The organism is Streptomyces sp. ICC4, from assembly GCF_003287915.1.
Lineage (GTDB): Bacteria > Actinomycetota > Actinomycetes > Streptomycetales > Streptomycetaceae > Streptomyces > Streptomyces tritrimontium.
The window spans coordinates 8,290,972-8,685,138 of the sequence record NZ_CP030286.1 but is presented as its reverse complement, the minus strand read 5'-3'; the positions used below and the strand labels follow the sequence as shown (position 1 = coordinate 8,685,138).

The window sequence follows — 394,167 nt, the reverse complement described above, 5'->3', positions numbered from 1 at the left end:
CTCATTCAAAAAAGAAGAAAGCGCCGGCCGGAGAATCATCGCCGTGGATCCCCGCAACACCTCCCGCGAGTGCCCCGAATGCGGGCACACCGCGAAGGAGAACCGCCCCACGCAAGACACATTCCACTGCCAGGCATGCGGCCACACCGCGCACGCCGACACCGTGGGCGCGATCAACGTTTTGAACCGGGCCGGGCTGGTCCGCTGCAACGCCAACCCGGCGTAACAGGAAGCCCCGTCATTTATGGCGGGGAGGAGTCACGTAACCCTCCGATCGCGCGCCCGCGTCACCCGATCGTCCGAGATGCCGACTGGGCCGAACGGGCGCAAGGTGGTCTGCGTACGAAGTTCAGCCCGTTTTCCGGCGGAGGAGCAGCGGTCATGGCGAAGAAGGCGCGTACAGGTCAGCACGGCCACCAGGATTCCGAGCGTGCGATGGCGAAGAACACGGCGGCCGAAGCCCGTGCCAAGGCCGCCGTCCGGGACGTGCAGTCGATCGCCGCGAAGACGCGGGGCATGCAGCAGAAGGCCCAGGCCAAGCGCGGCTGACGCGGCGCGAAACCAAGCCGGGCCACGCCGGGCCGTGGCGGCGCGGCGTGCGTAGGCTGGCGCCATGCGGATGATCGTCCGGGGCGCCCGGCTGCTCCACAGCGAAGGCCTGCACGACGTCGAGGTCGCGGAGGACGGCCGGATCGCGCGCGTGATCCCGTACGACGACCAGAAGGAGCCACCCGCGACGGGGGTGCTGATCGAGGCGCACGGCGGCCTCCTCAGCGCCCCCTTCGTCGAACCGCACATCCACCTCGACACCGCCCTGACGGCCGGCGAGCCCCGCCCGAACGCCTCCGGGACGCTCTGGGAGGGCATCGCCTGCTGGAGCGAGCGCAAGCGGACCCTGACCCGCGAGGACGTGGTCGCGCGGGCCACGGAGGTGCTGCGCTGGCAGGCGGCGCAGGGCGTGCTGCACGTGCGGACGCATTGCGACACCACCGACCCGGCGCTGACCGCGCTGGATGCGCTGCTGGAGGTGCGGGACCGGGTCCGGGACGTGCTGACCCTGCAGATCGTCGCCTTCCCGCAGGAGGGCATCGTCTCCTTCCCCGACGGCGAGGCGCTGCTGCGCGAGGCGGTCCGGCGCGGCGCGGACGTGGTCGGCGCGATCCCGCACTTCGAGGACACCCGGGAGGACGGGGTGGCCTCGCTGTCGATCGCCTTCGCGCTCGCCGAGGAGCACGGACTGCGGATCGACGCGCACTGCGACGAGATCGACGACGAGCAGTCGCGCTTCGTGGAGGTGCTGGCCGCGCTCGCCCTGCGCTCCGGGCTGCGCGAGCGCGCGACGGCCTCGCACACGACGGCCATGGGCTCCTACGGCGGCGCCTACAGCTACAAGCTCCAGCGGCTGCTGTCGCGCTCCGGGATCAACCTCGTCTCGAACCCCTTCGCCAACCTGGGCCTCCAGGGCCGCTTCGACGCCTACCCCAAGCGGCGCGGCCTCACCCAGGTCAAGGAGATGCTGGCGGCCGGAGTGAACGTGGCCTTCGGCCACGACGACGTGATGGACCCCTGGAACGCGCTGGGCACCGGGAACCCGCTGCAGACAGCCCTCGTCGGGATCTACGCCGCCCAGCTCACGGGAGCGGACGAGATCCCGGTGGCCTTCGAGATGGTGACGGAGCGCGCGGCCCGCGTCCTCGGCCTGTCCGGGGCGGAGTACGGCATCACCGAGGGCGCCGCGGCCTCCTTCGTCCTGCTGCCGGCCGAGTCGCCGGCCGAGGCGGTCCGCCGCCAGGTCCGCCCGCGCTACGTCGTCTCCCGCGGCACGGTCCTGGCCGAGACCCCGGCGGCTCCGGCCCGCCTGCTGTCGTGGCCGGGGGATACGGGCCCGTCGGAGGTGGACTTCCGCCGCCGCCTACGCTGACCTCCCATGACCTTTGTGACATGGACACTTGACACTCCGTCGGCCCGCGCCGCGCTGGAGATCGCGGGCGAGTACACGGACGCGGCGCTGCTGAACCACTCCGTCCGCTCGTACGCCTTCGCGGCCGAGTACGCGGACCGGCACGGGCTCTCGTACGACCGGGAGCTCCTCTACGTCAGCGCGCTCGTGCACGACCTCGGGCTGACCGCGCCCTTCGACAGCCACACCCTGCCCTTCGAGGAGGCCGGCGGGCACGTCGCCCGCGTCCTGACGGCGGGCCTGGGCTGGCCGGCGAAGCGCCGGGCGCGCGCCGAGCGGATCATCGTGCTGCACATGCGCGACGACGTCACGGCGGCCGAGGACGTGGAGAGCCACCTGCTCCAGGTCGGCACGACCGCGGACGTCTCCGGGGTCGGGGTCACCGACGCGGACCCGGTCTTCACGGCCGCGCTCCTCGCGGAGTACCCGCGGCTCGGCTTCGGCGAGGCCTTCTTCGCACTCGTCTCGGACCAGGCGGCCCGCAAGCCGCAGTGCGCGGCGGCGGCCTACGTGGCGAGCGGCGCGCAGGCCCGGATCGCGGCGAACCCGCTGGACCGGCAGGTCTGACGCCGCGGCCCGGCAGCGCCGTGAGCGCGCGGCGGCGGTGCCGTGAGCGCCCGGCTCCGGCGCTGCCGCCGTGAGCACGCGGCCCCGGTGCCGCCGCCGTCAGGGGGCTCGATCCGCCGCCCGGGTCAGAACAGCCCCAGCGCGTTGTCCAGGGACCAGACCTGCCAGCCCATCGCGAAGAAGGCGACCCCGGAGATCAGGGCCATCATCAGGTTCTGCCCCTGCTCGCCCCAGTCGTGGATCATCAGCACCAGGTAGACCAGGTTGAGCACCAGGCCCGCGATCAGGGCTATCGGGGTCAGGAAGCCGGCGATGAGGCCGAGCCCGAGCGCCAGCTCCGCGTAGGCGACCAGATAGGCCATGAAGCGCGGGTACGGCTTCACGACGAGGTCGAAGCCGCGCGTGACGAACCCCCAGCGGTGCTCGGCGGCCACCCCGGCGGCCCAGCGGATGCCGCCTCCGCCGAACCAGTCCTTCTTGTCCTTGTGCCGCCAGCTCTCCAGCCACCACAGCCCGAGCCCGATCCGCAGAACGGCGACCCACTCGGGTCCGCCGAGCCAGATGGTCTGCATCCTCGGTTCCTTCCCTCAATTAATCTGACGATGTGTCAGTTTCGAGGCAAGGGGACCCGCCTGGCAAGGGGTTGGCCGGGCGGGGGCCGGGTGATGAGCACGCCCAGGCCCGCCCCGCCACGGGTGGCCGCCGCCGAACGGGGCGCGACCCGCATCGCCGACCGGGTCGTGGCGAAGATCGCCGCCCGGGCCGCGCGCGAGGCGCTCGCCGGAGCCGGCGCCGCGCCGCCGCACGCCACCGTCACCGTGCACCACGACATCGCCCGGGTACGGGTGGCCCTGGAGCTGGCCTACCCCTCCGACCTCGCCGCCCAGTGCGCGAACGTACGCCGCCAGGTCGCCCTGCGCGTCGAGGAGTACGCGGAGATGGCCGTACCCGAGGTCGACATCGACATCGAGCGGCTGCGCCCGGAGCGGGCCCGGCCCGCCGCCGGGCGGGACCGGCGGCTGCGGTGACCGCCAGGTTCCGCTCGCCCCGGCGGCTCCCGGCCGCGCTGGCGGCGTTCGCCGTGCTGGCCGTGGCGGGGCTCTTCCTCTACGACCTGGCCGCGGTCCGGGCCCACCGGCCCGCCATGCGCTGGCGCCGCGAGCTCGCCCGCGCGCTGGAGCGGCACACCCCGGCGGACCCCGGCGTCCTGATCGGCGGCGGCGTCCTCGCCGTGGCCGGGGCCGCTCTGCTGCTGTACGCCCTCACGCCGGGCCTGCGCGGGATCCTGCCCATGCGGGCCGCACACCCCGAAGTCCGCGCCGGACTGGAACGCAAGGCCGCCGCACAGGTGCTGCGCGACCGGGTGATGGAGGTGGCCGGGGTGCTCTCCGTACGGGTCAGGGTGGGCCGGACCCGCGTCGGGGTCCGGGCCGTGTCCCACTTCCGCGAACTGCACGAGGTACGGGCCGACCTGGACGCGGTGCTCGCCGTCGGAGCCGAGGAGCTGGGCCTGGCGCACGAGCTGCGGCCGAGGGTGCGGGTGACCCGGCGGTGAGCCTGTCCGGGGTGAACCGGGTCCTGCTCGCCCTGCTCGGAGCGGCGCTGCTGGCGGCGGGTGTCGTGCTGCTGACCGCGTCCCGGCCGCTCGCGGGCCGCCACGAGCCGCTGCTGACGGCGCAGGAGCGCCGGGTCCTGCCGTGGTGGCTGCTGCTCGCCCTGCTGGGGGTCTGCGTCCTGCTGGCCCTGTGGTGGCTGCTGTCCCAACTGCGGCGCGCGCGGCTGGCGGCGGTGCTGGTGGACACCGGCGACGGGGCCTTCGCGGTGCTGCGGGGCCGCGCGCTGGAGGCGGCCGTGGCCGCCGACGTACTGGAGGCGGTGGAGGGCGCGGCCGACTGCCGGGTCGCGCTGTGGCGGCGGCGCGGGGCCCCGGCCCTGCGGCTCGCGCTGGAGCTGGAGCCGCACGCGGTGCCGGCCGACGCGCTGGCCGCGCTGGCGGGCCCGGTCCTGGACCGCGCCCGCGCCTCGGCCGGGCTCGCCGCCCTGCCCACGGAGGCCCGCCTCCACGTCACCCCCCGCCGGGCGCGGCGGGTGACGTAGGGGGTGTCCGGGGCGCCCCGGACAGGGCGCCCCGGACAGGCCGCCCTGTCAGAACCCGTGGCGGGAGCCGCCGTCCACCGGGAGCATGATCCCGGTCAGGTACGAGGCCGCCGGGGACAGCAGGAACGCCGCCGAGCGGCCGAACTCCTCCGGGGTGCCGTAGCGCCGCAGCGGGATCCGGGATTCGTTGCCGGTGCGGGCGGCGGCCGCGTCCCCGGACAGGGCGTCGAGCTCGCGCACCCGGTCGGTGTCGATGCGGGCGGGGAGCAGGCCGACCACACGGATGCCGCGCGGCCCCAGTTCCACCGAGAGGGACTTCGCGAAGCCGGCGAGGCCGGGGCGCAGGCCGTTGGAGATGGTGAGGCCCGGGATCGGCTCGTGGACCGATCCCGACAGGACGAAGCCGATGACCCCGCCCTCGCCCAGCTCGGCGGCGGCCGCCCGCGCGAGGCGGACCGCGCCGAGGAAGACCGACTCGAACGCCGCCGTCCACTGCTCGTCGGTGTTGTCCGCCGCCGAGCCCGGAGCCGGACCGCCCACGCTGATGAGGATGCCGTCGAAGCGGCCGAAGCGCTCCCGGGCCTCTGTGATCAGGCGGGAGGCCACCTCCGGGTCGGAGTTGTCCGCGGCCACGCCGACCGCGTTCGGGCCCAGCGTCGCGGCCGCGGCCTCGGTGCGCGCGGCGTCCCGGCCGGTCAGCACCACCTTCGCGCCGTCGGCGGCCAGTTCGCGGGCGGAGGCGTAACCCAGGCCCCTGGTCGCGCCGGTGACGACGTAGACACGGTCCTTCAGTCCAAGATCCATGCCCGCCACGCTACGCCGTCGCCAGCGGCTCCCGCTCGGCTGCGCCGGCCCCGGCTGCGCCGGCCCCGGCGGCGGCTGCCGCGTCGCGGTCGCGCTTCTCGCGCCGGACCAGGACGATCCAGCCCACCGGCACCGCGAAGGTGAAGAGCCACCACTGCACGGCGTACGCCATGTGCGGGCCGATCGAGTCGTGGTCCGGCTCGGCGACCGCCTCGGGTTTGCCTTCGGCCGGGAGGGGCGCGGTGAGCTCCAGGTATCCGCCGAGGACCGGCTTGCCGAGGTACGCCGCCTGCCGCGCGCTGTTGATCAGCATCACCTGGCGGTCCGGCAGGCCCTTGCGGTCCTTGATGCCGCTGCCGCCGCTCGTCTCGTCGGCCTTCAGCCTGCCGGTCACCGTCACCTCGCCCGCGGGCGGGGCCGGCACCGGGGGGTATGCGCGCGGGTCGTCGCCGCCCGCCACCCAGCCGCGGTTGACGAGCACGACCCGGCCGTCGGCCTGCACCAGCGGGGTCACGACCTGGAAGCCGACCCGGTCGTCGTTGGAGGTGCGCATCCGTACGACGACCTCGTGCGCGGGGTCGTAGGTGCCGGTGGCGGTCACGGCGCGCCAGTAGTCGGCGCGCGGGACGACGTGCCCGGGAGAGGTGACCTCGGTCATCGGGACCGGCTTCGCCTTGAGGTTGGCGTCGATGAGCTCGTTCTGCGCGACCCGGTGCTCGTGGCGGTGGAACTGCCAGAACCCCAGCTTGATCATCGCGGGGATGAGGACGAGGCCGATGAGGGTGAGGCACACCCACTGCCGGGTCAGTACAAAGCGGTACACGCCCACGACGGTACCCCCAGCGGCGAGGACCCCGGCGGCCGGGTGGCCGTCCGGGGTCGGGGAGGACGGGCTGTCCCTTATATACATCGGACGCTGGCGACGAGACAACAGGTGTGGAACCTGGAGGTGGGGTGTGCGCGGGCAGGGCGAACCCACCTTCTGCGGATCATCGGCCGGTCGTGCCCCCCGGTTCTCGGAGCACCGCACCGCACCGCACCGCACCGCACCGCACCGCACCGCACCGCACCGCACCGCGGACCGGGTACGGCCGGCGGTCGGGGACCTCCGGCGGAGCCTGCTCGGGGCGCGGCCGGAGCGGCACCTGCCGGAGTAAGGGTCGGCGGCGAGTTACCCCGCGGGCGCGCGGGGCGGGGCGGAAGGTTCCGCAAAGCCTCCCGCGCACGGGCGGCCTGCACCGATAATCGGCAGCGACCGCACCACCGAAGGAGAGGCCGCACATGGGCACTCAGCAGGAGAAGGACGAGCTGTACGCGCTCGACATCAGCGGTGTCGAGTGGGAGGGCCCGCCCGGGACCAGTCCGGACGAGGAGCGGGTCGAGATCGCCCGGCTGCCCGAGGGGGCGGTGGCGATGCGGTCCTCGCTGGACCGGGACACCGTGCTGCGCTACACCGCGGCCGAGTGGGAGGCGTTCGTACTCGGAGCCAGGGACGGGGAGTTCGACCTCGACCGGGGCCCGCGCTAGTGCTGTGACCGGAAAGGTCCACCGGGTCGCGGCGCCCGGCGCCGTGCATCGCAAGGCGGAAGAGCGCCCGCGGAGAGGAGCGCCCGCGTACTGGTCGTACTCGGGTGCTCCGACAACGCGGCGAGGCGCGGTGCCGGGCGCCGCGGGCTTTACCGGCCTTCGCGCGGTGCGTGCACGGGGAAGGGGCGCGCCCGCGCGGGGCGCGCCCCTCTCCCTTCCCCTCCCCTACCCCGTGCCTCGGGAGGCGCCCTGCGGGCTCGGCGGGCGCCGGTGAACGGGCGAGGCCTGCCCGCCCCGGCGATGGACTTCGGCCTGACGACGGGCCCGACCGTGCGGCACGAGACGGCACTCACCGGCCGCGTCCGGGTCACCGGACACGGCGGGGAGCAGGTGCGGGGCTACGGCTTCGCTGCCGCTCGGGGACTACGCGGTGTCATCGGCGTGGACGCGCCGGGCCGGGCCGTCCTTGGCGGCGGCTTGTGGTCGGGCCCGGCGCTGACGCCGCGGGCGTCAGTGCGCAGCGCTGCACGATGTGGGCCGGGTGCCGCCGCAGGGCGCCCCGGCGGGCAGGCCGGTGCCGGTGGTCCGCGACCGCGGAACGCGGCCCGCCGTGCGGGGTGCTGACGCCGCTGCCGCACCTGCCGCACGGAGCGGAGCGGACGGCTGGTGCGGCTGCCCGTGGCGGCGGCGCTGTCGGTGCCGCTGTCGGTGCCGGGCTACGGGTGACCCCGTGGCGCACGGATCGGGGACGGCAGTTCGTGCCGACCCGGGCGACGGTCACGGAGACGGAGACGGGCGGGCCCAAGCAGGCGCCGCGGATCCGCTGAGACCCTGCTGGGGGCGCCGGGGGAAGGGGGATTCAGCCGCACGGGGGACGCCGCGAACGGGCGGGCCGGCGAAGGACGCACGGCACGGCTGCCGCGCGGGGCGCGGTGCGGTGCCCCGGGGAGGGGCGGGGGACGCTCCGGGTCCGGTTGGAGTCCGGGTGAAGTCCGGTCGCCCTGCCCCGGGCGGCCTGCCGGAGACTGGCCCACGGGGGCGGATACTGGCTGCTGGGCGCGATTAGGCTGACCGACGGCGTGGCGTGGTGCCGGACGCCGGACCAGTGTTCGACAGATCAGGAGGATTCAGTGAGCGGCGATCGGAACGAGAGGCGCGGCGGGGCGCAGGACGTCCCGACGGACGATCAGTCCGACGCGAAGACCGAGTTGACGGGCGAGTCCACCAACGACAACACCTCGCCGGCCTGGTACACGCAGGGCGCGGCCCCGGCCGCCGCCCCGGTTCCCGGCCTTCCCGAGGGCAGCGGCTTCGAACCGTACCGGCCCGCGGAGGCCGCCACCCCGCCCGCGCCGCGCAGCGCGCCCGACGCGGCGCGCACCGGGGACTCCGCCCCGTACGCGGCACCGTACGCACCGGACCCGTACGCGGCTCCGGCCCCGCCTTCGGCGTTCCCGAGCCTGACCGCGCCGAGGCGCCCGGCGGACTCGTACGCCACCCCGCCGGCCGCCCCGTACGCGGCTCCGGCCGCAGCCGGTGCGACGCCCGCGCCGCTCGCGGTTCCGCTCCCGGCCCCGGAACCGGTCCCGACCGCGAACCCCGCCCCGGCCCCAACTCCGGCTGCGGCTCCGGCTGACGCGGCACCGGCAGCGTTCCCTTCGGCTCCCGCCGACGCCGCACCGGCGGCCGCTCCGATCGACGCGGCACCACCGGCACCCCCTGCCTACCGGGTGGCTCCGGTCGACACCGCGCCATCGGCGTACCCGGCGGCATCCGTCGACTCGGGACCCTCGGTGTCGGTGTATTCGGCGGCATCGACCTCTCCCGCCGCCCCGTACACACCGCCGGCGTTCACCGGCACGGCGCACTCGGCGCACCAGGGCCCGGCCGCCCCGGCGACGGCCCCGGAGGACGCGGTGCCCGCGACGTACGCGACCGCGTACCCGGCGGCTCCGGCCGACACCGGCCCGGCAGCCTCGGAGCACCCGAGCCCGGAATCCGCCCCGGCCCCTGTCGACGAAGCCCCCTCGGCACTCGCGGGCGAGGCTCCGGCCGACTCGGCCCCCTCCGCCCCGGTCCCGGCGGATCCGGCTCCGGTGAGCACGTCTCCCGAAGCCTCCCCCCGGGAGACCTCGACCGGCGCCGACTCCGCCGCGCCGCTCCACCCGGCCCCGCCACTGCCCGACGCGGCGCCCGCGACCCCGGCCGATGCCATGCCCGTTCACCCGAACACCCCGTACAGCGAAGCGGCCTCCGCTCCGACCACGCCCGCGGCCCCGACGGATGCCGTGCCCGTTCACCCGAACACCCCGTACCGCGAGGCACCTTCGGCCCCGGTCGCGCCGCCGTACCCGGCCCCGGTCCCGGCGGATGCCGCGCCTGCCTACCCGAACACCCCGTACCGCGAGGCACCTTCGGCCCCGGTCGCGCCGCCGTACCCGGCCCCGGTCCCGGCGGATGCCGCGCCTGCCTACCCGAACACTCCGTACAGCGAAGCGGCCTCCGCTCCGACCACGCCCGCGGCCCCGACGGATGCCGTGCCCGTTCACCCGAACACCCCGTACAGCGAGGCACCTTCAGCCCCGGTCGCGCCGCCGCAGGCGGGCCCCGCCCCGAACCCGGCGGTGGCCCTCCGAGAGCATGGCGTACGTCTTGCCCACGCCCGGGGCCGAGCCGAGATAGATCCGTAGCTTGCCGCGTCCCATGCGCCCATTCTCAGGGACATGTGCGCCGATCACGCGCCCATCGCCACCTAGGGGCCGGTCCCTGCCGGATCCCTGACACCCCCCGGTACGGCCCTGGGTCGCCCCCCCGGCGGCCGGACCGCCCCGCCGGAGCCCCGCCCAGCCGTGCGCTGAGCACCCCGCACAGCGTCAGCGCCACCAGCACCGCCACCACCGTCACCGGCACCCGCCCCGAGGGCCCCGGCAGGACGATCGCCAGCAGCGGCAGCAGCGCCCCCACCGTGAAGGCGACCAGGCTCGCCAGCGCCGCGTGCCAGGGGTTCGCCAGCTCGTCGGGGTTGATCCCCAGCTCCACCCGCGCGTGCGCCCGCAGCGCGTCCCGCTCCGTCAGCTGTTCCGCCGCCTCCCGGGCCACGGACTCGCTCAGCCCCCGCTCCGCCAGCAGCCCCGCCAGCTCCTCCAGCTCCTCCTCCGGCGAATCCGCCAGCTCCCGCCGCTCGGTGTCCAGCGCCGCCTTCTCCGAATCCCGCTGGGAGCTGACCGACACGTACTCCCCCGCCGCCATCGACAGCGCACCCGCCAGCAGCCCCGCGACGCCCGCCGCCATGATCGCGGAACGTGAGGTCGTCGCCCCGGCGACACCGACGACCAGGCCGGCCGTCGAGATGATCCCGTCGTTCGCCCCCAGCACCCCCGCGCGCAGCCAGTTCAGCCGTGTGCTGATCGCCGCGCTCTGCCCGCCACTCTCCGCTGCCGTCACGCCCCCACTGTCACGGTCCCAGCCATAAGGGGCCACCCGGCGTGCGCGCCTCCGGCGCCGGTACCAGGGTGGAGGGGTGAGACGCCGACGCGAGGACCCGGGCTGGCTCGGCGGGGCGCCCCCGCCGCGCTGGGCCCGGCTCGCCCCGGCGGTGGCCCTGGTCGTGCTGGTCTGCGCGCAGCGCGCCACACCGGGCGACATCGAGCTCGGCTACTTCCTGGCCGGCCTCCCCCCGGTGGCCGCCTTCGCCTACGGTGCCGTCGGCACGGCCGTCTTCGCCGGCGTCGTCCTGGTCATCCTCGGCCTCCCCCAGCTCGGCATCGCGCACGCCCGCGGCTCCGACCTGGCCACCGTCGCGGCGATCTGCCTGCTCAGCGTGGTCGTCGCCTGGGTGCGAAAACAGCGGGACGCCCAGCTCGTCAGCGTCCGCACCGTCGCGGAGGCCGCGCAGCTCGCCGTCCTGCCGCCCGTCCCCGAGCGGGTGGGGGCCGTCTGCTGCGCCGGGCTCTACCGGGCGGCCCAGCGCGGCACCCTGGTCGGCGGCGACCTGTACGACGTACGGGGCGGGCCCTTCGGCGTGCGCGCGGTGGTCGGCGACGTCCAGGGCCACGGCCTCGCCGCCGTGGGCACCGTGGCCTCGCTGCTCGGTGCCTTCCGCGAAGGGGTCCTGGACGACGCGGAGCTCACGGCGGTGGCGGCCCGGCTGGACCGGCGGCTGCTCGCGGACGCGGCCGCCGAGTCGGTGGCGCACGCGGAGCTGTTCGCGACGGCGGTGCTCCTGGAGTTCCCGCCCGGTCTGGACGTCGTACGGATCGTGTCGTGCGGGCATCCGCCGCCCCTGCTGCTACGGAACTCCGCGGTCTCGGAACCCGAAGTGGATCCGGGGCCCCCGCTCGGCCTGGGCCTGGCCGGCCCGACCCCGGCGACACCGGCCGAGTTCCCGGTGCGCCCCGGGGACCGGCTGCTGCTGTACACGGACGGGGTGACGGAGGCGCGCGACCGGGCGGGGCACTTCTACCCGCTGGCCGCGCGCGTGCCCGTCCTGGCGACGGATCCGGCGGGGCTGGCCCGGGCGGTGTGGCGGGACCTCCAGACCTTCAGCGGGGGCGGTCCGCGCGACGACGTGGCACTGCTGGTGCTGTCCCTGGACGAGAAGCCGGGCGGGGATCCGGGCGGGGGGCGGCGCGCGATGACCACGCCGTACTGAACACATGACCAAACGGCGACGATCGCCCATTCAGCCCCTCTTCCGTGTTTCGCTCGGTTCTCCCAGCCCCGAGCAAGCCCCCGAGCCAGCCCCCGAGCACGGAAACCGAGGCCCGTCCGATGCGCGCACCGTACAAACACAACAGGCGGATCACCGCGGTCATGGCGGCGGCCGGCACCTTCGCCCTGCTCACCGGCGTGCTCGCGCTCGGCGCGGCGGCGGAGGAGTCCATGGCTCCCGACCCGGCGAGGAGCCAGGTGATCGAGGCCCCCGCGCAGCTGGCGGTGGAGCCCGCCGAGGCCCCCGAAAAGCCGCTGCCGTGACCCGAAGAGCAGGGCTGCGGCGCGAGCTCCCCAGGGGCCTCGACGCGTGACCGGCGACAGCCGGCCCCGACCGGCTACCCGGCTACCCGGCGTCGCGGATGAAGGAACGGACCAGCTTGCACGTGACGTTGGACGGCCGGCGGATCCCCGTCCGGACGGCCATCGTGCGGATCTTGCGGTTGGTGGCGCGCTGAGCGTCATACGTGCCCGAGTCCAGCAGCGATATCGCCAGCCGCATCGCCTTCAGGCGGCGGTTGTGGCTCTCGTACCACTCGCGGGGCAGCCCCGCCGGCAGCGGCTTCTTCTTGACGGGCTCGAAGGTGTGCAGGGTCATGGCAGTGGCCATCTACAGCCTCCCAAACGGTAGTTGGCTTCCTGTCGTTCTCCCTCGATTTTACCGGCGACCACTGACAAAGCACCTGGCCAGGCGCAGCCTCGCTAGGCTTTCGGGCATGGAGATCTGGATCAACCCCGCGTGCTCGAAGTGCCGCAGCGCACTGACCCTGCTGGACGCGGAGGGAGCCGAGTACACCGTCCGCCGCTACCTGGAGGACGTCCCGTCCGAGACCGAGATCCGCGAGGTCCTGGGCCGGTTGGGCCTGGAGCCGTGGGACATCACCCGCACCTCGGACCCCCTCGCCAAGGAGACCGGCGTACGGGACCTGCCGCGCGAGGAGACGGAGGAGGCCCGCGCCCGCTGGATCACCCACCTGGCGGCCCACCCGAAGCTGATCCAACGCCCGATCATCACGGCCCAGGACGGCACGGCCCTGGTGGCCCGCTCGGAGGAAGCGGTCCGCGAGGCACTGTCGCGGGGGGCGTAGGGGGCGGGGCAAAAGAGCCAGCCTCCCGGCCCCGCGGACGGCGGGGGGCCGGCGACGGCGCGGCTGCCCGGGACGCCGGTTCGCGCGGTCGGGTCGGCCCGGGGGTCCATCCCAGCCCCGCCGGCGCTTGAGGCACGGCCACGGCGCCGCTGCCGGAAACGGCGGGCCGCCCAAGCCGACGAGCCCGGGGTCCAGGGGTACACCCCCTGGACCCCGGGCTCCGCCGGATCAGACCACCGGCCGGCCAGGCCAAGCGCGCGCAGGTCAGGCCACCCGGTCCCGCCACGGGAGCTCCGCCGTCACCACCGTCCCCGCACCCTCCGGGGAATCCACCACCAGCACCCCGTCCACCGCGCCGAGCCGCTCCGAGAGCCCCGCCAACCCCGACCCGGCCAGGGCATCCGCCCCGCCGCGCCCGTCGTCCGACACCCGGATCAGCAGCCGCCGCTCCGCCCGCCACACCTCCACCGAGGCGCCCCGCGCCTGCGGCCCCGCGTGCTTGCTCACGTTCTGCAGCAGCTCCGAGACCACGAAGTACGCGATCCCCTCGATCGCCTCCGCCGGCCGCGCCGGCATGTCCACCGACACCTTCACCGGCACCAGGCACCGCGAGGCCACCGACGACAGCGCCGCGTCCAGACCCCGGTCGGTCAGCACCGCCGGGTGGATGCCCCGCGCCAGGTCCCGCAGTTCGCGCAGCGCCAGCTTCACCTCACCATGCGCCTCGTCCACCATCGCCGCCGCCCCCTCGGGGTCCTCCAGCAGCTTCTCCTTCGCCAGGCCCAGCCCCATCGCCAGCGCCACCAGCCGCGCCTGTGCCCCGTCGTGCAGGTCCCGCTCGATCCGCCGCAGGTCCGCCGCCGCGGTGTCGACGACGACCCCGCGGTCGGACTCCAGCTCCGCGATCCGCCGCTCCAGTTCGTCCGAGGGAGACAGCAGGCCCCGTACCATCGCCCGGTCCACGTTCGCGAGCCCCCGCACCACCCACGGCAGCACCGGCCACAGCACGAACAGCCCGGTCAGCGCCACCGTGAAGGTGAGCACTGCCCACGGCAGCCGGATCAGCTCGAACAGCACGGTCCGCCACGCCACCGAGTCCTTGAGGCTCGCCCACAGCCAGGGGAAGAATCCGCCCGAGCGCGCCGGCCCGGGCATCGGGCTCGGCTCGTCCACCCGTACGCCCAAGAGGTCGCGCGCCCGGGCCCGTTCCAGCCGTCCCAACTGGCGAGACAGGAACAGGCCGCCCGCGAACAGCGGAAGACCGATCGCGGTCACGGCCAGACCACCCGCGGTCGACACCATGACGACCGTGTAGACGAACCCGATGAGGGCGGCGGGGAAATTGCTCAGCAGGTACGCGATTTCCTTCCAGGTCCCGGCACTGAAGGGGGCGCGGACGGGAGGAGGGGTGTCGCCGTCGGGGGTGTGATCGGTCGCGGTCATGCGCCCACCCTGTCAAGCGCGCGGACCCGATGCCATGGGGTAGCCGGGCCGAGGTAAACGGGGGATAACCCCACCCCGTCGGGCCCAGGCCCTAGACTCCCGTCCGTAACAGATCAACCTGATCGTCGACAGTCGCCGAGGAACGAGGAACGGACGTGCCCGAACCGACGGTATCGACCGTGACCGTGCTCGCTGCGGACTACTTCCGGACGTATTCGGTCGTCGGCCTCCTGGCCGCGCTCGGTGTGCTCTTCGTGGCGGTGGCGTTCGGCGCCGGCCGCCTGCTGCGGCCCAACGTCCCGACCCGCGAGAAGCTGCTGACGTACGAGTGCGGTGTGGACCCGGTGGGCGAGGGCTGGGCGCACACCCAGGTCCGCTACTACGTCTACGCCTTCCTCTACGTCATCTTCGCCGTCGACTCGATCTTCCTGTTCCCGTGGGCGACGGTGTTCGCCGCCGCCGGTTACGGCGCCACGACGCTGGTGGAGATGTTCATCTTCCTCGGCTTCCTGGCCGTCGGCCTGCTCTATGCGTACAAGAAGGGCGTCCTCGAATGGCTGTGACTCCGGCCGGTACCCCGGCCGTGCCGTCGGAGCCGCAGCTGCTCCCGGAGCCGAAGAGGCTGGGAGTGCTCTCCCGCCTCGCGCCCGAGCCCATGAAGGTGGTCCTCAACTGGGGCCGCCGCTACAGCCTGTGGGTCTTCAACTTCGGCCTCGCCTGCTGCGCCATCGAGTTCATCGCGGCCTCGATGGCCCGCCACGACTTCATCCGGCTCGGCGTCATCCCCTTCGCGCCCGGACCGCGCCAGGCCGACCTCATGATCGTTTCCGGCACGGTGACGGACAAGATGGCCCCGGCCGTCAAGCGGCTGTACGAACAGATGCCGGAGCCGAAGTACGTCATCTCCTTCGGCGCCTGCTCCAATTGCGGCGGGCCGTACTGGGACTCGTACTCGGTGACCAAGGGCGTCGACCAGATCATCCCGGTCGACGTCTACGTCCCGGGCTGCCCGCCCCGCCCCGAGGCGCTGCTGCAGGGCATCCTCAAGCTGCAGGAGAAGATCGCCCGCGAATCGCTGGCGGAGCGCTACGCGACGACGGCCCGGCCGTCGCCCGCGCAGCTCACCAGCGGCCTGGTCACCCCGCCGGCGGCCCCCGGGGCGGACGCGTGAACCTCTACGACTCCCTCCCGGACGCGGCGGGAACGGTCTTCGGCGAGGAAGCCGTGGGCTCGTACGCCTACTCCGTCCTCACCGTCGACGTCCCCACCGCCAGCTGGATCCCCGCGCTGGAGATCGCCCGCGACAAGCTGGGCTGCACGTACTTCGACTGGCTGAGCGCGGTGGACGAGCCGGGCACGGGATTCCGCATCTGCGCCCACGTCGTCTCCCTCGAGAACCACCGCGTACGCCGCCTGCTGCTGCGGACCACCGTCCCGCACTCGGCGCCCTCCCTGCCCTCGGCCGTCGCCGTCTACGCGGGCGCCGAATGGCACGAGCGCGAAACCTTCGAGATGTTCGGAGTCGTCTTCACCGACCACCCGAACCTGGTCCCGCTGCTCCTCCCCGAGAACTTCGAAGGCCACCCGCTGCGCAAGGACTTCGTCCTCGCGGCGCGCGTCGCCAAGGCCTGGCCGGGAGCCAAGGAGCCGGGCGAGGCGCACGACCCGGACGCCCCGAAGCGCCGCCAGATGCTTCCGCCGGGCGTGCCGGACCCCAACGACTGGGGCCCGATGAAGGGCCAGCTCCCGCCGGCCCCCGCCCGGCCCGGCCCCGGCCCCGGCCCCGGCCGTGCCGGTCCCGAACGCCGCCGCTCCAGCGGATCCGGGCCTCGGAGCCGCGCCCGCCGCGACGGGCGGTCCGGCGGGCGCGGCCCCCTCCAACGCTCCACCCAGCGGGGTGGGTTCGGCCACCCCCCCACCGGCCGCCGCCGTCCCCCGGGATGTCCAGCCCGTCCAGGCCCCCACCGCCCCCGCCACTCCGACCTTCGGGTCCCGCTTCGCTGCTCCCAACCCTGCCCCCGCTCCCGTCCCCGCGCCTGCGGAGAACGAGTACGACTACGTCGTCGTCGGCGGCGGCACCGCCGGCTCGGTGATCGCCTCCCGCCTGACCGAGGACCCGGACGTCACCGTCGCCGTCATCGAGGGCGGCCCCAGCGACGTGGACCGCCCCGAGGTGCTCACCCTGCGCCGCTGGATGGGCCTGCTCGGCGGCGAGCTCGACTACGACTACCCCACCACCGAGCAGCCCCGCGGCAACTCGCACATCCGCCACAGCCGCGCCCGCGTCCTCGGCGGCTGCTCCTCGCACAACACCCTGATCGCCTTCAAGCCGCTCCCGTCCGACTGGGACGAGTGGGAGCGGGCGGGCGCCGAGGGCTGGGACGCGGCCGCGATGGACCCGTACTTCGACAAGCTCCTCAACAACATCGTCCCGGTGGCCGAGAAGGACCGCAACGCCATCGCGCGCGACTTCGTCGACTCGGCGCAGACCGCCCTGGGCGTCCCGTGCGTCGAGGGCTTCAACCGGAAGCCCTTCCACGAGGGCGTCGGCTTCTTCGACCTCGCCTACCACCCCGAGGACAACAAGCGCTCCTCCGCGTCGGTGGCCTACCTCCACCCCGTCATGGACGAACGCCCCAACCTCCACATCCTCCTGGAGACCTGGGCCGACCGCCTGGAACTCGACGGCACCCGCGCGCGCGGCGTCCACGTACGGGCCGCGGACGGTACGCGGTCCCTGGTCACGGCTCGCCGCGAGGTGCTGGTGTGCGCCGGCGCCGTGGACACCCCGCGGCTGCTGCTGCACTCGGGCATCGGCCCGCGCGCTGACCTGGAAGCCCTCGGCATCCCGCCGGTGCACGACCTGCCCGGAGTCGGGGAGAACCTGCTCGACCACCCCGAGTCGGTGATCGTCTGGGAGACCGACGGCCCGATACCCGAGAACTCCGCGATGGACAGCGACGCGGGACTGTTCGTCCGCCGCGACCCCGACTCCGCCGGGCCCGACCTGATGTTCCACTTCTACCAGGTCCCCTTCACCGACAACCCCGAGCGCATCGGCTACGAACGCCCCGCGCACGGCGTGTCGTTGACCCCCAACATCCCCAAGCCCCGCAGTCGCGGCCGCCTCTACCTGACCAGCGCTGACCCCGAGGTCAAACCGGCCCTGGACTTCCGCTACTTCACGGACGAGGACGACTACGACGGCCGGACCCTGGTCGACGGCATCAAGCTCGCCCGGAAGATCGCCGCGACCGAGCCGCTCGCGGGCTGGCTGGGGCGCGAGGTCTGCCCCGGCCCGGAGATCACCGGAGACGAGGAGCTGAGCGCCTACGCCCGCGCCGTCGCGCACACCGTCTACCACCCGGCCGGCACCTGCCGGATGGGCGCCGCAGACGACCCCGGTGCCGTCGTGGGCCCGGACCTGAAGATCCGCGGGCTCGAAGGCATCCGCATCGCGGACGCCTCCGTCTTCCCGACGATGCCCGCGGTCAACCCGATGATCGGAGTGCTCATGGTCGGCGAGAAGGCAGCCGAACTGATCGCCCGGGACGGTGGTACCCGATGAACGCCAACGCCAACGCCAACGCCAACGCCACCGCGCCCGTCGGCCCGACCACCGCGGCCGACCCCACCACCCCGGCCGACCCCGTCGACTCCGCCGCGCCCCCGGTCTTCGCCGTGGACGGCCTGTGGAAGGTCTTCGGCCCGGACAAGGCGGCCGCGCAGGTCCCCGGCTCCGCCGACGCCGAGCTCTCCGCCGCCGAACTGCGCGAGCGCACCGGCTGCACCGCCGCCGTCCGCGACGTCACCTTCGACGTCCGCAAGGGCGAGGTCTTCGTCGTGATGGGCCTGTCCGGATCCGGCAAGTCCACCCTCGTGCGCTGCCTCACCCGGCTGATCGAGCCCACCGCGGGCCGCCTCTCCATCGACGGCGAGGACGTCCTCGCCATGGACGCCACCCGGCTGCGCGCCCTGCGCCGCCACCGCGCCGCCATGGTCTTCCAGCACTTCGGCCTGCTCCCGCACCGCACCGTCCTCGACAACGTGGCGTACGGACTGGAGATCCAGGGCGTCGGACGCGGCGACCGCCGCCGCAAGGCCGCCGAGCTCGTCGCCAAGGTCGGCCTCGAAGGGCTGGAGGACCGGCGCCCCGGCCAGCTCTCGGGCGGCCAGCAGCAGCGCGTCGGCCTGGCCCGCGCCCTCGCCGCCGACCCCGAAGTCCTGCTGTTCGACGAGCCGTTCAGCGCCCTCGACCCCCTCATCCGCCGCGAGATGCAGGAGGAGGTCGCCCGGCTCCACCACGAGGAGGGCCGCACCATGGTCTTCATCACCCACGACCTCGCCGAGGCCCTGCGCCTCGGCGACCGGATCGCGCTGATGCGCGACGGCCGCATCGTGCAGCTCGGCACGCCCGAGGAGATCGTCGGCTCGCCCGCCGACGACTACGTACGGGACTTCGTCCGCGGCGTCCCCCGCGAACGGGTGCTCACCGTCCGCACCGCGATGCGCCCGGCCGCCGCCGGCGAGGCCGGGCAGGGACCCGCGCTGAACCCCGCCACCACCGTGGCCGAAGCCATCCAGGCCGTCGTCCGCAGCGGTGGTCCGGCCCGTGTGGTCGACCGCGGCCGCTGCCTGGGCGTCGTGGACGACGCGGGGCTGCTCGCCGTCGTGGCCGGGCTCCCGGCCGCCACCGGACGGGGGGTGGCGGGTGTCACGGAAGGCAGGGGGGCGGGCGGGCGGGGGCGGCGTGGGACGCCTGGCGGGTCGAGCGGTGGATGGGGCCGCTGTGGCGCGAGCTCCGCACCCTCATTGGGCTGCCGGCGACCACCAACTGGTGGGACCCGCTGGCCTCGCGGCTCGTCGACCGCGAGACCGAGATCCACGACGACCTGCTGGCACTGGCCCCGTACTGCGACCTCGGGACCATGGCGGCCTGCCACGACCGGGCGCTCGACGACGGTCGTCCGCCTGGTCGGCGGTCTTGTCGTCCCGTGTCAGGACGAACGTCCCGGTGGCGGCCGCCGTCACCACGACGGCCGAGGCCGCGATGATGGCCACGGTCTTGGTCGAGAACGGGCTCCCGCCGCGGGGCGGCTGCGGTGCGCCGGGCGGCGGCGTGCCCCCCCACTGCGGTACGGGAACGGTCGGGGGCTGTTGGCCCCATTGCTGGGGGGCGGGCTGCTGCTGCGGGTACCCGTAGCCGGGCCCGGGCTGCTGCTCGCCGTACGCCGTCGGCTGCTGCTGGTACGGGTTCGGCGTTCCCGGCTGCTGCTGGTACGGGTTCTGATGCGCGTCCTGGGGGTTCTGTTCTCCCCCGGGCGGCTGCTGCTGTCCTGGCCACATGGCCGGTAACGATAGTGGGAGGGGCGGCCGGGAGCCACGGCCGCCCCCGTACAGGTATGGCCAATGCCGCTTACTGGCGGGTAACATCGCGTTCCATGAGCGCTGAACAGATGAACGTGGGCGAACTGCTCGCCGCGACCGTGCCGATGGCCAAGACCCTGAACCTCCAGTTCCTGGAGACCACCCCCGAGCGCGCGGTCGTCCGGCTGCCGGACCAGCCCGACTTCCACAACCACCTCGGCGGCCCGCACGCCGGCGCCATGTTCACCCTCGCGGAGTCCGCGAGCGGCGCGATCGTCCTGGCCGCCTTCGGCGACCAGCTCTCGCGGGCCGTGCCGCTCGCGGTGAAGGCCGAGATCGGCTACAAGAAGCTCGCCAAGGGCGTCGTGACGGCCACCGCCACCCTCGGCCGCCCGGCCGCCGAGATCGTCGCCGAACTCGACGCGGGCGGCCGCCCCGAGTTCCCCGTCACCATAGCCATCCAGCGCGAGGACGAGGCGGTGACGGGCGAGATGACCGTGGTCTGGACGCTGCGCCCCAACGCGTGACGAGCTCGTGGTGGAGGTGATGGTCCTCGCCGGAGTGGGCTCGCCCCAGGACGCGGTCGAGGCCGTCGTACGGGACTACATCGAGCGCGGCCACCGCACCGAGGCCCGGGTCCGGCTCCAGGACGAGCCCCGGCGGGACGGCGACATCGTGCAGCAGCCGCCGCAGGGCTGAACCTCGGGGCCGCGGTGGCGCGCCGGAGGCGGGCCCGCGCGGCGCACGGCGCACAGTGGGCGGCGGGAGCGGTCCGGCGCGGGCCGCTCCCGCCGCCCGGAGCCGATGCCCGCGCCGCAGGGAGCGCCCATGAGCGAGGCCGTGTCCAGACGCCGGGCCCTGGGCCTCCTCGGAGCGGTGGGCGCCGGCTGCGCGGCCGCCTGCGTACCCGCGCCGCCGCCCGGCACGCAGCCCCGCAAGGCGCCCGCCCCCGCCCCCGCCGCGGCGACCCGGGCCGACGTCGGCGCGCGCGTCGACGCCCTGCTGGAACGGCTCACCCTGGAGGAGAAGACCGTCCTGCTGCACGGGGCGCCGGACCCGGCCCCGCTCGGCCAGGCCGGCTACGTGCCCGGCATCCCGCGCCTGGGCATCCCCGCGCTCCGCCTCGCCGACGGGCCCGCCGGGGTCCGCGTCGCCAAGCCCGCCACCGCGCTCCCCGCGCCCGTCCTGCTCGCCTCCGCCTTCGACCCGGCGCTGGCCCGCGAGTACGGCCGGGTCATCGGCCGCGAGGGCCGCGCGCTCGGCCAGGACGTCCTGCTCTCGCCGATGGTCAACCTCATCCGCACCCCGTACGCCGGGCGGAACTTCGAGACCTTCTCCGAGGACCCGAAACTGACGGCGGACCTGGTCGCCGAGGTGGTCCGCGGCATCCAGGACGAGGGCCTCATCGCCACCGTCAAGCACTTCGCGCTCAACAACCAGGAGAAGGGCCGCGACACCGTCGACGTGATCGCCGCCGAACAGACCCTCCACGAGACGGAGCTACGGGGCTTCGAGGCCGCGGTGGCCGCCGGCGCGGGCGCCGTGATGGGCGCCTACAACAAGGTCAACGGCGTCTACGCCTGCGAGAACAAGCCGCTGCTGGACGAGCTGCTGCGCGGCCGCTGGGGGTTCGACGGCTGGGTGATGTCCGACTGGGACGCCGCCCACAGCACCGTCGCCTCGATCGGCGCCGGACTCGACATGGAGATGCCCGGAGGCACCCACTACGGCGCCCCGCTGCGCGAGGCGGTGCGCGGCGGCTCCGTCCACGAGAGCGCCGTGGACCTCGCGGTCCGCCGGATCCTGGTCACGATGGACCGCTTCGGACTGCTCGCGGAGCGGCCCGCCGCCCGGCCCGCCCGGGACCCCGCCGCCGGGGCCGCGACCGCCCGCCGGGTCGCCGTCGCCGGCGCGGTCCTGCTGCGCAACGAGCGCGCCACGCTGCCGTTGACGGGAGCCGCGGCCCGCTCGGTCGCCGTCATCGGCCCCACCGGGCGGACCCCCTTCGTCAGTGGCGGCGGCAGCGCCCACGTGGTCCCGGACGCGGCCGCCACCCCCCTCGCCGCGATCCGGCGGCGGGCCGGGGCCGTCTCCACCGTCTCCTACGCGCTCGGCGAGGACCTGTACGGGCGCCCGCTCCCCGGGAACCTGCTGAGCCCCGCCGCCGCCCTCGACGACCGGGCGGTGGACGCCGGGCGCACCTGGACCCACGAGGGAACCTTCCGGCTCGCGGCCGACGACGAGTGGACCCTGCTCGTCCACTACACCGGGAAGCGGCCGGCCGTCCGGCTCGACGGGGAGGAGCTGTTCCCCGTGCGGCAGGGCGTGGCCGAGCACTTCGCGGGCGGGCTGCTCGGGTCCGCGCCCGACGGGCTCACGGTGCGCCGGCGCACGCTCGCGCTCAAGGCGGGCGAGCACCGGCTCGCCGTCACCGCCGAGGGCGGCCCGAGGGGGCAGCGGCTGCGGCTGCGGCACACCACGAGGGCGACCCGGGCCGCCGACCTCGCCGAGGCGGTGAAAGCCGCCAAGGAGGCCCGCAGCGTGGTCCTGTTCGCCTACGAGGACGCCACCGAGGGCAGCGACCGCACCTCGCTGGGTCTCCCGGGCGGCCAGGCCGCGCTGATCGAGGCGGTCGCCGCCGCCAACCCGCGCACCACGGTGGTGCTCAACACCTCCTCCAGCACGACGATGCCGTGGCTGCGCCGCACCGGAGCGGTCCTGCAGATGTACTACCCGGGCCAGGAGGGCGCGGACGCCACCGCCGACCTGCTCTTCGGCGACGTGGACCCGGGCGGCCGCCGCGTCAGATGTGTGTAAGAGCCAGGGGCGGACAGGGCGGTCAGGGTGTCCAGCCGGCGTACGGCGGAGCGGCGCTGGACGGCCGACAGGGCCGCGACCGCCGCGCCGAGGGCGAGCCAGCCGGCCGGGCCGGCCACCATCACGCCGGTCAGGAGCAGCGGACCGGCGGACTTCTGGACCGACTGGGCCATGCCCGCCACGCCCAGGTAGGACGCCCGCGCCCGCGCGGGGGCGAGCGAGACCGCCAGCTCCCAGGAACTCACCGAGCGCATCAGCTCCGCCGCGGTGGCCAGCACCGCCGCGGCGAGGAGCGCGACCGACGCGGCCCCGGCTCCGGCCCCCGCGGTGAGGGCCAGGAGGATGCAACAGGCGCACATCGTCAGCCCGTACAGGAAGACGGCCCCCGCGGCCTGGCGGGGCCCCTCGACCGCTGCCGACACGCGCAGCTGGAGTACGACGACGAGCACGGTGTTGATCACGAGGAAGGCCGGGACCAGGGCGTGCGGCGCATCGGTGTGGTCCACCAGCCACAGCGGCAGGCCGACGGCGAGGATCGAGTCGTCCAGGTGCATCGGGATGTCCAGCAGGACGAAGCGCAGGTACCCCCGGTCCCGCCACGGACTCGGCGCGCCCGACGGCCGGGCCGCTGCCACCGCCTCCGCCTCCGCCTCCGCTGCCGCGGCCTTCGCGTCCGGGTCCCCGGTGCCCGCGGCCACCCGTCCGGGGCCGCGCGGCTCCCGGGTGCGCCGGACGAGCGCGGCGGCCACGAGGAAGGAGACCGCGTTGGCCAGGATCAGCACCTGGTAGGCCTCGCGGGTCCCGACGGCGAGACCGGCCGCGGCGAGGCCCGCGCCGAGGGCGTAGCCGGCGTTCGCCGTGCTGCGCGACAGCGCCTGGTAGGTGGACCGCCGCTCACCCGCCACCCGCGTGGCGAAGAGCATCTCCAGGGTCTTGGCCGCCCGGTCGCCCAGGTACGTGACCGCGACCACGGGCAGCAGCACGTCGAAGCGGGTGACCACGAGCAGCGCGCCGAGCGTGCCCAGGCGCAGGAGGTGACAGCCGATCAGCAGGGAGCGCACCGGGAAGCGGCCGGCCAGGTGGCCCGCCAGGGGCGACCCGGCGATGCCCGCCACCGCGGCCGCGCCCAGCAGCAGGCCGATCCGGCCGGCGTCCAGGCCGAGGACGAAGGTGAAGTACAGGACCGAGGCGGCGGCCCACACTCCCGTACCGGCGCGGTCGAGGAACTGGGCGAGCAGCATGATCCGGGCGTCCCGGCCCCCCGGCGGCCGGCGCAACTGCGCCACCAGGCCCTGCCGCTCCCGCGGTTCCTTCCGTGGTTCCTTCCGCGCTCCCGTGCCACGCCGCCGCATCCCGGACCTCCAAGCCCCCGTAAAAGTATCTCGACATCGAGATACCCGGCAGCAGACTGCCCGAGATCAATCTTGACGTCAAGATACTTATCGGGGGCAGGCCGCAAGAGGCGGTCCGGACCCGGCCGTTGTCCGCGGACACGGTGTGCGGACCCGGGTGGTGCTGCGGCGAGGGCGACGGGACGATGTGATCAGCGATCGACGTCCCGGGCCCCGGTCCGGGATACGGGGTACGGGGTACGGGGTCGAGGAGGGGTCGTGCGCAGCTACGCCAGCGTGCTGGTCGGCATTTCGCCTTCGCCGCGCTCTGCTGCTTCCCGGCCCCGCTCGCCCTCCTCGTGGGATACGGCGCCTGGCGCGAGGGCGAGGACTGGGCGTGGATCGCGCTCGCCATCGGTGTGGCCGGCTCGATCCTGATCCCCGTCGAGGCCTTCGAGCTCACGCGGAGCCGGTTCCCCCGCATCACGCGCGGGGACCGCGTGAAGGGCGAGGGCGTCACCTACGGCGACGACACCTTCGTGTTGTGGGCGCCGAAGGCCGAACAAGGCCCGGCGCGGGCGTGGTTGGTGCGGGCGGACGTCCTGGAGGCGTCACTCGCGCGGTAGAACCCCGACACCGAGGCGACCTTCACGACCTGCGTCGGCGACCCCCTCCCCGACGCATTCACGCCGCTGGTCCGGCTGAGACTGCGGGTCCACGGCGCCGACGGGCCCGACGGCGGCGGGTTCGAGGTCACGGAAGCGTGGCGGGTGCCGTCCGTGTGCCTCTCGGCCGTCACGGCCGGCCGCCTGGTCGTCCTCGTCGACCCTGCCGGTCCGGAGGCCCCCGGAAAGGTCACGCCCCTGTGGCCCCGCAGCGCCCTGCCGGCGGGTACGAGGACCAGCCGCATGGTCGACCTCGAAGGCCGGTGGACGGACGCGACCCGGCGCCCCGGCCTGCTGCTGCGACAGATGCGGATCGCGCGGGAAGCCGGAGGCATCGAGATGGCCGGCGACACGATCGACCTCCGGCGCCTGGACGCGCACACCGCGGCGCGCTACACCGCCTCGATCGGCCGTGACCGCGCCTTCCCCGAGGACCGGGCGCCGGTGACCGAGCCGGGCGAGGAGTCCCGGTGGATCGTGGACGACCTGCCGGGTGAACCGGCGGCGTTCGGCTCCGTGGACCGGCGCCGGTCGCGCCGCGGCGGCATCCTGGTGCGGGGCCGGTTCCTGCAGATGACCAGCACGCACACCTTCCAGAGCCACGGTCCGGTCCTCGACACGGTGCTGCGCGTCCACCCCCCCGGACGGCACGCCCCCGTTCGACGCCGCCCGACGGCTGACGGTGCCGATGGACTACCTCGCCGTCCTGCACCGCACCAGGGAGGTCGTCCTCCGCGCCGACCCGCAGGGCGGGTCGTACGTCGTCGACTGGGCGCGCACCAACCTGCTCGCCGGCACCGCCGCGGCCGAGGTCATCACCCCGGACGGCCGGCAACTCCCCCTGACGGGGCGCCCCGACCTGATCTGGGCCCTGATGAACCTCCTCGCGTCCCACGGCCTCTCCAACCCGACGCCCGTCCTGGACCTCCGCGAGCAACGGCTCACCACGGCGGCGGGAACCCTCATGCAGGTGGTGCGTGACGCCGAGGCAGAGCCGAACCCGGCCCAGCCCTAGGGGGCGCTTCTCGGATCTCCGCGGGATCTCGGGGCTCGGGGCTTGCTCGGGGTTGCTAGTGCTGTGGCCGGGAAGGTTTGCCGGGTCGCGGTGTCCGGTGCGGTGCCTCGCAAGGCGGAGGGCCGCCGCTTGTACTGGACGTACTTCGGTGGTCCGACAACGCGGCGAGGTGCCGTGCCGGGGCCGGTACGGGGTCGGGTGCCGGCGCGGCACCGGACCCCGTACCGCACCGGCACCCGACCCCGTACCGGCAGCGGCACCCGACCCCGTACCGGCACTGACCCCGGCGCGGCACCGGACCCCGTACCGGCAGCGGCACCGGACCCCGTACCGGCAGCGGCACCGGACCCCGTACCGGCACCGGCACCGGACCCCGTACCGGCAGCGGCAACGGCACGGCACCAGCACCGGCACCGGATCCGTACCGGCACCGGATCCGTACCGGCACCGGCACGGCACCGGATCCGTACCGGCACCGGCACCGGCACGGCACCGACCCTGTACCTGCAGCGGCACCGGCACGGCACCGACCCTGTACCTGCAGCGGCACCGGCATGGCACCGGCACCGACCCTGTACCGGCAGCGGCGCCGGCACGGCACCGACCCTGTACCTGCAGCGGCAGCGGTACCCGCACCCGATCCCGTACCGGCACCCGGACCCGTACCCTCCGCCGCCCCCGGGCTATCGACAGATGGCCAGCGCGTCCAGTGCCACCGCCCCCTGCCCGCGCGGCAGCACCATCAACGGGTTGATGTCCAGCTCGGAGAGCTCGTCGCCCAGTTCCAGCGCCATCCGCTGCACCCGCAGGATGACCTCCACCAGCGCGTCCACATCCGCCGGCGGCGCCCCCCGCACACCCTCCAGCAGCGCGTGCCCGCGCAGCTCCATCAGCATCGCCCGCGCCTGGTCCTCCCCGAAGGGCGGCACCCGGACCGCCGCGTCGTGCAGGATCTCCACCAGCACGCCGCCGAGCCCCACCGTCACCGTCGGGCCGAAGAGGTCGTCCTGGGTGACGCCGACGACCATCTCGACCCCCCGCTCCACCATCTGGCAGACGAGGATCCCGTCCAGCGGGACGTTCTCGTAGCGCGCGATGTCCGTCAGCTCCCGGTAGGCGTCGCGGATCTGGCTCGCCGACGTCAGGCCGATCTTCACCAGGCCCAGCTCCGTCTTGTGGGCGAGCTGCGGGCCCGAGGCCTTCATGACCACCGGGTACCCCACCAGCCCGGCCGCCCGCACGGCGGCGGCCGCGCTGGTGACCAACTGCTCCCTGGGCACCCGTATCCCGTAGGCGCGCAGGAGCTGCTTCGCCGAGTGCTCGCTCAGCTGCTGGCCCGGGCGCATGAGCGCCTGCGCCTTGCGGAAGGAGGGCGAGGGGGTGCGCGGGGCGTCCTCGAAGGGCGAGCGGTAGGCGGCGGTGAAGCGGTGGTGGCCGAGGTAGGCGCGGACGGCGGTGATGCAGTTGCCGAAGGTGCGGAAGGTCGCGACCCGAGAGGAGCCGAGGAGCGTGGTGCGGTAGGCCTCCTCGGTGCCGACGGGCGAGCCCCAGATCACGCAGATCAGCTTGTCGGTCTGCTCGGCCGCGTCCACCAGGTCCTGCGCGAGCTTGTCGCTCATGGGCGGGAAGGGGCCGGTGATCGGGCAGATCAGGACGCCGACGGACGGATCGGCGAGGATCGCGTCGATGATCTTGCGGCCGCGCCAGTCGCCGACCGGGTGGCCGCCGTTGTCGACGGGGTTGGAGACGCCCAGGTACTCCGGAATCCACTGGTGCAGCTCGTCCTGCTTGGCCTGGGACAGGGTGGGCAGGCTCAGCCCCGCCTCGGTCGCCAGGTCGGAGAAGTGGGCGCCGGTGCCGCCGGAGATGGAGTAGACGACGACCCCGTCGGCGAGCGGCTTGCGCGCCCGGGCCAGCAGTGCGGCGGTGTCCTGGAGCTCGTCGAGGCCGTCGACGCGGATCACGCCGAACTGCCGCATGGCGGCGTCGACGACGGTGTCCGCGCCGGTCAGCTTCCCGGTGTGGGAGGCGGCCATCCGGGCGCCGGTCTCGGTGCGGCCGACCTTGACGGCGACGACGGGGACGCCGTTGCGCGCGGCCCGGTCGGCGGCGAGGAGGAACTGGCGGCCGTCCTTGAGGCCCTCCACGTAGCAGGCGATGGCTCCGACCTCGGGTTGTTCGGCGAAGTAGGAGATGAAGTCGGAGGTCTCCAGGTCGGCCTCGTTGCCCGTGGGCGCCCAGTGCGAGAGCCGGATGCCGAGCTCCTGGAGGGTGTAGACGGGCCGGCCCTGGTGGCCGGACTGGGTGATCAGGGCGATGGCCGGGCCGTCGAGGTCGTCGCGGAACTTCTCGAAGGCGTTGAGGTTCGTGTTCGGTCCCAGCAGGCGCAGGCCCGATCGCCTTACGGCCGCCCCCAGGCGGGCCTGCGCGGCGGCGCCCTCGTCGCCGGTCTCGGCGAATCCGGAGGCGAAGGCGACGGCGAACTTCACTTTGGCCTCGGCCAGTTCCTCGATGACGGGGAGCGGGTCGGCGACCAGGAGGACCGCGAGGTCGACCTGTTCGGGGAGGTCGGCCACGGAGGGGTGGCACGGCAGCCCGAAGACGGAGGTTCGGGTGGGGTGGACGGGGTGCAGCCGGGCCCCGACGCGTTCCGCCCAGGCGATGAGCTGCCGCGTGATGCCGGTGTTGGGTCTGCCGTCGGCGTCCGAGGCGCCGATGACGGCCACGGACTCGGGCCGGAAGAACCGGTCCAGGTCGGGAGCGTCGGCGTGCAGGGGCCGACCGCTGACGTCCAGCGCGACCGTGTCCTCGGCGGAGGGGGCCGCCGTGGAGTGGACGGCCGTCCTGGGGGTCTCCCCGCAGGCCTCGACACGTGCGCGGAAGTCGGTGGTGAAGGTGCCGTGAGTAGATCCAAGCATCGTTCCGCCCGCTCCTGCTCGATGAACCTCGACGAATCTCGAGAACTGACGCGTAGTCAGATTACTGAACTGACACGCCGTCAGGAACAGGGCTGCGCAGGAAAGGTGGTGGAGGTGATGTGTGGAACGGTCTCAGATCCCCTCAGGACGGGTCCAGACCACAATTCGGCCGACGCCGAAGCGAAGCAAGGGCCACAGGCGACACCCGGGGCATTCCCTCCCCCCACGCCCCTCCCGCACACGCGGGGCTGCGGGCCGGGCTGCGTGGGTGGTCGGCGGGCCGGGCGGAGGTCCGGGACCGGCGGGTTCGGTTGGCTCGCGGGGACCGCCGCCAGCTCGGGGCGGATCGGGGTGACGGGGCGCAGCGCGGGCCGGGTCACCCACCAGGCCAGGAGCGCGGAGAAGGCGATCAGCGGGGGGGCACCGGCCAGGAGGCCGAAGGCGACGGCCCGGTTGGCGTCGTCGGCGTCGCCGAGCACGGTCATGGCGTACACCGGGGGCTGGCGGGGGAGAGCGTGAGGGAGCGGGGGGCGAAGGATGCCAATGGTAGCCGCCGGGGTGGGAGGAGTCAGGTCCGGAGCACTCGCCAGCGCCGCCCACCGGGCAGTCGGGGAGGGAGAGGACCGCGTCCGCGGGCCAGCGGGACCAAATCGAGCACCCCGGGTCCGGGCCCTCGGGGAGCACGTCCAGGTGCGGCCCGGCGTGCCGCCCCAGGGAGCACCGCGGTTCCGGGCCGGCCCCGAGCGCCTCCAGGGGTACCCCGCGCGGCAGCCGGGCGGGCTGGTCCAGGTGGACGTCGTGGCCGGAGTTCGGGACCGAGACGGCCGTCATCCTCGTGGACGGGTCGGCGGAGTCGAGCATCCGGACGGACTCCGCGGGCGGGATGATGCCCTTCTCCCCGACGACGAGCAGCGCCGGGCAGCGGACCGCGCGCCACTGCGGCCACCAGTCGCGGGTGCTGTTCTCGCTGATGGCCGCGACCATCACCGAGCGCTCGAACCGCGGGTGCCAGCCGTCCGCGCGCTGCTCCAGGCCGGCCGCCCAGACCTCGCCGTTCAAGCCCTGTCCGGTGAGGAAGTCCCGCGCCGCGGCCGGCGAGGGGAAGGGGACCGGCCAGGAGTCCAGCCAGGAGCCGATTTCCTCGGCGGTGCCCGGATCGCCGGCGGCCGCGCCCGCGTCGACCAGCACGAGGCCCCGTACGAGGTCCGGGTGGGCGGCCGCGGTGAGCATCGAGGTGTGGCCGCCGAGCGACTGGCCCACCAGCACCGGGCGGTGCAGGCCGAGCTGTTCGCAGACGGCCCGCACGTCCGCCACGTACGCGGCGCGGGAGACGTCGGCGGGGCGGCGCTCGCTCGCGCCGTGGCCGCGCTGGTCCACCGCCACCACGCGGTGGTGCGGTGCGAGGTGGGCGGCGGCCGCGTCCCATTCGCCCGCGTGGCCCGCGAGGCCGTGGAGGAGTACGACGGGGGTGGCGGCGGAGTCCGTGGCGGTGGCGTGCGGGTGCCAGTCGCGGCAGGTCAGGCGTACGCCGGCTCGGGTGACAGTGCGCTCGGTCCACATCATCGGAAGATCATCCGATATTTTCGCGGTACGACCGATGAGTTTTCGGGCTGCCGGGCGTCCATCCATCGTGAGACGCAGGGCGGCCGTTCCCTGTGCGCACCGAGAGGAAGAAGACCGCCATGACCGAGCCGGTGAAGGGCCCCGCCAGCTACTTCCCTTCCATCGAGAAGAAGCACGGCCGTCCGATCGCGGAATGGCAGGAGCTCATCCGTTCCTCGCCGCTGACCAAGCACATGGAGCTCGTCGCCTGGCTCAAGAGCGAGCACGGCCTCGGACACGGGCACGCCAACGCGCTCGTGGCGCACACTCTCGCCGCGAAGTAGACGCAGGCGTATGCGATTGAGCTTCTCGGCGATGTTCCGTCCAGCGCGATGAGCGTTGACTGGGGCCATGACGAAGACAGAGAGCACGCAGACATTGGTCATCGGCGGCACGGGCAAGACGGGTCGGCGCGTGGCCGAGAAGCTCACCGCCCTGGGCCGGCAGGTCCGCATCGGTTCGCGCACCGGTGAGCCGGCCTTCGACTGGAACGACCCCGAGAGCTGGGGGCCGGCCCTGCAGGGCGTGGACCGGGTGTACGTCACGTACTACCCCGACCTCGGCTTCCCCGGCGCCGCCGAGCAGGTCGGCGCTTTCGCCCGGGTGGCGGTGGCGGCGGGCGCGCGTCGGATGGTGCTGCTGTCGGGGCGCGGCGAGGAGGCGGCGGAGCGCAGCGAGGACGCGCTGAAGGAGTCCGGGGCCGACTGGACCGTCGTGCGGGCGGCCTGGTTCAACCAGAACTTCGACGAGAGCTTCTTCCTGGAGCCCGTGCTGGCGGGCGAGATCGCCCTGCCGACGGCCGATGCCGTCGAGCCGTTCGTCGACGCCGACGACATCGCCGACGTGGTGGTGGCCGCGCTGACCGACGACCGGCACATCGGCCGCACGTACGAGCTCTCCGGGCCGCGGCTGCTCAGCTTCGCCGACGTCGCCGCCGAGCTGTCGAAGGCCACCGGGCGCGAGATCGCGTACGTCCCGGTCTCGAACGAGGCCTACCGGGCGGTGCTGCGCGACAACGGGCTGCCGGAGGAGTTCGCGGAACTGTTCGAGCTGATCCTCGACGGGCGCAACGCGCACCTGGTGGGCGGGGTCGAGGAGGTACTGGGCCGGCGGCCCAAGGACTTCTCCGACTTCGTGCGGGAGGCGGCGGCCCGCGGTGTCTGGGACGCGTAGGAACGGCGCCGGAGCCTCGGCGGGAGAGCGGGGCGAGCGGGAACCGCTCGGGGAGAATGGGCCGATGGACACGCTGACGGCTCTCCTCGAAGGACCCAAGGCCCGGTCGGCCTTCTTCATCAAGTCCGTCTTCACCCCGCCCTGGGCGGTCCGGATCGAGGACCGGGCCCCGCTGTCGGTGATGACGACGGTGAACGGGTCGGCGTGGCTGCTCCCCGACGGGGGCGAGCCGGTGCTCGTCGAGCCGGGCGAGGCGGTCCTGGTCCGCGGGCCGGACCCGTACACCGTCGGCGACGACCGGGACACGCCCGTGCAGATCAGGGTGGGACCGGACCAGCGGTGCAGCAGGGTGGACGACGGGGAGGACGTGTCCGACTCCATGGCGCTCGGGGTGCGGACGTGGGGCGAGGAGGCCGGCTCCGTGGTGCTGCTGAGCGGCACCTACCAGGAGCCGGGCGAGATCGGCAGCCGCCTGCTCGACGCGCTGCCGCGGGTGCTGGTCGGGCCGGTGGACCCGAGCCTGGTCACGCTGCTCGGCGGGGAGATCTCCCGCTCCGAACCTGCCCAGGACGTGGTCCTGGGCAGGCTGTTGGACCTGCTGGTGATCGGCGTCGTACGGGACTGGCTCGCGGAGCGCGGCGGCGCCGAGAGCGACCCGGTGACCGGGCCGGCGCTGAGGCTGCTCCACGAGAACCCCGCGCACGGCTGGACGGTGGAGTCGCTGGCCCGCAAGGTCGGTGTCTCCCGGGCCGCATTGGCCCGCCGCTTCACCGAGCTGGTCGGCGAGCCCCCGATGACCTACCTGACGGGCTGGCGCCTGGCCCTGGCGGCGGACCTGCTGCGCGACCCGTCGACGACGCTCGCCTCGGCCGCCCACCAGGTCGGCTACAGCTCGGCTTTCGCCCTGTCGACGGCCTTCAAGCGGGTACGGGGGATCAGCCCGCGGCAGTTCAGGGCGGGGGCACCACGGAGATCGGCACAGAGTAGGTCGTGGGCAGCGTCATATGGGTATAAGAGACAGGCCCCCATGGTGCCGCCCCACCCTTCCGGGCCGGGTGCACGGCAGTGAGCGCGCACCCGGCCGGCCAGGCCGTGAGGGACGTCCTAGTGCTGGTGTGAGCCGGTCGAGGGCGGGGGCTTCAGGGTGCCCGCCGACTGGCCCGGTTCGACCACCACGAACTGGCCCATCATGCCCTTGTCCTCGTGGTACAGCAGGTGGCAGTGGAACATGTACGGGGTATCCGGGTCCGCGGGACCGTCGAAGCGCAGCGCGATGCGGACCGTCGAACCGGACGGGATGAAGACGGTGTCCTTCGGCCCGCGCAACGGCGGCGGCGGAGCCACGCCGTTGATGTCGAGTATGCGGAACTGCACGTCGTGGACGTGGAAGTTGTGCGGCATCCCGTCGTCGTTGCGCAGGGTCCAGGTCTCGGCCGTGCCGCGGGTGACCGTCTCGTCCACCCGGGACATGTCCATCTTCCGACCGTTGATGCCGGACGCCTTGAGCTCGAAGAAGCGGTTGCGCGCCGAGTCCTCACCGGTGGGGAGCGCCGATGCCACCAGCGCCCCGGGCAGCTCTGCCGACGGCCTCAGGGTGGGCGCCGCGCGCAGCTGCATCACGTCGAAGGAGTCGTCGCCGCCACCGAAGCGCTGGTTCCAGAAGTCCAGGCCGGCGTCCAGGGGGTAGGAGCGCAGGACCGTCCGCTCGCCCGGCTTCATCCGTACGACGATCTCCGCGCGCTCCCCCGGCGAGAGGACCAGGCGGTCGGCCGTGTGGGGGGCTTCGAGGAGGCCGCCGTCCGAGGCGATCTGCCGGAACGTGCGGCCGTCGTCGAAGCCGAAGGTGTAGACGCGGGCGGTGGAGGCGTTCAGCAGGCGCAGCCGGACCAGTTCGTCCTGGACGGTGACGTACGGGTCCAGCGTGCCGTTGACCATCGTCCGGTCGCCGAGGAAGCCGACGTTGCGCATCAGCTTGTGGCCGTGGTCGAACTTCGCGCCGTCGAAGGTCACGTCCTGGACGATGACCGGGATGTCATCCACCCCGTACGACTTGGGCAGGGGCAGGGCCGCCGACGCCGTGTCGTCCAGCAGGAACAGGCCCGCGAGGCCGCGCTGGACGTGCGTCTCGGTCTCACCGTGCGGATGCGGGTGGTACCAGAGGGTCGCGGCCGGCTGCTCGATCGTCCACTCGGGGGCCCAGTTGCCGCCCGCCGGCACCATCTGGTGGGGGCCGCCGTCCATCGCGGCGGGCAGGTGCATGCCGTGCCAGTGGACGGTGGATTCCTCGGGCAGGGTGTTGGCCACCTTCACCCGGACCTTCTCGCCCTTCGCCGCGCGGAGGGTGGGGCCGAGGTAGCTGCCGTTGAACCCCCAGGTCGGGGTCTTGCTCCCGGGGGTGAACTCGGTCTCCCCCGCCTGCATGCGCAGGTCGAAGACGCGGGTCCCGTCCGCGTCCACGGTGGACGCGGCGAGGGGCGGCACCGCGAGGGCGTTGTGGAAGTCCACCTCGCCGACGGTGGACACCTTGGCCCCGGTGTAGAGCCAGGTGAACAGCGAGCCGATGACAAGGGCGAAGGTCGCGACGAGCGAACCGAGAATCAGCAACGCCCGCTTCCAACCCGGCATTCGGCGCTTGCCGCCGGTCACATTGTTCCCACTTTTCGACATGACCATGACGGTACAGACGGCGTTCGCGTCCCACATCAGGGACCACCCGGGGCCGACCCCGACACCGCCCCCGAGACGCTTCAGGGGCGCGGGCCCGGATGCGCCCCGTACCGGCGGTCACGCCCGAGGCCGAGCGCACGACTCCCTTAACATCCCTGTCATGAGCGATTCGAACGATCTTCTTGCCTGGCTGCAGGACTGGTACGCGGAGCAGTGCGACGGCGACTGGGAGCACGAGTGGGGCGTGAAGATCGCCACACTCGACAATCCCGGCTGGACGATCGAGATAGATCTGAAGGAAACGGACCTGGAAGGACGCGAACACCCCCGCCAGGACGTCAATCGCAGCACGCGGGACTGGGTCTGGGTCTGGACCGCCGAGAACACCTTCCGCGCCGCGTGCGGCCCCGGAAACCTCGCCGAGGCCCTTGGGCTCTTCCGCACCTGGGCGACCACGCCCACTCCCTGAGCGGTGGGCCGCTTCGGGCGCACCCGAGAACTCGGAGCTCTCACGGGCCGGGGGGTTCCAGGCGCCCGGTGGGTGTGTCAGGCGCGGCAGCGCAGCATCTCCAGCGCGGGGTTGGCGCGGAAGTCCACCCAGAACTCCGCACCGAACTCGCGCACCCCGGCGTCCGACACCGTCAGCGGGACCCAGGTCACCTCACTGAATCCGGCCGCCTGCAGGCACTTCTCGTACACCTCGCGGCGCGGGAGGTTGGCGACGAACGAGACGGGCGGCTCGAGCAACGCGGTGATCCGGACCTGCGGGCCGGTCTCGACCTCCTCGCCCGTGAGCTCGGAGCGGAAGCCGTACTTCTCCGGGGTCGGCCCGTCGAAGCGGAAATCGGGCGACTGGTTGAGGACGAAGAGCTCGCCGCCGGGCTTCAGGCTCCGGTGCAGGTTGCGGCACATCCGCTCCGTGGTGGCGATGTCCGGCGCGTAGCTCAGCAGCTGGACCGCCAGGCCGATGTCGAAGCCCTGCTCGAACGGCCGCAGTTCGGCGACGTCGCCCACCTCGTAGCGCACACCCAGCGGGTCGCCTTCCTCCAACTTCCTTGCCACGGAAACCATTTCACCGGAGATGTCGATGCCGAGCACCTCCGCGGCGCCGCGCCGCTTGAACTCCCTGCTGTAGAAGCCGGTACCGGAGGCCAGGTCCAGGATCGACTTGCCGGTCACGTCCCCGACCATGGCCAGGAAGGCGGGCACCACCGCGTACTGCTCCAGCGGCAGGGCCTTGAAGCCCTCGTACGCCTCACCTATCTCGTCGTACTGCTGCGTGCTCATGCTCTGTCATCCCCCATGCTTCGCAAGGCTCTTGACCGCCGCGCGGCCCGCACCCCGCACCCTGGACGTGCCGCGGCCCCTGTCTGGCAGTCTCCACGGGGCCCGGCGGACTGCCGTACTGGCAGAACCCACAAAGATCCGGACATGGGCCCGGCATCGCGTACGGCAGGCACGCGCTCGACATGCGCGTTCCGCCCGGAACCCGTCAGCGGTAGATTCACGCCCGTACGGGACGGGGACGGAGCCCGGGGGCGGGCGCCACTGCCCCGTACGACTCCACCGCCTCGTCCGGAGTCATGGCCGGGGCGGTGGAGTCGTACGGGGCAGTGGAGTCGTACGGGGCGGTCGAGGCTTCCGCGGCGGCGGCCGGAGACGGAACGGTCATGGCGTCAGCTCTCCAGGACCGGGCGCAGGTCCCACAGGGTGCGCCAGGTCGCCGAACCCTGCTCGGCGCGGCGGCGCACCGCGCCGTCCCAGTAGCCCAGCAGCCGGGCGGCGTCGGCCGGGTCATCCTTGCGGACCACGCCCAGCAGGTGTCCGGCGAGCAGGGACAGCACGTCCCGGTCGCCGGGGAAGTACGCGGCGGCCAGGGCCAGCGAACCGGCCACGGACACCGCCTCCGCGGTACTCATCACCGTGGACGGGCGCTCGACCTCCCAGCCTTCGGCCGACCGCCCGTCCCGCAGGTCGCGGAAGGCCGTCACGAGGGCTTCGAGGATCGCGTCGTCCACCTGGAAGGGGGCTCCGGCCCGGGTGACGGCCGCGTGGGCCTGGCGGCGTACCAGGGCGGTCTCGGCGTCCAGATCGCCGATGGGGCCGACGGTCTCGAAGTTGAAGCGGCGCTTGAGGGCCGCGGACATCTCGGAGACGCCCTTGTCGCGGAGGTTGGCGGTCGCGATGAGGGTGAAGCCGGGTGCGGCGTGGGCGAGGGCGTCGGCGCTGCCGGCCAGTTCCGGGACGGCGATGCGCCGTTCGGACAGCAGCGAGACCAGGGCGTCCTGGACCTCGGGCAGGCAGCGGGTGATCTCCTCGACGCGGGCCACCGCGCCCCGGGTCATGGCGGTGAGGACCGGGGAGGGCACCAGGGCCTGCCGGGTGGGGCCCTGGGCCAGGAGCAGCGCGTAGTTCCAGCCGTACTTGAGCTGGTCCTCGGTGGTGCCCGCGGTGCCCTGCACCACCAGGCCGCTGGTGCCGCACACGGCGGCGGACAGCAGCTCGGAGAGCATCGACTTGGCGGTGCCGGGCTCGCCGACGAGCAGCAGCCCGCGTTCTCCGGCGAGGGTGACGACGCAGCGTTCCACCAGGGCGCGGTCGCCGACGAACTTCTGCTCGACGACCAGCTTGCGCGGGACGCCGTCGGGCGTCGCGGCGCCCTCGGGCAGCCGCAGGGCCTCGCCGCCGCTGCCCATCACGAAGGTGACGACGGCGCGCGGGCTCAGCAGCCAGGCGGGCGGCCGGGGGCCGTTGTCGTAGGCGGCGAGGAAGGCCAGTTCGGTGGTGTGACGGTCCTCGGGCGGGCTGACCTGCCGGGCGGGCGGAGGTACGGACGGGGGTGCGGAAACGGTGGTGTCGGTGGTCATCGGCGGCGGCCCTTCCGGGTGGCACGGGTGGTGAGTTCTTCGAAGGCGGGGGCGTCGTCGTCCTTGACACGGCCCCATGCGCGGGCGAACAGGGCGGGCACCGGCAGGTGTGGCACGGCCCGGGTGTGGTCGCGGAGCGGGTAGAGGGGTTCCTTCCAGGTCTCCACCGGCAGGGCAGGTGCCTTGAAGTCGTGCCAGCCGCAGGGCAGGAACAGGGTCCGGCCCGCACGGGACCGCTTGGCCTCCAGGACCAGGCCGGTGGCGGCCAGTTCGGTCCTGGCCTTCTTCGACCGGCCCGGCGTCCAGCCGGTCCACCGGGCGCGGTCGCGGTCGGTCGGGTCGGGCAGTGCGAGCAGTTGCAGGTAGAGCGCGGCCGCGTCGTCGCCCAGCCCGTGGGTCGCGGCCACCTCGGCGACCAGCTCCGGTACCGATCGGGCGGGGTCCTGGGCGTAGCCGGTGAAGCCGCCGGGAGCCGAACCGGCCAGGACGGCCTGTTCGAGGTCGTCGCCGAGCAGGGCCCGCACGGCCGCCAGGGAGTGGCCGCGGCCCGGGCCGACCAGCCCTTCGAGCAGCCCGAGGACGGGATCGTCCGCGCCGGTGATCCCGGCCGTACGCACCAACGTCATCTCGGTGTCGCCGTACCAGGGGCGCAGCACGAGGGCGTCCCCGAGCCGGGTGAGGCCGTCGGCCCCCGCCCCTCCCGTCGCGGGCATACCGTACGCGGTGCGCAGCGGGACCGCGGTCGCGGTGCCCTTCTCCGTCCACTCCACGTCCAGGTTGAGGATGAGGCCGGGGTCGGCCAGGCGCCGGCGCAGCGCGGCGAGTCCGGCCGGCAGATGGGCGCGCAGCGGATGGCCGTACGGCAGTCCGTAGGCGAGCCCGCTGAGCGCGGCCACCGCGCTGGTGAGGCGGCCGCCTCCCGGGACTGCGGCCGGGTCCTCCGCCACGAGGTGGCCGTCCTTGTCGAGCCGCATCGGGGTGGTGCGGCTGAGCCACGCGGTGCGATCGGGGTTGAGGACGGCTTCCGCCGCCACGGTGGTGACACCGGCCAGGACGTCTCCCAGGTCCTCCGGCAACCGCACCAGCGATCCCAGGCGCTCCGCCCAGGTCTTGGCGGCCGCCGCGGTGTCGGGGCCGGTCTCCCACAGGTCGGCGGGGTCGGCGGGCAGCAGCGCGTCCAGCAGCGCCAGCCGGTTGGCGCCGCCGAGCGCGCTCAGCCTGGCGTCGGCCCCTGCCGCCTGGCGGGCCTTGAGGCCGACCAGGGCCAGCCCTGCCGCGTCCGGTTCACCGGTCCCCGCCGCGACGAGCAGTGTCGCCTGTGCGGGCCCGATGCCGGTGGCGGCGTCGAGTGTGACGGGTGCCTCGGGCCGCCACGGCGCGGCGCCGCGCTCGCGGACGAGGCGGATCAGCGGGAGCAGGCGCTCGTGCGGGAGGGCGGGGGTGTACAGCTGGTCCTCGTGGTGGGTGAAGTCGGCGATCTGGCCGAACGCCCCTTCCGGGTCGTGGTCGAGGGCGAGCCAGTGGACGCGGTCGTCGCGGTGGGTGTGCTCCCGGCCGAGGATCATCACCGTGCGGTCGCCGCGGCGCAGCACCTGGCCGAGCCGCTGCTTCTGGCCGGCCTGCTCCTTGCTGTCCTCCTCGCACAGCAGGACCTGTCGCAGGGCGCCGGCGGGGTTGGCGAGCGGGCCGGTGGCGACGCTCAGCACGTGCGCGAGGCCCAGGCGGTGATCGCCGCGGACCCCGAGCTGATGACGGACGTTGACCGGCGGATCGCCGTCGGCGGCACCGCCGAGCGCGGTGTGTACGACGCCTTCGCCCACTACCGCGAGCTCCTCGCGGGGGCCGGCGAGTACATGGCCGGCCGCGTCGCCGACCTGGACGACGTGCGCAACCACATCGTCGCGCGCCTGCTCGGCGTGCCGATGCCGGGTCGCCATCCCGGCCCCCCGGGATCCCGGCGCCGCCGCCCGGGTGAGTCCGCGGCCCTCACGGCGACACCGGGGGCCCCGGACCGCTACAACCGGGGGCGTGATCGAGAACGTGACGCCCCGCGCCCGGGCAGCCCGCGCCCGGGCAGCCCGCGCCCGGGCCGCGCTCGCCCTGGCCGCCCTCGTCGTGGGCGCGCTCGCGCTGCCGCTCGCCCCCGGACCGGCGCACGCGGCCGAAGACGCGCCCCGTACCGGATTCGAGGCCTCGAACGGGGCGAGCTGGACCACCGGGTCCCAGGAGCGCGAGCTCCTCGACGCCGTCGGGCGCCGCGCCGGGGCGGGGGCCTCCGTCCGGCGCATCGGCACGACGGTGCTGGGCCGCCCGCTGCACCTGGTGGCCCTGGGCCGCGGCCCCGTCACCGTCCTGCTGGTGTGCTCCCAGCACGGGGACGAGCCCGCGGGGCGCGAGGCCTGCCTGACCACCGTCCGCGACCTCGCGTACGCCCGGGAGCCGGCCGCCCGGCGTCTCCTGGAGCAGGCCACGGTCCTCGTCGTACCGACCGCCAACCCCGACGGCCGGGCGGCGGGCACCAGGGCCAACGCGGCCGGCACCGACATCAACCGCGACCACCTCGCCCTGGACTCGCCCGAGGCGCGGGCCGTCGCCGCCGTCCTGCGCGACCGACGTCCGCAGCTCGTGTACGACCTGCACGAGTACCGGGCCACACCGGGCACCTACGACAAGGACCTCTTCGACCTCTGGCCGCGCAACCTGAACACCGACCCCGGGGTGTACGCGCAGTCCCGCGTGCTGTCCGGCGCGTACGTACGGGAAGCGGCGCGCGCGGCCGGCCGCTCCACCGGCACCTACGGCATCCGGACCGACCCCGCCACCGGCCTGCCGGCCACCCAGTCCGCGGGGGACGGCCAGGAACGGATCCTGCGCAACACCGCGGGCGTCAAGCACGCGGTCGCCCTGCTGGTCGAGAGCCGCGTCGAAGCGCCCGGCGGCGCGGCCGGCGACGCGGAGCGGGCCGACCCGGCCCTCAACCACCGCCGCCGCGTGTCCACCCAACTCGTCGCCCTGCATGGGCTGTTCGCCTACGTTTCCGAGCGTACGGGCCCCCTGGCCGCGGCCTCGGCCGCCGCCCGCCGGGCCGGCGCCCGGGACGCGGGACCCGTCCGGCTGGGCGGCGCGGACAACGCCCCGGCGGCCCCGGAGGAGATCCTGGCCGACCCGCCCTGCGGCTACCGCCTCACCCCGGCCCAGTACGCGGGCACCGCCGCCCGCCTCGACCTGCACGGAGTGCGCGTCGTACGGGCCGCGGACGGCGGCGCGTACGTCCCGCTGCGCCAGTCCCCGCGCGCGCTCGTCCCCTTGCTCCTCGACGGCCGCGCCCGCTACCGGATCGCCACGGGGGAGCCGGTACCGGGGTGTTGACGGTTCGTGACCCGGAGCACAAGCGCGCTGGTCAGCCGGATGCCGTGAGCTATGTTGGGATCACAGAGCGGCACGACAGGGAGGACCGCCCGTGTCATCGGGGCAGCAGGCGAGGGCACAAGCGGCCGCGATCACGCCGAGCGGGCAGGCGGCCGAGCGCGAGCGCGCCCCGGCCGAACGGGTCCGGGCGCTGTTCGACGGACATCCGCTCTCCCCCGGCCAGCGGCGGATCGCCCAGTACCTCGTGGACCACCTCACCGAGGCGGCGTTCCTCTCGATCACCGAGCTCGCCGAGCGGGCCGGAGTGAGCCAGCCGTCCGTGACCCGGTTCGCGGCCGCCCTGGGGTTCAGCGGCTATCCGGCGCTGCGCGACGTGCTCCAGCCCATCGCGCTGAGCGCGGTGGCCGGCGCCCCGGACAGCCCCGAGCAGACCCGCCGCAACGAGCTGCAGGCCGCCGGCGACGCCGAGATCGAGAACCTGCGCGACGTACGCAGGCTGCTCGCCGACACCAACCAGGTGCTCGACATCGGCCGCGAGCTGGCCCGCTCGGTGCCGCTGACGGTGCTCGGGCTGCGGATCTCCGTCTCCCTGGCCGAGTACTTCGCGTACGCGGCCCGCCGCATCCACCCCGACGTGCGGCTGGTGACCGGCGGCGGAAGCGTGGCCTACGACGCGCTGCTCCAGGCCCGCGCGGCCGGCGGCAGCTGGGTGCTGGCCTTCGCCATGCCCCGGCACGCCAAGGAGACCCTGGCGGCGCTGCGGGTCGCGCGCCGGGCGGGGCTGCGGGTCGTTCTGATCACGGACGGCACGCTGGGCCCGCTGGTGGACGAGGCCGATGTGGCGCTGACGGCCGGCACCGGTTCCAGGCTGGTCTTCGACTCCTACGCGGCGCCGGGCGTGCTGTCCGCCGCGCTGCTCCAGGCGATGTCCGACGCGGATCCCGAGCGGACGCAGGCGCGGCTCGAAAGCTATGAGCAGGCCGCCGACCAGCACGGATTCTTCCTCTGAGACCGTTCGCCGGGCGCCCGTATTCACACCCCACCCGGGCATGAATATTTTCATACTCTTGCTTACTCAACGGTATATATGTTTACTGATGGCGGCGCGGTCATCCGTCAAGACGCCAGGAGAGCCACCCCAGCCCTCCCAGAACAGACACCCGGTGCGACGCACCTCCTCCTCACGTCGCACCAGGCGTCCCGTCCGGCCTTCGGAACCCGGAGCGCCCCCGCGGCCTCGGCCAACCCCTGGGCCGAGGCCGCCACCGGCACGTTCTCGATCACCGTTCGACACCTTGTGGAAGCGGCAAGAATGTCTCAGACGACGCTCGTCACGCACAGCCCGGACTGGCCCAGCCAGGTCAAGCGTCCCGGGAACCACGACTGGGAACGCACGGCCACCCGATGGCTCCGCGACCTGGTCCCGGCCCGCTACGCCGGCTACGCGACGTTGACCCGCAGCCCCGTACTGCTCGCCCGCCATGCCCAGCTCCAGGTCCAGCACGAGATGCGCGCCGTACGCGTGGCCCTGGAGACCAGCCGCGCCGAACTCCCCGGCCTCGGGGTGGCCGAGGCGGTCATCGAGACCTCGATCAGGATGTACGCGGGGGAGCTGAGGCAGCTCGCCCGGCTGGCCCGGGCCATCCGGGTCGTCGGCGACGCACTCGCCCACGGCGCGGCCCGCCGCCGGTAGCCGCGGCGCCGGCCAGCCGCGCCATGCCGAAGCCGGCCGCGACGGCGGTCTGGTCGCGGCGTACCAGGCGGTTGTGCAGGCGGGAGGACTCCCCGCTGCCCAGCACGGTCAGCGCCACGTCTCCCCTCGTGCTCGATCACGGCCAGGCGCCACCGCTCACCTCGGAGCCCCGCAAGGCGCCCCACCCCCTGATGCGCCGCAAGCCGGTGGAGCAGCTGGTCGCCGAGGGCGGCCAGGGCGAGGGCGGCCCGCTGCGCCGCTCGCTCACCATGTGGCCGCCCCCGATGCTCAGCAGCTGCGCCCCCAGCGCCCCGAAGAAGATCCCGAGGAAGGTCAGCAGGACCCGGCTGAGCAGCTCGCCGATCACCCGCCGGTCGCGGGCGTCGGAGAGCAGCCGGATGTTCAGCCCCAGCCGCCCCTCCTCCAGCGCCCCGCCGATCCGGTCGAGGCGCCGGGGGAGCCGGCGCAGTACGGGCAGCAGCGCCATCATCTCGTCGCGCGCGGTGCCCCGTATGTTGTCCGACTCCAGCTGCCGGGCGAACCGTGCGGCGGCGTACGAGCGGGACGCGTCCAGGATGTCGAAGCCGTCCGACACCCGCTGCAGGGTGCCCTCGAGGGTGGCCAGGGCCCGGAACACCGCCGCCAGCTCCGGCGGCACCGTCAGCCGGAACTCGGCCACGAGCCGGAACAGGGCGGTGAACATCGCCACGTCGGGAGCGGACCCGTGCCCCAGGTGCCGGCCGCTGAACTGCCCGAGCGCCCGCTGCAACCGCTGCTCGTCGACCTCCTCCGGCCGGTCGGTCACCTCCAGCAGCGCGTCGCACAGCGCCACCGGGTCCCCGCGGTCGACGGCGAGGAACAGCCCGGCCATGGCGGAGCGCAGCCCGCTGTCCAGGCGCCCCACCGAGCCGAAGTCGAGCAGGGCGGGGCTTCCGTCGGGGAGCAGCAGGATGTTGCCCGGATGCGGATCGGCGTGGAACACCCCGTCGTACATGATCTGGTCGAGCAGCGCGGTGAGCAGGGTCTTCGCCAGCTTCCTCCCGTGCTCGGGGCTGTCGGGGCGGGCCTGGCCGAGCGGTGTTCCGTCGATCCGGCTCATCACCAGGACGCGGTCGTCGCTCAGTTCCCCGCACAGCACGGGGAAGACGACGCTGTCGTCCCGGCGCGCCTCGGCGGCCCGGCTCACGGCGGTCATGTTGCGGGCCTCGACCCGGAAGTCCAGCTCCTCGCGCAGCGCCACCGCGAACCCCTGGGCCAGTTCGGTCAGCCCGAGGCTGCGGCCCCAGTCCGCACGGACCTGGAGGGTCCGGGCGAGGCGGGCGACGATGTCCAGGTCCCGGTCGACCGCCTCGCGGATCCCGGGCCGCTGCACCTTGACGATGACGCGCGTGCCGTCGCGCAGCACGGCCGCGTGCACCTGGGCGACGGAGGCGGCGGCGAGCGGTTCGCGGTCGAACTCGGAGAACACCTCGTCCGTGGGCGCCCCGAGGCTTTCCAGCAGGATGGCCTCCACCGCGGGCCAGGGTGCGGGCGGCACCTGGTCCTGGAGGTGGCTGAGCTCTTCGACGTACGCCTCGGGCAGCAGGTCGCGCCGGGTGGACATCACCTGTCCCAGCTTCACGAAGGTGGTGCCGCCCGCCTGGAGGGCCCCGCGCAGTTCCCGGGCCAGGTGGGCGTGCCGGGTGCCGTCGGCGCTTCTGGCCCGGCCCGTGAGATAGGGGCGCAGGCCGTGGCGGCCGAGGATCGCGACGATCTCGGAGTAGCGCCGGGCCCGTGACAGCCGGGCGCGGACCGACGGGATCCAGCCCAGCGGCCGCATCCCGCCGGACGGCAGCGCCAGATCGAGGACGACGAGGCAGACCATCGCGGTCAGCAGCCCCACGCCGACCATCAGGGAGAACAGGAGTGGGCCTCTGACCTGCAACTGCGGCCCGATGAGCGTCCCGGAAACCGAGACGCCGACCACCGCGGCGACCATCACGCGCAGGACGCCCGCATCCATGCCGAGCATGCGCCTGCCCAGGATCGCCGGGAGGACGATCACGGCAAATGCGCCACCAAATCCGATGAACCACATATCGGTCAGGGTAGTGAATTCACCTTTCATCAAAGGGAGTTGTGGTCGATTCCGGCTTGAGTCCCGGTGGAGCGCCGCCGTCGCCGCGGGCGCGGGGGTTGACGGGCTCCGCCATATCTCTCTAAATTAGAGATATACGGAAAACGAGAAACGCGGAAAGAGAGCAAAGGGGATCGTCATGCAGACGCAGACCACCGCAGGCCCCGCCGGCCCCGCCGTCCTCGAAGGGGTCCGGACCCTGCTGGACGGGCTGTCCGAGCACTGGAATGCCGCCGACGGCGCCGGATACGCCGGGCTGTTCACGCCGGACGCCGCGTACGTCCAGTTCAACGGGGTCGTGCTGGAAGGCCGTCAGGAGATCGCGGACACGCACGACCTGATGTTCCGCACGATGCTGTACGGCACCCGGCTGGTGTGCGAGGACATCGAGAGCGTCCGCATGGTCGACGAGCACACCGCCGTCGTGGTCTCCACCGGAGCCGCGCTCTTCCCCTGGCAGCGCGAGGTCACCGCCAAGCGGCGGTCGAGGCAGACGCTGGTCCTGGTCCGCGAAGGGGACCGCTGGACGGTCGCGTCCTTCCACAACGGCCGGGTGAAGCCGTTCCCGACCTCCGGACCGCTGTTCGCGGTGGCCGCCAAGGCCGTGCGCCTGCGCGTGGACCGGGCCCTGCGCTCCCGGCAGCCCCGCTGACCTGCCGGGACCGGACGCACCCGGGCCGGACCGCGCCAGTACGCTGTCCGCACCACACCGCACCGGACCGGCAGGAAGGCAGCTCGAGGATGCAACCGCACAGCGAAGAGGACCCCTCCTTCGCCACGCTGCTGTCGCTCGCGACGGCACTGCGGGTGCAGGCCGCGCGCACGGTCCTCTTCCAGTCCGCGGTGGCCCAGTCGGTGGGCCTCAACGCCACCGACTTCAACTGCCTGAGCCTGCTCGACCTGGAAGGGCCGATGACCCCCGGCCGGCTCGCCGAGCGCGTCGGACTCAGCCGGGGCGGGGCCATCACCGCGGTCATCGACCACTTGCAGAAGGCCGGGTTCGTACGGCGCCGCCCCGACCCCGGGGACCGCAGGCGGGTCATCGTCGAAGCCGTTCCCGAGGCCTTCGCGGAGCGGGTCGAGAAGGTCTTCACCGGATACCGGGGCGCCCTCGGCGAACTGCTCTCCACACTGACCGGGGAGCAGCGGCAGTTGCTCCTGGACGTCACCACCCGGGGCAACGAGATCTTCCACGCCGAGACCCTGCGACTGCTCTCCGGCGCACCGGACAAGGCCGCGAAGGCCCCCGCCGCCTCCTGACCCGCCGACCCCTGCCGTCGGCCCTGACCGTGACCACCGCCGCCGCTCTGGCGCTGAGCCGGTCCGCCGACGGCGGAGCCGGGGGCACGGTCCGCTACCTGCTCGCGCCCTGGATCGCGCAGGCGGCCACCCGCGACCTCCTGCGGGCCGGTGAGGCGGCCCGGCCGCTGGCCGTCGCCGCCGACGGGGTCACCGCGGAGGCCGCCGTACCGCGCACCGGCGGGCCCGGCGCCCCCGACGGCCCCGGCGGCGTCGAGGACTCCGGACGGGCGGGCGGGGGCGGCGGGGGGGAGGCCGGGGGTGGAGGGGAGAGCGTGTCCGCGGGGTCGTCGTGCGGCCCCGCGGACGCGCTCCATATGCTTCGGACCATGACCGACAGCACCGGGATCGACCCCGAAGACACCAAGATCATCACGTTGGCGCGCAGCGCACGGGCCCGCAACGGCGTGCCCGAGGGGGCGGCGGTCCGGGACGAGACCGGCCGTACGTACGTCGCCGGGACCGTGGAGCTGGACTCCCTCAAGCTGAGCGCGCTCCAGACGGCCGTCGCGATGGCGGTGGCCAGCGGAGCCCAGTCCCTGGAGGCGGCCGCGGTCGTCAGCGCGGCGGACGCCCCCTCCGACGCCGACCGCGCGGCGGTCCGCGACCTCGGCGGCCCGGACACCCCGGTCCTCCTGGCGGGCCCGGACGGCACCCTGAAATCCACCACGGCGGCGGGCGCCTAGGCCGGAGCACCGCTTGGACCGTCGCCGTGCGGCCGTTCAGGCCGTGACGGCCTCGGTCGTGGTGCGGCGGCGGATGACCATCGCCATCAGCGCGGCCACCGCGCACAGCGCGCCCGACGCGTACCAGACGGGGTCGTACGAGCCGAAGGCGTCGCGGGCCAGGCCGCCCAGGAAGGCCACCACCGCCGCGCCGATCTGGTGCGAGGCCAGGACCCAGCCGAAGACGATGGCGCCGTCCTCGCCGTAGTGCTCGCGGCACAGTGCGATCGTCGGCGGGACGGTCGCGACCCAGTCCAGGCCGTAGAAGACGATGAAGAACACCATCGGCGGGTGCACGGACGGGGCCAGCAGCATCGGGAGGAAGAGCAGCGAGATCCCGCGCAGGGCGTAGTAGACCGCGAGCAGGCGGCGCGATTCGAAGCGGTCCGTCAGCCAGCCGGAGAAGACGGTCCCGATGACGTCGAAGACGCCGATGACCGCCAGCAGTCCGGCCGCCGCCGTCACCGGCATGCCGTGGTCGTGGGCCGAGGGTATGAAGTGGGTCTTGACCAGGCCGTTGGTCGAGGCCCCGCAGATCGCGAAGGTGCCGGCCAGCAGCCAGAAGGGGCCGGTACGGGCCGCCTTGGCCAGTACGCCCACCGCCCGGCGGGCGGCTCCCGGGACGGGCGCGGGCTTCGGTGCGTACGTGCCGCCGTACGGGGCGAGCCCGATGTCGGCCGGGTGGTCGCGCAGCAGGAGCCAGACGAAGGGCACGACGGCCAGGGCCGCCAGTGAGACGGTCACCGACGCCGGGCGCCAGCCGTGGTTCTCCACCAGCCAGGCCAGCAGCGGCAGGAAGACCAGCTGTCCGGAGGCCCCGGCGGCGGTCAGGATGCCGGTGACCAGGCCGCGCCGGGCGGTGAACCAGCGGTTGGTCACCGTCGCCGCGAAGGCCAGCGCCATCGAGCCGCTGCCCAGGCCGACCAGGACGCCCCAGTACAGGATCAGCTGCCAGGAAGCGGTCATCCAGACCGTGGCCACCGAGCCGCCGGCTATGACGGTCAGCGCGACCGCGACGACCTTCCGGATGCCGAAGCGGTCCATCAGCGCGGCGGCGAACGGCGCGGTGATCCCGTACAGCGCGAGGTTCACGGAGACGGCGAGGCCGATCGTGCCGCGCGACCAGTCGAACTCCTCGTGGAGCGGCTCGATGAGCAGTCCGGGGAGGGAGGCGAAGGCGGCCGCGCCGATGATCGTCACGAAGGCGACGGCCGCGACGAACCAGGCGCGGTGGACGCGGTGCGGGCGCTGCGGCCCCTGCGGCTGCTGCGGCGCGTCGGCGGACGCGGGGCCGGGCCCGGAGCCGGGCGAGGTCGTCGGTGCCGGTGCGGACGAGGGGTCGGGGGAGGGGCCGGGGCCGGGGGCTGTTTGCGTCACGACGACAGTTTCCGGTCGGCGGGACCCCGTACGACAGTGGCCTGACTGACACCCTTCGATACAATCGGGCCATGGAGACTCGCGCGCACCGTGCCCACCGCGTTGTCGTACTGGCCCTCGCCGGGCTGCTGCCCTTCGAGCTCGGGATCCCGCACCGGATCTTCGGCCGGGCCAAGGACGGAGCCGCCGGGCGGCCGCTGTACGAGATCCTCACCTGCGGGCTGGCCCCCGGACGGGTCCCCACGGACGCCGACTTCGACATCCACGTCGAGCACGGCCCGGAACTGCTGGCCACGGCCGACACCGTGGTGGTCCCCGCCTCCTACGAGCTGGGCCCGGTCCACGCGGAGGGCCGGCTCACCCCCGAACTCGCCGCCGCGCTCGCGCACATCAGGCCCGGCACCCGGCTCGTCTCCATCTGCACGGGCGGCTACGTCCTGGCCGCCGCCGGGTACCTGGACGGCCGCCGGGCCACCACCCACTGGGCCTCCGCGGAACACTTCCAGCAGCTCTTCCCGGCCGTACTGGTCGACCCCGGCGTGCTCTACACCGACGACGGGGACGTGCTCACCTCCGCCGGGGTCGCCGCCGGCATCGACCTGTGCCTGCACATCGTGCGCCGCGACCACGGCGTGGCCGTCGCCAACGACGTGGCCCGGCGCACCGTCGTACCGCCGCACCGCGAGGGCGGACAGGCGCAGTTCATCGAGCGCCCGGTGCCGCGGCCGCAGCGCTCCGCGACCACCGCGGCCCGCGCGTGGGTGCTGGACCGGCTGCACGAGCCGCTGCGGCTGACCGACCTGGCCCGGCAGGAGGCGATGTCGGTACGGACCTTCACGCGCAGGTTCCGCGAGGAGTCGGGGCTCAGCCCCGGCGAGTGGATCGTCGGGCAGCGGGTGGAGCGGGCCCGCTCGCTGCTGGAGCAGAGCGACCTGCCCATGGAGCAGGTGGCGCGCGAGGCGGGCTTCGGGACGGCGCAGTCGCTGCGCAAGCACGTACAGGCCGCGCTCGGTGTCAGTCCGACGGCCTACCGGCGGGCCTTCCGGGAGACCGGGACGGGCGGGGGAGCCGCCCCCGGCCCCGGCCCCGGTTTCGAGTCCGGTCCCGACGGCCTGGACCCCGACCCCGAACTCGGCCCCGCCGCCCTCACCCTGACATCTCCTGATGGGACATCAGTTGCTGCCGGGTCCGTGCATTGACTTATCCGTCCGCCCCCTCGTGAATGGCCCCCAGTGTCGTCGGGGGCGGTTTCGGTGAGGGCGGGCAGGTGGCGTTCGTAGAAGCCGGTGTCGAGCCGCCCGGCGGTGAACTCGGGGTGCCGCAGGGACCGTACGAGGAGTTCGCGGTTGGTGGTGAGCCCGTGGATCCGGGCTCCGGCGAGGGCGCGGGCGAGGGCCCGGACGGCCTCGGCGCGGGTCGGGGCGTGCGCGATGACCTTGGCGAGCATGGGGTCGTAGTGGATGGAGACGGCGTCCCCGTCGGTGAATCCGGTGTCCACGCGGACCTCGCCGGGGACCGCGAGGGTGTGCAGCGTCCCGGTCTGCGGGCGCCAGTCCTGGGCCGGGTCCTCGGCGTAGAGGCGGGCCTCGACGGCATGCCCGGTGGGCCGGGGAGGGGTCAGGGGCAGCGGGGCGCCTTCGGCGATCCGCAGTTGCAGCGCGACGAGGTCGAGCCCGAAGACGGCCTCGGTGACGGGATGTTCCACCTGGAGTCGGGTGTTCATCTCCAGGAAGAAGGGGCGGCCGTCCGCGGTGACGAGGAACTCGACGGTGCCCGCGCCCTGGTACGAGACCGCCCGCGCGGCGGCGACGGCCGCCTCGGCCAGGCTCGCGCGCAGGGCTTCGGGCAGGCCGGGCGCCGGGGCCTCCTCGATGACCTTCTGGTGGCGGCGCTGGAGGGAGCAGTCGCGGGTGCCGAGTGCCCAGACGGTGCCGTGGGAGTCGGCGAGGATCTGCACTTCGACGTGGCGGCCCCGTTCGATGTAGGGCTCGGCGAAGACCTCGCCGTCACCGAAGGCGGAGCGCGCCTCGGCGGAGGCGGCTTCCAGTTCCTCCTTGAGCGCGTCCAGGTCCCGTACGACCCGCATCCCGCGGCCTCCGCCGCCCGCCGCGGCCTTGAGGAGCAGGGGGAGGTCGGCGGCGGTGGCGGTGTGCGGGTCGACGGGCTCCAGGAGGGGGACGCCGGCGGCGCGCATCAGCTCCTTGGCCCGGGTCTTGGACGCCATGGCCTCGATGGCCCGGGGCGGCGGGCCGATCCAGGTGAGTCCGGCGGCCTGGACCTCGCGGGCGAAGCCGGCGTTCTCGGAGAGGAAGCCGTAGCCGGGGTGGACGGCGTCGGCGCCCGCCGCGAGGGCGGCCTTGATGACGAGGTCGCCGCGCAGGTAGGTGTCGGCGGGGGCCGCGCCGGGCAGCCGTACGGCCGCGTCGGCCTCGCGCACGTGCAGGGCGTCTGCGTCGGGGTCGGAGTGGACGGCGACGGTGGCCAGGCCGAGGGCGCGGGCGGTGCGGAAGACGCGGACGGCGATCTCGCCGCGGTTGGCGACGAGGACGGAGGTCAGGTTCTTCAGGTTCGTCATGTGCGGGCTCACATCCGGAAGACGCCGAAGCCGCCACGGGCGCCCTCGACGGGGGCGTTGTGGACGGCCGACAGGCACAGGCCGAGGACGGTTCGGGTGTCGCGCGGGTCGATGACCCCGTCGTCGTACAGCCGGCCGGACAGGAACATCGGCAGGGACTCGGACTCGATCTGCGCCTCGACGAAGGCGCGCATGCCGGCGTCGGCCTCTTCGTCGTAGGGCTGTCCCTTCGCGGCCGCCGACTGGCGGGACACGATCGAGAGCACTCCGGCGAGCTGGGCGGGGCCCATGACGGCGGACTTGGAGCTGGGCCAGGCGAAGAGGAAGCGGGGCTCGAAGGCGCGGCCGCACATGCCGTAGTGGCCGGCGCCGTAGCTGGCGCCGATCAGAACGGAGAGGTGGGGGACCTTCGAGTTCGACACCGCGTTGATCATCATCGAGCCGTGCTTGATGATGCCGCCCTGCTCGTACTCCTTGCCGACCATGTAGCCGGTGGTGTTGTGGAGGAAGAGCAGCGGGATGTCCCGCTGGTTGGCGAGCTGGATGAACTGGGCGGCCTTCTGCGACTCCGCGCTGAACAGCACGCCTTGGGCGTTGGCGAGGATGCCGACCGGGTAGCCGTGGAGGGTGGCCCAGCCGGTGACCAGGCTGGTGCCGTAGAGGGGCTTGAACTCGTCGAAGTCGGAGGCGTCGACGATGCGGGCGATGACCTCGCGGGGGTCGAAGGGGGTCTTGAGGTCGGCGGGGACGATGCCGAGGAGTTCCTCGGGGTCGTGGAGGGGTTCTTCGGCGCGCACCGGATCGGCGTGGGCCTTGCGGTGGTTGAGGCGGGCGACGACGCGGCGGGCCTGGCGGATGGCGTCGTGCTCGTCGAGGGCGTAGTGGTCGGCGAGGCCGGAGGTCCGGGCGTGCATGTCGGCTCCGCCGAGGGACTCGTCGTCGCTCTCCTCGCCGGTGGCCATCTTGACGAGCGGCGGACCGCCGAGGAACACCTTCGAGCGGTCCTTGATCATGATGGTGTGGTCGGACATGCCGGGGACGTAGGCGCCGCCCGCGGTGGAGTTGCCGAAGACGACGGCGATGGTGGGGATGCCTGCCGCCGAGAGCCGGGTGATGTCGCGGAAGATCGCGCCGCCCGGGATGAAGATCTCCTTCTGGGAGGGGAGGTCCGCGCCGCCGGACTCGACGAGGCTGATGCAGGGCAGCCGGTTCTGGCGGGCGATCTCGTTGGCCCGCAGGGCCTTCTTGAGGGTCCAGGGGTTGCTGGCGCCGCCCCGGACGGTGGGGTCGTTGGCGGTGACCAGGCATTCGACGCCCTCGACCGTGCCGATGCCGGTGACCATCGAGGCGCCGACCGGGTAGTCGCTGCCCCAGGCGGCGAGCGGGGACAGCTCCAGGAACGGGGTGTCCGGGTCGAGCAGCAGCTCGATGCGCTCGCGGGCGAGGAGCTTGCCGCGCGTCTTGTGGCGGGCGGTGTACTTCTCGCCGCCGCCGAGCAGGGCTCCGGCGTGCGCGGAGTCGAGCTCGGCGAGGCGTTCCAGGGCGGCGGTACGGGCCTGCGCGTGCTCGGGGGCGAGCGGGTCGACGGCGGTCTTGAGGCGGGTCACGGGGTCCCCTCCGGGGCGGTGGTGGGTACGGGGACCTCCGGGGGCGGCCCGAGCAGGGCGACGGGGATGTCCACGTGCCGGGAGCGGAGCCACTCGCCGAGGGCCTTGGCCTGGGGGTCGAAGCGGTGGCCCGAGGCGACGCCGTCGCCGAGGACGCCGGTGACGGTGAAGTTGAGGGAGCGGAGGTTGGGGAGCTCGGCGCGGGTCACGTCCAGCGGGGCCGTCTCGGGGAGCAGCCGCCGGAAGGCGTCGACGGTGAGGGTGTCGCGGAGCCACTCCCAGGCGGGGGCGCTCTCGGCCCACACCCCGACGTTGGCGTCGCCGCCCTTGTCCCCGCTGCGGGCGCCGATCAGCCGCCCCAGCGGCACCCTGCGGGTGGGGCCGGCCGGAGCCGGGGGCGGCATCGTGTCAACTTCCCCAAGTGACGCCGGATCCCCGATCCGGCGTGAAACGAATCCGGCCGCACCCCTGCGGCAGACACCCGGAGTGGACTCCCCACGGCTAAACGCCCGTTAAAGCCGCAGGCAGCGAAGACCGACAGCCCTGACAGCGCTTTTCGGACAGGTGGGAGCGAGGGCAGAATGACGGTGACTCCCGCGCGCGCGGGAGCGGAACAGGGGGAGGGAACCCATGCGCATGCGCAAGGCGCTGGCCGTGGTGATCGCGGCCGGGCTCGCCGTGGCGGCGGTCGTGGCAGCCGGCGGCGGAGCCGCCGACGGAGACGGGCAGGGGCTCGCGGGCGTCACTCCGTACGCCAACTACGGACCCCCGGCCGGCGCGGACGGCGGGACGGCGCACGTGGAGGACTTCACGCCCAACCGGACGACCTAGTGCTGTGACCGGAAAGGTTTGCCGGGTCGCGGTGTCCGGTGCGGTGCATCGCAAGGCGGAGGACCACGCCTCGTACTGGACGTACCGGTGTGGTCCGACAACGCGGCGAGGTGCCGTGCCGGGCGCCGCGACCCGGTGAACCTTTCCGGTCACAGCACTAGCACTGTTCGTGCGGTGACCGCAAAGACCTGACGGCCCGTCTCCCGGAATCCCGTGGTGCGCACATCCGGTGTGCGCGCCACGGGATTCCTTCGTGTCCCGGCCAGGGTTCGTCGGCCGGTTCCGGACGGTGCGACTGGCGCGTATGCCTTGACTTCACATGATCCCCCGAAGACCTTTTCTGACTCGGCATCAGAATGCCGGATCCACCCCCACACCCCCTCTCCGCTGGAGCCTGCCCATGACCGCGAGAACAGCCTCCGCCGCGCGTTCCGAACCGAGTTCCGCCCTTCCCTCCCGCCGGACGGTCCTCGCCGGGACCGGCGCCGGGGTGCTCGCCGCCACCGTGCTGCCGTCGGCCGCCGCGCGCGCCGCGGACGGTGTCCCCCTCGGCGAGTACGACGTCGTCGTCGTGGGATCCGGGGCGTCCGGGATGACCGCCGCGCTCGCGGCCGCCAAACGGGGCCTGAGCGTGCTCGTGGTCGAGAAGGCCCCCACCTTCGGCGGATCGGCCGCCCGTTCGGGCGCCGGGATCTGGCTGCCGAACAACTCCGTGATCCTGGGGGCGGGCGTCCCCGACACCCCGGCGAAGGCGGCCGCCTACCTGGCGGCCGTCGTCGGCAACGGCTCCTCGGCGGACCGGCAGGCGGCCTTCCTCGCCAACGGGCCCCGGATGCTGGACTTCGTGATGGCCAACAGCCCGCTGCGGTTCCGCTTCATGGACGGCTACAGCGACTACTACCCCCAACTCCCCGGCGGGCTCCCCAACGGCCGCTCCATCGAGCCGGACCAGATCGACGGCAACATCCTCGGCGCCGAACTGGCCCACCTGAACCCGGCGTACATGCCGGTGCCCGCCGGAATGGTCGTGTTCAGCCAGGACTACAAGTGGCTCAACATCGCTGCCGTCAACGCCAAGGGCCTCGCGGTGTCCACCGAATGCCTGGCGCGCGGCACGGCGGCCGCGCTGTGCGGGCAGAAGCCGCTGACCATGGGCCAGGCGCTCGCGACCGGGCTGCGGGCCGGGCTGATGCAGGCGGGGGTCCCCGTGTGGCTGAACAGCCCCCTCGTCGACCTGGTGCAGGAGGGCGGCACGGTCACCGGTGTCGTCGTGGAGAAGCAGGGCGTACGGGGCGTCGTACGGGCCCGCAAGGGCGTCGTCATCGGCTCGGGCGGGTTCGAGCACAACGCGGAGATGCGCGCCCAGTACCAGCAGCAGCCCATCGGCACCCAGTGGTCGATCGGCGCCAAGGAGAACACCGGCGACGGCATCCGGGCCGGCCAACGGGCCGGAGCGGCGCTGTCGTTGATGGAGGACGCCTGGTGGGGGCCGTCGATCCCGCTGCCGAACGAGCCGTACTTCTGCCTGGCCGAACGGACCCTGCCGGGCGGCCTGATGGTCAACGGGAAGGGCGCCCGCTTCGTCAACGAGGCGGCCCCGTACAGCGATGTGGTGCACGTGATGTACGAGAAGGACCGGGGTGCGGCCGGCTCGCACATCCCGGCCTGGCTGATCGTGGACCAGAACTACCGCAACAAGTACCTGTTCAGGGACGTCCTGCCGACGATCGTCTTCCCCGACTCCTGGTACGAGGTCGGCGCGGCGAAGAAGGCGTTGACCTGGGACGCCCTGGCGAACCAGATCGGGGTGCCGGCGGGCGCCCTGCGCTCCACGCTCAACCGGTTCAACGCGCAGGCGTGGAACGGCTCCGACCCCGACTTCCACCGGGGCGACACGGCCTACGACCACTACTACACGGACCCTGGCGTCCGCCCGAACTCGTGTCTGGCGCCGATCTGGGCTCCGCCGTTCTACGCCTTCAAGATCGTGCCGGGCGACCTGGGCACGAAGGGAGGCATCGTCACGGACGCGCGGGCCCGCGCGCTGCGGGCGGACGGATCGGTGATCCGGGGCCTGTGGGCGGCGGGCAACGCGAGTGCGGCCGTCATGGGGCACAGCTACGCGGGGGCCGGATCGACGATCGGTCCCGCGATGACCTTCGGCTACGTGGCGGCGAACGACATCGCGGACGCGTGAGGCTGGCCGGGCCGCCCACCGGATCCGGGCCGTCTGACGGCCCGGGTCCCGCCGCGGGTCTGGTCGCGCCTTAGCCCTGCTGGAAGAGCTCGGCGGGCAGCGGCTTCAGCAGCGCGTACAGGTCGTCGGTGATCGGTCGGTCCCAGCTCGCGATGGTGACCAGCACATTGTCGCTGCGGTCGAACTGCACGCAGCTGATCCGGCTCTCCGAGAGCTTGATCTTCCGGACGATGAGGAGGTTGTCGCCCTGCATGACGGGGCAGTCCTCGGCGCCGGTGACCTCGACGTCCTCTTCGTTCTCGAGGGCGTCGAGGAGCTGGGCCACCTCGAAGGGGACCTGGCCCTCGGAGAGGTCGCGGGCGGGGGAACCCTCGGGGAGGTTTCCGATGATCATCGCGGGGCCGCGTCCGCCGAAGAGGTCGTAGCGGAGGAAGACACCCTGGCAGCTGCCGTCGGGCGCGGGCAGCAGCCCGGCCCCGAGATTGCCCGGCCAGTCCCCCGGGTCCATGGCCAGGACGTCGAAGTCCGGGCCGGCGGGTGTGGCGGCGCGGTGGCGGCGGAGGGGGCGGTCTCTGCCGGTGCGGCTCCCGGCGTGTGCATGCGGTTCACGATGCGACGCGGGTGTTACGCGGACCGCCACCCCCGGTTACGCCTCTTGTACGAGCCCCTCAGCGCGGGCCCTGCCGGCCGGTGAGGTACTGGACGGTCAGGCCTGCCGTGGCGTCGGGAGGGTCAGATGGGTATAATGGCAAGACCTGCGTGCGGGGTGGCTTCGACGGTTGTCGGGGGGAGAGAAGGGGAGGGACGGCCCGGTCGCGGCAGCCCGCCCGTGGCGTTGAGGCGCACCGGATCGCTACACAGTCGCTCTCGGCATAGCGGCTACAGGCCGTCTTGCGTTGGGCGCCGACAGCCCGAGACGCTGTCAAGGAAGGGATCGCGACGACGAAACCTCGGTCGGGGCACCTCGGGAAGCTCCGGTCAGCAGATGCCGACGAGGATGGAGGTGAGTACACCGAGGACGATGAGGACGTAGAGGACCTGCCGCAGGAGCTCGGTCACGGATCGCGTACTCGGATCGGTCGGCACTCTGGATCCGTCCAGTTGTGAGCGTGCTGGTCTGGGCGGGCACCGGACGCCGAATGCCCGGGGATCGTCTCGTAGTCCTTGCTCAGGATCGGCCGGTCACAGTGGCAACAGAAGCGCGTCACTGGACGGCGCTCGACTCGTACTCGCTGAGAGCCGAAATCAAGGCCCGCGCGATCCTGGCCAGGCCGCGGGCGTGGTTCCAATTCGCGTTCGGCTCGGAACTCCGCGGGCCGACCGCCGAGACGTACTCCCATTCGTCGACCGCGCTGGTGATCTTGGGGGCCCGCTGGTTCTGGGGAATGCGTACCGCGGCATCGTGGAGCCGCTGGCCGCACGTGATGAGGTCGTCGATGAGAAGGGCCACACCCTCAGCGGGCGGGCGTTCGGGATAGGGGGCGAGAGCCGTGGCAATCAGCTCCTGGAGGTTCCTGCCTGCTTGCGTCGCCATGGTTTACCCCGGGTTCGTCAGCGCGTCCAGTGCTTGCAAGTGGATGATTGCGCTGCATGCAGATGGGCAAATAGGCCATCGCATGGCCATCGATGGCCACGTGGCGGCCATGGCCGGGGATATGTGCGATGACACCTCAGACTGGGGCCATGGGCCACCGAAACGACGCGCTCAGGGCCGCCCGACTCCGGGTCGGATGGCGCAGCATGGACGCCGCCGCTGCGGCGCTCAGCATTCACGGGCAGCAGTTCCTCGACGACCGCTCGTACGAAGTGTCCGCGCGAACGTGGCGCCGCTGGGAAGGCACCAGCCCGGGCTGGCCGTCGGAAGAGACTGCCACGGTGCTCCACGACGCACTCGGCCGATGGCCTGAAGAACTCGGCTTCCGGGTGCCCGCAGGCTGGATCCGACCCGAAGCCCACCCGGAGGACGACGTGAGACGCAGGACGTTCGTATCCGTGACGGCGGCCGCACTCATGCCCGGTCCCGTCGCCACCCAGCACGTCGACCCCGCCCTCATCGACTACTTCCAGCAGCAGCTGGAAGGTCACTACCGCGCCGACATGTTCCTTGGCCCTCACGACCTCGTCGGTACCGTCAGCGCTCAATTCCAGCTCATCGACAAACTCATCCGCAGCGCGAAGGGCGAGACCCGTCGCGGGCTCCTCCGGGCGGGCGCCGCGTACGCCGCCCTCGTCGGCTGGCTCTACCAGGACGCTGGTGACCTCGGCGCGGCCGCGTTCTGGCGGGGAATCACGCAGGAGATCGCGGCCCGGTCCCGCGACCCGCACCTTGTCGGATACTCGCTCGTCAATCTTGCTCAGGTCCGCACCGATCTCGGGGACGGGCACGGCGTCATCGATTTGTGCGAGGCCGTGCTCGAAGACGACCGCGTTGTCCCCAAGGTGCGGGTCATGGCGATGCAGCAACAGGCCCACGGCGCCAGTCTCACCGGTGACCGCACCGCCGTCGACCGCCTCATCGACACTGCGGGCGGGCTCATCTCCCGCGTGGACGACGACCTGCCGTGGGGTAACGCCTGTCGGCGCACCCCGGGCTACCTCGAGGTGCAGCGGGCCACCTGCTATGGCCGTCTCGGCCTGGGCCGGGAGGCGGAGTCGTTGTAGTCGCAAGTGCTCCACGCGGTTCCCGCGGCCGCCCGCCGGGACCGCGGCGTTTACCTCGCCCGGCACGCTACGGCGGCCGCCTTGGCCCGCGAGCCGGAGCAGGCAGTGGAGATCGCCCGAACTGCCGTGGAGATCGTGGCAGAGACCCGATCGGCGCGGATGCACCGTGAACTACGCGGACTGGAGCGGGCCATGAGGCCGTGGCACGATGCCCCGGTAGGCCGGGACCTCGCAGAGATCCTGGCGCCCGTGAACAAGGGGAGCTGACATGGGCGTACCGAAGCCGTTGTCCGACGAGGCGATCGCCGAGCAGCTGGCCGGACTGCCGGGGTGGGAGCGCAAGGGTGACGAGATCACCCGCACCTACGAGATCCGCTACCACGCGGCCGTCGCAGCGATCGTGACCATCGCGGACCGGTCCCGACGCATCCAGCACCACGCTGACCTGGACCTCCGCATCGACAGTCTGCGCGCGTCGATCACCACCCACGATGCCGGCCACCGCTTGACCCACGCAGACTTCGATCTCGCGCACCGCATCGACGTGATCGTGGCTGCACACCAATCACTCCCACTGGACTGACGCAGGATGCACAAAGGGCCTCTCCCGCGCCCGGAAGGGCGGGGAGGGGGCTTGATGTCGTCTGAGGGTGATCCGTTCGTCCTTAGAGTCCGAGAGCTGATCGTTTACCTCCCAACCGGCCGCCAAACCGGCACAAAAAGGGCCACTCAAGGTCCTCGCGGACCAGAAGGGCGTCCCACCCGCACTCGCCTCCTCGAAGGGGCGCCCCACCGCCCTCGGCGGCTTGTGTTCGACCCCAGGCGACCCGCAGTCGCCTCCCCAGAGGGGCAAATGCTGCGCCTGGGCGGCTTATGTCCGGCTGCAGACGGTCGTCGGCCGCTGAGTCGAGAAGGGGAACGTCTCGGCGCTGGTGCGGCTTATGTCCAGCCGTAGACGGTCGTCGGCCGCTAAGCCGGCCAGAGAACGTGTGGCGGGTGTGCGGCTTATGGCCAGCCGTAGACGGTCGTCGGCCGCTAAGCCGGCCAGAGAACGTGTGGCGGGTGTGCGGCTTATGCCCGGCCACAGACGGCCGTCGGCCGCTATGCCAACCGGGACTGTGTAGCGATCTGGTGCGCCTCAACGCCAGAGGCGGGCTGCCGCGACCGGGCCGTCCCTCCCCTTCTCTCCCCCCGGCCATCCTTCGGGGGGATCCCGGGAGTCTTGTGTTGTTCCGGGACGGGACGGTCGGTCAAGGGTGGCCGAAGGCCATCGCGTAGCGACGCGACCGGAGGGAGCGCCCTTGAGGGGCCGGCCCGGCGCGGAAGGACACTGGACGCCCGGGACGCCACCCGACAACTGTCAAAGCCACCGACCGGGCGGGCCCCGCCAACCCAACGCCCCCCAACGTACTGCCCGTACTGCCCGCGACACCCGCCCGCCGTCCGTCCGACCCGACGAGGAATCCATGTCCGACGCCGCGCCCTCCGCGACCACCGGGTCCACCGACCCGGACGCCGATCAGCTGGGAGCCCTGTGCCGGGAGCTGGCCGAGGCGGCCGACGCCGTCGGCGAAGCCGCCCACTACGCTTCCCGGCTGGCCCTCGGCTCCCGGCTGCCGGTCCCCGCCCTGGCCCGCGGCAGTCGCCGCCGGACGGCCTGGCGCACGCTGCTGCGCGTCCTCGCCGACCCGGCCGGACTCGGCTGGGCCCCGCGCGGCCGGGGCGTCGCGCGGGCCGGCTGGCTGGCCGGAGTGCTCGCCGGCCGGGAGAGCCTCGCCGTCAGCCTCGCGGTGTGCGGCCTCAAGAGCCGGATCCGGGCCGCGTGCACGAGCAATCCGGGGATGCCGGCGGACCCGGCCGCCGCGGAGGTCTTCCGGGCCGTCGAGGAGGACCGGCAGGCCGACGCCGTCCGGGAGTTCCGCGACCTCGTGCGCCGACAGGGCGCCGGACCCGCTTTCGCCCTGCTGAACCCGTCCTTCGCCGACATCCTGGCCTGGAGCGCGCTGACCGACGACAACCCCTTCAACGACCACGCCGGCTGGCAGGTCGCCACCGGCCGGGCCGTGGCGGCCGAACCGCTGCTCGGGCTCGGCGCCGCCTTCCGGGCCTTCTTCGACCGGGCTCCGGCCTGGGCCGAGCCGGACCCCGGCCTCCTCGCCGAGCTGGACACCACCGGTACCCCGGCGGGGTACGGGCGCAACGCCGATCGGATCGCCGGGGCCGGTGGCGCCGTGCTGCTCCAAACGGTCGCCGGACCGGACGGCACCGAGCGGTGCGTGGTCCAACTCGCCGGTCCGCCGGGCGACTCCGGGCACACCGCCGACGCGTACGCCGCCTACGCGCGCACGGTGGCCGCGACACTGCGCCGCCTCGTGCCCTCCGGAACCACACTCGCCCTGATCGGCCGCGGACCAGGCGGGCCGGCGGCCGTACTGCTCGCCGCGAGCCGGGACTTCACCACCGTCTACCCGGCCGTCCGGGTGTGCCACGACCCGCGGTCCGCGGCGCGAGAGCTGGCGGACTTCCGGGGCCGGGTCACCGGGAGCCATCTCGTCGGCGTCCCGGGCGTCCCCGACGCCTTCGCCCCGGGGAGGTCCCGGTGACGGACGCCCCCGCACCTGCCCCGGCCGACGGCCTGCGCGCCCACTCGGCGGCCCTGCGCTCGCACGCCGAGCGCCTGCGCCGCGCCGCGGGCGACCTGCGCTGGCAGGGCCCGCGGGCCGACGCGCTGCGCGCCGAGGTGGCCGGCCTCGCCGACCGCTGCGCCACGGCGGCGGGCGGCTTCGACCTGGCGGCGGCGCAACTCGCCGAACCCCGCCCCCCGGGCACCCCGTAAGAGACGGCCTACAGGTCCTGGCCCGAGGGGAGCTGCCGCAGGGCGGCGAGGGCGCGGTGCGCGACCTCCTGCGAGCTCCCGGACACGTCGACGAGGACGCCGGCCTCGTCCGCCTGGAGCGCCTCCAGCGTGGCGAACTGTGAATCCAGCAGCGCGAGGGGCATGAAGTGCCCCTTGCGCGCCGCCATCCGCTTCTCGATGAGGGGCCGCTCCCCGGTGAGGTGGACGAACGCGGTCCCGGGAGCGGCGGCGCGCAGCCGGTCGCGGTAGACGCGCTTGAGGGCGGAGGCGGCGACGACCCCGCCGCTGAGGCCGGCCCGGTTGCGCATCCACTCGCCGATGGCGTCCAGCCAGGGCCACCGGTCCGTGTCGTCCAGGGGAGTGCCGGCCGACATCTTGGCCACGTTGGCCGCCGGGTGGAAGTCGTCGCCCTCCGCGTACGGAAGGCCGAGCTCTTCGGCGAGCAGCCGGCCCACGGTCGTCTTGCCCGTCCCGGCCACGCCCATCACCACCATGACGCGCATCCCCGAACACCTCGCTGTCCTCGCCGGCACCGGCCCGTACGGCGCCCGGCCGACGTGTGCGGCGCCCGGCACCACTGAAGCCCATCGCGCAGCCCCTGTCCAAGGGTTCCGCGCGGCCCGGTGCTCCCACCGGACCCGTCCGGGCGTCCGGCCGCCCCGCTGTTCGGCGTACCGCCACCGCGTGTCGTTGGACCAACTCGCTGACGATGCGGCGACATTAACGTTTTTGATCTTCATCGGACCCCCGTCCGGGAGATGCTCCCCCTCGCTCCGGCCGGAGCGCACGACCATTCCGTTCGCCGAAGGGGTACTCGCATGTCATCCACAGCAAGAACCGGACGAAGGGCCCGGCTCGCGGGCGGCCTCGTGCTGCCGGTGGCGGTGGCACTGGGCGGATTCGCGGTCCCCGCGGCCGCCTCCGAGGGCGGCGGGGCGGGGGAGCCGGCCGGCCGCGCCGCGGCTTCCGCACCGGAGTCCGGGGGCCCGGGTACGAGCTGCGCCCGGCTCGGGAGCCCCGGAGCGGCTCCGGGGACCGCCCATCCGTGCCCCGGCCAGGCCGGCCCCCAGGGGCCCAGGGGCTCGCAGGGACCGGCCGGCCCGCCGGGTTCCAAGGGGGAGAAGGGCGGCCCCGGGCCCAAGGGCGAGGCCGGGGCCAAGGGCGAGGCGGGACCCAAGGGCGAAGCCGGGGCCAAGGGCGACGCCGGCCCGCCGGGCCCCAAGGGCGAGTCGGGGGCCGCGGGCTCCAAGGGGGACCGGGGGCCCCTCGGCCGCAAGGGCGACCCGGGGCCCAAGGGCGACCCCGGCCGCACCGGGGACACCGGCCCCGCCGGTTCCCAGGGCCAGCAGGGCGCGGCAGGCCCGGCCGGCCCGCCCGGCGCGCAGGGCCTGCCCGGACTGCCCGGCACCGCGGGACCCCAGGGCTTCGCGGGCCCGCCCGGCCGCCAAGGGGCCGCGGGTCCCGTCGGCACCGGCGGAGCACTCGGCCCGCTCGGACCGGTCGGCCCGCAGGGACGCCCCGGCCCGCAGGGCCCGTGCGCCTCGGTGGACAACCAGATGCCCAACAACTCCGAGGAGTTCGCCCTGGTCCTCAAGGACGGCAAGACCCACCTCGGCCGCCGCACCCGCGACATGGCCGGCTTCTGGGGCGATTTCACCTGGACCGACCTCACCGTGGCACCCGTCACCGGCTATCCGGCCGACGTCTGCTCCGTGGCACTGGCCATCCAGGGCAACGACGTGAAGGTCAAGGCACTCACCAAGACGGGCACGCTTTACCACACCCACTGCGAGACCAACGGGCGCGCCGTCACCTGCAACGCGCCCTGGGCGCCCGTGAACCCGCAGCCCGGAGCGGTCGCGGCCCGCCCGTCCCGGTCCTGACGGCCGCCCCCGCCGCTCCCGCACTTTTATGTGTACGGCGACCACCGTGAACTCCTCTGGGTGGTTCGTCGGCAGCTTCAGATGTTTATAAGGGACAGGGGTGGGCGGTGTCACTGCTGCTTTTCCTGGTCTTCGGGGCCGGTGGCGTCGCGCCGGCCGAACTGCGCGTAGCGCTCGTGGCGTTCGACGCGCCGGCGGGTGGCGCGGCGGAAGCGCCGGGCGACGAGCCGGGCCAGGTCGGCGGCGCCGACCATGCCGGCCTCGGGGCCGAGCTCGGCCTTGGCGATGCGGGCCTCGGGGCGGTAGCCGCGGCCGGTGAGGTGGCGGCGGAAGGCTTCGCGGGCGGGGCCGATGAGCAGGTCGTCGGGGGCGCTGACGCCGCCGCCGATGACGAAGCAGGAGGGGTCGAGGGCGGCCGCGAGGTTGGCGATGCCGACGCCGAGCCACTGGCCGATGTCCTGGAGGAGCTCGACGCACATGGCGTCGCCCTCCCGGGCCAGCTCGGTGATGAGCGGCCCGGTGATCTCGTGGACGTTGCCGCCGACCCGGGCGATGAGGTTGTGCGCGACCGGGGAGTCGGCGGCGGCCAGCTCGCGGGCCTCGCGGACCAGGGCGTTGCCCGAGCTGTACTGCTCCCAGCAGCCGCGGTTGCCGCAGGGGCAGCGGTGCCCCCCGGGGACCACCTGCATGTGGCCGAACTCGCCGGCCACCCCGTAGCGGCCCCGCTTGACCTGGCCGTCCTCGAGGATGGCCCCGCCGATGCCGGTGCCCAGCGTGATCATGACGAGGTGGTCCTCGCCGCGCGCGGCGCCGAAGCGCCATTCGGCCCAGGCGGCGGTGTTGGCATCGTTGTCGACCATGACCGGGATCGCGAGCCGGGACTGGAGCGCGTCGCGCAGCGGTTCGTCGCGCCAGGCCAGGTGCGGGGCGAAGAGCACGCGGGAGCGGTCGGCATCGACCCAGCCGGCCGCGCCGATGCCCACCGCGTGCACGTCGTGCCGGTCGGAGAGGTCCAGGACCAGCTCGACGATGGTGTCCTCGACCACCTTGGCGCTCTTGGACTTGTCGGGGGTCTCGGCCCGGATCTTCTCCAGGATGATCCCGTCGGCGTCGACGACGCCGGCCATCACCTTGGTGCCGCCGATGTCGATGCCGACGGTCGGAACGCGCGGGGCGGTCAGGTGCGACCGGCGCTCACGGGTCCCGATGGTCCGCAGGACGGTGCCTCGCGCCGCTCCCCGGTGGGCGAGCGTGAAGTCCCGGTACGTGCTCATCGAGTCGTGTCGTCCCTCATGGTGCGGTGGTGCCGGATGTGGTGCCGGATGCGCCCTCAGGTCCTGATTCTGCCACCCGCTCCAGCTCGTGGCTCAGCTCGTCGAGCTCGGAGCCGCCCGCCATCTGGCGGGTGAGCTCGTCCAGGGTGATCGAGTCGCGGGTGTGGCTGCCCGCCATGGTGCCGCGCTTGAGCAGCACGAACCGGTTGCCGACCAGGTAGGCGTGGTGCGGGTTGTGCGTGATCAGGACCACGCCGAGGCCGGCGTCGCGGGCGGCCGCCACGTACTTGAGGACCACGCCCGACTGCTTGACGCCGAGGGCCGCGGTGGGCTCGTCGAGGACGAGGACCTTCGCGCCGAAGTGGACGGCGCGGGCGATGGCCACGCACTGGCGCTCCCCGCCGGACAGGGTGCCGATGGGCTGGTCCACGTCCCGCAGGTCGATGCCCATGCGCAAGAGCTCGGCGCGGGTGGTCTCGCGCATGAGGTCCACGTCGAGGCGGCGGAAGGGGCCGCGGCCCTTGGTGGGCTCGGAGCCGAGGAAGAAGTTGCGCCAGACGGGCATCAGCGGGACCACGGCGAGGTCCTGGTAGACGGTGGCGATCCCGTGGTCGAGGGCGGCGCGCGGGTTGGCGAGCACGGTCTCCTCGCCCTCGATCTCGAAGGTGCCGGCGTCGTGCCGGTGCAGCCCCGCGATGATCTTGATGAGGGTGGACTTGCCGGCGCCGTTGTCGCCGAGGACACAGGTGATCTCGCCGGCCGAGACCTCCAGGGAGACGCCCTGGAGGGCGCGGATGTTCCCGTAGTACTTGCTGACGTCGGTCAGCTTCACCAGGGCGGGCGCGGTGGCTCCGCCGTCGTCCTTCACCGTGGTCGTCACTTCGCCTCCGCCCGCTTGCGCACCCATGCGTTGAGCAGCGTGGCCAGCAGCAGCATCGCCCCGAGGAAGAATTTGAACCAGTCCGGGTTCCACTGGGCGTACACGATGCCGTTGCTGGTCATGCCGAAGATGAAGGCGCCCACGGCCGAGCCGATCGCCGAGCCGTAGCCGCCGGTCATCAGACAGCCGCCGATGACGGCCGCGATGATGTAGAGGAACTCGTTGCCGACGCCCTCGCCCGACTGCACGACGTCGAACGAGAACAGGATGTGCTGGCCGGAGATCCAGGCGCACAGCGCGACGCCCATGTACAGGCCGATACGGGTCTTCACGACCGGGACGCCGGTCGCGCGGGCCGCGTCCGCCCCGCCGCCCACGGCGAAGATCCAGTTGCCGGCGCGCGTGCGCAGCAGGATCCAGGTGGCGACGGCGACCAGGGCCAGCCACCACAGGACGGTCACCTTCAGGGTGACCGGTCCCACGGTCCACTGCGAGGCGAACAGGGCGCGCGCGGAGGCGAAGCCCTCCATGTCGGCGATGGTCTTGGTGGAGACCGAGCCGCTGATCAGCTTGGTGAAGCCGAGGTTCAGGCCGGTCAGCATCAGGAAGGTGCCGAGCGTGATGATGAAGCTCGGCAGTTTCGTCCGGGTCAGCATGAACCCGTTGAAGAAGCCGATGGCCAGGGTGACCAGCAGGGACACCAGCACGCCGACCCAGACGTTGGCCGTCATCTGGTAGCTGAACATCGAGCTGAACAGTGCCGAGGTGGTGACCATGACGCCCGCGGAGAGGTCGAACTCGCCGCCGATCATGAGCAGGGCCACCGGGACGGCCATGATGCCGATGGTGGAGGCCGAGTACAGGATCGTGCTCAGGCTGGAGGCCCGCAGGAAGCTGTCCGCGGCGAAGGAGAAGAAGACGAAGACGGCGGCCGCGCCGACGACCGCACCCAGCTCGGGGCGGCCCAGCAGGCGGCGCAGCAGCGAGGTGGGGGCGAGCCGCTCGTCGGACGGGGCGGCGGCGGGCGCGGGTGCGGTGTCCGTGACATTCCGGGCCACGGGCGGGCGGCCGTTGCGCACGGTCACCGTGTAGGGGAAGGGCTCCCCGGGGGCGACGGGGGAGCGGGTCTCGGCGGCCTTGGTCAGCGAGAGGTCGGCCCGGGCGGCCGCCACCCCGCCGGGCGGAGCGGCGGCCGCGCTGGTGTTGTTCGCGGGCTGCGGATCGGCGACGGCGTGCCGGAGTGCGGGGAGCGGGGGTCAGGCGGTGCCGAGCGCGGCGCTGCGCGCGGCGAGGAAGGCCTTGTGCGGGTCGAGGTCCGGGTAGGACCACGGGGCGCGGGTGGCGTGGCTGCCGATGCGCTGGAAGAGGGCCGCGGCCTCGGCGGGGCGGCCTTCGGAGAGTTTGGCGTGGGCGAGGAAGTTGAGGTCCACACGGTTGCGGGGGTGGTCCTCGCGCTCCCACTCCAGCCACCAGTCGAAGGCGGAGCGCAGCACCTGGCGGGCGCGGCGCCCGGACCAGTGCTCGGTCACGGCCTGGACGCTGTGGCCGTGCGCTGCGGCGAGGACCCGGTAGCGCTCGGCGTGGGCGATGACGGGGAGCACGGCCAGCGGGGAGTCGGCCGGGGACTCCTCGGCGGCCCAGGCGGCGAAGTCGTAGACCTCGTGGAGCGGGTCGTGGCCGGAGGCGGGGGCCCGCTCGGCCAGCCGGGAGACCATCAGGTGGTGGGCGTGGTGGTGTTCCCGGTGGCGGGCCCGGACCTGGTCGAAGTGGCGGCTGAACTCCTCCTCGGTGCCGAGGGCGCGGGTCAGGAGCAGCAGGCCGAGCCAGGGGGTGGGGTCGGCCGGGAAGAGGGCGGCGGCCCGGCGGCAGGCTTCCTCGGCGGCTTCCGGGGTGCCCTTGCGGCGCAGTGCGGTGAAGACGGCCGCGCAGGCGAGGAGGGTGACGGCGTCGGCGCTCTCCGGTTCGGCGAGGAGCCATTCGCGGGCCCAGGCGGTGGCCGCGGGAGTCTCGGCGAGCACGACGAGCCGGTGGCCGCGGCGGTCCCAGTCGTCGCCGGTGGCGACCAGCAGGGAGCGCGCCTTGGCCCAGCGGCCCTGGGTGAACTGGGAGCGGACGTCGACGAGTTCCAGGTCACAGAGGGCGGGGTCGAAGAGCTGGGCGTCCCGCTTGCGGGCGCGGCCGAGGGGCGGCGGAGGCGGAGACATCCGCGGAATCCCTCCAAGGCGCGGGCGGTCGGGCGGTGTTGCCGGATGATCACGCACAGCAAAGCGGTACGCACAGCTCCGAGTCAAGGTCCAGTCCACTGGCTGGCGCGTTTCAACTGGTGTGGAAAGCTGCCGAGTTGAGACGGTACTTCCGCTTCGCGGCGGGGCCCCCGGTGGGGGCCCCGCGGAGATCGGCGAAGGCGTGCGTCAGCCAATTTCCCGCTCGCGGTGCGGGGTGGGGCGGCACTGAGCGGCCCCGCCGGGCCGCGGCCGCGGGCGGGGCCCCGCCCGGGCGTACGGGCTTTCCGGGCCGCGGGCGCGGCGTGCTCGGGGCCGCCGGGCGGGAGGGCGGCCCGCGCGTCCGCTGGCCGGATCCCGCCCTAGCCGATGGCCGCGGCCGCGGCGCGGCCCGCCGCGCGGCCCGAGAAGATGCAGCCGCCGAGGAAGGTGCCCTCCAGGGCCCGGTAGCCGTGGACGCCGCCGCCGCCGAAGCCGGCCGCCTCGCCCGCCGCGTAGAGGCCCGGCAAGGGTTCGCCCGTGTCGGTCAGCACCCGGGAGGAGAGGTCGGTCTCCAGGCCGCCGAGGGATTTGCGGGTCAGGATCGAGAGCCTGACGGCCACCAGCGGGCCCGCCGCCGGGTCCAGGATCCGGTGCGGGGCGGCGGTGCGGATCAGCTTGTCGCCGAGGTACTTGCGCGCCCCGTGGATCGACATGACCTGGAGGTCCTTGGTGAAGGGGTTGGCGATCTCCCGGTCGCGGGCGACGACCTCCCGGCGGACCGTCTCCTCGTCCAGCAGCCCTTCCTTCGTGACCGCGTTCATGCCGCGCACGAGCGAGGCCAGGTCCTTCTCGACCACGAAGTCGACGCCGTTGTCCATGAAGGCCCGCACCGGGCCGGGCACGGCCTGACGCGCCCGCTCGATGACGCCCCGGACGGACTTGCCCGTCAGGTCGGGGTTCTGCTCGGAGCCGGAGAGCCCGAACTCCTTGCCGATGATGCGCTGGCTGAGGACGAACCAGGTGTGGTCGTGGCCGGTCTTCATGATGTGGTCGAGGGTGCCGAGCGTGTCGAACCCCGGGAAGAGCGGTACGGGCAGCCGCTTGCCGGTGGCGTCGAGCCAGAGCGAGGAGGGGCCCGGCAAGATGCGGATGCCGTGCCTGGCCCAGATCGGGTTCCAGTTCTCGATGCCCTCGGTGTAGTGCCACATCCGGTCCTTGTTGATGTGGCTCGCGCCCGCCCCCTCCGCGATGCCCAGCATCAGGCCGTCCACGTGCGCCGGGACCCCGGAGAGCATCCGCTCCGGCGGGGTGCCGAGCCGGGCCGGCCACTGCTTGCGCACGAGGTCGTGGTTGCCGCCGATGCCGCCGCTGGTCACGATCACGGCCTGGGCCCGCAGGGAGAACTCGCCGGTGGCCTCGCGGCCGCTCGCGGTGCCCCGTACGGCGTCGGAGGGGGCCAGCACCTCGCCGGTCACGGTGTCGAGCGCGCCCGCCGTGCGGGAGAGCCCGGTGACCCGGTGGCGGAACTTCAGCTGGACCAGCCCGCGGGCCGCCCCGGCCCGCACCCGGCGCTCGAAGGGCTCCACCAGGCCGGGGCCGGTGCCCCAGGTGATGTGGAAGCGGGGGACGGAGTTGCCGTGGCCGTTCGCGTCGTAGCCGCCGCGCTCGGCCCAGCCCACGACGGGGAAGAAGCGGACGCCCTGGGCGTGCAGCCAGGGGCGCTTCTCGCCGGCCGCGAAGTCCACGTAGGCCTCGGCCCAGCGGCGCGGCCAGGCGTCCTCCTCGCGGTCGAAGCCCGCCGTGCCGGCCCAGTCCTGGAGGGCCAGCTCGCGGGTGTCCTTGATCCGCATGCGGCGCTGCTCCGGCGAGTCGACGAAGAACAGGCCGCCGAAGGACCAGTGGGCCTGGCCGCCGATGGACCGTTCGGGCTCCTGGTCGAGCAGGATGACCTTGCGGCCGGCGTCGACGAGCTCGGCGGTGGCCACGAGGCCCGCGAGCCCGGCCCCGATCACGATCACGTCTGCGTCGTACGTCATGCGAAACCCGTCCTCCGTCGGTGGTGGAGGCGATCCTTTGCTACGGAGCGGTAACCAGTCAACAGGAGCGGAGGCACCAAGACGTGAGCGCGGCCGACGAGGTACTGGACGTGGTGGACCGGGACGACCGGGTGACGGGGCGGGCGCCGCGCGGCGAGGTGTACGCGGCCGGGCTCGTCCACCGGTGCGTGTTCGTGCTGGCCGGGGACAGGCAGGGGCGGATCTTCACCCACCGGCGGACGGCGTCGAAGCTGGTCTTCCCGGCGCACTACGACATGTTCGTGGGCGGGGTGGTGGGCGCCGGCGAGAGCTACGCGCAGGCCGCCCTGCGGGAGGCGGAGGAGGAGCTCGCCCGCGGGATCGTGGAGGCTGGGGCGAGCGGCCCACCACGAAGGCGGCACCGTCCCAATCCGTCCACTCAGCCAGCCCCTCAGAAAGATCCACGGAGCGATCCTGCCAGCACAGCATCAGACCCGGTGAACCTTTCCGGTCACAGCACTAGTGCTGCGGCCGGGAAGGTTTGCCGGGTCGCGGTGTCCGGTGCGGTGCCTCTCCCCCAGCTACCGCTGGGAGGGGCCCCCGGGCGGAGGGCCGCTTGTACTGGACGTACTTCGGTGGTCCGACAACGCGGCGAGGTGCCGTGCCGGGCGCCGCGACCCGGTGAACCTTTCCGGTCACAGCACTAGCACTGGGCAGTCCAGTGGAATGCCGTACTCCGCCCGGGCGGGCCGCGCCGCCGGGGCGGGGCCCGCGGGCGCGGTCATCCCGCGCGCGCTGATTTCGGAAGGCACGCGCGCCGTGTCCGGGAGCGGGACTACGCTCACCAGGTGGAACGCGCAGAGGTACTCAAGCGAGTGATCGGCATCCTCACCGAGGCCCAGGACATCCGCCGGGCCGTCGAGACGGGCGAGGAGGACGCCGAGGGCGGCCCGGAGGAGGCGGCGGCCGGAGTGGCCACGACGCTCCTGAACGAGATGCTGCCGTCGATCAGCGTGCCGGCCGACGCCTCGCCGCGGCAGGTGGCGACGCTGGTCGCCGAGGCCCTCGGCCCGGCCCTGCACACGATGGTTTCAGGTTTCAGCCTGGCCTTCACCAGCCTCGCCATCGCGCACGACAACGGCCGGACGGACGTCTCCGCGATCGAGGTCCTCCAGGAACTCGCCCTCGAGATCGAGGCGGGGACCTACGACGAAGGTCCGTAGCTCCTCGGGCGCCTCAGGCGGGGTGGCCGGTGAGGGACGCGCCGGAGCGTAGTACGCGCTGAGCGCGGAGCGGTACTCCGCGCTGCCGAGGTTCTCGTCCCGGTCGAACTCCGGAGCGTCCGCGATCTCCCCCTTGGTGAGGTCGACGTAGAGGCGCCGGGCCTCCTCCTCGACCTTCGTGATCGCGCGGACCGGGAGGAACCCTGTCCTGCCCCGACGCGTCGGGGCAGGGCAGGGAGGGGACGAGGCCGGCGCCCTCCCCGCGGTTACCGCGCGGCCAGGACCGCCTCGGCCACCGACCGCGGTACGGGCGCCGCCGCGGCCGGCCGGGTGGTGAAGGTGCCCCGGCCCCGGGTCCGGCCGCGTAGCCCGGACGCGTAGCCGAAGAGCTCCGCCAGCGGAACGGCCGCCGTGACCACGGCGGTACCGGCCCGGGAAGTGGAGCCCGAGACCTTCCCCCGGCGGGCCGCGAGATCGCCGAGCACCCCGCCGACGGAGTCCTCCGGAACGGTGACCGCGACCTCCACGACCGGTTCCAGCAGTTCCATCGCGCTCGCTCGCAGCGCCTCGCGCAGCGCGAACCGCCCCGCCGCCCGGAACGCCATCTCCGAGGAGTCCTTGGAGTGGGTCGCGCCGTCGGTGAGCGTGACCCGCAGTCCGGTCACCGGGTAGCCGCCCAGGGGGCCCTCCGCGAGGGCGTCCCGGCAGCCGGCCTCCACGGCACGCACGTACTCCAGGGGCACCCGGCCGCCGACGACCGTCGACCCGAACTCCATCCCCGCCTCCTCCCACGGTTCGACGTCCACGACGACGTGGGCGAACTGCCCCGCGCCGCCGTCCTGTTTGACGTGCCGGTACACCAGGCCCGTCACGCCCCGCACCACGGTCTCCCGGTAGGACACCTGCGGCCGGCCGACGGCGACGTCCAGCCCGTGGCCGCGGCGGATCTTCTCCACCGCGACCTCCAGATGGAGCTCGCCCATCCCCGACAGCACGGTCTGCCCGGTCTCCGGGTCGGACCGCACCACGAGGGAGGGGTCCTCGACGACGAGCCGCGCCAGTGCCGACGACAGCCGGCCGACGTCGGCGCTGCGCCGGGCCTCCACCGCGACCGTCACCACCGGTTCCGCCACCAGGGGCGGTTCGAGGACCACGGGCGCCGACGGCGCGCACAGGGTCGCCCCGGCACGTACGTTCTTCAGCCCCACCACGGCGACGATGTCACCGGCCGTCACCTCCTCCATCTCCTCGTGCCGGTCGGCCTGCACGCGCAGGATCCGGCCGATCCGCTCCGTGCGGCCCGTACCGGCGTCCAGCACCGTTTCCCCCTTGCGCGCCGTACCCGCGTAGACGCGCACGTAGGTGAGCCGCCCGGTGGCCGTCGCCGTCACCTTGAACGCCAGGGCGGTGAAGGGCTCCGCCGGGTCGGCGGCGCGCTCCTGTTCCGAGCCGGCCCGCAGGCCGCGTACGGCCGGTACGTCGGCGGGCGAAGGCAGGTACGCCAGCACCGCGTCGAGCAGCGGTTCGACACCCCGGTTGCGGTACGCCGAGCCGCACAGCACCACGACGCCGTCCCCGCTGAGGGTCAGGTCGCGCAGCGCGGCGGCCAGGGTGTGCGCGGTCAGGGCCGCCGTCGCGCAGAACTCCTCCAGCGCGGCCGGGTGGAGTTCGGCCACCGCCTCCTCCAGTGCCCGGCGCCGGCGGCCGGCCTCCTCGCGCAGCGGCTCGGGGACCGGTCCGGTCTCGCACGTGTCGGATCCGGTGTGCCAGACCAGCGCGCGCATCCGCAGGAGGTCGACCACGCCGGTGAAGCCGTCCTCGCGCCCGATGGGCAGTTGGACGACCAGCGGTACGGTGCCCAGCCGCTCCCGGATCGAGGCGACCGCGGTGTCCAGGTCCGCGCCCGCCCGGTCCAGCTTGTTGACGAAGGCGATCCGCGGCACGCCGTGCCGGTCCGCCTGCCGCCACACCGTCTCGCTCTGCGGCTCGACGCCCGCGACGGCGTCGAACACCGCGACCGCCCCGTCGAGCACCCGCAGCGAACGCTCCACCTCGTCGGAGAAGTCGACGTGGCCGGGGGTGTCGATCAGGTTGAGGCGGTGGCCGCCCCAGGCGCAGCTCACGGCCGCCGCGGAGATGGTGATGCCCCGGTCGCGTTCCTGCGGGTCGAAGTCGGTGACGGTGGTGCCGTCGTGGACCTCGCCGCGCTTGTGCACGGCGCCGGTGGCGAACAGGATCCGTTCGGTGATCGTCGTCTTGCCCGCGTCCACGTGCGCGAGGATGCCCAGATTACGGATGGTGGCGAGGGCGGCGGTGGTGAGGGCGGCCGTGCAGGGCGGGTCCAGGCCCGTGGCCCGCGGGTCGCGGGACTCGGTGACGGCCTATGGCGAGGCTGCCGCGCACCCGCCGGGTGACCGGCATCAGCGCCCACACCACCCTGCGGAAGTTCTTCGGCGGCCCCGATTCCTGGGTGGGTCTGGACGTGCTGCGCCCCGACCAGATCGCCGCCCTGCAACGGCCCGCCGCCCCGCGCGGGCCCGGGCCCGAGGACGGAGGAGTGCGTGGGCAGCGTCAGAGGTGTATAAGCGACAGGTGTACGGCTACCGGGTCGCCGCGCCCGGGTACCCGTACACCGTCGCCAACTGCGGTGTCAGCAGCACCTATCAGGTGCCCCCGCGGCGGGCCGTGACCATGAACCAGCACGCCACCGAGCTGCTCCTCGCCCTCGGGCTGGAGGACAGGATGGCCGGGACCGCCTATCTCGACGACGCGGTGCTGCCCGCCTACCGGCCGGCCTACGACAAGATCAAGGTCCTGGCGAAGGAGTACCCCTCCAAGGAGGTTCTGCTCGGCGCCAACCCGGACTTCGTGTACGGGGGTTACTCCAGCGCCTTCGACAAGGCGCAGGGCCGCGACCGCGAGGGGCTCGCGAAATCCGGCATCGACTCCCGGCTCAGCGTGGAGTACTGCACGGACGGGCCCGTCGGCCTGAACCAGCTCAAGACCGAGATCACCGAGGTGGCGCGCACTTTCGGCGTGCCCGAGCGCGGCGACAGGCTCATCGCCGACGAGCAGCGCCGCATCGACGCCGTCACCGCGCGGGTGAAGGACAAGGCCAAGCCCGGCGTCTTCGTCTACGACTCGGGCGACGCCTCCGCCTTCACCTCGGGGGGCAACGGCATCGGCAGCGAGATCATCTCCCTGGCGGGCGGGACGAACGTGTTCGCCGACCTCCAGGACACCTTCGGCGATGTGTCGTGGGAGAAGGTCATCGAGCGGGCGCCCGAGGTCGTCCTCATCTACGACTACGGCGGCACCACCGTCGAAGCCAAGAAGCAGCGTCTGTTGAACGACCCGGCGCTGGCGCGGGTTCCCGCGGTCAAGAACCGGCGGTTCGTGGTGCTCCCGCTCTCCTCCGCCGTGCTCGGGGTGCGGGTCGCCGACGCCGTCGAGTCGCTGGGCTCCCAGCTCCACCCCGACCCCGACCCCGCGTGAGGGCGCACCGCACGCGCCGCACGCCCCGTACGATCCGCACGCCCCGTGCGATCCGGACCTCGGTGACCCTCGCCGTACTCGCCGCCGCGCTCGCCGTCTCCGCCGTGGCCGGGCTGGCCCTGGGGCCGGTGCGGATCCCCCCGGGCCAGGTGCTCGACATCCTGCTCGCCGGACCGGCGCCGGGCACGGGCGGCGGTGCCTTCGGCGCCATCGTGTGGGACGTCCGGATGCCGCGCGTGCTCCTCGGCACCGTCGTCGGCGCCGGGCTCGCCGTCGCGGGAGCCGTGCTGCAGGCCCTCGTGCGCAACCCGCTCGCGGACCCGTTCCTGCTCGGGGCCTCCTCCGGGGCCTCGGCCGGCGCGGTCCTGGTGATCGTCTTCGGCGCGGGGATCCTCGGCTTCGCGGGCGGGGCCGCCGTGCCGCTCGCCGCCTTCGCCGGATCGATGGGCGCGCTCGTCGCCGTCTACGCGATGGCCCGGCGGGGCGGCGCCATGACCACCGGCCGGCTGATCCTCGCCGGAGTCGCCGTCCAGTACATCCTGTCCGCCCTGACCAGCCTGGTCCTGGTACTGGCCGCGCACCCCGACCAGATCCGCAGCGTGCTGTTCTGGACCCTCGGCGGTCTCGGCGGGGCCCGCTGGGGCGAGCTGGCCCTGCCCGCGGCCGCCCTGGTCCTCGGCACCGGCCTGCTCGTCGCCCTGGCCCGGCCGCTCGACCTGCTGCTCGCCGGCGAGGAGGGCGCGCACACGCTCGGCCTGGACACCGGGCGGTTCCGGGCCGCCGTCTTCGTCCTCACCTCGCTCGTCATCGGGGTGCTCGTGGCCTACAGCGGGGCGATCGGCTTCGTGGGGCTGATGGTTCCGCACGCCGCCCGCATGGCCGTCGGCGCCGGGCACAGGGCGCTGCTGCCCGTGGCCGCGGTGGGCGGGGCGGTGTTCCTGACCCTGGCCGACCTGGCCGCCCGTACCGTCGCCGCGCCGGAGGAGATCCCCGTCGGCGTGGTCACCGCGCTCGTCGGCGGGCCGTTCTTCCTGTGGATGCTGCGCCGCTCCACCCGTACCGAAGGGGTCGTGGGATGACGGTCGGACGGAAGGCGGGCCCGAAGACGGGGCCTGGGGCGGGGCCTGCGGCGGGGCCCGCGGAACTCGCCGTCGAAGCCGTCCGTTACGAGATCGACGGGCAGCCGCTGCTGCACGGAATCGACCTCACCGCCCGCCCCGGCGAGACGGTCGGCGTGGTCGGGCCCAACGGCAGCGGCAAGACGACGCTGCTGCGCTGCGTCTACGGCACCCTGCGCCCGACCGGCGGGCGCGTGCTGCTGGACGGCGCGGACACGGCATCGCTGGGCGTCAAGGACCGCGCCCGGCGGGTGGCGGTCGTTCCCCAGGACGCGGCCGGCGCCTTCGGCCTCACCGTGCGGGAAGTGGTGGCCATGGGGCGCAGCCCGCACAAGAGGTTCTGGGAGCAGGACGGTCCCGAGGACGCGCGCCGTGTCGGCGAGGCCCTGGAGACCGTGGGGGCGGCCGCCCTCGCGGGGCGGCGGTTCGACGAGCTCTCCGGCGGCGAGCGCCAGCGCGCCCTGGTGGCCCGCGCGCTCGTCCAGGACCCCGGCCTGCTCGCCCTCGACGAGCCGACCAACCACCTGGACATCCGCTACCAACTGGAGATCCTCGGGCTGGTCCGCGCCCTGCCGGCAACGGCCCTGCTGGTCCTGCACGACCTCAACCTCGCGGCGATGTACTGCGACCGCCTCTACGTCCTGGCGGACGGCCGGGTGGCCGCCTCGGGCACCCCGGCGCAGGTGCTGACGGAGGCCCTGCTGACCGAGGTCTACGGGGTCCGCACCCGGGTGGGCAGCCACCCGACGGCAGGGGTTCCGAACATCGTCTATGTTCCGGAGGATGGGGAACGAGCGGGGCACTGACGCGGCGGTCTGGGACGGGCTGCGGTTCGGGGAAGCGGCGGGGGGGCGGCTCCGCCGTTCCCGGCTGGAGGGCCTGAGCATGAACCGCTCCGCGCCCGACGGGATCCTGGTGGGGCTGATCGGCATCAGCGGCCGGCTGTCGTACCGGCCGGACCTGCCGCAGGCCGTGCTGGAGGCGGTGATCGCCCACCCGGACCCGAAGCTGCGCGCCGGGTTCGCCGAACACCGGGGCACCACGCTGGGCTTCTCCCGGACCGGCACCCGCACCTGTGTCGGGTTCACGGCCGACCAGTGGTCCCGGCTCGTGCTCGCGGAGCCGAACTCCCAGCGGATGTACTGGCTGGCGGTCGACGCGGTCGAGGTCGCCCGGGCGCGGCTGACGGAGGAGGCGTACGAAGCGCTGGCGGGCGCCGCCTCCGACGCGGTCAGGGCGGACGCCGCGAGCCTGCACGGCATGCCGGATCGGCTGCTCGGCGCACTGGCCCGCGATCCGGCCCCGTCCGTGCGCGCGGCGGCCTGCGGGGCGGGCGGCTTCCTCCGCCGCCGGCGCCTGGTCCTCCTGGGGGAGGCGGCCGATGCGGCGGGCCGGTTCCACCTTCAGCTCGCCCGTCTCCACCTTGTCCTGGAGTTCCGGGGTGAGGTTGAGGAGGGTCAGGCGCTGGGAGACCCAGGCGGGCGTCTTGCCGAGCCGCTTGGCCACCTGGGCCTGGGAGCCGTGGACCTCGACGAGCTCCTGCAGCGCGCGGGCCTGGTCCATGGGCGCCACGTCGACGCGGTGGACGTTGGCGATGAGGGCCGACTCCAGGATGTCCGCCGCCGAGGTGGAGAGTGAGTCGTTGACGTGGATGTGCATGGTCCGCAGGCCGGCCCGCTGGGCCGCCGCCAGGCGCCGGTTGCCGTCGATGACGACGTACGGGGCGCGGCCCAGGCCGTCGGTGTGGCCCGGGTGGGCCTCCATGAACGCCATCCGGGTGGCGACCGCCAGCGGCTGGAGCTGGCCGCGGACGGTCAGGGACGCCGCGAGCTCGTCGAGCTCGGTGAGGTCCTCGCGCAGGTTGAAGGGGTTGTGGGCGAGGGCTTCGATGGGAACTTCGGACGGGGGGACCACGCCGGAGGTGGGGGCGCCGGTCGCCTCGGCGATGGCGGTGCGACGGGAGCTGATGCCGACGGGCTGGGCACGGGCGAAGGACGGCGAGACTCCGAGTTTGTCGGCCTTGCTCATGAGATCTCCCTTGCGAGGGCGCGCAGGGCGATCGCCTGGTCGCCCTTGGGTGCGTAGACGAACAGCGGCTGCTTCACGCGTACCGCTTCGCGCTGTTCCTTGAGGTCGGGAACGATGGCCACCACGCGCGGATCCTTTATGTCCATCCAGGCCTGGAGGGAGGAGGTCGCGATGTAGCCGCGCCGGCCGTCGTAGAGGTTGACGACGAGCCCGAGGTAGTCGATGTCGAGGCTGAGGTCGTCGCGCAGATCGTTGATCTGGGAGGTGAGCAGGTCGTAGGCGTCCGCGGAGGAGTCCTCGGCCTGTACGACGATCAGCGCGCCCGAGGCGCCGGGCTGTTCGGCGTCGCGGCGTCGGCCGTAGTAGATGGCGGCGTCCATGCTGAGGCCGAGGCTCGGGGGGCAGTCGATGAGGATGACGTCGTAGTCGGACTCGACCGGGGCGAGGGCGCGTTCGAGGGCGGCCTCGCGGGCGCGGACCGTGGAGAGGCGGACGTCGAGGAGGAAGGCGTCCGTACAGGCGGGGAGGATGTGGAGGCGGTCGCCGAAGCGGTCGTCCGGGATGGGGACGATCAGGTCGGCGAGGGGGCCCTTGGCTTCGCCCGCCATGTGGCACGTGAGGCTGTCCCCGCCGATGGGCAGCGGCTGCCGGCCCAGCTGCTTGGTGAGGTGGCCCTGGGGGTCGAAGTCGACGAGCAGGACGCGCATGCCGAGGCCGGGCAGGTCCTCCAGGTCGACGGGTGCGCCGGACTCCGCACCCGGGACCTCGCCGTCCTCGACGGCCGAGAGCCGGGCCAGTTGGCGGGCGACGCGGACCGGGTGGAGGCTGGCGGGATCCTCGGCGAGGGCCTCGGCGGTGCCGGCGGTGATGGCGGTCTTGCCGACTCCGCCCTTCTGGTTGCACACCACGATGCGGCGGACGACGGAGGGCCGCTTGACCGTGGGGGCCGGGTTCATCTCCAGCCAGAGGCGGACGGCTTGGGCGAGTCCCTGGATGAGGGAGACGCCACGGTCCTTGGAGTCGGCGCGGAAGGACTCCCACTGGCCCGCGGGCAGCCAGGTGGAGAAGGACTCGGCTCCGGAGGTGTCGACGGGGGAGGGGGCTGAGGCGAGCGCGCTCCAGTGGGCGATGCCCTGGTGCACGGCGTCCTGGATGTCCACACGCAGCTGGGCGGTGCGGATCTTCAGCTCCTGCCGCAGCCACGGGGGGAGTTTGGAGACGACCTTCTCTCGGTCGTTCGGGGACGAGGGCGAAGTCATGAGAGGGACTTTACTAACGTTCTAGGGTGTCCGTGGGCGCCACGCTTGAGTTTTGCTAACGAAGTGGTGTGGAAGTGTCCGGATCGAGCCTGAACAGGGCCGGATCGGGGCCGGATCGAGGTCCGGATCCAGGTCCGGATCAGGGCCGTGCGGGACAGTGCCGGGCCGCAGGGCGGGGCCGGGCCGCAGTTCCGGGCCGGGCCGCACGGCGGGGCCGGGCCCGGGTACGCGACAGGGCGGCCTCGCACACGCCGTAGCGAGCACCCCCGTGGTTCACCACGGCGTGTGCGAGGCCGCCCTGGATACGTCGTCAGCCGACCGCGACCCGCGATGAGTCGGAGGTCGGCAGACCGAGCTCGGCCCGGCACTCGGGCGAGCCGGCCAGGTCGAAGAGGGGGATGCGGTGCGCGGGCACGATCCCCGGGAGCAGGAAGGTCCACAGGTCGATGACCCGGGTGTGCAGGTCCTCGCGGCCGGTGCGCACGTGCGAGGTCACCTGGATGCCGGTGAACGAGCCGACGAGCATGGTCGACAGGTCGCGCACGTCGAGCGACGGCAGTACGTCGCCGCGTTCCTGGGCCGGCGTCAGACAGCCGCGGATGATGTCGATCCAGGAGTTGTACGGGTTCGGGTCCGGGTCGGTGAAGGAACCGAACTCGATGAGCAGCCGGATCCCGGCGCGGATGCGGACATTGGTCCGCAGCCCGAACGCCATCTGGTGGGTCAGGTCGATGGCGGTCTGGAGGCCCGGCTCCTCGATGGCGGGGACGTTTGCGGAGACCTGGAACTGCTCTTCCACCAAAGTGTGGGCGAGGGCTTCCTTGGAGGGGAAGTGGAAGTACAGGGCTCCCTTGGTGACACCGGCGTGCCCGACCACGTCGGTCAGGCTGGTGCCGTGGAACCCCTTCTCGTCGAAGGCGAGGGCCGCGCCGTCGAGGATCGCCTGCCGGGTGATCTCCGCACGTTCCTGCCTGACCCTCGCCATGCCTCTTCCCCCTGGGATCGCGGTACTTCGCCGTGCCCTTCGGGTTGATCAAGGGCGGCTGAAGGTCAATTTAGACAGATGACGGGTAAAAAAACCAGTCGACCAGTACTTTTTTCGGTGGCCGGGCATTAACGGCGTTAACACGGGAGCCTTGGCTGGTCTGTTGTGACGGGTGGGGGGTGTGGGTGCGAACCCGGCGACGGGTGGGTGTGGAAAGGGTTGGGCTAGGGCCGGGGGGGGTGGGACGGGCGGAGCGGGGGGCGGGGTGGAGGGGGGGGGGGGGGGCGCGGGCCGGGCGGATGGGAAGAGGGGGGGGCGGGTTCCCGCTCCTCGGCCACGGCCGCCGGGTAGAGACGCTCGGGCTGACGGTCCCGGCGCCACCACGAGATGGCGCCGAGCACGACCGGGGCGACGCCGGTGCAGAGGCCGGCGGTGCGCACGTCGGAAACGATGAGCAGGGCAGAGAGCTGACCACGGTGGTCTCCGCCGAGGAGGTGGCGCAGGGCAAGCCCGCCCCGGACGTGTTCCTGGAGGCGGCGCGGCGCCTGGGCGCGGAGCCCGCCGACTGCGTGGCCGTCGAGGACGCGGCGCCGGGCGCGCTGGCCGCCCGCGCGGCGGGCATGCGGTGCGTGGCGGTCCCGTACGTGGCGGCCACCGCCGACGATCCCTCCTTCCCCTCCGCCGGGCTCCCCTTCCCCTCCCGCCAGCCGTCCGGAACGATGAGCCGCATGGTGTCCACCGATCGACTGCTCGCCTTCGCCGCGATGTCGCTGCTGCTGATCCTGATTCCCGGGCCGAGCGTGCTCTTCGTCATCGGGCGCGCCCTCTCCCAGGGGCGGCGGGCCGTCCTGACGACCGTGGCCGGGAACACGCTGGGCGCGTACGTGCTGGTCGTCGCCGTGGCCTTCGGGGTGGGCTCGATCGTCGAGCGGTCGGTGCTCGTGTTCACGGCGCTCAAGCTCGCGGGAGCCGCGTACCTCGTCTACCTGGGGGTCAAGGCCTTCCGGCAGCGGCGCGCCCTGCGCGCGGACTTCGGTGCGGACGCGACCGATTACGGGACGTGGCGCTCGCTGTGGGAGGGCTTCGCGGTCGGCGTGGCCAACCCGAAGACCATCGTGTTCTTCGCCGCCGTCCTCCCGCAGTTCGTGGACCGCGACCGGGGCCACGTGGCGGCCCAAATGCTGATCCTCGGCCTGGTGTTCAACCTCATCGCCGTGGTCTGCGACAGTGCCTGGGGCATGCTCGCGGCGACCGCCCGCAGCTGGTTCTCGCGGTCGCCTCAGCGGCTGTCCGCGATCGGCGGGGCCGGCGGGCTCGCGATGATCGGTCTCGGCGTGACCGTCGCCGCGACCGGGCGCAAAGACTGATTCGAAGCAAGGCAGAAGCACTGCTCGAACCACTGCTCGACGCACCGCTCGAAGCACGGCCCGTAGACCGTCCCAGGGGGATCCATGCGCGTCCGCTTACTCCACCAGCTCCTCGTACCGGTCGCCGCCGGCGCCCTCCTGCTGACCGGCTGCGCCGGCGAGCCGGAGAGCAAGGCGCCGAACACGAACGTGAGCTTCAAGCCCGTCCCGAGCGCCACGGCGCCCGAGCCGTCGAAACCCGGCGCGGGCGTCATCCAGTGGTACCAGAGCGGCGGCCGCGAGCGGCTCAACGGCCTGATCACCTCGGCGAGGATCGCCCACGGCAGCCACGAGGCGGACAAGGTGTACATCGACATGGGCCCCCTGTCCACCAGCCTGGAGGACGCACATGGGTACGCGATGATCCCCGACCCGAAGACCCACGAGTCGTGGACCAAGGCCCGCAAGCAGATCGGCTCGGGGCTGCGCCGGGTGATGGCCACGTCCGGTCTGGGCGTGCCCTCGAGGGACGTGGACGACATGGCCGGGGTGCCCGGCGACGGCTGGTCGTGGATCGCCGACGGCATCGAGACCCTCAGGGACACGGACGCGCAGCTGCGCGCCCTGGGCTGCGTATCCACCGAGGACCCCTGGAAGTAGGCGGCGGGTCTGGGGAGGTCTGGCGAAGTCTGGCGAGAGGGAGTTCGGGGCGTGGGCGTGTGTGAGCAGGACGTGCTGGCGGGGCGGTTCGAGGAGCACCGGGCCCATCTGCGGGCCGTCGCCTACCGGATGCTCGGCTCGCTCGGTGAGGCCGAGGACGCGGTCCAGGAGTGCTGGCTGCGGCTGAGCCGCACCGATGTCGGTGACGTGGAGAACCTCGGCGGCTGGCTGACGACGGTCGTGGCGCGGCTGTGCCTGAACGGGCTGCGTGCGCGGGAGACGCGCCGCGAGGACTCCCTGGAGATCCGCATGCCCGATCCGGTCCTCAGCCGGGAGGGTGCGGTCGAGCCCGAGGACGAGGTGCTGCTGGCCGATTCGGTCGGGCTGGCGCTGCTGGTCGTCCTGGAAGAGCTCGCGCCCGCCGAGCGGTTGGCGTTCGTCCTGCACGACATGTTCTCCGTGCCCTTCGACGAGATCTCCCTGATGCTCGACAAGACCCCGGCGGCCACCCGGCAGCTCGCCAGCCGGGCGCGCCGCCGCGTCCAGGGGCGGGCGCCCGCGCCGGATCCGGACCTCTCCCGGCAGCGCGCGGCCGTCAGCGCGTTCTTCGCGGCCACGCAGGACGGGGACTTCGAGGCGCTCCTAGCCCTGCTCCACCCGGATGTCGTCCTGCGTTCCGACGGCGGTGTCGAACGCGCCGGCCAGTCGGTAGTCCTGACCGGCGCCCGGACCGTGGGCTCCCAGGCGGCGCTGTACTCCGCGCTCGCCCCGTTCGTCCGCCCCGTGCTGGTCAACGGGGCCGCGGGCGTGCTGTGCGTGGTCGGGGGGCGGCTGATGTCGATGCTGGCCTTCACGGTCACCGACGGCCTGATCACCGCCATCGACGTGCTCACCGACCCCGACCGGCTGGACTCCATCGACCTGGGCCCCATCCTCGACCCCCTCGTCGGGGACCGCCGCCGGGGCTAGGGCCAGAACTGTGCCAGTGCCGCCTCCTTGTACGGTGCCGGGCTCACGCTCAGGTCCCCGGCGAAGGGCCGGTCCAGCGCCATCACCAGCAGCAGGCTGAAGCCGATCAGGCCGGCCACCGCCGAGACGAACAGCAGCTGCATCTTCAGGCTGCGCAGCCCGAAGAGGAAGGTGAGCGGGAGGATCACGAACGCTCCCCCGTAGACGAGGACTTGCAGCAGGATCGGCAGCGAGGTCTCGGCCATCGTCACCCTCGCCCGCCGCTGTGCGGCGACGTCGTTGAGGCGGCCGGCGGCCTCCCCGTAGAAGGTCTCGCTCCGGGCGCCGACGGGCTCGTAGGCCTGGAGTGCCGTGTACAGGGCGTGCGTCTGGTCGGCGGTGGCCTCGTAGCTGGGCCGACCCTCGCGCATGAGGGGCCACTGGACCTCGACGACGGCGTGGACGTATTCCCCCACGGCCCGGTCCACGCGGGCGCGTTCGGCCGGGGGGAAGACCTCCGCGCTGCGGACGACGAGGGCCAGGTCGGTGGCCTCGCTCGCGACGATCGTCTGGGTGTTCTCCAGCTGGGTCCACAGGGTGACGACGACGAAGGCCAGGATGATGCCGTAGATCGCGCCGAACATGCCGAGGGCGACACCGACCATCTCGTTGTGCTCGCCGCCCGCGAGGTGCGGGAACCGGCGGCGGGCGGCCAGGCTGCCGCCGATGGCGAGGGCGACGAAGCCGCCGACGAGGACGACGCCGAGGAGGAAGGTGCTGAGGTGGTTGAGCAGCCAGAGGATCACGTCCCGCTCAACGACCGCCCGGCGGGAAGGTCCCGCCCGTAGATCAGCGCGAGCCGTCGCCCGTGCCCGCCGCCCCGCCCGCGGGTGCTTGGTGCTGGTCCGCGGGTCCCGGGTGGGGGGCGCGGGGCTGCGGTTGGGACGGGAGACGGCCGCCGCTCGGGGGTGGTTGAAGGACACCGTACGGGTGACGATCCGTCCACCCGGCAGGCTCTCCAACGACCGCTCCAGATACCCGAACGCGACCAGCTCCCGCAGCCCGTTGGCGATCGAGGTCTCCCCGAGCGGAAGCTGCTTGACCAGGTCTTTGATCCCGATGGGGGTTCCGGCGGGCAGCGACTGGATGTAGATCCCCAGGATCCGCGCGACGGCCGACATCTCGGGATGCTGGATGAGGTCGTTGCTCACGACCGTGAACCGCCCGGTGAGCCGGACGTTGGAGTGTCGAACCCCGTATGTCGCGCGCGTGGGCGCGGTAAAGTGCACCGAAGCCATGGGGAAGGTTGTGCTTCCTGTGTGGTCAGGCCCTCGATCGGGATTCGCAGTCCCGTCGGGGGCCGTCTCATGTCTGATGTCTGAGTTGTCGGGGCGAGCATATGCCAGACAACCACCGCGAAATCCACCTCAGTTGGCCGATTCACCCGTGTGAGTGAGAGCCCGCGCAGCGGGAGGCCTGGTGGGGTTTGGGATGAGTTCTTTCTCCCAGTACTTGAACCAAAAGAAGCATCGGGCCCCACCGGGACGCGCCCCACCACGACCCGGCAACCCCGGCCTCCCGCACGCAAGTTCGCCCCGCGCCTCAGCGCGCGGACCTGACGACGATCCAGTGTTTCCGGGTGCCCGGAGCGCGACCGACGCCCCCGTCGTCCCGGCCCGGCCCGGCTACTGAACGCCAGGGCGCGGCAGTTGATCTGCCGCAACGTCTGCCCGTGCGCAGATCAGCGGACGACGGGTCCCCGGCCGGCCCTCCAGTCGTCGATGCGCTTGCGGATGCTCGGCACCATCGGCAGGCCGTCCACGGCCTCCGGCGCGAACCACGCCACCTCGAACGACTCGTCCGACACGCGCAGGCTTCCTCCGGTGGGCCGGGCGAGGAGGCAGATCGAGAACTCCTGCCGCACCTCGCCGTCGTCGTAGGAGAAGACGTGGCCCGGGTTGGTGTACGTCCCGACGATCCCGACGATCTCGACCGTCACCCCCGTCTCCTCGAAGGTCTCCCGGATGGCGCAATCCCCGACGGATTCGCCGAGCTCCATCTTCCCGCCGGGCAGAGCCCACATCCCGTTGTCGGCGCGTCGCTGCAAGAGGATGCGCCCGCCCTCGTCCACGACGACGGCCGAGGCGGCGGGCACGAGGCTGTTCGCCTTGGGGGCTCGGGGGTCGTCCTCGTAGTCACGCCTGGGCATCTCGCTCCACTTCCCGTACGTCGCGACCTCGGCTCCACAACTCCTCGACGTGGGCGGAGAATCTGTCGAACATGCCATCCGTCTGACGCCGTCGCAGGTGCCGGAGGGTGACCGTGAGGGCCCGGCCTACCGGCCCTCGTGTGGCGACCGGCGGCCGTCAGTCCCACATGTTGAAGACGGCCGTGCCGATGGTGTGTGGTTGCCAGTAGTCGATCTCGCTCCGCTCCGTCTCCGCGAGGGCCGAGGTGTCCGCCTCCGAGAACGGGGAGCGCAGGAGCGTGGCGGGCAGGACGGTGAAGCCGGAGTCGGTGAGGGTGGCCGCCCAGGGCGGGGGGTCCTGGAACTCGTCCGTGTAGCCGAAGCGGCGTTCGTCCACGAAGGCGACCAGCGGGTGGTGGACGTGGAAGAGGGCGACGTGCGCGGCGCCCTCCCGGTCGGTGAGCGTGGCGCTGTGGAAGTTCTGCGGGTAGCACTCCTCCACGAAGTCGTCGACCCGTCCGCCGGCCGCCAGGGCGGCCGCCTGCCAGGCGGTGCGGCAGTCCTCGGGGTCGGTGTCCGGCAGCGGTGGTTCGCTGACGTGGCGGAAGCCCGTCGCGCCCCGGGGGAGCGGGAACGCGGTCTGCGGGTCGCTCATCTACGCCGCCTTCCGGGCCAGGACCAGCCGCCAGTGGGGGGTGCCGTCCGCGCGCCGGCCGAAGGGGGTCAGGGGGACGGTCTCCACGGTGAAGCCCGCCGCGCGCAGGTCAGCGCGTACGGGCCCGAAGGGGAAGGTCCGGTAGTACATGACGAACGGCGGCCGCCGGACGGCATTGCGCACGCGCATCGCCGCGTCGAAGCCGGTCAGCGCCCACCAGGCCGGGCGGCTCGGCGGGATCGGGGCGCCGATCGGGAAGGCGAAGACGCCGCCGGGGCGCAGGGCCGCGTGGACCCCGGCGAAGACCGCGGGCCGCTCGGCCGGCAGGAAGTGCCCGAAGGCGCCGAAGCTGACCGCCAGGTCGTACGAGTCCCGGAGCCCGGCCGGCAGGGCCCGCGCGTCGGCCCGCAGCAGGTCCACGCGCTCCTCGGGGTGGGCGAGCCCGGCCTCGGCCAGCATCCCCGCGCTCAGGTCCACGCCCGTCACCCGGCCCCGGCACAGCCGGCGCAGCATCCCGAGGCCGGCGCCCGTACCGCAGCACACGTCGAGCCCGGTGGCGAAGGAGCCCTCCCGCTGCGCGAGGGTCTCCTCGACGGCGTCGAGCATCCGGTCGGGGGTGCGGAAGGGGGTCCGGTCGAACTTGGGCGCCAGCAGGTCGTAGCCCCGCTCGACGGAGGACAGGGCCTGTACGGCCAGTTCGCGCAGGGTCGGGCCCTCTGAGGTGAACACACGGTCAGCCTAATGACCTCGTGCCCGCCGGCGGCGCGTCTTCGGGAGTGTCGGGCAGGGCCGGATCCTGGCCTCCCTCGTCGAACAGGGCTACGCCGTCACCGACGGCCGCGGCAGCTACGGCGTCGGCCTGCGGCTGCGCACCCTCGCCGCCCGGGTCTCCACCGACCGGCCCGAAGGCATCGTCGAACTGCTGGAGTTCCTGCAGAAGTGCACCGGCCAGGCCGTCCACCTGGCGCTGCGCAGCGGCGACGCGCTCACGTGCATCCGCAAGATCGAGAGCGACCAGCCCTTCCGGACCGCCTCGCGCGTCGGGGCGCGGATCCCCGCGCACGCCACCGCCACCGGCAAGGCCGTCCTCGCGCACCTGCCGCCGGCGGAGGCCGAGGAGATCGTCCGCGCCGCCGGCCTGCCCGCCCTGACCCCGCGGACCCTCACCGAACCGGACGCGCTCACGGCGGAGCTGGAACGGGTCCGTACGCGCGGCTACGCCGTCGACGACGAGGAGAACCAGGCCTCCGTACGCTGCGTGGGCGCGCCCCTCTTCGACCGCGACGGCGTGCCGGTGGGCGCGCTGAGCCTGACCGGGGTCACCTTCCTGACCACGCGGGAGGAGCTGGAGCGGTTCTCGCCGGCGCTGCTGCAGGCCGCGCGGGGCGTGGAGCGGCTGCTCCGGCTCGGCGGCTGACGGCGCCCGGACCTCCACGCGGACGCGCGCATGCGGCGGCCGCGGTGGTCCCCCTCCTGGCCACCGCGGCCGCCGTTCCCCCGTACCCCGTTGGTACCCCTAGCGCCTGTCGCTTTAACACGCCGGGGAAGGCGTCGGCCGGGAGCGAGGGGGCCGGGAGCGAGGGGGCCGGGACCGACGTGGTCCGGCCGCCCCCGACCTCCTCCCGGACCGGCCCGGGCAGCCAGGATCCGTCCTGATCGGCGGGTGGTTCCTCGTCACCCGCAGCAAGGGGCTCACCTGGCCGGCCCTCGGCTGGATGGCCGCCACCCTGTTCGCCCTGGCGGCCTTCCGCAACACCGCTCCCGGCACGCCGCCGATCGGCTGCCTGCTCGATTACCTGGCCTTCCTGTGGGCGGAGACCGCCATCGCGTTCTGCCTGGTCACCGTGGTCGTCATGGGCATCCGCGCGGAGCCGCGGCGCGATCCGCGGGAAGGTAGGGAAGGGGCGGAGGCCGCCGAGGGGCAGGCGGGCCCGTCCTGAACCGGGGTACGGGGGCGGTCGCGGGCGCGGTGGCATTCGGGTGGCGGGCGGCGACCGGCCCGCGCGACGCGCACGGGAGGCCGCGCGGGGCGCCGTACCGTGGCTGACCATGACGCTCCAGAGCGACCGGGCCGGGCAGGCCGAGGAGAGCGGTCCGACCGCGTCCGGCGGGCCGGCCGGTGGCGCCGACCGGATCGGCGAGGCCGTGCGGGCCACCGACCCCGGCGCCGCATGGGCGGTCGGCGGGCCGGACGGGCCGGACGGGCCGGACGTTCAGGACGTTCAGGACGTGCGGGAAGGGTCGGACGGGCCGGACGGGCGGGACGGGCCGGACGCGCGGGCCGGAGCCGGTGACCCGGGCCGCGTGCTCGACGTCGGCGGGCTGGCGGGCGTGCTGGCCGTCTGGCCCGTCATCGGACTCCTCGTGGACGCCGGGGAGCTGCGGCTGCACACCCCGCTCACCGCGTACGGGGCGGGCGAAGGCCTGCCCGCCGGGACCACCGCGCACCACCTGCTCACCCACGGCCCCGGCACCTCGCCCGCCCTCGCCGGGCTGGCCGAGCGGCTGTGCGGCGGCCCCCTCGCCGGGTTCGCCGCGGACCGGGTCTGGGCTCCGCTCGGCATGACCCGGACCCGGTTCACCGCCGACGGCGCCCTGCGCGCCCCCGTCGCCGACCTCGGCCGGTTCCTGAGCCACCTGCTCACCCCGGCGGGCGGCCCGGTCAGTCAGGCCTGGGCGGCCCAGTCGCTGCGCATCCGCACCGGCGAGCTCACCCCGGCCCGCGGCCTGCTCTGGCACCCGGCCCCGCACGGAGCCTGGTCCCACGGCGAGGGCCCGGCCCTGTGGGTCTCCCCGAGCCGTCGGCGCTGGGCGGCCCTGGTCCCCACCACCCCGTCGGCCCCCCTCCGCACGGCCTTCCGCGAAGCCGCCTTCGGCTGAACCGCCTTGCCTGGAACGGTCGTTGTAGGCTCTGAGTGCCATGAGGAAAACCCGTCAGAGAGACCGTGACGCACCCGGGCCGCAGAGTCCCTGGGACGAGATCGTCCCCGGCCTGTGGATGGGCGGCCATCACTGGACCGACCCGGCCGGGGAACCGTGGCCGGTCGTGGCCGGCTCCGAGTTCGACCTGGTCATCAGCCTCTTCACCCGCCCGGGCCACGGTCCCGACGCGGGGGTGGAGCACCTGGTCGGGGAGGTGCCCGACGGCCCGCTCACGGGTGCGCAGCTGCGCACCGTCCAACGGCTCGCCGGTGCGGCCCGTGCCGCCCTCGACTCCGGACGGACGATCCTGGTCCGCTGCCATTGCGGCTACAACCGCTCCGGGCTCGTCGTCGCCCAGTGCCTGATCGACGGCGGACTCACGCCCGACGCGGCCATCGGCCTCGTCCGGCGCAAGCGCTCGGCCTGGGCCCTGGGCAACGGGGCCTTCACGGCCTACCTCGCCGCAGGCCTGGACACCGCCGCCCTGCTCGTCGACCTCGACCCGGCATCCGGAGCCGCGCCCGGCCCGTAGGGGTGCGCCGTCCTCGGAGCGCGGACCCGGGGCGCTCGACGTACGGTGAGCGCGACATCACCGACCGTCGAATCCCGGCTGCGCGGAGGTACACGGATGAGCACGGTCCACGAGGCCGCTCCCGGGGCGCTGGGCGCCCCCGGCGCCGAGGCGGCCGCCGGATGACCGCCCCGGCCTCGCCGGCCTCCCCGGCTTCCTCCGCGACCTCCGCCTCCTCCGCCTCCCCGGCGGACCGGGCGGGGCGTGCCGCCCGTACCGCCCGGGCCGCGAGCGTCCGGTTCGCCGCCACCCACACCCTGCCCGTCCTGGTACGCGGCTTCGTGGGCGCCCGCCCCCGTGCGACGAAGGGGCACGCCGCACCCGGCCGGCCCCGCTGGTCCGCCGCGACCCTGCGGGCCCTGCGCGCCCGGCACGGCGGGGCCCCCGTACTCGTACGCGGGCTGACCGGCGCCGCCCTGCTCGTCCTCGACCCGCAGGACATCCGGCAGTTCTACGCCGAACCCGTCAGCGGCCCCGCCCCCGCCCCCGCCCCGGGCGCGCCGGACGGCTGCACGCGCGCCGGACCGCACGCGGAGCGGCGGGCGATCGACGAGTCCGTCCTCGCCGCCGGCCTGCCCGTCCACCCGTCCTGCGGGCCGTTCCTCTCCGTGCTCGCCGAGGAGGCCCGGCGGCTGACCGGGGGGAACACCCTCGAACTCGCCCGCACCCGCCACGCGGTGGCCCGCGCGGCCCGCCGCATCGTCCTCGGCGACGCGGCTGCCGAGGACACGGAACTCACCCGCCGGCCCGGACGTTTCCACCCCAAGGCCGGTGCGCGCATCGCCGCGTACGCCGACCTCGCGGAGCCGCACACCCTCATGGGGCGGGCCCGCCGCCACGGCGACCCCACCGGCGGCCTCGACCCGGTCGGGCAGGCCGCGCAGTGGCTGGCGGCCTTCGACCTCGTCCCCGGCGTCCTGCTGCGCACCCTGCTCCTGCTCGGCGTCCACCCGGCCGAACAGGACGCGGTCGCCGCCGAGGCGCGGGCGCCCGGCGTCGCCCGGGGCGCGCTGCCCCGGCTGCGGGCCTGCGTCCGCGAAGCGCTGCGGCTCTACCCGGCCGTCCCCGACCTGATACGGATCACCCGGGCCGAGACCGAATGGCGGGGCGTGCGCCGTCCCGCCGGGACCTGCGTGGTGCTGCCCGCGCTGTTCCACCAGCGCGACCCCGAACACGTACCGGCGGCGCACGTCTTCGTGCCCGGCCGGTGGGCTTCGCGCGGAGCGGAGCACGACCTGAGGATGGCCCCCTTCAGCCACGCCGGCGGACGCTGCCCCGGCGAGCAACTGGCGCTTCTGGTCACCACCGCGCTCTGCGCCGAGGTGCTGCGCGGACACCGGGTCCATGCCGTCCGGCCCGTGCTCGACCCGGTCGGGCCGCTGCCCGGCCTGCTGGACCCGCAGGGCATCCGGCTGCGGCTCACCCGCCGCTGAACCGCACCAGTCTCTTTTACCTATCTGACTCTGCTGACGATCTCCACCGTCTCGGCTCCGGTGTGCACTGGCGTCTGACATAGACAACAAAGGAGACAGTCCGGGCACCGCCCGACAGCCCCCTTCCACCCATCAGCCCGAGGTGAATCGTCGTGACCACTCCCCCGAGTGCCTTCCCCGACGTCGAGGCCCTGGTCGTCGACGTCCTCCAAGCTGATCCCGCGCTGTCCACGGCCGTCGTCGCCGTCAGCCCGCCCGCCGGTTTCGACGGCACCCAGCGGGCCGTCATGGTCAACCGGCGCGGCGGCGCCTGGACCGGCGACCTGCACGTGGACATCCCGCTGATCGAGTTCGAGGTGTACGGCCCCACCAAGGCCGCCGCGCACACGCTGGCCAACTCCGCCCGGCGGGCCCTGCTCGCCGCGCTCGGCAAGACGTACGGCCCGAACACCTTCACCGACGTCATCGAGCAGGACGGGCCGCGCTGGCTCCCGGACTACGTGTACCGGGGCGCCAACCGCTACGTCTGCGTGATCCAGGTGTCCCTCAGCGTCTTCTGACGCACCCTCCGCCGGCCGCGCCCCCCGCGCGCCGGCCCCACAGACCAAGGCCCTGCCGTCCGGCGGGGCCTTTGCCGTACCCGGCCCCGGACGCACCGGAGTTCGGATCGGCGGACCCCTATATAAGGAGAAGCATCACCATGGCAGGAAACTCTTCCGAGATCCGCGTAGCCGGCAACGGTCGCCTCTTCGTCGCCGCGGCCGGCACGGCGCTGCCGACCGCCTTCACCGGCAAGCCGGACGTCGACTGGGGCGCCAGCTGGAAGGACGTTGGCTTCACCACGGCGGACGGCGTCACCTTCTCCAAGAAGGACAAGCTCGAGCCGGTCGACTCGTGGCAGGCGGTCAGCCCGGTCCACTTCACCTACTCCGACCGGGACCTGAGCATCAAGTTCTCGATGCTCCAGTTCAACGAGCTGACGCTGCCGTTCTTCATGGGCGGCGGCGCGGTCGTCGACGAGGCCACGCCGGCCAACGGCATCTACCGCTACGACATCGCGGACTCGCCGAAGTCGGACGCCCGCGCCCTCGGCCTGGAGTTCACCGACACCAAGGCGAGCGACGGCGCGGTCGTGACCTACCGCTTCTACATCCCGCGCGGCCAGGTCACCGCCTCCGACGACATCAAGCTGGCCCGCAAGACGGCGTCCACGCTGGGCATCACCTTCACCGCCCTGTCCGCGGGCGACGACAAGCCGCTGGCGAGCTTCGTCATGAAGGACGGCGCGTACTCCGCCCTCTGATCCACCGCTCCACGGGGGCGGGGCGGCCCTCGCGCCGCCCCGCCCCCCTTCTTCGCCCCGACTCTTCCCCGCACCCAGAGGAGAACCCACCACCATGGCAGGCTTCGACGTCAACGCGGCCCGCGCCCAGCGCCAGGAGGCCCTCGGCCGCACCTGGTCCTTCGAGCTGGACGGCGAGACGTACACCCTTCCCACCGAACTCACCCGGGCCGCCGCCCAGGGGCTGCGCGGGCTCGACGACAACGACGTGGACGGTCTGCTCCGGCTCCTCATGGGCGAGAAGCAGTTCTCCCGCTTCGAGCAGCACGACGTCACCATGCAGGACATCGCCGCGATCCTCGAGGCGTACGGCAAGGAGACCGGGCTCGGCCTGGGGGAAGGCTGAGCCTCGTCGAGTTCGTCGACGAACACGCCGAGGCCCTCGAAGCGGACCTGCTCCGCTACTACGGCAAGGACCTGCTGGACTGGCACCGCGGGGAGCTCTCCTCGCGGCGCCTGCAGGTCCTGCTCAAGCACCTGCCGCGGGACAGCTCGCTCAACCGGGAGCTGTTCGGTGAGGCCGCGGACTGGTCGGTGACCGACCACCTGCTGGCGGCGGCCGTGGACCACCTGGCGGCCGCCAACTGGATGTTCGCCTCGGTCAACACCGCCGAGGACGACGATCCGCCGGATCCGCCCGAGCCGGTGCCCCGGCCCGACGGCAAGCCCTTCGAGGGCTCCGCCGACGGGGACGGGCCCGACCCGCAGACCGCGGAGCCGGCTCCCGCGCCGGAGACCCTCCAGCGGTTCTTCGGCTGAGCACGGGACCCCGGGGGGGCGGCGCGTCAGCGGCCGCCCTCCGGGGCCACGGGCCTGCCACCGCCGGACTTCGAATCCATCTCGTCCGCGAGCGCGCGGGCCCGGGCCGCCAGGCTCCGGCGCCCCGCTCCCGCGGTCGCCTGGGAGTCCGCGGCCGGGCCTTGCGCGCGCGGCTGTACGGGTACGGAGTCCAGCGGGGGCACGATCGGGCGCCCGTTGCGGCGTGCGACCTTGCGGCTCGCCGGCGGCGTGCGCTTCTCCCGGATCTGCGCGGGGAGCAACGCCGCGGCGGTGGCGTCGGGTTCGGGTTCGGCGGGTTCCACCGGTTCGGCGGGTTCCACCGGTTCCGCCGACGCGGCCGGCTCCTCGTGCGCGCGAGGCTCTCCGGCGGTCGCGTCGGGCTCGGCGGCGTGGGCGTGGGCGGTGCCGTCGAGGTCATCGGCGGTGTCCGGCCCGGTGGCGGGGCCGGCTTCCGCCTCGGACCGCCGGTCGAGGATGGCGTGGGCCCGGCGCATCCGCTCCTCGGCCTCGCGGACAGGAGCGGGCGATTCGATCAGCGCGGTGACCGGCAGCCGGATCACATCGGCGCCCTGGCCCGGGCCTTGGCCCTGTCCTCGGCCCTGTCCTCGGCCCTGACCCGCGCCCTTCGGCTCGCCGCGACGGCCGGCGGTACCCGCGGCGTACGCCTCGGCGACCCGCTTCTCGTACTCGCGCCGGAGGCGGGGCAGGTCCTCGCCCATGGCCTCGGCCCAGCCGGCGGTGAAGGAGGCGGTCTCGCGGCGGTCCAGTTCGGAGCGCGGTATCAGGACCAGGTCCCCGGGCGCGTATCCCGCCCCGTGGACGAGCTCGGACAGCCTGGCGAACAAATGGGGCAGGTCGACTGCTACTTCGAGCCAGTCGACCGCATGTTCACGCCCCCTGGTACCGCTGTCCCTGTTCATGCGTCAGCACTGCCTTCCCGCCCCCGGGCTCCCCCACGCCCCACGCGACCAGCATTTTCCCAGGCGGGGGAACAGGCTCCCAGCGTACCCGGTCGTCCGGAAACCCCCTGTTCCGATGCCAACGGGGCCTAGGGGATGAGGGTCCGGACACGCCGTCAGAGGTTTCCGGCTCGACAAACATCGAACGGATGTTCCAAACTCGATTCGTACACCCGTTCGGCTCACCGGTGCCCCCGCCCTTCGTCCGCGGCGCCACCACACGGCAAGGGCAAGCAATCGGAAGGCAGGCCTCCATGACCCAGCAGGCTGAGGGCTCACCGCAGACCACGCTCCACGACCGCCTCAGCCAGCTCCTGGACGGACCCGCCCCCTTGGACAAGAGGGCCCTGCTCGACTCCCTGTACGCCGAGGTGACCACCCGCGAGACCCGCGCGTACGCCCTGGGCTGGAACGACGCCCTCGGGGAGCTCCGCGACACCCCCTGACCCTGCCTCTTTTACCCCTCTGACGCTGTCGACGATCCCCCCTGTTCCCCCGGAAACCCCTCTGACCTGCCAAAAAGCCGTGTACCCCGAACCCCTGTCTGGCATATCTTCAGCCTGCCCGCGCATCAGCGGGCCTCTTTCGCATGTCACGCGTTCCCGTGGGGGGTACCACTTCATGTCCTTCAGCGCGCCCGGCTCACCGCCTCCCGTCGGCCCCGCCCCGCAGACGCCGCCTCCCGCGGGCGGCCCGGCGTACGCCCACCAGGCGGTTCGCCACCAGCCCCCGCCGGGCTTCACTCCGCAGCCCGTCAAGGTGCTGCGCTCGCCCCGGGGCCTTGCGACGGCCACGATCGTGCTGCTCGCGGTCTCCGGGCTGTACGCGCTGCTCCTGACGGGAACCGGCCTGTACGTCGCCTCGGTCCTGCGCGACGGTACGTACCCGGACGCGGGAGCCGAGGACAGCCTCACCCTGCCGGACGGCTTGATGGCCGTCGTCGCCGCCGTCTCGTTGCCGCTGCTGCTCGCCACGGCGGTCCTGTTCATCATCTGGTTCCACCGGGTCCACGGGAACGCCGAGATCCTCGGTCCGGACAGGGTCACGCGCTCCTCCGGCTGGGCCATCGGCGGTTGGTTCATCCCCGTCGGCAACCTGTTCATCCCCTACCGCATGGCGAAGGAGATCTGGGACGCCAGCCTCCAGCTCGGACCGGACGGGGGCTACCGCCACGTCTCGACCGCGCCCGTCACGTCCTGGTGGCTGCTGTGGGTCGCGACGTTGATCTCCGACCGCGTCTACAGCCGGCTCTACACCAACTCCAACGATCCGGACGGGCTCGCCGCCGCGGCCGACGCCGCCGCCGTGAACGGCGTGCTGTCGCTCGCGGCCGCCGTGCTCGCGATCCTCTTCGTGCACAAGCTGACGGCGCTGCAGACCCGCAAGGCCACGGAGGGCCCGTACGCGGCCGCGTAGCCCGAGCGACCGGTTCCACCCCGCCCCGCCCCGCCGTCCCTCCCGGGCCTACCCGGAGGGGTCTGGTGGCGCCGGCGCCGGTGCCGGGGCGGCCGGGATGGTGAACTCGCACCACACGCACTTCCCGCCGCCCCGCGGCTCGACGCCCCAGTCGTCCGCCAGCCGGTCCACCAGCATCAGGCCGCGCCCCGAGACCTCCCAGTCGTCCGCCGCGCGCCGCCGCGGCAGGGCGCTGCTGGTGTCCTCGACCTCGATCCGGATCCGGCCGTCCGCGGTCAGCCGCATGCTGACGTGGCCGACCCCGTCCGTGTGCACCAGCGCGTTGGTCATGAGCTCGTCCGCCGCCAGCTCGATCCCGTCGGACTGGTCCCGCGCGCCCCACGCCGCGACCGCCGCCCGGATCAGGTGGCGGGCCATCGCGGGGGCGTCCGGGTCGCCGGGGGTCAGGGTGTGGCTCAGCGGGCCGCTGCCGCGCGGGGCCGGGGTGCCCCGGCGGCGCAGCACGAGCAGGGCCATGTCGTCCCCGCCGCCCGAGTCGCCGAGCAGCCCGCACAGGACGTCGGCGAGTTCCTCGACGTCGGCCGGGCCGTCCCGGACCGCCTCCATCAACTCCCGCATCCCGGTGTCGGAGTCGCCGCCGGGCCGTTCGGTCAGGCCGTCCGTGCAGAGCAGCAGGGTGTCCCCGGGGTGCAGTTCGAGGCTGGTGACGGGGTATCCCGTGCCCTCGGAGCCGGAGCCGGGGCCGTACCCGAACGCCGCACCGGGCCCGGCCGGGTCCCGCGCCGGGAGGCCCAGCGGCAGCCCGCCCGCCACCTGGATCCGGTGGCAGCTGCCGTCGCCGCGCCGCACCACCGGATCGAGGTGCCCGGCGCGGACCAGCCGGGCCATGCCGGTGGTGAGGTCGATGTCGGCGTACGTGCACGTGGCGAAGCGTTCCGTCTCCAGTTCGCGCAGGAAGGCCGAGGCCCGCGCCATCGCGACGCCCGGGGTGTGCCCCTCGGCCACGTACGCGCGGAGCGCGATGCGCAGCTGGCCCATGACGGCGGCGGCGTCCGTGTCGTGCCCCTCCACGTCTCCGATCATCACGCCGACCCGCCCCTCGCCGAGCGGGAGCACGTCGTACCAGTCGCCGCCGATGTCCCGTCCCATCCGGGCGGCCCGGTACCGCACCGCGATCCGCGCCCCCGCCACCTCCGGGATCCGGCGCGGCAGCATGGCCCGCTGGAGCCCCTCGGCGAGGTCGTGCTCCTGCTCGAAGAGGATGGCGCGCTGCAGGCTCTGCGCGATGCCGCTGCCGAGCGCCATCAGCACGTTGCGCTCCTCGGCCGTGAAGTCCCCGTCCCGCGTGTAGAGCAGTCCGAGCGCACCGATGGGTCGCCCGTGGGCGATCAGCGGCAGGTAGACCCCGCTGCGCACGGAGAGCGGCTCGATGTACGGCCACAGCACCGGGTAGCGCTGCTGGAACTCCTCGCGGGAGCCGAGGTAGACCGGCCGCAGCGTCCGTACGGCCTCGCTCATGGGCAGTGCCGCGTCGATCCGCGTGTATTCGGTCTCCGGCACGTACGAGCCGAGCCGGCCCTCCGCGACCAGGTGGATGCGGCCGCCCTCGACGACGCCGAGCATGATGCTGACCGCGCCGAGGTGACCGAGGGCCTCCGGGTCCTTGAGGGTGTCGGTGACGTCGTTGACGGTGCGGGCGTGCGCGAGGATCGCCGTGGTCCGCTCGACCACCCCGGTCAGCCGCCGACGGCCCTCGTCCATCTCGCCGGCGGCTCCCGGTTCGCCGGGGTCGTGGGCGGCGTCGCGGATGATCCCGATGATCCGGTACGGGCGGTCGTGCGGGTCCCGCAGGATGTGGCCCTGGATGTGCGTCCAGCCCGGGGAGCCGTCCCGGTCGCGGCTGCGGACGTAGGCCCCGTAGTGGCCGCGGCCGGATTTCAGCGCCTGCGCGACCCGTGCGTCGAGCCGGGCCTCCTCGCCGGGCGCGAGGCGGGGCCGCAGCCCGGCGGGGGTGCCGGTGAACTCCTCGGGGCGCAGGCCCAGGACCTCGAGAGCGGTGGCGTCCAGATGCATCTGCCCGCTGTCGAGGTTCCAGTCGAAGGTGCCCATGTGGTTGAGCGCGAGGCTCGTGTCCGTCCGGGCGGGCCACTCGACCTGGGGGGTCAGTCCCCACTCGGCCACACCTTCAGGGTGCCACTCTTCGGCCCCCGGCGCCGGGCCGGGCGGGCGGTCGTCCCCCGCGATCTCCCCTTCCGCAGGTGCCGCAGGGCCGGCCCTCTCCCCACGTCGATACAAAAAGGGCCCAAAGTCCCGGCCTGTCGCGACTTTCACCTAATAGACGACTTGTACGATTTCGCGAAGATCGATCCGTTCATGATCATCTTTAGCGGTGTCAGGAGTCCCCCGAGAGGGGGTCGTTGACGCCCATGGCTGTGTGGGGTGTGGCTTGTCGCAGGCGCCGAAGACGACCGGAGAACCGGGCGAGGGAGCGGAGGGGGGAGCACGGGCGGACGACCGACCGATATCCCCCGGGCGCCAACCTGCCTCTTATACACCTCTGACGCTGCTGCGGATGTTAATCTCGCGAACGCCCGGCCGGGGGCCCCGCCCGCACCCCGGTCCGCGGCGCGCGCCGCGCCGCGATCCGCGCGCGGGGGGGCGGCCGCCCCGCCCCCGCCGAGCAGCAGGGCGCCCGCCGCCCCGGGCAGGCCGGCGGCGCGGTGCAGCACGAAGGCGGCCCGGACCGGCCCCGGCACCCCGGCCAGCGCCTGGGACACCTCGTCGATCCCGCCCGCCGGGGGCCACAGCCGCAGCCCCCACACGAAGGGCGGGACCGGGGGCCAGCCGAGCGCGGCCGCGGCGAGGCGGGACCGGCCGGACGGAGCGAGGCTCGCGCGCAGGACCCGTACGCGCACCTCCGCCAGCGGACCGCCCGGGCTGTCGCGCCCGGCCGCGGCTCCCGCCGCGCCCCGGCCGCCGCGCGGGAGGGCCCGCTGGACCGCCTTGTGCGCGAGGAGCACCCGGGTATGGCGGCCGAGCGAGACCGGCAGCGTCACGTAGGCGAGCCGCACCAGTTGGGGGTACTGCTCGACGAGGACGGCCTCGGCCTGTTCCACGGCGGTGGATCCGAATCGCTGTGTTGTGCCCACGCTCCGACAAACGAGTGAATCTTGGGATGGTCACACGCCGTGCGCCCCCGCCGGCGGGGCGGACCGGGCGCACAGGAGATCGGCATATGCGTTTGCGCTGGTTGAGGCCTCGCGTGGTCGACATCGATCAGGAGTCGATCATCACCGAACGTAATCCTTCTATGTTTCATCTCTACGCCCTCCGAGTGCGCCCGCGCTGATTTCCTTGCCCCGCACACGGGATGGGGTGGAGCGGTGAGCGATGGCAGCGGACCGGAGGAGTCCGGTGGCGGGGCCGTGGGTCTGCCGAGCCGGCGACGGCGGCCGACCCCCATGAGCCAGTGGGATTCGACGGCGCGCCTGTCGTACTGGGCCTTCCACGCCGACCGGCGCCCGGCCTACATGCGGTTCGCGTTCCTGCAGTTGGGCACGGACGCGGCGGCCGAGGAGGCGGTGGACGCCGCCTTCGACTCGATCATGGGCGAATGGCTGCGGATGCTGCACATGGACCGCCTCGACGCCTACGCCTGGACCGTGCTCAAGCAGCGGATAGTCGACCGGCAGTACCGCCGCAGCCCCTGGCCGGAGCCGATGGACATCAGTGCCTTCGAGGCAGCGCTCAAGGAGGCCCACGCGGAAGCCGACCAGTACGAGGTGCTCACCGACACCATCCGCTTCTACTCCGCCGTCTCCCGGCTCGCCGAACGGCAGCGCGACGCCGTGCTGCTGCGGTACGGGCTCCAATGCACCCCCGCCGAGGCCGCCGCCATGATGGGCGTCGACGAGGCAACGGTCCGCTCGCAGCTCGGCCAGGCGCAGCGGCGGCTCGCCCTGCTGCTCGACACGGCAGCAGAGTCATGAGCCGGGGCACGAGCCGCGGCGTCCGGCGCGAGGACGGCGGACTCCCGCGCTCCCTGGAGCAGTTCCTGGCCCGGGCGAGCGTGCGCGACCGCTACCCGCACTACGACCTCGGCGCCGCGGAGGCCCGGTTGCTGCGCGGCGCCGGGGCCCCGGCGCCGAAGCCCAAGCCGCCCGGGCCCCGGCGCGGCACGGCCCCGAGCCGGCGCCGCCCGACGGGGTGGAGCGATCCCTCGCGGGACCTCCCGCTGGACTCCGAACGGGCCGGGCGCGACCTCAAGGCCGCCTGTCTGGCCTCGGTGTGCGGACGGGGGGCCCGGGAGCGGCTCGACGCGTTCGCGGCCGGCGGCCACGCCGACCTGCCCGGGGCCGTGGTCTTCGGCTGCCTGCTGCACCTGGCCGGCCTGCGCGAAGGGGCCCGGTTCTGGTGGCAGTTCGCCGCCGGGTCCGGGCGGGCCCGGACCACGCACGCCGCGTACTGCCTCTTCCTGGACCACTCCCGGCGCGGTGAGCACCACGACGCCCGGGTCTGGGCGCGGGAGCTGGGCCGGCGCCGCTTCCGGCCGCGCGGGCACCGGGACCTGCGGGAGGTGCGGCTGTGCGCGCAGGCGGCCGTCCTGCGCTACGTCGACCAGGTCGACGATCCCGACCTGGGCCCGGTGCCGCTGCCCAGACCGGGAGTGTCCGGGGCACTGGACGCCTTCTTGCCGCCGGCGGCCCCGGTGCGCCGCCCCCGGCTGGGCGCGGGCCCGCTGCGCCACCCCGCGCTGACGGCCGCGTCCCGCACGACCGTCGTACAGCCCGGCGGGGGCGAGGCGCTGGCGCAGGCGCGCAGCGCCCTGGCCGTCGTACGCGTCCTCGAGCGGCGGCCGCTCGGGGTGCGCGCGGGCCTGCTCGGGCGGGAGGCCGGGCTGGCCGAGGCGGAGCTCGGGCCCCTGCTGTCGATGCTCTGCGAGGAGGAGTACGCGTACCGCCCCGGCGTCGGCGTGTACGCGCCCGGGCCCGCCCTCGACCGGCTCGCGGCCCCGTGCGGTCGGGGTCTCGCGGGGCAGCTCCAGCGCACGCTGGCACTGGCCCGGGACAGCGCGGGCGCGGCCGTGTACCTGAGCCGGTACGCGGAGGGGGAGGTCCGGATCACCCAGATGGCGGACGGGCCCGGCGCCCCGCCCGTGCGGGAGTGGGTGGACTTCCGGGACGCCGCGCACGCGAGCGCGGTGGGCAAGTGCCTGCTGAGCCAGCTCGACCACGACGGCCGCGCCGACCACGTGGCCCGGCACCGGCCGGCCCGGCTCACCGAGCGGACCATCACCGACAGCCGGGCCCTGTTCACCGCGCTGGACGCGGTGGCGCCCGGGGCGCCCGTCTTCGACCTGCTCGAATACGCGCCCGGCGTGGTCTGCGCGGCGGTTCCCCTCGCGCTCGGCGACGGGGCCGGCAGCCTCGCGCTGTCGCTGCCCGGCGCGCACGCGCACCGGCTGGGCCGGGCCACCGGGGCGCTGCGGCGCAAGGCGGTCCCGGTGCTGCTGGCGCTGCTGCTGGCGGGGGCGATCCCGCCGGACGCCGCCGGGGACCCGGCGGACGGCACTGGCGACCCGGCGGACGGCACCGAGGCCGGGGTCGGGTCCGGCCCCGGTGTGCCGGGGGTCCCGCCGGGGCCCGTTCCGGTCACCGCGGAGACGCTGCGGCACCTGCGCAGCGTCTTCCGGACACCGCTGAGCCGGGCCGCGGGCACCCCGGGGCGGGGCGGCCGGGCGGACGGGGAGGGGGCGCAGGGCGGGGACGCGCGCGTGCCGCACCAGTGGGAGGCGGCCGTCACCGGCGGGGTGCCCGATCGGCGGGGCGGGGGGGGGTCGCGGACCTCCCTGGAGGACGAACCCTGGGACGACGCGGGCGCGGGTGCGCTGCTGGAGGTCGTCGGCCGTCTGGTGGACCGGGCCCGGGAGGCCGGCGGGCTGCGCGCCGACGTCACGGTGGCCGATGTGCTGCTCGTGATAGCCACGGCGGCGCCCGCGCTGCCGGACGCGGCGCAGCAGGCGGCGGCCTCGGCCCGGCTGCTCGACATCCTGCTCGAGGGGCTGGGATTCGTACGGGGTGGAGAGGACCACCGTGGTGCGGGTGGAGACGTGTGCGAGGGCGCGCAGCCGGCCCAGGAGGTCTTCCAGTTCCAGCGGGGTCGCGACGCGGACCTTGAGGATGTAGTTCTCGTCGCCCGCGACGCTGTGGCAGGCCTCGATCTCCGGGACCCCGGCCAGCCGTTCCGCGATGTCGTCCGGGGCGCTCGGGTCGAAGGGCTTGACCGAGATGAAGGCCGTCAGGGGCAGCCCGACGGCCTCGGGGTCGACGACGGCGGCGTAGCCGCGGATGACCCCGCGCTGCTCCAGGCGGCGTACTCGCTGATGGACCGCCGACGTGGACAGTCCGGTGGCCTTGCCCAGGTCCGTGTAGCTCATCCGCCCGTCCCGCACGAGCAGATCCACGATCTGGCGGTCCAGCTCCTCCATTGCGCTCATAGCCGCACAACCTACGGCCCTGGACCGCTCCAGGCACAGCCGTGTCCACGGATTGAGGCGGCACCTGCGGCAGGCATGTGACCAAGGCCACAAGGGTATGAGGGCGTACGGCGGCCGGAAGTGGTTACTCGTGCCGCGCGACGGGAAGTGCTTGGGATGGCCGTGGCCGAAGAACCTGCCCGCCCGGCCCACCCAAGGGGGAGTACATCCATGCTGAACACCAAGCGCGCCGGTCGCATCGAACCGGAGCCCCTGGAAGCCGTCGAGGGCGACTACGCCGACGACGACGAATACCTCGGATACGCCGAGGGGTTCGAGATCCACCACGCGACCTGCCCGGACTGCGGCCAGTCGATCGCCCTCGTCGCGGACGAGGAGTTCCTGCCGCAGCACGCCCTCTGCCTGACCCCGTGGAACCCCTTCGGGCTCACGGTGTGCGCGGGCACGGGTCGGCCCGCCTCCGACGCGCTGCCCACCCTCGGTTTCGCCTCCGACGAGGCCCAGGAGCTGGAGCCCGTCGTGCACTTGGCGCTGCCCCAGGGGCTGGACTGGCGGACGCAGCCGTTCTCGCACGTCGGCGGCCCCGGTTCGCGTCCGGTACGGACTCCCGCCCCCGCGGTGCTGCCGCAGATGCGGCAGCACGCGCAGGCGGCCTGAGCGGACTACCAGTACGTCCCCTGCACCATGGCGGCCAGGCTGGCGTGGTGCAGGATCAGGCTGTCCGGATCCGCCGGGACCTCCACCTCGCCGAAGTGCGCCTGCCGGTAGGCGATGCGCAGCATCACGATCCCGTGCCGCAGTGCGGCGTAGAGGGTGTGGAACTCCATGTCGCGGGGGGTGTGCCCGGTGAGCTCCGCGTACCGGCGCTCTATGTCCTCGCGGCGCAGGAAGTCCGGCAGGCCGGCCTGGCCGAATCCGACGGTGAGGTCCTGGAAGAAGCGGTGGAGGTAGACGGTCCAGCCGAGGTCGACCTCGCGCGGGGCGCAGGCCGCCATCTCCCAGTCGAGCACGGCGACGGGATCGAAGCCGTCCGCCGCGTAGATGACGTTGCCGATGCGCGCGTCGCCCCAGTTGAGGACGGCCGGGCCGCCCTCGTCGGCCGGCCAGATCTCCTCGAGGCGGTCGAAGGCCCGTTCCAGCAGCGGGGACCGGGACTTGCCGGCCACCACCCAGTGGTAGTAGGCGCGTTGGGCCTCGACGTGGCGGCGCAGCGGGCTGCCGTCGCCGTCCGTCAGGAGGAACTGCGCCTCCTCCGGGGGGAACTGGTCGTGCAGGCGGGCGAGCAGGGCGATGCTCTCTTCCTGGAGCACCGCGCGTTCGGCGTCGGTCGCGGCGTGCAGCCAGTTGCCCTCGTAGGTGTAGGGCATCACGTCGGGCGGTACGCGGCCTTCGGCGCGGGCCATGACGAAGAACGGGGCTCCGAGCGGTCCGGGGTCCTCTTCCAGCCACTGCACGCGGGGGACGGGCAGGTCGGTGTGGGCGGCGACCAGGCTCATCACGCGGTGCTGGCGGGGCATGTCGTAGGAGGGGAAGACGGTGTAGGCGGCCGGATCGGCGGCGAGGCGCAGCGCACAGGCGCGGATCGGGGCGTCGGGGTGCTCTATGTCGAAGAGCAGGGTCTCGCTGGACATTCCGTTGGAGCCGGGCACCGAGACGTTGATGACCTTCGCGCCGGGTAGTTCGGCGTCCAGCCAGGCGGCGAGGCGCCGGCCGAGCTCCTCTGGTTCGCGGGTGGAGGTGCGGGGGCGTGGTGCCGGTCCTGCCATGGGATACCCCTTCTCTGGCTTGGCTGTTTCCTACTGGGCCACGGATCCGTAGTCGGTGAAGCCGCTCGGGTCGTGGCGGCCGAAGCTGCCGTGCTCGAAGATGCCGAAGCCGGTGCGGCCGTCGAGGGTGAAGCGGGCGGAGTGGTCGGTGACCCCGAAGGCGGCCATGGGGTGGGCGGCGGGGTCGGACAGGTCGTAGGCGCGGCGGTCGGTCCAGCCGCGGCCCTGCCAGGTGCCGTGCTGCCAGTCGGAGGCGGGCGGATAGCCGGCTCCGACGGCGAGCGGGGAGGAGTTCAGGATCTCCACGCCGAGTTCGAGGGGCTTGCGCCCGGCCGGGTCGGTGAGGTGGACCACGGCGCTCTCGGGGTGGCGGCTGCCGGGACGGTAGCGGATGTCGGTGTGCGGCCAGCCGAGTTGGACGTCCGGACGGCCGCTGCCCTCGGGGAAGACCTGGACGGCTTCGCTGAGGTTGCGCAGGCCGTCGGCGTCCTCCTGGGCGATGACCATCAGGAACCGGTCCTCGAACCGGACGGGGATCCAGAGCCAGTGGAAGCCCTCGGGCCGGTGCTCCTCGGCGGTGCGGCCGCCCTCCTCGCCGGGGATCGGGCGCACGCCCCAGCTGCGGTCGCGGGTTCCGGTCCACTCGGCGGCGTCGAGGACGAACTCCTCGCCCTTGGCGCGGATGGTGCCGGTGACGTTGCCCGCCTGGACGAAGCGGCGGCCTTCGAGGATGAGGCGGTCGCCGCGGCGCTGGGTGTGGTGCGGTTCCCACACGGCGGGGAACTCGGCGGTCCAGGTGATGTCGTACGAGAGCCCGTCGGGGTCGGCGGGGTCGGCGGCGCAGGTGAGGGTGAGCCGCTCGAGGGGTTCGTCGACGGTGATGCGGAGCGGGCCGACGGAGAGGTCCATCCGGTCGTCGGACAGGGCGTCGGAGGCGCGGACGGCGAGGAGCTCGTCGCCGATGCGCAGGGTGGCGTAGGCGTCGATCACGCCGGCGTTGGGGTAGACGCCGAGGCCGAGGATGAGGACGGCGCGCCCGGCGTGGTCGAAGACGTGGAAGATGCAGCGGTCGTAGGCGTTGCGGTCGCCGGTGACGAGGTGCTTCATCGACAGGGGGGCCTGGTGGATGGGGTATTCGTCGAGCGATACGGGCCGGTCGGCGGGCATGGCGAACCTCCGGGGACGGGTGCGCGGGACGGCACCTCGGGCGGAATTGACGGTACGTCAGACAGCCGGGTGGGGGCCAGGGTTGTGGCACGGACTGTCAGGGCGACACATCGTGCGGGTGGGTTCCGGCGGCGGGGACGGGTCGGGGGGTGGACGGGGCGGCGCGGTGGATCAGTGGTGGGCGGGGACGCCCGCGGCAGCCGGGGCGCCGGCCGCGACGACCCGGCCGGCGCCGGTGCGTCCCGCCGTACGCCGGTCCAGCGCACCGGAGACGACGGCGAGGACCAGGGCGGAGGCGGCGAGCGCCGCGCCGACCCAGTTCGGGGCGGTCCAGCCGAGCCCGGCGGAGATGACGAGCCCGCCGAGCCACGCGGCGAGGGCGTTGCCGAGGTTGAAGGCGCCGATGTTGACGGCCGAGGCCAGGGTGGGGGCGCCGGCGGCCTGGTCCAGGACCCGCTTCTGCAGCGGCGGCACGGTCGCGAAGCCGAGGGCTCCGATGAGGACGACGGTGACGGCGGCCCCGGCCTTGGTGTGGGCGGTGAGGGTGAAGGCCGCCAGGACCAGCGCCAGCGAGCCCAGGGACACGTACAGCATCGGCATCAGCGCGCGGTCGGCGAACCGGCCGCCGACGAGGTTGCCCACGACCATGCCGAGGCCGAGCAGGACCAGCAGCCAGGAGACGGAGGTGTCGGCGAAGCCGGCGACGTTCGTCATCATCGGGGTGATGTAGGTGATGGCGGCGAAGACCCCGCCGAAGCCGAGGACGGTCATCCCCATGGCCAAGAGCACCTGGACGTTGCGGAAGGCGGCCAGCTCGTGGCGGATCCGCACGCCCTCGGGGCGGGGCAGGTCGGGGACGAGCCGTGCGATGCCGAGCAGGCCGAGGATGCCGAGCGAGGCGACGATGAGGAAGGTGACGCGCCAGCCGAGGTGCTGGCCGACCAGGGTGCCGAGCGGGACGCCGACGACGTTGGCCACGGTGAGGCCGGTGAACATCATGGCGATGGCTCCGGCCTTCTTCTCGGGGGCGACGAGCTCGGCGGCGACCACCGCGCCGATCCCGAAGAAGGCTCCGTGGGCGAGGGAGGCCACGACGCGCCCGGCGAGCATGACGCCGAAGGACGGGGCGAGGGCGGAGAGCACGTTGCCCACGATGAACAGGCCCATGAGCAGCATCAGCATGCGCTTGCGGGGGACGCGGGTGCCGAGGACGGTCATCAGCGGCGCGCCGAACAGCACGCCGAGGGCGTACCCGGTGACGAGGAAGCCCGCGGTGGGGATCGAGACGCCGTAGGTGCCGGCGACTTCGGGGAGCAGGCCCATGATCACGAATTCGGTGGTGCCGATCCCGAAGGCTCCGATGGCCAGGGCCAGTAGTGCGAGAGGCATGGGGGTGTCCTTCGGGGGAGGTTGCGTGTGCCGCGCGACCCGGCGTGGGTGCCGGACGCCGGATGGCGATATTTCTCTTGCCATGGCGGCTTGCCTGCGTCCACATTAATTGCAGACGCGGGTTATTTGCAAGCGCGGGCTATTGCGCGAGTGGCCTATCCTGGGGGGACACGCCTTGAAGGAGCAGCCCATGACGGCCACGGACAGCGCACTCACCGCCCTCTCCCAGGGCTGGTGCGCCCTCTCCCTCCTGCACGGCCGGATCGAGACGCACATCGAGCGGGCGCTCCAGAGCGCGCACGGGCTGAGCGTGCGCGAGTACTCGCTGCTCGACGTCCTCAGCCGCCAGCACGCGGGCGTGGGCGGCCATCTGCGGATGCACCAGGTCGCGGACTCGGTGGTGCTCAGCCAGAGCGCGACGACCCGGCTGGTCAGCCGGCTGGAGGACCGCGGGCTGCTGAACCGCTACCTCTGCCCGACCGACCGGCGGGGCATCTACACCGACGTCAGCCCGGCCGGCCTGGCCCTGCTGGCCGAGGCCAGGCCCACCAACGACACGGCCCTGCGCGAGGCACTGGACGAGGCCGCGCTGAAGCCCGAACTCGCGCCCCTGGTGGCCGCCGTGAAGAACACGCCGACGGCCGCCGCGTAGCCGCTGGACTAGGGGGTGTCTGGTGGATCTCCGCGGGGAAGGAGCGGCGTCCGGTGCGTGCTCTCGGCGTGCCGGCCGGAAGCACTCGTACTGGGCGTACTTGGGCTTTCGGCCGGTGCGGCGAGAGTGCGTGCCGGGCGTCGCGACGCCGCGGAGATCCACCAGACACCCCCTAGCGCGAACCCGGGGAGCGGGTCGGCGCGGGCGAGGGGACGGCGGCCGACGAGGAGGGCGAGGTCGCCGCGGACGAGCGACCCGACGGGGTCGAACTCGGCTGCGGCGGCTTCGGAGACGACCCGCCCGGCCGGAGCGGCCCGGGCGGCGTGGGCCCGCTGACCGAGGGCGACGGGCTGAGCGGCGCCGGTGTCGGGGACGGAGCCGGGGAATCGTCCCCACCGGTCGGCGAGGCCGACGGCGGCGCGGCCGGCGGCACCGGTACGGGGTTCGGCCCCATCCGGGCCGGATCCGGAGCCAGCACGGCGTACCCCACCACCGCGGCCGCCGCCGCGGCCAGCCCGGCCAGCGGCAGCGCGAAGCCCCGCGAGCGCAGCCGGGCCCACGGCAGCCTGCGTACGCCCGGCCCCGGCGGCCGCGCCGGGCTCAGTTCGCGCACGGTGATCCCGGCCGCGCGGGCGTCCAGGGCGCGGCGCAGCCGGTGCTCGACGGGCCGCTCGGACGTTCCCCCGGCCGCGCTCCCGGCCGGGAACGCCGCGGGGGACTCCTCCGGGCCTTCCCCTGGCCTCATATCCGACCCTCCAGAATCCGTTCCAGCGCGTCCAGACCCCGGCTCGCGTTCGACTTGACCGCGCCCCGGCTGATCCCCAGCGTCTCGGCTATCTCCGCCTCGCTCAGGTCCGCCCAGTAGCGCAGCACCAGTACCTCGCGCCGCCGTGCCGTCAGCCGGCCCAGCGCGGCGAGCACCTCGCGGTGCGCCTCGTCCAGGACCACCGAGGCCTCGGCGGACGGTACGTCGGCCGGCGTCGGCGGGGTCCACGCGCGGGCGGTCCTGCGCCGGCGCAGCACGGAGCGCGCGGTGTTGACCACGGCGGTGCGCAGGTAGCCCAGCGCGTTGTCCACCTCCGCGATCCGCTCGCCGTGGCGGCGGTAGAGCGCCGTGAAGGCGTCCTGCACCACGTCCTCGGCGGTGCCCAGGTCGTCCACGAGCAGCACGGCCAGCCGCACCATGCGCAGCCGGTGGGCGTGGTAGAGCTCGGTCACGGTGGGTTGCGGACCGTGGTCCCCGCCGGTCCGGTCGTGGGTGTACGTGTACGCGTGCCGGTACGGCTGCGCCCGCGCGGGCGGAGCCTCGGCGGAGAGGCGCTCGCGGCGCAGCAGGAACGACCACAAGCCCCGCCGCGGCCGGTCGAAGCCGGGCGCGGCGGGGCCGATGGACGGTGCGGGGTGGAGCACGTGGGTCCTCAGCCGTTGGCGCGGCGCCGCACGGCGTACAGGGTCGCGGCCCCGGCGGTGACCAGCAGGCCGGCCCCGCCGGCCAGTGCGGCGGTGGTGGCGGAGGAGCCAGTATGCGCGAGCTCGGCTTCGCCGGGCACGGCCGGGGTCGCGCTCGGGGCGGCGCTGGGGGAGGTGCTCGGCTGTCTCTCATACACATCCGACGATGCCGCCGATCGCCTCAGGTTCGGTGCGGACTGGAAGACCAACCCCGCCACCCAGATCAAGTGGGGCCTGGACTACATGAACTCCCGCTACGGCAGCCCCACCGGCGCCTGGAGCTTCTGGCAGACCCACCACTGGTACTAAGCCACCAGCGGCAGCAGACCCGGCGGCGCGACCGCCCTGGCCCTTGTAGTCGAAGCGGTGCCTGACCCCGCTTCGACCACAGGGCCCAGGGCCCGGTGCGCACGCATGCGAAGGCCCCGGCGGCCGACCTCCCCAGGTCCGGCCTCCGGGGCCTTCGCGATCCCATCCCACAGGGTCCGATGGCGGCGCAGCCGGAGCTACAGCCGCTGGATGATGGTGCCCGTCGCCAGCGCGCCGCCCGCGCACATGGTGATCAGGGCGAATTCCTTGTCGCGCCGCTCCAGCTCGTGCAGCGCGGTGGTGATCAGCCGGGCTCCGGTGGCGCCGACGGGGTGGCCGAGGGCGATGCCGCCGCCGTTGACGTTGACCTTCTCCAGGTCCTGGTCGAAGACCTGGGCCCAGCTGAGGACGACGGAGGCGAAGGCCTCGTTGATCTCGACGAGGTCGATGTCCTTGAGCGACATGCCGGCCTTGCCCAGCACCGCGCGGGTCGCGTCGATCGGCCCGTCCAGGTGGAAGTGCGGGTCGGAGCCGACCAGCGTCTGCGCGACGATCCGGGCGCGCGGCCGCAGCTTGAGCGCGCGGGCCATCTTGCGCGAGGCCCACATCACGGCGGCGGCGCCGTCGGATATCTGCGAGGAGTTCCCGGCGGTGTGCACGGCCGTCGGCATGACCGGCTTGAGCCGGGCGAGCGCCTCCATGGAGGTGTCGCGCAGGCCCTCGTCCCGGTCGACCAGCCTCCACATGCCCTGGCCGGCGGCCTGCTCCGCCTCGGTGGTGGGCACCTGCACGGCGAAGGTCTCGCGCTTGAACCGCTCCTCGGCCCACGCCGCCGCGGCCCGCTGCTGGGAGAGCACGCCCAGCGTGTCCACGTCCTCGCGGGTCAGCCCGCGGTGGCGGGCGATGCGCTCGGCGGCCTCGAACTGGTTCGGGAGGTCGACGTTCCACTCGTCCGGGAAGGGCTTGCCGGGTCCGTGCTTCGATCCCGACCCCAGCGGCACGCGACTCATGGCCTCGACCCCGCAGGCGATGCCGATGTCCATGACCCCGCCGGAGATCATGTTGGCGACCATGTGGTTGGCCTGCTGGGAGCTGCCGCACTGACAGTCCACGGTGGTCGCGGCGGTCTCGTACGGGAGGCCCATGGCCAGCCAGGCGTTGCGGGCGGGGTTCATCGACTGCTCGCCGGCGTGGGTGACGGTGCCGCCGACGATCTGCTCGACGCAGTCGGGCTGGATGCCGGTGCGGGCGAGGAGCTCGCGGTAGGTCTCGCCGAGAAGGTAGGCGGGGTGAAGATTGGCGAGCGCGCCCCCGCGCTTGCCGATGGGGGTGCGTACGGCTTCGACGATGACGGGTTCCGCGGCCATGAGCTCGTCCTCTCCTGCTCCTGCGTAGCGCACAGCGCGCAGCGCGCATCGGCTAGCGCGCCTCAGCTTGCGGGCGGGCCGTCCCGGCGGCTCCACCCGAACTAGTACGCGTTCTAGTTCTCCCCGCAGTCTTATGACCAGAAGGCCCGGTACGCAAGGGTCTTGCACGTGGCTTACACGGATTCCACACGCAACAGTTGGCGCGGGGCCCCTTGTCACTTCTAGAACTCGTTACTACCTTCAAGCCAACTTCTGATGGGCCGTCAGACTCTGGAGTCGCCCCGATGACCTGCCCCGTGCTGCCCGAAGGCTTCGACGCCACCGACCCGGACGTGCTCCAAGACCGGGTGCCCTACCCCGAGTTCGCGCAGTTGCGGCAGACGGCGCCCGTCTGGTGGTGCCCGCAGCAGCGGGGCATCACCGGCTTCGACGACGAGGGGTACTGGGCCGTCACCCGGCACGCGGACGTCAAGTACATCTCGACGCACCCCGAGCTCTTCTCCTCCACCACGAACACGGCGATCATCCGCTTCAACGAGCACATCCAGCGCGAAGCCATAGATGCCCAGCGCCTGATCATGTTGAACATGGATCCGCCGGAGCACACCCGCGTACGCCAGATCGTGCAGCGCGGCTTCACCCCGCGGTCCATCCGCGGGCTCGAGGACGCCCTGCGCGACCGCGCCCGGAAGATCGTCGCGGAGGCCGTCGAGGCCTCGGCGGACGGCAGCTTCGACTTCGTCACCCAAGTGGCGTGCGAGCTCCCGCTGCAGGCCATCGCCGAGCTGATCGGCGTACCGCAGGAGGACCGGTCCCGGATCTTCGACTGGTCGAACAAGATGATCGCGTACGACGACCCCGAGTACGCGATCACCGCCGAGGTCGGCGGCAACGCGGCGGCGGAGCTCATCGGTTACGCGATGAACCTGTCCGCGGCCCGCAAGGAGTGTCCGGCCAAGGACATCGTCACGCAGCTGGTGGCGGCCGAGGGCCAGGGCAACCTGGGCTCCGACGAGTTCGGCTTCTTCGTGCTGCTGCTGGCGGTCGCGGGCAACGAGACCACGCGCAACGCCATCAGCCACGGCATGCACGCCTTCCTGACCCACCCCGAGCAGTGGGAGCTGTACAAGGCGACCCGCCCCTCGACGGCGGCCGAGGAGATCGTGCGCTGGGCCACCCCCGTGGTGTCCTTCCAGCGCACCGCCACCCAGGACACCGAGCTCGGCGGCCAGAAGATCAAGGCGGGCGACCGGGTGGGGATGTTCTACTCCTCCGCCAACCACGACCCCGAGGTCTTCGAGAACCCGGACGCCTTCGACATCACCCGCGACCCGAACCCGCACCTGGGCTTCGGCGGCGGCGGCCCGCACTTCTGCCTCGGCAAGTCCCTGGCCGTCATGGAGATCGACCTGATCTTCAACGCCCTGGCCGACGCCCTGCCCGACCTGCGCCTCACCGGCGAGGCCCCGCGCCGGCTGCGCGCCGCCTGGCTGAACGGCATCAAGGAACTGCGGGTCAGCCACGGCTGACCCGTGATCCAGGACGGCAGGGGCCCCCACCTCCCACGCCCGGCCCCTGCCGTCCCTCGGCGCCTGCGGGCGTGTGCGGGTGGTTACCCGCGGGTCGTTACCGTCTCGCCGCCGTCGGGATCATTGCCTTGGCGGCGGCCCGGACCCCAGACTGCCCGGATGAACCTTGAGGACCCCAGCGCCAGACGCTGGCAGCGGCTGCCGACGACGTGGCGGCGGATGGTCGAGCAGAGCGGGTCCGAGCCCATGAGCCAGGGAGTCCTCGCGCTCATCGAGGCCGCCGGCGCGGAACCCCGGCTGCGCCGGCTGTACCCGTACACCAGCCACTTCACGCTGTGGTTCAGCGCCTCCTCGGGCCATCCCTTCGCCGTGACCGCACCGGCCGTGGAACCACTGCCCGACGGCCGCTTCCGCGTCCGGGGCCCCCGCCAGACCACGGTTCTGGGCGAGACGGACACGGCCCGGGCGGCGATAGCCCTCGTGGTGGCAAACCTCCCGACGGAATAACCCCGCCCCCCACTCCCTGTCTCTTAAACTCATCTGACTCTGCCGCGCCCGCACCGCCCCGCACCGCCCCGCACCGCACACCGCACGCTCACCTCTTCGGGGTCAGCCGCTCCCACAGGAAGGTGTGGACGAGCGCCTCGTTGAAGGCGGTCTGCCCGTGGTCGGTGGCGCCCGCGTGGCCGCCGCCGAGGTGCTCGTGGAACAGCACCGGGTGCCCGAGCTCCCGCAGCCGGGCCGCCATCTTGCGGGCGTGGCCGGGGTGGACGCGGTCGTCGCGGGTCGAGGTCAGCAGGAGCAGCGGCGGGTACGCGGGCCCGTCCGTCCGGATCTGGTGGTACGGGGAGATCCCCTCCAGGTGGGGCCGGTCGGCCGGGCTGTCGGGGTCCCCGTACTCGGCGATCCAGCTGGCTCCGGCGAGCAGCTTGTGGAAGCGGAGCATGTCCATCAGCGGCACGTGCGCGACGACCGCGCCGAACAGCTCCGGGTCGCGGGTGAGCATCGCGCCCATGAGCAGCCCGCCGTTGCTGCCGCCCTCGATGCCCAGCTGCGCGGGCGTGGTGACCTCCCGGGCGACGAGGTCCCGGGCCACGGCCGCGAAGTCCTCGTAGGCCCGGACCCGGTTCGCGCCGAGGGCCGCCTTGTGCCAGTCCGGCCCGTACTCGTGGCCGCCCCGGATGCCCGCGACGACGTAGGTGCCGCCGCGCGCGAGCCAGGCGCGGCCGGTGACCGCGCTGTAGCCCGGGACCATGGAGATCTCGAAGCCCCCGTACCCGTAGAGCAGGGTGGGCCCGGGGCCGGGGCGGTCCTCGGGTCCGACGAGGAAGTACGGCACCTTCGTGCCGTCCGCGGAGGTCGCGAAGTGCTGGCGGACGGTGAGCCCGGCGGTGTCGAAGAGGGCCGGGCCCTGCTTCACGCTCTCGTCGGCGCCGGCCGGCGCCGTCCCCCGGTAGAGGGTGGACGGCTGGAGGAAGCCCGCGACGTTCAGGAAGAACTCGTCGCCCACGTCCGGGTCGGTGCCGGTGACGGAGGCCGTGGACAGCGGGGGCAGGCCGGCCAGCGGCGCGCGCTCCCAGCCGTCGGGGCCCGCGCCGGGGGTCAGGATCTCCATCCGCGAGGAGACGTCGGCGCTGGTGGTGAGGATCAGGTGGTGGCGGGTCCAGCTCCAGCCGGCGAGGGCGGTGTGCGCGTCCGGGGCGAACAGCACCGCCGCCTCCCGCTCCCCCGCCAGGAACGCCTCGAAGTCGAAGGCGAGCAGACTGCCCGCGTCGTGGCCGAGCCACGGGGACTTCGGGGCGACGATCAGCCACTCGCGGTGCACGGAGGCGCTGGCGTCGTCCGGCACCTCGATCTTCAGGGGTTCGGCGGCCTTCGGGGGCTCGGCGCCGGTCCCCGCCTCGGGGAGGAGGAACAGCTCCTGCGTCCAGAAGTCGATCTGCCGGTGGACGAAGTCCCGTTCGAAGCCCGGAGTGTCGTCGTGCCACGCGGAGGCGTTCACGTCCGTCGGCCGGCCCTCGTAGACCGTTTCGGCCTCGGCCAGGGGGGTGCCGCGGTGCCAGCGGCGCGCCTGGAGGGGGTAGCCGGACGGGGACATCGAGCCGGGGCCGAAGTCCGTGCCGATCCAGACCCGGTCCCGGTCGATCCAGCCGATCCGGGTCCTGGCCTCCTCGACCTGGAACCCGTCCTCGACGAACTCCAGCGCCTCCAGGTCGAACTCGCGCACCACGCAGGCGTCCGCGCCGTCCCGCGAGAGCATGACCAGGGCGTGGCGGTGATCGGGAGCCAGGACCGCGCTGCCCGCCCAGGCCCACTTCTCTCCCTCGGCGGCGGCGAGCGCGTCCAGGTCCAGGAGCGGCTCCCAGTCGGGCCGCTCCTTGCGGTACTCCTCCAGCGTGGTGCGACGCCACAGGCCGCGCACGTGGTCGGCGTCCTGCCAGAAGTTGTAGAGGTGGCGGCCGCGGCGGCGCGCGTAGGGGATCCTGCCGTCGTCGTCGAGGGCCTCGCGGATCCCTGACTCCAGCACCTTGAAACCGGGGTCGGCCGCCAGCGCGGCCACCGTCTCGGCGTTGCGCTCGCGGACCCAGTCGAGGGCGGCCTCGCCGGATACGTCTTCGAGCCAGAGGTAGGGGTCTGCATCGCTCATCCGCCGATTGTGCAGGATCGGCCGGCGTGACTCCGACCGCGGGGACGCCCGGCCGGGCGGTCCGGGGACGGTCCGGGGGTGGAAAAGCCGTTGCCCCGGTCGAGGCCGGGCACCGACGATGGACCGTCGTGAGCAGATCCCGTTTCGCCTCCGTACTCCCCGACCTCGCCCCCTTCCGGTCCAGCCCCGACTTCCGGCTGCTGTTCTACCAGGGCACGGTCACCTTCTTCGGCTCGTTCATGGCCATGATCGCGCTCCCGCTCCAGATCAAGCACCTGACGGACTCACCGCTCGCGGTCGGTGCGATGGGAGCGGTGGAGCTGGTCCCGCTGGTGGTCTGCGGCCTGTACGGGGGCGCCCTCGCCGACTCCGTCGACCGGCGGCGGATGATCCTGCTGACCGAGGCCGGACTCGGGGTGCTCGCCCTCGTGCTCCTGGTGAACTCGGCCCTGCCCGATCCGCTGCTGTGGCCGCTGTACGTGGTCGCGGCCGGCGTGTCCGCGCTGACCGGGCTCCAGCGGCCCGCCCTGGACTCGCTGATGGCGCGGATCGTGCCGCACGACCAGCTGACCGCCGCCGCCGCGCTCAACGGGCTGCGCTACCAGTTCGGGGCCATCGCGGGCCCGGCGCTGGCCGGGCTGATCGTCGCGTTCGCCGGATACGCCTCGGCGTACGCGCTCACCGTCGCGGGGTTCCTCGTATCGGTACTGCTGTGCCTGCGGCTGCGACCGGCTCCGCCAGTCCGGGGCGCCGAACCCCCCTCGCTGCGCGCCATCGCCGAGGGGGCGCGGTACGCGTGGAGCCGCCCGGTGCTGCTCGGAACGTACGCCGTGGACCTGGCGGCGATGCTCTTCGCGTTCCCGAACGCGATCTTCCCCTTCCTCGCGGACGAGCTCGACGCGGTGTGGGCCCTGGGCCTGATGTACGCGGCGGGCGCCGTGGGCTCGATGGCGCTCGGGCTGACCAGCGGCTGGGTGTCGCGGGTACGCCGGCACGGGCTGCTGGTGGTCTGCGGGGCGGGCGTCTGGGGTCTGGCGGTGGCGGCCGCGGGCTGGTCCGGCCACATCTGGATCGTGCTGCTGTGCCTCGCGGTGGCCGGTGCCGGCGACATGCTGAGCGGGCTGGGGCGCGCCACGATCTGGAACCAGACGATCCCCGAGGAGCTGCGCGGGCGGCTGGCGGGCATCGAGGTGCTCTCGTACAGCGTCGGCCCCCAGCTCGGCCAGGTCCGGGCGGGCACGATGGCCGGTTGGACCGGCACCCGCACGGCCCTGTGGAGCGGCGGCCTGGCCTGCGTGGCCTCGGTGGCACTGCTGGCCGCGCTGCTGCCGAAGCTGATCTCCTACGACGCGGACACGGACGAGGACGCGCTGCGCCGCCGGGCCGCGAAGGAAGCGGAGCCGAGCGGGGCGGAGCCGAGCGGGGCGGCGGCCTGACGGGGAGGCGGCCTGACGGGGAGGCGGCCTGACGGGTCGGGTCCGGACCTGGCGCCTATAAGTGGGTCGTCGGCAGCGTCGAAAGTGTATAAGAGCCGGACTCCACCAGGTCCTGCGGGGACAGCGGCACGGCCGCCCCGTCGCGGGCGCCCCGCGAACCGTTCAGCGACACCAGCAGCGGCGCCGGCGCCCCGGGCCCGGACACCCGCCCTGACACCGGAGGTCGCCCGGGCCCTGACACCGGAGGCCGCCCGGGCCCGGACACCGGACCCGGCTCCCGCCCCGGCCGCGCGGTGCTCACGCCGCCCCCGCCAGATCGGCCCCGGCCAGCGCCGAGTCCGCCAGCGCCGGTCTCGGCACCACGATCCCGCAGCCCGCGCACACCGGCCCGTCCCACGCCCACACCGCGGTGGCGGGCGCCACCGCCGGCCAGTGCAGCTCCCGCGCCCCGCAGACCGGGCACACCGTGCCCGGCTCCGACTCCAGCGCCACCACCAGCCGCCGCAGCACCTCGCCCAGCGCCCCCTGCGGCCGGACCCCCGGATCGGCGCACCGCACCACCGCGTCCCCGCTGCCCGCCCAGGCCCACTCCGGCCGCCGCAGCCCGTCGTGCTTCTCGCGCCGGCGCCGCGCCGCGAACTGTCGTTCGTACTCCAGCCAGACCGCCCGCGCGTCCTCCAGCTCCTCCAGCGCGGCCACCAGCCGCGAGGGGTCGGCCGCCCGGTCCTCGGGGCCGATCCCGTGCCGGGCGCACAGGTGCCACCAGGTCGCGCGGTGCCCGTACGGGGCGAACCGCTCCAGGCAGCGGCGCAGCGAATGGCGCCGCAGGGCCCCGTCGTTGTGCGCGTCACGCACCTGGTAGGCCAGACTCCGGAAACCCGCCATCACCCTTCACCTCCGTCGAGCGCCCAGCGCCGAGCGCCGCGCCCGCCGCGCACCGCGCCGTGAGCCCAACATGCCCTGCCCGGTGTGGGCGCATGCGGGGGCGGTCGAGGCGTGCGGGTGGCACATGGCCGGAACTCAGCGCCCCATGCGCCCCGCCACGACCACCAGCCGGGCCAGCTCCTCGTGGCAGATGTCGCTGTGCGCCCCCGAGGGGGCCCCGCCGCGCCGGACCACGGAACCGGCGTCCACGCTGACGCAGCCCGCCGCCGGCAGACCGTCGCGCAGGGCCGCGTCGAGGGTCAGCCGAGGCGCCCCCGGGACCCCCCGCACCCCGTCGTGCCCGATCGCGCCCCACCGCTCGTCGAAACCGAGGAGACCGGCCGAATCACCCGCCATCCGGGAGGCCAGCGGATAGAACACCTTGAGGGAGGAGTCGTAGGAGGAGTGGCAGGCCGTCACCGGGCCGTCGACCCGGTGCTGCAGCCCGCGCAGGGCCCCGCCGCGGCCCCGGTCGTGGGGCAGGCTGTCGGCGAACGCGTAGTGGGAGAAGGCGCCTTGGAGGAGCGTGAGGGACTTCACGTTCCGGGCCCCGGCCGGCAGCGCGCGCAGCGCGAAGGACACCACCCGGCCGCCGAAGCTGTGCCCGATGAGATGGACCCGCAGGGCCGGCCGCCGGTGCGCCAGCTCCGCCAGCACCGGCCCGAGCCCGTACTGGCCGACCACCCCGGCGCGGGCCTTCATCTGGTAGTACGTGGCCTGCCGCAGCACCTCCTTGGCGCCGCTCCACAGCGTCCGCAGCCCCGGGCCCGCCGAGGGGCCGGGTGCGGCGGGGCCCTCGGGGCAGGCGGCGCCCGCCTCGGCCAGGGCATCGGTGAACTCCCGGCACACCCGCAGCACGTCCTCGGTGAGGAAGGCCGGGACCTCGCGCGCGGCGAAGGCCGACCCCAGGTCGTCGCCCGCGCCCACCCCGTCCACCCCGGCGAGCTCCCTGACCAGCGCGCCGAACTCGGTGAAGGCGCCCTCCAGCGCCGGCCGCTCCTCCAGCAGTTCGGCGATCCGGTCGAGCTCCGCGGCCCGGCCCGGCCAGAACGCGCCGAGCGCCCGGCGGGTGGCCGGCGCCAGGGCCGTCCCGTGGCCCGGTTCCGCGAGCCCGTCGCGCGCGCCGAGGGCGTCGAGGGCGTCGAAGTCGGGTATCGGCTCGTCGGAGAACCGGATCGAGGGCCACACGACCCCCGCGTACCCCAGTCGCACCCCGGTCCCCACCAGATCCGCGAAGGGGGCGTAGAACCGGTCGAAGAGCCGCGTCGCGGTGGACCGGTCGGAGTTCCATCCGTGGGCGAAGACCAGCAGGTCGGTCGCCTCGATCCCGAAGACCGCCTCCCGCGCGCCCGGGGCCGCGTCGCCCTCGGCGTCGTAGGTCAGTTCCACGTACGGTCCGGCCCCGATCCCCGCCGCGCCCGCAGCCGCCGTCGCACCGATGTGCACCATGACGTCCCCCTCCACGCCGTGTCCTGCCGACAGCATCCTGCGCGGACCCCCGCTCGGCCAGCCCCCTCGCAGCTCCCGCGCGGCCGCCGGTCGGCGCCCCGCGCGCCACCGGCTCACGGATAGAGCAGATAGCCCTCCCGCAGCGCCGCGAAGCCGGCCAGCTCCGCCGCCCAGTCGGCCGCGATCTCCTCCACGCCCGCCCCCGCGTCGACCATCACCCGGACCCGGTCCGACCCCGTCAGGCGGTCGATCCAGTGGTCCGCGCGCCACGCGAAACCGCTCCACGTCCGGCGCGCGGTGACCAGCAGCCCGATCCCGGCCCGGACCGGATCGAAGGCCTCCCGGTCGTGCACGATCAGCCGGACCCCGCCGCAGAGCCTCCCCGAGTGCTTGGAGAAGGAAGGCGTGAAATACGCCTCCCGGAACCACACGCCGGGCAGTCCCAGCGCGTCCGCCGCCTCGGCCCACCGCCGGTCGGCGCCCTCCGCCCCGACGAGCTCGAACGGGGTGGCCGTACCGCGGCCCTCGGACAGGTTCGTCCCCTCGAGCAGGCAGGTGCCGGCGTACGCGAGGGCCGTGGCCGGGGTCGGCATGTTCGGGCTCGGCGGCACCCAGGGCAGGCCCGTCCCGTCGAAGAAGGACTCCCGCCGCCACCCGGTCATCCGCACCACCCGCAGCCGGACGGGCCGCACGGCGGGGCCGCTCTCCCGGAGGAACTCGCCCGCGAAGAGCCCGGCCAGCTCGCCCGCCGTCATCCCGTGCGCGAGCGAGATCGGCTCCCGGCCCACGAAGCTCGCGTACGGGCGCCGCAGGACGGGCCCGGCGGCCCGTACGCCGCCCACCGGGTTGGGCCGGTCCAGCACCACCACCGCCTTGCCGGCGAGCGCGGCCGCGCGCATGCAGTCGTAGAGGGTCCAGATGTAGGTGTAGAAGCGGGCGCCGACGTCCTGGATGTCGAAGACGACGGTGTCGACGCCGGCGGCCGTGAAGACGTCCGCCAGGCCCTGCCCGCTCTTGCCGTACGTGTCGTACACGGGCAGGCCGGTCGCCGGATCCCGCCCGGTCCCCTCCGAACCGCCCGCCTGTGCCGTCCCCCGGAAGCCGTGCTCGGGGCCGAAGACCGCGACCAGGTCGACGCGTTCGTCGGCGTGCAGTACGTCGACCAGGTGGCGGGCGTCCGCGGTGATCCCGGTGGGGTTGGTGACCACCCCCACCCGCTGCCCGGCCAGCGCGGCGTACCCGTCGGCGGCGAGCCGCTCGAACCCGGTCCGCACCCGCTCGGCGGGGCCGGCGGTCCCGTGTCCCGCGACCCCGTGCCCGGTTTCCCCGTGCCGGGCAGTGCCCCGTGCCCGGTGTCCCCGCGACCCCGCCGCTCGAGCGGGGAGAACGCGACAATCGCCCGACCGGAGCCCGGCTGCCCCGGTGCGCACCTCTTCAGCCAGATTTGTCACCCACGGCCGTGCCCGCGCCGCTCCGGGACCGTGCCGGGCCGCGGGTCCGGCACGGCCGCGGCACCCGCCGGCACGGTGATCAGGCCAGCGGGAGGCCCGGGCCGGGACCGGTGTCGGGTGAATCGAATTTGCCACCGTCACATCCGCCCCCTCGACGGACGACCGACCGGACTTGTTGAGTCATGTCGTGGTTCAGCGCGATTCGCGCACCGAGCCCTCTGTCATCCCGTTTGAGGAGACTTCATGCGCATGATCCGACCCGCCCTCGCCCTCGGCGCCACCGCCCTCGCGCTGGCGACGGCCGCCGCCGGACCGGCCTCGGCCGCCGGACCGTCACCCGCCCCGGCGCCCAAGGCCCCCACCTTCTGCACGTACGTGGTCGACACCGGCGAGGGCGGCTGCTTCGCGACGAAGGCCCAGGCCGCCGAACTGGGCGCGCGGGCCGACTACAAGGACCTCGGGCGGATCTGGAGCGACGCCAACTCCGGCGGCAGCGAGTTCACGTTCCGGGGGAGCGTCGGCTGCAACTGGCGCTACCCCGAGTTCAACGACCTCGGCAAGTGGGGCTGGAACGACACGGTGAGCTCGGCCCAGGGCATCACGTGCCCGATCACCCTCTGGGAGCACAAGGACTTCCGCGGCGCCCACCAGACGTACTACGGCTACAACGCGTACGTCGGTGACGGCATGAACGACAAGGCCACCTCGGTCAGTTTCGACGTCCGCTGACCGGCACGGCCGAGACCGGGAGATACCGGTCTCGGCCGTGATCGGCTCCCGCCGTCCGCGTACGGTGTCCCGGCAGCGCGACGTACGCCGCCACGACGAGGGGAGACGGGCCATGAACGCGGTCGACTACCGGGGCCAGACCACACTGATCACGGGCGCCGGCTCCGGGCTCGGCGAGGAGTTCGCGCGCCGGCCGGCCGCCCGGGGATCCGGCCCCGTCCTCGTCGCCCGCCGCGCGGACCGGCTCGAGGCGCTGGCCGGCGAGCTCCCGGCCGCGTAAGGCATCAACGTCGCCAGCATGGGCGCCTACCAGCCCCTTCCCCACATGGCTGTCTGCGGCGCGAGCAAGGCCTTCGTGCTCAGCTTCACCGAAGCCCTCTGGATGGCCGTCGGCGGCCGCCTCCTGAGCTCAGCCGGCGGCGGTCACGCCGGCCAGCTGCTCCGCGATCACCTCGGCGGACGGGAACCTCATCCCGAGCGTGCCGACGTGCTTCCAGTGCAGGGTGCCGTCCGGCGCGACGACGAAGACGGCCCGCCGCAGGCCGATCACGGGGGCGGCGATGCCCAGGGCGCGCGCCACCTCCCGGTCGGTGTCGGCGAGCAGCGGCATCCGCAGTCCGCGGGACCGGGCGAAGGCCTCGTGGCTGTCGACGCCCTGCGGGCTGATGCCCCACACCTGGGCACCGCACGCGGCGAGCGCCTCCAGGCCGTCGGAGTAGGAGCACAACTGCGCGGTGCACACGGGGGTGTTGTCGCCGGGGTAGAAGGCGAGAACGACCGGGTTGCCGCGCTGTTCGCCGAGCGAGTACTCCCCTCGTACGAAAACGTCCTCGGTGAGTTGGCCGCCGGGCAGCGAGAAATCGCCCACGACATCGCCCACGTCCGGGATTCGGGTCACGATGGCCGCACCTCTCTGTCGTCGAGGGGCGTACGCTACCCGCTCAGCGGCGGTGCATCGTGTGCAGGGCTTCGAGGAGCACCTTGGGGTCGTGGCCGCCCTTGTAGACGGGGGGCGGCTGCCGGTCCAGGCGGAGCAGCCCGGCGACGGCGGTCCAGGCGGTGCGCACCGAGTACTCGACGGTGAACACCACGTCGTCGGGGACCTCGGCGTACTGGCCGATGAAGGCCAGGTTGGTGGACCCCTCGGGGACGACCCGGGGCCGGTCGCCCGCCTTGCGGACGAGGAACTGGCTGGTGATGTACGGCATCAGCGCCGGCCGGACGATCGAGGACTCCAGGATCTGCTCGCTCTGCTCGAGGCGCAGGTGTCCGAGGACCTCGCTCAGGATCTCCCGGCCCGTGCACGCGGCCATCGTCTTGCCCACGTGGTCGCCGGTCTTGTCGGGGAACAGGGCGTAGCCCCACCAGACGTACGTGTCCTCGGGCTGCTCGTGGAAGTGCGGCTGGTGATTGAGGACGATGGTCAGCAGCCAGCCGGAGTCCTTGAAGGTGATCAGCCCGCCCTTGCCGGCCTCGCTGCCGGAGAACTCCTCCATGGCCTTGAAGAAGGTCGGGTCCTTCGTGGTGACGGTGAAGGAGCCCCAGGTGGAGTCCGCGACGGAGGAATCGAAGACCGAAGGGTCGCCCAGGTGGGGGCGCTTGGCCGCCAGGGTCTGCCACAGCCGCCACGAGGCGTCCGGCGCGGAGGTGTCCAGCACGGCCGGGGAATCGGTGGAACCGAGGGTCGAGTTCGCGGTCATCGAGCCGTTGGTGACGAACACCAGGTCCTTGGGGCCGACGGGGATCCGCTCGGCCGCGCCGTCGCGCGTACAGGAGAGGGAGGTGACGGTGACGGCGTCGCCGTCGGCCAGCTCCACGTCGGTCACGGTGGTGTTCATCGCGAACGAGACGCCGTTGGCGCGCAGCCAGGACTGGAGCGGGCGCACGATCGAGTCGTACTGGTTGAAGCGGGTGCGGTAGATCCCCGACATGGTGTCGAAGGTCTTGAAGAGGTGCACGAACCGGTTGAGGTAGCGCCGGAACTCGATCGCCGAGTGCCAGGGCTCGAACGCGAAGGTGGTGCACCACATGAACCAGAAGTTGGTGGTGAAGAACTCCGGGGTGAAGCAGTCGGAGATGCGCTTGCCGTCGAGGCGCGACTCGGGGGTGGCCACGCACGCGACCAGGTCGAGCCGGTCGCGCTCGGAGAACCCCATCGATCGGGTGTCGACGCGGTGGCCGTCGGAGTCGACGAGGCGGGCCTTGTCGTTCCAGGCGAAGTCCTCGTGGAAGGCGAAGGTGTCGTCGGTGACCGAGGTGCCCGGCGCGTCCAGGGAGGGGATGGAGCTCAGCAGGTCGTAGGTGCACTCGAAGTGCAGCTCGAACATGCGGCCGCCGCGCATGGTGTAGCCGGTCTCGGGGTCTCCCGCCGCGTCCAGGCTCCCGCCCGTGCGGTCCTGGGCCTCCAGGATCGTGATGTCGGAGCCCTCGAACCGGCCCTCCCTGATCAGCAGCGCCGCCGCCGACAGGGAAGCGATGCCCGCACCCACCAGATAGGCCTTGGCCACGACGCTTCTCCGCTCACCGGGGCCGCACCGGCCCCGGTCGGCCGAGCGGTCACCCGGCCAGCCCACCATCCGGGGCGGACCGTCGCGACCCGGGTGCGCCATTGGGGCGGCGGAGCCCACCGCTCCACCACCGGCTCCGGTCACAGCACTAGTACGGACCGCCGCGGAAGTACAGGGACCCGGACGGGCGGGGGCGGTCGCCGCGTTCGTGCGCGGCGACGGGGCCTGGAAGGTCCCCGCCGCCGGACCCGTCATCCTGGCCGTGAACCACTCCCACAACATCGACGGACCCATGGTCATGGGCACCGCCCCCCGGCCGCTGCACTTCCTGATCAAGAAGGAGGCGTCCGTCGGCCCGCCCGGCCCCTTCCTCGACGGGATCGGGCAGGTGAAGGTGGACCGCCCCGGCGCCGACCGGCTCCGCGACCACCACCCCGGTGGCCTCCGCGACCCCGACCGCGGCCAACACCCCGGCCGCGACCGGCGCCCTGGCGCACACCGGCTCCGACTCCAACACGGGCCTGTACACCGGTCTGGCCGGCGCGCTCATCGCCCTCGGCGGCGCCGCCGCCTGGCTCGGCGCCCGCCGCCGCAACGCCGTCCGCGGCTAGGCCGTCTCAGCCAAGCGCGCGGGGCCCGGCACACCACGTGCCGGGCCCCGCGCCGTCGTGCTCCCGCTCAGCGGGCCGCGCAGTCGATCCGGTCCGCCGCGAACGGCCACGCCCCGGCGAGCCAGGCCGTCACGGCCTCGTACAGGGTCTTGTCCAGCGCGGCCCGGTCCCCGCGCACCCAGGACGTCACGTGCACGCGCCCCGGGTCGCCCTTGGCCGGGTAGATGTACAGGCACCCGACGACCTCGCCCTTCCCGTCCGCGCCCTTCCCGTCCGCGTCCTCCAGCACGCTGTACGTGAACCCGCGCCGCTCGGCGAAGTCCTTCGCGTGGCGCACCAGGTCGGCGAGGTTCTCCTCGGCGCCCATCCCCTCCGGCGGCGGCCAGTCCCCCAGGAAGCCCGGGGTCGCGCGCACGCGGCGATGCTCCCGCTCCAGGCGGCGAGGTCCCCCTCGTTGTGCTCGGGCCCGAGGGGCTCCAGCCGGAAACCGTCCCCGACGAGCCCGGCGGGCACTTCGAACACGTCCGCCGCCGGTACGAAACTCTGCTGATCAGTGCTCATGCGGCGACCCTACGCAGCCCCGCCCGGGGAGCACGCTTCGGCCAGTACCACGCACCCCGCGGAGCGATACGGCAGACTGGAGGTTTGGCCGTCCGCGTTCGGGCGGTCCTCCCGTGCCGAAAGGGATGTGCGTGAACGGGCCCCTCATCGTCCAAAGCGACAAGACGCTCCTCCTCGAGATCGACCACGAGCTCTCCGGAGCCGCGCGTCGTGCCATCGCGCCGTTCGCCGAGCTGGAGCGCGCTCCCGAGCACATCCACACGTACCGGATCACCCCGCTCGGCCTGTGGAACGCGCGGGCCGCCGGCCACGACGCCGAGCAGGTCGTGGACGCGCTCGTCGAGTTCTCCCGCTACCCCGTCCCGCACGCGCTGCTCGTCGACGTCGCCGAGACCATGGCCCGCTACGGCCGCCTCACCCTCTCCAAGCACCCCGTCCACGGACTGGTCCTGACCAGCACCGACCGGCCGGTGCTGGAGGAGATCCTGCGGTCCAAGCGGATCGCCCCGCTCGTCGGGGCGCGGCTCGACGCCGACACCGTGGCCGTGCACCCCTCCGAGCGCGGGCAGATCAAGCAGACCCTGCTCAAGCTGGGCTGGCCGGCCGAGGACCTCGCCGGGTACGTCGACGGCGAGGCGCACCCGATCGAGCTGGACGAGAACGGCTGGTCGCTGCGCCCGTACCAGCAGCAGGCCGTCGAGGGCTTCTGGCACGGCGGCTCCGGCGTGGTCGTCCTGCCCTGCGGCGCCGGCAAGACGCTGGTCGGCGCGGGCGCGATGGCGAAGGCCAAGGCGACGACGCTGATCCTGGTCACCAACACCGTCTCCGCCCGCCAGTGGAAGAGCGAGCTGATCAAGCGGACCTCGCTGACGGAGGAGGAGATCGGCGAGTACTCCGGCACGCGCAAGGAGATCCGGCCCGTCACGATCGCCACGTACCAGGTCCTGACGACGAAGCGGAAGGGCATCTACCCGCACCTGGAGCTCTTCGACTCCCGGGACTGGGGCCTGATCCTCTACGACGAGGTGCACCTGCTGCCGGCGCCGGTGTTCAAGTTCACCGCCGACCTCCAGGCGCGGCGGCGGCTCGGGCTGACGGCGACGCTGGTGCGCGAGGACGGGCGCGAGTCCGACGTGTTCTCGCTGATCGGGCCCAAGCGGTTCGACGCCCCGTGGAAGGAGATCGAGGCGCAGGGCTACATCGCGCCGGCGGACTGCGTCGAGGTGCGCGTGAACCTCACGGAGGCGGAGCGGCTCGCGTACGCGACCGCCGAGACGGAGGAGAAGTACCGCTTCTGCGCGACCACCGCCACCAAGCGGAAGGTCACCGAGGCGCTGGTGCGCAAGCACGCGGGCGAGCAGACCCTGGTCATCGGGCAGTACATCGACCAGCTCGACGAGCTGGGCGAACACCTCAACGCCCCCGTCATCAAGGGCGAGACCTCCAACGCGCAGCGCGAGAAGCTCTTCAACGCCTTCCGCGAGGGCGAGATCAGCGTGCTGGTCGTCTCGAAGGTCGCGAACTTCTCCATCGACCTGCCCGAGGCCACGGTCGCCATCCAGGTGTCCGGCACCTTCGGCTCGCGCCAGGAGGAGGCCCAGCGGCTGGGCCGCGTGCTGCGCCCGAAGGCGGACGGCCACGAGGCGCGCTTCTACTCGGTCGTCGCGCGCGACACCATCGACCAGGACTTCGCGGCGCACCGCCAGCGCTTCCTGGCCGAACAGGGCTACGCCTACCGGATCATGGACGCGGACGAGCTGCTGGCGAGCGACTGACCCGCGTCGCGCGGGGCGTCCTGCTTCGCGAGGAGGCAGCGGCGCCGGCGCTGGACGGCGGCGAGCAGCGCGGTGAGCACGGGGACGGCCCAGACCCACAGGTGGGGCCAGTCCAGCAGGACCGAGCGGCCGTCGGCGGGCAGGTGGCGGGACCAGAAGTCGGCGGAGGCCTGCGGGAGGACGAGCAGGCCGAGCAGGCCGGTGCCGGCGAAGGCGCCCAGCCCCGTCAGGCCGGCCCGGACGCGGCCGGTCAGCAGCAGGTACGGGATCACGAGCGCCGGGGTCAGCGTGATCCCGGCGGCCGTGCCCAGGGCGAAGCCCTTGCCGAGGGCGGCGCTCGGCCTGCGCAGGTCCCACAGGACCGGGCAGGCGAGCGCCAGGTTGATCTGGCCGGTCAGCGGGGTCTGGAACAGCGGTTCCAGCCACAGTCCGGCGACGGTGGCGGCCAGGACGGCGCCCGGCCTGGTCCGCAGGCCCGCCAGGCGGCAGGACAAGAGGATCAGCAGGGCGAGCAGGCCGGCGTCGCCCAGGACCAGGACGGCCTTCAGTACGCCGGTCGGCAGCCAGGCGGCCGGCGTGAACAGGATCGCCGCGAAGGGCGGATACGCGGCGGGCGGACGCCACTCGGAGGCGGAGAAACCGTGGACGAGGGCATCGGCGGTCGGGATGCGCAGGGCGATGCAGAGCACGCCCAGCGCGAGCAGCAGGCCCGCGACCAGCACACCGGCGCGAGGTGACGGCAAGCGGCTGGTGTCGGGACTCGGGGTCACGGCGTGACCTTAGCGGGTCCGGCGACGGGTCACCGGCACGGACCGGGGACCGGACCGGGGACCGGACCGAGGACCGGACCGGGGCCGCGCGAGGGGCGGGGCCGGACGGGACCGGGCGGGCCGTTGGGAACAGGACGGGCGGGCTGGACAGCGTGCCGGGCGTAGGGCCCGGTCGCGGTGGCCTCCGGGAGCGGATCGAGGGCGGCGGCGACGGCGGCGTCCGTACCGGAGCCGGCGAGTGCGGGGGCGGCGAGGAGGGCGAGGGATATCGCCGCTCCCACCGCAGCGAGTCTGCGCAAGGGGGCTGGCCTTTCCGGGAGTTCGGATCGAAGCGCGAGTAATATTTCACATGTCACAGGTGATTGATAGATGTGGGTGCGCGCGAAGCACGAGAACCCGCGGAGCACGCGAACCCGTGAACTCGACGTTCCAGGGGCCCTGTTCGCCGAGCGGCGCTATCGTGCCGAGCGGGGGGACGACGGTGCGAGGGGGCGGAGCCGCGATGAGATTCCTGTTTGTGCACGGCACGGGGGTGCGGCGCGAGCGGCACGACACGCTCTTCGCGCTGGTCCGGGACCGGCTGACCGCCCGGTTCCCCGACGCCTGCGTCGACTCCTGCTTCTGGGGCGAGCGCTTCGGCGCCACCCTCGGCGCCGACGGCCGGTCCGTCCCCGGACTGCGCGCCCCCGACGGTGCCCCGGTCCCGGGAGACCCCGAGACCGCCGAATGGGCCCTGCTCGTCGCCGACCCGCTGTGCGAGCTGCGGGTGCTGGCCGAGGCCGGCTGGGAGACCGGGGCCGACGACCCCTTCGCCATGCCCGGCGTCCGCTCACCCGGGGCCCGGGTGCTGGACCTGCTGGCCGGCGTCTGCGGGGTCCCCGACGGCGGGGAACAGGCCGCGCTGCTGCTCGGCACCGGTCTCGCCGCCGGCTTCCCCGGAGCCCTGGAGTCCGTCGCCCGCTCGGCCGAGGCCGCCCGCGCCGGCGCCCGCGCCACCGAGCAGCCGCACGCCCGCGAGCTGGCCACCGCCCTCGCCCGCGCGGTGACCGCCGCCGCGCTCGCCTCGGCCGGAGCCGAGGCCGACTGCACCGGAGCCGAGCGCGACCGCCTCGTCGAACTGCTCACCACCCGCCTGGGCGGCGACGCCCGGGTCCCCGGCGCCCGCGCCGCGGCCGTCCTCGGCCGCCTCGCCCAGCGCGTCACCACCCAGCCGCTGCTCAACGCCTGGCGCGGCTCCCTCACCGTCGGCAGCGCCCCCGCCCTCGGCGACATCCTGCGCTACCAGGCCCGGGGCGCCGACCTGCGCGCCTTCCTCGGCGAACGGATCACCGCCGGGCAGGGACCGACCGTGCTCATCGGCCACAGCCTCGGCGGCGTCGCCCTCGTGGACCTCCTCGCGCTCGCCGCCGCCCGCGGCGAGCCCGTGCCCGGAGCCGCGCTGCTCGTCACCGTCGGCTCGCAGGCGCCCTTCCTCCACGAACTCGGGGCGCTGGCGGGGATCGAGCCCGGCGCGTCCCTCCCGTACGCCTTCCCGCGCTGGCTCAACGTCTACGACCGCCAGGACGTGCTCTCCTACCTCGCCGAGCCGGTCTTCGCGGGTGACCCGCGCGTCAGCGACCACGAGATCTCCAGCCGCCAGCCGTTCCCGGCCTGCCACAGCGCCTACTGGAAACAGGACGCGCTCTACGCGCGCATCGAACAGGCGGTGGGCGAAGCGGAGACCGGGTGATCCCCCAGGGATTCCTGCCCCCGACCCTGGGGCCCGGGCGCACCTTCGCGCTCGTCGCCGGGGTCGAGAGCTATGCCGTCAGCCACCACTGGAACCTCCACGGACCGGCCCGCGACGCCCTGCGGTTCGCCCGCTGGCTGACCGGGCCGGGACAGGTGCCGCCGGACCACGTGAGGCTGCTGCTCTCCCCGCTCGAGGACCCCGACGCCCTCGACTGGGCGGGCTCGCCGGGGCTGGAGGCCCTGCGCGGCACGTACCGGCCCGCCACCGAGGAGAACGCGAAGTCCGCGCTCCTCGACGAACTCCCCGAATGCGACGGTGACCTGCTCTGGATCTTCTGGGCCGGGCACGGCTACACCGATCCGCGCGGCGGTGAGCTGATGCTGCCCTGCGCGGACGCCCGGCCCGGCCGGATCCGCCACCTCAACCTCGACTCCGCGCTGCGCTGGTGGCGCACCGACCTCGTCAAACACCGCCGCTTCCCGCTCCAGGCGGCCCTGGTGGACGCCTGCCGGGTCGACGCCCCGCGCGATGCCCGGTGGAACTTCGGCAGCAGCGACTACGGCGGCGGCGCCACCGTCCCCGGCCGGCGGCAGTTCCGGCTGTACGCCTCCCGGGAGGGCGAGGCCGCGCAGAACGACGCGGAGCGCGGCGCGGGGCGCTTCACGGAGGCGCTCCTCGGGGAACTGGGCGGGCGCTCCGTGCGGGAGGGCGTCGAGGGGCTCGCCGACACGGCCCGCTCCATCCACCGTGCCTTCGGCGAACTGCGCGAGCGCGGAGAGGGCTGGCAGCTCCCGCAGTTCGTCGTGGACCGGGACTGGGACGCCTGCTCCTTCCTCGACGAGGACCAGCCCGGGGTGACGCTGCCGCGCGCGGCCCGCCTGGACCAGGCCGCCTGGGACGGGCTCGGCAGGCTCTTCGAGGGCCGGGACCTGCCCCGGTGCGCCTACGAGGCGTACGTGTGGGCGTTCCGGGCGGCCGGCTGCGCGGCCCCGCTCCAGGGCGGGCTGCCCGGCGACACCCTGCTGGAGGTGGCCTCGGACCTCGACGAACGCCACGGCGGCCCGGACGGGATGCCGCTCGCGGTGCCCTTCGTACGGTTCCTCGGCGAGCGGGCCGGCGCGGGCGACGAGCGGTGGGCGGCCCTGCTGCGCGACTGGGTGAGCACCACCCTCGAACGCCTCGCCCTGCCCGTGCTCCTGCCCCCGCCCCCGCCCGCGCGCAGAACGGCCCTGCACGTGCGGCTGGAGCCGTCGCCGGGCGGCGAGGACGGGTTCCTGGCCCGGATGTGGCTGCGCCGGGACGAGCCGGGGCGGGTGCGGGAGCCGGCGGGCGGGCCCGGCCGCCGGGAGGCGTACGAGCACATCTGGGAGTCGGAGGGCGAGCCCGTCCCGCTGGACGCGGTCCGCGAGGAACTCCTGCGCCGGCTCGGCAGCGCGGGCCGGGCACCGGCCGGGCACGCCGAGGCCGGGCGGCCGCCGCAGGAGGTGGAGCGGATCGAGTTCCACGTGCCGTACGAGCTGCTGGACTCGGACTTCGACCAGTGGCCGGTCCCGCGCGGCCCCCGCGGCCGGCCCCGGCCCCTGGGGCTGCTCTACCAGGTGGTGGTGCGCTGCCCGCAGGAGCGCGAGGACACCGGCGCCGAGTGGCGGGGCAAATGGCGCTGGCTGTGGTCCCGGGGCGGCCGGCACGCCGACGCGGTCCGGGTGGTGTCCGACGGGGAGGCGGGTGACGGGCTCGGCATGGAGCTGGGGGCGGGCCCGGCGCCCGCGCCCTAGGTGGTGTACGAGTGGAGGGGCTGGCCGCCGATGGCGGCGAGGGGGTCCGCGGCGGAACCGGCCTCGTTGAGGGTGGCGGGGTGGATGGGGGCCTGGGCGCCGGTCTCCTCGCAGACGGTGAGGCAGGCATCGATGACGGCGGGGGTGGACCCCCAGTCCTCGTGCAGCTTGAAGCCGAGTGCTCCGCCGCGCAGTTGGGAGTACATGCCCTCGAGGGACATGGTGTTGCCCGCGCCCGCGAACTCGTCGACCAGGGAACCCCGATCGACTCCGCCTGCCGCATCATCATCCTCGAAGACCAACTCGAAGAAGCCCAACGCATCAACGCCGAATACCGCCGCGCCGGCGAATCCTCCGCCCCACCGGCATCGGCATCGGCATCGGCATCGGCCTGAGGTGATCGTGCCCGTCGGCAACGGCGGGCTCCCGATCTTCAAGCATTCCCGAGGTGACGGGGGTGCGCAGGCGCATGACCTCTTCGGCCTCTCCTCTTGCCGCACCCTCCGGCACCGCGAGCCGGACCCGAATGCCCTCCCTGCGCCCGCCGCACGGGCCCAGAGGGCGACGTTCGTACCACTGCGGCCTCGTCGTCCTTCTCGCCGCGGCGGGGACTCCGGCCCGGAATCCTCTGCGGACTCGGTTGCGCAGCAGGCACCGGGGCATGCGGTCGGGCAGACGCGAACCGGTGGTGCACCGAGCCACCACGCCCGGTCGCCGAGGACGAGGACGAGGAGATGCTCTGTGAGCGGAGTGTGGATGTACGCGCAGGACAGCGGCTACACGCCCGGGCAGTCACTGGTGGGATTCACCGTGGAAGCCGCTGACGGTGTCATCGGGCACGTCGACCGGCAGCAGGACCAGCCCGGCATGCAGCACCTGGTGGTCGACACCGGTGTGTGGGTGTTCGGCAGGAGCGTCCTGATCCCGGCCGGCGCCGTCACCCACATCGACACCGAAGCGCAGGCGGTGAAGGTCTCGGGCACGCAGGAAGACATCAAAGCCGCGCCCCGGTTCACCACCGACAGCGAAACAGCCGACCACACCTACCTGTCCGCGGTCGGCGACCACTACGTCTCCCTGCGCCGCCCGCCCGCGCCCGCACCCGAAGCCGGTCGGCAAAGCACCGGCCCCACACAACCGGGCAGGCATGCACCGCCACGTCATCGTGCTCAGTAGGCAGCGAGGAAGACGGCGATGCAGTGCGCGGTGAAAGCTGCCACGGTCAGGGCGTGGAACACCTCGTGGTAGCCGAACCAGCGGGGTGAGGGGTCGGGGCGCTGGAGGGCGTACACGACCGCGCCCGCACTGTAGAGCAGCCCGCCCGTCACGATCAGGGTGAGTACGGCCGCGCCGCCGCTGTGCAGGAAGTCGGGCAGGTAGCGCACCGGTGCCCAGCCCAGGGCCAGGTAGCAGGGCGTGTACAGCCAGCGGGGCGCTCCGATCCACAGGACGCGGAAGGCGATGCCGGCCAGAGCGCCCGTCCACACGATCCACAGGAGGACGGACCGCTGGTCAGGGGCGAGAAGGAGGACGGCGAGCGGGGTGCAGGTGCCGGCGATGATCAGGAAGATGTTGGCGTGGTCGAGGCGGCGCAGGACGGCCTCGCCGAGCGGTCCCCAGGTGCCGAGGTGGTAGACGGCGCTCGTCCCGAACAGCAGCCAGGCGGTGACGGCGTACACGGTGCAGGCCACGGTGGCCTGTGGTGTTCCTGCCATGCAGATGAGTACGATGCCCGCGGCCAGCGACGCGGGGACCATGCCGGCGTGGAGCCAGCCCCGTAGCTTCGGCTTGATCGGCTCCACCAGATCGGCCGCTCGCTCGAGCAGGCCGGCGGGAGGCTCGGAGCCCTCGCTGCCTCCATCCGTCGGTGCGGAGACAACATGGCCGGCTTCGGCGTCGTCCCGGGGCACTACTTCCCGTCCTGACTCGTGCTGCTGGGCATCACTGGCAACCATGAGTCCATGCTAGGAGCCTGTCCGGAGCGGCATTGCCCGAGGTGTGCCGCAGTCCTCCGGCGCGGCATCGCCGGGCGCGGCTGGTTCGGCCGCCTCTTGGTTGCGGGCCTGGCGATCCGCCGCCAACTGGGGCCGTGGAACTCGTGTAATCCGGCGGGTCAGGGGAACGATCTGGACTTCCGAACGGGCCTCTCCGCTCTCCTACGTCCAAGGACCGCCGATGCTTCCCGAGTTCCGCTCCCACGCGTCCGCCCCCCTTTCCCATCAGCTGGAACAGCGGCTGGGACTGGACCCACGCCTCGAAGCCGGCCACATCGACGTGGAGCGCGTCGCGGACATCGCCGTCGTCGCATCGGCACACTCCGACGGATACGCGGCCACCGCACACCTCCTCGGCCTGCTGGCCGCGCTCCCCGCCCCCACCGAGTCCGGTGAGCACTTCTGGTCGGACCTGTGGAGGTCCTCGGGCTCCCTCTACCTCCTGCCCGCCAACATCAAAGCGTGCGTGCTGAGTTCACTGGCAGGAGAAGGCACCGGCCTGGCCGGCCAGATCCTCTCGGCCTTCGACGAGATGACCCCGCCCCAGCGCATCGCGGCCGCAGAAGTCATCGGCCAGGCACTCGCCGAGTCCGACCACCTCCCCGACCTCAAAACGCAGGTCATCGGCGAGCTGTGGCTCCGCGACCTCGAACTCACCGCCTGGCGCGTCCTGCACGCGGACCACAAATCAGCCGACCCGTCCAGGCGGAAGGCCTTCCTCGACGCGTGGACGAGCATCTGATCCGCAACGTCACCCGTGCCGTTCGGCCCCGGCCGCACCCGTAGAACCGATGAGGGGAGGGATCACCGGCGTACCCCTCCTCTCACCCGGCCTTGGGGTACACCGGTACAGCCAGGTTCGGTGGTAGTCCCCTGGGCCGCGCCCTGAACGCCTTCGCGTTCTTCACGGTCCAGTCGAACCTGATCGTGGGCGCAACGTGCTTGCTGCTCGCCATCAACCCGGACAGGTCCTCGACCGTGTTCCGGGTGTTCAGGCTGATCGGCCTGGTAGGAATCACAGTCACCGGCATCGTCTTCCACGTCGCGCTGCGCGGACTGGGTCGCGGCGCCCGGCACGGTCCGGGACCGCCCGGCACGGATTCGATCCCACTCCTAGTGCTGTGGCCGGGAAGGTTTGCCGGGTCGCGGTGTCCGGTGCGGTGCCCCTCCCCCAGCTACCGCCGGGAGGGGCCCCCGGGCGGAGGGCCGCCGCTTGTACTGGACGTACTTCGGTGGTCCGACAACGCGGCGAGGTGCCGTGCCGGGCGCCGCGACCCGGTGAACCTTTCCGGTCACAGCACTAGAGCGGGTGTCGCAGGTACGAATCCTGCCGAGGGCACAAGCGCAAAGGCCCCCAGCCGATCTTGGCTGGGGGCCTCTGGTATCTGCCGCTGGCATCGCCCAGCCGTCCGGGGTTTACCGCGTCAGGTCGGCGTAGAAGATGACGTTGTTCGTGCGGTGGCCGTTCTTGAGGGCGCCGCCGCAGGTCAGGAGGCGGAGTTCGGGGCGGGGGGTGTCGCCGTAGACCTTGGCCGTGGGGAAGGCCTTCTTGTCTACGTCCTCGATCTCGCGGATCTTGAACCTCGCCGTCCTGCCGTCCTCGCGCGGGACCTCGATCACGTCGCCGAGCTTGATGTCCTTCACGTTCCTCATCAGGGCCGGACCGTACTTCGTGTCGAAGTGGGCGACGAGGACGGACACGCCCTTCTCGCCCGGGGTGACGCCCCCGGTCCACCAGCCGGGGTTGTTCGCGTCAGTGTCGGCGTCGGGCACGCCCAGTTCGCCGGCCGCGTCCACCTTCAGGTCGACCATCTTCTTCGCGTCCACGCCCGCCGCGTCGATCTTCATCCCGGTCGGTCTTGAGGTGGGGAGGGAGAGACGGCACAACGGCGGGGGGGGCATAAAGAGAAGAGGCGGGAGTGAGGCAGGGGCGTGGCGGAGGGGGGGGGGGCGTGAGATGTAGGCCCGGGGGCAAAGCGGTCGGGTGTTAGGGAGGGGGGCGGAGATCAGGGGGACGGCATCGTGGAGGGGACGGACGGGGGTGAGGTGGTCAGGGCGGGCATGGAGGGGCTGAGCTAGGCCCCGGGGGGCGGGAGGTGGGGGAGGGAGGGGGGTGAGGGCGGGAGAGAGGGAGAGGAGGGGGGGGTGGGGGAGGAAGGCTGCGTCGGCACGTGGAGTGATCTCCTGCGTTCAGCGGCGCGCGTCTGTCTGAACGAAGAGCACACCGAGGAAATGACCCTGACTTTCACCCGTGAACCCGAAGGTCAGGCTACGGGCGCCACCGGACAGGGCGGGACTCAGATCGAACACGTCCGCGTCATATCCGAGATTGTTTACGTGTTCGGGCTGTCGCACGAACGAGGGACGTCCGAATTCCGTGATCGTGGAATTCATAACATCATTAAAAGGATTTTCTCCGTCACTGAGACTGATCCGGCGTCCGCTGTCCGCGGTCACCGTGAGTGAGTCCCCGAGGGTCCCGCGGTCGCCGTCGTAGGCGACCACGCCGGCCCGCCCCGAAGCCCCGGGCGCGGCGTCCAGACCGGTGAGCCGCACCGTCTCGCCCGCCGCCTCGCCGGCCCCGGCGGCCAGCCCTTCGAAGCCGTCCCAGATCGAGACCCTGCGCACCGGCTCCTGCGGGTGCTCGTAGGCCACGACCAGCGTCCAGCCGCCCCAGGCGCCCATGTCCGAGTGGCCCATGGCGATGTTCAGCTGGGCCACCGTCCACATACCGGCGCCGCCCTTGCGGACCAGCGGCGTCACGTCGGCGGAGGCCTGGTAGGCATCGCCCGCGTTGTCGCTGCGGTGCCCGATCACCGTGTCGGCCAGCACTTCCTTGTACGCGCCGCCCGGCTCGGCGACCAGCACCCGGCCGTTGTCCTCCGGCGGCTTCTGCTCGCCGACCCGCAGGTTGCCGCCCCAGTACAGCCGGGCGTACGAGACCTTCGCGCCCTGCGGGACCTTGAGCTCGGCCCGGGTGGAGTTGTAGGTGTCGGGGTCCTTGTCGACCTCGTCGTAGAACATCTCGTAGTCGCTGTTGGTCCCCGCGGCACCCTTGTTCACCGCGGCGCAGGGCTCGGCCTGCGCGGACTCCTCCTTGCGGCATCCGATCGACGAGTTCGACGCCCGGACCAGGCCGCCGTGCTGCACGGCCTGGTAACGCTGGGTGAACGGAACCCTCGGCGCCTCCTTGCCGACCGGGGCCGCGGCGCCCGCCATGGGCACGTTCGCCGAAAGCGTGAGGCAGGACAGCAGACCGAGCGTTCCGACGATTCTGCGGGAGGAACCCATGACCCTGTCTCTCATTTCGATCAGGGGGACAAAACAGGAGTGAACTTTGTCAGAACTCGGGCTGGAAATCACGCCGGACTCGCCCGTACGGCCTTTTGGGCGATACCACGCACCCTCGGACCGCGCGGGTCGTTATGGGTCTGCAAGATTGTTCGAACAGAAAGGAAAAACGGAGATGAAGAAGAGGCTGGTGCGCGGCACCACCATGGCCGTCGCGAGCGCCGCGATGCTGATGGGCGGCGCGGGCCTCGCCTCCGCGCACGGCGGCGACGGCGCGACGGCGAACGGCTTCACGGGCGAGTCCCCCGGCGTCCTGAGCGGCAACCTGCTCCAGGTCCCCGTCGACGTCCCGGTGAACGTCTGCGGCAACACCGCGAACCTGATCGCCCTGCTGAACCCCTCGTTCGGCAACACCTGCGTCAACGCCTGACGTCAACCGTGCCGCCCGAAACGTCGGCATCCGAGTGAAGACACGCAACCCGAACCGCGGTTGGGCCGTTGATCCGGGTGCTTGAGTACCGGGCAATCCTGCAAAAAAGGGACCATCATGATCAAGAAGTTTGCGGCCGGCGCAGCGGTTGCCGCCTCGTTCGTCGGACTCGGTGCCGCCATGGCCCCGCAGGCCATGGCCATCGGCAACGACCACGGCATCAACACCGTCAACGGCAACGGCGCCTCGCAGATCTACGGCAACCAGGCCACCTACGGCAACATGAGCCCGCAGATGGCGCTCATCCAGGGCTCCTTCAACAAGCCCTGCATCGCGCTGCCCGCCAAGGCCAACGTCCAGTCCGTCCTGGCCCTGGTCAACGTCGGCGTCCAGGACATCCCGGTCCTGTCCAGCCCGCAGAACCAGCAGTGCACCGAGAACTCCACCCAGGCCAAGGGCGACGAGGCTCTCTCGCACATCCTCAGCAACATCCCGGTCCTGTCCGGCAACGCCTCCGCAGGCAGCTGACAGCACCCCGCGCACCGCGCCAGCGAGGCCGTCGCACCTTCGGGTCGCGGCGGCCTCGCCGCATGTCGGGACCCGCATAAGGCCCCGTCGAAATCCGGCCGGAATTCCGGACGCACGAGCATCTGAGTGAATTGGCCGACAGGGCTCAAAAATCCCCGGTTTCTTTTCCCTGATCCACTCGTTGTTAATTCTGCAGCGGATAGACCTCTGCGGGAAGGAATCGAAAACAAATGACGTACAAGAAGGCAGTGGTGCTGGCCGCCGGCATTCTGATGGCCGCCGGTGCCGCCTCCCCCGCCATGGCCGACTCGGTCGCGGAGGGCAAGGCCGTCGGCTCCCCCGGCGTCCTGTCCGGCAACGTGCTCCAGGTCCCGGTGCACATCCCGGTCAACGTCTGCGGCAACACCGTCAACGTGATCGCGCTGCTGAACCCCTCGTTCGGCAACACCTGCGTCAACGCCTGACGAAGCGCCTGTGCCCGCAAGGGCAGACCTCCTCGGGGTGGCCTCGGAGTGCACGGCGGTGCACTCCGAGGCCACCTTCGATTCAGCACCGGCCGCCGTGCCGGTAGACAGGGAAGGACCCATGCGACAGGTACTGAGCCGACAGGTACTGGGCAAGGGGGTGCTCACCGCGGCCGCGGCGTCGAGCCTGCTGTCGATCGCGACCGGCGCGGCCTACGCGCACCCCGGGGCCATGGCCGAGGCCTCGCATTCACCGGGTGTGCTGGCCGGCAACAGCGTCTCGGTACCGGTCACCTTCGCACCGAACGTGTGCGGCAACACCGTGGACGCCGGGGCGGGCCTGAACCCCGCGATGGGCAACAACTGCGCCACCAGCACCGGATCCGACACCGGGCACGCCGCCGGACACGACTACGAGCGCTACCTCAGCCCCGAACAGGCCGAGGCATTCGAGCAGTACCTCTCCGAGCGCGAGGAGCGCCGCGAGGACCGCCGCGGCAACGGGTACGAGGAGCACGACGACCGCGGTCACGGGCAAGCCCCGCACCAGGGCGGTTACGGGGACTCCGGCGACTCCCCCGAGGAGGAGTGCGACGACCACCCGGCCCCGGAGAAGCCCGAGCCCCGGCCGCAGCACCCGCCGAAGCCGCACGCCGAGCAGCCGCCGGCCCCCGCGCCGCACCACGCGCCCCCGGCGCCGAGGCCCCTGCCCGAGCCGCAGCCGCAGCCCGAGGCGGAGCACCCGGCGCCCTTGCCCGTGCCCGTACAGGCTGTCCCCTACACACATCTCCGCGCCCACCCGGGGTGTGGCAGGCTGAACCGATGCACACCCCGCACCACTGGATCACCACGCCCATCACCCCGGACCTCGTGCGCGGCGCCCTCGAACTGGAGGAGACCGAGCACGGCCTGCTGCCGCACCGGCTGCCCGCGTGGGCCCGCGCCCAGTGCGCGGACCCGCAGTTGGCCATGGTGGAGTCCCAGCCCTCCGGAGTCCGGCTGGTCTTCCGCACCCGCGCCACCGCCGTCGAACTGGACACGCTGCCCACCAAGCGCGCCTACGTCGGCGCCCCGCCCCGGCCGGACGGCGTGTACGACCTCCTCGTCGGCGGCCGCCCGGCCGGCCAGGCCTCTGTGGCCGGCGGCAACACCCTGGTCATCGACATGGCCACCGGGTCCGCCGAACACCGGCCCGGACCGCCCGGCACCCTTGCCTTCAGCGGACTGCCCGAGGGCGCCAAGGACGTCGAGATCTGGCTGCCGCACAACGAGACCACCGAACTCGTGGCCCTGCGCACGGACGCCCCGGTCGAGCCCGCACCGGACCGGGGCCGCAAGGTGTGGCTGCACCACGGCAGTTCGATCAGCCACGGCTCCGACGCCGCGAGCCCCAGCACCACGTGGCCCGCGCTCGCCGCCTCCCTCGGCGGCGTGGAGCTGATCAACCTGGGCCTGGGCGGCAGCGCGCTGCTCGACCCGTTCACCGCCCGTACCTTGCGCGACACCCCCGCCGACCTGGTCAGCGTCAAGATCGGCATCAATCTGGTCAACACCGACCTGATGCGGCTGCGCGCCTTCGCCCCCGCCGTCCACGGGTTCCTCGACACCATCCGCGAAGGCCACCCCGCCACTCCGCTGCTGGTCCTCTCGCCCATCCTGTGCCCCATCCACGAGGACACGCCCGGCCCCAGCGCCCCGGACATGACCGCGCTGAGCGCCGGACGGCTCCGGTTCGTGGCCACCGGCGACCCGGCGGAGCGCGCGAGCGGGAAACTGACCCTGCGCGTCATCCGCGAGGAGCTGGCCCGGATCGTCGGACAGCGTGGCGCCACCGACCCGAACCTGTACTACGTCGACGGCCGCGAGCTCTACGGCGAGGCCGACTCCGCGGCCCTGCCGCTGCCCGACGAGCTCCACCCGGACGCCGCCACCCACCGCCGGATCGGCGAACGCTTCGCCCGGCTCGCCTTCACCGCGTCCGGCCCCTTCGCGCAGGGCACCGCCTGACCGGTCCGGCGAGTGGCCGGTGCCCCGTATTGCGGGTCAAAGCGCCGGTAGGACCCGATCGTCGCGGATGCCGAGCGGTATCCGAATCATGGAGAATCGCCGGGTGACCACACCAGCGCAGGGCCCACGTGAACGCGGCATCGGACGCGGCGTCAGCACCCTCATCCCGCAGAGCGCCACCGACCAGGCGATGGCGGCACTGACCGGCCTGCAGACCGTCCCGGTCCACGTCGGGCTGCTCCAGGCGGCCGCCCTGCTCCTGGAGGACGCCGCGCGGACGGCCGTCGACGAGCCGACGAGGGCCGCCATGGCCAGGACGGCGGGCATGCTGCGCTCCGCCATGTAGCGGCCGGTCGCAGCACCGCGGACGGTCCGCCCCGGGCCGGCCGGCAGGTACCGGCCGGCCGGGGAGCGGGATCAGCGGGCCCGGCCGAAGAGGCGGTTCAGGAGCGACCGGGGCTTCGGGACGCGCGCGGCACCCGCGCCCGGCGCACGTCGCGCGTCGAGCTCGGCCATGATGTCCGCCTGGCGCTCCGCGGCGTCCTCCGCCGGCCTGGAGTGGAAGTCGGTGGCCGCCTTCAGCATCTCCCCGGCCAGGCTGAGGAAGGTCTCGGGCAGCCACGGGCAGGCCAGGACGAGGCGGGAGAGCGAGGCGAGGATCGTCGCGTCGCGCTCCCGCCAGGCCTTGCCCACGTGCAGCAGGCGGTCGACCAGGCGGGCCCCGATGTCCTCGCGGGTGGTGGGGTCGGCCCAGGCTATGGCGAGGAGGGCGAAACCGGCGGCCTCGTTGGTCCAGTCCTCGGGACCGAAGAGCAGGTCGACGAGCAGGGCCCTGCGGCGGGACGTGGGCCAGGGCTCGTCCGCGCGGTGGTGGGCCAGCCCCAGGCAGGCGAAGACCTGCACCGCCCGGACCCACATCTCGGGCTGCCCGCCCAGTAGACGGGCTCCCTGTTCGTCCTCCAGGGGCAGCGGCGGGTGCACGCACAGGGCCAGCAGGTCCTCGGCGGACAGCCCGGCCAGCCGTACGGCGTGGTCGTACGCGGCTCCGGGCGAAGGCCAGCCCAACGCGGCCACCTGCCGCAGCAGTTCCGAGGCTTCGGCCGAAGGCGCGCCGACCGAGGGGCGGGCGGCCCGCCCCTCCGGGCCGTGGAACTCCCAGAGAACGGTGCTGACTTGGTACTGCGGGATGCGGGGATCGGGAGAGGGAACGGACTGGTAGTCGACCGTCGCGCGCGGGAATCCCATGGTCAGGGCGAGGCGGGTGCTGGGCGGCTCCAGGGCGGAGGAGAGCAGCTCGATCCCGTGGTCGCGGGCGGTGCCGGGCCGGGCGAGCATCTGGTGCAGCACGTTGACGCTCGCCTCGTACGCCGGGTGCACGTGTCCGAGCCACGGCTCGTCCTCGCAGAGCCCGTCCAGGAGGTGGGCGGCGTAGCCGTGGTCGGGATGGGCCCGCAGGTGGTCGGAGAGGGCCAGCAGGTGCGCCGTGCCCCCGTCGACGGCGTGGCGCAGGGCGTGCCCGGCGGGTGCGGCCTTGGGGTGGTCGGGTTCCAGGGCCAGTGCGCGCTCGAGCCAGACGAGGCCCTCGGCGGGCCGGCCGGTCTTCCCGTGGAGCTCGGCGACGTCGACGTACAGGTCCACCCCCGAGGGGTCGCGGGCGATCTCCGCCTCCCACACGGCCAGGGCTTCGGCGGAGCGTCCGGCGGCGTGCAGCGCGGAGCCGAGGACGACGGCCTGTGCGTGTCCGGGTTCGAGCTGTCGGGCGCGCTCGGCCCATGCGACGGCATCGGCGGCGTCACCGAAGCGCCGGGCGAGCGTGGAGGCCATCGCGTGCAGCAGCGAATCCCCGGGGTGGGCGGCGGTGACGGCCCTGACCAGCGAGTAGAACGGCCTTACGGGTTCCCGCAGTCGGGGCGGCAGCGGATCGGGCAGGGTGCGCGACAGCCTCGCGACGGCCTGCGCGACGGCCGCGGGCGACAGTCGGCCGGGAAGCGCGGGGTCGGCCAGCCAGGAGACCACCGCCCACGGGCGGTCGGGCTCGGCGCCCAGCACCGCCGCGAGGGCGCCGAGGGCCGGCTCCCATTGGCCGGCGGCGGCGTGCAGTTGGGCGACGCAAGCCACCGAGCCGGTGAAGGCGTCGTCGGCGAACAGTTCCAGAGCGGCCGCGTGGCCGCCGGCGGCCGCGGCCAGCTCGGCCAGGGCCTCGTAGGCGTCGGGGTGCCGGGGATCGGCGGCCAGCGCGTCGCCCAGATGCCGCGCCGCGTGCCGCAGGTCCCCGCCGTCGATGCTGAGGCGGGCGACCGCCACCTCGCCCTCGGCTTCGAGCCGCTCGTCCATGAACCCGTCCCCCCGTCCTGGTGATCGGTACGAAGGTAGCTCCTGCCGGGAGCGGATCCGGCAGGGGGTCGAGGGTGGCGAGCACAGGGGTGCGGGCTCTTATACCCATCTGACGGGATGGTCGGCGCCGTCAGATGGGTATAAGCGACAGGGAGGGGTCACCCGTCTTCCGGGGCGAAGACGCGGGTGAAGTCCCACGGCTGCTGGGAAACGCCCGAGCAGGTGTCGGCTCCGCCGCCGGTGCAGGGCCGGTCACGGTTGACCGACCAGAAGGTCAGCCGCGCGAGGTGACGCTGTTGGGCGTAGCCGAGAATGGTGCGGAAGTCGTCGACGGTCACCGTCTCGCCGTTGTCGGTGATGCCGTGCATCGAGGAGATGCCGGTGTGGCGGTAGGCAAGGTCGTCCGAGTACCCGTAGGCGTTCTTGACCGCGTTCTTGAGGCCCTCGGCCGCGCGGACGGTGAGCTGGCCCATGTTCTGGCCGGCGCCACCGAAGTTGAACGGCATGATCGTCCAGCTGTCCACGGTCAGCCCGGATGCGGCGGCCTTGTTGATCAAGCTGCTGTCGGGGCCGTTCTGGCCGGTGCCGAAGGTGACGTACACCTTGATGCCGGGGTTGTTGGCCTTGACGGTCTTCAGCGCGTCGACCGTGCGCTGCTGGACGGTCGGGCTGTCGTACGCCGCCGCCTCGATGTCGATGTCGATGGCCTTCAGCCCGTACGCGTTGATGACCTTCTGGTATGCCGCGGCAAGCTCGCCCGCGCTGCCGCAGGAGCTCTCCAGTTTGTTGCCGCTCCAGCCGCCGAAGGACGGGATGACGTCGCCGCCGTTCGTCCGCACGGTGTTGACCGTCTGCTGGTCGACGCCTCCGGTCAGCGGCCGGCTGCCGTCCCACTGCGGGTTGCAGTAGCCGTTGCTGAGGACGAAGGCGAGCGTGAACCACTTGACGCCGGTTGCGTTCGTCACGGCGGTGGGGCTCGGCGGGCTCCCCCAGCCGTTGTAGAGGTACGGCGCCACGGCCATGGCCCCCGGTCCGGGTGCCGGGGTACCGCCCCCGCCCGGCGCCGTCCACTTCTGGTTGGCGGCGCCGGTGCAGCTCCAGATCTGCAGCCGGGTGCCGTTGGCCGAACTGTTGCCCGTCGCGTCCAGGCACTTGTCCGCCTGCGGGTTGACGATGTCGCGGGCCGCGGTGGCCGACCACTGCTGGGCGGCGGTGCCGTTGCAGTCCCACAGCTGGATCCGGCTTCCGTTGGCGGTGCGCCCGATGCCACGTCCAGGCACTTGCCGAGCGCGCGGATCGTGCCGTCGCCGACGACGTTCCACTGCTGTGCGGTGGTGCCGTTGCAGTCGTAGAGCTGTACGGCGGCACCGTTGGCGCTGCTCGCCCCGGCGACGTCGACCCATTTGCCGCCGAGACCGGTGACCTGGCCGGTCGCCGCTGCCGCGCCGATCGCGGGGCTGCCGCTCAGGCCGGTGACGAGGGCGGCCGCCGCCGCTGTGCCCAACACACCGCGCACGGTGGGCCCGCGCAGGAGTCTCGTGGTCATCGGGTCACCGTCCACTTCTGATGGGCGGCCCCGGTGCAGGTCCATATCTGCAATCGGGTGCCGTTGGCCGAGCTGCCGCCCGAGGCGTCCAGGCACTTGTTCGCCTGCGGGTTGACGAGGTCCTGAGCGCCGGGGACGGCCCACCGCTGGGCGGCGGAACCGTTGCACTCCCACAACTGGACCGACGTACCGTCGGCCGTACCTCCCGAGGCCACGTCCAGGCACTTCCCGAGCGCGCGGATGGTGCCGTCGGTGCCCACGCTCCAGCGCTGGGCGGCGCTGGCGTTGCAGTCGTAGAGCTGTACGGGGGTGCCGTTGGTGGTACCCGCGCCCGCGACGTCCACGCACTTGCCGCCGGTTCCGGTGATGGGACCGCCGCCGCCCGGCTGACCGCTGTCGGTGCTGACCCGTACGTAGTCGACCAGGAGCTGCTGGGGGAAGACCGTGCTGCCGTTGGGGTCTCCGGGCCAGTAGCCGCCGACCGCCAGGTTGAGGATGAGGAAGAAGGGCTTGTTGAAGACCCATTGCTTTCCGCCGAGGTCGGCGGGGGTGCGGCGCTGGTATACGGTGCCGTCGACGGACCAGGTGATCGCGTTGGGGCTCCAGTCGACGGCGAAGGTGTGGAAGGCGTCGGCGAACGCCTGACCACCGGGCAGGGCGTACCCGGCGCCGATTCCGCCGGTGCCGGAGTACCCGGGACCGTGCAGGGTGCCGTGGACAGTGGACGGCTCGAAGCCCACGTTCTCCATGACGTCGATCTCACCGGAGTTGGGCCAGCCAACCTGGCCGATGTCGCTGCCCAGCATCCAGAACGCGGGCCACATGCCCTGTCCGCGCGGGATCTTCATCCGGGCCTCGACCCGGCCGTACGTCGTGGTGAACTTGCCGGCTGTGTTCAGCCGTGCGGAGGTGTACTCACATCTTCCGTACCAACACTGGTGGTTGGCCGGGTTCTCACGGCGGGCGGTGATGGCCAGGTGGCCCTGGCCATCAAGGGCGGCGTTGCGGTTGCCCGCCGTGTAGTACTGCCGCTCGTGGTTGTTGACGTTGTCGCCCGTCTCGATCTGCCACTTCCCGCCGTCTACGGCGGAGCCCGCCGGTCCGTCGAAATCGTCGGAGAAGGTGACAGCAGCCACTGCTGCGGCCGCAGTCGCGGGTGGCCGCGCCGCTGGCGCGGGCGCACCCTGCGCAAGTCCGGTGGACAGTGACGCGAGGGTGAGGACCGAGACGAGAGACAGCAGCAGTCGTCGGGATAAGTGTGGGGGGTGCATGACTCTCCCTTCCAGGGAGCATGGCGGATATATCGCCCCATGGCATGCATATGACAACGATGGGGGTGCATGCGAACCCGAATGATCGCTGCACCGGCAGGGATTGGGGGCGAGAAGTCGAGCCCGGCGGGCCCTTTCATCACGAAGTGATTTAAGTAGTGACCGAAAACCCTGTCAAGGGCTTGGTATGGACCACATTCATGAACGCAGCCGCATCAGGGCATCCAGTCGTCGCGCCATCGCCACGGGGCGCAACCAGAACTGCGCCCTCTACGGGAACTGCACGTTCCGAGTGAAGGTGTCCCGCTCGACGGGGACCGCCAACCTCGGATCGCCGTACCGGCGGCCCACACGAAACGGCCGCGGAGGCTTCCGGCGAGACGGTTGAGCTACGGGTCAGGCGAGCCGCTTCTTGAGCTGGGCGTAGAGCTCGGTTACAGCGGCGTCCGCCGCGGGGGAGATCGGGAAGAGGTTGAGGAAGGTGTGGACCAGTCCTTCGTAGGTGCGGGCGAAGACCCTCACTCCGGCGTTCCCGAGCGCCTCGGCGTAGGCGTTGCCCTCGTCGCGCAGCGGGTCGTACTGGGCGGTGCCGATGATGGCGGGGGCAAGGCCGGTGAAGCTGCCGGCGCGCAGCGGGGACACGTGGGAGGAGCCGCGGACGGTGGGGTCGTCGCCTGCGTAGAGGTGTTGGAGGTCCAGGACGTCCTGGGTCCGCAGGAGGTAGCCGGTGGCGTTCTCGGTGCGGGAGGGGTGGTCACCGGTGAAGTCGAGACAGGGGTAGACGAGGAGCTGGGCCGCGAGCGGCCGCCCTTCGTCGCGGAAGGCGAGCGCCACGGCGGCGGCCAGATTGCCTCCGGCGCTGTCCCCCGCGACGGCGAGACGGTCCAGGCGTCCGCCGTAGTCCTCGATGTGGTCCGCGATGTGGCGGGCGGCGGCCTTGTCACCGAGGTCGCGGATGGCCTGCGGCGCCGCCGTCCCCGCGATGGTCGAGAGCGACCTCCAGATCGCCGGCGACATCCTCTCCGTCCAGCACCTCCTGCGGCCCGCCCCCGAGCACCCGGCCACCGTCGCCGAGTTCGTGGGCCTCGCCCGCTCCATCGCCGAGAACCGCTCCGAGTGGGAGCACCTGGTCCGCTACGACGCCACCACCCGCTGGTACCACCGGCTGCGCACCGTTCCCCAAGCTCTCGGCTCCGCTCGAGCAGGGGAGACCCCATTCGGCTACGAGGTCTGGCTCCTCAGCTGGGTCCCCGGCCAGGGCAGCGGCCTGCACGACCACGGCGACTCCTCCGGTGTGCTCACCGTCCTGGAGGGCGAGCTCACCGAGCACACCGCCCGCGGCCCGCTCGCCCTCGGCGCCGGCTCCCAGCGGATCTTCGCCCCGGGCTACGCCCACGAGGTCGTCAACGACACCCTCGACGGAGCGGTCAGCCTGCACGTGTACTTCCCCGGCCTGACCCGGATGCCGATGCACAGCTGCTCCCCGGCCCTGACCGAGACCCTCCCGGTCTGACCGGGGCGTCACCCGCTGCGGGCGGCCTGACAGTCCCGCCCGTCGCCCGACCACCACCCCTCAAGGGATCAGCCTTCGGCTGACAGTCCCGCCCGTCGCCCGACCACCACCCCTCAAGGGATCAGCCTTCGGCTGACAGACTGTCTCCATGCGCATTGTTGTTCTGGCCGGCGGCATCGGCGGCGCCCGTTTCCTCCGCGGACTAAAGACCGCGGTTCCCGACGCGGACATCACGGTCATCGGCAACACCGGTGACGACATTCACCTGTTCGGGCTCAAGGTCTGCCCCGATCTGGACACGGTGATGTACACCCTCGGCGGTGGCATCAACGAGGACCAGGGCTGGGGCCGCACCGACGAGTCCTTCACCGTCAAGGAGGAACTCGCGGCGTACGGGGTCGGACCCACCTGGTTCGGCCTCGGCGACCGCGACTTCGCCACCCACATCGTCCGTACCCAGATGATCGGTGCGGGCTACCCGCTCAGCGCCGTCACCGAGGCCCTCTGCGAACGCTGGCAGCCCGGCGTCCGGCTGCTCCCCATGTCCGACGACCGGGTCGAGACCCACGTCGCGATCACCGACTCCCAGACCGGCGAGCGCCGCGTCATCCACTTCCAGGAGTACTGGGTCCGGATGCGCGCCGCGGTGGACGCCGAGGCCGTCGTCCCCGTGGGCGCCGAGCAGGCCAAGCCCGCCCCCGGAGTCCTGGAGGCCATCGCGGCCGCCGACGTGATCGTCTTCCCGCCGTCCAACCCGGTGGTCTCGGTGGGGACCATCCTCGCCGTGCCCGGCATCCGCGAGGCCGTGGCGGCCGCCTCGGCGCCCGTCGTGGGCCTCTCCCCCATCGTCGGGGGCGCGCCCGTGCGCGGCATGGCCGACAAGGTGCTCGCCGCCGTCGGCGTCGAGTCCACCGCGGCCGCCGTCGCCCTGCACTACGGCACCGGGCTGCTCGACGGCTGGCTCGTCGACACCGCCGACGCGGACGCCGTCGCCGAGGTGGAGGCCGCCGGCATCACCTGCCGGGCGGTCCCGCTGATGATGACGGACCTGGCCGCCACGGCGGACATGGCGCGGGCCGCGCTGGAACTGGCGGAGGCCTCCCGGTGACGGCCCCGCACGCGACCTCCTACGAGGTGCGGGCGGTCGGCGGGATCCCCGAGGTGCGGCCCGGTGACGACCTGGCGGCGCTGATCGCGGCCGCCGGGCCCCGGCTGCGGGACGGCGACGTCCTGCTCGTCACCTCGAAGATCGTCTCCAAGGCGGAGGGCCGGATCGTCCGCGCCGATACGCGCGAGGCCGCGATAGACGCCGAGACCGTGCGGGTCGTCGCGCGCCGGGGTCCCCTGCGGATCGTGGAGAACCGGCAGGGGCTGGTCATGGCGGCGGCGGGCGTCGACGCCTCGAACACCGCCGCCGGCACCGTCCTGCTGCTGCCCGCGGACCCGGACGGCTCGGCCGCCGCGATCCGGGCGGGGCTGCGGGAGCTGCTGTCCGTGGACGTGGGCGTGATCGTGACGGACACCTTCGGACGGCCGTGGCGCACCGGGCTCACGGACGTGGCGATCGGCGCGGCGGGCGTCCGGGTCCTGGACGACCTGCGCGGCGGCACCGATGCCCACGGGAACCCGCTGAGCGCCACGATCGTCGCGACCGCCGACGAGCTGGCCGCCGCCGGCGACCTGGTCAAGGGCAAGGCGCGGGGCCTTCCGGTGGCGGTCGTGCGCGGGCTGGCGCACGTACTGGGCGAGGGGTCCTCGGCGGCCGACCTGGTGCGGTCGCCGGCCGACGACATGTTCCGGCTGGGCACCTCGGAGGCGGTACGGGAAGCGGTGACGCAGCGGCGCACCGTACGGGCCTTCACGGCGGAGCCCGTCGACCCGGGCGCGGTCCGGCGCGCGGTGGCGGCGGCCGTGACGGCCCCGGCACCGCACCACACGACGCCGTGGCGGTTCGTGCTGCTGGAGTCCGCGGCGGCGCGGCTGGAACTGCTGGACGCGATGCGGGACGCCTGGATCGCGGACCTGCGGCGCGACGGCAAGTCCGAGGATTCCGTGGCGAAGCGGGTCCGGCGCGGCGACGTGCTGCGGGACGCGCCGTACCTGGTGGTGCCGTGCCTGGTCACGGACGGCGCGCACGACTACGGGCACGCGCGGCGGGACGCGGCGGAGCGGGAGATGTTCGTGGTCTCCATGGGCGCGGGCGTGCAGAACTTCCTGGTCGCGCTGGCCGGGGAGCGGCTGGGATCGGCGTGGGTGTCCTCGACGATGTTCTGCCGCGACGTGGTGCGCAAGGTGCTCGGGCTGCCGGAGGACTGGGACCCGATGGGCGCGGTGGCCGTGGGCCACGCGGCGGCCGCTCCGGCGGAGCGGGCGGCGCGGGCGGCGGAGGAGTTCATCGAGGTCCGCTGAGTCCGGCCGCCGCCCCTCAGACCCTCACACCCTCACACCCTCACACGCTCAGACGCTCAGAGCCTGCCGATGTCGCCCCTGGGCATGCGGGGGGTGCGGCGGGGCGGGGCGGCGCCGGACAGCAGGATGAGCCGGGCCGCGCGGTGGCGCTGGCCGGCGTACGGGGCGAGGAGCTCCAGCATGGCGGCGTCGTCGGCGTCCCGGTTCCCGGCCAGCGCGTAGCCGATGATGCCGGGCAGGTGCAGGTCTCCGGTGGTCACGGCGTCGGGGGCGCCGTTGCTGCGCTGGAGGGTCTCGGCGGAGGTCCACGGGCCGATGCCGGGGATCGCCTCCAGACGGGCGGTCGCCGCGGGCAGGTCCATGGCCGCGGCCTCTTCGAGGCGGGCGGCCGCGCGGGCGGCGCGGACGATGGCGGCGGAGCGCTTGGCGTCGACGCCGGCCTTGTGCCAGTCCCAGGAGGGGACCATCGCCCAGGTGCGGGCGTCGGGCATGACGTGGAGGCCCTGGTCCGGGCCGGGGGCGGGCTCGCCGTACTGCCGTACGAGGCGGCGCCAGGCGCGGTAGGCCTCGTCGGCGGTGACCTTCTGCTCCAGGACCGTCGGGATCAGGGACTCCAGGACCAGGCCGGTGCGGGTCAGGCGCAGGCCCGGGCGGCGGCGGTGGCCGGTGTGCAGGAGCCGGTGGCGGGGGACGAAGGCGGCGGGGTCATCCGCGGCGCCGAGGAGTTCGGGCAGCCGGTCGAGGATCCAGTCGGCGCCGGGGCCCCAGGCGTCGGCGGTCACCTCGTTCGCCGCGCCGCCCTGGTGTGCGACGCGGAGGGTGCATACGAGATTTCTGCCTTTCTCATGGGCTCGGAAATGTGTATGAGAGGCAGCCACTGGCTGCCCCAGCCGGTGTTGATCGTGCTCGTGGACTGCTCGGCGAGGTTCACGCGGGCCGGCAGGGAGCTCTGGCCGGTCAGGACCGTGCTGTAGCGCAGGCCCGGGGGAGCCAGCCCCGCGTTCACCGAGATCCCGGCGCCCGTGGCCTTGAGGGTGAGGGCGTTGGTGGCCCAGCTGCCGTTGAGGAGGAGGGCGATGAAGTAGGTGCCGGGCTCGGCGGTGAAGGGCTTGGCCAGGGGCAGCGGTTTGGCCACCGCCTCGGTCATCAGCTGCGGGGACACGTCGGCCGTGGAGGCGACCAGGGTGCCGTCCGCGTCGTAGACGCCGAGCTGGCAGCGGGAGAGCTGGGCGTTCGGGTCGATGCCGGCCAGCCCCAGCCAGATGGCGGACCAGGTGATCCGCTCGCGCAGGACGATCCGGACCAGCGTCACCCGGCCGCCCACCCCGGCGGCGGTCTGGGCGGTGACGTGCCCCGCGTCACCCGGGTCGCCGGTCCAGGCCAGCAGGTTCTGGTCCTGCGGCCGGGGGCCCTCGTACGCCGGTCCGCCGCCGGGCGCCGGCGCGGCGGAAGCGGCGGCCGAACCGGCCGCGCCGCCCGCCCCGCCCTTCGGGGTCCCGCCGGAGGCGGTGCAGCCGGCCAGGAGGAGCACCGCCGCGAGCGCGGCGGCAAGACCGGTCGGGGCGGCGGTGGTACGGGTGCGCATGGTCCCCCCATGAGGTGCGGCTTCGACGGAAAGCCATGGTCACACGGGCGCCGGCCGGTCCCGGGACCGGATGGCGGATAACGCTTCGGAACGCGATTTTGCATAAACATGTGTTCCGGTGCATACTCTTCCCATGTCTAAGGTTCTCACCTCTCTGCCCGTCGGCGAGCACGTCGGCATCGCCTTCTCCGGCGGCCTCGACACCTCCGTCGCGGTCGCGTGGATGCGCGACAAGGGTGCCGTTCCGTGCACCTACACCGCCGACATCGGCCAGTACGACGAGCCCGACATCGCTTCGGTGCCCGGCCGCGCGAAGGCCTACGGCGCCGAGATCGCGCGCCTGGTCGACTGCCGGGCGGCGCTCGTCGAGGAGGGCCTGGCCGCACTCGCCTGCGGCGCGTTCCACATCCGCTCGGGCGGTCGCGCCTACTTCAACACCACCCCGCTCGGCCGCGCCGTCACCGGCACGCTGCTGGTCCGGGCGATGCTCGAGGACGGCGTCCAGATCTGGGGCGACGGCTCGACCTTCAAGGGCAACGACATCGAGCGGTTCTACCGCTACGGTCTGCTGGCCAATCCCCACCTGCGCATCTACAAGCCGTGGCTCGACGCCGACTTCGTCACCGAGCTCGGCGGCCGCAAGGAGATGTCGGAGTGGCTGGTCGCCCACGAGCTGCCCTACCGCGACAGCACCGAGAAGGCCTACTCGACCGACGCCAACATCTGGGGCGCCACCCACGAGGCCAAGACGCTGGAGCACCTCGACACCGGCGTGGAGACCGTGGAGCCGATCATGGGCGTCCGGTTCTGGGACCCCTCGGTGGAGATCGCCACCGAGGACGTGACCATCGGCTTCGAGCAGGGCCGCCCGGTCACCATCGACGGCAAGGAGTTCGCCTCCGCCGTCGACCTGGTGATGGAGGCGAATGCCATCGGCGGCCGCCACGGCCTGGGCATGTCGGACCAGATCGAGAACCGGATCATCGAGGCCAAGAGCCGCGGCATCTACGAGGCCCCCGGCCTGGCGCTGCTGCACGCCGCGTACGAGCGCCTCGTCAACGCCATCCACAACGAGGACACCCTCGCCCAGTACCACAACGAGGGCCGTCGCCTCGGCCGGCTCATGTACGAGGGCCGCTGGCTGGACCCGCAGGCGCTGATGGTCCGCGAGTCCCTGCAGCGCTGGGTCGGCTCGGCCGTCACCGGCGAGGTCACCCTGCGGCTGCGGCGCGGCGAGGACTACTCGATCCTCAACACCACCGGCCCCGCCTTCAGCTACCACCCGGACAAGCTGTCGATGGAGCGCACCGAGGACTCGGCGTTCGGCCCGGTGGACCGGATCGGCCAGCTGACCATGCGCAACCTCGACATCGCCGACTCGCGCGCGCGGCTGGAGCAGTACGCCAGCCTCGGCATCGTCGGCACCGCCCACCCCGAGCTGGTCGGCGTCGCCCAGGCGCCCGGCACCGGGCTGATCGGCGCCATGCCCGAGGGCGGCGCCGAGGCCATCGCCTCGCGCGGCGAGGTCTCCGGCGACGAAGAACTGCTGGACCGCGCCGCCATGGAGTTCGGCACCGACTAGTCGGTGTGAGCGACCGTCAGAGTGCCGGGCCGGCGCACCGATCCACGGTGCGCCGGCCCGTTTCCGGTGGCGGCCGATCGCCGGACTCAGCCGTCGTGCCCGGCGGTTCGGCGCCGCTCGACGCGGTGGTCCAGGGCTTCGACGATGCGACGCCACGCCGGCGACGCCTCGGAGATCCGGGAAGAGACCGGCTTCGCGGGTCAACCCCCTCCGTCGCGGGCCGATGGCGACGAGCCGCCCGCGACGGCCAGCCGGGGTGCGCCCGAGCCGTCCGCGGGGACCGTCCAGATGTCGCTGGGGCGTCCGTCCGCGCCCGGCAGCGCGTAGGCGACCGTACCGTCGTCCAGCCAGGCCGCCTGGTCGTCGAGGCCGCGCGTCTCGGCGAGCGGGGTCTCGGCCATGGTCCGCAGGTCGAGGACGTACAGCCGCCAGGGGTCGGACGGGTCGTCGGACACCTTCTTCTTGAAGGCGACCCGGGTGCCGTCGGGCGACAGGGACGGGCATTCGACGTTCTGCCGCAGCGTCTTGGCCGACCAGTCCTTCATGCTCCCCTCGACGAGGTACGTCCGCCCCTTGGTCGACACGGTCGCGTAGAAGCGGTCGTCGTCGCGGGCGAAGCTCACCCCCCAGTAGTTGACGTCGGGTGCGTGGTAGCGCTCGCCGTCGAGGGTGAGGGGGATCTCCTCGATGGACTTGACCAGGTAGCCGGTGCGCAGGTCCAGGACGGCGGTCCGCGTGGAGAAGGCGCTCGTGGCGTACGAGTCGCCGGTGGCGAAGACCGTCCAGGCCAGCATCTGCCCGGAGGCGGACACCCGGGCCCGGGTGGGCACGCCCGGCACGCTGATCCGGCGCACCTCGCGCAACTGCCGGTCGAGGACGAGGGCGTACGTCTTCGGCAGCACCCCGGGCTCGGCGCGCAGGCACAGGGCGCTGTCCCCGGCGGTGTGGAACCGGTCGCAGGCGGGGCCGCCGGAGGCCGTGGCGGCGGCGCCGCCCGGGTCCGCCGCCAGCGGCCGGTGCGCGACGCGCCCGGTGGCGGAGTCCCGGAAGTACAGGGCGGGTCCGTCGAGGGTGAAGGAGGCGTCGGCGGCCGCGGAGCCCGGCCGGCCGTCCCCCCGGTCCCCGGCGTGCAGGGCGTACCCGACGGATCCGCCCGTCAGGAGCACGAGCGCGGCCGCCACGACGGCGGTGCGGGCGCCGCGGCCGAGCGGGAGCCCGGGCCCGGCCGGCTTCGTGGGCGGCTCAGTGATCGGCCTCGTGGTCGGCGTCGTGGTCATCCGGTCCGCCTCTCGGGGGTCGGGGTGCCCGGCGTCTTCCCGGGGGCCGGGGCGCCGGACGGGGCGCGGGGGAGCAGGGCGCGGGACTCCCGCAGCCCGACTAGCAGCGTGGCCGCGGACGCACCCGCGTCGTCTTTAGTCATAACCAGGTGCCGATGAGCCGATGGTCCGCTGGACCTGGTCACCGGTGCCATCGACAATCTCAAGGCCTCCGTGGACCGCCTCACCAACGCCGCGGGCCCCTTCGGTTCCTCCACCGACGCCAAGGCCAAGGCCACCGACGTGGTGACCGACCTCGTCGCCCCCTCCGTCGCGCTGCCTACCCGCCCCGGGCTGCCCGGCCCGCCCCCGCTCCCGCTCCCGCTCCCTGAGGGCGGGTTGCCGGAACGGCAACAGGGTTTGGCGGGGAGGGCCGCGGGGGCGGAGCATCGCGGGCACAGGCACCCGTACCGACCGGAAGAGGCCCCCATGGCGCACGAGCACCACGAGCACCACCACCAGTTCCCCGAGGCCGCCGGGTTCGCGGGCGAGGAGTTCTGGGACTCCCGCTACCGCGAGAGCGAGAAGATCTGGAGCGGCGACGCCAACGCCGTCCTGGTCCGGGAAGCCGCGCCGCTCGCTCCGGGCCGCGCCCTGGACCTCGGCTGCGGCGAGGGCGGCGACGCCGTCTGGCTGGCGCGCGCGGGCTGGCACGTCACCGGCACGGACATCTCCGGGGTCGCCCTGGAGCGGGCCGCGGCCCACGCCGCCGACGCCGGGGTCGCGGACCGCACCGCGTGGGAGCGGCACGACCTCGCGGAGTCCTTCCCGGCCGGGGAGTACGACCTGGTCTCCGCGTGCTTCCTGCACACCTTCGGGGAGTTCCCCCGCGAGCGGGTCCTGCGCCGGGCCGCCGCGGCCGTGGCCCCCGGCGGGATCCTGCTCGTCGTCGGCCACGCGGGCTGGGCCCCCTGGCAGGAGGACCGCCCGGAGGTGGCCTTCCCGACCCCGGACGAGGTCGTCGCGCAGCTGGAGCTGGCGGACGGCGCCTGGGAGGTGCTGCTGGCGGAGGAACACGTACGGGCCCAGAACCAGCCTGACGGCCGGCCCGGGACCCGTACGGACAACGCGGTGAAGGTGCGGCGGCTCTCTTCTTGACGCGCCCCTCGCACCGGTCGGCCCTGGCGGGCCTCCCGGGCTTCGGGTCGCTGCGCCGGACTCCGTCCGCCGAGGGCCGCGCCCGGTCCGGACGGGCTAGAAGCCGAGCTTGCGGAGCTGCTTGGGGTCGCGCTGCCAGTCCTTGGCGACCTTCACGTGCAGGTCGAGGAAGACCGGGGTGCCGAGCAGCGCCTCGATGTGCTTGCGCGACTTCATCCCGACCTCCTTCAGGCGGGCGCCCTTCGGGCCGATGATGATGCCCTTCTGGCTCGGCCGCTCGATGTAGAGGTTCGCGTGGATGTCCAGCAGCGGGCGGTCCGCCGGGCGGTTCTCCCGGGGGATCATCTCCTCGACGACGACGGCGATGGAGTGCGGGAGCTCGTCCCGTACGCCTTCCAGCGCGGCCTCGCGGATCAGCTCCGCGACCATCACCATCTCGGGCTCGTCCGTGAGGTCGCCCTCGGGGTACAGCGGCGGGCTCTTCGGCAGCATCGGCGCGATCAGGTCCGCCAGCAGCTGGATCTGGGTGTCGCCGACCGCCGAGACGGGGACGATCTCGGCCCACTGGAAGCCCAGCTCCTCGGCGAGCTGGTGCACGGCGATGAGCTGCTCGCCCACCACCTTGGACTCGACGAGGTCGGTCTTGGTGATGATGGCGATCTTGGGGGTCTTCTTGATCCCCGCGAGCTCCTTGACGATGAACTTGTCGCCGGGGCCGAGCTTCTGGTCGGCGGGCAGGCAGAAGCCGATCACGTCGACTTCGGACCAGGTCGCGCGCACGACGTCGTTGAGCCGCTCGCCGAGCAGGGTGCGCGGCTTGTGCAGGCCGGGCGTGTCGACCAGGACGAGCTGTGCGTCGGGGCGGTGCACGATGCCGCGGACCGTGTGGCGGGTGGTCTGCGGCCGGTTGGAGGTGATCGCGACCTTGGTACCCACGAGCGCGTTGGTCAGGGTCGACTTCCCCGCATTGGGACGGCCGACGAAGCAGGCGAAGCCCGCACGGTGCGGGCTGGTGGTCTCGGGGGAACGATCGCTCATACGGGCCATTCTCCCCGATGCGGCTCCCAGCGCCGACCAGGCCGCCGCCACGAGGGCGAGAGCGGCCGCGAGCAGGCCGTTCAGCGCGGGGTGCGCGGCGTGTCCGACGGCGGCCCGGTCGCCGGTCTCCCCGGCCCCGGCCGCGACCGCGACCTCGGCCCATTCGAGCGCGGGCGGGTCCTCCCACCGGGCGCGGAGCCGGACCTGCTGCCCGGGCAGGAGCTCGGCGGGGACCCCGGTGAGGGTCCGGGAGAGCAGCGGCCGGCCGAGGGCGCCGGTGACGGTGAGGACGGCGCGGGGGCGCAGGGTGACGTTGCCGAGGTTGCGGAGCGTGTACGAGACCTCCGCGCCGGCGGCGCCGCGACGGACGGTGCGGAGGTCCTCGACGGCCAGGGCGGGGGCGGTGGGCCCGGTGACCCTCAGGTAGACCCGGGCGGCGACGGCCTGCTGCACCCCCAGCCCCTGCACGGCCGTGCCGGCCGGCCGGTCCTCCAGGGCGACGATGGCTCCGGGGTGGTCCCCGGGCTCGGCCCGGTCGGGGACCGCGAGGGTGAACCCGACGTTGAGGGCCGACCTCGCCGGGACGGTGACCCGGTCCCGCTCGAGCTTCGCCCAGGCGGCGGTGGCGGTGCGCGGCTCGTCGGGGCCGCGCAGGGCGAAGCCGCCGTCGCGGGCGGTGTTGTACGCGTCGGCGGCGTAGAGGCGGAAACTGCGGGGCCGGTCGGTGCGGTTGGCGACGGTGACGGAGTCGGTGACGCTCTGGCCCGGGGCGGCGGCGAGGTAGAAGTACGGGCGCTGCCCGAGCTTGTTGGCGGCGGGCAGCACGGACCACTGCCCGTTGTCGGCGGCGGCCGCGGGTCCGGCGCCACCGAGCAGGAGCCCGAGTCCGAGGGCGAGACCGAGAGCGAGACCGAGGACGAGCCGGAGTCGGAGGGCGGGCCGGATTGCGAGGAGGAGACCGAGGGCGGGCCGGACCGGCCCGGCGGCGGCCCGGTGCCGGGTCACGACAAGGTCAGCGTCAGCACCGCGGTGTAGGCGCCCGGCGGGGTGTACGGGGGGACCTGGAGGGCGACGGCCGCGTCGATCGTGAAGGTGCCCCCGGTGAGCGCGCCGTCGCCCGTGGAGGCCAGCACCGCCCCGTCCGGGCCCACCGTGCCCGCGCTGCCCGGCGTACACGCACTGAGGCTGCCGGGGGCGGCCGAGCACGACGGGGTCCAGCTCAGGGAGGCGCCCGGGAGGCGGACCCCGCCGGTGCCCGTGAAATCGGTGACCTTGCCGATCAGCGTCCACCCCGCCGGCCCGCCGCGCGCGTCCTTGACGGTGACGGTGCCGATCCGGCCGGCCGCCGCGCCGCCCTCCCCGTACGGGACGGCGCCCAGGGTCACGGCCGCGCCCTCCTGGGTCAGGCCCAGCGCGCCCGCCTCCACGACGGCCGTCACCTTCTGGGTCCCGGGCGGCATCGCGGCGGCCTCGATCACCGTGTAGGCGGCCGGTCCGGAGCCGCGGGCGGGCGACCAGGCCGCGCCCTCGTACGCGACGACGGCGGTGGTCGCCCGGTCCGCGACCGGGAGCTCCGCCAGGACCACGCCCAGCTCGTCGGCCTTGGCCGTCACCCGGTCGGCGGTCTCGGCCGCGCCCGCCCGGCCGGCCACGGTCACGGTCGCACCGGGGGCGAATCCGGTGCCGGTGGCCTTGACCTTGGCGCCCGGTCCGCCGGCGGCCGTGCCGAGCGCGACCGAGCGCAGGTTGGCCGTCGCGAGCGGGGTCGCGGTGATCCGCTGCGCGACCGCGGGCGGGGCCGGGGAACAGATTAGATCGTCGGCAGCTTCAGATGGGAATAAGAGACAGGTCATGCACACCGCGTTCTTCCTGCTCCTCGGCGCCTCCGTGGCCCGCTTCCTGCTCCGCCACCCCGGCGAACCCCGCACCCCGTGGATCATCGCCCTCAGCATCACCCTCGCCCTGCTCTACGTCCTCGGCCCCGCCCTGGGCGCCGCCCCCACCCTGCGCCGGCTCCTCTGGCTCGGCCTGGTCGTCGCCGTCTGGGTGGTCCTCGTCGTCCTCGCGCCGAGCTTCGCCTGGTGCGCCGTGCCGCTCTTCTACACCGCCCTGCGCACCCTGCGGCCCCGCGCCGCGATCGTCCTCGTCGCGCTGCTGACGGTCTTCGTCGTCGCGGCCCAGCTCAAGCTCTCCCAGGCCGGCGCCGAGCCCTTCGACCCCAACCTCCTCCTGGCCCCGCCGGCCGTCGCCGCGCTCGCCACCGCCGTCTTCGTCCACATGGAGCGCCAGGCCACGGCCCAGCGCACCCTGATCGACGACCTGATCCGCACCCGCCGGGAACTCGCCGCCACCGAACGCCGCGCGGGCACCCTCGCCGAACGCCAGCGCCTGTCCATGGAGATCCACGACACCCTGGCCCAGCACCTGTCCAGCCAGCAGATGCTGCTCCAGGCCGCGGACCGCACCTGGGACACCGACCCGGCCACCGCACGCGCCCACGTCCGCACCGCCACCGAGATCACCGCGCGCGGCCTCGCCGAGGCCCGCCGCCTGGTCCACGACCTCGCGCCGCCCGAACTCGCCGGCGGCGGCGGCCTCGCGGACGCCCTGCGCGCGCTGGGCGCCGGCCCGGACATCGAGGTCCGCTTCCATCTGGAGGGCACGCCGGTCCCGCTGCCCGACCGTGCGGAGTCGGCGCTGCTGCGCATCGCCCAGGGCGCGCTGGCGAACGTACGGGAGCACGCGGGCGCCCGTACCGCCGCCCTCACCCTCAGTTTCCTCGGCGACCAGGTCGTCCTGGACGTCGCGGACGACGGTCACGGCTTCGCCGGTACCCGCCCCGCCTCCGGGGAACGGGGCCACGGCCTCCCCGCGATGCGCGCCCGCGTCCGCCAGCTCGGCGGCAGTCTGACCATCGAATCCACCGCGGGCGAGGGCACGGTCCTCTCGGCGTCGATCCCCCTGGAGCACACTCCATGACCACGATCCTCCTGTGCGACGACCACGTGGTGGTCCGCGCCGGCCTGCTGGCCCTGCTCGGCAGCGAGCCGGACATCGAGGTCCTCGGCGAGGCCGGCAGCGGCGAGGAGGCGGTCGCGCTCGCGGCCAAACTCCACCCCGACGTGGTCCTGATGGACCTCCAGCTCGGCGAGGGCATCGACGGCGTCGAGGCCACCCGCCGCATCACCGCCGCCCCGAACCCCCCGTACGTGCTCGTCCTGACCACCTACGACACGGACGCGGACATCACCCGCGCCATCGGCGCGGGCGCCACGGGCTACCTCCTCAAGGCCGAACGCCCCGAGGAGCTCTTCGCCGCGATCCACTCGGCGGCGCAGGGCCGCACCACGCTCTCCGCGCCGGTGGCCAGCCGCGTGATGGCCCACATGCGCGGCACCCGGCCCACCCTGACCGACCGCGAGCTCGACATCCTCGGCCAGCTGGCCCGCGGCCTCGGCAACCGCGACATCGCCCGTGCGCTGTTCATCAGCGAGGCCACGGTCAAGACCCACCTGGGCCGCATCTACGACAAGCTCGGCGTCGACACCCGTGCGGGCGCGGTCGCGGTGGCCAAGGAGCAGCGCCTCCTGTCCTGACGGTCCTGACGGTCCTGACGGTCCTGATCCGTCGGGCACATCGTCCATCCGTACGAGATCGCGGTCGTACGGCGCACCGATCCGCCGCGGACCCCGACACGGGAGGCTCGTCAGTGCCCGGACCGCCCCCGAACCGGCCCGGACGCCACCAGCCGTGTCGAGAGGAACCCGCCATGCCGACCACCGAATTCGCCCCCGAACGCCGCCGCATGCTCACCATGCTGGGCACCGGTGCCGCCGTAGCCGGGCTCGGCGCCCTCGCCGCCGCGACGCCGGCCGGCGCCGACACGACCGCCGCCACCAGCGCCGACGACTTCGAACTCGCCGCCTCCTACGGCTCGTCCACCGCCGTCGCGGACGAACTGGCCATCCGCCGCCTGCTGGAGACGTACCTCTACGCCGTGGACACCAAGGACAAGACGGTCTTCCGGACCCTGTTCACCGACGACGCCGTCCTGACCGTGATGGCCCACCCCGACGGCACCGCCGGCATCGTGAAGACCGGCATCGAGGCGGTCGTCGCCAACCTCGACGGCGCCGCGGCCTGGGGCTACTCCACCCACGTCACCGCCAACGCCTTCATCCGCCCCACCGGCCGGACGACCGCGACGGGCGACAGCCACGCCACCGCCCAGCTCGTCTACCCGGCCACCGCGACCGCGCCGGAGACCGTCATCGTGCGCGGCATCCGCTACCGCGACGAGTACGTGAAGGCCGCGGGCGTCTGGAAGATCCGCAAGCGCGTCTTCTCCCCCACCTGGCAGTACAACGGCGCCTCCCTCCAGATCGCCTACCCCAACTGACCCGCGAGCCCCCGGGCGGAACAGACCTAGTGCTGCGGCGCGATGAGGCCGCGGTCGACCGCCGCCCGCGCGGCCGCCGTACGGTTCTCCACCCCGAGCTTCTCGTAGACGTGCACCAGGTGGGTCTTGACCGTCGTCCCGCTGATGAACAGCGCCGAGCCGATCTCCCGGTTGGAACGGCCCGTCGCGATCAGCTCCAGGATCTCCGTCTCCCGGGCCGTCAGCACCGTCTTCGGCGCCCGGTACCGGTTCATCAGCCGCGAGACGACCGAGGGCGACAACGCCGACTCGCCCGCGGCGACCGTCCGCAGCGACTGGAACAGCTGGTCGGGCGGGGATCCCTTCAGCAGGTACCCCGCCACGCCCGCCTCCACCGCCCGTACGACGTACGCGTCGGACTCGTAGCTCGTCAGCACGACCACCCGGGGCGGTGCGGGCAGCCGGCCGATCCGCCTGGTCGCCTCCAGCCCGCACATCCCGGCACCCAGCCGGATGTCCATCAGGACCAGGTCGGGGGCCAGTTCCCGGACCAGCCGCAGCGCCGCGGCCCCGTCCGGCGCCTCCGCGCACACCTCGAAGTCGGGGCACCCGGACAGCAGGGCCCGCAGCCCCGCCCGCACCACCGGGTGGTCGTCGACCAGCAGGATCCGCGTACGCGTCATGCCGGATCCCGCACCGAACCCTGCACCGAACCCCGCACCGAACCCCGCACCAGACCCCGTACCGGATCCCCTACCGACCCCCGTACCGGATCCCCTACCGGAAGCCGGACCGACACCACCGTGCCGCCGCCCGGTGTGCTCTCCACCACGGCCCGGCCCCCCAGGTGCCCGACCCGCAGCCGCAGCAGCCGCAACCCGTCACGGCCGGCGCTCCCGCCCGCATGCCGCCCGGCCGGATCGAACCCGACGCCGTCGTCCCACACGTCCACGCTCACCGCGCACGCCTGGTAGGTGAGCGTCACGACCACGGCCGAGGCCCGCGCGTGCCTGCGTACGTTGGCCAGCGCGCCCTGGACCGCCCGCAGGGCCGCGCCCTCCACCGCCGCCCCCAGCGGCGGCGGGCCCCGCGCGGCCACCGCGTCGGGTTCGGCGCCCTCCCGCAGCAGTTCCCGTACCCCCTCAGCGTCGCCCGCCCGTGCCGCTTCCCCCAGTGCCGTCATGCCCCGAACATGCCACAGGGCCCGGGCGCGCACCGCGCCCGGGCCCCGTGGAGAGCTGCCTGCCCCGGTGGCGGTGGTGTGCGCCTGCCTCAGAGTAACCAGCCGGACGCCGAGAGGGCCCGGCCGTCCGTCCGGTGGGACGGGCTGCCGGGCCCTCGTGCACGCGGAGTGCGGTCAGAGCTGCTGCTGCTTGATGATGTCCTCCAGCGAACCGGTCGGCAGCGAGCCCTGCGGGCTCAGCTTGTCGACGGCCTGCGGCAGCGCCTGCGCGATCTGGTCGGCGGCCGCCTCCGGGCTGACTCCCGCCTGCTCGGCGACCTTGGCCAGGGTGTCGTTCGGGAGGGCCTCGGCGATCTGCGCGCCGCTGACCGGCTGGTTCTCGCCGGTGCCGACCCAGGACTGGGCCTGGTCGACCAGGCCCGACTTGGTCAGCATGTCCATCAGGCCGCCCAGCGGGTTGTTCCCCGCGCCGCCCGCCGCCTGGGCGCCGCCGCCGCCACCCATGAGCGCGCCGAGCAGCGCGCCGAGGATGTTGCCTCCACCGCCGCTGCCGCCCTGTCCGCCGCTGCCGCCGCCGAGGAGGCCGCCGAGAAGGGAGCCGAGGTCGTTACCCGCCATGGTGCTGCCTTTCGAAGAGGGACCGGGGCGCGCAGAAGGCGGCCACGGCTTCGAGATACCGACAATGTCACCCAATCCGGACACGTCTGCCACCTGGAGCAGCACCGCGCCGCCACTGCGGTAGAACGATCGGCATGATCTTCCATCTCGTCCCGCTCGCCGACTGGACCGCCTCGCCCACCCTCCCGTACGCCCCGCCCTCGCTCGACTCCGAGGGTTTCGTGCACTGTTCGGCGGATCCCGGGACCGCCCTGGCGATCGCCGCCTCCCACTACACCGGCGTACGGGGAACCCTGCTCGCCGTGGAACTGGACGAGTCGGCCCTGACCTCGCGGGTCCGCCGGGAGGGTGAGGCCGGAGCCCGCTACCCCCACGTCCACGGGCCGTTGAACCGGGACGCCGTGGTCCGCGTGTGGGAGGTCGTACGCACCCCCGGCGGCCCCGCCCGACTGGCTCCCTGGCCGCCGGAGGGCTGATCGGCCGCGTGGCAGGGTTTCCCTGAGGCCCGTCGCAGGCCAGGATGCCTCTCGCCAGCCCCCGCACTACCCGAGGAGATCTCATGAGCGACCCCACCCGCACCGCCCGGCGCACTGTCCTGGCTGTCGGCGCGAGCGCCCTGGCAGGAGGTGTGCTCACCGCGTGCGGCGGAGCCGAGGAAAAGCCGAAGGCCGAGGGCGGCAGCGCGCCCAGCGGGGCCGCGTCCTCCTCCGCCTCGTCGGCCCCGGACGCGACGAAGAAGGCCCTGCTCAAGTCCTCGGACGTACCGGTGGGCGGCGGCACGGTCCTCAAGGACGAGAAACTGGTCGTCACCCAGCCGACGGCGGGCTCCTTCCGCTGCTTCACGGCGGTGTGCACGCACCAGGGCTGCCTCGTGAACAAGGTGGCGGACGGCACCATCGACTGCCCGTGCCACGGCAGCAAGTTCAAGGTGGCGGACGGCGCGGTGGCCCACGGCCCGGCCACCAAGCCGCTGGCGGAACAGAAGATCACCGTCTCCCCGGCGGGCGAAATCTCGCTCGCCTAGGACTGACCCGCTTGCCTAGTCTGACGAAATGAACGACACGCCGACGCCCGCGCCGCTCGAACTCACCCTGGTCAGGGACCACACGATCTACTCGTGCGTGATGGGTTCGCGGGCGTTCGGCCTGGCGACGGAGGCGAGCGACACCGACCGGCGCGGTGTCTACCTCGCCCCCACACCGCTGTTCTGGGGCTTCCAGAAGCCGCCGACGCACGTGGACGGGCCGCGGGAGGAGCAGTTCTCGTGGGAGCTGGAACGCTTCTGCGAGCTCGCCCTGCGAGCGAACCCGAACATCCTGGAGTGCCTGCACTCCCCCGTCGTGGAACACCTCACCCCGGTCGGAGAGGAACTCCTCTCACTCCGAGGGGCGTTCCTCTCCCGCCTGGCCCACACGACCTTCAGCCGGTACGCGGTCTCCCAGCGCGGCAAACTCCTCGGAGACCTCCGCAACCACGGCGCCCCGCGCTGGAAGCACGCCATGCACCTGCTGCGGCTGCTCCTGTCCTGCCGCGACCTGCTGCGCACGGGCCACCTGGTGATCGACGCGGGCCCCTACCGCGACCGCCCCCTCGCGGTCCGCCGCGGCGAGCTCACCTGGGACGAGGTCGACGCCTGGATGACCCGCCTGGTGACGGAATCCGAGTCGGCTCTCACCACGACCCCCCTCCCCAAATCCCCGGACCTCCCCCGCATCGAAGACTTCCTCCACCGCACCCGCCACACCTCAGCCCTCGGCTAACGGCTGCGCTCCGCGCAGGTCGACGTCGGAGTTGCGGGACGGGAAGCCGTACAGGTGGGCGCCGGACACCGTCGCGAAGAGCAGCGGGTCGGGCTGCTCCTCGACGACGGACGTCAGGTCGGTGCTCAGGGCGTCCAGCACCGCTCACGCGTCCCAGAGGGCGCCGAAGGCGAGGAGTTCGGCGCGGTACTCGATGCGGCCCTCCCACTCGCGGGGCCAGACGTCCGCGCCGAGGTGGGCGCCCGCGAAGGCGCCGGCCAGGCAGGCGATGGAGTCGGAGTCGCCCTTCGTGCAGGCCGCGCGGCGCAGGGCCAGGAGCGGTTCCTCCGGGAAGAGCAGGAAGCACTGGAGGGCCGTGGCCAGGGCCTCCTCGGCGATCCAGCCGTCGCCCGTCGTCAGGCAGGGGTCCGTCTCCGGGGAGGGGCTGCGCAGGGCGGCCGCGAGGCGGTCCAGGACGCCCAGGCACTCGTCCCAGCCGCGCGCCATGAAGGACTCCGCCGAGACGTCCGACGCCGTGCGCGTCCACAGGTCGCCGAGCCAGTGCTCGTGGTAGCGGGTGCGGTTCTCCAGGGCGTACGAGCGCAGCTGCCCGACCAGCCCGGTCACCTCGGTGCCCCTGGCCAGCAGGAACACCGCGCGGGCCGTCAGGTCCGAGGCGGCCAGCGCCGTCGGGTGGCCGTGGGTGAGGGCCGACTGGAGCTGGGCGGCGCCCGCCCGCTCCTCCTCCGTCCAGCCGGGCACCAGCCCGGCCGGCGCCACCCGCATGTTCGCGCCGCAGCCCTTGGAGCCGAGCTGGCTGGCGTCGCGCCAGTCCCGCTCGGGCAGGTTCAGCAGGCTGCAGGCCTTCAGGCAGGTGTTGCCCGGGGCCCGGTTGTTGTCCGGGGAGTGGTACCAGTCGACGAACTCCTCCCGGACCGGCCGCGCGAGCCGCAGCGGGCCCACCGGGCCGCGGTCCGCGGCGGTCCGTATCCCCCGGGCGAAGGCCAGCGTCATCTGGGTGTCGTCCGTGACGATCGCCGGGCGGGGCAGCTCCATGGACCGCCAGGGGCCCGTCTTGGCCAGGATCCCCGGCACGTCGTTGAACTCCGTGGGGAAGCCGAGGGCGTCCCCCAGGGCCAGTCCGAGCAGGGCGCCGGTCGCGGCCCGCTTCGCGGTCGTGGTCATCGTGTGTGTCCTTCCGTAGGGCGGAGCAGGGGCGGGTGCAGGGTGGTCGCCGGCCCGGGCCGGTAGAGCGCGGCCGGTTTGCCGCGGCCGCCGGTGAGCCGGGCGGCTCCGGGCACGGCCTCGACGAAACCGGGCGTGGCCAGCACCTTGCGGCGGAAGTTGGGGCGGTCCAGGGCGGTGGTCCAGACGGTCTCGTAGACGGCCTGGAGCTCGCCGAGGGTGAACTCGGGCGGGCAGAAGGCGGTGGCCAGGCAGCTGTACTCCAGCTTCGCGCCGACCCGCTCCCGGGCGTCCGCCAGGATCCGCGCGTGGTCGAAGGCCAGGCCCGCCGACGGGCCCGCCTCCCCCACCGGCACGAGCGGGGCGGTGGCCCGCAGGACCACGGAGCCGAGCGCGGGGAGGGTGACGGTCAGCTTGCCGGCGGCGGAGGCGCGCAGCGGCGCGGCGGCGCCGGGTGCTCCTTGGGCGGCTGCTCCCTGGGCGGGTGCTCCTTGGGCGGCTGCTCCTTGGCCGTAGAGGGTGCGGTACTGGGCGCCGGCCGGGGCGTCGAGCTCGATGGTGCGGGGCTCGGTGCCGTTGTTGGCGGCGACCAGGTACTCGGTGCGCGTGCGGGTGTCGGTGCGGGCGAAGGCGTAGGCCGAACGGTCGGAGAAACGTTCACTCTGGACGCCGTCCCGCAGGGCCGGGTGGTCCTTGGTGAGCTGCGCGAGAGCACTGATCTGCTTGTAGAGCGGGTGCTCCGGATCGTAAGCATCGCTCGCGTGCGTGCGCGCCGTTCCGAGCTGGTCGTCGTCCAGGTAGTCGGCGGCCTTCGAGGCGAAGAGCGGCTGGCGCGCGTCCTTGTCGCCGCCCGCCCCGGTGAAGCCCTGCTCATCGCCGGAGTAGACCACCGGGTTGCCCCGCGAGAAGAACATCAGCTCGTTGGCCAACCGGTAGCGGTCCAGCAGCTCCTGCTCCCCCGCGGCCGGCCGGTCCTGCTTCAGGAAGGTCCCGAAGCGGCCCATGTCGTGGTTGCCGAGGAAGGTGACCTGCTCGTACGCGTTCGCCTTGTCCGTCGTGTACCGGTAGTCGTCACCGAAGACCGAGGCCAACCGCCCGGCGTCCGCGCCCTGGGAGGCGTAGGAGCGGATCGCCTCCTGCAGCGGGAAGTCGAGCGTGGCGTCGAGGCGGCCCCGCGTCACGTACGGGGAGGTGACGGCGGTGTCGGCCGAGTAGACCTCGCCGAACATGAAGAAGTCCTCGCGGCCGCGCCGGGCCGCGTACGCGTCGAGGGCGGTCGCCCACTGCGTCCAGAACCCGGTGTCGACGTGCTTGACCGTGTCGATCCGGAAGCCGTCGATGTCGAAGTCCTTGACCCACTTCTCGTAGATCTTCTCCATCCCCTCCACGACCTCGGGACGCTCGGTCCACAGGTCGTCGAGGCCGAAGAAGTCGCCCTGGTCGGACGATTCGCCGGCGAAGGTGGAGTCGCCCCGGTTGTGGTACATCAACGGGTCGTTGAGCCAGGCCGGCGACTTGAGGTTCTTCTTCGCGTCCGGGACGAAGGGGGTGCGCGGGAAGGAGTCCGCGTCGACCTTGGGGAACTTCGCCTCCCCGGCCGCGTAGTCCGCGTCCTTGAACGGCACCCCGTCCTTGGTCAGATAGGGGAAGGCGCCCTTGGAGAGGTACCCGTAGGAGGCCTCCCGGTAGTCGACCACGTCGGCGGTGTGGTTGGTGATGACGTCGAAGAAGACCTTCATCCCCTTCCCGTGCGCCTTGTCGATCAGCCGCTCCAGGTCGGCGTTGGTGCCGAAGTGCGGGTCGACCTGGGTGAAGTCGGTGATCCAGTAGCCGTGGTAGCCGGCCGACACGTCCTTGCCCGTCCCCTGGACCGGCTGGTTCTTGAAGATCGGCGCCATCCAGATGGCCGTGGTGCCGAGCCCCTTGATGTAGTCCAGCCGGTCGGTCAGCCCCTTGAGGTCCCCGCCCTGGTAGAAGCCCTTGTCCGTCGGGTCCAGACCGGTCTCCAGCCGGGAACCGGTCAGGCCGCCCCGGTCGTTGCGCGGATCGCCGTTCGCGAACCGGTCCGGGAGCACGAAGTAGAACTGCTCCCGGGTCAGGTCGTGCCGCGCGGACTCGGCCGCCAGCTTGGCGTCCGAGGGCGGACCCGGCGGCGCCTTGGCGGCGGCCGCCGCGGCGGCGGGGAGGGCGGGCAGGAGCGTCACGGCCAGGGTGGCGGCGAGCACTCCCGCGGCGCCGGCGAGGGCGGGGCGTATCAAGGCGGTTCTCCTCGGATGCGGGACGGGGCGGGACGGGAGGGTCAGTTGCGCCAGGTGTCGGTCAGCGTGACCTTGCCGTTCGCGGGGACGGTGGCGGACCGGTTGGCTCCGCTCTCCCAGGTGACGTTTCCGGCGGCGTCCTTGCGGACGTACTTGTACGCGAAGACCGTGCCGGGCGGGAGCGTGACGTCGAGCTTCCAGACGGGGTAGGCGGCCGGGTCGAGCTTGAGGGCGCTCGCGGTGTTCCAGCTGCCGAGCTCGGCGCGGTCACCGGTGACGTAGATGTTCTGGCCGAGCACGGTGGCGGCGTTGACGGCGAAGGAGGCCCCGGCGGTGGAAGTGGGGGTGGCCGTGGGGGTGGGCGTGGGCGTGCTGCCGCAGCTGCGAGCGCCGATGTGCAGGGCGACGGCCGTCCCCGCGTTGAGGGTGGCGGTGAACCGCCCGCCGGAGTCCACGGTGACCGCGCGGCCGCTCTGGACGTCGCAGTAGCCGCCGGCCGGGAGGGAGGTCTGGAAGGTCCGGGTCAGCGCCGAGCCCTCGTGGTTGATCGCCACGTACGCCTTGGTGCCGCGCCCGAAGGCGATCTGGTCGCCCCCGTTGTCCCACCAGTCGGTGACGGCCTGCCCGCGCGCCGCGTTGCGGAAGCCGACCATCGCGGAGATCTCGCGCCAGGCGTGCTGGCACTTCCAGCCCTCGGAGTAACAGGCGTTCACCGTGCCCCCGTTGGGCGGTCCGGCGTCCCGGTCGGTCCACTCGTAGCCGGAGTGCACGTCCGGGGAGCCGTAGGGCCAGGCGAGCATGAACACGCTGGCGAGGGTGTAGGAGGAGCCGTCCTTGTAGCTGAGGGTGTCGCCGCCGCGCTCGGTGTCGTGGTTGTCGACGAAGACGGCGGACTGGCCGGAGGGCATGTGGCCCCAGGCCTCCCCGAAGTTCTTCAGGTAGGCGAGGTTCTCGCTCTGGAAGACCCGCTTGAGGTCGCGGGCGTAGCGGAACTCCTGTACGTCGCCGCTGCCGAGGTACTCGGTCGGCGAGACGGCCTCGCCCGCCCCGTGGATCGCCTCCAGCTTCCAGTACGCGTTCGGGTTCGCCAGCCGGGACTTGATGTTGGCGAGGTCGGCGGCGGGCATGTGCTTGGCGGCGTCGATCCGGAACCCGTCGACGCCGAGGGACAACAGGTCGTTGAGGTAGCCGGCGATCCGGCCGCGTACGTGGTCCTCGCCGGTGTCGAGGTCGGCGAGCTGGACCAGCTCGCAGTTCTGGACGTTCGCGCGGTCGGTGTAGGTGGAGATCGTCGCCCGGCAGTCGTCCATGTCGGCGCCCGAGTACAGCCCCGGGTAGTTGTACTTCGTGTACGAAGTACCCCCGGTCCCGGTGCCGTCGGAGGCGGCCATGTGGTTGATGACGGAGTCGGCGACGACCTTCACGCCGGCGGCGTGACACGCGTCCACCATCGCCTTGAAGGCCGCCCGGTCACCGAGCCGCCCGGCGATCCGGTAGCTGACGGGCTGGTACGAGGTCCACCACTGGCCCCCCTGTATGTGCTCCTGCGGGGGCGAGACCTGCACGTACCCGTACCCGGCGGGCCCCAGGCTGTCGCCGCAGGCCTTGGCGACGGAGTCGAACCGCCACTCGAAGAGCACGGCGGTGACGTCCTTCTCCCCGGGCGCGGCGGCGAACGCCGGCGACGCCTGCGAGGTGAGCGCGGCCGCGGCGGCGACGGCCGCGAGGGCGGAAACGGAGAGCAACGCGGCGGCGGCTCTGACAGCGCGTGCGGGGGTGAACATGCGGAGTTCCTCCTGGCGGAGAGGCACGGAGCCGGGTGGGGACCGGTCACGGCCGAGTTGGGGATTGCAGCGACCGTAGGTGCCAGGGAGAAGGGCTGCAAGACTTCGGTCTCTTATACACCTCTGCCGCTTCCGGCGCCCCACCCCGGGTGGATCCTCTCGTGGGCTCGGAGATGTGTATAAGGAACAGGCCGGACCCTGATCGCGGACACGGCGATCGGCCTCGTGGCCGACGCGGGCCTGCGGGGGCTCACGCACCGCGCGGTCGACGGCGCGGCGGCGCTGCCCGCGGGGAGCACCTCCTACTACTTCCGCACGCGGACGGCGCTGATCGGCGCCTGCTACCGCAGGCTGGCCGAGCTCGACCTCGCGGACTTCGACGGCGACGCCCCCGCGGTGGGGTCCGACCGGAATGCGGCGGCCGGGGCGCTCGGCGCCCTGCTGTACCGGTGGCTGACCGCCGGCCGGGCGCGGCAGCTCGCGCGCTTCGAGCTGAGCCTGGAGGCCGCACGGAACACGGAACTGGAGGCCGAGCTCCATCAGGCCGGCCTCGGAGCGCGGGCCCGTGCGGCCGCCGTGCTCGCGGCCCTCGGCGCGCGGCGGCCGCAGGAGTCCGCCGAGCTGCTGGCAGCCTGGACGGACGGCCTGCTCTACGACCGCCTCGCCGGCGCCCTCGCCCGCTCCCGCCCGGCCCCGGACCGGGCCGAGCTGACGGCCACGGCCCGCCGCATGATCGACGCCGCCCTGACCGGGCCGTAGCGTCGGCGCTACGTCACTCCGTCACTCCGTCACCCCGTCACTCCACCCAGGGCTTCCACACGTTCTCGTTGCGCTCGACCCACCGCTTCGCCGCCTGCTGCGGCGGCAGCTTCTCCTCAGCGATCATCAGGGACACCTCGTTCTGCTGCTCCTTGGTCCAGTGGAACTTCTTCAGGAAGCCGGCCGCCTTCCCGCCCGACTCCGCGAAGCGCGTGTTGAGGTACTTCTGGAGCGGGGTGTTCGGGTAGGCGCAGGCCACCTTCTGGGGATCGTCCGCGCAGCCCTCGGTGTACTCGGGGAGCTTCACCTCGGTCATCGGGACCCGCTCGAAGAGCCACTGCGGCTCGTACCAGTACGTCAGGAAGGGCTTCTGCTCCTTGGCGAACTGCTTGATCTGGGTGATCTGGGCGGCCTCGGAGCCGGCGAAGACCACTTCGAAGTCCAGGCCCAGGTTCTCCACCAGCGCCTTGTCGTTCGTGATGTAGGACGGGGAGCCGTCCAGCAGCTGGCCCTTGCCGCGGCTTTCGGGGGTGCGCAGCTGGTCGGCGTACTTGTCGAGGTTCTTCCAGTCGGTGACGTCCGGATGGGCCTCGGCGAAGTACGTGGGGACGAACCAGCCGATGTGGCCCGTCACTCCCAGGTCCCCGCCGGGGGTGATGGTCTTCTTGCCCGCGACGTACCGCTCCTCCTGCTCGGGGTGTCCCCAGTCCTCCAGGATCGCGTCGACGCGGCCCTGGCTGAGGGCGTCCCAGGCGGGGACCTCGTCGACCTGGACGGTGTCCACCCGGTAGCCCAGCTCGTGTTCGAGGAGGTAGGAGGCGACGGCGGTGTTCGCCTGGGCGCCGACCCACGACTGCACGGAGAGGGTGACGGTCTTGGCGCCCTGGGCGGCGGCGTACGGGGAGGACTGGCGGGTCATGTCGGCGGCCCCGCAGCCGGTGAGGACGGCGAGTCCGGTCGCGGCGGCCAGTACGGCCGCGCCGCGGCGGTGGCGCGGGGTGCGCCGGGGGTGTGCGTCGCGCATGTCAGGCCTCCTTCGCGGGCTGGGTGAGGCGGTCGAGGAGCAGGCCGAGGCAGACGATCGCGGCGCCGGCCACCAGGCCGGTGGCCAGGTCGCCCTGCGCGAGGCCGAGGACGACGTCGTAGCCGAGCGCTCCGCCGCCGACCAGGCCGCCGATGATGACGACGGCGAGGACCAGCACTACGGCCTGGTTGACGGCGAGCAGCAACGCGGGCCGGGCCAGCGGGAGTTGGACCTGCCGCAGGAGCTGCGTGCGGGTGGCGCCGAGTGAGCGGGCGGATTCCACGACGGCCGGGTCCACCTCGCGCAGGCCCTGGACGGTGATCCGGACGACGGCCGGGAGCGCGTACACCACGGCGGCCGCGGCGGCCGGTGCGCGGCCGACGCCGAACAGCGCGACCACGGGGATGAGGTAGACGAACTGCGGCAGGGTCTGGCACACGTCGAGGACGGGCCGCAGCAGCCGCTCGGCCCGGGCGCTGCGGGCGGCTCCCACGGCGATCGCGAAGCCGAGGACGAGGGTGACCGCGACGGCGGCCAGGACCTGGGAGAGCGTGTCCAGGGAGGTTTCCCACACGCCGAGCACTCCGATGGCGCCCAGGGCGAGGACGGCGGTGAGCGCGGTGCGCCAGGTGCCCGCGAGGAGGGCGAGCGCGCAGGCGAGGAGCAGGAGCAGCCACCAGGGGGCGGCCTGGAGTGCGCCGCGCAGCGGGTCGAGGATCCAGCCGGTGAAACGGGCGGCCCAGTCGGCGGTGCCGCCGACGAGGGGTACGCCGGAGTAGAGGTGGTCCGTCATCCAGGCGACGGCCGAGTTGACCGGCCCGGCCAGGGGGACGGTCCAGGCCTCGGGCCACAGGGAGCTGCCGGCGATGCGGCCGGCGACGGCGACGGCGACGGCCGCGAGGAGGGTGAGCAGGCGGCCGTACCAGCCGGCGAACACCCGCCGCAGCAGGTGCTGTTCACCTCCGGGTACGGGGGCGGCGCCGATGCGGCGGCCGGCAGCGTCGACCGTGCGGTCCATGACCACGGCGAGCAGCACGATCGGGATGCCGGCGGCCAGGGCGGCGCCGACGTCCACGGAGGCGAGGGCCTGGTAGACGCGGTCTCCGAGGCCGCCGGCGCCGATCACGGAGGCGATGACGGCCATGGACAGGCCGGTCATGATGGCCTGGTTGACGCCGAGCAGGATCTGTCGGCGCGCGAGCGGGAGCCGGGCGGTGAGCAGGCGTTGGCGTCCGGTGGCACCGAGCGAGGCGGCGGCTTCCATGACGCCCGGGTCGGCGTCGCGCAGGCCGAGGGCGGTGAGGCGGGCCATGGGCGGGGCGGCGTAGACGACGGTGGCGAGGACGGCGGCGGGCACGCCGATGCCGAAGACCAGCACCATCGGGAGCAGGTACGCGAAGGCGGGGAGGATCTGCATGGTGTCGAGTACGGGGCGCAGGGCTCGGTCGGCGCGCGGGGAGAGCCCCGAGGCGAGGCCGAGCAGGGCGCCGAGTACGACGGAGGCGGCGACGGCCACGACCATCAGCGCGAGGGTCTGCATGGTCGGCACCCACATGCCGAGCAGCCCGCAGGCGGCGAAGGCTGCGGCGCAGGTCAGGGCGAGCCGGATGCCGGCGAGGCGCCAGGCGACGAGGGCGGTCAGGGCGGTGACCCCGGTCCAGCCGGCGGCGAGGAGAAGCACGTACACGACGCGGACGGACACCACGATGGCGTTGCTGAGGTGGCCGAAGAAGTAGAGGAACAGCGGGTGGCTGTCGCGGTGCTCGATGATCCAGTCGCCGGCGCGGCCGAGCGGCCCGGACAGGTCGACGGCCAGGGCCGCGGGCCAGCTGCCGGCGCCCGGGAAGGCCACGGCGAGCGGGATCAGCAGGACCACGGCGATGCCCAGCGGGAGGAGCGCTCCGCGGCGCGCGGCGAGGGCGGCCAGCGGTCTGCGGGGGCGGTCCTGGGAAGCGGGCGCGGTGCGGGAGGGGTGCCGGCCGGCGGGCCGTTCGGAGGACTGCGGGTCGTCCGAAGGGGCGGCGGCGCGGCTGTCGGACGGGGCGTGCGCGTCGCGGCGGAGGGCGGGGACCCGCAGCGGGCGGGAGGGCGGGCGCGATCAGGCGGGGGTTGAGTCAGCCGGGGGACCGGCGCGCTGGCGGCCGCTGGTCGAGGACCGCCGCCAGGTGGCGCTCGGCGAAGGGGACGCTGAGGGTCTCCGCCCTGCGCGGCGAGGGGAACGCCCCGTACGAGATCCGCTCGTGGAGCGCCGAGTGCCTCGCGGAAGCGACGCCCGAGGACAGGATGGCCCTCAACGCGCGGGAAGAGGCCGGCGGCAAGCTCGTCGCGATGACCGGCGACGGCACCGACGACGCCCCTGCGCTCGCCCAGGCGGGCGTGAGCGTCGCCATGAACACCGACACCTCGGCCGCCGAGGACACCGACGCCACCCCCAACACCAACGAACCCGCACTCGCCACCACCAAAGCACCGCCGACTATCCGCTGACCGACCCTCATAAAGCCCTCCCCATCAATGCCTTCACCAAAAGACGCCCCCTACCGCCACCCCGGAACGAGGTAACCCGGAACGCCCGAAAAGAAAACTCCCATACCGGGCAACAGCCCTGGAAGCCGCCAAAGACATAGAACCAACGTCATAAGCAACTGCGCTGACGAAGCGCCAGCCCCCGTTATGATTGGGAGTGTCATAGATCAGGTGTACGTCCCGAGCAAGGGAGACACCGATGGGCACGATGATGGGTCGCCAGATCGAGTCGGTTGTTGAGGATTCGGTTTCCTCGGAGGCGGATTCGGCCGATGTCTTGGACATGGGTCCGAGGAAGAAGGCCGGCGGCGCCGGGGTGGACGTGGTGGCGTCGATTGCCGAGCTGGCGGCCGAGCAGGCCCGCGCGGGCGGGATGTAGCTGTTGGGCGAGGGCGGGCTGCTGCAACAGCTCACGAAGCACCTGCTGCAGGACGCCCTGGACGCGGAGATGGACGAGCATCTGGCCGCCACGACCGAACCCGGGAAACCCGCTCGCAGTGGTGGCAACGCCCGCAATGGCTGCCGGCCCAAGACGGTGCTGACCGAGGCCGGGCCGGTCACCGTCGAGGTCCCACGGGACCGGTGACGGCGCCGGGAACGCGGCGTGCTCGTGGCTGCACGACATCGTGATCGGCGGGAGCAGGCGGACCGGGTAGGTGTCAGCGATCTCCTGGCCGATGGATGCAGGCGATCGCCGTGTCGGTGATCAGCGGGAGATGGCGGCCGTGCTGCTCGAAGGAGCCGACGGGGAGCACGGCGACGCATGGCTGCTGGGGCCTGGAACGTCTGTGCTCGTGGCGGTCGGCAGCAGGTTCACAGGCGTACCAGGAGTTCTGCGACAGTATGACCCACACCCTGAGACCCGCCTCGATGGCGCTACCTTGCGGCCAGGTATGGAAGGCTGTACACATTCCTGGGATCTCAATGAGTCTCGCTTCGGGAGATACGCGACACCGAGGAGACGGCCATGGACCAGTCTGCCCGCGAGGAGCAGCTGCGCGCGGAGGCTGAACTGCATGGGGTTTCCCCAGCCGCGATCCAGCACGCGGTGGAGGTAATCGCAGCTGTCCAGCAGCGCGACAGGGATGACTATCGCGCCAATTTCGGCGGCGAACTCACCCTGGATCAGTGGTTTGAAGGGTACGGAACGCACGGCTTCAACCAGCTGCTCACGTACGCGGCGAATAAGTCTGGTCTAGGCGACGATGGGCCCGACGTGCTGCGCCGTGTGCTGACTGCCGCTGCGTTCGCGGAGCAGGGCGCCCCGAAGACGGACCACTAGGTGTTGGTGTGGCGCCATTCGGCCATCAGGACCTGGGTCGCGTCGCCGTAGGCGCGGGCGCGCTCCCAGACCTTGTGCCGCTCGGTGTGAAGCTGACGGGTCTCTTCCTGTTTGCCGGGGCGGATGCGGACGCCGGCTGATGCTGGGCGGCCACCGGGTCCGACCGGCCTCGTGATTTCGTACAGGGCCGACGAGCCCCGGACATCTTTGGCCCGGCAGCTCGCACCCAACTGTTCCGCCCCGGCAGTGACGCCAGCGACGGCCGGGTGATTGAGCGGCATCCCCAACGCGAACTCCGGCGCCGCCTCGGGGATGCTCCGCCATACGGCGCCGGAACACCGGATCATCTCGACCCACCAGGACGGGCCCGCTGGACCAACGAGCCACGGTCGAGGAAGTCGAGCCGGCGGACGCCGACCCGATGCAGCCCGGCGAAGAAGGCGGTTGGAGGCTCGGAGGTAGGCCACGTCGCAGGCCTGGCTGCGGGCCTGAAGCGCCGGATACGCGGCGAGGTAGCCGCTGCGGCTCTCTGCATTGGCCCCGATGGAGGCGAGCATCTCGCGTGCTGCCGTAGCCCGGCCATGTGCTGCGGCCGAGAGCTGCCCTAAGGGCTGTCCCGTAAATGATCTTTGGGTCTTCCTGGACGTGGCCGTTCGATGTACGAGCCGCTTGCCTATCCGGCGAGGGCGAGGTTGTGCAGTCGGGCGATGCCGAGCATGGCGTGGTGGACGCCGTCGCCTTTGAGGCGGTAGTCGCGGAGGATCTTCCAGGTCTTCATACGGGCGAAGACGTGCTCGACGCGTGCACGGACCTGCTTGTGGGACTTGTTGTGATCCCGCTTCCAGTCGGCCAGTTCTTCGCCCTTGCGGCGGCGGTGCGGCATGAGGAGTCCGGTGCCGGGATAGCCACCGTCGGCGATCGTGAGTGTCTTGCCGACGGCGGCTTTGGCACCGGATTCCTCCCAGGCCTTGCAGTCGTTGCGGTTTCCGGCAAGCGGCCGGCCGACCACGACGACCAGGCAGGTGTCGGCGTCGATGACGATCTGGTGGTTGGTGGAGTACCGGTAGTTCTTCGACTGCGCCGCGATGGTGTGGTCGCGGGTGGGCACCAGGGTGCCGTCCACGATGAGCACGGTGTCCTTGGCGAACCGCTTGCGGGGCTGGAGCGCAAGCATCGGCCCGAGGTGGGCGATGATGCGGTCCGCGGCCGACTTGGACACCCCGAACAGCGGGGCCAGCTGGCGCATCGTCAAGTTCGTCCGCCAGTACGCCGCGACCAGCAGTGCCCGGTCCTCCAGCGGAAGGCTCCACGGCCGGCCCTTGCGGACCGCGTCCGCACCCTCACGCCGCAGCACGGTCACCAGCTTCCCGAAACAGCGCGGGCTCAGCCCGGTGAACGGGGCTATCCAGGACGGCTCCGACGCCGTGATCACACCAGCCACACCAAGATCATCTCACCCGTGACCAGCAGTTACGGGACAACCCTTAGGTGCAGTCTCTGCCGTCTTTGGGCAGGTGTGCCATGACTATGCAGTCGTCGCTGTCTCGCTTTCGCTCTGCGTGTGCGCGGCCGCGCTCTTCGCTGAAAGTCTGCTCCGGGATACGTACCGGCGTGACCGAGCCATTCTGGTCTATGTGGCATCGCACCCGGCTGTCACGCCGCGCCACTCGGCTCAGGTGCTGGGCGTCACGGTTCGGCGCGCAACTCGGGACTTCGCCCGCCTAACTCAGGACGAACTGCTGGTTCTCGTGGCCGTAGACGCAGACCCGGCCTGCTGCGCATACAGAGTTCGCTGGTGGCAGACCGGCAGCCCGGTCCGATGAGTGGAGATCACTCGGTAACCCATGTCAACGTAGTGGTCTGACGGAGAGCCGCAGGTCAGAGGTTGCAAATCTCGACTGTTCAACGGGGGGCTTCATGCCGCTACACAGGATCAAGGTCACCGGACTGCACGGGGACGGAACGGTATGCCCGCCGGCTCACGAGCACACGCGGGGAGGGGCCCCGCTGACCGCGGGGTGCACTGGCCGATTGCGGTACCTGGCTGCGTGCGCATGCGGAGAGTGGAGCGGAGGGTCGTCCACGAAGTCGTACGCGGCGGAGATGGGGAAGAGGCACCGCAGCGCGCAGGCCTGACCTGTAGTTCGCGGCGGGAGCGCGGGCAGGGGGAGGCCGGTGGGCACACCCGGTCAACCGGTGGCTGAGGGCATCTATTGATCAGAAACTCAAAGGGTTCTCGTTCAGGACGTAGCGGACGTGCGGGCCGCCGAAGTAGCCGCGGACGATGTGTGGTTGACGCTGGCGTCTGTGGAAGAATCTGCGGGTTTCGGCGGCGAGTGGGCTGCGGTTGGGGGGCGCGGGCCGCGGTTGGGTCAGCCGCCGACCTTCGGGGGCTTCGGTAGTCCGGCGGACAGGGCCGTTCCGGCTCCGGCGAGCGAGGCGTCGGTGGCCTTGGACGCGGATCCGGCGGCCGAGGCGGTGACCTCCACCGCGGTCTTGGCGTCCTTGATCGCGCCGCCGGGGTGGTCGACGATGTCGCCGACGCGCTGGGTGATCGGGGGCCCCTGGATGGCGGGCTCGTCGGCGGCGTGCGCGACGGCGGGGGTCAGGGCGAGGGCCGCTCCCCCGGACAGGACGAGGGCGGCGAGGCTGCGCTTGATGGCGTTCATGCCCGGCCCAACGACCCCGTGCGGCTACGGGTCACCGGTCCGCTCCCACCCGTTCCGCGATTCCGGGAATCCCCCGGGCCGAGGCGGCGTACGAGGATTACCTGAAACAGCAGGAGGAGGACCCCCGTGATGCCGACGCCCGACCGCACACCAAAGGTCGCCCGCTGGGACGACCTCGTCGAGGAGTTCACCTTCTCGCCCGCCGAGCAGGACGAGATCGACCGGGGCGCGGCGGAGATGATCGCCGTCGTGCGCGCGCACCGCCTCGCGGAGGTCCGCAAGCGGCAGCACACCACCCAGGTCCAGGTCGCGGAGGCCATGGGGGTGAACAACGGTCGGTCAGTCTTCGACGACCAGGGCCGGGGTGGACTTCGTCAGGACCTCGCCGCGGAAGAAGGCCGGGCTGCGGCGTTCGGTGACGAACATGACGGCCAGGCCGAGGGCCAGGAGGCCGACGCCGATGACGAAGACGCTGCCGACGCCGAGTCCGGGGATGGTGGAGCCGGAGCCGTAGGAGGGGTCCCAGGCGTCGTAGAGGGTCTTGAAGAAGACGGCGGCGAGCAGCAGGCCGCCGAGGACCGGGAAGACGCCCTTGAAGAAGAGGTCGCGGGCGGAGCGGCGCAGCTCGCCGCGGAAGTACCAGGCGCAGGCGAAGGCCGTGAGCGAGTAGTAGAAGCAGATCATCAGGCCGAGCGCGAAGATCGTGTCGGTGAGGACGTTCTCGCTGACCAGGGTCATCACGGTGTAGAAGCCGCCGGTCGCGACGCCCGCCATGACGGTGGCGCGGCCGGGGGTCTTGAACTTCGGGTGGACCTTGGCGTAGGAGGGCGGCAGCGCCTCGTACGTGGACATGGCCAGGACCGTGCGGGCGACCGGGATGAAGGTGGTCTGCAGGGAGGCGGTCGCGGAGGCCAGGACGGCGACGAAGAGCAGGACGCCGAGCCCCGGGCCCATGACGGGGCCGGCGAGGGCGGCGAAGACGTTGCCGGAGGTCTCCGGGTTGCCGAGGCCGAAGCCGACCGTGCCGGAGCCGACGGCCATCTGGGCGGCGATGCCGGTGGCCAGGTAGGAGCCGACGAGGACGACCATCGCGATGAGCGAGGCGCGGCCGGGGGTCTTGGTGGAGCCGGTGGTCTCCTCGTTGGTGGCCAGGCAGGCGTCCCAGCCCCAGTACATGAAGATCGAGAGCGAGAGTCCGGCGGTGAAGGCCGCCATGGACTCGACCGCGAAGGGGTTCATCCACTGCCAGGAGAAGTCCAGGCCGGTGTCGAAGGTGCCCGCGGAGGCCTTCTGGAAGGCCATCACCACGAAGATGGCGAGGACCGCGAGCTGGAGGCCGACCAGCGCGTACTGGACGCCCTTGGTGGCCGTCATGCCGCGGTAGCTGATGGCGGTCGCGACGGCGATGAGGGTGAGGCAGGTGGCGATGTGGACGAGCTTGTTGTCGTCGAGGGCGGCGATCGCCGGGTTGCCGGTGATCTCGCCGGCCAGCAGCCAGAAGTAGGAGGTGGCCACGCCGGCCAGGTTGGAGAGCACGATGATCGTGGCGATCACCAGGCCCCAGCCGCACATCCAGCCGATCCGCGGGCCGAAGGCCTTCACGGTCCAGGTGAAGGAGGTGCCGCAGTCGGGCATGGACTTGTTGAGCTCGCGGTACGCGAAGGCGACCAGCAGCATCGGGAGGAAGCCGGCCAGGAAGACGGCCGGCATCTGGACGCCGACCTCGCCGGCGGTGGACCCGAGGGTCGAGGTCAGGCAGTAGACGGGGGCGACGGTGGAGATGCCGATGACGGCGCTTCCCACCAGGCCGACCGAGCCCTTGCCCAGGCCCTTGCCGCGGACATCGCCGCCGGAGCCGCCCTCGCGGGTGGCGCCGCTTACCGTGTCTCCGACCGGGGGCCGAACGTCCAGCTGTGTCATGAGTAGGGACGTTAGATGCTGCGGTTTCCTCATCCGGAGGTCTTAAGTCCGGTAGTCCACGGGCCCAAGGCCCTTGGAATCCTGAGGTCGGGACAGTTCACGCTCCCGTAATACAAGGTTCACTCGGGCGCCCAATCTCCGTTCGGAAGGCTCGGCGCCCAAGTTTCCGGAATGCGGAAACCGTAGCCCTGCCCGTTATGTCCGATTCAAAACTTTCCCGTGCAAGTTTTCCGGCCCCCAATCCAGGGCCTCCGTCCGCCAGACTGGCCCCATGCCCACAGCCGACGAGCTCCTCAGCGCGGATACCGTCAGTAACCTGGCCCGGGTGCTCGCCCGGGCGGCCCGCGGACGCCGCTCACCCGCCCTCCTCGCCCGCGCCGCGAACCTCGACGGGCTCGGGTTCAGCACCCGCGTCACCGCCGTCCGCGACGCCGCCCTCACCGACCTCCCCGAGGACTGGCCGGCCTTCGAGGCCGTGCTGCGCACGGCACTGGAGGACCCCGCCTTCACGGGCTGGATGACCTTCCCGGTCAACGAGGCCGTCGCCGTCCGCGGACTGGCGGCCTTCGAACCGGCCCTCGCGCTGCTCCACGACCTCACGCCCCGGCTGACCGCCGAATCCGCCGTCCGCCCGTTCCTGCGCGCCGATCCCGGCCGCGCCCTGGCGGTGATCACCGGCTGGACCGCGGACCCGGACCCGCACGTCAGGCGGCTGGCGAGCGAGGGCACCCGGCCCCGGCTGCCGTGGGCCCCGCACCTGCCCGCGTTCATCGCCGACCCCCGGCCCGCCGTGCCGGTGCTCGACGCCCTGCGGCGCGACGAGTCCGAGTACGTGCGCCGCTCCGTGGCCAACCACCTCAACGACATCAGCCGCGACCACCCCGGGCTCGCCGTGGACATCGCCGCCGGCTGGCGGGCCGACCCCGCCCCGACGACGGACCGCGTCGTCCGGCACGGGCTGCGCACCCTGATCAAGGCCGGGCACCCCGGAGCACTGACCCTGCTGGGCCACGACCCGGACGCCCCGGTCACCGTGGGCGGGCCGGTGGTGACCACGCCGCGCGTCGCCGTCGGCTCGTACCTGGTCTTCGACTACGCCGTCACCCACACCGGCGCGCTCCCCGCCGAGCTGGTCATCGACTACGTGGTCCACCACGTCAAGGCCAACGGCACCCGCACGCCCAAGGTCTTCAAGCTCACCACCCGCCGCATGGCTCCCGGCGAAACCCTCACCGGCACCAAGCGGCACTCCTTCAAGCCGATCACCACCCGCCGCTACCACTCCGGCGAGCACCTGGTGCAGCTCCAGGTCAACGGCCGGGTCCGGGGCGAGGCCGGGTTCGCGCTCGACGCGGACTGAGCACGGACCGGGCACGGGAGCACGGACTGGGCGCGGCCGGCGCGGGGCGGGGCGGTCGCGCCGCCCCGCGCCCACCGACCCCACTGCCCGCGCACGCCCGCCGGCCCGCCCGCCCCAGGGGCGCCGTCGCTGGCCCGCCGGCCCGCCCGCCCCAGGGGCGCCGGCGGACAGCGAGGGCGCCGCTCCCCCCGGGGAGCGGCGCTCTCGTTTCGTGGCGGTGCACCGCGCCCGGCGCCCGCAGCTCCGGCGGCAGCCCTTACGCCGGCCCTTACGCCAGCCCCAGCGCGAAGACGGCGAACCCCGGCCCGAGCGTGATCCAGCACTCCTCGAGGAGGGTGCGGCCGCGCTCGCGGGCCCGGCCGAGGAGCATCTCGCACGCCGCGTCGGCGGAGAGCCGCTCCTGGGCCATCACCGCACCCGTGGCGCGCTCCACCACGGCCGTGGTCGCGGCGCCGCCTTCCAGGTCGGCCACTTCCGACCGGAGTCTGGCCACCACCCTGGCGAGCGCCAGCACCTCGGGTGCGGCGCCCTCACCCATCGGCGCGGCATCGCCCTTCACCCCTCGATCATGGCACGCACCTCCCCCGTCCGCCCATGTGCCGGAGGGCCCGCGGCCCCCGCGTGGCGCGCGGGCCGCGAGCCCGGCAAGATCCGGACGAGACGGACTAAGCTCGGAAAGGCCGCGAAGGGAATGGTTCGCAATGTGCCGCTGGCTCGCCTACTCGGGTTCGCCCATGCTGCTCGACGCCGTGCTCTACCGTCCGGAGCACTCGCTGATCAACCAGAGCCTCCATGCCCGGATGGGCGTCGAGACGACGAACGGCGACGGCTTCGGCCTCGGCTGGTACAGCGGGAACGGTGACGGCACGCCGGCGGTCTTCCGGGACATCGCTCCGGCCTGGAACAACCGCAACCTGCGCGAACTCGCGGCGCACGTCCGCTCGCCCCTGTTCTTCGCGCACGTGCGCGCCTCCACGGGCTCGGCCGTCCAGCAGACCAACTGTCACCCGTTCCGTCACGGCCGGTGGCTGTGGATGCACAACGGGGCCATCGCGGACTTCCACCGGCTGCAGCGGGACCTCTGCCTGGCCGTGGACCCGGCGCTCTTCCCGGCCATCGAGGGGTCCACCGACTCCGAGGTGATGTTCTACCTCGCGGTCACCTACGGGCTCGACCAGGACGTCCCGGGGGCGGTGGCCAGGATGGCGGGGCTCGTGGAGCGCCTCGGCAAGGAGCACGGCGTCGCGCAGCCGCTGCAGATGACGGTCGCGGTCAGCGACGGGGAGCGGCTCTGGGCCTTCCGGTATTCCAGCGGGGGCGCGTCCCGGTCGCTGTTCTACAGCAGCCGTGCCGAGACCGTGCGCCGCCTCCACCCGGAGGTGGAGTACCTCAAGGAGATCTCCGACGAGTCCCGCCTCGTGGTGTCCGAGCCGCTGGGGGACCTGCCGGGCGTGTGGAACGAGCTGCCCGAGGCGAGCTACACGGTGATCCCCTCCGCGCCGGACCGGGAGTGGCTCCCTTTCGTCCCGGAACCGTGCTGATGGCCGGGGGCCCCGCGTGAGCGGCGACCCGAGGGGTAGGCGCCCGTCAGCCGGATCCGATCCGGTCTGGCCGAGCACGCGAGCGACCCGCGCGAGCGGTCCCGATCCACGGAGGGGCCCGTCCATGTCACCGACCGCACTGCCGCGTTCCGCCGGGCGGGAAGGCGCCGCCCCGGCACACGACCTGCCGCCCGAGGCCGCCCCCGGCCGGGTCGCGGCGCTGACGATGGGCGTCGAGGAGGAATTCCTGCTCGTCGACCGCCGCAGCCGGGCACCGGTGGGGCGCGCGCCGCGCGTCATCGAGGCCGCGGCGCGGACGCTCGGCCCCCTGGTGCAGCAGGAGTTCTTCACCGCCCAGGTGGAGGTGTGCACCAGCCCGACGGCGAACCCGGCCGAGCTCAGGGCGGAGCTGGCCCGGCTGCGGGCCGAGCTGATCCTGGCCGCGGCCGCCGAGGACTGCCTGCTGCTGGCCTCCGGTACGCCCGTCGTACCGCCGGAGCATCCCCTGACGGTCACCCGCGACGAGCGCTACCGGAGGATGGCCTCGCATTTCGCATCGGCCATCGGGAACTTCGACCAGGCGGTGTGCGGTTGCCACATCCACATCGGGGTGAGCGGCCGGGCGCAGGCCCTCGACCTCGCGAACCGGATGCGCCCGTGGCTGCCCTCGCTCCAGGCCCTCGCCGCCAACTCCCCCTTCGACCGCGGCAAGGACTCGGGCCACGACAGCTGGCGCGCCGTCGAGTACGCCCGCTGGCCCACCGTGGGGCCCGCCCCGGTCCTGGACGAGGCGGCGTACGAACGCTGCGCCGACGAGCTCGTGCGCAGCGGGACGGTGCTCGACCGGCGGATGATCTACTGGTACGCCCGCCCGTCCGAGCACGTGCCGACCCTGGAGGTCCGCGTCGCCGACGTGAACGCCGGGCTCGACACCGTCGTGCTCCTGGCCTTGCTCGTACGGGGACTCGCCGCCACCTTGGGCACGGAGGCGGCCGACGGCGGCCCGGCCCCGGCGCCCGGGTCGGCACTGCTGCGCGAGGCGCACCGGCGCGCGGCCGTGCACGGCTTGGACGGCGAGGGCCTCGACCCGCTCAGCGGCATCTCCCTGCCGGCCTGGACCCTGGTGGCCCGGCTGCGGGAGCGGGCGGCCCCGGGGCTCGCCTCCTCCGGGGACCTGGAGCTCGTCGACACCCTCCTCGACCGGGTCCGGGCCGAGGGCAACGGGGCGACCCGGCAACGGGCCGTGTACCGGCGTCACGGACGGCTGAGCGAGGTGGTGGACCACCTCGCGGAGACCGTGGCCAGGGCCTGACGGAGCACGGGGTCGGCGGCTGTCCCGCTCAGCGGTTGTTCGGGTCCCCGCCCTCCCGGCGCCTGCGGTTGCGCCGGCCGAGGGCCCCCGCCACTCCGATCAAGGCGCCCGTGAGCGCGCCGGCCACGAGGATGCGCAGCAGGTCTTCCATCGAATGCTCCCCTCTGGGCCGGGCTCCGCCCTCGCCCAGTCAGCCCCCGCACGTGCCCGGGTGCCTGATCCACTGTGAACGGGCCCACTATCGACGGGCGCGGGGCCGTATGGCTTGGACGAATTTGACCTGTGGGCCCTCCCCGCGCCTCACGGTGCGAGGAGGGCCCCCTCCGCGACACGGGCCGCGGCCGTCCGGCCGGGTGTGGTCCCGGCCAGGGCGCGGAACTCGCGGTTGAGGTGGGCCTGGTCGTAGAAGCCGCAGGCGGCGGTCACTTCGGCGAGGTTCGGGTCGGCGCGGGTGAGCAGTCCCACGGCGTGGCGGAAGCGCAGCACGCGGGCGGAGGTCTTGGGCGTCAACCCGATCTGTTCGGTGAACCGGCGGACCAAGTGGCCCTGGCTCCAGCCCACTTCGGCGGCGATCCGGCCGACGGGGATCGCTCCGCCCGCGCGGGACAGCAGCCGCCAGGCGTGGCCCACCTCGGGTGCGGGCCGCGGGCCGCGTTCGAGCCTGGCCGACAGCGCGGCGTCCAGCAGGTCGAAGCGGGCCGCCCAGTCGCCGGCGGCCGCCAACTGCTCGACCAGCAGTCCGGCACCGGGTCCCAGGACGTCTCCGAGCTCGACCACCCGGTTGGTCAGTTCGCGCATCGGCAGGGCGAACAGCCGGTAGGCGCCCAGCGGGGTCAGCTCGAGCCGGATCGCCTCCTGGCCGCCGGGGTGGTCGCAGATCCGGGGCCCGTCCTCCAGGCCCGCGACCAGCGAGCCGGTCACCCGGTCGCCCGGGCCGGTGTCGCCCAGCCGGCGGATGCGGGCGAACGGCTCCCCCAGGCTGATCACCACGACGGCCCGCCCCGTGGGGACGAGCCGCGCCCGGTAGGGCGAGGCCGTGGCCTCCCAGTAGCCGGCGTAGCTGTACAGGACCGGCCGCAGCACGGGCGGCCACGGCCGGGTCACCCGCCACCGGTCGCCCACCCGGGTCACCTCGACTCCGCGGCCGGCCGCGCGGGCGCATGGCGCCAGACGCGGCCGCGAGGGGCACGTCACGTGTTCCCGTGTCATGCCCCCAGGGTCTCCCGGATGGCGTAGTGAGGGCAACGGACCGGGCGGACCCGGCACCCGGCACCCGGCACCCGGCACCAAGGAGGGCAGCCATGGCTGCCCTGAACCTCCTGCGCACGTCGCTCCTCGTCGCCGCCGCCGCGTCGCCCGCCTGCAGGACGCACTCCTGCCCCCGCCCCGCCCGCTTGCCCGTCAGTTCGCCCTTCGCCGCCGCCACGGCGGTGTCCCACGCCTTCTTCACGCCCGGGCTGTTCTCGTAGTCCAGCTCGCCCTTGGTGTTCGCGTACTGCACGGGCTGGCTGGAGATCACGGCGTTGAACAGGCCGCTGGCGGAGTCGTGGAAGGCGGTCCCGGCCGGGGCGTTCTTCTTGTACGCCTCGCCGGCCTGGATGAACTTCGCCCAGTCGCCGGCCCAGAGCCCCGCGACCTCGGTGCGGTCCGTCGGGAGCTTGGCCTGGGCGAAGAGGGCCTTGTTGTAGCAGATGGCCATCGGGCCGATGTCCGTGCCGAGGCCGATGACCTTGCCGTCGCCCGTGGTGGCCTGCTTGACCTTCCAGTCGACGAACGCGCCGAGGTCGGCGCCGCCCGTCTTGCCGAGGTCGGTCCACTTGTCCGCCATGGCGGGACCGGTCGCCTCCGCGATGTAGCCCACCTCCAGGGCCTGGATGTCCGCGAGCCCGCTGTCGCGCGAGAGCCGCAGCTTGAGCGTGTCCCAGTACTTCTGGCCGTCCGCGACGTTCGATTCCTCGATCTTGATGTTCGGGTGGGCCTTCTCGTACTCGGCGTAGAGCTTGGCCCCGGTCGCGTCGTCGTAGCCGAAGGAACCGAAGGTGCCGATCCGCAGCGTGATCTGCTCGCCGCCCGCCGCGCTGTCGTCCTTACCGTCGTCGCCGCCGCAACCGGTGAGCAAGGCCGCACCGGTCACGATGGCGACGGCCGCAGCGATCGCGTTGATAGCGGCGCCACGGCGTCCGCGTCCGTGTCTGCTGCTGGTAGTGCGCATTCCACTCTCCTCGTCCAAGGCGTTGCTCGTTGTGCGCCAGGGAGTTCGGCGGGCTGTTCGCGGCTCAGCGAGGGCCCTGCCCGGACCTGATGTGAAGGCCGTTGTCGCACCCCTGGATGGGAGCGCTCCCACGTCGTTGCCGGAAGGTTGCTGCCTGGCGGGTGTGAATGTCAAGAGATGAACACGAATTTATGACGCACGTGTGTCCGGTGGGGGCTCGGCCGTCAATTTGTAAACGCGGCCATGGCGCCAAAGGGAAATCGGGTCTAGTGTGGGAGCGCTCCCACGTCCTCTTCGGCACAATGTGTGCCGCCACGACTGGTGGGTCCATCAGTTTGCCTGATCACCGCATCAATCGGCTGGGCCAGACGCCCGGCGCGGAGCGCGATGTCGCGCGAGGGGAGTTCGAGAGTCGTGAGCGGACGGCAGAACGGCAGGCCCACCCTGGAAGAGGTCGCGGCCCTGGCCGGCGTCGGCCGGGGCACGGTCTCCCGGGTGATCAACGGCTCGCCGCGGGTGAGCGAGCAGGCCAAGGAGGCCGTGGCCCGCGCCGTCGCGGAGCTCGGATACGTACCCAATCAGGCGGCCCGGGCGCTGGCCGGCAGCCGGACCGACGCGGTCGCCCTGGTGATTCCGGAGGCCGAGGCCAGGGTGTTCTCGGAGCCTTACTTCCTGGACCTGATCCGCGGGGTCAGCGCCGAGCTCGCCGAAGCCGACAAGCAGTTGCTGCTCACCTTGGTCCGCACCGAGGCCGAGCGCCAGCGTTTCGAACACTATCTGGCCGCCCAGCGGGTCGACGGCGTACTGCTCGCGTCCGTCCACGGTGACGACCCGCTGCCGGACCGGATCGCACGCCTGGGGCTGCCGGTCGTCATGAACGGGCGGCGCTCCGAGGCCGAACCCGTCGCCTACGTGGACTCCGACAACATCGGCGCGGGACGGGCGGCCGTCGCCCACCTGGTGGGGCGCGGCCGCAGCAGGATCGCCACCATCAGCGGCCCGCTGGACATGTACGTCGCTCGTGCCCGTCTGGGTGGCTACCGCGCGGGGCTCGCCGAGGCCGGGATCGCGCCCGACGAGTCGCTGGTGGCGACCGCGGACTTCACCGAGGAGGGTGGCCGGGTGGCCATGCGGGATCTCCTGGAGCGCGCCCCCGGCCTGGACGCGGTCTTCGCCGCCTCCGACGTGATGGCGGCCGGCGCGCGCGGGGTACTGCGCGAGGCCGGACGTCGGATCCCCCAGGACGTGGCCCTCGTCGGGGTGGACGACTCGGTGGTTGCCCGTCTGATGGACCCGCCCCTGACGAGCGTGCGCCAGCCGATCGAGGAGATGGGCCGCACGATGACCCGGCTGATCCTCCAGAAGGTCGCAGAGGGGTCCCGGGCTGGAGCCGCACCGAGGCAGGACGCGGACGAGGAGCCGCATCGGGTCCTCCCGACGGAACTGATCGTGCGGGATTCCTCCTGAAATCGTGTCAAGTCGTTCGGAGCGTTACTAATCGGAGCGTCACTAAGGGGCGGAGCCCGTCCCCGGGCCTGCGCACGATCTTCCCGTGGTGCACGGGAAGATCGACCGTTCTCGGCAGGCCCTGATGACGCCAGGCGGCTCCACGGGACTGGAACGTGCTCGCGCGTCTCCCCAACCTGGCCTCCGTGCCGAAACGATGCGGACCGAGGGCTCCGATATTGCTTCGTATGGCCGGTGAACTGTGAAAACGCGGAACAGGTCCGGACCTGGTTCGCATGCGTAGGAGGCCTGAATCTGAGGTCGGGGACTTCTGGTTACCGGTGCCTTGCGAATGTGCCGAGGCCCGGTACGGTACGGAATCCGGGTTCCGTACCGCACCGGGCTCCTCATCAGCAGTGCATCACAGTGCCGGGTGGGCGTTCTTCATGAGCTCCTGGAACTGTGCCGAGAACCACTGGCCCGACAGCGGCGCGTTCGGGAGGGAGCCCGACATGCTGTTGCCGTTGCGCGCGTTGCCCGTGTACGTCGGGTCGCACATGCGGTCGAAACCCTTGCCCTCGTTGTTCGGGATCTCCTTGCTCGCGCCGTCCGACTCGCCCGGGGGCTTGATCCACACGTAGGCGTCGATGCCCGCGGCGGGGGCGGCCTGCGGCCGTTCGCCGAGGCCGGCTCCGGCCTGGTTGCACCAGTTGCCGAGGTGGATGCGCCGGTCGTAGCGGCCGCCGTTGACGTAGGTGTCCACGCTCGTCAGTGCACCGGGTGCGGTCGGGCGGGCGGTGCCGCCCCAGCCGTTGCGGGAGGTGTCGATGAGCATGCCGAGGTTGGCGTCGAAGCCGAGGGAGATCAGCTTGGTGCGCATGCCCTGGGCGTAAGACAGTTCGTCGGTGTAGCGGTTCCAGTCGACCCACTTCGACTGGCGTACGGAGGTGCCGTTGATCGAGTCGTCGATCTTGAAGTGGTCCTCCTTGAGGGCGCTGTAGTTGGCCGTGTTGACGATGAATCCGTGGACCTTGGCGAGCGTGGAGCCTTCGGCGGTGGCGGCCTGCTTGAACATTTCGGCGGAGGGGCCCAGGTTGTCGTCCCAGCCGAGCCAGCCGTGGTGGCCGGCGTCCACGTAGTTGTAGACGTTGGCGATGGAGCCGAGCTTGTTCAGGGCGTAGCCGACACCCTTGATGTAGTTGCCGTTGGTCTTCATCACGTCGCAGTTGGCGGTGGCCGTCGGGCGTCCGGAGACGTTGGTGACCAGGTTGGGCAACGAGTCGATCTCGACGGTGGTGACGATCCGCAGCCCCGCGTACTTGGCGTCGGCGAGGATGGCGGCGATCGGGTCGATGTAGGTGGTCTTGTACTTGTCGATCTCGGTGGGGCCCAGTTCGCCGTTGGAGGCGAGCGCGGAGCAGTCGCGTCCGGGCAGGTTGTAGATCACGAACTGGACGACCATCTCGCCGCTGCCCTTCTGGGCGAGTGCGGCGTCCAGGTGGGCGCGCAGCCCCATCCCGCCGTTGACACCCGCGATGGCGGCGGTGCGGTCCAGCCAGACAGCGGTGGGCTGGTTCGCCACCCTGCTGCCGCCCGGCTCGGCGGCGGCCTTGGCGGACCATTCGGGGTTCACGTACATCTTGGCGCCGGCGTACGGGTTGTCGGCCTTCCCGCCGGTCGGCGGTGGGGTGGCTCCGGGGCCGTGTGCGTGACCGGTGTGACCACGGAGGCCGGAGCGTACACCGGGGACCTCGTCGTGGACGCGGGGGGCCGCCGAGGCGGCGCCGAGCGGTGGCTGGCGGCCGCCGGCTGCCGGCCCGGCGTCGTGGAGCGGCACCGTACCGGCCTCGCCTACTTCTGCCGCTGGTACCGGCTGCCCGAGGGCCGGGAAGAGGGACCGCGCCGGCCGTGGGCCGTGTCCGGCGGCCCCTTCGCGGGCTGCGCGGTCTTCCCGGCCGACAACCGGGTTTTCGCGGTGGCCCTGTTCGTGCACACCGAGGACCCCACGCGCTCCGCGCTGCGCGACCCCGCCGTCTTCGAGGCCGCCGCCCGGTCCTTCCCGCCCGGCGGGGCCTGGCTGGACCTGGGAGCCGAGCCGATGTCGGAGGTGCTGGCCACGGCGGGCCTGGACAACCGCTGGAGTGCGCTGGTCGACGGGCACGGGCCGGTGGTGTGCGGGTTCGTGCCCGTCGGCGACGCCGTCACCCACACCAACCCGACCCTGGGGCAGGGCACTTCGCTGGCTTTGTGGGCCGCGAGCAGAGTGGCCCGTACGGCGCACCAGGACCCCGGATCGGTCCGGTTCGCCGCCGAATACCACGCGTGGACGGTCCGCACCCTCAAGCCCTGGTTCGACTTCCAGGTCGTCGCGGACGAGGCGATCGGGGAGCGCTTCGCGACCAGGGCCGGGCGTTCGGGGGCGGCCCGCGAGGCGGCGGCGCTGTTCGAGTGCGCGCTGGAGGACCCGGAGGTGATGCGGACGCGGGCCAGGGTCCGGCACCTGGCCGACCCCCCGGAGCGGGCCTACGCGGACCCGGAGACCAGGGCGCGGGTGGCCCGCTGGCTCGCGGAGCGCCCCGGCTACGTCCCGAACGACGCCGGCCCGAGCCGAGCGCGGTGGGAGGAGCTCACGAAGGGCTGACAGGGGCCGGGCGCTCCTCCCGCCCGGTCACCCGCCGTACTTGGCCCACCATTCCTCGAACGGCTCCGCGTGGGCGAGCGCCGTGTCCCGGTGGGCCGCGTACGCGGCGGCTTCCTCCCGCGGGCGGACATCGGGTCGTCGCAGCACCCCGGCACCGTCGTAGCGCAGGACGGCCGTGTCCGTGGAGTCGAAGAGCCAGAAGTCCGGCACGCCTGCGAGCGGGTCGGGGGCGTCCGTCACGTCCAGGATGAAGAACTCTTCCCCGCCGGTCATGCCCGTCCGGTAGCCCCATCCCAGCTCGAAGCGGAGGTACTCCGTGAGCGGGCGCTTGAGGACGTGCACGCGGTACACGCGCTTGCCCTGGTGGGCGAGGCCGCGCAGTTCCGCGACCCATGCGGCGTTGTGGCCCTCGGGCCGCGGCCGACCGGCCTGGAACGCCCGGTAGGCGTCCACGTTCCCGGAGCCGCTGTAGTCGTCCAGGGTCTCCAGGCGGAAGGCTTCGTGCCGGAACCGCTCGAAGAGCTCGGCGAGGGTGCTGGACGGGGCCAAGGCCATGCCCTTCCTGATCGGCTCGGTCGCGTGCGTTCACCCCGGATGCTCCCGAGTCGGCGACACCGCGGTCAAGGGACCGCGGCCGGCCGACGTCGGGCGGGGGTACCAGCCGGCCGGTACCAGGCGGTGGCGTCAGGCGGCGGCGTCAGGCGGTGGCGGTGCCGAGGACCTCGGCGAGGTCGTAGCCGACGACCTCCTCCAGCTGGGCGTACGTACAGCTGCCCGGCTCCCGGTCGGGGCGCATGCGGCGGAACTGCGCGGTGTGCCGGAAGCGGTCGCCCTCCATGTGGTCGTAGGCCACCTCGCAGACCCATTCGGGGCGCAGCGGGACCCAGGAGAGGTCCTTCTTCCCGGTCCAGCGGCTCTGGGCCCCGGGCAGCCGGGCGCTCTCGTGGGCCGCCTCCTCGGCCCAGGCGGACCACGGGTGGCCCTCGGGGCCGGGCATCCGGAGCGGCGCGAGCTCCTCGATCAGCTCGGCTCGGCGCTTCATGGGGAAGGCGGCGCAGACGCCCACGTGCTGGAGGGTGCCGGAGGTGTCGTACAGGCCCAGGAGCAGCGATCCGACAATCGGACCGCTCTTGTGGAAACGGAAACCCGCGATGACGGCGTCGGCCGTACGTTCGTGCTTGATCTTGAACATGAGTCGGGCGTCCGGCCGGTAGGGGAGATCGAGGGGTTTGGCGACGACCCCGTCGAGCCCGGCGCCCTCGAACCGCTCGAACCACTCCTGCGCCAGCGCGGGGTCGGTGGTCGCGGGCGCGAGATGGACGGGGGGCCGAGCGGTGGAGAGCATGCGGGTCAAGGCGGAGCGGCGGTCGGTGAGCGGCCGGTCGAGCAGGGCCTCGTCGCCCAGCGCGAGCAGATCGAAGGCGACGAAGCCGGCCGGGGTCGTCTCCGCGAGCATCTTCACGCGGGACGCGGCGGGATGGATCCGCTCGCTGAGCCGGTCGAAGTCGAGCCGTCCGCCATGGATCAGGACGATCTCCCCGTCGACGACGCAGCGGTCCGGCAGATTGGTCTTGAGCGCCGTCACCAGCTCGGGGAAGTACCTGGTCAGGCTCTTGCCCGTGCGGCTGCCGAGCTCGAGCTCGTCCCCGTCGCGGTACACGATCGCGCGGAAACCGTCCCACTTGGCCTCGTACTGCATGCCCGGCGGGATCTTGGACACCGACTTGGCGAGCATCGGCTTCACAGGTGGCATCACCGGCAGATCCATGTCTCCGATTCTGCGGTGGCACGCCCGGACGTGCTCGGTGTGCGGGCCCGGCCGGGCACGCCTACCGTGGCGCACATGGGTGCTGCGGGCAACGCGATCGAGCTTGAGGCGGGCGGCCGGAAGGTCAGGCTGTCCAGCCCCGACAAGGTGTACTTCCCGGAGCGCGGCCTCACCAAGGGGGACGTGGCCGCCTACTACCTCGCCGTCGCGGACGGGATCACCCGCGCCCTGCGGAACCGGCCCACGACCCTGGAGCGGTTCCCGGACGGGGTCGAGGGCGAGTCCTTCTTCCAGAAGCGGGCCCCGAAGAACCTGCCCGACTGGATCCCCACCGCCCACATCGCCTTCCCCAGCGGGCGCACCGCCGACGAGATCTGCCCCACCGAGCCGGCCGCCGTCCTGTGGGCCGCCAACCTGGGCTGCCTCACCTTCCACCCCTGGCCGGTGCGCCGGGAGGACACCGACCGTCCCGACGAACTGCGCATCGACCTGGACCCGCAGCCGGGCACCGACTACCACCACGCGGTCGTGGTCGCCCACGAACTGCGCGAGCTGCTGGAGGAGTTGGGCCTGCGCGGCTGGCCCAAGACCTCGGGCGGGCGGGGGCTGCACGTCTTCGTGCCGATCGCGCCCCGATGGACCTTCACGGAGGTCCGCAGGTGCGCCATCGCGATCGGCCGCGACCTGGAGAAGCGGCTGCCGGGGAAGGTCACCACCGCCTGGTGGAAGGAGGAGCGCGGCGAGCGGATCTTCGTCGACTACAACCAGACGGCCCGCGACCGCACGATCGCCTCGGCCTACTCCATCCGGCCCCGCCCGCACGCCCCGGTGTCGGCACCACTGCGCTGGGACGAGCTGGACTCGGCGGAGCCGCGCGACTTCGACATCGTGACGATGCCGGCGCGCTTCGCGGAACTGGGCGACCTGCACGCGGACATGGACGAGCACGCCTTCGCCCTGGACGCGGCCCTGGAGCTGGCGGACCGTCACGAACACGATCACGGCCTCGGCGACATGCCGTACCCCCCGGACTACCCGAAGATGCCGGGCGAGCCGAAGCGGGTCCAGCCGAGCCGGGCGAAGCACGAGGAGGAGAAGAAGGAATAGGAGAAAAAAGGAGAAGGCCGCGCGGCACCGGCATGGCATGATCGGCCGCATGAGCGAATCCTCCGTACGGAAGGGCGGCCACCGCCCCGCACCGTGAAGTGGCTGGACGAGGCCGTGGCCTCCGGCGACGCCAACACGCCCGCCCACCCGAATACACAGAGAATCGCGTGTCGGCAGCGTCAGATGTTGATAAGAGACAGGCCGTTGGGCGGGGTGACAAAGGGCACCGGTCATCGGATGGGCGACTGATCCGACGAACAGCCGCTATGGGGGCGTTTTTTGGTGCAGGGTGGGTGCGCGGTCCGGAGGAACAACCTCCGCATACCGTCCAGATACCGGTCACATCCACACACGAAGATCATGCACGGCACAATCACGAACGGTCAGTCAAGGAAACGAAGAAGTCATCGGCGAAACCGGTGAACCAACTTGCCGGGAATGGCCTCTCACTGACTGACCGACACCGACCGACCGGCTGCTCACAGGCTCTTCCCGCCGGAACGACACCAAGGCGTGCCCATGCCCGTTTCCCGCCGACGCTTCCTCCTCGCGACCGTGGTCCCGATGCTCACCATCGGGGTCACCGGCGCGCTCGCCGTGGCCTCCGGCCAGCAGACGGCCGCCGAAGCCTCCTCGGGAACGGACCCGGCCGCCCTCCGGGCGAGCACCACCGCCGGCTCGGTCGTCCAGGTCGCGGCCCACCCCGACGACGACCTGTTCTTCATGAACCCCGACCTCAGCCGCTCCCTGCTGACCGGCACCCCGCTCACCACCGTGTACCTCACCTCCGGCGAGGCCGACGGCCGCAACGAGGCCAACGGCGGCGCGGCCAAGGACCCGGAGCAGCCCGCGGACCGGGGCCACTACTCGGAGGCCCGGCAGAACGGCATACGCTCCGCCTACGCCGAGATGGCCACCGGCGACCGCACCAGCGCGTGGAAGCGCTCGGTCATACCCACCGCCGGCGGCGGCCACGCCGAGCTCGACGTCCTCGTGGCCAAGCCGCACGTCAACCTGGTGTGGCTGCAGATGCGCGAGGCCCGCGCCCCCGTCGCGGACACCCCGGACAGCCTGCACGGCCTGTGGAACGGCCGGATACCGGCGCTGGGCCCCCAGTTCGCCGCGGGCACGCCCGTCAAGCAGTCGTTCACGTACACCAAGGACCAGGCGATAGCGGCGATAGCCGGGATCTTCGAGCGGTACAAGCCGACGACGATACGGATGCAGGACCCGACGCCGGGGCGGTACGCCGAGAGCGGCCGGTACACCGACCACCAGGACCACATGTTCGGGGCGCGGTTCGCGCAGGCCGCAGCGGCCTCGTACGCCGCGCGGGTCCCGGTCGGGCAGCGGCCCCACTTCTCCGTCCAGAGCTACCTCGGCTACCACAACGGCACCCTGCCGCACACGCTGGACCCGCAGACGGCCGAGACGAAGATCGGCTACCTCAAGACCTACGCGTGGCACGACAAGCAGAACTACTGCGGCTCGTCCTCCGGTTGCGGCGACCGCAAGGTGGCGGGCAGCCCGAGCGGCCACAACTGGGCCCAGTCGCTGCGCTACGCGCGCGGGGACAACGCCTCCTGGCTGGTGCAGGGCACGACCGGCCGGCTGTACGCCTTCGCCGCCCTCGACGGCCAGATGGCCGTCTGGACCCGCGGCCCCGGCACCGGCCCCGCGGCCGCCTGGCAGGGCCCCGACCTGCTGCCGGGCACCGGCATCGACCCGGGCGCGACCACCGCCCGCTTCCCCGACGGGCGCGTCGCCGTCCTCGCCGTCCGGACCGTCTTCGGCGAGCGGCCGCAGGACTACCGGCGCGAGATCGTCTACGCCGCCCAGTCCGTGCCCGGCGGCCCGTTCGGGGAGTGGGTCTCGCTCGGCACCCCGGAGACCACCGACGAGGCCGGCACCTCGGCGATCAGCGCGCCCTCGGCGGCCGCCGACCAGGACGGCCGGCTGACCGTGTACGTCCGCGACTCCCGCCGGACCCTGCTCGCCCGCGTCCAGCAGCCCTCGGGCACCTTCGCCCCCTGGCAGCAGCTGGGCGGCAGCGACCTGCAGAGCGACCCGGTCACGGCCACCGACGCCGCCGGGCGCCGCCACCTCTACGTCGCCACCACCCAGTCCGTGCTCGCCTGGATCCAGCCCGCCCCGGGCGCCCCGCTGGCCGGGCCCTTCCCGACCGGGCTCCCCGCCACCACCGTCCCGCTGACCGCGGCCCCGGAGGCGGCGGGCGTGCGCCTGTACTTCCGGCGCCCCGACTCGGGGGTCGTGCGCACCACCCTGGTCACAGCGGGCGCCGGCACCGCGAAGCCGGCCGTCTCCAGCATCGCGGAGGCCGGCGGCCGGGCGGGCTACGGCGCGGTCGGCGTCGCGGGCCGCGTGCTGTCGGGCCGGGCCGACTCGGGCACCGTCAGCACCACGGGCCTCGGCGGCCCGCCCGCGTGGACGGAGTCCCAGATGCTGTACGCGGGCGCCCCGGCGGGCACCGTGGAACCGGGCGGCGCCACGACGACGGCGGTCCTGGGCCTGGACGCCGAACTCCACGTCACCACCGCGGTCCCCCACCCCACCCGCCTGCTCTGGCACCGGGCGATCCCCCGGGCGTAGGCCGCGGGCCTCAGCGGCACGAGCCTCCCGTGAGGAGCTCCAGGACGTGGGCCGGGGTCCAGTTCCCGGACGCGCCGGGACACGAGGACAGGTAGTCGGCGATGTCCGGCTCCGCCCAGGGACCCGATTCCAGCAGGCCGCCGGCCAGGTGGCGCAGGTAGGCGGCGGCCGGCATCAGCGGCTCGACGTCCCGGAGGGTCCACGGAGCGGTGAAGGTCAGCAACGGGATGCCCCCGATCGTCCCCGGGCAGATCAGCGTCTCGTAGCGTCCCGGCCCCAACTCGGCCCGCCCCAGCCGCAGGACCGCGGTCAGGTCCAGGTCGGCGCCCGGCTCCTCGTACATCTCCTGGGCGGCGATGTCGGAGAGCTGGCCCACGCTCACGAGGTGGGCGCGCGCCCGCGTGCGGCCGGGCGCCGTCGGGTCGTAGAAGCCCCGGCCCCCGGTCCACACCGGGGATTCGGTGGCGAAGTAGAGGCGTCCCGCGAGCTCGACGGCGATGGACCGTTCGGGCGCGCGCCGGTCCCGGCAGCCGGGATACGTGCGCGCGCCGCCGTGCGGCCGCCCACCGCCGATGTAGGCGGCGAGCCGGTCCAAGTGCATGTTGGACCCGTAGGACGCGTACCAGACGCGCCCGGGGCCCCCGGCGCCTTCGCCGCCGAGGGGAACCGCGGTGTGGACGACCATGCTCCCTTTCCCACTCCTACGGCGCGAGCAACTCCGCCTGAAGCAGGGGGGCCAGGTTCCGGCCGTCCGCCGATGTCAGGCCCAGCGAGGACGCGGCGAACGCGGTGGAATGGGCCGCGTGGAGGGAGATCACGTCACCGGCGTTCAGCGGAACGATCGTGGACACGTCCTGCGAGATTTTGAAGTTGTCCCCGAGGTCCGCCGTGTCCTGCACGTCGTAGGCGACGGCATCTCCGTTGACGTTGATGAACAGCTCGCGCCCCCTGTCGACGTCCTCGGTGAACTGCCAGGACAGCACTCCCCGGAGAAGGTAGCGCCCAGGAGTCTTGACGACCAGGGTCGACGTGGGCGCGTCGAACATCGTGTCCGTGTCGTAGGTGACGCCGTCGAATGTGATCTGGACCGCGGTGTTGCGAGCGATGGCCTGGTTCGCGCGGGCGTAGACGCTCGCGCCGACGTGGACCGCGTTCCCGGCGGGCCCCGTGGCACCGGCGGGCCCCGCCGGACCCACGGCACCGGGGGCACCGGGCGTGCCGGGCTCGCCCTGCGCACCGTCCGCACCGGCGGGCCCCATCGGACCGATCGACCCAGGCGGACCCGCGGCGCCCGGGGTGCCCGGGGTGCCGGCCGCACCGGTCTGCCCGGCCGGACCCATGGCGCCCGGGGTGCCGGGCTCGCCCGGCGCACCGTCCGCACCCGGCGCACCGGTCTGCCCGGCCGGACCCATGGTGCCCGGGGTGCCCGGGGTGCCGGGCTCGCCCTGTGGACCGCGCGGGCCCGTCGGGCCGGTGGCGCCGGCCGGACCCCGCGGGCCCGTCGGACCCCTCCTGCAGTTGCCCCTGTCGTGCTGAACTTCCCCTACACCGCCCCCACCCGCGAGGAACTCCTCGCCGGCTGCGGCCCCCTCGCCCCGGTCGTGGCTCCGGCGCTGCGCCGGCTGCCCGACGGATCCGGCTGGCGCCTGCCCTTCCACCCGGGGGACACCGTCGACTCCGAGGACCTCGTCCACGGCGACCACTGGAAGCAGTGGCTCGCCACCGACTGCCCGGCCCTGCTGGTCCACGGCCTGCGCAGCCAGGTCCTGCCCGCCGAGCAGGCGCTGGACATGGTCGGCCGGCGCCACGGGACGACGTACCGGCCCCTGGACACCGACCACTTCGTCGCGCTGGGCGACCCGGAGGGCTTCGCGGCCGCCGTGCGGGAGTTCCTCGCCGGCGTCTGAACCGTCCGTCCGCCTGTCCGCTCGTCTGCCTGTCCGCTCGTCTGCCTGTCCGCCCGCCCGCCCGGCTCAGGGGGCGAGGTGCCACCACTGGTCGGCGTACTCCTCCCCGCACGAGGCCTGTTGCGCCGGGTGGGCCGGCTCGTGACCCTGCACCACAAGGCACTTGGCGTTCCCGGTGCTGCGCAGTACGAAGTGCCCGGCCCGGCCGCCGGTTCCCCACAGCAGTTGCCAGCGCAGTCCGTCCTGCCGGCCCGTGCAGGCCAACTGGCGCGCGGGGGCGAAGTTCTCCAGGCCCTCCACCGTCACGCACCGGCCGCTGTGCGCGTTGCGCAGGGTGCGGGTGGCGCCGCCGTCCTGCGTGGCCAGCGTCCAGGTCCGGTCCGCGGCGCCGGTGCAAGAGTCCTGCACGGGTACGAGGCCTTCCTCGACGCCGGGCACGCGCAGGCACAACCCGCTGTCGCCGTTGACCAGTTGCCCGCTGAGCACCGACGCGTCCGCCCCGGCGCTGCCCGGCGGAGCCGTGCCCGGAGCCGTGCCCGGCGCTCCGCCCGGCGCCGTGGTCGAGCTCTCCGCGGGACGCCCGGCGTCGTCCGTGCCCGGGCCGTCGCCGCCCACCCGGACGGCGATCAGGGTGGCCACGCACACCAGCGCGACCGCGCAGGCCGAGATGACGCCCGTCCGGGTCCGGTGCTCGTGGATGTTGACCTGGACGTTCTCGTTGCCGCGCTGCACCCCGGCCGGCCGGTGGAAGGTGTCCTCGCGGTGGCCCTCATCGCGCGGGCCGTCACCCACCCCCGTCACCCCCGCCGGGCCCGGAGCCCGTCACGGGCGGGAGTCGAACCGGTTCACCTGGACGTTGCCGTCCCCGGTCTGGACCGCCGCCTGGTCGTGGAACACGTTTCCCGTGACGCCGCCGGCCACCGGGCCCACGGCCCGCGCGGCCTCGTCGAGCAGCGCGCGGAGCTGCGCCGCGGCAGCCGCCCGCTCGCGCGGTTCCAACTGCTCCAGCAGATCCTCGACACGGGTCCGCCAGGCAGCGCCGTGCCTCGTCCGCTCCTCGCCCGCGGAGCCCTGCGGCCCGTCACCGGCCGGCCCGCCCGCGGCGAGGTCCGCCGCGGTCCGGTCCAGGCGTGCCAACTGGGCGCTCTCCTGTCGCCCGTCCCCGCGGCCCAGCAGCCGGGCCAGCCCGCTGCGCACCGCCGTCCACGCATCGGTCCCGGCGGCCTGTACGACGCCCGACCCCACCGAAGCCGCCAGCGCGACCATCGCCCCGTCCAGCAAGACCCTCCCCCTTCGCCGTCCCCGCGCAGTGCCGCCACGGTAGCCCCGCCCACCGCGGCCGCGACAGCCGTACGGGCGCCGGATCCGGCCGAGTTCGGGCCCCGAACACGCCACCGCGGCCCGGCCGCCCCGTCATCGAGACGGGGCGGCCGGGCCGGTACGGAGGGCCGGCCGGGTCAGGTCGACCGGTGCTCCGCGTTCAGTACCGCGCCGGCGTACGGGTCGCGGTCAGCTGTAGACGCCGAACTCGTAGAGCGAGTACCCCCATCCGGTGCCGCGCGCGGTCAGGTTCAGCCGCACGTGGCGGGCGGTCGACGACACGTTGATCGTGTCGATGTCGCCGTTGCCGGTCGTGGTGGTGTGGACGGTGCGCCAGTTGGTGCCGTCGTCGGAGAGCTGCACCTCGTAGGACTTGGCGTAGGCGGGGTCCCAGACCAGCTGAAGGGTGCGGATCGCGGTGGAGGCGCCGAGGTCCACCCGGATCCACTGCGGGTCGGCCCAGTCGCTGGCCCAGCGGGTACCGGCCTTGCCGTCGGTCGCGTTGCCCGGCGAGCAGGGGCAGTCACCGTACTGCGCCTGGAAGGAGGAGGCGGTGGTCGGCTTGTTGAGCGCCACGTTGGTGCCGCTCACGGGCGGCGTGACCACCTTGACCGACTTGGTCTCGATGCCCGCGTTGCCGCGGCCGTCCTCGGCCTGGACGTACACCTTCCAGACTCCGAGCTTCTCGGGCGCGGTGACCGCGAAGGTCCCGTTGCCCGTCGCGCGCCACTGCGCCTCGACCAGGCGCTTGTCGCCGTTCGCGTAGTTGCCGCTGAGGAAGATCTTGTACGTCAGCGGGTCGTTCTGCGGGTCGCTGATGTTGGCGCGGACGGTGAACTCGCCGCCCGCCGGCGCCTGCGAGGCCTGGTCGACGACCATGTTGCTGATGACCGGCGGCGTGTTGTCACCCGCGGTCGACCCCGTGTAGGCCTTCTTCACCGCGTAGTACGACAGCCGCTTGAGGCCGTCGGGCAGCAGGTTGAACCAGATGCCCCCGAAGTCGTGCTCGATGCCGTAGTGGAACATCGTCGCTCCCAGGGCCACGCCCTGGTGACCGGTGATGCAGTTCCAGGCGGTGGTGTATCCCTCGGCGGTCTGGACGTCGGTCTTCTGGTCGGGGATGCCGTTCGCGTCGTTCGGCACCTCCCACTCGCCGGCCGGTCCCGTCTCGGTGATGATGTAGGGCTTGTTGTAGCCGCCGTCCACCCAGTCCTGGCGCACGCCGCAGATGTCGCCGTAGGAGTTCATCGAGTACAGGTCGAGGTCGGGGGCGTTGCGCTTGTAGTACGGCCACGCGCCGGTCCACGCGTCGGTCGAGGTGACCGGGTGGTCCGGGTCGATGGAGTGGATCTTCTTCGCGACGTCGTTCACGAAGGTCGTGTACGCGTTGCGCTGCGCCTCCAGCTCGGTGCCGCCGTAGCAGTTCTGCAGGCCGAGGACGGACTCGTTGCCGACGTTCCACATCAGCGTGGCCGGGTGGGACTTGTAGGTGTCCACCCACTTCGCGAACTCGGTCAGCATGTTGCTCTTGTACGCCGCGTCCGTCACGTAGTTGACGCAGCCGCCGGAGCCGGGGCCGCCGCCGGGCTGCAGCCAGAACCCGTTGATGACCCGGATCCCGTTCGCCGCGGCCGTGTCGAGCAGGGGCTTGCTCGACGCGTCCGTGCCCCAGGTGCGGATGGTGTTGACGCCCATGGACTTCACGTCGGGCATGTACTTCGGGGCGTCCGCGAAGGACGGACCCCAGGTGAGGCCCTTGACGGTGTACGGCTGCCCGCCCACGGTCAGCTGCCAGTTGCCCTGGGAGCCGGCCACGCGCACGGCGCCCTGGGCCGGGGGCTCTCCCGAGGTGGTGCCGTAGACCTGGAACTCCCAGAGGGAGTAGCCGTAACCGCCGGAGCGGACCAGGCCGTTCATCCGGACGTAGCGGCCGCTGCCGGAGAGGGCGATCTCGTCGGTGCCGCCGTCGCTGCCGGTGACGGTCTTGGCGGTGCGCCAGTTCGTCCCGTCGTCCGAGACCTGGATCTCGTAGTTCTTGCCGAACGGGCCCTCCCAGGTGAGGACGGCGCGGCTGAGGCCGCGGCTCGCGCCGAGGTCGACCTGGATCCATTCGGCGTCGCGCCACTGGCTGGCCCAGCGGGTGCCGGTGAGGTTCCCGTCGAAGGCGGCGGACGCGGAGTAGCCCTCGCCCTCCTGGGAGGAGGCGGTGGCCGGCTTGCCCTGGGAGAGCAGGGTCTCCGCGGCGCCCGCGGCCGGCGCGGAGACCAGCGTGAGGGTGGAGGCGAGGAGGGTGCCCCACCCCCTTTCTCCCCTCTAGGAGCCACCGATGCGACTGGTGACGTACACGCCCGCCGGAACGACCGACAACGCCGACCGCCTGGGCGCCCAGGTGGACGGCCTGGTCTACGACCTCGCGGTCCTCGCCCGGCACGCGGGCGTCGAACTGCCCGGCGATCTGCTCTCCTTCGTCCGGGCCGGCGCCGCCGCCCGCGAGAGCGCCGCCCGCCTGCTGGACGGCGACCCGGCCGGTCGGCCCGCCGAGGCCGTCCACCGGCTCGAGGACGTCACCCTGCGCGCCCCGCTGCGCCCCGGAAAGATCATCGGGGTCGGCCTGAACTACGTGGAGCACGTCGAGGAGTCCAGCCGGAGCCTGGACACCGACAAGGACCTGCCCCCGCGTCCGGTGCTCTTCAGCAAGCCGGCCACCGCCGTCACCGGACCGGGCGCGCCGATCCTGCACAACGCCGACCTGACGACCCAGCTGGACTGGGAGTGCGAACTCGCCGTCGTCATCGGGAAGACGGCCTTCCGGGTGACCGAGGAGGAGGCGTACGGCCACATCTTCGGCTACAGCATCGTCAACGACATCAGCGCCCGCGACCAGCGCCGCTCGGGCCAGTGGTTCTTCTCCAAGGGGCAGGACTCCTACGCCCCCTTCGGCCCGGCCGTCGTCACCGCCGACGAGGTCCCGGACCCGATGGACCTGGACCTCGAACTGCGCGTGAACGGGGTCACCAAGCAGAAGTCGAACACCCGCCACATGCTGTTCCCCATCGCACGGCTCATCGCCGACATCAGCTCCGGCGTGACGCTGGAGCCCGGCGACGTCATCGCGACCGGCTCCCCCTCGGGCGTCGGCGCCGGCATGGTCCCGCCCGAGTTCCTCGTGCCCGGTGACACCGTCGAGGCCACCGTCGAGATCATCGGCACCCTCGCCAACCCCGTCGTCGACGCCCGCTGACCCCGATCGGCCCCGCCGGCGCCCGTCGGTCTCCGCCCGCCGATCGCCACCAGACCACCGAGGAGTACCCGTGCCGCCCCGTACCTACCGCATCGGCCAGATCGTGCCGAGTTCCAACGTCACCATGGAGACCGAGGTCCCCGCGATCCTGCGCGCCCGGATGGAGACCGCGCCGGACGAGCGCTTCACCTTCCACTCCAGCCGCATGCGCATGACCCACGTGACCCCGGAGCAGCTCAGGGCCATGGACGCCGACTCCGACCGCTGCGCCGCGGAACTCTCCGACGCGCGGGTCGACGTACTCGGCTACGCCTGCCTGGTGGCCATCATGAGCATGGGCCTGGGCTACCACCGCGCCTCCGAGGAGCGGCTGCACGCGCGGACCGTGGAGAACGGGGCCCCCGCCCCCGTGGTCACCAGCGCCGGAGCCCTGGTGCACGGGCTGCACACCATGGGCGCCAGGAAGGTGGCCCTGCTGGCCCCCTACATGCGCCCGCTCACGCAGACCGTCGTCGACTACCTCACCCACGAGGGGATCGAGGTCCTCGACTACCGGGCCCTGGAGATCCCCGACAACCTCGAGGTGGCCGCCCACGACCCGGCCAGGCTTCCGGGCCTGGCCCGCGCCCTGGACCACTCCGACGCGGACGCGGTCGTCCTGTCGGCCTGTGTGCAGATGCCCTCGCTCAGCGCCATCGAGGAGGCCGAGCAGCTGCTGGGCAAGCCGGTGGTCTCCGCGGCCGTCTGCACCGCCCACCAGATGCTGCGCGCCCTCGACCTGTCCGCCGTGTCTCCCGGAGCCGGACACCTCCTCTCCGGCGCGTACGCGCACTCGCCCCTGGCACCGGGGGCGCCGGGAGCGGCTGCCGCGGGGTGACCGCGGGCGGCCCGCCCGCGCCGCCGCTCGGTAGGATCACCACCGCACACCACGGGAAGGTGATCATGTCGGACAGCCCCCTCAGGCCCAGCTCGTTGATCAGTACGGTCTACGGGGCATTCGTGCGCGGGAGCGGCGGCTGGATCTCCGTCGCCGACCTGATCACGCTCATGTCGGAACTCGGCGTGGAGAGCCAGGCCGTGCGCTCCGCGATCTCCCGGCTCAAGAAGAAGGGCGTTCTCGAGCCGGAGCGCCGCGGTGCCACGGGCTACCGGCTGAGCCCGGCTGTCCACCCCGTCTTCGACGCCGGCGACCGGCGCATCTTCGCCAGCCTGGAGCCGGCGGACCTGGCGGACGGCTGGGCCATGGCGGTCTTCTCCGTACCGGAGTCCGAGCGCTCCCACCGCTACCAGCTGCGCACCCGGCTGACCTGGCTCGGCTTCGGCAACATCGCCCCCGGCGTGTGGCTGGCGCCGGGCCGGCTCCTGGAGGACGCGCGCGACATGCTGGTGCGGCTCGGGCTGAGCGAGTACGTCCACCTGTTCGCCGCCGCCGACTACGCGGCGTTCAGCGACCTGCCGGAGGCGGTGAGCTCCTGGTGGGACTTCCCCGCGATCCAGGCCCAGTACGCCACCTTCACCGGCGCGTACGCCCCGGTCGCCGCGCGGCTCGCCCGGCAGGACGGCATCGACGCCGCCGAGGCGTTCCGGCACTACGTGCCGATGCTCACCGAGTGGCGCCGACTGCCCTACCTCGACCCGGGCCTGCCCGCCGAGCTGCTCCCCGCGGACTGGAACGCGGTGGGCGCCCGGCAGGTCTTCCAGCAGCTCCACGAGGTGCTCGCGGGACCGGGCCTGCGGCACGTGCGCGACGTGACGGGTTCCGCCGGCACGACCTAGGACGATTCGCGGATCACCAGTTCGTTCGGCATCACCACCGGGTCCTTGGGGCCGCCCTCGATCAGGCCCAGGAGCAGCCGGACCGTGGCCGTGGCCTGGTCGGCCATCGGGCTGCGTACGGAGGTGAGTGCCGGGGCGGTGTAAGCGGCGGCCTCTATGTCGTCGAAGCCGACGACGGCCACGTCCTCGGGGACCCGGCGGCCCGCTTCGCGCAGGGTGCGCAGGGCTCCGATGGCCATCAGGTCGTTGGACGCGAACACCGCGTCCAGCGCGGGATCGTCTTCGAGCAGCTGGCGCATGGCCTCGGCGCCGGAGGCCCTGGTGAACTCGCCGAGCGCCACGATGGAGCGGCGGCCGGAGTCGCGCAGCGCGTCGCGGTACCCGTCGAGGCGCTCGCGGGCCTCGAAGAGGTCGAGCGGCCCGGTGATGGCGGCGATCCGGCGCCGCCCGCGCTCCAGGAGGTGGCGTACGGCGAGCGTCGCGCCGGCCGCGTTGTCCAGTTCCACGTACGGCACGTCCCGGGCGGCGGTGCGGTTGAACGAGGCGGTCGGCAGGCCGGTGCGGGCCAGCGCGGCCGGGAGCGGGTCGGTGCCGTGCAGGGCGACGAGCATGACCCCGTCGACGTGGCCGCCGGCGACGTACCGCTCCACCCGGGCCCGGCTCGCGTCGGATTCGGCGAGCATGAGCACGACCTGTTTGCCGGCGGCTTCGAGCTCCCTGCTGACGGCGCGGACCACGGTGGAGAACAGGGGATCGTCGGAGACCACTCCCTGGGGCGGGTCGGAGACGACCACGGCCACCGCGTGGGTGCGGCGGGTGACCAGGTTGCGCGCGGCCGCGTTGGGGACGTAGCCCAGTTCGCGCACGGCCCGCATGACGACGTCCCGGATCTCGGGCGCGACCGTCGCCTCCCCGTTGACGACGCGGGAGACGCTCGATTTGGACACGCCCGCCCGCGCGGCGACCACTTCCAGCGTTGGTCTTCTCATACCGGCCCGTTCCGTTCGGCGTGGCCGCCGGATCGGACGGCCGGCCCGTGCGGGAGCGTTCTCCCGCGATGGTGGCCCCGACCCGTTCGGCTGTCAACAGACGGCGCGGCGGCGGACGTTGCCGGGGGCCGGTGGACCGGAATGCTTCCGGCGGGGTCTTGCGCCTGGTCAACCCGGTTCACTGCGGGGGCTGTCGGCGCTGAGAGAACGCTCCATCGGTGGACGAACCGGGGGCGCCGGTGTTTCCGGGAGGTGACGTGACGCCTTGACAGCCGTGGGAGGCCGCCCCATCCTCACCCCTCAGGGAACGCTGGGCTCGGCTTGGCGCTCGCGGAGGACTGCGAGGGGGCCACCTCGGTCAGGCTGATGACGGGGGAGGAGGGTTTCGCGTCGAGAAGGGTCGTCTCGGGCTCCGCGGAGCCCGCGAAGGCCGTCAGGGCCAGGGCGGCCGCGCCGAAGACGACCACCGCGGACGCGGCGATCAGCACCGGGCGCATGCGGCGGCGCGGCGGTGCCCCGTACGGCGGTACGGGCGGCACGGGGCGCAGCTGCATCGTTTCGTCAGGCCAGGAACCCGCCGGAGCCATCGGCGACGCGGAGGCCACGGGTGTGCCGTACGCCGGGGTGTGCGCCTCGGGTATCGGTGGCGGGGCGGCCGCCCGGGCGGGGTGGGGCTGCCGCGTGGCCCCCGGGCCGCCTCGCGGTGGCCGGGCCTCGGCCTGACCGGGGTCGGGCAGCGTGACGTACGGGCGGACGCGCAGGGGCTCGAACCCCTGCGGGCATCCGCACCCGTCTCCCACGGCGCCGCATTCCGTACAGCGGTCAGCGCTCACTTGTACCCCTCCCCTGGCCACTGCCTGCGATTATGCAGACCCGCGGAAGCACTCCCAACCCGTCCGACAGGCCATAACGGGACACACCACTCAGGATGGAGTTGTCGATCAGGCCTGAGGAGGAGCCGATGGTGCAGGACGTGACCACGGAGCCCGACCCGCGGAAATCCGGCCCGAGTGCCGAACACGCCTCTCGTGAGGTGCTCGTCTCCATCGGCGCACTGCTGCTGGGGCTGCTCATCGCCGCGCTCGACCAGACGATCGTGTCGACGGCGCTGCCGACGATCGTCAGTGACCTGGGCGGCATGGCGCACCTGTCGTGGGTGGTCACCGCCTACATGCTCGCCTCGACGGCCGCCACACCGCTGTGGGGCAAGCTCGGGGACCAGTACGGGCGCAAGAAGCTCTTCCAGTACGCCATCGTGCTCTTCCTGATCGGGTCCGCGCTGTGCGGGCTCGCGCAGGACATGCCGCAGCTCATCGGGTTCCGCGCGCTCCAGGGCCTGGGCGGCGGCGGTCTGATGGTGCTGTCGATGGCGATCGTCGGAGACATCGTCCCGCCGCGCGAACGCGGCAAGTACCAGGGCCTCTTCGGTGCGGTCTTCGGGGCGACCAGTGTGCTGGGTCCGCTGCTCGGCGGACTGTTCGTGGACCACCTGTCGTGGCGCTGGGTCTTCTACATCAACCTCCCCATCGGTCTCGTCGCGCTCGTCGTCATCGCCGCCAGCCTGCACATCCCGGTGCGCTCCGAGAAGCACACCATCGACTACTTCGGCACCTTCCTCATCGCTTCCGTCGCGACCTGTCTCGTCCTCGTGGCCTCCCTCGGCGGGACCTGGGGCTGGAGCTCCCCGCAGATCATCGGGCTGGCCGTGCTGGGCGCCGTGCTGCTGATCGCCTTCGTCCTGATCGAGCGGCGGGCCGCGGAGCCCGTGCTCCCGCTCAAGCTGTTCGGGATCCGCACCTTCACCCTCTGCTCGGTGATCAGCTTCGTGGTGGGCTTCGCGATGTTCGGCGCGATGGTCTACCTGCCGACCTTCCTCCAGGTGGTCCAGGGCGTCTCGCCGACGATGTCGGGCGTCCACATGCTGCCCATGGTGCTCGGCATGCTGATCACCTCCACCGGCTCCGGCCAGATCGTCAGCCGCACCGGGCGCTGGAAGGTCTTCCCGATCGCGGGCACGGCCGTGACCGCGATCGGTCTGCTGCTCCTGCACCAACTGGAGCGCACCAGCTCCACCTGGGAGATGAGCGTCTACTTCTTCGTCTTCGGCGCCGGCCTCGGACTGGTCATGCAGGTGCTCGTGCTGGTGGTGCAGAACTCGGTCACCTACGCCGACCTGGGTGTCGCCACTTCCGGTGCCACCTTCTTCCGCTCCATCGGCGCCTCCTTCGGCGTGGCCATCTTCGGCACGATCTTCACGAACCGGCTGGACGACAAGCTGGCCGCCGCGCTGGCCGGAGTACCACTGCCGCCCGGGATGGACGCGGCCCGGCTGGAGGCGGATCCGCGCGCCATCGCGAGCCTGCCCCCCGACCTGCAGCCGACCGTGCTGGACGCCTACTCCACCGCCATCACCGACGTCTTCCTCTATGCGGCGCCCGTGGTGCTGGTGGCCTTCGTCGTGGCCTGGTTCCTCAAGGAGGACAAGCTGCGCGGCTCGGTGACGGCGCCCGACGTCAGCGAGACCCTCGCCTCCAACCCCGTCCAGCGCTCCTCCCGCGACGAGGTCGCCCGCGCGCTGACGGTGCTCGGCACCCTCCAGGGCCGCAAGCACGTGTACGAGAAGATCACCGCGAAGGCCGGCTACGACCTGCTGCCCGCCTCCAGCTGGATGCTGCTGCGGATCAACCGGTACGGATCCGTCGATCCCGCGGTGGTCGCCGAGCGGACCATGGTGCCGCTGAAGGCCGTCACGGACGCGGCCCGCGAGATCGAGGGGCGCGGGCTGGCCGTCCGCGACGGGTTGTCGCTGCTCCTCACGGACAAGGGTCGCGAGAACGCGGCGAAGCTGTCCGCCGCCCGGGAGGAGTCGCTCGGCGAGCTCCTCGGCGACTGGTGGGGCCCGGACCGGCCGACCGACCTGTCCGAGCTGGTCGCGGAGATCAACTCGGAGCTCTGCGGATCCGCCTCGGAGGAGCCCTACGAGGCCCTGCCGCGCCGGGACCACTCCGCGACGTGACCGGTCAGGCCAGCCGCTTCTCGAACCAGTGCTCCGCATACTGCCCCGCGTTGTAGGCGGGTATCTCGCTGTATCCGTGGCGCGCATACAGCGCGCGGGCCTCCACCAGGTCCGACCGGGTGTCCAGCCGGACGCGCTCGGCGCCGAGCTCGCGGCCGGCCTCCTCCAGTGCCCGGAGGAGCGCCGCGCCGCCGCCGGTGCCGCGGGCGCGCCCGTCCACATACACCCTGGTGAGCTCGGCGGTGGCCGGGTCGAGGAGGCGTATGCCGCCGCAGGCCAGGGCCTCGCGGCCGAGTCTGCCGACGACGAACCGGCCCGTCGGCGCCGCGAGCTCGTCGTCCGGGAAGTCCAGCAGCCCCTGGTCGATCTCGGCCTCGGTGACCGACCGCTCCCAGTACCGGCCGGCGACCTCCGCGTAGTACGCGCGGCGCAGCCGTGTGGCGTCCGCGGTGGTGAACGCCTCGGTGACGACCTCCCAGGCGCCCGTTCCCGTTCCCCCTTCCGTGCCCGTGCCCGTGCCCGTTCCCGCTTCCGTGCCCGTAGTCGTGTCCGTGTCCGTGCCCGGACTCGTGCCCGTGGTCGTCCTCGTCGTGGCGGTGGTGTTCGTCTCGTCGCTGTTCATGGCGTCATTGTGGAGCGGGCCGGGGCTGCCCCGCGTTGGAATATCCACAGGCCCGGGCCGATGATAGGAAAAAGGGCAAACCGTACACATGAAGGGCGTGAACCGTCATGTCGGAGCATCCTGACTGTGCCCTGATCCGCCGCGGCTACGAGGCCTTCGGCAAGGGCGACATGGAGAAGCTGAGCACGATGATGACGGCCGACGTCATCCAGCACGTCCCGGGCACGAGCCCCATCTCCGGACACCACAAGGGGCGGGAAGCCGTCTTGGACCTCTACCGCCGACTCGGCGAGGAGACGAACGGCACCATGCGGCTCCATCTCGACAAACTGCTCGCCGACGGCCGCGGCCACGTCATGAGTTTCCACACAACGCGCGCGGACCGCGGCGACCGCGGGATCGAGATCCACGAGGGCATCTTCTTCACGATCGTCGCGGGGAAGATCAGCGACCTCGACGTCTGCATCGAGGACATCGACGAGGCCGACGCCTTCTGGAGCTGAGGGCCGAGCCGAGGGCTGAGGGCCGAGCCGAGCAGCCCGCACGTGCGGTGAGAGCCCGAAAGGGCAGGGGCCCGGAGCGCGCGCTCCGGGCCCCTGCCACGCTCACGCCTGCTTCGGCGCCGCCTGCTGCACGACCTCGAACGACCACACCGACGAGCCCGTGGCGGCGGGCTTCGGCCGCTCCCCGCCGCCCGCCGGACCGCCCGCGCCGCCCGCCGGACCGCCCGTGCCGGCCCCGGCCACGTGCGCTCGCCCGGCACCGGTGGGGCACCGGCCGGGATCGCGGCATCGCCCAGTGATCCCGTCGCGCACGCGTGGCTGGTGCGGCTTCCCTCCGTGGCGCCGGGGGTGTTCCGGGTACGGCCGCTGCCCCAACTCCTCGACGGCCTCGGTATCACCGTCCACGGACACGGCACCCCACCCACGGCCGACCTGACCCTCTCCTCCACTGCGGTCCGCCAGGTGGCCACGATGGCCGGCATCCCGCCCGACCACATCGCCCACGCCCTACCGCACCTGACCCAGCACGGCAGCCCGCCACCCGGTACCGGGACAGGCCCGGCCACCGCGATCTGGACACCCGTGGGAAGAGAACACCAGGCCGTACCCGCCTGCACTCTGTGCGTCGGCCGCCACAGCCGCGGCACCACCCTGACCACGTGGATCCACCGGCCCTGGCACCGGCTCATCTGCCCACAACATCAGCAAGCCGCCCCCGACCCCCGACTCCACACACCCCTACACGTTGAGGCGATACCCGAACTCACCGCAGCGCCCCATGCCCACCAGCGCCTCCAGCGTCACTCCCGGGCCATGACCACCTGGACCATAGCGCGCGGTCACCACCCGTTGGTACGACCACCAGCAACACCTCACCCACCCGCTGGCACCACCGACTACACCAGCTCACCACGGCCAACCCCCACCTCAACCAGCCGGGAACAGCCTCCGCCACGCTGTTGGCCCGCGACCTGGTCACCTACCCCGAAACCGTCACCCTCGCCCGCACCTCGTCCAACGACGATGCAGGCGTGGCGGTGCCGGGAGGTGAGGACGCACGGGCGGCCGGCTTCCAGGGGGATGGCCGAGGCGTCGCCGCGGCCGGAGAGGGGGTGCAGGACGAGGGTGATGGTGAACTAGGCATCGGCCTCTCCGCCCGCAGCAGCCGACGTCGCCCCGGCCTCGGACGGGCAGCACCCACCACTGCGGCCTGCCGGGCCGTCCTCGATCGCGCCCCGCATCCGCACCAACTGGCCCGGGGCCACCGCCACCGCGCAACGGATCCGGCCGGCCCCTGCGTTCGGGGTCACGCCCGAGGCCGGGTCGGGCTGCGGTCCGTACGCGACATCGACATCAGCGGCGACGTCTCCGCGGCCAGGCCATACGGTCCCGGGCACCGCCGGCAGCCTGCACGCGGTTCCGGCGTGGGCACGTCCGCTCCTCGTCGGCGCCCGCGGCCACCACCGCCTGACCGGCCGCCACATCGAGGACGGCCGCTTCGATCCGGTGATGGCCGCCGGGGCGCGGCACCTGCGCGCACACCTCGCACGACTTCTCGAACAGGCCGGGGCTTCACGAGAGTGGGCATGGCGGCCTGTCGAGGGCGCGGCCCCTTTGGCGGATGCCCTCCGGCTTCACCGGACCAGGGTCCGTGCTGCATTCGTCGCTTTCGGCTCCGTGCCGTGGTCACCCGATGCCGGACAGGAGCACCGCTTCCAGCAGACCTGGCAGTGCGGGCAGGACTTCGTCGTAGAGGGTCTCCTGCTCGCAGCCTTCGCCTCCAGTCCGGGCGATCTCGCCGGCCAGGTCTCGCAGGGCCGGCAGGGCTTCTTGGGCGAGCTGGATCGCCAGTTCGCGGTTGCCCGCGAGCTTTTCCGGGGGCTGGAAGTATTTGACGCCGGCGCGGTAGAGGTCGACGGTCATCGCGATCGGGGTGACGGGCCTTGCGACGCGGTCGGCGAGGTTGCTGATGATGCGGATGCCGTGGGCGTCGAGGTCGCCCCATGCCACGAGAGGGAGCCCGTCGAGGGTGCGCAGGAGTTCGACGAGGCCGTTGGTCGCGTAGCCCTTGCCCCAGACGCACAGCCAGGTGTCGGTAATCTCCGGGATCTTGCAGATCTGTTCGAAGGTGTCCTCATTCTCGACGATGAACAGGCCTCGGGCGTCGCAGGAGATCATGCCGAGGGTGTGGACGCCGCGGGCCGGGAGGGAGAGCCAGGGGTCGCAGGCTGCCGTGTCGGCGATGACGGTGCCGACGCGCCACTGGAGAGGTCCGCGGATGCGCAGGTCGGTGTCGGCCTTGTCCACGGCTTGGTCGAAGGGGACGCCGATGAGGTTGGAGAAGGCCTGCTGCCGTGCGGGGGTCCACGTGCTTTTGGTGTCGCGGAGGCTGCGGCCGGCGAGTTCCTTCGCGGTGATCTTGCGGGGCTGGCCTTGGGCGGGCCACCAGGTGCTGGCGGCCCGGACAGCGAGTTCGTAGACGCGCCAGTCCTCGGCGCGGGTGGCTGTCCCCTCGGGGACCTTCAGGACGCGACCGGGTGGCGTGTCGGCCAGCAGCTGCTTCTCGGCGGCGAGTTGGGGGATGTCGGACATCAGGTGGAGCAGTTCGCTGTGGAGGTCTTCCGGGTGGGAGCGGCCTTTGAGTTCGGCGAGTTTGTCCTCGGCGAGCTCTGCCCATGAATGCGTCAGGGTCCAGGAGCGGGGGCTGTAGCCGGTGACGTTGACGACGTCGCAGCGCAGGATGACGGCGCCGCAGCGGATGAGGTCGACGGTGACCTGCCAGGCGTTGTCGCCGAGGGCGGCCTCGATGGTGGACCAGCGTTTGGTGCTCTTCGTCTCCAGGACTTTGGCCAGTTGCCGGGTCGTCAGGGTGGGTGGTGGGTCATAGGGGCTGACCGGGTGGTTGGCGACCAGGTCGACTTGGCGGGGTTTGATGCGTTGCTTGCGGTCCTTGGGGACACGTACGTGGATGACGTCGTCGGCGTCCTTGATGACGCGGGGCAGGGTTACCGCGATGACACCCGGGGGTAGGTCGCGCAGCGGGACGCTTTCGCGCCCGTATGCTTCGCCGACGAGGAGCGGAGGGCTGTTGGCGGGGTCAGGCATGGGAGCGTCCTGCAATGATCCACTCTTCGGTGAGTCGGGTCCGTTCGCCGTTGCTGTCGAAGGCCCAGACGGTGGTGGGCTGGTTGGTGATGTCTGCGGCTGATGCGTGGGTGAACCAAAGCAGTTCGCCGCAGACGTCGGCGGCATCGGCCAGGACGCTGTCCTGGCAGGTGCCGAGGATGGTCAGGTGCTGGTCCCGGGCGACGTCGCGCAGGGCTGCGAGCATGTCTTTGCGGTTGGTCTCGCCGAGGCTGTTGCCGAGTTCGTCGAGGATCAGCACGCGTCCGCGGCTCTGGTTGTCGGCGAGGAGGGCTGCCAGAACGAGCAGGATGGCGTGCACCTTGACCTGGGCGCTGTTGGCGTTCTCCCGGTAGGAGACGTATCCGCCGGTGCGGGAGCGCTTCCAGCGCGGGGTGACCTGCCAGTGCCAGTCGCCAGCCCCTTGGGGGCGGACGCTACGGTGCTCGAGCTTGGCACCGAAGCTGCCGCTGCCCAGGTCGAGGTCGTTGAAGGCCGCGCCGATCTGGCTGAAGAGACCCTCGAGGTGATTCTCGATCATGTCCTGGATGGTCTCCAAGGCGTTCCTGCGCGTGGCCCCGACTGCGTCCAGCTCCTCGATCGCCTGCTCCCGGGTCCGGCGGTCGCGGGTGATGCGTGCTGCCGCCACGTCGTCCTGCTCCCGGTGGCCGGCCAGCCGGTTCTCCAGCGGGTAGGCCGCGTCGGCGAAGGAGCGGGACGGCGGCTCGCCGGGCTCGGCATCGGCCAAAAGGCGTGCCATCTTGTCGCCTTCGCGTAGATCTTCGCCCACGTCCGCGTCGGGGTCGCCGTCGACACCGTAGCGCTCGTAGGCGCGGCGCAGGGCGTGCTCGGCCTGTCGGCGCAGTGCCGCGGGTCGAGGGGCTTGGGGCTGATCGGGGATGTCAGCCAGCCGGTGGATTGCCTCGTCGAGTGTTTTGCCCCACAGATTCTGCCATTGCGCTGCGGCTGCCTTGGTGCGCTGGTGTTCGAGGGCGGCGATGGTGCTGCGACGGTCTTTGAGTTCCTTTTTTGCGGCGTCCAGTTCGAGCTTGGCAGTGGTGAGGCGCTGCTTGTGGCCGTTGTGTTCGCCCCAGGCGTGCTGCCAGACTCCCTGGAGTTGTTCTTCGGTTCGTTTGGCTTCGACGAGTCGAGCGTCGGCCTTGGCGACGTCCGTCTGGAGTTGGTCCTCTTCCGTCTCGAGTTGGGCGAGTTCTGTCTCTTATCCTTATCCCCTTTCCCACGCCCCACGCCCCGAACCCACACGCCACCCCGCGCCGAGCGCCGGCCGCCCCCGCCCCCTTCCCGGGGCGGGGGCGGCCGTGTTCCGGCGGTCAGGGCAGCGGGCCGACGGGCCGGGCGGCGATCATCTCGGCGATCAGCTCCGGGGCCACCGCCCGGGAGTACAGCCAGCCCTGGCCGGTGTCGCAACCGACGCGGCGCAGCCGGGCCGCCTGGCCGGCCGTCTCCACGCACTCGGCCGTCACCGTCAGGCCCAGCCGGTGCGCGAGCTGCACCAGGGCCTCGACGATGGTCTCGTCGGCCGGGTTCGGATGGGAGCCCTCCTCGTAGCGGAAGCCCCGGACGAAGGAGCCGTCCAGTTTGAGGACCGAGACCGGCAGGCGGCTCAGGTAGGCGAGGTTCGAGTACCCGGTGCCGAAGTCGTCGATGGCGATCCGCACGCCCATGTCGCTCAGCGCCTGCAAGGCCTGCAGCGGCCGCCCGGCCGAGCCCATCACGGCCGACTCCGTCAGCTCCAGCTGGAGCAGCTGCGGGGCGAGCCCGGTCTCGGCGAGGATCTCGGCCACGTCGCCCACCAGGTCGGAGTCCCAGACCTGGCGCACCGCGACGTTGACGGACACGAAGACGGGGGAGTCGCTGGGCTGCTCGATCTGCCAGCGCCGTGCCTGCCGGCACGCCGTGCGCAGCACCCACCGCCCCAACTGCACGATGGAGCCGTCCTCTTCGGCGATCCCGATGAACCGATTCGGCGTCAGGACGCCGAACTGCGGGTGCTTCCAGCGCACCAGGGCTTCCACCCCGCGCACCACCCCGCTCTCCAGGTCCACCAGCGGCTGGTACTCGAGCGTGAACTCGCCCCGCTCCACGGCCGGCCGCAGGGTCGAGGACAGGGCCTGGCGGGTCATGCGGTGCGCGTTGCGCTCGGGGTCGAAGAGGGTCCAGCGGGCCTTGCCGTCCGCCTTGGCCCAGTACAGCGTGGTGTCGGCGGCCTGCATCAGCGCGGTCGCCGAGGTCCCGTCGGCCACCCGCTCCACCACCCCGATCGACGCGGAGACCGACAGCCGCTGCCCGGCCAGGTCGAACGGCTCCTGTACGGCGGCCAGGACGCTCCGCGCCAGGTCCGAGAGCTCCTCGGTGCCGGTGGAGTCCTCGACCAGCAGGGCGAACTCGTCCCCGCCGAGCCGCGCCACGAGGTGCCCGCCGGCGCGCCCGTAGCCGGACTGGTCGGCGCACCGCGTCAGCCGGGCGGCGACGGCGGCGAGCAGCCGGTCGCCGACCCGGTGGCCCATGGTGTCGTTGACGGCCTTGAACCCGTCGAGGTCGAGGTAGCACAGCCCGATCCGGCCGGTGCCGCCCTGCTCGTACGAGGAGACCTCCAGGGCGGCGGAGAGCCGCTCGAAGAACAGCGCCCGGTTGGGCAGCCGGGTCACCGGGTCGTGCATCTGGAGATGGCGCAGCCGGGCCTGCAGATCGCGCCGGTCGCTGATGTCGGCGACGGACAGCAGGACGTCGCCGGTCCCGGGGACGGGCCCGAGGGTGACCTCGGTCCACAGCGAGTGCCCGTCGGGGTGCTTGAGCCGGCGGGTGCAGCGCAGCCGGGCCTGCCGCCCGCGCAGCACCTCCTGGTAGGCCTGCCAGGTGCGGGCCTCGGAGGCCAGGTCCACCAGGTCGGCGGCGGACCGCCCGGCGAGGGCCCGCGGCTCGGCGCCGAGCATGCCGGCCAGGGCCTCGTTGGCCCAGACGACGTGGCCGGAGCGGTCGACGACGGCCATGGCGAGGTGGGCCGCGTCGAAGGCGGCCCGGTAGTCGGCTTGGTGGTCGGCCCGGTCCGGGGTGGCCGTCGCCGACGGTCCCGGATGACGCTGTGTCATGGCCGATCGGATGTTGTCGGCCGCCGAACCGGTTCCCTCTGAGGTTCCGCTCACCGTTGGCTCCCGCAGTGCGTGTGGGTGTCCGTGCAGGAAAGTGTGCCGATCATAGAGGCTCCCGGACGGCCCTATCCAGCGGCGTCGCCGTTCGTGGCGCGGGAGTTACGCGTGATGACGGAGCGTCGGCCCGAGGGTGCGTGATCGTTTCCGCACGTCTCTGAGCATGCGGAGGCCGCTGCTGATCCGACCTGATCGGTCGTGACGTTCTGTAGGCGGCCGCGTGAACCCCCGCGTCACCGGCTTGCCCTAGTCCTCACTCGTGTGGGGCAGCGGAACAGGCATTAATCAGACAATCGCCCCAAGGTGGATGAAGAGGGATCAATCCACCACCGGAGGTCGATGTGCCGCGACAGCAGACACCCGGGGGAGTGGACCGCTCCCACATGCGGACCGCGGCGGCGGCGCTCACCTCCCTCTCGGCGCTCGCCGCCATGTCGCTCGTCGCGGGCCCGGCGGTCGCCGCACCCGGAGCCGGACCCTGTGCGCTGACCCGCACCGCGGCCCACCACTCCCTGGGCCTGGACAGCTGGAACGGTGCCTACCCCAAGCCCGAGCGCACCCTGAACGCGGTCATGGTCTTCCTCTCCTTCCCGGACCACCGCACCACCCTCACCACCGAGCAGCTCACGGGCGACTACTTCCCGGCGACCAGCGAGTTCTTCGAGCAGGCCTCGTACGGCCGGTTCCGGCTGGCGCCGCACCCGCAGAAGCGCTGGACCAAGATGCCGAAGCCGTCCACCGCCTACGGGATACAGCGCGACTGGGCTCCCGCGGACCGGGCCGCCTACCTGCGCGACGCCGTCGCCGCGGCCGACCCCGAAGTGGACTTCGCCCGGTACGACGTCGTGTACTTCGTCGCCGACCCGGAGGCCCCCGGGGTCGACTCGGACGCCACCAAGGTCGTCAACTTCGACCGCCCGATCAGCGCGGACGGCACGGAACTGCGCCGCATCGTGACCGTCTTCGAGAAGCACCCGCCGGACCGCAACGTGCTGGCGCACGAGACCGGGCACGTCTTCGACCTGCCCGACCTCTACCACCGGCCGACGGACGGCAAGGGCGACTGGGACACCTACGTGGGCGACTGGGACGTCATGGGCAGCCAGTTCGGCATGGCCCCGGACCTCTTCGCCTGGCAGAAGTGGAAGCTGGGCTGGCTGGACGCCTCCCAGGTCGACTGCGTGCCCTCGGGCTCCTCCCTGCACACCCTCCAGCCGCTGTCCGAGGCCCCGCCCCGGGGCGGTACGGGCGGCACCCGGCTCGCGGTGGTCCGTACGGGCGCCGGAAGCGTCATCGCGATCGAGGCGCGGGGCTCCGCCGGCAACGACGGGGAGACGTGCACCGAGGGCGTGCTCGTCTACCGCGTCCGCAACGAGGCGGCGTCCGGCGGCGGGCCGATCGAGGTCGTGGACGCGCACCCGGACACCGAGGCGTGCTGGGACCGCTCGGTGTACCCGCCGCTGGCGGACGCGCCCCTGGAGGTGGGGGAGACGTTCACGGTGCCGGGGGAGCGGATCACGATCGAGGTGGCGGACCGCACGCAGTCGGGCGCCTACACGGTGAAGATCACCACGTAGACCGGGCGAGAACGAGGCGGCGTCCGGGGCCGCCGCGCGGCCCGGTCGCCCGCGGGCACAAGAAAAAGACCCCCACTTCCGTGGGGGTCTTTCTCCGTCTGTGCGCCGCCAGGGACTCGAACCCCGGACCCGCTGATTAAGAGTCAGCTGCTCTAACCAACTGAGCTAGCGGCGCTTGGTGACGAGGAAGACATTAGCACCCCGACCGGCGATCGGAAAAATCGATATCCGCAGCTCGGGTGGCACGGACGAACGCCCACAGCAGGGCCTCCGGCCCGGGCAGCCAGGGCAGCCCGGTGTCGGGCGCCACGAGCCACCGGGACGGCCCGGGCGTGGCCGCCAGCGGGGGCACGGTGACGGCGTCGCCGCGGCCGTGGCAGAGCGGGGCGGGGGCGGGGGCGCGGCGGTGGCGGGGCCGGGCTCCGACAGGCGGGCGGGGTCGGCGAGCAGCGGCGGGGCCAGCAGCGCGGGCCGGTGGGCGCCGCCGGGGGGGCTGGGCCTGGCGTCGGCCCCTGCCGCCTGGCGGGCCTGGAGGCCGACCAGGGCCAGCCCTGCCGCGTCCGGTTCACCGGTCCCCGCCGCGACGAGCAGTGTCGCCTGTGCGGGCCCGATGCCGGTGGCGGGGTGGGGTGTGACGGGTGCCTCGGGCCGCCACGGCGCGGCGCCGCGCTCGCGGACTTGTAGTAGACGTCCTTCGGCCCCGGGGCCGAAGGACGTCTACTACAAGAACTGCACCGAGGCCAAGGCAGCCGGCGCCGCCCCCATCCGCCGCGGCCAGCCCGGCTACGGCAAGCACCTCGACCGCGACAACGACGGCATCGCCTGCGACAAGTAGGCCAGTGGGCCCGCCCCGGGGCAGCGGCGGGTTCCGGCCGTTCGCGGCGCAGGGCCTCGTCCGGGGCCGCGGCGGGCCGCAGAATCGACCCGTCGGCTACAGCGCTGAGGACGGGGCCATGGCAGCAGAAACCACACGGGCGGACAGCCGCGCCGGTACGCGGACACCCTTGCTCCCGGGCACCCCGCTGCTCGGCTCGCTCGCCGACCTGCAATCGGACTCGCTCGGCACGTACCTGCGGGCGCTGCACGAGCACGGCGACGTCGTCCGGATCACCGCCGGCCCGCCCGGCCTGCGCGCCGAGCTGCACTGCGTCTTCTCGGCGGAGGGGGTCCAGCAGGTGCTGGCCTCGCAGGCGGCCAACTTCCGCAAGGACAACGCCTTCTACCAGGAGGTCCGCGACTCCTTCGGCAACGGCCTGCTGACCAGCCAGGACGAGGACTACCTGCGCCAGCGGCGGCTGGTCCAGCCGCTGTTCACCAAGCGCCGGGTGGACGGGTACGCGCACGCCGTCGCGGCCGAGACCGCCGCGACCCTGGCCGGCTGGGAGAAGGCTGCGGACGGGACCGTCGACGTCGCGGACGAGATGATGGTCCTCGCGCTGCGCGCGGTCTCCCGGATCCTCTTCGGCACCGACGTGGACGCCACCGCCGATGTCGTGCACCGCTGCTTTCCGGTCATCACCGAGTACACGCTGCGCCGCGGCTACTCCCCGCTCAACATCCCCCGCAGCTGGCCCACGCCGGGCAACAAGCGGGCGGCCGCCGCCCTGGACGAGCTGTACGGGGCGTGCGACAGGATCATCGCCGAGCGGCGGGGAAGCGGCGGAGGCGAAGGCAGCGGAGACGCAGACGCCGAGGGCGGGGGCCAGGACCTGCTGTCGCTGCTGGCCGCCGCCACGAGCGCGGACGACGGGGAGTTCGACGCCACCGAACTGCGCGAGCAGGTCCTGATCTTCCTCCTCGCCGGCCACGAGACCACCGCCACCTCGCTGGCCTTCTCCCTGCACCTGCTCGGCCGCCATCCGGAGGTCCAGGACCGGGCCCGCGCCGAGATCGCCGCCGTCCTGGGCGACCGTACGCCCGAGGCCGCCGACCTCGACCGGCTCCCGTACCTCACGCAGGTGCTCAAGGAGGCCATGCGGCTCTACCCCGCGGCCCCCACCATCGGCCGGCGCTCGGTCGCCGCCACCGAGGTCGACGGGCACACGATCCCGGCGGGCGCCGACGTCATCCTGGCCCCCTGGGTGACCCACCGCCACCCCCGCTACTGGCCGGACCCGGAGCGCTTCGACCCCGACCGGTTCACCCCGGAGGCGGAGGCGGCCCGGCCGCGCTACGCCTGGTTCCCCTTCGGCGGAGGACCGCGCGCCTGCATCGGTCAGCACTTCTCGATGCTGGAGTCGGTGATCGCGCTCGCGATGATCCTGCGGACCTGCGCGTTCGAGGCGGTGGACACCGACATCCCCGTCGGCGCCGGGATCACCCTGCAGACCCGGGGTCCGGCGCGCTGCCGGGTCCGGCGCGTGGACGCTTGACGCACCGGCGGTCATGATGTCCCGATGGAAGAGGAGATTCCGGGGCAGTTGTCCCCGTATGCACGTCGGCCGCCGTACGCGCTGCTCCCCGGGCTCCCCGCACGTCCGCCGTTCTCCCACCGGCTCGGCCGCTTCTTCGCCGTCCGGTTCCTGACCGCCCTGCCCGACGACCTCGCCGACGCGGCGGCCGCCCTGCTCGACCCCCTGGAGCGCGCCGCGCGCCTCGCCGGCCGCCTGCTGCACGGCCCGGCCCTGCGCGGCGGCTGGCACAGCGAAGCGGGCGGACTCGCCCTGGCCCTGTACGGGTTCCACTGGACGCGGTGGCAGGCCCGGGAGCACGGCCCCGGGGCCACCTTCCGCGTGGAGCCGGGCCGGCTGACGGCCCATCCGCCCTGGGGCCGCTCCGACCCCTCGCGCGCCGCCCGCACCACGGCCGCCGCGCTGCGCCGGATTCCGCGCCCCCGCCGGCGCCGCACCCGCGTGGACCTCGCCTTCCCGGACGGCTCCTGGCTCTCGCTGCGCATGAACACCGCGCGGGACGCGGCCCGCCTGCGCCGCTCCCTGGCCGCCCCGGGGAGCTAGGCCGTCTCTTTCGGATCCTGCCGGGCGGGCCTAGGACGCCGTCGGGGTGTGGTTGCCCTGGAGCCGGGCGAGGTCCGAGGGGCGGACCTGGATCACGAAGAGCGCGATCAGCGCCGTGACCAGGGTGAACGCGGCGGCGGCCACGAAGGCCGCGCTCACGCCCGAGGTGAGGACCTGGTCGCTCCACGGCTTCGGGTACTGCTTGGTGCGGGCGAAGAAGGCCTTCTGCTCCGGGGTCGCCGTGCTCAGGAAGGAGCCCGCCTGGTTCTTGGCCTCGTTGCGGCTGGCCGTGCCGAAGACGGTGACCAGGATGGACAGGCCGAGCGAACCGCCCACCTGCTGCATGGCGTTCAGCAGCCCGGAGGCCGCGCCCGACTCCCGGTCGGAGACGTTCGACAGGGCCATCAGGGTCAGGGACACGAACTGCATGCCCATGCCGGCCGCGAACAGCAGCATCGGGCCCAGGATGCTGCCCAGGTACGTCGAGTGGATGTCGGTCAGGGTGAGCCAGGCCAGTCCGGCGGCGGCGAGGAGGGATCCGGTCACCATGAACGGCTTGGGCCCGAACTTCGGCAGCCCCTGGGCGGTGATCCCCGCCGTCACCGCGATCATCGCGCTGACCGGCAGGAAGGCGAGCCCGGCCCGCAGCGGGCTGAAGCCCAGCACGTTCTGCACGAAGAGGGTCAGGAAGAAGAACATGCCGAAGATCGCGCAGGCGAAGAAGAGCATGATCGCGTAGGTGCCGGCCCGGTTGCGGTCGGCGAACATGTGCAGTGGGGTGATCGGCTGGGGCGAGCGCCGCTCGTTGACGATGAAGAGGGCCAGCAGGATCACGGCCGCCGCGAAGGAGGCGAGCGTCAGCCCGTCCCCCCAGCCCTCCTGGGAAGCTCGGATGAAGCCGTAGACCAGCGCGACCATGCCGACGGTGGAGAGCAGCGCGCCCGCGAAGTCGAAGTGCCCGGAGTGGCGCGGGGACTCGCTGATCACCTTCGGGGTGACCACGGCGATCAGCAGGGCGATGGGGACGTTGACGAAGAGCACCCAGCGCCAGTTGAGCCACTCGACGAGCATGCCGCCGGCCAGCAGTCCGATCGCGCCGCCGCCCGCCGAGACGCCGGCGAAGACGCCGAAGGCCCGGTTGCGTTCGGGCCCTTCGCGGAAGGTCGTGGTGATGAGTGCGAGCGCGGTCGGCGAGGCGATGGCGCCGCCGACGCCCTGGAGGGCGCGTGCCGCCATCAACTGGCCCGAGTTCTGGGCGAATCCGCCCAGCAGCGAGGCGAGGCCGAAGAGCAGCACGCCGAAGACGAAGACCCGCCGCCGGCCGAGGATGTCGCCGGTGCGGCCGCCGAGGAGGAGCAGGCCGCCGAAGGTGAGGGTGTAGGCGTTGACCACCCAGGACAGGCTCTCGGTGGAGAAGCCGAGGGCGGTCTGGATGTGCGGCAGCGCGATGTTCACGATGGTGATGTCGAGAACGACCATGAGCTGGCAGGAAGCGATCACGAGCAGGGCGAGCCCGTTGCCTCCGCCACGGACCTTGCCGTCGGTCCCGGTGCTGGTGCTGCTCGGCGATGCGTTCTGGTCCACTTTTTCGACGCTAAACCCGTGCCCCGGGGTCTACCACTCGAACGGCCTAGCCAATGTGGTATGTGTTATGTGCCATTTCACATGACACACTGCTCGCATGGACGACTTCCTCCGGCTCTCCGCGAGCACCGCCCGCTTCACCCACGGCGCCCCGCGCGCCTTCGCGTTCGGCGACGAAGGCCGGCTCCTCTGGTTCCTCCGCTCCACCGGCCCCACCGACCCCCTCGACAGCCTCTGGGTCCTGGACACCGCCACCGGCGCCGAGACCCGGCTCGCCGACCCCCGTGAACCTGTCTCCTATACACATCGCCGAGCCTCCACGCTGCTGGCGCAGCTCGCGAGCCAGGCCGGTCTGCCGGCGGGCGTGCTGAACGTGGTCCACGGTGACAAGGTCGCCGTCGACGCGCTCCTCGCGCACCCCGACATCGCGGCCGTCTCCTTCCTGGGCTCGACCCCGATCCACCGCCAAATCCACACCCCCGCCCCCGCCCACGGCCGGTCAGCAGCAGGCCGGACCGCAGACCGGGCAGCAGCACGCCGCCGCCCCGCCGCTCGCGCCCCTGGAGCTCCAACGCCAGGCCCTGCGCCGCCAAGCCCTCGAAGACATCGCCCGCGGCGGCGCCGGCGGCGCGGAGGCCGGGCTCGCAGGCGGCCTGCGGGCGGAGGCGGACGGCACGCTCCCGCGCCAGGCGAAGGTCGGCAAGCGGTACGTCGAGCTGGCCCGGGAACGCAAGGACAAGGTCTTCGTGATCCTCGCCGAGTTCGGCGACCAGGTGGACAACACGACCGAGTTCGAGGGCAAGCCGCGCTTCGGCGGCACTCCCGGCCCGCTGCACAACACCATCGGCAAGCCGGCCAAGGACGACAACCACACTCTGTGGCGCAAGGACTTCGACCGGGCCTTCTACCAGAAGCAGTTCTTCTCCACCGACCCGCAGTCGGCGTCCATGCGCGCCTACTACCGCCTCCAGTCCTCCGGCCGCTACGACATGGACGGCACGGTGAGCGACTGGGTCAAGCTCCCCTGGAACGAGGCCCGTTACGGCACGGACAACTGTTCCGAGTCCGGCCAGTGCCGGTCCAACTGGGACATGATCCGGGACGCCACGGCCGCCTGGTACGACTCCGAGCGCGCCAAGGGCCGTACGCCCGGGCAGATCAAGGCGCAGCTCGCCGAGTACGACGTGTGGGACCGCTACGACGCCGACCACGACGGGAACTTCGACGAGCCGGACGGCTACCTCGACCACCTCGTCGTCGTCCACGCGGGCAAGGACGGGACCTGGGGCGGCGGCGCGCAGGGCAAGGACGCCGTCTGGGCGCACCGCTGGTTCGCCTACTGGAACCAGGCCGGCAGCGCGGGCCCCGAGGGCAACAAGGCGGGCGGCACCCCGGTCGGCGACACCGGCATCTGGGCCGGCGACTACCTGACCGGCGGCGAGAACAGCGGCGCCGGGCTCTTCTCGCACGAGTTCGGGCACGATCTGGGCCTGCCGGACCTCTACAGCTCGGACGGGGACAACAGCGTCAACTTCTGGTCGCTGATGTCCTCCGCCTCGTACCTGGGCAAGGGCCCCAAGTCCACGGGCGAGTTCCCGGGCGACCTCGACCCGTGGAGCAAGCTGCAGTTGGGCTGGCTCCAGTACACGGAGGCCGACGCGGGCCGCACCACGCGCGCGACGCTCGGCGTGTCCGGTTACAACACCGAGGATCCGCAGGCCTTGTTGGTGCACCTGCCGCCGTCCGTGACCACGACCGAGCTGGCCGACCCGTACGAGGGCGGCAGCCAGTGGTGGAGCGGTACGGGCGACTTCATGGACAACACGCTGACCCGCACGGTCGACCTCACGGGGACGCCGGCCGGGACGCCCGCCCGGCTCGACGCCCGGGTCTGGTACGACATCGAGCAGGACTTCGACTACCTGACGGTGGAGGCCTCCACGGACGGCGGGTCCGGGTGGACGGCGCTGCCGGGCACGGTGGACTCCGCGCCGACCGGGCCGAAGGGGATCACCGGCACCTCGGCGGGCTGGACGCGGCTGTCGGTTCCGCTGGACCGGTTCGCGGGCGGGCCGGTCCAGTTGAGGCTGCGCGTCACCTCCGACAGCAACACCCACGGCAAGGGCGTCGCCTTCGACGACATCCGCATCACGGCGGGCGACGGCACGGCGGGCGACGTCACGGAACTGCTGCACGACGGGGCGGAGCAGGGCGCGAACGGCTGGAGCGCGGTCAAGTGGTCGCGCACGCAGGGGCGTACGGGCAGCGAGCAGCACCCGCGCGCGTACTTCGTGGAGAACCGGCGCCACACCGGCTACGGCAGCATGCTCAAGACCGGGCCGTACAACTTCGGCTTCACGGGCGACAAGGTGGAGTTCTTCCCGTACCAGGAGGGCGTGCTGGTCTGGCTCTGGAACACGGCGCAGAGCGACAACACCACCAAGGCGCACCCGGGCGAGGGCCTGCTGCTGCCCGTCGACGCCCGCCCGGAGCCGCTGACGTACGCGGACGGCACCCTGCTCAACGCCCGCGCGCAGACCTTCGACGCCACCTTCTCGCTCGGCAGGAGCGACCGGATCGTCCTGCACAAGGCGGGCGCGCCGACGGTGATCCCGGCGCGGCCGGGCGTGCCGGTCTTCGACGACCGCCGCGGGACCTACTGGGACGCGCGGCTGCCGCAGCTCGGGGTCAAGGTGCCGGACACCGGGACCCGGATCGCGGTGGCGAAGGAGGCCTCAGGCGGGGCGGTGACGACGGTCCAGGTGAGCCCGTCGAAGTAGCCGCCCGCGCCGCGGCCACAGCACTAGATCCTGGCCTCCGGGTTGAGGGATGCGTATTCCAGGGGCGCCGACGGGTCGATGGTCAGCTGGTGCGGGGCGGGTTCCACGCCCGCCCGCACCAGCAGGTCGCCGATGGCGGCGATCATCGCGCCGTTGTCGGTGCACAGCGTCATCGGCGGCACCCGCAGCTCGATCCCGGCGGAGGCGCAGCGGCGCTCCGCGAGGGCGCGGACCCGGGAGTTGGCGGCCACCCCGCCGACGACCACCAGGGTGCCGACGCCGTACTCCTTGCAGGCCGCGACCGCCTTGCGGGTGAGCACGTCGGCCACCGCCTCCTGGAGCGAGGCCGCGCCGTCGGCGACCGGCGGCTCCTCGCCGCGCTGCCGGTGGCCCTCGGCCCAGCGGGCGGCGGCCGTCTTGAGCCCCGAGAAGGAGAAGGAGTACGCGTACGGGTCCCCCGAGCGCGGCCCGCCGGTCAGCGGACGGGGGAAGGCGACGGCCTTGGGGTCGCCTCCCCGGGCGGCGCGGTCGATGGCCGGGCCGCCCGGGTAGGGCAGCCCGAGGACGCGGGCGACCTTGTCGAAGCACTCGCCCGCGGCGTCGTCGAGGGTGTCGCCGAGGTGCAGGATCGGCTCGCGCACGAGGTCGCGCACCAGGAGCAGCGAGGTGTGGCCGCCGGAGACGATCAGCACCATGCAGGGCTCGGGCAGCGGACCGTGTTCCAGGGTGTCGGCGGCGACGTGCCCGGCGAGGTGGTGGACGCCGTAGAGCGGCAGCCCGAGCGCGTAGGCGAGGGTCTTGGCGCCGGCCAGGCCGACCTGGAGGGCGCCGGAGAGGCCGGGGCCGGTGGTGACGGCGATCGCGTCGAGCTGGTCCGCGCGCAGTCCGGCCTGGTCGAGGGCCTGGCGGACCACGGGGTTGAAGGCGTGCAGGTGGGCGCGGGCCGCGATCTCGGGGACGACGCCGCCGAAGCGGGCGTGCTCGTCCATGCTGGAGGCGACGACGTGCGCGAGCAGTCTCCCGTCCCGCACGATGCCCGCCCCGGTCTCGTCGCACGAAGACTCGATCCCGAGCACCACCGGAGACCCCGCCACACCGCCACCTTCACCCTTATTGCGAGCTGTTCGCAATAAGGGTACCGGCCGCCGCACCCCCTCGCGGCCGCCCGCGAACCGGCCCCCGAGCCGTCCCCGCGCGAGTGTGAGGACGGACACGCCGCGACGAGGGAACCCCTGCCGGTCCGTTGCGGTCGGACTGGACGTCGTAGGAGTCGTCGGGGCGGGAGTGCCGCATGTTCACAGAGGTTCGCGGGAGGGCCGTACGGGGCTTCCTGCCGGCCGCCATCTGCTGCGCCCTGCTCCTCGGCGGCGCCGGGTACGTGTGGGGGCTGCGCGGGCTGGCCGCCCACGTCTCCGAGGGCGATCCCGGCCGGGGCAGCTACGTCCAGGACACCCGGAGCGCCGACAGCGCGGCGGGCACTCTCCTGGACGGCGCGGCCGACGGCGTCGTCGTCGGCCGCGGCGGCAGCGGCGGCAGCGGCGGCAGCGGCGGCAGCGGCGGCAGCGGCGGCAGCGGCGGCGAAGGGGGCGGGGGCGGCGGGGGGCGCGGCGGCGACGAGCCGCCGGAGCCCTCCGTGTCCGCCGAGCCCCCCGGCCCCCCGCCGGCCGGGACGGTCCCCCCCGAGCCGGCCTCCGGCGCGCTGTTCTCCCCCGGCGCCGACGGTTTTTTGTTTTTTTTTTCATGCAGAAGTCTGCTTACGTGGTTTCTTCCGGTTTCGTGGGTTCGGATATGTTTATAAGAGACTGCTGTTGCGCCGTCTGCACACCGTCTACGTCGACCAGGCCGGGCCGCGCCCGGGCGATCCGTCGACGGCCGAGGGCCTGGTGGCCCTGGAGGCCGAACTGCTCGACCGGGGCTTCGCCCTGACGGGCCCGCTGCGTTCGGCGCTCGCCTGGCTCGGCCCCACCGGACTCGCCTCCGCGGGCGGGCAGTTGATCGGGGACATCGACATCCTGCTGGGGGCCGACCGCACCCACATGCCGCTGTTCCGCTCCTTCCCCGCCTCCGTGCCGCAGAACACCCGCGCCCTGTGGGTCGACCGCGTCCTCACCCTCCTGCTGCAGTGGCCGGACCAGCCCTGCGTGCTGTGCGCGGCCGTCGGCAGCGTCCACCCCGTCGCGCCGTGCGCCCACCTCGTCTGCCGTGACTGCTGGGACGGCGCCGACTACTCGGGCTGCCCGATCTGCCACCGGCGGATCGACCCCGCGGACCCCTTCCTGCGGCCGGCCCCGCAGCCTGCCGGCGACGTGCCCGCGGGCGGCGGTCCGCTGCAGCTGCTGAACTTCGCCGCCGACCGGGCGGCCGACTCGGTCACCGCCCTCGGGAAGCTGCTCGCCCGCCGCACCCCGCTCTCGCCGCAGGACACCGAAGAGGCCCGGGTGCTCCTCGCCCACGCGCCGGCCGACCTCGGGTGGCTCCCGCAGGAGATCCCGGTCCGGGAGACCAAGGCGCTGGTGCTGGGCACCCTGCTGCGCGACCGCCGCACGCGGGCGAACGCACGGGCCCTGCTGCCCGGGCGGCTCACCACCGCCACCGACGTGCTGCGGCTGCTCGCCGTGTGGTCCGGCGGCGAGGCGAACCTGCTGGAGCCGGCGCGCGTGCGCTCCCTGCCGCGCCCGCTGCGGCGCGAACTGCTCGCCGTCCTGGACGCCCTCGATCCGGCCCTGCTCGTCGAGGACGTACTGCGCCACCCGGACCCGTGGAAGCGCGCCGCCGAGACCCTGCACCCCTTCGAGCAGCACGTGCGCCATCCGCGCGCCGCCCTCGCCTTCGCCGTGCTGCGCGGGACCGACACCAGCGCCACCGCACTCGGTGCCGCGCTGCTCGCCACCGCCGCCCGGTACCCGCACGCGGTACGGGTCGACGGCTCCCGCGTCCGGGCGGCCACGTGGAAGGGCCGCGCCGAGGAGGCACTGCGCGGGGGCGATCCGGACCGGGCCCTGGCCGTGCTGGCCGAACGGCCCGGCGAACTCGTACGACGCCTTGACCACCTGCTGCGGCTGTACGCGGCCGACACCCTGCCCCCACGGGTGGCCGAAGTGCTGTCGCAGCGGCTGCCGGAGGCCGGGCCGGGCCCCGTGCTGTCCGCGCTCGGGCAGCTCCGGACCCGCCATCTGCCCGGCACCCGGCGGGTGTTCTTCCCGCGCGGGCAGGTCGCGCACTCCTTCACCCTCGACGACGCCCGGCCCCCGCTGGCCGAGGCGGTGACCCGCGCGGTCTGCGGGCTGTTCGAGGGCGAGGTCCTGCGCAGGCTGGCCGCGGCCGACCCGTACGACGTGGCGGTCCTCGACACCCGCCTCGCCCACCTGCACGTCCCGGCCACCGAGCGGGCGGCGGCGAAAGCCCTGGTCACCGTCCCCAAGGGCAGTTTCCAGGCCCTGCCCGACGGCGAGGTGCTGCGCATGTTCCTGCACTGGACGGAGCCGCCGAGGAAGCGGGTGGACCTGGACCTGTCCGTGGTGCTGTTCGACGCCGACTGGAACTACGCGGGCCTGTGCGACTACACGAGCCTGTCCTACGGCAAGGGGGCGGTCGTCCACTCCGGGGACCTCACCTCGGCGCCCGCGCCCGCCGGGGCGAGCGAGTACGTGGACATCGATCCGGACGCCCTCGCGGAGGCCGGCGTGCGCTTCGCCATGCCGGTCGTCTTCAGCTTCGACAACATCCCCTTCGAGCTGCTGCCCGACGCCTTCGCCGGGTTCATGGCCCTGACCGGCCGATCCGGCCGCACGTCCCGCTACGACCCGCGGACGGTACGGCAGCGCTACGACCTGGTCGGCAACTCGCGGATCCACGTGCCGCTCCTCGTCGACCTCGAGCGGCGCGGCTTCCTGTGGACCGACGTCCACCTCCCGGACGACGAGGGCTACCACAGCGTGGGGGCGCACCAGGAGGACCTGGCCCGGATCGGCCGCGACCTGTTCCAGTACTTCTCCAGCGGCCGCACCACCCTGTGGGAGCTGGCCGGTTGGCACGCGGCCGCGCGCTGCCGCGAGGTCGCCGTCCTGCGCCGCACTCCCCGGCCGAGCGACCCCGACGAGCTGTGGACCTACCGGCGGGGGGCCGGCGAGGACACCGCGGCCTTCGCCGCCCGGCTCCTCGGCCTGCGCGATCCGGACGGCGTGGTGCGCTCCGCCGAGGCCGGCTCCCTCGCGGGAGCCGCCGCCTCCGGGCGCTCCGCCTTCCTCGCCCTGGTGGACGGCGACGTCGCACCGGCCGGTGCGACCGGCTGCGCGTACCGGCTGCTGCCGGGGCCCGTTGACGGCTGCGGCCTCGAACGGCTCGCCGCGGGCGACCTCGTCGCCGCACTCGGCTGAGGACCCCGCGGGCCGGACCGGCGGGAGGGGCGTCGTCATCGCGGCCACGAGTGTCGGCGCGGGCCGATATCCTCTGTGACCATGCTCGCCGACCGTACGACCGCAGAGACGATGTGGCCGACCGCGTACCCACAGGGGTACGCGGTCGTCGACGTGGAGACCACCGGGCTCGCTCGCGACGACCGGATAATCTCCGCCGCCGTCTACCGGCTCGACGCTCAGGGCAACGTCGAGGACCACTGGTACACGCTGGTCAACCCGCTCCGGGACCCCGGCCCCGTGTGGATCCACGGTCTGACCAGCGACATGCTCCAGGACGCGCCGCTCTTCAAGGACATCGCCGAGGAGTTCGCCGGCCGGCTCGCCGACCGGGTGCTGGTCGCGCACAACGCGATCTTCGACTGGCAGATGATCGCCCGCGAGTACGCCCGGGCCGCCGCGACCGCGCCGGTCCGCCAGCGGCTGTGCACCATCGCCCTGTCGAAGGAGCTGAACCTCCCGCTGCCCAACCACAAGCTGGAGTCGCTCGCCGCGCACTTCGGCGTGGTCCAGCAGCGCGCCCACCACGCGCTCGACGACGCCCGCGTCCTCGCGGAGGCGTTCCGCCCCTCCCTGCACGCGGCCGCGCGGGACAACGTACGGCTGCCCTTGCTGGAATGCCGGCCGCTGACGGAGTGGTCGGACACCCCGGCCGCCCCGCGCGTCGGCCACCAGGCCTCCTACGGGGCCGGCTCGAGCTGGCGCCCCTCGCGCAAGCGGCCGCCGTGCCCCTACCCGAACCCGGGGCGCTGGGCGGACGGCACGCCGCTCCGGCAGGGCATGCGGATCGCGTTCTCCGGCGACACCTCCGTGGACCGGGAGCTCCTGGAGGACCGCGCGGTCGAGGCGGGCCTGCACATCGCGACGAGCGTGTCGCGGCTCACGAGCCTGCTCGTGACGAACGACCCGGACTCGGCGACCTCCAAGACGGTCAAGGCGAAGACCTTCGGCACCCCCGTCGTCGACGAGGCGGCCTTCACCCAGCTCCTGCGGGACGTGGACCCGGCGCAGGACTGAGCCCCGGTGCGGGAATGAGCCCCGGCGGGCCCGGGAGCGGGCCGGACCGGGTCGGGCCGGAGCCCGGTCCCGGAGCCCGGTCCCGGGGCCTCGCGTTGGGCCGGCCGGGTGCAGGCGCGGCGACTCACCCCGGTGGATCTTGTTCCGACCGGCCGCCCTGCGCAGCATGCGGCGCATGGCACGTTGCGAAGTCTGCGGAAACGATTACGGCATGTCCTTCGAGGTGCACGCGCAGGGCGCCGTGCACGTCTTCGACTGCTTCTCCTGCGCCATCCACCGCATGGCGCCCATCTGTGAGCACTGCCGGGTCCAGATCATCGGCCAGGGCGTCGAGGTGGAGGGGCAGTGGTTCTGCGGCGGGCACTGCGCCCGCGCGGAAGGGAAGGTGGGCATCACCGACCGCGTGTGACTCCCCGCCCGCCCGTCCGGCCCCGCCCGGCCCCCTGGGCCGGGTGGCGGGCCCGCGCCCCCACGCCGCCGGCTCCGGGTGCGGCGGGGGCCGGTGCGGGCGCGCCGCCCTGGGCGGAGCCGGCGCCCGCCGTCGAAGCCCCCGCGGCGGAGGTCCCGGTACCGGCCGGGCCGGATCCCGAGGAGGCCTGGGAGCCGCCCGCGGTGGCCGACGTACCGTTCGAGGAGCCTGATCCGCCCGACGCGGCGCCCTCCTCGGAGGGCTTCTTGCCCGCTTCGGAGCCCACCCGCCCGGCCGCGGCCCGGGTCTGGGCGCGCAGGGCCTCGGGCAGCGGGGCGTAGCCGGGCGGCAGGCTGCCGGCGGCCACGCCCGGGCTCTGGCCCCGGTCGGCCGCGTAGGCCAGCAGGGCGCCGTAGTCCTTGCCCTCCGCGACGGTGAGGTCGGCGGGCACGGTCGCGGCGTACGTGAGGACCGTGAGCGGGTAGGCCGCCGGATCGGTGGCCGCGGGGTCGGGGGTGCTCACCCCGTCCGCCCCGGGCTTGCGGGCGTTCGCGGCGGCGATGAGGGCGGCCGGCTCGGGGGCGGTGAACCGGCCGGCCGCGTTCAGCAGTTCGGCGCGCACCAGGCCGTACCGGTCGGCGGTGGCGGTGTCGGTGACGGCGAGCACGGCGCGCAGTCCGGCCGGCTGCGGCGGGTCCTTCTTGTAGGCGGGAGGGGTGGCGGTGGCGTCCCAGGAGGTGCGGGCCAGGGTGTCGCCCCGGCTCGCGGCGCGTGCGGCGGCGTGCATGTCCGTGGCGTAGGGGTGCTTGTCCTGGACGCAGAGCGGGAAGTTCGGGCGGTCGTCGAAGGGCTGGCAGAAGGGGTCGCTCTTGGGGAAGGTGTCGGTCGGCAGGCTGATCCCCTTGTAGTTCGGGTTCACCGCCATGCCGGCGTACGAGGCGTCCCCGTGGGCCCCCGCGTTGTCGGGCACTCCGCTGAGGAACTCCCGGGCCTCCGGGTCCCGCGCCACCCACTCCCACAGCTGGCGGGTGGTGTCGGCGAGCGGCTGCGGTACGAGCGCGTCGCCGAGCTTGCCGCCGAAGTCGAGGCCCGCGTAGGCGGGGTTGTGCCGCAGGAACTCCGGGTCCCGGCCGAGGTTCTCGGGGTTCTTCGCGGTGCTCTCGGCGAAGCGGGAGTTGCCGTCCTTGTACGACTCGGTCAGCAGCTTCGCCACGAGGCGCGGGGTCAGCCGCAGGGAGCCGAGCCGGGTGCCGTTGCGCGCCCTGACCTCCTCCGGGGCCTGGAATCCGGCCTGGCTCTCGATGAAGAAGCCGAGGGTGATGCCGGAGAGGGCGACGGGCGCGTACACGGGCTTGCGGGCGGCGTCGGCCGGCGCCGCCCGGCCGAGGTAGACCAGCCCGGGGGCTCCGGAGAGCAGTTTGACGCGGGCCGTCTCGTCGGGGACCTGGGCGTAGCCGTAGACGGCCTTGCCGCCGGTCTGGCACAGGGCGGGCTGCCAGCGGGTGACGGCCTCGGCGGCCATCTCGCTGCCGATGGTGCCGCGTTCCTCGGCGCCGATGGGGCAGTAGTCGCCGATGGGTTCGAAGCCGAGGGGGACGGCGATGCGCTGCTTCCAGTTGGCCGGGCTGAGCGGGGAGGACTGGAGCTGTCCGCCGGACTGGCCGGTGTACGGGCTGCCGTCGATCTCGTGGGTGCCGCGCGGCACGACGACCAGCCAGCAGCCGCGGCCGGTCACGGCCCCCCGTGCGTCGCGGAGGGCGGATCCGCAGCCGAGTCCGGGGGCCTCGACGGCGGTCTGGGTCTCGAACCAGACCTCGCCGGCGCCGCGGGCGTTGGTTCGGGCGTAGGGGACCTCGTTGGTGCTGTTGACGTCGAAGAACTCGTTCCAGTTGCCCTGGCTGACGGGGTCCCCGCCGACCGTGCGGAAGGGGGCGTACGAGATCCCGCTCGGGGTGGCGGGCGGCAGCGGCAGGTGCTCGCCGTCCTGGAGGTTGGCCCCGTAGTTGAGCTGGCGGCTGTTGGTGTAGGCGCCGGCGGCCTGGTTGCCCGCTCCGGCCCCGAGGGCGGAGGAGCCGCCGAACTGGCACTGGTCGGTGGTGGGGCCGGTCTGCGCGTCGCCCCAGCACTGCATGATCTGGAGGTAGTTCGCGTGGTACGCGGTGTCCGAGACGGTGGTCGCGCCGCCGGTCCACGAGACCTTGACGACCTGGTCGACGAGGTTGCGGGTCTGGCTGACGGTCACCTTGAGGGCGGCGAAGTCCCCGGTTCCGGACACGGTGGCCGCGGAGCCCGGGTCCGCGCCGGCGGCGTAGGCGGGCTGCGCGCCCAGGCCGCCGGGGCCGGCCGCGGCGACCACGGGGAGCAGCACCAGGCACAGCGAGCCGAGCAGCAGCCGGATCCGGCGCGGGGCCCGCAGGAGGGCCGCGGGGCGCGTCAGTTGGGTCGCGGTGCGCGTCAGTTGGGTCGCGGTGCGCATCAGGAGCCGCCTGCCGTGCGCCGGTGCCGGGTCATGTGCCGGGTGACCAGCGGCGGGGCGACGGTCACCGCGAGCAGGATCAGGGCGCCGAGCACCATCAGGACGGTCTGCAGGGAACCGCCGATGCCGTTCGCGGTGGTGACGGGTATCCCGAACAGGTCGCCCGCCCCGGCCGCGAGCGGGCGGCCCGTCTGCGGGTCGACTCCCCCGGTGTCGGCGCCGCCGGACGCGGCGGCCGCGCCGTCTCCCGTACCGCCGTCGGCCGCGGCGCCGCCCGTCGCGCCGGCGGAACCCGCGCCGCCGTCACCCGTACCGCCCGTGCCCGGTCCGCCCGTGCCCGTGGCGCCGCCGGAGGCCGCGCCGCCCGCGCCCGTGGCACCTCCCGAGCCGGAGCCGCCCGAGGCGCTGCCGGTCTGGGTGGGCGTCTTGTTGCCGCCGGTGCCGGTCTCGCACTGGGTGGCACCCCGCTTGTCGCAGTCGGGTGGCTGCGGGGCGGTCTGGGCGAGGGTGTTGGTGCCGTCGGCGGAGAAGGTGGGGTTCTTGCAGTTCTTGATGTCGATGTTCGCCACGGTCACGCCGGGGATGCGGCGGACCTGTTCCAGACCGGCCTGGACGAGGTTGACGGGCAGCGGAGAGTACCCGAGCCGGTCGACCGAGCGCTGTCCCTCGCAGAGGAAGTAGTAGGCGAAGGCGCCGAGCGCCTTGCCCTTCTGCGGGTTGAAGTTCGACTCCTGCGCGGTCGGGATGATCATGTAGCTGTAGCTGGAGAGCGGGTAGGTGCGGTTGTCGGTGCCCGCGTAGACCCCGTCCAGCTTCTGGGTGAGGTCGGACTCGATCCGCGCCTTGCCGAGGGAGACCGCGACGTTCTGGGCGGTGGGCTCGGTGTAGTAGCCCGCCTCGTTGAGGATCTTGGCCACGGGGAAGCCCGTCGTGGAGACCGCGTAGGAGTACTCCACGTAGGTGATGGTGCCGATGTTGCCCTCTTGGGCGACGTAGCCGGAGACCCCGTTGGATCCGGACTGCCCCACGAACCCGCGGCTGGTGGGAAAGTTGGAGGTCTCCCCGCAGGGGGTGGTACGGCCGGCCTTGGCGCAGTAGGCGTCCCACAGCGATCCGTGGCGGGTGCTCAGCCACTTGGTCAGCTGGGCCGTCGTGCCCGAGCCGTCGGAGCGGACGACGGGGACGATCTTGCGGGCGGGGAGGGAGGCGGCGAGCGCCGGGTTGTCGGCCTTGATGGCCGCGTCGTTCCACGTGGTGATCACGCCGGTGAAGATCTTGGCGACGACCTCGCCGGAGAGCCTCAGGTTGGTGACGCGGCGGTTGCCGATCTTGAGGTTGTACATGAAGGCCGTGCCGCCCGCGACGATCGGCATGTAGCTGAACTTGCGCGAGGGTGGCGGGTCGACGACCCCGGAGTCCTTGATCCCGTAGGGGATCTCGGAGACCGCGAAGTCGACGGTGCCGTTGCGGAACTGGTTGCGGCCGTCGGACGATCCCGTACCGCTGTAGTTGACGGTCATGCCGTACTGCTTGACGTTGGCACGCCACTGGTCGAGGGCGTTCTGGCTCCAGGTGGAACCGGCGCCGGAGACCGGTACGTAGCTTTCGGCGGCGGCGGGCGCCGCGCCGGGCAGGGCGGCGGCCAACACGGCCAGGAGCAGCGCGAGTCCGCGGACGAGGAAGCGTGCGCGCACGCCCGAGGGGGCGCGCACGGGGTATGCCGGGGGTCGTCCGGGCATCGGGAACTCTCCTGATCGGTGACAGATCGTACGAATGGACGCGCGCGGCCCGTCTGGGGAAGCTACGCAGCGGAGTCCTCCGGCAGCGTCAGATGGGTATAGGAGACAGCCGTCTCACACCCTGAGCAGCGGCACCATGACCTCGTCGACCATTTCCGCGATGTCCGCGTCCTGCCATTCACTTCCGCACACCTTCGCGCGGTACATCATCACCGCCGGAATGACCTCGACCAGGATCGGGCCAGTGGCGTCCGGCCGCACGTCACCACGGTCGATTCCGCGCCTCACCAGCTCACCGATCAACCGGTGTGCCGGTTCGTGCAGGCCGGACCAGATCAGGCCGTGGAACCGGCGCGCATGAGCGTGGTCGCACTCGTGAAGCACCGCCTGCAGCGCCTGCCCGGCGCGCGAGCGCATGACGTCCCGCATCCGCACGCACAGCGCGAAGAGGTCCTCGCGCACCGATCCCAGGTCCGGGATCTGGTCGAGCGGCGGCAGCCGCGTCCGCAGCGCGTCGGCCACCAGGTCCGTCTTCGAGGGCCAGCGCCGGTACAGCGCCGCCTTTCCGGTGCGCGCACCGGAGGCCACGCCCTCCATCGTGAGCGCGTTCCAGCCCACCGTGCCCAGTTGTTCCAACGCGGCGTCGAGAATCGCCCGTTCGAGCTCGGGCCCGCGCCTGCGCACCCCGGGCGCCTGCGACCAGCGCGAACCCATCGCTCCCGTACCTCCGCCCGGCCCGCGCGTCCCTCGCACGTATTTACAGCCTTAGTGAACGCTTGCGTTCCCTAAGGCCGCTCCCTACCGTGGCTCGATGTGAACGCACGAGTTCACTATTTCACTTTGGGGGGATCCACAGTGACGACTCCTCAGCTCTCCACACCCCGAATACCGGGCGCGGCCCGCCGCGAGGGGCGTCCTGGAGTGGCGCTCACCGTCATCGCCGCCTGTCAGCTCATGGTCGTCCTCGACGCGACGATCGTGAACATCGCGCTCCCGCACATGCAGACCGACCTGGAGATGACCACCACGGACCTGTCCTGGGTGATCAGCGCCTACACGCTCGCCTTCGGCGGTCTGCTCCTGCTCGGCGGCCGCGCCGGCGACATCCTCGGCCGCCGGCGCGTCTTCCTGACCGGCATCCTGATCTTCACCCTGGCCTCCCTGCTCGGCGGTTTCGCCCAGGAGCCCTGGCAACTCCTCATCGCGCGCGCCCTGCAGGGCGTCGGCGGCGCCATCGCCTCGCCGACCTCGCTCGCCCTGATCACCACGACGTTCGCCGAGGGCCCCGAGCGCAACCGCGCCTTCGGCGTGTTCGCCGCCGTTTCCGCGGGCGGCGGCGCCATCGGACTGCTCGCCGGCGGCATGCTCACCGAGTGGCTGGACTGGCGCTGGGTCCTCTTCGTCAACGTGCCGATCGGCCTGCTGATCGCCTTCCTGACCCCGCTCTACATCAACGAGTCCGAGCGCCATCCCGGCCGCTTCGACATCGCCGGCGCGCTCACCTCCACCGGCGGCATGGCCGCGCTCGTCTACGGGTTCATCCGCGCCTCCCAGGACGGCTGGCGCGACGCCCTGACCATCGGCTCGTTCGCCGTGGCCGTGCTGCTGCTCGCCGCCTTCGTGCTGATCGAGTCCCGGGCCCCCGATCCGATCATCCCGCTGCGCATGTTCGCCGACCGCAACCGCACCGGTACGTACGTGGTCATGCTCAGCCTCGCCGCCGCGATGTTCGGCATGTTCTTCTTCATCGTCCAGTTCGTGCAGAACGTACTGGGCTTCTCCCCGATCCAGTCGGGCCTCGGCTTCCTGCCCGTCACGGTCGCCATCATCACCGCCGCCGGGCTCTCGCAGCGCCTGCTGCCCCGCTTCGGCCCCAAGCCGTTCATGGTCGCCGGATCCGCGCTCACCGGCATCGGGCTGGCCTGGCTGACGTTCATCGAACCCGACAGCTCGTACCTCTCCGGCGTGCTGGGCCCGATGCTGCTGTTCGGCTTCGGCATGGGCCTCAACTTCGTCACCCTCACCCTCACAGCGGTCTCCGGGGTGGCGCCGCGGGAGGCCGGCGCGGCCTCCGGGCTGCTCAACGCCAGCCAGCAGGTCGGCGGCTCCCTGGGGCTGTCCATCCTGGTCACCGTCTTCGGCACGGCCGGCCTGAACGAGGCCGAGAAGCAGGTCCCGGACTTCATGGCGCACGCCGACCAGGCCCAGGCGGCGCTCTTCCGGCAGACCGGGCGGCTGCCCGACCCCTGGGGGGACGTCGTCCTGACCCGGGGGATCGCGACCGCCTTCATCGCCGCCGTGGCCATGGCCGGCGTCGCGCTCGTCACCGCGCTGCTGGTGATCCGGGTGCGCAGGAGCGACCTGGAGGCCCTCAACGGGGTCGCCGCCGAAGCCGGTCCGGCGGCCTGAACAGCAGGTTCCGTACGAGGGCCCCGGCGCGGGGAAGATCCCGCGCCGGGGCCCTCGTACTCCTGCCACGTGATCCCGTACGCGGGATCAGTACTCGATCCGGGTGCTGAAGGTGCCCAGCCGCTTGCACTCCTCGTACGAGGCCTTCACCGGCCGCTCGCGCAGGATCTGCCGGGCGCGGCGCTCCGCCAGGCTCATGGCGTACCAGGGGACTTCGCCCGCGTCCGCCAGATCGTCGTTGATCGCGCGCAGGGCGCAGGACCGCTGCGGCTCGGGCAGCCGGTCCAGACCCGGGACCGCGTCGGCCGACAAGGACTGGAAGTAGGCCAGGTCGATCTTGCCGGCCCGTTCGAACCGCGCGACGTTGCCCTCCGCGATCATCCCGTCAGGGGACAGCAGACCGAAGGCCAGTACGGCGGCCACCGCGCTCCCGGCGACCGCACGCGGCAGCCAGCGGGCGCCGAACACCCCGGCGGCCATGATCAGGACGATGACCAGGCCGAGCCACAGCTCCATCCCCGCGACCGAAACGCGCAGCCGGGTCAGCCCGTACGCGTCCACGTACAGGTCCATGCGGTGCAGCGCCGAGGCGACCACGACGAGGGTCAGCGCGCACAGCGTGCCGAGCACGGCACGCACCAGCCGGCGGTCGCCGGCTCCGCCGCGCGGGGCCCAGCGCAGGGCGAGCGCGATCACGGCGAGGGTGAGCAGGGTGGCCCAGAGCAGCTGCCAGAAGCCCTGGCGGGCGTACTCGGAGTAGGAGAGGCCGGTGGCCGCGAGGACCTCGCGGTAGCCGCCGAACAGCACGGTGAGCTGGACGGCGTTGAACCCCGCGAAGAGCAGGTTCAGCACGACGAGCGGGAGCGCCCACTCCACTCGGGAGCGCGCCTTGCCCGGCGCCACCTCGATGCGGTCCCAGCGGGACGGCCCGGCGGCGGTGCGGGCGACGGCGAGCGCGAGGACGGTGCCCAGCAGGAAGAGCAGGAAGCGGACGGGCCCGTCCACTCCGCTGACGTCGGGGGTCAGTCCGCTGAGCACGTCCGCGAAGGCGGCGTCGGCGGAGGCGAACAGCGCGCCGAAGAGCACCAGCAGGGCCACCGCCACCAGGGCGGCCTTCACGACGGGCAGCCAGCGGTCCCGGTTCCCGCTGCCCCGCGAGCGCACCCCGGTCCACAGCCAGCGCACGCCGAGGACCGCGGAGTCGACGAAGCCGACGGGGCTGAGCAGGATGCCAGGCCAGCTGCGGCTGCCGTGCAGAGCCAGCGCGCCGGTCAGGACGGCGGCGAACAGGGCCAGCGTGGAGGGCCAGGCGGAGTCCCGCAGCGCCGGGACGGCGAGCAGCCCGAGACAGCCGAGCGCCCAGACCGCGGTCCACGGGCGGGCGGTGCGTCCGGCCCTGCGGGCGGCGAGGTACGCGCCGAAGAGGGCCGGCACGACGGCGAGGAGCAGACCGGGGCCCAGCCCGTCGCCGAGCAGCAGGGCCACGGCGACGCCGGAGGCGACGGCCGCGCCGAGCACGGCGGCCGGGATCGGCTCCGCGACGGCGGGCCGGGCGGCTTCGGCCCAGGCGAGCGGGGCCAGCGACCAGGCGCCCGAGGCAGTTCGCTGCTTGCGCAGCTGATGGGTCTGCCACGCCCGGGGGTCCCACCCGGGCGGCACCGGGGCCGGCCCGCCGGGAGCCGACTGGGCGGGGACCTGCGGCGCCGAGGTCTGCGGCACCTGGGCCTGCGGCGCCGACGTCTGCGGGACCGAGGTCTGCGGCGCCGACGTCTGCGGGACCGAGGTCTGCGGCGCCGACGTCTGCGGGACCGAGGTCTGCGGCGCCGACGTCTGCGGGACCGAGGTCTGCGGTGCCGAGGGGCTGGCTTCGCGGTGCTCTCGCGCGGCTACCGCTCGCCGCGGCGCCCCCGCGGGACGGCGGCGCGGGTCCGTCGTGGGCCGCGTCGACGTCCCGCGGCGAAGGGAAGCCGCGCGGGAGCACCGCGAAGCCGGCCGGGGACCAGCCGCGGCAGTCGGCGACGGGCACGACCTGCCCCGGGCGGGCGCCGGAGGGCACCACGGGCTCGTGGCTGCGCACGTCGCCGAGCGCGGTGCTGGCGACGCGGGCCGGGATGGCTCCGGCCGGCTGGCCGAACACGCTGCTGGCGTGGCCGGCGGTGTGGTCGGTGCCGCTGGGCTTCCTGACGATGGTGGTGGTCTCGATGGGCACGCGCGGGCGGATCCCGGCGGGGACGGCGGCGACCCTGGCCCGGCTGCACCTGCCGGAGGACGTGGCCGGTGAGGTGGCGGGCGACATGACGCGCGAGGTGGTGCGCGAGGTGACGCGTGACGGGCCGGCCCGCGCGGGCGGCGGCGCGCACGGCGGGAAGGGCGGTGCTCCATGACCGGAGCAGTGCTCTTGATCCTGGGGGCGGCCGGGGCCGCGCTGCTGCTCGGCGCCGGCTGGGCGGGCGGCCGGTGGCAGGCCCGGCGCGGCGAACGAGCCCTCGGCCTCGACCTGGGCACCCCCGTCGAGCGGGCCACCTTCCACACCCTGCACACCGCCTCGCTCGCCGCTCCCCCGCTGCGCGCCGGCCTCACCGAGGACGCCGCCCGCAAGGCCGCCAAACGCCTGCGCTCCCTGCTCGGCACCGAGGCGCTGTGCCTGACGGACCGCACGCACGTCCTGGCCTGGGACGGCCCCGGCGCCGACCACCACGAGCGCCGCGCGATGGTCCGGGTGGCGGAACTGCTGGACTCGGGACGCAGTCAGAGCGTGCGCACCGAGTGCGAGCGGCCCGGCTGCCCGCTGAAGTGGGCGGTGGTGGCCCCGCTGACCGGTGAGGACGGGATGCTGGGCGCCCTGGTGGCCTACGGGTCGCGGGAGTCGGCGGTCCTGGTGCGGGCCGCGACCGAGGTCGCGCGCTGGGTCTCCGTACAGCTGGAGCTGTCCGAGCTGGACCGCTCGCGGACCCGGCTGATGGAGGCGGAGATCAAGGCGCTGCGCGCGCAGATCTCCCCGCACTTCATCTTCAACTCCCTCGCCGCGATCGCCTCGTTCGTGCGGACCGATCCGGAGCGGGCCCGGGACCTGCTGCTGGAGTTCGCGGACTTCACCCGCTACTCCTTCCGCCGGCACGGGGAGTTCACCACGCTGGCCGAGGAGCTGCGGTCCATCGAGCAGTATCTGGCGCTGGCCGGGGCCCGGTTCGGGGAGCGGCTGAAGCTGACCTTGCAGGTGGCGCCCGAAGTGCTGCCGGTGGCGCTGCCGTTCCTGTGCCTCCAGCCACTGGTGGAGAACGCGGTCAAGCACGGCCTGGAGGACTCCACCGAGGAGTGCCGGATCACGATCGCCGCCCGGGACGCGGGCGCGGAAGCGCTGATCACCATCGAGGACAACGGCGTCGGAATGGATCCGGCCCTGCTGCGCCGGATCCTGGCCGGGGAGCACGCGGGCTCCTCTTCGGGCATCGGGCTGACCAATGTGGACGAGCGGCTGCGCCAGGTGTACGGGGACGGCCACGGGCTCGTCATCGAAACGGGTGTCGGCGCGGGCATGAAGATCACGGTACGGATTCCCAAATACCGGGCGGGAGTGCACAGTTCGGCCCCGGGTGGCCGAATTCCCCGGCGCTGACCGGAGCGGGAGCTGCCATCCTGGGGACGGCGCGGACGACCGGAGGGATCGCCGACGTGCGGGTCGGGCGGGAGCAGCACCGGGAAGAGCTACGGGCACGGGTACGGGCGGGCGCGGAGGGCGAAGGAGCCTGCCTGATCGTGGAAGGCGAGGCGGGCGCGGGGCGGACCGCGCTCCTGCGCGAGGCGCTGGCCCAGGCGGCCGCGCTCGACTTCCGGGTCCGGTACGGGGCCGTCGAGGCGCCGGCCCCGGAGCTGCCGCTGCGCTCCGCACTGAACTGCCTGCACCCTGTCGGCCCCGGGCGGGCACGGGTGCTGGACCTGCTGCGGGAGGCCCGGCGGTCGGCCGAGCCCGACGGGGCGCTGCTGGCGGCCCTGGACCTGCTGGCCTCCGACGTCGAGGAGTGGTGCGCGGGGCGGCCGCTGCTGCTGGCCCTGGACGACCTCCAGTGGGCCGATCCGGCGAGCCTGCTGCTGTGGCACCAGCTCGCCCGGGCCACGCGGCGGCTGCCCCTGCTGCTGGTGGCGGCCCGCCGGCCGCTGCCCCGGCGGCCCGAGGTGGAGCGGTTGTGCGCGGACCTGGGCGGCGGGCCGCGCGGGCGCACGCTGCGGCTGGAGCCGTTGACCGGGGCGGAGTCGGCCGCGCTGGTCCGGGAGGTGCTGGGGGCGGCGCCCGGCCCGCGGCTGCGCGAGGCCGCCGGGCAGGCGGGCGGCAATCCCCGGCTGCTGCGGGAGCTGCTCGCGCACTGGTCCGGGGTGATCGAGGTCGGCGGGGGCCGCGCGGAGCTGGCCCTGCCGGTCGGGGCGCTGCCGCCGCCACCGCCGGCCGTGGCCCGGGAGGCGGGGCAGCTCTCCCCGGCCGCGGGGGCCCTGCTGCGGCACGCGGCGCTGCTCGGCCCGGCCTTCACCGCGCGCGAGCTGGCCCTCGTACGGGGGCGGCCGGTGCGGGAGGTGCTCGCGGACCTGGAGGAGCCGCTGCTGGCCGGCCTGGTGGAAGCCGACCCGGAGGCGGAGCCCGCAGAGTCCCCGCAGGCCGGCTCGCGGACGGGAACGGCCGGTCCCGGAACGGCGGCCGGTCCGGGAACCTCCGGAGGCACGGGCGGCGGCGCCCTGCGGCTGCGGCATCCGGCGGTGCGGCTCGCCCTGTACGCCGCCCTGCCCCGGGCGGCCCGCACCGCCCTGCACCAGGACGCCGCGCGGGCCTTCGCCGGGGCCGGGCTCGATCCCGTCCGCACTGCCGGCCAACTGCTCGGCGGCGGGGCGCTGGAGCCGTGGGCGATGCGGTGGACGGCCGAGTCCGCCCCGGCCCTGGTCGGGCGGGCGCCCGAACCGGCGGCCGCCCTGCTGCGCCTGGCCGTGGACCAGGCCGGGCAAGCCGATCAGGCCGGGCAGGCCGAGCAGGCCGGCGGGGGCGACGGGGGCGGACCGCTCCGCGAAGCCCTCGAGGACGGCCTCGCGGACGCCGCGCTGGTGCTGCGCCGACCCGAGTCCGCCGAGCTCCTGCGGGGCTTGCGGGAGCGGACCGCGCACCCCGGGCGGCGGGCCCTGCTGGCCTTCAAGCTGGTGTCGGCGCTGATGATCCGGGGGGACATGGCCCGCTCCCTGGAGGTCACCGAGGAAGCGCTGGCCGAGCACGTGGCCGACCCCCGCCTGCGGCTGCGCCTGGAGGCCTGCCGGGTGCTGGCACTGGCCGATCTGCACCGGCCCGCGCGGGCGTGCGAACTGGCCGGCCCGCTGGTGGCGGAGGCCGCCCGGCTCGGCGACCCGCTGTGCGGGGCCGAGGCCGAACACGCCATGTCCTTCGCGCTGTTCCACCTCAACCGGGGCCGGGAATCGCTGAGCCACATCGCGGCCGGGATCGCCCACGCCCGGCGCAGCCCGGCGGCCGACGACATGCGGCTGCTGCTGCTCGCCAACCAGGCGGAGGGCCACCTGCGGTTCGACGAGCCGCGGGTCTCCGCGGACGCGCTGCGGGAGGCCCGGGAGCTGGCGGCCAGGACCGGTTCGAGGGGCCGGCTGGTGGTGACGGAGGCCCTGCTGGCCGATCTCGACTACCGGTTCGGCGACTGGGACGCGGCCCTGACCGGGCTCGCACGGGCGCGGGCCGTGCCCGTGTCGGACGGCTGGCTGCCGGTGCTGACGCACGGACTGCGCGCGCTGATCCTGGGGCACCGCGGCGAACAGGAGGCGGCACGGGCGGAGTTGGCGGTGCTCGCGCCGGACGCCTGCGCGACGCGGTCGGGCCGCCGGCACTCCGCGCGCATCCTGCTGGCGCGGGCCCTGCTGGCGGAGCGCGACGGCCGCCTGCGCGACGCGGTGGACGCGTTGCGGCCCGCACTGCAGGACGGTGCGGACGAGGCGGTGGCCTTCGACCGTCCCTGGGCGCTGTCGGAGGCCGTCCGGCTCGCGCTGGAGTGCGGGGACCCGGACACGGCCCGGGCCGCGGGCGCCGCCTGTGCGCGCCTGGCGACGGCCCTGCCCGGCCACCCGGGTCCGGCGCTGGCCCTGCTGCGCTGCCGCGGGCTGTTCGCGCAGGACCCGGAGCAGGCGTCTGAGGGGCGCAAGAGGCAGGCCCTGCCCGCCCCCGCGGCCCCCCTCAGCCGGCTGCGCGTGGACCTGCTGCCGCTGCCGGCGGCGCCCGGGAACCCGGAAGCCCTGCGGGGCCTGCGCGTCGGTGTCGTCGGGGACGGCCAGGGCCTCGCGCCCGCGCTCACCGCGGCCTTGACGTCCCTCGGCGCCCTGCCGGTGGAGCTCGCCGAGGCGGACGCCGGCTTCGACGCGGTCCTCGACCTCTCCGCCCTGCGGCCCGGCGCCGTGCCCGTGATGCCCGAGGTCTTCCCCGGACTGCGGCGGGCCCTGACCGCGGGCGTGGACCGGCTCCTCCTGGTCACCGCGCACGGCGGCACCCCCGGGGCCGGACTGCACGGCTTCGCCCGCAGCGCCGCCCTGGAGTTCCCCGGCCGGCTCATCCGCGCGGTGGACGTCCACCCCAAGGAGGACCCCGAGCGGATCGCGGCGCAGCTCCTCGCCGAGCTGGGCTGCGAGCTGCCCGGCCCCCTCGACGCCGCGGGCTCCGCCGCGGACCCCGACACCGCCCCCGCCTCCGTCGGGTACACCGCCGAGGGCGTACGGACGACCCGCCGGCCGGTGCCCGCACCGCTCGCCGCCCCCGCCGGCGGACGGCCCCCGCTCGACCGGGAGTCCGTGGTCCTGCTCACCGGCGGGGCCCGGGGGATCACCGCACGGACCGCCCTCGCGCTGGCCCGGGCCACCGGATGCCACGTCGAGCTGATGGGACGTACGCCCCAACCCCCCTCCGAGGCCGACGGGTTCGGGCACGCCGCCGACCGGGTCGCCCTGCGCGCGGCCCTGATCGCCACCGGGCTGCGCACCCCCGCGGAGATCGAGGCCGCGGCCTCGCGGATCCTCGCCGAGCGCGAGGTGCGGGCCACCCTGTCGTCCCTCGCCGCCGTGGCCGCCTCCGTGCGCTACCACTGCGCGGACGTCACGGACGAGCGGGCGGTCCGGGCCGTCGTGGCCGACGTACGGGCGCGGCACGGGCGGCTCGACGGCATCGTGCACGGCGCCGGGACGCTGTCCGACGGACTGCTCCGGGACAAGCAACCCGCCGTGTTCGCGGAGGTGTTCACCACGAAGGTGACCGGAGCCCGCCACCTCGCCGCCGCCGCGGCCGAGCACGGCACGGCGCCCGCGCCCCGGTTCCTGGCCCTGTTCGGCAGCGTGGCCGGGGTGTACGGAAACCGCGGCCAGAGCGACTACGCCGCCGCCAACGACGCCCTCGACACCCTCGCCCACACCTGGGCGACCGGCGGTGGCGGCGCGGCCTTCCCGGGCCGGGTGCTGTCCCTGGACTGGGGTCCCTGGGCCGCGGAGGCGGGCGGGATGGTCAGCCCCGAACTGGCCCGTGCGTACGCCCGGCGCGGCATCCCGCTCATCGAGCCGGAGGCGGGCGCCGCCGCGTTCCTCGCCGAACTCGCCCACGGGAGCGACGTACAGGTGGTCCTGATGGCCGGGGGGAGTGGGGAGCGTGGCTGACCGGCGGCGGCAGCGCGGCCCGCGTCCGGCCGACGCGGCGATCGTCGGGATGGGCGTGGTCTTCCCGGGCGCCGCGGACCTGGCGCAGTACCGCGGCAACCTCCTCGCGGGCACCGACTGCATCGGCGACGTGCCGCCGGGGCGCTGGGACCCCGAGGTGTACTACGACCCGGCCGGCGCCTCCGGACCGGTGGCCGGCGACCGGTTCTACTGCCGGCGCGGCGGCTTCGTGGACGGGCTCGCCGACTTCGACCCGACCCGGTTCGGGATCATGCCGGCCGCCGTGGAAGGCGCCGAACCGGACCAGATGCTGGCCCTGCACGCGACGGCCGCGGCGATCGCCGACGCGGGCGGCGAGGACCGGCTGCCCGCCGACCGCTCACGGATCGGGGTGGTGCTGGGGCGCGGCGGATTCATGGGTGTGGCCACGGCCCGCCTCGACCAACGCGTGCGCACAGCACACCAGTTGGCGCAGACCCTGCGGGAACTCGCGCCCGAGCTGGGCGAACGCCGGATCGCGGCCGTGCGCTCCGCCTTCCAGGACGCCCTGGGACCGGAGCGGCCGGACGCCTCGATCGGGCTCGTGCCGAGCTTCACGGCCGCCCGGACCGCCAACCGGCTCGACTTCCGCGGCCCCGCCTACACCCTGGACGCGGCCTGCGCCTCCTCGCTGCTGGCGGTCGACCAGGCGGTGGGACTGCTGGCCGGCGGGCGCTGCGACGCGGTGGTCGCCGGGGCCGTGCACCACTGCCACATCGCCACCCTGTGGAGCGTGTTCACGCAGCTGCGGGCCCTGAGCCCGAGCGAGCGCATCCGGCCCTTCGACCGCCGGGCCGACGGGACCCTGCTGTCCGAGGGCACGGGCGTGGTGCTGCTGAAGCGGCTGGCGGACGCGGAGCGGGCCGGCGACCGGATCTACGCCGTGATCCGCGGCACGGGCGTCGCGGGCGACGGCAAGGCGGCCAGCCTGATGAGCCCGCTGGTCGCCGGCCAGGTGCAAGCGCTGGAACGGGCCTGGCGGGAAGCGGGCCTGGACCCGCGGGCGCCCGGCGCCCTGGGACTGATCGAGGCGCACGGCACCGGGACCCCGGTCGGGGACGCGGCCGAACTCGACACCCTGGCCCAGGTGTTCGGTCCCCCCGGCGCGGGCGGCGGCGACGGCGACGGTATCGGCTTCGGCTCCGTGAAGTCGATGCTCGGGCACACCATGCAGGCCTCCGGCATGGCCGGGCTGATCAAGGCGGCCCTCGCGGTGTACGAGGGGGTGCTGCCGCCGACCCTGCACCTGGAGGAACCCCACCCGGACCTGGCGCGGACCCGGATGCGGCCGGTGACCACGGCCGGACCCTGGGAGCGCGGACCGGCTCCGCGCCGGGCCGGGGTCAACGCCTTCGGCTTCGGCGGCATCAACGCGCACGTCGTGCTGGAGGAGGCGCCCGGAGCCGTGCACCGGGCCGCGCCCGTACGGCGGTTCCTGCCCCTGGGCGGCGCGGCCGCGCCGGTGGGGACCGTCGAGCGGGAGGACGTGCTCCTGATCGGGGCGGCCGATGCGGCGGAACTGTCGGCCAGGCTCGCGGCCGGCTCCCCGGCGTCCGGTGGCGAGGGGCCGTGCCGGCTCGCCGTGCTGGGGCCGACGCCCCAGCGCCTCGCGCTGGCCGCGAAGGTGGTGGCGCGCGGCAAGGCTTGGCGGGGGCGCGGGGACGTGTGGTTCGCACCGCAGCCGCTCGGTGGCCGGGTGGCCTTCCTGTTCCCGGGCCTGGAACCGGAGTTCACCCCGGCACTGGACGACGTGGCGGACCGGCTCGGGCTGGAGCGCCCGCGGCTGAGCCGGGGCGGCGAGCTGATGGAGCGGGCCCTGGACGCGATCGCGACCGGCCGCTTCCTGGCCCGCGCGCTGCCGGAGCTCGGCGTCGAAGCCGATGTGCTGGCGGGCCACAGCCTGGGGGAGTGGGCCGGAATGGTCGCGGCCGGCATGTATCCCGAGGACACGGCCGACCTCTTCCTCGACTCGCTGCGTCCGGGGTCGCTCAAGGTTCCCGACCTCCTCTACGCGGCGTTGGGATGCGGAACCCGGCGGGCGGAAGCGGCGCTCCACGGCCTCGACGCAGTGGTGGTCAGCCACGACAACTGCCCCCACCAGTCGGTGATCTGCGGGGAGCCCGGCCAAGTGGCCACCGTGCTCGCCCGGTTGCGGGCCGAAGGGGTCCTCGGCCAGGAACTCCCCTTCCGCTCCGGATTCCACACTCCGATGTGGGAGCCCTACCTCGGCCAGGTCCGCGCGGCGTTCGGGCGGCTGCCGCTGCGCCCGGGCACGCGCCCGCTGTGGTCGGCGACCACCTGCGAGCCGTTCCCCGCGGACCCGGACGACGTGCGCCGCCTCGTGGTGCGCCACCTCCTGGAGCCGGTCCGGTTCCGCGAGCTGACGCTCCGCCTGTACGAGGAGGCGGGCGTCCGCAGCTTCGTCACGCTGGGCCCGGGCAGCCTGCCGGGCTTCGTGGAGGACACCCTGCGCGAGCGCCCCCACCTGTCCGTCGCGGCCTCCTCTCCCCGCCTCACCGGTCTCGCCGCCCTGCGGCGCACCTGCGCCGCCCTGTGGACCGAGGGCCGCGCCCCGCGCTGGGAGCGCCTGCTCCCGGCGGGGCCGGACACCGCGGGCCGGGCGGCCGCCGTACCGCCCGCCGCACCGCCCGCCCGGCCCGCCCCGGCGGCCCGCGGGCGGACCGTGCCCCTGGACCTCGGGTCCCCGCTGGTCCGCCTCGGCGAGGCGGACCAGCGGGGACCCGAGGTCCAGGGGCACGGTCCGCCCGAGGCACCGAGTCTTACACAGGGGAGATCGTCGGCGGCGTCGGATGGTTATAAGAGACAGGTGCGGGCGAGGGCGGTGGGCGGCGGCGGCCGTCAGCCCATGGAGGCGACGCCGGACGCGTACGCGGTGTCGCACACCGGCCGCGCGAACGACTGCGCCTTCGTCGGCCCGTAGGCGTCCACCGCGGCCCGCCCGAGCGCCCGCGCGATGCCCGCGCAGTGCTCGGCGAGCGACGGCCGCCGGTCGACCTCCTGCTGGAGGTGGGTGAGCACGTCACCCGGCTGCTCGCCCTGCTGCATCTCGCCCAACAGCCTGTCGCGCAGGACGTCCTGAGCGGCACGCGGCTTCGCGGGGACGGAGACGTCCTCGGCGGACGCGGTGAGGATCTGGGAGGGGGTGTTGTCCGCCCAGGGGACCATGGTGACCGCGAGGGTCCCGGACAGGACCAGGACGACGGGCAGGACCAGGGCGAGGGATCGGCCGATACGGCGGGCAGTGTGGGTCACGAGGGCGAGAGTAGCGCTCGGTGAAGATTTGGCGACATTTAGTCACCCGGTCGGGGGATGGTTCGACGTGGCTTTTCGAATTAAGGGTTGACGAATGCGGCCGAATGGCCCGATCTGTCGGAAGTGCGGTACCCCGGAAAGCCGGAACTCACGCCGAAGGGGCGCCCCTTGACGGGACGCCCCTTCGGTGTGGCCGATCGGTGTGGCCGGTCGGGTCAGCCGGAAAGGCGGGCACCCGACGAGGTCGAGAACACGTGGATCTCATCGGCGCGCGGCACGACGTGCAGCGTCGAGCCCTTCTCGGGGACGTGGCGGCCGCTCACGCGCACCACGATGTCCTGCGAGCCCTCGGAGTGCGAGGTCGAGCCGTAGACGTAGCCGTCGGCACCGAGCTCCTCCACCACGTTCACGGTGATCGTCAGACCGCCCGTGTCGCCGATGTCGAAGTGCTCGGGGCGCACGCCGACCGTGACCGTGCGGTCGCCCGCGTCGGCGGCCGCGGACAGCGCCTCGCGCGACACCGGGACGACGCTCTCGCCGAACTTCACGCCGCCGTCGGCGATCGGGACCTCGACGAGGTTCATCGCCGGCGAGCCGATGAAGCCGGCGACGAAGAGGTTCGCGGGACGGTCGTACATGTTGCGCGGGGTGTCGACCTGCTGCAGCAGACCGTCCTTGAGCACCGCCACGCGGTCGCCCATCGTCATCGCCTCGACCTGGTCGTGGGTGACGTAGACGGTGGTGATGCCGAGGTCGCGCTGGAGCGCCGCGATCTGCGTACGGGTGGACACGCGCAGCTTGGCGTCGAGGTTCGACAGCGGCTCGTCCATGAGGAACACCTGCGGCTTGCGCACGATCGCGCGGCCCATCGCGACGCGCTGGCGCTGGCCGCCCGAGAGCGCCTTCGGCTTGCGGTCGAGGTACTGGGTCAGGTCCAGCATCTTCGCCGCGTCCTCCACCTTCTTGCGGATGGTGGCCTTGTCCTCGCCGGCGATCTTGAGCGCGAAGCCCATGTTGTCGGCGACCGACATGTGCGGGTACAGCGCGTAGTTCTGGAACACCATCGCGATGTCCCGGTCCTTGGGCGGCAGGTGCGTGACGTCGCGGTCACCGATGCGGATGGCACCGCCGTTCACGTCCTCCAGGCCGGCGAGCATGCGCAGCGAGGTGGACTTGCCGCAGCCGGAGGGGCCGACGAGGACGAGGAACTCGCCGTCCGCGATCTCCAGCTCCAGCTGGTCGACGGCGGGCTTGTCGCCGCCCGGGTACAGACGGGTCGCCTTGTCGAAAGTGACAGAAGCCATGGTGATGAATCCCTTCTACCGGCAGGAACGTGCCGGACGATCCGAGTGGAAGGTCTAGTCCAGTGACTGGACGCGGAGCCGACGCTACCGGCCGCGGCGCCTCCTGTCAGCACCTGGGCGGGAGTGACTTGCCCGACAGGTACGAGGAAGCACGAGGACTGTCAGTGGGGGCTGCTTTGATCACGTCCATGACCATCTACGACCTGACCCGCGCCCTCCCCGACATCGCGACCCTGCGCGACCGCTGCCGGGCGATGGCCGCGCTGGAACTGGTGATCAGCGGCAACGCGAACGGCGGTTACTTCTCGTACGCGAAGTCCTGGGCCCCGGGGGAGGAGGCGGCCTTCATGGAGAACGGCTCGGGCGACGAGTACGCGATCGTCTTCACCGCGGCCGGCGCCTTCGGGCGCGGCTTCGACCACGAATCGCCGATGAGCCCGTGGGGCGACGAGGACACGGAGCTGTGGCCCGGCCTGGTGGACGGCATACCCGAGGCCTTCCGGCCCTTCGTCACGGAGCCCTCCTTCTGCGTGGAGGAAGGGGTGCTCCAGGCGACCGCCGTCTTCTGGCGCGAGACCGGCGACACCGCCTGGCGCGCCGGCACGGTGGAGTTCCCGGAGGGAGACCAGGCCGACCACACCGACCCGGACGGCACGGACCACCTCTTCGAGGTCCTGGTGGCGGGCACCCCGGAGGCCTACCGCGACTTCGCCGAGGACTACTACGAGACCGAGCTCCCCCTGGAGGCGGTCCGGCACGTCTGGTCGCTGCGCCCGCTCACCCAGGAGGTCGTGGACGCCCTGAACCCGGGCCTGCCGTTGGAGGCGGTGGCTCCGAGGCTGGAGCGGGCGGGGTACCCGGGGGCGTGAGGTCAGGCGCCGAACGTCTGCGGCGACTGCTCGGCCTGCGGTGCGGACGTGCACTTCGGTACGTAGGGCGAACTGGCGGGCGAGGGGCTACGAGGGGCCGGAAAGTTCTTCGCGGCGGCGTCTGCCCGCTGTGTAGAGTGAAGGCGATTCTGTGCGCTGCGCAGTGTCACATGTGCCCCCTTAGCTCAGTCCGGCCAGAGCACCGCTCTTGTAAAGCGTAGGTCGTCGGTTCGAATCCGACAGGGGGCCCCGTCCCCGGTCAGAAGTTGTCTGATCGAGGGAGTTCGTACAGAGGCGGAAGGCCCCGGATGATCATCCGGGGCCTTTTTCGCGCCCTCAGCCGCGGCCCGAGATCCTGTCCGCCAAGCGGGCCAGCGGGGTTGTGGTCGGGGTGTGGGTGGTCGATTCGCGGCGGTCCGCCTCGCGGTAGGCGGCGTAGAGGGCCTGGACGCCGAGCCAGCGGAAGGGCTCCGGTTCCCAGCGGCGGACCCGGTGGTTGACCCAGGGCAGGGTCGTGAGGTCGGTCGTGTCGCCGAGGACCAGATCGCGCAGGGTGCGGGCCGCGAGGTTGGAGGTGGCCACGCCGGAGCCGACGTAGCCGCCGGCCCAGCCGAGGCCCGTCGTCGCGTCCAGGGAGACCGTGGCGCACCAGTCGCGCGGGACGCCGAGGACCCCCGACCAGGCGTGGGTGATCTCGACGCCGGTGAGGGCCGGGAAGAAGGCCGTGAGGAGTTCGGTCAGGGACGTGATCGTCGCGGGCTGGGTGCGGCCTGTGTTTTCGGCGGTGGCGGCGCGTGAGCCGTAGCGGTAGGGGACCCCGCGGCCGCCGATGGCGATGCGGTCGTCCGCCGTGCGCTGGGCGTACATGTACGCGTGGGCCATGTCCCCGAGGACTTCCCGGCCGGACCAGGCGAGGGAGTCCCAGACGTCGGCGGGGAGTGGGGCGGTGGCGATCATCGAGGAGTTCATCGGGAGCCACGAGCGCTTCTGGCCCTTGAGGGCGGCGGTGAAGCCCTCCGTGCAGCGCAGGACGTACGGGGCGCTGACGGTGCCGTACGGGGTGTGCGCCCGTCGCGGGGTGATCTCGGTGACGGGGGTGGACTCGTGGAGGGTGACGCCGAGGCGTTCGCAGGCGGCGGCCAGGCCCTTGAGGAGCTTGAGGGGGTGGATGCGGGCTCCGTGCGGGGTCCAGGTGGAGCCCACCGCGTCCGCGATGTCGATGCGGGCGCGGGTGTCGGTGGCGTCGTAGAGCTCGCGCCGGGTTTCGCCGAAGGCGAGTTCGGCGGCGTGGAAGGCCTTGAGGCGGGTCAGTTGGGCGGGGGTGCGGGCCACTTCGAGGACGCCGCCGCGGTGGATGTCGGCTTCGATGCCTTCCTTGGCGGCGACGCTGATGACTTCGGTGACGGTGTCGTTCATGGCGTGCTGGAGGCGCAGGGCGGCCTGGTGGCCGTGGCGGGCGGCGTAGCGGTCGCGGCCGGCGATGCCGTTGTAGAGCCAGCCGCCGTTGCGGCCGGAGGCCCCGTAGCCGCAGGACTTCTGCTCCAGGACGGTGACGCGCAGGTCGGGGGCTGCGGTCTTGAGGTAGTAGGCGGTCCACAGGCCGGTGTAGCCGCCGCCGACGATGACGACGTCGGCCGTGGCGTCGCCGGTGAGGGGAAGCCTTTCAGCGCCGATGGTACTGCAGGGGGGACCCTGTGGGAGAGTAGGACGCCGCCGAACAATTATTGTGGGAAAGCCCCGCACCAGCCCTTTGGGGTTCGGTGCGGGGCTTTTCTGCGTTTACCCTCGCCGGGTGTTTACGTCGACGTATACTCGGAGCATGTCTGATGCCATGATCCGTGTGCCGGCCGAGGTGAGAGACCGCCTCGCTGTCATCGCCGAGTCCCGTGGGACGTCCATCCGGTCTCTTGTGCAGGAGTTCGCCGAGACGACGCTCACCATGGAGGAGCGGCGGGAGCGGGCTGAGCGGGCTCGGGCCTACCTGGCCGAGCACTTCGGGGTGGACGTGAGCGACGCGGAGAGTGCGGCGATGGGCCGCAAGATCCGTGAGGCCTTCGCGCAGCAGGAGGACGCTGCCGCGTGATCCAGCACCACCTCGTCCTGGACACGCCGTCCTTGCTCGCACTGTCCGGGAATCGCCAGGTGTCGGCACTGATCCACCGCGCTTACCTCGACGCGGACACGCGCCTGTGGGTTCCTGTCCTGTCGGTCCTTGAGGCCGACGTGGTTCTCGCGGGGATCGCCGAGCACATCGGACAGCTCGACGTCATCCACATGCTCGACCTCGACTATCCGGCCGTGCTGGCCGTGGCGCAGATGCGCCGTGACGGAGTGCCCGCCGGTGCCGCGGCCGCCGTCCATGCCGCACGCCATCTCCCCGAGTGGGGTTCGCAGGCGCTGGTCGCCACGATCGAACCGAAGGCCTATGTGGGCCAGGGAGTGGGCGTCCTCGATCTGAACAGCTGAAGCGCGGGCTGATTACAGGCGGCCGGCGGCCTTGAGGGCGAGGTAGGCGTCGGCCAGGGCCGGGGCCAGGGTTTCCGGGGTGGCGTCGACCACGTGGACGCCGTGGCGGGTGAGCTGCTCGGCCGTGCGCCGGCGGGCGGACTGGGACTGGGTGCCCGCGGCGGCCTCGTAGACCGCGTCGACGGTGCCGCGGGACTTCGTCATCTCCGCGACGTGGGGGTCCGCGACCGAGGCCAGCAGGACCGTATGGCGCTGCGTGAGGCGGGGGAGCAGCGGGAGCAGGCCCTCTTCGATGGGAGCCGCGTCCAGACTCGTCAGGAGAACCACCAGGGAGCGGCGCGGGGCGCTGCGCAGGATGGTGGAGACCAGGGTGCGCGCATCGGTTTCGACGAGCTCCGGTTCCAGGGTGGCCATCGCGTTGACGAAGGCCGGCAGGGTGTCGGCGGCCGAGCGGCCCTGGACCTGGGCGCGGGGGCGGCGGTCGTGGGCCAGCAGGTCCACGCGGTCGCCGGCCCGGGTGGCCAGGGCGGTCAGGAGCAGGGCCGCGTCCATCGCCGAGTCCAGGCGGGGGGCGTCGCCGACGCGGCCCGCCGAAGTACGGCCGGTGTCGAGGCAGATGAGGATGTGGCGGTCGCGTTCCGGGCGCCAGGTGCGGACGGCGACCTTGTTCTGCCGGGCGGTGGCCCGCCAGTCGATGGAACGGGTGTCGTCGCCGGGGACGTAGTCGCGCAGGCTGTCGAACTCGGTTCCCTCACCGCGGGTCAGGACGCTGGTGCGGCCGTCGAGTTCGCGCAGGCGGGCGAGGCGGGAGGGGAGGTGCTTGCGGCTGGCGAACGGCGGCAGCACGCGGACCGTCCAGGGGACGGTGTGGTTGCCCTGGCGGGCGAACAGGCCGAGGGGCCCGTACGAGCGGATCGTGACGCGGGCCGCCTGCCGGTCGCCGCGCCGGGTGGGGCGCAGGCGTGTGGTGAGGCGGCGGCGTTCGCCCGCGGGGATCGTCAACGCGTGCCGGGACGCGACGACTTCGGTGCCGGTCAGCCAGCTGCTGGGGGGCCAGGCGTCGCGGATCCGGGCGCGCAGGGTGCGGGCGGAGGGGTTGGTGACCGTCAGGTGGACGTCCGCGGCCTCGCCGAGGCGCACGGACGTGTCGCCGGAGCGCGCCAGCCGGAGCGTGCGGACGGGCGCCGCGAGGGCGTAGTCGACCGCGCAGGCCAGGGCGATGGGGGCGTTGACCGCCAGCATCCCGGTCCAGCTGGGTCCGAGGACGCCGACGGGGAGGCTGCCGAGGGCCGCCAGCAGGGCGGCGCGTCCGGTGAACGCCATCAGCGCGGGACGGGGACGTGGGAGAGGATCGCGGTGATGACCGCGTCGGCCGTGACGCCCTCCATCTCGGCCTCGGGGCGCAGCTGGACGCGGTGGCGCAGGGTGGGCAGGGCGAGGGCCTTCACGTCGTCGGGCGTGACGTAGTCGCGGCCCACGAGCCAGGCCCAGGCGCGGGCGGTGGCCAGCAGCGCGGTGGCGCCGCGCGGGGAGACGCCCAGGGTGAGGGAGGGGGACTCGCGGGTGGCGCGGCAGATGTCGACGACGTACGCGGCGATCTCCGGGGAGACGCTGGTGGCTTCGACGGCCTTGCGGGCGGCTTCGAGCTCGGCGGGGCCGGCGACGGGGCGGATGCCGGCCGAGTGCAGGTCGCGGGGGTTGAAGCCGGCGGCGTGGCGGGTCAGTACGCCGATCTCGTCCTCGCGGGAGGGGAGGGGCACGGTGAGCTTCAGCAGGAAGCGGTCGAGCTGGGCCTCGGGCAGGGGGTAAGTGCCCTCGTACTCCACCGGGTTCATGGTGGCGGCGACGAGGAAGGGGTCCGGGAGCATGCGGGGGATGCCGTCGACGGTGACCTGGCGCTCCTCCATCGCCTCGAGGAGGGAGGACTGGGTCTTGGGGGGCGTGCGGTTGATCTCGTCGGCGAGCAGGAGGTTGGTGAAGACCGGGCCGTTCTGGAAGGAGAACTCCGCGGTGCGGGCGTCGTAGACGAGCGAGCCGGTGACATCGCTCGGCATCAGGTCGGGGGTGAACTGGACGCGCTTGGTGTCGAGTTCGAGGGAGGCGGCGAGGGCCCGCACGAGCAGGGTCTTCGCGACGCCGGGAACGCCTTCGAGCAGGACGTGGCCGCGGCAGAGGAGGGCTACGACGAGACCGGTGACGGCGGAGTCCTGGCCGACCACGGCCTTTCCGATCTCGGTGCGGAGCGCTTCCAGGGCGGAGCGGGCGCTGTCCGTGGTGGCCGTCATGAGGTGCGGACCTCTCTTTCGAGGGCGTCGAGTTGGTCGGTGAGCGCGACGAGCGCCGCGTCGGTGTCGGGGGTGGTGCCGAAGAGCAGGGTGGCGGGGTCGTGCGCGGCCCGCGGCGCGGCGGCGGGGTCGCCGACCGTGAGGCGGGCGGAGACCGCGGGGACCAGGGACACGGGGTCGTGGGCCTGGGAGGCCGGTACGCCGACCAGCGCGGCCAGCCGTTCGCGGGCGGCGGCGCGCAGCACGGTGGCGGCGCGGTCGCGGGCGCCGGCCTTGCGGTACAGGCGGGCGCGGCCCTCGGTGGCCTCGGAGGCGCGGATCAGGACGGGCAGGCGCTCGGTGACCAGCGGGCCGAGGCGCCGGGCGCGCCACAGGGCCGCGACGGCGGCGGCGAGGAAGAGCTGGAGCAGGGCCCAGCTCCAGCCGGCGGGGATCAGGGAGAGGAAGTCCTCGTCCTGCTCGGCCTCGTCGGGGCCGCTGTCGGCGAAGGACGGCAGGTACCAGACGAGGTGGGGGCGGGAGCCGAGGAGCTGGAGCGCGAGGGAGGCGTTGCCCTCGTCGGCGAGGGCCTTGTTGAGGAAGGGGATCTCGGAGCCGAGGAGGACGGTGTCGCCGCCGCGCGTGGCGGTGGGCAGGACGAGGAGCGCGGGGTGGCCGCCGGTGGGGTAGCAGCCGATGGCTCCGGGGACGGTGGTGGAGTACTGCAGGCCGCCGTCTACGCCGGCGCGGCCGGCGGCCGCGGCTGCGGGGAACGCGCAGGTGCCCGGGTCGAGCTCGGAGCCCGCGGCGTGCGCGCTGGAGTGGGTGCGGGTGCCGGGCGCCAGTTCGCCGAGGCTGAGCTCGGTCGGGGCGAGCAGGACGGTACGGCCGCCGGAGAGGTCGATGGCGGAGCGGATCGTGCGGAGCTTGTCCTGGTCGAGCCGGTCGGGGTCGCCGATCAGGAGGGTGGTGTCGGGCCCGGAGGCGTCGGCGGCCTCCTCGGCGGTGGTGACGACACGGGTGGTGACTCCGCGGGTCTTGAGCAGCTCGGCGACGGCCCGGCTGCCGAAGGGGTCGGCGGACCGGGGGTCGAGGTAGCCGTGGTGGGCGCCGGAGCTCAGGGCGGCGAAGGCCAGGCCGGCGGTGAGCAGGACGGCGAGCGCGATGAGGAACCCGCGGGCCCGGGTCCACAGGACGCCGGGGCGCAGCGCGGGGGCGGCGGTGGCCTGGTCGGGCGACCCGTCGGGTTCGGTGGTGGCGGCCGTGGCTGGGGAGGCCCCCGTGAGGGGGCGGCGGGAGGCGGGCAGGCGGAGGTGGACGACGTGGGTGTCGTTCTCCTCGGAGACGCCGAACCGGAGCGTCGCCTCGGGTACCGGGTCGGCGGCGGCGAAGGTCAGCAGGGTCGCGCCGGAGTGGTCGTACAGGCAGCCGGCGGCGTGTCCGTCGACCAGCGAGACCCGGGAGCGGCCCTCCCAGTCCGCGAGGAGGGTGCGCCGCCAGCCGCCCTGCGGGTGCCAGTATCCGGCGGCGTCGCCGAGGGGCACGGAGAAGCGGATCTCGACGGGGGCTCCGTCGGCCCGCACCTCCAGCACGCGCAGTCCGCCTTCGGGCTCGCCGAGCGACCAGGTGGGGCGGACGCCCAGCGCGTGGGCGAGGACGGCGATCGAGACCCCGTCGAGCAGCGGCTCGCCCCGGGCCGGCGCCAGCCCCGCGGTGGTCACGGCCTCGGTTCCGTCCGCCGGGGCGGTGGTGGTCTGCACGGTCACTCCTTCACGGCGCCGGCGAGCAGGCCGGACACGAACTGGCGCTGGAGCGCGAGGAATACGAGGGCCATGGGGATCGCGGCGGCGGCGGTTCCGGCGAGGATCGCGCCGTAGTCGGTCTCGTCGAGGCCCTGGAGGGAGGCGAGGGCCACCGGGATGGTGAACGAGGCGCTGTCGCGCAGGACGATCAGCGGCCAGACGAAGTCGTTCCACTGGTAGAGGAAGAGGAAGATCGCCAGGGCGGCCAGGGCGGGCCGCATCGGCGGGAGCACCACCTTCCAGAACAGCCGCAGTTCGCCGCAGCCGTCCATGCGGCCCGAGTCGAGGAGCTCGTCGGGGAGCGCGGCCATCGACTGGCGCATCAGGAAGATGCCGAAGGGCAGGGCCAGGTTGGGCATGATCACCGCCTGGTAGGTGTTCAGCCAGCGCAGTTCGGCCATCATCTGGAAGAGCGGTACGAGGGTGACCTGCGCGGGAATCACGAGCCCGAGCATGAGCAGCCCGAACAGCGCCTCGCGGCCGCGGAAGCGGAACTTGGCGAAGCCGTAGCCGGCCAGGGCGCAGACGGCTCCCGCGCACAGGGTGTAGACGGCCGCGATGAGCAGGGAGTTGAGGACGACCCGGCCGAACTGCGCGGTGTCCTGGAGCGTTTGGAGGTTGTCGGCGAGGTGTCCGCCGGGCAGCAGCGGGGGCGGGCTGTCGAAGATGTCCCCGGAGCTGTGGGTGGCGGCGACCACGAGCCAGTAGAAGGGGAGCATGACGGCGGCGAGCGCGATGGCGAGTCCGGAGGTGAGCAGGATGCTCCTGCCGCGGTGGCGGGCGGCGGTCATGTCTTCTCCCCCAGGAGGCGGAACTGGATCACACCGAGGATGCCGATGAGGACGGCCAGGGCGTAGGCGATGGCGGAGGCGTATCCGAAGTCGAAGTACTTGAAGGCGTTCTGGTAGAGGTACACGCCGATGGTCAGGGTCGCGTTGTCCGGGCCGCCGCCGGTGAGCACGAAGGGCTCGTCGAAGATCTGCAGGGTGCCGATGGTGGAGAGCACCGTGGTGAGCAGGAGCGCGGGGCGCAGACCGGGCAGGGTGACGTGGCGGAAGGAAGCCCAGGCGCCGGCCCCGTCCACGGCCGCGGCGTCGTACAGCTCGGCGGGCACGGACTGGAGGCGGGCGAGCAGGAGCACCGCGTTGTATCCGGTGTAGTGCCAGGTCAGTGCGAGACCGAGGGAGACCTTCGCCCACAGGGGGTCGGTCAGCCACGGCACGGGTCCCGCGCCGACGAGGTCGAGGAGCCAGTTGACCAGCCCGTAGTCCCGGTTGAGCAGGACGGAGAACATGATCCCGTAGGCGACGAGGCCGGTGACCATGGGCAGGAAGAAGCCGAGCCGGAAGACCGTGCGGCCGCGCAGCAGACCAGAGTTCAGGGCCACGGCGAGCCCGGTGGCGAGGGCGAGCATCACCGGCACCTGGACGGCGAGGATCACCGCGGTGTTCTTCAGCGCGGTCCAGAACAGCGGATCGTGGAGCAGCCGTGTGTAGTTGTCGGCTCCGACGAACCGCTCGGTCCCGCCGACGGTCTGGTGGAGGCTGATCACGAAGGACCGGCCGATGGGGTAGATCTTGAAGGCGGAGAACAGCAGCAGCGCGGGCAGTACGAAGAGGTACGGGGCGACGCGCCGCCGACGCGCCCGCCGCGGGGCCGCCCCCGGGAAGGGGGCGGCGGGGGCTGTGCGGCCGGTGGGCGTCACGGTCACCGGGAGACCTTGCGCCCGGTCTGCCGGCCCAGCTGGTCCGCGGCTTCCCCCAGCACCTTCGCCGGGTCGGCGCCCTTGAGGAGCACCTTGGACTGGGCGTCGGTGACCAGCTTGAGGGCGCGGGCGTAGTCGGCGGTGTAGTTGAAGGCGGGCGAGGGGGCCTTCAGGGCCTCCAGGAAGACCTCGCCCTTCTTCTGGCCGCCGAAGAACGGCGAGGGCTCGTGGAAGACCGCGTCGTCGTACGCCGCCATCAGGGCGGGGGCGATGCCCTTGCCCCGGTAGATCCGCACCTGCGAGGCCGGGCGGGTGAGGACGAACTCGATGAAGGACCAGGCGGCGGCCTGGTGCTTGCTGCTGCCCGCGACGGCGAGGTGGGTGGAGTTGACCATGGCCGCGGTGGAGCCGCCGCGCCGTACGGCCGGGGGCAGCCGGACCTTCCACTTGCCCGCTTCCCCGGGAACCTGCTCCTGGATGATGCCGCCGAACCAGGTGGGCATGGAAAGGACGGCCGCCGTCCCCTGCTTCAGGGAGCTCATCAGCGCGTTCCAGCCGCCCGCCAGGTCGCTGACCAGGCCGGCGTCGTTCATCGTCTTGATGAGGGTCATGGCCTTGACGGCCTCCGGGGAGTCGAGCGTGATGTCCCCGGCGAGGTTGAAGTAGAAGGAGCCCTGCAACTGCAGGAGCATCTGGAAGAAGTTGGCGGCGTCGGCCTGCGAGGCGGGCTTGTCGATGCCCAGCAGGTGGGCGCCGGTCTTCGCCTTGATCTCCTTGCCGGCCTCGATGGTCTCCTCCCAGGTCTGGAGGGCGCCCGCGTCGACCCCGGCCTTCTCGAAGAGGTCGGCGCGGTAGTAGAAGCCCGCCGAATTCGCCTCCCAGGGCAGGGCGTTGACGCGCTTGCCGTCGGGGGACACGGTCTGCCAAAGGCCCGGGGCGAAGGCGTCCTTGTGGGCGTTCGCGCCCAGCGGGGCGAGGTCGGCGAGGCCGCCGGGGAACTTCTCCACGTAGCCCGGCAGGTAGTCGACGCCGATGTGCAGGACGTCGGCGAGGCCCTGTCCGCCGGCCGCCAGCCCGGTGGTGATCTTGTCCCAGATCGCCGGGTTGCCGATGTCCTCGACCGTCACCTCGATCTGCGGGTACTTCTTGTTGAACTCCGGTACGAGGGCCTTCATCTCGGCGGCCGGCCCCTGCCAGGACCAGACCGAGATCTTGCCCTTGTCCTTCTCGCCGCCGGTTCCGCCCTGGCCCGTGTCACCGCTGCCCGAGCACGCGGTCAGGCCGGTGAGCCCGGCTCCCGCGGCGATCGCGCCGCCCAGCCGCAGCACTCTTCGACGTTCCAGTTCCATGCCTGACCCACCCCTGCTCGCACCGTTGCCGTAGCCGACTGGCCAGGACTGTAACCACGCCGCCAGGTCACTTGCAATAGTTCGATGAAATCTTTCAGTTCGATCCAACAGGGAACTTTGACAAGGTCATTGCAAAACTTCCGACCGGATTGCTAGCGTGCCGCCCGCACCGCCCCGCACGCCTCGCACCGCCTCGCACCGCCTCGCACCGCCCCGCCTCGCCCCGCGAGACCGGCCGCCGCCCGCTCCACACCCACCAGGGAGAACCCGATGACGCGTTCCCGTGTGTCGCTGCTGTCCGCCCTCGCCCTGCTCGTCCCCCTCACCCCGCTCGCCCTCGGCGGCCAGGCCGCGGCGGCGCCGCCGGGCTCGGCCGCCGGACAGACCGTCCAGGCCAGGCCCGCCGCGCCCGCCCCGCTCTCCGTCGTCAACCCCGGCTTCGAACAGGGCCGCACGGGATGGCAGTTCACCGCCGGCACCGGAGTCGCCACGAACTACCCGCACGGCGCGGCCCGGCTCGCCTACCTCGACGGCGGGCCCGGCATGAAGGTGTCGCAGACGGTGACGGCCACGGGCCGGGGCGCGTACGACATATCCGCGTGGATCGCGACGGGCGGGCCGAACGGCCGGTTCACCGCTCGCGTCAACGGCGCGGTCGCCGGGTCCCAGACCCTGCCCAGCGCCTCGAACTACCGCCGCCACACGCTCGGCCGGATCTCCCTCGCCCCCGGCGACACGCTGGAGATCGCCTTCGAGTCCGGGGACTCCTGGGTCAACGCCGACGACGTGATGCTCTCCCCCGCCTCCCCCGCGGACCCCCGGGTGAGATTTCTGGCTGTCTCGTGGGCTCGGAGATGAGTATAAGAGACCGCGTCTCTCCTGCAATGGTGAGCGGGCGGAAATGCGAAAACCCGGCCCCCGTGGGCCGGGTTTTCGCATTTCCGCCCGCTCACCATTGGAGGAGAGATGGCACGAGATCTCCAGAAGATCGACAGTGACCTCGCCTCGGCAGAAAGCACCATCGGAACCCTCTCGGGCACCAGCTCCTCGCACGCGATCAGCCTCACGGGCCACGGCTCCGCCATCACCGACATAAAGACCGCGCTGAGCCTCGGCACCAACGGGCAGTCCCAGCGCCTGGCGGATCTGGAAGCCGGCCTCGCCAAGGCGAGGGACAAGATCAAATTCAATACTTACGGCCTGTACGCCCTGGCGACGAACGCCCTGTTCGTCAAGTTGGACGTACAGCTGCTCACCTTCTCCATGCAGGCGCTCAAGGTCGACCTCTCCCTCTTCAAGAAGGTGGACGAGAAGAACTCCAAGAAGCTGCTGGAACTGCACAAATGGACCGACGAAAAGCTGGCAGCGGGCAGAAGGAGGGTGCTCGCCGTCAAGGACTTCCTCCTCAAAAAAGCCGCTCTCGAGCGGAAGACCGCTGAGGCGGAAAAGAAGCGGGAGAAGGAAAAGGAAGACGCTCACGAAGCCGAGCAGAAGCGCCAAGCCGACGCGTTGCGGCGGCAGGTCAACGCCCTCCCCCCGATCGTCAAAGAGCACGGCACGCGCATCACAAAGATCGAGGAAGCGCTCCGCAAAGCCCGTGACGCCGCCAAGAAGGCCGTGGATTCCAGTACCGGCCGCAAGCACGGAGTCGATTCGACCAAGCCCACCGTCAAGCCGGTGACCCAGGACGTCAGGGCCCTGCGCGAGGCCGTCAACCAGCTCGCCGGAGCCCTCGGCGGCATCTGAACCGCCCTCCCACCCTGAATTGAGGGAGACATGTCTCTCGTATCCTCGCTGCGCTCCTCATCCAGCGCCCTGAAGGGCTTCAAGGACCAGGCCGCCGGCGCCGGCAAGGCCACCGACGGCCTCCGGCAGAAGGCCTCCTCCAGCGGGAGCCAGCTCCGGACGCTCAAGACGTCCGCACAGGGCTCCACCACCCAGCTCAAGGGCCTCAAGACCGCGAGCGACCAGGCCGAGCGCTCCATGGCCAAGGCCGGCCAGACCGGTCAGCGCGCCGGAACCCAGCTCGGCAAGTTCAAGACCGGCGCCGACCGGGCCGCCTCGGGCCAGGACAAGCTCAACAAGTCCATGAAGGGCAACTTCCTCGCCCGGCTGCTCGAACTGTTCATGCCGCTCATCGAGAAGATCGTCGAGATGGCGAGCCGCTCGAAGGCCATGCAGACCGTGATCCGGGTGGCGTTCACCGCCATCCGCACCGTGATCTCGGCGGTCATGAAGGCCATCGGCCCGATCATCCGCACCGCCGGAAACCTGATCAAGTCGGTCTGGAACAGCGTCAAGGGCGCCGTCATGCCGATCCTGTCGGCCATCGGCAATGCCGTGAAGTCCGCCTTCAACGGCATCCGGTCGGCCATCAGCACCGTGATGAACGCCATCCGCTCGGTCATCAGCACCGTGTGGAACGGCATCAAGGCCGTCATCATGCCGGTGGTCAACTGGATCAAGTCGGCGATCCCGAACGCCTTCAACTCGGTCAAGAACGCGATGTCCAGCGCCTGGAACGGGCTCAAGGGCATCGCGGCCGGCGCCTTCGGAGCCATCCTCGGGGCGGTCAAGTCCCCCATCAACTCCGTCATCGGCCTGATCAACTCCATGATCGGCCGGATCAACAGCATCCGCGTCAGCGTCCCCGGCTGGGTCCCCATCGTCGGCGGCAAGAGCTTCGGCGTCAGCCTGCCCACGATCCCCATGCTCGCGACCGGCGGCGTCGTCATGCCGCGCAGCGGCGGTGTCCCCGCGATCATCGCCGAGGCCGGCGAGGCCGAAGCGGTCCTGCCGCTGTCCAAGCTCGACCGCCTGCTCGCCCGTACCGCCGCCCGCGCCCGGACGCAGGCCGCCGGCACCGGCAACGGCTCGGCCCTGCACATCGAGAACTACTACGCGCACCAGTCCAGCGACCCGCAGCGCACCGCCGACGCGCTGATGTACCTGGCGAAGGCGCGCGGATGAGTACGGCGGCCCTCCCGGCCGGTTTCTTCGCCGGGTGGCAGCCCGCCCTGAACGGCCTGCGCGCCCAGTCCTCCCAGGCGCGCCAGGCCGTGCGGCGCCAGACGGCCTCGATCCGCCAGGCCGCGACCGCCGTGGGCCGGCTGTCCACCGACTCCGGCCAGGCGGGCAAGGTGCTCGCCTCGCTGAAGACCCAGGCCGGCGCCGCGGCCCTGTCCACCGGCAAGGTCGGCCAGTCCGCCGGCCGGGCGGCGACGGGGACCGGGCAGGCCGGCAGCGGTGCCCGCGGAGTCCTCGCCTCGCTGCGCAAGCTGGGCGGGGCGACCGGCGGCGTCCTCGCGATCCTGGGCGGCCTGATCCCGGTCATGGAGATCGTCTCCACCCTGATGAGCACCTTCGGCATCGCCATGACCGTCGGCGCGGTCGTGATGACCGCGGTCAACGTCGCCATGCGCGCCAACCCGCTGGGCTTCGCCCTCGGGATCCTGATCCCGGTCGGCGCCTGGCTCATCGAGCTCGCCATGAACTCCGAGACCGGCCAGCGGATCATCGAGCAGCTCTTCGAGTACGTCGGAAAGGTCTTCGAGCAGCAGCTCACGTTCCTCCTTCCGGTGCTCAAGACCGTCGGCGAGATCGTGACCACGTACTTCACGGGGTACCTCGCGGTCGTCTCCGGCGTCCTCGGGCTGCTGAGCGGAGACACGAGCGGCATCGCGCGCGTCGGTACGTCCGTCAGCTCGGCCACGCAGTCCCTGCGCGGGATCGCCTCCGGCGCGTTCGACGCGATCATGGCCCCGATCCGGCCGGTGATCGACTTCCTCACCGGCGGGCTCCCCAGCGCCTTCTCCCGTGTGAGCGGCTCCCTCTCCGGGTCGCTCGGCGGCATCGGCCGCATGGTGACCACGGGGCTGCAGGCCGTGCTGGCCGTGGTCACCGGCCCCTTCAACGGCATGATCGCCTTCGCCAACTGGATCATCGACGGCCTCGAGGACCTCAGCTTCTCGATCCTCGGCAAGAAGTTCGGCGTCGACCTCGACAAGATCCCGATGCTCGCGGAGGGCGGCGTCGTCTGGCCCCAGTCCATGGGCCAGGCCCCGCGCATCAACCCCGTGTCGGACCTCGACCACCGCCGCGTCACGCCCTTCGACCCGCACGCCGCGCGCCAGGAGCCGTACCGCGTGAAGGAGTTCCGCGAAGAGGCGGGCGCGGGCCCCCGGTCCACCGCCGAGGACCTGCTGTTCCTCGTCGCCGCCCACGCATGACCCCCGCGCGGATCCACCGCCCCCACCCGAGATGAGGTGACGGCCGTCATGGCCGAGACCACGCAGACCCACACCGCCGATCTCGAACCCGGCTCACTCATCACCCAGGACGGGCAGATGCAGTGGGCCGGGATCCTTTTCGGCCCCGGCACCCCCTACACCATCGAGAAGGCCGGCCTCAGCGGCTGGGAGGACCTGCCCGAGTACGACAGCTCGGACGCCGAACGCCCCACCGGCCACGGTTCCTGGTCCGGCGCCCGCTACGCCAAGTCCCGCAAGGTCGGCGGCACCCTGTGGATGGTCCCCGAGCGGGGCGCCTCCCTGGCCACCGTCCGGGCCCTGCGCCAGGCGCTGACCCTCGGTGAGGACGAGCGCTGGCTCGCGGTCCGGCTGCACGGCGAGATCCTGGCCGTACGGGCCCGGATCAGCCAGCGCATCGTCCCCGCCGACCGGGTGTACGCCACCCAGGGCGCGGCCAAGGCGTCCGTGCAGTGGCTGGCCACCGACCCGCGCCGCTACCTCGTCGACGAGCAGTCGGCGGTGGTGTCCGCGCCGGAGCCGGAGAGCGGTCTGACCTGGCCGCTGGTCTGGCCCCTGAGCTGGGGCACGGCCTCCAAGACGGGTGACGCGAGCGCCGACAACGACGGCTCCGCGCCGACCCATCCGGTCATCACCTTCCGCGGCCCCTGTGGCACGCCCTCCGTCACGGAGCGGCTCAGCCGCCGCCGCCTGCGCTACGGGATCGACCTGACGGCCGGCGACGAGCTGGTCGTGGACACCGCCGCCGGCACGGTCACGCTCAACGGCACCGCCTCGCGCCGGCACACGGCCACCGCGGACAGCGGCCCGGAGGAGCTGTTCACCTTCGAACCGGGCCGGGCCGAGCTGTCCTTCCGCCCGGACACGGCGGCGGCCGGCGCCTCGATGTCCGTCCGCTGGCGCAGCGCGGAGTGGTAGCGGGAGGCCCCCCGCCTCCGCCTCCACACCCCCGCACGCGTCGATGTGCGGCCGCAGCCGGGCCCGGGCGGCGAAGCGGGGGACGCCCGACATCAGCAGGGCGTCGTACTCCGTGTCGAGGTGGCGCACCGCCGCCCGTACCGCCGCCGACACGGCCTCCTCGTCCAGGGCCCGGCCGGCCGCGCTGCGCCCCACCCGGCCGCTGCCGCGCACCGAGGCGTGCGCGGCGATGGCCCGCGCCCGGTCGGCGGGGCACCCGGGGAACAGGCGCAGGATCTCGGCGGAGAAGGCCGCCGTGAACCGGGTGTCCTCGGCCGCGCGACGCAGCCGGTCGCGCTCCCTGCGGCGGGCCCGTGCCTCGGCGTCCGCGAGGCAGGCGCGCTCCGCGCGGGCGAGGGCCGCGTCCTCGACGAACAGCCCCTGGCGCTCGTAGCGGCGGCGCCGCCGGTGGAAGCGGACGACGACGGCCGAGAGCGAACTCGCCTCGTGGGCGCGGCGCGTGAGGGCCGTGTCGCCGCGCGGCAGGTAGACGAGGTGTCCGAGGTCGGCGCAGTCCAGGCAGCGGGGCACTCCGGCCTCCCGGACGAGGTGCCGTAGCGGTCCCTGCCTGCACTCCGCGCAGTGGATCTGCTTCATCGACTCGAAAACGACCAGGCTCATGTCGATGTGATACCGCTGTCCGGGTCGTATATCACCTTGTAAGTATGGGTAGTTGCGCTTTCACAGAGTCTTCCCCGACCTCATGGTGTCCTCCTAGCGTGAGCCGAGTGGGCCGAGGCGGGCTCATGGAGGAGGAAGACATGGCTGGACGACAGGCGACGGCGCGACGCCCCCAGGCGGCGGTTCGACGCCCCAAGGCGGAGGCCGCCTCCGATCTCGTGGCGAGAGAGATCACGATAGAGCCGGGCGGCTGCACCGGCTGGCACTACCACCGCGTCCCCCTGATCGCGGTGGTCAAGGCCGGGACCCTGACCCGGATCCTGTGGGACGGCACGGTCGAGGTGCACCACGTCGGAGCCGCCTTCGTGGAGCCGGCGGGCATCCGGCACGTCCACCTCGGCCGCAACCTGGGCAGGGGGCCCGTCGTGCTCCACGTGACCGCCGCCCTCGCCGAGGGCGAGCCCTTCGCGCTGCCCGCCGAGGCGCCGCCCGGGGCGACGCCCTGCGCGTGCCCGGCCCGCGCGCGGTGAACGCGGGTCGCAGAACCGGGTCAGACCAGTCGGCGTATCTCGCCGCGCACGCGGTAGAAGCCCCCGGACGCCGCGTGCAGCCCGTCCACCACGTACCGGGCGCCGGCCTCCCGGATCCCGCGCGGGAACTGCACGTTCCAGGAGGACTCGAAGCCGCCCGACACCACCTGGACGCGCGTCCGGCCGCCCTGCTGGACGCACTCCACGACCACACCTCCCGCGGGCACCGAGGCCACCGACACCGTCGCCACCGCGGCGGGCGTGGCCGGCGGACTGAAGACGGGCAGGGCGGCCGCCGACTTCACGTCCACCGCGGTCGGCACCGACCCCTCGCGGGCCGCGGTGATCGCCGCCTCGCTCGCGTCCACGCACACCAGGGATCCGTCGGTGGTCACCAGGTACAGCCGCTCGTCCAGGTACTGCATGGACAGGGCGGCCCCGCTGCCGGTGCCCAGCTTCCACAGCCGCCGCCCGTCGGCGTCGAAGCAGTACACCGACGACGCGAGGTCGCCGGCGAAGACGTGCCGGCCGTCCGGGGAGGTCGCGCACGAGTACACCGCCGCGTCGCACCGGTACGAGGCCTCCACCGCGCCCGTCGCCTTCGACAGCCGCTGCACGGCGTTGCGGCCGGTGCCCGCGTACACGGCGTCGTCCTCCTGCCAGCCGAACAGCACGGAGCCGTTGGTCGGCGTGTGCCACAGCTGCCGCCCGCCGTCGGGGGCGTAGGCCGTCACGCCCTTGCTGTGCCCGTGGTAGACGGCCTGCTCGTCAGCCCGCACCATCCAGGCGTTGGAGCCGTCCGAGCGCCGCGACCACTGGAACTCGTCCTCGTGGTCGATCACCGTCAGCCCGCCGTCGCGGTCGGACACGTTCAGCACGCCCTCGTGGATGTCGAGCCAGAAGATGTCCACATCGGCCGCGATGTCGTAGGCGCCGAACGGCACCTTCGACGAGAGGTCGTAGACCGTGCCGTCGTCACAGCCCGCGTAGATCCAGAACTCGTCCGCCACCAGGCACTTCACCCCGTCCGGCAGTGAGTAGCGGGCCAGCACCTCACCGCCGTGGCTCAGCGTGTAGACGTCGCCGGCCTGGTTGCCGACCCAGCAGCGGTCCTCGTCCACGTGGATCCCGAAGGCCGAGGAACCCGTGCGGAACCGCCACAGCACCGGGGCCGCCGCGCGCGCCGTCGAGGGCGTCGCCGTCACCTGGCGGCGCGTGACCGACCGGGCCGCACGGACGCCCCGCACCGCGGGGGCGTACCCCTTGCGGACCTTCTCCCCGACCTTCTTGGCGGCCGCCGCACGCGCCTTCTCCACGGTCGGGAAGGAGGAGTTCTGCAGCTGCCCGTCCGCACCGATGCGCCCGTACCGCACCGAGACGGCGGTGCCGTCGACGGTCACCTCGTAGAACTTGTGGGCACCGCCGTCGTCCTGCGACAGCTCCAGATACGTCGTCTCCCGAGCCATGACAGACCCCTCCCCAAGGTTGGGCCGCCGGCCCTGTGCGCCGGTGATCCCTCGTCAAAAACGTTAGGCGGCGCCACTGACAATGGGTTCGTGCAGCTGGAATCGATCACATGGCAGCGGATGGCCGAGCGGCTCGCCGACCACCTCGACGACGACGCCGCGGGCGGCGACGGCGACAACGGCGGAGGCGGCGGCGAGGCCGGCTGGCAGCGGGTGGGCATCGACGGCGCGCCCGCCGCCCGTACCGCCGTGCTCGCCGGGGAGCTCGCCGACGCGCTGCGCCCGCGCGGCCGTCCGGTCCTGGTGGTGGCGGCCGAGGGCTTCCTGCGCCCCGCCTCCCTGCGCTTCGAGTTCGGGCGCGAGGACGTCGACTCCTACCTCGGGGGCTGGTACGACACGGCCGCGCTCTGGCGCGAGGTCTTCGGCCCGACCGACCCCGGCGGCAGCGGCCGGGTGCTGCCGGACCTCTGGAACCCGGCGACCGACCGGGCGACCCGCAGCCCCTACGCCGAACTGCCGCCCGGCGGCGTGCTGATCGTGCACGGCCCGCTGCTCCTGGGCCACTGGTTCCCCTTCGACCTCAGCGTCCACATCAGCCTCTCCCCGGGGGCCCTCGCCCGGCGGACCGAGGAGTCCGCCCGCTGGACCCTGCCCGCCTTCGCGCGCTACGAGGCCGAGACCGGCCCGGCGGCTCTGGCCGACGTCCTGGTCCGGGCCGACGACCCGCGCCACCCGGCCTGGACGGGCCCGCGCGAGGGCCACGGCGGCTGACGCGGGGCACCCCGGCCGAGGGCCCCGGGCGCCCGCGCCCCGTCACGGAGGTCCGCGAACGGCAACAGCCGGATCCCGGCGAGGTGACGAACGGTTCCGGCCGTCGCCCTGGCCGATACAGCCCGCTACGTTGACGGCACGCTTCGACGGCGGCCACCCCGGTGGCGCCTTGGCAGAGGGAGACGGCAATGCGCGGACACGTCGTACGAGTTCGGGACGGGAGACGCACGCGCGGTCGGGCGGCGGTCGCCGTGCTCGCCCTGTGCGGGACCCTGGCCCTCACCGGCTGCAGCGGTGACGACGAGGACACCGGGGCGGGAGCCGCCGGTCCGAGCCCCATCGCCACCACGACGGCCACGGCCGCGGTCACGCCCTCCGCCACTCCCTCGGCCTCGACGGCACCCTCCAAGTCCGCGCCGAAGCCGGCTCTGAGCGCCACCGCGACGGGCAAGGCCAAGACCCCGGCGCCCGGTTCCGACTGCGACCACAAGATGCCGATCTCGCCCGACGAGGTGGCCGTCTACCGCTACACCCCCGAAGGCGGGGTGCACAGCCTGATCGTCAAGCACGGCAACTGGGGCTGCGCCGCCCCCGGCATGGACGCCGCCCCCTTCGACACGGTGGGCAAGGAGACCTTCCTCAACATCGCCGAGGACGCCAAGATCACGGCCGTCACCCCGGTCATCGCGAGCCCGGTGAGCCAGCCGATCACGCTCCAGCAGCTCATCGACTGGCTGATCGCCCACCCCGACCAGGGCCGCGTCTTCCGCTACCACCTGAACGGCGCGGGCGTGATCGACTGGATGGACCAGGAGTACACGTCGTCGTAACACCCAACGGCGCGGCCGTACGGTCTCCCTCGACAGGATCTCGACAGGACTCGACAGGATCTCGACAGGACTCGTCAGGACTCGTCAGGACCTCGTCGGGACCTCGCCGGGTCCCCCTACGGCCGCCCGCCCAGCCGGGTCACCGCCAGCGCCGCCGCCCGGCACCCGGCCCCGGCGGCCCACCCCCAGCACTTTCCCTTATACACATCTGACCTTGCCGATGACCCCCTACGTGTGGTACTTTGGACGGCGAAGTGGGTTATAAGAGACATCCCCCGCCCCCCGCCGTGCCTGGCTCGCCGACCTGCCGGTCCTGCTCGTCGCCGTCGTCTGGGGCGGCAGCTACCTCGCCGCCAAGGGCATCACCACCACGCACACCGTGATCGCGGTGCTCGTGCTCCGGTTCGCCCTGGTGCTGCCCGTGCTCGTCGTCGCGGGGTGGTCGCGGCTGCGCGCGCTCAGCCCCGCCCAACTGCGCGGCGCCGGGGTGCTGGGACTCGTACTCGGCGGGATCTTCCTGCTGGAGACCTACGGGGTCGTGCACACCTCCGCCACCAACGCCGGACTGATCATCAGCCTGACCATGATCTTCACGCCGCTGGCCGAGTCCGCCGTCCGCCGCACCGCGCCCTCGCCCGCCTTCCTCGGCGCCGCGGCCGTCTCCGTCGCCGGAGTCGTGCTCCTCACCCAGGGCGCCGGCTTCACCGCGCCCGGCCTCGGCGACCTGCTCATCCTCGGCGCCGCCCTCGCCCGGACCCTGCACGTCCTGCTCATGGCCCGGATCAAGGCGGTCCAGGACGCCGACGCGCTCTCCCTGACCACCGTCCAGCTCGGCAGCGCCGTCGCCGTGTTCGCCGTACTGGCCGTGCTGCCCGGCACCGGCGCGAGCCCCTGGGCGGCCGCCGCGGACTTCGGGGCCGCCGAGTGGGCCGGGCTCGCCTTCCTGTCCGTCTTCTGCACCCTCTTCGCCTTCTTCGTGCAGATGTGGGCCGTCCGCCGCACCTCGCCCTCCCGCGTCAGCCTGCTGCTCGGCACCGAACCCCTGTGGGCGGCCGCCGCGGGCATCGCCATCGGCGGCGAGCACCTCGGCGCCCCGGGTCTCGCGGGCGTGGCCCTCGTGCTCGCGGGCACCGCCTGGGGGCGGCGCGCCGCTGGCTGAACGATTGTCCGAAACCGCTCCCACGGAGGGTGAACGGCAGTCCTAGGCTGCTCTCCATGCCAGTCCTGGACGTCAGCAACCTCGCCGAAGACTTCAACGAGAACCCCTACCCGCACTACGAGCGGTTACGGGCGAGCGGACCCGTCCACCGCGTCAAGGCGGCGGACGGGGAAGAGGTCTGGCTGATCGTCGGCCACGACGAGGCCCGCCAGGCCCTCGCCCACCCCGACGTGCTGAAGAACTGGCAGACCGCCGGCCTCTACGCCGACCGCACCGCCACCACCACGACGCTCAGCACCAACATGCTGCGCTCCGACCCGCCCCACCACACGCGGCTGCGCCGCCTGGTGGCCCGCGAGTTCACCGCCCGCCGGATCGAGGCGCTGCGCCCCCGCGTCCAGCAGGTGACCGACGGGCTGCTGGACGCGATGGCGGCCGCCCCGGACCGCCGCGCCGACCTGATCGGGGCCTTCGCCGACCCGCTGCCGATGACCCTCATCTGCGAACTCCTCGGAGTCCCCGACCTCGACCGCGGCTCCTTCCGCGCCTGGTGCACCGAGATCGTCGGCCCGAGCGGGCCGGAGCCCGAGAGGGCCGCGCTGGGCGCCATGTCCGGCTACCTGGCCGAGCTCATCGTCGCCAAGCGCGAGCGCCCCGGCCCGGACCTGTTCAGCGCCCTGATCCGGACCCGGGACGAGGACGGCGACCGGCTGTCCCGGGCCGAGCTGGTCGGGATGGCCTTCCTGCTGCTGATCGCCGGCTACGAGACCGCGGTGAACCTGCTCGGCAACGGGGTACGGGCCCTGCTCGCCCACCCCGGCCAGCTGGCGGCCCTGCGCGCCGACCCGGACGGGCTGATCGACGGCGCGGTGGAGGAGATGCTCCGCTACGACGGCCCGGTCGAGAGCGCCACCTACCGCTTCGCCCGCGCCGACCTGGAGATCGGCGGGACCTTCATCGCGGCCGGCTCTCCCGTACTGGTCTCCCTGGCCGGCGCGAGCCGCGACCCGGCCCGCTTCGCGGACCCCGGCGCGGGCTCCCGCCCCGGGCCCGAGGCGTTCGACATCCACCGCACCGGCCAGAGCCACCTGGCCTTCGGCCACGGCATCCACTTCTGCCTCGGCGCCCCGCTGGCCCGGCTGGAGGCCCGTATCGCGATCCGGTCCCTGCTGGAACGATTCCCCGGCCTGGCCGAGGACCCGCAGGCGGGGCCGCGCGACTGGCTCCCCGGGACCCTCATCCGGGGCGTCAAGCGGCTGCCGGTCCGCTGGTAGGCGCCGGCCGATGACCGCCACCCGCTCACAGCCCCGGCAGCTCCTCCAGCCGGACCACGCGCCGCTCGCGGCGCGAGCGCTCGCAGGCCTCCGCCACCCGCAGCGCGGCGAGCGCCTCGACCCCGTCGCACGGATTGGGGCCCTCGCCGCGCACGAGGCGGACGAAGGCCGCCAGCTCCGCCTCGTACGCCGGGGCGAACCGCTCCAGGAACCCCGACCACGGCTTGCTCGCCGGGGGCGGGCCGTGCGGCTCGGTCGAGGCGATCGGCGTGCGGTCGTCCAGCCCGGTGGAGACCTGGTCCAGCTCCCCGGCCAGCTCCATCCGCACGTCGTAGCCCGCGCCGTTGCAGCGCGTGCCGGTACAGGAGACCAGCGTCCCGTCGTCCAGGGTGAGGAGCGCGGCGCCGGTGTCGATGTCGCCCGTCTCCCGGAACCGGGGCGGCCCCGCGTCCGACCCGGTCGCGTACACCTCGGCCACCTCGTGCCCGGTCACCCAGCGGACCATGTCGAAGTCGTGCACCAGGCAGTCCCGGAACAGGCCGCCCGAGGTGGCCAGGTACGAGGCCTCCGGCGGCGCCGGATCGGCGGTCGTGGTCCGTACGGTGTGCAGCCGCCCCAGGGCTCCCGAGCGGACCAGCTCCCGCGCCGTGCCGTAGCCCGCGTCGAAGCGGCGCATGAACCCGAGCTGGAGCACCCCGCGGGCCGAGGCCACCTCGCGCAGCACCGCCAGGGTGCGGTCCAGGTCCGGGGCGACCGGCTTCTCGCAGAACACCGGCAGGCCGCCGCGGATCGCCCGTACGACGAGCTCCGCGTGCCCCTCGGTGGCGCACGCCACCACCAGCGCGTCCACGCCCCAGGTGAAGACCTGCTCGACGCCGGGCGCGGCGGTGGCGCCGAGCCGGTCGGCGAGGCGGGCCGCCCGCGCGGGGTCGGCGTCGGCGAGCAGGAGCGAGCCCGCGTCCGCTTGGCGGGCCAGTGCCGCCGCGTGGAAGGACCCGATCCGGCCCGTTCCTATGAGCCCGATGCGCATGCACTCAACGTGGCCCCGTCCGGGGGACCTGTCAATCTGCCCGGCTGCGTCCCGATGAGTCCGAGATGGCCCCGATGACCTTGCATGGTGCACTGTGACGGATACTGGGCGGCTGCGGCCGCGAACACACGACCGCCCGGGCGGGCGCGGCGCGAGCGGCGCGGACGCGTCGCACCGGCCGCGGTACGGCGCCGGGACAGCGGCGGGACGAACGAAAGGCACGGCAGACGTGGCTAGGGTCAAGGCAGGGGTGCGCGTCGTGGGCGCGGTGCTCGCGGCGGTACTGGGAGCCTCCCTCGTGGGCTGCAGCAGTACGGGCGGCAAGCGTGCCGAGGATCGGGCGAAGGCCGAGGCGGCGGGCCGGCCCGCGGTGTCCACTCCGCGCTGGACCTTCGCGATGGTCACCCACGCGGGCGACGGCGACACCTTCTGGGACATCGTCCAGAAGGGCGCCAAGGAGGCCGCGGCGAAGGACAACATCAACTTCGTCTACGCCCACGACGACCAGGCGCAGCAGCAGGCGCAGTTCGTCCAGAACGCCATCGACCAGAAGGTCGACGGGCTGATCGTCTCGCTGGCCAAGCCCGAGGCCCTCAAGGACGTCCTCGCCAAGGCCGTCAAGGCCGGCATCCCGGTGATCACGGTCAACTCCGGATCCGCCCAGTCCGCCGCGTACGGGGCGCTGACCCACATCGGCCAGGACGAGGAGATCGCCGGCGAGGCGGTCGGCACCGAGCTGGCCAAGCGCGGCAGGAAGAAGGCCGTCTGCGTCCTGCACGAGCAGGGCAACGTGGGCCACGAGCAGCGCTGCGCCGGGGCGAAGCGGACGCTCGGCGAGGGCGGCGGGACCCTGGAGAACCTGTACGTCGAGGGCACCAACATGCCGTCCGTCCAGGCCGCCCTCCAGGCCAAGCTCCAGGCCGACCCGTCCGTCGACGCGATCGTCACCCTGGGCGCGCCCTTCGCCCCCACCGCCGTCAAGGCCAAGGAGGCCGCGGGCAGCAAGGCGGAGGTCGACACCTTCGACCTGAACGCCTCCGTGGCCCGGGACCTGAAGTCCGGCGCGCTCGGGTTCGCCGTCGACCAGCAGCCCTACCTCCAGGGGTACGAGGCGGTCGACCTGCTCTGGCTCCACCGCTACAACGCCGATGTGCTCGGCGGCGGCCGCCCGGTCCTCACCGGGCCGCAGATCGTCACCGCGGACCAGGCCGCCGAGCTGGAGGAGTTCATCAAGCGGGGCAGGCGATGAAGCTGAACTGTGTGGTGACCAGTGTGATGTGTACATAGCAGACCGTCCACAGCTTCACAAGTGTATAAGAGCCAGCCACTAGGGACAGATCCCCCCACGGCGCCGAACCCCGGCCATAAGGTTCGCGTAAGCAACATCGCACCGCTTCGTCCCGTGGGGGGATCTGTCCATATGGGCGCTTCACTGCGCGCCTTGCGCGCCCTCGTCCTGCTCGCCGGCTTCTACCTGCTCGGCGTCGTCCTGCTCGCCGCCCTCGTCGCCGCCGTCGGCGGCGCCGAGTCGGCCGGACTGCACGGCCCCAGCCTGGTCAAACTGATCATCGTCGCCGTCGTCCTCGCCGTCCCGATCGTGCGCGGCATGTTCATGCTGCGCCTTCCGCCGCCGGACCCGATCCCCGGCGTCCCCGTCACCGAGCGGCAGGAACCCGTCCTGTGGCAGACCGTGCGGGAGATCGCCGAGCAGGTCGGCACCCGGGCACCGGACGAGATCCTGCTGGTCGCCGACGTCAACGCCGCCGTCACCGAGGACGCCCGGCTCCTCGGGCTGCTGCCGGGCACCCGCCGCCTGCACATCGGCCTGCCGCTGATGACAGGCATGGACGAGATGCGGCTGCGTTCCGTGCTCGCCCACGAGATGGGCCACTACGCCAACCTCGACACCCGCCTCACCCCCTTGATCCGGCGCGGCCGCGTGCAGCTGCTGCGCACCGTCGACACCTTCCACGAACGCTCCGACGCCAAGATCGCCAAGGAGCGGGCGAAGCAGGAGAAGAAGGCCGGGAAGCGGATCGCGGCGGGCAAGAAGGCCAAGGAGATCGACACCACCGGCGACGGCGCCATGTACCGCGCGATGGCAAAGATCTACACCGCGTACGGGAAGTTCTACCAGCGCGCCACCCTCTCCGACTCCCGCCGCCAGGAGCTCGCCGCCGACCTGGCCGCCGTCCGCGTGGCCGGCCGCGACTCCGCTTCCTCCGCGCTGCGCGAGGTCAACGCCATCGGCCCGGCGCACACGTTCTACATGGACTCCTACGCCACCCTCGGCGTCGGCGCCGAGCTGCTGCCGCCCCAGGGGCAGGTCTTCGGCGGACTGCGCCACCTCCTCGACGCGCGCGCCGCGGAACTGGACGAACTGCGCGCCGAACTGCCGCAGGAGCCGACCGACCCGTACGACTCCCACCCCGCCCTCGCCGAGCGCGTGGCCCGCATCGAGGCCCTGCCCGACGACGGCCGCGCCGCCCAGGCCTCCCGCCCCTCCCTGGAACTCCTCGCGGACGCCGAGGCCTCGCTGGTCGAGCTGGAGCGGGCGGTCCTGACCCCCGAGGCCTACGCGATGCGCCGGCTGGACTGGGCCGACCTGGTCCACGAGAGCATGACCCGCTACGTCGGCCGGGGCTCGGAGGAGCTCCGCGAGATCCTCGCCGCCGAGGGCGTGGGCCAGGACCTGGCTTCGCTGCTCGACGCGGTCGACGCCGATCCGGCGGTGCGCTGGCGGATCACCGGCCGGCTCCCGCAGTCCGAGGAGGCGGCCGCCGCCACGGGCCGCGCGGCCCGCGAGTTCGCCCGCCCGGCGCTGCGCCGAGTGGTGAACCAGCTGGTCACCGCCGAGCTCACGGCCCGCGGCGCCGTCCGCTGGGAGCTGTCCTGGTCCGAATCGGCGACCCTGCGCTACCTGGCCGACGGCTTCGAGGACGAGCTGGAGCGCGCCCTGGAACGTGCCGTCGCCGACCTTCCCGACACCGAACCGCTGCGAAAGCTGGTGCTTGCCCCGTGATCGGCCTCATCATCCTCGGCTGCCTGCTGGCAGCCGGCGCGTACAAGCTGCTGCGCGCGATGTACTTCCTGCGCAAGGCGAAGCGCCTGAACGCGCGGACCGCCGAACTGCAGACCGAGGTCGACGCGATCCGCGCCCGTACGGCCTCCGGGAAGGACGAGGAGAAGGCCCGGGAGGCGGCGGCCGTCGTCGCCCTCGGCTTCGTCGCCGAGGCGGACCTCGACACCGAGAACGCGCAGCCCGTGCCCCCCGAGGACACGGCGGCGGGCGCCGCCGTCACGGCCGGCGACTGGGAGGCGGGCGCCGACTACGTCGGCGCGGCGGGCCGGGACTGGGAACTGCGCTGGCACCGCGTCCGCGTCCTGTCCGAGGTGGCGGCCGAGGACGACGCCTTCCTGCTGGCCTGGCAGGCCGCCCGGCCGTCCGACCCGACGGCGGCGCTGGTGAACGCCGACACCGCCGTGATGGTGGCCTGGAACGTCCGCGGCAGCCAGGCGGGCAGCCAAACGACGCAGGAGCAGTTCCGGCTCTTCCGCGAACTGCTGCTCACCGCCCGGGAACAGGCGCACGAGGCCCAGCGGCTCGCCGACCCGGCCGACCCGGTCCCGTACATGGTGGAACAGCCCATGGCCCAGGGCCTCGGCTACGCCCACGACGAGTACCGCAAGCTGTGGTCGGAGATCGTCTCCCGCGACCCGAAGAACCTGACCGCGCACACCACGGCGCAGCAGTACTGGTCGCAGAAGTGGCGCGGCTCGCACGAGCTGGCCATGGACTTCGCCCGGGAGGCGGCGGCGGGCGCGGCCCCCGGCGAGCTGCTCGCCCTCCTCCCCCTCGTCGCGCTCGTCGAGCAGGAGTCGTGGGAGAAGGACCTGGAGCCGTCGGCCTTCTTCAACGAGCCGGCCGCCGCGGCCGCGGTGGACGCCGCCCTCGCCGACCTGGCGGCGGCCGACCCGGCCGACCGGCGCGCGGTCCGCATGCGGCACCTCCTGGCCTGGCTGCTGTGGTGGCAGGACCGGGACGCCGAGGCGGTGGAGCAGTTCCGGCACATCGACGGATACATAGGCGCGCTGCCCTGGCGCTACGCGGGATCCCCGAAGGGCCGCTACCTGAACGCGCGCAACTGGGCGGTACGGGTGACCACGCCGGGGTTCTGAACGGCGGCGGGAGCGGGGGAACGGCGGGCCGGGGGAATCCCGGCCCGCCGTTCCCCGTTACGGGTAGACCACAAGGAGGGAATCCATGTTCTCGTACCGCCGCACGCCCGAGCTCCCCACCCGCGAGGAAGCCCTGACCGGCCGCGCGGAGCCGCTCTTCGCCCTGCCCGCCGTCCACACGGTGCTCGGCAACCCCCTCGCGGGCCCCTATCCCGCCCACCTCCAGGTAGCGGACTTCGGCCTCGGCTGCTTCTGGGGCGCCGAGCGCAAGTTCTGGCAGACCCCGGGCGTGTGGACCACCCTCGCCGGCTACCAGGGCGGTTTCACCGAGAATCCGACCTACGAGGAGGTCTGCTCGGGCGGCACCGGCCACACCGAGGTCGTCCGGGTCGTCTTCGACCCGTCCCTCGTGTCCTACGAGGCCCTGTTGAAGCTGTTCTGGGAGTCCCACGACCCCACCCAGGGATTCCGCCAGGGCAACGACGTCGGCACCCAGTACCGCTCGGCGGTCTACACCCACTCCCCCGCCGACCAGGCCACCGCGGAAGCCTCCCGCGAGGCCTACCAGCGGGTCCTGACCTCCTCGGGCTACGGCACGATCAGCACGGCCGTCCTCCCGGCGTCGGAGCGCCCGTTCTGGAACGCCGAGGCGTACCACCAGCAATACCTCGACAAGAACCCCGGCGGCTACTGCGGCATCGGCGGGACGGGCGTGGCCTGCCCCGTCGGCGTCGCCCGCACCGAGGGCTGAGCGGCCCCGCCCGCACGAGAGAGCCCCGGCCACCGCGCATCGCGGTGGCCGGGGCTCTCGTGTTCAGCGGGTGCGGTTATCCCTTGGTGAAGTGGCCGAGGAGGTCGGTGATGACGTGGTTGGGGCCGCCGTAGCTGTTGAAGACGGTGACCTTGCCGTCGGTGACGGGGGTGGTGACGTGGTTGGGGACGGTGCGGCCGGGGATGGTGTTGAGGCTGCTGGCGTCCGTGCGGGTGGCGCCGAAGGCGTAGGCGGTCAGGAAGCCGGGGTCGGTGGTGTCGGTGGCGGTGAGGTTCAGGACCGCGCCCACCGAGTTCGCCGGGAGGCCGGAGATGTTGGTGATCGCGCCGGGGGCGAGCTTGCCGGTGCTGCGGGTGTCGGCGAGGCGCTTGGGCACGACCGGGGTGAAGAGGGCCTTGCCGTCCTTGCCGTAGTAGCCGACCGCGTCCAGGATCACGTGCGTGGAACCGGAGTTGGTGTAGAGGGTGATGGTGCCGTTCGGGCCGACCGGGACGATCGCCTGGTTCGACTTGTCCTTGCCGGGCTCCACGTTCAGGTTCGAGGTGGCCGGACGCTTCGCCGGGTCCGGGTAGGCGATGACGTGCGCCTGCTCGGTGGCGCCCGTACCGGTCAGGTTGAGCGCGACCGCCGTGGCGTCGGCCGGGATGCCGTTGACGCCGGCGACCTTGACCGTGCGGGTCTGGCCGCCGCCCAGCGGGCCGCCCGCGGTGCGGGTGTCAGCGACGCGGGCCGGGGTGATCGGGGAGAACCGCTCGCCGATGTTGGGCTGGTAGAAGCCGACGAAGTCCGCGGGGCTGGTGCGGGGGACCGCCGAGGTCGTGCGGGCCGTGGCCTGGGTGTTGCGGGACTTCGCGGTCGTCGGCGGACTCGACGAAGCGGAGGCGCTGGTCGCCGCGCGGCCCGATCTGGTGGCGGTGACCGCAGACGGGGACGTCCTCGGGGCGCACCTCGCGCACGGCGGGTCCGCCGGGGTGCCGAGCCTGATCGAGGTGCGGGCCGCCGTCGACGAGGCCGCGGCCGAGCTGGCCCGGCTGGACGAGCGGTGCCTGGAGCTGGCTGCCGGGAAGGAGGCCGCGGACACGCGCCGGTCCCTGGCCGGCGCCCGCGTCGAGGAGCTCGGGGAGCTGCGCAGGGCCGCCGAGAAGGCGCGGGCCCAGGCCGCGCAGCAGCTCGGCCGGCTCGCCGGGCAGGCGAAGGGGGCGCTGGGCGAGGCCGAGCGTGCCGCCGCGGCCGCGAGCAAGGCGCAGGACGCGCTGGAGCAGGCGCTGTTCGAGGTGGAGGAGTGCGCGGAGCGGCTCGCGGTCGCCGAGGAGGACGACCGGGCCGGGGAGGGAGCCGAGGAGCCGGACAGCTCCCGCCGGGACCGGCTCGCGGCCGACGGGGCGAACGCCCGACAGACCGAGATGGAGGCCAGGCTGCAGCTCAGGACCCACGAGGAGCGGGTCAAGGGCCTGGCGGGGCGGGCCGACTCCCTCGACCGCGCCGCCCGCGGCGAGCGGGATGCCCGCGCCCGGGCCGAGAACCGCCGGGCACGGCTGCGGTACGAGGCCGAGGTGGCGGGGGCCGTCGCCGGCGGGGCCCGCCAGCTGCTCGCGCACATCGAGGTGTCGCTGACCCGCGCGGCCGAGGAGCGCACGGCCGCCGAGTACGCGAAGGGTGTGGCCGAGCACGAGCTCGGCGGGGCCCGGACCAGGGGCCGCGACCTCAAGGGCGAGCTCGACAAGCTCACGGACTCGGTGCACCGCGGCGAGGTGCTCGGCGCCGAGAAGCGCATGCGGATCGAGCAGGTGGAGAGCCGCGCGCTGGAGGAGTTCGGGATCGCTCCGGCGGGGCTCGTCGCCGAGTACGGGCCCGACCAGCCGGTGCCGCCGAGCCCGCCCGTGGACGGGGAGGCGCCGCAGGAGGACGCCGAGCCGGGACCGTTCGTACGAGTGGTGCAGGAGAAGCGGCTGAGGGCCGCCGAGCGGGCCTACCAGCAGCTCGGCAAGGTCAATCCGCTGGCGCTGGAGGAGTTCGCGGCGCTGGAGGAGCGGCACAAGTTCCTCAGCGAACAGCTGGAAGATCTGTGCAAGACCCGAGCCGATCTCCTTCAAGTCGTGAAGGAGGTCGACGCGCGGGTCGAGCAGGTGTTCACCGAGGCCTACCGGGACACGGCCCGTCAGTTCGAGGGGGTGTTCTCGCGGTTGTTCCCCGGTGGCGAGGGCCGGCTGATCCTCACGGACCCCGGCAACATGCTGACCACCGGCGTCGATGTCGAGGCCCGCCCGCCGGGCAAGAAGGTCAAGCGGCTGTCGCTGCTCTCGGGCGGCGAGCGCTCGCTGACCGCCGTGGCGCTGCTGGTCGCCATCTTCAAGGCCCGGCCCAGCCCGTTCTACGTGATGGACGAGGTCGAGGCCGCGCTCGACGACACCAACCTGCAGCGGCTGATCCGGATCATGGAGGAGCTCCAGGAGAGCTCGCAGCTGATCGTGATCACGCACCAGAAGCGGACGATGGAGGTCGCGGACGCGCTGTACGGGGTCTCGATGCAGGGCGACGGGGTCTCGAAGGTCATCAGCCAGCGCTTGCGGTGACACGCGTCAGCTCACACTCTCTTCAAGAGTTGAACCTCAAAACCTCCTCAACCCGCTGAAGGTCAGGGAGAAATGCGACTCTCTTGAACTCTTGACTTCAAGAAATGAACACATAGGCTCGCTCCCGCCGCCTTTCCTTCGGGTGGTGCCCGATCTTGACCTGTGCGCCACTGGAAGGAATCACCCCCACCCGCCCGCCACCGCAGCCGGGCACGCAGGAGCAGACCTTGAGCAGCAGCAGCACAGCGCAGGCCTCGGCGTCAGGCGGCGGCCGCGCGTCCCAGCCCGACCACCTCGGGCACGTCATCTTCATCACCGCGGCCGCGGCCATGGGCGGATTCCTCTTCGGCTACGACAGCTCCGTCATCAACGGCGCCGTCGTCGCCATCCGGGACCGCTTCGACGTCGGCCCGGCCACCCTCGCCCAGGTGATCGCCGCCGCGCTGATCGGCTGCGCGCTGGGCGCCGCCACCGCGGGCCGCATCGCCGACAGGATCGGCCGCATCCGCTGCATGCAGATCGCCGCCGTCCTCTTCACGGCCAGCGCCATCGGCTCGGCCCTGCCCTTCGCGCTCTGGGACCTGGCCGTGTGGCGGGTCATCGGCGGCTTCGGCATCGGCATGGCCTCGGTCATCGGCCCGGCCTACATCGCCGAGGTGTCCCCGCCCGCGTACCGGGGCCGGCTCGCCTCCTTCCAGCAGGCCGCGATCGTCATCGGCATCGCCATCTCCCAGCTCGTCAACTGGGGGATCCTGAACCTCGCGGACGGCGACCAGCGCGGCAAGATCGGCGGCCTGGAAGCCTGGCAGTGGATGCTCGGCGTCATGGTCGTCCCGGCCGTGCTCTACGGGCTGATGTCCTTCGTGATCCCGGAGTCCCCGCGCTTCCTGATCTCCGTCGGCCGCAACACCGAGGCCAGGAAGGTGCTGGCCGAGGTCGAGGGCGAGCACATCGACCTCGACGCCCGCGTCTCGGAGATCGAGCACGCCATGCGCTCCGAGCACAAGTCCAGCTTCAAGGACCTGCTCGGCGGCAAGAAGGGCTTCCTGCCCATCGTCTGGATCGGCATCGGGCTGTCGGTCTTCCAGCAGCTCGTCGGCATCAACGTGATCTTCTACTACAGCTCCTCGCTGTGGCAGTCGGTCGGCATCGACCCGAGCGCCTCGTTCCTGTACTCCTTCGAGACCTCGGTCGTGAACATCATCGGCACGGTCATCGCGATGATCTTCGTGGACCGGATCGGCCGCAAGCCGCTCGCCCTGATCGGCTCCGTCGGCATGGCGATCTCGCTGGGCCTGGCCGCCTGGGCCTTCTCGTCCAAGTCCGGCGCGGGCGACGACATCGCGCTCCCGCACGCGCAGGGCATCGTGGCCCTGGTCGCGGCCAACTGCTTCGTCCTGTTCTTCGCCCTGTCCTGGGGCGTGGTCGTGTGGGTGCTGCTCGGGGAGATGTTCCCCGGCCGGATCCGCGCCGCCGCCCTCGGTGTGGCCGCGGCCGCCCAGTGGATCGCCAACTGGGTCATCACCGTGTCGTTCCCGACCCTGTCGGACTGGAACCTGTCCGGCGCCTACGTGATCTACACCGTCTTCGCCGTGCTCTCGATCCCCTTCATCCTCAAATGGGTGCCGGAGACCAAGGGCAAGGCGTTGGAGGAGATGGGCTGACCTCCCCGCCAACAGCCCCCCTCCTCTTGTGACAGGTACTGCCCCGCCGCTCAGTCCTTGAGCCGGGGCAGTACCTGTTCGCACAGCAGCTGCAGGCTGCGCCAGCCCTCGTCGACGGGCATCCCGCCGCAGAGCGGGTGCAGCACCAGGTTCCCCGCCTCGCCGGCGCCGCGGGCGTACGCGACCGCCTCGTCCGGGGTCAGGATCCGGTACACGCCCTCCGCCCGGAGCTCGTCCACCGTGTGCGCGCCCGACCGCACGGCGCTGCGGATGTCCTTGGACTGCCAGGAGGCGTACATCCCGGCTTCGTGGAGGAAGCGCCCGCCGTGCTCGGCCCACGCCCGGTCCGGGTCCTCGGCGATGTGCAGCAGCGGGGTCTCGGCGGCCGGCATCATGCAGAAGCCCTCCGTGCCGTACTCCGCGAGCTTGGCGTTGTAGTAGGCCTCCAGCTCGGGCAGGTGCGCGCTGGGGAAGAACGGCAGCCCCAGCCGGGCCGCGCGGCGGGCCGCCGCCTCGGAGCTGCCGCCGACCAGCAGCAGCGGGTGCGGCTGGGTGAACGGCCGCGGGGTGACCCGTACGGTACGCCCCCGGAACTCGAACGGCTCGCCGGTCCACGCCTTCAGCAGGGTCTCCAGCAGCTCGTCCTGGAGCTTGCCGCGCCGGCCCCACTCCACGCCGTGCTGCTCGTACTCCTCGGGGCGGTAGCCGATGCCGGCCACCGTGACGAGGCGGCCGCCGCTGAGCAGGTCGAGGACCGCGATGTCCTCGGCGACCTTCAACGGGTCGTACAGCGGGCCGATGATCGCCGAGACGGTGACCGCGATCCGCCGGGTGGCGCCGAACACCGCGCCGGCGAAGGCGAAGGGGGAGGGCAGCCAGTTGTTGTCGGTGCCGTGGTGCTCTTCGGTCTGGATGGTGTCGATCCCGCGGTCGTCCGCGTACTTCGCCATCTCCAGCGCGGCCTTGTACCGGGCGGAGAGGGTTTCAGGGGTGCCGTTCGGGTCGATCAGGTTGAACCGGGCCACGGTGATGGGCATGGAGAAGTCCCCCTTCGCCGGAGGTGGGTGGGCGCGGGCGGGGCGTGCGGGCCCCGTAAAACCCCTCGGGGATGCCGGGGCGGCGACGTACGCTTGGAAGTCCGGAGGCCGTCGATCGGCGCGGCCCCTCAGTGGGAGGTATGCGCAGGCCACAGTGCCGGCCCATGACTCAGACACCGATAGCCAAGAGCCCCGTGCCGGGGCAGGCGCGAGCCCGTTTCACCGTCCCGGCCACCCATCCGATGGTGTCCGTGCTCGGCACGGGCGACGCCCTTCTGCGCGTGATCGAGAAGGCCTTCCCGAAGGCCGACATCCATGTTCGGGGCAATCAGGTCAGCGCGATCGGCGCCGTGGCGGAAGTCGCTCTGATCCAGCGCCTGTTCGACGAGATGATGCTGGTGCTCCGCACCGGGCAGCCGATGACGGAGGATGCAGTGGAACGCTCGATCGCCATGCTCAAGTCGAGCGGCAACGGCGAGGGACCGGACGAGACGCCCGCCGAGGTGCTCACCCAGAACATCCTCTCCAGCCGCGGCCGCACCATCCGCCCCAAGACCCTGAACCAGAAGCGGTACGTCGACGCGATCGACAAGAACACGATCGTCTTCGGCATCGGCCCCGCCGGTACCGGCAAGACCTACCTCGCCATGGCCAAGGCGGTCCAGGCCCTGCAGTCCAAGCAGGTCAGCCGGATCATCCTGACCCGCCCGGCGGTCGAGGCGGGCGAACGCCTCGGCTTCCTCCCCGGCACCCTCTTCGACAAGATCGACCCGTACCTGCGCCCGCTCTACGACGCCCTGCACGACATGATCGACCCGGACTCGATCCCCCGCCTGATGGCGGCGGGCACCATCGAGGTGGCGCCCCTGGCGTACATGAGGGGCCGGGCCATGCCCGTCTTCACCAACGTGCTGACGCCGGACGGCTGGCGTCCCATCGGTGATCTCCAGGTGGGCGACCTCGTTGTCGGGTCGGACGGCGAGCCGACCCCGGTCCTCGGCGTCTATCCGCAGGGCGAGAAGGACATCTACCGCCTCACTGCCCAGGACGGTTCCTGGACCTTGTGCTGCGGCGAGCACCTCTGGACGGTCCGCACGGCCTCGGACAAGCGCCGTGACAAGCCGTGGCGGGTTCTGGAGACCAAGGAGATGATCGGCAACCTCCGCGCGGCGCACGCCCGCCGCTACGAGCTGCCGATGCTCACCGCGCCCGTCGAATTCCCCGCACGCGAGGTCCCGATGGACCCGTACGCGCTGGGCCTGCTGCTCGGTGACGGCTGCCTGACCGGTTCCACCACACCGGCCTTCTCCACGGAGGACGAGGAACTGGCCCAGGCGCTGGAATCGGCCCTTCCGGGGGTTGTCGTACGGCACAGGGGCGGTCCTGGCTACGTCTTGAACAGGGTGAAGTCCCCGGGTGATGTGGTCACCCTGGAGAACCCCGTCACCAGGGTGCTGCGCGAGCTCGACCTGATCGGCAGCCGCTCGCACTCCAAGTTCGTGCCGGACGACTACCAGTTCAACACGCCGGAAGTCCGCCTCGCGGTGCTCCAGGGCCTGCTCGACTCCGACGGGGGCCCGGTCACCCAGCGGGACCGCACCTGCCGGATCCAGTACTCCACCGCGTCGATCGTCCTGCGGGACGACGTGATCGCCCTGGTCCAGTCACTCGGGGGCGTGGCCTACACACGGCGTCGCGCGGCCGAGGGCCGCAAGCAGGGCACCGCACTGGCCGCCCACCGCTACGACTCCCACGTCGTCGAGATCCGCCTCCCCGAAGGCATCGAGCCCTTCCGCCTCACCCGCAAGCGGGACGCCTACCACGCGGCCGGCGGCGGCGGGCGGCCGACGCGCTTCATCGACTCCATCGAGCCTGCAGGCCGTGAGCAGGCGGTCTGCATCCAGGTGGCCGCCGAGGATTCGCTGTACGTCACGCAGGACTACCTGCTGACGCACAACACGCTCAATGAGGCGTTCGTCGTGCTCGACGAGGCGCAGAACACCACCCCCGAGCAGATGAAGATGTTCCTGACCCGGCTCGGGTTCGACTCGAAGATCGTCGTCACCGGTGACGTGACGCAGGTCGACCTGCCGGGTGGTGCCAAGAGCGGTCTGCGGCAGGTCCAGGACATCCTCGAAGGGGTGCCGGACATCGCCTTCTCGCGGCTCACGTCCGAGGATGTCGTCCGGCACAAGCTGGTCGGCCGTATCGTCGACGCGTACGAGAAGTACGACGACAGCCAGGACGGGAAGCCGTCCCGGAACGGCCACCAGCGGAAGTAGACCCCAGCGCACCATGTCGATCGACGTCAACAACGAGTCCGGAACCGAGGTCGACGAGCAGGCGATCCTCGACATCGCCCGCTACGCGCTGACCCGGATGCGGATCCACCCGCTCTCGGAGCTCTCCGTCATCGTCGTCGACGAGGAGGCGATGGAGCAGCTCCACATCCAGTGGATGGACCTGCCCGGACCCACCGACGTCATGTCCTTCCCGATGGACGAGCTGCGCCCGCCGACGAAGGACGAAGAGGAGCCCCCGCAGGGGCTCCTCGGTGACATCGTGCTCTGCCCCGAAGTGGCCAAGAAGCAGGGCGAGGACGCGCCTACGCAGCACTCCATGGACGAGGAGCTCCAGCTCCTGACCGTCCACGGGGTGCTGCACCTGCTCGGCTACGACCACGAGGAGCCCGACGAGAAGGCCGAGATGTTCGGCCTCCAGGCGGCGATCGTCGACGGCTGGCGCGGCGAGCGCGGCGTGACCGGCCCGTCCCCGGCCCCGACCGTCTCGTGACCGGCGACCCACAGCTGATCACCGGGGCCGTACTGCTGGTCGTGGTGGCCTGGTTCGCCGCGTGCGCCGAGTCCGGGATCGCCCGGATCTCCGCCTTCCGCGCCGAACAGGCCGTACGCGACGGCCGGCGCGGCAGTGCGAAGCTCGCGCAGGTCGCCGCCGACCCCACCCGCTACGTGAATGTCGCGCTGCTCGTCCGGGTCACCTGCGAGATGGCGGCGGGCGTGCTCGTCACGTACGTCTGCCTGGACGAGTTCGGGGAGAACTGGACCGCGCTGCTCGTGGCCATCGGCGTGATGGTGCTCGTGTCGTACGTGGCGGTCGGGGTGTCCCCGCGCACCATCGGGCGGCAGCACCCGCTCAACACCGCGACGGCGGCCTCGTACGTCCTCGTGCCCCTCGCCCGCGTCATGGGGCCGATCCCGCAACTGCTGATCCTCATCGGCAACGCGCTCACGCCCGGAAAGGGATTCCGCAAGGGGCCCTTCGCCTCCGAGGCCGAGCTGCGCGCCATGGTCGACCTCGCGGAGAAGGAATCGCTGATCGAGGACGACGAGCGCCGGATGGTGCACCAGGTCTTCGAGCTCGGCGACACGCTCGTGCGCGAGGTCATGGTGCCCCGCACCGACCTGGTCTGCATCGAGCGGTACAAGACGATCCGTCAGGCGACCACGCTCGCGCTGCGGTCGGGCTTCTCGCGCATCCCGGTGACCGGGGAGAACGAGGACGACATCGTCGGCATCGTCTACCTCAAGGACCTGGTCCGCAAGACGCACATCAGCCGCGAGGCGGAGTCCGACCTGGTCTCTACGGCGATGCGGCCGGCGGTCTTCGTGCCGGACACCAAGAACGCGGGCGACCTGCTGCGCGAGATGCAGTCGGTGCGCAACCACGTGGCCGTCGTCATCGACGAGTACGGCGGCACCGCCGGCATCGTCGCCATCGAGGACATCCTGGAGGAGATCGTCGGCGAGATCACCGACGAGTACGACCGGGAGCTCCCGCCGGTGGAGGAGCTGGGCGGGGACCGCTACCGGGTCACCGCGCGCCTGGACATCACCGACCTCGGTGAGCTGTTCAAGGTGGACTCCTTCGACGACGAGGACGTGGAGACGGTCGGCGGACTGCTCGCCAAGGCGCTGGGCCGGGTGCCGATCGCCGGCGCCTCGGCGGTGGTGGACCTGCCGGACGGGCGGCCGCTGCGGCTGACCGCCGAGTCCCCCGCGGGACGGCGGAACAAGATCGTGACGGTGCTGGTGGAGCCGGTGGTTCCGGTGGCGGACACGCAGGACGGGGCGCAATGACACCGGCCGAGCTGCGCGCGTTCTGCCTGGGCTTCAACGCGGCGGTGGAGGAGTTCCCCTTCACCCCGGAGACCTCGGTGTTCAAGGTGCTGGGGAAGGTGTTCGCGCTGACGGCGCTGGACGCCGAGCCGCTCAAGGTCAACCTCAAGTGCGAACCGGAGCTGGGGGTGCGGCTGCGAGAGGAGCACGAGGCGATCGTGCCGGGCTGGCACATGAACAAGCGGCACTGGAACACCGTGACGGCGGGCGGGCCCGGGGCGCTGCCCGACGCGCTGCTCCGGGAGCTCGTCGAGGACTCGTACGACCTGGTGGTCGCGGGCCTGCCGAGGGCGGAGCGGCTGCGGCTCGACCGGCCGTAGCGTTCCCGCCCGCGGAACCGGGGCGGGGCCCAAGGTCATGGATCACAGGACCTTCGGGGCGGGGGATCCGCTTATGCGCCGCTTAGGGTTGTCCCTGCGCCACATATGTGTGTAAGAGACGGCCCTTCCCCCGCCCCGGCGTGGGGCCGACTGGATGTTCGGCGGGGTCTACGGGACGGTGCTCGCGAGCGGCCTGCTCGCCGCGCTCGACCAGAAGGGCGGCGAGTACACGCCCTTCTACGACGCCAGCTGGGTGCTCGTCACCGCCGCCACCGCCGGCCTCGCGCACGGGTACTCGCACCACATGAGCACCCACCAGGCCGGCGGCGCCGGCCATCGGTGGCGGGTGCTCCTGCGGGCGCTGTGGAACGAGTGGCCGATGATCGCGGCCACTCTTCCCACCGTCCTGCTGCTGCTCCTCGCCGGGCTCGCCGACTGGGACTCGCACGGGGTCACCGCCCTGGGGCTCGGCCTGAACTCCGCGCTGCTGTTCGCCTGGGGCTCCTTCGTCGCCCTCCGCGTCGGCTACAAGCTCGACTCCGCCCTCCTGATCGGCATGGCCGACGCGACCATCGGGCTGGCCATCATCGTGGCCAATGCCGTCATCAAGTAGCGCCGGAAGCCGCGGCGCCGGACGTCAGTCCGGGAGCTGCCCCTCCGCCTCCGCCAGGATCTCCGTCAGCCGTGCCCCGAACTCCGCCCCCCGGGAATCCGGGACCCCCGTGCGCGCCGAGGTGAGCAGCGCGTCCAGGGCGCGGCCGTAGGCGCCCGGGACGTTGCTCCACTCCGGGAGGCCGAAGACGCCCTCGGCGCCGCGCAGTTCCAGGCCCACCCCGGCGGCCGCGCGCGGCGAGCTCAGGCTGAGGACGGCGGTGCTCGCCGCGCCGGAGGTGTGGCGCAGGGCCAGTTGGACCACGTCGGAGGGGCCCCGCGTGGCGCTGACCGCGGTGACGTCGCCGAGGACGGGGATGAGTACGGACAGGGCGTGCGGGCCGACGTCCCACAGCCCGCCCTTGGCCTTGCGCCAGGGCGAGTCGGCGTAGGCGCTGGGCTCTCCGCCGGGCGGGAAGACGGCGCCGAGCCAGTGCGCGGCGGCGGTGAACCAGCCGGAGCGCTCCGCCTGCTCGGCGACCCAGCCGGCGGTGGGCTCGGCGAAGCGGAGGGTCAGGAAGACCACGGAGGCGACCCCGTGCTCGGCCACGGCGTCGGCCACGGCGCGGGCGTCGGCCGGCGTCGTGGCGACGGGCTTGTCGAGCAGCAGATGGCATCCGGCGGCGGCCGCGCGCACGGCGAGCGGGGCCTGTACGTCGGGCGGCAGGGCGAAGGCCACGACGTCACAGTCGGCGAACAGCGCGTCGGGGTCTTCGTACACCTTCACGCCGTGCTCGCGGGCCAGCTCGGCCGCCGCTTCGGGGCGCCGGCCCCAGATGCCGGCGAACTCGGAGCCTGCGTGCGCGGCGAGCGCGGGTGCGTGGGTGCGGTGGGCCCAGGGGCCGGTACCCAGCAGTCCGACACGGGGGCGGGGCCCGGAAGCGGCCTCTTCGGCGGCATCTCCGGCGGACTTCAAATCGTACGAAATGCTCACCTGCCCAGTCTGCCCCACTCGGACGGGCGTCCGGACGCCAACCCGCACAGCCATGCCCACCTGCGGCGTAAACCTCGGTAACACGGGGTTCACACGCGGGCAACGGAAGAGAAATCGCGAGCGGGCACGCTGCGGTCTACACCGCAGAACGAATTCGCAGCACGCGAACCGCAGGACGCAACGCAGCATCCGCAGAGTCTGCGCCGGAGCGACGCACCGAAGGATGGGGCCCGTGAGTTACAAGGCTGAGTACATCTGGATCGACGGAACCGAGCCGACTGCGAAGCTGCGTTCCAAGACGAAGATCATGGCGGACGGCGACGCGCTGCCGATCTGGGGCTTCGACGGTTCGAGCACCAACCAGGCCGAGGGCCACGCCTCGGACCGCGTACTCCAGCCGGTGTTCACTTGCCCGGACCCGATCCGCGGCGGGGACAACGTCCTCGTCCTGTGCGAGGTCCTGAACATCGACATGACCCCGCACGCGTCGAACACCCGCGCGCTGCTGCGTCCGATCGCCGAGAAGTTCGCCGCTCAGGAGCCGATCTACGGCATCGAGCAGGAGTACACCTTCTTCGACGGCACCCGCCCGCTCGGCTTCCCGGTCAACGGCTTCCCGGCCGCCCAGGGCGGCTACTACTGCGGCGTCGGCTCGGACGAGATCTTCGGCCGCGACATCGTCGAGAAGCACCTGGACCACTGCCTCGCGGCGGGCCTGGCGATCTCCGGCATCAACGCCGAGGTCATGCCCGGCCAGTGGGAGTTCCAGGTCGGCCCGGTCGGCCCGCTGGAGGTCTCGGACCAGCTGTGGATCGCGCGCTGGCTGCTCTACCGCACGGCCGAGGACTTCAACGTCTCCGCGACGCTGAACCCGAAGCCGGTCAAGGGCGACTGGAACGGCGCCGGCGCGCACACCAACTTCTCCACGAAGGCGATGCGCGAGGACTACCGCGCGATCATCTCCGCGGCCGAGTCGCTGGGCGAGGGCAGCAAGCCGCTCGACCACGTCAAGAACTACGGCGCCGGCATCGACGAGCGCCTGACGGGCCTGCACGAGACGGCTCCGTGGAACGAGTACAGCTACGGCGTCTCGGACCGCGGCGCTTCCGTCCGCATCCCGTGGCAGGTGGAGAAGGACGGCAAGGGCTACATCGAGGACCGCCGCCCGAACGCGAACGTGGACCCGTACGTGGTGACCCGCCTGATCACGGACACCTGCTGCACCGCCCTGGAGAAGGACGGCCTGGTCTGAGACCGCCCGCTCCCCGCTCCACCCGTACGATTCCGGCGCCCGCCGGGCCCCCGCGGCCCGGCGGGCGCCGCCACGTCCGGGCCCGGCCGCCGCCGATGACGACGCCGCCGCTGTCGGTGCCACTGTCGGTGCCGCTGTCGGTGCCGCTGTCGCTGTCGGTGTCGGTGCCGTCTGGCACGGTGTCCCCCATGTTGGCGATCACAGTCCGTACCGAGCGGGGCCACTCCCACCGGCGTCCCGCGCTGCGCTCCCTGTCCGACCTCGTCGTCGGCCTGGGCGGAGCCGGGGACCGGTTCCTCGTCGTGGAGCGGATCCCGAGCGATCCGGACGTCTACCTCCAGGTCTGGCGCGAGGGCGGGGGCGACTACCAGCTGGAGCACCGGGCCGGCTCCCCCGAGCGGCACTTCCAGGCGTACCTCACCTCCGCGGACGAGGTCGTGGAGCTGATGGCGCTCTGGGCCCGCCGTGAGGAGGACTGGGACCTCGGCCCGGCCTGGGAGCGCCTCGACTTCCCCGCCGAAGCCCCGGCGGAGCCGCTGCCGCCCGAGGTGGAGCGGCAGTTGGAGGAGGCCGTACGGGGCTGGTTGCGCGGCGGCTACGACGACCGGGCGGCCCTCACCGAGCGCGCCGAGGAGCACCTGGCCGACGGGAACGTCCGGCCGGTCTCCCGGGAGCAGGCCGCGCAGCTGGTGGTCCGGCTCTGGCGGGAGCGGGTGGCCGAGCAGGACGGCTGGGCGGGCGAGACGGACCCGGAGCGCGTGGCGCGGGCCTTCGCCGCACTCGGCGCGGCCGGGATCACCGCGCGGGAGGACTTCGCCTGCTGCCGCGGCTGCGGGCTGGCGGAGATCCGGGGCGACGGCCCGCCGGACGCGCGCGGGTTCGTCTTCTTCCACGCGCAGTGCACGCAGGGCGCCGCCGACGGCGGGGACCTGTACCTCCTCTACGGAGCCTTCGCGACGGGCGACGACGCGGCCGACGAGGTGCGGACCGCGGCCGTGGGGCGGGAGGTGGTCGCGGCCCTGGACGCGGTGGGGCTCGAGTCCCTCTGGGACGGATCTGCCCACGATGCGATACGTGTGACCGGTTTGGACTGGCGGAAGCGGCTCACGGGCTGACGGTTCGTCGGGATTGCAAGGGGCCGTTCACGCCGTGATCATCAAATATGAGACGGCGATCCATAGAATGAGACAAGGTCTGCCCGGGCGCCCGTGCATCTGCTTGAATGGGGCCATGGCCAGCCACTTGCACACCTCGACAGGTCGCAGCGACCTCGAGCCGTTCTGGCCTTCCCGTCAGGACCACGATTTCGACCGGGTGTGTTGCCGCGCGAAGAACGCGCCGGCCCTCTAAAGCCTCCGGGATCTCCCAACCGACCTTTCCCGAGGCCTTCGGTCTGCGCGGTACGACACAAGACGACGCATGTACGCACGTCTCCTGCCGACCACTCCGCGTGAAAGAGCTGACCACTCATGGCGAACACCCGTTCCTTCGCTTCCGCCGCCTCCGCTGCGACCGCCCCCCTGACCTACCCGGCCTTCCCGCCCAGTCCGCGCCACCGCCTGCGATCCGTGGACCGGGACGAGGTGGCGCCGGGCGGGAGGAAGTCCACGACACGGGCCACCTCGTCCCGGTCCACGGATCGCAGGCGGTGGCGCGGTCTGGGCGGGAAGGCCGGGTGGGGCAGGGGGGCGGTCGCAGCGGAGGAGGCGGGAGCGAGGGCACGGGTGTTCGCCATGAGGGGGTAGATCTGTCACGCGGAGTGGTCGGCGGGAGGAGTGCGTATATGAGTCGTCCTTTGCCTGAGACTGGATCGGGGACGGGGACGGGGACGGGGACGGGGAGAGGGTTGCGGGCACCATCGGCACCTCGAATCGGGTGATTTCGATCAAAATATCGCCACGGAAGCAGTACCGGGTGAGCTCCAGCCGGTCCCGGCCGACGGTGTCCCGGCTGTACGGGTACAGGCAGTCGCCCGTACCCGCCGGCCGCACCGGCTCGTGCCCGGCGGCCGCGGCGCGGGCCATCCTCTCGTCGTAGACGCCGGCGGCCTCGACCTGCTGCCGGGTCATCCCCGGTTCCGGCGGCCGCGGCGGGGAGTAGTCCAGCGGCCGGGCGTGGCCGACCAGTTGCAGGCCGAACATCAAGGTGGCCCCGATGCCGGCCAGGACGAGCAGCCCGGAGGCCGCCTGGGCGAGCGGGATCAGCAGCGGGGCCCGCCGCAGCCGCCGGGCGGCCGCGCCCGCGGTACCCGGCGTACGGGTCTGCGCGCGTTCCGCGTCGGTCTGCGCCGCCGTCGGGGGGACGGCCGGCAGCCGGGCCCGCACGGCGAAGCCCCCGGCGGGCCCCGGCCCGGCGGCCAGGTCGCCGCCGAGCAGGGCGACCCGCTCGCGCAGCCCGCTCAGGCCGCGGCCGGTGCCGGCCTCGGCCGCCGCGTCCCCCGCGCCCGGCGGCCGCACCGGGGCGGCCCCGTTGGCCACGGAGACCTCGACGGAGTCGGCGGTGTGCTCGATCCGCACCTCCACCGGCGCACCGGCCGCGTACCGGTGCACATTCGTCAGGGCCTCGCGCACGACCCGGTGCACCGCCCGCCGCACCCGCGGTTCGCGGTCGACGGTGTCGGGCCCGGTCCAACCGAAGCCGATGCGGACCCCGCCCGCACGGGACTCGGCGACCAGCGCCTCGATGTCGGCCCGGGTCCCGGTGGCGTCGGTCAGCGCGTCGGTTCCGGTGTCGCGGGACAGCGGCCCCAGCACCCCGAGCGCCTCGCGCAGCTCGTGCATGGCGTCGCGGGTGGCCTGGCGCACCTGGCCCGCGCTCTCGCGCAGTTCGCCGGCGTCTTCGCCGGCCCGGCCGCGCAGCGCCATCTCGAGGCCGCCGGCGTGCAGGGAGATCAGGCTGAGCCGGTGTCCGACGAGGTCGTGCATCTCGGCCGCGATGCGGGACCGCTCGTGGATGCGGGACTCGCTCTCGGCGAGCCGGCGGTTCTCCTCGGCGGCGGCGGCGCGCTCGCGCAGGGCGGCGAGGAGCCGCTGCTGCTGCCCGGCGGAAGCCCCGACCAGACCGGGTACCAGGACGGCGACCGCGGCGAGGACCCCGCCGAGGGTGAGCCCGTACTGCCAGGAGCCGAAGCCCTGGCGGTGGACCGTCGCGCCCGCCGTGAGCACGGTGAGCGCCCCGGCCCCGAACAGCACGGCGGCCCTGCGCCCGGCCCCGGCCAGCTGGTGGGCGACCGCGTAGGCGGTCACCGCCATCAGGACTCCGAGGCAGGACATCACCCCGAGCAGCACTCCCATGCCGAGCAGTGCCGCCTCCGGAAAGCGGCGCCGTACGACGAACAGGACCAGCGCGGCGAGCGCGACCACCGCCTTGGTGTGGACCGGCAGGCCGCCGCCGACCTGGTCGATGAGCCCGAACGCCAGCAGGACGAGGACACCCCCGCCGAACGCCTCGGCGGCGGCCCTGAGCAGCGAGCGACCCATGACAGACATATCCACGATTATCCGAGGCCGGAAGGGGGTCCGGCGTGAGCCTCGCGAGGGATCCGGCCCTCTGCCGAAGGGCAGAGGCAGGACTCAGGTATGAGCCGCTGTCACCCTTGGGGCAGAGTTTCGGTTCGTCCTCGGGAGGGACGCGGGTTACCCCTCCCCCCACGAATACTCGTACACATGAACCGCCGCCCTCTCGTCATCCTCGCCGCCACCGTGGGAGTCCTCGCCACCGCAGCCATCGCCCTTCCCAACCTCCCGCCCAACCCCCTGTCCGACGCGATCAACGACCGGGTCTTCAAGGAGAAGGGCATGCGCTTCGCCACGGCCGCCGACGCCCCGACGCGCGGGGAACGGTCGTGGGTGCTGCCGGACTGGGTGCCGAAGGACGCGACCGCCGTGCGAATAAAAGCGCGCACGGACAGTGGGGCACGGCTGCTCCGGTTCACCCTGGGCGCCACCCCGCTGGACGGACCGCAGTGCTCGGCGGCCGTGGCGAAGAAACCCGCGGGGAGGGTGCCGGCCGCCAAGTGGTGGCCGGCCGGCACGCGGGAGGAGGAGCGGCCCGAGTGCCGCGACTACTACCAGTACCAGGTCACAGTGCGGGGCCGGGAGGTCTACGCCTGGACCGACGGCACTCCGTCGCCCGGCGCGAAGACGGGGGACGGCGCCCCGGTCCGGCAGGCGGCGCGCGGAGGCCGCTGATCAGGCGGCGGGCGGCGCGCGCCCGCTGATCCAGGACGCCCGGCACGCGCGGCGCTCGTCGGTACGGGCCGGCGGCGGGCCGCGCACCGGCACCGCGGACCGCAGACCGCAGACCGCTGCACCGCTGCACCGAGGACCACAGACCGCCGCGACGCGCAGAAATCACGTTCCCCGGCGCACGGCGGGCCGTTATCGTCACCGCCATGGACATCCGACCCGCCAGCACCCCTGCCGAACTCCTGGCCGCGGAGGGACTCTTCGACGGGCCCGTGCGCCCGGACTGGTCGCAGCGGTTCCTCGACGCCCCCGGGCACCTGATGCTCATCGCCTACGTGGACGGCGTACCCGCCGGGATGGTCTCCGGCATCGAGATGAGCCACCCGGACAAGGGCACCGAGATGTGCCTGTACGAGCTCTCCGTGGACGAGGGCTACCGTCGGCGCGGCATCGGCCGTGCGCTGACCGCGGCGCTCGCCGCCGAGGCCGGGGCCCGCGGCTGCTACGGCATGTGGGTGGGTGTGGACACGGACAACGAGGCCGCCCTGGCCACGTACGAGGCGGCCGGAGCCCAGGACGAGGGCGTCTTCTCCATGCGCGGCTGGCCCATCGGCCAGTAGGCCGCCCGGCCTGGTGGCCACCAAGCCGCCCGGCCTGGTCCCCGGGCCAGTCCCCGGGCCGGCACCCCGTAGCCCGCGCGGCGGCGTGTCGTGGGGCCAGTCGGCGCACCCTCCGCGCGGCCGGCCCGTGCCTCGCCGAGCATCGGCCGCATGACCGCATTCACCGCGCTGCTCCCGGCCGCCGCCCTGCTGGCGGTGGCCACCGCCCTGCCGCCGTACGCCGCCGCCGAAGCCACAGCCGCCACCACCACCGCCACCGTCGAAGCCGGCCCCGGTGCCGAGACCGCGCCCTACGTCGTGGTGCTCGAGGACCGGCTCTCCCGCGCCTCCGCCCTCGCCTCCACGCGTGCGCTCGTCGCGGAGGCCGAGGCTTCCGGCGACCGCGTCGGCACCGTCTACGACACCGCCCTGAACGGCTTCGCCGTCCGCACCACCGCCGCCCGCGCCGCCGAACTCGCCGCCGATCCGCGGGTGGCCTCCGTGGAGCCCGACGCGACGTTCCTGGTCAACGGGGTGAGCGTCGGCCGCGACACACCGAGCGCCCCGGTCGACGCTCAGCCCCTGGTCCAGTCCTCCGCGCCCTGGGCCCTGGACCGGATCGACCAGCGCGAGCTCCCGCTCGACGGCTCGTACGCGTACCCGGCCACGGCACGGGGGGTCACCGCGTACATCGTGGACACCGGGATCAACACCCTGCACCAGGAGTTCGGCGGCCGCGCCCGCTGGGGCGCCAACGCCGTGTACATGGAGGGCGCCACGGACTGCAACGGCCACGGCACGCACGTCGCGGGAACGGTCGGCGGAGCCACCTACGGCGTCGCCAAGGAGGTCTCGCTCGTCGCCGTGAAGGTCGCGAACTGCCGTGGGGAGGCGAGCCTGTCGGCCATCACGCGCGGGATCGACTGGATGGTCAAGGACTCCCTCAAGCACCCCGCGACCCCTGCCGTGGCGAACATGAGCGTGGGCGGCAGCCACAGCTTCGCCCTGAACAGGGCCGTGACCCGCGCCGTCGCGGCCGGGATCACCTTCGCCGTGGCCGCGGGCAACGCGGCCGAGGACGCCTGCACCGGCTCCCCCTCGGGCGTTCTGCAGGCACTCACCGTGGGCGCGACCGACGCCGGGGACCGGCGGCCCTCCTTCTCCAACCACGGCCCCTGCGTGGACCTCTCCGCCCCGGGCGTGGCCGTCACCTCGGCCTGGAAGGGCTCCGCGACGGCCCTCGCGCGAGCCTCCGGCACCTCGATGGCGGCCCCGCACGCGGCGGGCGCCGCGGCGCTGGTGCTCGCGCGGGACCTGGCGGCCGGCGGCCCGCGCAAGACCCCGGCGCAGGTGGCCGAAATCCTTCTGCGGGACGCCGTACGGGACCGGATCACGGCCCTGCCGGCCGGTACTCCGAACCTGCTGCTCCACGTCCCGGCCGAGAAGTAGCCCGTACGAGGACCCCCGCCGGCGGTGACCCGCCCGCCGGCGGGAGCCGGCCCCGCGCGTCCCCCACCGCGCCGCCGCGGCGAAGCGCAGCTCAGCGCCGGAGCGCCGCCCTCCGGCGCTGAGCCCCCCTCCCCGACCTCCCCGAACGGAGTTCCCCATGCCGCTCCACACCAGCTGGCTCTCCCCGACCGGCCAGACCCGCGAGAACACCCGCGTCAGCCAGATCGGCGCCACCACCCCGCTCAACCCGCAGCAGGCCCGGTCAGGGATCCTGCCCGGCTCGTACGGCGGTCTGCACCGGGTCGCGGGCTTCTGGACGGACGGCGCGTCCGCGATGACCCTCAACGTCAGCAACGGCCGGGCCGTCATCCAGGGCCTGCACTCCCAGGGCGCCTACCAGGTGACCCTCGACGGGGGCGTCGTGCTCACCGTCGCCGACGGCGACGCCCAGTACGGCCGCGTCGACCTGCTCGTGCTGCGCGTCTACGACGCCTCGTACGACACCTCGGGCAAGTACGAGGCGGCGGTCGAGCTCATCCGCGGCACCCCCGCCGCCGCCCCGGTCGCCCCGGCCACCCCGGTGCTCTCCCTGCCCCTGTACGAGATCGCCGTCCCGGCCGGCGCCAGCGCCGGCAAGGGCGGCATCGTCTGGAGCGGGGCCCTGAAGGACCTGCGCACCACCACCGTCGCGGTCGGCGGCATCGTGCCCGCCTTCGGCGACACCGGCAACGGCGCCTACCCGGGCCAGTACCAGGACGGCTACACCGCCCTGCAGCGCTGGGACGGCTCCGCCTGGGTCCCGTACCCGGCCGCGATCGGCGGCATCGCCCCCAAGGGGGCGCTGAGCACCGCGAGTTACGTCGGCCAGTACCGCGACACCCCGCAGCGGGTGCTCCAGCGGTGGAACGGCAGCGCCTGGCTGTCGGCCTTCCCCGCGCCGATCTACGTACAGAGCCTGGACGCCGGCTACACCACCTCCACCACGTACTCCGCCGCCCTGCAGGGCACGAGCGTCTCCGCGCTGAGCGCCGCCTTCAACGCGTCGCCGTCGGGCCAGGTCCTGCTGAGCTTCGGGGCCCGGACCACGAACGTCGGCAACAACAACGCGTACGGGTTCACCAGCGTCCGCGTGACCCAGGGCGCCACGGTGGTCTGGGAACCGGACGACGAGCGCTCCGCCCTGCACCACGGAGACCGCGCCTCCTCGGTGTCGACCACGATCCGGCTCGGCTCCCTCACGGCTGACGCCCCGTACACGGTGACGCTGATGCACCGCACGAGCGTGGCGGGCGTGCAGAGCTACTTCGACAGCATCTTCCTCCGCGTCGACCACCTGAACTGAGCCCCGGCCGCACCCCGCCCCACCCCGCACCGCTTTGAAGGAGAACTCCGTGAACGTGCGATCCGCCTGGCTCCCGATCACCGGCCAGACCCGCTCCGACACCCGCGTCGCCTCGCTCGGCGCCCTCACCCCCACCTCCCCGGTCGCCAGCCGGTCCGGCATCCTGCCCGGTTCGAGCGACGGCAAGTGGCGGATCTCCGGCTTCACCATCGTCGGCACGACCGCGATGGGCGCGACCGTCTACCCCGGCCGGGCCCTCATCCAGGGCACCGACAGCCAGGGCGGCTACCCGGTCGCCCTCACCCAGACCCTGAACCTGACCTTCGCCGACGGCCACGCCCAGTACGCCCGCGTCGACCTCATCGTGCTGCGCGTCTACGACGACGAGTACGACGCCTCCGGCCGCACCGAGGCCGCCGTCGAGGTGATCCGCGGCGTTCCGGCGGCGAGCCCGGCCGTCCCCGCGACCCCGCCGCTCTCCCTCCCCCTCTACACCGTCGCCGTGCCCGCCGGCACCAGCGCCGGAACCGGCGGCATCGCCTGGGCCACCGCCCTGCTGGGCCTGCGCACGGCCACGGTGGGCCTCGGCGGCATCCTGCCGGTCACCACCGACACCGCGATCGGGGCCTACCCGGGCCAGTACCGGGACATCGAGGGCGCCCTCCAGCGCTGGGACGGCAACGCCTGGCTGCCGTACCCGCCGAAGCCGGTGTGGCAGAACTGGACGCCGGTGTGGAGCACCGCCACCGGCAGCGGCACGCCGTCCTTCGGCAACGCCGAAGTCCTCGCGCGCTGGATCCAGCAGGGCCCCACCGTGCACATGAACTTCGCCATCACCTTCGGCAGCACCACCAGCTTCGGCACCGGTGCCACCACCAACGACAACTGGCGGTTCACGCTGCCGGTCAAGGCCGCGGCGATCACCAAGGGCATCGGCTTCGCCGACCTGACCCTGGGCCTGCGGGACCGCGTCACGGCCCGGATCCGCTGCACCTCGACCAGCGTCTTCGAACTCGAGATCGCCTCCGGCCTGCCGACCGGCGGCGCCATCGCCGGCTTCGGGCTCACCGACGCCGTCAGCCCGTGGACCTGGGCCGCGGGCCACACCATCATCGGCAGCGCCACCTACGAGGCGGCCTCCCAGTGAGCACCGAGACCCCGTACCGCGCGATCTTCTGCGACGTACGGACCGACCGGACCATCGACATCCTCCCGCTGCGGGACGTGTCCATCGACGACTACATAGGCAAGCCGGGCGCCCTGTCCGGCAACATCCCGGTGCCCGACGCGGCCCTCGCCGCCCGGGTCAGCCGGATCGAGGAGGGCCGCACCGCCGTCTACCTGGAGCGCGGCGGCGACCTGTGGTGGGGCGGGATCATCTGGACCAGCACCCTGCAGAGCAGCGGCCGGGGCGTGATCACCCTCAGCATCCAGGCGGCGACCTTCGACTCGTACGCGGGCCGCCGGCGCATCCGCGACACCTTCGGCCCCGCCGCCCCCACCGACCAGCTGGAGCTGGTCCGGGAGCTGTGGCGCCGGATGCAGTCCTCGGTGGGCGGCGACATCGGCGTCACCTTCGGGGACGAGACCTCCGGGATCCTGCGCAAGGAGTCCTGGCGCGACGGCGACGAGGTCCTGTACTCCGAGGCCATCGAGGCCTTGGCCTCGGCCGAGAACGGCATCGAGCACCAGATCTCCGTCTTCCGCGACCCGGTCACCGGTGCCCGCACCCGCCGGCTGCGGCTCGGCAGCCCGCGCATCCACACGGGCGTCACCGACCTGGTCCTGGACCGGCCCGGCGCGATCCTCTCGTACGCCTTCCCCCGCGACGCGACCCGCGGCGGCACCACCGCCCGGGCCCGCGGCGCCTCGGTCAACAGCAACCAGGCCGAGGAGTCGCGCCCGGTCTGCTCGGACGAGATGGTCGCGGACGACCTGATCACCGGCGGCTGGCCCCGGATCGACCTGTCCTCCGACCACAACACGATCAGCGACAAGACCGCCCTGAACGGCCGCGCCGCCGGCGAACTCGCCCAGGCCCGCGGGGCCGTCGTCATCCCCGAGGTCACGATCCGCCTGGGCAGCGAGGTACCGCCGTCCCTGCTCGGTCGGACCGTCCGCATCCGGATCACCGACGAATGGCACCCCCAGGGGCTCGACGCCCGCTACCGCATCATCGGCGTCAAGGTCACTCCGCCCGAGCGGGGCCGCCCGGACACCGCCGATCTCTATCTGGAGGAGGCCTGATGCCCCAGCTGCCCGAGGACATCATCGATCGGCTGACCGCCATGGAACGCCGCATCCAGCAGCTGTCCACCGCCGTCAACACCCGCCCCGCGCTCAACACCGTCAGCGGCGGCGCCCTGAAGATCTCGGACGGCGGCTCGCTGTCCGTGGAGGAGCCGGGCGGCACCCGGATCCTGGGCGTCGGCTTCTGGTCCTCCACCGAGTACGGCATGGAGATCAAGCGGCAGAGCGGCAAGACCGCGCTGAGCATCCGCAACGGCTCCGCCAACACCTACGACCAGGCCTTCCGCATCTTCGACGCGTACAACCACGAGGTCTTCTCCGACGACGTCGTCACCGGCGGCCTCGCCCGCCCCTGGCTGGCCATGCTGCCGCCGCAGGACACCGCCACCGCCCGCTGGCCGCAGACCAACGCGACCGGCTGGACCACGATCGCCCGCTCCTTCAACCCGCTGTGGCAGCCCCGCCTGCGCGTGTACTGCTACACCGCGGCCGCGGCGGGCGTCACCGGGCAGGTACGGATCCTCGTGGACGGCGTCCAGTGGGGCGACCCGGTCACCACCGGGGCGATCTTCGACCGCACCGAGAAGGTCACCGACGACTTCACCGGCCGCTTCGGCAGCCTGGTCAAGGTCGAGGTCCAGGCCATGGTCACCGGCGGCACCGGGCTCGTCTACGCCCAGCCGCTGATGATGTACGGCACCCAGAGCTGAGGAGACCCTCCCCATGAACATCGACCCGAACCTTCCCTGGGGCATCGCCATCGACTACGCGGGCCGCGCCACGCTCGCCGAGGCCGGCCACACCGTCCAGGTCCGCGTCTACGACGCGGGCCTCGGCGACACCCTGGAACCGGACCCGGTCAGCGGCTACCCGGCCGTCCACGTCACCGCCCAGTTCACCGAGACCGGAGAACTCGGCACCCAGCTGCGCGGCTCCGGCCAGATCGTCCTCGACCCGCCGGCCGAGGGCCCGGTGGCCCCGGACCGCACGGCCGTGGCCGCCGCGGTCGCCGCCGCCCTGGCCGACTTCGAAGCCCGCGTCACGGCCTACACCACCCCTGTCTCCTCAACCCATCTTACCCTGCCCACTACCTACCCTCTTTACACATATCTCGTCGCGTGCAGATGTGTATAAGGCGCAGGTGTGGGTCAGCAGGCCTTCAAGGCCGCGAGGAAGTCCAGCCTGGTCTCGAGCCGGGACAGGTCCCGGCCCGTGAGGTGCTCGATGCGGGCGACGCGCTGGCGCAACGAGTTCACGTGCAGGTGGAGCCGGTCGGCGCACCTGGTCCACGACCCGTCGCAGTCGAGGAACGCCTCCAGCGTGGTCACCAGATCGGTCCGGTGGCGGCTGTCGTGATCGCGCAGGGGGCCGAGGAGGCGGGAGGCGAAGGCCTGCCGGTTCTCGGCCGGGACGAGGAGCAGCAGCGACAGGATGCGCGAGGTGAGGTCCTCGGGGCCCCGCACGGTCACTCGCTCCGGGCCGGCATCGGCGACCCGCAGCGCGGTGCGGGCCTCGCCGAGAGCCCGCCGCGCGTTACCGGGTGCCGCCACCGGGGTGCTGACGCCGATGGAGACCCTGCCCGTCGGACCGAGCCAGCGCGTGAGCACCGCAGAGAGCCTCCGCTGGAGGGCGGCGCCGTCGAGGGCCGGCTCGGGGAGCGTGTCCGTGGGCTCGGGCACCAGAACGAAGAGCACGGCCTGCTCGTCGTCGACGGTGGCGGCGATGTCCTGCGGCGACACCGGCACCGGACCGTCCGCTTGGACCAGGGCCTCCTCCAGGAGCGCCCGCAGGGCCGGGCCGGGGATGGGGCGGCCTCCGTCCCGCTCTCCGCGGGCGACCACGAACTGGCAGCGCTGCCAGGTGTCCTTCTGACTGACCACGGCCTGCGCGGTGCTGCTCAGCCGGACGGGGATCTCCTCCGGCGGGACGCGGCTGTACAGCAGGTCGAGGAGCCGGCGCGCCAAGTCGTTCAGCGCCACCTTCGCCCCGTCGTGCGCGGCTCGCGCGTCGCCGACCAGTTCGACGATCCGGTCGAGGAGTTCCACGTCCGGCGCGGGCCAGGCAGAGGTGTCGGCCTCCACGACGAGCAGCCAGTCACCCAACTCGGCGGCGTGCTCCGCCTTCGGCACCGCCTCCGCCTCCGCCTCCGCCTCCGGCAGCGGGGCCGGCACCGGTACGAGCGAGTGGAGCCGGTCCCCGATCCTGACCCGGTGCGCAGGCGCTTCGCACGAGCCGCGCGCGGCGAGGTACCTCCCGGCCAGTGCCGCCGCCGTCTTGGCGTGCAGGGGAGCGCCGGCCCCGGCGATCTGGCGCCCCGTCACGGACAGGACGCGCACTTCGAGGCCCATGCTGTGCCGCAGCAGCTCCAGCACGGAGTCCGGGGCGCCGCGGTCGGCGAGGAGCTGCCGGTGGCGTTCGACCACGGCGGCGAGGTCACCGACGTGCCGGCGGTCCAGACGGCGCAGGACGTGCTCGGTGACCGCGGTGAACGAGGTCTCCGGCCTCACGGCGACGAGGGGGAGACCCCGGCGCCGGCAAGCGCGCACGAGGTCCTGCGGGACGAATCCGTGCGCGGCCTCGCCCGCGGCGAGCGCGGTGACACCCGCCCGGTCGAGGGCCCGTACGAAGACTTCGGCGTCCCCGTCCTCCCGCCACCACGCGAGTTCGCTGAGGACGAGTTCCCCGCCGGTGAGGAAGCGGCCCGGATCGGCCAGGTCGACGGTCGGGACGGCGCGTATGGCGCGGTCGAGCGCCCCGTCGCCGGCCTCGCGGCCCACGAGCAGGCGCAGCCCCAGCTCCTCACTGTCCAAAAGCTCACGCAGCCGCATGATCGTCACCCTCTCATGCCCGCTGCTTCCGGCACCTGCGTATCCGCAGTTCAGCGACGTGGGGCAGGGGGAAGCCACGGTCGTCCACAGGCGGCGGAGGGGCCGGAATTGAGCGATCGGTGACTGCCTCGACCCCGTGATCGGCTGTCTACTTCTGGGCAACGCGAAGGCCCAATACGAAGGCCCGACACGAAGGCTTAGGAAGGCGCGGTTGATCATGGCTGGCACCACCACGGGCATCCCCACCAACGTCACCCAGGGCTCCCGGACCAAGGGCGGCATCGGAGAGTCGACCCTGCGCCCGGACGGCACCCTGAAGGTCACCGGCGAATTCGCCTACTCCTCGGACATGTGGCACGAGGACATGCTGTGGGGCCAGATCCTGCGGTCCACGCTCGCGCACGCCGAGATCGTGTCCATCGACACCTCCGAGGCCCTGACCGTGCCCGGAGTCCACGCGGTCATGACGTACGACGACCTGCCCGCCGAGATGAAGAACTACGGCATGGAGTTCCAGGACACCCCGGTCCTGGCCCACGTCAAGGTCCGCCACCACGGTGAGCCGGTCGCCCTCGTGGCCGCCGACCATCCGGAGACCGCGCGCCGCGCCGCCGCGAAGATCCGGATCGAGTACCGGGAACTGCCCCTCGTCACCGACGAGGCCTCGGCGACCGCTCCCGACGCGGTGCTCGTGCACGAGAACCGCGACGATCACCACGCCTCCCACGTCCCGCACCCCAACATCGTGCACCGCCAGCCGATCATCCGCGGCAACGTGGAAGAGGCCCGCGAGCGCGCCGACGTCATCGTGACGGGCGAGTACACCTTCGGCATGCAGGACCAGGCCTTCCTCGGCCCGGAGTCCGGGCTCGCGGTTCCGTCCGAGGACGGCGGCATCGACCTGTACGTGGCCACGCAGTGGCTGCACTCGGACCTCAAGCAGATCGCCCCGGTCCTCGGCCTGCCCGAGGAGAAGGTGCGGATGACCATGGCCGGCGTCGGCGGCGCCTTCGGCGGTCGCGAGGACATCTCGATGCAGATCCTCGCCTCCGTGCTCGCCCTGCGCACGGACAAGCCGGTCAAGATGGTCTACAACCGGTTCGAGTCCTTCTTCGGCCACGTGCACCGCCACCCGGCGAAGCTCCACTACGAGCACGGCGCCACCAAGGACGGCAAGCTCACGCACATGAAGTGCAAGATCGTGCTCGACGGGGGCGCCTACGCCTCGTCGACGGCCTCGGTCGTCGGCAACGCCGCGTCGCTCTCGGTCGGCCCGTACGTCATCGACGACGTGGACATCGAGGCGATCGGCCTCTACACGAACAACCCGCCCTGCGGGGCGATGCGCGGCTTCGGCGCCGTCCAGGCCTGCTTCGCCTACGAGGCCCAGATGGACAAGCTCGCGGCGCGGCTGGGCATGGACCCGGTCGAGTTCCGCCAGCTCAACGCCATGGAGCAGGGCACGATCATGCCCACCGGCCAGCCGGTCGAATCGCCCGCCCCGGTCGCCGAGCTGCTGCGCCTGGTCAAGTCCCGCCCGCTGCCGCCGGAGCGCCAGTGGGAGGTCGCCGACGGCGCGGCCGACGTGCGCGCGCTGCCGGGCGGACTGTCCAACACCACGCACGGCGAGGGCGTCGTGCGCGGCGTCGGCTACGCGGTCGGCATCAAGAACGTCGGCTTCTCCGAGGGGTTCGACGACTACTCGACGGCCAGGGTGCGCATGGAGGTCATCAACGGCGAGGCCGTCGCCATGGTCCACACGGCCATGGCGGAGGTCGGCCAGGGCGGTGTGACCGTCCACGCGCAGATCGCCCGTACGGAGCTCGGCGTCCAGCAGGTCACCATCCACCCCGCCGACACGCAGGTGGGCTCGGCCGGTTCCACGTCGGCGGGCCGCCAGACGTACATGACCGGCGGATCCATCAAGAACTCCTGCGAGATCGTCCGCGCGAGGGTCCTGGACATCGGCCGCCGCAAGTTCGGTGCGCGGCACCCGGCGTGGTGGTCCGCCGCCGAACTCCTGCTGGAGGGTGGCGAGGTCGTGACCGAGGACGGCGAGGTCCTCGCCGCCCTCGTGGACGTCCTGGAAGACGAGGTCGTCGAGATCGAGGCGGAGTGGCGTCACCGTCCCACCGAGCCCTTCGACCTGAGGACGGGTCAGGGCCGCGGTCACGTCCAGTACTCCTTCGCCGCCCACCGGGCGGTGGTCGAGGTCGACACCGAGCTCGGCCTGGTCAAGGTCATCGAACTGGCCTGTGCCCAGGACGTCGGCAGGGCGCTCAACCCGCTCTCCGTCGTGGGCCAGATCCAGGGCGGCACCACCCAGGGCCTGGGCGTCGCGGTGATGGAAGAGATCATCGTCGATCCGAAGACGGCGAAGGTGCGCAACCCCTCCTTCACGGACTACCTGATCCCGACGATCCTCGACACGCCGACGATCCCGGTCGACTACCTCGAACTGGCCGACCCGGAGGCGCCTTACGGTGTGCGCGGCATCGGTGAGGCGCCGACCCTCTCGTCCACCCCGGCCGTCCTCGCGGCGATCCGCAACGCGACCGGACTGGAGCTCAACAAGACGCCGGTCCGCCCCGAGCACCTCACCGGGACCTGACGCGGAGACCTGACCGGGACCCGGACCGCACACACCGCCGCCCCCGGCCCGCAGCGTGCTCGAAGGCATGCTGCGGGCCGGGGGCGGTGTCGTGCCGGCCCCGCGCGGCCGGGGATCCGGGACGGGGAGGTGCCGGAGTTACTTGGCGCCGAGGTCGGCGTCGGAGACCTCGGGCTTGCCGGCGGCCTTGAGGACCTTGTTGAGGAGCGTCAGGTCGTAGATGCCGGTGAGGTCGGGCTGCTCGATGAGCTTGGCCTTGACGGCCCAGGCGCGGCGGAGGTGTGTAAGAGACGGGGCATGGTGTGCTCCGACGTGGGGTGGGGCCTGTGCGCGGGCGTCGGGCGGGGGTCAGCGGTCCGCGCGGTGGCGGCGGAGCATCGAGAAGCCCAGGCCCGCCGCGCCCACGGCCGCCAGGCCGACGCCGCCCGCGATGAGAAGCGGGCCCTCGCCGGAGCCGTCAGCGGTGGCCGTCGTGGCCGAGATGTCCGTGGGGGCCGGCGCTTCCGTCTCGAAGGCCTGGGCGGCCGGCAGGGCCAGGGCGGTCACGGCCCCGGCGGCGGCGACGGCTGCGGCTGCGGTGCGGAAGGTGGCGCGCACGGGTGGTTCCCCTCGGGTCGGCGTCGCCTGTGGTCTCGGGTCGGGCGCGGCACTCTTTCAAGTGGTCGAGTGCTCAAGTGCTCGAGTGGTTTGCCCCGGCGACGGAGACGACGTTACGGGGGGCGTGTTCTGGCCGTCCATCGGTCACGTAACGGTTGTCCGGACAGCCGCCCGCGAAGGCGTTAAGGCGTGCGAAGGCCCTCCCGGCCATGGACCGGGAGGGCCTTCGCGACGACGACGGCCTGCCTCAGCTCAGACCCCTGCTGCGCTCGCCGATGCGGTCGCCCTGCGGGGTTCCCGCCCGCTTGAGCTCCGCCTTCGTGTGCGCCCCGCCCTTGACCTTGGTCCGGACGGGACCGTCGAAGCCGTGCGCCTGTGCGGCGCGCGGGAGGCGGGTCGCCTCCACCGCCTTCGCGACAACCGCCTGGAAGTCCTGCTTCTGCTCTTTGCTCATCCCGTCGTCACTCCCTCAACACTCAACGCTCAAGACTCGGGGCATCCAATCGGACTACTGGGATCGTATGCAGATATACGTACCAATGCACCCGGACGGGGCGTAAAGAATGGTGGATCAAGGCCCCTGCGGCGTCGGGCGCTCCGGCGTACCGAGCACCTCCACGATCAGTTCCTCCGGACACGGCGTCCCCCGCGGCAGCTGGTACTTCGCCGCCACCCGGTACTCCCCCGGCGCCGGCGCCAGCAGCTCCGTCCACACGTCTCCGGTGGCGTCCGGGACCGCCGAGAACAGGCAGCCGGCCGTGTTCTCGTACTGCTTGCCCTTCGGCTCCGCGGAGGCCTCGGGCTCCTTCGACGCCCCCGTCCTCTTCGGATCCGCCGTCTTCTTCGACTCCGCCGCCCTCTTCGATTCCGCCGTCTCCTGCGGCGGCGCCACCGGCCTGCCCTCGCCGTCCACCAACCCCAGCCACGGCGAATGCGGGATCCGCACCAGCACCCGCCCGGCCTGCTTCACGTCGATGACGAGCTGGTCGGCGCTCGCCCGCACCACCGTCGCGGGGCCCGCGACCAGGTCCGTCGGGTTCACCACCTTGAAGAGCTGCCAGTTCGCGTCGCCCCACACCTGCTGGAGGTACGGGAGCCCCTCGCGCACCAGCTTCGCCTCGTCGCGCCCGCCCTCGTCGGGGTTGTCGGCGGGCAGCACGACGTAGTGCACGGCCCAGCGGTCCAGCCACTCGCGGTAGCTGTCGGCCGTCAGGGTGTCGTCGTAGAAGAGCGGGTTCCGCTCCAGGTCGGCCTGCCGGTTCCAGCCGCGCGCGAGGTTCACGTACGCGGGGAAGGCGGAGGATTCCCGGTGGCTGCTGGCCGGGACCACCTCGACGCGGCCGCGGTCGGCGTTCGCCTTCTGCAGCTGGTCCACCAGCGGGGCCAGCTCCCGGCTCCAGGAGGCCAGCGGGGTGGTGCGGACGATGTCGGTGACGCTGTTGACGGTGATCCAGGCGGTCACGCCGACGAGGGCGAGCACCAGCCCGTACCAGCGCCGCGTGCGCCCCCGAAGCAGCCTGCGCCTCGCCGGAGACGCCGGAGACCCCGGAGACGCCGGAAACCCCGGAGACGCCGCCGACGCCTCCCCGCCCCGCGCGGCCTCGTACGGGAGGGCCGCGAGCAGCACCGCCCCGCCGAACAGCATCGCCAGCCGGGTCACGTTTGACCCGACCTGCGAGTCGATCGCCCAGGTCAGGGCCACCCCGAGGGCGTAGATCGCGGACGCGGTCCGGACCGTCTTCCAGCCCTTCGGTACGAGGAACAGCGCGGCCAGCGCGCAGCCGAACGGAAGCGCCGCCGAGATCAGCTTCATCGGCTGCGTCCCCGAGAACGGGAACAGCCACGACGACAGCCCGACCACCGCCGCCGGGGCCAGCCCCAGCGCGTACGCGCCCGGGCGCCGGCCGTTCAGGAACAGCGCGGCCGCGATCAGCCCGAGGAACAGCCCGGCGACCGGGCTGGAGGCGGTGGCGAGCGCCGCGAGCGGAGCCGCCGCGGCGGCCTTCGCCCAGCGCCGCTCGGCCCATTTGCGGGGCCAGCAGAAGACCGCGGCGACGGCCCCGAGCGCGAACATCACGCCGAGCCCGAAGGTGACCCGGCCCGACACGGCGTTGCACAGCAGCCCGTACACCCCGGCCAGCGCGGGCCACAGCGGCTCGCGCACGGCGCCGCGGCAGCGGGTCAGGATCATCGCCAGCAGCCCGGCCGAGACCGTACCGGCGATCATGATCGTGGTGCGGACGCCGATCATGTACATCACGTACGGCGAGACCACGCTGTACGAGACCGGGTGCATCCCGCCGTACCAGGCGAGGTTGTACGCCGAGTCGGGATGGCGGCCCACGAACTCGGCCCAGGCGTCCTGCGCGGCGAGGTCGCCGCCGCTGTTGGCGACGGCGAAGAACCAGACCAGGTGCAGCAGCGCGGCCAGCCCGGTGGCGACGGCCACGGGATGCAGCCGCGCCCACCCGAGGGCCGGCCCGAAGGCACGGCGCAGGGGGCCGGCGGCGGCCCCGGCCTCGGTCTCGCCGGAGGCCGCCGGGGCCGCCGGGGCCGCAACAACCGGGCCGGAGCCCGGGCCCGAGGCCGGAGCCGGAGCCGCGTCCGAGGCCGGAGCCGCGTCCGGGCCGTGCGCCGGGTCCTGCGCCCGGTCCTGCGTCTGTCGCTCAGCGGTGGTCACGCCGACGTACTCCCCAACACGACACGATGAATCTCCGGTGTCCGATCCGCTCCGGCCCGCTCTGCTCGTAGACGCGCTCCGGCGCCCCGGGGTTGCCCGGGGCGCCGGAGCGCGTCACTCCCAGCCGGCGTCAGCCGACTCGGGTCAGCCGACTCGAGTCAGCCGGCCGGCTCCCGTCAGCCGACGCGCGTCAGCTTCTTGCCGATGCCCGGCGCCGCGAGGTCGCTCTGCAGCGCCACCGGCACCTTCACCTGGCTGGCGCCCGACCCGACGGTCAGCACACCGATCTCCGAGCCCGCCTTGGCGGTCATCGGAATCTTGGCGGCGCCGTCACCCAGCTTGACCTCGACGGTGACGGAAGGCCAGCCGACCGCCTCCACGTCCGCGGTGGCCACGACCGGGACGCGGCCGCCGAGGCCGTCGTCCACGTAGCCGACGACGTCGCCCTTCTTGACGATGTTCGCGGCCGTCAGCGCCTTCTGCGTGGCCAGCATGACGTCCTTGCTGGCCGAGATCGCGGTACCGAGGATCGGCACCCCGTGCTGGCCGAGGACCGCGCCCACGATCAGCTGGTTGGTCTTGCCGACCTTCTTCTCGGCCGCGAAGAGCAGATTGCCGCCGGCCTTCGTGGTGGAGCCGGTCTTGATGCCCAGCGAGCCGTTGAAGGGAACCAGGTCGTTGTAGTTCCGCCAGGACTTGCCGGAGGGGTCGATCCAGTTCGGCAGCTTGGTGATCGCGATCAGCTCCGGCATCTCGACGATCTTGAGTCCGAGCTTGACCTGGTCCTCGGCGGTGCTGACCGTCGTCGCGTCCAGACCCGAGGGGTCCGTGTACGTGGTGTTGGTCATGCCGAGTTCCTTGGCCGTGGCGTTCATCTTCTTGACGAACGCCTCCTGCCCGCCGTCCCAGCGCGCTAGCAGCCGCGCGACGTTGTTGGCGGACGGGATCATGATCGCGGCGAGGGCGTCGTACTGCGAGATCTTGTCGCCCTCCTTCAAGTTGTTGACCGTGGACTCGCCCTCGGTCTCCTTCTTGCCGTCGTCGACCGCCGTCTTGTCGACGGGGATCATCTGGCCCTTCTCCCCCTTCTTCATGGGGAAGTCCTTGAGGATGACGTACGCCGTCATCGCCTTCGCGACGCTGCCGATCGCGACGGGCTTCTGCTCGCCGAAGGTGCCGACGGGCCCGAGGCCGGCCGCGGCCACGTACGCCTGGCCCTCCTTCGGCCACGGGAGGGACGGGGCCCCGCCCTCGAAGGTGTACGAGGTCTTCGCCGTCATCTGGAGCGTCGGCTCGGGCAGCGGGCGCACGAGCTGGACGACGGCGAGGATGACCGCCAGGAGCACGAGGATCGGGGCGTAGATCTTGAACCGCCGCACGGCGGTCCGGGTCGCGCTCGGCGGCGGGGGCGGGTTGTTGGTGAGGTCCGCCAGCATGTCGAGCGGCGGCTTGGGCGGCAGCGGCTGCTGCGTGGTCCGCTCGGACGACTGCGCGGCGGGCACCTGGGGCGCCCGCGCGGCGGCCGGGGCCGGGGCGGGTGCCGGAGCCTGGGCCGGAGCGGGTGCCGGAGCCTGGGCCTGGGCCGGGGGGTCCCCACCGGCCGGGGGGCGGACCCGGCCCCCCTCCACCTCCTGCGCCGCCGCCTCGAACAGCCCGTCGCCGCCGGACGCCCCTTCCTTGCCATCCCCGGATCCCTGCCGGCCGACGCCGGGCAGCTGCGCCGCTCGGCCCTCCCCACCGCCGCCGATCTCCTGGCCGAACTGCAACGCACCGCCACCCGGCGCGCCCGCGACCCCTTCGGCCGCCTGCTCCCCGCCGACCCGACCGACTTCGCCCGCGCCTGGCTGAGCGCGGCCCTGTACACCGAGGCGGCCGAGACCTCGCTGTGTGCGGCGGCATGGCAACCGGAACGGTGAGGGCCGGGACGGCGGGTGTCTGCAAAAGGAAACGCCATCTGCACACGCTCGTTGACATCCATCACACCGATGTCAACGACCCGCCAGCACTCAGCATCACCACCGAATGTGAGACAGAGCCGTTTGTTCGACAGACCCCCTTCCGTCGGGCTGGGGAACGTTGCTCCGTATCGTTGACCCGTCAAGTCGGATCAGCTGTTCGGAGACTTCGTGCGGGTCGAGGACCATGCCACGTGGGATCACATCTTTCCGGTCAGATTTCTTCTGACCCGCCAGGATGCTGACCTTGAGCGCGACTTCTGGGGGCGGTGCGCCGATGTGGAGGGACTGTTCGTCGACCCGGTGCCGCCGCCACGTGAACTCCTGACTCTGCGCGGGTGCACGCCCGCAGGGCCATGGCACGATGTGCTCGCCTTTCCCGACGAGTCCACGCGGTCTTTGGGCAATCTGGAAGTCACCATCTCAGATGAGAACCGCCCTCAGTTCGCGTGGACCCTGGTGGACACGGTCGCCATCTCGTACTCGCCCAACGCGACCGATCCGGACCTCGTCGACCTCGTCCTCGGCACTGGCGTGGTCGAACACAGCGAGGTCTGGCCCGGCGCCGGCCCCGGCACCATGCCTGCCGCTCCACGCTTCGCGATTGCAGAAGAGGACTACAGGGGCGGGCCTGTCGGCGAATGCCTCGGCATCGATGGTCTCGTCGCCCCGCGCGAGGTCGGCCCGGACATCCCCTTGCAGCTCATTGGGTGCGAGCCCGGGGAGCGGCTGCTCGCTGCCGTGCGCAACCCGCAAGCCTGTATCCAGGAGTGGGGGGTACTGGTGGCACTGGACCGGTTCGGGCGGGAGATGGGGTCCCACGGGGTCCGTCTGGAGATCGCCAAGGTCAGTCCGTCCGTGCTGGGCGGGTCCTTGGTCGACATCACGCTCGCAGACGGCGGGGACGACGATCGACCCTCGCTCGCTGCCCGACGCATCTGGGAAACCTGGTACCAGGGCTTCCCGACGACACCCAACCAGTGGTCCTCACTGGACACGCGGGGCCGAGCTGAGTGGCTCGACCTGATACGCCCTCATCCAGGCGGCGAGCCGGATCGCGCCGGGGGAACCCATCACCTTGACGGACGATTCATCACCGACAAGCCCGGCCTCTATTGCGCGCTGGGCGAAGCACTCATCGGTCCCGGCCGCTGGTTCGGCCGAGGGCTCGACGATCTCAATGACTGCCTGGGCGGCCGACGCGGCGTCATCGGGCCCTTCACCCTGATGTGGCACGACGCCGACATCGCTCGCCATGCATTGAACTTCACCCTGGACCAAGGCGGAAAGCTCACCTACTTCGAGGAAGCCCTGCAACTCCTCGAGAGCCACGGCGTCACCGTTGTCCTCCGGTGAATCGCACCACTCTGATGGGACCACGCTGATCGCGGTCACAGCGAAGTCGAACCGGTCCGAGGCCGACACGGCTCCGGCGCAGTGGCTTCCCCCGGCCGGCGGTTACCCCTGCGAGTACGCCGCCCAGCGGACCGCCACGAAGCTGCGCTGGAACCTCGTCGCCGACGACGCCGAGCGCCAGGCCCTGCTCGGGGTCGCGGAGGACTGCCCGAGCATCAACGTCGTCCGCGAGAACGCGTTGTGACCCGCCCACACAGATCACCTGACCAGCGACGGAATGCTCGGCGCTTTGGGGTGAGCCTCGGATGCCGTTCCGCGGCGACGCCGCTCCGAGGGCACGATGTCGCATCCGATGCAACTGTGGGAATGGGCACTGGACCTGGCGCGGGCGAATCCTGCGAACCTCGCCTCCGGCACAGGAGAGGCGGGGGCGTGCCCGCATGCGGACGGGCCGGGATCAGACCGTTGCGGCTTGGAAGTCGTGGACTGCCTGGATGACGCGGTCGGCTTCCTCGTCGGTGAGTTCGGGAGCCAGCGGCAGGCACACGGTGCGCGGGAGGAGGTCCAGGGTGACAGCGATGTCGGTGGTGCGGTGGGTGATCTCGCGCAGCGCCGGCTGGTGGGGGACGGCATGCGGGTAGACCTGCTCCGTTGAGATGCCGGCTCGGCCCAGGTGGGTCATGAGGGAGGCGGCAGAGGTGGCGTCGGGCATCGTCAGGGGGTACTTGTAGTACGTGTGTGGCCGCCGTTCGGCATCGCCGGGCGCGTGCGCCAGCACAGATTGCACCTGGGGCGACATGGCCGCCGTGCTGACGGGCGCGGTGGCCCCGGGGTGGGAGCTGTGAGACGCGGGCCGGACGGCCGAACAGGTGAAGAGGGGCGGCAGATTGCCGCCCCTCTTGTATGCCTGATTGCGGGGGGCAATGGACAGCCCTGCGGGCTGGCCCGCCCCCTGTGTGCCCTTCGGGCACGGGCGGGCAGAAGACCTACCCTTCGGGCAAGTCGCTTCGCTCCCGGGCCCCTTTGAAGGTGCTTCGCGCCGGGGCCCGCCCCTGCGGGGCAAAGGAAGAACCCGCTCCGGCAGGACGTGCCGCCACGGGGGGTGGGCACAAGCCGGAACCGGCCGCAGCGATGCCGTGCATCAGCAACCACGATGGGTCTTCTGCTGCGAAGTCCCACGCGCAGAACTGAAGAACTCCCACGGCACTCCGACCCTCACTGCTGCCGGTCGCCTGGATCGGGAGTCTGTCGGCGGCCGGCATTTACTGCGATCCGAGAGGTGTCTAGTCGCGCCAAGCCTGACCGCTCACCTGGGCGTACTGCCAGTGCTGGACCCGTGCGCCGTTCGCCCCGCTGGAGTTCTCCACTTCAAGGAACTTGCCGGTTCCGCTGTTCATAATGGCGGCGCCGCCAGGCCTGGGACCGGCCCCCATCCAAAGCTGGTGCTTCACCCCAGGGGTGCAGGTCCACTGCTGTACGGGCGCGCCGTTGTGCTTCCAGCCGTTCTCGACCTCAAGGCACTTGCCGCTCTTCGCGTTGACGATCCAGAATTCGGCGGGGGAACCGGCGGGAACAGTCTTCCAGTAAGCCCCGCTTTGGCCGACACACGTCCACTGCTGGGCCTTCGCTCCGTTGGCTGTGCTGGAGTTCTCTATTTCCAGACACTTGCCCGAGCTATTGATCAGCAGCTCCGCTGCCGCGCGGGGCTCGTTTACGGGTTCGGCATGGCCGACTCCCGTTGCCGCCAGCACCATCACCGCAGCCGATGCCCCCACAGCAAGAAATCTCGATGACGTCTTCAACTTCGTCCCCCTGAGCTCCTGTTACAAAATAATTGAACCTGGATGATCTTACCCAAGGCTCAACTGTCAGGCCCCGGTGGCTTCGTTCACTTCAACTGACAGCGTTTATCCGTGCCCGCTTGCCGAGCGGGCCGCGCGAGGCCCCTGGATGGTGGCGCCCGCTGACCGGGCATCGGCTGGAGTGCCTGCCGGAATTGGCTGGCAGGTGCATGACGGGTTGATGGGGTGCGGGGCTACCTTCTTAGGGCTCCGGAGGGGCGGCTGTCCGAACATGCGGGCCACCGGCGGGCGGTGACGGCGTCTCCAGTGCCCCGGTTCCGCCGAGGGGCCGGGTCCCCCCACGCATGAAGGAAGACGACCATGTCTCTGGGCACCTGGCTGAAAGCAGGCGCATCCGCCGCCGCAATGGTTCTCGCGGCGGCACCCGGCGCGACGGCGGCACCCGCGCCCATACCGGACGCCTCCGCAGCGATAGTGACGCTCCGTTACGACGACAGTCGGGCCGGCGGTTGGGAAGCGGCCATCACGGCCGGGGTCGCTTCCTGGAACGCGAACGTCAGCAACGTTCGGCTGGTGGAGGCCGCGCCCGGGGTCCGGGCCGAGATCGTCATCGTGGCCACCACCGGCTGGCCGCAGGCCACCCTCGGTCCGGTCCGTCCCGGACGACAGGTACGAGTCGAACTCGGCGCGCAGGCTGTGAGCCAGGGGTACGACAAGACGCGCATCGCTGCGCACGAGCTGGGCCACAGCCTGGGCCTCCCGGACACCAAGCCGGGGCCGTGCTCCCAGCTGATGTCCGGGTCCAGCCCCGGGACGGCCTGCACCAACGCCGTGCCCAACGCGACCGAGCGGTCCCGCGTGCAGAACGCGTACGCGAACGGACTCGCGGCAACCGTGCCGACCGACGGCAGGGTACTCATCGACGCCCCCTGACCGTCGGGGTCGACGGGTGGGCCGGTGCGGGGCCGTGGCGGGGACGGGACTCCCGGAGGGCCGCCGTGCCGGTCCACTGCCGCGCTTTCATCGGGATGCAGCTTGGGGCGCTTCACCGGGATGAGTTGGCCTGGGTAACGGGGGTGGGGCGGCGGTCCTCCAGCGGGACGATCGGGGACGCCGGCTGGCTCAGGAACACGCGGCGGACCACCCGCTCCGCCGCCTGGCCGTCGTCGTACGTGCAGAAGCGGGCCCGGAAGGACGAGCGCAGCTGCGCCGAGCGCGAGCCCTGCCAGTGGCCCGTCGCGAAGATGTCCACCAGCTCGTCCTCGGTCCGGGCGATCGCGCCCGGGGGGAAGGCCCGCAGGTCGAAGTAGGTGCCGCGGGAGGCCTCGTACGCCTCCCAGTCGTCCGCGTGGATCACGATCGGCCGGTCCAGCGAGGCGTAGTCGAACATCAGCGACGAGTAGTCCGTCACCAACGCGTCCGAGGCCAGGCAGAGTTCCTCCACCGAGGGGTGGGAGGAGACGTCCAGCAGGCGGGGGTGCGGTTCGGGGGAGGCCGAGCCCGCGTACGTCAGGTGCGTGCGGGTCAGGATCGTGTAGCGCGGGCCCAGGTCGCGCAGGATCCGCTCGAAGTCCAGGTGGTCGGGGCGGCTGCGGCGGTAGTCCCGGTGCGTCGGCGCGTAGAGGATCGCCGTGGAGCCCGGCGGGATGCCGAGGCGTTCGCGCAGTTCGAGCACGTCCGCCTGGGTCGCCCGGTGGAAGACGTCGTTGCGCGGGTAGCCGTATTCGAGGGTGGTGTACGAGGACGGGACCGCCTTCTCCCACACCAGGGTGGAGTGGCGGTTAGCCGAGAGCAGGTAGTCCCACTGGTCGGCGCCGCGCAGCAGGCCGGCGAAGTCCGTGGTCGGGGTGGCCGCCGGGCGGTCCTGCAGGTCGAGGCCGACCCGCTTGAGCGGGGTGCCGTGCTGGGTCTGGAGCAGGATCTGCCCCGGGCGCTTGACCAGGGTCCGCTCGAAGTTGACGTTCGTGACCAGGTACGTGGCACGGGCCAGGGCCGTCCAGTACGCCGCCGAGCCCGGGCGCAGGAGGGCCGTTTCGCGGGGGAGCGTCGAGGCGTGCGCCGGATCGCAGATCCACGCCGTCCGCATGCGCGGGGCCAGTTCGCGCAGCTTGGCCTCGATCGCCGCCGGATTGCAGGCGTAGCCGCCGTGCCAGTACGCGGAGAACACCGCCAGTTCGGGGCGCAGGGGCAGCAGGCGCTGCGCACGGTAGTGCAGCCGCAGGGCCGTTTCGCGCAGCCCCCGCCACGCGGTGGCCCCCGCGCGGCCCGCCGCGAGCGAGGCCGAGCGCAGCAGCGACAGCGCGCGGTAGGCGCGCCGCGCGCCCACGCGCATCAGGGCGTGGCGGATCCGGTCGGTGCGGCTCAGGGACAGCGGGCGGGGCCCCGGGACGCGGTAGCGGCGCAGCAGGGCCGAGGCGCGGCCGAAGAACTCGGCCCGGGCGGCGCGCGGGAGCCGGCGCGGGTCCGCGTACAGGGCGCAGAAGTGCTCGGCCATCCGCCGGTGCACGACGGGCCGCCAGCGCTCCAGCTCGGGGCGGGTGGCGAGGTAGCCGAAGACGCGGTCGTACTGGTCGAAGACGTCGAGGTGACGGCGGGTGGAGGTGGTCAGGATCGAGCCCGTGCGGCGCTGGCGGTAGTGGACGCACACCCGGTCCAGGACGGCCACGGACTCCGCCGCCAGGAGCGCCGGATAGGTCCAGGGGGTGTCCTCGTAGAAGCCGGGCGGGAAGGAGAGGCCCTCGCGCTCCGCGTACTCGCGGCGGTACGTCTTGTTCCACACCACCATCAGCATGCCGAGCAGCGCCGGGCGGTCCGCGAGCCGGAAGCTGGCCGGGCCGTCCTCGGAGAGCCGGTGGGAGAGGCTGTTGCGGACCAGTTCGCCGGTCCAGTAGGTGCGCGCGTAGTCGTAGACGAGGACGTCCGGGGAGCCGGTGGCCTTCAGCCGGTCGGTGATGGCTTGCAGGGCGCCGGGGGCGAGGGTGTCGTCGCCGTCGAGGAAGACCAGGTAGTCGCCGGTGGCCCGGGACAGGCCCGCGTTGCGGGCCGGGCCCAGGCCCAGGTTGTGCGCCAGGTGCACGGCGGTCACCCGGGGGTCCCGGGCGGCGTAGTCGTCGATGATCGAACCGCAGGCGTCCGGGGAGGCGTCGTCGACCACGATCAGCTCGAGGTCCGGATACGACTGGGTCAGGACCGAGTCCAGACTCTCCTGGAGGTACGCCTGGACCTTGTACGCGGGCACGATGACGCTGAACCGGGGCACGGCACATCCAGGGGTCGGCGCGGGCATATTGCCCAGGAACCCCCGGCGTGGTGATCGGGTTACGCACGGTGTGGCATTCGGGTTACGCAGCGTCAACAGGGCACGTCAACGCCGTGATCAAAAGCCCGGTCGGGGCGGATCACTTGATCGCCCCCGCCATCACCCCCGACGCGAACTGCCGTTGGAAGGCGAAGAAGACGACGAGCGGCACCACCATCGACAGGAAGGCGCCGGGCGCCAGCACGTCGATGTTGTTCCCGAACTGCCGCACCTGCTGCTGGAGGGCGACCGTGACCGGCGGATGCGCCGAGTCCGCGAAGACCAGCGCGACCAGCATGTCGTTCCACACCCACAGGAACTGGAAGATGCCGAGCGAGGCGACCGCCGGGGCGCCCAGCGGCAGCACCACCCGGGCGAACAGCCGCAGTTCGCCGGCGCCGTCCAGGCGGGCCGCCTCCAGCAGCTCGCGCGGGATCTCGGCGAAGAAGTTGCGCAGCAGGAACACGGCGAACGGCAGCCCGAAGGCGGTGTGGAAGAGCACCACCCCGGCGGTCGTCTCGAACAGCCCGATGGAGCCGAAGAGTTCGGACACCGGGATCAGCGCCACCTGCACGGGGACGACCAGCAGCCCGACCACGATCAGGAACAGCCAGTCCCGGCCGGGGAACTCCAGCCAGGCGAAGGCGTATCCGGCGAACGCGCCCAGCGCCAGGACCAGCAGGGTCGAAGGGACCGCGATGGCCGCCGTGTTGAGCAGCGAACCCGTGACGGTGTCGTTCTCCAGCAGCCGCTCGTAGTTGCCGGCCGTCAGCCGGGAGGGCGCGGACAGCACCTGCCACCAGCCGTCCCGGTTCAGGTCGGTGGGCGAGAGGAAGGAGGACACCAGCAGGCCGAGGGCGGGCAGCAGCCAGAACAGGCCGACGAGGATCAGGAAGACGCGCAGCGTCCCGCCGGCGGCGCGGGAGGCGAGGGACCGGGTGGCGCCCGGTGTGCGCGGTCCCGCCGGTGTGCTCGGTCCGGTCGGTCCGGTCGGTGTGCTCGGCCTCATCGGCGGGCCTCCCGGCGCATGCGGCGGATGTTGTAGACCATGACGGGGAGCACCAGCACCAGCAGCAGCACCGCGATGGCGGAGCCCAGCCCGGGATCGGCGTCCGTGCCGAAGGAGGTCCGGTACAGCTGGAGCGCCAGGACGTTGGCGTCGTCCTGCACCGCGCCCGGCGCGATCACGAAGACCAGGTCGAAGACCTTCATGACGTTGATGACGAGGGTGACGAGCACGACGGCCAGCACGGGCGCCAGCAGCGGCACGGTGATCCGCCGCAGCACCTGCCACTCGCTCGCCCCGTCCACCCGCGCCGCCTCCAGCAGCTCGCGCGGTACGGCGGCCAGCCCGGCCCCGATCAGCACCATCGCGAAACCGGCCCACATCCACACGTACGCCCCGATGACCGCGGGAGTCACCAGCGTCGGGCCGAGCCACTCCACCCCCGCGTACGCCTCCCGGAAGTTCGAGGCGGGCAGCCGCAGCAGCGCCCCGTCGGCCTCCGCGGACAGGGTGAAGGTGCCGTCGGGGCGGGCGGTGGCCGAGTCGACGACCCGGCCGTCCTTGACCGCCTCGATCCGCAGCCCCGCCAGCGCGGACTCGGTGGGGTCGACCGTGTTCGTCGCGCCGCCCCCGCCCCGGGTGAAGTCCTGCCACGCCGTGCCGGTGACCTTGCCGGGCTCGGCGGCGGCGGGCTTCGCCGTGCGGGTCCCCTCGGGCAGGGCCTCCGGGGCGACGCCGACCAGCGGGAGCAGCGCCGCCGCGCCCGCCCGTACCGGATCGCGGGTCACGTACGCGCCGCCGTCGGCCGGGAGCAGCGGGGAGTCCCGGCCCGGCCGGGCCTTGGGGAAGGCCGAGGACTCGGCGAAGGTGTCGTGGACGCCGACCCAGACCGCGTTCGCGACGCCCCGGTCGGGGTCGGCGTCGTAGACGAGCCGGAAGATGATGCCGGCCGCGAGCATGGAGATGGCCATCGGCATGAAGACGACCAGCTTGAACGCCGTTCCCCAGCGCACCCGTTCGGTGAGCACGGCGAAGAGCAGGCCGAGCGCGGTCGCGGTGGCGGGGGCCAGCACCACCCACACCGCGGTGTTGCCCAGGGCGGTGCGGATCGTGTCGTCGCTCAGGATCTCCCGGTAGTTCGCGGCGCCCACGAAGCCGTCGCCGGAGCGGTCGAAGAAGCTGCGGTAGAGCGAGTAGCCGATGGGGTGCACGACGAGCGCGCCGAGCAGGACGAGGGCGGGCAGCAGGAACGCGGCCGCGGTCAGCCGGCGGCGGCGCGCCTCGGCCGACCTCGTGGCCCGGGCGGAGGCGGCTCGGGCGGAGGAGGCCCGGGCGGAGGCGGCTCGGGCGGAGGAGGCCCGGGCGGAGGAGGCCGGGGTGGGATCGCAAGCTACACAGGGTAGACGGTCGGCAGCGTCAGATGGGGATAAGAGACAGGGCGGGTGGGGGCGCCGGTACCGCCACCGCTTCACCGTCGCCCCCACCCGCCTTCGCCGCGATCATCGCCTCCACCGCCTCGCGGTAGTCGTCGCGCAGCGAGTCCATCTCCACTTCCCCCAGCGTCGCCATCAGCGCGTCGGCCAGGTCCAGTTCGGCCTCCCGCACCGACACCTCGCCCTCCGGCGCCACGCCCTCCGGCACCCGGATCTCGTCCGGCCACAGCAGCCCGTGCATCGCGATCACGTCGTCGACGACCCGCAGCATGCCCAGCCGCTCCCGCCCCCGTAGCGCGTACTTGGCGATCGCGACCTTCCGGCTCCGCTTCAGCGCCTCCCGCAGCAGCGTGTACGGCTTCGCCGCCGTCGCCCCGCTCGCCGCGAGGTAGTACGCCGCGTCCATCTGCAACGGATCGATCTGATCGGCGGGCACGAAGGAAACGATCTCGATCGTCTTGGCGGTCGCGATCGGCAGCTGCGCCAGATCCTCGTCCGTGATCGGGATGACCGACCCGTCCGCCTCCTCGTACCCCTTGCCGATCTCGGCGGCCGTCACCTCCTCCCCGTCCAGCTCGCAGACCTTGCGGTAGCGGACACGTCCGCCGTCGCTCACATGGATCTGACGGAAGGAGATCGAGTGGCTCTCGGTGGCGTTCACGAGCTTGATCGGAATGCTGACCAAGCCGAAGGAGATCGCCCCGTTCCATATGGATCGCACGGTTCCTCCTGTTTCATGGCAATCTCATGGTATGACGCCGATCACCATGGTGGAGGGCCGTCGCATCGCGCTCAGCAACCTCGACAAGGTCCTCTACCCGGAGACCGGCTTCACCAAGGGCGAGGTACTCCACTACTACGCCACGGTCGCGGGCTCCCTGCTCGCCCACATCCACGACCGGCCGGTGTCGTTCCTGCGCTATCCGGACGGGCCGGACGGCCAGCTCTTCTTCACGAAGAACCCGCCGCCCGGCACCCCCGACTGGGTGAAGACCACCCCGGTTCCCCGCTCGGAGGACCTCCGGGCCGAACAGGTGGTCGTCGCCGACCTGGCCACCCTGATGTGGGCCGCCAACCTCGTCGTCGAGTTCCACACCCCCCAGTGGCCGGCCGGCGCCCCCGCCCTCGCCGACCGCCTGATCCTCGACCTCGACCCCGGCCCGCCCGCCACCGTCGTCGAATGCTCCGCCGCCGCCCTCTGGCTCCGCCGCCGCCTCGCCGACGACGGCCTCCACGCCTACGCGAAGACCTCCGGCTCCAAGGGCCTCCACCTGGCCGTACCCCTCGAGCCGACCCCCTCCGAGCAGGTGTCGGCGTACGCCAAGACCCTCGCCCAGGAGGCCGAGCGCGAGCTCCCCGACCTGGTCGTGCACCGGATGACCAAGGCGCTGCGCCCCGGCAAGGTCTTCGTCGACCACAGCCAGAACGCCGCCGCCAAGACCACGGCCGCCCCCTACACGCTGCGCGCCCGCGCCCTGCCCACCGTCTCCGCCCCGGTCTCGTGGGCGGAGGTCGAAGCCTGCCGCGATCCCTCTGACCTGGTCTTCCTCGCCGACGACGTCGCGGCCCGGCTGGAGCGCGAGGGCGATCTCTTCGCCCCCCTCCTCGATCCGGACAGGGCGGGGCGGCTGCCGTGATCACCGTCGCGCTCGCCACCGCCGTACGGACCCTGCCCCGCGCGCCCGGTCTCGCGTACGAGCCGAAGTTCGACGGCCACCGCCTCGTCGTCGTGCGGACCCTGGAGGGGGTGAGCCTGCAGGCCCGCTCCGGCCGCATCGTCACCGGCGCCTTCCCCGATCTCGCCGCCGCCGCACGGCGGTTGCCCGCCGGAACCGTGCTCGACGGGGAGGTCGTGGTCTGGCACGCCGGCCGCACCGAATTCGCGCTCGTCCAGCGCCGGGCGGCGGCCGCCTCGGCCGCGCGGGCCGCCGTACTGGCACAGACGCTGCCGGCCTCGTACGCGGCCTTCGACGTACTGGAACTCGCCGGGCTGGACCTGCGCGCCCGCCCGTACGAACGCAGGCGCGCGCTCCTCGTCGACCTCCTCCTGCCCCTGGGCCCGCCGCTCCAGCCGGTCCCGATGACCACGGACCCGGAGCTGGCGCAGACCTGGTACGAGACCCTGCCCGCCAGCGGCATCGAGGGCCTGGTCGTCAAGCGGATGGACCAGCCCTACCCCGCCGGGCGGCGCGGCTGGCAAAAGCTCCGCCACACCAACGTCCGCGACGCGGCGGTGGTCGGCTACACGGGCACCGCCCGCCGCCCGCTGGCCCTGGTCCTGGTCCTGCCGGTCGGGGACGAGACCCCGCTGGTGTCGAGCCCGCTGACGGCGGCGCTCCGGGCCGAGGCGGCGGCGGCCGTGGCCGCACGGGCGCGGCCGGCCGGGGGAGGCGCGGGAGACGGCAGCGGCGGCGGAGACGGGGACGGAGACGGGGACGGGGACGGCGGCGGAGTCGGGGACGGTGGCGGCACGGTCACGGCGATCGGCCTCGGCGAAGTCCCGTTCCACCCGCTGGACCCGCCGCTGACGGCCGAGGTCCGCCACACCTCGACCCGCCACCCCCCGCCGGAGGTGCTGAGGCTGCGGGCGGACATGTGACCCGCCGCGCGAGGCGCGGCGGGTCATGGCCGGTCCAATGGGGTTCGGGTGCTCGGGTGCTCAGGGTTGGCTCAGGTTTGGCTCAGGCGGGTTTGACGCCGCCGAGCGGCGGCACGGTCGGGGGCTTGCGGGGCCGCGGATTGGGATGCTCGTAGCCGGACTCCCGCTCGGCGCGCACGTCCTCCTGATGGCTGGAGGTCCGGGAGCCGAAGTTCCCGTACCCCTGCATCTCGTGCGGACGCAGCCCGCTCTCGGGGAAGTCGACGTACTCCCGCTCCTCGGAGATCTCGCGCACCGCACCGCCGTCGGGCAGGTGGGGCTGGCTCTCGGGAGAGGGGGGTGCGGGCTCGTGCGACCGGACCCGCTTGCCCAGCATGAAACCGCCGAGCAGGAAGCCGACCACGATGAGCCCGACGACCAGGAACCACGCGATGTTGGTCAGAGTTCTGTCCAACGCGAGGAAGGTCAGAGTCGTGTCCATACCTCCTAGTTTCCCGCATTCCAGATAATTCACCCGATCGAGGCCGCCGGATCCGGAACCACGGGCCCCGAACCCGCCGGGATCGGGGCCCACGGGATGGCCCTCAGCCCCTCAGCGGCCCCTCGGAATCCCGCACCCCGCGCACGTCCCGCCCCCCGAGCACCGCCAGGATCTCGGCACAGATCGCCAGCGCGGTCTCCGCCGGGCTCTGGCCGCCGAGGTCCAGGCCGATCGGCCCGTGCACCGTCCGCAGCCGCTCCTCGCCCACCCCGGCCGCGACCAGCCCCTCCCGGCGCCGCGCGGTCGTCTTGCGGGACCCGAGCGCACCGACGTACGGGATCCCGAGCGCGAGCGCGGTGCGCAGCGTGGGCACGTCGAACGCCGGATCATGGCTGAGCATGGCAAGACAGGCGGCGTCCCTCCGCTCCCCGAGCACCTTCTCGGCCTCCCCGACCGAGACGACGGTACTGACGTCCCACCCGAGCAGCCGGGCCTGCGCCTCGATGACCTCGGCGAGCTCCCCGGTCCCGCCGATGACGACGTAGGGGGCCGACGGGTACGCCTCCACGAGCACCAGCCCGGAACCCCCGTACAGCGCGTCCCGCCCGGGCCGCCGCGACCTCAGCAACTCCCCGGCCCGCCGCTCGGAGTCATCGGAGGGGCTGTCCGCCCCCCGCACCACGACACTGACGGCCTGGTCCGCCCGCTCGTTGAGCCGGGTAACGAGCGCGACCCCGACGCCCTGCCCGAGCAGCTCCCACCACTCGGCGGGGATCGCGCCCAGCGGCTGCAGCAGCACCTCGGCCTGCCCGCCGCAGGTCAGCCTCGCCTCGACGGCCTCGCCGGACCCCACCGAGACCTCGCACACCCGAGCCGTCTCCCCGGCCCCCATCGCCGTGGCCTCGGCCACGAGCTCGGCGTCGAACACCCCGCGGTACAGGGCCCCGGCGCACTCCCCGCGCGCGTCCACGAGCACGGCCCCGGCGGGATCCCGCGGCCCGAACCCCTGCTCGGTCACGGGCCGCGCCAGAAACGCGACCCGCCCCTCGGCCAGCCACTGCCGCGCCGTCTCCACCAAGTCACGCATTTCGCGCCGCCCCATCCTCACCGTCAGAGCACGCCACAAAGCACCAGGTCAGCAACACAAAGTGGCCTCCCTGTCCAACCTAGCCACCCAAACCCACGCCCCCCCCCCCCGTCCCGTCTCCACCCGGCACCGGCACCTCGACCTCACCGCGCCCCACGGCGACGGAAGCCACCTCGGGGACAATCGACCCGAGACGTATCCCGACCCGGGGGTGTGGCGTGGATGTCCGATGCACCAACTGCCGCCCCGGCTCCCATCCGGGTGTTCCTCCGCGACGACCACGAGGTCGGCCGGCGCGGCTTGCACGACCTGCTGGACTCCGAGCCCGACATCGAGGTGGTGGGCGAGGCGGCGACGGCCGCCCAGGCCCTGGCCCGGGGGCCCGCGCTCAGGCCGGACGTTGACCCGCCCCGCCTTGATCCGCCCCGCCCCGCCCTGAGCCGATTCCACCGAGGACACGACATGACCGCACCCCGGACCCTCCACCTCAACGCCTTCCTCATGAACGCCGGCCACCACGACGCCGCCTGGCGGCACCCGGCCAGCAGCCCCGAACGGGTCACCGACCTGCGCTACTTCCAGGAGCTGGCCAGGACCGCCGAGCGCGGGCGGCTCGACTCGATCTTCTTCGCCGACGGGCTCGCCCTCTGGGGCAAGGCCCGCTACAACGCCCTCGGCGGGTTCGAGCCGCTCACGCTGCTCTCCGCCATCGCGGCCGTCACCGAGCACATCGGGCTCATCGCGACCGTCTCCACCACCTTCAACGAGCCCTTCCACACCGCCCGGAAGTTCGCCTCCCTCGACCACATCAGCAACGGCCGGGCCGGCTGGAACATCGTGACCTCCGGCACCGTCGACGAGGCCCGCAACTTCAACCAGGACGAGCACCTGGCGCACAACCTCCGCTACGACCGCGCCCGCGAGTTCCTCGACGTGGCCACCAAGCTCTGGGACAGCTGGGAAGACGACGCGATCGTCCTCGACAAGGAAGCCGGCATCTATGCCGACACCGACAAGCTGCACCCCGCCGCCCACCGGGGCGAGTACTTCGGCGTGGCCGGCCCGCTCAACGTCCCCCGCTCCCCGCAGGGCCACCCGCTGCTGGTCCAGGCCGGCTCCTCCGAGGACGGCAAGGAGTTCGCCGCCCAGTACGCCGAGGCCGTCTTCACCGCCCAGCAGACCCTGGCCGACGGCCAGACCTTCTACAAGGACCTCAAGTCGCGGCTCGCCAAGTACGGCCGCGCCGAGGACGACCTCCTCGTCCTGCCGGGCATCGCCCCCGTCATCGGGTCCACCGAAGCCGAGGCCAAGGCCCTGGAGCAGGAGCTCACCGACCTGCAGGTGCCGGAGTACGGGCTCGCCCAGCTCTCCGGGATGCTCGGCACCGACCTCACCGGGCTGCCGCTGGACGGGCCGCTGCCCGACCTCCCCGAGGAGCGGGACATCAACGGCAACAAGAGCCGCTTCACGCTCGTCGCCGAACTCGCCCGCCGCGACGGCCTCACCCTGCGCCAGCTGATCGCCCGCCTCGGTGCCGGCCGCGGCCACCGGGTCTTCGCCGGCACGCCCGAGCAGATCGCCGACCAGCTGGAGGAGTGGTTCACCCAGGGCGCCGCGGACGGCTTCAACATCATGGCGCCCGTCCTGCCCACCGGACTCACCGACTTCGTCGACCAGGTCGTCCCGATCCTCCAGCGCCGCGGCCTCTTCCGCACCGAGTACACCGGCCGGACCCTGCGCGAGAACTACGGGCTGGCCCGGCCCGCCAACCGCCACGCGGGGGCCACGGCGTGAGCTAGTGCTGTGGCCGGGAAGGTTCACCGGGTCGCGGCGCCCGGCACGGCACCTCGCGGCGTTGTCGGACCACGCCGGTACGTCCAGTACGAGGCGTGGTCCTCCGCCCGGGGGCCCCTCCCAGCGGTAGCTGGGGGAGAGGCACCGCACCGAACACCGCGACCCGGCAAACCTTTCCGGCCACAGCACTAGCACGTCACCGACGTGCTCGTCGTCGGCGGCGGGCCCGCCGCCACCTGGGCCGCCCTCGGGGCGGCCCGGGCCGGCGCCTCGGTCGTCCTCGCGGACAAGGGCTACTGCGGCACCAGCGGGGCGACGGCCGCCGGCGGCACCGGCGTCTGGTACGTCCCGCCGGAGCCCGCCGCCCGGGAGGCCGCCATGGCGAGCCGCGAGGGGCTCGGCGGTCACCTCGCCGACCGGCGCTGGATGTCCCGGGTCCTCGACGAGACGTACGACCGGATGAACGAGCTGGCCACCGACGGGCGCTACCCCTTCCCGACCGGCCCCGACGGGCAGCTCCTGCTGGGCGGCCTGCAGGGTCCCGAGTACATGCGCCGCATGCGCGTCCGGATCCGCCGCGCGGGCGTCCGCGTCCTGGACCACAGCCCGGTCACCGAGCTGCTGACCGACGCGGACGGCGCCGTCGCGGGCGCCGCCGGCTACCGCCGCCAGGCCCGCGAGCCCTACCGGGTCCGGGCCGGCGCCGTGGTCCTGGCCACCGGCGGCTGCGCCTTCCTCAGCGGTGCGCTCGGCACCAACACCAACACGGGGGACGGAGCGCTGTTCGCCGCCGAGGCCGGGGCCGAGCTCTCCGGCATGGAGTTCTCCAACTCCTACGGGATCGCCCCCGAGGGCACCTCCGTCACCAAGACGGCCTTCTACACCTTCGCCACCTTCTACCGGGAGGACGGCGAGGTCCTGGAGGGCGCCGCCAGCCTCGGTGGCCGCTCCGTCATCGCCCGCTCCCTCCTCGACGGCGGCCGGGTCTTCGCCCGCCTCGACCGGGCCGACGCCGCCGCGCAGACCGCGATGCGGCTCGCGCAGCCCAACTTCTTCCTCACCTTCGACCGGCTCGGCATCGATCCCTTCACCGACCGCTTCGCGATCACCCTGCTCGCCGAGGGCACCGTCCGCGGCACCGGCGGGATCCGGATCACCGGCGACGACTGCGCCACCGCGGTCCCCGGCCTGTACGCCGCCGGGGACGCGGCCACCCGCGAGGAGATCTGCGGGGGCTTCACCGGAGGCGGCAGCCACAACGCCGCCTGGGCGATGTCCTCGGGCAGCTGGGCGGGGACCGGCGCGGCCGCGCACTCCCGCTCCCTCGCTTCGGGGCGGGCCGCCTTCCGGCCGGTGACCGGGGCCGGCGGAGCGGGGCTGCGCCCGACGGGGAGCCCCGGGCCGGCCGGCGGACACCGGGCGGCCGTGGAACTCGTACAGGGCGAAGTGCTCCCGTACGACAAGAACCACCTCCGCAGCGGCCCCGTCCTCACCGCGTCGCTCCGCGTGCTCGACGCCGCCTGGGCCGAGCTGCGCACCTCCCTGCACGGCGAGGGCGCGGACCTGGTCAAGGCCCGGCAGGCGGCGGCCATGACGGCCCACGCGCGCTGGATGTACGCGGCGGCGCTGGCCCGCACCGAGAGTCGCGGCATGGCCCGCCGGCTCGACCACCCGGAGCAGGACCCGGCGCAGCACCACCGGATCCTGACCGGGGGACTCGACCGGGTGTGGACGCGTCCGGCGGAGTGGGTGGTCGCATGATCGAGCTGATCTCGGCCGAGCGGTGCATCGCCTGTGACAAGTGCGTGGAGGTCTGCCCGACCGACGTGTTCGAGCGGGGGCCGGCGGGGATCCCGGTGCTCGCCCGGCAGGAGGACTGCCAGACCTGCTTCCTGTGCGAGGCCAACTGCCCGGTGGACGCGCTGTTCGTGTCACCGGTCACCCGGCCGCTGCCCGAGGACCCGGCCGTCCGGGACGAGGCCGGACTCGTCGGCCGCGGCCTGCTCGGCAGCTACCGCCGGGAGATCGGCTGGGGCGAGGGGCGCACCCCGGGCGCGCTGCGGGCGGTGGGCCCGCGGCCCGCCCCCTCGAAGGAGGGGAGCGCGGGGCCGCCGATCACCTCCTGAACGCGGGGCCGCGCGTGGGTGGAACCGCGCGTGGGTGGGCCCCGCTCAGACCGTCAGGACGATCTTGCCGCGGGTGCGCCCGGCGGCGCTGAGCTCCCAGGCCTTCGCCGCCTCGGCGAGCGGGAGGGCGTGCTCCACGTTGACGGTGAGCGCGCCCTCGTCCGCGAGCTTGGCCAGGAAGGTCAGGTCGGTGGTGTCCGGGCGGACCCACAGCTCGTGCGCGCCCTGGGCGGCCGCCGTGGGATCGGCGATGGACACCACCCTGTGACGCTCCTTGACCAGGGACTGGAAGGTCGCGACGACGCCGTCGCCGAAGAAGTCGAGGGCCGCGTCCACGCCTTCGGGGGCCAGCGCGCGCACCCGGTCGGCGAGGCCCTCGCCGTACAGGACCGGCTCGGCGCCCAGCGAGCGCAGGTAGTCGTGGTTGTGCTCGCCCGCCGAGCCGATGACGCGCAGGCCGAGCGCGACGGCGATCTGCACGCCCAGCGAGCCGGTGCCGCCGGCGGCGGAGTGGATGAGCACGGTCTCGCCGGCCTTGAGCCCGGCGCGCAGGAGCGACTGGTAGGCGGTGAGCCCGGCCAGCGGGATGCCCGCGGCCTGCTCGAAGGTCAGCGCGCGCGGCTTGCGGGCGAGGGTCCGGACGGGGGCGGCCACCAGCTCGGCGTAGGTGCCGAGTTCCACCCACTCCTTGCGGACGTAGCCGTAGACCTCGTCGCCGACGGCGTAGTCGAAGGTGTCCGGGCCGACGGCCTCGACGATGCCGGAGACGTCCCAGCCGGGTATGACCGGGTAGCGGACTTCGAGGAGCGAGTCGAGGAATCCGGAGGCGAGCTTCCAGTCGACCGGGTTCACCCCGGCGGCCTTGACGCGGACGAGGACCTCGCCGGGGGCGACCTTGGGCTCCGGGACGTCAGCGAGCCCCAGGATGTCGGGGGTTCCGTATGCGGTGTAGGTGATTGCCTTCATGATCGTCCCCAACGGGCCGTCCGGGGGGCGTATTCCGGCGGGGATGAGCTTTTTTCCGGAATCTCCCCTTCCTGAAACGGTTCCGGCCGCGCGGGTCGGGCGGGGGTGCGACAGGCAATCAGGCAGGGGCTCAGGCCATGCGCGGACCCTGGCGCCTCGCCGTGGCGGGTTGCCTGCTGCTGATCCCGCCGGCCGTCGGGCTGGCCCGGATGTACCGCGGCATGCACTACCCCAGTGACGTGGCCGGCGGCCTGCTCAACGGCCCGGCGACCCTGCCGATCACCGGGTGCGCGCTGCTGTACGGGCGGGGGTCCGGGCCGGACCCCGGCCGGTGGGCGCGGCCCCGTACCGTGGAGGGGTGGACACTCTCGGGCCCCGCGGGCCGCACCTCGAATGGACCGTGGTCGAAAGCGACATCGGCCCCCTGCTCCTGGCCGCGACCCCGGAAGGCCTGGTCAAGGTCGAGTTCCACGCCGGGCCGGACCGGGCCGAGAAGATGATCGGCGCACTGGTCTCCCGGCTCGGAGCCGACGCCTGGCGCCCGCCGCCGGGCGGAGAGGTCCTGCTGGCCGAGCCGGTGCGCCAGCTGACCGCGTACTTCGCCGGCACCCTGCGCCGCTTCGAGCTGCCGCTGGACTGGCGGCTCAGTTCCGGCTTCAACCGCCAGGTCCTGCTGGAGCTCGACCGCTCCGTGCCCTACGGGGCGGTCGTGGGGTACGGGGAGCTGGCCGCCCGGGCCGGGCAGCCCGGTGCGGCCCAGGCCGTCGGCAACGCGATGGGCTCGAACCCGCTTCCGCTGGTGGTGGCCTGCCACCGGGTCGTGGAGAACGACGGGGGCATCGGCGGATTCGGCGGCGGCGTCGAGACCAAGCGCCTGCTCCTCGCCCTGGAGGGCGTACTTCCGCGGCCGCTGTTCTGAGCGGGGCCCGCGCCGTGCTCCGCGCGGGCCCCCGCGCGCTCCCGGCAATCCGGTTCCGTCCGCCCGGCCGGGGGTGCGAAACTGCCGCGGTGACCACTCCCCCCGCCGCGCCCGCAGCCCCTCCGCACCCGTGTCAGGGGTGTACCGCGTGAGCACCGCGCCCCGCACCGACCGGCCGGCCGTGCCGGTCACCCCCGCCGACCTGCCCCGGTTGCGGCGCCGCACCTCCGGAGTGCTGATCGCCGGCCAGATCCTCGGCGGCATCGGCGTCCCCATCAGCATCGCGCTGGCCCCGGTGCTGGCCACCGAGGTCAGCGGCACGGAGTCGCTGTCCGGCTTCGCCTCCACCGCCGCGGTGATCGGCACCGCCGTCGTCTCGCTCCCGCTCGCCGCGCTGATGACCGCGCGCGGCCGCCGCCCCGGACTGGTCCTCGCCTACGTGATCGGCGCCGCCGGCGCGGCGCTCGTGGTCCTCGCCGCGGCGGTCAAGAGCTTCCCGCTCCTGATGCTCGGCATGGCCGCCTTCGGAGCGGCGTCCTCCGCCAACCTCCAGGCCCGCTTCGCGGCCGCGGACCTCGCCGAGCCCGACCGCCGGGCACGGGCCATCTCCATGGTCGTCTGGGCCTCCACCATCGGCGCGGTGCTCGGCCCCAACCTCTCCGCCCCCGCCAGCCGGAGCTTCGCCGGCACCTCCATACCCCAGACGGCGGGCCCCTTCGTGTGGGCCGGCGCCGTCTTCCTGCTCACCGCCGCGCTGATCGGCGTACTCCTGCGCCCGGACCCGCTGCTGACGGCCCGGGCGCTGTCCGCGCCCGAGGAGCAGACCCCCGCCGGGCGATCGCTGCGCGCCGGGTTCGCGGCCGTCAAGGCCTCCCCCAGGGCCCGGCTCGCGCTGGTCACCATCGCGGTGTCGCACACCACCATGGTCTCGATCATGGTGATGACCCCGGTCGACCTGGGGCACCACGGAGCCGGGCTCCAGCTCGTCGGGCTGGTCATCAGCGGGCACATCGCCGGCATGTTCGGCTTCTCGCCGGTGATGGGCTGGCTCGCGGACCGGATCGGCCGGCTGTCCGTGATCGGCCTGGCCGCCGGACTGCTGTCGGTCGCCGCGCTCCTCGCGGGCACGGCCGGCGGGAACCACGCGCAGAGCGCCGCCGGCCTCTTCCTGCTCGGCCTCGGCTGGTCCGCCGGCATGGTGTCCGGCTCCGCGCTGCTGACCGACTCCGTGCCCCAGCCCGCGCGTGCCGCCGTACAGGGCCTGGGCGACCTCACGATGAACACGGCCGCCGGTGTGGGCGGCGCCGCCTCCGGCCTGATCATGTCCCAGGCGGGCTACGGCTGGCTCAACGCGGTCGGCGCCGCCCTGCTGCTGCCGATGGCGGCGCTCGCGCTCTTCACCGCCCGCCGCCACCCGGTGAAGGCCGCGGACGGGGCCTGACGGGCCCGGTCGGTCAGTAGCTGATGTGGTAGGCCTTGCGGAGCGTCTCGTGGACGGTCCAGACGGTCTTGTCGCCCTCCCGCAGGACGCAGGCGGAGCCGGGCCCGACCTCGAGGGTCGCGCCGCCCTCCACCTCGATGGTGGCGCGGCCGCTGACCACCACGAACAGCTCGTCCGCCTCGGTGTCGGTGACCACGCCCGGGGTGATCTGCCAGATCCCGCGCACCTGCGAGCCGTCCGGCGCCTCCCACAGCACCTTGCCCGTCACGACGGGCGTGCCGGAGAGGATCTGCGCGGGGTCGAGGTCCTCCACTTCCAGCTCGGAGTCGGGGAGGTCCGCCACGGAGACGGCGAAGGAGGCGGGGGCGTCGCTGTGATCACTGGTGCTCATGGCCCGCCAGCCTAGTTCGGGGTCCCGCGCGCCGGGGGGAGCAGAGCGTCCAGCGCGCGCCCGCCCCACACGTCACCCTGTCGACCGGCGCCGGGCGACGAGGACGGCGGGCTCGTCGTGGAAACCGCGCGGGTCCCACCTGGTCAGGGAGGAGCACTACCCGGACAGGTTCGCGCCGGGCGGCGGCACCGCGTTTGGGGCCCCTGATCCCGTGCCAGGGATGGGGACATGTCACAGCACACAGCATCTGAGGTCACCGCCCCGGTCCCGGTCCTGTCGGACGAGGTGCGCGAGGCGCTCGCCCGCCGACGGCCCGTCGTGGCGCTGGAGTCCACGATCCTCGCCCACGGCCTGCCCCGGCCGCGCAATCTGGCGGTGGGCGCGGAACTGGAGGAGCTGGTCCGCTCCGAAGGGGCCGTCCCGGCGACGATCGCGGTCGTCGACGGGGTGGCGTACGCCGGGCTCGACAAGGCCCGCCTCGAACGGATCGCGGGCGGCGAGGGGGTGCGCAAGCTCGGCCACCGGGATCTGGCGCCCGCCCTGGCGACCGGGGCGACGGGCGCCACCACGGTCTCCGCCACGGCCTTCCTGGCCGCGCGGGCGGGCCTGCGGGTCTTCGCCACGGGCGGGCTGGGCGGCGTACACCGGGAGTGGACCCGGTCGCAGGACGAGTCGGCGGACCTGTCGCTGCTGGCGCGGACGCGGATCACGGTGGTGTGCGCGGGGGTGAAGTCGATCCTGGACGTGCCGGCGACCCTCCAGCGGCTGGAGACCCTGGGGATCGGGGTGCTCGGCTTCGGGACGGATCGTTTCCCCGGGTTCTACCTGGCCGATTCCGGCGAGCCGGTGGAGTGGACCGTGGACCGCCCGGAGCAGGTGGCGGCGGTGATGGCGGCCCAGGACTCCCTCGGGGGGCCTAAGTCGGCCCTGCTGGTGGCCAATCCGGTTCCGGAGGCGGAGCAGTTGGATCCGCGACTGCACGACCGGGTCCTGGCCGAGGCGCTGTCGGAGTGCCGGGAACGGGGGATCACGGGACAGGCGGTGACGCCGTTCCTGCTGGGGTTCCTGGTGCGTGCGACGGGCGGCGCCTCGCTGGAGGCCAACCTCGCGGCGGTACGGGGCAACGTGCGCCTCGGGGCCCGGATCGCGCGGGCCTGGGCGGCCCGCCCGTGACCGCCGCGCCCGGGGCCCTGCTGGTGGTCGGGGACGTGGTGACGGACGTGGTGGCGATCCACGCGCGGCCGCTGGCCCCGGCCACCGACACCCCGGCCCGGATCCGGACCCTGCCGGGCGGCGCCGGGGCCAACGCGGCCTGCTGGGCGGCCCGTGCCGGCACCGCGGAGGTGCGCCTCCTCGCGCGGGTCGGCGCCGAATCGGCCCGGTGGCACGAGCAGGCGCTGCTCGACGCGGGGGTGCGCCCGCGGCTGGTGGTCGATCCCGCCGAGCCGACCGGGACGGTGGTCGCGCTGGTGGACGGGGACGCGGAGCGCACGTTCCTGACCGACAGCGGGGCCGCGCTGCGCCTGTCCCCCGCCGACTGGGAGCCCGAGCTGCTGGACGGGGCCGCGCACCTGCACCTGTCCGGCTACCTGTTCTTCGCCGACACCAGCCGGGAACTGGCCCTGCTGGCGCTGCGGGCCGCCGGTGCGCGGGGGGTGCCGGTGAGCGTGGATCCCGCCTCGGCGGGGTTCCTGGCCGCGCTGGGTCCGGAGCGCTTCCTGGCCGCCGTCGCGGGGGCCGGCGTACTGCTGCCGAACGAGGACGAGGCCCTGTTGCTGGCGGGACTGGCGAAGGAGGCCGGTCCGGAGGGGGTGGCCCGGGCCGCGGCGGAGCTGAGCCGGCGGGTGCCGCTGGTGGTGGTGACCCGGGGCGCGGCCGGCGCGCTGATCGCCGAGGACGGCCGGGTGACGGCGGAGGTGGCGGCCGAATCGGCGCGGGCGGTGGACTCCACGGGCGCCGGAGACGCCTTCACCGGCGGGTTCCTCGCGGCCAGGCTGGCGGAGGCGGGCTCAACCAGGCCCTTCCGGGCGGGCCCCTGCCGCCCCCCGCACCGGGCGCACCGGGCAGCGCCCCGTCGACTCCGTCGGCCCCCGCGCCGGCGGCGACGGCCAGGACCCTGCAGCCCGGGTCGCCCCCCGTGTCGGTGGCACCGGGCGGGTCGGTGCCGACCCCGTCGACCCCGGCCGCGCCCGCTCACAACCAGGCCCTTCCGGGCGGGCCCCTGCCGCCCCCCGCACCGGGCGCACCGGGCAGCGCCCCGTCGACTCCGTCGGCCCCCGCGCCGGCGGCGACGGCCAGGACCCTGCAGCCCGGGTCGCCCCCCGCGTCGGTGACACCGGGCGGGTCGGCGCCAACCACGTCGACCCCCGCAGGGGGTACGGCCCCCGACTCTCCGCCGGCCCGGCCGACTCCTGCGTCGGCTGCGCCGATCGGGCCTCTCCTCTTCCTGTCGCCGTCCGCCGGGTCCCCCGGTGGAGGGCCGATGTCACCGGACCTTGCCCTGGCCGGCGGGCCGCTGCCGTCGGACGCCGGCGGGCCTGACGGTCCGGTGCCGACGCTGCCGACTACCGTGCCGGCCGTGCCAGGCGTGCCGGGCGGGGCTTCGCCCACGGCGGCGGCTTTCGCGCCGGCCGTTCCTGGCGGACCGTTCCTCCCAGGCTCCGGAGGCGCCGCGACGCCTGGCCTTCTGTCGATCTGGCCGGACTCCGCCGTGCCGCTGTCGGCCCCCGCGTCGGGCGTCCCGTGGGCGGAGCGTGCCGGGGTGCCCGAGTCGGCGGTCCTCTCGGGCGTCCCCGCCGACTCCCGGGTGCTGTCCGCTTCCGAGACGGCCGCACCGACTCCGACGGCCCCCACCGGGCCGCAGCCGGCCGCGACCCGTTCTCACGAGCTGCCCCCGACGGCCTCCGCCGGTCCGCTCCGCTCACCGTCCGGCTCCGGTTTCGGCGCCCGGGCCGCAGCGGACGCCGAGCCCGTGTCGGCCACCGCCCAGAGCACCACACCGGTCGCCTGGACCGTGCCCGGGCTCGTTTCGCCCACCACGGCCGATGCCGATGCCCAGTCAGCATCCGCCCCGGGCCCGGCCCCGGCCCCGGCCCCGGCCGTGCCGGTCCCGAACGCCGCCGCTCCAGCGGATCCGGGCCTCGGAGCCGCGCCCGCCGCGACGGGCGGTCCGGCGGGCGCGGCCCCCTCCAACGCTCCATCCAGCGGGGTGGGTTCGGCCACCCCGCGACCGGCCGCCGCCGTCCTCCGGGATGTCCAGGCCGTCCAGGCACCGACCGCCCCGGCCACTCCGACCTTCGGGTCCGGCTCCGGTGTGCCCAACCCTGAGCCCGAGCCCGTGCCCGCGCCGGAGCCCCGTCTCTCGCCGCCCGCAGCAGCGACGACCACCGCGCCGCCGTCGGCCTCCGGGGTGCCGGACCGGTCCGTGCCGCCGACCCCCGCGGGGACCCGGCCGTCGCCGGTCTCGCCGACCTCGGCCCCCGGGGTACCGGCTCGGCCCCTCCCGGACCCGGTGTCGTCCCGTCCCGCCCCGCCTGCCATCGCCGAGGCGGCCTCCGCGTCCGGCTCGCCAGGGCCTGAGCTCTCCCCGCCGGCCGGTCCCTGTCCCTCGGCCCCGGGCGCGGCCGGCCCGGCCGCGCCCACCGCGGGGCGACCGGACGGGCTGTCCCCGACAGGCCGGGTCGGGGCCCAACCGGAGCGGCCCGAGCGGCCCGAGCAGGCGGCCGCGCCAGAGGGGACGGGGACACCGCTGGCTGCGGCCCCCGGCTCCCTCAGGGTGTCCGCGGCGGCCGAGGACACGGCGGGTGAGCGCCACCGAGAGCCGTCCCCGCCGGAGCAGGTCACCGCGTCCCCGGGACCCGCCGGGCACACGGACGCCCTCGCGGAGCCCGAGGACCGGTCCGCGCCGTCCGCCGAGGCCCTGCCCGGCAGGCCCGGCGCGGGCATGCCATGGGCGCCGGCCGGGCCCAGGCCCGGCGGGGACTGCGGCACCGTGCCGCGACAGAAGGACGGCACGGTCAGACCCCGTGTGGGCGCGGCCGACCCGCTGGACCACCCCGAGCCCGCGGTCGCCGCCGAGGCCGCGACGGTCGAAGGCCTGCTGCGGTGCTGGGTCCGCGAGACCGGCCTCGGGCAGCCTGCCGGACCCGTGCTGCGCATCCCCCTCCCCGCATCCGGTGCGGCCCTGCTCGTCGCCGTCCGCTACTGGTCCGCGGCCGGCTGGCACCGCTTCGGCACGGCCCGGATCGAAGGCGCCCCCGCCGACGCCCCCGCCGTGGACGCGGTCACCCTCGCCGCGCTGATCTCCCGCGAAGGCAACTCCGCTCTCGGCAGCGCGGACCTCGTCGGCCGGGTCGCCGACTCGGTGCACCGCACCGCCGAGTTCATCGCCGACCGCCGCCGGCGCCCGAACGCCCCCGCCCCCGTCGCCTCGGACCGGTTCCTCACCGCGGAACAGTCCCTCCTCCTCGGCCACCCGCTGCACCCGACCCCGAAGAGCCGCGAAGGCCTCTCCGCAGCGGAAGTGCGCAGCTACTCACCCGAACTGCACGGCTCCTTCCCCCTGCACTGGGTGGCGGTCGCGCCCGCCGCGCTCGCCACCGACTCGGCCTGGACCGAGCGGGGCCGTCCCGTCTCCGCCGCCCGGCTGCTGGGCCGCCTCGCGCCCGGGCTCCCGGTGCCCGACGGCGCCACCCCCCTTCCCCTTCACCCCTGGCAGGCCCGCGACCTGCTCCAGCGCCCCGCGGTCGCCGCGCTCCGCGACGCGGGTCTCCTGCGCGACCTCGGTCCCTACGGCGATCCCTGGTACCCCACCTCCTCCATCCGTACCGTCCACCGGCCCGGCGCCCCCGCGATGCTCAAGCTCTCCCTGGGCCTTCGCATCACCAACTCCCGCCGCGAGAACCTCCGCAAGGAACTCCACCGCGGCATCGAGGTGCACCGGCTGCTCCGTACCGGCCTCGCCGAGCAGTGGCAGGCGGCCCACCCAGGCTTCGACATCGTCCGCGACCCCGCCTGGGTCGCCGTCGACGCCCTGGACGGCACCCCCGTCCCCGGGCTCGACGTCATGCTCCGCCACAACCCCTTCCGTCCGGACGACGACGCCCTCTGCATCGCCGCACTCACCGCGCCCCGCCCGTGGCCGGGGCGGACCACCATGACCTCCCGCCTCGCCGAGACCGTCGCGCGTCTCGCCGCCACCACCGGGCGGACCACGTCCGCCGTCTCCGCCGAGTGGTTCCTGCGCTATCTCGACCACGTCGTCCTGCCGGTCCTCGCCTTCGACGCCCTCGCGGGCATCGCCCTCGAAGCGCACCAGCAGAACACGCTGGTCCTCCTCGACCCGGCCGGCTGGCCGGTCGGCGGCCGCTATCGCGACAACCAGGGCTACTACTTCCGCGACTCGCGCCGCGCGGAACTCGAGCGCCGGCTCCCCGGTATCGGCAGCGCCAGCGACACCTTCGTCTCCGACGCCGTCACCGACGAACGCTTCGCCTACTACCTCGGCATCAACAACGTGCTCGGTCTCATCGGTGCCTTCGGATCCCAGCGGCTCGCCGACGAACGCATCCTGCTCGCCGCGTTCCGCCGCTTCCTCGGCAAGGCCGCGGGCCTCGGCCCGCTTCCCGCACGGCTGCTCGATTCGAGCACCCTGCGCTGCAAGGCGAATCTGCTCACCCGCCTGGGAGGCCTCGACGAGCTGGTCGGCCCCGTCGACACCCAGTCCGTCTACGTCACCATCGCCAACCCCCTTCACGATTGACGCGTCCGTACCGACACGGAGAAGAGCCCCGATGCCCTCCACCGACTTCCACACCGGTGCATCCCACATCGGTGCGCCCCGCACCGATGGCTCCCGCACCGTCCCGCCGCAACTCACCGCCCGGCTGCTGCCCCTGCTCGCCGAAGCGGATCTGCTCGACTCCCCGGCGGGCTGGGGCGGCATCACCACGAGGGCCGGCGTCTTCCGCCTGCAACCCGTGCGGCTCGACCGCGACCTGGAGCTGCTCACCCGCTGGATGAACGAACCCGAGGTGGCCGCCTACTGGGAGCTCGCCGGCCCCGCCGCCGTCACCGCCGCCCACGTGCGGGCACAGCTGGACGGGGACAGCCGCAGCATCCCGTGCCTCGGCCTCCTCGACGGCACGCCGATGAGCTACTGGGAGATCTACCGGGCCGACCTCGACCGGCTCTCCGCGCACTACCCGGCGCGCCCCCACGACACGGGTATCCACCTGCTCATCGGAGACGGCACGAACCGCGGCCGGGGTCTGGGCACCGCGCTCCTGCGCTCCGTCACCGACCTCGTCTTCGACAACCACCCACGCTGCATGCGCGTCATCGCCGAACCGGACATCCGCAACACCCCCTCCGTATCAGCCTTCCTGAACTCCGGCTTCCGCTGTTCCGCAGAGATCGAACTGCCGGACAAGCGCGCCGCGCTGATGATCCGCGAGCGGGCGCTGCGCAATCTCCTCTGAGTGCCGCCCCGCACGTCCCGGATCCCGCACGCACGCTCACCCGCCTTCCGCTCTCCGTGTGCAGCTTCCGCACTTCTCCCTTCGAAAACTCTGCGTCGCGCAGCAAAGTTCCCGATCTCCGAGGAGTCCCGTGCAGAATTTCTCCGCAGCCCCCGACTCCGCAGCCCCCGACACCCACTGGGCCGGTGGCAGCACCTAGGGCGGGCGTGTCGGGTGCGACCGGGTCGGAAGAGAGCAGCAGGAGCCCGTCCGAGGACACGACGGCCACGGAGTTGACCCCGGGGACCTCCTCGACGAGGTCGGTCAGCAGCCACTGAAGGTTGCGGGCCTGGGTGCTCAGTCCGTACGTACTGGGCGCGGTCATGTGCGTGCCTCCTGTGCGGTGTCCCCCCGGTCGGTGTGCCCCTGGTCTTGCCGTCGGTCCTGCGGTCGCCCGTCGTGCGGTCCGTCCTGCGGTCCGTCCTGCGGTCCGCCCTGCCACCGGTCCTGGCGCGGGGCCTGGGCGAGCTCCGCCTCCACGACGCGCCGTCCGTCCTGGGCACCCCGGTAGAACCCGCCGAGGCGCCGGCGCAGTTCGTCGGCGTCCACGCGGCGCGGCTCGGGGGGTACGTCGCCTCCCCGGCCGGCGGCCACCACGCGGGGGGTCCGCTTGGGGAGCCCCTTGTCGGTGAGTTCCTCGTCGGTGGGCTCGGCGGGCGCCTCCTGCTGCGGCGGGACCCGGAACACCTGCTCGGTGGGCGGCAGCCGGCCGGGCGGGGGCGCGAACGCCACCGGTGCCGGTGCGGGCTCCGGGACCGCCCGGGCCGGCAGCTCCGCGGCGGGCTCCGGCGCCGGAGCGTGGGCAGGCTCCGGCTCGAAGCGCGGCTCCGGCTCAAGGACCGGCTCGGGCTCGAAGCCCGGCTCCGGCCAGGCCGAAGCCTGCGGGTCCGGTGCGGCGGCGGGAGCGGCCGCGCCCCGTACCCGCGAGGGCAGCACGTTCTCGTTGGCCTCGGCGATGATCCCGGGCAGCCGCAGCGCGGGCGCGCCCGGCGCGCCCAGGGTGTGCACCGGCGAGGCCGGCGGGGTGGCCGGCAGCAGCGCGGCCGGTACGACGACCAGCGCCTCCGTACCGCCGTGCCGCAGCGTGCGCAGCTCCGCGCTCACGCCGTGCCGGGCCGCGAGCCGGCCGGCCACGTACAGGCCGAGGCCCAGGCCGTGTTCCGCCTCCGGCTCCTCGTCGTACGCCTCGGGCGTGGCGAGCCGCTCGTTGAGCGCGGCCAGCCGGTCGCCGGTGACCCCGATGCCCTCGTCCTCGACGGACAGCACCACGTCACCGGAGTCGAGCAGCCGGCCGGACACCTTCACCCGGGCGTCCGGCGGCGAGAAGGTCGTCGCGTTCTCCAGCAGCTCCGCGAGCACGTGCGAGATGTCGTCGGCGGCGTGCCCGGCGACCTGCGTGTACGAGGGCAGCGCCCCCAGTTCGACGCGCTCGTAGCGCTCGATCTCGCTGACTGCCGCCCGCATGACGTCGACCAGCGGGACCGCCGCGGCCTGGCCGTGGCCGTGCTCCTGGCCGGCGAGGACGAGCAGGTTCTCGTTGTGGCGGCGCATCACCGTCGCCAGGTGGTCGAGCTTGAAGAGGGTGGAGAGCCGGTCCGGATCCGGTTCCTCGGACTCCATCTCCTCGATGACGGCGAGCTGCCGCTCGACGAGCCCGAGGGTCCGCAGGGACAGCGACACGGACGTGGTCGACATGATGCGGCGGTGCTCCTCCAGCCCCGCCCGCAGCTGCGAGAGCTCGTCCTCCAGCGCTTCCCGGCCCGTGGCGAGCGCCTCGTTGCGGCCGATGATGCGGCGCCGGTCGGCGTCGAGCCCGGCGATCCGGGTGTGCAGGGAGACCGTCTGGTCCCGTACCGCGTTGAGGTTGCGCACGACCTCGGCGAACTCGTCGTCGCGGCCGGTGAAGCGGACCGGTTCCACCGAGCCCTCCGCCGTCGCCAGCCGCGCCGCGCCGCGCCGCAGGACCGACAGCGGGCGGGTCAGCGAGCGGGCGATGGCCGTGGCGACGCCGATGGTGACGAGGAACAGCACGCCGAGGAAGGCCAGTACGGTCTCCAGCGCGGTCACGTCGTCGTCCCGCAGCGCGGCGAGGGCGGTGGCGCGCTGGCCGGCGAGGGTGGCCTCGACCGAGCGCATCCGGTCGACGCGGGCGGTCAGGGCCGATCCGACGGTGCCGGCGTCGACCTTTCGGTCGGCGCTGGAGAGGGTCGGCCGGTCGGTGAGCCGCTTGAGGTGGTCGTCGGCCGTCTTGACCTCGGGCCCGGTGACGGTGGCGGTGAGGGTCTGGCGCACGTCGGGCCGCGCGGCCCGCGCGAAGTCCTCGAGGGCGCCCTGCTCCCGTACGCGCGCCCGCTGGGCGGCGCCGGTGAGCTCGTCGACGGCGGCGGCGCCGGGGGGCTGCTCGCCGCGGGGGACGGCCAGCGCGGCGAGCAGCAGTCCGCGGGTGGCGGAGGCCTGTTCCACGGCCTGGCCGAGGGGGGCCAGCGGCCGGGTGGTGACGAGGGCGTCCCCGGCGCGCGGCGGGGTCAGTTCGACGAGCCGGGCGCCCGGTGCGAGGACCTCGGCGATGACGCCGGAGTAGGCCTGGTGGGCGGCGAGGGCGCTGCCCTTGCCTTCGAGGGCCTCGGTGCGCACGGCGCGGACCCGGCCCAGCGCGCGGGCGAGCTCCTCGCCCGCGTCGGACCGGACCTCGCCGAGCTGCCGGTCGGTGCCCGCCGTGCGCTCCTGGAGCGCGGCCTGGGCGCCCTGGGGCCCGCCGGGGCGGCCCTTGGCCACGTACTCGGTGACGGCGTCGCGCTCGTCGCCGAGCAGGTGGGCGAGGGTGAGGGTCTGGCGGCTCTGCTCGGCGAGGGTGACCAGCTGCTGGGAGTCCTTGAGGTCCGCCGAGGCGGAGACGACCGCGGGCGCCCCGGCCGCGAGGACGGCGAGCCCGGCCACGGCGACGCCGACGACCAGCCTGCTGCGCACCCGGACGCGGCGTCGCGCGGGGGCGGTCGCGGCGGCCGGGCCCTCGGAGCCCGGTCGGTCGGGTGCGGTGCCGTCGGGTGCGGTGCCGTTCGCGACGGTGCCGTTCTTCCGAGGCCGCTTCTTCTGCACCGGTGCTCGCAATCCTGTGACGTGTGCTGCTCGTGCTCGTCTACTCGTGTGGCCGAGGTTTCGGCCGGTCAACGAGTGAACGCCCCCGCCCCGGTTGTACCGCCGCGTCGTACCGCCGTACCGCCTCAGACCATCGCAGTGAGTTGGGGAGAGAGCCGCACATCGCCCGCCCGGCCACACGAAGGAGTGAACAGCACGGAGGAGTTGGCGACCAACTCGGCGACCTGGTGTCAGGGCGCGTCCGTGGACAGGTGGTTGAAAGATCGATGCGGCTTTTGACAGGATGCCCGCCCACATACCGGCGGTCACCCCAGTGGCCGCAGGGATCGTCTGCCGCCCCACCCGCACCCGCTTGGTCCGTACTTTTGCCGGGCCGCCCCGCCGCCGCGGGGACCCGCGCGGGCAGAATGCCCGTATGCGCATCGATCTCGCTTCGGCCCCCGGCGACCCGGAACGCCCCAACGAGGACTGGGTGTCGGCCGCGGTGCCCGCGTCGGGCGGCGGGGTCCTGGTCGCCCTCGACGGGGTCACCCCGCCGCCGGGCGACGTCGGATGCGCGCACGGAGTGCCGTGGTTCGCGGCCCGACTCGGGGGCCGATTGACCGAACTGTCCGGATCGCACCGGGACATGCCCCTCGATCTCGCCCTGGCGGAGGCCGTCCGCGCCACCGCCGACGCCCATCGGGGCACCTGTGACCTTTCTCACGTACGGACCCCGCAGGCGACGGTGGTCGTGGTCCGGTGGGACGCGTCCTGGGTCGAGCACCTGGTGCTCTCGGACTCCGTACTCCTCCTCCAGGCGCCCGGAGGCGAGGTGAGCGCGGTCCTCGACGACCGGCTGGACCGGATCCCGCGCGAGCGGCTGCGCACGCAGGCCTCGGCGGACCTGCTGCGCAACGCGGAGGGCGGCTTCTTCACCGCCGCCGCGGACCCGGCGGTGGCGGCCCGCGCGGTGACCGGGCGCACGCCGCGCTCGCGGGTGCGGGCGGTGGCGGCCCTCACGGACGGGGCGAGCCGGTGGACCGAGACGTTCGCAGAGGGCGACTGGGCGCAGTGCCTGGCGGTCCTGCGCAAGGAGGGGGCCCAGGCGCTGATCGAGCGGGTACGGGCCCTGGAGGCGGACCCCGGCCGCCCGCACGGGCGCGGGAAGCGGCACGACGACGCGTCGGCGGTGTACGCGGAGCTGTGAGGTGCGGGCGCGGCGGCTGCCGGGAGCCGGCGGCTGCCCGGGGTGGCCGCTCCGCGCCCGCCACTCCCCTGCTCGGCTACTCCATGCCGGTGTTCAACTGGTTCAGCAGCCGGGCCAGTTCCGCCACTTCACCGCGGTCCCAGTCCGCGAGCTTGCGCATGTACTGCTCGCGGCGGGCGCCCCGCACGCGCAGGAAGCGGTCCCGCCCCTCCTCCGTGAGCCCGACCAGGAAGGCCCGGCCGTCCGCGGGGTCCGGCTCGCGGGCCAGCAGGCCCAGGTCCTCCAGGGCTCGCAGCTGCCGGCTCATGGTGGCCTTGCCGACCCCGAAGTACGCGGCGAGCTCGGTCGCCCGCTGCCGCCCGGCGGCCTCCAGGCGCACGAGGAGCCCGTACGCGGCCGGTTCCAGCTCCGGGTGCAGGGCGCGCGCCATCTCCCCGGAAGACGCGCGGGCGCGCCGGAGCAAGACCGACAGCTCCCGCTCCAGGGCCAGGAACTCCTGGTCTTCGCTCCCGTGCACGGGCCGGCTCCTTCGGTGGTGTGTGGGGCACCAGTATTTCGCAGCGGGTACGCCGCGGGCCCGGGGCCCCGCCGCGGGACGCCACTCCCGTAGCCCCCGGCGCCACGGCATCGAACCCGACCGGCGAGTCCGCCGCACAGCAGCGCCTCGCGCCCGACGACACACCCCTCTGGACCCCCAGCAACGCCCCCGGGGCCGACTCCATGGAGCTCGACGACGCGCCCACCCTCCCGTGGTACGCCCCCGGCGAGGGCCCCGGAGGAGAAGCCCAGCCGTACGCGTACGTCAACCCCGCCTTCGACGCCCTGGCCCGCAACGCCAGCCGGAGCCCGATGTCCGCCGCGGAGTACCAGCACCGGGTGAGCGAGAGCGTCCACCAGGGCCGCCAGATCTCCTACGTCGTCAACGCCATGGTCAGCCACCGGACCCTCACTGACTCTCCCGAGCTGCTCCAACGGTTCCTGCACCACGTGCAGGACGGCCTGCCCGAGCGGTACCGGGGCCGCGTCGGGGTGGTCGTCGCCGTCAACGGCGGCGAGAAGTCCGGGACGAAGTCGGAGGCGCTGAAGGCCACGAAGCGCGCGGAGGCGGCCGTCCGGATCCACGCCGCGGTCACGGCCGTCGCGGCGGGGACCTCGTTCTCCCTTCCGCTGGCCCTGGTTCCCACCCCGCTGGACCCCTGGCCCGACAAGTTCCCGTACGGAACCGCCCGCAACGCACTCCTCGTCAACGATGCCAACCGCCAGGCCCTGCACGCCTTCATGGACCAGGGAAGCCATCCGTACGTGGCCTTCATGGACTTCGACGACTACCCCCACCATGCACCGGACGGCACCCACGTCTTCGCCCAGCTGGACCGTCAACTGCGCTTCGACGAGGCTGAGGAGGGGGACGGGGTCGACCACGGCGACGCGAACGCGGAGTTCGCGGTGCCCCTCACCGACGAGCCGACCGAGCGGGACTTCAGGCCCCTGTCACCGCAGGAGATCGCGGCCCAGCCGCCGGCGAACCTCCCGCCGCTGCGCCCGTACCTGATGTCGGGCGGCTACTTCACCCCCGTCACCCCGGAGGGGAAGGCCCGGCTCCTGCGGGACACCGCGACGCGGGTGCGGGAGAAGAACGACGAGGCCGCGGCGGCGTACGAGAAGCGGCTCGCCGACTTCGAGAAGGGGCAAGCCGCCCAACAGAACCAGGAGACGGCGCAGGAGCCCCCCGTCCGGCCGACGCCCCGGACCTCGCCGAACGACTTCAACCATCGGGACGTGCTGAAGTTCGTCCACGCCGTCCAGCGCGACATGAGTGCCCGTGACCGCCAGGCGGCCATCGCCCCCCAGCTCCCCTACTCCCCCGAGCCGAACCTCTTCGTCGACGGCCCCGCCCTCCTGCTGGAGAGCAACGCGGTCGAACCGGTCCGCTTCGGCACCGGCGGGGGCGAGTTCCACGAGCTCAGCGAAGGCCTGATGGAACTGGCCACCTGGGAACTCGCCCGGGAACTCGGGACGGGGAACACCCCCGCCCCGGGGACGCCGGCCCGTGCCGACGGCTACGAGCAGGACATCGCTCCGCTGCGCAGCGCCGCCGAGAACCTGGTGCCGCCCACCCGCGGTCTCGCCTTCCACACCGGTTTCCGCCACAACGCCACCCAGACCGACCTGTCCCGACTGCTCGCGGGCAAGCTCGTGGGCGCGTTGCCCCAGGACCACGAGGGGCTCCCCAATCCCATGAACCGGCTGTTCAACCGCGCCGAGGGGGACGAGTACACCGCCCGTGGCGAGGAGGTCAGGAAGATGCGCGCGGGCCTTCGGCTCTCGGCCGTCCGCACGGGGCTGGACGGGGGCGCGGGCCGTCCGAAGTCCAAGAAGGCGCAGGCCCGTACAGCTCCGCAGGCGGACCCGCTGCGCCCCCTGTTCCACCCCGGTGGACGCGTCTGGAAGTCACTGACGTCGAGCTCCGCCCCGCCCGCCGGTGAGCCGGGCCCCCGCCTGCCCCGGGCCGAGACCGAGGCGCCGCGCGACACCGGCCTGGGCGACCCCGCGAAGCAGCGGATCAGCCGCGCGGTGTCCCGCGCCGTTCCCGGCCACCCGCACGTCTGGGCGGGTCTCGATCCGACGCAGATGCGCCTGCACGCCTACCAACTGGCGCTCAGCGACGACACGTCGGCCTTCCTGCGCCACATGCGCCACTTCGCCCGGACCTACCTCGTCCGGCCGCCGACGCCTGCCGCCGACTCCGTCGGGGGCCGACTGGCCGAGCGGGACCTGCTCGCCGCCGCCCGGTTCCACAAGCCGCAGGGCTCCTTCCTCGCCGCGCTCAGCGAGGCCTTGCAGCCGTCACCGCAGCCGCAACAGCCCCCGAACCGGCCCGCGGACCCGGCCGATGGCACCTCGACGGCGCCACGGACCCTCCACGCGGACCCGCTGACCTGGAACGAAGTCCTGCGTCCCATGTTCCGGCACGTCTACCTGCGGTACGCGTCGGTCTCGGCGGTGAAGGAACTGACCAACCGACTGGTCGCGCAGGGCACCCCCGTCAACGACTTCTTCGTCCGCCTGACGACCGGTCGCGTCCATCCGTTCGACCAGACCCCGGCCACCTACGCGGAGCACGACGCCGCCACGCCCGACGGACTCGACGCCACCGCGCGCTTGCTGCTCGGCCTCTACGCCGACGCCCTCGGCCGGAGCATCCACCTGACGACTCCGGGCGGCATGCGGCACACCGTCGCCCCGTCGTCCCCGGGCACCTACGGCGATGGCGGCGCCGCACCGCTGGACATCCGCTGGAACGCCGGTGACGGCGGATGGGCCGCGCACCGGCCCGCAGCGGCGCCCGAGCGGTCCGGAGCGCCGGGCAAGCGCACCCGGGCCGACGACGACGAGCGGCGTGGGAGGCACGGGGGCCCGGAGGGGAGCGGCGGCCGGCAGCCCAAGGTGCAGCGGGGCCTGTCGCTCATGGAGGAACTCAGCCTCGACGGCGACACCCCGGGACCCGCCGGCTCCGGGAACCCGGCCCGCCCCGGCCGGGGCCGGTCGGACCTCTCCGAATCCGCTTTCGACCGCCTCTCCGGCCGGAACCGGGGCTCGGGTGGTTCGAGCGCCCGCCCCAGGGGCTCATCATGATCACATCAGGGCCGGCGAGGACGGGAGAACCAGTGCGACAGGGTGGCGACGGACCGGCGGAACGGCCCCCGCGCGGCGGCATGTCCGGGCGGCTGCTGCGCCGGCTCGGACGCCGCGTCAGCGGCCCGGAGCAGGGCGCGGCGGTGGGGGGTTCCGACTCCGGCACGGGGGCGCCGGCGCAACCGCCGCGCACCGTACGGGACGAGTTCCCCCACCGCTACCTGCTGCGTTCCTCGGCCGTACGGGACTCCCCGGTCCGCGGCCTCGTACGGGAACTGCCCGCCGACGCCCGCCGGCCCGCGGTCGTGGTGGACGTGCCGCCGGCGGCCGCCGGCAACCTCGGCGAGGAGCTGGGCGGCCTGCTGGCCCTCCTGCGCGAGGAGGAACCCCTCGCCGTCCGGCTGGTGCTGTCCGGGGCGGCCGCCCCGGCCGCCGGTGGGGACGGTCCGCTGGCCCAACGCCTGGCCGACGCCTGGGAGGTGACCCTGGAGGCTCCCGACGCTCCGGCCGTGCTCACCCCCGGCGGCCTGCTCTACGTCACCGAACCCGCCACCCCCGGCGGCGGCTGGTGGCGGTTCGCCCCGGGGGCGGCGCCCGAGGCGTTGGGCACCCGGCTGCCCGCCCCGCGCTGGCAGCGCGCCCTGGTCCGCGTCCCCCTGGGGCCGGTCGGCGCGTGCGTGGTCCGCGCCGTGCCCGCCGGGCTCGCCCTGTACCCGGCGGACACCGCCGCGCCGCGTCCCGACGATCCCGCCTACGCGGTCGCGGTGCACCCCGACCGGCTGAGCGTGCTGCTCGGTGCCCCGCGCGCGGAGCCGGTCGCCGCGGAGGACCTGGCCACCCTCCTCGCCGGTCTGCCCGCCGAGCCGCGCCGCTCCCTGCGGCTCGTCCCGGCCGACGGCCGTGAGGCGGTCGCCCTGGCCGAGGAGGTCTGCGACCTGCTCGGCACCGAGATCGAGGTGTGCCTGGGGCTCCCCGTCGCCGCCTCCGAGAGTGAAGGCGGCGGTGAGGCCGGGGCCGAAGCCGATCCCGATGCCGATGCCGGACGCGTGCGACTGCTCTCCCCGGAGGGGGAGTTCACCTGGCCCGCGCTGCTGACCGCCCTGGTCTGCTCCCCCACCGGGGAGGACGGCTCGCGCCCCGCGCCCCGGCCCTCCGCCTGGGCGTTCCCCCCGAACGCGGGGACCCCGGGGGCGCGGCCGGCGACCCTGCGGCTGCCGTCCGGCGTCTGGGCGGTGGCGGTGCGCTCCGGGCTCTGGCTCGGCACCACCCCCGAGGCGCCGCCCGAGGTACGGGACCGGGGCGCGCAGGCCCGGGCCCTGCGGGTGGAGCTGGCACCGGACTGCCTGGCGGACAAGTCCGTGCGCGAGGGCTGCCTGAAGGACCTGAGCGCGCTCCTGGCCGGTCTCGACGCGGCGGCCCGTACGCACACCGAGCTCGCGGTCTCCGACGGTGCGCACCCCGAAGCGGTCGCCGGACTGCGGCGGTTCGCCGTCCGTACGGGGCTCACCCTGGCCCCGGCGCCCCGCCCCGCCAGGCGACGCCCGGCGAGCCCCCGCGCGAAGCGCGTGTTCGCGTCGGCGCCCGTTTCCCCGCCGTCGGTGATCTGCTTGACGATCCCCAGCCGCTGGTCGGCCAGCCGCACCCGCCACACCCGTGACCGCGGACTGCTGTCCAGGAGCTTGGCCTGCTCGGGGGTGCCCCCCCCGACGACCCCGCCTGGGAAGCCAAACGCCGTCGCGCCGGCATCGCCGCCTTCCTCACCGGCGCCGCCGCCTCCCTCGCCTTCTTCGCCTTCTTCCCCGGCCTCCCCCACGTCATCGACTGGGGCGCCATCCTCACCTCACTCGCCGTCGGCGGACTCGCCCGCCGGGCCCGGCAGGTACACATGACGAGGGCTCGGAAGGGCACCACCCCCGAGTGAGGCCCCCGCCTCCTGCCTACCCTGTCCGGGTGACCGATCCGATTGAGCTCGTGATATTCGACTGCGACGGCGTACTGGTCGACAGCGAACCCCTCTTCGTTCGGCTCCAGATCGCCCTCGGCGCCGAGCTCGGCTGGCCGCTCGCCCCGCACGAGGCGATCGAACGCTTCGTCGGCCGTTCCAGGCAGTCGATCATCGAGCAGATCGCCGCGCGGCTCGGCGACGAGACGGCCGCGATCTGGTGGGAGCGGCTCATCCACCAGCACGAGGCGGCGATCGAGGCGGAGATCACCCCGATCGAGGGGATCACCGAAGCGCTCGACGCGCTCGAAGCGCTCGCACTGCCGATCTGCGTCGCCTCCAACGGCCGCCACGAGAAGGTGCGTCACGCCCTCGGCCGCACCGGCTTGTACGAGCGCTTCGCGGGCCGCGTGCACACCGCCGCCGACGTCGCGCACGGCAAGCCGGCCCCCGACCTCTTCCTGTACGCCGCCCAGCGGATGGGCGTGGACCCGGCTGCCTGCGTCGTCGTCGAAGACAGCCGGTCCGGCGTACAGGCGGCCCGCGCCGCGGGGATGCGGGCCTTCGGCTACGCCGGCGGCCTGACCCCCGCCGAGTGGCTCGCCGGACCCGGCACGGTCGTCTTCCACGCCATGCGGGAACTCCCGGCCCTCCTCACGAGCCAGCAGCAGAGATAACGGACACCGGCCGCTCGAAGAAGGTCTCCAGGGCCACCGTCGCCTGCGTACCGCTGACGCCCTCGATCGCGTACAACCGCCTCAGCACGTCCTGGAGTTGCTCGGTCGTCCCGGTCCTGACCTTGACCAGGACCGACGCGCTGCCCGCGATGACGTGCGCCTCCTGCAGCTCGGGGATCGCGGCGAAGCTCCCGCCGGAGTCGCCCATCCACGCCGATGAGTCGACCATGACGAAGGCCAGCACCCCGCCGCCGACCGCCGCCGGATCCACCTCGACGGTCGTCCGGCGGATCACCCCCGACTCCCGCAGCTTGCGCACCCGTTCGTGGGCCGCGCCCGCGGAGAGTCCGACCGCCTTGCCCAGGGCCGCGTACGCCTGCGCGGCATCCTCCTGCAGCAGGTTCAGCAGCTTCCGGTCCACGTCGTCCATGACACCCTCCTCCAAACCAACTCCCGGCATTCCCTTGCGCTGACCATACGTCATCCTGCAATACTCAACTCAAGCAGGATGCAGTTCAGCAGTCGCTCCCAGGGCGACGACCGAAGGAGAACGGACATGGCCACGGGCCGCCCCGCGCTGTACGAAGTGCTCGACGACAGGTTCCGTACGGAGAAGTGCGCCGCGGGCGATCTGCAGCTGGAGACGATCCACGTCGGCTCCCGCTGGGCGGAGGGGCCGCTGTACATCCCCGCCTGGCGCCAGCTGATCTGGAGCGACATCCCGAACGACCGGATGCTGCGCTGGGACGAAACCACCGGCACGGTCAGCGTCTTCCGCTCGCCCGCCGGGCACCCCAACGGCAACACCCTCGACCGCGAGGGCCGCCTGATCACCTGCGAGCAGGGCAACCGCCGGGTCACCCGGACCGAGCACGACGGCTCGATCACCGTGCTCGCCGACAACTACCGGGGCAAGCGCCTCAACAGCCCCAACGACTCGACCGTCAAGTCCGACGGCTCGGTCTGGTTCTCGGACCCGGACTTCGGGCTGACCAGCGACTACGAGGGCGTACGCGGCGAGCCCGAGATCGGCGCCACCAACGTCTACCGGATCGACCCGGCCACCGCCGAGGTCCGGCTCGTGGCGGACGGGTTCAGCGGGCCGAACGGCCTGGTCTTCTCGGCCGACGAGCGCGAGCTGTACGTCTCCGACAGCCGGGCCAACCGCATCCGGGTCTTCGACGTGCGCGAGGACGGCACCCTCTCGGAGGGCAGGGTCTTCGCCGAGGGAACCGGGGAGGGCCGCTTCGACAACATCCGCTTCGACGACCGCGGCCACCTCTGGGCGGCGGCCATGAACGGCGGCGTGCACTGCTACGCCCCGGACGGAACCCTCCTGGGCCGCATCCTCGTCCCCAACACGGTCTCGAACATCCGCTTCGGCGGCCCGAGGGCGAACCGTCTCTTCATCACGGCCAACGACACGCTCTACTCACTGGTCATGGGCGTCAGAGCCGCCCCGACCCCCGCCTGACCAAACTGGGCACGCCCTCGGCGTTAGCGAACGTCGGACGTCGGGGTATCACCTGGGAGTGGACTGGATGGCATCAGCAGGCACGCTGGCAGGAGCCGTGGTTGGCGTGGGAGCCGCGTTGACCGCCGAGCGCCTTCGCTGGCGCCGCGACAAGGAGCGGGAGGCGGCGCAGACGCGCAGAGCCGTGTACTCGGAGTTCCTGATGGCGCTCAGCCGCGGACACACCGACATGCGGAGCATCGTTCTGCGACCTGACCGACCGTCTGGCGAAGCCCTGTTCGGCGAGCTCCATCAGGCCCTCGACGGCGCCGGCATCTGGCGCCTGAGACAAAGCCTGTCACTCACGGCATCGGCCGAGATCATTCAACTGGCTGAAGCCGCCTGTGACGCCTTGGCCGTGATGCGCGACGGGCTCATAGAGGAACCGCACCTTCGAGGCGCCTCCTATCCGATCTGCCGCGCGGAGCTCTGGCGGGAGAACGCGCACCTGCGAGAAGCCATGCGCAGAGACCTCGGGATGGACGGCCCCGCAGACCCGGAAGTGGGCCAGTACCGCCTCTCGGACAGAAGCAGATCCCCAAGGGACGACTGACCGCCATCGGCCCCCGCGGCTGCCGGCTCGCGCCCGGCCAGGGCCGGCGTCCTGAAGAAAGCACCAGACCCCGGACAAAGCAAAACCCCCAGGTCACGGCGAGTGAGTCCTGAGGGTTCTACAGAGCCGCCTTCGGGATTCGAACCCGAGACCTACGCATTACGAGTGCGTTGCTCTGGCCAGCTGAGCTAAGGCGGCACCGCTGGGAAGACAAGAATTTCCCTGGTGGGAGGCTCTCATCAGCAGCGGCCCAAAGTCTACAGGGTTAAACGGGGTGCCCCGAACCGGGTCCCGCGGCGAGTCCGCGGGGTCCTCCCGGGGCCCCGTGTGCGTCCCCCGTCAGCACTTCTTGCCCTCCTCCGGGGCCTTGCCCTCCAGGAGGTAGCGGTTGATCGCCGAGTCGATGCAGTTGCTGCCCCGGCCGTACGCCGTGTGGCCGTCCCCGTCGTACGTCAGCAGCACGCCCGAGTCGAGCTGGCCGGCCAGGGCCTGGGCCCACTTGTACGGGGTCGCCGGGTCGCGGGTGGTGCCCACCACCACGATCGGCGGGGCGCCCTTCGCGGTCAGCGCGGCGGCCTTGCCGGTGGCCTTGGCCGGCCAGTACGCGCAGTTCAGCGAGGCCCAGGCGAGGCCCTGGCCGAAGACCGGAGAGGCCTTCTCGAAGGAGGGCAGCGCCTTCTCCACCGCCGCGGGGCCGTCGAAGGCCGGAGGCTGGTCCAGGCAGTTGACGGCGGCGTTCGCCGACATCAGGTTGGCGTACTTCCCGTCCGGCTCGCGCTCGTAGTAGCTGTCGGCGAGCGCGAGCAGGCCGTTGCCGTCGTCGTCCTTGATCGCGGCCGTGAGCGCCTCTCGCAGCTGCGGCCAGGCGTTCTCGTCGTACAGCGCGGCGATCACGCCGGTCGTGGCCAGCGCCTCGCCGACCCCGGTGCGGGCCGGGTCGGTGGTGGGCACCGGCACGGCGTCGACCTTGCGGAAGAACTCCTTCAGGCGCGCCGCCACCGCGTCCGGGCTGCCCTGGCCGAGCGGGCAGTCCGGCTGCTTCGCGCAGTCCGCGGCGAAGGCGCGGAAGGCGGTCTCGAAGCCCTCGGTCTGGTCCCGGTTCAGTTCGAGCGCGGGCCGGGAGGGGTCCATCGCCCCGTCCAGGACCAGCCGGCCGACCCGCCCCGGGAAGAGGTCGGCGTACGTCGCCCCGAGGAAGGTGCCGTACGAGGCTCCGACGTACGTCAGCTTCTCGTCGCCCAGCGCCGCACGGAGCACGTCCATGTCGCGGGCGGCGTCGACGGTGGACACGTGCGGCAGGATCCGCTGCGAGTGCGTCTGGCAGGCGGCCGCGAACTCCTTGAAGGCCGCCACCAGCAGGGCCTGTTCCGCCGAGGTGTCCGGCGTCTGGTCCACCTGCGTGTACCGGTCCATGGCCGGGCCGGTCAGGCACTGCACCGGGCTGCTCCGGTCCACGCCGCGCGGGTCGAAGGAGACCATGTCGTACGCCGCGCGGACCTGCGCCGGGTAGCCGATGCCCGCGTACGCCTGGAGGTAGCCGATGCCGGAGCCGCCCGGGCCGCCCGGGTTGACCACGAGCGAGCCGAGCCGCTTTTCGGGGCTGGTGGCCTTGCGGCGGGCCACGGCGATGTCGATGTCACCGGACTCGGGGTGCTCGTAGTCCAGCGGGGCCTTCATGGTGGTGCAGTCGAAGCCGGGGACACCGCAGTCGCGCCAGCTCAGCTTCTGGTCGTAGTACGGGCGCAGCGCGGCCGGGACGGCGCCCGGCTCGGGGGTAGGCGGGGCTCAGGGGCGGCAGGTCGGCGGCCGGGTCCGCGTACAGGGCGGACAGCTCGGAGGTGAAGAGGTCCAGGGACCAGTCGTCGGCGATGGCGTGGTGGACGGCGAAGTGGATCAGGGCCCGCCCCTCGTCGAGGGTGAGCACCAGGGTGCGCAGCAGCCGGGTGCCGTCGGCGTCCGGGCCGGCCGCGCGGTGTTCGGCGGCCAGGGCGCGGGCCAGGGCCTGGCGTTCGCCGGCCGGAACGCCGGAGAGGTCGACGTGGCGCAGCGCGGCGCCCGGGTCGGCGGTCAGGCTCTGCCGCCAGCCGTCGGCGTCGCGCCGGACGACGGTCCGCAGGGCGGCCTGGCGCCGGCCCAGCAGGTTCAGGGCGTTCCGCAGCCGGTCCTGGTCGAGCGGGCCGTCGACGGCGTAGCCGCGTCCGATGACGTACCGGTCGGTGCTCGCGGTGGCCTCCTGCTCGAACCAGATCCCCTCCTGGGCGGGCGACAGCGGCAGTCCGGCGGGGTCGGCCGCGGGGGCGACCGCGGGGTCGGCCTCGGGGTCGGCCTCGGCGGCGGAGCCGTGCTCCGGTGCTACCCCCGCGGTGGCGGCGGCCACGCGGGCCGCCAGGGCCCGGACCGTCGGGGTGGTGAACAGGTCGGCGATCGTCAGGGCCGCGCCCTGGTCGCGTTCCAGGCGGGCCAGGATCGCCATCGCGGACAGGGAGTCCCCGCCGGCGGCGAAGAAGTCGGTGTCCGGGCCGACGGAGCGGCCGAGGACGGCCTCCCAGTGCGCGGAAACGGTGTGCAGGGCGGCGGCCTCCGTACCGGCACCCGCCGGGGCGCCGCCGGCCGGGCCGGGAGCCGCCGCGGCCGCGACGGCCGCCCGGTCGGCGAGGGAGGCGAGGCGGCGCCGGTCGGTCTTGCCGTTGGCGGTGGTCGGCAGCTCCGCCAGCACGGTGACGGCTGCCGGGACCGCCGGTTCGGGCAGGATCCGGGCGGCGTGGGCGCTGAGGACGGCCTGGGTGCTGAGAGCGGCCTGAGTGCTGAGAGCGGCCTGGGCGTCGGACCGGGCGTCGGCGTCGGCGGCCGCGTCGCCACCCGGTGCCAGCACCACGTACGCGGCCAGCCGGCGCGCGTCCGCGGCGCCGTAGGGGACCACGACCGCCTCCCGGACCGCCGGGTGGGTCAGCAGCGCCCGTTCCGCCTCGGCCGGTTCGACGCGGTGGCCCCGGATCTTGACCTGGTCGTCGAAGCGCCCCAGGAAGGCCAGTTCGCCGCCGGGGAGCCGGCGGACCCGGTCGCCCGTCAGATAGGCGGTGTGGTCGGGCCGGCCGGGCTCGGGGACGAACCGCTCGGCGGTCTGCTCCGGCCTGCCGCGGTAGCCCCGGGCGACGCCCGGGCCGCCGATGCAGAGCTCGCCCTCCTCGCCGGGCCCGGCCGGGGTGCGGTCGGGGCGCAGGACGTGGGCAGTGGCCCCGGCGAAGGGACGGCCGATCGGCACGTCCCGCCAGCCGCTGTCCCAGTCGTCCGGGGTGTCGAAGGTCTGCCAGCAGGCGTAGACGGTGGTCTCCGTGGGCCCGTAGCCGTTGACGATCCGGCAGCCGGGCAGCTCGCGCAGCGCGGTCCGCACCGCGTCCGCGTCGGCCCGGTCGCCGCCCGAGACGCACAGGCGCAGCCCGCGCAGGTCCGCCGTGATGTGCTCCATCGCCAGCCGGAACAGCGGGGCGGCGAGCCGCAGGACGGTCACCCCGTGGCGGGCGCACTCCCGGCCGATGTCGTGGACGCCGGGCCGGTCGGACGCCGGCAGCACGAGCCGGGCGCCGTTGAGCAGGGCGCCCCAGATCTCGAAGACGGAGGGGTCCACGTGGAGCGGGGCGAGCTGGAGGACGGCGTCGTCGGCGGTCAGTCCGGCCTCGGTGGCGTGGGCCAGCGCGAGGACGGACCGGTGCGCGACCTGGACTCCCTTGGGGGCGCCGGTGCTGCCGGAGGTGTGGATGACGTAGGCCGGGGAATCCGGCCCCGGCCCCTGACTCTGACCCTCACCCTGACCCTCGCCCGCAGGGGCCTCCGGGACGGCGTGCGGGGAGCCGTCGCCCGGCTCCGGTGCGTCCTCGTCGACGGCCAGGACCGTCACTCCGGCGGGCAGGAGGGCACGCAGCCGCGGAACGTGCGGCCCGGCGGCGAAGACGGTGCGCAGGTGGTTGTCGAGGACGAGCGAGCGGATCCGGTCGTCCGGTGCGTCGGGGTCCAGCGGAAGGTAGGCGCCCCCGGCCAGAACCGTCCCCAGCAGGGCGGCGATGGTGCCGGGCGAGCGGTGGGCGCAGATCCCGACGGGCTCGCCGGGGGCGGTGCGGCCCGAGAGGCGGCGGGCGGCGGCCGCGGCCCTGGCGGCGAGTTCCGCGTAGCCGATCCGGAGGTGGCCGCGGACCAGCGCGGTGCGGTGGGGGTGGGCGCGGGCCACTGCGGTGAAGGCCGCGCCGAGGGTGGTTGCGGTGGTGTTCACGGGGCCGCGGTCACCTCCTGCGGGTCGCGTTCGAGCGCCTCGACGACGCTGGCGGTGTCGAAGAGGTCGAGGTAGCGGGAGATGAGTCCGTCGCGGACGGTGAATACGTTCATCCACGGGGCCTCGTAGCGTGCGCCGTTGGCCAGGACGTGGGTGCGGCTCACGCCCAGCACCACGACCCGGTCCCCGGCGTCGAGGTAGTCGTAGGCGTCGCACTCCTGGACCCGGATCAGCTCGCGGACGATGGCGAAGAACGCGCGGAATCCCTCGACGCCGCGGTAGACGCCCGCCCACGGCAGCGAGGCGGGGCCGTGGTAGACCCATTCGAAGTCGGGGGCGAGCAGCGGCTCGATGTCGGCGAGGCGGCCCTCGTCGAACAACCGGAAGAAGGTGCGGATCACTTCGACGTTCTCTGTGCTCATACGGTGCTCCTCGACGAGTTCGCGGGGGTGCGGGACGGGCGCCGCTCCGGCCGCCGGGACAGGCGCCGGGACAGGCGCCGGGACAGGCGCCGGGACGGGCCCTGGGACAGGCGCTGGCCCAGCCGGAACAGGGCGGCGTGGGCGAGGAGCCGGGCCGGGCCGGTGCGGGAGAGCCGGCGGGCGCCGCGCATGACCTGGGAGATCTCCCGCTCGGTGGCGGTCAGGGGCAGCAGGAACACGTCGTAGACGACGAAGGCGCGGGCCCGGTTGATCCACCAGAGGATGAGGGCGTACGTCATCCACTCGCCCCCGGGATCGACGAGGCGGCCGAGCACTCCGGGTACGCGTGGTTCGAGCCGGCCGAGCATGCCTTCGGCGAAGCGGCGGCCGACCACTCCGCGCGGCCCTTCGTCCATGGCGGCGAGTCCGGCGCGCACGAGGTCCGACAGGGCCCCGGCGCGTTCGGGCACGCCGAGGGCGTCGACCTGGCGGATGGACTGGAGGGCGAAGTGGGCGCCCAGTCCGTGGGCGTGGTGGGTGCGCAGTTCCTCGACCAGCCGCGGGTTGGCCCGGCGCGCGGCGTCGTGGACCTCGTCCGAGACGAGGGCGGCGCCGGTGGGGAAGCAGCCGTGGCTCAGTGCCTTGGACAGGCTCATGAGGTCGATGTCGGGGAGCCTGCCGTGGTGGGCGAAGCGGGTGCCGCAGCGGTAGTAGGACGTCAGGACCTCGTCGACGCCGACGAGGTAGCCGTGCTCGGTCCGGCCCTCGGTGACGGCGTCGAGGAGGGGTCCGGGGATCGGGGCGTAGGCGTCGGAACTGCCGTGGACCAGTTCGATCCAGACGAGTCCGATGTCGCCCGCGGCCGCCTCCTCGCGGAACTCCTCGACGGCGTGCGGAGTGAAGGGGTCGATGTAGCGGATGTCTTCGTAGAGCGGTCCGAAGGGTGCGCGGGTGCGGTCGGCGGCGGTGGCGAGCAGGGAGACGAGGGTCTTGCCGCCGTAGTTGTGCTTGAAGACGACGATGCGCCGCTGCCGGGGGCGGGCGAGGCGGGCCAGGGTGATGGCGCTCTCCACCGCGGACGCGCCGCTGACGGCGGGGAAGGCGTGGGGCAGGCCGGTTTCGCGGGCCAGGACCCCTTCGAGCTCGCGGACGTGGTCCCGGGCCGGGTCGTGGCCCCGTACGACGTCGGTCAGCGCGTCGGCGGGGTTGTGGCCGGCCACGCCGAGCCCGGCTCCGCAGAGCCCGTCGACCAGGTCCAGTTCGCGGCCGGAGTCGAGGCGGACGGTGAGCCGGGAGCCCTTGGCCCGGACGACGTTCAACGCGCCGTGCAGCTTGCGCTGCATGCGCGCCGCCATCGGGTTCACGTGCCGGGCGTACAGGTCGAGGGTGGCCTGCCGGTCGGCGGCGGCGGCCGCGAGGACGCGGTGCACCGGGGCGGTGGCCTCCCAGCGGGGCAGCAGCCGGGCGACGACGGCGCGCATGGCGACGGTGTTTCCGCCGTAGGTGTTGGAATGCAGGAAGCCGGTCCGCGGGGTGCTCCACGGCGCGAAGGTGTCGTGGGTGCCGGTGAAGGCGCCGAACGGGACCTCGTGCCCGGTGAGGGATTCGCCGAGGACGACGAGGTCGGGGCGCAGCGCGGTGACGGCGGGGTCGGTCGCGGTGTCCGGGGAGATGTCGCTGAGGTCGACGACGACGCGGGCTCCGGTGGCGCGCGCGGCGCGGGCCAGTTCGGCGACGGCGGCCAGGTCGCTGTCGTCGAGGAGTTCGGGGGCGCGTATGACGAGCCCGCACACCGGGGTGCTCCGCAGGGCGGTGCGCAGGCCCGCGACGGTGGTGTGGGTGGGGGCCCCCTCCTCTAACCCGGGGGCACAGGCAGGCCTTTGCGGCCCGTCTGGCCGGGCGCACAAGGATTTGGGCGGCTGGCCGCCGGCACAGGGCACAGCCCGTGCGGGAGGCTCGGCACCTGCTCAGCCACCATGCCTGAACCGCGCCCCGAACGCACCTGCTGCGCACCGTCAGCACGGCAGACCATCGGCACGCATCTGTCAGCGCACCGTCCGCGCGGGCCGGACCAGAGGTCCGTCACACGTCCCTTCCCTGAGCGTCCAACCGGCCCACGGCCCCGCTGCGCCCCGTTGGACGGCCGCTTCGCGCAACGGCCCCGCAGCAGCTGCAGTTCGGCTATCCGGGGGGCACGGCGGAACCGGTGGGAGTCCGGCGGGCAGGGGTGCGGGAGCGTGGTCACATGCGCCGCTGGTCTCTGCCTCTGCTCCTCGCCGCCCTGCTCGCGGTCTCCGGATACGTCACTGTCCGTTCCGCCCCCGGCCCGGCCGCGAAGCCCTCCCCCGCCAGCACCGCGGCCGACGACAAACATCCGGGCCCCGACCGGGACGAGCAGCGCACCGCCGGGCCAGCGGCGCTGCCCCTCTCCCAACTGCCCGGCGCCTGCCCCGAAGCCGAGCCCCGCATCGCGTGTACCCGGCCTTGCGGGCCCCGCTGCCGCGGTGGACCGGCAGGGGGCAGGCACTGCCCACCGGGTCCAGCCGGAACCCCGGCCGCGCAGGGCGACCCCGTCCAGGCCCGCCGTGCGCCCCGCGGCCAAGACGAAGCCCAGGACCACGGGCACGGCGAAGGCCTGCGCCAGTACACCCGCACCGCCGTGGTTCCCCGTGCCCGGTGTGCGGGCCGGGGACATGGCCGCGCTGTGCCGCGATACCTGCGGCAGGTGACTCACGGAACCTTGAACGTTCCCACCGAACGTTGAGCGGTCCCACAGTTGGTCAGCACGCTCCTGCAGGCCCGAGGGGATAGCGGAAGACTTGGATGGCTTGCCGCTGCGGTGGATCGGTGGCATACACCTGTCTCCGCGAACCCCAGCCCCTATTCAGCAGGTGATCCCTCGGCGGAGAGGACGGGGGGATTGAGGCAGTTGCATCCGACCACGTCAGCAGGTCCCCGGGCCGGTACCTCGAACGTCGCGGTCACGCTCCTGCGGACGGTCGTGCTGGTCCACCATTCATTGTCGGAGCCCAGCAGGATGCCCGCCCAGTCTTTAGACAGGCGAACGCTTCCAAATGTGAAACGCCTATCCTGTCCCGGCTTGCTGTCCGTGCGGGTTGTCTGGACGAACGTGCACGTCACCAACGACTTCCCGTCGGCGAGCCGCAGAACGGGCAGGTCCACTCCAGTGGCCTCAAATGCGAACCGGGATCGGATGTTACCGTTCCATCCCTTCTCCTTGTCCTCAGCGTTGTAGGCGGTGACGATGTCACTGGTGAGCTTGCCTGGAACAAAGTGGTCACTGCCCGGTTCTCCGTCAGGTGCGGTGAAGGAGAGGTATTCCGCGTAGCGGCCGCAGACTTCCCGGTCCCCGGCAGCGGTCGGCGACAGGACTGCGGAACCGGCCTCACCCCGGGCCGGAGCCGCGATCGGCTTATCCCGTATGTCGAAGCCCGCGACCCCGTACACGTGATCTTCGTGCTGGCCCGGCTTGAGCTGCGGCGCTCGTCTATCGGTCGCCCACGACTTGGCGGCAGCCTTCCACGGCGCGCCGGCCTCCGCCTGGACGAAGTAGTACAGCCCGGCGGCACGATCCTGCTCGCGGTCCTGCGTCCCCCGAAACAGTGCGGTGAACGAGCGCGGGTAGCCGGGCTGGTCCCGTTCCGTGGGGATCAGGTAATCCACCCAGTCCATCTCGCGCATCACTCTGGCGCCCGGTTCGATGTTCAAGTACTGCAGGGTCGCGCTTTCCTCGAAGAGCGCTCCGGTCTCCACCTTCGCCAACGCGTCCTTGTCCTTCGCGTAGACGGCCAGCCTCAGCTGGGACTCAAGCACCTTCTCAGCCTCGGCACGGTCAATCACAAGCGGTACGGGCGGAGGAACGGAAGCCCCCGGGGGTACCTGGCGTCCCCCCTCCACACCCGCAGGCGAACAACCCACCACAGCAAGGCCTGCCGCCATCCCAACCACCAACAGCCGGTTCACCCGATCAAACACGCGTCCCCCACACCCACCATGCGTCCTGCACAGAACCCAGATCAACTCAGACGCCGATGAAATCACAAGCGCAAATCGCTCTGACCAGCGGCCTGACCTGTTGTTGCCGGACGCTCAAGGTGAGCATGGTGGCGACGTTCACCGTGGGGACGTAGAGGTGGCTGTCGTTCGCTCGGCAGCGTGAGTCGTCGTCTTCACGGTGTCGGCTACGTGTGCTTGCTGTCGCGGGCCGATCACGCGGGCGTGAGCAGCCGGCCGCCGGTGACCAGGGCGACGGCGCCCCACGGATCGGTGGCCGCCCATGCGGCGTGCTGCTCCCGGGCGACGCGGGCGGCCTCACCCAGGACGTCGAGGGCCTCGGCCAGCTCGAAGGCCGGGGCGGGAAGGGGCCGGCATCCGGGGTGAGGAGGTATGCGTAGATCACGCCGTGGCGGCGCCAGAACGCGGCGCGTGCGGTCGCGCGGCGGAGCCAGCCGCGGACGGTCGCGGCGGGCCGGTGCAGCCGCTCCGCGATGGAGCGGTGGCCGTGCCCGGCGACGTGGTCCAGGAGAGCGGCGGCGATGGTGTGGACGCTGTCCGCCCGCCGGAGCAGGCAGAACGGCGGCAGCAGCACGTGCGTCGTGCGGCAGGCGCGGCAGCGGGCCCGCCTCGGACGCAGCCGCCGCAGGCCGCCTTCGGGCAGCCGGATCACGCGCTCGCGGACGTAGCCCCACGGACGCAGCGGCGCGTCGCAGGCCGGGCACGACGGCAGCACACTCGTCTCGGACTCCGCCACGACGATCACGAACAGGTGCCTCCCGCATCCCATCAGCATCACCACGGTCGCGCCACCCGCACCAGGGGCGACTCGTGTTGCACGCTCCCCATGCGGTTGATCATCCAGTCCGGGACCAGTACCCCTTCACCCGAACGAAGAGCAGCGACAGAGGACGCCGACGACGAACAGCACGACGGCCAAGGGCAGCCCGGACAGAACCGGTTGATGTACACGGTGTCGTCGCACACGAACGTCAACGTGACGCACTCCGGCCGTGATCACCGCGGACGTCGCCAACCCCAAGTACGTACTCACGCTGAGCGTCGCTCAACACCTGTGGAGCCGCCTGCCGACGAGGCCGCGGCTCAAGGTCGGCCCGTGAACCTCTCCCTGCCGCGGTCGGCCTCGTCGTCGACGAAGGAGGTCAGCCTCGTTTCCCGGTGACCTTGCTTCCTGAGAGGTCATCTCGATTGGCGGATTGAAGCGCGGGTAACCCGGCGGACTGAGTCCCTCGAGGGGTGATGCGACGATGCGGGGATGCGCGAGGACTATGAACTGATCAACGTCGACGATCCTGCATGGCCGCTCCTTCTTCAGGAGCTGTCCGGTACCGACGTACCAGTTGAGGTGCTGCCCGGCGATCCCGTGGCAGGCCGAGCCTCCCTGCTGCAACTACAGGTCTCCGCCCGGTCGAATTTGGGCGGCATCGTACTGAACTGCGGCGGTCTGCTCGTGGACGATGGATGGCTGCGGATCTTCGGAAGCCCAAGTGACACCGGACTGCCTGCCCTGGCAGAGGTCAATGCGATGCCCTCGACATTCGATCCCTCATGGCGGCCTGGTGCAGGTCTCGTGGTTGCGCACGACGTGCTGGGCGGGGTCTTCGCCCTCAACGGGGGTAACCCTCGTGAGGCCGGTCAGCCCGGCGAGCCAGGCGAGATCCTCTACTTCGCGCCTGATGCGCTCGGCTGGGAGGCCTTGGGCGCGGGCCACTCGGCGTGGCTGTCCTGGATCTTCTCCGCAGGACTCCGGGAGTTCTATGAAGGCCTGCGGTGGGACGGCTGGCGCAGTGAGGTCTCTGTGCTGGACGGTCGGCAGGGGCTGGCGTTCTTCCCGCCGTTGTGGTCGGCCGAGGCCCGCCAGGATCTGTCGGCGACCAGCCGTCGCGCGGTGCCCATGGCGGAACTCCTTGGTGTGAGCCGCGACTCGTGCCTTCAGTTCGACGGCACCGACCCGGGCTTCCTCGGAGTCGCATGAACCGGCTCACCCGTCCAGACGCGATAGCAGATGAGGGTGGCAGCACTGCTGGCGAACGCGAGGAAGTGTTCGACCTTGCCCTCGTAGCGGCGATGCAGACGGCGGCATCCAGCGAGCCAGGCCACCGTTCGCTCCACGGTCGAACGGTGGCGACCCAGGAGCTGAGAGGACTCGATGCCCTTCCGGGCGATGCGTGGGGTGATGTTGCGGGAGCGCAGCCACCTTCTCAGGTGGTCGTAGTCGTACCTCTTGTCAGTATGGAGTTTGGCGGGCCGTCGTCGACGCGGTCCGCGGCGGGAGCGAATGGGCGGGATGCCGCTGACGAGGGGTTCGAGGCCCTGGCTGTCGTGTGTGTTCGCGCCGGAGATCCCGATCGAGAGTGGAAGACGTCACGCAGCTGGCTGAGTGGCTAGCTCGGATGCGCGCTGCCACGCACGTAGCTCGGGTCGGCATCGTGAGGGAGGAACCCGGGTCTGATGCAGCGTTGGGTGACAGGTTCAGTCACGCGGCCTGAAGAGCCGACGTGGTCATGACGGTCTCGTATTCGACGGGGGTCAGCCGGCCGAGGGCGGCTTGTCTGCGGCGTCGGTGGTAGGCCCCAACACCACCCAACCCAGACAACACGGCGACTCCGCGTCGTGGGCGCGAATCCGAGGCGGATCGAATTGTCACAGAGGTCCGCAGTCGGACTGTCGAGGCTCGGTCCACTCAATCGGCCCTGAGCACCAAAAGGTTGCCAAATTATCCAAATCCACAACCCATAGGTACACTTTGTCCTGAATTTCCACTTACGCCCTATCGCCGCGTCAGGCGGTTTTCACGGCACCGGACTTGGCCACAAAACACCTTTCACAGAAAGGGAGTTGCCATGCAGGTGAAGCCAACTGGAGCGACACCCAGCCTCCCTCTCTTCACAGAAGTGAAGTCATGATCTACTGTCTATCTGCGACAGACGGACTGATGGGGGGGCCTCTCAGCGTCCGTCTATTCATCGCGGGATATTGAGACCAGTCCAGAATGCAATTTCGCCACGTCTAGCCTACCCGCATATCTCCTGGATCCTGCGGACCTATTCAGGCTAGCTGGCCATAGCGGGATACCAGGGACTTGCGAACCAGTCCTTCCCTCCCGCGCTGCGCGGAGAAAAAATTTCCTCTCCGTGGCAGCCAGCAGCATGCAATCAATGTTCGACCGCTGCGGCGGAATGCTGAATCGGTGTGGGGGCTGGGGAGGCCTCTGCGCCAAAGAAGATGGGGAAATATGTCTGTAATCGAGGGTAGGCAGCTGCGCTATGCCGTAGCGACCACGCTCGGGCTGACGCTCATGATGGGTTTCACTTCGGCGTATGCGCCGCCAACTGCCGCTGCTGATGCGCCGGTGAGTGAGAACGAGCAGGCGCTCAAGGACGCGAAGAAGTCGGGTAAGCCCGTCGAGGTGGTGAGTGAGCGGACGGATTCGTCGACGACGTTCGCGAATCCGGACGGGAAGTCGTTCCGTCTGGACACCTCGGCCGTTCCGGTCCGGGTGAAGGCGAAGAGCGGCTCCGGCTGGGTCGCGCCGGACGCGACGCTGGAGGTCCGGGCGGATGGTTCGGTGGGTCCGAAGGCGGCGGTGGCGGGTGTCAGCTTCTCGGGTGGTGGTGACGCGGCCGATCTGGTGACCATCGAGCACGGTGGGCGTGCCATGTCTCTGGACTGGCAGGGCGGTCCGCTGCCCAAGCCGGTCCTGGACGGTGACAGCGCCGTCTACCCGGAGGTCATGCCGGGTGTGGATCTGAGGATGACGGCCACGCTGAAGGGCTACCGCGAGGTCCTGGTCGTCAAGACGCCGGAGGCGGCGAAGAACCCGAAGCTGGCGCGCGTCGAGTTCGACCTGAAGGCCAAGGACATCCAGCTCAACGCGAGCAAGGACGGCGGCCTGTCCGCCACCGATGCGAACGGCAACCGGGTCTTCAAGGCGCCCCCGGCGCTGATGTGGGACTCCAAGGGCGTGCCCGCACCCCCCGCCCTCTCGGCGAAGGAGAAGGTCTTCGCGGCCAAGTCCGAGGGCGGGGCCCTCCCGAAGCCGCCCGAGGGAGCGGAGCCGGTGGCGGAGCCCGGGGACGGTCCGGCGCTCGGCTCTCAGGTCGCGCAGATGGCCGTTCACGTCGACGCCGACTCGCTGGCCGTCGTACCGGACGCCGCGCTCCTCAAGCAGAGCGACCCGGCCGCCTTCCCCCTCTACATCGACCCCTCCGTCGCGCTGGACGACGGTACGGAGCACACGGCCCTGCGCAGTGACGGCGTCTCGTTCTGGAACTGGGACAACGGGGACGACGGCATGGGCAAGGGCATGGGCAAGTGCGGCTCGTGGAACGGCTACTACTGCGGTCCGGGCTACGTGCAGCGCCTGTACTTCGAGTTCTCGCCGAACAAGCTGGTCGGCAAGGAAGTCCTGAACGCACGCTTCCGGATCACCGAGCCGTGGGCGTTCCAGTGCGATACGCGCAACGTGTGGCTGGTGCGCATGGACGCAGAGATCGGTCCGTCGACCACTTGGGGCAACAAGCCCAATTACGCCGACCTGATGGGTGACCGCTGGCTGTCGGCCGGCCGGGGATCGGCCTGTGACCCGAACTCGCCGGCGGCCCCGGTCGAGTTCGCGGATGCCGCGGATGAGCCGGACGAGAACCTGACCCCGACCGTGCGTGACTTCGCCAACGGCCGCTACAACCGTTTGGACCTGGAGCTCCGTGCCGAGGACGAGTCGGACACCGCGGCGTGGAAGCGGTTCCGTAATGACGCGGTCCTGTCCGTGGACTACATCGGCAAGCCCAACACCCCCATCTACGTCGGCCTGGTCACGGGCACGGGGGAGATCTGCTCGGGCGACGTGGCCAAGCCGTCGATCGTCTCCGACCCGACGCCGGCGATGACCGCGATCACCGAGACCGTGTGGGGCGGCGAGCCCGGCGCCCAGCTGCGGATCCTCATGCAGACCGAGAAGAAGGAGACCAACGGCACCTGGACCCCGGTCAAGGCCAACGCGGCCGACGCCGACTACGTCAGCCGGCCGTCCTCGGGATTCGTGGGGGACAACGTCAAGGTCACCAGTGACCCGCCCGTCACGCTGACGGACGGCACCCAGTACCGCTTCCGGACCTGGACCCGCTCGTACGCCGACGGCAACGAACGAACCAGTGCTCCCAGTGCGGACTGCTACTTCAAGGTCGACTCCACGGCCCCCAAGATGCCGGCGGTCACCTTCGGAGCCCCGTACAGCCAGTGCACCAGTACCGCTTGCACGGCGGCCGGCAAGCCCGGCCAGGCGGGTCAGTTCACCTTCGCTCCGGCGAGCGGCGACACCGTCACCGCATTCCAGTACAAGCTGTCCACGGACACCACCCCGTGGACCGAGATCGCCGGCTCGAACCCGACCGTGGCGATCACCCCGCCGCTGTCGGGGACGATGAAGCTGAGCGTGAAGGCCAAGGACTCCGTGGGCCGCTGGGGCGCGACGAGGATCGTCGACTTCGCGGTCAAGGAAGGCCCCGACCCGATCGGCTACTGGACCTTCGACGAGGCCTCCGGCCAGGCCATCGACACCTCGACCACCGACCCGGCGCTCAAGAAGAACATGTACCTCACCGCCGGGGCCCAGCGGCCCCAGGCCGGCCGAAGGGGCTGGGTGCAGACGCCCACCCCGCACGAGGACCGCGCACTCCAGCTCACGAACAGCCAGTACGCGAACAGCTCCAAGCCGGTATTCGACACCCGCACCTCCTTCACCGTGGCCGGCTGGGTCCGCCTGGACCGCACGGACGGCACCTTCTCAATGCTGGGCCAGAGCGGCAAGAACTTCAGCGGTGTCGCCATCACCGCCACAGCCGGCCAGCCATGGTCGATGCAGATGGCCACGAACGACACGGCGGGCGGTAACGGTGCGATCAGCCGGCTGAACGGTCTCAACCCCGCGCAGGCCGGAGTGTGGACCCACGTCGCCGCCACCTACAACGAGACCACCGACCTCGCGAAGCTGTACGTCAACGGACAGCTCCAAGGGCAGATGACCGTCACCAACCCCATCGCCTCCACCGGAGTCATGGCAATCGGCGCCGCCAAGCAGAACGCCGCCTGGTCAGAACAGCTCCCGGGCCGGATCGACGAGGTCAAGGCCTGGCAGGACGAGAAGAGCGCCGTCGAGATCAAGCAGGACGCCTCCCTCATCAACCCTGACACCGACAAGCCCCACGTCGATCTGGCCGCCATGTGGGACCTCTCCAAGCCGGGCACCACGTTCGCCGACATCTCCGGCAGCGGCCACCCGCTCACCCCGGGCGCCGGCGCTTCCCTCAACAACGGGGCCCTGGTCCTGAACGGCACCACCCAGGCAGCCACGGCCGCCGGCCCGGTGGTCGACGACTCGGGTTCCTTCACGGTGACGGCGGAGGCGAACCTCGACAACGCCCGCCTGCTGGACAAGCCGGACGGCTACAAGGTCCAGGTCATCGGCCAGCGCACCGCCACCGGTTCCTCCTGGGGCCTGTGGTTCGAGAAGACCGGTGTCCGTCCTGAGCCGAACGAGCAGGACCCGGACAACGATCTGCTCTTCGTCGAGGGTCTCTGGCACTTCGGCCGCCTGACGGCCGACGGCACAGGCACGTCGGTCGTCAGCAAGGAACTGGCAGTGCTGAACTCGGGTGTGCAGGTGACCGGTGTTCACAACGCCCAGAGCGGGACCATCACCCTCTATGTCGGCCGGGCCGGCCAAAACCAGCCCGAGGCCTACACGGCCGCGGTCGGCAGCGGAGAACTCGCGGTCGGCAAGGGCTTCACCAACAGCGCCTGGGGCAACTTCCTGCCCGGCGAGATCAAGGGCATGCGCCTGTGGTCCGGCGCCATGCAGGACAACCAGCAGATCTCCGACACCGTTTTCGGCGCCGGCAGCTGACCGACCCCGTCCCACTCATGACGTGCCGTGGCCGCGCAACCGCGCGGCCACGGCCCTTCCCCACACCCGAAACCTTTTGGAGTATGCATGCCAAGCCGTTCACCAGGCGGAAGGGTCCGCTACAGACTGCCTCTGATAGGCGCCCTCACACTCGCCGTCGTGGCGTCAGGGGCCCTCACGCCGATCGCGGGAGCCGCTGACCTTCCCGGCGCCCCGAAGATCGCCAAGCACAAGGACGCCAAGGTCAAGGCCGTCAACGCCCAGGGCGCCAAGGCGGCACGCGAGGCGGTCGCCAAGACCCAGGCGGAGAACAAGGCCCAAGCAGACCGGGCCCGCACCGAAGCCAAGGCGAACTGGCCCAAGGCAGCCACGCTCGGGCAGAGCGGTTCGGCCGCCCGGTCGGGTTCCGGTCTCGTATACACATCCGACGACCAAGCCAGTCTCGAGCGGCGGGAGCTGCGGATGCGTAGCAGGGACAGGCCCCCTGCTCACGCCCGCTGGGCCACAGGACCGGCCCGCCCTCCGGGAGCCGCAGCTCACCGGTGACACGGAAGCCCAGCCCTTCGTAGAAGGGAACGTTGGCGGCCTTGCTCGACTCCAGGTACGCGGCCTGCCCGAGCCGGTCGCAGTCGACGAGCTGCTGCCGCAACAACGCCGACCCGACCCCGGTCCCCTGCGCCTCCGGATCCGTCCCCACGGACGGCAGGTACCAGTGCGGCGCCCGCGGATGCACCGCGTGCATGGCGTTCTGCACCTCCCCGGCCCGCGCCAACCCACGCGGCCCGAAGATGCGGACATAAGAGGGGAGCGCCGCCAGATCCCGCACGGCGGAGCCCTTCCAGCGCCCGGGCCCCGACCACAACGCGGCCGCCAGCAGCCGCCCGTCACCGGTCGCGGCAACCCGCACCCCGCCGGCCCGCGGCCGTTGCTGCCGCTGCGCCAGCCCGAAGTAGCGAGCGATCCGCCGCTCCCGGTCCCCCGCACCGGGGAACATCCATGCCATCACCGGATCATCGGCGAACGCCCGCGCCAGCAGCGCGGCGACCGCCCCGGCCTCCCCACCCCGCACGACCCGAATCCCGTACCCGCCGAACGCCGCTGATGGTGTGCTCATGACCCCACGGTAGGCACCGCGACCGGGCCCGCCCCACAACCTCACCCCCGGACACGCCGAACAGCCCAGGCACGTCCGCGGTCCAAAGTCTATCCGCACTCAAGAATGAACCATCCACCGCCCGTGGCTCGGCCCGGACCGTAAAGTCCGTGCCGAGCCACCGCAGGCCGCCGCGCCGCGTCACCGCGAAGCGTGACCGCTCTTCCCCCTCCGTGCCGGCCGGACGATGCCCGTGACCAGACCACCCAGGATGATGACCGCGTACAGCGCGTCCGGCATCGCACCGACGACGGCTCCGGCACCAGCAGCGCGCCCAGGACCCATCCGAAGCGGTTGCCCTCCGAGCCGCGACCGGGTCCAGATCCGCCACGCCGGCCTTGGCCGATCCGAACGGCCCGTCCTCCACGACCACGTTCGGCACGATCCAGAACCAGACGAAGCCGACCAGGGTCGACAGCGCCGCCATCTCCAGTCCGCCGTAGCCGATCAGACCGGCCAGCAGCCCGAGCGGGTACGTCATCAGCGCGAGCAACAGCAGGGCGCTGCCCGCGAACCCGGTCAGCCCACCCGAAGTACGGCCCTCCAGCCAAGGCCGCATGAGCGCGAGCGCCCCGATGAACACCCCCGACACCACGACCAGCCAGCCGAGCCCGATCGCCGCGTCGGCGAGGCTGCCGTCGACCAGCTGCACGATCACCGGGATCACCCCGGTGGCGCCCGCGAGCATAGGGAACGTACGGGCGTGGTTCCCAAATTCATAATGCCGGCGCCGCCAGGCCCCGGACCGGCCCCCATCCACATCTGATGCCTCACCCCACGGGTGCAGGTCCACTGCTGCACGGGGGCGCCGTTGTGCGTCCAGCCGTTCTCGACCTCAAGGCACTTGCCGCTTTTCGCGTTGACGATCCACCATTCGGAGGGATCCGAGGTACCGGCCGAAACACGCCCACTGCTGGGCATCCGCATTGGCCGTGCTGGAGTTCTCTATCTCCAGACCACTTACCGGAGGCATTGACCAACCGCTCCGTCGACGCCGCGGTGGTCTCGTCGGCATGGCCGACTCCCGATGCCGCCAGCACCTCCCCGAAGGGGAGGCCTTGGGCTGCGAAGCGGCCGCCCCCGAGCGCAGCGCTTCGGACCCCAGCCCTCAAGCCAGCCTCACACGCCTTCCCAGGCGCAGCAGCGCCTGAGCTCCTTAAGGCCGCGAAGTCTGGCCGGGGCATGGGTTGAAGCAGCGTGCTGGGGTGGTGGTGAAGTGGCCATACGTAGCAGCCCCCACTACGCGCAGGGCACGGCTTGTGCTGATGGCGTCCGTGGAGCTGGAAGGGCCTTGCGGACGGGTGTGGTGGTGGGTAGGGGCCGCGCGTGGTTGAGGGTCGGACGGACCACAGCCAGTGATGATCAAGGACGTGTATCCTGCGTGACGTCTTAAGTTCGTTCAATTGGGGGGTTGTTCATGAGGCGTGCCTTTAGTGCACTGCTGGTTTCCTGTTCGGTGTTTGCTTTGAGTGCCACCACCGCACCTGCTGCCACCGCCGCGCCGGTCTCCGTGCCGTCGGCCGAGTCCGCGGTCGCCCTGTCGATTTCGCCTGGCTCCGGGGTCATCCAGATCCGCAACCGCAGCGGCAAGTGCCTGGAGGTCGAGAATTCCTCGACCGCCAACGGCGCCCAGGCCCAGCAGTGGGACTGCAACGGCCAGGCCGGCTCGTACTGGTACCTCGAGTACGCCTTCGGCAACAACTTTGAGGTGCGCATCGTCAACAGCCGCAGCGGCAAGTGCCTGGACGTCTCGAACTCCTCGACCGCCGACGGTGCGCGTGTGCAGCAGTGGTCCTGCGCCAACGTGGGCGGCCAGCGCTGGCACGTGATGAACACCAGCGGCGCCACCCACGTTATCCGCAACGTCTCCAGCGACAAGTACCTGGAAATCGAGAATTCCTCGACCGCCAACGGCGCCAACGCCCAGATCTGGCGCCAGCTCTACCAGAGCGGCATGTACTGGCACTGATCCGCCACTGGCCCACACGGCCTGAGGCGTACGCACGCCTCCCACACCGGTCGATGAAGCCCCTCGCCGCGCTGCTTCCTCCACACGGAGGCGGCACGGCGGGGAAGCCTCCGTCCCGGTGCGGGAGGCGTTCCGCTTGTGCCGCGATCGCCACGCGCGAAGCTCGCCGACCGCTATCGCACCACAGACCCCGGCAGGGCCCGCAAGCCACCCAGGTACATGCCCTCTGACCTGCTTCTACTGCCGACTGGGCCAGCGTTAGCGGGCCCTTGGTCCTGGAGGCGGAGCCGAAAGGGCCCAGGGCGGGGGAGCGGAGCAGGCGAAGCGGCCTACCTCCGGAGCGAAGCGGAGGAGCCCCTCCCCGAAGGGGAGGGGCCCAGGCCGTGTGCGTTCTCGTTCATGTTGCGGTGCGGCCGTTGACGGGGCTGTCCCTTTGACCTGTGATGCTGCAGGTCGATGAGCTGCTTGGTGATGGGCTGCTTCCGGTGCCGGAGGGGTCTTGACCTGGGGGGCCGCAGGTTGGATGAGAGTCCCGCAGATGTATTGAGAATTGTGGTTCCCCCCGGGACATCACGATGTCCCGGTCTGGACGGTTGGCGGGTCGGTGACGTTGCCGATTCGCAGGGTGAGTTTGCCGAGGTGGTAGAGGATCATACGGCCGGTGAGGCGGACGCGGCAACCGCGGCGTCCAACCCCATCTCCTTGACACGGCATCACATAAACCCGCTGGCAGCAGACGTGAAACAGTCACCCGTGAAGTACGGGTTTAGCCCCAGGTCCAGTGCTGGCCGCGCACGTTGGCGTACTGCCACTGCTGAACTCGGGCGCCGTTGGCTCCGCTGGAGTTTTCCACTTCAAGGTACTTGCCAGTTGCCTTATTCTGGATTCGGTTGCCGTCTATGAACCAGAGCTGGTGCTTCACCCCGTAGGTGCAGGTCCACTGCTGTACGGGGGCGCCGTTGTGCGTCCAGCCGTTTTCGACTTCGAGGCACTTGCCGCTCTTCTCGTTGATGATCCACCACTCGGTGGGTGCGCCGCCCTGAAAGATCCTCCAGTTGGCCCCGCCCTGGAAGACGCACGTCCACTGCTGGGCGTTTGCTCCGTTGGCGGTGCTGGAGTTCTCTATCTCCAGACAACTACCGGAGCCGTTGATGATGAGATCTGTTGCTGCCAGAGGCGTGTCTGCAGGGTCGGCGTGGCCGACCCCCGTTGCTGCCAGCACCATGGCCGCAGCAGATGCTCCTACAGCAAGAAATCTTGAGGACGTTCTCAATTTCATTTCCCCCGAGCTTCTTAAGGATGATTGAACCTTGATCATGTTACTCAACACTCAGACGGGCCTCCGAGCCGGTGGGGGTTGAGTCGTAGCCGGCTGCCCGTGTCACGGAAGCGAAGTGAAGGACTCCCGGCCGGAGGCTGGCTCTGGGGCGGCGAAGCCGCTCTTCTCTGCCGAGCGGAGTGAGGCGTTTCACTGCTCCGGAGCGAAGCGGAGGAGCTCTACTCCTGCGCGAAGCGGGTTGCTCCTGGGGGCGGAGCCGGAAGGGCCCGGGTGAGGGAGCGGAGCGGAACCACTCCGCCCAGGCGTGCGCAGCATTCCTATCACCTGCACGACCTCATCTGACTCACCGCGATCAGGCCCCGCGGAGGGGCGCCTTATGGGGAGTGAAAGGGCCTGGGGTGGGAGCGGACACCTCAACGGACCGAAGGTCCGTACCCCGTGAAACGGGGTCACCCCGGCCCGCGGAGCGGGCCATTCGGGTGGGCGCAGCGGAACCCGAACTGTCCGAAGCGAAGCGGAGGACACCGGCCCGAAGGGCCGGCCCTGGCTCGGTGAAGCCGAGCCTCGCCGAGCACAGCGAGGCGGTTCGTTGCCCTGGAGCGAAGCGGAGGGGCAGGTGCCGAAGGCACCTCGGCCGAGCGCAGCGAGGCGGTTCAGTCCGAAGCGCGCAGCGCTTCGACTCTCTTGAGCCGCGAAGCGGCCCAACTCCGGAGCGAAGCGGAGGAGCACCTCCCCGAAGGGGAGGCCCTGGGCCGCGAAGCGGCCCAGCCGCCGAGCGCAGCGAGGCGGTTCAGTCCGAAGCGCGCAGCGCTTCGGTCGGTCGTCAGCAGCATCAGATGGGTATAAGGAACAGCCTGACGACCCGTCAGATTTGTTGTGCCGTCAGGAGGCCGCACCATGTCGCAGCTGCTGCTGCAAGGGAAGACCGTCATCGTCTCCGGCGTGGGGGCCGGGCTCGGGCATCAGGTGGCCGCCACCGTGGTCCGCGACGGCGGCAACGCCGTGCTCGGCGCGCGGACCGAGGCCAACCTCGCGAAGTCCGCCGCCGAGATCGACCCCGACGGCACGCACACCGCGTACCTGCCGACCGACATCTCCGACGAGCGCCAGTGCGAAGCCCTCGCCGCCCTCGCCCAGGAGCGGTTCGGCGGGGTCGACGCCGTCGTGCACGTCGCCGCCTGGGACTCGTACTTCGGCGGCCTCCAGGACGCCGACTTCGGCACCTGGCAGCAGATCCTCGACGTGAACCTGCTCGGCACCCTGCGCATGACCCGCGCCTGCCTGCCCGCCCTGAAGGCAGCCGGCGGATCCGTCGTGATCATCGGCACACAGTCCGCCATCGCCTCCCCCAACGAGGTGCAGCAGGCCGCCTACGCGGCCTCCAAGGGCGCGCTGACCTCCGCCATGTACTCCATGGCCCGCGAGCTCGGCCCCCACCGCATCCGCGTGAACACCGTGCTCCCCGGCTGGATGTGGGGCCCCCCGGTCCAGGCCTTCGTCACCTTCACCGCGCACACCGAAGGCGTCCCCGAAGCCGAGGTCCACGCGCGGCTCACCGACCGGATGGCGCTGCCGGACCTGGCCACCGACGGGGACGTCGCCGACGCCGCCGCCTTCCTCGCCTCCGACCGGGCGCGAGCGATAACCGGCCAGTCGCTGCTGGTCAACGCCGGTGAGCTGATGCGATGAGCCCCTCCACCGCCGCGCGAGCGGATCGTATGCTCGGCCCATGACCACTCCGAGTGACGCTCCGACCGACAACTCGATGCGCCGCGCGCTCCGGCGCGCCCGCGACGGCGTCGCGCTCGACGCGACCGAGGCGGCCGTACTCCTGCAGGCGCGCGGCGAGGCCCTGAAGGACCTCGCCGCCTCCGCCGCCCGCGTACGGGACTCCGGGCTCGAAGCCGCCGGCCGGCCCGGCGTCATCACGTACTCGCGCAAGGTCTTCATCCCCCTCACCCGCCTGTGCCGTGACAAGTGCCACTACTGCACCTTCGTCACCGTCCCGGGCAAGCTCCGCCGCGACGGGCACGGAATGTACCTGTCCCCCGACGAGGTCCTCGACATCGCCCGCCAGGGCGCTGCCATGGGCTGCAAGGAAGCCCTCTTCACGCTCGGCGACCGGCCCGAGGACCGCTGGCCCGAGGCCCGCGAGTGGCTCGACGCGCACGGCTACGACGACACCCTGGCCTACGTGCGCGCCATGGCCATCCGCGTCCTGGAGGAGACGGGCCTCCTCCCGCACCTCAACCCCGGCGTCCTGTCCTGGTCCGAGCTGCAGCGGCTCAAGCCCGTCGCCCCCTCGATGGGCATGATGCTGGAGACCACGGCCACCCGGCTGTGGTCCGAGCCCGGCGGCCCGCACCACGGTTCCCCCGACAAGGAGCCGGCCGTCCGGCTGCGCGTCCTGGAGGACGCGGGCCGCTCCAACGTGCCCTTCACCACCGGGGTGCTGATCGGGATCGGCGAGTCGTACGACGAGCGCGCCGAAGCCTTCTTCGAGCTCCGCCGGATCCAGCGCAGCTACCACGGCATCCAGGAAGTCATCGTCCAGAACTTCCGCGCCAAGCCGGACACGGCCATGCGCGGCATGCCGGACGCCGAGCTGGAGGAGCTGGCGGCCGCCATCGCGGTGGCCCGCCACATCCTCGGCCCCTCGGCCCGGATCCAGGCTCCGCCGAACCTCGTCGACTCCGAGTACGCGCTGCTCATCGGCGCCGGCATCGACGACTGGGGCGGGGTCTCCCCGCTGACCCCCGACCACGTCAACCCCGAGCGCCCCTGGCCGCACATCGAGGAGCTGGCCGAGCGGACGGCTGCCGCCGGGTTCGAGCTGCGCGAACGCCTGACCATCTATCCGGAGTTCCTGCAGCGCGGCGAGCCCTGGCTGGACCCCCGGCTGCTGCCGCACGTGCGCGCGCTGGCCGATCCGCAGACGGGTCTGGCGGACGAGTCGGCGCGCGTGGAGGGCCGCCCGTGGCAGGAGCCGGACGAGGGCTTCACGGCGTACGGGCGCACCGATCTGCACGCCACCATCGACACGCAGGGCCGGACCGGCGACCGCCGCGACGACTTCGACGACGTGTACGGGGACTGGGACGCCCTGCGCGAGGCCGCGGCGCCCGGCATGGTCGCGGAGCGCATCGACACGGACGTGCGGGCGGCGCTGGCCCAGGCCGCCGACGATCCGACGAGGCTCACCGACGAGCAGGCGCTCGCGCTGCTGCACGCGGACGGCCCGGCGCTGGACGCGCTCTGCGGGATCGCCGATGACCTGCGCAAGTCGGTGGTCGGCGACGAGGTGACGTACATCGTCACGCGGAACATCAACTTCACCAACGTCTGCTACACCGGCTGCCGTTTCTGCGCCTTCGCGCAGCGCCGCACCGACGCCGACGCGTACACCCTCTCCCTGGACCAGGTCGCGGACCGCGCGGCCCAGGCGTGGGACGTGGGCGCGGTCGAGGTGTGCATGCAGGGCGGCATCCACCCGGACCTGCCGGGGACGGCCTACTTCGACATCGCGCGGGCGGTGAAGGAGCGGGTGCCCGGCATGCACGTGCACGCCTTCTCCCCGATGGAGGTGGTCAACGGCGCGACGCGTACGGGGATGTCGGTGCGGGACTGGCTGACGGCGGCCAAGGAGGCGGGGCTCGACTCGATCCCGGGCACGGCGGCGGAGATCCTGGACGACGAGGTCCGCTGGGTGCTGACCAAGGGCAAGCTGCCGACGGCGGACTGGATCGACGTGATCAGCACCGCCCACGAGCTGGGCATCCGCTCGTCCTCGACGATGATGTACGGGCACGTGGACCAGCCCCGGCACTGGCTCGGCCACTTCCGCACGCTGGCCCGCGTGCAGCGGGCCGCCCTGGACAAGGGTGTGGAGGGCTTCACGGAGTTCGTGACGCTGCCGTTCATCCACACGAACGCCCCGGTGTACCTGGCGGGCATCGCCCGGCCCGGCCCGACGGTGCGCGACAACCGGGCGGTGACGGCGATGGCGCGGATCCTGCTGCATCCGTACATCCCCAACATCCAGACGAGCTGGGTGAAGCTGGGCTCGGAGGGCGCGGCGGAGATGCTGCGGTCGGGCGCCAACGACCTGGGCGGGACGCTGATGGAGGAGACCATCTCCCGGATGGCGGGGTCGGGTTACGGCTCGTACAAGTCGGTGCGGGACCTGATCGCGGTCGCGGAGTCGGCGGGCCGGCCCGCGAAGGCCCGTACGACCCTCTACGGGGAGGTGCCGCGGGAGCGCCAGGACGCTGCGCGCGCCTCGGACGGGCACCTGCCGGAGCTGCTGCCGGTCCTGGACTGAGGCGGCGCCGCGCACGCGCGGGCCCGGCCGGGGGTGTTTGCGTCCCGGTCGGGCCCGCGCGCGTCCTGCGGGGCGGGTCAGCCCACCAGGAGGTCCTTCTTCAGCTGCTTGAGCTCGCGGGCGTCGATGCCGAGGCCGCTCTTGAGGTAGTTGTCGAAGGTGCCGTACGTGGCCTTGACCTCGGCGTAGCCGGCGTTGAGGTACTCCGGGCGGACGTCGAGCATCGGCTTGTAGACGGCGGCCTGGGCGGCCGGCAGGTGCGAGAGGACCGCGTCGTTGGCGGCCTTGCGGTAGTCGTTGCTGGCCAGGTAGTCGGCCATGACGGTCTCGCTCGGCACGCCGAGGGCGGTGAGCAGGGAGGCGTTCGCCCAGCCCGTGCGGTCCTTGCCCGCGGTGCAGTGGAAGAGGACGGCGCGGTCGCGGTCGCGCTCCATGCCTTCGAAGACCTGCGTGTAGGCCTTCTTGCCGCCTTCGCCGCTGACCATGGCCTTCTCGGCGTCGACCATGGCCTTGACGGCCTCTTCGGGCGACTTGGGCAGGGTCTGGAAGGACGGGGAGCCCGCGAAGACGTCGGCGACGACGTACGTGGCGCCCGCGGGGACCTTGTCGGCGTCCTTGGTGCGCTCGCTCTCCATGCGGAGGTCGAAGACGGTCTTGACGCGCAGCCGCTGGAGCTTGGCGAGGTCGTTGTCGGTCAGCTTGTTGAGGGCGTCGGAGCGGTAGATCTCGCCCATCTTGACCCACTGGCCGGTGGTGGTGCGGTAGCCGCCCGCGTCACGGAAGTTGGCGGTGCCCTCCAACGTGATGAGCCGGTCGGCCAGGCGCAGGCCCTCGCCGCGCTCGGGCTTGAAGTCGAACCACTGCCGGTCGGCGGCGGGCAGCCCCGAGACGACGGCCTGGCCCTGGGCGCCGCCCTTGGCGACGACCTTGCCGTTCGCCTTGATCTCGACGCGCTTGGTGCCCTTGGCGCTCCACTTCAGCGTGTACGAGCCGTCCGCGCCCGCGGTGACGGCGGCCTCGGTGAAGGGGATGGCGGAGCGGCCGTGGTGCTGGCCGGCCCAGGGGAAGTCCCACCCGGAGGCGGCGGTGGCGGCGGGGGCCGCGACCAGGGTGAGGGTGAGCGTGGAGGCGACGACGGTCGCGGCGAGCAGTGCCTTCTTCATGCCCCCGAGACTGTTGGCCTCCGGACAACGCCGTGTGAACACGGCATGGCCGGAATCGACCGGCGGGAAGGCGGGTGGCAAAACGTGCCATGCGCCTGGCCGGCGGTGGGACGGGACTGCCCCGGGCTCGGGTCGGGGTCGGGACCGCCGGATCCGTCGTCTGGTAGGCGGTGTTGGAGGTGAACCACACGGAGCCCGTGAAGTCCCCGTACGTGTCGGATCCGAACGCCTTGCGGCACACCACCGTCAGGTCGTAGCGGCCCTCCAGGACGCTGAAGCCGGCCTCGTTCGCGTAGTCGCGCATGGTCATCGTCAGCGGGACGTTGATGCCGCCGGACGGCGCCTGCCCGTAGGTGGATATCGGCGAGTTGCCCACCACGTTCTTGCCCTCGGCCGGGAAGCCCTTGCCGGCCACCTTGACCAGGATGTTCGTGGCGGGCGCCGGGCAGGCGGCCGACGTGGTCAGGTCGATGCTGCTGGTGTCCGCGCCGGTGGCCGGGTTGACCGTCGCCGAGCCGGCCGGGGCGGCCTGGGCCGCCGTGGGCGAGGTCAGGGCCAGGCCCGCGAGGGCGGCGGCGACCGCGCTCGCGGCGACGGCCGCGGATCGCCGGCCGGGACGTGTGAACTGCACGATGGGCTCCTTGGGTGCGTGCTGGCGGTTGTTCGGTTCAGAGGTGTTGCGCCGGCGGGCCGACGCGGTGGCCGCGGCCCGGGCCAGGCGCCTGCGGCGCCGGACCCACAGCCCGCCCCCGGTGATCACGAGGACCACCGCGAGCAGCGTCCACGGGACCGTCCACAGCGACACCGAGCGGGTCAGGGACGGAAGCTTGGGGTCCACGCCGTCGCGGGCCGCGACCGGCTGGACGGAGACGACGGCGGAGGAGCGCACCACGGGGGCCACGCCGTCGGCCTTGGCGGTGATGGTCAGCGAGCTGCCGGGCAGCAGGTCGCCGAGGTCCCCCAGGCCGCCGGCGGTGACGGAGGTGCCGAACAGGCCGTTGACGCGGACGGCCTGCCGGGCGCCGAGCCGGACGTTGCCGGTGTTGCGCAGGGTGTACGTCACGGTGGCCGAGCCGGCGGCGAAGGGGTTGGCGGTGCCCTCGTAGGCGGCGCTGACCTGCTGGACCTCCAGGCGGGGGGTCAGGGTCCCGGCGGCGCGGATGTAGACGCGGGCGCCGACCCGCTGGTCGAGCTTGACCTTGTTGCCCTGGGCGTCCTGGCCGCCGCCGGGCAGTGAGGCGACGATGCCTCCGGTGTGGTCGCCGGGGGTGACGTCGCGGGGCACGCTGACGGTGAAGGGCACGAGGACGTTGCCCTTGGGCGGGACGGTGACCTGGTCCTTCTCCAGCTTGATCCAGCTGCCCGCGTCCTTGGGGGCCTGGCCGGCCGGGAGGAGGTCGAAGCCGCCGTCGACGGTGTTGACCGCGTCGCTCGCGTAGACGGCGAGGGTGAGCGATTCCTCGCCGTAGTTCCAGACGGCGATCTGGTCGCGCATCCCGGCACCGCCGGTCACCCCGTAGGAGAAGTGCGGGCGCGCGTCGGGCCCCTTCGGGCCGGCCGGCTGCACGCCGAAGGTGGACTTGCGGTCCTCGGCGCCGGCGGCCGGGGCCGTCGTCGCGGCCCGCGCGGTCGGTACGACGGACAGCGCGAGCAGGACGGCGAGGAGCAGGGCGGCCGTGTGCCGCGCCCCGGCGGGGCGGCGGCCGCGCCGGGCGGCGGGGTCGGTGCAGGTCATGGCTCGGGCGTCCGATCCGGAGAAGGGGGCGGCGGGTGCGGCGAGTTGTGGTGGGCGGAGCGGCACGGCTCCAGGCGTCAGGGGCGGGTCGGAGCGGGCCGCGCGGGCAGCGCGGTCCGCCCCGGCCCGGGGCTCACGCCTGGATCAGATGGCGGTGAGCGTGAGGGTCGCGGAGTACGTGCCGGACACCGTGGAGGTCGGGACGTTCAGGGCGAGGTCGGCGCCGAAGTGCGCGGTGCCGAGGCCGGTGCCGTTGGCCAGCGTGCGGGCGGACTTGAGGCCCGCCGTGCCCGCGTCGCCGGTGGCGGCTCCGTGCGCGGCGGCGACGGCGGAACCGGCCGTCACCGTCTGCGCGGGCGCCTTGTCGACGAGCTTCGGGGACCAGCCGAGGTTCTGGCCGTTGATGGCGTGCGTGGCACCGTCGGAGAAGTCGGTGACCTGGCCGCTGACGGTCCAGCCCGGGTTTCCGGCGCGGGTGTCGGTGAGGGTGACCGGGTTGATGGACCCGGCGGTGGTCAGCAGGTCGCCGTCGGCGTTGAGCACCGGCGAGGGCAGCGTGACCTGCGGGTTGGCGACGCTGATGACGAGCGCGCCCGAGTTGACGGTCGTGGTGATGGTCTCGGAGGCGGAGACGCCGGTGAAGGCGCCCACCACGTAGGGGATCGCGCCCGAGTCGGAGCCGGTGAAGGCGCCCGCGTCGGCCGGCACGAACACCGCGGTGAAGGAGTGGCTGCCCACCGGGAGGCTGCTGGTGGTGAGGGTGGCGCTGCCGCCCGCGACCGGGACGGTGCCCAGGGTGAGGGTGCTGCCGCCGACGGTGTCGGTGAACTTCACGGCTCCCGCGGCGCCCGCGGGGGTGACCGTGCCGGTCAGGGTCACCGGGCTGAACTGCGGCGCGGTGGCGGCCGGGGAGACGGCCAGGGCGGTGGTGGTGGCCGTGGCCGGGACGGCCGCGACCGCGTAGGAGACCACCGCGGAGGACGAGCCGTTGTACGAGGCGCTCGCCGGGGTGAAGACGGCGGTCAGGCCGTGCGTGCCGGCGGCCAGGTTGGAGGTGGTGAGCGCGGCCGTGCCGTTGTTCACCGTGACGGCCGTGCCGAGGTCGCCCGCGCCGTCCTTGAACTGGACGGTGCCGCCGGCGGCGGCCGGGGCGACGGTGGCGGTGAGGGTGACCGGGGTGCCCGCCTGGGCGGGGCCGGCCGGGGTGACCGCGAGCGAGGTGGTGGTGTCGGTCTTCACGGCCGGGTCGGTGTTCTGGTAGGCCGTGTTCGAGGTGAACCAGACGGCGCCCGTGTAGTCGCCGAGGCTGGTGCCGTTGAAGGCGGTCCGGCAGATGACCGTGAAGTCGTACTTGCCCTGCAGGGTGGTGAAGCCGGCCTGGCTGGCGTAGTCCCGCATCGTGGAGGTCAGCGGGATGACCATGCCGCCGTTCGGGGCGGTCGGGTAGGTCCCGACGGGCGAGTTGCCGACCACGTTCAGGCCGCCGGCCGGGAAGCCGGAGCCCTCCACCTTGACCAGCACGTTGGTGGCGCCGGCCGGGCAGGCGCCCGAGGTGGTGAAGGCGATGCCGGACGTGTCCGCGCCGGTCGCCGGGTTGACCTCGATGGTGCCGATCGGGGCGGCGTACGCGGCGCTCGCGCCGGCCAGACCCGCCGCGAAGGCGGTGGTCAGGGCGGCGACGCCGAGGGCCAGGGCCCGTGCCGCCCGGGAGGTGTTCAGCCTGTTCTTCAGCACAGCGTCTCCAGAATCAGTGGATCAGGCGCGGGGATCAGGACGTTCAGGGTGTTCAGGGTGTTCAGGGCGTTCACGGGTTCACGGGGTCTGCTTGGTGGTGTCGCCGCAGTTCGGGTTGGTGGCGAAGCCGTACGTGTTGATCACCGAGGTCTGCTTGCAGATCTCGGAGGTGGAGCCGACGAAGACGGTGCTCCACGGCGCGACGGCGACCTTGCTGGTCGGAATGACGTTGTAGACGTCGCGCTTCACGCCGAAGCCGCTGTTGAGCACGGTGGGAGCGAGGCCGTCGACCGTGCCGAGGATGGCGCGGCCGCGCAGGTCGGCGATCGTCTGCGAGGACTGCGCCTGGTACTGGGCGATGGAGAAGGGCACGATCGACTTGTCGTCGAGGACGCGGCCGTCGTGCTCCTGCACCGGGGTGGTGCCCTTCTTGTCCTTGACGCAGGGGTAGACGCCCGCGACGACGTCGGCGTCGGTGATCCCCATCTGGGACTCCCAGAAGCTGCGGGTGCCCGAGCCGGCCTGCGGCAGGTAGACGGTCATGTCGTAGTTGGGGCCCGCGCCCACGTAGTTCGGGTCGCAGTGGTAGATCGCCTTCAGGTCGGTCAGCGAGAGCTTGCGCGGGATCGCCGAACCGGGGGTGATGGCGTAGCTGACGCCGTCGACCGCGAAGGGGACGTACGTCAGGCCCGGGGCCGCGGCCGCGAGGTTCAGCGCGGAGGAGCGCGCGAAGTCCAGACAGCCGTTGTTCGCCTGGAGCGAGGTGAGCAGCGCGGAGCGGCCGGCGCCCGAGCCGTTCGGCCGGGCGATGGTGCAGTTCGGGTTGACCGCCGGGTCCTTGGTGGTGACGTTCGCGGAACCGGTGGCGTCGTAGGAGCCGATGACCTTCTGGCCGTTGACCGTGATGGCCGCGGCCAGGCCGTTCATGACGTCCTGGGTGGTGTCGGAGCCGACGCCGGAGAGCTGGCGGTACGGCGGCGGGCCCGCCGGGTCGGCGGCGGCGAGGCCGGCGCCGGCGGTGCCGGCCGCGAGGGCGGCTGCGGCGACGGCGAAGGCGATCTTCTTCTTGTTCACTCGGGAATACCCCTCAGCTAGGCTGCGCCCCGGGTGGTGCCCGGCACGCGTGGAATGCGGTTCCGTTGGCGCGGATTGGTTCGACAGTCGTTGCCGGGCATCACCTCCCTTCGTCGCGCGGAGCCGGCGGGCTCCAGTCCCGCGGGCCCGGCTTCTCGTGGAGGACCCGGTCCGCCGGGAGCGGCGGCGGATCCGAGGGGCCGGCGGCCCCGCCGCGCAGCGCCCCGAGCCACGAAAGGGCCCGGGGCAGGAGGCGCGGGAGCAGCGGTCCCGCGAAGGCCGCGAGCGCGCCCACGATCAGGCAGACCAGCAGGACGTCGCGGATCGCCCCGACCACCCAGCGCGGGGTGGACCCGGCCGCCTCGGCGGCCGGGGCGCCCGTGGCCCCGGGGCCGCCCGTCGTGGCCCACGACCCGGGCCCCCCGCGACTCCCCCGCCCGGGGAAAGCGCGTCGGATCGGTGGGGCCCGGACGCCGGTTCCGGCGGGGCGGGCAGGGCGTGAGAGCGGTCCGACGCCTGGTGGGGGACCCCGGCCCCGCCGGGCGCTCGGCCGCGGCCCTGACCCGGTTGGCCCGGGAGTCCTCCGGCCCCAGCGGGATCGGCGACCCGCGCAGCGGCTCGTCGGCCGTGCGCGGCAGGGTGAGGCGGAACTGCGAGCCGCCGCCCGGCTCGCCCCACGCCTGGAGCCAGCCGCCGTGCAGCCGGGCGTCCTCGACGGCGATGGACAGGCCGAGGCCGGTACCGCCCGTCGTGCGTGCCCGCGCCGGGTCGGCCCGCCAGAAGCGGTTGAAGACGCGGGTGGCCTCGCCGGGCTTGAGCCCGACCCCGTAGTCCCGTACGGCCACGGCGACGGCCCCGCCCGCCGAGGCGAGCCGGACCACCACGTCGCGGCCCTCCCCGTGCTCCACGGCGTTGACGACGAGGTTGCGCAGCACCCGCTCCACCCGCCGGGCGTCGGCTTCGGCTATCACCGGCTGGGTGTCCCCGAGGACGCGGATCCGGGTGTTCTTGTGCTCGGCGAGCGGTTCGGCGGCGTCGATGACGCGGTGCACGACGTCGCGCAGGTCGATCGGCTCCGCCTCCAGCGCGGCCGCGCCCGCGTCGAACCGGCTGATCTCCAGCAGGTCGGCGAGGAGCGACTCGAAGCGGTCGAGCTGGCCGGCGAGCAGTTCCGCGGAGCGCGCGGTGATCGGGTCGAAGTCGGCGCGGGCGTCGTGGATGACGTCCGCGGCCATGCGCACCGTCGTGAGCGGGGTGCGCAGCTCGTGGGAGACGTCCGAGACGAAGCGGCGCTGCAGCCGGGAGAGGTCCTCCAGCTGCTGGATCTTGCTCTGGAGGTTCTGGGCCATCTTGTTGAACGCTTCGCCCAAGCGGGCGATGTCGTCCTCGCCGGTGACCTTCATCCGCTCCTGGAGCCGCCCGGCGGAGAGCCGCTCGGCGATCCCGGCGGCCATCCGCACGGGGGTGACGACCTGGCGCACGACGAGCCAGGCGATCCCGCCGAGCAGGACGACGACGAAGAGCCCGGCCGTGGCGATGGTGACCTTGACCAGGTTGAGGGACTCCTCCTCCTGGGTCAGCGGGAAGAGGTAGTACAGGTCGTACGGGTCGCCGTTGATGTCGGTGAGCCGCTTGCCCACGACGAGCGCGGGCTCGGGCGACTTGGCCTCCGCCCCGGCGGTGTAGCGGACCAGCGAGAACGTCTTGAAGGCTCCGGTGGCGTGGTTCACGGCCCGGCGCAGCTCCAGCGGGACGCTGGCGGTCGGGTCCACGTTCCCCGAGGCCCGGGCCCCCCGGACGCCGAGCGCACCGCGCCCGGGTGGCTGTTCTTCGCCGGTGCCGGTGCCGGCGCCCAGCGCGGCGACCTCGAAGGCGCTCTGCCCGCCACTGGAGAGCTGCTTGACCAGCGAGTTCATCCACGTGCTGGCGTCGCGTCCGACCTTGTTGTCGGAGGCGTCCACCCCGTCCGCCGTGTAGGGGGTGTTGGCCTTCTCCTGTGCGACCGCGAACCCTCCCGCGGCCTGGCTCTGCGCGGCCTCCTCCTTGGCCTCGAGGAGTCCTCTGCTCACCTGCGCGATGACCACGAACCCGAGGGCCAGGACCACCGCGAGTGAGATCAGCAGGGTCGCGGCGACCACGCGGAGCTGGATGTTGCGCCGCCAGAGCCGGACAGCCGGAAGCAGCGGCCGGCGTACGAGGCGTACGCACAGCCGCAGCACGGGGCCGCCGGGTGCTCCGTCCGCTACGCCCCGCAGAGCCCCCCAGCGGGAGCCTCCACGGGGCATGCCGGACTGCATGTCAGCTGGGTCCGGCCTTGTAGCCGACACCGCGCACCGTCACGACGATCTCGGGGCGCTCCGGATCCTTCTCGACCTTGGAGCGCAGACGCTGGACGTGCACGTTGACCAGGCGGGTGTCGGCCGCGTGGCGGTAGCCCCAGACCTGCTCGAGGAGCACCTCGCGGGTGAAGACCTGCCAGGGCTTGCGGGCCAGCGCGACCAGCAGGTCGAACTCCAGCGGGGTCAGCGCGATGGAGGCGCCCTCCCGCTTGACGGAGTGCCCGGCCACGTCGATGACCAGGTCACCGATGGCCAGCTGCTCGGGAGCCGGCTCTTCCGAACGGCGCAGGCGGGCGCGGATGCGCGCCACCAGCTCCTTCGGCTTGAACGGCTTGACGATGTAGTCGTCGGCCCCGGACTCCAGGCCCACGACGACGTCCACGGTGTCGCTCTTGGCGGTGAGCATCACGATCGGCACACCGGACTCGGCGCGGATCAGCCTGCACACCTCTATGCCGTCCCGTCCGGGCAGCATGAGGTCGAGCAGCACGAGATCCGGCTTCGCCTCCCGGAAGGCAGCCAGTGCCTTGTCACCGTCCGCTACGAACGACGGCTCAAAACCTTCTCCACGCAGCACAATGCCGAGCATCTCGGCCAGCGCGGTGTCGTCGTCGACGACAAGGACGCGTCCCTTCATGGTTGACATCATCCCATTAGCTAATCGTTACCTGGCGGTGAGCTGTCCCACAGCCGCGGGGGCTGGAAATCGTCCCTCGGACCTGCGTGGAGATCAGGGCGCCCAGTGTGCCCCGGATCCACCCGACAAATGAAGGCGCGAACGCCCCGGGATCCCGAGGACGGCTGGTCCGTTTGAGGTTGTCACATGGCACGATGGCAGCCGGACCAAGCGCCCGCACCCCGCAGTGCACGTGAAGGAGCGACGATGAACGACTCTCCGGGCTGGGCTACGCCCGGATCCTCCCCGTCCGACGGTGAGGGCTCCCACGGTACGCAGCCGCCCGCGACCGGCTCCGGCGACCCGAAGTGGTCCGCCGAGCAGCCGCCGCCCGGCCAGTGGTCGAGCCCGACCCCGGGCCAGTCCCAGCCCGGCCCGCAGCAGCCGCCCGCGGCCCCGCAGCCGGACACGGGCTGGGGCTCGCAGGGAGGCGGCTACCCGCCCCAGAACCCCGGCGCGCCAAAGTCCCCGTACGGCGGCGGCCCCGGCGGCTGGGGCAACCACGCCCCGGCGGTCAAGCCCGGCGTGATCCCCCTGCGCCCCCTGGGCCTGGGCGAGATCCTCGACGGCGCGGTCGCCACCATGCGCAAGCACTGGCGCTCGGTGCTCCCGATCACCCTGGCCGTGGCGGTCGTCGTCCAGCTGGCCAGCCTGCTCGCGCAGAAGTTCGTGTTCGGCGACATCGTCATCGACTCCTCGGACAGCGAGCCCCTCGACGAACAGATCAACGCCATCGGAGCCTCCGTGGGCCTGCTCGCGGCGGAGATGTTCATCCAGCTCGTCGGCGCCGTCGTGGCCACCGCGATGCTCACCATGATCTTCAGCCGCGCCGTGCTCGGCCACACCTCCTCGATCGGCACCGCCTGGCGCGAGTCCCGCTCGCAGCTGCTGCGGCTGACCGGCCTCACCCTGCTGCTGAGCGTCGGCGCGCTGCTCCTGGTCGGCGTCCTGGTCCTGCCCGGCGCACTCGCCGGCAGCATCGGCTTCGCCCTCCTCGGCGGCGTCGTCGGCCTCGGGCTGCTCGCGTGGCTGTGGATCCGCTACTCGCTGGCCTCGCCCGCGCTGATGCTGGAGAAGGCGCCGGTCCTCAAGTCGCTCAGCCGGTCCTCGAAGCTGGTCAAGGGCTCCTGGTGGCGCATCTTCGGCATCACCGCCCTGACCAACCTGATCACGGGCTTCATCTCCGCGGTCATCGTCTTCCCGCTGACCATGGTCGGCATGCTGCTGTTCGGCGGCGGCCTCGACGCCATGACCGACTCCAACGCGCCCACCGGCTGGGGCTTCCTGATCGTCGCCGGCATCGGCGGAGTCATCGGGCTGACCATCACGATGCCGATGCAGGCCGGCGTCAACGTCCTGCTCTACGTCGACCAGCGCATCCGCCGCGAGGCCCTCGACCTGGAACTCGCACGGGCCGCCGGCATCGAGAACTACGGCACCACCACGCCGCCGGCCGGAGGCTGACGCGGGGATGAGGAGCACGGGGGGCCTGCTCACACTGACGGCATCGGACACACCACCGGTCGACATCGGCCGTGACGCCGCCCGCGAGGCGGCGCAGCGGGAGCTGTCCAAGCCGGTGTACCACCAGAACGACCCGGGGCTGCTCCAGCGCGCGCTGGACCGCTTCTGGGAATGGGTCGGGGACCTCTTCGACCACGCTTCCAGCGCCACTCCCGGCGGGACCCTGGGCCTGGTGGCCATCGCCGTGTTCGCCGCCCTCGCCATCGCCGCGCTGTGGTGGCGGCTCGGCGCCCCGACCCGGACCGCCGGCCCCGCGGGCGCCCTCTTCGACGACGGCGTCCGCAGCGCCGCGGACCACCGCACGGCCGCCGACGCGCTGGCCGCGGCGGGCCGCTGGAGCGAGGCCGTACAGGAACGCATGCGCGCCGTCGTCCGCTCCCTGGAGGAGCGCACCCTCCTCGACCCCCGCCCGGGCCGCACCGCGGACGAGGCGGCGGCCGAGGCCGCCGTCTCCCTGCCGTCCCACGCCGGAGCCCTGCGCGCCGCCGCCCGCACCTTCGACGACATCACGTACGGCGCCCGCCCGGCCGACGAGGCCATGTACGCCTCCCTCCGCGACCTGGACCACGCCCTGACCCGCACCAAGCCGCTCCTGACGGGCGCCACCCCGTGACCCCGCCCGACCCGGGCACCTTGCTCTTATACACATCTGACGCCGCCGACGATCTACTCTGTGTAGCTCTATGTGCGCGCCCTGTGGCCCCTCCGCCCCCCTGTGATTTCGGTGGATTCGGGTAGGGGGGGGTGACAGGCCGCTACGCGCGTAGATATGCTCATGTGGTGACCATGCCCACCACCCTCACCGCATTCGCTGACGTGACGACGTCCGACAGTGCGCTGCGCCGCTTCCTGCACGGGCTGCCCGGCGTCGACACTGTCGGCCTGGAGGCCCGCGCGGCCTCCCTCGGCACCCGCTCGATCAAGACGACGGCCAAGGCGTACGCCATCGACCTCGCCATCTCGATGATCGACCTGACGACGCTGGAAGGCGCGGATACCCCGGGCAAGGTCCGGGCGCTCTCCGCCAAGGCCGTGCACCCCGATCCGACCGACCGCACCACGCCCATGACGGCCGCCGTCTGCGTGTACCCGGACATGGTGGCCACCGCGAAGGCCGCCCTGCACGGCGCCGACGTCAAGGTCGCCTCCGTCGCCACCGCCTTCCCGGCCGGCCGCGCGGCCCTGCCCGTCAAGCTCGCCGACACGGCCGACGCCGTGGCCGCCGGCGCCGACGAGATCGACATGGTCATCGACCGTGGCGCCTTCCTCGCCGGCCGCTACCTCGACACCTACGAGCTGATCCGCTCGGTCAAGGAGGCCTGCGTCCGCCCCGACGGCAGCGCGGCCCGCCTCAAGGTGATCTTCGAGACCGGCGAGCTGTCCACGTACGACAACATCCGCCGCGCCTCCTGGATCGGCATGATGGCCGGGGCCGACTTCATCAAGACGTCCACCGGCAAGGTCGGCGTCAACGCGACCCCCGCGAACACGCTCCTCATGCTCGAAGCCGTCCGCGACTTCAAGGCGCAGACTGGAATCCAGATCGGCGTGAAGCCGGCCGGCGGCATCCGCACGACCAAGGACGCGATCAAGTTCCTGGTCCTGGTCAACGAGACCGCGGGCGCGGACTGGCTGAGCAACCACTGGTTCCGCTTCGGCGCCTCCAGCCTGCTCAACGACCTGCTGATGCAGCGACAGAAGCTGAGCACCGGCCGTTACTCCGGTCCCGACTACGTGACGGTGGACTGATCACCATGGACATGAAGCAGTCATCTGTGTTCGAGTACGCGCCCGCGCTGGAGTCGCGTTCCGTCGTGGACATCGCCCCCTCCTACGGGCTGTTCATCGACGGCGAGTTCACCGAGGCGGCGGACGGCAAGGTCTTCAAGACCGTCTCCCCGGCCTCCGAGGAGGTCCTCGCCGAGATCGCCCAGGCCGGCGCCGCCGACGTGGACCGGGCCGTCAAGGCCGCCCGCAAGGCCTTCGAGAAGTGGTCCGCGCTGCCCGGCTCCGAGCGCGCCAAGTACCTCTTCCGCATCGCCCGGATCATCCAGGAGCGCAGCCGCGAGCTGGCCGTCCTGGAGACCCTCGACAACGGCAAGCCGATCCGGGAGACCCGCGACGCGGACCTGCCGCTCGTCGCCGCGCACTTCTTCTACTACGCGGGCTGGGCCGACAAGCTCGACCACGCGGGCTACGGGGCGAACCCGCGCCCCCTCGGCGTGGCCGCCCAGGTCATCCCGTGGAACTTCCCGCTGATGATGCTCGCGTGGAAGATCGCCCCGGCGCTCGCCACCGGCAACACGGTCGTGCTGAAGCCGGCCGAGACGACCCCGCTCTCCGCGCTCTTCTTCGCGGACATCTGCCGCCAGGCGGGCCTGCCCAAGGGTGTCGTCAACATCCTCACCGGGTACGGCGACGCGGGCGCCGCCCTCGTCGAGCACCCCGACGTGAACAAGGTCGCCTTCACCGGCTCCACCGCCGTCGGCAAGGCCATCGCGCGCCAGGTCGCCGGCACCGACAAGAAGGTCACCCTGGAGCTGGGCGGCAAGGGCGCCAACATCGTCTTCGACGACGCCCCCCTCGACCAGGCCGTCGAGGGCATCGTCAGCGGCATCTTCTTCAACCAGGGCCAGGTCTGCTGCGCGGGCTCGCGGCTCCTGGTCCAGGAGTCGGTCCACGACGAGCTGATCGGCTCGCTCAAGCGCCGCCTGTCCACGCTGCGCCTCGGCGACCCGCTCGACAAGAACACCGACATCGGCGCGATCAACTCCGCCGAGCAGCTGGCCCGGATCACCGCGCTCGCGGCGACCGGCGAGGCCGAGGGCGCCGAGCGCTGGACCGCGCCGTGCGACCTGCCGTCCTCCGGCTACTGGTTCGCCCCGACGCTCTTCACGAACGTCACCCAGGCGCACACCGTCGCCCGCGACGAGATCTTCGGCCCGGTGCTGTCCGTGCTGACCTTCCGCACGCCCGACGAGGCCGTCGCGAAGGCCAACAACAGCCAGTACGGCCTGTCCGCCGGCATCTGGACGGAGAAGGGCTCGCGCATCCTCGCGGTCGCGAACAAGCTCCGCGCCGGTGTCGTCTGGGCCAACACGTTCAACAAGTTCGACCCGACCTCGCCCTTCGGCGGCTACAAGGAGTCGGGCTTCGGGCGCGAAGGCGGCCGTCACGGCCTGGAGGGCTACCTCGATGTCTGAGCGAAGTGTCGAAAAGGGCGGCTCCGCCGCCGGGCGTCTGAGCGTCTTCAAGACCTACAAGCTGTACGTCGGGGGCAAGTTCCCCCGCTCCGAGAGCGGCCGGGTGTACGAAGTGACGGACTCGAAGGGCACGTGGCTGGCCAACGCACCCCTGTCCTCCCGCAAGGACGCCCGTGACGCGGTCGTCGCGGCGCGCAAGGCCTTCGGCGGCTGGTCGGGCGCGACCGCGTACAACCGAGGCCAGATCCTCTACCGCGTCGCCGAGATGCTGGAGGGCCGCCGCGAGCAGTTCGTCCGCGAGGTCGGCGAGGCCGAGGGCCTGTCCAAGACGAAGGCGGCCGCCGTCGTCGACGCGGCCATCGACCGCTGGGTCTGGTACGCGGGCTGGACCGACAAGATCAGCCAGATCGTGGGCGGGGCCAACCCGGTCGCGGGCCCGTTCTTCAACCTCTCCACCCCGGAGCCGACCGGTGTGGTCACGGTCGTCGCCCCGCAGGACTCGTCCTTCCTGGGCCTGGTCTCGGTGATCGCCCCGGTCATCGCGACGGGCAACACGGCCGTCGTGATCACCTCCGAGAAGGCCCCGCTCCCCGCCCTCTCGCTGGGCGAGGTGCTGGCCACCTCCGACCTGCCGGGCGGCGTGGTCAACATCCTGTCCGGCAAGGCCGCCGAGATGGGCCCGCACCTGGCGTCCCACCAGGACGTCAACGCGATCGACCTGGCGGGCGCCGACGCGGCGCTGGCCAAGGAGCTGGAGATCGCGGCGGCGGACAACCTCAAGCGCGTCCTGCGTCCACAGCCTGTGGACGACTGGAGCGCCGACCCGGGCACGGCGCGCATGACGGCCTTCCTGGAGACCAAGACCGTCTGGCACCCGACCGGGTCGCTGGGCGCGGGCGGATCCTCGTACTAGAGGACCCTCCCCCCTCCCGAAGACCGGCCCCGGCAGTGTCCCCCGCGCTGTCGGGGCCTCTTCGCGCCCTGCGGGGTTGATCGGCTGATCGGCCGCGGGGCCACAGGGTCGCGGGGCTACTTCACGGCGCCCGGCAGCAGCGGACCGAGCAGCGAGGACGCCGCCGCGGTGGGCAGCTCGCCGATCGACGAGCCGCGGGTCAGGCTGCCCGTCACCATGCTCGTACCGACCGACGGGAAGTCCGCCACCTTCGTGGCGACGCCGTTGTTCAGCGGGTCCACACCGGTGTTGGCCAGCGGGTTCACCTTGAGGTTCGAGATCGGATCGGCCACCCCGGCCAGGGCCGCCGGGACCGACAGCTCACCGGCCTGGGCGCCGCCGGCGGCCATCGCGAGGGCGGCGCCGGCCATCGAGAGGGTCAGGCCCGCGGTGCGCAGCGCCGTGGGATGGGGGGCTTTGGGGGCTGCGTGACGTGCCATGGATTCCCGCCTGTGGTGGTGGTCGCGTGCGCACGCAGCGTAGCGATGGGTGGTGGCTCACCGGTATCTCGACCTGGGCGCCGTCACCCGTTCGAGGAGATCCCTGGGGAATTGTCTTTGGGAGGGGGAGGAGTCAAACTTGTGTTCCGTGAGCTGTTCCTCTCCTTTGCCTACGCGTGTCGTGCTGCTGACCGGACCCTCGGGGTCCGGCAAGTCTTCGCTGGCGGCCCGTTCAGGGCTGCCCGTGCTGCGCCTTGACGACTTCTACAAGGACGGCGACGACCCCTCGCTCCCGCTGGTCGAGGGCAGTGCCGACATCGACTGGGACTCCCCGCTGTCCTGGGACGCCGAGGCCGCCGTGGCCGCGATCGCACAGCTGTGCGCGGCGGGCCGGACGGACGTCCCCGTCTACGACATCGCCACGTCCTCGCGGACCGGGACGGAGGCGCTGGACATCTCCCGCACGCCGCTGTTCATAGCCGAGGGGATCTTCGCGGCGGACGTCGTGGCGCGGTGCCAGGAGCTGGGCCTGCTGGCGGACGCGATCTGCCTGCGCGGGCGGCCGAGCACCACCTTCCGCCGCCGCCTCGCCCGTGACCTGCGTGAGGGCCGCAAGTCGGCGCTCTTCCTGCTCCGGCGCGGATGGCGGCTGATGCGCGCCGAGCGGGGCATCGTGGCCCGCCACACCGCGCTGGGCGCGCACGCCTGCGCCCGGGACGAGGCCCTCGGGCGGCTCGCCGCCGCGGCCGCCGGCCGCCACCGGGCCGCCGCGGCCGTGCGGTAGCGGACGCCCCGGGAACACGGGAACACGGGAGCACGGGAGCACGAGAACAGGGGAGCGCGGGAACAGTGGAGACGGCCGGAGCGCCGGTGCCCGGCCGGGCACGCCAAAAGGCGGGACCAGCGGACCCCCGGCCGCTTGATCCCGCCCTTTGACCCGTGACCCCCGTCCCTGCTCGGCAGCCGCATCGCGTCCCGCCCCTCAGCCCGTGCTCGTGGCCGGCCACGCTGCGGAGCCGGCCCCCGTGCCGGGGCACTCGTCGAGGGCGAGCTCGGACAGGTTCATGATTCCGGCGTCCGGGTCCCACACGTAGTCGGAGACGGAGGCCTTGTTCGGATTCGAGGTCGGCTCGCGCACCGCCAGGTGGTCGGCGACCTCGGCACCGTCCACGCCCCCCGCAGCCTGTGGAAGGACATCCACCCCGAACCCCCGGGCCCGGGCCAGAAGCCCGGCACGGCCACCGTCGTCCCGGGCCTCCCCGAGGTCCCCGACCTGTCCATGCGGAGCGTGAACGCGTTGCGGGTCGTCCGCGCCGACATCACCGCCGCCACCGCCGCGGACGACGGGACCGGCCGGCTCGTCGACCCGCGGGCGGTGCAGCGGCTCGCGCTCTGCACACAGGCTGTGGACGGCGGCCCGGACTGCCCCGTGCGGCCCCCCGTCCTGTCCGATGTGACGGGCAACGGCCGGGACGAGCTGATCACCGCACTCGACATCGACGGCCGGGTCAGCGAACTGCGCGTCTACACCGTCCAGGACGACGGGAAGATCGCCCGCATCCTGTCCCGGCGGGGGGTCCTGGAGGGCGTGGAGGTGGCCGCCGACCACCTGGCGGTGCGCGAGCCGACCTCGAATCCGAACAAGACCTCCGTCTCCGACTACGTGTGGGACCCGGACGCCGGAATCATGAACCTGTCCGAGCTCACCCTCGACGAATGCCCCGGCACGAGGGCCGGCTCCGCCCCGTGCCCGGCCACGAGCACGGGCTGAGGGGCGGGACGCGATGCGGCTGCCGAGCAGTCTGCGCTGGAAGATCGCCATGACCACCACGGCCGTGTGCTGCACGGTCGCGGCGGTCCTCGGCGTCCTGGTGCACAACGTGGTCGCCGAGCAGGTCGTCGGAGAGGTCCGCAAGGACGTGGGCCGGGAACTGGACTACGCCCTGAGCCAGTACCAGTACGGCACCGCGCACGGCGTCGCGGGCACCGCCCTGGACCCGCCCCAGCTGCCCCGGCCGCTGCGGGAGCTGGTCGCGCGCGGGAAGACCGGCAGCATGGTCGGCGAACAGGACGGCAAACCCGTCATGTGGGCCGCCGGGCCCGCCGACGGCCAGGCCCTCGCCGTCTGGATCCCCTACGCCGGCACCCGCCACCGGCTCCGCGACATCGACGCCGCGATCCTGGTCTCCGCGCTGCTCGCCGCCGGGGTGGTGGCCCTCGCCGGCGTCTTCTTCGCGGGGCGGATCAGCCGCCGGCTCGCCACCACCGCCGCCGTGGCCCGCCGGATCAGCGCCGGGGACCTGGACGCACGCGTCGGCTTCCCGGCCGGCGGGGAGGATCCGCGCCGGTCCCGCTCGCGCGACGAGGTACGGGACGTGGCGCGGGCCCTGGACTCGATGGCGGCCTCGTTGCAGGGCCGGCTGGAGGCGGAGAAGCGGTTCACGGCGGACGTCGCGCACGAGCTGCGCACCCCGCTCACCGGTTCTCTGGCCGCGGCCGCGCTGCTGCCCGAGGGCCGGCCCAAGGAGATGATCAACGACCGGCTGAAGGCCCTGCACCTGCTCACCGAGGACCTGCTGGAGATCTCCCGGCTGGACTCGGGCGTCGAACGGGCCGACCTGGCCCGGGTGGAGCTCGGCCGGGCCGTGGAACGGGTCGTGGCGAGCACCCGGCTGACCGTCTCGGTACGGATCCTGCGGGACGCGGTGGTGCTCACCGACCGGCGGCGCCTGGACCGGATCCTGGCCAATCTGCTGGTCAACGCCGACAAGCACGGGCGGCCGCCGCTCGAAGTGAGCGTCGAGGGCCCGGTGGTGACCGTCCGCGACCACGGGCCGGGCTACCCCGCCGAGCTCATCGAGCAGGGTCCGCGGCGCTTCCGTACCGGCGACCCGGGGCGCGGGCGGGGCCACGGGCTGGGCCTGACGATCGTGGCCGGCCAGGCGGCGGTGCTGGAGATCGCGCTCGGCTTCTCCAACGCCCCGGACGGGGGCGCCGTGACCACGCTCCGCCTCCCTGTGGGGCGCCTGACGGACGCCAGTTGAGGAGCCCGTCCGAACGGCGCGTCCGTTGTTTCACGTGAAACAACGGACGCGCCGCGGGTTCGACCGGCCGTTCAACTGGCCTCGGGTCAGACGCCGATGTTCTTGCCGTCCTTGCGCCAGACGGAGACGACCGACGGACGGACGATCTTGCCCGGACCGTCGGGCCACACCGACTGCGGCTTCTCGACGGACGCGCCGTCGATCTCGCCCGGGTGCTGCACGGCGACCAGGACGCGCTTGTCCTGGATGATCGGACCGCAGGTCTCGGCACCGCGCGGGACGGTCAGGAACTGCTTCAGCTCACCACGGCGGTCACCCGCGGTCGCGACGCCGAACAGGCCGTCGTGCGAGCCGAGCTGGTTGCCGTCGGTGGAGATCCACAGGTTGCCGTGCGGGTCGAAGGCCACGTTGTCCGGGCAGGAGATCGGGCTGACCTTGTCCTTCGGGAAGCCCGCGAAGTAGGTCGCCGGGTCGTTCGGGTCGCCCGCGACCAGGAAGAGGCGCCAGGCGAACCCGTCGCCGGCCGGGTCGTCGAAGTTCTCGGCGAGCTCCAGGATCTGGCCGTGCTTGTTCAGGTTGCGCGGGTTGGCCTCGGTGGCGCCTTCCTTGCCCGGCTTGCCGCGGTCGGTGTTGTTCGTCAGCGCGATGTAGACGCGGCCGGTGCGCGGGGACGGCTCGACGTCCTCGGGACGGTCCATCTTGGTCGCGCCGACCTTGTCACCGGCCAGGCGCGTGAAGACGGCCACCTCTTCGGCGGTCATGCCCTCGACGTGCGAGACGTTGCCGGAGGGGGACGAGGTGAGGATCTTGATCCAGACGCCGGAACCGTCGAACTCGCCGTCGGCGGGGAGCTTGCCCGAGCCGTCGATCTCGGCGGCCGGGGAGTCGCCGGTGAGCTTGGCGACGTAGAGGGTGCCCTCGTCGAGCAGCGTGAGGTTGTGCTCCTTCGCCGCGCGCGAGTCGCCCTTCTTCATCTTCTTCGAGGAGACGAACTTGTAGAAGTAGTCGAAGCGCTCGTCGTCGCCCATGTAGACGACGGGGCGGCCGTCCTCGGTCAGGCGGGGCTGCGCGGCCTCGTGCTTGAAGCGGCCGAGGGCGGTGCGCTTGCGCGGGACGGAGTTCACGTCGTACGGGTCCAGCTCGACGACCCAGCCGTGGCGGTGGGACTCGTTGGGCTCCTGCGCCACGTCGAAGCGCTTGTCGAACCGCTCCCACTTGCGCTCGGTGGCGCCGGCCGTCACGCCGTAGCGCTTCAGGCGGGCGGCCTGGGTGGGGTCGGTGACCTGGCCGGCGTTGCCGAAGTACTGGTTGAAGTTCTCCTCGCCGTGGAGGGTGGTGCCCCACGGGGTGGTGCCACCGGCGCAGTTGTTGAGGGTGCCGAGCACCTTGGTGCCGGTGGCGTCGACGGAGGTCTTCACCAGGGCGGAACCGGCGGCCGGACCGGTCAGCTTGAACTCGCTGGTGGCGGTCAGGCGGCGGTTGAGGCGGTGGCGGTTGACGGCGGTCAGCTTGCCGCTGCGGTGGTCCTCCTGGACCACGACGACGGCCAGGCCGTGCGCGGCCCAGGCGATCTCGACCTGCTCGCGGGTCGGGTTGGCCGCGTCGTACCCCTTGAACATGAGCTGCTCGTCCGTGTACTCGTGGTTGGCCACGAGCAGCTGCTGGCGCTCGTAGTCACCGCCGAGCGGGAGCAGGCTCAGGAAGTCGTTGTTGTAGCCGAACTGACCGGCCTGCGCGGCGGCGGTCTGCTTGTCCGGGTTGAAGGCGGGCGCGCCCTTGATGATCGGGTCGCCCCAGCGGATCACCACGTTCTGCTCGTGGCCCTCGGGGATCGTGACCTGGTCGGCGGTGTTGGGCGCGACGGGCTTGAAGCGCAGACCGCGGGCACCGTCGGTGCTGCCGCCGGCTCCGCCGGTGCGCTGGGTGTCGGCGGTGGGGTCCGCGGTGGCGGAGGAGCCGTCGCCGCTCAGGGTGAGGGCGGTGCCCGCGGCCGAGGCGACCGTGACGACGGCGGCCGAGCGGAGCATCGAGCGGCGCGAGTAGGCGCGGGCTATGACGTCGCCGACGTACTCGTTGTCGCTGGTGTTCGGCACCTCGTGGAAGCAGGCGTCGCCGCAGCGGTAGCGGCAGGTGAGGGCGGAACGGCCGCCCCCATGCGAGTTGCCGATGAGGGGCAGGAGCTTGCGCACGAGTGTCCTCCGTTGATGCACGGTCCCCGACAACGTGTCGGAACAATCCGTCGGTGACGCTAGGCGCGGGTTGCGCCGAAGCGGCGGCCTGCGGGTGAACGGCCGGTGAATCCGGCACGTCGGGGCGGCAGTTCGGGTGCGGAGGGAGTGTGCTGGGGCAGTGGGCGCCACGAATCGTGCCCCTAAGGTGCCCCTGCCGAAGTTCCAGCCAAGGGGCCGATAACCTTACGTGTCCACTCTGGGCAGGGATCTACCGCGCCTCACGGACAAATGACCCACGCACTCATGCGAAAGGCCTGGCCCATGGGTATTCGGAGCTTGTTGCGCAAGGTGTTCGGACGGACCTCGGAAGCGGTTCCGGACACGACCGACGCCCCTTCGGCGGCCCTTCCGAGTCAGACCGAACGCACCCCACTGGATGCGGCGGCGGAACTCGTCGCGGCTTCCTTCGACAACCCCACGGTCCCGCCGCAGTCCGCTGCGCGCGACCGCGAACCGGGCACCGTCCTCACGGCGCCCGCCCCCGAACCCACGGTCCCGGAGGCCCGCCGATCCCCTTCGGGGGGATCGGCGGGCCTCCGGGACGTGCGGGACAAGGGGTCGCGGGCGAGTGGGGGGGTGCGGGCAGGGCCGGGGTGATTGTCGCCTCGTCCGACTATCGTCCTGTCCGCCGGCGAGTAGCGAAGGTCTGCCATGCGACTGCGCAAAGCCCTTGCCCTCTCCGCCGTCCTCGTCGCCGTCACCGCCGCTGCCGCCCCCACCGCGGCCGCGGACATCGGCACCGGCGGCGGGGCCCGCCCCGCACCCGCGCTGCCCTCCCGCGTCGAGGCCAGCTGCGGCGACGGGAAGAGCACGCAGTTCCCCATCGGCGCGCGCATCCGCGGCGGCCCGGCCGTCTACCGGACCGGCGGCGCACCGCAGACCTGGTACCTCGACCTCACCAACACCACCGCCTCCCAGTGCACGGCCATCCACCCCGTCGTCGTCTTCACCGACAAGGCCCGCACCCTGCGACCCGCCCACTTCCGGATGGAGTTCGACGCCCCGGGCGCGCCCGGCGGCGGCTTCCCCGTCAGCCTGGAGCACACCGACCGGGACGAGATCATCGCCGTCTTCGACGGCGGCGACGCCTTCTCCGGCTTCACCGTCGGCCCCGGCGGGTCCGTGACCGTCACCGTCCGGCTCGCCTTCGCCCCCGGAACCCCGCTCGGCGAAGCCGTGGCCGACGCCGCCCTCGTCCAGCGCAAGGGCGACGACGGCGACTGGGTCGGCGAGGCCGGCGGCTACCGCTTCGACATCGAGGGACCCGGCGCGGGCGAGACCGGGGAAGCCGGGGCGCTCGCCGGTACCGGCGGTCCCGGCCGGCCGGCCTGGGTGTACGGGGCCGGCGCCGGCGCCGCCCTCGTGGGCGGCGCCGGCCTCCTGTTCGGAGCCCGCCGCCTGCGCACCTCGCCCCTGTAGCGCGCAGGCCCGTACACCCGGCCCACGTAGAGTCCGAGCGTGGAAGAACCGACCCCGTACCCGACCGGGTACCCGCACCGCCACCAGCCCGGCCAGCCCGTCCGTTCGGGCATCCCGGAGCACGGCCGCATCCCCAAGTACTACGCCGTCAAGGCCCGCATCGCCGGGCTGCTCGACGAGCTCGGCGAGGGCGGCCCGCTGCCCACCGAGCGCGACCTCGCCGAGCAGTACGAGGTCTCCCGCGAGACCGTCCGCCAGGCCCTGCGCGAGCTGCTGCTCGAAGGCCGGCTGCGCCGCTCGGGCCGCGGCACCGTCGTCGCCGGGCCCAAGCTCGAACAGCCGCTGTCGCTGGCCAGTTACACCGAGGGCGTACGCCGCCAGGGCCGCACTCCCGGGCGCAACCTGATCGGCCTGGAGCGGTTCCCCTGCCCGGCCGACGTGGCCCCGGGCATCGGCGCCGAGCCCGGGGAGCCGGTCTGGCACCTGGAGCGGGTGCTGCTCGCCGACGACGAGCGGGTCGGACTGGAGAGCACGTACATCCAGGTCGCCCGCGCGCCCCGCCTCGACGTCGATTTCCAGCCGGACTCCTCCTTCTACGGATACCTCCACGACAGCCTCGGCATCTCCTTCGGCGACGCAGACGAGAAGCTGGAGACGGTGCTGGCCACCCCCCGCGAGGCCCTGCTGATCGGCACCCCGCCCGCGCTCCCGATGCTGCTCATCCACCGCTTCTCGCGGGACCGGGAGGGCCGGCCGCTGGAGCGGGTGCGTTCGCTCTACCGTGGTGACCGGTTCAGCTTCACGACCCGCCTGCGGCCCGAATAGTCCCGCACGAACCACCTGGGAGGTGGGAAAAGGGGCGTACTGACATCACGGAACGGTAACGGGTCTAGTCCAAGCGTCGAGGGCTGTTCACCGGGGCGTCGCCCGCGCGATCCTCCCGGGTCACGGGCCGCCGCCACCGTGGAGCACGTGAGAGTCATAGTCGTCGGAGGCGGCGTGGTCGGCACCATGCACGCCTGGCAAGCAGTCGAACGCGGCCACGAGGTCGTCCAGATCGAGCGAGAGGCGGAGGCCCGGGGCGCTTCATTGCGCAATTTCGGCCAGATCTGGGTCAGCGGACGGGCCGGGGGCGAGGAACTCGACACCGCCCTGCGGGCCCGCGAGCTCTGGGAGGGGATCGGCGGACGGGTGCCCGGCCTGGGCTTCCGCGCCATCGGCTCCCTCACCCCGGTCCGGGGCGCCCGCGAGTACGCCGTCGCCGAGGCGGCCGTCGCCCGCCCCGACGCCGCCGACCGCGGCTACAAGCTGGTCACCGCGGCCGAGGCCCGGGAGCTCAACCCCGCGCTGCGCGGCGCCTTCGAGGCAGCGCTGTGGTGCGAACGCGACGCCGCCGTCGAACCGCGCACCGCCCAGCTCCACCTGCGCGAGGCCCTGCGGGCGAGCGGCCGCTACACCTTCCTCCCCGGCCGCGAGGTGCGCGAGGTCGTCGGCGCCGGCGCCGTCCGCGACGACCACGGCGCCGTCCACCGGGGCGACGCCGTCGTCCTGGCCACCGGCGCCTGGCTGTCCGGCCTCGTCCGCGAGCTGGCGCCCGAACTGCCCGTGCGCCGCGTCCGGCTCCAGATGATGCAGACCGCACCCCTCGGCGAGGCGCTGACCACCTCGGTCGCCGACGCCGACAGCTTCCGCTACTACCCCGCCTACAAATCGGCGGCCCTCGACGAGCTCAACGCCGAGCAGGCCCAGGCGCCGGTCGCCGCCGCGCACAAGATGCAGCTCCTGATGGTCCAGCGCCGCGACGGCGGCCTGACCATCGGCGACACCCACGAATACGAGCACCCCTTCGCGTTCGACACCCTCGAAGACCCCTACGAGCACCTCACCGAGGTGGTCGAGTCCTTCCTGGGCCGCCCGCTGCCGAAGATCAGGCACCGCTGGGCGGGTGTGTACGCGCAGTGCACCGACACCACCCGCGTCGTCCACCGCCAGCAGGTGGCCGACGGCGTCTGGCTGGTGACCGGACCCGGCGGCCGGGGCATGACCT

326 protein-coding genes, 3 tRNA genes and 39 pseudogenes (1 of these 368 only partly in view) are annotated in these 394,167 nt (G+C 72.9%); 202 read left to right on the top strand and 166 right to left on the bottom strand.

The window, feature by feature from the left end:
* From DRB89_RS40905 to DRB89_RS40895, 4 genes are all read left to right on the top strand, one after another.
* The coding region (locus DRB89_RS40905) for a zinc ribbon domain-containing protein (protein ID WP_162688942.1) at window positions 1-226 on the top strand (226 nt) is incomplete at its 5' end.
* A 155-nt stretch (window positions 227-381) separates the two neighbouring features.
* The gene (locus tag DRB89_RS43480) at window positions 382-549 is read left to right on the top strand and encodes a hypothetical protein (RefSeq protein ID WP_162688941.1); all 168 of its coding nucleotides are present in this window, start codon (window positions 382-384) and stop codon (window positions 547-549) included.
* A gap of 64 nt (window positions 550-613) precedes the next feature.
* Window positions 614-1,921, top strand: coding sequence for a cytosine deaminase (gene codA / locus DRB89_RS40900; RefSeq protein WP_275432059.1), 1,308 nt, complete (start codon window positions 614-616; stop codon window positions 1,919-1,921).
* Window positions 1,922-1,927: 6 nt separating this feature from the next.
* Complete coding sequence (locus DRB89_RS40895) at window positions 1,928-2,527, top strand: HD domain-containing protein (RefSeq protein ID WP_204357954.1); 600 nt, start codon at window positions 1,928-1,930, stop codon at window positions 2,525-2,527.
* A gap of 125 nt (window positions 2,528-2,652) precedes the next feature.
* On the opposite strand, the gene DRB89_RS40890 is transcribed toward DRB89_RS40895, so the two are convergent.
* A complete protein-coding gene (locus DRB89_RS40890) occupies window positions 2,653-3,099 on the bottom strand; it encodes a DoxX family membrane protein (protein WP_112452927.1) in 447 nt (148 codons plus the stop codon).
* 93 nt (window positions 3,100-3,192) lie between these two features.
* Here DRB89_RS40890 and DRB89_RS40885 point away from each other — a divergent pair, with 93 nt between their 5' ends.
* Genes DRB89_RS40885 through DRB89_RS40875 form a run of 3 tightly spaced genes read left to right on the top strand, consistent with a single transcriptional unit; the run spans window position 3,193 to window position 4,624 of the window.
* The gene (locus DRB89_RS40885) at window positions 3,193-3,555 is read left to right on the top strand and encodes a hypothetical protein (protein WP_112452824.1); all 363 of its coding nucleotides are present in this window, start codon (window positions 3,193-3,195) and stop codon (window positions 3,553-3,555) included.
* The gene (locus tag DRB89_RS40880; RefSeq protein WP_204357940.1) at window positions 3,552-4,082 is read left to right on the top strand and encodes a DUF6286 domain-containing protein; all 531 of its coding nucleotides are present in this window, start codon (window positions 3,552-3,554) and stop codon (window positions 4,080-4,082) included. Before DRB89_RS40885 ends, DRB89_RS40880 begins: the two co-directional genes overlap by 4 nt.
* A complete protein-coding gene (locus DRB89_RS40875; RefSeq protein ID WP_112452823.1) occupies window positions 4,079-4,624 on the top strand; it encodes an alkaline shock response membrane anchor protein AmaP in 546 nt (181 codons plus the stop codon). Before DRB89_RS40880 ends, DRB89_RS40875 begins: the two co-directional genes overlap by 4 nt.
* Window positions 4,625-4,672: 48 nt before the next feature.
* On the opposite strand, the gene DRB89_RS40870 is transcribed toward DRB89_RS40875, so the two are convergent.
* A complete protein-coding gene (locus tag DRB89_RS40870) occupies window positions 4,673-5,428 on the bottom strand; it encodes an SDR family oxidoreductase (RefSeq protein ID WP_112454384.1) in 756 nt (251 codons plus the stop codon).
* Window positions 5,429-5,438: 10 nt separating this feature from the next.
* Window positions 5,439-6,251 (bottom strand): SURF1 family protein, encoded by an 813-nt coding sequence (locus DRB89_RS40865; RefSeq protein WP_112454382.1) that lies wholly within the window; start codon window positions 6,249-6,251, stop codon window positions 5,439-5,441.
* 458 nt (window positions 6,252-6,709) lie between these two features.
* Between DRB89_RS40865 and DRB89_RS40855 the strand changes: the two genes are divergently transcribed.
* Together DRB89_RS40855 and DRB89_RS46185 are read left to right on the top strand one after the other, a co-directional pair.
* On the top strand, window positions 6,710-6,955 hold the full coding sequence (locus tag DRB89_RS40855; protein ID WP_030303613.1) for a DUF397 domain-containing protein: 246 nt from the start codon (window positions 6,710-6,712) through the stop codon (window positions 6,953-6,955).
* A gap of 1,079 nt (window positions 6,956-8,034) precedes the next feature.
* Window positions 8,035-8,211: pseudogene (locus tag DRB89_RS46185) on the top strand (SCO5717 family growth-regulating ATPase); the annotation flags it as partial.
* Between the two features lie 1,320 nt (window positions 8,212-9,531).
* Here DRB89_RS46185 and DRB89_RS40835 read toward each other — a convergent pair.
* Together DRB89_RS40835 and DRB89_RS40830 are read right to left on the bottom strand one after the other, a co-directional pair.
* Window positions 9,532-9,660 carry a hypothetical protein gene (locus DRB89_RS40835; protein WP_112463735.1) on the bottom strand — a complete coding sequence of 43 codons (129 nt, stop codon included), beginning with the start codon at window positions 9,658-9,660 and terminating at the stop codon, window positions 9,532-9,534.
* A 10-nt stretch (window positions 9,661-9,670) separates the two neighbouring features.
* Window positions 9,671-10,399, bottom strand: a complete 729-nt coding sequence (locus tag DRB89_RS40830) for a VIT family protein (RefSeq protein WP_239516643.1) — start codon at window positions 10,397-10,399, stop codon at window positions 9,671-9,673.
* 76 nt (window positions 10,400-10,475) lie between these two features.
* Between DRB89_RS40830 and DRB89_RS40825 the strand changes: the two genes are divergently transcribed.
* Both DRB89_RS40825 and DRB89_RS40820 read left to right on the top strand, forming a co-directional pair.
* Entirely contained in the window at window positions 10,476-11,606 is a 1,131-nt protein-coding gene (locus DRB89_RS40825) for a PP2C family protein-serine/threonine phosphatase (RefSeq protein ID WP_112446419.1), read from the top strand.
* Between the two features lie 119 nt (window positions 11,607-11,725).
* Window positions 11,726-11,929 (top strand): hypothetical protein, encoded by a 204-nt coding sequence (locus DRB89_RS40820; RefSeq protein ID WP_112446420.1) that lies wholly within the window; start codon window positions 11,726-11,728, stop codon window positions 11,927-11,929.
* A gap of 82 nt (window positions 11,930-12,011) precedes the next feature.
* Here the strand turns inward: DRB89_RS40820 and DRB89_RS40815 are convergent, their stop codons facing one another.
* Window positions 12,012-12,275 carry a hypothetical protein gene (locus DRB89_RS40815; protein WP_112446421.1) on the bottom strand — a complete coding sequence of 88 codons (264 nt, stop codon included), beginning with the start codon at window positions 12,273-12,275 and terminating at the stop codon, window positions 12,012-12,014.
* 106 nt (window positions 12,276-12,381) lie between these two features.
* Between DRB89_RS40815 and DRB89_RS40810 the strand changes: the two genes are divergently transcribed.
* Window positions 12,382-12,753: an ArsC/Spx/MgsR family protein gene (locus DRB89_RS40810; RefSeq protein WP_112446422.1), complete on the top strand. Its 372-nt coding sequence runs from the start codon at window positions 12,382-12,384 to the stop codon at window positions 12,751-12,753.
* 264 nt (window positions 12,754-13,017) lie between these two features.
* On the opposite strand, the gene DRB89_RS40805 is transcribed toward DRB89_RS40810, so the two are convergent.
* The gene (locus tag DRB89_RS40805) at window positions 13,018-14,196 is read right to left on the bottom strand and encodes a sensor histidine kinase (protein ID WP_112452605.1); all 1,179 of its coding nucleotides are present in this window, start codon (window positions 14,194-14,196) and stop codon (window positions 13,018-13,020) included.
* A 155-nt stretch (window positions 14,197-14,351) separates the two neighbouring features.
* On the opposite strand from DRB89_RS40805, the gene ndhC reads away from it, so the two are divergent.
* The 5 genes and pseudogenes from ndhC to DRB89_RS40780 form a co-directional block, all read left to right on the top strand.
* Window positions 14,352-14,759: an NADH-quinone oxidoreductase subunit A gene (gene ndhC, locus DRB89_RS40800; protein WP_112452606.1), complete on the top strand. Its 408-nt coding sequence runs from the start codon at window positions 14,352-14,354 to the stop codon at window positions 14,757-14,759.
* Complete coding sequence (locus tag DRB89_RS40795) at window positions 14,750-15,367, top strand: NADH-quinone oxidoreductase subunit B (RefSeq protein ID WP_112452607.1); 618 nt, start codon at window positions 14,750-14,752, stop codon at window positions 15,365-15,367. The genes ndhC and DRB89_RS40795 overlap by 10 nt, the downstream gene beginning before the upstream one ends.
* Window positions 15,368-15,420: 53 nt before the next feature.
* A pseudogene (locus tag DRB89_RS40790) lies at window positions 15,421-15,963 on the top strand (NADH-quinone oxidoreductase subunit C); the annotation flags it as partial.
* A 322-nt stretch (window positions 15,964-16,285) separates the two neighbouring features.
* Complete coding sequence (locus DRB89_RS40785; RefSeq protein ID WP_239516942.1) at window positions 16,286-17,764, top strand: GMC oxidoreductase; 1,479 nt, start codon at window positions 16,286-16,288, stop codon at window positions 17,762-17,764.
* A pseudogene (locus tag DRB89_RS40780) lies at window positions 17,761-18,885 on the top strand (glycine betaine/L-proline ABC transporter ATP-binding protein); the annotation flags it as partial. The gene DRB89_RS40785 and the pseudogene DRB89_RS40780, both read left to right, overlap by 4 nt.
* Window positions 18,886-19,170: 285 nt before the next feature.
* On the opposite strand, the pseudogene DRB89_RS45605 reads toward DRB89_RS40780, so the two are convergent.
* Window positions 19,171-19,542, bottom strand: a pseudogene (locus DRB89_RS45605) (hypothetical protein); the annotation flags it as partial.
* Window positions 19,543-19,637: 95 nt separating this feature from the next.
* Between DRB89_RS45605 and DRB89_RS40770 the strand changes: the two are divergent.
* The 3 genes from DRB89_RS40770 (at window position 19,638) to DRB89_RS40760 (ending at window position 22,380) form a co-directional block, all read left to right on the top strand.
* Window positions 19,638-20,090, top strand: a complete 453-nt coding sequence (locus DRB89_RS40770) for a DUF4442 domain-containing protein (protein WP_204357948.1) — start codon at window positions 19,638-19,640, stop codon at window positions 20,088-20,090.
* Between the two features lie 19 nt (window positions 20,091-20,109).
* Complete coding sequence (locus DRB89_RS40765; RefSeq protein ID WP_112454401.1) at window positions 20,110-20,262, top strand: DUF2191 domain-containing protein; 153 nt, start codon at window positions 20,110-20,112, stop codon at window positions 20,260-20,262.
* Window positions 20,263-20,391: 129 nt separating this feature from the next.
* Window positions 20,392-22,380 (top strand): glycoside hydrolase family 3 protein, encoded by a 1,989-nt coding sequence (locus tag DRB89_RS40760; RefSeq protein ID WP_112463733.1) that lies wholly within the window; start codon window positions 20,392-20,394, stop codon window positions 22,378-22,380.
* On the opposite strand, the gene DRB89_RS40755 is transcribed toward DRB89_RS40760, so the two are convergent.
* Entirely contained in the window at window positions 22,293-23,621 is a 1,329-nt protein-coding gene (locus tag DRB89_RS40755) for an MFS transporter (protein WP_239516641.1), read from the bottom strand. The genes DRB89_RS40760 and DRB89_RS40755 overlap by 88 nt on opposite strands.
* Window positions 23,622-24,070: 449 nt before the next feature.
* Between DRB89_RS40755 and DRB89_RS44000 the strand changes: the two genes are divergently transcribed.
* Both DRB89_RS44000 and DRB89_RS43995 read left to right on the top strand, forming a co-directional pair.
* The gene (locus tag DRB89_RS44000; protein ID WP_204357952.1) at window positions 24,071-24,337 is read left to right on the top strand and encodes a hypothetical protein; all 267 of its coding nucleotides are present in this window, start codon (window positions 24,071-24,073) and stop codon (window positions 24,335-24,337) included.
* Between the two features lie 727 nt (window positions 24,338-25,064).
* Entirely contained in the window at window positions 25,065-25,391 is a 327-nt protein-coding gene (locus DRB89_RS43995) for a hypothetical protein (RefSeq protein ID WP_204357951.1), read from the top strand.
* Between the two features lie 683 nt (window positions 25,392-26,074).
* Here DRB89_RS43995 and DRB89_RS40740 read toward each other — a convergent pair.
* Both DRB89_RS40740 and DRB89_RS46485 read right to left on the bottom strand, forming a co-directional pair.
* A complete protein-coding gene (locus DRB89_RS40740; RefSeq protein WP_112452937.1) occupies window positions 26,075-28,309 on the bottom strand; it encodes an acetate--CoA ligase family protein in 2,235 nt (744 codons plus the stop codon).
* A gap of 132 nt (window positions 28,310-28,441) precedes the next feature.
* A complete protein-coding gene (locus DRB89_RS46485; RefSeq protein ID WP_343234838.1) occupies window positions 28,442-29,872 on the bottom strand; it encodes an alpha/beta hydrolase in 1,431 nt (476 codons plus the stop codon).
* Window positions 29,873-29,991: 119 nt separating this feature from the next.
* Here DRB89_RS46485 and DRB89_RS40730 point away from each other — a divergent pair, with 119 nt between their 5' ends.
* The 3 genes from DRB89_RS40730 to DRB89_RS40720 all read left to right on the top strand — a co-directional run bounded on the left by DRB89_RS40730 (window position 29,992) and on the right by DRB89_RS40720 (window position 32,153).
* Complete coding sequence (locus tag DRB89_RS40730) at window positions 29,992-30,195, top strand: DUF4287 domain-containing protein (RefSeq protein WP_112452555.1); 204 nt, start codon at window positions 29,992-29,994, stop codon at window positions 30,193-30,195.
* A gap of 67 nt (window positions 30,196-30,262) precedes the next feature.
* Window positions 30,263-31,084, top strand: a complete 822-nt coding sequence (locus tag DRB89_RS40725) for an NAD(P)H-binding protein (protein ID WP_112452554.1) — start codon at window positions 30,263-30,265, stop codon at window positions 31,082-31,084.
* Window positions 31,085-31,148: 64 nt separating this feature from the next.
* Window positions 31,149-32,153 (top strand): AraC family transcriptional regulator, encoded by a 1,005-nt coding sequence (locus DRB89_RS40720; RefSeq protein WP_112463730.1) that lies wholly within the window; start codon window positions 31,149-31,151, stop codon window positions 32,151-32,153.
* A 35-nt stretch (window positions 32,154-32,188) separates the two neighbouring features.
* Here DRB89_RS40720 and DRB89_RS40715 read toward each other — a convergent pair whose 3' ends face one another.
* On the bottom strand, window positions 32,189-33,688 hold the full coding sequence (locus DRB89_RS40715) for a multicopper oxidase domain-containing protein (protein WP_239516640.1): 1,500 nt from the start codon (window positions 33,686-33,688) through the stop codon (window positions 32,189-32,191).
* A 223-nt stretch (window positions 33,689-33,911) separates the two neighbouring features.
* On the opposite strand from DRB89_RS40715, the gene DRB89_RS40710 reads away from it, so the two are divergent.
* Window positions 33,912-34,220 carry an immunity 53 family protein gene (locus DRB89_RS40710; protein ID WP_112452920.1) on the top strand — a complete coding sequence of 103 codons (309 nt, stop codon included), beginning with the start codon at window positions 33,912-33,914 and terminating at the stop codon, window positions 34,218-34,220.
* Between the two features lie 77 nt (window positions 34,221-34,297).
* On the opposite strand, the gene DRB89_RS40705 is transcribed toward DRB89_RS40710, so the two are convergent.
* The 3 genes from DRB89_RS40705 to DRB89_RS40700 all read right to left on the bottom strand — a co-directional run bounded on the left by DRB89_RS40705 (window position 34,298) and on the right by DRB89_RS40700 (window position 36,618).
* Window positions 34,298-35,038, bottom strand: coding sequence for a class I SAM-dependent methyltransferase (locus DRB89_RS40705; protein WP_112452919.1), 741 nt, complete (start codon window positions 35,036-35,038; stop codon window positions 34,298-34,300).
* A 217-nt stretch (window positions 35,039-35,255) separates the two neighbouring features.
* The gene (locus DRB89_RS43475) at window positions 35,256-35,423 is read right to left on the bottom strand and encodes a hypothetical protein (protein WP_162688940.1); all 168 of its coding nucleotides are present in this window, start codon (window positions 35,421-35,423) and stop codon (window positions 35,256-35,258) included.
* A gap of 4 nt (window positions 35,424-35,427) precedes the next feature.
* Complete coding sequence (locus DRB89_RS40700) at window positions 35,428-36,618, bottom strand: AAA family ATPase (RefSeq protein WP_112450455.1); 1,191 nt, start codon at window positions 36,616-36,618, stop codon at window positions 35,428-35,430.
* Window positions 36,619-37,454: 836 nt separating this feature from the next.
* Here DRB89_RS40700 and DRB89_RS46480 point away from each other — a divergent pair.
* The 4 genes and pseudogenes from DRB89_RS46480 to DRB89_RS40680 form a co-directional block, all read left to right on the top strand.
* Window positions 37,455-38,549: pseudogene (locus tag DRB89_RS46480) on the top strand (phosphoenolpyruvate-utilizing N-terminal domain-containing protein); the annotation flags it as partial.
* A gap of 169 nt (window positions 38,550-38,718) precedes the next feature.
* Entirely contained in the window at window positions 38,719-39,987 is a 1,269-nt protein-coding gene (locus DRB89_RS40690; RefSeq protein WP_112454417.1) for a M14 family metallocarboxypeptidase, read from the top strand.
* A 91-nt stretch (window positions 39,988-40,078) separates the two neighbouring features.
* Window positions 40,079-40,996 carry a MurR/RpiR family transcriptional regulator gene (locus DRB89_RS40685; protein WP_112463729.1) on the top strand — a complete coding sequence of 306 codons (918 nt, stop codon included), beginning with the start codon at window positions 40,079-40,081 and terminating at the stop codon, window positions 40,994-40,996.
* Window positions 40,997-41,299: 303 nt separating this feature from the next.
* Window positions 41,300-41,680 (top strand): hypothetical protein, encoded by a 381-nt coding sequence (locus DRB89_RS40680; protein WP_112452929.1) that lies wholly within the window; start codon window positions 41,300-41,302, stop codon window positions 41,678-41,680.
* A gap of 136 nt (window positions 41,681-41,816) precedes the next feature.
* On the opposite strand, the gene DRB89_RS40670 is transcribed toward DRB89_RS40680, so the two are convergent.
* Complete coding sequence (locus tag DRB89_RS40670) at window positions 41,817-43,757, bottom strand: AarF/UbiB family protein (protein WP_162688939.1); 1,941 nt, start codon at window positions 43,755-43,757, stop codon at window positions 41,817-41,819.
* Window positions 43,758-43,935: 178 nt separating this feature from the next.
* On the opposite strand from DRB89_RS40670, the gene DRB89_RS40665 reads away from it, so the two are divergent.
* From DRB89_RS40665 to DRB89_RS40655, 3 genes are all read left to right on the top strand, one after another.
* A complete protein-coding gene (locus DRB89_RS40665) occupies window positions 43,936-44,448 on the top strand; it encodes an SgcJ/EcaC family oxidoreductase (protein ID WP_112451430.1) in 513 nt (170 codons plus the stop codon).
* An 89-nt stretch (window positions 44,449-44,537) separates the two neighbouring features.
* Window positions 44,538-45,056, top strand: coding sequence for a MarR family transcriptional regulator (locus DRB89_RS40660; RefSeq protein WP_112451429.1), 519 nt, complete (start codon window positions 44,538-44,540; stop codon window positions 45,054-45,056).
* 368 nt (window positions 45,057-45,424) lie between these two features.
* On the top strand, window positions 45,425-45,781 hold the full coding sequence (locus DRB89_RS40655; protein ID WP_112453495.1) for a cytidine deaminase: 357 nt from the start codon (window positions 45,425-45,427) through the stop codon (window positions 45,779-45,781).
* A 36-nt stretch (window positions 45,782-45,817) separates the two neighbouring features.
* Here the strand turns inward: DRB89_RS40655 and DRB89_RS40650 are convergent, their stop codons facing one another.
* A complete protein-coding gene (locus tag DRB89_RS40650) occupies window positions 45,818-47,197 on the bottom strand; it encodes an MFS transporter (RefSeq protein WP_112449277.1) in 1,380 nt (459 codons plus the stop codon).
* 71 nt (window positions 47,198-47,268) lie between these two features.
* Here DRB89_RS40650 and DRB89_RS40645 point away from each other — a divergent pair, with 71 nt between their 5' ends.
* Window positions 47,269-48,396 (top strand): helix-turn-helix domain-containing protein, encoded by a 1,128-nt coding sequence (locus DRB89_RS40645; protein ID WP_112449278.1) that lies wholly within the window; start codon window positions 47,269-47,271, stop codon window positions 48,394-48,396.
* Between the two features lie 41 nt (window positions 48,397-48,437).
* Here the strand turns inward: DRB89_RS40645 and DRB89_RS40640 are convergent.
* From DRB89_RS40640 to DRB89_RS40630, 3 genes and pseudogenes are all read right to left on the bottom strand, one after another.
* Window positions 48,438-49,772, bottom strand: a pseudogene (locus DRB89_RS40640) (biotin carboxylase N-terminal domain-containing protein); the annotation flags it as partial.
* A gap of 8 nt (window positions 49,773-49,780) precedes the next feature.
* On the bottom strand, window positions 49,781-51,379 hold the full coding sequence (locus DRB89_RS40635) for a carboxyl transferase domain-containing protein (RefSeq protein WP_112452869.1): 1,599 nt from the start codon (window positions 51,377-51,379) through the stop codon (window positions 49,781-49,783).
* Window positions 51,376-51,783, bottom strand: a pseudogene (locus DRB89_RS40630) (exopolyphosphatase); the annotation flags it as partial. The pseudogene DRB89_RS40630 and the gene DRB89_RS40635, both read right to left, overlap by 4 nt.
* A gap of 226 nt (window positions 51,784-52,009) precedes the next feature.
* On the opposite strand from DRB89_RS40630, the gene DRB89_RS40625 reads away from it, so the two are divergent.
* Window positions 52,010-52,210 carry a hypothetical protein gene (locus tag DRB89_RS40625; RefSeq protein WP_112452912.1) on the top strand — a complete coding sequence of 67 codons (201 nt, stop codon included), beginning with the start codon at window positions 52,010-52,012 and terminating at the stop codon, window positions 52,208-52,210.
* Window positions 52,211-52,610: 400 nt separating this feature from the next.
* Complete coding sequence (gene kstD, locus DRB89_RS40620; protein WP_204357950.1) at window positions 52,611-54,407, top strand: 3-oxosteroid 1-dehydrogenase; 1,797 nt, start codon at window positions 52,611-52,613, stop codon at window positions 54,405-54,407.
* Window positions 54,408-54,477: 70 nt separating this feature from the next.
* Here the strand turns inward: kstD and DRB89_RS40615 are convergent, their stop codons facing one another.
* Both DRB89_RS40615 and DRB89_RS40610 read right to left on the bottom strand, forming a co-directional pair.
* Window positions 54,478-54,921, bottom strand: coding sequence for a hypothetical protein (locus DRB89_RS40615; RefSeq protein WP_162689025.1), 444 nt, complete (start codon window positions 54,919-54,921; stop codon window positions 54,478-54,480).
* Window positions 54,922-55,611: 690 nt separating this feature from the next.
* Window positions 55,612-55,941 (bottom strand): DUF6415 family natural product biosynthesis protein, encoded by a 330-nt coding sequence (locus tag DRB89_RS40610; RefSeq protein ID WP_112452548.1) that lies wholly within the window; start codon window positions 55,939-55,941, stop codon window positions 55,612-55,614.
* Window positions 55,942-56,147: 206 nt separating this feature from the next.
* Here DRB89_RS40610 and DRB89_RS40605 point away from each other — a divergent pair, with 206 nt between their 5' ends.
* The 4 genes from DRB89_RS40605 to DRB89_RS40590 all read left to right on the top strand — a co-directional run bounded on the left by DRB89_RS40605 (window position 56,148) and on the right by DRB89_RS40590 (window position 59,904).
* Window positions 56,148-57,068, top strand: coding sequence for a Twin-arginine translocation pathway signal (locus tag DRB89_RS40605; protein ID WP_239516638.1), 921 nt, complete (start codon window positions 56,148-56,150; stop codon window positions 57,066-57,068).
* Between the two features lie 268 nt (window positions 57,069-57,336).
* Window positions 57,337-57,651, top strand: coding sequence for a 4a-hydroxytetrahydrobiopterin dehydratase (locus tag DRB89_RS40600; RefSeq protein WP_112452549.1), 315 nt, complete (start codon window positions 57,337-57,339; stop codon window positions 57,649-57,651).
* An 883-nt stretch (window positions 57,652-58,534) separates the two neighbouring features.
* Complete coding sequence (locus DRB89_RS40595; protein WP_112463725.1) at window positions 58,535-59,671, top strand: hypothetical protein; 1,137 nt, start codon at window positions 58,535-58,537, stop codon at window positions 59,669-59,671.
* Window positions 59,668-59,904, top strand: coding sequence for a hypothetical protein (locus DRB89_RS40590; RefSeq protein WP_112452883.1), 237 nt, complete (start codon window positions 59,668-59,670; stop codon window positions 59,902-59,904). The genes DRB89_RS40595 and DRB89_RS40590 overlap by 4 nt, the downstream gene beginning before the upstream one ends.
* Window positions 59,905-59,912: 8 nt before the next feature.
* Here the strand turns inward: DRB89_RS40590 and DRB89_RS40585 are convergent, their stop codons facing one another.
* On the bottom strand, window positions 59,913-60,428 hold the full coding sequence (locus DRB89_RS40585; RefSeq protein WP_112452882.1) for a gluconokinase: 516 nt from the start codon (window positions 60,426-60,428) through the stop codon (window positions 59,913-59,915).
* Window positions 60,429-60,743: 315 nt separating this feature from the next.
* On the opposite strand from DRB89_RS40585, the gene DRB89_RS40580 reads away from it, so the two are divergent.
* Window positions 60,744-61,808 carry a hypothetical protein gene (locus DRB89_RS40580; RefSeq protein ID WP_162688938.1) on the top strand — a complete coding sequence of 355 codons (1,065 nt, stop codon included), beginning with the start codon at window positions 60,744-60,746 and terminating at the stop codon, window positions 61,806-61,808.
* A gap of 110 nt (window positions 61,809-61,918) precedes the next feature.
* On the opposite strand, the gene DRB89_RS40575 is transcribed toward DRB89_RS40580, so the two are convergent.
* The 5 genes from DRB89_RS40575 to DRB89_RS40555 form a co-directional block, all read right to left on the bottom strand.
* The gene (locus DRB89_RS40575; RefSeq protein WP_112463723.1) at window positions 61,919-63,082 is read right to left on the bottom strand and encodes an ROK family glucokinase; all 1,164 of its coding nucleotides are present in this window, start codon (window positions 63,080-63,082) and stop codon (window positions 61,919-61,921) included.
* 16 nt (window positions 63,083-63,098) lie between these two features.
* Window positions 63,099-63,989: an ATP-binding cassette domain-containing protein gene (locus DRB89_RS40570; RefSeq protein WP_239516636.1), complete on the bottom strand. Its 891-nt coding sequence runs from the start codon at window positions 63,987-63,989 to the stop codon at window positions 63,099-63,101.
* Window positions 63,959-65,020 (bottom strand): ABC transporter permease, encoded by a 1,062-nt coding sequence (locus DRB89_RS40565; RefSeq protein WP_112463959.1) that lies wholly within the window; start codon window positions 65,018-65,020, stop codon window positions 63,959-63,961. Before DRB89_RS40565 ends, DRB89_RS40570 begins: the two co-directional genes overlap by 31 nt.
* A gap of 198 nt (window positions 65,021-65,218) precedes the next feature.
* Complete coding sequence (locus DRB89_RS40560) at window positions 65,219-66,166, bottom strand: hypothetical protein (RefSeq protein ID WP_112451794.1); 948 nt, start codon at window positions 66,164-66,166, stop codon at window positions 65,219-65,221.
* Window positions 66,167-66,546: 380 nt separating this feature from the next.
* Window positions 66,547-68,202, bottom strand: coding sequence for an FAD-binding dehydrogenase (locus DRB89_RS40555; RefSeq protein ID WP_112451793.1), 1,656 nt, complete (start codon window positions 68,200-68,202; stop codon window positions 66,547-66,549).
* A gap of 83 nt (window positions 68,203-68,285) precedes the next feature.
* Between DRB89_RS40555 and DRB89_RS40550 the strand changes: the two are divergent.
* Together DRB89_RS40550 and DRB89_RS40545 are read left to right on the top strand one after the other, a co-directional pair.
* Window positions 68,286-68,552, top strand: a pseudogene (locus tag DRB89_RS40550) (NUDIX domain-containing protein); the annotation flags it as partial.
* A gap of 477 nt (window positions 68,553-69,029) precedes the next feature.
* On the top strand, window positions 69,030-69,404 hold the full coding sequence (locus DRB89_RS40545) for a hypothetical protein (RefSeq protein WP_112452924.1): 375 nt from the start codon (window positions 69,030-69,032) through the stop codon (window positions 69,402-69,404).
* Between the two features lie 266 nt (window positions 69,405-69,670).
* Here DRB89_RS40545 and fusA read toward each other — a convergent pair whose 3' ends face one another.
* A complete protein-coding gene (gene fusA, locus DRB89_RS40540; protein WP_112463722.1) occupies window positions 69,671-71,749 on the bottom strand; it encodes an elongation factor G in 2,079 nt (692 codons plus the stop codon).
* A gap of 232 nt (window positions 71,750-71,981) precedes the next feature.
* Here fusA and DRB89_RS40535 point away from each other — a divergent pair, with 232 nt between their 5' ends.
* The 3 genes from DRB89_RS40535 (at window position 71,982) to DRB89_RS40525 (ending at window position 74,823) form a co-directional block, all read left to right on the top strand.
* Window positions 71,982-72,899: an ABC transporter substrate-binding protein gene (locus DRB89_RS40535; RefSeq protein ID WP_239516632.1), complete on the top strand. Its 918-nt coding sequence runs from the start codon at window positions 71,982-71,984 to the stop codon at window positions 72,897-72,899.
* A gap of 62 nt (window positions 72,900-72,961) precedes the next feature.
* Entirely contained in the window at window positions 72,962-73,978 is a 1,017-nt protein-coding gene (locus DRB89_RS40530; protein ID WP_239516631.1) for an iron ABC transporter permease, read from the top strand.
* Window positions 73,975-74,823, top strand: a complete 849-nt coding sequence (locus tag DRB89_RS40525) for an ABC transporter ATP-binding protein (protein WP_112452573.1) — start codon at window positions 73,975-73,977, stop codon at window positions 74,821-74,823. The genes DRB89_RS40530 and DRB89_RS40525 overlap by 4 nt, the downstream gene beginning before the upstream one ends.
* A gap of 619 nt (window positions 74,824-75,442) precedes the next feature.
* On the opposite strand, the pseudogene DRB89_RS40520 reads toward DRB89_RS40525, so the two are convergent.
* From DRB89_RS40520 to DRB89_RS40510, 3 genes and pseudogenes are all read right to left on the bottom strand, one after another.
* Window positions 75,443-76,045, bottom strand: a pseudogene (locus DRB89_RS40520) (ParB/RepB/Spo0J family partition protein); the annotation flags it as partial.
* A complete protein-coding gene (locus DRB89_RS40515; protein ID WP_112452909.1) occupies window positions 76,042-77,304 on the bottom strand; it encodes a ParA family protein in 1,263 nt (420 codons plus the stop codon). The pseudogene DRB89_RS40520 and the gene DRB89_RS40515, both read right to left, overlap by 4 nt.
* A 310-nt stretch (window positions 77,305-77,614) precedes the next feature.
* Window positions 77,615-78,289: a ScbR family autoregulator-binding transcription factor gene (locus DRB89_RS40510; RefSeq protein ID WP_112452910.1), complete on the bottom strand. Its 675-nt coding sequence runs from the start codon at window positions 78,287-78,289 to the stop codon at window positions 77,615-77,617.
* A gap of 473 nt (window positions 78,290-78,762) precedes the next feature.
* Here DRB89_RS40510 and DRB89_RS43990 point away from each other — a divergent pair.
* The 4 genes and pseudogenes from DRB89_RS43990 to DRB89_RS40495 all read left to right on the top strand — a co-directional run.
* Window positions 78,763-78,978 (top strand): annotated as a pseudogene (locus DRB89_RS43990) (HAD-IA family hydrolase); the annotation flags it as partial.
* Window positions 78,979-79,017: 39 nt separating this feature from the next.
* Window positions 79,018-79,656 carry a LysE family translocator gene (locus tag DRB89_RS43985; RefSeq protein WP_112452914.1) on the top strand — a complete coding sequence of 213 codons (639 nt, stop codon included), beginning with the start codon at window positions 79,018-79,020 and terminating at the stop codon, window positions 79,654-79,656.
* 84 nt (window positions 79,657-79,740) lie between these two features.
* Entirely contained in the window at window positions 79,741-80,295 is a 555-nt protein-coding gene (locus DRB89_RS40500) for a hypothetical protein (protein WP_112452915.1), read from the top strand.
* Between the two features lie 57 nt (window positions 80,296-80,352).
* The gene (locus DRB89_RS40495) at window positions 80,353-81,264 is read left to right on the top strand and encodes a sigma-70 family RNA polymerase sigma factor (RefSeq protein ID WP_112454409.1); all 912 of its coding nucleotides are present in this window, start codon (window positions 80,353-80,355) and stop codon (window positions 81,262-81,264) included.
* Here DRB89_RS40495 and DRB89_RS40490 read toward each other — a convergent pair.
* The 5 genes from DRB89_RS40490 to DRB89_RS45595 all read right to left on the bottom strand — a co-directional run bounded on the left by DRB89_RS40490 (window position 81,261) and on the right by DRB89_RS45595 (window position 85,182).
* Window positions 81,261-82,454 (bottom strand): DUF4239 domain-containing protein, encoded by a 1,194-nt coding sequence (locus DRB89_RS40490; protein WP_343234837.1) that lies wholly within the window; start codon window positions 82,452-82,454, stop codon window positions 81,261-81,263. The genes DRB89_RS40495 and DRB89_RS40490 overlap by 4 nt on opposite strands.
* Before the next feature lie 530 nt (window positions 82,455-82,984).
* The gene (locus DRB89_RS40485; protein WP_112452881.1) at window positions 82,985-83,452 is read right to left on the bottom strand and encodes an NUDIX domain-containing protein; all 468 of its coding nucleotides are present in this window, start codon (window positions 83,450-83,452) and stop codon (window positions 82,985-82,987) included.
* A gap of 157 nt (window positions 83,453-83,609) precedes the next feature.
* Window positions 83,610-84,086 (bottom strand): hypothetical protein, encoded by a 477-nt coding sequence (locus DRB89_RS40475; protein WP_112452880.1) that lies wholly within the window; start codon window positions 84,084-84,086, stop codon window positions 83,610-83,612.
* Entirely contained in the window at window positions 84,087-84,815 is a 729-nt protein-coding gene (locus DRB89_RS40470; protein ID WP_112452879.1) for a class I SAM-dependent methyltransferase, read from the bottom strand.
* Between the two features lie 4 nt (window positions 84,816-84,819).
* Entirely contained in the window at window positions 84,820-85,182 is a 363-nt protein-coding gene (locus DRB89_RS45595) for a hypothetical protein (RefSeq protein ID WP_239516629.1), read from the bottom strand.
* On the opposite strand from DRB89_RS45595, the gene DRB89_RS45590 reads away from it, so the two are divergent.
* The 9 genes from DRB89_RS45590 to DRB89_RS40425 all read left to right on the top strand — a co-directional run bounded on the left by DRB89_RS45590 (window position 85,081) and on the right by DRB89_RS40425 (window position 91,113).
* Window positions 85,081-85,503: an IclR family transcriptional regulator gene (locus tag DRB89_RS45590; protein WP_343234715.1), complete on the top strand. Its 423-nt coding sequence runs from the start codon at window positions 85,081-85,083 to the stop codon at window positions 85,501-85,503. The two genes, DRB89_RS45595 and DRB89_RS45590, sit on opposite strands and share 102 nt — an antisense overlap.
* Window positions 85,504-85,738: 235 nt before the next feature.
* Window positions 85,739-86,026 carry a DUF4436 family protein gene (locus DRB89_RS40460; protein ID WP_343234858.1) on the top strand — a complete coding sequence of 96 codons (288 nt, stop codon included), beginning with the start codon at window positions 85,739-85,741 and terminating at the stop codon, window positions 86,024-86,026.
* A gap of 109 nt (window positions 86,027-86,135) precedes the next feature.
* The gene (locus tag DRB89_RS40455; protein WP_112463719.1) at window positions 86,136-86,966 is read left to right on the top strand and encodes a hypothetical protein; all 831 of its coding nucleotides are present in this window, start codon (window positions 86,136-86,138) and stop codon (window positions 86,964-86,966) included.
* A gap of 40 nt (window positions 86,967-87,006) precedes the next feature.
* Window positions 87,007-87,540, top strand: coding sequence for a dual specificity protein phosphatase family protein (locus DRB89_RS40450; protein ID WP_112453052.1), 534 nt, complete (start codon window positions 87,007-87,009; stop codon window positions 87,538-87,540).
* A 161-nt stretch (window positions 87,541-87,701) separates the two neighbouring features.
* On the top strand, window positions 87,702-89,012 hold the full coding sequence (locus DRB89_RS40445; protein ID WP_112463718.1) for a cytochrome P450: 1,311 nt from the start codon (window positions 87,702-87,704) through the stop codon (window positions 89,010-89,012).
* Between the two features lie 152 nt (window positions 89,013-89,164).
* Entirely contained in the window at window positions 89,165-89,572 is a 408-nt protein-coding gene (locus DRB89_RS40440; protein WP_112452897.1) for a hypothetical protein, read from the top strand.
* Between the two features lie 140 nt (window positions 89,573-89,712).
* Window positions 89,713-90,315 (top strand): phage tail protein, encoded by a 603-nt coding sequence (locus DRB89_RS40435; protein ID WP_112452896.1) that lies wholly within the window; start codon window positions 89,713-89,715, stop codon window positions 90,313-90,315.
* A 94-nt stretch (window positions 90,316-90,409) separates the two neighbouring features.
* Window positions 90,410-90,700, top strand: a complete 291-nt coding sequence (locus DRB89_RS40430) for a hypothetical protein (RefSeq protein ID WP_112452895.1) — start codon at window positions 90,410-90,412, stop codon at window positions 90,698-90,700.
* Window positions 90,701-90,747: 47 nt separating this feature from the next.
* Window positions 90,748-91,113 carry a hypothetical protein gene (locus DRB89_RS40425; RefSeq protein ID WP_112452894.1) on the top strand — a complete coding sequence of 122 codons (366 nt, stop codon included), beginning with the start codon at window positions 90,748-90,750 and terminating at the stop codon, window positions 91,111-91,113.
* A 26-nt stretch (window positions 91,114-91,139) separates the two neighbouring features.
* Here the strand turns inward: DRB89_RS40425 and DRB89_RS40420 are convergent, their stop codons facing one another.
* Complete coding sequence (locus DRB89_RS40420; RefSeq protein ID WP_162688937.1) at window positions 91,140-92,054, bottom strand: hypothetical protein; 915 nt, start codon at window positions 92,052-92,054, stop codon at window positions 91,140-91,142.
* Between the two features lie 293 nt (window positions 92,055-92,347).
* On the opposite strand from DRB89_RS40420, the gene DRB89_RS40415 reads away from it, so the two are divergent.
* On the top strand, window positions 92,348-92,539 hold the full coding sequence (locus tag DRB89_RS40415; RefSeq protein WP_112452892.1) for a hypothetical protein: 192 nt from the start codon (window positions 92,348-92,350) through the stop codon (window positions 92,537-92,539).
* Window positions 92,540-92,714: 175 nt separating this feature from the next.
* Window positions 92,715-93,509 (top strand): DUF4328 domain-containing protein, encoded by a 795-nt coding sequence (locus DRB89_RS40410; RefSeq protein ID WP_112453079.1) that lies wholly within the window; start codon window positions 92,715-92,717, stop codon window positions 93,507-93,509.
* Between the two features lie 48 nt (window positions 93,510-93,557).
* Here DRB89_RS40410 and DRB89_RS40405 read toward each other — a convergent pair whose 3' ends face one another.
* Window positions 93,558-95,618 carry a SpoIIE family protein phosphatase gene (locus DRB89_RS40405; protein WP_112463957.1) on the bottom strand — a complete coding sequence of 687 codons (2,061 nt, stop codon included), beginning with the start codon at window positions 95,616-95,618 and terminating at the stop codon, window positions 93,558-93,560.
* Window positions 95,619-96,970: 1,352 nt separating this feature from the next.
* On the opposite strand from DRB89_RS40405, the gene DRB89_RS40395 reads away from it, so the two are divergent.
* Both DRB89_RS40395 and DRB89_RS46475 read left to right on the top strand, forming a co-directional pair.
* Window positions 96,971-97,498, top strand: a complete 528-nt coding sequence (locus tag DRB89_RS40395; RefSeq protein ID WP_239516627.1) for a sigma-70 family RNA polymerase sigma factor — start codon at window positions 96,971-96,973, stop codon at window positions 97,496-97,498.
* Window positions 97,381-99,513, top strand: a pseudogene (locus DRB89_RS46475) (IclR family transcriptional regulator C-terminal domain-containing protein); the annotation flags it as partial. The gene DRB89_RS40395 and the pseudogene DRB89_RS46475, both read left to right, overlap by 118 nt.
* Window positions 99,514-99,567: 54 nt before the next feature.
* Here DRB89_RS46475 and DRB89_RS40385 read toward each other — a convergent pair.
* Window positions 99,568-99,996: pseudogene (locus DRB89_RS40385) on the bottom strand (Lrp/AsnC family transcriptional regulator); the annotation flags it as partial.
* Between the two features lie 219 nt (window positions 99,997-100,215).
* Here DRB89_RS40385 and DRB89_RS40380 point away from each other — a divergent pair.
* On the top strand, window positions 100,216-100,662 hold the full coding sequence (locus DRB89_RS40380; RefSeq protein ID WP_112452956.1) for a hypothetical protein: 447 nt from the start codon (window positions 100,216-100,218) through the stop codon (window positions 100,660-100,662).
* 5 nt (window positions 100,663-100,667) lie between these two features.
* Here the strand turns inward: DRB89_RS40380 and DRB89_RS40375 are convergent, their stop codons facing one another.
* The 3 genes from DRB89_RS40375 to DRB89_RS40365 form a co-directional block, all read right to left on the bottom strand.
* Window positions 100,668-101,771: a phosphotransferase family protein gene (locus tag DRB89_RS40375; protein ID WP_112452955.1), complete on the bottom strand. Its 1,104-nt coding sequence runs from the start codon at window positions 101,769-101,771 to the stop codon at window positions 100,668-100,670.
* A gap of 30 nt (window positions 101,772-101,801) precedes the next feature.
* Window positions 101,802-102,938 carry a hypothetical protein gene (locus DRB89_RS40370; RefSeq protein ID WP_112452954.1) on the bottom strand — a complete coding sequence of 379 codons (1,137 nt, stop codon included), beginning with the start codon at window positions 102,936-102,938 and terminating at the stop codon, window positions 101,802-101,804.
* 171 nt (window positions 102,939-103,109) lie between these two features.
* A complete protein-coding gene (locus tag DRB89_RS40365; protein WP_112452671.1) occupies window positions 103,110-104,327 on the bottom strand; it encodes an MFS transporter in 1,218 nt (405 codons plus the stop codon).
* A 190-nt stretch (window positions 104,328-104,517) separates the two neighbouring features.
* Here DRB89_RS40365 and DRB89_RS40360 point away from each other — a divergent pair, with 190 nt between their 5' ends.
* Window positions 104,518-104,979 carry a MarR family transcriptional regulator gene (locus DRB89_RS40360; protein WP_112452670.1) on the top strand — a complete coding sequence of 154 codons (462 nt, stop codon included), beginning with the start codon at window positions 104,518-104,520 and terminating at the stop codon, window positions 104,977-104,979.
* A 172-nt stretch (window positions 104,980-105,151) separates the two neighbouring features.
* Here DRB89_RS40360 and DRB89_RS46180 read toward each other — a convergent pair whose 3' ends face one another.
* The 3 genes from DRB89_RS46180 to DRB89_RS45575 are packed head-to-tail and all read right to left on the bottom strand — an operon-like array spanning window position 105,152 to window position 106,529.
* On the bottom strand, window positions 105,152-105,724 hold the full coding sequence (locus DRB89_RS46180; RefSeq protein WP_112452669.1) for a hypothetical protein: 573 nt from the start codon (window positions 105,722-105,724) through the stop codon (window positions 105,152-105,154).
* Window positions 105,721-106,389, bottom strand: a complete 669-nt coding sequence (locus DRB89_RS40350; RefSeq protein WP_239516625.1) for a SigE family RNA polymerase sigma factor — start codon at window positions 106,387-106,389, stop codon at window positions 105,721-105,723. The genes DRB89_RS46180 and DRB89_RS40350 overlap by 4 nt, the downstream gene beginning before the upstream one ends.
* An 8-nt stretch (window positions 106,390-106,397) precedes the next feature.
* Entirely contained in the window at window positions 106,398-106,529 is a 132-nt protein-coding gene (locus DRB89_RS45575; protein ID WP_239516939.1) for an LAETG motif-containing sortase-dependent surface protein, read from the bottom strand.
* 88 nt (window positions 106,530-106,617) lie between these two features.
* Here DRB89_RS45575 and DRB89_RS40340 point away from each other — a divergent pair.
* A pseudogene (locus DRB89_RS40340) lies at window positions 106,618-106,737 on the top strand (lytic transglycosylase domain-containing protein); the annotation flags it as partial.
* A 197-nt stretch (window positions 106,738-106,934) separates the two neighbouring features.
* Here DRB89_RS40340 and DRB89_RS40335 read toward each other — a convergent pair.
* A complete protein-coding gene (locus tag DRB89_RS40335) occupies window positions 106,935-108,104 on the bottom strand; it encodes a steroid 3-ketoacyl-CoA thiolase (protein ID WP_112452864.1) in 1,170 nt (389 codons plus the stop codon).
* Between the two features lie 284 nt (window positions 108,105-108,388).
* Between DRB89_RS40335 and DRB89_RS40330 the strand changes: the two genes are divergently transcribed.
* Together DRB89_RS40330 and DRB89_RS40325 are read left to right on the top strand one after the other, a co-directional pair.
* Window positions 108,389-109,633, top strand: a complete 1,245-nt coding sequence (locus DRB89_RS40330; protein WP_112452863.1) for a cytochrome P450 — start codon at window positions 108,389-108,391, stop codon at window positions 109,631-109,633.
* Window positions 109,634-109,792: 159 nt separating this feature from the next.
* Complete coding sequence (locus DRB89_RS40325) at window positions 109,793-110,140, top strand: DUF6193 family natural product biosynthesis protein (protein ID WP_162688936.1); 348 nt, start codon at window positions 109,793-109,795, stop codon at window positions 110,138-110,140.
* A gap of 88 nt (window positions 110,141-110,228) precedes the next feature.
* On the opposite strand, the gene DRB89_RS40320 is transcribed toward DRB89_RS40325, so the two are convergent.
* On the bottom strand, window positions 110,229-112,280 hold the full coding sequence (locus DRB89_RS40320; protein ID WP_112451853.1) for a prolyl oligopeptidase family serine peptidase: 2,052 nt from the start codon (window positions 112,278-112,280) through the stop codon (window positions 110,229-110,231).
* Between the two features lie 128 nt (window positions 112,281-112,408).
* On the opposite strand from DRB89_RS40320, the gene DRB89_RS40315 reads away from it, so the two are divergent.
* On the top strand, window positions 112,409-113,716 hold the full coding sequence (locus tag DRB89_RS40315) for an MFS transporter (RefSeq protein WP_112453054.1): 1,308 nt from the start codon (window positions 112,409-112,411) through the stop codon (window positions 113,714-113,716).
* A gap of 297 nt (window positions 113,717-114,013) precedes the next feature.
* Here the strand turns inward: DRB89_RS40315 and DRB89_RS40310 are convergent, their stop codons facing one another.
* The 3 genes and pseudogenes from DRB89_RS40310 to DRB89_RS40300 all read right to left on the bottom strand — a co-directional run.
* Window positions 114,014-114,601 carry a hypothetical protein gene (locus DRB89_RS40310; RefSeq protein ID WP_112463715.1) on the bottom strand — a complete coding sequence of 196 codons (588 nt, stop codon included), beginning with the start codon at window positions 114,599-114,601 and terminating at the stop codon, window positions 114,014-114,016.
* 135 nt (window positions 114,602-114,736) lie between these two features.
* A complete protein-coding gene (locus DRB89_RS40305) occupies window positions 114,737-116,089 on the bottom strand; it encodes a serine-threonine protein kinase (protein WP_112454386.1) in 1,353 nt (450 codons plus the stop codon).
* A gap of 113 nt (window positions 116,090-116,202) precedes the next feature.
* Window positions 116,203-117,366 (bottom strand): annotated as a pseudogene (locus tag DRB89_RS40300) (DUF1343 domain-containing protein); the annotation flags it as partial.
* Between the two features lie 417 nt (window positions 117,367-117,783).
* On the opposite strand from DRB89_RS40300, the gene DRB89_RS40295 reads away from it, so the two are divergent.
* Both DRB89_RS40295 and DRB89_RS46470 read left to right on the top strand, forming a co-directional pair.
* Entirely contained in the window at window positions 117,784-118,269 is a 486-nt protein-coding gene (locus DRB89_RS40295; protein ID WP_112452759.1) for a hypothetical protein, read from the top strand.
* A 112-nt stretch (window positions 118,270-118,381) separates the two neighbouring features.
* Complete coding sequence (locus DRB89_RS46470) at window positions 118,382-118,549, top strand: SDR family NAD(P)-dependent oxidoreductase (RefSeq protein WP_204357934.1); 168 nt, start codon at window positions 118,382-118,384, stop codon at window positions 118,547-118,549.
* Between the two features lie 129 nt (window positions 118,550-118,678).
* Here the strand turns inward: DRB89_RS46470 and DRB89_RS40285 are convergent, their stop codons facing one another.
* Together DRB89_RS40285 and DRB89_RS40280 are read right to left on the bottom strand one after the other, a co-directional pair.
* Window positions 118,679-119,167: a peroxiredoxin gene (locus DRB89_RS40285; RefSeq protein WP_112452760.1), complete on the bottom strand. Its 489-nt coding sequence runs from the start codon at window positions 119,165-119,167 to the stop codon at window positions 118,679-118,681.
* A 43-nt stretch (window positions 119,168-119,210) separates the two neighbouring features.
* Window positions 119,211-120,776, bottom strand: a complete 1,566-nt coding sequence (locus DRB89_RS40280) for an oleate hydratase (protein ID WP_112452761.1) — start codon at window positions 120,774-120,776, stop codon at window positions 119,211-119,213.
* 220 nt (window positions 120,777-120,996) lie between these two features.
* On the opposite strand from DRB89_RS40280, the pseudogene DRB89_RS45565 reads away from it, so the two are divergent.
* Both DRB89_RS45565 and DRB89_RS40270 read left to right on the top strand, forming a co-directional pair.
* Window positions 120,997-121,179: pseudogene (locus DRB89_RS45565) on the top strand (1-acyl-sn-glycerol-3-phosphate acyltransferase); the annotation flags it as partial.
* Between the two features lie 34 nt (window positions 121,180-121,213).
* Window positions 121,214-121,387: an LPXTG cell wall anchor domain-containing protein gene (locus DRB89_RS40270; protein ID WP_112463713.1), complete on the top strand. Its 174-nt coding sequence runs from the start codon at window positions 121,214-121,216 to the stop codon at window positions 121,385-121,387.
* Window positions 121,388-121,454: 67 nt separating this feature from the next.
* On the opposite strand, the gene DRB89_RS40265 is transcribed toward DRB89_RS40270, so the two are convergent.
* Window positions 121,455-121,802, bottom strand: coding sequence for an N-acetyltransferase (locus tag DRB89_RS40265; protein ID WP_239516624.1), 348 nt, complete (start codon window positions 121,800-121,802; stop codon window positions 121,455-121,457).
* A gap of 277 nt (window positions 121,803-122,079) precedes the next feature.
* On the opposite strand from DRB89_RS40265, the gene DRB89_RS40260 reads away from it, so the two are divergent.
* The gene (locus tag DRB89_RS40260; protein ID WP_112454019.1) at window positions 122,080-123,723 is read left to right on the top strand and encodes a DNA repair helicase XPB; all 1,644 of its coding nucleotides are present in this window, start codon (window positions 122,080-122,082) and stop codon (window positions 123,721-123,723) included.
* Here the strand turns inward: DRB89_RS40260 and DRB89_RS40255 are convergent.
* Complete coding sequence (locus DRB89_RS40255) at window positions 123,681-124,493, bottom strand: glycosyltransferase family 87 protein (protein ID WP_239516622.1); 813 nt, start codon at window positions 124,491-124,493, stop codon at window positions 123,681-123,683. The two genes, DRB89_RS40260 and DRB89_RS40255, sit on opposite strands and share 43 nt — an antisense overlap.
* 29 nt (window positions 124,494-124,522) lie before the next feature.
* Window positions 124,523-124,792, bottom strand: a complete 270-nt coding sequence (locus tag DRB89_RS40250; protein WP_162688414.1) for a hypothetical protein — start codon at window positions 124,790-124,792, stop codon at window positions 124,523-124,525.
* Between the two features lie 203 nt (window positions 124,793-124,995).
* Here DRB89_RS40250 and DRB89_RS40245 point away from each other — a divergent pair, with 203 nt between their 5' ends.
* Both DRB89_RS40245 and DRB89_RS40240 read left to right on the top strand, forming a co-directional pair.
* Window positions 124,996-126,222, top strand: a complete 1,227-nt coding sequence (locus DRB89_RS40245; RefSeq protein WP_162688935.1) for a hypothetical protein — start codon at window positions 124,996-124,998, stop codon at window positions 126,220-126,222.
* Window positions 126,219-128,000 (top strand): caspase family protein, encoded by a 1,782-nt coding sequence (locus DRB89_RS40240; RefSeq protein ID WP_112463711.1) that lies wholly within the window; start codon window positions 126,219-126,221, stop codon window positions 127,998-128,000. Before DRB89_RS40245 ends, DRB89_RS40240 begins: the two co-directional genes overlap by 4 nt.
* Here DRB89_RS40240 and ureC read toward each other — a convergent pair.
* Window positions 128,000-128,230: pseudogene (ureC, locus tag DRB89_RS40235) on the bottom strand (urease subunit alpha); the annotation flags it as partial. The gene DRB89_RS40240 and the pseudogene ureC sit on opposite strands and share 1 nt — an antisense overlap.
* A 511-nt stretch (window positions 128,231-128,741) precedes the next feature.
* Here ureC and DRB89_RS40230 point away from each other — a divergent pair.
* A pseudogene (locus tag DRB89_RS40230) lies at window positions 128,742-129,083 on the top strand (PRC-barrel domain containing protein); the annotation flags it as partial.
* A gap of 86 nt (window positions 129,084-129,169) precedes the next feature.
* On the opposite strand, the gene DRB89_RS40225 reads toward DRB89_RS40230, so the two are convergent.
* A complete protein-coding gene (locus DRB89_RS40225; protein WP_239516620.1) occupies window positions 129,170-129,955 on the bottom strand; it encodes a hemolysin III family protein in 786 nt (261 codons plus the stop codon).
* A 220-nt stretch (window positions 129,956-130,175) separates the two neighbouring features.
* On the opposite strand from DRB89_RS40225, the gene DRB89_RS40220 reads away from it, so the two are divergent.
* The gene (locus DRB89_RS40220) at window positions 130,176-130,736 is read left to right on the top strand and encodes a hypothetical protein (protein WP_204357944.1); all 561 of its coding nucleotides are present in this window, start codon (window positions 130,176-130,178) and stop codon (window positions 130,734-130,736) included.
* A 674-nt stretch (window positions 130,737-131,410) separates the two neighbouring features.
* Here DRB89_RS40220 and DRB89_RS40210 read toward each other — a convergent pair.
* Window positions 131,411-131,842: a sortase gene (locus tag DRB89_RS40210; protein ID WP_112452865.1), complete on the bottom strand. Its 432-nt coding sequence runs from the start codon at window positions 131,840-131,842 to the stop codon at window positions 131,411-131,413.
* Between the two features lie 342 nt (window positions 131,843-132,184).
* The gene (locus tag DRB89_RS40205; protein WP_112451356.1) at window positions 132,185-133,357 is read right to left on the bottom strand and encodes a DUF3344 domain-containing protein; all 1,173 of its coding nucleotides are present in this window, start codon (window positions 133,355-133,357) and stop codon (window positions 132,185-132,187) included.
* A 103-nt stretch (window positions 133,358-133,460) separates the two neighbouring features.
* On the opposite strand from DRB89_RS40205, the gene DRB89_RS40200 reads away from it, so the two are divergent.
* The 5 genes from DRB89_RS40200 (at window position 133,461) to DRB89_RS40170 (ending at window position 137,060) form a co-directional block, all read left to right on the top strand.
* A complete protein-coding gene (locus tag DRB89_RS40200) occupies window positions 133,461-133,715 on the top strand; it encodes a chaplin (protein WP_162688934.1) in 255 nt (84 codons plus the stop codon).
* A 117-nt stretch (window positions 133,716-133,832) separates the two neighbouring features.
* Window positions 133,833-134,243 (top strand): rodlin, encoded by a 411-nt coding sequence (locus tag DRB89_RS40195; RefSeq protein ID WP_112451357.1) that lies wholly within the window; start codon window positions 133,833-133,835, stop codon window positions 134,241-134,243.
* A 230-nt stretch (window positions 134,244-134,473) separates the two neighbouring features.
* Window positions 134,474-134,707 carry a chaplin gene (locus DRB89_RS40190; protein WP_112451358.1) on the top strand — a complete coding sequence of 78 codons (234 nt, stop codon included), beginning with the start codon at window positions 134,474-134,476 and terminating at the stop codon, window positions 134,705-134,707.
* Between the two features lie 822 nt (window positions 134,708-135,529).
* Window positions 135,530-136,714: a GDSL-type esterase/lipase family protein gene (locus DRB89_RS40175; protein ID WP_112451522.1), complete on the top strand. Its 1,185-nt coding sequence runs from the start codon at window positions 135,530-135,532 to the stop codon at window positions 136,712-136,714.
* Window positions 136,715-136,817: 103 nt separating this feature from the next.
* On the top strand, window positions 136,818-137,060 hold the full coding sequence (locus DRB89_RS40170) for a hypothetical protein (RefSeq protein WP_112451521.1): 243 nt from the start codon (window positions 136,818-136,820) through the stop codon (window positions 137,058-137,060).
* Between the two features lie 71 nt (window positions 137,061-137,131).
* On the opposite strand, the gene DRB89_RS40165 is transcribed toward DRB89_RS40170, so the two are convergent.
* The 4 genes and pseudogenes from DRB89_RS40165 to DRB89_RS40150 form a co-directional block, all read right to left on the bottom strand.
* Complete coding sequence (locus DRB89_RS40165; protein ID WP_112463708.1) at window positions 137,132-139,048, bottom strand: tetratricopeptide repeat protein; 1,917 nt, start codon at window positions 139,046-139,048, stop codon at window positions 137,132-137,134.
* 158 nt (window positions 139,049-139,206) lie between these two features.
* Window positions 139,207-140,594 (bottom strand): annotated as a pseudogene (locus DRB89_RS40160) (ricin-type beta-trefoil lectin domain protein).
* Complete coding sequence (locus DRB89_RS40155) at window positions 140,591-141,865, bottom strand: glycoside hydrolase family 16 protein (RefSeq protein ID WP_112452853.1); 1,275 nt, start codon at window positions 141,863-141,865, stop codon at window positions 140,591-140,593. Before DRB89_RS40155 ends, DRB89_RS40160 begins: the two are co-directional and overlap by 4 nt.
* A 396-nt stretch (window positions 141,866-142,261) precedes the next feature.
* Window positions 142,262-142,882, bottom strand: coding sequence for an alpha/beta hydrolase fold domain-containing protein (locus DRB89_RS40150; protein ID WP_112463955.1), 621 nt, complete (start codon window positions 142,880-142,882; stop codon window positions 142,262-142,264).
* On the opposite strand from DRB89_RS40150, the gene DRB89_RS40145 reads away from it, so the two are divergent.
* The 3 genes from DRB89_RS40145 to DRB89_RS40135 all read left to right on the top strand — a co-directional run bounded on the left by DRB89_RS40145 (window position 142,848) and on the right by DRB89_RS40135 (window position 145,787).
* Entirely contained in the window at window positions 142,848-143,378 is a 531-nt protein-coding gene (locus DRB89_RS40145) for a cysteine dioxygenase family protein (protein ID WP_112463707.1), read from the top strand. The two genes, DRB89_RS40150 and DRB89_RS40145, sit on opposite strands and share 35 nt — an antisense overlap.
* A 148-nt stretch (window positions 143,379-143,526) precedes the next feature.
* On the top strand, window positions 143,527-144,486 hold the full coding sequence (cofD, locus tag DRB89_RS40140; protein WP_112452831.1) for a 2-phospho-L-lactate transferase: 960 nt from the start codon (window positions 143,527-143,529) through the stop codon (window positions 144,484-144,486).
* Window positions 144,483-145,787 carry a coenzyme F420-0:L-glutamate ligase gene (locus DRB89_RS40135; protein WP_112452832.1) on the top strand — a complete coding sequence of 435 codons (1,305 nt, stop codon included), beginning with the start codon at window positions 144,483-144,485 and terminating at the stop codon, window positions 145,785-145,787. The genes cofD and DRB89_RS40135 overlap by 4 nt, the downstream gene beginning before the upstream one ends.
* A 56-nt stretch (window positions 145,788-145,843) precedes the next feature.
* Here DRB89_RS40135 and DRB89_RS40130 read toward each other — a convergent pair.
* A pseudogene (locus DRB89_RS40130) lies at window positions 145,844-146,575 on the bottom strand (DNA-3-methyladenine glycosylase 2 family protein); the annotation flags it as partial.
* Window positions 146,566-147,372: a hypothetical protein gene (locus tag DRB89_RS40125; RefSeq protein ID WP_239516619.1), complete on the bottom strand. Its 807-nt coding sequence runs from the start codon at window positions 147,370-147,372 to the stop codon at window positions 146,566-146,568. The gene DRB89_RS40125 and the pseudogene DRB89_RS40130, both read right to left, overlap by 10 nt.
* Window positions 147,373-147,505: 133 nt before the next feature.
* Between DRB89_RS40125 and argG the strand changes: the two genes are divergently transcribed.
* The gene (gene argG / locus DRB89_RS40120) at window positions 147,506-148,954 is read left to right on the top strand and encodes an argininosuccinate synthase (RefSeq protein ID WP_112452845.1); all 1,449 of its coding nucleotides are present in this window, start codon (window positions 147,506-147,508) and stop codon (window positions 148,952-148,954) included.
* A 200-nt stretch (window positions 148,955-149,154) separates the two neighbouring features.
* Here argG and DRB89_RS40115 read toward each other — a convergent pair whose 3' ends face one another.
* Entirely contained in the window at window positions 149,155-150,231 is a 1,077-nt protein-coding gene (locus tag DRB89_RS40115) for a PD40 domain-containing protein (RefSeq protein WP_112463706.1), read from the bottom strand.
* Between the two features lie 468 nt (window positions 150,232-150,699).
* On the opposite strand from DRB89_RS40115, the gene DRB89_RS40110 reads away from it, so the two are divergent.
* Window positions 150,700-151,368: a class I SAM-dependent methyltransferase gene (locus DRB89_RS40110; protein ID WP_112452849.1), complete on the top strand. Its 669-nt coding sequence runs from the start codon at window positions 150,700-150,702 to the stop codon at window positions 151,366-151,368.
* 96 nt (window positions 151,369-151,464) lie between these two features.
* Here the strand turns inward: DRB89_RS40110 and era are convergent, their stop codons facing one another.
* From era to DRB89_RS43460, 3 genes and pseudogenes are all read right to left on the bottom strand, one after another.
* Entirely contained in the window at window positions 151,465-152,406 is a 942-nt protein-coding gene (gene era, locus DRB89_RS45555) for a GTPase Era (protein WP_239516938.1), read from the bottom strand.
* Window positions 152,407-152,919: 513 nt separating this feature from the next.
* Window positions 152,920-153,231 (bottom strand): annotated as a pseudogene (locus DRB89_RS45550) (DUF916 domain-containing protein); the annotation flags it as partial.
* A 176-nt stretch (window positions 153,232-153,407) separates the two neighbouring features.
* The gene (locus DRB89_RS43460; RefSeq protein WP_162688930.1) at window positions 153,408-154,259 is read right to left on the bottom strand and encodes a hypothetical protein; all 852 of its coding nucleotides are present in this window, start codon (window positions 154,257-154,259) and stop codon (window positions 153,408-153,410) included.
* Here DRB89_RS43460 and DRB89_RS40090 point away from each other — a divergent pair.
* From DRB89_RS40090 to DRB89_RS40080, 3 genes are all read left to right on the top strand, one after another.
* Entirely contained in the window at window positions 154,258-155,385 is a 1,128-nt protein-coding gene (locus tag DRB89_RS40090) for a sensor histidine kinase (protein WP_112463705.1), read from the top strand. The genes DRB89_RS43460 and DRB89_RS40090 overlap by 2 nt on opposite strands.
* On the top strand, window positions 155,382-156,002 hold the full coding sequence (locus DRB89_RS40085) for a response regulator transcription factor (protein WP_112452885.1): 621 nt from the start codon (window positions 155,382-155,384) through the stop codon (window positions 156,000-156,002). The genes DRB89_RS40090 and DRB89_RS40085 overlap by 4 nt, the downstream gene beginning before the upstream one ends.
* Window positions 156,003-156,175: 173 nt before the next feature.
* Window positions 156,176-156,805, top strand: a complete 630-nt coding sequence (locus tag DRB89_RS40080; protein ID WP_112452886.1) for a nuclear transport factor 2 family protein — start codon at window positions 156,176-156,178, stop codon at window positions 156,803-156,805.
* Window positions 156,806-156,831: 26 nt separating this feature from the next.
* On the opposite strand, the gene DRB89_RS40075 is transcribed toward DRB89_RS40080, so the two are convergent.
* The 3 genes from DRB89_RS40075 to DRB89_RS40065 form a co-directional block, all read right to left on the bottom strand.
* Window positions 156,832-157,467, bottom strand: a complete 636-nt coding sequence (locus DRB89_RS40075) for a response regulator transcription factor (protein WP_112452887.1) — start codon at window positions 157,465-157,467, stop codon at window positions 156,832-156,834.
* Complete coding sequence (locus tag DRB89_RS40070; RefSeq protein WP_112463704.1) at window positions 157,464-157,967, bottom strand: ATP-binding protein; 504 nt, start codon at window positions 157,965-157,967, stop codon at window positions 157,464-157,466. Before DRB89_RS40070 ends, DRB89_RS40075 begins: the two co-directional genes overlap by 4 nt.
* 174 nt (window positions 157,968-158,141) lie before the next feature.
* Window positions 158,142-158,585, bottom strand: coding sequence for a YidB family protein (locus tag DRB89_RS40065; RefSeq protein ID WP_112453088.1), 444 nt, complete (start codon window positions 158,583-158,585; stop codon window positions 158,142-158,144).
* 134 nt (window positions 158,586-158,719) lie between these two features.
* Here DRB89_RS40065 and DRB89_RS40060 point away from each other — a divergent pair, with 134 nt between their 5' ends.
* From DRB89_RS40060 to DRB89_RS40050, 3 genes are all read left to right on the top strand, one after another.
* Window positions 158,720-159,061, top strand: coding sequence for a DUF952 domain-containing protein (locus DRB89_RS40060; protein WP_112463703.1), 342 nt, complete (start codon window positions 158,720-158,722; stop codon window positions 159,059-159,061).
* A gap of 83 nt (window positions 159,062-159,144) precedes the next feature.
* Window positions 159,145-159,609 (top strand): Rieske (2Fe-2S) protein, encoded by a 465-nt coding sequence (locus DRB89_RS40055; RefSeq protein WP_112452094.1) that lies wholly within the window; start codon window positions 159,145-159,147, stop codon window positions 159,607-159,609.
* A 28-nt stretch (window positions 159,610-159,637) separates the two neighbouring features.
* Window positions 159,638-160,345: a nucleotidyltransferase domain-containing protein gene (locus DRB89_RS40050; protein ID WP_112463702.1), complete on the top strand. Its 708-nt coding sequence runs from the start codon at window positions 159,638-159,640 to the stop codon at window positions 160,343-160,345.
* Window positions 160,346-160,354: 9 nt separating this feature from the next.
* Here DRB89_RS40050 and DRB89_RS40045 read toward each other — a convergent pair.
* The 4 genes and pseudogenes from DRB89_RS40045 to DRB89_RS40030 all read right to left on the bottom strand — a co-directional run.
* Window positions 160,355-160,486 (bottom strand): annotated as a pseudogene (locus DRB89_RS40045) (nucleotidyltransferase domain-containing protein); the annotation flags it as partial.
* Between the two features lie 3 nt (window positions 160,487-160,489).
* Window positions 160,490-161,509 (bottom strand): ADP-ribosylglycohydrolase family protein, encoded by a 1,020-nt coding sequence (locus DRB89_RS40040; RefSeq protein WP_112452092.1) that lies wholly within the window; start codon window positions 161,507-161,509, stop codon window positions 160,490-160,492.
* 356 nt (window positions 161,510-161,865) lie between these two features.
* Window positions 161,866-163,734 (bottom strand): annotated as a pseudogene (locus DRB89_RS40035) (alpha-amylase family glycosyl hydrolase); the annotation flags it as partial.
* A gap of 74 nt (window positions 163,735-163,808) precedes the next feature.
* Entirely contained in the window at window positions 163,809-165,551 is a 1,743-nt protein-coding gene (locus DRB89_RS40030; RefSeq protein WP_112463701.1) for a carbohydrate-binding module family 20 domain-containing protein, read from the bottom strand.
* Window positions 165,552-165,776: 225 nt separating this feature from the next.
* Between DRB89_RS40030 and DRB89_RS40025 the strand changes: the two genes are divergently transcribed.
* The gene (locus DRB89_RS40025; protein ID WP_239516618.1) at window positions 165,777-166,310 is read left to right on the top strand and encodes a TetR family transcriptional regulator; all 534 of its coding nucleotides are present in this window, start codon (window positions 165,777-165,779) and stop codon (window positions 166,308-166,310) included.
* A 37-nt stretch (window positions 166,311-166,347) separates the two neighbouring features.
* Here DRB89_RS40025 and DRB89_RS40020 read toward each other — a convergent pair whose 3' ends face one another.
* The gene (locus DRB89_RS40020; RefSeq protein ID WP_239516937.1) at window positions 166,348-167,229 is read right to left on the bottom strand and encodes an ABC transporter substrate-binding protein; all 882 of its coding nucleotides are present in this window, start codon (window positions 167,227-167,229) and stop codon (window positions 166,348-166,350) included.
* Window positions 167,230-167,335: 106 nt separating this feature from the next.
* Window positions 167,336-169,261 (bottom strand): ABC transporter permease subunit, encoded by a 1,926-nt coding sequence (locus DRB89_RS40015; RefSeq protein WP_112463699.1) that lies wholly within the window; start codon window positions 169,259-169,261, stop codon window positions 167,336-167,338.
* A gap of 182 nt (window positions 169,262-169,443) precedes the next feature.
* Here DRB89_RS40015 and DRB89_RS40010 point away from each other — a divergent pair, with 182 nt between their 5' ends.
* The 3 genes from DRB89_RS40010 to DRB89_RS40000 all read left to right on the top strand — a co-directional run bounded on the left by DRB89_RS40010 (window position 169,444) and on the right by DRB89_RS40000 (window position 170,446).
* Window positions 169,444-169,821: a hypothetical protein gene (locus DRB89_RS40010; protein ID WP_112463698.1), complete on the top strand. Its 378-nt coding sequence runs from the start codon at window positions 169,444-169,446 to the stop codon at window positions 169,819-169,821.
* Between the two features lie 238 nt (window positions 169,822-170,059).
* On the top strand, window positions 170,060-170,239 hold the full coding sequence (locus tag DRB89_RS40005; RefSeq protein ID WP_112452860.1) for a hypothetical protein: 180 nt from the start codon (window positions 170,060-170,062) through the stop codon (window positions 170,237-170,239).
* Window positions 170,240-170,242: 3 nt separating this feature from the next.
* Window positions 170,243-170,446, top strand: a complete 204-nt coding sequence (locus DRB89_RS40000) for a transposase (protein ID WP_162688929.1) — start codon at window positions 170,243-170,245, stop codon at window positions 170,444-170,446.
* A 6-nt stretch (window positions 170,447-170,452) separates the two neighbouring features.
* On the opposite strand, the pseudogene DRB89_RS39995 reads toward DRB89_RS40000, so the two are convergent.
* Window positions 170,453-170,677 (bottom strand): annotated as a pseudogene (locus DRB89_RS39995) (creatininase family protein); the annotation flags it as partial.
* Window positions 170,678-170,827: 150 nt separating this feature from the next.
* Between DRB89_RS39995 and DRB89_RS39990 the strand changes: the two are divergent.
* On the top strand, window positions 170,828-171,142 hold the full coding sequence (locus tag DRB89_RS39990; protein ID WP_112452858.1) for a hypothetical protein: 315 nt from the start codon (window positions 170,828-170,830) through the stop codon (window positions 171,140-171,142).
* On the opposite strand, the gene DRB89_RS39985 is transcribed toward DRB89_RS39990, so the two are convergent.
* From DRB89_RS39985 to DRB89_RS39955, 4 genes are all read right to left on the bottom strand, one after another.
* Complete coding sequence (locus DRB89_RS39985; RefSeq protein WP_162689151.1) at window positions 171,139-171,429, bottom strand: hypothetical protein; 291 nt, start codon at window positions 171,427-171,429, stop codon at window positions 171,139-171,141. The genes DRB89_RS39990 and DRB89_RS39985 overlap by 4 nt on opposite strands.
* Before the next feature lie 386 nt (window positions 171,430-171,815).
* Window positions 171,816-172,583, bottom strand: coding sequence for a transposase (locus DRB89_RS39980; protein ID WP_112452856.1), 768 nt, complete (start codon window positions 172,581-172,583; stop codon window positions 171,816-171,818).
* Window positions 172,584-173,514: 931 nt separating this feature from the next.
* Window positions 173,515-173,811 (bottom strand): hypothetical protein, encoded by a 297-nt coding sequence (locus tag DRB89_RS39965; RefSeq protein WP_112452833.1) that lies wholly within the window; start codon window positions 173,809-173,811, stop codon window positions 173,515-173,517.
* Window positions 173,812-174,150: 339 nt separating this feature from the next.
* Window positions 174,151-175,731: an APC family permease gene (locus DRB89_RS39955; protein ID WP_112452835.1), complete on the bottom strand. Its 1,581-nt coding sequence runs from the start codon at window positions 175,729-175,731 to the stop codon at window positions 174,151-174,153.
* Between the two features lie 271 nt (window positions 175,732-176,002).
* On the opposite strand from DRB89_RS39955, the gene DRB89_RS39950 reads away from it, so the two are divergent.
* Window positions 176,003-177,091 carry a DNA alkylation repair protein gene (locus DRB89_RS39950; protein WP_112452836.1) on the top strand — a complete coding sequence of 363 codons (1,089 nt, stop codon included), beginning with the start codon at window positions 176,003-176,005 and terminating at the stop codon, window positions 177,089-177,091.
* A gap of 268 nt (window positions 177,092-177,359) precedes the next feature.
* Here the strand turns inward: DRB89_RS39950 and DRB89_RS39945 are convergent, their stop codons facing one another.
* Window positions 177,360-177,650 (bottom strand): ANTAR domain-containing protein, encoded by a 291-nt coding sequence (locus DRB89_RS39945; protein ID WP_343234836.1) that lies wholly within the window; start codon window positions 177,648-177,650, stop codon window positions 177,360-177,362.
* Between the two features lie 142 nt (window positions 177,651-177,792).
* Between DRB89_RS39945 and DRB89_RS39940 the strand changes: the two genes are divergently transcribed.
* Window positions 177,793-178,632, top strand: a complete 840-nt coding sequence (locus DRB89_RS39940; RefSeq protein ID WP_112452796.1) for a class II glutamine amidotransferase — start codon at window positions 177,793-177,795, stop codon at window positions 178,630-178,632.
* A 124-nt stretch (window positions 178,633-178,756) separates the two neighbouring features.
* Complete coding sequence (locus tag DRB89_RS39935) at window positions 178,757-179,944, top strand: glutamate--cysteine ligase (protein WP_112452795.1); 1,188 nt, start codon at window positions 178,757-178,759, stop codon at window positions 179,942-179,944.
* A 28-nt stretch (window positions 179,945-179,972) separates the two neighbouring features.
* On the opposite strand, the gene DRB89_RS46175 is transcribed toward DRB89_RS39935, so the two are convergent.
* Both DRB89_RS46175 and DRB89_RS39930 read right to left on the bottom strand, forming a co-directional pair.
* Window positions 179,973-180,095 carry a hypothetical protein gene (locus DRB89_RS46175; protein WP_275432057.1) on the bottom strand — a complete coding sequence of 41 codons (123 nt, stop codon included), beginning with the start codon at window positions 180,093-180,095 and terminating at the stop codon, window positions 179,973-179,975.
* Window positions 180,096-180,244: 149 nt separating this feature from the next.
* Window positions 180,245-181,066, bottom strand: a complete 822-nt coding sequence (locus tag DRB89_RS39930) for an AraC family transcriptional regulator (RefSeq protein ID WP_239516617.1) — start codon at window positions 181,064-181,066, stop codon at window positions 180,245-180,247.
* 179 nt (window positions 181,067-181,245) lie between these two features.
* Between DRB89_RS39930 and DRB89_RS43455 the strand changes: the two genes are divergently transcribed.
* Window positions 181,246-181,413: a hypothetical protein gene (locus DRB89_RS43455; protein WP_162688927.1), complete on the top strand. Its 168-nt coding sequence runs from the start codon at window positions 181,246-181,248 to the stop codon at window positions 181,411-181,413.
* Window positions 181,414-182,543: 1,130 nt separating this feature from the next.
* Entirely contained in the window at window positions 182,544-183,623 is a 1,080-nt protein-coding gene (locus DRB89_RS39920; protein WP_112452801.1) for a LacI family DNA-binding transcriptional regulator, read from the top strand.
* A 400-nt stretch (window positions 183,624-184,023) separates the two neighbouring features.
* On the opposite strand, the pseudogene DRB89_RS39915 reads toward DRB89_RS39920, so the two are convergent.
* A pseudogene (locus DRB89_RS39915) lies at window positions 184,024-185,277 on the bottom strand (glycoside hydrolase family 6 protein); the annotation flags it as partial.
* A 33-nt stretch (window positions 185,278-185,310) separates the two neighbouring features.
* Here DRB89_RS39915 and DRB89_RS39910 point away from each other — a divergent pair.
* The gene (locus tag DRB89_RS39910) at window positions 185,311-186,243 is read left to right on the top strand and encodes a hypothetical protein (RefSeq protein WP_162688926.1); all 933 of its coding nucleotides are present in this window, start codon (window positions 185,311-185,313) and stop codon (window positions 186,241-186,243) included.
* A 27-nt stretch (window positions 186,244-186,270) separates the two neighbouring features.
* Here the strand turns inward: DRB89_RS39910 and DRB89_RS39905 are convergent, their stop codons facing one another.
* Both DRB89_RS39905 and DRB89_RS39900 read right to left on the bottom strand, forming a co-directional pair.
* On the bottom strand, window positions 186,271-186,798 hold the full coding sequence (locus DRB89_RS39905; RefSeq protein WP_112452804.1) for a DUF6879 family protein: 528 nt from the start codon (window positions 186,796-186,798) through the stop codon (window positions 186,271-186,273).
* A 142-nt stretch (window positions 186,799-186,940) separates the two neighbouring features.
* Window positions 186,941-188,011 carry an ATP-dependent DNA ligase gene (locus DRB89_RS39900; protein WP_112452803.1) on the bottom strand — a complete coding sequence of 357 codons (1,071 nt, stop codon included), beginning with the start codon at window positions 188,009-188,011 and terminating at the stop codon, window positions 186,941-186,943.
* A gap of 75 nt (window positions 188,012-188,086) precedes the next feature.
* Between DRB89_RS39900 and ligD (DRB89_RS39895) the strand changes: the two genes are divergently transcribed.
* Together ligD (DRB89_RS39895) and DRB89_RS39890 are read left to right on the top strand one after the other, a co-directional pair.
* Window positions 188,087-189,118 (top strand): non-homologous end-joining DNA ligase, encoded by a 1,032-nt coding sequence (ligD, locus tag DRB89_RS39895; RefSeq protein WP_112452802.1) that lies wholly within the window; start codon window positions 188,087-188,089, stop codon window positions 189,116-189,118.
* Window positions 189,119-189,637: 519 nt separating this feature from the next.
* Entirely contained in the window at window positions 189,638-191,728 is a 2,091-nt protein-coding gene (locus tag DRB89_RS39890) for a PIG-L family deacetylase (RefSeq protein ID WP_112452806.1), read from the top strand.
* Window positions 191,729-191,738: 10 nt separating this feature from the next.
* Here the strand turns inward: DRB89_RS39890 and DRB89_RS39885 are convergent, their stop codons facing one another.
* Together DRB89_RS39885 and DRB89_RS39880 are read right to left on the bottom strand one after the other, a co-directional pair.
* On the bottom strand, window positions 191,739-192,413 hold the full coding sequence (locus DRB89_RS39885) for a histone deacetylase (protein ID WP_112452807.1): 675 nt from the start codon (window positions 192,411-192,413) through the stop codon (window positions 191,739-191,741).
* Window positions 192,414-192,429: 16 nt separating this feature from the next.
* On the bottom strand, window positions 192,430-193,140 hold the full coding sequence (locus DRB89_RS39880; protein ID WP_112452808.1) for a collagen-like protein: 711 nt from the start codon (window positions 193,138-193,140) through the stop codon (window positions 192,430-192,432).
* Between the two features lie 117 nt (window positions 193,141-193,257).
* Here DRB89_RS39880 and DRB89_RS39875 point away from each other — a divergent pair, with 117 nt between their 5' ends.
* Complete coding sequence (locus DRB89_RS39875) at window positions 193,258-193,635, top strand: alpha/beta hydrolase (RefSeq protein ID WP_112463696.1); 378 nt, start codon at window positions 193,258-193,260, stop codon at window positions 193,633-193,635.
* A gap of 66 nt (window positions 193,636-193,701) precedes the next feature.
* Here the strand turns inward: DRB89_RS39875 and DRB89_RS39870 are convergent, their stop codons facing one another.
* The 3 genes from DRB89_RS39870 to DRB89_RS39860 all read right to left on the bottom strand — a co-directional run bounded on the left by DRB89_RS39870 (window position 193,702) and on the right by DRB89_RS39860 (window position 197,223).
* On the bottom strand, window positions 193,702-194,427 hold the full coding sequence (locus DRB89_RS39870; protein ID WP_239516615.1) for an RICIN domain-containing protein: 726 nt from the start codon (window positions 194,425-194,427) through the stop codon (window positions 193,702-193,704).
* A gap of 30 nt (window positions 194,428-194,457) precedes the next feature.
* Window positions 194,458-194,916: a hypothetical protein gene (locus tag DRB89_RS39865; protein WP_162688925.1), complete on the bottom strand. Its 459-nt coding sequence runs from the start codon at window positions 194,914-194,916 to the stop codon at window positions 194,458-194,460.
* 228 nt (window positions 194,917-195,144) lie between these two features.
* Complete coding sequence (locus DRB89_RS39860; RefSeq protein WP_112463695.1) at window positions 195,145-197,223, bottom strand: discoidin domain-containing protein; 2,079 nt, start codon at window positions 197,221-197,223, stop codon at window positions 195,145-195,147.
* Between the two features lie 58 nt (window positions 197,224-197,281).
* On the opposite strand from DRB89_RS39860, the gene DRB89_RS39855 reads away from it, so the two are divergent.
* From DRB89_RS39855 to DRB89_RS39845, 3 genes are all read left to right on the top strand, one after another.
* The gene (locus tag DRB89_RS39855) at window positions 197,282-198,196 is read left to right on the top strand and encodes a fumarylacetoacetate hydrolase family protein (RefSeq protein ID WP_112452793.1); all 915 of its coding nucleotides are present in this window, start codon (window positions 197,282-197,284) and stop codon (window positions 198,194-198,196) included.
* Window positions 198,197-198,320: 124 nt separating this feature from the next.
* On the top strand, window positions 198,321-199,073 hold the full coding sequence (locus tag DRB89_RS39850) for an Asp/Glu racemase (protein ID WP_112454368.1): 753 nt from the start codon (window positions 198,321-198,323) through the stop codon (window positions 199,071-199,073).
* 65 nt (window positions 199,074-199,138) lie between these two features.
* Complete coding sequence (locus DRB89_RS39845) at window positions 199,139-199,972, top strand: PaaX family transcriptional regulator C-terminal domain-containing protein (protein ID WP_112454366.1); 834 nt, start codon at window positions 199,139-199,141, stop codon at window positions 199,970-199,972.
* Here the strand turns inward: DRB89_RS39845 and DRB89_RS39840 are convergent.
* Both DRB89_RS39840 and DRB89_RS43450 read right to left on the bottom strand, forming a co-directional pair.
* Window positions 199,969-200,961, bottom strand: coding sequence for a LacI family DNA-binding transcriptional regulator (locus tag DRB89_RS39840; RefSeq protein ID WP_112452792.1), 993 nt, complete (start codon window positions 200,959-200,961; stop codon window positions 199,969-199,971). The two genes, DRB89_RS39845 and DRB89_RS39840, sit on opposite strands and share 4 nt — an antisense overlap.
* Window positions 200,962-201,254: 293 nt before the next feature.
* On the bottom strand, window positions 201,255-201,794 hold the full coding sequence (locus DRB89_RS43450) for a hypothetical protein (RefSeq protein WP_162688924.1): 540 nt from the start codon (window positions 201,792-201,794) through the stop codon (window positions 201,255-201,257).
* Window positions 201,795-201,922: 128 nt separating this feature from the next.
* On the opposite strand from DRB89_RS43450, the gene DRB89_RS39830 reads away from it, so the two are divergent.
* On the top strand, window positions 201,923-203,977 hold the full coding sequence (locus DRB89_RS39830; protein WP_112452475.1) for an MDR family MFS transporter: 2,055 nt from the start codon (window positions 201,923-201,925) through the stop codon (window positions 203,975-203,977).
* Between the two features lie 4 nt (window positions 203,978-203,981).
* On the opposite strand, the gene DRB89_RS39825 is transcribed toward DRB89_RS39830, so the two are convergent.
* A complete protein-coding gene (locus DRB89_RS39825) occupies window positions 203,982-204,410 on the bottom strand; it encodes a GNAT family N-acetyltransferase (protein ID WP_239516936.1) in 429 nt (142 codons plus the stop codon).
* Window positions 204,411-204,706: 296 nt separating this feature from the next.
* Between DRB89_RS39825 and DRB89_RS39820 the strand changes: the two genes are divergently transcribed.
* Complete coding sequence (locus DRB89_RS39820) at window positions 204,707-205,102, top strand: nuclear transport factor 2 family protein (protein WP_112452477.1); 396 nt, start codon at window positions 204,707-204,709, stop codon at window positions 205,100-205,102.
* A 102-nt stretch (window positions 205,103-205,204) separates the two neighbouring features.
* Here DRB89_RS39820 and DRB89_RS39815 read toward each other — a convergent pair.
* From DRB89_RS39815 to DRB89_RS39800, 4 genes and pseudogenes are all read right to left on the bottom strand, one after another.
* Window positions 205,205-205,306 (bottom strand): annotated as a pseudogene (locus DRB89_RS39815) (antibiotic biosynthesis monooxygenase); the annotation flags it as partial.
* 1,482 nt (window positions 205,307-206,788) lie between these two features.
* On the bottom strand, window positions 206,789-208,207 hold the full coding sequence (locus DRB89_RS39810; RefSeq protein WP_112448465.1) for a Wadjet anti-phage system protein JetD domain-containing protein: 1,419 nt from the start codon (window positions 208,205-208,207) through the stop codon (window positions 206,789-206,791).
* Window positions 208,200-208,985 carry a hypothetical protein gene (locus DRB89_RS39805; RefSeq protein ID WP_162688923.1) on the bottom strand — a complete coding sequence of 262 codons (786 nt, stop codon included), beginning with the start codon at window positions 208,983-208,985 and terminating at the stop codon, window positions 208,200-208,202. The genes DRB89_RS39810 and DRB89_RS39805 overlap by 8 nt, the downstream gene beginning before the upstream one ends.
* Window positions 208,986-209,556: 571 nt before the next feature.
* Window positions 209,557-211,389 (bottom strand): EAL domain-containing protein, encoded by a 1,833-nt coding sequence (locus tag DRB89_RS39800; protein ID WP_112452811.1) that lies wholly within the window; start codon window positions 211,387-211,389, stop codon window positions 209,557-209,559.
* Between the two features lie 344 nt (window positions 211,390-211,733).
* Between DRB89_RS39800 and DRB89_RS39795 the strand changes: the two genes are divergently transcribed.
* Window positions 211,734-212,969: a M6 family metalloprotease domain-containing protein gene (locus DRB89_RS39795; RefSeq protein WP_112452812.1), complete on the top strand. Its 1,236-nt coding sequence runs from the start codon at window positions 211,734-211,736 to the stop codon at window positions 212,967-212,969.
* 101 nt (window positions 212,970-213,070) lie between these two features.
* Here DRB89_RS39795 and DRB89_RS39790 read toward each other — a convergent pair.
* Both DRB89_RS39790 and DRB89_RS45545 read right to left on the bottom strand, forming a co-directional pair.
* A tRNA-Lys gene (locus tag DRB89_RS39790) sits at window positions 213,071-213,144 on the bottom strand.
* Window positions 213,135-213,351, bottom strand: a pseudogene (locus DRB89_RS45545) (hypothetical protein); the annotation flags it as partial. The pseudogene DRB89_RS45545 and the gene DRB89_RS39790, both read right to left, overlap by 10 nt.
* A 330-nt stretch (window positions 213,352-213,681) precedes the next feature.
* Between DRB89_RS45545 and DRB89_RS45540 the strand changes: the two are divergent.
* The 3 genes and pseudogenes from DRB89_RS45540 to DRB89_RS39770 form a co-directional block, all read left to right on the top strand.
* Window positions 213,682-213,804 (top strand): annotated as a pseudogene (locus DRB89_RS45540) (excalibur calcium-binding domain-containing protein); the annotation flags it as partial.
* A gap of 118 nt (window positions 213,805-213,922) precedes the next feature.
* On the top strand, window positions 213,923-215,341 hold the full coding sequence (locus DRB89_RS39775; protein ID WP_112452777.1) for a cytochrome P450: 1,419 nt from the start codon (window positions 213,923-213,925) through the stop codon (window positions 215,339-215,341).
* A gap of 24 nt (window positions 215,342-215,365) precedes the next feature.
* The gene (locus DRB89_RS39770) at window positions 215,366-215,923 is read left to right on the top strand and encodes a hypothetical protein (protein ID WP_112452778.1); all 558 of its coding nucleotides are present in this window, start codon (window positions 215,366-215,368) and stop codon (window positions 215,921-215,923) included.
* A 30-nt stretch (window positions 215,924-215,953) separates the two neighbouring features.
* On the opposite strand, the gene DRB89_RS39765 is transcribed toward DRB89_RS39770, so the two are convergent.
* Window positions 215,954-217,507: an MFS transporter gene (locus DRB89_RS39765; RefSeq protein ID WP_239516614.1), complete on the bottom strand. Its 1,554-nt coding sequence runs from the start codon at window positions 217,505-217,507 to the stop codon at window positions 215,954-215,956.
* Between the two features lie 325 nt (window positions 217,508-217,832).
* Here DRB89_RS39765 and DRB89_RS45535 point away from each other — a divergent pair.
* Window positions 217,833-217,985: pseudogene (locus tag DRB89_RS45535) on the top strand (aldehyde dehydrogenase family protein); the annotation flags it as partial.
* An 82-nt stretch (window positions 217,986-218,067) separates the two neighbouring features.
* Window positions 218,068-220,287 (top strand): immune inhibitor A domain-containing protein, encoded by a 2,220-nt coding sequence (locus DRB89_RS39750; protein WP_112463953.1) that lies wholly within the window; start codon window positions 218,068-218,070, stop codon window positions 220,285-220,287.
* 23 nt (window positions 220,288-220,310) lie between these two features.
* Here DRB89_RS39750 and tsaD read toward each other — a convergent pair whose 3' ends face one another.
* Window positions 220,311-221,381, bottom strand: a complete 1,071-nt coding sequence (gene tsaD / locus DRB89_RS39745; RefSeq protein ID WP_112452829.1) for a tRNA (adenosine(37)-N6)-threonylcarbamoyltransferase complex transferase subunit TsaD — start codon at window positions 221,379-221,381, stop codon at window positions 220,311-220,313.
* Window positions 221,382-221,578: 197 nt separating this feature from the next.
* Here tsaD and DRB89_RS39740 point away from each other — a divergent pair, with 197 nt between their 5' ends.
* From DRB89_RS39740 to DRB89_RS39725, 4 genes are all read left to right on the top strand, one after another.
* Complete coding sequence (locus DRB89_RS39740) at window positions 221,579-222,085, top strand: hypothetical protein (protein WP_112463691.1); 507 nt, start codon at window positions 221,579-221,581, stop codon at window positions 222,083-222,085.
* 4 nt (window positions 222,086-222,089) lie between these two features.
* Window positions 222,090-224,663 carry an MXAN_6230/SCO0854 family RING domain-containing protein gene (locus DRB89_RS39735; RefSeq protein ID WP_239516934.1) on the top strand — a complete coding sequence of 858 codons (2,574 nt, stop codon included), beginning with the start codon at window positions 222,090-222,092 and terminating at the stop codon, window positions 224,661-224,663.
* A gap of 81 nt (window positions 224,664-224,744) precedes the next feature.
* Window positions 224,745-225,719 carry a DEDDh family exonuclease gene (locus tag DRB89_RS39730; RefSeq protein WP_112451396.1) on the top strand — a complete coding sequence of 325 codons (975 nt, stop codon included), beginning with the start codon at window positions 224,745-224,747 and terminating at the stop codon, window positions 225,717-225,719.
* Window positions 225,720-225,894: 175 nt separating this feature from the next.
* On the top strand, window positions 225,895-226,128 hold the full coding sequence (locus DRB89_RS39725) for a hypothetical protein (protein WP_112453882.1): 234 nt from the start codon (window positions 225,895-225,897) through the stop codon (window positions 226,126-226,128).
* On the opposite strand, the gene DRB89_RS46170 is transcribed toward DRB89_RS39725, so the two are convergent.
* The 3 genes from DRB89_RS46170 to DRB89_RS39710 all read right to left on the bottom strand — a co-directional run bounded on the left by DRB89_RS46170 (window position 226,112) and on the right by DRB89_RS39710 (window position 231,057).
* Complete coding sequence (locus DRB89_RS46170; protein WP_112463690.1) at window positions 226,112-228,604, bottom strand: hypothetical protein; 2,493 nt, start codon at window positions 228,602-228,604, stop codon at window positions 226,112-226,114. The two genes, DRB89_RS39725 and DRB89_RS46170, sit on opposite strands and share 17 nt — an antisense overlap.
* Entirely contained in the window at window positions 228,604-230,343 is a 1,740-nt protein-coding gene (gene pstS, locus DRB89_RS39715) for a phosphate ABC transporter substrate-binding protein PstS (RefSeq protein WP_112452001.1), read from the bottom strand. The genes DRB89_RS46170 and pstS overlap by 1 nt, the downstream gene beginning before the upstream one ends.
* Before the next feature lie 114 nt (window positions 230,344-230,457).
* Window positions 230,458-231,057, bottom strand: coding sequence for a TetR/AcrR family transcriptional regulator (locus DRB89_RS39710; protein WP_112452749.1), 600 nt, complete (start codon window positions 231,055-231,057; stop codon window positions 230,458-230,460).
* Window positions 231,058-231,198: 141 nt separating this feature from the next.
* On the opposite strand from DRB89_RS39710, the gene DRB89_RS39705 reads away from it, so the two are divergent.
* Entirely contained in the window at window positions 231,199-232,752 is a 1,554-nt protein-coding gene (locus DRB89_RS39705) for an MFS transporter (protein WP_112452748.1), read from the top strand.
* An 87-nt stretch (window positions 232,753-232,839) separates the two neighbouring features.
* Here the strand turns inward: DRB89_RS39705 and DRB89_RS39700 are convergent, their stop codons facing one another.
* Window positions 232,840-234,471 (bottom strand): DUF4173 domain-containing protein, encoded by a 1,632-nt coding sequence (locus DRB89_RS39700; protein WP_239516613.1) that lies wholly within the window; start codon window positions 234,469-234,471, stop codon window positions 232,840-232,842.
* Window positions 234,472-234,836: 365 nt separating this feature from the next.
* On the opposite strand from DRB89_RS39700, the pseudogene DRB89_RS39695 reads away from it, so the two are divergent.
* From DRB89_RS39695 to DRB89_RS39680, 4 genes and pseudogenes are all read left to right on the top strand, one after another.
* Window positions 234,837-235,136 (top strand): annotated as a pseudogene (locus DRB89_RS39695) (cation acetate symporter); the annotation flags it as partial.
* Window positions 235,133-236,368 carry a histidine kinase gene (locus DRB89_RS39690; protein ID WP_112450371.1) on the top strand — a complete coding sequence of 412 codons (1,236 nt, stop codon included), beginning with the start codon at window positions 235,133-235,135 and terminating at the stop codon, window positions 236,366-236,368. The pseudogene DRB89_RS39695 and the gene DRB89_RS39690, both read left to right, overlap by 4 nt.
* A gap of 56 nt (window positions 236,369-236,424) precedes the next feature.
* Window positions 236,425-240,423 (top strand): SDR family NAD(P)-dependent oxidoreductase, encoded by a 3,999-nt coding sequence (locus tag DRB89_RS39685; RefSeq protein WP_162688921.1) that lies wholly within the window; start codon window positions 236,425-236,427, stop codon window positions 240,421-240,423.
* A complete protein-coding gene (locus tag DRB89_RS39680) occupies window positions 240,416-243,403 on the top strand; it encodes a type I polyketide synthase (protein ID WP_239516611.1) in 2,988 nt (995 codons plus the stop codon). Before DRB89_RS39685 ends, DRB89_RS39680 begins: the two co-directional genes overlap by 8 nt.
* Here the strand turns inward: DRB89_RS39680 and DRB89_RS39675 are convergent.
* Window positions 243,322-243,735 carry a hypothetical protein gene (locus DRB89_RS39675; protein ID WP_112452737.1) on the bottom strand — a complete coding sequence of 138 codons (414 nt, stop codon included), beginning with the start codon at window positions 243,733-243,735 and terminating at the stop codon, window positions 243,322-243,324. The genes DRB89_RS39680 and DRB89_RS39675 overlap by 82 nt on opposite strands.
* Before the next feature lie 215 nt (window positions 243,736-243,950).
* Entirely contained in the window at window positions 243,951-245,039 is a 1,089-nt protein-coding gene (gene ugpC / locus DRB89_RS39670) for a sn-glycerol-3-phosphate ABC transporter ATP-binding protein UgpC (RefSeq protein WP_112452738.1), read from the bottom strand.
* A 188-nt stretch (window positions 245,040-245,227) separates the two neighbouring features.
* On the opposite strand from ugpC, the gene DRB89_RS39665 reads away from it, so the two are divergent.
* Window positions 245,228-245,908 (top strand): hypothetical protein, encoded by a 681-nt coding sequence (locus tag DRB89_RS39665; protein ID WP_112454338.1) that lies wholly within the window; start codon window positions 245,228-245,230, stop codon window positions 245,906-245,908.
* Window positions 245,909-246,082: 174 nt separating this feature from the next.
* Window positions 246,083-246,157, top strand: a tRNA-Thr gene (locus tag DRB89_RS39660).
* Window positions 246,158-246,244: 87 nt separating this feature from the next.
* Here the strand turns inward: DRB89_RS39660 and DRB89_RS39655 are convergent.
* Entirely contained in the window at window positions 246,245-247,582 is a 1,338-nt protein-coding gene (locus tag DRB89_RS39655) for an FAD-dependent oxidoreductase (protein WP_239516933.1), read from the bottom strand.
* A gap of 145 nt (window positions 247,583-247,727) precedes the next feature.
* Here DRB89_RS39655 and DRB89_RS39650 point away from each other — a divergent pair, with 145 nt between their 5' ends.
* Both DRB89_RS39650 and DRB89_RS39645 read left to right on the top strand, forming a co-directional pair.
* Window positions 247,728-247,991 (top strand): hypothetical protein, encoded by a 264-nt coding sequence (locus tag DRB89_RS39650; RefSeq protein ID WP_112452732.1) that lies wholly within the window; start codon window positions 247,728-247,730, stop codon window positions 247,989-247,991.
* Window positions 247,988-248,374, top strand: coding sequence for a hypothetical protein (locus DRB89_RS39645; RefSeq protein WP_112452731.1), 387 nt, complete (start codon window positions 247,988-247,990; stop codon window positions 248,372-248,374). The genes DRB89_RS39650 and DRB89_RS39645 overlap by 4 nt, the downstream gene beginning before the upstream one ends.
* A 12-nt stretch (window positions 248,375-248,386) precedes the next feature.
* Here DRB89_RS39645 and DRB89_RS39640 read toward each other — a convergent pair whose 3' ends face one another.
* The 6 genes from DRB89_RS39640 to DRB89_RS39615 form a co-directional block, all read right to left on the bottom strand.
* Window positions 248,387-249,697 carry a DUF58 domain-containing protein gene (locus tag DRB89_RS39640; protein ID WP_112452730.1) on the bottom strand — a complete coding sequence of 437 codons (1,311 nt, stop codon included), beginning with the start codon at window positions 249,695-249,697 and terminating at the stop codon, window positions 248,387-248,389.
* Complete coding sequence (locus DRB89_RS39635; protein WP_112454334.1) at window positions 249,697-250,659, bottom strand: MoxR family ATPase; 963 nt, start codon at window positions 250,657-250,659, stop codon at window positions 249,697-249,699. The genes DRB89_RS39640 and DRB89_RS39635 overlap by 1 nt, the downstream gene beginning before the upstream one ends.
* The gene (locus tag DRB89_RS39630) at window positions 250,656-251,846 is read right to left on the bottom strand and encodes a DUF4350 domain-containing protein (RefSeq protein ID WP_112454332.1); all 1,191 of its coding nucleotides are present in this window, start codon (window positions 251,844-251,846) and stop codon (window positions 250,656-250,658) included. The genes DRB89_RS39635 and DRB89_RS39630 overlap by 4 nt, the downstream gene beginning before the upstream one ends.
* A 554-nt stretch (window positions 251,847-252,400) precedes the next feature.
* Window positions 252,401-253,231 (bottom strand): carbohydrate ABC transporter permease, encoded by an 831-nt coding sequence (locus DRB89_RS39625; protein ID WP_112452767.1) that lies wholly within the window; start codon window positions 253,229-253,231, stop codon window positions 252,401-252,403.
* Window positions 253,228-254,151 carry a sugar ABC transporter permease gene (locus DRB89_RS39620; protein ID WP_204357937.1) on the bottom strand — a complete coding sequence of 308 codons (924 nt, stop codon included), beginning with the start codon at window positions 254,149-254,151 and terminating at the stop codon, window positions 253,228-253,230. Before DRB89_RS39620 ends, DRB89_RS39625 begins: the two co-directional genes overlap by 4 nt.
* Window positions 254,148-255,494 carry a sugar ABC transporter substrate-binding protein gene (locus tag DRB89_RS39615; RefSeq protein ID WP_112452768.1) on the bottom strand — a complete coding sequence of 449 codons (1,347 nt, stop codon included), beginning with the start codon at window positions 255,492-255,494 and terminating at the stop codon, window positions 254,148-254,150. Before DRB89_RS39615 ends, DRB89_RS39620 begins: the two co-directional genes overlap by 4 nt.
* Before the next feature lie 270 nt (window positions 255,495-255,764).
* Here DRB89_RS39615 and DRB89_RS39610 point away from each other — a divergent pair, with 270 nt between their 5' ends.
* The 5 genes from DRB89_RS39610 to DRB89_RS39590 all read left to right on the top strand — a co-directional run bounded on the left by DRB89_RS39610 (window position 255,765) and on the right by DRB89_RS39590 (window position 260,680).
* Window positions 255,765-256,352 carry a hypothetical protein gene (locus DRB89_RS39610; RefSeq protein ID WP_162688920.1) on the top strand — a complete coding sequence of 196 codons (588 nt, stop codon included), beginning with the start codon at window positions 255,765-255,767 and terminating at the stop codon, window positions 256,350-256,352.
* A 108-nt stretch (window positions 256,353-256,460) separates the two neighbouring features.
* A complete protein-coding gene (locus tag DRB89_RS39605) occupies window positions 256,461-257,240 on the top strand; it encodes a hypothetical protein (protein WP_112452774.1) in 780 nt (259 codons plus the stop codon).
* Between the two features lie 30 nt (window positions 257,241-257,270).
* Entirely contained in the window at window positions 257,271-258,464 is a 1,194-nt protein-coding gene (locus tag DRB89_RS39600) for a phage tail protein (RefSeq protein ID WP_112452775.1), read from the top strand.
* Entirely contained in the window at window positions 258,461-259,723 is a 1,263-nt protein-coding gene (locus DRB89_RS39595; RefSeq protein WP_112452776.1) for a tape-measure protein, read from the top strand. Before DRB89_RS39600 ends, DRB89_RS39595 begins: the two co-directional genes overlap by 4 nt.
* Window positions 259,724-259,771: 48 nt before the next feature.
* Window positions 259,772-260,680 carry a phage tail domain-containing protein gene (locus tag DRB89_RS39590; protein ID WP_112454357.1) on the top strand — a complete coding sequence of 303 codons (909 nt, stop codon included), beginning with the start codon at window positions 259,772-259,774 and terminating at the stop codon, window positions 260,678-260,680.
* 36 nt (window positions 260,681-260,716) lie between these two features.
* On the opposite strand, the pseudogene DRB89_RS39585 reads toward DRB89_RS39590, so the two are convergent.
* A pseudogene (locus DRB89_RS39585) lies at window positions 260,717-261,340 on the bottom strand (DUF2293 domain-containing protein); the annotation flags it as partial.
* 140 nt (window positions 261,341-261,480) lie between these two features.
* Between DRB89_RS39585 and DRB89_RS39580 the strand changes: the two are divergent.
* Complete coding sequence (locus DRB89_RS39580) at window positions 261,481-261,870, top strand: cupin domain-containing protein (RefSeq protein ID WP_162688919.1); 390 nt, start codon at window positions 261,481-261,483, stop codon at window positions 261,868-261,870.
* Between the two features lie 20 nt (window positions 261,871-261,890).
* On the opposite strand, the gene DRB89_RS39575 is transcribed toward DRB89_RS39580, so the two are convergent.
* Window positions 261,891-263,336: a WGR domain-containing protein gene (locus tag DRB89_RS39575; RefSeq protein WP_112452007.1), complete on the bottom strand. Its 1,446-nt coding sequence runs from the start codon at window positions 263,334-263,336 to the stop codon at window positions 261,891-261,893.
* A 90-nt stretch (window positions 263,337-263,426) separates the two neighbouring features.
* Here DRB89_RS39575 and DRB89_RS39570 point away from each other — a divergent pair, with 90 nt between their 5' ends.
* The 4 genes from DRB89_RS39570 to DRB89_RS39555 all read left to right on the top strand — a co-directional run bounded on the left by DRB89_RS39570 (window position 263,427) and on the right by DRB89_RS39555 (window position 267,370).
* Window positions 263,427-264,107 (top strand): uridine kinase, encoded by a 681-nt coding sequence (locus DRB89_RS39570; RefSeq protein WP_112452008.1) that lies wholly within the window; start codon window positions 263,427-263,429, stop codon window positions 264,105-264,107.
* 188 nt (window positions 264,108-264,295) lie between these two features.
* Window positions 264,296-264,937: a hypothetical protein gene (locus DRB89_RS39565; protein WP_112452009.1), complete on the top strand. Its 642-nt coding sequence runs from the start codon at window positions 264,296-264,298 to the stop codon at window positions 264,935-264,937.
* A gap of 304 nt (window positions 264,938-265,241) precedes the next feature.
* Window positions 265,242-266,096 (top strand): DMT family transporter, encoded by an 855-nt coding sequence (locus tag DRB89_RS39560; protein ID WP_112463687.1) that lies wholly within the window; start codon window positions 265,242-265,244, stop codon window positions 266,094-266,096.
* Between the two features lie 56 nt (window positions 266,097-266,152).
* Window positions 266,153-267,370: a cytochrome P450 gene (locus DRB89_RS39555; RefSeq protein WP_112447899.1), complete on the top strand. Its 1,218-nt coding sequence runs from the start codon at window positions 266,153-266,155 to the stop codon at window positions 267,368-267,370.
* Window positions 267,371-267,395: 25 nt separating this feature from the next.
* On the opposite strand, the gene DRB89_RS39550 is transcribed toward DRB89_RS39555, so the two are convergent.
* On the bottom strand, window positions 267,396-268,400 hold the full coding sequence (locus DRB89_RS39550) for a Gfo/Idh/MocA family oxidoreductase (RefSeq protein WP_112447900.1): 1,005 nt from the start codon (window positions 268,398-268,400) through the stop codon (window positions 267,396-267,398).
* A gap of 229 nt (window positions 268,401-268,629) precedes the next feature.
* Between DRB89_RS39550 and DRB89_RS39545 the strand changes: the two genes are divergently transcribed.
* The 4 genes from DRB89_RS39545 (at window position 268,630) to msrA (ending at window position 273,330) form a co-directional block, all read left to right on the top strand.
* The gene (locus tag DRB89_RS39545; RefSeq protein ID WP_112463686.1) at window positions 268,630-269,649 is read left to right on the top strand and encodes a sugar ABC transporter substrate-binding protein; all 1,020 of its coding nucleotides are present in this window, start codon (window positions 268,630-268,632) and stop codon (window positions 269,647-269,649) included.
* A 171-nt stretch (window positions 269,650-269,820) separates the two neighbouring features.
* Window positions 269,821-271,422, top strand: coding sequence for a M48 family metallopeptidase (locus tag DRB89_RS39540; RefSeq protein WP_112463685.1), 1,602 nt, complete (start codon window positions 269,821-269,823; stop codon window positions 271,420-271,422).
* Window positions 271,419-272,579: a hypothetical protein gene (locus DRB89_RS39535; RefSeq protein ID WP_112450900.1), complete on the top strand. Its 1,161-nt coding sequence runs from the start codon at window positions 271,419-271,421 to the stop codon at window positions 272,577-272,579. Before DRB89_RS39540 ends, DRB89_RS39535 begins: the two co-directional genes overlap by 4 nt.
* Window positions 272,580-272,664: 85 nt before the next feature.
* A complete protein-coding gene (gene msrA / locus DRB89_RS39530) occupies window positions 272,665-273,330 on the top strand; it encodes a peptide-methionine (S)-S-oxide reductase MsrA (protein ID WP_112450899.1) in 666 nt (221 codons plus the stop codon).
* Window positions 273,331-273,406: 76 nt separating this feature from the next.
* Here msrA and DRB89_RS45525 read toward each other — a convergent pair whose 3' ends face one another.
* Window positions 273,407-274,432: a hypothetical protein gene (locus DRB89_RS45525; RefSeq protein ID WP_239516609.1), complete on the bottom strand. Its 1,026-nt coding sequence runs from the start codon at window positions 274,430-274,432 to the stop codon at window positions 273,407-273,409.
* Between DRB89_RS45525 and DRB89_RS39515 the strand changes: the two genes are divergently transcribed.
* Window positions 274,341-275,924, top strand: a complete 1,584-nt coding sequence (locus DRB89_RS39515) for an AAA family ATPase (RefSeq protein WP_239516608.1) — start codon at window positions 274,341-274,343, stop codon at window positions 275,922-275,924. The two genes, DRB89_RS45525 and DRB89_RS39515, sit on opposite strands and share 92 nt — an antisense overlap.
* A 227-nt stretch (window positions 275,925-276,151) precedes the next feature.
* Window positions 276,152-277,588 carry a sugar porter family MFS transporter gene (locus DRB89_RS39510; RefSeq protein ID WP_112451065.1) on the top strand — a complete coding sequence of 479 codons (1,437 nt, stop codon included), beginning with the start codon at window positions 276,152-276,154 and terminating at the stop codon, window positions 277,586-277,588.
* Between the two features lie 50 nt (window positions 277,589-277,638).
* Here DRB89_RS39510 and DRB89_RS39505 read toward each other — a convergent pair whose 3' ends face one another.
* Window positions 277,639-278,625, bottom strand: coding sequence for an LLM class flavin-dependent oxidoreductase (locus DRB89_RS39505; RefSeq protein ID WP_112451064.1), 987 nt, complete (start codon window positions 278,623-278,625; stop codon window positions 277,639-277,641).
* 164 nt (window positions 278,626-278,789) lie between these two features.
* Between DRB89_RS39505 and DRB89_RS39500 the strand changes: the two genes are divergently transcribed.
* The 5 genes from DRB89_RS39500 to DRB89_RS39480 all read left to right on the top strand — a co-directional run bounded on the left by DRB89_RS39500 (window position 278,790) and on the right by DRB89_RS39480 (window position 283,694).
* Window positions 278,790-280,907, top strand: coding sequence for a PhoH family protein (locus DRB89_RS39500; RefSeq protein ID WP_204357753.1), 2,118 nt, complete (start codon window positions 278,790-278,792; stop codon window positions 280,905-280,907).
* Between the two features lie 13 nt (window positions 280,908-280,920).
* Window positions 280,921-281,418, top strand: a complete 498-nt coding sequence (gene ybeY / locus DRB89_RS39495) for an rRNA maturation RNase YbeY (protein WP_112449274.1) — start codon at window positions 280,921-280,923, stop codon at window positions 281,416-281,418.
* Window positions 281,415-282,722, top strand: a complete 1,308-nt coding sequence (locus DRB89_RS39490) for a hemolysin family protein (protein WP_112449275.1) — start codon at window positions 281,415-281,417, stop codon at window positions 282,720-282,722. Before ybeY ends, DRB89_RS39490 begins: the two co-directional genes overlap by 4 nt.
* The gene (locus DRB89_RS39485) at window positions 282,719-283,081 is read left to right on the top strand and encodes an MmcQ/YjbR family DNA-binding protein (RefSeq protein ID WP_112449276.1); all 363 of its coding nucleotides are present in this window, start codon (window positions 282,719-282,721) and stop codon (window positions 283,079-283,081) included. The genes DRB89_RS39490 and DRB89_RS39485 overlap by 4 nt, the downstream gene beginning before the upstream one ends.
* 154 nt (window positions 283,082-283,235) lie before the next feature.
* Window positions 283,236-283,694, top strand: coding sequence for a hypothetical protein (locus tag DRB89_RS39480; protein WP_112451707.1), 459 nt, complete (start codon window positions 283,236-283,238; stop codon window positions 283,692-283,694).
* A 24-nt stretch (window positions 283,695-283,718) separates the two neighbouring features.
* On the opposite strand, the gene DRB89_RS39475 is transcribed toward DRB89_RS39480, so the two are convergent.
* Window positions 283,719-284,660: a Gfo/Idh/MocA family oxidoreductase gene (locus DRB89_RS39475; RefSeq protein WP_239516932.1), complete on the bottom strand. Its 942-nt coding sequence runs from the start codon at window positions 284,658-284,660 to the stop codon at window positions 283,719-283,721.
* Window positions 284,661-284,898: 238 nt separating this feature from the next.
* On the opposite strand from DRB89_RS39475, the gene glnII reads away from it, so the two are divergent.
* A complete protein-coding gene (gene glnII / locus DRB89_RS39470; protein ID WP_112451709.1) occupies window positions 284,899-285,918 on the top strand; it encodes a glutamine synthetase in 1,020 nt (339 codons plus the stop codon).
* A gap of 188 nt (window positions 285,919-286,106) precedes the next feature.
* A complete protein-coding gene (locus tag DRB89_RS39460) occupies window positions 286,107-287,033 on the top strand; it encodes a hypothetical protein (RefSeq protein ID WP_112451710.1) in 927 nt (308 codons plus the stop codon).
* Window positions 287,034-287,500: 467 nt separating this feature from the next.
* Here DRB89_RS39460 and DRB89_RS45515 read toward each other — a convergent pair.
* A pseudogene (locus DRB89_RS45515) lies at window positions 287,501-287,653 on the bottom strand (winged helix family transcriptional regulator); the annotation flags it as partial.
* Between the two features lie 628 nt (window positions 287,654-288,281).
* A pseudogene (locus DRB89_RS46465) lies at window positions 288,282-288,842 on the bottom strand (histidine kinase); the annotation flags it as partial.
* Between the two features lie 741 nt (window positions 288,843-289,583).
* On the opposite strand from DRB89_RS46465, the gene DRB89_RS39440 reads away from it, so the two are divergent.
* The 8 genes from DRB89_RS39440 to DRB89_RS39405 all read left to right on the top strand — a co-directional run bounded on the left by DRB89_RS39440 (window position 289,584) and on the right by DRB89_RS39405 (window position 296,879).
* Entirely contained in the window at window positions 289,584-290,108 is a 525-nt protein-coding gene (locus DRB89_RS39440) for a hypothetical protein (protein WP_112448052.1), read from the top strand.
* Between the two features lie 203 nt (window positions 290,109-290,311).
* Window positions 290,312-290,725: a GNAT family N-acetyltransferase gene (locus DRB89_RS39435; protein WP_112448051.1), complete on the top strand. Its 414-nt coding sequence runs from the start codon at window positions 290,312-290,314 to the stop codon at window positions 290,723-290,725.
* Between the two features lie 150 nt (window positions 290,726-290,875).
* The gene (locus DRB89_RS39430; RefSeq protein ID WP_239516606.1) at window positions 290,876-292,153 is read left to right on the top strand and encodes a S8 family peptidase; all 1,278 of its coding nucleotides are present in this window, start codon (window positions 290,876-290,878) and stop codon (window positions 292,151-292,153) included.
* A gap of 157 nt (window positions 292,154-292,310) precedes the next feature.
* On the top strand, window positions 292,311-293,495 hold the full coding sequence (locus tag DRB89_RS39425; protein ID WP_112452744.1) for a hypothetical protein: 1,185 nt from the start codon (window positions 292,311-292,313) through the stop codon (window positions 293,493-293,495).
* A gap of 49 nt (window positions 293,496-293,544) precedes the next feature.
* Window positions 293,545-294,642: a hypothetical protein gene (locus DRB89_RS46165; protein ID WP_112463681.1), complete on the top strand. Its 1,098-nt coding sequence runs from the start codon at window positions 293,545-293,547 to the stop codon at window positions 294,640-294,642.
* Window positions 294,639-295,742, top strand: coding sequence for a hypothetical protein (locus DRB89_RS39415; protein ID WP_112452742.1), 1,104 nt, complete (start codon window positions 294,639-294,641; stop codon window positions 295,740-295,742). The genes DRB89_RS46165 and DRB89_RS39415 overlap by 4 nt, the downstream gene beginning before the upstream one ends.
* Entirely contained in the window at window positions 295,742-296,455 is a 714-nt protein-coding gene (locus tag DRB89_RS39410; RefSeq protein ID WP_112452741.1) for a hypothetical protein, read from the top strand. Before DRB89_RS39415 ends, DRB89_RS39410 begins: the two co-directional genes overlap by 1 nt.
* A gap of 13 nt (window positions 296,456-296,468) precedes the next feature.
* Window positions 296,469-296,879 (top strand): ATP-binding protein, encoded by a 411-nt coding sequence (locus DRB89_RS39405; RefSeq protein WP_112463680.1) that lies wholly within the window; start codon window positions 296,469-296,471, stop codon window positions 296,877-296,879.
* Between the two features lie 14 nt (window positions 296,880-296,893).
* Here the strand turns inward: DRB89_RS39405 and DRB89_RS39400 are convergent, their stop codons facing one another.
* A complete protein-coding gene (locus tag DRB89_RS39400; RefSeq protein ID WP_112453663.1) occupies window positions 296,894-298,573 on the bottom strand; it encodes a PucR family transcriptional regulator in 1,680 nt (559 codons plus the stop codon).
* 217 nt (window positions 298,574-298,790) lie between these two features.
* On the opposite strand from DRB89_RS39400, the gene DRB89_RS39395 reads away from it, so the two are divergent.
* On the top strand, window positions 298,791-301,184 hold the full coding sequence (locus DRB89_RS39395) for a molybdopterin cofactor-binding domain-containing protein (protein ID WP_112453662.1): 2,394 nt from the start codon (window positions 298,791-298,793) through the stop codon (window positions 301,182-301,184).
* Window positions 301,185-301,322: 138 nt separating this feature from the next.
* Here DRB89_RS39395 and DRB89_RS45500 read toward each other — a convergent pair.
* From DRB89_RS45500 to DRB89_RS39370, 5 genes and pseudogenes are all read right to left on the bottom strand, one after another.
* A pseudogene (locus DRB89_RS45500) lies at window positions 301,323-301,448 on the bottom strand (sulfate ABC transporter substrate-binding protein); the annotation flags it as partial.
* A gap of 84 nt (window positions 301,449-301,532) precedes the next feature.
* Window positions 301,533-301,781, bottom strand: coding sequence for a hypothetical protein (locus tag DRB89_RS39385; protein WP_112451684.1), 249 nt, complete (start codon window positions 301,779-301,781; stop codon window positions 301,533-301,535).
* A 247-nt stretch (window positions 301,782-302,028) separates the two neighbouring features.
* Window positions 302,029-302,235 (bottom strand): hypothetical protein, encoded by a 207-nt coding sequence (locus tag DRB89_RS39380; protein WP_239516604.1) that lies wholly within the window; start codon window positions 302,233-302,235, stop codon window positions 302,029-302,031.
* Between the two features lie 117 nt (window positions 302,236-302,352).
* Window positions 302,353-304,278, bottom strand: coding sequence for an MFS transporter (locus DRB89_RS39375; protein WP_239516931.1), 1,926 nt, complete (start codon window positions 304,276-304,278; stop codon window positions 302,353-302,355).
* 359 nt (window positions 304,279-304,637) lie between these two features.
* Window positions 304,638-306,227 carry a serine hydrolase gene (locus DRB89_RS39370; RefSeq protein WP_239516603.1) on the bottom strand — a complete coding sequence of 530 codons (1,590 nt, stop codon included), beginning with the start codon at window positions 306,225-306,227 and terminating at the stop codon, window positions 304,638-304,640.
* A 360-nt stretch (window positions 306,228-306,587) separates the two neighbouring features.
* On the opposite strand from DRB89_RS39370, the gene DRB89_RS39360 reads away from it, so the two are divergent.
* Together DRB89_RS39360 and DRB89_RS39355 are read left to right on the top strand one after the other, a co-directional pair.
* On the top strand, window positions 306,588-307,772 hold the full coding sequence (locus DRB89_RS39360) for a barstar family protein (protein ID WP_112450091.1): 1,185 nt from the start codon (window positions 306,588-306,590) through the stop codon (window positions 307,770-307,772).
* 22 nt (window positions 307,773-307,794) lie between these two features.
* Window positions 307,795-308,016 (top strand): annotated as a pseudogene (locus DRB89_RS39355) (HNH endonuclease); the annotation flags it as partial.
* A 213-nt stretch (window positions 308,017-308,229) separates the two neighbouring features.
* Here DRB89_RS39355 and DRB89_RS39350 read toward each other — a convergent pair.
* Both DRB89_RS39350 and DRB89_RS39345 read right to left on the bottom strand, forming a co-directional pair.
* Window positions 308,230-308,550: a DegT/DnrJ/EryC1/StrS family aminotransferase gene (locus DRB89_RS39350; RefSeq protein ID WP_162688918.1), complete on the bottom strand. Its 321-nt coding sequence runs from the start codon at window positions 308,548-308,550 to the stop codon at window positions 308,230-308,232.
* Between the two features lie 505 nt (window positions 308,551-309,055).
* Complete coding sequence (locus DRB89_RS39345; protein ID WP_162688917.1) at window positions 309,056-309,526, bottom strand: RICIN domain-containing protein; 471 nt, start codon at window positions 309,524-309,526, stop codon at window positions 309,056-309,058.
* A 408-nt stretch (window positions 309,527-309,934) separates the two neighbouring features.
* Between DRB89_RS39345 and DRB89_RS39340 the strand changes: the two genes are divergently transcribed.
* On the top strand, window positions 309,935-310,507 hold the full coding sequence (locus DRB89_RS39340; RefSeq protein WP_112450093.1) for a snapalysin family zinc-dependent metalloprotease: 573 nt from the start codon (window positions 309,935-309,937) through the stop codon (window positions 310,505-310,507).
* Between the two features lie 112 nt (window positions 310,508-310,619).
* On the opposite strand, the gene DRB89_RS39335 is transcribed toward DRB89_RS39340, so the two are convergent.
* The 4 genes and pseudogenes from DRB89_RS39335 to DRB89_RS39315 form a co-directional block, all read right to left on the bottom strand.
* Complete coding sequence (locus DRB89_RS39335) at window positions 310,620-312,833, bottom strand: bifunctional glycosyltransferase family 2 protein/CDP-glycerol:glycerophosphate glycerophosphotransferase (protein WP_112463678.1); 2,214 nt, start codon at window positions 312,831-312,833, stop codon at window positions 310,620-310,622.
* A gap of 139 nt (window positions 312,834-312,972) precedes the next feature.
* Window positions 312,973-313,881 (bottom strand): carbohydrate ABC transporter permease, encoded by a 909-nt coding sequence (locus DRB89_RS39330; RefSeq protein WP_239516602.1) that lies wholly within the window; start codon window positions 313,879-313,881, stop codon window positions 312,973-312,975.
* A complete protein-coding gene (locus DRB89_RS39325) occupies window positions 313,878-315,143 on the bottom strand; it encodes a sugar ABC transporter permease (protein ID WP_112463948.1) in 1,266 nt (421 codons plus the stop codon). Before DRB89_RS39325 ends, DRB89_RS39330 begins: the two co-directional genes overlap by 4 nt.
* Before the next feature lie 220 nt (window positions 315,144-315,363).
* Window positions 315,364-316,032: pseudogene (locus tag DRB89_RS39315) on the bottom strand (Ku protein); the annotation flags it as partial.
* Window positions 316,033-316,063: 31 nt separating this feature from the next.
* On the opposite strand from DRB89_RS39315, the gene ligD (DRB89_RS39310) reads away from it, so the two are divergent.
* Both ligD (DRB89_RS39310) and DRB89_RS39305 read left to right on the top strand, forming a co-directional pair.
* A complete protein-coding gene (ligD, locus tag DRB89_RS39310; protein WP_112450372.1) occupies window positions 316,064-316,948 on the top strand; it encodes a non-homologous end-joining DNA ligase in 885 nt (294 codons plus the stop codon).
* Window positions 316,948-317,910 carry an ATP-dependent DNA ligase gene (locus DRB89_RS39305; RefSeq protein WP_112453679.1) on the top strand — a complete coding sequence of 321 codons (963 nt, stop codon included), beginning with the start codon at window positions 316,948-316,950 and terminating at the stop codon, window positions 317,908-317,910. The genes ligD (DRB89_RS39310) and DRB89_RS39305 overlap by 1 nt, the downstream gene beginning before the upstream one ends.
* Window positions 317,911-317,992: 82 nt before the next feature.
* Here the strand turns inward: DRB89_RS39305 and DRB89_RS39300 are convergent, their stop codons facing one another.
* Both DRB89_RS39300 and DRB89_RS39295 read right to left on the bottom strand, forming a co-directional pair.
* Entirely contained in the window at window positions 317,993-318,391 is a 399-nt protein-coding gene (locus tag DRB89_RS39300) for a DUF6479 family protein (protein ID WP_112450373.1), read from the bottom strand.
* Window positions 318,392-318,494: 103 nt separating this feature from the next.
* Window positions 318,495-319,478, bottom strand: coding sequence for an XdhC family protein (locus DRB89_RS39295; protein ID WP_112450374.1), 984 nt, complete (start codon window positions 319,476-319,478; stop codon window positions 318,495-318,497).
* A gap of 462 nt (window positions 319,479-319,940) precedes the next feature.
* Between DRB89_RS39295 and DRB89_RS39290 the strand changes: the two genes are divergently transcribed.
* From DRB89_RS39290 to DRB89_RS39280, 3 genes are all read left to right on the top strand, one after another.
* Complete coding sequence (locus DRB89_RS39290) at window positions 319,941-321,272, top strand: LLM class flavin-dependent oxidoreductase (protein WP_112450535.1); 1,332 nt, start codon at window positions 319,941-319,943, stop codon at window positions 321,270-321,272.
* A gap of 204 nt (window positions 321,273-321,476) precedes the next feature.
* Window positions 321,477-323,033 carry an FAD-binding protein gene (locus tag DRB89_RS39285; RefSeq protein ID WP_112450536.1) on the top strand — a complete coding sequence of 519 codons (1,557 nt, stop codon included), beginning with the start codon at window positions 321,477-321,479 and terminating at the stop codon, window positions 323,031-323,033.
* Window positions 323,030-323,398 carry a ferredoxin family protein gene (locus tag DRB89_RS39280; RefSeq protein ID WP_112450537.1) on the top strand — a complete coding sequence of 123 codons (369 nt, stop codon included), beginning with the start codon at window positions 323,030-323,032 and terminating at the stop codon, window positions 323,396-323,398. Before DRB89_RS39285 ends, DRB89_RS39280 begins: the two co-directional genes overlap by 4 nt.
* Window positions 323,399-323,443: 45 nt before the next feature.
* On the opposite strand, the gene DRB89_RS39275 is transcribed toward DRB89_RS39280, so the two are convergent.
* On the bottom strand, window positions 323,444-324,364 hold the full coding sequence (locus DRB89_RS39275; RefSeq protein WP_112450538.1) for an NADP-dependent oxidoreductase: 921 nt from the start codon (window positions 324,362-324,364) through the stop codon (window positions 323,444-323,446).
* Between the two features lie 137 nt (window positions 324,365-324,501).
* Here DRB89_RS39275 and DRB89_RS45490 point away from each other — a divergent pair, with 137 nt between their 5' ends.
* The 3 genes from DRB89_RS45490 to DRB89_RS39260 all read left to right on the top strand — a co-directional run bounded on the left by DRB89_RS45490 (window position 324,502) and on the right by DRB89_RS39260 (window position 326,724).
* A complete protein-coding gene (locus DRB89_RS45490) occupies window positions 324,502-324,864 on the top strand; it encodes a phosphatase PAP2 family protein (protein ID WP_239516600.1) in 363 nt (120 codons plus the stop codon).
* The gene (locus DRB89_RS39265) at window positions 324,765-325,283 is read left to right on the top strand and encodes a methylated-DNA--[protein]-cysteine S-methyltransferase (RefSeq protein WP_239516599.1); all 519 of its coding nucleotides are present in this window, start codon (window positions 324,765-324,767) and stop codon (window positions 325,281-325,283) included. The genes DRB89_RS45490 and DRB89_RS39265 overlap by 100 nt, the downstream gene beginning before the upstream one ends.
* A 148-nt stretch (window positions 325,284-325,431) precedes the next feature.
* Complete coding sequence (locus tag DRB89_RS39260; protein ID WP_112454097.1) at window positions 325,432-326,724, top strand: MFS transporter; 1,293 nt, start codon at window positions 325,432-325,434, stop codon at window positions 326,722-326,724.
* Between the two features lie 13 nt (window positions 326,725-326,737).
* Here the strand turns inward: DRB89_RS39260 and DRB89_RS39255 are convergent, their stop codons facing one another.
* The gene (locus DRB89_RS39255; RefSeq protein WP_112452012.1) at window positions 326,738-327,115 is read right to left on the bottom strand and encodes a cupin domain-containing protein; all 378 of its coding nucleotides are present in this window, start codon (window positions 327,113-327,115) and stop codon (window positions 326,738-326,740) included.
* Window positions 327,116-327,343: 228 nt separating this feature from the next.
* Here DRB89_RS39255 and DRB89_RS39250 point away from each other — a divergent pair, with 228 nt between their 5' ends.
* From DRB89_RS39250 to DRB89_RS39230, 4 genes and pseudogenes are all read left to right on the top strand, one after another.
* Window positions 327,344-328,288 (top strand): pseudouridine-5'-phosphate glycosidase, encoded by a 945-nt coding sequence (locus DRB89_RS39250; RefSeq protein ID WP_112452011.1) that lies wholly within the window; start codon window positions 327,344-327,346, stop codon window positions 328,286-328,288.
* A pseudogene (locus tag DRB89_RS39245) lies at window positions 328,285-329,121 on the top strand (PfkB family carbohydrate kinase); the annotation flags it as partial. The gene DRB89_RS39250 and the pseudogene DRB89_RS39245, both read left to right, overlap by 4 nt.
* A 1,937-nt stretch (window positions 329,122-331,058) precedes the next feature.
* Window positions 331,059-332,876, top strand: coding sequence for an IucA/IucC family protein (locus tag DRB89_RS39235; protein WP_112463947.1), 1,818 nt, complete (start codon window positions 331,059-331,061; stop codon window positions 332,874-332,876).
* Between the two features lie 31 nt (window positions 332,877-332,907).
* A pseudogene (locus DRB89_RS39230) lies at window positions 332,908-333,525 on the top strand (GNAT family N-acetyltransferase); the annotation flags it as partial.
* Here the strand turns inward: DRB89_RS39230 and DRB89_RS46160 are convergent.
* Window positions 333,452-333,958: a roadblock/LC7 domain-containing protein gene (locus tag DRB89_RS46160; protein WP_275435588.1), complete on the bottom strand. Its 507-nt coding sequence runs from the start codon at window positions 333,956-333,958 to the stop codon at window positions 333,452-333,454. The pseudogene DRB89_RS39230 and the gene DRB89_RS46160 overlap by 74 nt on opposite strands.
* On the bottom strand, window positions 333,955-336,729 hold the full coding sequence (locus tag DRB89_RS39220) for a nitrate- and nitrite sensing domain-containing protein (protein ID WP_112450260.1): 2,775 nt from the start codon (window positions 336,727-336,729) through the stop codon (window positions 333,955-333,957). The genes DRB89_RS46160 and DRB89_RS39220 overlap by 4 nt, the downstream gene beginning before the upstream one ends.
* 415 nt (window positions 336,730-337,144) lie before the next feature.
* Here DRB89_RS39220 and DRB89_RS39215 point away from each other — a divergent pair, with 415 nt between their 5' ends.
* The gene (locus tag DRB89_RS39215) at window positions 337,145-337,918 is read left to right on the top strand and encodes a protein phosphatase 2C domain-containing protein (protein ID WP_112450259.1); all 774 of its coding nucleotides are present in this window, start codon (window positions 337,145-337,147) and stop codon (window positions 337,916-337,918) included.
* A gap of 76 nt (window positions 337,919-337,994) precedes the next feature.
* Here the strand turns inward: DRB89_RS39215 and DRB89_RS39210 are convergent, their stop codons facing one another.
* The gene (locus DRB89_RS39210) at window positions 337,995-338,435 is read right to left on the bottom strand and encodes a MarR family transcriptional regulator (protein WP_112450258.1); all 441 of its coding nucleotides are present in this window, start codon (window positions 338,433-338,435) and stop codon (window positions 337,995-337,997) included.
* Window positions 338,436-338,455: 20 nt separating this feature from the next.
* Between DRB89_RS39210 and DRB89_RS39205 the strand changes: the two genes are divergently transcribed.
* The 3 genes from DRB89_RS39205 to DRB89_RS39185 all read left to right on the top strand — a co-directional run bounded on the left by DRB89_RS39205 (window position 338,456) and on the right by DRB89_RS39185 (window position 344,173).
* A complete protein-coding gene (locus DRB89_RS39205) occupies window positions 338,456-341,554 on the top strand; it encodes a hypothetical protein (RefSeq protein WP_162688916.1) in 3,099 nt (1,032 codons plus the stop codon).
* A gap of 32 nt (window positions 341,555-341,586) precedes the next feature.
* Window positions 341,587-343,443 carry a hypothetical protein gene (locus DRB89_RS46460; RefSeq protein ID WP_162688915.1) on the top strand — a complete coding sequence of 619 codons (1,857 nt, stop codon included), beginning with the start codon at window positions 341,587-341,589 and terminating at the stop codon, window positions 343,441-343,443.
* A gap of 61 nt (window positions 343,444-343,504) precedes the next feature.
* Entirely contained in the window at window positions 343,505-344,173 is a 669-nt protein-coding gene (locus tag DRB89_RS39185) for an HAD family phosphatase (RefSeq protein WP_112451398.1), read from the top strand.
* Here DRB89_RS39185 and DRB89_RS39180 read toward each other — a convergent pair.
* Window positions 344,151-344,603 (bottom strand): Lrp/AsnC family transcriptional regulator, encoded by a 453-nt coding sequence (locus DRB89_RS39180; protein WP_112451399.1) that lies wholly within the window; start codon window positions 344,601-344,603, stop codon window positions 344,151-344,153. The two genes, DRB89_RS39185 and DRB89_RS39180, sit on opposite strands and share 23 nt — an antisense overlap.
* Before the next feature lie 126 nt (window positions 344,604-344,729).
* On the opposite strand from DRB89_RS39180, the gene DRB89_RS39175 reads away from it, so the two are divergent.
* Together DRB89_RS39175 and DRB89_RS39170 are read left to right on the top strand one after the other, a co-directional pair.
* Window positions 344,730-345,647, top strand: coding sequence for an SMP-30/gluconolactonase/LRE family protein (locus DRB89_RS39175; RefSeq protein ID WP_112451400.1), 918 nt, complete (start codon window positions 344,730-344,732; stop codon window positions 345,645-345,647).
* Between the two features lie 58 nt (window positions 345,648-345,705).
* The gene (locus DRB89_RS39170) at window positions 345,706-346,239 is read left to right on the top strand and encodes a hypothetical protein (protein WP_162688914.1); all 534 of its coding nucleotides are present in this window, start codon (window positions 345,706-345,708) and stop codon (window positions 346,237-346,239) included.
* Between the two features lie 124 nt (window positions 346,240-346,363).
* On the opposite strand, the gene DRB89_RS39165 is transcribed toward DRB89_RS39170, so the two are convergent.
* From DRB89_RS39165 to DRB89_RS39135, 7 genes and pseudogenes are all read right to left on the bottom strand, one after another.
* A tRNA-Thr gene (locus DRB89_RS39165) sits at window positions 346,364-346,437 on the bottom strand.
* Window positions 346,438-346,578: 141 nt separating this feature from the next.
* Window positions 346,579-347,976, bottom strand: a pseudogene (locus DRB89_RS39160) (alpha/beta hydrolase); the annotation flags it as partial.
* Window positions 347,876-350,461, bottom strand: a complete 2,586-nt coding sequence (locus tag DRB89_RS39155; RefSeq protein WP_239516930.1) for an amino acid adenylation domain-containing protein — start codon at window positions 350,459-350,461, stop codon at window positions 347,876-347,878. The pseudogene DRB89_RS39160 and the gene DRB89_RS39155, both read right to left, overlap by 101 nt.
* 38 nt (window positions 350,462-350,499) lie before the next feature.
* Window positions 350,500-350,925, bottom strand: coding sequence for a nuclear transport factor 2 family protein (locus DRB89_RS39150; RefSeq protein WP_112450429.1), 426 nt, complete (start codon window positions 350,923-350,925; stop codon window positions 350,500-350,502).
* Window positions 350,922-352,718, bottom strand: coding sequence for an aminotransferase class III-fold pyridoxal phosphate-dependent enzyme (locus DRB89_RS39145; protein WP_162688912.1), 1,797 nt, complete (start codon window positions 352,716-352,718; stop codon window positions 350,922-350,924). The genes DRB89_RS39150 and DRB89_RS39145 overlap by 4 nt, the downstream gene beginning before the upstream one ends.
* A 1,087-nt stretch (window positions 352,719-353,805) precedes the next feature.
* Window positions 353,806-354,759 (bottom strand): hypothetical protein, encoded by a 954-nt coding sequence (locus DRB89_RS39140; protein WP_162688911.1) that lies wholly within the window; start codon window positions 354,757-354,759, stop codon window positions 353,806-353,808.
* A gap of 208 nt (window positions 354,760-354,967) precedes the next feature.
* Window positions 354,968-355,735 (bottom strand): DUF6431 domain-containing protein, encoded by a 768-nt coding sequence (locus tag DRB89_RS39135; protein WP_239516929.1) that lies wholly within the window; start codon window positions 355,733-355,735, stop codon window positions 354,968-354,970.
* Window positions 355,736-356,215: 480 nt separating this feature from the next.
* Here DRB89_RS39135 and DRB89_RS39130 point away from each other — a divergent pair, with 480 nt between their 5' ends.
* Window positions 356,216-356,935, top strand: a complete 720-nt coding sequence (locus tag DRB89_RS39130; protein WP_112452418.1) for a DUF2625 domain-containing protein — start codon at window positions 356,216-356,218, stop codon at window positions 356,933-356,935.
* On the opposite strand, the pseudogene DRB89_RS39125 reads toward DRB89_RS39130, so the two are convergent.
* A pseudogene (locus DRB89_RS39125) lies at window positions 356,893-357,321 on the bottom strand (transposase); the annotation flags it as partial. The gene DRB89_RS39130 and the pseudogene DRB89_RS39125 sit on opposite strands and share 43 nt — an antisense overlap.
* 991 nt (window positions 357,322-358,312) lie before the next feature.
* On the opposite strand from DRB89_RS39125, the gene DRB89_RS39120 reads away from it, so the two are divergent.
* Window positions 358,313-361,864, top strand: coding sequence for a LamG domain-containing protein (locus DRB89_RS39120; protein WP_239516598.1), 3,552 nt, complete (start codon window positions 358,313-358,315; stop codon window positions 361,862-361,864).
* 159 nt (window positions 361,865-362,023) lie between these two features.
* The gene (locus DRB89_RS45475) at window positions 362,024-362,410 is read left to right on the top strand and encodes a hypothetical protein (protein WP_239516597.1); all 387 of its coding nucleotides are present in this window, start codon (window positions 362,024-362,026) and stop codon (window positions 362,408-362,410) included.
* A gap of 464 nt (window positions 362,411-362,874) precedes the next feature.
* Here DRB89_RS45475 and DRB89_RS39110 read toward each other — a convergent pair whose 3' ends face one another.
* Window positions 362,875-363,705, bottom strand: a complete 831-nt coding sequence (locus tag DRB89_RS39110) for a hypothetical protein (protein WP_112452719.1) — start codon at window positions 363,703-363,705, stop codon at window positions 362,875-362,877.
* A gap of 777 nt (window positions 363,706-364,482) precedes the next feature.
* Here DRB89_RS39110 and DRB89_RS39100 point away from each other — a divergent pair.
* Window positions 364,483-364,986 (top strand): RICIN domain-containing protein, encoded by a 504-nt coding sequence (locus DRB89_RS39100; RefSeq protein ID WP_162688909.1) that lies wholly within the window; start codon window positions 364,483-364,485, stop codon window positions 364,984-364,986.
* A 766-nt stretch (window positions 364,987-365,752) separates the two neighbouring features.
* Here DRB89_RS39100 and DRB89_RS39095 read toward each other — a convergent pair.
* Window positions 365,753-366,211, bottom strand: coding sequence for an RICIN domain-containing protein (locus DRB89_RS39095; RefSeq protein ID WP_162688908.1), 459 nt, complete (start codon window positions 366,209-366,211; stop codon window positions 365,753-365,755).
* 951 nt (window positions 366,212-367,162) lie between these two features.
* On the opposite strand from DRB89_RS39095, the gene DRB89_RS39090 reads away from it, so the two are divergent.
* Both DRB89_RS39090 and DRB89_RS39085 read left to right on the top strand, forming a co-directional pair.
* On the top strand, window positions 367,163-367,954 hold the full coding sequence (locus tag DRB89_RS39090) for an SDR family oxidoreductase (protein WP_112452689.1): 792 nt from the start codon (window positions 367,163-367,165) through the stop codon (window positions 367,952-367,954).
* Window positions 367,955-367,994: 40 nt separating this feature from the next.
* Window positions 367,995-370,586 carry a bifunctional FO biosynthesis protein CofGH gene (locus DRB89_RS39085; protein ID WP_112452688.1) on the top strand — a complete coding sequence of 864 codons (2,592 nt, stop codon included), beginning with the start codon at window positions 367,995-367,997 and terminating at the stop codon, window positions 370,584-370,586.
* A 77-nt stretch (window positions 370,587-370,663) separates the two neighbouring features.
* On the opposite strand, the gene DRB89_RS39080 is transcribed toward DRB89_RS39085, so the two are convergent.
* From DRB89_RS39080 to mtrA, 6 genes are all read right to left on the bottom strand, one after another.
* Entirely contained in the window at window positions 370,664-371,386 is a 723-nt protein-coding gene (locus DRB89_RS39080; protein ID WP_239516596.1) for a tyrosine-protein phosphatase, read from the bottom strand.
* Window positions 371,361-373,484, bottom strand: coding sequence for a DUF916 domain-containing protein (locus DRB89_RS45470; RefSeq protein ID WP_112463669.1), 2,124 nt, complete (start codon window positions 373,482-373,484; stop codon window positions 371,361-371,363). The genes DRB89_RS39080 and DRB89_RS45470 overlap by 26 nt, the downstream gene beginning before the upstream one ends.
* Before the next feature lie 144 nt (window positions 373,485-373,628).
* Window positions 373,629-375,218 (bottom strand): Ig-like domain-containing protein, encoded by a 1,590-nt coding sequence (locus DRB89_RS39070; protein WP_204357889.1) that lies wholly within the window; start codon window positions 375,216-375,218, stop codon window positions 373,629-373,631.
* A 78-nt stretch (window positions 375,219-375,296) separates the two neighbouring features.
* Window positions 375,297-376,292, bottom strand: a complete 996-nt coding sequence (locus DRB89_RS39065; RefSeq protein WP_112452003.1) for a substrate-binding domain-containing protein — start codon at window positions 376,290-376,292, stop codon at window positions 375,297-375,299.
* Window positions 376,293-376,309: 17 nt separating this feature from the next.
* Complete coding sequence (mtrB, locus tag DRB89_RS39060) at window positions 376,310-378,577, bottom strand: MtrAB system histidine kinase MtrB (protein ID WP_239516595.1); 2,268 nt, start codon at window positions 378,575-378,577, stop codon at window positions 376,310-376,312.
* A gap of 13 nt (window positions 378,578-378,590) precedes the next feature.
* The gene (gene mtrA / locus DRB89_RS39055) at window positions 378,591-379,280 is read right to left on the bottom strand and encodes a two-component system response regulator MtrA (RefSeq protein ID WP_189828951.1); all 690 of its coding nucleotides are present in this window, start codon (window positions 379,278-379,280) and stop codon (window positions 378,591-378,593) included.
* Between the two features lie 234 nt (window positions 379,281-379,514).
* Between mtrA and DRB89_RS39050 the strand changes: the two genes are divergently transcribed.
* From DRB89_RS39050 to DRB89_RS39030, 5 genes are all read left to right on the top strand, one after another.
* Window positions 379,515-380,771 carry a hypothetical protein gene (locus DRB89_RS39050; protein ID WP_112452710.1) on the top strand — a complete coding sequence of 419 codons (1,257 nt, stop codon included), beginning with the start codon at window positions 379,515-379,517 and terminating at the stop codon, window positions 380,769-380,771.
* Between the two features lie 7 nt (window positions 380,772-380,778).
* Window positions 380,779-381,444, top strand: a complete 666-nt coding sequence (locus DRB89_RS39045; protein ID WP_112452709.1) for a DUF4129 domain-containing protein — start codon at window positions 380,779-380,781, stop codon at window positions 381,442-381,444.
* Between the two features lie 173 nt (window positions 381,445-381,617).
* On the top strand, window positions 381,618-382,580 hold the full coding sequence (gene deoC / locus DRB89_RS39040; RefSeq protein WP_112454328.1) for a deoxyribose-phosphate aldolase: 963 nt from the start codon (window positions 381,618-381,620) through the stop codon (window positions 382,578-382,580).
* A 5-nt stretch (window positions 382,581-382,585) separates the two neighbouring features.
* Window positions 382,586-384,034 (top strand): aldehyde dehydrogenase family protein, encoded by a 1,449-nt coding sequence (locus tag DRB89_RS39035; protein ID WP_112452705.1) that lies wholly within the window; start codon window positions 382,586-382,588, stop codon window positions 384,032-384,034.
* Complete coding sequence (locus DRB89_RS39030; RefSeq protein ID WP_112452706.1) at window positions 384,027-384,947, top strand: aldehyde dehydrogenase family protein; 921 nt, start codon at window positions 384,027-384,029, stop codon at window positions 384,945-384,947. Before DRB89_RS39035 ends, DRB89_RS39030 begins: the two co-directional genes overlap by 8 nt.
* A 116-nt stretch (window positions 384,948-385,063) precedes the next feature.
* On the opposite strand, the gene DRB89_RS39025 is transcribed toward DRB89_RS39030, so the two are convergent.
* Window positions 385,064-385,426: a hypothetical protein gene (locus DRB89_RS39025; protein WP_112452707.1), complete on the bottom strand. Its 363-nt coding sequence runs from the start codon at window positions 385,424-385,426 to the stop codon at window positions 385,064-385,066.
* A 181-nt stretch (window positions 385,427-385,607) separates the two neighbouring features.
* On the opposite strand from DRB89_RS39025, the gene DRB89_RS39020 reads away from it, so the two are divergent.
* A complete protein-coding gene (locus tag DRB89_RS39020; RefSeq protein ID WP_343234835.1) occupies window positions 385,608-386,210 on the top strand; it encodes an ATP-binding protein in 603 nt (200 codons plus the stop codon).
* Between the two features lie 198 nt (window positions 386,211-386,408).
* Here the strand turns inward: DRB89_RS39020 and DRB89_RS39015 are convergent, their stop codons facing one another.
* Window positions 386,409-386,597, bottom strand: coding sequence for a hypothetical protein (locus DRB89_RS39015; RefSeq protein ID WP_112463667.1), 189 nt, complete (start codon window positions 386,595-386,597; stop codon window positions 386,409-386,411).
* Here DRB89_RS39015 and DRB89_RS39010 point away from each other — a divergent pair.
* Together DRB89_RS39010 and DRB89_RS39005 are read left to right on the top strand one after the other, a co-directional pair.
* On the top strand, window positions 386,571-387,197 hold the full coding sequence (locus DRB89_RS39010) for a hypothetical protein (protein ID WP_112463666.1): 627 nt from the start codon (window positions 386,571-386,573) through the stop codon (window positions 387,195-387,197). The genes DRB89_RS39015 and DRB89_RS39010 overlap by 27 nt on opposite strands.
* Before the next feature lie 13 nt (window positions 387,198-387,210).
* Complete coding sequence (locus DRB89_RS39005) at window positions 387,211-388,470, top strand: HAMP domain-containing sensor histidine kinase (protein ID WP_112452681.1); 1,260 nt, start codon at window positions 387,211-387,213, stop codon at window positions 388,468-388,470.
* An 86-nt stretch (window positions 388,471-388,556) separates the two neighbouring features.
* On the opposite strand, the gene DRB89_RS39000 is transcribed toward DRB89_RS39005, so the two are convergent.
* On the bottom strand, window positions 388,557-390,659 hold the full coding sequence (locus DRB89_RS39000) for a PhoX family phosphatase (protein ID WP_112452682.1): 2,103 nt from the start codon (window positions 390,657-390,659) through the stop codon (window positions 388,557-388,559).
* Window positions 390,660-391,352: 693 nt separating this feature from the next.
* On the opposite strand from DRB89_RS39000, the gene DRB89_RS38990 reads away from it, so the two are divergent.
* The 3 genes from DRB89_RS38990 to DRB89_RS38980 form a co-directional block, all read left to right on the top strand.
* Window positions 391,353-392,120 (top strand): hypothetical protein, encoded by a 768-nt coding sequence (locus DRB89_RS38990; protein ID WP_112452693.1) that lies wholly within the window; start codon window positions 391,353-391,355, stop codon window positions 392,118-392,120.
* A gap of 39 nt (window positions 392,121-392,159) precedes the next feature.
* Window positions 392,160-392,945, top strand: a complete 786-nt coding sequence (locus DRB89_RS38985) for a GntR family transcriptional regulator (protein WP_112452694.1) — start codon at window positions 392,160-392,162, stop codon at window positions 392,943-392,945.
* Between the two features lie 147 nt (window positions 392,946-393,092).
* A protein-coding gene (locus DRB89_RS38980; RefSeq protein WP_112452695.1) for a TIGR03364 family FAD-dependent oxidoreductase crosses the window boundary here: on the top strand, window positions 393,093-394,167 show its 5' portion. The gene runs 47 nt beyond the window's last position; only the first 1,075 of its 1,122 coding nucleotides appear in the window; it begins with the start codon at window positions 393,093-393,095; the stop codon falls past the right edge of the window.

Bases quoted from the DNA above. Each gene is read 5' to 3' on its own strand.
- DRB89_RS40370 (WP_112452954.1), bottom strand. From the start codon at position 102,938: ATGCCCGCCGACCGGCCCGTATCGCTCGACGAATACCCCATCCACCAG.
- DRB89_RS43480 (WP_162688941.1), top strand. From the start codon at position 382: ATGGCGAAGAAGGCGCGTACAGGTCAGCACGGCCACCAGGATTCCGAG.
- DRB89_RS39175 (WP_112451400.1), top strand. From the start codon at position 344,730: ATGGCCACGGGCCGCCCCGCGCTGTACGAAGTGCTCGACGACAGGTTC.
- DRB89_RS39460 (WP_112451710.1), top strand. From the start codon at position 286,107: ATGTTGGCGATCACAGTCCGTACCGAGCGGGGCCACTCCCACCGGCGT.
- DRB89_RS39850 (WP_112454368.1), top strand. From the start codon at position 198,321: ATGGAGACCGAGGTCCCCGCGATCCTGCGCGCCCGGATGGAGACCGCG.
- DRB89_RS40810 (WP_112446422.1), top strand. From the start codon at position 12,382: ATGGAGATCTGGATCAACCCCGCGTGCTCGAAGTGCCGCAGCGCACTG.
- DRB89_RS39635 (WP_112454334.1), bottom strand. From the start codon at position 250,659: ATGACGGCCACCACGGACAGCGCCCGCTCCGCCCTGGAAGCGCTCCGC.
- DRB89_RS39090 (WP_112452689.1), top strand. From the start codon at position 367,163: ATGTCGCAGCTGCTGCTGCAAGGGAAGACCGTCATCGTCTCCGGCGTG.
- DRB89_RS40030 (WP_112463701.1), bottom strand. From the start codon at position 165,551: ATGTTCACCCCCGCACGCGCTGTCAGAGCCGCCGCCGCGTTGCTCTCC.
- DRB89_RS39095 (WP_162688908.1), bottom strand. From the start codon at position 366,211: ATGGTGCTGGCAGCAACGGGGGTCGGCCACGCCGACCCTGCAGACACG.
- DRB89_RS39295 (WP_112450374.1), bottom strand. From the start codon at position 319,478: ATGCGTGACTTGGTGGAGACGGCGCGGCAGTGGCTGGCCGAGGGGCGG.
- DRB89_RS40450 (WP_112453052.1), top strand. From the start codon at position 87,007: ATGAGGAAAACCCGTCAGAGAGACCGTGACGCACCCGGGCCGCAGAGT.
- DRB89_RS43455 (WP_162688927.1), top strand. From the start codon at position 181,246: ATGGCTGCCCTGAACCTCCTGCGCACGTCGCTCCTCGTCGCCGCCGCC.
- DRB89_RS46160 (WP_275435588.1), bottom strand. From the start codon at position 333,958: ATGACCGCGCCCAGTACGTACGGACTGAGCACCCAGGCCCGCAACCTT.
- DRB89_RS39435 (WP_112448051.1), top strand. From the start codon at position 290,312: ATGGACATCCGACCCGCCAGCACCCCTGCCGAACTCCTGGCCGCGGAG.
- DRB89_RS40325 (WP_162688936.1), top strand. From the start codon at position 109,793: ATGAACCTTGAGGACCCCAGCGCCAGACGCTGGCAGCGGCTGCCGACG.
- DRB89_RS39955 (WP_112452835.1), bottom strand. From the start codon at position 175,731: ATGACACAGCTGGACGTTCGGCCCCCGGTCGGAGACACGGTAAGCGGC.
- DRB89_RS40755 (WP_239516641.1), bottom strand. From the start codon at position 23,621: ATGCTGCTCGCCCAGTTCCTCGACCGCGCCGGTACGGGAGTGTGGGCC.
- DRB89_RS39005 (WP_112452681.1), top strand. From the start codon at position 387,211: ATGCGGCTGCCGAGCAGTCTGCGCTGGAAGATCGCCATGACCACCACG.
- DRB89_RS39805 (WP_162688923.1), bottom strand. From the start codon at position 208,985: ATGGCACGCCTTTTGGCCGATGCCGAGCCCGGCGAGCCGCCGTCCCGC.
- DRB89_RS40320 (WP_112451853.1), bottom strand. From the start codon at position 112,280: ATGAGCGATGCAGACCCCTACCTCTGGCTCGAAGACGTATCCGGCGAG.
- DRB89_RS40895 (WP_204357954.1), top strand. From the start codon at position 1,928: ATGACCTTTGTGACATGGACACTTGACACTCCGTCGGCCCGCGCCGCG.
- ybeY (WP_112449274.1), top strand. From the start codon at position 280,921: ATGTCGATCGACGTCAACAACGAGTCCGGAACCGAGGTCGACGAGCAG.
- DRB89_RS40190 (WP_112451358.1), top strand. From the start codon at position 134,474: ATGACGTACAAGAAGGCAGTGGTGCTGGCCGCCGGCATTCTGATGGCC.
- DRB89_RS39770 (WP_112452778.1), top strand. From the start codon at position 215,366: ATGGAAGAGGAGATTCCGGGGCAGTTGTCCCCGTATGCACGTCGGCCG.
- DRB89_RS39845 (WP_112454366.1), top strand. From the start codon at position 199,139: ATGTCGGACAGCCCCCTCAGGCCCAGCTCGTTGATCAGTACGGTCTAC.
- DRB89_RS40770 (WP_204357948.1), top strand. From the start codon at position 19,638: ATGAGCGCTGAACAGATGAACGTGGGCGAACTGCTCGCCGCGACCGTG.
- DRB89_RS39025 (WP_112452707.1), bottom strand. From the start codon at position 385,426: ATGGCACGTCACGCAGCCCCCAAAGCCCCCCATCCCACGGCGCTGCGC.
- mtrA (WP_189828951.1), bottom strand. From the start codon at position 379,280: ATGATGTCAACCATGAAGGGACGCGTCCTTGTCGTCGACGACGACACC.
- DRB89_RS40515 (WP_112452909.1), bottom strand. From the start codon at position 77,304: ATGACTTCGCCCTCGTCCCCGAACGACCGAGAGAAGGTCGTCTCCAAA.
- DRB89_RS40455 (WP_112463719.1), top strand. From the start codon at position 86,136: ATGACGCTCCAGAGCGACCGGGCCGGGCAGGCCGAGGAGAGCGGTCCG.
- ligD (WP_112450372.1), top strand. From the start codon at position 316,064: ATGACGCCGATCACCATGGTGGAGGGCCGTCGCATCGCGCTCAGCAAC.
- DRB89_RS43475 (WP_162688940.1), bottom strand. From the start codon at position 35,423: ATGACCGTTCCGTCTCCGGCCGCCGCCGCGGAAGCCTCGACCGCCCCG.
- DRB89_RS39730 (WP_112451396.1), top strand. From the start codon at position 224,745: ATGCTCGCCGACCGTACGACCGCAGAGACGATGTGGCCGACCGCGTAC.
- DRB89_RS39690 (WP_112450371.1), top strand. From the start codon at position 235,133: ATGACCGGAGCAGTGCTCTTGATCCTGGGGGCGGCCGGGGCCGCGCTG.
- DRB89_RS39615 (WP_112452768.1), bottom strand. From the start codon at position 255,494: ATGGAACTGGAACGTCGAAGAGTGCTGCGGCTGGGCGGCGCGATCGCC.
- DRB89_RS39300 (WP_112450373.1), bottom strand. From the start codon at position 318,391: ATGGACACGACTCTGACCTTCCTCGCGTTGGACAGAACTCTGACCAAC.
- DRB89_RS39290 (WP_112450535.1), top strand. From the start codon at position 319,941: ATGACCGCACCCCGGACCCTCCACCTCAACGCCTTCCTCATGAACGCC.
- DRB89_RS39110 (WP_112452719.1), bottom strand. From the start codon at position 363,705: ATGCTCGCGGGCGCCACCGGGGTGATCCCGGTGATCGTGCAGCTGGTC.
- deoC (WP_112454328.1), top strand. From the start codon at position 381,618: ATGCCCACCACCCTCACCGCATTCGCTGACGTGACGACGTCCGACAGT.
- DRB89_RS39330 (WP_239516602.1), bottom strand. From the start codon at position 313,881: ATGAGGCCGAGCACACCGACCGGACCGACCGGACCGAGCACACCGGCG.
- DRB89_RS39605 (WP_112452774.1), top strand. From the start codon at position 256,461: ATGGCACGAGATCTCCAGAAGATCGACAGTGACCTCGCCTCGGCAGAA.
- DRB89_RS39575 (WP_112452007.1), bottom strand. From the start codon at position 263,336: ATGGCTCGGGAGACGACGTATCTGGAGCTGTCGCAGGACGACGGCGGT.
- DRB89_RS39880 (WP_112452808.1), bottom strand. From the start codon at position 193,140: ATGGGTCCGGCCGGGCAGACCGGTGCGCCGGGTGCGGACGGTGCGCCG.
- DRB89_RS40420 (WP_162688937.1), bottom strand. From the start codon at position 92,054: ATGAACAGGGACAGCGGTACCAGGGGGCGTGAACATGCGGTCGACTGG.
- ugpC (WP_112452738.1), bottom strand. From the start codon at position 245,039: ATGGCTTCTGTCACTTTCGACAAGGCGACCCGTCTGTACCCGGGCGGC.
- DRB89_RS40575 (WP_112463723.1), bottom strand. From the start codon at position 63,082: ATGAGCACGTACCGGGACTTCACGCTCGCCCACCGGGGAGCGGCGCGA.
- DRB89_RS40040 (WP_112452092.1), bottom strand. From the start codon at position 161,509: ATGACCACGACCGCGAAGCGGGCCGCGACCGGCGCCCTGCTCGGACTG.
- DRB89_RS40805 (WP_112452605.1), bottom strand. From the start codon at position 14,196: ATGACCGCGACCGATCACACCCCCGACGGCGACACCCCTCCTCCCGTC.
- DRB89_RS39830 (WP_112452475.1), top strand. From the start codon at position 201,923: ATGGTGCAGGACGTGACCACGGAGCCCGACCCGCGGAAATCCGGCCCG.
- DRB89_RS39395 (WP_112453662.1), top strand. From the start codon at position 298,791: ATGGCTGGCACCACCACGGGCATCCCCACCAACGTCACCCAGGGCTCC.
- DRB89_RS39740 (WP_112463691.1), top strand. From the start codon at position 221,579: ATGTTCACAGAGGTTCGCGGGAGGGCCGTACGGGGCTTCCTGCCGGCC.
- DRB89_RS39890 (WP_112452806.1), top strand. From the start codon at position 189,638: ATGCCCGTTTCCCGCCGACGCTTCCTCCTCGCGACCGTGGTCCCGATG.
- DRB89_RS39840 (WP_112452792.1), bottom strand. From the start codon at position 200,961: ATGAGAAGACCAACGCTGGAAGTGGTCGCCGCGCGGGCGGGCGTGTCC.
- DRB89_RS40310 (WP_112463715.1), bottom strand. From the start codon at position 114,601: ATGGCGGGTTTCCGGAGTCTGGCCTACCAGGTGCGTGACGCGCACAAC.
- DRB89_RS40405 (WP_112463957.1), bottom strand. From the start codon at position 95,618: ATGGGCACCTTCGACTGGAACCTCGACAGCGGGCAGATGCATCTGGAC.
- DRB89_RS39710 (WP_112452749.1), bottom strand. From the start codon at position 231,057: ATGGGTTCGCGCTGGTCGCAGGCGCCCGGGGTGCGCAGGCGCGGGCCC.
- DRB89_RS43985 (WP_112452914.1), top strand. From the start codon at position 79,018: ATGGTGTCCACCGATCGACTGCTCGCCTTCGCCGCGATGTCGCTGCTG.
- DRB89_RS40200 (WP_162688934.1), top strand. From the start codon at position 133,461: ATGAAGAAGAGGCTGGTGCGCGGCACCACCATGGCCGTCGCGAGCGCC.
- DRB89_RS40305 (WP_112454386.1), bottom strand. From the start codon at position 116,089: ATGGTGCACATCGGTGCGACGGCGGCTGCGGGCGCGGCGGGGATCGGG.
- DRB89_RS39665 (WP_112454338.1), top strand. From the start codon at position 245,228: ATGACCATCTACGACCTGACCCGCGCCCTCCCCGACATCGCGACCCTG.
- DRB89_RS40225 (WP_239516620.1), bottom strand. From the start codon at position 129,955: ATGGTTGCCAGTGATGCCCAGCAGCACGAGTCAGGACGGGAAGTAGTG.
- DRB89_RS40125 (WP_239516619.1), bottom strand. From the start codon at position 147,372: ATGCGCACCCGTACCACCGCCGCCCCGACCGGTCTTGCCGCCGCGCTC.
- mtrB (WP_239516595.1), bottom strand. From the start codon at position 378,577: ATGCCCCGTGGAGGCTCCCGCTGGGGGGCTCTGCGGGGCGTAGCGGAC.
- DRB89_RS45470 (WP_112463669.1), bottom strand. From the start codon at position 373,484: ATGACCTGCACCGACCCCGCCGCCCGGCGCGGCCGCCGCCCCGCCGGG.
- DRB89_RS39580 (WP_162688919.1), top strand. From the start codon at position 261,481: ATGGCTGGACGACAGGCGACGGCGCGACGCCCCCAGGCGGCGGTTCGA.
- msrA (WP_112450899.1), top strand. From the start codon at position 272,665: ATGTTCTCGTACCGCCGCACGCCCGAGCTCCCCACCCGCGAGGAAGCC.
- DRB89_RS39595 (WP_112452776.1), top strand. From the start codon at position 258,461: ATGAGTACGGCGGCCCTCCCGGCCGGTTTCTTCGCCGGGTGGCAGCCC.
- DRB89_RS39130 (WP_112452418.1), top strand. From the start codon at position 356,216: ATGCGCGAGGACTATGAACTGATCAACGTCGACGATCCTGCATGGCCG.
- DRB89_RS39180 (WP_112451399.1), bottom strand. From the start codon at position 344,603: ATGGACGACGTGGACCGGAAGCTGCTGAACCTGCTGCAGGAGGATGCC.
- DRB89_RS40020 (WP_239516937.1), bottom strand. From the start codon at position 167,229: ATGACCCGCCAGTCCTCCCCGTACGCCGCCGCCCAGGGCGCCAAGACC.
- DRB89_RS39380 (WP_239516604.1), bottom strand. From the start codon at position 302,235: ATGAGCAAAGAGCAGAAGCAGGACTTCCAGGCGGTTGTCGCGAAGGCG.
- DRB89_RS40700 (WP_112450455.1), bottom strand. From the start codon at position 36,618: ATGACCACCGACACCACCGTTTCCGCACCCCCGTCCGTACCTCCGCCC.
- DRB89_RS39940 (WP_112452796.1), top strand. From the start codon at position 177,793: ATGTGCCGCTGGCTCGCCTACTCGGGTTCGCCCATGCTGCTCGACGCC.
- DRB89_RS40115 (WP_112463706.1), bottom strand. From the start codon at position 150,231: ATGACCACGACGCCGACCACGAGGCCGATCACTGAGCCGCCCACGAAG.
- DRB89_RS40080 (WP_112452886.1), top strand. From the start codon at position 156,176: ATGCCGACCACCGAATTCGCCCCCGAACGCCGCCGCATGCTCACCATG.
- DRB89_RS39035 (WP_112452705.1), top strand. From the start codon at position 382,586: ATGGACATGAAGCAGTCATCTGTGTTCGAGTACGCGCCCGCGCTGGAG.
- DRB89_RS39440 (WP_112448052.1), top strand. From the start codon at position 289,584: ATGAACCGCCGCCCTCTCGTCATCCTCGCCGCCACCGTGGGAGTCCTC.
- DRB89_RS40050 (WP_112463702.1), top strand. From the start codon at position 159,638: ATGAACGACACGCCGACGCCCGCGCCGCTCGAACTCACCCTGGTCAGG.
- DRB89_RS40175 (WP_112451522.1), top strand. From the start codon at position 135,530: ATGCACACCCCGCACCACTGGATCACCACGCCCATCACCCCGGACCTC.
- DRB89_RS40525 (WP_112452573.1), top strand. From the start codon at position 73,975: ATGACGGTCGGACGGAAGGCGGGCCCGAAGACGGGGCCTGGGGCGGGG.
- DRB89_RS39775 (WP_112452777.1), top strand. From the start codon at position 213,923: ATGGCAGCAGAAACCACACGGGCGGACAGCCGCGCCGGTACGCGGACA.
- DRB89_RS39050 (WP_112452710.1), top strand. From the start codon at position 379,515: ATGAACGACTCTCCGGGCTGGGCTACGCCCGGATCCTCCCCGTCCGAC.
- DRB89_RS39085 (WP_112452688.1), top strand. From the start codon at position 367,995: ATGACCACTCCGAGTGACGCTCCGACCGACAACTCGATGCGCCGCGCG.
- DRB89_RS39555 (WP_112447899.1), top strand. From the start codon at position 266,153: ATGCCAGTCCTGGACGTCAGCAACCTCGCCGAAGACTTCAACGAGAAC.
- DRB89_RS39965 (WP_112452833.1), bottom strand. From the start codon at position 173,811: ATGAACGCCATCAAGCGCAGCCTCGCCGCCCTCGTCCTGTCCGGGGGA.
- DRB89_RS40625 (WP_112452912.1), top strand. From the start codon at position 52,010: ATGCGCATGCGCAAGGCGCTGGCCGTGGTGATCGCGGCCGGGCTCGCC.
- DRB89_RS39405 (WP_112463680.1), top strand. From the start codon at position 296,469: ATGAACATCGACCCGAACCTTCCCTGGGGCATCGCCATCGACTACGCG.
- DRB89_RS39625 (WP_112452767.1), bottom strand. From the start codon at position 253,231: ATGACCGCCGCCCGCCACCGCGGCAGGAGCATCCTGCTCACCTCCGGA.
- DRB89_RS40560 (WP_112451794.1), bottom strand. From the start codon at position 66,166: ATGTCTCCGCCTCCGCCGCCCCTCGGCCGCGCCCGCAAGCGGGACGCC.
- DRB89_RS39565 (WP_112452009.1), top strand. From the start codon at position 264,296: ATGCGCGGACACGTCGTACGAGTTCGGGACGGGAGACGCACGCGCGGT.
- DRB89_RS40870 (WP_112454384.1), bottom strand. From the start codon at position 5,428: ATGGATCTTGGACTGAAGGACCGTGTCTACGTCGTCACCGGCGCGACC.
- ligD (WP_112452802.1), top strand. From the start codon at position 188,087: ATGGGTGCTGCGGGCAACGCGATCGAGCTTGAGGCGGGCGGCCGGAAG.
- DRB89_RS39810 (WP_112448465.1), bottom strand. From the start codon at position 208,207: ATGCCTGACCCCGCCAACAGCCCTCCGCTCCTCGTCGGCGAAGCATAC.
- DRB89_RS40110 (WP_112452849.1), top strand. From the start codon at position 150,700: ATGGCGCACGAGCACCACGAGCACCACCACCAGTTCCCCGAGGCCGCC.
- DRB89_RS40710 (WP_112452920.1), top strand. From the start codon at position 33,912: ATGAGCGATTCGAACGATCTTCTTGCCTGGCTGCAGGACTGGTACGCG.
- DRB89_RS39650 (WP_112452732.1), top strand. From the start codon at position 247,728: ATGTCTGATGCCATGATCCGTGTGCCGGCCGAGGTGAGAGACCGCCTC.
- DRB89_RS40645 (WP_112449278.1), top strand. From the start codon at position 47,269: ATGGAGACTCGCGCGCACCGTGCCCACCGCGTTGTCGTACTGGCCCTC.
- DRB89_RS40065 (WP_112453088.1), bottom strand. From the start codon at position 158,585: ATGGCGGGTAACGACCTCGGCTCCCTTCTCGGCGGCCTCCTCGGCGGC.
- DRB89_RS39215 (WP_112450259.1), top strand. From the start codon at position 337,145: ATGCGCATCGATCTCGCTTCGGCCCCCGGCGACCCGGAACGCCCCAAC.
- DRB89_RS46485 (WP_343234838.1), bottom strand. From the start codon at position 29,872: ATGATGTGGACCGAGCGCACTGTCACCCGAGCCGGCGTACGCCTGACC.
- DRB89_RS39540 (WP_112463685.1), top strand. From the start codon at position 269,821: ATGGGCGCTTCACTGCGCGCCTTGCGCGCCCTCGTCCTGCTCGCCGGC.
- cofD (WP_112452831.1), top strand. From the start codon at position 143,527: ATGCGCATTGTTGTTCTGGCCGGCGGCATCGGCGGCGCCCGTTTCCTC.
- DRB89_RS39935 (WP_112452795.1), top strand. From the start codon at position 178,757: ATGTCACCGACCGCACTGCCGCGTTCCGCCGGGCGGGAAGGCGCCGCC.
- DRB89_RS40475 (WP_112452880.1), bottom strand. From the start codon at position 84,086: ATGAGCGACCCGCAGACCGCGTTCCCGCTCCCCCGGGGCGCGACGGGC.
- DRB89_RS46470 (WP_204357934.1), top strand. From the start codon at position 118,382: ATGAACGCGGTCGACTACCGGGGCCAGACCACACTGATCACGGGCGCC.
- DRB89_RS39820 (WP_112452477.1), top strand. From the start codon at position 204,707: ATGTCGGAGCATCCTGACTGTGCCCTGATCCGCCGCGGCTACGAGGCC.
- DRB89_RS40145 (WP_112463707.1), top strand. From the start codon at position 142,848: ATGGTCGAGAGCGACCTCCAGATCGCCGGCGACATCCTCTCCGTCCAG.
- DRB89_RS39950 (WP_112452836.1), top strand. From the start codon at position 176,003: ATGCCCACAGCCGACGAGCTCCTCAGCGCGGATACCGTCAGTAACCTG.
- DRB89_RS40485 (WP_112452881.1), bottom strand. From the start codon at position 83,452: ATGCCCAGGCGTGACTACGAGGACGACCCCCGAGCCCCCAAGGCGAAC.
- DRB89_RS40835 (WP_112463735.1), bottom strand. From the start codon at position 9,660: ATGGGACGCGGCAAGCTACGGATCTATCTCGGCTCGGCCCCGGGCGTG.
- DRB89_RS40585 (WP_112452882.1), bottom strand. From the start codon at position 60,428: ATGCGCGTCATGGTGGTGATGGGCGTGGCCGGGACGGGCAAGACGACC.
- DRB89_RS40725 (WP_112452554.1), top strand. From the start codon at position 30,263: ATGACGAAGACAGAGAGCACGCAGACATTGGTCATCGGCGGCACGGGC.
- DRB89_RS40335 (WP_112452864.1), bottom strand. From the start codon at position 108,104: ATGGCCGCGGAACCCGTCATCGTCGAAGCCGTACGCACCCCCATCGGC.
- DRB89_RS40435 (WP_112452896.1), top strand. From the start codon at position 89,713: ATGGCAGGAAACTCTTCCGAGATCCGCGTAGCCGGCAACGGTCGCCTC.
- DRB89_RS39135 (WP_239516929.1), bottom strand. From the start codon at position 355,735: ATGCTGATGGGATGCGGGAGGCACCTGTTCGTGATCGTCGTGGCGGAG.
- DRB89_RS39885 (WP_112452807.1), bottom strand. From the start codon at position 192,413: ATGGTCGTCCACACCGCGGTTCCCCTCGGCGGCGAAGGCGCCGGGGGC.
- DRB89_RS40510 (WP_112452910.1), bottom strand. From the start codon at position 78,289: ATGGCGAGGGTCAGGCAGGAACGTGCGGAGATCACCCGGCAGGCGATC.
- DRB89_RS39500 (WP_204357753.1), top strand. From the start codon at position 278,790: ATGACTCAGACACCGATAGCCAAGAGCCCCGTGCCGGGGCAGGCGCGA.
- DRB89_RS40760 (WP_112463733.1), top strand. From the start codon at position 20,392: ATGAGCGAGGCCGTGTCCAGACGCCGGGCCCTGGGCCTCCTCGGAGCG.
- DRB89_RS40885 (WP_112452824.1), top strand. From the start codon at position 3,193: ATGAGCACGCCCAGGCCCGCCCCGCCACGGGTGGCCGCCGCCGAACGG.
- DRB89_RS39900 (WP_112452803.1), bottom strand. From the start codon at position 188,011: ATGGATCTGCCGGTGATGCCACCTGTGAAGCCGATGCTCGCCAAGTCG.
- DRB89_RS40445 (WP_112463718.1), top strand. From the start codon at position 87,702: ATGACCGCCCCGGCCTCGCCGGCCTCCCCGGCTTCCTCCGCGACCTCC.
- DRB89_RS40410 (WP_112453079.1), top strand. From the start codon at position 92,715: ATGTCCTTCAGCGCGCCCGGCTCACCGCCTCCCGTCGGCCCCGCCCCG.
- DRB89_RS39400 (WP_112453663.1), bottom strand. From the start codon at position 298,573: ATGCGGCTGCGTGAGCTTTTGGACAGTGAGGAGCTGGGGCTGCGCCTG.
- DRB89_RS40375 (WP_112452955.1), bottom strand. From the start codon at position 101,771: ATGGCAGGACCGGCACCACGCCCCCGCACCTCCACCCGCGAACCAGAG.
- DRB89_RS40890 (WP_112452927.1), bottom strand. From the start codon at position 3,099: ATGCAGACCATCTGGCTCGGCGGACCCGAGTGGGTCGCCGTTCTGCGG.
- DRB89_RS40415 (WP_112452892.1), top strand. From the start codon at position 92,348: ATGACCCAGCAGGCTGAGGGCTCACCGCAGACCACGCTCCACGACCGC.
- DRB89_RS40430 (WP_112452895.1), top strand. From the start codon at position 90,410: ATGGCAGGCTTCGACGTCAACGCGGCCCGCGCCCAGCGCCAGGAGGCC.
- DRB89_RS40660 (WP_112451429.1), top strand. From the start codon at position 44,538: ATGCAACCGCACAGCGAAGAGGACCCCTCCTTCGCCACGCTGCTGTCG.
- DRB89_RS39505 (WP_112451064.1), bottom strand. From the start codon at position 278,625: ATGCCCATCACCGTGGCCCGGTTCAACCTGATCGACCCGAACGGCACC.
- DRB89_RS39920 (WP_112452801.1), top strand. From the start codon at position 182,544: ATGTCGCGCGAGGGGAGTTCGAGAGTCGTGAGCGGACGGCAGAACGGC.
- era (WP_239516938.1), bottom strand. From the start codon at position 152,406: ATGAGCGATCGTTCCCCCGAGACCACCAGCCCGCACCGTGCGGGCTTC.
- DRB89_RS40005 (WP_112452860.1), top strand. From the start codon at position 170,060: ATGGGCACGATGATGGGTCGCCAGATCGAGTCGGTTGTTGAGGATTCG.
- DRB89_RS39430 (WP_239516606.1), top strand. From the start codon at position 290,876: ATGACCGCATTCACCGCGCTGCTCCCGGCCGCCGCCCTGCTGGCGGTG.
- DRB89_RS39600 (WP_112452775.1), top strand. From the start codon at position 257,271: ATGTCTCTCGTATCCTCGCTGCGCTCCTCATCCAGCGCCCTGAAGGGC.
- DRB89_RS39045 (WP_112452709.1), top strand. From the start codon at position 380,779: ATGAGGAGCACGGGGGGCCTGCTCACACTGACGGCATCGGACACACCA.
- DRB89_RS40395 (WP_239516627.1), top strand. From the start codon at position 96,971: ATGAGCCAGTGGGATTCGACGGCGCGCCTGTCGTACTGGGCCTTCCAC.
- DRB89_RS40570 (WP_239516636.1), bottom strand. From the start codon at position 63,989: ATGGGTGCGCAAGCGGGCGGAGGCGAAGTGACGACCACGGTGAAGGAC.
- DRB89_RS40330 (WP_112452863.1), top strand. From the start codon at position 108,389: ATGACCTGCCCCGTGCTGCCCGAAGGCTTCGACGCCACCGACCCGGAC.
- kstD (WP_204357950.1), top strand. From the start codon at position 52,611: ATGACCGCGAGAACAGCCTCCGCCGCGCGTTCCGAACCGAGTTCCGCC.
- DRB89_RS40060 (WP_112463703.1), top strand. From the start codon at position 158,720: ATGATCTTCCATCTCGTCCCGCTCGCCGACTGGACCGCCTCGCCCACC.
- DRB89_RS40665 (WP_112451430.1), top strand. From the start codon at position 43,936: ATGCAGACGCAGACCACCGCAGGCCCCGCCGGCCCCGCCGTCCTCGAA.
- DRB89_RS40500 (WP_112452915.1), top strand. From the start codon at position 79,741: ATGCGCGTCCGCTTACTCCACCAGCTCCTCGTACCGGTCGCCGCCGGC.
- DRB89_RS39640 (WP_112452730.1), bottom strand. From the start codon at position 249,697: ATGGCGTTCACCGGACGCGCCGCCCTGCTGGCGGCCCTCGGCAGCCTC.
- DRB89_RS40605 (WP_239516638.1), top strand. From the start codon at position 56,148: ATGGACGCCGCCGCTGCGGCGCTCAGCATTCACGGGCAGCAGTTCCTC.
- DRB89_RS40795 (WP_112452607.1), top strand. From the start codon at position 14,750: ATGGCTGTGACTCCGGCCGGTACCCCGGCCGTGCCGTCGGAGCCGCAG.
- DRB89_RS39410 (WP_112452741.1), top strand. From the start codon at position 295,742: ATGCCCCAGCTGCCCGAGGACATCATCGATCGGCTGACCGCCATGGAA.
- DRB89_RS39280 (WP_112450537.1), top strand. From the start codon at position 323,030: ATGATCGAGCTGATCTCGGCCGAGCGGTGCATCGCCTGTGACAAGTGC.
- DRB89_RS39855 (WP_112452793.1), top strand. From the start codon at position 197,282: ATGCGACTGGTGACGTACACGCCCGCCGGAACGACCGACAACGCCGAC.
- DRB89_RS39725 (WP_112453882.1), top strand. From the start codon at position 225,895: ATGGCACGTTGCGAAGTCTGCGGAAACGATTACGGCATGTCCTTCGAG.
- DRB89_RS40740 (WP_112452937.1), bottom strand. From the start codon at position 28,309: ATGCTTGGATCTACTCACGGCACCTTCACCACCGACTTCCGCGCACGT.
- DRB89_RS46180 (WP_112452669.1), bottom strand. From the start codon at position 105,724: ATGAGGCCAGGGGAAGGCCCGGAGGAGTCCCCCGCGGCGTTCCCGGCC.
- DRB89_RS40855 (WP_030303613.1), top strand. From the start codon at position 6,710: ATGGGCACTCAGCAGGAGAAGGACGAGCTGTACGCGCTCGACATCAGC.
- DRB89_RS39550 (WP_112447900.1), bottom strand. From the start codon at position 268,400: ATGCGCATCGGGCTCATAGGAACGGGCCGGATCGGGTCCTTCCACGCG.
- DRB89_RS39990 (WP_112452858.1), top strand. From the start codon at position 170,828: ATGGACCAGTCTGCCCGCGAGGAGCAGCTGCGCGCGGAGGCTGAACTG.
- DRB89_RS39340 (WP_112450093.1), top strand. From the start codon at position 309,935: ATGTCTCTGGGCACCTGGCTGAAAGCAGGCGCATCCGCCGCCGCAATG.
- DRB89_RS39030 (WP_112452706.1), top strand. From the start codon at position 384,027: ATGTCTGAGCGAAGTGTCGAAAAGGGCGGCTCCGCCGCCGGGCGTCTG.
- DRB89_RS46175 (WP_275432057.1), bottom strand. From the start codon at position 180,095: ATGGAAGACCTGCTGCGCATCCTCGTGGCCGGCGCGCTCACGGGCGCC.
- DRB89_RS40165 (WP_112463708.1), bottom strand. From the start codon at position 139,048: ATGGACGAGCGGCTCGAAGCCGAGGGCGAGGTGGCGGTCGCCCGCCTC.
- DRB89_RS39425 (WP_112452744.1), top strand. From the start codon at position 292,311: ATGCCGCTCCACACCAGCTGGCTCTCCCCGACCGGCCAGACCCGCGAG.
- DRB89_RS40070 (WP_112463704.1), bottom strand. From the start codon at position 157,967: ATGACGGCACTGGGGGAAGCGGCACGGGCGGGCGACGCTGAGGGGGTA.
- DRB89_RS40295 (WP_112452759.1), top strand. From the start codon at position 117,784: ATGCGCATGATCCGACCCGCCCTCGCCCTCGGCGCCACCGCCCTCGCG.
- argG (WP_112452845.1), top strand. From the start codon at position 147,506: ATGTCTAAGGTTCTCACCTCTCTGCCCGTCGGCGAGCACGTCGGCATC.
- DRB89_RS40380 (WP_112452956.1), top strand. From the start codon at position 100,216: ATGCTGAACACCAAGCGCGCCGGTCGCATCGAACCGGAGCCCCTGGAA.
- DRB89_RS40765 (WP_112454401.1), top strand. From the start codon at position 20,110: ATGGTCCTCGCCGGAGTGGGCTCGCCCCAGGACGCGGTCGAGGCCGTC.
- DRB89_RS40730 (WP_112452555.1), top strand. From the start codon at position 29,992: ATGACCGAGCCGGTGAAGGGCCCCGCCAGCTACTTCCCTTCCATCGAG.
- DRB89_RS40600 (WP_112452549.1), top strand. From the start codon at position 57,337: ATGGGCGTACCGAAGCCGTTGTCCGACGAGGCGATCGCCGAGCAGCTG.
- DRB89_RS39275 (WP_112450538.1), bottom strand. From the start codon at position 324,364: ATGAAGGCAATCACCTACACCGCATACGGAACCCCCGACATCCTGGGG.
- DRB89_RS43460 (WP_162688930.1), bottom strand. From the start codon at position 154,259: ATGACCTGTCTCTTATTCCCATCTGAAGCTGCCGACGATCTAATCTGT.
- DRB89_RS40820 (WP_112446420.1), top strand. From the start codon at position 11,726: ATGCGCGCACCGTACAAACACAACAGGCGGATCACCGCGGTCATGGCG.
- DRB89_RS39485 (WP_112449276.1), top strand. From the start codon at position 282,719: ATGACACCGGCCGAGCTGCGCGCGTTCTGCCTGGGCTTCAACGCGGCG.
- DRB89_RS40610 (WP_112452548.1), bottom strand. From the start codon at position 55,941: ATGGCGACGCAAGCAGGCAGGAACCTCCAGGAGCTGATTGCCACGGCT.
- DRB89_RS39610 (WP_162688920.1), top strand. From the start codon at position 255,765: ATGACGCGTTCCCGTGTGTCGCTGCTGTCCGCCCTCGCCCTGCTCGTC.
- DRB89_RS40720 (WP_112463730.1), top strand. From the start codon at position 31,149: ATGGACACGCTGACGGCTCTCCTCGAAGGACCCAAGGCCCGGTCGGCC.
- DRB89_RS40655 (WP_112453495.1), top strand. From the start codon at position 45,425: ATGACCGACAGCACCGGGATCGACCCCGAAGACACCAAGATCATCACG.
- DRB89_RS39480 (WP_112451707.1), top strand. From the start codon at position 283,236: ATGTTCGGCGGGGTCTACGGGACGGTGCTCGCGAGCGGCCTGCTCGCC.
- DRB89_RS40245 (WP_162688935.1), top strand. From the start codon at position 124,996: ATGAGATTCCTGTTTGTGCACGGCACGGGGGTGCGGCGCGAGCGGCAC.
- DRB89_RS40815 (WP_112446421.1), bottom strand. From the start codon at position 12,275: ATGGCCACTGCCATGACCCTGCACACCTTCGAGCCCGTCAAGAAGAAG.
- DRB89_RS39250 (WP_112452011.1), top strand. From the start codon at position 327,344: ATGTCACAGCACACAGCATCTGAGGTCACCGCCCCGGTCCCGGTCCTG.
- DRB89_RS39150 (WP_112450429.1), bottom strand. From the start codon at position 350,925: ATGAGCACAGAGAACGTCGAAGTGATCCGCACCTTCTTCCGGTTGTTC.
- DRB89_RS40220 (WP_204357944.1), top strand. From the start codon at position 130,176: ATGCTTCCCGAGTTCCGCTCCCACGCGTCCGCCCCCCTTTCCCATCAG.
- DRB89_RS40075 (WP_112452887.1), bottom strand. From the start codon at position 157,467: ATGACGCGTACGCGGATCCTGCTGGTCGACGACCACCCGGTGGTGCGG.
- DRB89_RS39345 (WP_162688917.1), bottom strand. From the start codon at position 309,526: ATGGTGCTGGCGGCAACGGGAGTCGGCCATGCCGAACCCGTAAACGAG.
- DRB89_RS38990 (WP_112452693.1), top strand. From the start codon at position 391,353: ATGCGACTGCGCAAAGCCCTTGCCCTCTCCGCCGTCCTCGTCGCCGTC.
- DRB89_RS40150 (WP_112463955.1), bottom strand. From the start codon at position 142,882: ATGTCGCCGGCGATCTGGAGGTCGCTCTCGACCATCGCGGGGACGGCG.
- DRB89_RS40210 (WP_112452865.1), bottom strand. From the start codon at position 131,842: ATGAAGATCGACGCGGCGGGCGTGGACGCGAAGAAGATGGTCGACCTG.
- DRB89_RS40085 (WP_112452885.1), top strand. From the start codon at position 155,382: ATGACCACGATCCTCCTGTGCGACGACCACGTGGTGGTCCGCGCCGGC.
- DRB89_RS39590 (WP_112454357.1), top strand. From the start codon at position 259,772: ATGGCCGAGACCACGCAGACCCACACCGCCGATCTCGAACCCGGCTCA.
- DRB89_RS40090 (WP_112463705.1), top strand. From the start codon at position 154,258: ATGCACACCGCGTTCTTCCTGCTCCTCGGCGCCTCCGTGGCCCGCTTC.
- DRB89_RS43995 (WP_204357951.1), top strand. From the start codon at position 25,065: ATGGACTACCTCGCCGTCCTGCACCGCACCAGGGAGGTCGTCCTCCGC.
- DRB89_RS40365 (WP_112452671.1), bottom strand. From the start codon at position 104,327: ATGCCTCTCGCACTACTGGCCCTGGCCATCGGAGCCTTCGGGATCGGC.
- DRB89_RS46170 (WP_112463690.1), bottom strand. From the start codon at position 228,604: ATGCGCACCGCGACCCAACTGACGCGCACCGCGACCCAACTGACGCGC.
- DRB89_RS40360 (WP_112452670.1), top strand. From the start codon at position 104,518: ATGACGGCCACGGACAGCGCACTCACCGCCCTCTCCCAGGGCTGGTGC.
- DRB89_RS39255 (WP_112452012.1), bottom strand. From the start codon at position 327,115: ATGAGCACCAGTGATCACAGCGACGCCCCCGCCTCCTTCGCCGTCTCC.
- DRB89_RS40580 (WP_162688938.1), top strand. From the start codon at position 60,744: ATGTCATCCACAGCAAGAACCGGACGAAGGGCCCGGCTCGCGGGCGGC.
- DRB89_RS39905 (WP_112452804.1), bottom strand. From the start codon at position 186,798: ATGGCCTTGGCCCCGTCCAGCACCCTCGCCGAGCTCTTCGAGCGGTTC.
- DRB89_RS39235 (WP_112463947.1), top strand. From the start codon at position 331,059: ATGCCATGGGCGCCGGCCGGGCCCAGGCCCGGCGGGGACTGCGGCACC.
- DRB89_RS40680 (WP_112452929.1), top strand. From the start codon at position 41,300: ATGTCTCAGACGACGCTCGTCACGCACAGCCCGGACTGGCCCAGCCAG.
- DRB89_RS40670 (WP_162688939.1), bottom strand. From the start codon at position 43,757: ATGTGGTTCATCGGATTTGGTGGCGCATTTGCCGTGATCGTCCTCCCG.
- DRB89_RS40705 (WP_112452919.1), bottom strand. From the start codon at position 35,038: ATGAGCACGCAGCAGTACGACGAGATAGGTGAGGCGTACGAGGGCTTC.
- DRB89_RS40555 (WP_112451793.1), bottom strand. From the start codon at position 68,202: ATGACGTACGACGCAGACGTGATCGTGATCGGGGCCGGGCTCGCGGGC.
- DRB89_RS45490 (WP_239516600.1), top strand. From the start codon at position 324,502: ATGCGCGGACCCTGGCGCCTCGCCGTGGCGGGTTGCCTGCTGCTGATC.
- pstS (WP_112452001.1), bottom strand. From the start codon at position 230,343: ATGCCCGGACGACCCCCGGCATACCCCGTGCGCGCCCCCTCGGGCGTG.
- DRB89_RS40195 (WP_112451357.1), top strand. From the start codon at position 133,833: ATGATCAAGAAGTTTGCGGCCGGCGCAGCGGTTGCCGCCTCGTTCGTC.
- DRB89_RS40155 (WP_112452853.1), bottom strand. From the start codon at position 141,865: ATGCACCCCCCACACTTATCCCGACGACTGCTGCTGTCTCTCGTCTCG.
- DRB89_RS40055 (WP_112452094.1), top strand. From the start codon at position 159,145: ATGAGCGACCCCACCCGCACCGCCCGGCGCACTGTCCTGGCTGTCGGC.
- codA (WP_275432059.1), top strand. From the start codon at position 614: ATGCGGATGATCGTCCGGGGCGCCCGGCTGCTCCACAGCGAAGGCCTG.
- DRB89_RS40595 (WP_112463725.1), top strand. From the start codon at position 58,535: ATGTCCGACGCCGCGCCCTCCGCGACCACCGGGTCCACCGACCCGGAC.